The sequence below is a fragment of the Pandoraea sp. ISTKB genome (assembly GCF_001721285.1).
In the GTDB taxonomy this organism is placed as follows: Bacteria; Pseudomonadota; Gammaproteobacteria; order Burkholderiales; family Burkholderiaceae; genus Pandoraea; species Pandoraea capi.
Genome location: NZ_MAOS01000001.1, coordinates 56215 through 513851, shown reverse-complemented (window position 1 = coordinate 513851; position 457637 = coordinate 56215). Strand labels below are relative to the sequence as shown.

General features: G+C 63.5%; 407 protein-coding genes, 1 tRNA gene, 4 pseudogenes and 1 riboswitch (2 of these 413 only partly in view). Of the genes and pseudogenes, 210 read left to right on the top strand and 202 right to left on the bottom strand.

The window, feature by feature from the left end; genetic code table 11:
• Together A9762_RS02305 and A9762_RS02300 are read left to right on the top strand one after the other, a co-directional pair.
• A protein-coding gene (locus A9762_RS02305) for a sensor histidine kinase (RefSeq protein WP_083253546.1) crosses the window boundary here: on the top strand, positions 1-1581 show its 3' portion. It extends 402 nt beyond the left edge of the window; the window shows 1581 of its 1983 coding nt (coding positions 403-1983); its start codon lies off the left edge, out of view; it ends in the stop codon at positions 1579-1581.
• Positions 1581-2933 carry a sigma-54 dependent transcriptional regulator gene (locus A9762_RS02300; protein WP_069340384.1) on the top strand — a complete coding sequence of 451 codons (1353 nt, stop codon included), beginning with the start codon at positions 1581-1583 and terminating at the stop codon, positions 2931-2933. Before A9762_RS02305 ends, A9762_RS02300 begins: the two co-directional genes overlap by 1 nt.
• 163 nt (positions 2934-3096) lie before the next feature.
• Here the strand turns inward: A9762_RS02300 and A9762_RS02295 are convergent, their stop codons facing one another.
• Positions 3097-3621, bottom strand: a complete 525-nt coding sequence (locus tag A9762_RS02295; protein ID WP_069340383.1) for a TlpA disulfide reductase family protein — start codon at positions 3619-3621, stop codon at positions 3097-3099.
• 57 nt (positions 3622-3678) lie between these two features.
• Positions 3679-4287 (bottom strand): thioredoxin, encoded by a 609-nt coding sequence (locus A9762_RS02290; RefSeq protein ID WP_240493411.1) that lies wholly within the window; start codon positions 4285-4287, stop codon positions 3679-3681.
• Between the two features lie 182 nt (positions 4288-4469).
• Between A9762_RS02290 and A9762_RS02285 the strand changes: the two genes are divergently transcribed.
• Positions 4470-5027 carry a hypothetical protein gene (locus A9762_RS02285; RefSeq protein WP_069340382.1) on the top strand — a complete coding sequence of 186 codons (558 nt, stop codon included), beginning with the start codon at positions 4470-4472 and terminating at the stop codon, positions 5025-5027.
• Positions 5028-5055: 28 nt separating this feature from the next.
• On the opposite strand, the gene A9762_RS02280 is transcribed toward A9762_RS02285, so the two are convergent.
• Together A9762_RS02280 and A9762_RS02275 are read right to left on the bottom strand one after the other, a co-directional pair.
• The gene (locus A9762_RS02280) at positions 5056-6591 is read right to left on the bottom strand and encodes a YifB family Mg chelatase-like AAA ATPase (protein ID WP_069340381.1); all 1536 of its coding nucleotides are present in this window, start codon (positions 6589-6591) and stop codon (positions 5056-5058) included.
• 409 nt (positions 6592-7000) lie between these two features.
• On the bottom strand, positions 7001-7249 hold the full coding sequence (locus A9762_RS02275; RefSeq protein WP_069340380.1) for an accessory factor UbiK family protein: 249 nt from the start codon (positions 7247-7249) through the stop codon (positions 7001-7003).
• Between the two features lie 396 nt (positions 7250-7645).
• Here A9762_RS02275 and A9762_RS02270 point away from each other — a divergent pair, with 396 nt between their 5' ends.
• The 9 genes from A9762_RS02270 (at position 7646) to ptsP (ending at position 17548) form a co-directional block, all read left to right on the top strand.
• The gene (locus A9762_RS02270) at positions 7646-8491 is read left to right on the top strand and encodes a TorF family putative porin (protein WP_069340379.1); all 846 of its coding nucleotides are present in this window, start codon (positions 7646-7648) and stop codon (positions 8489-8491) included.
• Positions 8492-8504: 13 nt separating this feature from the next.
• A complete protein-coding gene (locus A9762_RS02265; protein WP_047906773.1) occupies positions 8505-8843 on the top strand; it encodes a P-II family nitrogen regulator in 339 nt (112 codons plus the stop codon).
• An 85-nt stretch (positions 8844-8928) separates the two neighbouring features.
• Positions 8929-10401, top strand: coding sequence for an ammonium transporter (amt, locus tag A9762_RS02260; protein WP_240493421.1), 1473 nt, complete (start codon positions 8929-8931; stop codon positions 10399-10401).
• A 361-nt stretch (positions 10402-10762) separates the two neighbouring features.
• Positions 10763-12052 carry a glutamate--cysteine ligase gene (gshA, locus tag A9762_RS02255; RefSeq protein WP_069340377.1) on the top strand — a complete coding sequence of 430 codons (1290 nt, stop codon included), beginning with the start codon at positions 10763-10765 and terminating at the stop codon, positions 12050-12052.
• 472 nt (positions 12053-12524) lie between these two features.
• Positions 12525-13796: a hypothetical protein gene (locus A9762_RS02250; RefSeq protein WP_069340376.1), complete on the top strand. Its 1272-nt coding sequence runs from the start codon at positions 12525-12527 to the stop codon at positions 13794-13796.
• Positions 13797-13907: 111 nt separating this feature from the next.
• Positions 13908-14846, top strand: coding sequence for a glutathione synthase (gene gshB / locus A9762_RS02245; RefSeq protein WP_069340375.1), 939 nt, complete (start codon positions 13908-13910; stop codon positions 14844-14846).
• A 179-nt stretch (positions 14847-15025) separates the two neighbouring features.
• Positions 15026-15439, top strand: a complete 414-nt coding sequence (locus tag A9762_RS02240) for a PTS sugar transporter subunit IIA (protein ID WP_069340374.1) — start codon at positions 15026-15028, stop codon at positions 15437-15439.
• Between the two features lie 3 nt (positions 15440-15442).
• Positions 15443-15712 (top strand): HPr family phosphocarrier protein, encoded by a 270-nt coding sequence (locus A9762_RS02235; protein ID WP_047906779.1) that lies wholly within the window; start codon positions 15443-15445, stop codon positions 15710-15712.
• A gap of 99 nt (positions 15713-15811) precedes the next feature.
• Positions 15812-17548, top strand: coding sequence for a phosphoenolpyruvate--protein phosphotransferase (gene ptsP / locus A9762_RS02230; protein ID WP_069340373.1), 1737 nt, complete (start codon positions 15812-15814; stop codon positions 17546-17548).
• Between the two features lie 131 nt (positions 17549-17679).
• Here the strand turns inward: ptsP and A9762_RS02225 are convergent, their stop codons facing one another.
• The 3 genes from A9762_RS02225 to gpmA form a co-directional block, all read right to left on the bottom strand.
• Positions 17680-18432, bottom strand: a complete 753-nt coding sequence (locus A9762_RS02225; protein WP_069340372.1) for a molybdopterin-synthase adenylyltransferase MoeB — start codon at positions 18430-18432, stop codon at positions 17680-17682.
• A 70-nt stretch (positions 18433-18502) separates the two neighbouring features.
• Positions 18503-20059: a S41 family peptidase gene (locus A9762_RS02220; RefSeq protein ID WP_069340371.1), complete on the bottom strand. Its 1557-nt coding sequence runs from the start codon at positions 20057-20059 to the stop codon at positions 18503-18505.
• 413 nt (positions 20060-20472) lie between these two features.
• Positions 20473-21219, bottom strand: coding sequence for a 2,3-diphosphoglycerate-dependent phosphoglycerate mutase (gene gpmA, locus A9762_RS02215; RefSeq protein WP_069340370.1), 747 nt, complete (start codon positions 21217-21219; stop codon positions 20473-20475).
• Positions 21220-21454: 235 nt separating this feature from the next.
• Here gpmA and A9762_RS02210 point away from each other — a divergent pair, with 235 nt between their 5' ends.
• From A9762_RS02210 to A9762_RS02190, 5 genes are all read left to right on the top strand, one after another.
• Positions 21455-21862 carry a rhodanese-like domain-containing protein gene (locus tag A9762_RS02210; RefSeq protein WP_069340369.1) on the top strand — a complete coding sequence of 136 codons (408 nt, stop codon included), beginning with the start codon at positions 21455-21457 and terminating at the stop codon, positions 21860-21862.
• Between the two features lie 17 nt (positions 21863-21879).
• On the top strand, positions 21880-22140 hold the full coding sequence (gene grxC, locus A9762_RS02205) for a glutaredoxin 3 (protein ID WP_023597820.1): 261 nt from the start codon (positions 21880-21882) through the stop codon (positions 22138-22140).
• Positions 22141-22205: 65 nt separating this feature from the next.
• Positions 22206-22712 (top strand): protein-export chaperone SecB, encoded by a 507-nt coding sequence (secB, locus tag A9762_RS02200; protein ID WP_039395381.1) that lies wholly within the window; start codon positions 22206-22208, stop codon positions 22710-22712.
• 63 nt (positions 22713-22775) lie between these two features.
• Positions 22776-23795, top strand: coding sequence for an NAD(P)H-dependent glycerol-3-phosphate dehydrogenase (locus A9762_RS02195; RefSeq protein ID WP_069340368.1), 1020 nt, complete (start codon positions 22776-22778; stop codon positions 23793-23795).
• A 56-nt stretch (positions 23796-23851) separates the two neighbouring features.
• Positions 23852-24382, top strand: a complete 531-nt coding sequence (locus tag A9762_RS02190) for an O-acetyl-ADP-ribose deacetylase (protein WP_069340367.1) — start codon at positions 23852-23854, stop codon at positions 24380-24382.
• Here the strand turns inward: A9762_RS02190 and trmL are convergent.
• Positions 24364-24834 carry a tRNA (uridine(34)/cytosine(34)/5-carboxymethylaminomethyluridine(34)-2'-O)-methyltransferase TrmL gene (trmL, locus tag A9762_RS02185; RefSeq protein WP_069340366.1) on the bottom strand — a complete coding sequence of 157 codons (471 nt, stop codon included), beginning with the start codon at positions 24832-24834 and terminating at the stop codon, positions 24364-24366. The genes A9762_RS02190 and trmL overlap by 19 nt on opposite strands.
• A gap of 14 nt (positions 24835-24848) precedes the next feature.
• Positions 24849-25301 (bottom strand): ComF family protein, encoded by a 453-nt coding sequence (locus A9762_RS28785; protein WP_083253545.1) that lies wholly within the window; start codon positions 25299-25301, stop codon positions 24849-24851.
• A 546-nt stretch (positions 25302-25847) separates the two neighbouring features.
• Between A9762_RS28785 and A9762_RS02175 the strand changes: the two genes are divergently transcribed.
• The 6 genes and pseudogenes from A9762_RS02175 (at position 25848) to A9762_RS29125 (ending at position 30028) form a co-directional block, all read left to right on the top strand.
• A complete protein-coding gene (locus A9762_RS02175; protein WP_069340365.1) occupies positions 25848-26768 on the top strand; it encodes a methyltransferase domain-containing protein in 921 nt (306 codons plus the stop codon).
• Between the two features lie 320 nt (positions 26769-27088).
• Positions 27089-28156: a 2,3-diaminopropionate biosynthesis protein SbnA gene (gene sbnA / locus A9762_RS02170; protein WP_240493410.1), complete on the top strand. Its 1068-nt coding sequence runs from the start codon at positions 27089-27091 to the stop codon at positions 28154-28156.
• Positions 28153-28458, top strand: a pseudogene (locus A9762_RS29350) (hypothetical protein); the annotation flags it as partial. The gene sbnA and the pseudogene A9762_RS29350, both read left to right, overlap by 4 nt.
• Positions 28459-28492: 34 nt before the next feature.
• Entirely contained in the window at positions 28493-28939 is a 447-nt protein-coding gene (locus tag A9762_RS29130; protein WP_069340364.1) for a hypothetical protein, read from the top strand.
• Positions 28936-29730 (top strand): adenylosuccinate synthetase, encoded by a 795-nt coding sequence (locus tag A9762_RS02160; protein WP_240493409.1) that lies wholly within the window; start codon positions 28936-28938, stop codon positions 29728-29730. Before A9762_RS29130 ends, A9762_RS02160 begins: the two co-directional genes overlap by 4 nt.
• Positions 29705-30028 (top strand): hypothetical protein, encoded by a 324-nt coding sequence (locus A9762_RS29125; RefSeq protein ID WP_069340363.1) that lies wholly within the window; start codon positions 29705-29707, stop codon positions 30026-30028. The genes A9762_RS02160 and A9762_RS29125 overlap by 26 nt, the downstream gene beginning before the upstream one ends.
• Before the next feature lie 12 nt (positions 30029-30040).
• On the opposite strand, the pseudogene A9762_RS29345 reads toward A9762_RS29125, so the two are convergent.
• Positions 30041-30697: pseudogene (locus tag A9762_RS29345) on the bottom strand (autoinducer binding domain-containing protein); the annotation flags it as partial.
• A 635-nt stretch (positions 30698-31332) separates the two neighbouring features.
• On the opposite strand from A9762_RS29345, the gene A9762_RS02150 reads away from it, so the two are divergent.
• From A9762_RS02150 to A9762_RS02125, 7 genes and pseudogenes are all read left to right on the top strand, one after another.
• The gene (locus A9762_RS02150; protein WP_069340362.1) at positions 31333-31806 is read left to right on the top strand and encodes a DUF2244 domain-containing protein; all 474 of its coding nucleotides are present in this window, start codon (positions 31333-31335) and stop codon (positions 31804-31806) included.
• Positions 31807-31847: 41 nt separating this feature from the next.
• A pseudogene (coxB, locus tag A9762_RS02145) lies at positions 31848-33071 on the top strand (cytochrome c oxidase subunit II); the annotation flags it as partial.
• Positions 33072-33117: 46 nt separating this feature from the next.
• Complete coding sequence (gene ctaD / locus A9762_RS02140; protein WP_069340360.1) at positions 33118-34710, top strand: cytochrome c oxidase subunit I; 1593 nt, start codon at positions 33118-33120, stop codon at positions 34708-34710.
• Between the two features lie 2 nt (positions 34711-34712).
• The gene (locus A9762_RS29120; RefSeq protein WP_217426338.1) at positions 34713-34832 is read left to right on the top strand and encodes a cytochrome oxidase small assembly protein; all 120 of its coding nucleotides are present in this window, start codon (positions 34713-34715) and stop codon (positions 34830-34832) included.
• Positions 34833-35459: a cytochrome c oxidase assembly protein gene (locus tag A9762_RS02135; protein WP_069340359.1), complete on the top strand. Its 627-nt coding sequence runs from the start codon at positions 34833-34835 to the stop codon at positions 35457-35459. It begins immediately after the preceding gene.
• Complete coding sequence (locus A9762_RS02130; protein WP_069340358.1) at positions 35452-35673, top strand: DUF2970 domain-containing protein; 222 nt, start codon at positions 35452-35454, stop codon at positions 35671-35673. The genes A9762_RS02135 and A9762_RS02130 overlap by 8 nt, the downstream gene beginning before the upstream one ends.
• A 39-nt stretch (positions 35674-35712) precedes the next feature.
• The gene (locus A9762_RS02125; protein WP_069340357.1) at positions 35713-36573 is read left to right on the top strand and encodes a cytochrome c oxidase subunit 3; all 861 of its coding nucleotides are present in this window, start codon (positions 35713-35715) and stop codon (positions 36571-36573) included.
• A gap of 369 nt (positions 36574-36942) precedes the next feature.
• Here the strand turns inward: A9762_RS02125 and A9762_RS02120 are convergent, their stop codons facing one another.
• Positions 36943-37146: a twin transmembrane helix small protein gene (locus A9762_RS02120; RefSeq protein WP_044453748.1), complete on the bottom strand. Its 204-nt coding sequence runs from the start codon at positions 37144-37146 to the stop codon at positions 36943-36945.
• A gap of 144 nt (positions 37147-37290) precedes the next feature.
• On the opposite strand from A9762_RS02120, the gene A9762_RS02115 reads away from it, so the two are divergent.
• From A9762_RS02115 to A9762_RS02095, 5 genes are all read left to right on the top strand, one after another.
• Complete coding sequence (locus A9762_RS02115) at positions 37291-38016, top strand: SURF1 family protein (RefSeq protein ID WP_069340356.1); 726 nt, start codon at positions 37291-37293, stop codon at positions 38014-38016.
• Positions 38017-38063: 47 nt separating this feature from the next.
• Complete coding sequence (locus A9762_RS02110) at positions 38064-38696, top strand: cytochrome C oxidase subunit I (RefSeq protein ID WP_069340355.1); 633 nt, start codon at positions 38064-38066, stop codon at positions 38694-38696.
• A 117-nt stretch (positions 38697-38813) separates the two neighbouring features.
• The gene (locus tag A9762_RS02105) at positions 38814-40010 is read left to right on the top strand and encodes a heme A synthase (protein WP_069340354.1); all 1197 of its coding nucleotides are present in this window, start codon (positions 38814-38816) and stop codon (positions 40008-40010) included.
• Positions 40011-40029: 19 nt separating this feature from the next.
• The gene (gene cyoE / locus A9762_RS02100; protein ID WP_069340353.1) at positions 40030-40935 is read left to right on the top strand and encodes a heme o synthase; all 906 of its coding nucleotides are present in this window, start codon (positions 40030-40032) and stop codon (positions 40933-40935) included.
• 147 nt (positions 40936-41082) lie between these two features.
• Positions 41083-41688 carry an SCO family protein gene (locus A9762_RS02095; RefSeq protein WP_069340352.1) on the top strand — a complete coding sequence of 202 codons (606 nt, stop codon included), beginning with the start codon at positions 41083-41085 and terminating at the stop codon, positions 41686-41688.
• 149 nt (positions 41689-41837) lie between these two features.
• Here the strand turns inward: A9762_RS02095 and cydX are convergent, their stop codons facing one another.
• From cydX to rpoH, 5 genes are all read right to left on the bottom strand, one after another.
• A complete protein-coding gene (cydX, locus tag A9762_RS02090) occupies positions 41838-41954 on the bottom strand; it encodes a cytochrome bd-I oxidase subunit CydX (protein ID WP_042114280.1) in 117 nt (38 codons plus the stop codon).
• A 15-nt stretch (positions 41955-41969) separates the two neighbouring features.
• A complete protein-coding gene (gene cydB, locus A9762_RS02085; RefSeq protein ID WP_069340475.1) occupies positions 41970-43106 on the bottom strand; it encodes a cytochrome d ubiquinol oxidase subunit II in 1137 nt (378 codons plus the stop codon).
• Positions 43107-43133: 27 nt separating this feature from the next.
• The gene (locus tag A9762_RS02080) at positions 43134-44738 is read right to left on the bottom strand and encodes a cytochrome ubiquinol oxidase subunit I (RefSeq protein ID WP_069340351.1); all 1605 of its coding nucleotides are present in this window, start codon (positions 44736-44738) and stop codon (positions 43134-43136) included.
• Positions 44728-45102, bottom strand: a complete 375-nt coding sequence (cydP, locus tag A9762_RS02075; RefSeq protein ID WP_069340350.1) for a cytochrome oxidase putative small subunit CydP — start codon at positions 45100-45102, stop codon at positions 44728-44730. Before cydP ends, A9762_RS02080 begins: the two co-directional genes overlap by 11 nt.
• Before the next feature lie 494 nt (positions 45103-45596).
• A complete protein-coding gene (rpoH, locus tag A9762_RS02070) occupies positions 45597-46445 on the bottom strand; it encodes an RNA polymerase sigma factor RpoH (RefSeq protein ID WP_240493420.1) in 849 nt (282 codons plus the stop codon).
• Between the two features lie 313 nt (positions 46446-46758).
• Here rpoH and A9762_RS02065 point away from each other — a divergent pair, with 313 nt between their 5' ends.
• A complete protein-coding gene (locus tag A9762_RS02065; protein ID WP_069340348.1) occupies positions 46759-47142 on the top strand; it encodes a nuclear transport factor 2 family protein in 384 nt (127 codons plus the stop codon).
• A gap of 303 nt (positions 47143-47445) precedes the next feature.
• Here A9762_RS02065 and ybiB read toward each other — a convergent pair whose 3' ends face one another.
• On the bottom strand, positions 47446-48402 hold the full coding sequence (gene ybiB, locus A9762_RS02060; protein WP_069340474.1) for a DNA-binding protein YbiB: 957 nt from the start codon (positions 48400-48402) through the stop codon (positions 47446-47448).
• A gap of 163 nt (positions 48403-48565) precedes the next feature.
• Here ybiB and maiA (A9762_RS02055) point away from each other — a divergent pair, with 163 nt between their 5' ends.
• Together maiA (A9762_RS02055) and A9762_RS02050 are read left to right on the top strand one after the other, a co-directional pair.
• Positions 48566-49213, top strand: coding sequence for a maleylacetoacetate isomerase (maiA, locus tag A9762_RS02055; RefSeq protein ID WP_069340347.1), 648 nt, complete (start codon positions 48566-48568; stop codon positions 49211-49213).
• A gap of 16 nt (positions 49214-49229) precedes the next feature.
• The gene (locus A9762_RS02050) at positions 49230-49856 is read left to right on the top strand and encodes a LysE/ArgO family amino acid transporter (protein WP_069340346.1); all 627 of its coding nucleotides are present in this window, start codon (positions 49230-49232) and stop codon (positions 49854-49856) included.
• Between the two features lie 105 nt (positions 49857-49961).
• On the opposite strand, the gene ftsY is transcribed toward A9762_RS02050, so the two are convergent.
• Positions 49962-51221, bottom strand: a complete 1260-nt coding sequence (gene ftsY / locus A9762_RS02045; protein WP_083253562.1) for a signal recognition particle-docking protein FtsY — start codon at positions 51219-51221, stop codon at positions 49962-49964.
• Between the two features lie 468 nt (positions 51222-51689).
• Here ftsY and A9762_RS02040 point away from each other — a divergent pair, with 468 nt between their 5' ends.
• Complete coding sequence (locus tag A9762_RS02040; RefSeq protein ID WP_371442384.1) at positions 51690-53117, top strand: M16 family metallopeptidase; 1428 nt, start codon at positions 51690-51692, stop codon at positions 53115-53117.
• A 12-nt stretch (positions 53118-53129) separates the two neighbouring features.
• A complete protein-coding gene (locus A9762_RS02035; RefSeq protein WP_069340344.1) occupies positions 53130-54578 on the top strand; it encodes a pitrilysin family protein in 1449 nt (482 codons plus the stop codon).
• Positions 54579-54697: 119 nt separating this feature from the next.
• Here the strand turns inward: A9762_RS02035 and A9762_RS02030 are convergent, their stop codons facing one another.
• Both A9762_RS02030 and nodI read right to left on the bottom strand, forming a co-directional pair.
• Positions 54698-55579 (bottom strand): ABC transporter permease, encoded by an 882-nt coding sequence (locus tag A9762_RS02030; protein WP_069340343.1) that lies wholly within the window; start codon positions 55577-55579, stop codon positions 54698-54700.
• Complete coding sequence (gene nodI, locus A9762_RS02025; RefSeq protein ID WP_069340473.1) at positions 55572-56489, bottom strand: nodulation factor ABC transporter ATP-binding protein NodI; 918 nt, start codon at positions 56487-56489, stop codon at positions 55572-55574. The genes A9762_RS02030 and nodI overlap by 8 nt, the downstream gene beginning before the upstream one ends.
• A gap of 167 nt (positions 56490-56656) precedes the next feature.
• Here nodI and rsmD point away from each other — a divergent pair, with 167 nt between their 5' ends.
• Both rsmD and coaD read left to right on the top strand, forming a co-directional pair.
• Positions 56657-57250, top strand: coding sequence for a 16S rRNA (guanine(966)-N(2))-methyltransferase RsmD (gene rsmD, locus A9762_RS02020; RefSeq protein WP_069340342.1), 594 nt, complete (start codon positions 56657-56659; stop codon positions 57248-57250).
• 55 nt (positions 57251-57305) lie between these two features.
• A complete protein-coding gene (gene coaD, locus A9762_RS02015) occupies positions 57306-57800 on the top strand; it encodes a pantetheine-phosphate adenylyltransferase (protein ID WP_069340341.1) in 495 nt (164 codons plus the stop codon).
• A 148-nt stretch (positions 57801-57948) separates the two neighbouring features.
• On the opposite strand, the gene A9762_RS02010 is transcribed toward coaD, so the two are convergent.
• Positions 57949-58752 carry a transporter substrate-binding domain-containing protein gene (locus A9762_RS02010; RefSeq protein WP_069340340.1) on the bottom strand — a complete coding sequence of 268 codons (804 nt, stop codon included), beginning with the start codon at positions 58750-58752 and terminating at the stop codon, positions 57949-57951.
• Between the two features lie 362 nt (positions 58753-59114).
• Positions 59115-61331 (bottom strand): TonB-dependent siderophore receptor, encoded by a 2217-nt coding sequence (locus A9762_RS02005; RefSeq protein WP_240493407.1) that lies wholly within the window; start codon positions 61329-61331, stop codon positions 59115-59117.
• 344 nt (positions 61332-61675) lie between these two features.
• Between A9762_RS02005 and A9762_RS02000 the strand changes: the two genes are divergently transcribed.
• A complete protein-coding gene (locus A9762_RS02000) occupies positions 61676-61933 on the top strand; it encodes a YfhL family 4Fe-4S dicluster ferredoxin (protein WP_069340339.1) in 258 nt (85 codons plus the stop codon).
• A gap of 107 nt (positions 61934-62040) precedes the next feature.
• Here the strand turns inward: A9762_RS02000 and pth are convergent, their stop codons facing one another.
• The 7 genes from pth to A9762_RS01965 form a co-directional block, all read right to left on the bottom strand.
• A complete protein-coding gene (gene pth, locus A9762_RS01995; protein ID WP_069340338.1) occupies positions 62041-62637 on the bottom strand; it encodes an aminoacyl-tRNA hydrolase in 597 nt (198 codons plus the stop codon).
• A gap of 123 nt (positions 62638-62760) precedes the next feature.
• On the bottom strand, positions 62761-63378 hold the full coding sequence (locus A9762_RS01990) for a 50S ribosomal protein L25/general stress protein Ctc (RefSeq protein ID WP_069340337.1): 618 nt from the start codon (positions 63376-63378) through the stop codon (positions 62761-62763).
• Positions 63379-63535: 157 nt separating this feature from the next.
• A complete protein-coding gene (locus tag A9762_RS01985; protein ID WP_039395490.1) occupies positions 63536-64483 on the bottom strand; it encodes a ribose-phosphate pyrophosphokinase in 948 nt (315 codons plus the stop codon).
• Between the two features lie 49 nt (positions 64484-64532).
• A tRNA-Gln gene (locus A9762_RS01980) sits at positions 64533-64609 on the bottom strand.
• Positions 64610-64663: 54 nt separating this feature from the next.
• On the bottom strand, positions 64664-65533 hold the full coding sequence (gene ispE, locus A9762_RS01975; RefSeq protein WP_069340336.1) for a 4-(cytidine 5'-diphospho)-2-C-methyl-D-erythritol kinase: 870 nt from the start codon (positions 65531-65533) through the stop codon (positions 64664-64666).
• Between the two features lie 66 nt (positions 65534-65599).
• Positions 65600-66241, bottom strand: a complete 642-nt coding sequence (locus tag A9762_RS01970) for an outer membrane lipoprotein LolB (protein ID WP_083253560.1) — start codon at positions 66239-66241, stop codon at positions 65600-65602.
• 23 nt (positions 66242-66264) lie between these two features.
• Positions 66265-68184, bottom strand: coding sequence for a tetratricopeptide repeat protein (locus A9762_RS01965; protein ID WP_069340335.1), 1920 nt, complete (start codon positions 68182-68184; stop codon positions 66265-66267).
• A gap of 79 nt (positions 68185-68263) precedes the next feature.
• Here A9762_RS01965 and mutM point away from each other — a divergent pair, with 79 nt between their 5' ends.
• Positions 68264-69094, top strand: a complete 831-nt coding sequence (mutM, locus tag A9762_RS01960; protein WP_069340334.1) for a bifunctional DNA-formamidopyrimidine glycosylase/DNA-(apurinic or apyrimidinic site) lyase — start codon at positions 68264-68266, stop codon at positions 69092-69094.
• Positions 69095-69187: 93 nt separating this feature from the next.
• Positions 69188-70348, top strand: coding sequence for an A/G-specific adenine glycosylase (mutY, locus tag A9762_RS01955; protein ID WP_069340333.1), 1161 nt, complete (start codon positions 69188-69190; stop codon positions 70346-70348).
• Between the two features lie 119 nt (positions 70349-70467).
• Here mutY and rapZ read toward each other — a convergent pair whose 3' ends face one another.
• The 11 genes from rapZ to A9762_RS01900 form a co-directional block, all read right to left on the bottom strand.
• A complete protein-coding gene (gene rapZ / locus A9762_RS01950) occupies positions 70468-71346 on the bottom strand; it encodes an RNase adapter RapZ (RefSeq protein WP_069340332.1) in 879 nt (292 codons plus the stop codon).
• A 171-nt stretch (positions 71347-71517) separates the two neighbouring features.
• Positions 71518-71850, bottom strand: a complete 333-nt coding sequence (locus tag A9762_RS01945; RefSeq protein ID WP_069340331.1) for a PsiF family protein — start codon at positions 71848-71850, stop codon at positions 71518-71520.
• Positions 71851-72056: 206 nt separating this feature from the next.
• A complete protein-coding gene (gene hprK, locus A9762_RS01940; RefSeq protein ID WP_039395509.1) occupies positions 72057-73022 on the bottom strand; it encodes an HPr(Ser) kinase/phosphatase in 966 nt (321 codons plus the stop codon).
• Between the two features lie 80 nt (positions 73023-73102).
• Positions 73103-73612 (bottom strand): PTS IIA-like nitrogen regulatory protein PtsN, encoded by a 510-nt coding sequence (gene ptsN / locus A9762_RS01935; protein ID WP_069340330.1) that lies wholly within the window; start codon positions 73610-73612, stop codon positions 73103-73105.
• A gap of 183 nt (positions 73613-73795) precedes the next feature.
• Complete coding sequence (gene hpf, locus A9762_RS01930) at positions 73796-74152, bottom strand: ribosome hibernation-promoting factor, HPF/YfiA family (RefSeq protein ID WP_069340329.1); 357 nt, start codon at positions 74150-74152, stop codon at positions 73796-73798.
• 141 nt (positions 74153-74293) lie between these two features.
• Positions 74294-75781: an RNA polymerase factor sigma-54 gene (locus A9762_RS01925; protein ID WP_069340328.1), complete on the bottom strand. Its 1488-nt coding sequence runs from the start codon at positions 75779-75781 to the stop codon at positions 74294-74296.
• Positions 75782-75875: 94 nt separating this feature from the next.
• Positions 75876-76646 carry an LPS export ABC transporter ATP-binding protein gene (lptB, locus tag A9762_RS01920; protein ID WP_069340470.1) on the bottom strand — a complete coding sequence of 257 codons (771 nt, stop codon included), beginning with the start codon at positions 76644-76646 and terminating at the stop codon, positions 75876-75878.
• Between the two features lie 37 nt (positions 76647-76683).
• On the bottom strand, positions 76684-77388 hold the full coding sequence (gene lptA / locus A9762_RS01915) for a lipopolysaccharide transport periplasmic protein LptA (RefSeq protein WP_069340327.1): 705 nt from the start codon (positions 77386-77388) through the stop codon (positions 76684-76686).
• A complete protein-coding gene (gene lptC / locus A9762_RS01910) occupies positions 77385-78056 on the bottom strand; it encodes an LPS export ABC transporter periplasmic protein LptC (protein WP_069340326.1) in 672 nt (223 codons plus the stop codon). Before lptC ends, lptA begins: the two co-directional genes overlap by 4 nt.
• Before the next feature lie 24 nt (positions 78057-78080).
• Complete coding sequence (locus tag A9762_RS01905) at positions 78081-78635, bottom strand: HAD family hydrolase (protein WP_069340325.1); 555 nt, start codon at positions 78633-78635, stop codon at positions 78081-78083.
• Positions 78636-78646: 11 nt separating this feature from the next.
• On the bottom strand, positions 78647-79627 hold the full coding sequence (locus A9762_RS01900; RefSeq protein WP_069340324.1) for a KpsF/GutQ family sugar-phosphate isomerase: 981 nt from the start codon (positions 79625-79627) through the stop codon (positions 78647-78649).
• A gap of 224 nt (positions 79628-79851) precedes the next feature.
• Here A9762_RS01900 and A9762_RS01895 point away from each other — a divergent pair, with 224 nt between their 5' ends.
• The 7 genes from A9762_RS01895 to phnE all read left to right on the top strand — a co-directional run bounded on the left by A9762_RS01895 (position 79852) and on the right by phnE (position 87577).
• On the top strand, positions 79852-81834 hold the full coding sequence (locus A9762_RS01895) for a monovalent cation:proton antiporter family protein (protein WP_069340323.1): 1983 nt from the start codon (positions 79852-79854) through the stop codon (positions 81832-81834).
• Positions 81835-81949: 115 nt separating this feature from the next.
• Positions 81950-82501 (top strand): adenine phosphoribosyltransferase, encoded by a 552-nt coding sequence (locus A9762_RS01890; protein WP_083253540.1) that lies wholly within the window; start codon positions 81950-81952, stop codon positions 82499-82501.
• 210 nt (positions 82502-82711) lie between these two features.
• Positions 82712-83326, top strand: coding sequence for a LysE family translocator (locus A9762_RS01885; RefSeq protein WP_069340322.1), 615 nt, complete (start codon positions 82712-82714; stop codon positions 83324-83326).
• A gap of 114 nt (positions 83327-83440) precedes the next feature.
• Positions 83441-84196, top strand: a complete 756-nt coding sequence (locus A9762_RS01880) for a DeoR/GlpR family DNA-binding transcription regulator (RefSeq protein ID WP_069340321.1) — start codon at positions 83441-83443, stop codon at positions 84194-84196.
• Positions 84197-84724: 528 nt separating this feature from the next.
• A complete protein-coding gene (gene phnC, locus A9762_RS01875) occupies positions 84725-85600 on the top strand; it encodes a phosphonate ABC transporter ATP-binding protein (RefSeq protein ID WP_069340320.1) in 876 nt (291 codons plus the stop codon).
• Between the two features lie 104 nt (positions 85601-85704).
• Positions 85705-86673, top strand: coding sequence for a phosphonate ABC transporter substrate-binding protein (gene phnD / locus A9762_RS01870; protein WP_069340319.1), 969 nt, complete (start codon positions 85705-85707; stop codon positions 86671-86673).
• A gap of 97 nt (positions 86674-86770) precedes the next feature.
• Positions 86771-87577 (top strand): phosphonate ABC transporter, permease protein PhnE, encoded by an 807-nt coding sequence (gene phnE / locus A9762_RS01865; protein ID WP_069340318.1) that lies wholly within the window; start codon positions 86771-86773, stop codon positions 87575-87577.
• Between the two features lie 69 nt (positions 87578-87646).
• Here phnE and A9762_RS01860 read toward each other — a convergent pair whose 3' ends face one another.
• From A9762_RS01860 to phnG, 8 genes are all read right to left on the bottom strand, one after another.
• Positions 87647-88510: a hypothetical protein gene (locus A9762_RS01860; protein WP_139133021.1), complete on the bottom strand. Its 864-nt coding sequence runs from the start codon at positions 88508-88510 to the stop codon at positions 87647-87649.
• Positions 88511-88812: 302 nt separating this feature from the next.
• Positions 88813-89958 carry an alpha-D-ribose 1-methylphosphonate 5-triphosphate diphosphatase gene (locus A9762_RS01855; protein WP_069340316.1) on the bottom strand — a complete coding sequence of 382 codons (1146 nt, stop codon included), beginning with the start codon at positions 89956-89958 and terminating at the stop codon, positions 88813-88815.
• A 17-nt stretch (positions 89959-89975) separates the two neighbouring features.
• Entirely contained in the window at positions 89976-90680 is a 705-nt protein-coding gene (gene phnL, locus A9762_RS01850) for a phosphonate C-P lyase system protein PhnL (RefSeq protein ID WP_069340315.1), read from the bottom strand.
• 116 nt (positions 90681-90796) lie between these two features.
• Entirely contained in the window at positions 90797-91567 is a 771-nt protein-coding gene (gene phnK / locus A9762_RS01845; protein WP_069340468.1) for a phosphonate C-P lyase system protein PhnK, read from the bottom strand.
• 50 nt (positions 91568-91617) lie between these two features.
• A complete protein-coding gene (locus A9762_RS01840) occupies positions 91618-92457 on the bottom strand; it encodes an alpha-D-ribose 1-methylphosphonate 5-phosphate C-P-lyase PhnJ (RefSeq protein WP_240493418.1) in 840 nt (279 codons plus the stop codon).
• Between the two features lie 104 nt (positions 92458-92561).
• Positions 92562-93845: a carbon-phosphorus lyase complex subunit PhnI gene (locus tag A9762_RS01835; RefSeq protein ID WP_083253538.1), complete on the bottom strand. Its 1284-nt coding sequence runs from the start codon at positions 93843-93845 to the stop codon at positions 92562-92564.
• Positions 93845-94489, bottom strand: coding sequence for a phosphonate C-P lyase system protein PhnH (phnH, locus tag A9762_RS01830; protein WP_069340312.1), 645 nt, complete (start codon positions 94487-94489; stop codon positions 93845-93847). Before phnH ends, A9762_RS01835 begins: the two co-directional genes overlap by 1 nt.
• A complete protein-coding gene (phnG, locus tag A9762_RS01825) occupies positions 94490-94981 on the bottom strand; it encodes a phosphonate C-P lyase system protein PhnG (RefSeq protein ID WP_083253537.1) in 492 nt (163 codons plus the stop codon).
• A 93-nt stretch (positions 94982-95074) separates the two neighbouring features.
• Here phnG and phnF point away from each other — a divergent pair, with 93 nt between their 5' ends.
• From phnF to purU, 6 genes are all read left to right on the top strand, one after another.
• Positions 95075-95836, top strand: coding sequence for a phosphonate metabolism transcriptional regulator PhnF (phnF, locus tag A9762_RS01820; protein WP_069340311.1), 762 nt, complete (start codon positions 95075-95077; stop codon positions 95834-95836).
• Positions 95833-96588 (top strand): DUF1045 domain-containing protein, encoded by a 756-nt coding sequence (locus A9762_RS01815; RefSeq protein ID WP_083253536.1) that lies wholly within the window; start codon positions 95833-95835, stop codon positions 96586-96588. The genes phnF and A9762_RS01815 overlap by 4 nt, the downstream gene beginning before the upstream one ends.
• The gene (gene phnN, locus A9762_RS01810) at positions 96585-97157 is read left to right on the top strand and encodes a phosphonate metabolism protein/1,5-bisphosphokinase (PRPP-forming) PhnN (protein ID WP_069340310.1); all 573 of its coding nucleotides are present in this window, start codon (positions 96585-96587) and stop codon (positions 97155-97157) included. Before A9762_RS01815 ends, phnN begins: the two co-directional genes overlap by 4 nt.
• Before the next feature lie 227 nt (positions 97158-97384).
• On the top strand, positions 97385-99892 hold the full coding sequence (locus A9762_RS01805; protein WP_069340309.1) for an FAD-dependent oxidoreductase: 2508 nt from the start codon (positions 97385-97387) through the stop codon (positions 99890-99892).
• Between the two features lie 97 nt (positions 99893-99989).
• On the top strand, positions 99990-100841 hold the full coding sequence (locus tag A9762_RS01800; protein ID WP_069340308.1) for an NUDIX hydrolase family protein: 852 nt from the start codon (positions 99990-99992) through the stop codon (positions 100839-100841).
• 113 nt (positions 100842-100954) lie between these two features.
• Entirely contained in the window at positions 100955-101827 is an 873-nt protein-coding gene (purU, locus tag A9762_RS01795; RefSeq protein ID WP_069340307.1) for a formyltetrahydrofolate deformylase, read from the top strand.
• Positions 101828-102081: 254 nt separating this feature from the next.
• Here purU and A9762_RS01790 read toward each other — a convergent pair whose 3' ends face one another.
• The 7 genes from A9762_RS01790 to A9762_RS01760 all read right to left on the bottom strand — a co-directional run bounded on the left by A9762_RS01790 (position 102082) and on the right by A9762_RS01760 (position 120172).
• Positions 102082-103452, bottom strand: coding sequence for a DHA2 family efflux MFS transporter permease subunit (locus tag A9762_RS01790; RefSeq protein WP_206093540.1), 1371 nt, complete (start codon positions 103450-103452; stop codon positions 102082-102084).
• Positions 103453-103832: 380 nt separating this feature from the next.
• The gene (locus tag A9762_RS01785) at positions 103833-104312 is read right to left on the bottom strand and encodes a DUF488 domain-containing protein (protein WP_083253535.1); all 480 of its coding nucleotides are present in this window, start codon (positions 104310-104312) and stop codon (positions 103833-103835) included.
• A gap of 188 nt (positions 104313-104500) precedes the next feature.
• Positions 104501-114469, bottom strand: a complete 9969-nt coding sequence (locus A9762_RS28375) for an autotransporter-associated beta strand repeat-containing protein (protein ID WP_069340305.1) — start codon at positions 114467-114469, stop codon at positions 104501-104503.
• Between the two features lie 455 nt (positions 114470-114924).
• On the bottom strand, positions 114925-116058 hold the full coding sequence (locus A9762_RS01775; RefSeq protein ID WP_069340304.1) for a 2-aminoethylphosphonate--pyruvate transaminase: 1134 nt from the start codon (positions 116056-116058) through the stop codon (positions 114925-114927).
• A gap of 88 nt (positions 116059-116146) precedes the next feature.
• Positions 116147-117943: a putative 2-aminoethylphosphonate ABC transporter permease subunit gene (locus A9762_RS01770; RefSeq protein ID WP_083253534.1), complete on the bottom strand. Its 1797-nt coding sequence runs from the start codon at positions 117941-117943 to the stop codon at positions 116147-116149.
• A gap of 5 nt (positions 117944-117948) precedes the next feature.
• Positions 117949-119043: a putative 2-aminoethylphosphonate ABC transporter ATP-binding protein gene (locus tag A9762_RS01765; protein WP_069340302.1), complete on the bottom strand. Its 1095-nt coding sequence runs from the start codon at positions 119041-119043 to the stop codon at positions 117949-117951.
• Positions 119044-119131: 88 nt separating this feature from the next.
• On the bottom strand, positions 119132-120172 hold the full coding sequence (locus A9762_RS01760) for a putative 2-aminoethylphosphonate ABC transporter substrate-binding protein (protein WP_069340301.1): 1041 nt from the start codon (positions 120170-120172) through the stop codon (positions 119132-119134).
• Positions 120173-120581: 409 nt separating this feature from the next.
• Between A9762_RS01760 and A9762_RS01755 the strand changes: the two genes are divergently transcribed.
• From A9762_RS01755 to A9762_RS01730, 6 genes are all read left to right on the top strand, one after another.
• The gene (locus A9762_RS01755; RefSeq protein ID WP_069340300.1) at positions 120582-121298 is read left to right on the top strand and encodes a phosphonate utilization associated transcriptional regulator; all 717 of its coding nucleotides are present in this window, start codon (positions 120582-120584) and stop codon (positions 121296-121298) included.
• A 165-nt stretch (positions 121299-121463) separates the two neighbouring features.
• Positions 121464-122717: a phosphonoacetate hydrolase gene (gene phnA, locus A9762_RS01750; protein ID WP_069340299.1), complete on the top strand. Its 1254-nt coding sequence runs from the start codon at positions 121464-121466 to the stop codon at positions 122715-122717.
• A gap of 106 nt (positions 122718-122823) precedes the next feature.
• The gene (phnY, locus tag A9762_RS01745) at positions 122824-124278 is read left to right on the top strand and encodes a phosphonoacetaldehyde dehydrogenase (protein ID WP_069340298.1); all 1455 of its coding nucleotides are present in this window, start codon (positions 122824-122826) and stop codon (positions 124276-124278) included.
• Positions 124279-124615: 337 nt separating this feature from the next.
• Positions 124616-126442: a Na/Pi cotransporter family protein gene (locus A9762_RS01740; RefSeq protein ID WP_083253533.1), complete on the top strand. Its 1827-nt coding sequence runs from the start codon at positions 124616-124618 to the stop codon at positions 126440-126442.
• On the top strand, positions 126402-126950 hold the full coding sequence (locus A9762_RS01735) for a phosphonate degradation HD-domain oxygenase (protein WP_069340297.1): 549 nt from the start codon (positions 126402-126404) through the stop codon (positions 126948-126950). The genes A9762_RS01740 and A9762_RS01735 overlap by 41 nt, the downstream gene beginning before the upstream one ends.
• Positions 126951-127101: 151 nt before the next feature.
• Positions 127102-128070 (top strand): hypothetical protein, encoded by a 969-nt coding sequence (locus tag A9762_RS01730; protein WP_206093539.1) that lies wholly within the window; start codon positions 127102-127104, stop codon positions 128068-128070.
• Between the two features lie 127 nt (positions 128071-128197).
• Here the strand turns inward: A9762_RS01730 and A9762_RS01725 are convergent, their stop codons facing one another.
• The 5 genes from A9762_RS01725 to uvrA form a co-directional block, all read right to left on the bottom strand.
• Positions 128198-128596, bottom strand: a complete 399-nt coding sequence (locus A9762_RS01725) for a RidA family protein (protein WP_069340295.1) — start codon at positions 128594-128596, stop codon at positions 128198-128200.
• Positions 128593-129573 carry a threo-3-hydroxy-L-aspartate ammonia-lyase gene (locus A9762_RS01720; protein ID WP_069340294.1) on the bottom strand — a complete coding sequence of 327 codons (981 nt, stop codon included), beginning with the start codon at positions 129571-129573 and terminating at the stop codon, positions 128593-128595. Before A9762_RS01720 ends, A9762_RS01725 begins: the two co-directional genes overlap by 4 nt.
• On the bottom strand, positions 129570-130244 hold the full coding sequence (locus A9762_RS01715; RefSeq protein ID WP_069340293.1) for a transcriptional regulator: 675 nt from the start codon (positions 130242-130244) through the stop codon (positions 129570-129572). Before A9762_RS01715 ends, A9762_RS01720 begins: the two co-directional genes overlap by 4 nt.
• Positions 130245-130351: 107 nt before the next feature.
• Positions 130352-131380, bottom strand: coding sequence for an AI-2E family transporter (locus A9762_RS01710; RefSeq protein ID WP_069340292.1), 1029 nt, complete (start codon positions 131378-131380; stop codon positions 130352-130354).
• A gap of 145 nt (positions 131381-131525) precedes the next feature.
• Complete coding sequence (gene uvrA / locus A9762_RS01705; protein WP_069340291.1) at positions 131526-134390, bottom strand: excinuclease ABC subunit UvrA; 2865 nt, start codon at positions 134388-134390, stop codon at positions 131526-131528.
• Between the two features lie 533 nt (positions 134391-134923).
• On the opposite strand from uvrA, the gene A9762_RS01700 reads away from it, so the two are divergent.
• On the top strand, positions 134924-136087 hold the full coding sequence (locus A9762_RS01700; RefSeq protein WP_069340290.1) for an MFS transporter: 1164 nt from the start codon (positions 134924-134926) through the stop codon (positions 136085-136087).
• A gap of 30 nt (positions 136088-136117) precedes the next feature.
• Positions 136118-136630, top strand: coding sequence for a single-stranded DNA-binding protein (locus tag A9762_RS01695; protein WP_069340289.1), 513 nt, complete (start codon positions 136118-136120; stop codon positions 136628-136630).
• 89 nt (positions 136631-136719) lie between these two features.
• On the opposite strand, the gene A9762_RS01690 is transcribed toward A9762_RS01695, so the two are convergent.
• Entirely contained in the window at positions 136720-137613 is an 894-nt protein-coding gene (locus tag A9762_RS01690; protein WP_069340288.1) for an AraC family transcriptional regulator, read from the bottom strand.
• Between the two features lie 184 nt (positions 137614-137797).
• Here A9762_RS01690 and A9762_RS01685 point away from each other — a divergent pair, with 184 nt between their 5' ends.
• The 10 genes from A9762_RS01685 to A9762_RS01640 all read left to right on the top strand — a co-directional run bounded on the left by A9762_RS01685 (position 137798) and on the right by A9762_RS01640 (position 147387).
• The gene (locus A9762_RS01685) at positions 137798-139333 is read left to right on the top strand and encodes a sugar ABC transporter ATP-binding protein (RefSeq protein WP_069340287.1); all 1536 of its coding nucleotides are present in this window, start codon (positions 137798-137800) and stop codon (positions 139331-139333) included.
• Positions 139334-139350: 17 nt separating this feature from the next.
• Entirely contained in the window at positions 139351-140472 is a 1122-nt protein-coding gene (locus tag A9762_RS01680; RefSeq protein ID WP_069340286.1) for an ABC transporter permease, read from the top strand.
• Positions 140473-140513: 41 nt separating this feature from the next.
• On the top strand, positions 140514-141620 hold the full coding sequence (locus tag A9762_RS01675) for a substrate-binding domain-containing protein (protein ID WP_069340285.1): 1107 nt from the start codon (positions 140514-140516) through the stop codon (positions 141618-141620).
• 83 nt (positions 141621-141703) lie between these two features.
• The gene (locus tag A9762_RS01670) at positions 141704-142951 is read left to right on the top strand and encodes an LVIVD repeat-containing protein (protein ID WP_206093538.1); all 1248 of its coding nucleotides are present in this window, start codon (positions 141704-141706) and stop codon (positions 142949-142951) included.
• A 91-nt stretch (positions 142952-143042) separates the two neighbouring features.
• Entirely contained in the window at positions 143043-143966 is a 924-nt protein-coding gene (locus A9762_RS01665; RefSeq protein ID WP_069340283.1) for a LysR family transcriptional regulator, read from the top strand.
• Positions 143967-144105: 139 nt separating this feature from the next.
• On the top strand, positions 144106-145215 hold the full coding sequence (locus A9762_RS01660; protein WP_069340282.1) for an alkene reductase: 1110 nt from the start codon (positions 144106-144108) through the stop codon (positions 145213-145215).
• A gap of 20 nt (positions 145216-145235) precedes the next feature.
• Positions 145236-145793 carry a flavodoxin family protein gene (locus A9762_RS01655; protein ID WP_069340281.1) on the top strand — a complete coding sequence of 186 codons (558 nt, stop codon included), beginning with the start codon at positions 145236-145238 and terminating at the stop codon, positions 145791-145793.
• Positions 145794-145837: 44 nt separating this feature from the next.
• On the top strand, positions 145838-146398 hold the full coding sequence (locus A9762_RS01650) for an ester cyclase (RefSeq protein ID WP_069340280.1): 561 nt from the start codon (positions 145838-145840) through the stop codon (positions 146396-146398).
• Between the two features lie 58 nt (positions 146399-146456).
• Positions 146457-146774, top strand: a complete 318-nt coding sequence (locus A9762_RS01645; protein WP_069340279.1) for a multidrug efflux SMR transporter — start codon at positions 146457-146459, stop codon at positions 146772-146774.
• A 124-nt stretch (positions 146775-146898) separates the two neighbouring features.
• The gene (locus A9762_RS01640; RefSeq protein ID WP_083253532.1) at positions 146899-147387 is read left to right on the top strand and encodes a DUF4440 domain-containing protein; all 489 of its coding nucleotides are present in this window, start codon (positions 146899-146901) and stop codon (positions 147385-147387) included.
• Positions 147388-147476: 89 nt separating this feature from the next.
• Here A9762_RS01640 and A9762_RS01635 read toward each other — a convergent pair whose 3' ends face one another.
• The 5 genes from A9762_RS01635 to A9762_RS01615 all read right to left on the bottom strand — a co-directional run bounded on the left by A9762_RS01635 (position 147477) and on the right by A9762_RS01615 (position 153239).
• Positions 147477-148208: a TonB family protein gene (locus A9762_RS01635; protein WP_069340277.1), complete on the bottom strand. Its 732-nt coding sequence runs from the start codon at positions 148206-148208 to the stop codon at positions 147477-147479.
• The gene (locus A9762_RS01630; protein WP_069340276.1) at positions 148205-148597 is read right to left on the bottom strand and encodes a biopolymer transporter ExbD; all 393 of its coding nucleotides are present in this window, start codon (positions 148595-148597) and stop codon (positions 148205-148207) included. The genes A9762_RS01635 and A9762_RS01630 overlap by 4 nt, the downstream gene beginning before the upstream one ends.
• Positions 148598-148606: 9 nt before the next feature.
• Positions 148607-149278, bottom strand: a complete 672-nt coding sequence (locus tag A9762_RS01625) for a MotA/TolQ/ExbB proton channel family protein (RefSeq protein ID WP_069340275.1) — start codon at positions 149276-149278, stop codon at positions 148607-148609.
• 67 nt (positions 149279-149345) lie between these two features.
• Positions 149346-151634, bottom strand: coding sequence for a TonB-dependent receptor (locus tag A9762_RS01620; RefSeq protein ID WP_069340274.1), 2289 nt, complete (start codon positions 151632-151634; stop codon positions 149346-149348).
• Positions 151635-151736: 102 nt separating this feature from the next.
• Positions 151737-153239, bottom strand: coding sequence for an alkaline phosphatase family protein (locus tag A9762_RS01615; protein WP_139133018.1), 1503 nt, complete (start codon positions 153237-153239; stop codon positions 151737-151739).
• Positions 153240-153570: 331 nt separating this feature from the next.
• Here A9762_RS01615 and A9762_RS01610 point away from each other — a divergent pair, with 331 nt between their 5' ends.
• Complete coding sequence (locus tag A9762_RS01610; protein ID WP_069340273.1) at positions 153571-154311, top strand: phosphatase PAP2 family protein; 741 nt, start codon at positions 153571-153573, stop codon at positions 154309-154311.
• Positions 154312-154316: 5 nt separating this feature from the next.
• Here the strand turns inward: A9762_RS01610 and A9762_RS01605 are convergent, their stop codons facing one another.
• The 3 genes from A9762_RS01605 to A9762_RS01595 all read right to left on the bottom strand — a co-directional run bounded on the left by A9762_RS01605 (position 154317) and on the right by A9762_RS01595 (position 157277).
• On the bottom strand, positions 154317-155768 hold the full coding sequence (locus tag A9762_RS01605; protein ID WP_069340272.1) for a HAMP domain-containing sensor histidine kinase: 1452 nt from the start codon (positions 155766-155768) through the stop codon (positions 154317-154319).
• Entirely contained in the window at positions 155746-156495 is a 750-nt protein-coding gene (locus A9762_RS01600) for a response regulator transcription factor (RefSeq protein ID WP_083253530.1), read from the bottom strand. Before A9762_RS01600 ends, A9762_RS01605 begins: the two co-directional genes overlap by 23 nt.
• Positions 156496-156692: 197 nt before the next feature.
• Positions 156693-157277 carry a DUF4865 family protein gene (locus A9762_RS01595; protein WP_069340271.1) on the bottom strand — a complete coding sequence of 195 codons (585 nt, stop codon included), beginning with the start codon at positions 157275-157277 and terminating at the stop codon, positions 156693-156695.
• A gap of 108 nt (positions 157278-157385) precedes the next feature.
• Here A9762_RS01595 and A9762_RS01590 point away from each other — a divergent pair, with 108 nt between their 5' ends.
• Positions 157386-158252: a LysR family transcriptional regulator gene (locus A9762_RS01590; RefSeq protein WP_069340270.1), complete on the top strand. Its 867-nt coding sequence runs from the start codon at positions 157386-157388 to the stop codon at positions 158250-158252.
• A 13-nt stretch (positions 158253-158265) separates the two neighbouring features.
• Here A9762_RS01590 and A9762_RS01585 read toward each other — a convergent pair whose 3' ends face one another.
• Complete coding sequence (locus A9762_RS01585) at positions 158266-158823, bottom strand: lipocalin family protein (protein ID WP_069340269.1); 558 nt, start codon at positions 158821-158823, stop codon at positions 158266-158268.
• 386 nt (positions 158824-159209) lie between these two features.
• Between A9762_RS01585 and A9762_RS01580 the strand changes: the two genes are divergently transcribed.
• The 5 genes from A9762_RS01580 (at position 159210) to A9762_RS01560 (ending at position 165541) form a co-directional block, all read left to right on the top strand.
• Complete coding sequence (locus A9762_RS01580; protein ID WP_069340268.1) at positions 159210-160106, top strand: alpha/beta hydrolase; 897 nt, start codon at positions 159210-159212, stop codon at positions 160104-160106.
• A gap of 46 nt (positions 160107-160152) precedes the next feature.
• On the top strand, positions 160153-160734 hold the full coding sequence (locus A9762_RS01575; RefSeq protein WP_083253529.1) for a fasciclin domain-containing protein: 582 nt from the start codon (positions 160153-160155) through the stop codon (positions 160732-160734).
• A gap of 223 nt (positions 160735-160957) precedes the next feature.
• Entirely contained in the window at positions 160958-162166 is a 1209-nt protein-coding gene (locus A9762_RS01570) for a glycosyltransferase (RefSeq protein ID WP_069340267.1), read from the top strand.
• Between the two features lie 10 nt (positions 162167-162176).
• The gene (locus tag A9762_RS01565) at positions 162177-162878 is read left to right on the top strand and encodes a polysaccharide deacetylase family protein (RefSeq protein ID WP_069340266.1); all 702 of its coding nucleotides are present in this window, start codon (positions 162177-162179) and stop codon (positions 162876-162878) included.
• 206 nt (positions 162879-163084) lie between these two features.
• Entirely contained in the window at positions 163085-165541 is a 2457-nt protein-coding gene (locus A9762_RS01560) for a patatin-like phospholipase family protein (RefSeq protein ID WP_083253528.1), read from the top strand.
• A 69-nt stretch (positions 165542-165610) separates the two neighbouring features.
• On the opposite strand, the gene A9762_RS01555 is transcribed toward A9762_RS01560, so the two are convergent.
• The 4 genes from A9762_RS01555 to A9762_RS01540 form a co-directional block, all read right to left on the bottom strand.
• Positions 165611-166771: an ATP-binding protein gene (locus A9762_RS01555; RefSeq protein WP_069340264.1), complete on the bottom strand. Its 1161-nt coding sequence runs from the start codon at positions 166769-166771 to the stop codon at positions 165611-165613.
• A gap of 79 nt (positions 166772-166850) precedes the next feature.
• On the bottom strand, positions 166851-167555 hold the full coding sequence (locus A9762_RS01550; RefSeq protein WP_069340263.1) for a response regulator: 705 nt from the start codon (positions 167553-167555) through the stop codon (positions 166851-166853).
• 242 nt (positions 167556-167797) lie between these two features.
• Positions 167798-168184: a DoxX family protein gene (locus A9762_RS01545; protein ID WP_240493405.1), complete on the bottom strand. Its 387-nt coding sequence runs from the start codon at positions 168182-168184 to the stop codon at positions 167798-167800.
• A gap of 255 nt (positions 168185-168439) precedes the next feature.
• A complete protein-coding gene (locus A9762_RS01540) occupies positions 168440-169489 on the bottom strand; it encodes a D-cysteine desulfhydrase family protein (RefSeq protein ID WP_069340261.1) in 1050 nt (349 codons plus the stop codon).
• 223 nt (positions 169490-169712) lie between these two features.
• Here A9762_RS01540 and A9762_RS01535 point away from each other — a divergent pair, with 223 nt between their 5' ends.
• The 6 genes from A9762_RS01535 to A9762_RS01510 all read left to right on the top strand — a co-directional run bounded on the left by A9762_RS01535 (position 169713) and on the right by A9762_RS01510 (position 175987).
• Positions 169713-170408, top strand: a complete 696-nt coding sequence (locus tag A9762_RS01535; protein WP_240493404.1) for a GntR family transcriptional regulator — start codon at positions 169713-169715, stop codon at positions 170406-170408.
• A 155-nt stretch (positions 170409-170563) separates the two neighbouring features.
• Positions 170564-171514, top strand: a complete 951-nt coding sequence (locus A9762_RS01530) for an Abi family protein (RefSeq protein WP_069340260.1) — start codon at positions 170564-170566, stop codon at positions 171512-171514.
• A gap of 506 nt (positions 171515-172020) precedes the next feature.
• Positions 172021-173109 carry a TauD/TfdA family dioxygenase gene (locus A9762_RS01525; protein WP_069340259.1) on the top strand — a complete coding sequence of 363 codons (1089 nt, stop codon included), beginning with the start codon at positions 172021-172023 and terminating at the stop codon, positions 173107-173109.
• A gap of 74 nt (positions 173110-173183) precedes the next feature.
• Positions 173184-174077 carry an ABC transporter substrate-binding protein gene (locus tag A9762_RS01520; RefSeq protein ID WP_240493403.1) on the top strand — a complete coding sequence of 298 codons (894 nt, stop codon included), beginning with the start codon at positions 173184-173186 and terminating at the stop codon, positions 174075-174077.
• Positions 174078-174090: 13 nt separating this feature from the next.
• Positions 174091-175230: an amino acid ABC transporter permease gene (locus A9762_RS01515; RefSeq protein ID WP_069340258.1), complete on the top strand. Its 1140-nt coding sequence runs from the start codon at positions 174091-174093 to the stop codon at positions 175228-175230.
• Positions 175231-175243: 13 nt separating this feature from the next.
• Complete coding sequence (locus A9762_RS01510) at positions 175244-175987, top strand: amino acid ABC transporter ATP-binding protein (protein WP_039402185.1); 744 nt, start codon at positions 175244-175246, stop codon at positions 175985-175987.
• 67 nt (positions 175988-176054) lie between these two features.
• Here A9762_RS01510 and A9762_RS01505 read toward each other — a convergent pair whose 3' ends face one another.
• Positions 176055-177074 carry a LacI family DNA-binding transcriptional regulator gene (locus A9762_RS01505; protein ID WP_069340257.1) on the bottom strand — a complete coding sequence of 340 codons (1020 nt, stop codon included), beginning with the start codon at positions 177072-177074 and terminating at the stop codon, positions 176055-176057.
• Positions 177075-177196: 122 nt separating this feature from the next.
• On the opposite strand from A9762_RS01505, the gene A9762_RS01500 reads away from it, so the two are divergent.
• The 3 genes from A9762_RS01500 (at position 177197) to A9762_RS01490 (ending at position 180679) form a co-directional block, all read left to right on the top strand.
• Positions 177197-178729 (top strand): alkaline phosphatase, encoded by a 1533-nt coding sequence (locus A9762_RS01500; protein ID WP_069340256.1) that lies wholly within the window; start codon positions 177197-177199, stop codon positions 178727-178729.
• A 5-nt stretch (positions 178730-178734) separates the two neighbouring features.
• Positions 178735-179427: an HD domain-containing protein gene (locus A9762_RS01495; protein WP_083253526.1), complete on the top strand. Its 693-nt coding sequence runs from the start codon at positions 178735-178737 to the stop codon at positions 179425-179427.
• A 112-nt stretch (positions 179428-179539) separates the two neighbouring features.
• A complete protein-coding gene (locus tag A9762_RS01490) occupies positions 179540-180679 on the top strand; it encodes a porin (RefSeq protein WP_170836157.1) in 1140 nt (379 codons plus the stop codon).
• Between the two features lie 45 nt (positions 180680-180724).
• Here A9762_RS01490 and A9762_RS01485 read toward each other — a convergent pair whose 3' ends face one another.
• On the bottom strand, positions 180725-181198 hold the full coding sequence (locus A9762_RS01485; RefSeq protein ID WP_069340255.1) for an Lrp/AsnC family transcriptional regulator: 474 nt from the start codon (positions 181196-181198) through the stop codon (positions 180725-180727).
• 186 nt (positions 181199-181384) lie between these two features.
• Here A9762_RS01485 and A9762_RS01480 point away from each other — a divergent pair, with 186 nt between their 5' ends.
• From A9762_RS01480 to A9762_RS01470, 3 genes are all read left to right on the top strand, one after another.
• Positions 181385-182653 (top strand): Zn-dependent hydrolase, encoded by a 1269-nt coding sequence (locus A9762_RS01480; protein ID WP_069340254.1) that lies wholly within the window; start codon positions 181385-181387, stop codon positions 182651-182653.
• Between the two features lie 63 nt (positions 182654-182716).
• Positions 182717-183949, top strand: a complete 1233-nt coding sequence (locus A9762_RS01475; RefSeq protein ID WP_069340253.1) for a diaminopropionate ammonia-lyase — start codon at positions 182717-182719, stop codon at positions 183947-183949.
• A 49-nt stretch (positions 183950-183998) separates the two neighbouring features.
• On the top strand, positions 183999-185177 hold the full coding sequence (locus tag A9762_RS01470) for a M20 aminoacylase family protein (RefSeq protein ID WP_069340252.1): 1179 nt from the start codon (positions 183999-184001) through the stop codon (positions 185175-185177).
• Between the two features lie 26 nt (positions 185178-185203).
• Here the strand turns inward: A9762_RS01470 and A9762_RS01465 are convergent, their stop codons facing one another.
• Positions 185204-185941, bottom strand: a complete 738-nt coding sequence (locus A9762_RS01465) for a GntR family transcriptional regulator (protein ID WP_069340251.1) — start codon at positions 185939-185941, stop codon at positions 185204-185206.
• Positions 185942-186179: 238 nt separating this feature from the next.
• Here A9762_RS01465 and A9762_RS01460 point away from each other — a divergent pair, with 238 nt between their 5' ends.
• Positions 186180-187634 carry a 2-hydroxymuconic semialdehyde dehydrogenase gene (locus A9762_RS01460; protein WP_069340250.1) on the top strand — a complete coding sequence of 485 codons (1455 nt, stop codon included), beginning with the start codon at positions 186180-186182 and terminating at the stop codon, positions 187632-187634.
• Positions 187635-187757: 123 nt separating this feature from the next.
• Here A9762_RS01460 and A9762_RS01455 read toward each other — a convergent pair whose 3' ends face one another.
• The 3 genes from A9762_RS01455 to A9762_RS01445 all read right to left on the bottom strand — a co-directional run bounded on the left by A9762_RS01455 (position 187758) and on the right by A9762_RS01445 (position 191688).
• Positions 187758-188954 carry a PLP-dependent aminotransferase family protein gene (locus tag A9762_RS01455; RefSeq protein WP_069340249.1) on the bottom strand — a complete coding sequence of 399 codons (1197 nt, stop codon included), beginning with the start codon at positions 188952-188954 and terminating at the stop codon, positions 187758-187760.
• A 179-nt stretch (positions 188955-189133) separates the two neighbouring features.
• The gene (locus A9762_RS01450; protein WP_069340248.1) at positions 189134-190633 is read right to left on the bottom strand and encodes an aldehyde dehydrogenase family protein; all 1500 of its coding nucleotides are present in this window, start codon (positions 190631-190633) and stop codon (positions 189134-189136) included.
• 29 nt (positions 190634-190662) lie between these two features.
• The gene (locus tag A9762_RS01445) at positions 190663-191688 is read right to left on the bottom strand and encodes a DUF1338 domain-containing protein (protein WP_069340247.1); all 1026 of its coding nucleotides are present in this window, start codon (positions 191686-191688) and stop codon (positions 190663-190665) included.
• Positions 191689-191856: 168 nt separating this feature from the next.
• Between A9762_RS01445 and A9762_RS01440 the strand changes: the two genes are divergently transcribed.
• A complete protein-coding gene (locus A9762_RS01440) occupies positions 191857-192780 on the top strand; it encodes a LysR family transcriptional regulator (RefSeq protein WP_069340246.1) in 924 nt (307 codons plus the stop codon).
• Here the strand turns inward: A9762_RS01440 and A9762_RS01435 are convergent.
• A complete protein-coding gene (locus tag A9762_RS01435; RefSeq protein ID WP_069340245.1) occupies positions 192765-193412 on the bottom strand; it encodes a YitT family protein in 648 nt (215 codons plus the stop codon). The two genes, A9762_RS01440 and A9762_RS01435, sit on opposite strands and share 16 nt — an antisense overlap.
• Before the next feature lie 148 nt (positions 193413-193560).
• Complete coding sequence (locus tag A9762_RS01430; RefSeq protein WP_069340244.1) at positions 193561-194658, bottom strand: branched-chain amino acid aminotransferase; 1098 nt, start codon at positions 194656-194658, stop codon at positions 193561-193563.
• A 449-nt stretch (positions 194659-195107) separates the two neighbouring features.
• Here A9762_RS01430 and A9762_RS01425 point away from each other — a divergent pair, with 449 nt between their 5' ends.
• Positions 195108-195479, top strand: a complete 372-nt coding sequence (locus A9762_RS01425) for a hypothetical protein (RefSeq protein WP_069340243.1) — start codon at positions 195108-195110, stop codon at positions 195477-195479.
• A 20-nt stretch (positions 195480-195499) separates the two neighbouring features.
• Here A9762_RS01425 and yfcF read toward each other — a convergent pair whose 3' ends face one another.
• Positions 195500-196168 (bottom strand): glutathione transferase, encoded by a 669-nt coding sequence (gene yfcF, locus A9762_RS01420; RefSeq protein WP_069340242.1) that lies wholly within the window; start codon positions 196166-196168, stop codon positions 195500-195502.
• 169 nt (positions 196169-196337) lie between these two features.
• On the opposite strand from yfcF, the gene A9762_RS01415 reads away from it, so the two are divergent.
• The 6 genes from A9762_RS01415 (at position 196338) to A9762_RS01390 (ending at position 202950) form a co-directional block, all read left to right on the top strand.
• The gene (locus tag A9762_RS01415) at positions 196338-197225 is read left to right on the top strand and encodes a LysR substrate-binding domain-containing protein (protein ID WP_083253525.1); all 888 of its coding nucleotides are present in this window, start codon (positions 196338-196340) and stop codon (positions 197223-197225) included.
• 106 nt (positions 197226-197331) lie between these two features.
• Positions 197332-198252 (top strand): LysR family transcriptional regulator, encoded by a 921-nt coding sequence (locus A9762_RS01410; protein WP_069340240.1) that lies wholly within the window; start codon positions 197332-197334, stop codon positions 198250-198252.
• Positions 198253-198498: 246 nt separating this feature from the next.
• Positions 198499-199362 (top strand): VOC family protein, encoded by an 864-nt coding sequence (locus A9762_RS01405; protein WP_069340239.1) that lies wholly within the window; start codon positions 198499-198501, stop codon positions 199360-199362.
• 33 nt (positions 199363-199395) lie between these two features.
• Entirely contained in the window at positions 199396-200142 is a 747-nt protein-coding gene (locus A9762_RS01400) for a class II aldolase/adducin family protein (protein WP_069340238.1), read from the top strand.
• A 147-nt stretch (positions 200143-200289) separates the two neighbouring features.
• Positions 200290-201630, top strand: coding sequence for an MFS transporter (locus tag A9762_RS01395; RefSeq protein ID WP_069340237.1), 1341 nt, complete (start codon positions 200290-200292; stop codon positions 201628-201630).
• A gap of 180 nt (positions 201631-201810) precedes the next feature.
• Positions 201811-202950 (top strand): porin, encoded by a 1140-nt coding sequence (locus A9762_RS01390; protein WP_069340456.1) that lies wholly within the window; start codon positions 201811-201813, stop codon positions 202948-202950.
• Positions 202951-203035: 85 nt separating this feature from the next.
• Here A9762_RS01390 and A9762_RS01385 read toward each other — a convergent pair whose 3' ends face one another.
• Complete coding sequence (locus tag A9762_RS01385; protein WP_069340236.1) at positions 203036-204085, bottom strand: aldo/keto reductase; 1050 nt, start codon at positions 204083-204085, stop codon at positions 203036-203038.
• A gap of 417 nt (positions 204086-204502) precedes the next feature.
• Here A9762_RS01385 and A9762_RS01380 point away from each other — a divergent pair, with 417 nt between their 5' ends.
• The 3 genes and pseudogenes from A9762_RS01380 to A9762_RS01370 all read left to right on the top strand — a co-directional run bounded on the left by A9762_RS01380 (position 204503) and on the right by A9762_RS01370 (position 206670).
• Positions 204503-205477: an AraC family transcriptional regulator gene (locus tag A9762_RS01380; RefSeq protein WP_069340235.1), complete on the top strand. Its 975-nt coding sequence runs from the start codon at positions 204503-204505 to the stop codon at positions 205475-205477.
• Positions 205478-205670: 193 nt separating this feature from the next.
• A pseudogene (locus tag A9762_RS01375) lies at positions 205671-206201 on the top strand (hypothetical protein); the annotation flags it as partial.
• 217 nt (positions 206202-206418) lie between these two features.
• Entirely contained in the window at positions 206419-206670 is a 252-nt protein-coding gene (locus A9762_RS01370) for an MJ0042-type zinc finger domain-containing protein (protein WP_069340233.1), read from the top strand.
• A 14-nt stretch (positions 206671-206684) separates the two neighbouring features.
• On the opposite strand, the gene A9762_RS01365 is transcribed toward A9762_RS01370, so the two are convergent.
• The 6 genes from A9762_RS01365 to gtdA form a co-directional block, all read right to left on the bottom strand.
• Positions 206685-207626, bottom strand: coding sequence for a 2-hydroxyacid dehydrogenase (locus A9762_RS01365; protein ID WP_240493401.1), 942 nt, complete (start codon positions 207624-207626; stop codon positions 206685-206687).
• 112 nt (positions 207627-207738) lie between these two features.
• Positions 207739-209082 carry an MFS transporter gene (locus tag A9762_RS01360; protein WP_069340232.1) on the bottom strand — a complete coding sequence of 448 codons (1344 nt, stop codon included), beginning with the start codon at positions 209080-209082 and terminating at the stop codon, positions 207739-207741.
• Positions 209083-209219: 137 nt separating this feature from the next.
• Positions 209220-210437, bottom strand: a complete 1218-nt coding sequence (locus A9762_RS01355; protein WP_069340231.1) for a 3-hydroxybenzoate 6-monooxygenase — start codon at positions 210435-210437, stop codon at positions 209220-209222.
• Positions 210438-210552: 115 nt separating this feature from the next.
• A complete protein-coding gene (gene maiA / locus A9762_RS01350; RefSeq protein WP_069340230.1) occupies positions 210553-211194 on the bottom strand; it encodes a maleylacetoacetate isomerase in 642 nt (213 codons plus the stop codon).
• Positions 211195-211203: 9 nt separating this feature from the next.
• Entirely contained in the window at positions 211204-211902 is a 699-nt protein-coding gene (locus A9762_RS01345) for a fumarylacetoacetate hydrolase family protein (RefSeq protein ID WP_069340229.1), read from the bottom strand.
• A gap of 114 nt (positions 211903-212016) precedes the next feature.
• On the bottom strand, positions 212017-213054 hold the full coding sequence (gene gtdA, locus A9762_RS01340) for a gentisate 1,2-dioxygenase (protein WP_069340228.1): 1038 nt from the start codon (positions 213052-213054) through the stop codon (positions 212017-212019).
• 200 nt (positions 213055-213254) lie between these two features.
• On the opposite strand from gtdA, the gene A9762_RS01335 reads away from it, so the two are divergent.
• On the top strand, positions 213255-214205 hold the full coding sequence (locus tag A9762_RS01335; protein ID WP_069340227.1) for a LysR family transcriptional regulator: 951 nt from the start codon (positions 213255-213257) through the stop codon (positions 214203-214205).
• A 76-nt stretch (positions 214206-214281) separates the two neighbouring features.
• Here A9762_RS01335 and A9762_RS01330 read toward each other — a convergent pair whose 3' ends face one another.
• Entirely contained in the window at positions 214282-214857 is a 576-nt protein-coding gene (locus tag A9762_RS01330) for a hypothetical protein (RefSeq protein WP_139133017.1), read from the bottom strand.
• Positions 214858-214882: 25 nt separating this feature from the next.
• Positions 214883-215914 (bottom strand): ParA family protein, encoded by a 1032-nt coding sequence (locus A9762_RS01325; protein ID WP_069340225.1) that lies wholly within the window; start codon positions 215912-215914, stop codon positions 214883-214885.
• Between the two features lie 352 nt (positions 215915-216266).
• On the opposite strand from A9762_RS01325, the gene ruvA reads away from it, so the two are divergent.
• Both ruvA and A9762_RS01315 read left to right on the top strand, forming a co-directional pair.
• Positions 216267-216848: a Holliday junction branch migration protein RuvA gene (gene ruvA / locus A9762_RS01320; RefSeq protein ID WP_069340224.1), complete on the top strand. Its 582-nt coding sequence runs from the start codon at positions 216267-216269 to the stop codon at positions 216846-216848.
• Between the two features lie 83 nt (positions 216849-216931).
• Entirely contained in the window at positions 216932-217840 is a 909-nt protein-coding gene (locus tag A9762_RS01315; RefSeq protein WP_069340223.1) for a LysR family transcriptional regulator, read from the top strand.
• Between the two features lie 150 nt (positions 217841-217990).
• Here A9762_RS01315 and A9762_RS01310 read toward each other — a convergent pair whose 3' ends face one another.
• Together A9762_RS01310 and A9762_RS01305 are read right to left on the bottom strand one after the other, a co-directional pair.
• Positions 217991-219025 (bottom strand): MerR family transcriptional regulator, encoded by a 1035-nt coding sequence (locus tag A9762_RS01310; protein WP_069340222.1) that lies wholly within the window; start codon positions 219023-219025, stop codon positions 217991-217993.
• A gap of 289 nt (positions 219026-219314) precedes the next feature.
• Positions 219315-220634 (bottom strand): MFS family transporter, encoded by a 1320-nt coding sequence (locus A9762_RS01305; protein WP_069340221.1) that lies wholly within the window; start codon positions 220632-220634, stop codon positions 219315-219317.
• 459 nt (positions 220635-221093) lie between these two features.
• Between A9762_RS01305 and A9762_RS01300 the strand changes: the two genes are divergently transcribed.
• Both A9762_RS01300 and A9762_RS01295 read left to right on the top strand, forming a co-directional pair.
• Complete coding sequence (locus tag A9762_RS01300) at positions 221094-222098, top strand: glyoxylate/hydroxypyruvate reductase A (RefSeq protein WP_240493400.1); 1005 nt, start codon at positions 221094-221096, stop codon at positions 222096-222098.
• A 3-nt stretch (positions 222099-222101) separates the two neighbouring features.
• Positions 222102-222860 (top strand): GntR family transcriptional regulator, encoded by a 759-nt coding sequence (locus tag A9762_RS01295; protein WP_069340219.1) that lies wholly within the window; start codon positions 222102-222104, stop codon positions 222858-222860.
• Here the strand turns inward: A9762_RS01295 and A9762_RS01290 are convergent, their stop codons facing one another.
• The 11 genes from A9762_RS01290 to A9762_RS01240 all read right to left on the bottom strand — a co-directional run bounded on the left by A9762_RS01290 (position 222861) and on the right by A9762_RS01240 (position 235498).
• Entirely contained in the window at positions 222861-224522 is a 1662-nt protein-coding gene (locus A9762_RS01290) for an ABC transporter ATP-binding protein (RefSeq protein ID WP_069340218.1), read from the bottom strand.
• Positions 224523-224597: 75 nt separating this feature from the next.
• Complete coding sequence (locus A9762_RS01285) at positions 224598-225386, bottom strand: SDR family oxidoreductase (RefSeq protein ID WP_069340217.1); 789 nt, start codon at positions 225384-225386, stop codon at positions 224598-224600.
• Complete coding sequence (locus A9762_RS01280; protein WP_069340216.1) at positions 225383-226945, bottom strand: class I adenylate-forming enzyme family protein; 1563 nt, start codon at positions 226943-226945, stop codon at positions 225383-225385. The genes A9762_RS01285 and A9762_RS01280 overlap by 4 nt, the downstream gene beginning before the upstream one ends.
• Positions 226946-226999: 54 nt before the next feature.
• Positions 227000-227914, bottom strand: a complete 915-nt coding sequence (locus A9762_RS01275; protein ID WP_083253523.1) for an ABC transporter permease — start codon at positions 227912-227914, stop codon at positions 227000-227002.
• 46 nt (positions 227915-227960) lie between these two features.
• Positions 227961-228953 carry an ABC transporter permease gene (locus tag A9762_RS01270; protein ID WP_069340215.1) on the bottom strand — a complete coding sequence of 331 codons (993 nt, stop codon included), beginning with the start codon at positions 228951-228953 and terminating at the stop codon, positions 227961-227963.
• A 13-nt stretch (positions 228954-228966) separates the two neighbouring features.
• Positions 228967-230616, bottom strand: coding sequence for an ABC transporter substrate-binding protein (locus A9762_RS01265; RefSeq protein WP_069340214.1), 1650 nt, complete (start codon positions 230614-230616; stop codon positions 228967-228969).
• A 103-nt stretch (positions 230617-230719) separates the two neighbouring features.
• Positions 230720-231151, bottom strand: coding sequence for a PaaI family thioesterase (locus tag A9762_RS01260; protein WP_069340213.1), 432 nt, complete (start codon positions 231149-231151; stop codon positions 230720-230722).
• Positions 231148-232164: a zinc-binding dehydrogenase gene (locus A9762_RS01255; protein WP_069340212.1), complete on the bottom strand. Its 1017-nt coding sequence runs from the start codon at positions 232162-232164 to the stop codon at positions 231148-231150. Before A9762_RS01255 ends, A9762_RS01260 begins: the two co-directional genes overlap by 4 nt.
• A gap of 126 nt (positions 232165-232290) precedes the next feature.
• Positions 232291-233397 (bottom strand): M14 family metallopeptidase, encoded by a 1107-nt coding sequence (locus tag A9762_RS01250; RefSeq protein WP_069340211.1) that lies wholly within the window; start codon positions 233395-233397, stop codon positions 232291-232293.
• Positions 233394-234254: a VOC family protein gene (locus tag A9762_RS01245; RefSeq protein WP_069340210.1), complete on the bottom strand. Its 861-nt coding sequence runs from the start codon at positions 234252-234254 to the stop codon at positions 233394-233396. Before A9762_RS01245 ends, A9762_RS01250 begins: the two co-directional genes overlap by 4 nt.
• Positions 234255-234520: 266 nt before the next feature.
• Positions 234521-235498 carry a LysR family transcriptional regulator gene (locus tag A9762_RS01240; RefSeq protein WP_069340209.1) on the bottom strand — a complete coding sequence of 326 codons (978 nt, stop codon included), beginning with the start codon at positions 235496-235498 and terminating at the stop codon, positions 234521-234523.
• 116 nt (positions 235499-235614) lie between these two features.
• On the opposite strand from A9762_RS01240, the gene A9762_RS01235 reads away from it, so the two are divergent.
• Positions 235615-236058 (top strand): cupin domain-containing protein, encoded by a 444-nt coding sequence (locus A9762_RS01235; protein ID WP_069340208.1) that lies wholly within the window; start codon positions 235615-235617, stop codon positions 236056-236058.
• 75 nt (positions 236059-236133) lie between these two features.
• On the opposite strand, the gene A9762_RS01230 is transcribed toward A9762_RS01235, so the two are convergent.
• Both A9762_RS01230 and A9762_RS01225 read right to left on the bottom strand, forming a co-directional pair.
• Positions 236134-236931 carry an aldolase gene (locus A9762_RS01230; protein ID WP_069340207.1) on the bottom strand — a complete coding sequence of 266 codons (798 nt, stop codon included), beginning with the start codon at positions 236929-236931 and terminating at the stop codon, positions 236134-236136.
• Between the two features lie 104 nt (positions 236932-237035).
• Positions 237036-237755 (bottom strand): haloacid dehalogenase type II, encoded by a 720-nt coding sequence (locus tag A9762_RS01225; protein WP_069340206.1) that lies wholly within the window; start codon positions 237753-237755, stop codon positions 237036-237038.
• 125 nt (positions 237756-237880) lie between these two features.
• Here A9762_RS01225 and A9762_RS01220 point away from each other — a divergent pair, with 125 nt between their 5' ends.
• Positions 237881-238756: a LysR family transcriptional regulator gene (locus A9762_RS01220; RefSeq protein WP_069340205.1), complete on the top strand. Its 876-nt coding sequence runs from the start codon at positions 237881-237883 to the stop codon at positions 238754-238756.
• Between the two features lie 22 nt (positions 238757-238778).
• On the opposite strand, the gene A9762_RS01215 is transcribed toward A9762_RS01220, so the two are convergent.
• Entirely contained in the window at positions 238779-240380 is a 1602-nt protein-coding gene (locus tag A9762_RS01215) for an MFS transporter (RefSeq protein WP_069340453.1), read from the bottom strand.
• Between the two features lie 180 nt (positions 240381-240560).
• Here A9762_RS01215 and A9762_RS01210 point away from each other — a divergent pair, with 180 nt between their 5' ends.
• Entirely contained in the window at positions 240561-241463 is a 903-nt protein-coding gene (locus tag A9762_RS01210; protein WP_069340452.1) for a LysR substrate-binding domain-containing protein, read from the top strand.
• Positions 241464-241488: 25 nt separating this feature from the next.
• On the opposite strand, the gene A9762_RS01205 is transcribed toward A9762_RS01210, so the two are convergent.
• On the bottom strand, positions 241489-242370 hold the full coding sequence (locus tag A9762_RS01205) for a LysR family transcriptional regulator (protein ID WP_240493399.1): 882 nt from the start codon (positions 242368-242370) through the stop codon (positions 241489-241491).
• A gap of 178 nt (positions 242371-242548) precedes the next feature.
• Between A9762_RS01205 and A9762_RS01200 the strand changes: the two genes are divergently transcribed.
• From A9762_RS01200 to A9762_RS01175, 6 genes are read left to right on the top strand one after another with little or no spacing between them, the layout of a single operon-like run.
• Positions 242549-243409, top strand: coding sequence for a transporter substrate-binding domain-containing protein (locus A9762_RS01200; RefSeq protein ID WP_069340203.1), 861 nt, complete (start codon positions 242549-242551; stop codon positions 243407-243409).
• Positions 243410-243420: 11 nt separating this feature from the next.
• Positions 243421-244110: an amino acid ABC transporter permease gene (locus A9762_RS01195; RefSeq protein ID WP_069340451.1), complete on the top strand. Its 690-nt coding sequence runs from the start codon at positions 243421-243423 to the stop codon at positions 244108-244110.
• Entirely contained in the window at positions 244100-244813 is a 714-nt protein-coding gene (locus A9762_RS01190) for an amino acid ABC transporter permease (protein ID WP_069340202.1), read from the top strand. Before A9762_RS01195 ends, A9762_RS01190 begins: the two co-directional genes overlap by 11 nt.
• The gene (locus A9762_RS01185) at positions 244810-245769 is read left to right on the top strand and encodes an agmatinase (protein ID WP_069340201.1); all 960 of its coding nucleotides are present in this window, start codon (positions 244810-244812) and stop codon (positions 245767-245769) included. Before A9762_RS01190 ends, A9762_RS01185 begins: the two co-directional genes overlap by 4 nt.
• A gap of 14 nt (positions 245770-245783) precedes the next feature.
• Complete coding sequence (locus tag A9762_RS01180) at positions 245784-246512, top strand: amino acid ABC transporter ATP-binding protein (RefSeq protein WP_139133031.1); 729 nt, start codon at positions 245784-245786, stop codon at positions 246510-246512.
• Positions 246513-246546: 34 nt separating this feature from the next.
• The gene (locus tag A9762_RS01175) at positions 246547-246960 is read left to right on the top strand and encodes a RidA family protein (protein ID WP_069340199.1); all 414 of its coding nucleotides are present in this window, start codon (positions 246547-246549) and stop codon (positions 246958-246960) included.
• A gap of 97 nt (positions 246961-247057) precedes the next feature.
• Here the strand turns inward: A9762_RS01175 and A9762_RS01170 are convergent, their stop codons facing one another.
• On the bottom strand, positions 247058-247648 hold the full coding sequence (locus tag A9762_RS01170; protein ID WP_139133016.1) for a hypothetical protein: 591 nt from the start codon (positions 247646-247648) through the stop codon (positions 247058-247060).
• A gap of 331 nt (positions 247649-247979) precedes the next feature.
• Positions 247980-248996, bottom strand: a complete 1017-nt coding sequence (locus A9762_RS01165; RefSeq protein ID WP_069340197.1) for a catalase family peroxidase — start codon at positions 248994-248996, stop codon at positions 247980-247982.
• Between the two features lie 143 nt (positions 248997-249139).
• Here A9762_RS01165 and A9762_RS01160 point away from each other — a divergent pair, with 143 nt between their 5' ends.
• Positions 249140-249784: a metalloregulator ArsR/SmtB family transcription factor gene (locus A9762_RS01160; protein ID WP_069340196.1), complete on the top strand. Its 645-nt coding sequence runs from the start codon at positions 249140-249142 to the stop codon at positions 249782-249784.
• A gap of 69 nt (positions 249785-249853) precedes the next feature.
• Here A9762_RS01160 and A9762_RS01155 read toward each other — a convergent pair whose 3' ends face one another.
• A complete protein-coding gene (locus tag A9762_RS01155) occupies positions 249854-250960 on the bottom strand; it encodes an NAD(P)/FAD-dependent oxidoreductase (protein WP_170836156.1) in 1107 nt (368 codons plus the stop codon).
• Positions 250961-251109: 149 nt separating this feature from the next.
• Here A9762_RS01155 and A9762_RS01150 point away from each other — a divergent pair, with 149 nt between their 5' ends.
• On the top strand, positions 251110-251901 hold the full coding sequence (locus A9762_RS01150) for a helix-turn-helix domain-containing protein (protein WP_069340194.1): 792 nt from the start codon (positions 251110-251112) through the stop codon (positions 251899-251901).
• On the opposite strand, the gene A9762_RS01145 is transcribed toward A9762_RS01150, so the two are convergent.
• From A9762_RS01145 to A9762_RS01105, 9 genes are all read right to left on the bottom strand, one after another.
• A complete protein-coding gene (locus A9762_RS01145; RefSeq protein ID WP_069340193.1) occupies positions 251898-252752 on the bottom strand; it encodes a hypothetical protein in 855 nt (284 codons plus the stop codon). The two genes, A9762_RS01150 and A9762_RS01145, sit on opposite strands and share 4 nt — an antisense overlap.
• Before the next feature lie 199 nt (positions 252753-252951).
• Positions 252952-253683: an ABC transporter substrate-binding protein gene (locus tag A9762_RS01140; RefSeq protein WP_069340192.1), complete on the bottom strand. Its 732-nt coding sequence runs from the start codon at positions 253681-253683 to the stop codon at positions 252952-252954.
• Positions 253684-253711: 28 nt separating this feature from the next.
• The gene (locus A9762_RS01135; RefSeq protein ID WP_069340450.1) at positions 253712-254608 is read right to left on the bottom strand and encodes a GntR family transcriptional regulator; all 897 of its coding nucleotides are present in this window, start codon (positions 254606-254608) and stop codon (positions 253712-253714) included.
• Positions 254609-254645: 37 nt separating this feature from the next.
• Positions 254646-257276, bottom strand: a complete 2631-nt coding sequence (gene acnA / locus A9762_RS01130; protein WP_069340191.1) for an aconitate hydratase AcnA — start codon at positions 257274-257276, stop codon at positions 254646-254648.
• Between the two features lie 65 nt (positions 257277-257341).
• The gene (locus A9762_RS01125) at positions 257342-258088 is read right to left on the bottom strand and encodes a hypothetical protein (protein WP_083253522.1); all 747 of its coding nucleotides are present in this window, start codon (positions 258086-258088) and stop codon (positions 257342-257344) included.
• Positions 258089-258166: 78 nt separating this feature from the next.
• Complete coding sequence (locus A9762_RS01120) at positions 258167-258505, bottom strand: hypothetical protein (RefSeq protein WP_069340190.1); 339 nt, start codon at positions 258503-258505, stop codon at positions 258167-258169.
• 25 nt (positions 258506-258530) lie between these two features.
• Positions 258531-259286 carry an SDR family oxidoreductase gene (locus tag A9762_RS01115; protein WP_069340189.1) on the bottom strand — a complete coding sequence of 252 codons (756 nt, stop codon included), beginning with the start codon at positions 259284-259286 and terminating at the stop codon, positions 258531-258533.
• 53 nt (positions 259287-259339) lie between these two features.
• Complete coding sequence (locus tag A9762_RS01110; RefSeq protein WP_069340449.1) at positions 259340-260128, bottom strand: SDR family oxidoreductase; 789 nt, start codon at positions 260126-260128, stop codon at positions 259340-259342.
• A 49-nt stretch (positions 260129-260177) separates the two neighbouring features.
• A complete protein-coding gene (locus tag A9762_RS01105) occupies positions 260178-261584 on the bottom strand; it encodes an MFS transporter (RefSeq protein ID WP_083253520.1) in 1407 nt (468 codons plus the stop codon).
• A gap of 208 nt (positions 261585-261792) precedes the next feature.
• Between A9762_RS01105 and A9762_RS01100 the strand changes: the two genes are divergently transcribed.
• Together A9762_RS01100 and A9762_RS01095 are read left to right on the top strand one after the other, a co-directional pair.
• Entirely contained in the window at positions 261793-262752 is a 960-nt protein-coding gene (locus A9762_RS01100) for a 2-hydroxyacid dehydrogenase (protein ID WP_069340188.1), read from the top strand.
• A gap of 64 nt (positions 262753-262816) precedes the next feature.
• Positions 262817-264631: an IlvD/Edd family dehydratase gene (locus tag A9762_RS01095; RefSeq protein WP_069340447.1), complete on the top strand. Its 1815-nt coding sequence runs from the start codon at positions 262817-262819 to the stop codon at positions 264629-264631.
• Positions 264632-264657: 26 nt separating this feature from the next.
• Here the strand turns inward: A9762_RS01095 and A9762_RS01090 are convergent, their stop codons facing one another.
• Both A9762_RS01090 and lldD read right to left on the bottom strand, forming a co-directional pair.
• Positions 264658-265710 carry a LacI family DNA-binding transcriptional regulator gene (locus A9762_RS01090; RefSeq protein WP_069340446.1) on the bottom strand — a complete coding sequence of 351 codons (1053 nt, stop codon included), beginning with the start codon at positions 265708-265710 and terminating at the stop codon, positions 264658-264660.
• A 209-nt stretch (positions 265711-265919) separates the two neighbouring features.
• A complete protein-coding gene (gene lldD, locus A9762_RS01085; protein WP_069340445.1) occupies positions 265920-267062 on the bottom strand; it encodes an FMN-dependent L-lactate dehydrogenase LldD in 1143 nt (380 codons plus the stop codon).
• A 140-nt stretch (positions 267063-267202) separates the two neighbouring features.
• Here lldD and A9762_RS01080 point away from each other — a divergent pair, with 140 nt between their 5' ends.
• The 3 genes from A9762_RS01080 to A9762_RS01070 all read left to right on the top strand — a co-directional run bounded on the left by A9762_RS01080 (position 267203) and on the right by A9762_RS01070 (position 270712).
• Positions 267203-268099, top strand: coding sequence for a LysR family transcriptional regulator (locus A9762_RS01080; RefSeq protein WP_069340187.1), 897 nt, complete (start codon positions 267203-267205; stop codon positions 268097-268099).
• A gap of 179 nt (positions 268100-268278) precedes the next feature.
• The gene (locus A9762_RS01075) at positions 268279-269607 is read left to right on the top strand and encodes an MFS transporter (RefSeq protein ID WP_069340186.1); all 1329 of its coding nucleotides are present in this window, start codon (positions 268279-268281) and stop codon (positions 269605-269607) included.
• Between the two features lie 124 nt (positions 269608-269731).
• Complete coding sequence (locus A9762_RS01070) at positions 269732-270712, top strand: M14 family metallopeptidase (protein WP_069340185.1); 981 nt, start codon at positions 269732-269734, stop codon at positions 270710-270712.
• Positions 270713-270865: 153 nt separating this feature from the next.
• Here the strand turns inward: A9762_RS01070 and A9762_RS01065 are convergent, their stop codons facing one another.
• The 3 genes from A9762_RS01065 to A9762_RS01055 all read right to left on the bottom strand — a co-directional run bounded on the left by A9762_RS01065 (position 270866) and on the right by A9762_RS01055 (position 274138).
• The gene (locus tag A9762_RS01065; RefSeq protein ID WP_069340184.1) at positions 270866-272314 is read right to left on the bottom strand and encodes a GntP family permease; all 1449 of its coding nucleotides are present in this window, start codon (positions 272312-272314) and stop codon (positions 270866-270868) included.
• Positions 272315-273451 carry a patatin-like phospholipase family protein gene (locus tag A9762_RS01060; RefSeq protein ID WP_083253519.1) on the bottom strand — a complete coding sequence of 379 codons (1137 nt, stop codon included), beginning with the start codon at positions 273449-273451 and terminating at the stop codon, positions 272315-272317. It abuts the gene before it with no gap.
• 273 nt (positions 273452-273724) lie between these two features.
• On the bottom strand, positions 273725-274138 hold the full coding sequence (locus tag A9762_RS01055; protein WP_069340183.1) for a helix-turn-helix domain-containing protein: 414 nt from the start codon (positions 274136-274138) through the stop codon (positions 273725-273727).
• Positions 274139-274289: 151 nt separating this feature from the next.
• On the opposite strand from A9762_RS01055, the gene A9762_RS01050 reads away from it, so the two are divergent.
• Positions 274290-275291, top strand: a complete 1002-nt coding sequence (locus tag A9762_RS01050) for an LLM class flavin-dependent oxidoreductase (RefSeq protein ID WP_069340182.1) — start codon at positions 274290-274292, stop codon at positions 275289-275291.
• Positions 275292-275311: 20 nt separating this feature from the next.
• Here the strand turns inward: A9762_RS01050 and A9762_RS01045 are convergent, their stop codons facing one another.
• Both A9762_RS01045 and A9762_RS01040 read right to left on the bottom strand, forming a co-directional pair.
• Entirely contained in the window at positions 275312-276580 is a 1269-nt protein-coding gene (locus A9762_RS01045) for an FAD-binding oxidoreductase (protein WP_069340181.1), read from the bottom strand.
• 84 nt (positions 276581-276664) lie between these two features.
• Entirely contained in the window at positions 276665-277498 is an 834-nt protein-coding gene (locus A9762_RS01040; RefSeq protein WP_069340180.1) for an aldo/keto reductase, read from the bottom strand.
• A gap of 588 nt (positions 277499-278086) precedes the next feature.
• On the opposite strand from A9762_RS01040, the gene A9762_RS01035 reads away from it, so the two are divergent.
• The gene (locus tag A9762_RS01035) at positions 278087-278659 is read left to right on the top strand and encodes a cytochrome b (protein ID WP_069340179.1); all 573 of its coding nucleotides are present in this window, start codon (positions 278087-278089) and stop codon (positions 278657-278659) included.
• A gap of 108 nt (positions 278660-278767) precedes the next feature.
• Here the strand turns inward: A9762_RS01035 and A9762_RS01030 are convergent, their stop codons facing one another.
• The 3 genes from A9762_RS01030 to A9762_RS01020 form a co-directional block, all read right to left on the bottom strand.
• Positions 278768-281041, bottom strand: a complete 2274-nt coding sequence (locus tag A9762_RS01030) for a TonB-dependent receptor domain-containing protein (protein WP_083253518.1) — start codon at positions 281039-281041, stop codon at positions 278768-278770.
• Between the two features lie 193 nt (positions 281042-281234).
• The gene (locus A9762_RS01025; protein WP_069340178.1) at positions 281235-281741 is read right to left on the bottom strand and encodes a DUF2946 domain-containing protein; all 507 of its coding nucleotides are present in this window, start codon (positions 281739-281741) and stop codon (positions 281235-281237) included.
• 234 nt (positions 281742-281975) lie between these two features.
• Positions 281976-282662 carry an OmpW family protein gene (locus A9762_RS01020; protein WP_069340442.1) on the bottom strand — a complete coding sequence of 229 codons (687 nt, stop codon included), beginning with the start codon at positions 282660-282662 and terminating at the stop codon, positions 281976-281978.
• Between the two features lie 299 nt (positions 282663-282961).
• Between A9762_RS01020 and A9762_RS01015 the strand changes: the two genes are divergently transcribed.
• From A9762_RS01015 to A9762_RS00995, 5 genes are all read left to right on the top strand, one after another.
• Positions 282962-285460, top strand: coding sequence for a penicillin-binding protein 1A (locus tag A9762_RS01015; RefSeq protein WP_069340177.1), 2499 nt, complete (start codon positions 282962-282964; stop codon positions 285458-285460).
• A gap of 133 nt (positions 285461-285593) precedes the next feature.
• Positions 285594-286505 carry a LysR family transcriptional regulator gene (locus A9762_RS01010; protein ID WP_069340176.1) on the top strand — a complete coding sequence of 304 codons (912 nt, stop codon included), beginning with the start codon at positions 285594-285596 and terminating at the stop codon, positions 286503-286505.
• A gap of 93 nt (positions 286506-286598) precedes the next feature.
• The gene (locus tag A9762_RS01005; RefSeq protein WP_069340175.1) at positions 286599-287105 is read left to right on the top strand and encodes a GNAT family N-acetyltransferase; all 507 of its coding nucleotides are present in this window, start codon (positions 286599-286601) and stop codon (positions 287103-287105) included.
• Between the two features lie 180 nt (positions 287106-287285).
• Positions 287286-288185 carry a class I SAM-dependent methyltransferase gene (locus tag A9762_RS01000; RefSeq protein WP_069340174.1) on the top strand — a complete coding sequence of 300 codons (900 nt, stop codon included), beginning with the start codon at positions 287286-287288 and terminating at the stop codon, positions 288183-288185.
• 139 nt (positions 288186-288324) lie between these two features.
• Positions 288325-289530 carry an NAD-dependent formate dehydrogenase gene (locus A9762_RS00995; protein ID WP_069340173.1) on the top strand — a complete coding sequence of 402 codons (1206 nt, stop codon included), beginning with the start codon at positions 288325-288327 and terminating at the stop codon, positions 289528-289530.
• A gap of 176 nt (positions 289531-289706) precedes the next feature.
• Here the strand turns inward: A9762_RS00995 and A9762_RS00990 are convergent, their stop codons facing one another.
• The gene (locus tag A9762_RS00990; protein ID WP_069340441.1) at positions 289707-290426 is read right to left on the bottom strand and encodes a glutathione S-transferase N-terminal domain-containing protein; all 720 of its coding nucleotides are present in this window, start codon (positions 290424-290426) and stop codon (positions 289707-289709) included.
• Positions 290427-290972: 546 nt separating this feature from the next.
• Here A9762_RS00990 and A9762_RS00985 point away from each other — a divergent pair.
• Positions 290973-291800 (top strand): alpha/beta fold hydrolase, encoded by an 828-nt coding sequence (locus tag A9762_RS00985; RefSeq protein ID WP_069340172.1) that lies wholly within the window; start codon positions 290973-290975, stop codon positions 291798-291800.
• Positions 291801-291937: 137 nt separating this feature from the next.
• On the opposite strand, the gene A9762_RS00980 is transcribed toward A9762_RS00985, so the two are convergent.
• The 3 genes from A9762_RS00980 to hppD form a co-directional block, all read right to left on the bottom strand.
• Positions 291938-293134, bottom strand: coding sequence for an amino acid aminotransferase (locus A9762_RS00980; RefSeq protein WP_069340171.1), 1197 nt, complete (start codon positions 293132-293134; stop codon positions 291938-291940).
• A gap of 231 nt (positions 293135-293365) precedes the next feature.
• A complete protein-coding gene (locus A9762_RS00975) occupies positions 293366-294751 on the bottom strand; it encodes an amino acid permease (protein WP_069340170.1) in 1386 nt (461 codons plus the stop codon).
• 180 nt (positions 294752-294931) lie between these two features.
• Positions 294932-296005, bottom strand: a complete 1074-nt coding sequence (gene hppD / locus A9762_RS00970) for a 4-hydroxyphenylpyruvate dioxygenase (RefSeq protein WP_069340440.1) — start codon at positions 296003-296005, stop codon at positions 294932-294934.
• Between the two features lie 323 nt (positions 296006-296328).
• On the opposite strand from hppD, the gene A9762_RS00965 reads away from it, so the two are divergent.
• Both A9762_RS00965 and leuA read left to right on the top strand, forming a co-directional pair.
• Positions 296329-296805 carry an Lrp/AsnC family transcriptional regulator gene (locus A9762_RS00965; RefSeq protein WP_069340169.1) on the top strand — a complete coding sequence of 159 codons (477 nt, stop codon included), beginning with the start codon at positions 296329-296331 and terminating at the stop codon, positions 296803-296805.
• A 291-nt stretch (positions 296806-297096) separates the two neighbouring features.
• Complete coding sequence (gene leuA, locus A9762_RS00960) at positions 297097-298809, top strand: 2-isopropylmalate synthase (RefSeq protein WP_069340168.1); 1713 nt, start codon at positions 297097-297099, stop codon at positions 298807-298809.
• A 178-nt stretch (positions 298810-298987) separates the two neighbouring features.
• Here leuA and pcaF read toward each other — a convergent pair whose 3' ends face one another.
• From pcaF to A9762_RS00945, 3 genes are read right to left on the bottom strand one after another with little or no spacing between them, the layout of a single operon-like run.
• The gene (gene pcaF, locus A9762_RS00955) at positions 298988-300190 is read right to left on the bottom strand and encodes a 3-oxoadipyl-CoA thiolase (protein ID WP_069340167.1); all 1203 of its coding nucleotides are present in this window, start codon (positions 300188-300190) and stop codon (positions 298988-298990) included.
• Positions 300187-300834, bottom strand: coding sequence for a 3-oxoacid CoA-transferase subunit B (locus tag A9762_RS00950; protein ID WP_069340166.1), 648 nt, complete (start codon positions 300832-300834; stop codon positions 300187-300189). The genes pcaF and A9762_RS00950 overlap by 4 nt, the downstream gene beginning before the upstream one ends.
• A 24-nt stretch (positions 300835-300858) precedes the next feature.
• Positions 300859-301536: a 3-oxoacid CoA-transferase subunit A gene (locus A9762_RS00945; protein ID WP_069340165.1), complete on the bottom strand. Its 678-nt coding sequence runs from the start codon at positions 301534-301536 to the stop codon at positions 300859-300861.
• Between the two features lie 303 nt (positions 301537-301839).
• Between A9762_RS00945 and A9762_RS00940 the strand changes: the two genes are divergently transcribed.
• A complete protein-coding gene (locus tag A9762_RS00940) occupies positions 301840-302658 on the top strand; it encodes an IclR family transcriptional regulator (RefSeq protein ID WP_069340164.1) in 819 nt (272 codons plus the stop codon).
• A 122-nt stretch (positions 302659-302780) separates the two neighbouring features.
• On the opposite strand, the gene A9762_RS00935 is transcribed toward A9762_RS00940, so the two are convergent.
• The 3 genes from A9762_RS00935 to A9762_RS00925 form a co-directional block, all read right to left on the bottom strand.
• Positions 302781-302999, bottom strand: a complete 219-nt coding sequence (locus A9762_RS00935) for a DUF2783 domain-containing protein (RefSeq protein ID WP_069340163.1) — start codon at positions 302997-302999, stop codon at positions 302781-302783.
• Positions 303000-303093: 94 nt separating this feature from the next.
• The gene (locus A9762_RS00930; protein ID WP_069340162.1) at positions 303094-304827 is read right to left on the bottom strand and encodes an FAD-dependent oxidoreductase; all 1734 of its coding nucleotides are present in this window, start codon (positions 304825-304827) and stop codon (positions 303094-303096) included.
• A 143-nt stretch (positions 304828-304970) separates the two neighbouring features.
• On the bottom strand, positions 304971-305930 hold the full coding sequence (locus tag A9762_RS00925; protein WP_069340161.1) for an MBL fold metallo-hydrolase: 960 nt from the start codon (positions 305928-305930) through the stop codon (positions 304971-304973).
• A gap of 265 nt (positions 305931-306195) precedes the next feature.
• Between A9762_RS00925 and A9762_RS00920 the strand changes: the two genes are divergently transcribed.
• From A9762_RS00920 to A9762_RS00905, 4 genes are all read left to right on the top strand, one after another.
• Positions 306196-307041, top strand: a complete 846-nt coding sequence (locus tag A9762_RS00920) for an IclR family transcriptional regulator (RefSeq protein WP_240493397.1) — start codon at positions 306196-306198, stop codon at positions 307039-307041.
• Positions 307038-307883, top strand: a complete 846-nt coding sequence (locus tag A9762_RS00915; protein ID WP_069340159.1) for an IclR family transcriptional regulator — start codon at positions 307038-307040, stop codon at positions 307881-307883. The genes A9762_RS00920 and A9762_RS00915 overlap by 4 nt, the downstream gene beginning before the upstream one ends.
• A 179-nt stretch (positions 307884-308062) precedes the next feature.
• Positions 308063-309535 carry a histidine-type phosphatase gene (locus tag A9762_RS00910; protein WP_139133015.1) on the top strand — a complete coding sequence of 491 codons (1473 nt, stop codon included), beginning with the start codon at positions 308063-308065 and terminating at the stop codon, positions 309533-309535.
• Positions 309536-309583: 48 nt separating this feature from the next.
• Entirely contained in the window at positions 309584-310312 is a 729-nt protein-coding gene (locus A9762_RS00905; RefSeq protein WP_069340158.1) for a hypothetical protein, read from the top strand.
• Between the two features lie 62 nt (positions 310313-310374).
• Here A9762_RS00905 and A9762_RS00900 read toward each other — a convergent pair whose 3' ends face one another.
• Entirely contained in the window at positions 310375-310755 is a 381-nt protein-coding gene (locus A9762_RS00900; protein WP_069340157.1) for a tautomerase family protein, read from the bottom strand.
• Positions 310756-310838: 83 nt separating this feature from the next.
• On the opposite strand from A9762_RS00900, the gene A9762_RS00895 reads away from it, so the two are divergent.
• Positions 310839-311696, top strand: a complete 858-nt coding sequence (locus A9762_RS00895) for a LysR family transcriptional regulator (protein WP_069340156.1) — start codon at positions 310839-310841, stop codon at positions 311694-311696.
• Between the two features lie 84 nt (positions 311697-311780).
• Here A9762_RS00895 and A9762_RS28370 read toward each other — a convergent pair whose 3' ends face one another.
• The 3 genes from A9762_RS28370 to A9762_RS00880 form a co-directional block, all read right to left on the bottom strand.
• On the bottom strand, positions 311781-312212 hold the full coding sequence (locus A9762_RS28370; RefSeq protein WP_139133014.1) for a hypothetical protein: 432 nt from the start codon (positions 312210-312212) through the stop codon (positions 311781-311783).
• Between the two features lie 256 nt (positions 312213-312468).
• On the bottom strand, positions 312469-313848 hold the full coding sequence (locus tag A9762_RS00885) for an MFS transporter (protein WP_069340154.1): 1380 nt from the start codon (positions 313846-313848) through the stop codon (positions 312469-312471).
• A gap of 347 nt (positions 313849-314195) precedes the next feature.
• Positions 314196-315770: a glucan biosynthesis protein G gene (locus A9762_RS00880; protein WP_069340153.1), complete on the bottom strand. Its 1575-nt coding sequence runs from the start codon at positions 315768-315770 to the stop codon at positions 314196-314198.
• 360 nt (positions 315771-316130) lie between these two features.
• Here A9762_RS00880 and bglX point away from each other — a divergent pair, with 360 nt between their 5' ends.
• Positions 316131-318482 carry a beta-glucosidase BglX gene (gene bglX / locus A9762_RS00875; RefSeq protein WP_069340152.1) on the top strand — a complete coding sequence of 784 codons (2352 nt, stop codon included), beginning with the start codon at positions 316131-316133 and terminating at the stop codon, positions 318480-318482.
• A 50-nt stretch (positions 318483-318532) separates the two neighbouring features.
• Here the strand turns inward: bglX and A9762_RS00870 are convergent, their stop codons facing one another.
• Positions 318533-319432, bottom strand: coding sequence for a LysR family transcriptional regulator (locus A9762_RS00870; protein ID WP_139133029.1), 900 nt, complete (start codon positions 319430-319432; stop codon positions 318533-318535).
• A gap of 107 nt (positions 319433-319539) precedes the next feature.
• On the opposite strand from A9762_RS00870, the gene A9762_RS00865 reads away from it, so the two are divergent.
• Positions 319540-320649 (top strand): tartrate dehydrogenase, encoded by a 1110-nt coding sequence (locus A9762_RS00865; protein ID WP_069340150.1) that lies wholly within the window; start codon positions 319540-319542, stop codon positions 320647-320649.
• On the opposite strand, the gene A9762_RS00860 is transcribed toward A9762_RS00865, so the two are convergent.
• Complete coding sequence (locus A9762_RS00860; protein WP_069340149.1) at positions 320616-322055, bottom strand: LLM class flavin-dependent oxidoreductase; 1440 nt, start codon at positions 322053-322055, stop codon at positions 320616-320618. The two genes, A9762_RS00865 and A9762_RS00860, sit on opposite strands and share 34 nt — an antisense overlap.
• Before the next feature lie 214 nt (positions 322056-322269).
• Here A9762_RS00860 and A9762_RS00855 point away from each other — a divergent pair, with 214 nt between their 5' ends.
• Positions 322270-323418 (top strand): ABC transporter substrate-binding protein, encoded by a 1149-nt coding sequence (locus A9762_RS00855; RefSeq protein WP_083253516.1) that lies wholly within the window; start codon positions 322270-322272, stop codon positions 323416-323418.
• Here the strand turns inward: A9762_RS00855 and A9762_RS00850 are convergent.
• A complete protein-coding gene (locus tag A9762_RS00850; protein WP_069340148.1) occupies positions 323399-324337 on the bottom strand; it encodes a LysR family transcriptional regulator in 939 nt (312 codons plus the stop codon). The two genes, A9762_RS00855 and A9762_RS00850, sit on opposite strands and share 20 nt — an antisense overlap.
• A 176-nt stretch (positions 324338-324513) precedes the next feature.
• On the opposite strand from A9762_RS00850, the gene A9762_RS00845 reads away from it, so the two are divergent.
• A complete protein-coding gene (locus A9762_RS00845; protein ID WP_069340147.1) occupies positions 324514-325620 on the top strand; it encodes an NADH:flavin oxidoreductase/NADH oxidase in 1107 nt (368 codons plus the stop codon).
• A 124-nt stretch (positions 325621-325744) separates the two neighbouring features.
• Here the strand turns inward: A9762_RS00845 and A9762_RS00840 are convergent, their stop codons facing one another.
• Positions 325745-327697, bottom strand: coding sequence for a gamma-glutamyl-gamma-aminobutyrate hydrolase family protein (locus A9762_RS00840; RefSeq protein ID WP_069340146.1), 1953 nt, complete (start codon positions 327695-327697; stop codon positions 325745-325747).
• A gap of 385 nt (positions 327698-328082) precedes the next feature.
• Between A9762_RS00840 and A9762_RS28365 the strand changes: the two genes are divergently transcribed.
• Positions 328083-328745 carry a hypothetical protein gene (locus tag A9762_RS28365; protein ID WP_139133013.1) on the top strand — a complete coding sequence of 221 codons (663 nt, stop codon included), beginning with the start codon at positions 328083-328085 and terminating at the stop codon, positions 328743-328745.
• Positions 328742-330205 carry a hypothetical protein gene (locus A9762_RS00835; RefSeq protein WP_139133012.1) on the top strand — a complete coding sequence of 488 codons (1464 nt, stop codon included), beginning with the start codon at positions 328742-328744 and terminating at the stop codon, positions 330203-330205. Before A9762_RS28365 ends, A9762_RS00835 begins: the two co-directional genes overlap by 4 nt.
• Before the next feature lie 100 nt (positions 330206-330305).
• Here the strand turns inward: A9762_RS00835 and A9762_RS00830 are convergent, their stop codons facing one another.
• The 4 genes from A9762_RS00830 to A9762_RS00815 form a co-directional block, all read right to left on the bottom strand.
• A complete protein-coding gene (locus A9762_RS00830; protein ID WP_069340144.1) occupies positions 330306-331556 on the bottom strand; it encodes an EAL domain-containing protein in 1251 nt (416 codons plus the stop codon).
• Between the two features lie 225 nt (positions 331557-331781).
• On the bottom strand, positions 331782-333077 hold the full coding sequence (locus A9762_RS00825) for an MFS transporter (protein WP_069340143.1): 1296 nt from the start codon (positions 333075-333077) through the stop codon (positions 331782-331784).
• A 254-nt stretch (positions 333078-333331) separates the two neighbouring features.
• Positions 333332-334660 (bottom strand): MFS transporter, encoded by a 1329-nt coding sequence (locus A9762_RS00820; protein WP_069340142.1) that lies wholly within the window; start codon positions 334658-334660, stop codon positions 333332-333334.
• 53 nt (positions 334661-334713) lie between these two features.
• Complete coding sequence (locus A9762_RS00815; RefSeq protein WP_069340141.1) at positions 334714-336375, bottom strand: GMC family oxidoreductase; 1662 nt, start codon at positions 336373-336375, stop codon at positions 334714-334716.
• A 358-nt stretch (positions 336376-336733) separates the two neighbouring features.
• Here A9762_RS00815 and A9762_RS00810 point away from each other — a divergent pair, with 358 nt between their 5' ends.
• A complete protein-coding gene (locus A9762_RS00810; RefSeq protein ID WP_256388771.1) occupies positions 336734-337693 on the top strand; it encodes an IclR family transcriptional regulator in 960 nt (319 codons plus the stop codon).
• Between the two features lie 30 nt (positions 337694-337723).
• Here the strand turns inward: A9762_RS00810 and A9762_RS00805 are convergent, their stop codons facing one another.
• Positions 337724-338512 (bottom strand): IclR family transcriptional regulator, encoded by a 789-nt coding sequence (locus A9762_RS00805; RefSeq protein WP_069340140.1) that lies wholly within the window; start codon positions 338510-338512, stop codon positions 337724-337726.
• Positions 338513-338738: 226 nt separating this feature from the next.
• Between A9762_RS00805 and A9762_RS00800 the strand changes: the two genes are divergently transcribed.
• Positions 338739-339725 carry an AAA family ATPase gene (locus tag A9762_RS00800; RefSeq protein ID WP_170836154.1) on the top strand — a complete coding sequence of 329 codons (987 nt, stop codon included), beginning with the start codon at positions 338739-338741 and terminating at the stop codon, positions 339723-339725.
• Positions 339722-341464, top strand: a complete 1743-nt coding sequence (locus A9762_RS00795) for a cobalt chelatase (protein WP_069340138.1) — start codon at positions 339722-339724, stop codon at positions 341462-341464. The genes A9762_RS00800 and A9762_RS00795 overlap by 4 nt, the downstream gene beginning before the upstream one ends.
• A gap of 28 nt (positions 341465-341492) precedes the next feature.
• Here the strand turns inward: A9762_RS00795 and A9762_RS00790 are convergent, their stop codons facing one another.
• The 5 genes from A9762_RS00790 to A9762_RS00770 form a co-directional block, all read right to left on the bottom strand.
• Positions 341493-342260, bottom strand: a complete 768-nt coding sequence (locus tag A9762_RS00790) for a sulfite exporter TauE/SafE family protein (RefSeq protein ID WP_069340137.1) — start codon at positions 342258-342260, stop codon at positions 341493-341495.
• Positions 342257-343297, bottom strand: a complete 1041-nt coding sequence (gene pta / locus A9762_RS00785) for a phosphate acetyltransferase (protein ID WP_069340436.1) — start codon at positions 343295-343297, stop codon at positions 342257-342259. Before pta ends, A9762_RS00790 begins: the two co-directional genes overlap by 4 nt.
• 76 nt (positions 343298-343373) lie before the next feature.
• Positions 343374-345206: a sulfoacetaldehyde acetyltransferase gene (xsc, locus tag A9762_RS00780; RefSeq protein ID WP_371442383.1), complete on the bottom strand. Its 1833-nt coding sequence runs from the start codon at positions 345204-345206 to the stop codon at positions 343374-343376.
• 234 nt (positions 345207-345440) lie between these two features.
• Complete coding sequence (locus tag A9762_RS00775; protein ID WP_069340136.1) at positions 345441-345830, bottom strand: nuclear transport factor 2 family protein; 390 nt, start codon at positions 345828-345830, stop codon at positions 345441-345443.
• A 34-nt stretch (positions 345831-345864) separates the two neighbouring features.
• On the bottom strand, positions 345865-347295 hold the full coding sequence (locus tag A9762_RS00770) for an FAD-binding oxidoreductase (RefSeq protein ID WP_069340135.1): 1431 nt from the start codon (positions 347293-347295) through the stop codon (positions 345865-345867).
• Between the two features lie 253 nt (positions 347296-347548).
• On the opposite strand from A9762_RS00770, the gene A9762_RS00765 reads away from it, so the two are divergent.
• The 8 genes from A9762_RS00765 to A9762_RS00730 all read left to right on the top strand — a co-directional run bounded on the left by A9762_RS00765 (position 347549) and on the right by A9762_RS00730 (position 357012).
• Positions 347549-348361 (top strand): hypothetical protein, encoded by an 813-nt coding sequence (locus A9762_RS00765; RefSeq protein WP_069340134.1) that lies wholly within the window; start codon positions 347549-347551, stop codon positions 348359-348361.
• A 189-nt stretch (positions 348362-348550) separates the two neighbouring features.
• Complete coding sequence (locus A9762_RS00760; RefSeq protein WP_069340133.1) at positions 348551-348751, top strand: DUF3311 domain-containing protein; 201 nt, start codon at positions 348551-348553, stop codon at positions 348749-348751.
• A 125-nt stretch (positions 348752-348876) separates the two neighbouring features.
• Entirely contained in the window at positions 348877-350301 is a 1425-nt protein-coding gene (locus A9762_RS00755; RefSeq protein ID WP_069340132.1) for a sodium:solute symporter, read from the top strand.
• The gene (locus tag A9762_RS00750; protein ID WP_069340131.1) at positions 350298-351965 is read left to right on the top strand and encodes an amidohydrolase; all 1668 of its coding nucleotides are present in this window, start codon (positions 350298-350300) and stop codon (positions 351963-351965) included. Before A9762_RS00755 ends, A9762_RS00750 begins: the two co-directional genes overlap by 4 nt.
• Complete coding sequence (locus A9762_RS00745; protein ID WP_240493395.1) at positions 351962-352960, top strand: GTP-binding protein; 999 nt, start codon at positions 351962-351964, stop codon at positions 352958-352960. Before A9762_RS00750 ends, A9762_RS00745 begins: the two co-directional genes overlap by 4 nt.
• Before the next feature lie 70 nt (positions 352961-353030).
• The gene (locus A9762_RS00740) at positions 353031-354254 is read left to right on the top strand and encodes a hypothetical protein (protein WP_069340130.1); all 1224 of its coding nucleotides are present in this window, start codon (positions 353031-353033) and stop codon (positions 354252-354254) included.
• A 445-nt stretch (positions 354255-354699) separates the two neighbouring features.
• Positions 354700-355611 (top strand): hypothetical protein, encoded by a 912-nt coding sequence (locus A9762_RS00735; protein WP_139133011.1) that lies wholly within the window; start codon positions 354700-354702, stop codon positions 355609-355611.
• Between the two features lie 117 nt (positions 355612-355728).
• On the top strand, positions 355729-357012 hold the full coding sequence (locus tag A9762_RS00730) for a hypothetical protein (RefSeq protein ID WP_139133010.1): 1284 nt from the start codon (positions 355729-355731) through the stop codon (positions 357010-357012).
• Between the two features lie 47 nt (positions 357013-357059).
• Here A9762_RS00730 and A9762_RS00725 read toward each other — a convergent pair whose 3' ends face one another.
• The 4 genes from A9762_RS00725 to tauA all read right to left on the bottom strand — a co-directional run bounded on the left by A9762_RS00725 (position 357060) and on the right by tauA (position 361591).
• Positions 357060-358463 carry an amino acid permease gene (locus A9762_RS00725; protein ID WP_069340127.1) on the bottom strand — a complete coding sequence of 468 codons (1404 nt, stop codon included), beginning with the start codon at positions 358461-358463 and terminating at the stop codon, positions 357060-357062.
• Between the two features lie 222 nt (positions 358464-358685).
• A complete protein-coding gene (locus A9762_RS00720) occupies positions 358686-359549 on the bottom strand; it encodes an ABC transporter permease subunit (RefSeq protein WP_069340433.1) in 864 nt (287 codons plus the stop codon).
• 85 nt (positions 359550-359634) lie between these two features.
• Positions 359635-360453 carry a taurine ABC transporter ATP-binding protein gene (locus tag A9762_RS00715; protein ID WP_069340126.1) on the bottom strand — a complete coding sequence of 273 codons (819 nt, stop codon included), beginning with the start codon at positions 360451-360453 and terminating at the stop codon, positions 359635-359637.
• Positions 360454-360532: 79 nt separating this feature from the next.
• On the bottom strand, positions 360533-361591 hold the full coding sequence (gene tauA / locus A9762_RS00710; RefSeq protein ID WP_139133009.1) for a taurine ABC transporter substrate-binding protein: 1059 nt from the start codon (positions 361589-361591) through the stop codon (positions 360533-360535).
• A 296-nt stretch (positions 361592-361887) separates the two neighbouring features.
• Between tauA and A9762_RS00705 the strand changes: the two genes are divergently transcribed.
• On the top strand, positions 361888-363462 hold the full coding sequence (locus A9762_RS00705) for a PLP-dependent aminotransferase family protein (protein ID WP_069340125.1): 1575 nt from the start codon (positions 361888-361890) through the stop codon (positions 363460-363462).
• 47 nt (positions 363463-363509) lie between these two features.
• On the opposite strand, the gene A9762_RS00700 is transcribed toward A9762_RS00705, so the two are convergent.
• Together A9762_RS00700 and A9762_RS00695 are read right to left on the bottom strand one after the other, a co-directional pair.
• Positions 363510-363974, bottom strand: coding sequence for a hypothetical protein (locus A9762_RS00700; RefSeq protein WP_069340124.1), 465 nt, complete (start codon positions 363972-363974; stop codon positions 363510-363512).
• Between the two features lie 131 nt (positions 363975-364105).
• On the bottom strand, positions 364106-364735 hold the full coding sequence (locus tag A9762_RS00695) for a glutathione S-transferase N-terminal domain-containing protein (RefSeq protein ID WP_069340123.1): 630 nt from the start codon (positions 364733-364735) through the stop codon (positions 364106-364108).
• 343 nt (positions 364736-365078) lie between these two features.
• Here A9762_RS00695 and A9762_RS28780 point away from each other — a divergent pair, with 343 nt between their 5' ends.
• On the top strand, positions 365079-365492 hold the full coding sequence (locus A9762_RS28780) for a lysozyme inhibitor LprI family protein (RefSeq protein ID WP_170836153.1): 414 nt from the start codon (positions 365079-365081) through the stop codon (positions 365490-365492).
• Positions 365493-365553: 61 nt separating this feature from the next.
• On the opposite strand, the gene A9762_RS00685 is transcribed toward A9762_RS28780, so the two are convergent.
• From A9762_RS00685 to A9762_RS00675, 3 genes are all read right to left on the bottom strand, one after another.
• The gene (locus tag A9762_RS00685; protein WP_069340121.1) at positions 365554-366552 is read right to left on the bottom strand and encodes a porin; all 999 of its coding nucleotides are present in this window, start codon (positions 366550-366552) and stop codon (positions 365554-365556) included.
• Positions 366553-366685: 133 nt separating this feature from the next.
• Positions 366686-367111 carry a PaaI family thioesterase gene (locus A9762_RS00680; RefSeq protein ID WP_083253514.1) on the bottom strand — a complete coding sequence of 142 codons (426 nt, stop codon included), beginning with the start codon at positions 367109-367111 and terminating at the stop codon, positions 366686-366688.
• The gene (locus A9762_RS00675; protein WP_069340120.1) at positions 367108-368067 is read right to left on the bottom strand and encodes a hydroxymethylglutaryl-CoA lyase; all 960 of its coding nucleotides are present in this window, start codon (positions 368065-368067) and stop codon (positions 367108-367110) included. The genes A9762_RS00680 and A9762_RS00675 overlap by 4 nt, the downstream gene beginning before the upstream one ends.
• A 236-nt stretch (positions 368068-368303) precedes the next feature.
• Between A9762_RS00675 and A9762_RS00670 the strand changes: the two genes are divergently transcribed.
• The 10 genes from A9762_RS00670 (at position 368304) to A9762_RS00625 (ending at position 379162) form a co-directional block, all read left to right on the top strand.
• The gene (locus tag A9762_RS00670; protein ID WP_069340119.1) at positions 368304-369077 is read left to right on the top strand and encodes an enoyl-CoA hydratase/isomerase family protein; all 774 of its coding nucleotides are present in this window, start codon (positions 368304-368306) and stop codon (positions 369075-369077) included.
• A gap of 8 nt (positions 369078-369085) precedes the next feature.
• Positions 369086-370267, top strand: a complete 1182-nt coding sequence (locus A9762_RS00665; protein ID WP_069340118.1) for a CaiB/BaiF CoA-transferase family protein — start codon at positions 369086-369088, stop codon at positions 370265-370267.
• A gap of 27 nt (positions 370268-370294) precedes the next feature.
• Entirely contained in the window at positions 370295-371143 is an 849-nt protein-coding gene (locus tag A9762_RS00660; RefSeq protein ID WP_069340117.1) for an enoyl-CoA hydratase/isomerase family protein, read from the top strand.
• Positions 371136-372794 carry an AMP-binding protein gene (locus A9762_RS00655; protein ID WP_240493394.1) on the top strand — a complete coding sequence of 553 codons (1659 nt, stop codon included), beginning with the start codon at positions 371136-371138 and terminating at the stop codon, positions 372792-372794. Before A9762_RS00660 ends, A9762_RS00655 begins: the two co-directional genes overlap by 8 nt.
• A gap of 59 nt (positions 372795-372853) precedes the next feature.
• The gene (locus A9762_RS00650; protein WP_069340116.1) at positions 372854-374230 is read left to right on the top strand and encodes an MFS transporter; all 1377 of its coding nucleotides are present in this window, start codon (positions 372854-372856) and stop codon (positions 374228-374230) included.
• Positions 374231-374387: 157 nt separating this feature from the next.
• Positions 374388-374903, top strand: a complete 516-nt coding sequence (locus tag A9762_RS00645; RefSeq protein ID WP_069340115.1) for a MarR family winged helix-turn-helix transcriptional regulator — start codon at positions 374388-374390, stop codon at positions 374901-374903.
• Positions 374904-375008: 105 nt separating this feature from the next.
• On the top strand, positions 375009-375953 hold the full coding sequence (locus A9762_RS00640) for a nitronate monooxygenase family protein (RefSeq protein WP_069340114.1): 945 nt from the start codon (positions 375009-375011) through the stop codon (positions 375951-375953).
• A 198-nt stretch (positions 375954-376151) separates the two neighbouring features.
• Positions 376152-376958 carry an alpha/beta fold hydrolase gene (locus A9762_RS00635; RefSeq protein WP_083253513.1) on the top strand — a complete coding sequence of 269 codons (807 nt, stop codon included), beginning with the start codon at positions 376152-376154 and terminating at the stop codon, positions 376956-376958.
• A gap of 108 nt (positions 376959-377066) precedes the next feature.
• The gene (locus A9762_RS00630) at positions 377067-377741 is read left to right on the top strand and encodes a heavy metal response regulator transcription factor (RefSeq protein WP_069340113.1); all 675 of its coding nucleotides are present in this window, start codon (positions 377067-377069) and stop codon (positions 377739-377741) included.
• The gene (locus A9762_RS00625) at positions 377738-379162 is read left to right on the top strand and encodes a heavy metal sensor histidine kinase (protein WP_240493393.1); all 1425 of its coding nucleotides are present in this window, start codon (positions 377738-377740) and stop codon (positions 379160-379162) included. The genes A9762_RS00630 and A9762_RS00625 overlap by 4 nt, the downstream gene beginning before the upstream one ends.
• Positions 379163-379206: 44 nt before the next feature.
• Here A9762_RS00625 and A9762_RS00620 read toward each other — a convergent pair whose 3' ends face one another.
• The 5 genes from A9762_RS00620 to A9762_RS00600 all read right to left on the bottom strand — a co-directional run bounded on the left by A9762_RS00620 (position 379207) and on the right by A9762_RS00600 (position 383802).
• Entirely contained in the window at positions 379207-380121 is a 915-nt protein-coding gene (locus A9762_RS00620) for an ABC transporter substrate-binding protein (RefSeq protein ID WP_069340112.1), read from the bottom strand.
• Between the two features lie 61 nt (positions 380122-380182).
• Positions 380183-380683 (bottom strand): flavin reductase family protein, encoded by a 501-nt coding sequence (locus A9762_RS00615; RefSeq protein WP_083253555.1) that lies wholly within the window; start codon positions 380681-380683, stop codon positions 380183-380185.
• Positions 380684-380733: 50 nt separating this feature from the next.
• A complete protein-coding gene (locus A9762_RS00610) occupies positions 380734-382050 on the bottom strand; it encodes an LLM class flavin-dependent oxidoreductase (RefSeq protein WP_069340427.1) in 1317 nt (438 codons plus the stop codon).
• A 55-nt stretch (positions 382051-382105) separates the two neighbouring features.
• The gene (locus A9762_RS00605; protein ID WP_069340110.1) at positions 382106-382906 is read right to left on the bottom strand and encodes an amino acid ABC transporter ATP-binding protein; all 801 of its coding nucleotides are present in this window, start codon (positions 382904-382906) and stop codon (positions 382106-382108) included.
• Positions 382906-383802 carry an amino acid ABC transporter permease gene (locus A9762_RS00600; protein ID WP_069340109.1) on the bottom strand — a complete coding sequence of 299 codons (897 nt, stop codon included), beginning with the start codon at positions 383800-383802 and terminating at the stop codon, positions 382906-382908. Before A9762_RS00600 ends, A9762_RS00605 begins: the two co-directional genes overlap by 1 nt.
• 181 nt (positions 383803-383983) lie before the next feature.
• On the opposite strand from A9762_RS00600, the gene A9762_RS00595 reads away from it, so the two are divergent.
• From A9762_RS00595 to A9762_RS00575, 5 genes are all read left to right on the top strand, one after another.
• Entirely contained in the window at positions 383984-384895 is a 912-nt protein-coding gene (locus tag A9762_RS00595) for a LysR substrate-binding domain-containing protein (protein WP_069340108.1), read from the top strand.
• Positions 384896-384973: 78 nt separating this feature from the next.
• Entirely contained in the window at positions 384974-385900 is a 927-nt protein-coding gene (gene yddG, locus A9762_RS00590; RefSeq protein WP_069340107.1) for an aromatic amino acid DMT transporter YddG, read from the top strand.
• Positions 385901-386029: 129 nt separating this feature from the next.
• Entirely contained in the window at positions 386030-386218 is a 189-nt protein-coding gene (locus tag A9762_RS28775) for a hypothetical protein (RefSeq protein ID WP_069340106.1), read from the top strand.
• A gap of 13 nt (positions 386219-386231) precedes the next feature.
• Complete coding sequence (locus tag A9762_RS00580; RefSeq protein WP_069340105.1) at positions 386232-387524, top strand: diguanylate cyclase; 1293 nt, start codon at positions 386232-386234, stop codon at positions 387522-387524.
• A complete protein-coding gene (locus A9762_RS00575) occupies positions 387509-388921 on the top strand; it encodes a DUF2252 domain-containing protein (RefSeq protein WP_069340104.1) in 1413 nt (470 codons plus the stop codon). The genes A9762_RS00580 and A9762_RS00575 overlap by 16 nt, the downstream gene beginning before the upstream one ends.
• 28 nt (positions 388922-388949) lie before the next feature.
• Here A9762_RS00575 and A9762_RS00570 read toward each other — a convergent pair whose 3' ends face one another.
• The 3 genes from A9762_RS00570 to A9762_RS00560 form a co-directional block, all read right to left on the bottom strand.
• Positions 388950-389339, bottom strand: a complete 390-nt coding sequence (locus A9762_RS00570) for a response regulator (RefSeq protein ID WP_069340103.1) — start codon at positions 389337-389339, stop codon at positions 388950-388952.
• A 77-nt stretch (positions 389340-389416) separates the two neighbouring features.
• Positions 389417-390301 carry a sensor histidine kinase gene (locus A9762_RS00565; RefSeq protein WP_069340102.1) on the bottom strand — a complete coding sequence of 295 codons (885 nt, stop codon included), beginning with the start codon at positions 390299-390301 and terminating at the stop codon, positions 389417-389419.
• A gap of 9 nt (positions 390302-390310) precedes the next feature.
• On the bottom strand, positions 390311-390940 hold the full coding sequence (locus A9762_RS00560; RefSeq protein ID WP_083253554.1) for a response regulator transcription factor: 630 nt from the start codon (positions 390938-390940) through the stop codon (positions 390311-390313).
• Positions 390941-391424: 484 nt separating this feature from the next.
• On the opposite strand from A9762_RS00560, the gene A9762_RS00555 reads away from it, so the two are divergent.
• Positions 391425-393410, top strand: a complete 1986-nt coding sequence (locus tag A9762_RS00555; RefSeq protein WP_069340426.1) for an alkyl/aryl-sulfatase — start codon at positions 391425-391427, stop codon at positions 393408-393410.
• Between the two features lie 109 nt (positions 393411-393519).
• On the opposite strand, the gene A9762_RS00550 is transcribed toward A9762_RS00555, so the two are convergent.
• The 4 genes from A9762_RS00550 to A9762_RS00535 all read right to left on the bottom strand — a co-directional run bounded on the left by A9762_RS00550 (position 393520) and on the right by A9762_RS00535 (position 397835).
• A complete protein-coding gene (locus A9762_RS00550; RefSeq protein ID WP_069340100.1) occupies positions 393520-394515 on the bottom strand; it encodes an aldo/keto reductase in 996 nt (331 codons plus the stop codon).
• Positions 394516-394542: 27 nt separating this feature from the next.
• Complete coding sequence (locus A9762_RS00545) at positions 394543-395658, bottom strand: alkene reductase (protein WP_069340099.1); 1116 nt, start codon at positions 395656-395658, stop codon at positions 394543-394545.
• Between the two features lie 117 nt (positions 395659-395775).
• A complete protein-coding gene (gene dkgB, locus A9762_RS00540) occupies positions 395776-396585 on the bottom strand; it encodes a 2,5-didehydrogluconate reductase DkgB (RefSeq protein ID WP_069340098.1) in 810 nt (269 codons plus the stop codon).
• A gap of 41 nt (positions 396586-396626) precedes the next feature.
• Complete coding sequence (locus tag A9762_RS00535) at positions 396627-397835, bottom strand: MFS transporter (RefSeq protein WP_069340097.1); 1209 nt, start codon at positions 397833-397835, stop codon at positions 396627-396629.
• Between the two features lie 102 nt (positions 397836-397937).
• Between A9762_RS00535 and A9762_RS00530 the strand changes: the two genes are divergently transcribed.
• Positions 397938-398864, top strand: coding sequence for a LysR family transcriptional regulator (locus A9762_RS00530; protein WP_069340096.1), 927 nt, complete (start codon positions 397938-397940; stop codon positions 398862-398864).
• A 92-nt stretch (positions 398865-398956) separates the two neighbouring features.
• Here A9762_RS00530 and A9762_RS00525 read toward each other — a convergent pair whose 3' ends face one another.
• Positions 398957-400171 carry an NAD(P)/FAD-dependent oxidoreductase gene (locus A9762_RS00525; protein ID WP_069340095.1) on the bottom strand — a complete coding sequence of 405 codons (1215 nt, stop codon included), beginning with the start codon at positions 400169-400171 and terminating at the stop codon, positions 398957-398959.
• Positions 400172-400517: 346 nt separating this feature from the next.
• On the opposite strand from A9762_RS00525, the gene A9762_RS00520 reads away from it, so the two are divergent.
• Both A9762_RS00520 and A9762_RS00515 read left to right on the top strand, forming a co-directional pair.
• The gene (locus A9762_RS00520) at positions 400518-400976 is read left to right on the top strand and encodes a GNAT family N-acetyltransferase (protein ID WP_069340094.1); all 459 of its coding nucleotides are present in this window, start codon (positions 400518-400520) and stop codon (positions 400974-400976) included.
• The gene (locus tag A9762_RS00515) at positions 400973-401569 is read left to right on the top strand and encodes an FMN-dependent NADH-azoreductase (RefSeq protein WP_069340093.1); all 597 of its coding nucleotides are present in this window, start codon (positions 400973-400975) and stop codon (positions 401567-401569) included. The genes A9762_RS00520 and A9762_RS00515 overlap by 4 nt, the downstream gene beginning before the upstream one ends.
• Before the next feature lie 36 nt (positions 401570-401605).
• Here A9762_RS00515 and A9762_RS00510 read toward each other — a convergent pair whose 3' ends face one another.
• On the bottom strand, positions 401606-402124 hold the full coding sequence (locus A9762_RS00510; RefSeq protein WP_069340425.1) for an Rrf2 family transcriptional regulator: 519 nt from the start codon (positions 402122-402124) through the stop codon (positions 401606-401608).
• Positions 402125-402441: 317 nt separating this feature from the next.
• On the opposite strand from A9762_RS00510, the gene A9762_RS00505 reads away from it, so the two are divergent.
• Entirely contained in the window at positions 402442-403248 is an 807-nt protein-coding gene (locus tag A9762_RS00505; RefSeq protein ID WP_069340092.1) for a phosphodiesterase, read from the top strand.
• Positions 403249-403335: 87 nt separating this feature from the next.
• On the opposite strand, the gene A9762_RS00500 is transcribed toward A9762_RS00505, so the two are convergent.
• Entirely contained in the window at positions 403336-404007 is a 672-nt protein-coding gene (locus A9762_RS00500; RefSeq protein ID WP_083253510.1) for a hypothetical protein, read from the bottom strand.
• Positions 404008-404021: 14 nt separating this feature from the next.
• A complete protein-coding gene (locus A9762_RS00495; RefSeq protein WP_240493392.1) occupies positions 404022-404849 on the bottom strand; it encodes a hypothetical protein in 828 nt (275 codons plus the stop codon).
• Positions 404850-405078: 229 nt separating this feature from the next.
• On the opposite strand from A9762_RS00495, the gene A9762_RS00490 reads away from it, so the two are divergent.
• Positions 405079-406206 carry an aminotransferase class V-fold PLP-dependent enzyme gene (locus tag A9762_RS00490; RefSeq protein WP_069340089.1) on the top strand — a complete coding sequence of 376 codons (1128 nt, stop codon included), beginning with the start codon at positions 405079-405081 and terminating at the stop codon, positions 406204-406206.
• 96 nt (positions 406207-406302) lie between these two features.
• Here the strand turns inward: A9762_RS00490 and A9762_RS00485 are convergent, their stop codons facing one another.
• Positions 406303-407148, bottom strand: coding sequence for a helix-turn-helix transcriptional regulator (locus tag A9762_RS00485; protein WP_069340088.1), 846 nt, complete (start codon positions 407146-407148; stop codon positions 406303-406305).
• Positions 407149-407265: 117 nt separating this feature from the next.
• On the opposite strand from A9762_RS00485, the gene A9762_RS00480 reads away from it, so the two are divergent.
• Positions 407266-408147, top strand: coding sequence for an SDR family oxidoreductase (locus tag A9762_RS00480; RefSeq protein ID WP_069340087.1), 882 nt, complete (start codon positions 407266-407268; stop codon positions 408145-408147).
• Here the strand turns inward: A9762_RS00480 and A9762_RS00475 are convergent.
• The 3 genes from A9762_RS00475 to A9762_RS00465 all read right to left on the bottom strand — a co-directional run bounded on the left by A9762_RS00475 (position 408128) and on the right by A9762_RS00465 (position 411419).
• Complete coding sequence (locus A9762_RS00475) at positions 408128-409687, bottom strand: amino acid permease (protein WP_069340086.1); 1560 nt, start codon at positions 409685-409687, stop codon at positions 408128-408130. The two genes, A9762_RS00480 and A9762_RS00475, sit on opposite strands and share 20 nt — an antisense overlap.
• Positions 409688-409968: 281 nt before the next feature.
• Positions 409969-410463, bottom strand: coding sequence for a GNAT family N-acetyltransferase (locus A9762_RS00470; RefSeq protein WP_069340085.1), 495 nt, complete (start codon positions 410461-410463; stop codon positions 409969-409971).
• Positions 410464-410495: 32 nt separating this feature from the next.
• Positions 410496-411419, bottom strand: coding sequence for an AraC family transcriptional regulator (locus A9762_RS00465; protein ID WP_069340084.1), 924 nt, complete (start codon positions 411417-411419; stop codon positions 410496-410498).
• Positions 411420-411570: 151 nt separating this feature from the next.
• Between A9762_RS00465 and A9762_RS00460 the strand changes: the two genes are divergently transcribed.
• From A9762_RS00460 to A9762_RS00440, 5 genes are all read left to right on the top strand, one after another.
• Positions 411571-412569 carry an SLAC1 anion channel family protein gene (locus tag A9762_RS00460; protein WP_069340083.1) on the top strand — a complete coding sequence of 333 codons (999 nt, stop codon included), beginning with the start codon at positions 411571-411573 and terminating at the stop codon, positions 412567-412569.
• Positions 412570-412608: 39 nt separating this feature from the next.
• Positions 412609-412756: riboswitch (adenosylcobalamin (AdoCbl) riboswitch) on the top strand.
• Between the two features lie 6 nt (positions 412757-412762).
• Positions 412763-414925 (top strand): TonB-dependent siderophore receptor, encoded by a 2163-nt coding sequence (locus A9762_RS00455; RefSeq protein WP_083253509.1) that lies wholly within the window; start codon positions 412763-412765, stop codon positions 414923-414925.
• 12 nt (positions 414926-414937) lie between these two features.
• Positions 414938-415741, top strand: coding sequence for an ABC transporter ATP-binding protein (locus tag A9762_RS00450; protein WP_069340082.1), 804 nt, complete (start codon positions 414938-414940; stop codon positions 415739-415741).
• Positions 415742-415764: 23 nt separating this feature from the next.
• Positions 415765-416718, top strand: coding sequence for an ABC transporter substrate-binding protein (locus A9762_RS00445; protein WP_069340081.1), 954 nt, complete (start codon positions 415765-415767; stop codon positions 416716-416718).
• Entirely contained in the window at positions 416715-417791 is a 1077-nt protein-coding gene (locus A9762_RS00440) for an iron ABC transporter permease (RefSeq protein WP_083253508.1), read from the top strand. The genes A9762_RS00445 and A9762_RS00440 overlap by 4 nt, the downstream gene beginning before the upstream one ends.
• A 17-nt stretch (positions 417792-417808) precedes the next feature.
• On the opposite strand, the gene A9762_RS00435 is transcribed toward A9762_RS00440, so the two are convergent.
• From A9762_RS00435 to A9762_RS00415, 5 genes are all read right to left on the bottom strand, one after another.
• Complete coding sequence (locus A9762_RS00435; RefSeq protein ID WP_069340080.1) at positions 417809-419065, bottom strand: hypothetical protein; 1257 nt, start codon at positions 419063-419065, stop codon at positions 417809-417811.
• A gap of 77 nt (positions 419066-419142) precedes the next feature.
• The gene (locus A9762_RS00430) at positions 419143-420105 is read right to left on the bottom strand and encodes a spore coat U domain-containing protein (RefSeq protein ID WP_069340079.1); all 963 of its coding nucleotides are present in this window, start codon (positions 420103-420105) and stop codon (positions 419143-419145) included.
• Positions 420102-422579 carry a fimbria/pilus outer membrane usher protein gene (locus A9762_RS00425; RefSeq protein WP_069340078.1) on the bottom strand — a complete coding sequence of 826 codons (2478 nt, stop codon included), beginning with the start codon at positions 422577-422579 and terminating at the stop codon, positions 420102-420104. The genes A9762_RS00430 and A9762_RS00425 overlap by 4 nt, the downstream gene beginning before the upstream one ends.
• On the bottom strand, positions 422566-423318 hold the full coding sequence (locus tag A9762_RS00420) for a molecular chaperone (protein WP_083253507.1): 753 nt from the start codon (positions 423316-423318) through the stop codon (positions 422566-422568). The genes A9762_RS00425 and A9762_RS00420 overlap by 14 nt, the downstream gene beginning before the upstream one ends.
• A 13-nt stretch (positions 423319-423331) precedes the next feature.
• Positions 423332-423859: a spore coat protein U domain-containing protein gene (locus tag A9762_RS00415; protein ID WP_069340077.1), complete on the bottom strand. Its 528-nt coding sequence runs from the start codon at positions 423857-423859 to the stop codon at positions 423332-423334.
• Positions 423860-424182: 323 nt separating this feature from the next.
• On the opposite strand from A9762_RS00415, the gene A9762_RS00410 reads away from it, so the two are divergent.
• The 5 genes from A9762_RS00410 (at position 424183) to A9762_RS00390 (ending at position 428570) form a co-directional block, all read left to right on the top strand.
• A complete protein-coding gene (locus A9762_RS00410) occupies positions 424183-425073 on the top strand; it encodes a LysR family transcriptional regulator (RefSeq protein ID WP_069340076.1) in 891 nt (296 codons plus the stop codon).
• A gap of 135 nt (positions 425074-425208) precedes the next feature.
• Positions 425209-426213: a DUF1852 domain-containing protein gene (locus A9762_RS00405; RefSeq protein ID WP_069340075.1), complete on the top strand. Its 1005-nt coding sequence runs from the start codon at positions 425209-425211 to the stop codon at positions 426211-426213.
• 27 nt (positions 426214-426240) lie between these two features.
• Positions 426241-427269, top strand: coding sequence for a methionine synthase (locus A9762_RS00400; protein WP_069340074.1), 1029 nt, complete (start codon positions 426241-426243; stop codon positions 427267-427269).
• Positions 427270-427374: 105 nt separating this feature from the next.
• Complete coding sequence (locus A9762_RS00395; protein WP_069340073.1) at positions 427375-427872, top strand: flavin reductase family protein; 498 nt, start codon at positions 427375-427377, stop codon at positions 427870-427872.
• An 89-nt stretch (positions 427873-427961) separates the two neighbouring features.
• Positions 427962-428570, top strand: a complete 609-nt coding sequence (locus tag A9762_RS00390; protein WP_069340072.1) for a nucleotidyltransferase domain-containing protein — start codon at positions 427962-427964, stop codon at positions 428568-428570.
• 37 nt (positions 428571-428607) lie between these two features.
• Here the strand turns inward: A9762_RS00390 and A9762_RS00385 are convergent, their stop codons facing one another.
• Complete coding sequence (locus tag A9762_RS00385; protein WP_069340071.1) at positions 428608-429225, bottom strand: LysE family translocator; 618 nt, start codon at positions 429223-429225, stop codon at positions 428608-428610.
• Between the two features lie 195 nt (positions 429226-429420).
• Here A9762_RS00385 and A9762_RS00380 point away from each other — a divergent pair, with 195 nt between their 5' ends.
• Entirely contained in the window at positions 429421-430545 is a 1125-nt protein-coding gene (locus tag A9762_RS00380; RefSeq protein WP_139133008.1) for an alpha/beta hydrolase, read from the top strand.
• A 211-nt stretch (positions 430546-430756) separates the two neighbouring features.
• Positions 430757-431506, top strand: coding sequence for an SDR family oxidoreductase (locus A9762_RS00375; RefSeq protein WP_069340421.1), 750 nt, complete (start codon positions 430757-430759; stop codon positions 431504-431506).
• A gap of 346 nt (positions 431507-431852) precedes the next feature.
• Here A9762_RS00375 and A9762_RS00370 read toward each other — a convergent pair whose 3' ends face one another.
• Positions 431853-433736: an ATP-dependent endonuclease gene (locus A9762_RS00370; RefSeq protein ID WP_069340069.1), complete on the bottom strand. Its 1884-nt coding sequence runs from the start codon at positions 433734-433736 to the stop codon at positions 431853-431855.
• Positions 433737-434165: 429 nt separating this feature from the next.
• Between A9762_RS00370 and A9762_RS00365 the strand changes: the two genes are divergently transcribed.
• Positions 434166-435773: an MDR family MFS transporter gene (locus tag A9762_RS00365; protein ID WP_069340068.1), complete on the top strand. Its 1608-nt coding sequence runs from the start codon at positions 434166-434168 to the stop codon at positions 435771-435773.
• A gap of 20 nt (positions 435774-435793) precedes the next feature.
• Positions 435794-436351: a MarR family winged helix-turn-helix transcriptional regulator gene (locus A9762_RS00360; RefSeq protein WP_069340067.1), complete on the top strand. Its 558-nt coding sequence runs from the start codon at positions 435794-435796 to the stop codon at positions 436349-436351.
• A 150-nt stretch (positions 436352-436501) separates the two neighbouring features.
• Here A9762_RS00360 and A9762_RS00355 read toward each other — a convergent pair whose 3' ends face one another.
• Positions 436502-437773 carry an amino acid deaminase gene (locus A9762_RS00355; protein ID WP_069340066.1) on the bottom strand — a complete coding sequence of 424 codons (1272 nt, stop codon included), beginning with the start codon at positions 437771-437773 and terminating at the stop codon, positions 436502-436504.
• Between the two features lie 173 nt (positions 437774-437946).
• Between A9762_RS00355 and A9762_RS00350 the strand changes: the two genes are divergently transcribed.
• The 5 genes from A9762_RS00350 (at position 437947) to A9762_RS00330 (ending at position 441945) form a co-directional block, all read left to right on the top strand.
• On the top strand, positions 437947-438828 hold the full coding sequence (locus A9762_RS00350; protein ID WP_069340065.1) for a MurR/RpiR family transcriptional regulator: 882 nt from the start codon (positions 437947-437949) through the stop codon (positions 438826-438828).
• A gap of 1 nt (position 438829) precedes the next feature.
• A complete protein-coding gene (locus tag A9762_RS00345; protein WP_069340064.1) occupies positions 438830-440329 on the top strand; it encodes an amidohydrolase family protein in 1500 nt (499 codons plus the stop codon).
• A 45-nt stretch (positions 440330-440374) separates the two neighbouring features.
• Positions 440375-440761, top strand: coding sequence for a RidA family protein (locus A9762_RS00340; protein ID WP_039402338.1), 387 nt, complete (start codon positions 440375-440377; stop codon positions 440759-440761).
• Positions 440762-440959: 198 nt separating this feature from the next.
• Positions 440960-441403, top strand: coding sequence for a hypothetical protein (locus tag A9762_RS00335; protein ID WP_069340063.1), 444 nt, complete (start codon positions 440960-440962; stop codon positions 441401-441403).
• Positions 441404-441414: 11 nt separating this feature from the next.
• On the top strand, positions 441415-441945 hold the full coding sequence (locus A9762_RS00330; RefSeq protein ID WP_139133007.1) for a hypothetical protein: 531 nt from the start codon (positions 441415-441417) through the stop codon (positions 441943-441945).
• A gap of 128 nt (positions 441946-442073) precedes the next feature.
• Here the strand turns inward: A9762_RS00330 and queF are convergent, their stop codons facing one another.
• The 4 genes from queF to A9762_RS00310 form a co-directional block, all read right to left on the bottom strand.
• A complete protein-coding gene (queF, locus tag A9762_RS00325; RefSeq protein WP_069340061.1) occupies positions 442074-442901 on the bottom strand; it encodes an NADPH-dependent 7-cyano-7-deazaguanine reductase QueF in 828 nt (275 codons plus the stop codon).
• Positions 442888-443838, bottom strand: a complete 951-nt coding sequence (locus A9762_RS00320; protein ID WP_069340060.1) for a 5'-nucleotidase — start codon at positions 443836-443838, stop codon at positions 442888-442890. Before A9762_RS00320 ends, queF begins: the two co-directional genes overlap by 14 nt.
• Before the next feature lie 61 nt (positions 443839-443899).
• A complete protein-coding gene (gene ilvA, locus A9762_RS00315) occupies positions 443900-445429 on the bottom strand; it encodes a threonine ammonia-lyase, biosynthetic (protein ID WP_069340059.1) in 1530 nt (509 codons plus the stop codon).
• A gap of 121 nt (positions 445430-445550) precedes the next feature.
• A complete protein-coding gene (locus tag A9762_RS00310) occupies positions 445551-446171 on the bottom strand; it encodes an NTP transferase domain-containing protein (RefSeq protein WP_069340058.1) in 621 nt (206 codons plus the stop codon).
• Positions 446172-446315: 144 nt separating this feature from the next.
• Between A9762_RS00310 and A9762_RS00305 the strand changes: the two genes are divergently transcribed.
• Positions 446316-446933 carry a YqaA family protein gene (locus tag A9762_RS00305; RefSeq protein ID WP_069340420.1) on the top strand — a complete coding sequence of 206 codons (618 nt, stop codon included), beginning with the start codon at positions 446316-446318 and terminating at the stop codon, positions 446931-446933.
• 197 nt (positions 446934-447130) lie between these two features.
• Here A9762_RS00305 and A9762_RS00300 read toward each other — a convergent pair whose 3' ends face one another.
• A complete protein-coding gene (locus A9762_RS00300; protein WP_069340057.1) occupies positions 447131-449353 on the bottom strand; it encodes a xanthine dehydrogenase family protein molybdopterin-binding subunit in 2223 nt (740 codons plus the stop codon).
• 17 nt (positions 449354-449370) lie between these two features.
• Positions 449371-449829, bottom strand: a complete 459-nt coding sequence (locus tag A9762_RS00295) for a (2Fe-2S)-binding protein (protein WP_069340056.1) — start codon at positions 449827-449829, stop codon at positions 449371-449373.
• A 608-nt stretch (positions 449830-450437) separates the two neighbouring features.
• Here A9762_RS00295 and A9762_RS00290 point away from each other — a divergent pair.
• From A9762_RS00290 to ubiE, 5 genes are all read left to right on the top strand, one after another.
• Positions 450438-454433, top strand: a complete 3996-nt coding sequence (locus A9762_RS00290; protein ID WP_069340419.1) for an FAD/FMN-binding oxidoreductase — start codon at positions 450438-450440, stop codon at positions 454431-454433.
• 94 nt (positions 454434-454527) lie between these two features.
• A complete protein-coding gene (locus A9762_RS00285; RefSeq protein WP_069340055.1) occupies positions 454528-456216 on the top strand; it encodes a Na+/H+ antiporter in 1689 nt (562 codons plus the stop codon).
• Between the two features lie 97 nt (positions 456217-456313).
• A complete protein-coding gene (locus A9762_RS00280) occupies positions 456314-456751 on the top strand; it encodes an HIT family protein (protein WP_069340054.1) in 438 nt (145 codons plus the stop codon).
• Positions 456752-456899: 148 nt separating this feature from the next.
• Positions 456900-457313 carry a gamma-butyrobetaine hydroxylase-like domain-containing protein gene (locus tag A9762_RS00275; RefSeq protein WP_069340053.1) on the top strand — a complete coding sequence of 138 codons (414 nt, stop codon included), beginning with the start codon at positions 456900-456902 and terminating at the stop codon, positions 457311-457313.
• A gap of 60 nt (positions 457314-457373) precedes the next feature.
• Positions 457374-457637, top strand: the 5' portion of a protein-coding gene (gene ubiE / locus A9762_RS00270) for a bifunctional demethylmenaquinone methyltransferase/2-methoxy-6-polyprenyl-1,4-benzoquinol methylase UbiE (protein ID WP_069340052.1). 471 nt of this gene lie beyond the right edge of the window; 264 of the gene's 735 nt are visible here — the first part of the coding sequence; it begins with the start codon at positions 457374-457376; its stop codon lies beyond the right edge, outside the window.

The window sequence follows — 457637 nt, the reverse complement described above, 5'->3', positions numbered from 1 at the left end:
AACCAGCGCGCCAAGGCCTCGGCGGCGTATGTCATCGATGCCAATGGCCTTGCGCTCGCGGCCAGCAACTGGCGCGAGAAGGCGACGTTCGTCGGGCAGGAGTATCGGTTCCGTCCGTATTTCATCGACGCCATCAAAGGCGCCTTCGGCCGCTTCTATGGCGTGGGCACGACCTCCGGCGAGCCGGGGTATTTCGTCTCCCAGCCGATTCTGGTCGACGGACAGATCCACGGCGTGGTCGTGGTGAAGCTCAATCTGGAGTGGTTTCAGCGCGCGGGGGCCGACGCCTCCGAACCTGTGGTCGTCGCCGACGATCATGGCGTGATCTTCCTGTCGTCCGAGCCGCGCTGGCAGTATCGTTCGCTCACGCCGCTCGCCCCGGATGTCAAGGCGGCGCTCGACAGCACGCGTCAGTACTACAACCAGAACGTCACGCCACTCGCGTGGAGCGAGGACGAGCGACTCGATGCCGACGGTGAAGTCGTGACCGTTCGCGATGGTCGCGGCTCGGGCAAGACCCGCCGCTTTCTCGCGGTGCAACGCAAGCTGGGGGAGCCGGACTGGACGCTCATGTACTTCGCGCCGCTCGATCAGGTGATCGCCAATGCACGCATCGCGGCGGTGGCGGCAGCGTGTCTTGCGGCGTTCACATGTCTGTTGGGGGTGGCGTGGAATCAGCGGCGTCAACGTGTGCGCGATATGCTCAAGAGCCGCGAGTTGCTGCAATCGGCGTACGCCGAGCTGGGCGAGCGCGTGGCTGAGCGCACTGCCGATCTGCAATCCGCGAACGAACGTCTGCAAACCGAAGTGCAGGAGCGTTCACGCACCGAACATGAATTGCGCGAGGCCCAGAGCGAACTCGTGCAGGCGTCGAAACTCGTGGCGCTGGGCCAGATGGCCGCGGGCATCACGCACGAACTGAATCAACCGCTCTCCGCGCTGCGCAGCTTCTCGGACAACACGCGCGTGCTGATCGAGCGTCGCGAGTACGACGCCGCGCAGGAAAACCTCGAAGCCATTGCGTCGCTCACCGATCGCATGGGCAAGATTACGGGGCAGTTGCGGCTTTTCGCCGGACGCGCGCGTCGCGGCGACATGGAAGCTTCGGTGGCACGCGCGTTGGACAACACGTTGATGCTGTTGCGCGGACGTCTCGCCGGCATCCAGGTAACGACAACGTTCGCCAACGGACTCGAAGACGTTCAGGTGGCGTGTGAAGGGTTGCGGCTCGAACAAGTGCTGATCAACCTGGTGGGAAATGCCATCGACGCCGTGGTGGGGGCCGCGAGCCCGCAAGCCTCGCCGTCGATCTGGATCGATGTAGACGCGGACGACCTGTGGGTGCGCATTTACGTGCGCGACAACGGGCCGGGGATTGCGGAGGCACATATGCCGCGTCTGTTCGAGCCGTTTTTCAGTACAAAGGAGGGCGGTCAGGGCATGGGGCTCGGACTCGCAATTTCGTCGTCCATCGCACAAGAGAACGGCGGCCAGTTGGTCGCGCGCAATGTTCCGGGCGGTGGCGCAGAATTTCTCGTGACGCTGCGCCGCGTGCAACGCACCGGCGCGACAATCGCATGATGTACAAGAACCTCCAGATCCTATTTGTCGAAGACGACGAACTCGTGCGGCGTGCCACGCTGCAGAGCCTGCAACTCGCCGGGCTTGATGCCTTCGGACTCGCCTCGGCCGAAGCTGCGCGCGAGCGTATTACGCCGGACTTCGCCGGCATTGTCGTATCCGACATTCGCCTGATCGGCATGAGTGGACTCGAACTGCTCGCGCATTTGCGTCAGCACGCGCCGGAAGTGCCGGTGATTCTCGTCACCGGTCACGGCGATATCTCGATGGCGGTACAGGCCATTCGCGACGGCGCTTACGACTTCATCGAGAAACCCTTTGCGCCGGATCGTCTGATCGAGTCGGCCAAGCGTGCGCTCGAGACCCGCAAGCTCATGCTGGAGAATCAGGCGCTGCGTCGCGAACTGGCGGAGCAGGGCGGCCGTGCCTCGCGCATCATAGGACGCAGCCCGTCGATGGAGACGCTGCGTACGCTCATCGCCAACGTGGCCATGACGGATGCGCCTGTCCTCATCAACGGCGACACCGGCACCGGAAAGGAACTGGTCGCGCGCAGCCTGCACGAACTGTCGCGCCGTAGCGATGCGCCGTTCGTCGCGCTGAATTGCGGTGCGTTGCCCGAAGCGATTTTCGAGAGCGAGATGTTCGGTCACGAAGTCGGGGCGTTCACCGGCGCGGCCAAGCGTCGCATCGGCAAGCTCGAACACGCGTCGGGCGGCACGCTGTTTCTCGACGAGATCGAGAGCATGCCAGCGGCGTTGCAGGTCAAGTTGCTGCGCGTGTTGCAGGACGGTGTGCTGGAGCGGCTCGGCTCGAATCAGTCGATTCGTGTCGACTGCCGTGTCGTGGCCGCCGCGAAGGGTGACATGGAAGCGCTCGTGCGCGAGGGCACGTTCCGTCGCGATCTGTATTACCGGTTGAATGTAGTGACGCTGGCGCTGCCGCCGCTGCGCGAGCGGCGCGAAGACATCCTGCCGCTGTTCGAACACTTCATGCTCGACGCCGCCGTGCGGTATGGACGGCCCGCGCCGGTGGTGTCGGATCGGATGCGTCAGGAGCTGCTGCAATCGGATTGGCCCGGCAACGTGCGCGAACTGCGTAACGCTGCGGACCGTTTGGTGCTGGGGGTGGCGAGCGCGCCGGAAAGCGACGGCACGCTCGCGCCGCTGCCGCTCAAGGAACAGGTGGAACGTTTCGAGCGCGCCGTGCTGCAAGAAGCGCTGGAGCACAGCAAGGGCAACGTGGCCGCGACCGCCGAGGCGCTGCATGTTCCCAAGGCCACGCTGTACGAAAAGCTCAAGCGCTATGGCTTGCATACGCGTGGACACGGCGAGGGCGGGGACGGGCGGTGATGATCGACGATGGTCGATGAAGGGGGCGGCTCACGGTTGGTGGTGGGTCGCTGGTGTCCCCGGCTTCATCGAGGCCAAACAAAAAGCGCCCCGCGGGGCGCTTTTTCGTTCGTAGCGTATCGACGTTAGAGACTAGCGACTGACTGCCTCGCGTCGATGTGCGTCAGGCCTGCTTCGCGAGTGCCGTTTCGATGAGCTTGTTCAGTTCGGCATATTCCGGCTCACCGACGTACTGCTTGAGCACCTTGCCGTTACGGTCCACGACGAATGTCGTCGGCGTGAGTTGCACGTTGCCGTATTGCTTGGCGACGCTGCCGTCCGAGTCCATCGCCACCTTGAAAGGCAACTGACGCGTCTGCGCGTAATTCATCACGTACATCGGCGGATCGTAGCTCATCGCCACGGCGACGAACTCCAGTCCCTGACCCTTGTACTTCTCGTACGTCTTCACCATCGTCGGCATTTCCTTCATGCACGTGACGCAGCTCGTCGCCCAGAAGTTGACCAGATAGACCTTGCCCTTGAGCTGGTCGGTCGCGAGCTTCTGGCCGGAGAGCAACGTGAACGTGGCTTCGGGCGCGCGCTTCTGTCCGGCGAAGGTGAAGTAGGCGGCGATAGCCACGGCGGCGATGATCGCGATGGCGATGATCTTGCCGAGAGGAGACTTGCGGGAGGTCGTAGCGCTCATGACACAGCCGTGTGGGTGATTTTGGGGGACGAGTCGACGTCGATTCTACTCTGAATCTCAGCGCGTCGTGGTGCCGCTGCCCGGGTGCAAACGGGCGCGGCCACGGGCGATGGCGTCGTCGAGATAAGCGCCGTAAAAGTCCGGCAAGCCGGCACCGATCAACGGGTCGGCAACGGGGCGGCCGCTCGTATCGAGGAGCAAAACCGTCGGCGATACCTTGACGCCATGGGCACGCGCCCAGACGACGCCCGTCGTCGTCGATCCATCGAAATCGCGCACCGGCGTTGTACTGTCCATGCCGATCTCACGCACTTCGTACTTGCCGCTGCGCACCAGCGGTGCGAGTTCGCGCTGACGGATCGGGCCGCAATAGACGCAGTCGCGCAACGACACCAGCACGATCAGCGGCATGTCGAGCGACGCCGCCCGGCGCGCGTGCGCCGAGAAGTCCGTCGCCAACGGGACGGCGGCCTGTTGCTGCGCCGCCACCTTGCGGTCGAGCGGTGCCGGCGCGGCAGTGCCCTCGCGCGGATACGTGACGCCGGTGGCCTGCGCCAGTTCGAGTCTGGGTTGCGCTTCACCGGACGACGGTGCAGCGGCCACCATGCCGGTGGCGAAAGCACCGGCGATCCAGACGAGGGCGTTGCGGACGAGGAGGGATGTCATGGCGTCGATCATACCGGGATCCGTCTCGACTCGTTCGTGGCGCGCCGGTGAGGCGAGGACAGGGGGTGATATCTCGGGGATATACCGTCGAATGCCGTTGACGCGATGTTCATGTGGCGTTCTTCCTGCCGCAACGCCTGATGGATAATGGCGACTCCGATCAACCTCCACACTCCATCGTTATGAATCGCGTTGTCCGTGTCTGCGTGATGTTTGCCGCGTTTGCTGCGACTGTCGTGCTTGCCGCCTGTTCCCCGCGCTACGATTGGCGCGAAGTCCACGACAAGGATGGCGCGTACGCCGTCGCCTATCCCGCCAAGCCGACGCAGGACGAGCGCGAGGTCAAGTTCGCCTCCGGGCCGTTGCCGATGCGCATGCAAGCCGCGCGCGTGGATGCCGCACTCTTCGCGGTGGGTGTCGTCACGTTGCCCAGCGACGATGCCACGCTGCGCCAGACGGTCGTTGACGAACTGCGGCACGGATTGCTCGCCAACGTGAACGAAAGCACGGCGGCACCTTCGCAGGTGATGGTGCGTCAGGCGGGCGACGCTCCCGCATTACCCGGCATGGCCGTCTCGGCGAAGGGCGTCGCCAGCGTTGGGAGCGACAAGGCCGAGCGCTTCGTCTCCGCCCGCTTCGTCGGACGCGGCAATCACGTCTATCAGGTTGTCGTGATGGCGACGAAAGCCCCGAGCCAGGAACAGGTCGATCAGTTTCTCGACTCGTTCACGTTGGAGTAAGACGTTCCCGGCGCGCACCTACGCTCCCTCATGTCGGCGCCTCGCGGTACTGCACGGCTTCGGCGATGTGGTGGGCGTCGATCGCATCGTGCTCCGCCAGATCGGCAATGGTGCGCGCCACGCGCAACACCCGGTGGTAGGTACGGGCGGACCAGTGATGCTGCGTCACCGCGCGGTGCAGCACGTCCTGCGCGGGCGACGCCAACGCGCATTGCGCTTCCAGCGCACGATTGGACAGGCTGCAATTCAATTGCCCCTGACGCGATAACTGACGCGCTTGCGCTTGCCGCACGCGCTCGGCCACTACTTCACTGCGCTCACCTGTGGCGGGTGCGGCAAACGTTTCGGCGCTCAGTGCCGGGACTTCGACATGCAGATCGATGCGATCCAGCAACGGTCCCGACAGGCGGTTGCGATAGCGCGCTACCGCCTCGCTGGTGCAACGGCAAGTTCGCGCAGGATGTCCCAGATCGCCGCAGGGACACGGATTCATCGCCGCCACCAGTTGGAACGTCGCAGGAAACGTCGCGTGACCGCCCGCCCGCGAAATCGTGACGTGTCCCAGCTCCAGCGGCTCGCGCAGTACCTCCAGCACGCGACGCTGAAACTCGGGCAATTCGTCGAGGAACAATACGCCGCGATGGGCGAGACTGATCTCCCCCGGGCGTGGCACGCTGCCGCCCCCGACCAGCGCCGCAGACGATGCCGTGTGATGCGGCGCGCGAAACGGACGACGCCCCCAATGCCGCATGTCGAACCCCCGCGCGCTCAGACTGGCGAGCGTCGCGGCTTCTACCGCCTGCGCCTTGGTCAACGGTGGCAGCAGTCCTGCGAGGCGTGTCGCCAGCATCGACTTGCCGGTACCCGGCGGCCCATAAAACAGAATGTGATGGCCGCCCGCTGCCGCCACTTCCAACGCACGCTTGGCGTGCTCCTGCCCCTTGATGTCGAGCATGTCGGCCAGGTCACCTGTTGGCGTGCCGCTCAGGCCCTCGTCATCGCTGGAGGCTCGTGGGACGACAGCGCGAGGTAGCGGCGTGGCGACATCCGGTTCCGCGAGATGGGCGCAGACGTCGAGCAAGGTCCGGGCGCCGTAGACCGTCGCTTCTTCGACGAGTGCTGCTTCCTGGGCGCTGCTCACCGGCAACACCAGCGCGCGCGCCGACGGTTGCGCTGCCATCGCACTTGCCATCGCCAGTGCGCCGCGCACGGGGCGTAGCTCACCCGTCAGCGAAAGCTCCCCCGCAAACTCATGTGTGCGCAGACCCGACTCGGGCAGTTGACCGCTCGCCGCCAGAATGCCCAGCGCGATCGGCAGATCGAAGCAGCCGGACGCCTTGGGCAAGTCGGCCGGCGCCAGGTTGATCGTGATACGCCGCGCCGGGAACTCGAAACGGCTGTTCTGCAACGCCGAGCGCACCCGTTCCCGGCTTTCCTTGACCTCCGTATCCGGCAGACCGACGAGCGACAGTCCTGGCAGTCCATTCGCCAGATGCACCTCGACTGTGACCGGACGTGCCGCCATTCCCGTAATCGCCCGGCTGCTGACAATCGCCAGTGACATGACCTTCCTCCTTTTTCATCCCCGGTAATCCCCATTTCTTCCCATCCGCCCTGTTCACACGATGCCGCCACAACAGGAAGCGTTCTGCCGCGTTGCTGTCGATAGTCGTGCAGGCCTTCGGCACAGCGCAACGTCTTATCGGCGCAAATACACGGTGGGGCGGGGGGTTTCGGACTCAGGGTGTGGCGTGTCCGGAACCGTCTGCGATGCGAATAGGAGGATTCCGACTACTTATTCGGAAGTCGGGAGTCAATCGGCGGTGGAGCGCCAGTGATGTGGCGAGAGGGCGACAGGGCGACAGGGCAGGGGGGCGAAGACGAGAGCGCCGAGATCGGAGCGCAGCGCATGGCATCGCGCAGGCGCGCGAGCCCAGATGTGACAAGGGGCGCTTTCGCGCCCCCGTGAGTCCTTAGTCTTGCGCTTCGCTGCGCAGGCCTTCGAGTTCGGCCACGCGCTTTTCCAGCGCTTCGAGCTTCTCGCGCGTGCGGGCGAGCACCTGCGCCTGCACGTCGAATTCCTCACGCGTGACCAGATCGAGCTTGGTGAAGCCCTGGTTGAGCAGGCTCTTGACGTTGCGCTCGATATCCTTGGCGGGCGATTGCTTGAGCATCTCGCTCACCTTGGCTTGCATGTCTTGCAGGATCTCGTTCGGTTTCATAAGCCTTCCTCTCGTCGTTTCTTTGCACCGATCTGGTGCTTGCACCGTCAGTGTGCTTCCCCGTGCCGGCCAGACCGGTGCAACGTGGTGCATCCGGCGTGGCTTTCAATGTTGGCGCAACTCTAACACCGTTTTTTGCGCCCAGCCAGCCAAGCGCCCCGGCCCATCGGCCCGGAGATGAGCATTTGACACTGTCTGCCGGGATTCGTTGTTCCCGGGGTGTCGTACCCCCGCATCACCGTCCCCGCAATTTTGCCAATTTTTTATCCCGAAATTCGTATTGTGCGCGTCGCAGCGCAAGTGGTCGAAGGAGCTGGCACGGGAGTTGCTCTACCCAAGTTCAGAACCTGCCACACGCTGTACCAAGACGTTGAAAATTCAACTTAGGGGAAAGTGATGAAAAAAGTGTCAACAGCGGTAACCACTGCAATGGCTGGCTTTGTGTTCTTCGGTGCTATGTCGATGTCGGCCGGCGCATTTGCGCAGGCTGCCACTGATGGCGCCGCACCGGCAGCAGCACCGGCCGACGCCGCAGCCGCGGCAGCCGAACCGCTGACCGTCACCGCCAACATCGGCCTGTTCTCGGACTATCGCTTCCGCGGTATTTCGCAAACGGCCAAGCGTCCGGCGATACAGGGTGGTTTCGATATTGCGCATGAATCCGGTTTGTACGCCGGCGTGTGGGCGTCGAACATCAGTTGGATCTCGGATGGGAACTCCGCCGTCAGCGCGCCCATCGAGATGGATTTTTACGGGGGCTGGAAGAAGGAAATCATCCCTGACTGGACCATCGACGTCGGTGGTCTGCAGTACTACTACCCGGGCTCTTATCCGACGGGTCAGTTCTTCGCACGCCCGCATACGTTCGAACTGTATGCCGCCGTGGGTTGGAAAACTATCACGCTGAAGTATTCGCACGCACTGACCCGTCTGTTCGGTCTGGTGAGCCCGGACGGTCAGGACACGACCAACAGCGGCTATCTGGATCTGACGGGGACCTACGACATCGGCTTCTGGGGCCTGTCGGCCGTGGGCCACGTGGGTCACCAGTGGGTGCATAACTTCGGTGCAGCAAGCTATACCGACTGGAAGATCGGCCTGTCGAAAGACTTGGGCAAGAACTTCACCGTGTCGGTCTCCTACGTCGATACGAATGCCGACGAGAAGTACTACACCGCCGCAAATTCCGGCAAAGTGCTCTCCAAAGCTACCGTGGTCGTAGGGTTGTCGAAGACATTCTAAGGAGCGACTCATCATGAAGCTGATTACCGCAATTGTGAAACCCTTCAAGCTCGACGAGGTGCGTGAAGCGCTCTCGAACATCGGCGTGGCGGGCATTACGGTGACCGAAGTCAAGGGCTTCGGCCGCCAGAAAGGCCATACCGAGCTGTATCGGGGTGCAGAATATGTCGTCGACTTTCTGCCGAAGGTAAAGATCGAGGCGGTAATCGGCGACGCCATGCTCGATCAGGCGATCGACGCCATCGAGCAGGCGGCCCGCACCGGCAAGATCGGGGACGGCAAGATTTTCGTGTCCAACGTCGAGCACGTGGTCCGTATCCGTACTGGAGAGACCGGCGAAGACGCGCTGTAAAGGTCCTAAACAAGAGACAACAATCATGAAAAAACTGCTTGCCAAACTCCTGCTCGCCGCCGCCTTCGCTGGCGTTGCGGGCACCATGGGCCTCGGCTCGACCGCGGCGTTCGCGCAGGACGCCTCGGCGCCTGCCGCCGCTTCGGAAGCGTCTGCGCCGGCGGCTGCCGCCGCTGCACCCGCTGCCGCACCGGCATCTGCCGCTCAGGCCGCTGCACCGGCCGCGCCGGCAGCCGCTACCCCTGTCCCCGCGAACAAGGGCGACACCGCGTGGCTGCTGACCTGTACCGCACTTGTGATTCTCATGACGCTGCCCGGCCTGGGCCTGTTCTACGGCGGTCTCGTTCGCTCGAAGAACATGCTCTCCGTGCTGATGCAGTGTTTCATCATCTTCTCGCTCGTGGTCGTGCTGTGGGCGATCTATGGCTATAGCATCGCGTTCACCGAGGGCGGGGCCTTCTTCGGTGGCTTCGATCGCCTGTTCCTGAAGGGCATGACACCGGATTCGGTGGCGGCCACTTTCAGCAAGGGCGTGAACGTGCCGGAGTACGCCTACATGGCCTTCCAGGCAGCGTTCGCCGCGATTACCTGCGCGCTGATCGTCGGTGCTTTCGCCGAACGCGCCAAGTTCTCGGCCGTGCTGCTCTTCACCGTGATCTGGTTTACGTTCTCGTACCTGCCGATGGCGCACATGGTCTGGTTCTGGGCGGGCCCGGATGCCTACACCGACGCGGCTGCCGCTGACGCTGCCACCGCACATGCCGGCTGGCTGTTCCAGAAGGGCGCGCTCGACTACGCAGGCGGCACGGTGGTTCACATCAACGCCGCTATCGCAGGTCTCGTGGGTTCGTACATGGTTGGCAAGCGCGTTGGCTTCGGCAAGGAAGCGTTCAAGCCGCACTCGCTCACCATGACGATGATCGGCGCCTCGCTGCTCTGGTTCGGCTGGTTCGGTTTCAACGCCGGCTCGGGTCTGGAAGCCAACGGCGGCGCAGCACTCGCCTTCGTCAACACGCTGCTCGCGACGGCCGCTGCCACGCTGTCGTGGACGGCGGGTGAGTGGATCGGCAAGGGCAAGCCGTCGATGCTCGGTGGCGCATCGGGCGCGGTGGCCGGTCTGGTGGCCGTGACCCCGGCAGCCGGTTTCGTCGGTCCGATGGGCTCGATCGTGCTCGGCCTGCTCGCCGGTGTGATCTGCCTGTGGGGTGTGAACGGTCTGAAGCGCCTGCTCAAGGCCGATGACGCACTCGACGTGTTCGGCGTGCACGGTGTGGGCGGTATGCTCGGCGCGATTCTGACGGGTGTGTTCGCAGCACCGTCGCTCGGCGGCACGGGGATCTACGACTACGTCGCCAACGCCGTGGCACCGGATTACTCGATTGCCGGTCAGGTCTGGATTCAGTTCCAGGGCGTGGTGACCACGCTCGTGTGGTCGGGTGTCGTGGCCTTCATCGCCTTCAAGATCGCCGACATCGTGCTGGGTCTGCGTGTGCCGGAAGACGAAGAACGCGAAGGTCTGGACATCACCTCGCACGGCGAATCGGCGTACCACAACTAATACGACGGATCACCGCTGATCGACGGCAATCGTCGGTCAGTCAGTCTTTGCCCCGGTTTCGGCCGGGGCGACAAGAAGGAGTCGCTGGTGGCCGGTCGGACAGCCGGCACCGGCATTGCGCGGGCGCCCGTTAGGGTGCCCGTTTTTTTGTCTGCGGTTTTGGCGCAAGCGATGGCGGTGTGGGTGCTTCCCCGCTTTCCACACCTTCCGCGCTTGTGATTCCCGATCCCGCCCCCATGTCCTCTCATCGCAGCATTGCGCCGTCCCTCCCCGATCGGTGCCCCTTCCAGGGGCATGGCAAACGGCGGGGGCGTCTGGCGGATGCTCTACAATCGATATTCCATCTGGATATGAGAGAAGCATGGTTCCGCATCTCGTCACGGCCCTGAAAGGCCCTTTGCTCGACCTGGAAAAGAAGATTCTCGATGCGACGCCCGCCATCGAGCGCTGGTTCCGGCTCGAGTGGCAGGAGCACACGCCGCCGTTCTACTGCTCGGTCGACCTGCGAAATGCCGGCTTCAAGCTCGCTCCCGTCGACACCAATCTCTTCCCCGGTGGCTTCAACAATCTCGCGCCCGAGGTGCTGCCGCTCGCCGTGCAGGCCGCGATGGCCGCGATCGAGAAGATCTGCCCCGACGCGAAGAATCTGCTGCTGATTCCCGAACGTCATACGCGTAACTCGTTCTATTTGCAGAACATCGCGCGTCTGTCGACGATCATGCGTCATGCCGGGCTGAATGTGCGTCTGGGCAGTCTGTCGGACGACATTACCGAGCCGACGACCATCGAGTTGCCGGACGGTCAGCACGTCGTCATCGAGCCGCTGGAGCGCACGCCGCGCCGTCTGGGGCTCAAGAACTTCGATCCGTGCTCGATTCTGCTCAATAACGACCTGTCGGCTGGCATCCCGCCGATTCTCGAGGGGCTGCACGAGCAATATCTGCTGCCGCCGCTGCACGCGGGCTGGGCGATGCGTCGCAAGAGCCAGCACTTCTCGGCGTACGACGACATCGTCAAGAAGTTCGCCAAGATGATCGACGTCGATCAATGGATGCTCAATCCCTATTTCGCGAAGTGCGAAGGGATCGACTTCGACGAGCGTGTCGGTGAGGAGAAGCTTGCCGATACGGTCGATGCGGTGCTCAAGAAGATCAACAAGAAGTATCGCGAGTACGGCATCACCGAGAAGCCGTTCGTCGTGATCAAGGCCGATGCCGGGACCTATGGCATGGGCGTGATGATGGTGCACGACGCCGCCGAGATCAAAAACCTGAACCGCCGCGAGCGCACCAAGATGAGCGTGGTGAAGGAGGGCCTCGAAATGCACGATTTCATCGTGCAGGAAGGGGTCTACACGTTCGAGCGCATCAACGAAGCCGTGGCCGAACCCGTCGTCTACATGATCGATCGCTATGTGGTCGGTGGCTTTTATCGTGTGCACACCGGACGCGGTACCGACGAGAATCTCAACGCTCCGGGCATGCACTTCGTGCCGCTCGCGTTCGAGCACACGGCGCTGCCCGACGTGCACGCCAAGCCGGGTGCCGCGCCGCCGAACCGCTTCTATATGTATGGCGTGGTGGCGCGTCTCGCGCTGCTCGCGGCGTCGGTCGAACTCGAACGTACCGATCCGGACCCGGAAACCTACTGATCGCACGATGGCGTCATGGCTCGTTCGCGTCATGACGCATTGAACCGGGCGCGGCGAGTGACAACCGGCCGCGTTCTTTCGGTTTCGGCGTCTCTTTGAGAAGTTTCTGAATTTGGTGCGAGGCTGTGTCCGTGTGGCGGCCTCGTGCGCATCTCGTCCCGAGAAGCGAAAAGAAAAAGACGCCCGGCTGGCCCCCCGACTAGCCGGGCGTCACATTTACCGGCCGCCTCATGCAACGGCCGGAAATCGGGGCTTTCCTGGGCGGTCCCCCCCGCAAACTGGCTCCCTGCGCATCCCCTTCACGCTTCGGATCGGTGTACTGTGCCGGTCCGTCGTCCGGTTCGCATCAGCAATGAAGCGATGATGCGACCGATCGACGCCCTCGACATCCCCCGAACGGGGGATGTCCGTCAGTGTTGAAGTGGAATAAGAAATTTCCTCGAAATTGCCTTTGGCCAGGAGCGACTTGCGAATGCAGGGCGACTTGCGCACACGCCTTCGTCAAATCCATCAATTGCCGGTGCCTGTCATCGGCTGTCTGCCGCTGTGGCTGGAAACGCTGCGTCTTTGGCTTGATGCGGACGGCGTGGCGGCGCTCTGGTGCCATGCGCAGGAGGGCGCCTCCGCTGTGAGTGAGGACGGATCGACGGATGCCACCTGCTGGTACGCTCCGCAGGCGCCGCTGGCCGCGTGCGAGCGGTTGGCAGCCAGCGGGTGGACGATGCCGTCTGTGGCCGAACTGCAACACGTGCTCCCGGAGGGGCGGGTGATGCCCACGCACCAGCGCCGGAGCCGGGCGGGCGCCGTGGGGGCCGGGGCGGCCTTGTTGCCGCGTCCGGCGGCGCTGGCCGCGTGCCTGCCAGACGGCGATTTGCTCGACGTCTGTCTGCTGCCTGCACAACGAATCTCGGACACGTCGCCGTGCCAGGACGCCGCTCCCATCGGCGCATTGCGGCTGCTCGTGTCGAGGCGGCGTGAGCATCCGCGATTCACGTCGCGCGAAATCGTCGCGTTCGAGACGGCCGCCGCCGGGTTCGCTACGGTTCCGGAGCGTGCGCCATTCCCAGCATTTCCAACATTCCCACCGCATGCCGTGATGACCTCCGCCATACAGGACCCAGGTCCGGAAGTGTCGGACGCCATCGGGGCCGACATCACGGGCACGCTGGTCTGGCATCGCCGTCAGCCGGAGTGGGCCGATCCTGCGGCACTGGCACTCATGCGCCGGGTCTGGCGTCTCGTGCCGGGGCGTGCATGGCCCTATGCCTGCATCGTGGTGCAGGCATGCCAGCGTCTGGCCGACGAGCTCATGCTCCACCCGTGCGACGCCCCGCCTGCCGGCGCGCAGGTGGGCGCCTCGGTGCCGGTGCCAGGCGGAACGCTGCATCTGCACGCCACCCATTTGTGCGGGATGGGGGGCGGTGCGACCGAACGCGTGCGCATCGCGCTACATCTCGCCGTACCGCCGGCCGTGCGGTTGTTACAGCGGCTATGGGAGACAGCGCTCACGCCTGTGCAGCGGGAGATTGCCATGCGCCTGCTCGCGGGCCAGTCGCGCACGCAAACGCGCGAGGCGTGCGCCATCGGCGTCCAGACGCTCAAGACACACCTGTCGCTTATGCGCGCGCGCCTGGATCCGGTGCGCGATGCGTCGCTGCTGCTCGGACTGGGCGGGCAGGGCGCAGTCGGTGGGTGGCAATGGTTGGATGGCGCGACGACGGCCGCAAACGCAGGCCGGACGTGATTTGCGCGTCGACGCACTGCGCAGCGGCAAAACGACGGCTCGGCTAGAATAGATGCCTGTCGCCGCAGCTTGCGGTGTGTGCATCCGAACCCCCAAGACTCCCGCCGATCGATGCAGATTCTCTTTATCGCCGACCCGCTCGACCAATTCAAGATCTACAAGGACACCACGTTCTCGATGATGCGCGAAGGTGCGCGTCGCGGGCACCGCATCTTTGCATGCGAGCCGCACGAGATGGCGTGGCAAGGCGCGACGGTCGATGCGCGTGTGAAGGAAATTCGTCTTACGGGCGATGCCGACGCCTGGTACGAAGTCGTGGAGACGCGCGTTGCAGCGCTGACCGAATTCGACGCCGTGCTCATGCGCAAGGACCCGCCGTTCGACATGGAGTACATCAACTCCACGTGGCTGCTGGAGATCGCCGAGCGTGCCGGTGCGCGTGTGTTCAACAAACCGAGCGCGATTCGTGACCATTCCGAAAAGCTGGCGATTGCCGAATTCCGGCAGTTCGTGGCGCCGACGCTGGTGACGCGCGATGCGGGGCGTCTGCGGGCCTTTCACGCCGAACATGGCGACGTGATCTACAAGCCGCTCGACGGCATGGGGGGTACGGGCGTGTTCCGCATCGGCCCGGACGGCCGCAACCTCGGCTCCGTCATCGAGATGCTGGGCGAGAACGGTGCCCGTTCGGTGATGGCGCAACGCTTCATTCCCGACATCAAGTTGGGTGACAAGCGTGTGCTCGTGATCGGCGGCAAAGTGGTACCGCATTCGCTCGCGCGTATTCCTCAGGGCAACGAAGTGCGCGGCAACCTCGCCGCGGGTGGCCTTGGCGAGGCGCGCGATCTGTCGGCGCGCGATCGTGAGATTGCCGAGTCGCTGGCGCCGGTTCTCTGGCAACGCGGTCTGCTGCTCGTGGGCCTCGACGTGATTGGCGATTACCTCACGGAAGTGAACGTCACGAGCCCGACGTGCTTCCAGGAAATCACGGATCAAACCGGTTTCGACGTGCCGAAGATGTTCATCGACGCGCTGGAACTGGCCGTCTGACGGACATTGGGGTCGCGCGGCGGCAATCCCGTCGGTAGCAGCCCCTAACCTGATGAAATTTCAGGATTAATTCGGGATTTTGGCGCGCCTGCTAAAATAAGAATCCCAAAATCGACAGGTTCGCGTTCGTCGTTGTGTTTGTATCCCGAACACTCGCGGCGCCCGGCGCGCCTAGCATCATGGCTGGAATTCTGATCATTGCCCACGCACCGCTGGCTTCGGCCCTTCGCGAGTGCGTTTCGCACATCTACGGCGGTTGTCCTTCGCGCATCAGCGCGATCGACGTTGTCCCTGACCAGGACACAGCGGCGCTCGTAGACGTCGCCAAAGAACGCCTCGCGCAACTGCGCGAAGAGAACGGCGTGCTGGTCCTCACCGATCTGTTCGGGGCGACGCCGTCGAACGTGGCGGCGCAGCTGGTAGGACCGAAAGTGCGTGTGCTCGCAGGGGTGAACCTGTCGATGCTCATCAAGGCGGTGTGCTATCGCTCGGTGCCGCTCGACACGCTGGCGGAGAAGGTGCTTTCGGGCGGATCTAAAGGTATTCTGGAAGTCGGCGCGGGTGCGCCGGCCACACACACTACGTCACACTGAAACATGCTTCGACAAGAAACGACGATCGTAAATAAATTGGGCTTGCACGCCCGGGCATCCGCAAAGCTGACGCAACTGGCGGCGAAATTTCAGAGTGAGGTCTGGCTGACCCGTAACGGTCGGCGTATCAATGCGAAGAGCATCATGGGCGTCATGATGCTGGCGGCGGGGATCGGCTCGAAGGTCGAAGTCGAAACCGAAGGCTCGGACGAAGCGCAGGCCATGCAGGAAATTCTCGACCTGATCGCGAACAAGTTCGGCGAAGGAGAGTAACGCCCGGCCGTGTTTTCGCCGCACCGCCGCGCACTGTCGCCGAAGACAGCACACACAGATTTCGGTCGAATCACCCGCCTCTGAACTGGGGAGACTTCCTTGTCTTTCACCCTGCACGGCATTCCCGTTTCCCGGGGCATCGCGATCGGACGCGCGTATCTGCTCGCGCCCGCCACGCTCGATGTCCCGCACTATCTGCTCGATCCCAGCCAGATCGACGATGAGGTCGCGCGCTTCGAAAGCGCTCAGGCGACCGTCCAGCAAGAACTCGACACGCTAAAAGCGGAGTTGCCGGACGACGCCCCGGGCGAGATGGGCGCGTTTCTCGACGTTCACTCCCTGATCCTCAACGACACGCTGCTCGTCGATGCCGTGGTCAAGCTCATTCGCGAGCGTCGCTACAACGCGGAATGGGCGCTCACGACGCAGCTCGACGTGCTCGTTGCGCGTTTCGAAGACATCGAAGACGAATACCTGCGCGAGCGTCGTGCGGACATCGAACAGGTGACCGAGCGTGTGCTCAAGGCGCTCGCCGGTGCGCCCGGTATCCGCCATGTAGTGGCCGAGACGCCGCGCGACGACATGATCGTCGTGGCCCGCGACATCGCGCCCGCCGACATGCTGCAATTCAAGTCGCAGACGTTCAAGGGCTTCGTCACGGACCTCGGCGGCAAGACGTCGCACACGGCCATCGTCGCCCGCAGCCTGGGTATTCCGGCGGCGGTCGGCGTTGCGCAGGCCAGCCTGCTCATCAAGCAGGACGACGTGATCATCATCGACGGCGATCACGGCATCGTCATCGTCGATCCCGCACCGATCGTGCTCGAAGAGTACAGCTACCGGCAAAGCGAGCGTGCGCTGGAAGAGCGGCGTTTGCAGCGCCTGAAGCATTCGCCTGCGCAGACCATTGACGGCACGCACATCGAGTTGCTCGCCAACATCGAACTGCCGGAAGACGCCAAGACTGCGGTGGCAGCCGGCGCTGTCGGCGTGGGGCTGTTCCGCACCGAATTCCTCTTCATGAACGAGGAGGAGGCGCCTGAGGAAGAGGCGCAGTTCGAGGCCTACAAGCGCGCGGTCGAATCGATGCAGGGCTTGCCGCTCACGATCCGGACCATCGACGTGGGGGCCGACAAGCCGCTCGACAGTCACGAGACGTACGAGACCGCGCCGAATCCGGCGTTGGGACTGCGCGCTATTCGCTGGAGCCTGTCCGAGCCGCGCATGTTCCTGACGCAACTGCGGGCGATTCTGCGGGCGTCGGCGTTCGGCAAGGTGCAGATTCTGTTCCCGATGATTGCGCATGCGCAGGAAATCGATCAGACGCTCGAACTCGTGCGCGAAGCAAAGGCGCAGCTCGACGCTGCGGGTCTGCTCTACGACCCGAACGTCAAGCTCGGGGCGATGATCGAAGTGCCCGCCGCCGCGCTCACGGTGCCGATGTTCCTCAAACGGCTCGACTTCCTGTCCATCGGCACGAACGACCTGATTCAGTACACGCTGGCGATCGATCGTGCGGATAACGCCGTGGCGCATCTCTACGACCCGCTGCATCCGGCGGTCCTTCGTCTGATCGCCATGACGATTCGCGAGGCGCACGCATTCGGTGTGCCGGTCGCGGTTTGTGGCGAGATGGCGGGGGACCCGACGGCAACCCGTCTGCTGCTCGGCATGGGGCTGCGCGAGTTTTCGATGCACCCGAGTCAGTTGCTTCAGGTCAAGCAGGAGATCCTGCGGGCGCACTTGCCGGATCTGGAGCGCCCGGTGCAGGAGCTGCTCGCGGCGACCGAACCGGAAGAAATGCAGGCGGCGCTGGCCCGTTTGGCGGTGGCCTGACCGAGAGGCGGGAAGAAGGCTTTCGCGTTACGCGAAACGAGAAGCGGACGGTCCTTTACAGGGCTGTCCGCTTTTTTTGTGTTCGAAATTTGGGGTGCCGCCGAGTGCATCGTCGGCCATTTCCCATGCCGTCAGTGGCGCTGTCCGCAGACTTTGCACTCCGGATTGCGGGCACAGTGCATGGTGTGCCAACTCATCTTGCGTCCGTCGAGCATCTGGAGACGCCCCACGAGCGGCGTGCCGACGCCGGTAATCAGCTTGATCGCCTCAGCGGCCTGCATGCTGCCGATGATGCCCACGAGCGGCGCCAGAACGCCCATCGTGGCACACGCCTGTTCGGGGAACGGCTCGTCGGCGGGGAAGATGCACTCATAGCAGGGCGACGCGTCGTTACGCACGTCGAACACGCTGATCTGTCCGTCGAAGCGCAGAGCGGCGCCGGAGACGAGCGGCACGCCCGCCGCCACGCAGGCGCGATTGACCGCGTGACGTGTGGCGAAGTTATCCGAGCCGTCGAGCACGACCGTAGCGTCGCGCGCGATCGCCGTGAGCCGGGCTTCGTCCACGCGCTCGTTGATGACGTCGACAACCACGCCCGGATTGATCTGTGCAATGCGCGCCCGCCCGGATTCCACCTTGGGCTGGCCCACACTTTGTGTGTCGTGAAGGATCTGGCGTTGCAGGTTGGTCAGATCGACGACATCGTCATCGATCAGCGTGAGGCGTCCGACGCCGGACGCCGCCAGATAAAGCGCTGCCGGTGAGCCGAGACCACCGGCGCCGACGATGACCGCGTGGGCGGCGAGCAGACGCTCCTGTCCCTCGATACCGAGTTCGTCGAGCAGGATATGACGGGAGTAACGCAGCAACTGATCGTCGTTCATCGCAACACGCAAAGGGATAAAAAAACCGTGCCGGCTTTCGCGGGCACGGTTTGTAGTGTAAAGCGGATGCTTACTTCTTGTCCGTCGGCTTGGCCGGTACGACGGTGTCCGTCTTCGGATCCGTCTTGGCGCCGGCGGCAGGCGTTGCGGCCTTGGCAGCGTCCTTCGGCAGCGGGCCGGCGTTTGCTTCCAGACGCGACTTCGTGCGCAGGACCGGCTCGCCCTTGATCTGGTGAATAGCCTGCTGGAGCATGAAGTCGTCGGCGCTGCCCAGATCCGGCAGGCGTTCTTCGCGTTCCTTCTTGCGCTCTTCCGGCGTCTTCTTCGCGTTCTCTTCTTCGAGGCGGCGCAGTTCTTCCAGGCGGCGGGCTTCGCGGGCGTCGATTTCCTTCTGCTCGTCAGGCGTTTGCGTGTTGTGCAGGTGGTTCTGGTAATCGATTTCGCGCGTCACCAGCACGTCGTCCGGATCGCCCTTCGGATTCTGGTCGACCGGCACGTCCGGCTTGATACCGATGGACTGGATCGAGCGGCCGCTCGGCGTGTAGTAGTAAGCCGTGGTCAGACGCAGCGCAGTATCCGGCGACAGTTGGCGCACAGTCTGCACCGAGCCCTTGCCGAACGTCGTCTTGCCCATGATCGTGGCGCGCTTCGAGTCTTGCAGTGCACCTGCCACGATTTCCGAAGCCGACGCCGAGTAAGCGTTCACCAGCACGACCATCGGCACCGTCTTCCAGAACGGCGCTTCACCCTTGAGCGGATCTTCTGGGCTGGCCGACAGACGGTAGTTGTCGAAGGTGGCCTTGTACGTCTGCTTGGCGTCTTCGATCTGACCGTTGGTCGACACGACCACGGCGCCTTCCTTCAGGAACGCGGCGGACACACCGACGGCCGACTGGAGAATGCCGCCGCCGTTGTTACGCAGGTCGAGGATCAGGCCCTTGAGCGGCTGGTCCTTGGCCAGTTCCTGGAGCTTCTTGGCCAGATCCGGCACGGTGCGTTCCTGGAAGCTCGTGATACGGACGTAGCCGATACCCGGTTCGAGGATCTTGCCCTTGATGCTCTGCACGCGAATCTCGGCACGCACGATGGAGACCGGGAACGTGCGCTCTTCCGACTTGCGGAAGATCGTCAGCGTGACCTTGCTGCCCGGGGCGCCACGCATGCGCTTGACCGCCTGGTCGAGCGTCATGCCGCGTACGGGCTTGTCGTCGATGCGGGTGATCAGGTCGCCCGGCTTCAGGCCGGCCTTGAACGCCGGGCTGTCTTCGATGGGGGAGATCACCTTCACGAGACCGTCTTCCTGCGAGATCTCGATACCGAGACCCGCAAAGCGGCCGCGCGTCTGCTCTTGCAGTTCCTTGTATTCGTCCTTGTCGAGGTACGACGAGTGCGGATCGAGGCTCGACACCATGCCCTTGATGGCTGCGGTCAGCAGCTTCTTGTCGTCGACCGGCTGCACGTATTCGCGCTTGATCTGACCGAACACTTCGGCGAGCAGACGAAGCTGTTCGAGCGGCAACGGCGTGGTAGCGCTTTGTGCGGAAGCCTGAGAGAACGCGAGGGTGGCTGCCGCACCGGTCGCAAGGCCCAGCACGATCAGGCCGATGTGTTTGAGGGTTTGGCGCATATAGGCGTGGAATTTCCCGGAATTTTGGGGCGCACCCCAATGGGCGCGCGCACTTTGGCGAAGTATAACCGTTTGCCCGCAGGCGGGACATTGCCCATTCGACAGGTAGTTTTCCTGAGTGGTTCTACGAAAAGTTCCATTCAATGCGACGTTGTGACGCGAACTTCGGCGAACGTCGCCTGATAGTGCGCGGCATTGGCCGTCGGGACGCGGCTTGGGAGGTTTCGGAAAGTCTCAGGCGAAAGCCGCTGGCGGGGTCGGGATCGTGTTACCGCGTATTACGCCGCGCGGGGCTGGCGTGGCAGCGTATAGGGAGTTTCCCGGGGCGCTCGATGCGGATGGCGGGAAGATGGCGTGGCTGTCAGGTGCGACGACCCGCTCGGGGCGCAGTCGTCGCGGACCTTGCACGATGCTTACTTCGACTTGCCTTGCGCGGCGACAGCGGCCAGCGCGCCGGCAATCTTTTCCTGATCGCCGAGGTAGTAGTGACGGATCGGCTTCAGGTCGGCGTCCAGTTCATACACGAGCGGCGTGCCGTTCGGGATGTTCAGGCCGGCGATATCGTCGTCCGAAATATTGTCGAGGTGCTTGATGAGCGCACGCAGCGAGTTGCCGTGGGCGGCCACGAGCACTTGCTTGCCGGCACGCACGGCCGGTGCAATCGACTCGTTCCACAGCGGCAGCACGCGCGCCACCGTGTCCTTCAGGCACTCGGTGAGTGGGATTTCTTCGCGCTTGAGCTTGGCGTAGCGCGGGTCGTTGAACGAGCTGCGTTCGTCGTTCTCGGCCAGCGGGGGCGGCGGCGTGTCGTAGCTGCGACGCCACACGTGGACCTGATCGTCGCCATACTTCGCGGCTGTCTCAGCCTTGTTCAGGCCGGCGAGCGCACCGTAGTGACGCTCGTTGAGACGCCAGCTATGCACCACCGGGATCCACATCTGGTCCATGGCGTCCTGCACGTGCCACAGCGTGCGGATGGCACGCTTGAGCACCGAGGTGTAGGCCAGATCGAATTTGAAACCGGCGTCGGAGAGCAGCTTGCCGGCCTGAGCGGCTTCGGCAACGCCCTTTTCGGTCAGGTCGACGTCGACCCAGCCGGTGAACCGGTTTTCTTTGTTCCACGTCGATTCGCCGTGGCGGATAAGAACGAGCTTGTACATGAGCAAACTTCAGTCAGAGTAGGAAAGCGGGGGCAGCCGACAGGGGGCGGGGGTAGGTCGTCGCACCGGCCGCCGCCAAGCCCGGCAAGGGTTTGGCATGGCGTTCCAGGGGACGTTCGGCGCTCGAAAAAAGCCGCGGCCGACGTCCGGCGCAACGATTGGCAACGACACCCGTCGGCGCAATCACGGAATATTTTATAATGATCGGATTCTTTTGATTATTTTCAGGTGGTTTGTGAAGTTCTTTGCCGATTACACCAACCTTGCGCTGATCGCCATCGCCCTCGTTTCGGGCGGCATGCTGGCCTGGCCGGTATTCAAGCGCGGCGGTCGCGGTCTGTCGACCATGGAAGCGACCCAGCTCATTAACCGCAAGGGCGCCGTGGTGCTCGATGTCCGTACGGCAGAGGAATTTGCCACCGGCCACCTGCCATCCGCGCGCAACGTGCCGCTCGACGACGTCGAACAAAAGGTCGCGGGCATCATCAAGAATAAGGCTGCCCCGGTACTGATCGTGTGCAAGAGCGGTCAGCGCTCGGCGCGCGCTCAGACGCTGCTTCGCAATCTTGGTTATGCTGAGTCGTTCAGCCTCCAGGGCGGCGTCGCCGCCTGGCAGGAAGCCGGCCTGCCGGTCGTCAAGTAATCCAGGAGTTGCAAGTCATGCCGAAGATCGTGATGTATAGCACGCAAGTGTGCCCGTACTGCCAGATGGCGGAACGTCTGCTGCGCCAGCGTGGGGTTCAGGAAATCGAGAAGATCCTGATCGACAAGGAACCCGCCCGCCGCGAAGAAATGATGACGCGCACGGGGCGTCGGACCGTACCGCAAATTTACATCGACGAGCGTCATATTGGCGGTTACGACGATCTTTCGGCGCTCGATCGTGCCGGTGGTCTCGTGCCGCTCTTGCAAGCCGCCTGATACCGCCTGCAAAATAGGCGCCCAGCCGCGTGACTGCGCGGCTGTCTTCATTCCAAGGAAACGAAATGTCCGACCAGAATCAGCCGTTTTTCAGCATCCAGCGCGCTTACCTGAAAGATCTGTCGCTCGAGCAGCCGAATTCGCCCGCGATCTTCCTCGAGCAGGAGATGCCGACCGTTGAAGTGCAGTTGGACGTGGCGGCAGAGCGCCTGGCCGAAGAAATCTTCGAAGTCGCCGTGATCGCCACCGTGACGGCCAAGATCAAGGACAAGGTCGCTTTCCTGGTCGAAGGCAAGCAGGCTGGCATCTTCGAAATCCGTAACGTGCCGGTCGAGCAGCTCGACCCGCTCATCGGCATTGCCTGCCCGACGATCGTCTACCCGTATCTGCGTGCGAACGTGGCCGACACGATCAGCCGTGCCGGCTTCCAGCCGATCCATCTGGCGGAAGTGAATTTCCAGGCGCTCTACGAGCAACGTCTGGCGCAACTGGCCGAGCAACAAGCCGCCAACGGCGAGACGCCGGCCCCGGGCATTGTGATGCCCGACGGCTCGTCCGCTCAGACTCACTAAGCGCTTGCGCTTCATCGACGCCGTGGCCGGCTCCGAGCCGGCGATGGCGTCGAGGTCCCCTTCATGAAGATTGCCGTATTCGGTGCAGGTGCCTGGGGCACCGCGATGGCGAGTCACATGGCCGCACGCCATGACGTTGTTCTGTGGGCGCGCGATGCTGCGCTCGTGGCGCAATTGACCGCCTCTCACGAGAATTCCGCTTATCTCCCCGGTTCCCCGTTGTCCCCCCGTCTGCGATTCGAATCCGACTTCGCGACGGCGATGGCGCACGGCTCGGGCGAGCACGCATTGTGTGTGGCTGCCGTACCCGTCGCGGGGCTGCGTGCCCTGGCGGGGCACATGGCGCAGGCGCCCAATGCACCGCAGAACCTGATCTGGCTTTGCAAGGGTTTCGAGGCCGATACCGGCCTGTTGCCGCATCAGATCGTTGCGGAGGTCTTCCCTGCGGTGGCCGGGGGCTCATTGTCCGGGCCGAGCTTCGCACGCGAAGTGGCGCAGGGGCTGCCTGCGGCATTGACGATTGCGAGCGCCGTACCGTCCCTGTGCGATCTGACGATTGCGGCCTGTCACTTCGGCGCGCTACGCATCTATTCGAGCGACGATCTCGTTGGCGTCGAAGTCGGTGGCGCCGTAAAGAACGTACTGGCGATTGCCACCGGTGTGAGCGACGGCCTGGGTCTCGGGTTGAATGCGCGTGCCGCGCTGGTGACGCGGGGTCTGGCCGAGATGACGCGTCTGGGCGTGGCCTTGGGCGGCAAGCCCGAGACGTTCATGGGTCTGGCCGGTCTTGGCGATCTGATTTTGACGGCGACCGGCGATCTGTCGCGTAACCGGACGGTCGGGTTGCAGTTGGCGTCGGGCAAGTCGCTCGACGAAGTGCTCGCATCGCTGGGCCACGTTGCCGAGGGCGTAAGATGTGCCCGTGCGGTACGCGATCTGGCGAGCGCCCACGGCGTCGAGATGCCGATTACCGATGCCGTCTGCGCGACGCTGTTCGACGGGCTGCCTGCCCGCGCGGCCGTCGAGGCGCTGCTGCGACGCGATGCCCGCGCCGAGCGAGAGGACGACTCGCCTCAGGGCTGATCTTTCTCAGACGACGGTGTCCTGCCGTCGACACTCGCAACAAGGGAGTCCTACCCATGTCGCAAGTTGTCCGTCTTCACGCCTCCCAGGGCGATATCACGCAATCCACGGTCGATGCCATCGTCAACGCCGCGAATGAATCGCTGCTCGGCGGTGGCGGCGTCGACGGTGCGATCCATCGGGCTGCCGGCCCCGAACTCCTCGAAGCCTGCCGAAAACTCCAGGGTTGCCGCACCGGGCAGGCGAAGATCACGCCCGGATTTCGCCTGAAAGCCAAATTCGTGATCCATACCGTCGGTCCTGTGTGGCATGGCGGCGCACACGACGAGCCGGCTTTGCTCGCGAGTTGCTATCGGGAGAGCTTGCGTCTGGCTGCGGCGAATGGATGCCGAAGCGTGGCGTTTCCAGCCATCAGCTGCGGTGTTTATGGCTATCCGGCAGAGCTCGCCGTACCGCTTGCCGTATTTACCGTGCGCGACGCGCTACCGCATTTCCCTGGCATCGAACACGTGGAGTTCGTATGTTTCGATGCGGCGATGTTCGCGGCATACCAACGCGAACTCGCGAGTCAGGACCCGCCGGCGTAGTCCTGCTGACGCCATGCCTCGAACACCACCACGGCGACCGTATTCGAGAGGTTGAGACTGCGGTTGCCGGGACGCATCGGCAGTCGCACGCGCTGCGTCGTTTCGAACGTGTCGAGCAATGCCGGGTCGAGACCTCGCGTCTCCGATCCGAAGACGAACCAGTCTCCGGGCGCGAACGACAACTGACCGAACGGACGCGAACCGCGCGTGGTCAACGCGAACATGCGTGTGGGATCGGGCGACTCCGACGCCAGAAACGCGGCCCAATCCCGATGCACCTTCATCTCTGCGTACTCGTGATAGTCGAGGCCGGCGCGGCGCATGCGTGCGTCGTCGAGCGGAAAGCCGAGCGGCTCGATCAGGTGCAGGCGTGCGCCCGTGTTGGCGCACAGGCGAATCACGTTGCCGGTATTGGGCGGAATTTCGGGGCTGACGAGAACGACGTTAAACATGAGCGTTGGGCAAGTTAAGGAGTGGGCGGCGTGCGCAGTACGACCGCGGCGAGGACGTGGGTCGCGCCTGCACGCTTGAGGGCGGCCGCCGCGGCATCGCAGGTCGCCCCCGTAGTCATGACGTCGTCGATCAGGACGATACGCCGGGCGTGAACACGACCATCTGCGACAAATACGTCGCGCAGATTGCGTCGCCGGTCGTCGCGGGAAAGACGTAGCTGCGCGACAGTCGTGCGGTCTCTGTGCAGCATTTGCGTACTCGCAGGCAGACGCGCCCGGCGTGAGGCCACACGCGCGAGCTCCCATGCCTGATTGAAGCCGCGCGACGCGAGCCGGGAAGGTGCCAGTGGCACGGGCACCAACAATGGCGCCTCGCCCCCGTGATCGCGGCTCGCCAGAACGTCGCCAAGGCGTTCGCCGAATTCGCGCGCCAACGGCAGAGCACCGTGGTATTTCAGACGAATCATCAAAGTATCGAGTGGTGGCACGTAGTCTGCGAGCGTCAGCGTCGCATCGAACGCTGGCGGGTGTCGCAGACAAGGGCCGCACAGGAGGGGGGGCGGGGTGCGACAAATTGTCGCACTTTCCGGGTCGAGCCCGACCGTTTCCTCCGGGCACAGCGTCGGCCGCGGCAATGCAATGGCGCACCGGTGGCAACGCGTCGAAGCACCGGGACGCGCAGCGTCGAAGGCAACCGCGCACGCCTCGCAGATTTGCCTCGACGCCCGTCGCCGACAAATGGCGCAGTGATCCGGCAGCGCGATGCGCAACAATCCGCTCGCGAGCCTGGCTGGCGTCATGAAGGGGAAAGAGGGCATGGGCACGGCGGTGAGCGTAAGGGCTTGGCTGAGAGGTGACCGGAGGACGGGCGGGCGGGGAATGATTCCCTCTGCCTCGTGAACCCCATCGGTCGCGTTCATATGGCGTCGAGGCACGTGGGGTGGCCGTTTGGCCGTGTCCGATGCATTCCGACAGCAGCGAGTATACTGCCGACTCGCCTTTTCGCCTGTCCCATGAAGCCTTCCGACGCTCCCCAAAACCCGTCCTCTGCGTTCTCCGCACGCTTTTTGCGCACTGCATTCGATCGTCGCGCCCCGAACTGGCAGGATGCCGATTTCCTGATGCGCGAGGTTGCGTCGCGACTGGCGAGCCGACTCGATTACATCAAGCTCAAGCCTCGGCGGGTGCTGGATGCCGGTTGTGGCACGGGCGGCGATCTGTTGAACTTCGGCGAGCGCTATCCCGACGCGTATCGCGTAGGGCTGGACGCCTCCTATGCCATGGCGAAGGCCGCAGCATCGGCGGGCGCGACCACCGGCTGGCGACGCCTGTTACGCAGCACGCCGCCCTACGGCGTGGTGCAGGCCGATTTCTCGGCGCTGCCGTTTGCCTCACGCTCGTTCGATCTCGTCTGGTCGAACCTCGCGCTGCACTGGTACCGCGAACCGCATCGCGTCATTCCCGAGTGGCACCGCGTATTGAGTACCGATGGTCTGCTGATGTTTTCGGCCTACGGTCCGGATACGCTGCGTGAGTTGCGTGCTGCCTGGGCGGAAGTCGATGACGTTCCGCATGCGCTGGAGCCCACGGATATGCATGATCTGGGCGACATGATGGTGGCGAGCGGATTCGATACCCCGGTGACCGATATGGAACGGCTCACGCTCACGTTCGAATCGCCTGACACCCTGCTGCGCGACGTGCGTCTGTTGGGCGTGAATCCCCAGCCGGAACGTCGTCGAGGCCTCACTGGGCGGGCGCGACTTGCGGCGCTGCGTGAGGCATTGGAGCGCCAGCGTGGCAGCGACGGCACCATCGCGCTGACGTTTGAACTGGTCTACGGCCACGCCTGGAAGATTCCTGAAAAGACCGATGCCGCCGGCAATGCCGTCGTGCGTCTTCAGGACATCGGTCGCGGCGGCCGGCCTCGCTAAGCCCCGCATCAGTCCCCCGGAACCCCCGTCCTCGCAAGGATGACGGTGATGAAATCGGCGGAATTTCCGCCGATTTCTTTTTCTACGCCCGCTTTCCTGTTGCCCGTTTTTCCCACGTGTCAGCCGCTGTACGGCGGGCTGGACATGGCTGTCCGACGCCTGTCGTCGCATAGCCGCAGCCTGCGTCCTACACGACCATGCAGGTATTCCGCGCGCCGCTGCTTCGCTTAAATATGGCTTCACGGCGTCCACGTCATCGTGTCGCCGCTGGGCGAATTCTCGGGAGGTGGGGAGTGGGTTATCAGCACGAAACGTCGGCCGTGCCACAGTCAATCGAAGTTGCGCGAAGCGATCGTCTGCGCGACTTACCGAACCTGCGTGTCGATGCAGAGTTCCTGCGCCCGACGGTCCCGGTATTCACCACTATCGAAGGTCTTTGCGCCGCATCTGTGTCTCTCAAGATGGAGGGGCTGAACGCGGCGGGGTCGATCAAGCTCAAGACGGCGCTTCAACTGATCGACGATCTCGAAGCGACGCATCGGATTCGTGCGGACACCTGCATTCTCGAATCGTCGTCGGGAAATCTCGGCGTGGCACTTGCATTGGTGTGTGCCAATCGCGGCTATCGCTTCACTTGTGTGACCGACCCGAATACATCGCGACAGGCGGTGCGAACCATGCAGGCCGCAGGGGCTCGCGTCGTACGCGTCGATCGCCGTGATGCACAGGGCGGATATCTTGCGACGCGCATCGCATGGATTCGGGAGCAGGTCGCGCGAGACCCGCGTTGTGTCTGGGTCAATCAATACGCGAATCCGGCCAATTGGCGAGCGCATTTTCGATGGACGGCGCCGGAGATCTTCTCGGCATACCCCGATGTCGATCATCTTTTCGTCGGTGCAGGCACGACGGGCACCTTGCTGGGATGTCTGCATTACGTACGCGCGCATCGCTTGCCGACCCGGGTCGTCGCCGTGGATGCGCAAGGCTCGGTCACCTTCGGCGGCTCGCCGGGGCCGCGTCGTATTCCCGGTCTCGGCACCAGTTGCCGTCCGCCGCTGTGTGAGCCGCCGGACGCCGAATCTCCCGATGCGATCGTCTATGTCCCCGAGGCCGATACCGTGCGGATGTGCCGCACGCTGGCACAACGCGGATTGCTTACCGGTGGGTCCACAGGCAGTGTGTTGCGCGCGGTACAGATGTCTTCGGCAGAGATTGCCGCGAGCGACACGGTCGTCGCCATCGCACCGGATATGGGAGACAAATACCTCGATACGATCTACGACCCGGACTGGGTGGCTTCCTGTGTCGAGGGGTTCGACAAGGCGTCGGCGTCGCCCGACGTGCCATCGTACGACGTCGAAACGGTTTCGCCCGCGCTGTCATGAACGCACTTCCGACACCGCAGTTTCGCGTATTTACAGGCGAGCAGGTCGACGCAGCCGTTCGCGACGGCAAGCGCGCCATCCTCGCTACCGTCGAAGCCGCGTATCGCGCGCACCACGCCGGGCGCACCGTCAATCCGGAGAGTCAGTTTCTGCGATTCCCGGAGGCGCAGCGCAATCGCATCATCGCGCTGCCTGCGCATATCCAAGGCGATAGGAGCGAAGACGGTGATAAAGGCGATGACGGTGAGGCGATCACGGGCATCAAGTGGATATCGAGTTTCCCCGGGAACATCGAACGGGGTGTGCCACGCGCTTCCGCTGTGCTGATTCTTAACGATGTCGTCACCGGGTACCGAAACGTCGTTGGAGCATGCCATCCGGCAATCGGACGTGATCGTGTTCGCCACCACGGCGGCGTCTCCCCATCTGCACGATCCCGAGTGGTTCTCGCACTGCCCGGTCGTGCTGCATCTGTCGCTGCGCGATCTCGCGCCGTCGATCGTGCAGGCGTCCTGCAACGTCGTCGACGACATCGACCACTGCCTGCGGGCGATGACATCGCTGCATCTCACGGAGGTCGCCACGGGGCACCGGCGCTTCGTCAGGACCTCGCTGCCGCATCTGCTGTGCGGAGGAGAACTGCCCGCCCGTGATCGGCCCATTGTCTTTTCACCCTTTGGACTCGGCATTCTCGACATCGCCGTCGGGCATTGGGTCTATGAACGCCTCGCCGACCGGCAGGCACCTGTTCCTCGCTTTTACTTTGATTTGCAACGCGCATGACCACAGCTTTCCTTCCCCCTTCCTGCCCCTCCGCGTCTTCCTGCGATTCGAATTCGCCTGTCACCGACGGCTTCGCCGACGTCCTCGTCGGGCTGCAATACGGCGACGAAGGCAAAGCGAAGATCATCGATGCCCTCGCCCCGGGCTATGACGTGATCGCTCGCTTTAACGGCGGCGCAAACGCCGGACACACCATCGACACCCCGCAAGGGCGCATTGCGCTCAAACAACTCCCTTCGGGTGTCTTTCATCCACATGCCATGCTGTACATCGGTTCGGGGTGCGCCATCAATCCGTGGAAGCTGGCCGATGAGATCGAGCAATTGCGGCAGATGGGCATCTCGCTCGAGGGGCGTCTGCGAATCAGTGCGCGTGCGGCGCTGGTGCAGCCACATCACATTGCGATGGACCGGCGTGGCAGCGAGACGATCGGTACGACGGGAAACGGTATCGGACCTTGCTATGCAGATCGCGCCTTGCGCGTGCGCAACGACACGCGCGTCAACTTGATGCTCGGCGACCTGCTGGGCAACGAGGCGGATACCGTGGTGGCGATGCGGGAGATATTCACTCGCATGATCAATGCGGATGGCGGTACGTCGCCGTGGGTCGCGGAGATGTCGGATCTGCTGCTGGGCTTGCCGGGCGTGGCACAACGACTGCGGGCTTACGTCGAACCGGACCGTGGTTGGCTCACGACGCGTGTCAAGGCGGGAGCAAAGGTGTTGTTCGAAGGTGCGCAGTCCGTGCTGCTCGATGTGGTCGATGGCAGGCAACGCGGCAGCGGCTGACGGCAACATCCTGTCCGGCATCGCTGCGGGATTTCTCGATCTCTACGCATTGGGAGTCACGTCCGCTGTGCCGCGATTGCTGGCCGCGCAGGCCAGCAGCTCGAACAGCATCTCGCAAGACTGGCGGGAGAACGATGAGACTTGCGCGCTGCCTGAAGCGCCGACGGCCGTGACGCCCGATACCGTGGCGGACAGTCTGTCGGTGAGCCGTCCCGGAGACCACTTCGCGGCGCTGCAAGCGTTGCGGGTCACACGTGGCGCATGCATCGCGCTGGAGGATGCGCCCGATCTCCCATGACGTCTTGCCTCTCGCCACCCACCTCAGGCACTCACGCTCGCGCGGCGTGAGGACGGGCGCACTGCGACGTGCGGCCTCGCGTTGCACGAGGCGCCACACCGCTTCGTGGACGTGTGTCGCCAGCGCGACACCGGCGTGCTGCATCCACGTCTGTGCGCAGTCGTGCGTCGTTGTCTGCGCATGAGGCTGACGTGAACGCGAAAGTGGCGCGGGCGCAGCAATAGACAACGACGGTGTGCGCCACGGCGAAGACAGGCTCAACGTTCCCAGGGCGCCGGATGGCGTGTAGACCGGATACGTCACGCCGAAGCGCAATCCCGCCTTGCGTTGTTCATTGAGCAGTTGCCGGGTTTCGGGGGACGCATACAGCGAGGGCTTCCACTCCACCGGCGTCAGTTGACGTGCAGCCAGGGCGAGTGCCGGATCGATGGCGGCGAAGTGTTGCGCGTCGTAGTGCGTCTGCCAGGCCGGCGGCAGATTCGCGAGACGTGGCGTCGAGGTGGTGCCATCCGGCAACGGAAATTGGCCGCGATAGCAGAAGTAGCGCTGCCGCAGCGCGCTGCACAGCGACGACAGCAACGTGCACAGCGTGTCGAAATCGGTGGCTGCCGATAACGCGTTCAGGCCATCGGCAAACGAGCGATGAGGGAGACGGCGCGTGGCTTGCATGGCATGACGATGTAGGGAACATGTTTCGCTTGTAGCATGCGTCTCATGAGCGCGCGCATCGTCGGTTGCTGAGTCGGTGTGCGAGGCGTCGCCGTGCTGTCGCTATCGCAAGTCATCGCATGCCATGGCATCACGTGCGCACAACGGCAATGCAGCGAACTCGCCGAAAACGCGGGGCGCGACATAACGTCGCACGCGAATTCTGCTGCACCGTCTACTGTTGATGGATATCGGACGAATCCCGCATCGCAGCGAAGTGCATCGTGCGATGGATGGGCGAGGCGATGCGAGGGCAGACGTCGGGAGCGAGTGCGGAGCATCGATTTCCGAAGTTGTCGATCAGGGTATTCAGGACACCGCAACGAGTGCCGTCGTGTTGCAATGTGTCAAACCGGCGACGCATAGGGAGTATCCCGTAGTTGCCCGGCCGCTGGGATTTTTCGCTAGGGGAATTACCGGATTTCCCTTTTGCATCAATGGGTTCAGGAGGATGCTATGGCGCGCCAAATACTCGGTATCAATGTTGTCGCTTGGAGAATGCGCGTTCTATAATGCGGCAGTTTGTCGCGGCCCGGACGCATCAAGTTCCCGGCCGTCGGACATGAAAGACCCAAAATGCCCCACGGGTGACGGCGATGCTCGCAGCCTCTTCTTCCGATGCCGGATCGGTGACGAAGGAATGGACGCACAAGCGTAACTGCGCGATATCGCCGCGCCAGTTTGTCCTGTTCTACCTGTCGTTGGCCGCCGTTTCATTGGGTGTTGCCTTGATTGCGGCGTGGCGCGGTGGGTGGTTGGTCTTGCCGTTTACAGGCCTGGACTTGCTCGTGGTGGGCGTTGCGTTCGTCATTCATGCCCGGCATGCCACAGATTACGAGGTCATTCGGTTGTCGCCCGTGAGCCTTGTGGTCGAGCAACGTTCAGCACAGAGGTTGACGCAATTCGAGTTCAATCCCCGCTGGGTGCGCATCGACATCGAGAAGCCGCCGCGTACGCGCATTGTCTTGCGCTCGGGTAGCCGCTCGGTCACCGTCGGTGCCTATCTTGCGCCGCATCGCCGCGAAACGTTTGCGCGCGAGCTGCGCCGTTGTCTTGCCCAACAGGCCTGAGAGATGGAGACGATCTCGGGCGACCGCCAGGGAGGATTTGGATGGTAATTTTGGGTAAGGAAGCTATGAAAAAAACGAAACACGCCTTGGCGGCTTTCCTTGCGGGCGCCTCACTGCTCGCCGGCGCTCCGGCACTGGCGGCGGTCACGGATATGCCGGGGGGGCCGGCCGTCAACGAACTCAACTTCCAGCCGCCGGTCACGAAACTCGCGGAAGAGCTTCACAGCCTTCACACCATGATGTTGATCATCTGTCTGGTGATCTTCCTCGCGGTGTTCGGCGTGATGTTCTACTCGATCATCAAGCACCGCAAATCCAAAGGCCATCAGCCCGCTAATTTCCATGAAAGCACCACGGTCGAGGTGATCTGGACGGTCGTGCCGTTCATCATTGTGATTCTCATGGCGCTGCCCGCCACGAAGACCGTTGTCGCCATGAAAGACACCACCAACGCCGACATCACGATCAAGGTGACCGGCTACCAGTGGAAATGGGGCTACGACTACCTGAAGGGCGACGGCGAGGGCATCAAGTTCCTCTCCACGCTTTCCACGCCGCGCAATCAGATCGACGGCACGGAGCCCAAGAGCAACACGTATCTTCAGGAAGTCGACAACCCGATGGTCGTGCCGGTCAACAAGAAGGTGCGTCTGATCACCACGGCCAACGACGTCATTCACTCGTTCTACGTGCCGGCGTTCGGTATCAAGCAGGACGCCATTCCGGGCTTCGTGCGCGATACGTGGTTCAAGGCGGAAAAGGTCGGTGAGTATCGCGGCTTCTGTACGGAACTGTGCGGCAAGGAACACGCGTTCATGCCGGTGGTCGTGAAGGTGGTTTCGGAAGACGACTACAACAAGTGGGTCGACACGCAGAAGAAGGCGATGGCGGCGTCGGCCGACGATCCGAACAAGACCTACACCGTGCAGGAATTGATGGAGCGAGGCCAGAAGGTCTACGCGTCGAATTGCGCGGTGTGCCACCAGCCGAACGGCAAGGGCGGCGGTGCGTTCCCGGCGCTCGATGGCGGCAAGATCGTGACGGGCCCGGTGGCTGACCACATCAGCATCGTGCTGCATGGCAAGAATGCGATGCCGAACTGGTCGCATCTGAATGACGTGGAGCTTGCGGCCGTCATCACGTACGAGCGCAATTCGTGGAGCAACAAGACCGGCGACGTCATTCAGCCGGCGCAGGTGCGCGAAGCGCGCGGCAACAAGTCGGCCAATGCGGCCGGTGCCGCCGATGCTGCCGTCAGTGCAGCGAAGAACAGCTAAGTCGTTCGACCAGTTCGAAGCAAGGAGATTGGGTATGAGTTCCATCGCTCACGATCACGTGGCGGGTCACGACGATCACGCGCACGACCATCCGCACGGATGGCGTCGCTGGCTGTTCGCGACGAATCACAAGGACATCGGCACGATGTACATGATCTTCTCGTTCGTCATGCTGCTCTCGGGCGGCGTGATGGCGCTGATGATCCGTGCGGAATTGTTCGAACCGGGCCTGCAGTTCATTCGTCCGGAGTTCTTCAACCAGCTCACCACGATGCACGGGCTGGTGATGATTTTCGGCGCGATCATGCCGGCGTTCGTGGGCTTCGCGAACTGGATGATCCCGTTGCAGATCGGCGCGTCGGACATGGCGTTTGCGCGCATGAACAACTTCAGCTTCTGGTTGCTGCCGGTTGGCGGTCTGCTGCTGATCTCGTCGTTCCTCGTGCCGGGCGGCGCCACGGCTGCCGGCTGGACGATGTACGCACCGCTGTCGGTGCAGATGGGACCGGGCCAGGATCTGGCGATCTTCGGTGCGCACATTCTCGGCGCGTCGTCGATCATGGGCGCGATCAACATCATCGTCACGATCCTGAACATGCGCGCACCGGGCATGACGCTCATGAAGATGCCGATGTTCGTGTGGACGTGGCTGATCACCGCCTATCTGCTCATCGCCGTGATGCCGGTGCTCGCCGGCGCGATCACCATGCTGCTGACCGACCGCCACTTCGGCACGTCGTTCTTCAACGCCGCGGGTGGCGGCGACCCGGTCATGTACCAACACATCTTCTGGTTCTTCGGACACCCGGAGGTGTACATCATGATTTTGCCGGCGTTCGGGATCGTGTCGCAGGTGATTCCGGCGTTCTCGCGCAAGCCGCTGTTCGGCTATAGCTCGATGGTGTACGCCACGGCATCGATCGCGATTCTGTCGTTCATGGTGTGGGCACACCACATGTTCGTGACGGGCATGCCGGTCACGGGCCAGTTGTTCTTCATGTACGCGACGATGCTGATCTCGGTGCCCACGGGCGTGAAGGTCTTCAACTGGGTCGCCACGATGTGGAAGGGCGCGCTCACGTTTGAGACGCCGATGCTCTTCTCCGTCGGCTTCCTCTTCGTGTTCACGATGGGCGGCTTCACGGGGCTGATCCTCTCGCTCGCGCCGCTCGACATTCAGATGCACGGCACTTACTACGTGGTGGCGCACTTCCACTACGTGTTAGTGGCCGGGTCACTCTTCGCGTTGTTCTCAGGGTTCTATTACTGGGTACCGAAGTGGACCGGCCACATGTACAACGAGTGGCGAGGCAAATTCCATTTCTGGGGCTCGCTCATCACGTTCAACGTGACGTTCTTCCCGATGCACTTCCTGGGTCTGGCGGGCATGCCGCGTCGCTACGCCGACTATCCGGCGCAGTTCACGGACTTCAACCAGTTGGCCACCATCGGCGCATTCGGCTTCGGCCTGATGCAGGTGTACTTCCTGTTCTGGGTGGCGTTGCCGACGTGGCGCGGCGGCAAGGCGGCAGAAGCCAAGCCGTGGGACGGTGCGGAAGGACTGGAATGGACCGTGCCGAGTCCGGCGCCGTTCCATACGTTCGAGACGCCGCCGAAGGTGCATTGATCATGGCGCTCAGTCCTGAACAGCGCGCGAGGAACCTGCGCACCGGGCTGATTCTCGGCTCGGTGGTGCTGGTGTTCTTCGTCGGTGTGATGATCAAGACCAAACTTCTGGGCGGTATCTGAATGGGCGGCCTGCGACGCATCAACGTGCGCACCTTCAGCAAGTTGTTGCTGCTGGTTGCGGTGATGTTCGGCTTTGGATACGCGATGGTGCCGTTCTATCGCGCGTTCTGCGATCTCGTGGGCATCAACCAGCTGGGCGATCGCACGACCGAAATCAGCGCGCGCAATTCGCAGGTCGACGAGAGCCGCACGATTACCGTCGAGTTCGACGCCAACGCGCAGGGACCGCTGCGCTTCAAGCCGGCGAAGAGCAGTCTGACGGTGCACCCGGGGCAGATCGCGACCATCGAGTACGAAGTGGCGAATCAGCAGCCGCACGAAGTTCGCGCGCAGGCGATTCCGAGTTACGCCCCGGCACAGGCGGCAAGCTACTTCAAGAAGATCGAGTGTTTCTGCTTCACGCAGCAGACACTCAGGGCCGGCGAGGCCAAGGAGTTTCCGGTGGTGTTCGTGGTGGACACGAAGCTGCCCAAGGATGTGAATACGATCACGCTGTCCTATACTTTTTTTGATCTCGGCAAGAACGATGCCAATCAGCGCGATCAGCGCGCGGACGCCCCGACGGGTTCGCAGGTTGGCGAGGTGAACGCAGGAGCGACAGGAGGAGGCAAGGGCGGCAATGGATGACCTGAAGGAGGCGACCCAACGCAAGCTGTCGTTCGTCCAGACCATCGGTGCGGTGTTCTGGTCGTTTTTCGGCGTGCGCAAGGGGCGCGATCACGATCGCGACATGGCACAGCTCAACCCTGTGCATCTGATCGTTGCGGGGCTGATCGGGGGCATCCTGTTTGTCGTGGCGCTGGTGTTGTTGGCGAAGCTCGCCATTCGGCTCGCGACGTGAATGGCATAGACAAAGAGAATCAAGCCTGGAGAGATAAGAATGAGTGGTCAACACCAAACAGCGCCTTACTACTTCGTGCCGGCGCCCTCGCGCCATCCGGTGAGTTGCAGCGTCGGCCTGCTGGTGGTGCTCGGTTCGGCCGCCGCGTGGGTCAACGGCCAATCGTGGGCACCGTGGACAGCGTTGCTCGGCCTGCTGTGGGTGCTGTGGGTACTGCGCGCCTGGTTCGGCGACTCGATCGCGGAGTCGGAGGGCGGTCTGTACGGGCGACGCATCGACGTGTCCTACCGCTGGGGCATGAGCTGGTTCATCTTCTCCGAGGTGATGTTCTTCGCGGCGTTCTTCGGTGCGCTGTTCTACGCACGCACGCTGGCGATGCCGTGGCTCGGCGACCTCGATAACAAGCTGCTGTGGCCTGACTTCACCGCCGTGTGGCCGAACGCCGGTCCGGCTGGCGTGGTCGATGCATTCGAGACGATGGGTCCGTGGCCGATCCCGACGCTCAACACGGCACTGCTGCTGACCTCTGGCGTCACGCTCACGATCTCGCACCACGCGCTGCGTGCGAACCATCGTGGCAGCGCGATCTTCTGGCTGTTCGCCACCGTCGTGCTCGGCTTCGTCTTCCTCGGCTTCCAGGCGTACGAATATCACCACGCCTACACCGAACTGAACTTGAAGCTGACCTCGGGCGTGTACGGCTCGACGTTCTTCCTGCTCACGGGTTTCCACGGGTTCCACGTGATGTTGGGCGCGATCATGCTCTCCGTGATGCTGATCCGTCTGATGAAGGGGCACTTCACACCGGATCATCACTTCGGCTTCGAAGGCGCCGCATGGTACTGGCACTTCGTGGACGTGGTGTGGCTCGGGTTGTACGTCGTGGTCTACTGGCTCTGACGTCGATACCGACCTCGCTCTGGGACGCCGCCGGTTTCCGGCGGCGTTTGCATTTTCGCGACGGTTGTCCGACGGAGCGCCGGGCGGCCGGTTGATGTGCCGAAACCAGGGATATTGCCGGATAGGCCAGTAGGGGCTTTCAGGGAGATATCGGCGCGACGTAGGCGTAATGCGGCCTTATGTCGCACGAGGCTGGATGCCCCGAACGTGGCGCCGTTGTGCCACGTTGTGCGATGCCTTGCGAGCGTCGAGTGGCGGAATCCGGCAGAAAGCAGGAAGAACCCGTGAAGGCAGCGAGAGAAAGGACGAAAGCGAGGGCGAAAGCGAGGATAGGGTGCGGCGATTTGCCGCAGGAGCGTGGCGCGGGACTCAGTATCGTATGCCCGTGCTGTGAATCCAGCCCATCCAGTTGGCGAACAGGATGAGCAGGAACAGCGTCACCGACAGGCCGACACGCACCGCAAGCGATTGCACGGTGCGATTCGATCGGCCCTTGTCCCGCATCATGAAAAACAATGCGGACGCCAGACTGCCGAGAATCAGGACGAAGGCGATGGCAACGATGATGCGCATGATCTGTCCGATGACGGGAATTCGTCATTATCGGGCAACGCATCCGCGCTGGCACGCTGCAATGCAGTGTGGCGCACCGGCGTTGCGCTTCATCGAACGACAGCCGGACAAGGAACGTACGTGTTGAAAACCCTTTTGCGCGGTATGCGGCCGGTGCCGGCGGTACTGATTCTGCTGGGCGTGATGCTCACTGCAGCGCTCGGCGTGTGGCAATACCAGCGCGCGCAGATGCGTCTGGCGCGTCAGGCGCAGATCGAGCAGGCCGAACACGCGCCGGTGGTGGCGCTCGGTGCGCAGACGTATGCGATGGACGACGTCACGCATCGTCGCGTACGTGTGACGGGGCGTTTTCTGCGCAACCGCGTGGTGTATCTGGATAACCGCCCGCGCAACGAGCTGCCCGGTTTCTACGTGGTGATGGCGTTGCAGGTGTCGCCGGATCACGTGGTGCTCGTCAATCGCGGCTGGTTGCCGCGCGATTTGCGCGACCGCACGTCGATCATGCCGTATGCCACGCCGGCCGGAGACGTCACCATCGAAGGCATTGCCGCGCCGGATCCGTCGCGCGCCTTCGAACTGGGGCATGGCGGCTCGGCGGCAGGAATGTCGATTCGTCAGAATCTCGATGTGGCGGATTACGCGCGCGAGACGTCGCTGCCGCTGCAACCGTTCGTCATCATGCAGACTAACGACACGGGCGACCATCTGCTGCGCGACTGGCCGGCGCCGGCGACCGGCGCGGATCGCAACTATGGTTATATGGCGCAGTGGTTCGGCATGTCGCTGATTCTGGCGCTGCTGGGGCTGCGTCTGGCGTATCGGCGTGGACGCCGGATGGCCACGGCCACCGACGATTTCAAGCGGGCATGACGGCATAGGGATACAGGGCAAAGATGAGTGCAGACGTGAGGACCGGCATGAGTGCCGACGCAAGCGCCGGACGCACCGGCACCCCCGCCATCGACCCGGTGCAGCGACGCCGTGCGCGTCGCATGCTGGTGTTGCTGTTCGCCGTGTGTGCGGCGCCCGCAGTGGCGGCGTATCTGATGTATTACGTGTTCAAGCCGCAGGGTGGTACGTCTGCCTACGGCAAGCTGATCGAGCCGCAGCGCCCGCTGCCTGCGCTGGTCGTGCACGACGACGAGACGGGCGAAGACCTCCCGTTATCATCGTTGCGCGGCAAGTGGCTGATGATCAGCGCGGACACGGCGACCTGTGACGAGAATTGCGTGAGCAAGCTCTTCTACATGCGGCAGATCCGCGTGTTGCAGGGCAACGAACGCACGCGCGTGGAAACGCTCTGGCTGGTGACGGACGGCGCGCCGGTACCGAAGCAGATCGACGGTGCCTATGAAGATACGCGTCGCCTGCGCGCCGATCCGATCGCGCTCGCCTCGTGGCTGCCGACGCAGGACGGCACCGGCCTGCGCGATCACATCTATCTGGTCGACCCGCTGGGCAACCTGATGATGGCGTTTCCCAAGAACGCGGACCCGGGCAAGATCAAAAGCGATCTGTCGCGACTGCTGAAGTGGTCGGGTACGGGTTGAGGGGCAGGGTGAGCGCTTGCCGACCTGGCGAGAACACACTGCCGTCTCACAAGACAGTCCGTGCGCGAGGGCGCGCCGGATACGACGAAGAATTGATGCGGAACTGACGTAATACCGATGCTTTACCTTCTGGAACTGGGCTTCATCGGCCTGTGTATCGCGGTGCTGCCGCTGGGCTGGGTGCTGCTGCGCCGCGACGCCAACAAGTACCGCAAACTGGCCTGGGTGACGACCTTTCTCACGCTCGACCTGATCATGTTCGGCGGTTTCACGCGCCTGACGGACTCGGGGCTGGGGTGTCCCGACTGGCCGGGGTGCTACGGCACGTCGTCGCCGTTCGCCGCGCACGCCGACATCCACGAGGCGCAGATGCTGCTGCCCACAGGCCCGGTGACCTTCGTGAAGGCATGGATCGAGATGATTCATCGCTATTTCGCCATGGCCGTCGGCGTGCTCATCATCACGCTGATGGTGATGGCGTGGGTCAAGCGCCGCGAACTGAAGCAATCGCCGTGGCTTGCCACGTGGCTGCTGGTGCTCGTGTGCGTGCAGGGCGCGTTCGGCGCGTGGACCGTCACGATGAAGCTGCAACCCGTGATCGTCTCCATTCACCTGATGTTGGCGCTCACATTGCTGGGGTCGCTGGCGTGGCTGGCATCGCGACAGATGCCGCTGGCGAGCGTGGCGGCCGATGCCGGGGCGTTGCGCTGGCGCTGGGCGGCGTTCATCGGTCTGGCGCTGCTCGTCTTCCAGATTGCCCTTGGCGGATGGGTAAGTACCAACTACGCTGTATTGGCATGTACCGACTTCCCAACGTGTCAGGGTCAGTGGATACCGTCGATGGACTTCCATAACGGCTTCAAGCTGTGGCGAGCACTGGGCAAAACCGCCGGGGGCGAAGTGATTCCGATGGACGCGCTCGTGGCGATTCATTGGGCGCACCGCACGTTTGCCGTCGTCGTGGTGCTGTATCTGGCGTGGCTGGCGAGCGTGCTGCGACGTCATGCCGCGCTCAGAAAGCTCTCAATTCTGGTATTGATACTGGTGCTCGTGCAATTTGCCACGGGACTGTCGAACATCGTTTTCCAGTGGCCGTTGCTTAACGCCATCGCGCATAACGGCGGGGCGGCGGTCCTGCTGCTTTTGCTCGTCATGTTAAACTACCGCATTCGCGCCGCCCGCCATATCGAAGCGGCGCGTGTTGCGTCCGGCCTGATGAATCAGGCAGACCTTCCGGCCCGCCAGCAGTCTCTCTCCGCGGAACCGGCCGCCGCACCGCTCGGCGCTCCTTCTGCGCCGTCTGGCCCGGCGTAGCGCATTGCCTTCAGAGTGTATGAAAAGCACGACCCTTCCCCATCCGCCGGCTAGCCGTATCGCGCAGTACTGGGCGCTGACCAAGCCCCGCGTGACGCAGCTCGCCGTCTTCTGTGCCGTGATCGGCATGTTCCTGTCCACGCGCGGCATGGTGCCGTGGCAGGTGCTGATCGGCGGCACCATCGGTATCTGGCTGCTCGCCGGATCAGCCTTTGCCGTGAACTGCCTGATCGAGCAACGTGTGGACGCGCTTATGCGCCGCACCGCGTGGCGTCCGTCCGCGCGCGGCGAGATCGCCCCGTGGCAGATCATCGTCTTCTCGACGATTCTGGGCGCCGCCGGCATGGTGGTGCTCTACACGTTCACCAATGCGCTGACGATGTGGCTCACACTGGGCACGTTCGTCGGTTACGCCCTGATCTACACCATCATCCTCAAGCCCTCCACGCCGCAGAACATCGTGATCGGCGGTGCTGCCGGTGCAATGCCCCCGGCACTCGGCTGGGCCGCCGCGACCGGCGCCGTGCCGGCCGATGCGTGGATTCTGGTGCTCATCATCTTCGTCTGGACGCCGCCGCACTTCTGGGCGCTCGCGCTGTATCGCCGTCAGGACTACGTGAACTCAGGGTTGCCGATGCTGCCGATCACGCATGGCGAGAAGTACACGCGCCTGCAAATCCTGCTGTACAGCGTAGTGCTGTTCGCCGTGTCGCTGCTGCCGTTTGCGCATCGCATGAGCGGTTATCTGTATCTCGCGTCTGCGGTCGTGCTCTCGGGCATCTTCCTCGGTTACGCGATCAAGCTGTGGCGCAAGTATTCCGACGAGCTCTCGCGTTCGATGTTCCGCTACTCGATCGTCTATCTCTCGCTGCTGTTCGCAGCATTGCTGGTCGATCACTACGTGCAGATCTATCTGCTCGGCTGATCAGGCCTTAGCAAGAACCGGGCGGCACCGGCTTTTCGATCCGCCAACGCTGCATCACGACGACAGGCGCGTTACGGTATTCTCTGCCGGCGCGCCTGTTGGTTTTTCGGAAGGCGTTTTTTCCATACGTTCTGGGGTCATTCGTTCATGAATCTTGCTGTCATCTGGTTGCGCCGCGCGATGTTGCTCATGGGGCTCACTGTGCTTCTCGCCGCTTGCGGCAAGGACGGCCCGACGTTCACGAGTCTCGATATCACCGGCAACAAGGAGTTCGCGCAGAACTTCTCGTTGCAGGACCCGCAGGGCAAGACGCGCACGCTGGCCGACTACAAGGGTAAGGCGGTCGTGATGTTCTTCGGTTACACGCATTGCCCTGACGTTTGCCCGACCACGATGGCCGAACTCAATCAGGTCATGCAGAAGCTCGGTGCCGACGATGCACAGCGCGTGCAGGTGCTCTTCGTGACGGTCGATCCGCAACGCGACACGCCGGAGTTGATGGGCCAGTACGTGCCGGCGTTCAACCCGGCCTTCGTCGGACTGCGTCCGGCGGACGATGCGGCGCTCAAGGAAGTCACCAAGTCGTTCCGTGTAGTCGTGAACAAGGTCGAAGGCTCGACGCCGAACAACTACACCATCGATCACACCGCGGGGATTTACGTCTTCGATCCGAACGGACAACTGCGCCTGTTCATGCGTCCGGACGAGCCGGTCGACGCGATGGCGAAGGATCTGAAGACGTTGCTGAGCTGAGTTGATCCGAGCGGTTTCGACCCGGACGCCAACGGTGTCGAGTCTCACCCGCCCATAAAAAATCGCGCCCTTTGAGGCGCGATTTTTCATTTCCGGCGTCATGTCTGTTACGCCCCGAGCGCCGCAGCGCCCGAGGCGTATCGTCAGTCTCAACTACCTTCCTGACTCCGACGCTCCAGATCGTCGTGCGCTTCGAACCACATCACATTGATGATGCCGAACGCGAGCGCGAGGCCAAGGCCGAGAATCCAAGAGAAGTACCACATGTCGCGACTCCTTGATCAGTACATCGTGTGCGGGTTGTCGTTGACCGTCTCGATCGTCACGCGGCCACGGATCACGCGATACACCCAGCCGGTGTAGAGCAGGATGATGGGCAGGAAGACGATCACGGCGATCAGCATGATTTGCAGCGTGAGCTGGCTCGACGTGGCGTCCCAGACCGTCAGGCTGCTGCCTGGCGCGGTGGCGGACGGCATGACGAACGGGAACATCGAGAAGCCGGCGGTGAGGATGATCCCGGCCATCATCAGCCCGGTCACGACGAACGTCCAGGCGTAGGCGCGGCTCGTGGCAAGCAATGCCGCGAGCACGGCGCACAGGCAGGCCACGACCGGCGCGGCGATCATCCACGGATAGGTGTGATAGTTCGCGAGCCACAGTCCCGGCCCCGTGGTGACCTGCTTGAGCAGCGGGTTGGCCGGCGAATCGGTCGGGCCCATCTGCGTGATGGCGAAGCCGTCGACGTGCGTCGCGACCAGCACCCCTGCCACGAGGAACAGCAGCAGTGTGCCGAGTGCGGTGAAGCGCATGATGCGTCCGGCGCGCGCCGCCACGATCGGATCGGCCTTCATGCGCAGGTGCGCCGCACCGTGCGTGAGCAGCATCAGCAGGCTCACGAGTCCGCATAGCAGCGCGAACGGGTTGAGCAGCGCCCAGAACGATCCGGTGTACGTGGAGCGCAGGGTGTTGTCGAACGAGAACGGCAGGCCGAGCAGCAGGTTGCCGAAGGCCACACCGAACACCAGCGACGGCACCGTGCTGCCGACGAACAGCGCCCAGTCCCACGACGTACGCCAGCGTGCGCTTGGCAGCTTGTTGCGATAGTCGAAGCCGACCGGCCGCAGGAACAGCGCGAACAGCACCAGCAGCAGCGCCCAGTACAGGCCGGAGAACGCCGCCGCGTAGACGAGCGGCCACGCGGCGAACATCGCGCCGCCGGCCGTCACGAACCAGACCTGATTGCCTTCCCACGTGGGGGCGACGGTGTTGATGATGACGCGTCGCTCCGCGTCGTTCTTGCCGAGGAAGGGCAGCAGCGTGCCGGTGCCCATGTCGAAGCCGTCGAAGAAGGCGAAGCCGATCAGCAGCACGCCGATGAGCACCCACCAGATCAGCTTGAGTACGGTGTAATCGATCATCATGATGTGGTTTCTCCCTGACGATCAGACCGAAGTGGCCGGACGGTCGCTTGCGATGGCAGACCCGCCGGACCCTTGCGTCTCGAAGTGATAGCGGCCGGTGTGCAGCGACGACGGGCCGAGCTTGACGTACTTCACCATCAGGAACATTTCAATGATGAGCAGCGCGGTGTAGAAGATGATGAATCCCGCGAGGCTCATGTACAGATCGGTGGCCGAGAGCGACGACGTGGAGAGATGCGTCGGCAGAATGCCGGCGATGGTCCACGGCTGACGCCCCACTTCGGCGACGATCCAGCCGAACTCGGCCGCAAGCCACGGCAGCGGAATGGCCCATACGCACCAGCGCAGGAACCATGCGGCGCGCGGCTTGAGCAGACGACGTCGCGCACACAGCCAGAAGGCCCACAGGAACGTGAACAGGAACAGGAAGCCGAGGCCGACCATGATGCGGAACGACCAGAACACGGGCGCGACCGGCGGAATCGTGTCGTTGGCCGCCATGTGAATCTGTTCGGGCGTGGCGTCGACGACGTTCGGCGTGTACTTCTTGAGCAGCAGGCCGTAACCGAGATCGTCCTTGTACTTGTCGAACTCGGCGCGCACGGCGGGCGACGTATCGCCGCTACGCAGCTTTTCGAGTGCCGCGAACGCCAGCATGCCGCGTTTGATGTTGTCCTTGTGCTCGTCACGCAGTTGCGTGAGACCGATCACCGGCGTGTCGACCGAGCGCGTGGCGATCAGACCCATCGCCCAGGGAATCTTCACCGCGTAGTCGGTGCGCTCTTCCTTCTGATTCGGGAAGCCGAACAGCGTGAACGATGCCGGCGGCTTGGCCGTCTCCCATTCCGCCTCGATGGCGGCGAGCTTGACCTTCTGCACTTCACCCGTGGTGTAGCCCGACTCGTCGCCCAGCACGATGACGGAGAGGGTCGAGGCCAGCCCGAAGCCCGCCGCGACCGCGAAGGAGCGCAACGCGAACGGCACGTCGCGACGCTTGAGCAGGTACCACGCGGAGATGCCGAGCACGAACATGGCGGCGGTCACGTAACCGGCCGACAGCGTATGCACGAACTTCACCTGCGCCACCGGGTTGAAGACCACTTCCCAGATGCTGTTGAGCTCCATGCGCATGGTCTCGTAATTGAAGTGTGCGCCGACCGGATTGTTCATCCAGCCGTTCGCCACGAGAATCCACAGCGCGGAGAGGTTCGAGCCGAGTGCCACCGCGAACGTCGTCGCCAGGTGACCGATGCGCGAGAGCTTGTTCCATCCGAAGAAGAACAGGCCGACGAACGTCGCTTCGAGGAAGAACGCCATCAACCCTTCGATGGCGAGTGGCACACCGAAGATGTCGCCGACGTAATGCGAGTAGTACGCCCAGTTGGTCCCGAACTGGAATTCGAGCGTGAGACCGGTGGTCACACCCATCGCGAAGTTGATCAGGAAGAGCTTGCCCCAGAACTGGGTCATGTCCTTGTAGATCTGCTTGCCGGTCATCACATACACCGACTCCATGATGACGAGCAGCCACGACAGGCCCAGTGTGAGCGGGACGAACAGGAAGTGATACAGCGCCGTTATGGCGAACTGCAAGCGCGAGAGGTCGACGACTTCGCTACTGATCATGGCGGACACCTTGATTTTTGGTGGGGGACTGCGCTTCGACGGCCTGCGGCCCGATGAGGGCGCGGGCCACGACGTCCGGCGGCAGCTGCATGTGTTTGGCCATCGGGGCGTCGAAGAACGCGTGCTTCAGAATGAAAAGGAGTACTACCTTGATCGCGAGTACGATCAGGATTTCGAGGGCAAAGCGGGAAGGGCGGGTGCGCCAGCGCCGGATTATCCAGGCCAGTGCGCCGGATGCCGGTGGGGCAGCGGATGCGGTGCCTGACGTCGATGTCTGTGCGCCGCCTGGTGCGTTGCCCGACGACACGACAGCGGCGGCGGTCGCGGCGAGAGGCTTCGGACTGCTAGGAGAGTGGGTGTCCATCCGTGACGGCTCCTGGCGTCGAAAGTCGTGTGTTGGGAACAGCGTCGACTTTCGGCGCATTTTGCCTTATCGCTTGAAAATGTCAAACCGCAGCGCACGGGGGCGGATGACACGCAGATGACGCTGGTTCGATGCGGATCTGCCGCCACGAGCGTGGCAGATGAAGCGGATTCGAGACAAGGGTCCGGCGCGGCGAACGGCCCCCGGGCCGTCCTTCGCACGTAGCATGGCCACGTACGAGCCGATTCTATCGACGGGCCTCGGGCACGACCTTGCGATGCATCAAGTCTCGCGCAGATGGCGGGTGAACTTTCGATGGGCAATAAAAAAGCCCCGTGAATGTCACGGGGCTTTGTGAGCCTTTATGGGGCTTGGTTGCCGGCGGTTTTCTGCCGGCCTGGAGCAGGGTGTCGTGTGGCAATTTGTCGCGTGTTGCCTGCGATGCCCCGCTCGGGTGTTACGTGTGCGCCATTACGTCGTCAGGCGAGCCGCCATCAGGCGTACGCTTGCAGTGCACCCTTCATCTTCTTCATCGCGGCCACTTCGATCTGGCGGATGCGCTCGGCGGACACGCCGAATTCGTCAGCCAGCTCGTGCAACGTGGCGCCACCGCTACCGTCGTCGGCGACCGACAACCAGCGCGCTTCGATGATGCGGCGGCTGCGCGGGTCGAGACGGCCGAGCGCCGTTTGCAGACCATCGCTTTGCAGATGGTCACGCTCGCGCGCTGCGATCACGGCGGTCGGCTCCTGATGGGAGTCGGCCAGATAGGCGATCGGGGCGAAGCTTGCGCTGTCGCCGTCGTCGCTGTGACCTTCGAGCGCGATATCGCCGCCCGACATGCGGGTTTCCATCTCGATGACGTCTTCACGCTTGACGTTCAGATCGCGGGCGACCTGATCGATCTCTTCCGGCGTGAAGGCTTGAAGGCCCTGCTTCTGGCTGCGCAGGTTGAAGAACAGCTTGCGCTGCGCCTTGGTCGTCGCGACCTTGACCGTGCGCCAGTTCTTCAACACGTATTCGTGAATCTCGGCCTTGATCCAGTGCATGGCGTACGACACGAGCCGGACACCCTGCGTCGGGTCGAAGCGCTTGACGGCCTTCATCAGGCCGATATTGCCTTCCTGAATCAGGTCCGCATGCGGCAGGCCGTAACCGAGGTAGTTACGCGCGATCGAGACCACCAGACGCAGGTGCGAGAGCACGAGCTGACGGGCGGCTTCGAGGTCGTCTTTTTCACGCAGACGCTTGGCGAGCGACTGCTCTTCCTCGGCGGAAAGCATGGGAATGCGATGGACAGCCTGAATATAGCTGTCGATATTGCCCAGACTGCCCGGCAGCATCAACGCCGACGGGGCAAGAGCGAGGGCACGCGAATTCGGCGCCGTGCCGGTGGCCGGCGTCGTCGGATGCTTGTTGGCGGCAGTACTCAAGTGGTGGACTCCTGGTTAGCCTCTGGGAAAGCATTTTAGCACTCTCTTTCGATGAGTGCTAAAGACGTTAGAACCCTTACCGGGCGGGAAGTTTCCGGTGTCTCGGGGTTTTCCAGCACCCCCCGTCAAACGGGAGAAGTCACTGGCGCAAACGTGACTCGGATGGTGTAAATTGCAACCCAAGCCGCGAGCGAATAGTGATGGCGAAGACGGGAGGATCAGCATGGCTGGCAAGCACATTGACGAGGTGCGGCGACGCGAATCGGCGCGCTTCGAGGCGATGATCGACGGCAATATCGACGTGCTCGAAACGCATCTTGCGGATGGTCTGTTCTACGTCCATTCGAACGGCAAACGCGAGTCGAAAGGCGAATTTCTCAACGCCCTCAGCTCGGGCCGCCGGAAATACGCCGCCATCGATGTCACTTCCCAGGAGCTACGCGAGTTCGGCGACACGGTCGTCGTGACTGGCAAGCTCGACGTCGAGCTGGAAACCGCGACCGGCTCACTCAACTCCCAGATGATCTACACCGCCGTGCATGTGCTCGAAGCCGGTGTCTGGCATCTGATCTCGTGGCAGGCGACCCGCATGGCGCCGTCGGACTGACATCTCCGGCGGCGCTTTTCCATGCTTCCCATGGATTGCTGCGTCACTTGCCTCTCGCCCGACACGGATCGGGCGTCCTCTCCAAAACAGAAGATTTGATGACTTTCGGGATGAATTGTTCCGAAAAAATCGGATTATTCTTGGACATTTCGCGTTTGCGCCGAAATTCGAGCGAATAGTCGACGTTGCGGGCGTAATACGGAGGGAGAGCGGCAGGAAACCTGTCTCACGTAGCGACGCCAAGCCGCTACGACGGTCGGTATCGTCGGTGTCGGGCGCCAGATCGCGTCGCGACCCCGCCGATCAACCCGTCATCCCGAGTGCCTGACGAATGACTTCGACCTGACGGGCGATCGGGGCGGGCACCGGAACGTCGCCCGCAAGCACGGCTTCGATCCACCGGGCGGTGGCCGGCGCGTCGGCGGCCGGGAGCGACGGCGGGGTGCCGGTGGCGCCTTCCTCGGCCGATTGCCACAAGCGGTAGGTGCCGTCCGAGAAGCCCTCGATGGCGGTCTGACGCCGGGCGTCCGCGACGGGTTCGCCTTCGGTGCCGCGAGCGAGCAGCACGCCGGGGGCTGCGCTGTTGGTAGCGTTGGCAAACATCTCGCCCAACGTCTCCCGATACTCCGGATGGGTGTAGTTCACCAGACGCAGCGCCGGCCCGGCGAACGGTTGCAACAGCTTGACGACCGTATGCCCAGAATTGCGTACGCCCAGCGGTGCGCGCATCTCCAGCAGGCGCTCCAGCGCGGGCGAGAGCGCGGCGATCGGCAGGTAGGCGACGCGCCGGGCGCGAAGTGCCGCTTCGGCTTCGGCGGCCGAGCCGCAAGCGTGATGCCCCAGTTCCGCGAAGATCGCTTGCGTGCCCACGCGATTCACTCCGCTGTGATGTTGCCCGTGGACCAGCACGGGGATGCCCTCGCGCGCGAGCAGCAATGCCAGCAGGGGCGTCAGATTCGGCTGTTTTCGCGCGCCGTTGTAGCTGGGCAGGAGCACGGGAGGCGGCGCATCGGCCGGTGCGACGAGCGGCGTGAAGGTGGCATGCGCCGCGTCGAGCATGGCGCGCAGTTCGACGGGGGTCTCGCCCTTGATGCGATACGCGATCAGCACGCCGCCCAGCTCGGCGGGCGACACGCGTCCTGCGAGGATGGCGTCGAACAGCGTGCGGGTTTCGTCGGCGCTCAGCGCACGGGCACCTTTGGCGCCACGGGCGATGATCTTGAGCAGCGGGGCGCAGGCAAATGGGGCAGCGGAGGTCATGACGTTTCTGTCGACGTTCGTGGACGGATGCGAGGATGCATCCATCATACGCAATCATGTGTCATCGGGGCGAGCGCTTGCAGTACCATCTCGGGTTCGGATGCGACGTCTGACGCCGGTCACGGCGCACGCATCTCCCCCATTTCCGCTTTCGAGGTCTGCCATGTCCACGCTGTACAGCTATTTCCGCAGTTCCGCCGCGTATCGGGTGCGTATCGCGCTGAACCTCAAGGGGCTCGACTACGACACCGTACCGGTGCATCTGGTGCGCGACGGCGGCGAGCAGCTCAAGCCGGCCTACCGCGCGCTCAACGTCAATGCGCTGGTGCCGACGTTCGTCGACGGCGACGTGAACATCCACCAGTCGCTCGCCATCATCGAGTATCTGGAAGACGTGCATCCCACGCCTGCCCTCTTGCCGGCGGACCCTGTCGCACGTGCACAGGTGCGTGCGCTGGCGCTGGATATCGCGGCCGACATCCATCCGATCGACAACCTGCGCGTGCTGCGTTTCCTCAAGCACGATATGGGCGTGACGGAGGAGCAGAAGAACGCCTGGTACGTGCACTGGATCGTGGAAGGCTTCACGGCACTCGAAGCGCGCCTTGCGGCGCAGAAGGCACCGGGCAAGTTCGTGTTCGGCGACACGCCGACGCTTGCGGACTGCTGCCTCATCCCGCAGATCTACAACGCCAAACGCTTCAAGGTGGACCTCACGCCGTACCCGCGCATTGCGGCCATCGACGCACACTGCGCCACGCTCGAAGCGTTCCAGCGCGCAGCGCCTGAAGCCCAACCCGACGCAGAGTAAGAGAGTACGCAACTCGATGATCGATCCGGCTTTCTGGCGGGGCATGGCGCTCGGCGCCAGCCTCATCATGGCAATCGGTGCACAGAATGCATTCGTATTGCGTCAGGGGATTCTGAAGCGTCACGTAGGCGTGGTGGTGACGGTCTGCGCGATCTGCGACATGGTGCTGATCGCGGCGGGCGTGGCTGGCATGGGCGGCATCATCGCCGCCTATCCGAGCTTCATCACGATCGTGACGTGGGGCGGCGCGGCGTTCCTGTTCCTCTACGGCCTGCGCGCGTGGCGTGCGGCGTTTCGTGGCGTGGGGGCGTTGCAGGCTGACGGCAGCAAGGCCGCCACGCAGAACATGACGTGGCAGCGCGCAGTCGTGCTCGTGCTGATGCTCTCGCTGCTCAACCCGCACGTGTACCTCGACACGGTGATTTTGCTCGGCGGCATCGGGGCGCGCGAGACGGCGCCCGCCAACGTGTGGTTTGCCGGCGGTGCGATGATCGCGTCCGTGCTCTGGTTCACGACGCTGGGCTACGGCGCGCGGTTGCTGGCGCCGCTGTTCTCGCGCGCTCGCGCGTGGCAGATCCTCGACGGCTTCGTCGGCCTGATGATGTGGGGGCTATGCGCAGGGCTCGTCGCGCAGCAGATGTAACGACCGTTGAGGGATGAAAAACGAACGGCCCGCCACGAAAGTGTGCGGGCCGTTGTTTTTGCGTGCGTTTGCGTGCTCCGGTGACGCCTATGACGCTGACGACACTTATCCGAGCAACGCGTCGGCGAATTCACGTGCCGAGAACGGTTGCAGGTCTTCGACCTTCTCGCCCACGCCGATGAAGTACACCGGCACCGGACGCTGACGTGCAATGGCCGCCAGAATGCCGCCCTTGGCGGTGCCGTCGAGTTTCGTCACGATAAGGCCGGTGAGCGTCAGCGCGTCGTCGAACGCCTTGACCTGCGCGAGTGCGTTCTGGCCGGTATTCGCGTCGATCACGAGCAGGACTTCGTGCGGCGCGCCGTCGGCGGCCTTGCCCAGCACGCGCTTGATCTTCTTGAGCTCTTCCATCAGATGCAACTGCGTGGGCAGACGGCCTGCCGTGTCTGCCATCACGATGTCGATCTTGCGGGCGCGCGCGGCGCTTACGGCGTCGAACACGACGGCGGCCGGATCGCCGCTTTCCTGTGCGACCACGGCCACGTTGTTACGCTCGCCCCAGATCGCCAGTTGCTCGCGGGCAGCGGCACGGAACGTGTCACCGGCGGCGAGCAGCACGGACTGGCCGTAGTGCTGGAAATGCTTGGCGAGCTTGCCGATGCTGGTCGTCTTGCCCGCGCCGTTCACGCCGGCAATCATCACGACCATGGGGGCTTCGCGGCCCAGCACGAGGCTTTGCTCCAGCGGACGCAGCAGCTCGACCAGCAGGTCGTGCAGGGCACGCTTGACCTGTTCGCCTTCCGTCAGACGCTCGGTCTTCACCTTTTTGCGCAGGGCGTCGAGCAGGAACGTGGTGGCTTCCACGCCCGCGTCGCTCATCAGCAGCGCGCCTTCGAGTTCTTCGAACAGATTCTCGTCGACCTTCACGCCGACGAAGATGCCGGTAAGGCCGGCGCTCGTCTTCGACAGACCGGCTTTCAGGCGGGTGAGCCACGAACGCTTGGCGGCCGGTGCCGGGGCAGGTGCCGCGACGATTTCGCCGATGGCTTCGCCCTGAGAGTCCTTGACGACCACAGGGGCCGGCACGGGGACGGGAGGATCGATGGCTTCGGTACGCTCGACGGCCTCGGCCGCTTCGATCGGGGCGGCGGCTTCGACTGCCTCAACCGCCTCAACCGCCTCAACCGCCTCAACCGCCTCAACCGCCTCAACCGCCTCAACCGCTTCAACCGGTGCCGGTGTAGGTACAGGTTCAGGCGCCGGTGTTTCCGCGATGTGCGGCGTCACGGCGGGTACGGCGTCAACCGGCGCGGCAGGCGTTGGGAAATTAGCCTGAGCCGGCTCGGACGGCGCCGCATTTTCCACGGACGCAGCTACGGGAGCCACGGGGGGAGCAGGCGTGGGCTCTGCAACGGGCGTCACGGGCTGAGCGACCGGAGCGGCCTCGACGACAGGCGCGGCAGGCTGGATCGGCGCCGTCTCTGCGGCCGGGCGCGTGTCTGCCTGCGGCGACTGTGCGGGCGGTACTGGCGGCGCAGAAGGGGCTGCGGGCGACGCGACGGGCGTTTCGGCGTCGGGTGAGGCTTGCGATTCGGTCGGTGCCGGGCTCGTCTCGGCGGCCTTGTTACCGCCCGACTTGAAGCGCTTGAAGAAACTGAACATGGGGTGAAGAACTCGACGTGGGGGCGCGCTATCGGCGTGCGGCTAAGAATTGTCGTGCCATTCGCGTCGCACAAAACGCCCTACAATGGGCAGGTCGTTGTTTCCGACGCGGGAAATGCGACGTATTTTATCAGACGCGAATCGACGTCCATGAAGGGCGAAAGGGGATCCATGACGGGAACCATGCGCTGGCGACACGCCTTTGCCGGACTGGCTCTGGCGGGTGTGATGAGCCTGGGCCATGCCGCCGACGCCGTTGGCAACAGCGGCAGCAAGACGACGGACAACACTTCGGAATTCACGCTCTCGAACGGCCTCCGGCTGATCGTACGCGAAGATCACCGGGCACCGACGGTCGCCCACGTGGTCTGGTATCGCGCCGGATCGCTCGACGAGTTCAACGGCACCACCGGCGTTGCGCATGCGCTCGAACACATGATGTTCAAGGGCACCAAGACCGTCGGTGCGGGCCAGTTCTCACGCCAGGTCGCCGCGCTCGGCGGCCGGGAGAACGCCTTCACCAGCAAGGACTACACCGGGTACTTCGAGCAGACGGAGAAGTCGCGTCTGCCGGAGATGATGCGTCTCGAAGCCGATCGCATGGCCAATCTGACGCTGTCTGCCGACGAGTTCGCCAAAGAGATCCAGGTCGTGATGGAGGAGCGCCGTCTTCGTACGGACGACCAGCCGCGCGCCCTGCTCTACGAGCAACTGATGGCCACCGCGCTCGTCGCGAATCCGTATCGTCGCCCTATCGTCGGCTGGATGGACGATCTTCAGCACATGACCGTGCAGGACACCCGCGACTGGTATGAACGCTGGTACGCCCCGAACAACGCTGTGGTCGTCGTGAGCGGGGATGTGGACCCCGCTCAGGTCAAGGCGCTCGCGGAAAAGTATTACGGCCCGATCAAATCGCACACGCTGCCTGAGCGTCGGCCGCAGAACGAGCCGGCACAGATCGGGGTGCGTCGTGTGTTCGTGAAGGCACCCGCAGAGAACCCGAACGTGATGCTCGCGTGGCGCGCGCCGCGTCTGAACGACGTCGAGAAGGATGACGATGTCTATGCGCTGCAAGTGCTCTCCGCCGTGCTCGACGGCTACGGCAATGCGCGTCTGACGAGTCGTCTCGTGCGCGAGCAGCGCATCGCGAACGATGTCGGGGCGAGCTATGACGGCGTGGGTCGCGGCCCGCAGTTCTTCATCATGGACGCGACGCCTGCGCAGGGCAAAACCCCCGAGCAAATCGAGAAGGCATTGCGCGCACAAGTGGCCGACATCGCAGCGCACGGCGTGACGGAAGCCGAACTCAAGCGCGTGAAGGCGCAGGTGATTGCGTCGCAGATCTACAAGCGCGATTCGGTCTTCGGGCAGGCGATGGAAATCGGTCTGAACGAGATGTCGGGGATTTCGTGGCGTCAGATCGACCGCATGCTGGAGAAGGTGAAGGCGGTAACGCCCGCGCAAGTGCAGGCGGTGGCCGGCAAGTACTTCGGCGACGAATCGTTGACGGTGGCGACGCTGGTGCCGCAGCCCATCGACGAGGCGACACGCAAGCGCCGCGCCCAAGGGGCGGAAGACCTGAAGAACATGCGCTGAGAGGGCCACACAATGATGAACATTTCCGCACTGTTGCGTGCGTTCTCCGTGCCCGCGCGAACGGGCCTGATGGGCTCCGTGGCGTCTGTGGCTGCGGGCGCGCTGGTGAGCCTCGTGCCGCTCACGGCGAGTGCCGCGTTGCCGATCCAGAGCTGGATCGCGCCGTCCGGCGCCAAGGTGATGCTCGTGGAGAGCCGCTCCATTCCGATGATCGATCTGAACATCGATTTCGATGCCGGTAGCCGTTACGACCCGCCGGGCAAGTCGGGGCTGGCGTTGCTCACGGCCGGGTTGCTCGACTCGGGCGCGGCGGCGACGGGCGGGCGTCCCGCGCTGAGCGAGGCGCAGATTGCCGACCGTTTTGCCGATGTGGGGGCGATGGAAGGGACGAGCGCCGGACGCGACGCCGCGACCGTCACCATGCGTACGCTGTCTTCGGCGGCCGAGCGCGATGCTGCCGTGAATACGCTGGCGCAGTTCCTGCAACATCCCACGTTCCCTGATGCGGTGCTCAAGCGCGAGACTGCGCGCCTGTCGTCGGCGATTGCCGAATCGGACACGAAGCCGGAAGCCATCGCCGAGAAGGCGTTCCGCAGCGCGATCTACGGCAGCCATCCGTATGGCGTGACGCCGACGGTCGCCAGCGTGAACGCAGTCAAGCGTGACGATCTGCTGCGCTTCTATCGCGACATGTACAGCCCGAAGCGTGCCGTCGTCTCCATCGTCGGGGATATCGATCGTGCGCAGGCGGAGAAACTCGTCGCGCAACTGACCGACGCAATGCCTGCCGGCATCGTGCCGCCGAAGATGCCGCCGGTCGCAGCGTTGCGCAGTGCTGTGCAGATCGACTTGCCGCATCCGGCCGAGCAGGCCCACATTGCGACGGGACAGGCGTCGATGGCGCGCAGCGACCCCGACTACTTCCCGTTGCTCGTGGGGAATTACGTGCTGGGCGGTGGCGGGTTCGTGTCGCGTCTGACGGCCGAGGTGCGAGAAAAGCGCGGTCTGACGTATGGCGTGTCGAGCGGGTTCGTTCCGCAGTTGCAGGAAGGGCCGTTCGAGATCAACTTGCAGACGCGTCGCGAGCAAGCGCCGGAAGCCCTCAAAGTCGTGCGTGAGACGCTGGCCGAGTTCGTGCAGAACGGACCGACCGACGAGGAGATGAAGGCCGCGAAGGACAACCTGACCAACGGGTTCCCGCTGCGACTGGACAGCAACCGCAAGCTGTTGGCGAACGTGGCGGCCATCGGCTTCTACAACCTGCCGCTGGACTATCTCGATACGTGGACGAGCAAGGTCGAGGCCGTGACGGCCGCGCAGGTGAAGGAAGCCTTCGCACGCCACGTGCAGCCGGATCGTCTGGCGACTGTCGTGGTGGGGCCGAGCAACGTCTTCGGCGCGGCAAGCGCCGGTGCTGCTGCACCGAGTGCTACGCCCGTCGCGAACAAGGCGGCTAAGTGACTAGGTCAGTGAGCCGCTAAGTGAGTCGCTAAGGGAGCAGCTAAATGAGCAGGTGAGGATGACGCGCGGTTGCCGGCGATCGCGCGCCATCGCTCACCCTTGCTCCCCCATTGCTCCCTTCATCGAAGAATCCGCCGCCGCAGCAATACCAGCGCCACCGCGAAGCCGACCACGGCGTAGATCGCCAGGGCACCGGCGTGCAGCCACGGCTGGTCGATGGCGCGTCCGAGCATGGCAGGGCGAATCAGCGCCACGGCGTGCGCGAGCGGCAGCCACTCGGTGATGTGACGCGCCGCGGCCGGCAGTTGCGACAAGGGGAAGAACACGCCCGAGAGCAGCAGCATCGGTGTCATCACGAGCGTTTGATAGAACATGAAGAAGTCGTAGCTCGGCGCGAGTGCCGTCATCACCATCGCCAGACTGGCGAACGCCAGACCGGCTAGCAGCACCGCGGGCAGTACGACCGCCAGACTCTCGACGCGCGCATAGCCGAGCACACTCGCCACGAACAGAATCGCCACGCCCGAGAGCACCGCCTTGCTCGCCGCCCAGACCACCTCGCCGAGCACAACGTCGCCGAGCGTGAGCGGCGTGTGCATCAGGGCTTCCCAGGTGCGCTGAACGTGCATGCGCGAGAAGCCCGAATACATCGACTCGAAGCTCGCGGAAAACATCACGCTGGAACCCACAGTGCCTGCGGCCAGAAACGCGATGTACGACGTGCCGTCGACGTCGCCGACCATCATGCCCAGCCCGAACCCAAGCCCGAACAGATAGATCATGGGGTCCGCCAGATTGCCGAACATCGAGGCAATGGCGAGCTTGCGCCAGACGAGGAAGTTACGCCGCCACACGCCCATCCAGGGCGTGACGCCCGGCAGATAGCGCGGGGCGTCCGGCGGTGTGCCGCGCGGTGTCGTCGTGCGCGGCGGCGCTTCTGCCGAGGTCATGGTCGACGTATCGGGGCCCGCCGTGGTCTCGCGTCGATCGTGCTCAGTCATCGCGCATCTCCCGTCCGGTGAGCTTGAGGAAGACGTCTTCCAGGTTGGCGCGCCGGTGCAGATAGCGAACGCCCGGCTGGTCGCGCAGGGCGTTCACGACAGGCGTGGCGTCGCGAACGTAGCAGAAGTGCGTCTCGCCGCTGGTTTCGATGCGCTCGGCGAGGGGGGCCAGGCTTGCGAGCAGCGGCTGGGGAACGTCGCCGAACACTTCCACGACATCGCAACCGATCTCGCGCGCGACCAGTTCCGGTGGCGTGCCTTCGGCGATCTTGCGTCCGGCATCGATGACACAGAGCCGATGGCACAGGCGCTCGGCTTCCTCCATGAAATGCGTCGTCAGCAGAATCGTCTTGCCCTCGTTCATCAGCGATTTGAGCCGCTCCCAGATCAGATGCCGGGCTTGCGGATCGAGCCCGGTGGTCGGTTCGTCGAGTACCAGCACGTCGGGGTTGTTGATGAGGGCGCGGGCCAATGTGAGGCGTCGCTTCATGCCGCCCGAGAGTTGTCCCACGCGGGCATCGGCCTTCGATTCGAGGCGCGCGAAGGCCAGCAGCGCGGGAACGCGTTCCTTGATGTCGGCAGAGGAGAGTCCGAAATAGCGTCCGAAGACGGCGAGATTCTCGCGCACCGTGAAGTCGGGGTCGAGATTGTCGAACTGGGGGACGACACCGACGCGCCGGCGTGCTTGCGGCGCCTGTCGCGGCACGGGCAGGCCGCTGAGACGGATCTCGCCGCTGTCGGGCGTGACCAGCCCGAGCAGCATGCGCAATGTGGTGGTCTTGCCTGCACCGTTCGGTCCCAGCAGGCCGAAGCATTCGCCGGGCGCGACGCGCAGCGACAGGTGATCGACCACGGGACGGCCGTCATAGGCCTTGCATAGCTCGGTTACCTCGATGGCGGCATCGGTCATGGTGGGGCGGGCTGTCTCCTGCGATGTGGTATGTTTCGCCTCAACAATGTAGCGTGAATTGCCATGATTTTGGATTTTCAGCGTGCGCAACGACGCGCGCGTCCCCATTTTTCCGCCGTCTGTGGCGTGTCCGATTCCGCCGATCCGGCGGTATTGCGGAGTCCGGCATGAAGTCCGGTCCGGGTAACGTCGCACGCGGCGCGCCGCAACAGGTCCGCATCATCGGCGGCCAGTGGAAGCGCACGCCGCTCCCGGTGCCGTCGGGCGACGGCCTGCGCCCCACGCCCGATCGCGTGCGTGAAACGCTGTTCAACTGGCTTGGGCAGGACCTGACGGGCATGCAATGTCTGGATGCCTTCGCGGGTAGCGGGGCGCTCGGCTTCGAAGCCGCATCGCGCGGCGCGCAGCGCGTGTTGATGGTCGAGGCCGCCGCGCCCGCCGTTCGTCAACTGCGTGCCAATCAGGCGAAGCTCGGGGCGAATCAGATCGAGATCGTGCAGGCCGACGCGAGGCGTCTGATAACCACACTCTCGCCCGGGGTTTTCGATGTGGTTTTTCTCGATCCGCCCTTCGCGAGTGGCTGGCTGAACGATCTGCTCGCACCGGCCGCGCGCCTGCTGACGCCAAGCGGTGTGATCTACGCCGAATCCGACATCCCGCTGGAAGACGATGCGCTCGCCGCGCTGGATCTCTCATGCGTGCGCCGCGCGAAAGCCGGAGCGGTGCATTATCATTTGCTTGAATCGATTCCGAAAACCTAGAGACCACAATGAACAAGTACGCAGTATCGGTCCCCAGCCGCGAGGAGACGTTGGCATGGTAGTGGCGATCTATCCGGGGACGTTCGACCCGTTGACCCGAGGACACGAGGATCTGGTCCGCCGTGCGGCGGGCATTTTCGACAAGCTCGTGGTCGGGGTGGCCGATAGCCGAAACAAGAAACCGTTCTTCACGCTGGAAGAGCGCATCGACATCGCGCGTGAAGTGCTGGGGCACTATCCCAACGTGAGCGTCGAAGGGTTTTCCGGCTTGCTGAAGGACTTCGTGCGCAAGCATCAGGCGCGCGTGATCGTGCGCGGTCTGCGCGCCGTTTCCGACTTCGAGTACGAGTTTCAGATGGCGGGCATGAATCGCTATCTGCTGCCCGACGTCGAGACGATGTTCATGACGCCGTCCGATCAATACCAGTTCATCTCGGGCACGATCGTGCGCGAGATCGCCCAATTGGGTGGCGACGTCAGCAAGTTCGTCTTCCCTTCGGTCGAGAAGTGGCTGGTCACGAAGGTCGGCGATATGGCAGCGAAGCCCTGATTCCACGTCGTTCGCCATGCGTCGTTCGTTGCGACGCAAGGACAAAACCCCGCAGCGTGTTGCCACACTGCGGGGTTTTTTGTTGCGCGCGCGTTTAAGCGCAATTACTTAAGTTCGATTACCTAACGCGTTGTGAGCGTCGCAAGCATCAGAAGCCCGTCGGCAACGGTGCCTGCATCCATTTCACCGACATGGCGTTCAGACGACCATCTGCCTTCGCCTTGTCGATGATCGCGTTCAGCTTCGCCACCATCGCCGTCTCTCCCTTGCCGACGCCGATGTAGCAGGGCGTTTCCTCGACCGGGAATTTCAGATCGAACGCGCGCTGCTTGCTCTTCTCGCGCACGGCGTTCGCGACGATGTTGCCCAGCGTGACCAGTTGCACCTGACCGGCCAGATACGACGCCGCCGTGGCGTTGTTGTCCTCATAGCGCTTGATGCTCGCGCTTTGCGGCGCAACGGCCGTGAGCGCCAGATCCTCGGTCGAGCCGCGCGTCACGGCGATGGTCTTGTTCGCGAGGTCGGCGGGCGTCTTGATGACGATGTCCTGCGGGCCGTACACGCTCTTGGGGAACGGCGCGTAAGCCTTCGTGAAATCAATGGCCTTTTCACGCTCGGCATTCTTCCCGAGCGACGAAATGACGACGTCGACCTTGCCGGTGGTCAGATAGGCGATCCGGTTCGTGCTGATGACCGGCACGAGTTCGACTTTCGCGCCGATCTCCTTGCCGATCAGCTCCGCCATGTCGATGTCGTAGCCGTGAACCTTGAGGTCCGTACCGATCGAGCCGAACGGCGGGAAATCCTGCGGGATGGCAATGCGGATGACGCCGGTCTTCGCGACGGTTTGCAGCACGTCGGCATGGGCGACGCCCACCAGACTTCCCAGCGACGCAACGACCACCGCTTGCAGCATCCGGCGACGGCCGGCTTGATGAAGGAACGCACGCATCGATCAAACTCCTTGGCTAAGGCAACAACGAAAAACGAAAGGGGGCTTGCGTTCCCAAGTGGAGCGCAGACAATTCCGGTCGTACTGGTACGACCAGTTGCGTCAAAGACAAAGCACTAAACGTGCCAGCCGGTTCGGGATGTGGGGGAAAGCCTTGCGATGGGAGGAAGGCGAGGTCAGTGGGGCATGTGGGGAAGCGCAGCGTGTGACTTCGCAGAAGGCGTCGTCACGATGTTTTGCACGGAACGCCCCCCTTCATGCACCAGATCGAACCGGAGGTGGACGAACCGGTGCATGAGGCATCGAATTCAGGCACCCAGGCGCAGACAGCCCTCCTGCCGAGTCAGTCGGTGCCTCGCCCGTCACATCCTGTAGCTCAGCGTCACCATGACGTTGCGCGGCTCGCCATAGAGCGCCTGATTGTAGAAGCCCGTCATCGTGTAATAGCGCTTGTCGAAGAGGTTGTTGACGTTGATGGCTACGCTCGCGTTCGACGTCACGTCGTAGCGCGCCATCAGCGAGGTGATGGCGTACGCACCCTGTCCGACCTGCACCGCTCCGTCAGGACCGAGCGCCGATTGAGAGAAGCTGCTCTGCCAGTTCACGCCACCGCCCACGGTCAGCCGGTGCCACGTGCCCGGCAGGCGGTAGGTCGTGAACAGGCGTACCGTCGCACGCGGAATCTGGCTGTTGAGCCGCGATCCGTCGCCACTCGATGCCGTGAATTGCGACGCCCCGGCATACACGTTCCATCCGGGAAGCCATTCGCCCTGGATGTCCAGTTCGATCCCTTTCGAGCGTGTGCCACTGGCCGCGTAGTAAGCGAGTGAGCCGTCGGGCAGAGAGTGGCCGGTGTCGGTCTGTGCAACGTTGTCGAGCCAGGCGTCGAAGAGCGCCACCGACGCGTTCAGACGACCGTCGAGAAACGCGCCCTTCAGGCCGATCTCGGCGTTCTTGCCGGAGGTCGGCGCGAGTACGTTGCCGTCCCGGTCGCGGTAGGTTTGCGGATTGAAGATCGTCGTATAGCTGGCGTATGCGGAGTAGGTGTCGTCAATGTCGTAGACCACGCCCGCGTACGGCAGGAACTTGGCCGTCTGCTTGAAATGGAATGTCCCCTGATCGACTTCGTAGTTGCTCAGACGTGCACCGAGGATCAACTTCAGCGGTGCAGCGAGATTCCAGCGCACGGCCCCGTAAGCGCCGCTCTGCTTCACATGCGTCTTGGTGAGTGCGTAGGGCGTCGAGGCCCAGTCGGGCTCGGGATAAGCGCCGGTCCACTGATAAAAGTTACCGATCGGCGTCGGCGTGAAGACGAAGCCCGTCTCGCGGTCATCGGCCTTCTGGTCGGACATCATCGCGCCGAAGGTCAGTTCATGACGTCGTCCCAGCAGGGTGAACGGGCCGGTGGCCATGACGTCGAAACTGTTCTGCCGACTCTCGACGATACCGCCTACCGCCAGCGGAATGAGCCCCTGACCCGTGGTGCGGTCCGGATAACTCAGCGCGGAGAACATTTTTGCGTCGGAGTCGGCACGCCGCTGGCTCAGCTCGGCGCGTAGCTTCCAGCCGTTGTCGAAGCGATGCTCGATGTCGGCGAAGGCCGTCTTGAGCGTTGACTCCCATGTGCTCCAGCTCGCCGCGAGATTGGTCGAGCGCGGCCAGCTTGTCTGCCCGCCGTCACTGAAGAACATCGGTTGTCCGCCCCACGGCATACCCTTGGGCGAGGCGTGCGAATACTGGTACCCCAGCGAGACGGTCGTGTCGCGAGTCAGGTCCGCATCGACCACGCCGTACAGCGATTGACGGCGCAGCTTGTCATGATCGAGGAACGAGCGCGAATCCTGCCCCACGGCGATGATCCGTGCCCGGACGTTGCCGCTCGGAGTCAGTGGCGTGGAGATGTCGAGCGCGCCCCGATAGTTGTCCCACGATCCGGCGCTCACCGACGCCGCCGCCGCGAAGTCCTTCAGCGCATGCTTGCGCACGAGATTGATCGATGCTGATGGATTACCGGTGCCGCTCATGAGCCCCGTGGCGCCGCGAACGACTTCCACGCGGTCATAGAAGGCCGTGTCCTGAATGCCATCGCCCGGCACGAAGGTGTTGGGAAGTGCCGACGTCGGCATGCCGTCGTACGTGAAGTTCGTGATCTCGAAGCCCCGGGAGTAAAAGGTGATCCGGCCGCCTTCCCCGTCCTGGTTGTAAGCCGAAACGCCCGTCGTGTTGCGTAGCACGTCGCTCACCGACGTCATTTGCTGATCGGTCATGCGCTGTTGCGTCACGACCGTCACGGATTGCGGGGTGTCGCGTAGCGAGAGCGGCAAGCCCGTTGCCGCCGATGTCTGGTCGACGGTGTAGGCGTGCGTCGTCTGGGTCGTGGTGTCGGCGCTGGCGGTGACGTGGGTGGCGGGTAGGGCGACGGTCGAATGCGCTTGATCAGGGCGCGTGGTATCGACGTCGTCCGTTGACTGCGAGTAGCCCGGAAGCGGGGCGACCAGCAGCGTCGCGAACGCGGTGCTCAGGGCTGTGATGAGCCGCCGGGGCGTAGGGTGACGTGGGCAGGCAGCATGGCGAAGCACGGGCGGCAGACGTAAGGAAGCCCGCGGCCTCCGATGCGAAAGGTCGGTCATGAAAACGGATTCTCGAAAGGGCGGAGCGCCGCGCGGGCCTGCGCAGCGCGCATTGCGGCGAATGGACACTCGTCGGGACGAGCACGAGTGGGTACCAGTGATGCGAACCGGCGCCTCACACCACGTCGACGGCGTGGTGCGTAACGAGAATCATTATTAACTTCGCGAGAAGCTTGGGAAATGCCGTCAGACGCACGCGTGCCGTGCGCGGCACGCACGGATTCGAGAAACCCCGCGTTCTGTTAGTATTTGCGTAGTTTGTGGTTGAAAAGTAAAGAGAAAGCGAGTCAACAGTGGCACTGATGATTACCGACGAATGCATCAATTGCGACGTGTGCGAGCCCGAGTGCCCGAACGACGCAATTTCGATGGGGATCGAGATCTACGAGATCGATCCGAACAAATGCACGGAGTGTGTCGGTCACTTCGACGAACCGCAGTGCGTGCAGGTGTGTCCGGTGGAATGCATTCCGATCCATCCGGAGCACGTCGAGACGCCCGAGCAATTGCTCGAGAAGTACACCCATCTGCAAGCGGCCAAGTCCGCCTGAGTTCGCTGAGCGAGCTCACGGTGACGGTTTCGGCCTGATTCCCCCAGAAAGCATTCGAGCGGCATTCGAGCCGCTCGATTAACTTCCGTCTCACGCGAGATACCGGCTTATTTTCCCGGTGCCGCGTGCAGACGCATCATCGCCTTTTCCATCTCGCCTTTCACGACCAGATCGACGATGTCGAGCGATCGCGACATGGCCTCGTCGATCTCCGCCTGTTCTTCCTTGCGCGGCGGCTTGAGCACGAAGTCGGCGACTTGTTGCTGGCTGCCGGCGGGTTGCAGCGTGCGCGGATGACCGATGCCCAGGCGTAGGCGCCAGAAGTCGGGTGTCGTCAGATGGGCCGCAATGTCCTTGAGCCCGTTGTGTCCGCCGGTGCCGCCACCGCGCTTGAGCCTGACGGTGCCGGGCAGCAGGTCGAGTTCGTCGTGCACGACGAGAATTTCGTCCGGCATGATCTTGTAGAAGCGCGCCAGCGCGACGACCGATTGCCCGGAGCGGTTCATGAAGGTCTGGGGTTCGAGCAACCACACTTCCTGTCCGGCAACGCGCGCACGCGCTGCGTAACCATGGAAGTTCTTTTGGTTGGTGAGCGAGGCGCCGCTTTGCTGCGCCAGTGCGTCGACGAACCAGAAGCCCGCGTTGTGACGCGTCGCTGTATATTCGGCGCCCGGATTGCCGAGCCCTACGATCAGCTTGATCATTTCGGTATCAGGATCTGGGTACGCGCCATCGTGGCATGCGCACCGCCATAAAAAAACCCGCCGGACATGACGTCGCGGCGGGTCTTGCGTCCAGCGTCGCCGCTGAAAGCTAACGCGTGAGGCTTAGGCAGCCGGCGTTTCGCCTTCAGCCGAAGCAGCCGCTTCGTCAGCAGCAGCGCCAGCCGGTTGAACGGCTTGTGCGACCACCGGGTTTTCTTGCTCGACGTGCAGCGTCAGCGTCACGCCGGCGGGCAGCTTGACGTCCTTGGCGTGCACCGTCTTGCCGGCTTCCAGCGTCGACAGGTCGACTTCCAGGAATTCCGGCAGCTTGCCCGGCAGGCAGCTAACGTCCAGTTCGTTCAGCGTGTGGCTGATCACGTTCGAAGCCAGCTTCACGGCCGGGGCGTTCTCAGCACCCAGGAAGTGCAGGGGCACCTTGACGTGGATCGGCTTGTTCGGATCGACACGTTGGAAATCCACGTGCAGAACCAGTTGCTTGAACGGGTGGTACTGCACATCGCGCAGCAGCACTTGTTCGTTCTTGCCGGCGACTTCCAGGTCGAGGATCGACGAGTGGAAGGCTTCCTTACGCAGGGCGTGCCACAGCGCGTTGTGATCGAGTTCGATCAGTTGCGGAGCGACGTTCCCACCGTACACGATGCCCGTGGTCTTACCGGCATTGCGCAGGCGGCGGCTCGCACCCGTACCTTGCAGATTACGCTCAAAAGCGACGACTTTCATAAACAACTCCTTGAACTGCCCGCGACCAGGCAGCGATTTCTTCCCGAAAATCCCGCGAAAAAACGCAGGTCTCAGGAACAACAAAGGCGGGGATAGGCTCCCCGCCGACAGAACAACGGCGCCACACAGGCGCCGTCGCAAAAACTTTACCGAACGTTTATTCCGCGAACAGCGACATCACCGAGTCGCCACGACGGATACGCGAGAACGTCTCGGCCAGCAGGTTCGCGCAGCTCAGTTGGCGAATCTTGCCGCCCTTCGAGTCGTCGCGCAGCGGAATCGTGTCGGTCACGACCACTTCATCCAGCTCCGAGGCATTGATGCGCGCTGCGGCACCGCCCGAGAGAACCGGGTGCGTGCAGTAGGCGTACACCTTCTTCGCGCCACGTTCCTTGAGCACTTGTGCGGCCTTGCACAGCGTACCGGCGGTGTCGACCATGTCGTCCATGATGACGCAGGTACGGCCTTCGACTTCACCGATGATGTTCATCACTTCCGCGACGTTGGCCTTCGGACGACGCTTGTCGATGATGGCCAGATCGCAATGCAGTTGCTTGGCGAGCGCACGGGCACGAACCACACCGCCGACGTCCGGCGAAACCACCAGCAGGTTCTCGTGATTCTGCGCGCGCACGTCCTGCAGCAGCAGCGGCGAAGCGTAGATGTTGTCGACCGGGATATCGAAGAAGCCCTGAATCTGGTCGGCGTGCAGGTCCATCGTGATGATGCGTTCGACGCCTGCGATTTGCAGCATGTTGGCCACGACCTTCGCCGAGATCGCCACGCGCGCCGAGCGGGGGCGACGATCCTGACGGGCATAGCCGAAATACGGAATGGCAGCGGTGATCCGGCCGGCAGAAGCGCGCTTGAGCGCGTCGACCATGATCATCAGTTCCATCAGATTGTCGTTGGTCGGAGCGCACGTCGACTGGAGGACGAAGACGTCCTTGCCGCGCACGTTTTCCTGAATTTCGACTTGGATCTCACCATCCGAGAACCGGCTGGCCATGGCTTTGCCGAGCGGGATACCGAGTGTATCGACGACCGCTTGGGCCAGGGCGGGATTGGCGTTCCCGGTGAATACCATCAGGTTATCACTACTCATCTGGCTACCTGCGGGACGTTTGGATGCTGAGACTTTACGACAGAGAAATTGGCAGGGGAGGAAGGACTCGAACCCTCGTATGCCGGAATCAAAATCCGGTGCCTTAACCAACTTGGCGACTCCCCTACACTAACCGATGCCTTCGCTGCGTCGTAGGAAACGCAACAAAGTAAAACCCTTTTACGCGAAGGCGAACATTGGATGTTCGGCCAGGCCGGTGGTCACTTGACCGATCCAGCGCTCCGGCAATCGCTTGTATGCCGCTTCCGCTTCTGCCTTCGTGTCGAATACTGCAAACACGCTGGCGCCGGATCCCGTCATACGTGCAGTGGTGAAGGTTCTGAACCAGTCAATCACAGCAGCGACTTCCGCGTATTCTCGAGTGACTACCGCCTGCATGTCGTTACGGAAGATTTCATCCGTTTCGAACACGTTTTCGTTGGCGTGCTCAAGAAAGAACGCCATTGTGACGATCTTCGTATCCCTTGTCAACAGGGGGTCCGTAAATATTTTGTTGGTGGCGACGTGTGTACGCGGGTTGACCACAAGGAAGTACCGCTGCGGCAACTCGACCGCCCGCAACTGCTCGCCCAGCCCTTCGGCGAAGGCATTGCGGCCGAAGACGAAAAACGGCACGTCTGCGCCGAGCTTGAGGGCCAGCGTCTGGAGTTCTTCGCGCGGCAGATCGAGTTGCCACATGCGATTGAGCGCCAGCAGGGTCGTGGCGGCGTCCGAACTGCCGCCCCCGATGCCCCCACCGGCCGGAAGACGCTTCTCGATGCCGATATCCACCCCGAAGCGTACGCCGCAGTGCGCTTGCAGCAAGCGTGCCGCGCGCACGGTCAGGTCGGTTTCCGGTGGAACGCCCGGCAGCGGATTCGTATGCACGATCTGTGCGTCGTCGCGCCGCTCGAAATGCAGCGTATCGGCCCAATCGATCAACTGGAAGACGGTTTGCAGTTCGTGATAACCGTTGGGCCGGCGTCCTACGATATGCAGGAACAGGTTCAGCTTGGCCGGGGCGGGGCAGTCACGCAGGATTTCGTACATGGCGTTGCAAAAACAAAAAACGACTTGAATGAATTGGGGGCGGGCGTTTGGGCGTTTGTCTGTCGCTTACTCGTCGATCACGAGACGCACGGCGAGCGGCGCACCACCCGCTTCGCGCGACAGGTCGACGCGTTTGACGCGCAGCGGCGTGCCGTCGAAATACGCCTGATAGTCGATTGTCCAGCCGTCCTGCTTCAGATGCGTGGGACGTTGCGTCTGCGGATCGCGTTCGATGCTCGCCTGCGAGCCCGGCGCTCCCTGCATGCGCAACCAATAACGCATGCCGCCGACGGGGAGGGCGAAACCGAGCGCATCGCGCATCACATCGTCGAGACGCGCACCGGTCAGAGGCGCCTTGCCGGGCAGTTCCAGCGAGGCGCTGCGAGGATTTTCGCGCACGATCGCCTGCGTCTGGCCGAGCGGGTCGAGCAACTGGAGCGTCGCATTGTCGCCGCTCTGCTGCCAGTCGAAATTACCGTAGGTATTGCGCGGCTCGCCGTTTTGTTCGTAGCGCACCGAGAAGCGGCCGCGATAGTGTTCGACGCTCGCACCCGCAGTCGGCTCGACCGGCGTGGGCGGCGCGAGGCTCGCACATCCCGTGGCGACCACGGCAGTCGAACATGCCAGCGCGAGCGTGGCGGCGCGCGACCACTGCGACCATTGGGACGATCGCGGCAGCCGGGCCGACAAGGAAGACTTCACCGTCATGAGCATCACGTGCATTCGATGCATTACGGTGCGACGTTGTAACGCTTCATGGTCGAGCGCAGCGTATCGTCGTCGCTATCGAGCTTGAGGGCTTCGCGCCAGGTCTTGCGCGCTTCGTCCTGCTGGCCCGATTCCCACAGCACTTCGCCCAGATGCGCGCCGATTTCGGCCTGCGCCTGAATGCCATAGGCGCGACGCAGCAGTTCCAGCGCCTGCTGCTTGTCGCCCAGACGGTACTTCACCCAGCCGAGGCTATCCATGATGTACGGGTCTTCCGGCGAAAGCGACGACGCCTTTTGCAGCAGCTTGAGCGCTTCCGGCAAACGCGTATTGCGCTCGGTCAGCGAGTAGCCCAGCGCGTTGTAGGCCTGTGCATTCTCGGGCTGCGTCGTCATCACGCGGCGCATGGCCTTTTCCATCACGTCGTAGTGCTTGTTCAGTTCGGCAACCATGCCGTACTGATAGAGCAGGTCCGCATCGTCCGGATGATCCTTGACTTCGACGGCGAGCAGCTTCTCCGCGTCGTCGTAGCGCTTTGCCTTGACGAGCAGGTCCGACTCGGCGCGCTTGAGTGCGAGCTGCTCGCGCGGGTCGCTCGACTTGATGCCATGCAGCAGCGCGCGGCCTTCGTCGACCTTGCCCTGATCGGCGAGCAACTGGGCGCGGCCGATCTGCGCGGGCAGATAGGCGTTGCTGTCTTCGCGAATCTTCGAGAGCCACTTGTCGGCCGCCGGATAATCCTTGCGGTCCTGCGCGATCTGCGCGAGGTAGACGTAAGCCTGCGCACCGTCGGTGTTCTGTTGCTCGGCTTCGGTCGCGTATTTCTGCAAATACTGCTCGGCCTGCGCCGGATGATTGGCGTGCAGGTTGAGCAGCGCCAATGCCATGAGCGTCGACAACTCGTGCGGGTAGCGCTTCTCGAGCGTCTCGAACTGTTTCTGTGCGGCGTCGAGCTGGTTGTCCGCCAACAGCAGCTTGGCGTAGGCGAAGCGGGCTTCCTTGGCGTCCGGATTGCGATCGAGGAACGTTTTCAGGCTGGCGATGGCGCCGCTGCGCTCCGCCGGCCCCATCTGCCCATAGAGCAGCGCGGCCGCTTCGTAATCGGGTTTGAGCTTGAGCGCGGTTTCGAGCGAGGTGCGCGCGCCGGCCGTGTCGCCGGCGTCGAGTTGCGAGCGGGCGATGGCCAGTTGCGCTTCGGGGCGCTGCATGTCGTTCGCCAGCATGCGCTTGAGCGAGTCGATGCCCGTGGCGCGCTCCGGACTGCGGGCGATCATCTGCTGCAATTCGAGGATGGCCTGACCGCGGCGCGCTTCCGGCACCTTGTTCAGTTCCTCGACGAGCAGCGGCTCGGCTTCGGCCAGATGACCGGTGCCGACTTCGAGGCTCGCAAGCAGTTGCGACGCCGGACGCCACGCCGGATCGAGCTGATGCCACAGCTTCGCGGCGACGAGTGCATCGCCGAGCTGGCGCGCACCGAGCGCGATCTCGACGGAGCGGCGCGCCATGCGCGGATCCTTCGTCCGGTTGGCCAGCGCGATATAGGTATTGAAGGCGGGCGCGAGATTGCCTTGTTGCAGGCTCAGTTCGGCGGCCAGCACTTCGAAGACGATCTCGCTGGTGAGCGCGACGTTCGGCAACTTCTCACGGGGGACGTTCGCGTTTGGTGCGACGTCTTCGCTATCGACGTCGGCGCTCGCGCCGCTCGCAGCCTTCGGTGCGCTTGCCTTGGCCGGGGCCGCAGGCGCAGCAGCCGGCGCCGGCTGTGCGGTCTGGGCGAAGGCGTTCGAAGATGGCAGAAATGCCATGATGGCGCTGGCGCAGGTCACGCCGAGCGCCGTGGCTCCGGCCCACGCCCCGCGGGCCAGGGCGCCACGCAGGCGCAAAACCACGGGTGCCGCAGTCTGGGCAGCGGCGGGAATGGACTGGAATCGGGTGTTCGGCATAGGGATCCACGGCAGGTTTCGAGCGATTGTAGCGCGCCCGATACAATAGAGTCTAAATCCTCAGCAAACGTTCGCAGGCATGCCTGAACTCCCAGAAGTCGAAGTCACCCGCCGCGGTATCGCGCCGCACGTGGCGGGCACTCGTATTGCGCGTATCGACGTTCGCAACGGCGCGTTGCGCTGGCCGGTGCCCGACGGGCTCGATACCCTTTTGCGTGGCGAAACACTCGTCGGCGTGACCCGTCGCGGCAAGTATCTGCTGCTCGAATACGCGCCCGGCTGGCTGCTCGTGCATCTGGGCATGACCGGTACGCTGCGCGTCATGCCCGAGCCGATGTCGTTGCCGGCCGCCGGTGTGCACGACCACATCGATCTCGTCTTCGAGCGATGTGCGCTTCGCTATCGCGACCCGCGTCGCTTCGGCGCGGTGCTCTTCCATCCCCGCTCGGCGGGCGACGTGCTCGCGCATCCGCTGCTCGCCGGTCTCGGCGTCGAGCCGTTGACGGACGCCTTCGACGGCGCGCTGCTCTACGCGGGCACGCGCGGGCGCACCGTTGCCATCAAGCAGGCGTTGCTCGCGGGCACGATCGTCGTTGGCGTTGGCAACATCTACGCCTCGGAGAGCCTGTTCCGCGCGGGTATCAACCCGCGCATGGCGGCGGGCAAGTTGTCCCGCCCGCGCGCCGAGAAGCTGGCGCAGGCCGTCAAGGTCGTGCTCGCGGCGGCGATCGAGAAGGGCGGCAGCACGTTGCGCGACTTCGTCGGGAGCGACGGCCAGAGCGGTTACTTCCAGCAGGAGTATTTCGTCTACGATCGTGCCGGTCAGCCGTGTCGTGTCTGTGGCACGACGATCCGGCAGATCGTGCAGGGGCAGCGATCCACGTTCTTCTGCCCGCACTGTCAGAAATAATGCCTGCGTTCGCGGCGAGTTGAGTCGGCGCCATCTGCCCTTATCTTGCCGTGACGCAACAAAATAGCGCCCCAAAAGCCCCCCAATAGCCCCATGAAAGACGCCTCCCACGACATCAAGACCGGCACGCTCGCGGATACTTTCGCCGAGCGCCTGATCGCCTGGCAGGCCGAGCACGGCCGTCATGATCTGCCCTGGCAGAACACGCGCGACGCCTATCGCATCTGGCTGTCCGAGATCATGCTTCAGCAGACGCAGGTCGCCACGGTGATTCCGTACTACGGACGATTTCTGGAGCGCTTCCCCGATGTCGCCGCGCTGGCCAGTGCGCCGCAGGACGACGTCATGGCGCTCTGGAGCGGCCTCGGCTACTACTCTCGCGCGCGCAACCTGCATCGTTGCGCCCAGGTCGTCGTTGCAGAACATGGCGGACGTTTCCCGTCCGATCCGCAGACGCTCGCGACACTGCCCGGCATCGGCCGTTCGACGGCCGCCGCCATTGCCGCTTTCGCCTACGACGCCCACGCCGCGATTCTCGACGGCAACGTCAAACGAGTGCTCGCGCGGGTATTCGGCATCGAAGGGTTCCCCGGCACGCCGAAGATCGAACGCGAGATGTGGGCACTGGCGGAATCGCTGTTGCCGACGAGTGGATTGCCGGCTTACACGCAGGGGATGATGGACCTCGGCGCTACGCTGTGCGGACGCGGCAAGCCGCGCTGTGGTGAATGTCCGTTCGATGGTGATTGCGTCGCGCATTCGACGGGACGCGAGCGCACGCTGCCGACGGCCAAGCCGAAGAAAGCGCAGCCGGAGCGATATGTGGATGTGCTGGTGATTCGCGCGGGCGAGCGGGTGCTGTTCGAGCGGCGTCCCGACAGCGGCATCTGGGGTGGCCTATGGAGTCTGCCGGAGCTCACCCCGCCGACCGACGCGCGCGACGCCGACGATGCGGTGCTGCGCCAACGTCTGACGGGCCACGCGGCGGCGCTCGGCGCGAAGCTTGGTCCGGTGCAGTCGGTCATGCCGCTGCATGGGCTCACGCACGTCTTCACGCACTTCAAGCTTCACTTGCGCCCGTGGTTGGTGACGCTGTCGGTATCGTCGACGCCAACGCTCGCCGACGATGCCAATCGTGCATGGCTGGATGGCGCAGGGGTGGCGGCGGCCGGCTTGCCGTCGCCGATCCGGAAGATCGCCGACGCGCTTTGCCTGAACACGTCGGGCGACGGTCAGTTGTCTTTGCCGGCCTGAAACGTGAGCCGCACATCGCCGGCCGCTGACAACGGGCCAACGGGCCGGCGAATTTGGATCGGGGATTGAAGGTCGGTCGAAGCGGTCGAAGTGGTGGAATCAGCGAATGCCGACGTCGCCTACGACTTCGCCTCGGAAGGCGGCGCGAGTTCGCGGTGACGTACGAGCACACTGGCCTCGTTGCGGAAGCGCTCGCCCAGCGTCTCGGAGATGAACACCGAGCGATGCTGACCGCCAGTGCAGCCGATCGCGACCGTCAGATAGCTACGGTTGTCGCGCATGTAACTCGGCAACCACTTCTGCAAATAGGCCGCGATGTCGTTGATCATCTCGTCGACTTCGGGAATAGCCGACAGGAAGTCGATCACTGGCTGATCGCGTCCGGTCAACGGGCGCAACTGCATGTCGTAGTACGGGTTGGGTAACGAGCGAACGTCGAACACGAGATCGGCGTCGAGCGGCACACCGTGCTTGAATCCGAACGATTCGAACATCAGCGTGAGGCCGGTTTGATCGTGCTGAACGAATTCGCGTATCCATCGGCGCAGCGCGCTCGCGCGCAGATTGCTGGTGTCGATCTGGTGACCGAGTTCGGTCACGCTACTCAACATCTCGCGTTCTTTCTCGATGGCTTCGACGAGCGAGCCGGTCGGCGAGAGGGTGTCGTCTCCCGTCACCGAGAGCGGATGCCGGCGACGCGTCTCCGAGAAACGCTGCACCAATGTCTGCGTGGTGGCATTGAGGAAAAGTACGCGCACATCGTGGCCAAAGCGGCGCAGTCCGCCGATGATCGGCGGCAATTCGGCGAGCGAACTACCGCTGCGCGCGTCGATGGCGACCGCGAGGCGTGAGTAATTCTGGGTGCCGAGGTAGATGGCGAGTTCGGGCAAGAAGCGCGACGGCAGATTGTCGACGCAGTAATAGCCTGCATCTTCAAGGACGTTGAGCGCGAGCGACTTGCCGGAACCGGAGACGCCGGTAATCAGTACGATCTTCATGACATTTCCCGAATACAACCATCATGGTAAGCGATTGTGTCGTTCGGGTGTCGAGCCGCCAAAAACGAGAACGTTCCATTGAATTTCCCTGCGTTTTCGAGAAATCAGGGCTTTTCAACGAAAACGGCGCCCGTGAAGGGCGCCGTCGGGCAATGCGGAAAGCGTGAAATCTCAGGCAGCCGGCGCATTCGACAGGCATTGCTTCATGAATGCCTTGCGATCGTCGCCCTTCTTGCCGGTAGCTTGCGTGTTGCAGGTCTTCATCTTTTCCTGCTGAGTCTGCTTGGCTGCCGGAGCGGCGCCGCCTGCCGACAGACACTGCTTCATGAACGCCTTGCGGTCGTCACCCTTCTTGCCGGTGGCTTGCGAGTTGCAAGCCTTCATCTTGTCCTGCTGCGAATTGGTTGCCTTGGGGGCGGTTGCCGGAGCGGCGGCCGTCTGGGCGAACACGGGCGATGCGAGCAGCGGGGATGCCAGGAGCAATGCAGCGAGTGCTTTCTTCATGATCGTCTCTCCATAAGGTCGTGACGCACGGGCACAGGGATGGACCGCGTAGCGATTACAACATGATAGAAAACGCGCCGCAATCGCGCGGCGTTGACAGAAAAACGCAAAAGTTGCGGTATACCCGGAGGGTTTGGGGCACTTCGACGGGAAACCGGGGGAGGCGCTCGACATCGGGCTGCCGACGCACGCCACCCCGTGGGGAATCAGAGCAGCTTGCCCTGCATGCCGTCCGGGTCCTGCATGGCCTGGCGTTGGCGTTCCATGAAGTCCTTGAGCGTATCGATGCCGCGCAACTGCAAGATCGTGTTGCGCACGGCGGCTTCGACCAGCACGGCGAGGTTTCGCCCGGCCGCCACTTGCAGGATCACCTTGTTGATCGGCAGGCCCAGCACGTCGACCGTCTGCGCTTCGAGCGGCAGGCGCTGAAACTCGCCATCGGGGCGGCGCACCAGTTGCACGATCAGTTTGAGCTTCATTTTGCGACGCACGGCCGTCTCACCGAAGATCGTCTTGATGTCGAGCAATCCCAGGCCGCGTACTTCCAGCAGGTTTTGCAGCAGCGGCGGGCAGCGGCCTTCCACGAAATCGGGGCCAAGTCGCACGAAATCGACGGCATCGTCGGCTACCAGGCCGTGTCCACGGCTGATCAGCTCAAGGCCGAGTTCGCTCTTGCCCAGACCCGAATCGCCGGTGAGCAGCACGCCCATCCCGAGAATATCGATGAAAACGCCGTGCATCGTGCATCGCGGGGCGAACACACGGGAGATGTACAGGCGCAGGCTGTCGATAACCGACGCCGTGGACAGCGGCGTGGTGAATAGCGGCGTCGAGGAGCGGGTACAGCGCAGCACCAGATCGGGCGGCGCTTCCAGACCGTCTGCCACCACGAGGAACGGCGGTTCCAGTGCGATGACTTCACCCATGTGGCGCTTGCGGTTCTCGTCCGTGAGACGCTGGTAATAGCGCAGCTCGGCCTCGCCGAGCACCTGAATCCGGTTCGGGTGGATGAGGTTCAGGTGACCCACGAGGTCGGCGCTGGAGGTGGCCGTAGCCACGCTCTCGGGCGTGAAACCGCGCTCCCACCCCTCATGGCCCGTGAGCCACGACAGACGCAGCGTCGCAGCGTTGTCGTCGAAAATGCTTTGCGCGTTGATGCCGGTCAGTTCCACCGCGTCGCCTCGTTCGGTTGGATGTGAGAGCTATTGAAGTCGTCTGTGTTCGCGGCGGTTCGTACCGGATGGCGCCCGGATCAGGGCTGCCAGTTCGCGAGTGCGGTATGGATCTCGTTCGCGCTCGGGGCGTTGATCAGTGTCTCGCGCATTGTGCGGTCGGAAAGCAACTGCGCAATTTCGGACAAGATCTCGAGATGCTGCTGCGTGGCCTGTTCGGGCACCAGCAGGAAAAACAGCAGGGACACCGGCTGGCCGTCAGGCGCTTCGAAAGGAATGGCTTCTTCGAGGCGGATGAATGCCGCCATCGGATGCTTCAGCCCTTTGATGCGGCCGTGCGGGATCGCGACCCCTTCGCCGAGTCCGGTGGAACCCAGACGTTCGCGGGCGAACAGGTTGTCGGTGACCGTAGCGCGCAGGAGCTGGGCATTCTTCTCGAAGAGAAGGCCGACTTGCTCGAAGACACGCTTCTTGCTGGTGACGGACAGTCCAAGCAGGATGTTGGACTCAGGTAAGAGTTTGAATAAACGGTTCATCTTGTAATGCGGGCGAACGCTTAGTCGCCCTCCAACCCCCGATTGACCTCGCATTATAGACCACCCGCCGCCGTGCTCGCGGAGTGACATGGAACTGGGCCGAACCATACAAAAGGGGCCGTACAACGGCCCCGCGGTGGGTGATGCCAGACTTACGAGAGACGGATATACGCTCGGGTGGTTCCTTGCGGGTTTTCGTCAGTGTCAGTCAATGCGATGACCACGCCTGAACCGAGCCTATTGCAGCGGTTCCGCCTCAGGAGGGAGTTGGTGGTGCTTGATAGCCTCGCGACCGTGATCCTGAACCTTGTCCTTGTACTGCACTACCTTGCGGTCGAGCATGTCGATCAGCTTGTCGATGGCGGCATACATATTCTCGTCACACTTCTCGACGAAAATTTCCTTGCCCTTGAGATTCACCGTGACGCTCGCGTTCTGGCGTCCCGCCTTCTCCTTGGACTTGTCGACAGAAAGGATCACCTCGACACTAATGACCTGATCGAAATGCCGCAACACGCGTTCAAGCTTGTTGACGACATATTCTTTCAGTGATGGCGTGACTTCGAGATGATGTCCACTGATCTGAAGATTCATAGCTGCTCTCCTTGCTGAAATGCCGAAGTGCACGCCGCGTCATCGTTGACGCTGGCTGGCATGAGCGCGAGCCATTGACGTGACGCAATGTCGCACTGCGGCGTTATGCCCCAGCCGCCAACATGGCGCACCAGGACTGTCCTACAAAGATTTGCGCAAGTTCACTGCGGGGATTCGCATGGCCTCGCGGTATTTCGCGACGGTGCGCCGCGCCACCACAAAACCTTGCTCTGCCAGCAGTTCCGCGATTCGGCTGTCGGAAAGGGGGCTCTGCGGGTCTTCTGCTCCTATGAGTTGCTTGATGAGTGCGCGGATGGCGGTCGATGACGCAGCGCCTCCGGCTTCCGTTGCCACGTGTGAACCGAAGAAGTACTTGAGCTCAAAGGTTCCAAATGGAGTGAGCATGTACTTACTCGTCGTCACCCGTGAAATCGTGGATTCATGTAAACCCAGCGTATCAGCAATCTCGCGTAAAACCAAGGGCCGCATGCCGATTTCGCCGTGCGTGAAGAAGTTCTTTTGACGCTCGACAATGGCCTGCGCGACCCGCAGGATCGTGTCGAAGCGTTGCTGGATGTTCTTGATCAGCCAGCGCGCTTCCTGCAATTGCTGTTGGAGGTTGCCGGTACCCGGATCGTTCCGGTTGTTTCGCAGAATCCGCGCGTACATTTCGTTGATACGCAGGCGCGGCATGACTTCCGGGTTGAGCTCGGCCGTCCAGCCGCTTCCCTGCTTGCGTACCAGCACGTCCGGCACGACGTAGTCGGCCTGCGGTGAGCCATACGCCGCGCCCGGGAACGGGTCCAGCGAGCGGATCAACTGATGGGCGGCGCGCAGGCCATCCTCGGTCACCCCGAGCAGGCGGCGCAGGCGGGTGTAATCGCGCGCGGCCAGCAATTCCAGGTGATCGGTGACGATGCGCAGCGAGAGCGTACGTACGCTGCTGGCGGGCAGGCGCTGAAGCTGCAGCCGCAGGCATTCCGCCGGGCTGCGGGCGCCCACACCCGCCGGATCGAAGCTTTGCAGGAGTGCGAGCGCTGCGTTGATCTCTTCGGTCTCGAGCGCCAGTTCTTCGGGCATTTCCGCCTGAATTTCGTCGAGCAGGGAGCCGAGATAACCGTCTTCGTCGAGCGACTCGATCAGAAACTCTACCAGCGCGCGGTCGCGCGGACTGGCCTTGGTCAGGCGCAACTGGGCCAGCAGATGTTCACGGAGGTTGGGATGGTCGACGTGCAGTTGCGGGCGCGCGTTGTCGTCGTCGTCCGATGCGCTGCCCGAGCGGGCGAAATCGTTCAGACTCCAGTCGCTGCCGTTGTCCTGGGCGTTGTCGTCGAAGCGGGCCTCACCGTCCAGCTCACGAGCTTCGTCGTGACCGTTGGCGGGTTCCGCGCTGTCGTTCGAACTACTGGACGACGAACTCCGCTCGTTGCGCAGCGACCCGTCGGTGCCCACACGCACCGAGCCGGCGAGCCAATCGTCCTCGCGTTCGAGCATCGGGTTCTGGGTGAGGGCGTGCTCGACTTCCTGCTGAAGTTCGAGCGTCGACAGTTGCAACAACCGGATCGATTGCTGCAACTGCGGCGTGAGGGTCAGGTGCTGCGAGGTGCGGAGTTGAAGAGTCGGTTTCATAGCGTGTCTCGCCTTCATTGTAGAGGCTTTGTCACGCCAACGGAACCGGCCTGACCTCCTATCGGAGGCAGGGTTTACATGCGAAAAATTTGCTTTACATCCGGAAATTTTCGCCCAGATACACGCGACGGACGCTTTCGTCCGCGACGATCTGGTCAGGCGTGCCGGCGGCGAGCACCGAGCCTTCGCTGATGATGTAGGCGTGATCGCAGATGCCGAGCGTCTCGCGCACGTTGTGGTCGGTAATCAGGACACCGATGCCACGGTCCTTCAGGAAGCGCACGATGCGCTGAATTTCCAGCACCGCGATCGGATCGACGCCCGCGAACGGTTCGTCGAGCAAAATAAAACGCGGTTGCGTGGCCAGCGCGCGGGCGATTTCCACGCGACGACGCTCGCCGCCCGAGAGCGACATGGCCGGATTCTCGCGCAGATGGCTCACCTGAAGCTCGTCGAGCAGCGACTCAATGCGGCGCTCGATCTCGTCGCGCTTGAGCGGCTTGCCGTTCGCATCGACCTGCAATTCGAGCACGGCGCGAATGTTGTCCTCGACCGTGAGCTTGCGGAATACCGACGCTTCCTGCGGCAGATACGACACGCCCATGCGAGCGCGCTCGTGAATCGGCAGTTCGCTGATGAGGTTGCCGTCGAGCTGGATTTCGCCGTCGTCGGCGGGCACCAGACCCACGATCATGTAGAACGACGTGGTCTTGCCGGCACCGTTCGGTCCGAGCAGTCCGACGACCTCGCCGCTTTTCACGTCGAGCGAAACATCCTTCACGACGGTACGCGCGCCGTACTGCTTCTTGAGCGAGCGTACGACGAGTGCGCTCGGTTTGCCTGCGAGGCCCGCGCCCTGATTGATGGTCGAGGCGTTGCTGCTGGCGGTGCTGTTGGCAGAATTACTCACGCGGATTCCCGATGGTCTTGGAGGGCGACAGCGGCGACATATCGCCCTTGGGCGCTGCGGCCGGCTTGCTCGCGCCAGGCGACGTTGCCTGCGCACCCGTGGCATTGCGCGGGGCGAGGGTGGCGCGCACACGGCCGTTCGGATTGTTGGCGTTGACCTGATCCGAGCCGCTGTTGGCGGTGTAGACCTCATTGTAGGTGTCGTACGTGATCACGCTGCCATGAATCTCGTCGAGCACTTTGGTACCGCCGGCCAGACGCTTGAGCGTGGCTTGCGTGGTGAGCGTGGCGACTTCGGTCTTGCCGTTGTAATAGATCGTCTGGCCCCAGCCGTCGATGTATTCGTCCATGCCGTCGCGCTTCTGACGCATGTAGGCGAGCGGGCCGCCTGGCTTGTAGTAAGCCGTGGCGTACTGATAGCCCTCCGGATCCTGAGTCACTTCGACGCGATCGGCCTTGAGGAGAATCGTCCCCTTGGTCATCGTCACGTTGCCCGTGAAGATGTTGACCTGCTTGAGGTCGTCATAGCTCATGTGATCCGACTCGATGTTGAGCGGCTTGTCGCGGTCGGCGCGTTCGGCGTGGGCGAGCGGCGAGGCCAGAGCGCCGAGAACGGCGAAGGCCGCAGCCAGCGCGCGCAGGGCACGAAGCGTACGCAGGGACGAGAAGGCGGGTCGCAGGTGAAGGCGATCGGTCATGGGGTCTTGGAGCCCTGTTTAGTCTGAGGTGGCGCGCTCGGCGCGGTGGGCGCAGCGGACTGACGGGGAGGCGGTTTTCCGCCCAGCTCCGCCGGCTGGATCGTGCCGTGGACATTGCCGAGCAATTGTACGGCGCGCGTGATGTTATTGAAAATCATGCCATCGCCGTACATCACGGACGTCCCGCGGAACAACTGCACGGGCTTTTCGGTACGCACGATGTCTTCATTCACGAGCACCTGGAAGTGCTCCGAGAGCGCGCGCATTTCCGGGTCGCGCGGTCCCGGCTGGCGCGTCACGACGGCGTCGTCGTAGAGATCGACGACCGACATGTCGGCGTTGAGCGTGCCGCGCTTGCTCGTGGCCGTCACCTCCGGCTGATCCGGGGTAAAGGCGCGCACGGCCGGCATCGTCATGGCCGTCGTCTGATCGTCTTCGAAGTGCGTCATATGAACGGCGTTGACACGGTACTGCGTCGTGCCGTTCGGCGACAACATGGAGATCACCATGTCGTCGGCATAGTAGTCGGGGATGTGTTGCTTCACGTACGGCGCGCGATCGGCGTCCGAGGGCAGCGTGCGCTGCACCAGCCAGTACGTGCCCGCTGCCAGCCCCGCCAGAACGACGATGGCAAGCAGCGAAGCCGGGGAGACGCGTTGAATGGCCATGAGTGGATCGGTTCCCTCGACGCGTCAGGCGAGCGCTTCAGCGAGCAGGGCGTCGTAACGCCCCTGCGCGCGCAGGATGAAGTCGCACAGCTCGCGCACGGCGCCTTCGCCGCCGCGCGTGTCGGCGATCCAGTGGCAGCGTGCCTTCACTTCGGCGTGCGCATTGGCCGGGCAAGCCGCGAAGCCCACGCGCGTGAGCACCGGCAGATCGGGCCAGTCGTCGCCGATGTGACCGCATACGTCGGCCGTCACGGACACCTTGGCGCACAGGTCCTCGAACGCGGCGCGCTTGTCGTGCACCCCTTGGTAGACGTGTGCGACGCGCAGATCCGACGCGCGTTTGGCGACGATGTCGGACTGACGTCCGGTGATGATGGCCGTGACGATACCGGCTTCGGCGAGCAGCTTCAGGCCGTGCCCGTCGAGCGAATCGAACGTCTTGATGACTTCGCCTGCCGGACCGTAGCGCAGGCCGCCATCGGTGAGGACACCGTCGACGTCGAACACCATGACGCGCAGACGCGCCGCTCGTGCGGTGGCGTCGTTAGCGTCGAATGGCGTGGTGCTGGAATGACTCATGGACGGGAAACTCACACGACCTTGGCGGCGAAGAGGTCGTGGACGTTCAGCGCACCGACGAGGCGGTCGTTCTCGGTCACGAGCAGTTGCATGATGCCGAAGCGCTCCATCAGCTCGGCGGCTTCTGCGGCGAGATGGTCCGGGCCGATGGTACGCGGGCCGGCCTTCATGACATCGGCCAGCTTCAGCGAAGTGAAATCGAGCGTACGCTTGAACAAACGACGCAAATCGCCGTCGGTGAAGATACCGACGACGTGGTCGTCGGCGTCCACGATCGCGGTCATGCCGAGGCCCTTGGCGGTCATCTCGATCAGCGCGTCGGAGAGATTGGCGTCCGAGCGCACGCGGGGGATGGCGTCGCCGGTGCGCATGACATCGCGCACGAACGTGAGCAGACGCCGGCCGAGCGCGCCGCCCGGATGCGAGCGGGCGAAGTCCTCGGCGCCGAAACCGCGTGCGTCGAGCAGCGTGACGGCGAGCGCATCGCCCAGTGCGAGGGCTGCCGTGGTGCTGGCCGTGGGCGCAAGACCGAGCGGGCACGCTTCCTTCTCGACGCGAGCGTCGAGATGCACGTCGGACAGGCGTCCGAGGCTGGAGGTGGCGTTGCCGGTCATGGCGATGAGCTTGGCGCCGATGCGCTTGATCATCGGCAGGATGCTGACCAGTTCACCCGTTTCGCCCGAGTTCGACAGGGCGACGACGACGTCGTCGGCCGTGATCATGCCCAGGTCGCCGTGGCTGGCTTCGGCCGGGTGAACGAAGAAGGCGGGCGTGCCGGTGCTGGCGAAGGTGGCGGCAAGTTTGCGGCCGATATGGCCCGACTTGCCCATCCCGGTGACGACCACGCGTCCCTTGCAGGCGAGCAGAAGCGAGACCGCTTCGAAGAAGCTGTCGTCGAGGTGCGCGGACACGCGTTCGATGGCGTCGGCTTCAGTGCGCAACACCTCCCGGGCGACCTCTAGTGCCCGGCCTGGATTGATTTTCGCTATCATGCGCGGAGTATATCAAAACGGACGTGGCGTCGAAGGACAGCCGCGCCACGCCTGGCCCAGCGCCTTTCGGGACATCGCCTGAAGCGGTCAGGTTTCCGCACCAGGCGTGACATCCAGACGTAATCTGGCATGTGTCTTGCATGAGATCTGCCAGACCCATGCACGACAAAACACCCCGCTACACCCCGCTGACAACGTATCACTCAGGAAACCGACCCTAGCTGATGGCATCGCCGCTCGAACTCACTCTCGTCCTGTTGTTTGCCGCCTGTGTCGGGGTGGTGCTGTTTCGCATGCTCCATCTGCCGCCGATGCTGGGCTATCTCAGCGTGGGCATCGTCATCGGCCCGCATGCGCTGGGTCTGGCCTCGGATTCGCAACGCGTGCAGTACCTGGCGGAGTTCGGCGTCGTTTTCCTGATGTTCTCCATCGGCATCGAGTTTTCCTTACCCAAGCTTAAAAGCATGCGGCGGGTGGTCCTCGGACTGGGCGTGTCTCAGGTCCTGGGGACATTGCTCGTGGCCGTCGGGCTGGGCGCGCTCGTCAACCTCTTCTGGTCGTTCTCCTGGCAGGCGTCGGTGGCGCTGGGCGGCGCATTGGCCATGTCTTCGACGGCCATCGTCACGAAGATGCTGGCCGAGCGGCTCGAACTGGAGACGGAGCACGGCCGCAACATCATGGGCGTGCTGCTGTTTCAGGATCTCGCCGTGGTGCCGCTGCTGATCGTGATCTCCGCGCTCGGCGGCAACTCGAAGGCGCTGGTGCTGGCGCTGTCGCTCGCGGCGCTCAAGATCACGGGCGCGCTCGCGCTGCTGCTGTGGCTGGGCCAGAAGCTGGTCGGCCGCTGGTTCCACATCGTGGCGGCGCGCCGCTCGCAAGAGCTGTTCATGCTGAATCTGCTGCTGCTCACGCTCGGACTGGCTTACATCACGGAGCATCTGGGGCTGTCGATGGCGCTGGGCGCATTCATCGCGGGCATGCTGATCGCGGAGACGCCGTTTCGCCATCAGGTGGAAGACGACATCAAGCCGTTCCGCGACGTGCTGCTCGGCCTGTTCTTCATCACGACCGGCATGCTGCTCAACCCGACCATCGTGCTCAAGCAACCGTTGCTCGTGTTGCTGTTCTTCGTCGGGCCGCTGATCGTCAAGTTCACCCTCATCGCCGGTCTTGCGCGTTTGTTCGGCAGCCCGCCGGGCACGGCGATCCGCACCGGTCTCGGGCTTGCGCAGGCGGGTGAATTCGGTTTCGTGCTGCTCAATCTGGTGATCGACCGCAATTTGCTCGACCCGTCGCTCTCGCAGGCGGTGCTCGCGGGCATGCTGCTCTCAATGCTGTGCGCGCCGTTCCTCATCATCAACGCCGATCGCATCGCGCTGCGCTTCGTTGCGAACGAATGGATGATGCAGTCGTTGCAGATGACCAAGATCGCCACGCAGAGCATCAAGACCTCGGGCCACGTCATCATTTGCGGCTACGGCCGGTGCGGTCAGAACCTGGCGCGCATGCTCGAACAGGAGGGCATCGGCTATGTGGCGCTCGACCTCGACCCCGACCGGGTGATGGAAGCCGCCAGTTCCGGCGAGACGGTCGTGTTCGGCGATGCGGCGCGGCGCGAGGCGCTTGTCGCGGCGGGGATTCACCGCGCGGCGGGGATCGTGGTGACATACGACAGCACGCCGGCGGCGCTCAAGGTGCTCGCCCAGGTGCAGGCGCTGGAGCCGACGCTGCCTGTGGTCGTGCGTACCGTCGACGACACGCATATCGACGACCTGATCGCGGCCGGGGCGACTGAAGTCGTGCCGGAGATCGTGGAGGGCAGTCTGATGCTCGCGTCGCACGCGCTGGTGCTCATGGGAGTGCCGATGCGTCGCGTGTTGCGCCGTGTTGCGCAGGCCCGTAACGAGCGCTACAGCCTGCTGCGCGGCTACTTCCACGGGCTGGACGACGAGGACGAAGACGGCGAACGCGAGCAGGTGCGTCTGCAATCGGTGCCGCTCACGCTCAATGCCGACGCGGTGGGCCGCACGCTCGGCGAGCTTCGTCTCGACAAGCTGGGCGTGACGGTCACGGCCATCCGCCGACATGGCATTCGCGGCGTGGAGCCGGTGGCGGAGACGCGTCTGATGGCGGAGGACATCGTCGTGCTGCGCGGTTTGCCCGACAAGCTCGACGAAGCGGAAATGCGGCTGCTCGGGCGGCAATAGTCAGGATTCGTCAGGAATCGTCGGTAATCGTCAGCAATACGGGAATCGATAGGGACACCGGGCCTTTTTGGCATAATGTGGCGTGTTCCCTATCAGTACCCAAAGAAGGATCCCCGTGCAGATCGACGAGTCCCCTGCCGCCTATATCAAAAGCCAGATCCGCACCGTGCCGGACTGGCCCGCGCCCGGCGTGCAGTTCCGCGACATCACCCCGTTGCTCAAGAACCCGCGCACCTTGCGCGTGCTCATCGATGTGTTCGTGCATCGCTACATGGCGCAGCGGCCTGACTACATCGCGGGTCTCGACGCACGCGGCTTCATTCTCGGCTCGATCCTCGCGTACGAGCTGAACATCGGATTCATCCCCATTCGCAAGAAAGGCAAGCTGCCGTATCAGACAGTTGCCGAAGAGTACGAGCTGGAATACGGCAGTGCGACGGTCGAGATTCATGCCGACGCTTGCGGTCCCGGCGACCGAGTGTTGCTCATTGACGATCTGGTCGCCACGGGCGGCACGATGCTCGCGGGCAAGAAGCTGCTGGAGCGGCTCGGTGCCACGGTCATCGAAGGCGCGGCCATCGTCGACTTGCCGGAACTGGGCGGATCGCGCCTGATTCGCGACGCCGGTCTGGAGCTCTTTTTGCTGTGCTCGTTCGAAGGGCATTGAGTCGTGCCTGCCCCGGCCATGGCCCGGGGCATGCCTTGATCATTGCCCGGGTTACCGCCTTGGTTATGGCCTTGGTTGTCGCCGCAGTTATCGCCGAAGTTATCGCCGCAGTTATCGCAATACCCAACCCAGACGCTGTCTCCTGAAACTGCCGCTGGCTGGCGATTTCGCTGCCGAACTCGCCTCCGGCCCCACGATCTGAACGCTCCGATGCCCAATCTCTGGTTGTTCCTGCTGACCTCGGTGGCGATCACGCTCGCGCCGGGCCCCGACAACATGCAGGTCATTGCGCGCGGCATCGCTCAGGGGCGTCGTGCGGGGCTGGCGGCGGCTGCCGGTTTCACGTTCGGCTGCCTCTTTCACACGACGATTGCCGCCGTCGGTCTGGCAGCGGTGCTGCGCTCATCGCCGTGGGCATTCGAGGCGATCAAGCTGACCGGTGCGGCGTACCTGATCTGGATCGGCATCAAGGCACTGCGTGCACGCGGGGCGCTGACGCTGGCAAACGACGCCACGCCGCAGCCGCTCATGGCCGTATTTCGCCAGAGCGTGTTCGCGAACATGCTCAATCCGAAGGTCACGCTGTTCTTCCTCGTATTCCTGCCGCAGTTCGTGAGCGCCGACGCGGCGCACCCGGGCTGGCAGATGCTGTTGCTCGGCCTCGTGTTCATGGGGCAGACCATCGTCGTGTTCAGCGCCTACGGCTGGTTCGCAGGCGTGCTGGGCACGTGGCTCAAGCGTCGTCCCGGCGCGGGGCGCTGGCTCGACCGCGTGGCCGGCGCGATCTTCATCGGTCTGGGATTGCGCGTCGCGTTGCAGGGGTAAGGCAGTGTGCGCTCGCACTCGCGACGCATCTGCCGCGTCTGCTGGATCTCCCGGGTGCTGAAGTCCGGTCCTCAAGAATTCGCAGTTCAATCGTTTCACTGACATTGTCCGATCATGCTCGCCGAACAACGCCAACAATACGTGCTCGAACAACTCGCCAAGACCGGAGCGCTCGCCATCAGCGATCTGGTGCGGGAGTTGGGTGTCTCGCGCGAGACCGTGCGACGCGACCTCAATACGCTCGCCGCCCGTGGATTGCTGCTCATGACGCACGGCGGCGCACTGGCCGCTGATCGCAGCGAGCCCGACTGGACGCTGCGCGAGAACGTCAACGCCGTGGGCAAGCGCGCCATCGGCGTGCGCGCAGCGGAACTGGTGCCCGACGGCGCGTCGGTGATCATCGACTACGGCACGACCACCCGTGCCGTGGCCCAAGCGCTGCTCTCGAAGCATCGCCTGCGCATCTACACGAACGACTGGCAGATCGCGCGTTTGCTCGGCCGTCATCACGACAACCGGGTCACGCTGCTCGGCGGCGAGTTGCAGGACAACGAAGACGCCGTGCAGGGCTGGGACGCCATCAACCAGATCGCCCAATACCATGCCGACTTCGCCTTCATCGGCGTCGGCGGCGTGACGGAAGACGGTGGCATCACCGACTTCAACCGGGCGGCGGCCGAACTGCGCGCGCGCATGTTGCTGTGCGCGAACGTCTCCGCCGTGGTCGCAGACCATACCAAGTTCGGACGTGTCACCCCGGTGCGCATCCGCCATTTCGAGGCCGCGCGCTACCTCATCAGCGACGCCGCCCCGCACAAGAGCATGCTGGCCCAACTGCGTGCGCGCGGTCCGGAATTGCTGATCGCCTGACGCTGGCCGACGCGCGCCAACGCGCCGCAACCCGCCAGAATCTCGCCACCGGCGAGCGCGCCATAGGTCGCCACACCACGCCACACGTCGCCAAGACGTGTGCGCTTCACCGCAAAAGTCTCGTCGTCTATACCTTTTGGGAAGCCTTGCGGCGCGGCCTTTTGCTGCCGTTTCTCCAGTCAATACACGTGCGACGGTTTTTCGGAAATATGTAGACAAAGTGCCTTCGTCGCTCGACGAACGGCGCCGCACAATCTCATCCCTCCTGACGGTCCCGTCGGCGTTACGAAGCCCATCGTGCGCCCGGAAATATTGGCAACTCGTTGAGTAGATAAGGGTTTTCGCCATCCCGGAAAAAGCTGGTCGATTGTCACTGTGTTGTCATCCGCGCTTTTTAGACTGCGTTCACTTTTGGCACAAATTGCCACAAAACAGCTAGTCGAGCGATGCGGCACCGACACCCCGGGTGGGGATGTCGCCAGCCACCGGGCATCGGGGCCGACCGGCAATCTGACTGACAGGTGAACCGTGGACGAAGCGATTCGAATCGAGCGACTGACCAAGACTTTCGGCAGCGGCCGACGTGCTCTGGACGAAGTGGCGCTCAAAGTCATGCCGGGCGAAATGGTCGCCCTGATCGGGGCGTCGGGCTCTGGCAAGTCGACGCTGATGCGTCACATTGCGGGCTTTGTCCCGGCCGACCAGCAGCCGGGCAGCATCGAGATTCTCGGTCGCCCGATTCAGCGCGACGGACGCATCGTGCGCGAAGTGCGCCAGATCCGCCGCGACATCGGCTTCGTCTTCCAGCAGTTCAACCTCGTCGGCCGTCTGCCGGTCATCACCAACGTGCTGACGGGTCTGCTCGCCCGCGTGCCGCTGTGGCGCAGCCTGATGTTCCGCTTCACGTCGGCCGAGCGTCAGGCCGCACTGACGGCGCTCGCGGAAGTCGGCATCGCCGATCTGGCGTTCCAGCGCGCGAGCACGCTTTCCGGCGGTCAGCAGCAGCGCGCGGCGCTCGCTCGCACGCTCGTGCAGGGCGCAAAGATCATTCTCGCGGACGAACCGATTGCGTCACTCGATCCGGAGTCGGCACGCAAGGTGATGGACATGCTCGCGCGCATGAATCGCGATCACAAACTTACGGTCGTGGTCTCGCTGCACCAGGTGGACGTTGCCATGCGTTACTGCGTGCGCACCGTCGCGCTGCATCAGGGCCGCGTGGTGTACGACGGTCCGTCGTCGGCGCTCACGCCGGACCTGCTGCGTCGCCTGTACGGCGTGCAGGCGAGCGAGTTGCTCAACGAGTCGACGGACGAAGCGGAAGGCACCGCAGGCGACGCCAGCGCGAAGCCGGCCGAGGCCGAAGCGCCGTTCCTGACGTCGATGTCGCTGAGCCTTTCCTGAGCCTCGCGTGCGTCTTACCTTTTTCGTCTCAATACGTCTCAACCGCCTCAAACCGTCGTACTTAAGCCTTAGCCAAGGCCTTATCTGACCAGGAGCTTGCTCTCATGAAATTGTGGAAATCCCTGCTGGCCGGCGCGGCCATGATCGCCTCGGTGGCGGTGGTACACGCGCAGGAAATCAACTTCGGCATCATCTCGACCGACTCCAGCGCCGCGCTGCGCCAACGCTGGCAGCCGCTGATCGACGATATGGAGAAGCAAACGGGTCTGAAGGTGACGCCGTTCTTCGCCACCGACTACGCCGGCGTGATCGAAGGCATGCGCTTCAACAAGGTGCAGCTCGCGTGGATGGGCAACAAGGGCGCAATGGAAGCCGTGGACCGCTCGCAAGGCGAAGTCTTCGCGAAGATCATGTACGCCGACGGCACCGAGGGCTACTACTCGCTGCTGATCTCGAACGCATCGAGCCCGTACAAGACGCTCGACGACGTGATCAAGAACGGCAAGAAGATCAACTTCGGTCTGGGCGATCCGACCTCGACGTCGGGCACGCTGGTGCCGGGTTACTACGTCTTCGCCAAGAACAACATCGATCCGCGCACGTACTTCAAGACGGCGCGCAGCTCGAACCACGGCGCGAACCTGATGGCGGTCATCAACAATCAGGTGGACGTGGCGACCAACAACACCGAAGAGCTCAACAAGCTCGAAGCCACGCAGCCGGAGAAGGCCAAGCAGGTTCACGTGATCTGGAAGTCGCCGCTGATCCCGTCGGACCCGCTGCTGTGGCGCAAGGACTTGCCGGACGGCACGAAGAAGAAGATTCGCGACTTCTTCCTCGCTTACGGCAAGGACGCGCACGAGAAGGAAGTGCTCAAGAACATCTACAACTACGGCGGCTTCCGCGCCTCGTCGGATGCACAACTGCTGCCGATCCGTCAGCTCGAACTCTTCAAGCAGAAGGTGCAGCTTGAGCAGGACGCCAACGTCGATGCAGCCAAGAAGAAGACGCAACTGGCCGATCTCGACGGCAAGCTGGCGGCGCTCGACAAAGAACTGAGCAAGACGAAGTAAGCAAGGCTTGTGATGACAGACGGTCGACCGGCAACGGTCGGCCGGCTTAATTTCCTCACCGGCGGTGTCCGAGCCGGTACGACACGTGGTACTCGACATGAACACCAGCGCATCTATTACTGCCAATGGCCGACTGCCGGGCGAGCCGCCCAAGCGTTCGTGGCTCTCCCTCATCAGCTGGGGCATCTTCTTTCTGGTCCTGGTGTGGTCGTGGAGCGGCGCCGACATGCGCCCGCTCGATCTGATTCGCGATTCGGGCAATATGAGCCAGTTCGCGCACGATTTCTTCCCGCCCGACTTCCACGACTGGCGGGTGTACGTCCACGAGATGATCGTGACGATTCACATCGCAGTCTGGGGCACGGCGCTCGCGGTGGTGTGTTCGATTCCGATGGGGTTGCTCAGCGCGTCGAACATGGTGCCGGCGTGGGTCTACCAGCCGGTGCGTCGCGTGATGGACGCTTGCCGCGCGATCAATGAGATGGTGTTCGCGATGCTCTTCATCGTGGCCGTCGGTCTCGGTCCGTTCGCCGGTGTGCTCGCGCTGTGGGTGCACACGACGGGCACGCTTTCGAAGTTGTTCGCCGAGGCGGTCGAAGCGATCGATCCGCGTCCGGTCGAAGGCGTGCGTGCCACGGGCGCTCGCGCTATCGACGAGATTCTGTACGGTGTGCTGCCGCAAGTCATGCCGCTGTGGATTTCGTACACGCTGTACCGCTTCGAGTCGAACGTGCGCTCCGCGTCCGTGGTGGGCATGGTCGGCGCGGGCGGCATCGGCGTGGTGCTCTACGAAGTGATCCGCAGCTTCCAGTACGCGCAGACGTGTGCGGTGATGGTCATCATGGTCATCGTCGTGACATGCATCGACGTCTTCTCGGCGCGCGTGCGCAAGATGGTGATCTGACGTGTCGCAAGTGGTGTCGTAGCGGTTGTCGTGTGGAAATGAGAAAGGGCGCCTCCGCGCCCTTTCTTGTTATTTGCGGGGAGGCAGTATGTCCGTGGTGCCAACGATGAACCGCATCTGTGCCGGGGGGCCTCCTTCCGGCACCATATACGCGAAGAGTTCCGCGACGATATGAATGTCGTTGAGTTCTCCGTCCTCATAATGTCCGGTGTAAGCCGCCGGATCGAGGGTTGCACTGAACGGGTTTTCGCCAAGGTCATGGGCGTCGAACTGCCGCACGGTGATCAGCTTGCGGGTCCCGTTTTCGGTGTACCCGTAAACGACAAAGCGGACGGTGGCTTCATGGAACGTCTCCATGTTTTTCACACGATCGAGCGTGGCAACAAGGCCATTCGGAAAAGCTTCCGGGTCTATCGGTTCACCAAACGCGAGACCTTCATAGAGGATCGGTGAAACCTCGAGAAATGGATGGATGCGGAAACTGGTGGGGGGGCTCGCGAAGGACTCGCCGTCAGGAAATACCGCATCGAAGTCCACAACCACGTTCTTGCCGATGGCTGGCTGGAACCATGCGTTAGGCATCTCGATATGAACGTTGGGTGGGATGACGTCGAAGTAGGTATAGCGTGTCTCGTGGGTGGCGCCGCCCTCGATGGCAGCGCGAACGATGAATTCCGTACCGCTGGGAACGAAAGTTGCGTCGACGATCGCGTAGAACGGTGCGCCATTTTCGAGACTTTCTGCGGGCATTAGCCTGCCCCAGGGCGGTACGTCGTCGAGAATGCGAGGCAACGCGGGAGGGTCAAATGCGTAGGCGATCAAAGGCGCCGTGATTTGCGACGGATCTCCTTTGCCCTGAGGGTCTCTTCTGTTTGGATGGAGCGAACGATTCCACTGAGACAAGAACGTGCCTCTGATTCTGCGCGATGCCATGCCAGGCCTCCTGTGCCGTTAGACTCCCCGCTCGTGGCGTCATGCGTGTCACATTCGCAGGCAGGAAAGCCGGATCGTGCCGGATGCACGTCGTGCGTCTCCTTTGGCCTTAGTGTAAAAACGACGTTTCGCGCGCTTCAAGCTGTCAACCCTGACATTGACAATGGCGGCTCGCTCGCCTATCGCGAAGGTCTATCTCGATGTGCGCACCAAAGTCAAAAGGGTGCCGAAGCACCCTTTTGACTTGCGAGTATCCGAGGCGTCGCACGCCATCGGCGGATTTGCCGCCGTGTATGTCGATGTCAAGCGATGCGCTGCCCGACCATATACGTCTCACGCGGAATCGGCGGCATGCCGGGGCGGGTCGCCACGCGCACCATGTCGGCGCGCAGACCCGGTGCGATGCCGCCGCGATCCGTCAGGCCGGCCGATTGCGCCGGGTTCCACGACACCGTGCGCATGGCCTTCGACAACGTCCAGCCGCAGTCGGCATGATCGTTGTGCAACTGGAACGCCGCTTGCAGCAGACTCGCCGGCACATAGTCCGACGACAGGATGTCGAGCACGTCGTTGCGCGCGAGTTCCTCGGCCGCCACGTTGCCCGAGTGCGAGCCGCCACGCACCACGTTCGGCGCCCCCATGATCACGCCGATCGACTTCTCGTGCGCTGCGCGGGCGGCCACCAGCGTCGTCGGGAATTCGGACAGCGCCACACCGTCGCGCTCGGCTTCTTCCACGTGTTCGAGCGACGTATCGTCGTGGCTCGCGAGCGGCAGGCCACGCGCACGGCTCATCTCGACGATGGTGCGACGATGCGGGATCGCATACTTCTCCTGCTGTGCCTTCAGATCGGCGAGCATTGCGTCCCATTGCGCGTCGGGCACCTTACCGTTGCGCTCGTGATATTGACGATGCAGCACCGGATCGTGCCACTGACGCTGTCCCGGCGTGTGATCCATCACCGACACCAGACGCAGCAACGGGTGATCGCACATGTCGGCAAACGTGTCCGCCGCGTCCTGCGTGGCGATCTCGCAGCGCAGATGCAGAAAGTGATCCGCACGGAAGAGCCCGGCGGCAATCGTGTCGAGCAGCGCCTGACCGCACTCGGCCTGCACCTTGCGGCTGCGCAGACCGGAGGCGTCGCGCTCGCCGATCACCAGCGAATCGAAGACGGTGGTGATGCCGGCGGCGGCGACCTGCGCGTCGTGAATGGCGAACGCGGCGTGCGTGTTCCAGTACACCCCGGGGCGCGGCGCCAGATGTTTTTCCAGGTTGTCGGTATGCAACTCGACCAGACCCGGCACCAGATAGTCGCCTTCCCAGTCGATGGCCTCAGCGGCCTGCGTAGTGCCTTCTTCCACCGAGTGGACGAGACCCTCGCGCACTTCTACGACCCCTGTGAAGGTGGTATCGGGCGTGACGATGCGAGCATTCTTGATAAGCATGGACAAACTCCGGGGGATCAATGAGCGGGACGAAGCACGGGACGCATGGCGAGCGTGCGCGTCGCCACTTCGTCGCGGGTCGCCTCGTCGTGGAAGATGCCCACGATGGCGCTACCCGCGGCACGGGCTTCGGTAATCAGTTGCGAGACCACGGCGCGGTTCTGGGCGTCGAGCGACGCGGTCGGCTCGTCGAGCAGCAGCACGGGGGCGGCGGCAATCAGCCCGCGCGCGATGTTGATGCGCTGTTGCTCGCCGCCCGAGAACGTCGCCGGTGCAAGGGTCCAGAGGCGCTCGGGAATGTTCAGGCGCGCGAGCAGGTCGCGCGCACGTCCCGTCGCATCGGCTTCGCCGTGGCCCAGACGACGCAGCGGTTCCGCCACAATGTCCAGCGTGCTCACGCGGGGAATCACGCGCAGAAACTGGCTGACGTAACCGAGCGTCGAGCGACGCACGGACAGGACTTCGCGCGCGGTGGCGGTCGTGATGTCGACCCAGCGCTCGCCTTGACCGGCATCGTGACGAATCTCGATGCGGCCTTCACCGGCGAGGTAGTTGCCGTACAGACAGCGCAGCAGCGTGCTCTTGCCCGAGCCCGAAGGGCCGACGAGCGCGACACATTCGCCGCGTCGCACCGTCAGATCGATACCTTCGAGCGCGGGAATCGCGGCGCCGCCCTGCGCGTGCAGGCGGAAGGTCTTGTGCAGGCCCTGCGCCCGCAGCATGACGTCGTCCTCGCGCGTGCCGAGCGTGAGCGCTGCACCGCCGAGCGAGGCGGTGGAAGGGGCGGAAGTCGCCGAAGTGGTCGAGGTGGCCGACGGCGTGAATTGAGTTCCGGAGTTCATACGGGCAGCACCGAGGAGACCAGCAATTGCGTATAGGGATGTTGGGGATCGTCGAGGACCTGATCGGTCAGCCCGGCTTCGACCACGCGACCCGCCTGCATCACGATGAGACGGTGCGCAATGAGTCGCGCCACACCGATATCGTGCGTGACGATGATGGCGGCAAGATGAAGGCGCTCCACGAGCGAGCGCAGCAGGTCGAGCAGACGTGCCTGCACCGAGACGTCGAGACCGGCGGTCGGCTCGTCCATGAACACCAGACGCGGTTCGGTAACCAGATTGCGCGCGATTTGCAGACGCTGTTGCATCCCGCCGGAGAACGCGCCGGGCATTTCGTCGACCCGTGACGGATCGAGCTCGACCTGCGCCATCCAGTGACGCGCCTTCTCGCGAATGTCGCCGAAGTGACGCGCGCCGACCGCCATCAGACGGTCGCCGATGTTGCCGCCGGCGGAGACGTTCATGCGCAGTCCGTCACGTGGGTTCTGCTCGACGAAACCCCACTCGGTGCGCAGCAGGCGGCGCTTGTGCGCTTCGTCCAGTACGCACAGATCGTGCAGCGTGCCGTCGGTGCCGCGATAGTGCAGCGAGCCCGCGTCGATCTCGTGGCGCAGCGCGAGGGCGTTGAGCAACGTCGACTTGCCCGAGCCGGATTCGCCGACGACGCAAACCACTTCACCCGGCCACAAGTCGAAGCTCACGTCGGCACAGCCGATGCGATCGCCGTAATGCTTGCCAAGCCCTGCGACCTGAAGCAGCGGCAGCAGCGGCTCGTCCAGCGGCGCTGCGGCGCGCAGTGCCGTATCAATGACCGCGTTCATGCGTTCTCCTTTGCGGCTTTCGACGCGTGGGCAGCATGCGCAGCATCGGCCATGCTCGCCGATGCACGATCACCGCAGTAATCGCTGTCCGAGCACACGTACATGCGCGTGCCTTCGTCGTCGGTGATGACTTCGTCGAGGAAGCTGTCGGTCGCACCGCACAGGGCGCAGTGCGCGTCCCACTTCTGGATCTCGAACGGGTGGTCGTCGAAGTCGAGACTCTCGACCGACGTGTACGGCGGAATCGCGTACAGACGTCGTTCGCGTCCCGCACCGAAGAGTTGCAGCGCCGGGTTCATATGCAGCTTGGGGTTATCGAATTTCGGAATCGGTGACGGCGACATCAGGTAACGACCGTTGACGATCACCGGATAGTCATAAGTCGTGGCGATCGCGCCGTGACGCACGATGTCTTCGTACAGACGCACGCGCATGAGGCCGTACTCGCCGAGTGCGTGCAGCTTGCGCGACTCGTTGATGCGCGGCTCCAGGCGATACATGGGTTCGGGCATCGGCACCTGAAACACGAGAATCTGACCGTCGTGCAGCGCAACTTCGGGAATGCGGTGACGCGTCTGGATGACGGTGGCTTCCGACGTCTTCGTCGTGGTGGCCACGCCCGCCGTGCGCGCAAAGAAGCGGCGGATGTTCACGGCGTTGGTCGTGTCGTCCGCGCCCTGATCGATGACCTTGAGCGTGTCGTCCGAGCCGATCACGGCGGCGCTGACCTGAATGCCGCCCGTGCCCCAGCCGTAAGGCAGCGGCATCTCGCGGCTGCCGAACGGCACCTGATAGCCGGGAATCGCCACGGCTTTGAGCAGGCTGCGGCGAATCATGCGTTTGGTGTGCTCGTCGAGGAACGCGAAGTTGTAGCCGTCGGTGGTGGCCGATGCGCTCCGGGTCGCGGTGTCGGGGGTGTCGTGCAATGTGGCGGCGTGGTTCATGCTGCCTCCTGAGTGTTCTGGACGGCAGGCGCGGTGATGCTGCCCTCGGTCCGGGTTCCTTCGGTGCCGGTGTCGTTGGCATTGCCTTCGTCGGCACGGCTGCCGTCAGTCGGTGTGCCGTACTTCGCCGCGTGCTCGGCGCGCAGGCGGCGCACCAGCTCCAGCTCGGCCTGGAAGTCGACGTAGTGCGGCAGCTTCAAGTGCTGCACGAAGCCCGACGCTTCGACGTTATCGCTGTGGTACAGCACGAATTCCTGCTGCTGCGCGGGCGAGTTGGCTTCGTCGCCGAGTTCCTTCGTGCGCAGCGCGCGGTCGACGAGCGACATCGCCATCGCCTTGCGCTCGTTGTGACCGAAGGCCAGTCCGTAGCCTTGCGTGAACTGCGGCGGCGTTTCCTGATTGCCGCCGAACTGCGTGACCATCTGGCATTCCGTCACGGCGATTTCGCCGATGTCGATGGCAAAGCCGAGTTCTTCCGGCTCGATTTCAAGCGAGACGTGACCCAGACGAATCTCGCCCGCGAACGGGTGGTCGTTGCCGTAGCCGCGCTGCGTCGAGTAACCGAGCGCGAGCAGGAAGCCTTCGTCGCCGCGCGCGAGGTTTTGCAGACGCGCCGTGCGCGATGCCGGCGTGAACAGCGGGGAATGCACGAGGTCGTGCGGTTCGGGATCGCTGCTGTCGGTGCTCAGCGCTTCGAGCAGGCCGTCGCGCTTCATGATGTCGGTGATGCGCGTCGTGGCTGCGATGGGCGGCACGTCGGGGATGTCCGACGCATTACCCGTGGCAGCCGGTGCTTCAGTCGCGACGCGCGAGTGTGCCGACGTCGACACGTTCGTCATGTCTCCCGGCAGTGGGGCGTCCGACGTTTCTCCCTCTGCCAGCAGCGCGAAGTCGAGCAGACGTTGCGTGTAGTCATACGTCGCGCCGAGCACCTGACCGCCGGGCACGTCCTTGAACGTGGCGGAGATGCGACGCGACAGGCGCATCGCGGCCGTGTCGATGGGCGTCGTGGTGCCCAGACGCGGCAGCGTCGTGCGATAGGCGCGCAACAGGAAGATCGCTTCAACGAGATCGCCTGCCGCCTGCTTGATTGCGAGTGCCGCGAGCGTTTCGTCGTACAACGCGCCTTCGCTCATCACGCGGGAGACGGCAAGACGCATCTGTTCACGGATTTGCGTCACGGTGAGCGCGGGGACGTCGGGATTGCCGCGTCGCGCCTTGGCGAGCAGGTCCCACGATTGTTCGATGGCGCGCTCGCCACCTTTGACTGCGACGTACATCAGCAAACCTCCACGTGCGTAGTGCGCGGCAACCCGAGCACCGAGTCGCCTGCGACGATCAGCAGATCGAGACCGGCGGGAAAGCGCGGTGCAAGGGCGGCGCGGGCCTGCCAGAAGGCCGCCGTCAGACCGCCGACGGTGACATCCGCGTGTGTCTGAATACCGGGACCGCGCAGGCGCAGACGCAGCGCGTCGTTATTCGTGTCGCCTTCATGACCCTCGTGAAGCGCGGGCACGTCGACGATCAGCGTGGCGCTGTGTTCCGGCGACTCGGCCGTGCCGAACGCGAAGCGCTCCAGCGCCGGGCAGTTGGCGGGATCGGTGAGCAAAGCGAACTGGGCCGTTGCCAGCCCCGCTTCGCCGCCGAGCAGCGGCGCGCCGGTGTGAAAGCGCAGCGCGCTCGACACTTCGCCGAGCGGTGCCTGCAACCACACCGGCGTCGTGGCGTCTGCCAGCGCAAGGAGAATGGCGCGTGCCGCGATGCTGGCTTCGTCGCTGTGGGCGAGCCGCCCGCCGACACTGCGCAACTGGCCGGGGCGCGCGAGCGCATCGAGCACCGCGCGGAAGACGCCCTGCGCGTCGTGGACAGGATCGTCGAAACCGGGTTGCAGATCCGACCAGTCGGGAATCGTTGCCGTCAGCATTCAGGCCTCCCGGACCATGGTGAAGAACTCGACGCGGCTGGCAGCGGCGTCGGCATCGTTCTGCGCTGCGGTGGCAGCGAGACGTTCGGAGATGGCGGTGAGCGCACCGGCCGCGAGCACACTGCGGTGCTGGGGCATCTGCATGAGCGCGTCCAGACGCGCCACGCGCACCGCACGCTCGGCATCGCGGCCGAGCACGTAACCCGTGCCGACCACGCCGTCCTGCTGACGCAGCGTGCAACGCGTGACGGTCGTCTCGCCGAGGTTGAAACGGTCGCCGCTGCCGCCTACGCGGCCCTGCACCAGCACGAGGCCGGTCTGCGGCGCACGCAGCCAGATGAAGGACGGGGCGTCGGGGCAACGGGCGATAGCGGCGTCGAGTTCGTCGCGCGTCGCGCGTGCAAACAACGCAAGCCACTTGGCGCGGTCGGTCCGCTGTTGCGGGGCGCCGCCGTCCTCGTCACGCGTTGTGTCGGAAGATGTGATTGGCATAATTGTCTAGTCGTATAGACGTGTGTATGATCGCAATAACTTCAGTGGGGTACTGCTCGCGGCCTCATTACAACTTTCCGGGGTGTCAATTTGATGACAGCACAACTCGAACGGGGCGGCGGCGTTGCGGTCTGGCGGCAGATCGCCCAGATCCTTGCTACGGAGATCGGCGAGCGCCGTTACGGCGAAGGCCTGCCGGACGATCGTCTACCGAGCGAGACGGATCTCGCGGTCCGTTTCGGTGTGAATCGCCATACCGTGCGACGCGCCATCCTCGGGCTCGCCGAGCAGGGGTTGGTCAACGTCGAACACGGTCGCGGCACGTTCGTGCAGGCGGCCGCGATCGGTTACGTGATCGGGCGGCGCACGCGCTTTACCGAGAACCTCTCGCAGAACAACCTCAAGACGGCGCAGCAGATCGTCTCGGCGCACAAGCTCAAGGCAGAGGGCAGCGTGGCGAAGGCGCTCGGGCTGCGTGTCGGCGCTCCTGTCTATCGACTGGAACTGACGCGGCGCAGCCTCGACCCGCAAGGCATCGAACTGCCGCTCGCGTACAGCGAGAACTGGTTTCCCGCGACGCGCTTTCCCGATTTTCCCGATGTCTTCGCGCAGCACGAGTCGATCAGCGCTGCGCTCGCCGTCTTCGGTGTGAAGGACTACACGCGTCGCGAGAGTCGCATCGGCGCACGCATGCCCGATGCGGACATCGCGCGGCACCTTGGGATCAACCGTCAGCAACCGGTGCTGAGCGTGGAAAGTACAGATGTGGACGAAGCGGGCAACCCGATCAAGTACGGGATTGCCTACTTCCCGGCAGACCGCATGCAACTCGTAGTGCAAGGAGGGACGCAATGAGCGAGGTGAGCACAATGACGAGCACGCTCGATTTGAACGTCGCGCGCTTTGCGGTGTACTACGCGCCGCCACCGGGCTCGTGCTGGTGGAACGAAGGCAGTCGCTGGCTCGGCCGCGATGCCATCACCGGGCGCGAGCTGCAAGCGCCGAACGTCACCGGCCTGTCGCGCGCGCTGCATGACCTGAGCGTCGACCCGCGTCGCTACGGCCTGCATGCCACGCTCAAGGCGCCGATGCGACTCGCACCGCAGGCGCAATTGAGCGATCTGGCGGGCATCGCCATGGCGGTGGCCGCACGTCACGCGCCGTTCGATCTGGTCGTGCATACGGACGTGATCGGCACGGAGAATGGCAAGCGCGCGGGTTTCGTGGCGTTGCGTCCGAAAACCGGGAGCGATGGCGAGAAGGCCGTCAACGCGGTGGCGGCCGACTGCGTCGAAGCGTTCGACGCCTTGCGCGCGCCGCTCACCGACGCTGAACTGGCCCGACGCAATCCCGAATTGCTGACGTCCCGGCAACGCGAATACCTCGCGCAATGGGGCTACCCGTACGTGTTCGACGAGTTCCGTTTTCATGTGACGTTATCGGATCGCGTCGATGCCGCCGATGCCAACGTCATCACCGACTGGTGGCAACCTCGCGTGGACGCCCTCGGACCGATGCGCGTCGACAGTCTCGCCATCTTCGTTCAGCCGGCGCCGGGCGAGCCGTTCCACGGCTTCGAGCGTTTCGCTTTCGGGAAAGTCGCATGAATCACGCACGTCTGTACTACGTGATGGGGCCGTCCGGCGCGGGCAAGGATTCGCTGCTCGCGTATGCGCGCGCACACCTCGACGGCGCGTCGACGAGCGACGTGCCGGTGCTCTTCGCGCATCGCTACATCACGCGTCCCCCGTCGGAAGGCGAGAATCACGTCGCCTTGTCGCACGGGGAGTTTGCGTTGCGGCATTCGCTGGGATGTTTCGCGCTCGACTGGGAGAGCCACGATTGCCGCTACGGCATCGGGATCGAGATCGATGCATGGTTGGCTGCGGGGGCGAACGTCGTCGTGAACGGCTCGCGTGCGTTTCTCGCGCAGGTGGTCGCCCGCTATGGCGAGCGGTTGCATTTGGTGGAGATTCGCGTCGATCCGGCGGTGCGCGCCATGCGTCTGGCCAGCCGGGGGCGCGAGACGGGCGATGCACTCGACAAGCGGGTTGCGCACAGCGTGTCGTGGACACCGCCCGACGGCATCCCGTTGTCCGTGGTCTCCAACGACGGGGCGCTGGCTGAGGCGGGGGATCGTCTTATCGCTTTGCTGACGAAGCAGCACATCGGCTGATGGCGAGACCGGGATAGGGCATAGGGGATAGGGCGCAATGCCCCGTCCGCCGGGCGTGTCGCTTCCATGACGGCGATGTGAATGTGGCATCGTGTGTCGTAATTTTGCAAATTATTGCAAAGTGCGCACACTTTGCGTAACCTTCACTTCACCGCATACGACATTGCCCGACCGGCGCGCTGCGACGTCACGTTCGCCGCTGGCACGGGCGCCTCCCGGAGCCTCCCATGTCATCAGTTCTGCCCACTCATGCCCGCGTCGTCATCGTTGGCGGCGGCATCGTCGGTTGTTCCGTCGCGTATCACCTTGCCAAGCTAGGTTGGTCGGATGTCGTGCTGCTGGAGCAGGGGCAGTTGTCGTGCGGCACGACGTGGCACGCCGCGGGGCTCGTCGGTCAACTGCGTTCGCAGGAAAGCATGACGAAGCTCATCCGCTATTCCACGAAGCTCTACAGCGAGCTGGAAGCCGAGACGGGGCTGGGAACGGGCTGGAAACAATGCGGTTCGCTGTCGGTGGCGCGCAGCCACGAGCGCATGACGCAGCTCAAGCGCACGGCGGCCGTGGCGCGCGCCTACGGCGTGCAGTGCGACGTGATCTCGCCGCGCGAAGCCGGTGAACTGTGGCCCGTGATGCGAACCGACGATCTCGTCGGCGCCGTATGGCTGCCCGGAGACGGCAAGGCAAATCCGACCGATCTCACACAGGCGCTCGCGCGCGGTGCGCGCAGCCGTGGTGTGCGCATCGCCGAGAACACCTGTATCACGCAGATTCATACCGCGTCGCCGAATGGCATTCCCACGGTGACCGGCGTGTCGTGGCGCAACAAGGCGGGCGAGAGCGGACGCATCGACGCCGAGATCGTCGTCAACTGCGCGGGACAGTGGGCGAAAGCCGTGGGGCGCATGTGCGGCGTGACCGTGCCGCTGCATTCGGCCGAGCACTACTACATCGTGACGGAGCGGATCCCGGGCGTGCACACCGATCTGCCGGTCATGCGCGATCCGGACGGCTACATCTACTTCAAGGAAGAAGTCGGCGGTCTCGTGATGGGCGGTTTCGAGCCGAACGCCAAACCGTGGGGCATGAACGGCATTCCCGAGAATTTCGAGTTTCAGTTGCTGCCTGACGACTGGGATCAGTTCGAAATTCTCATGGAGAACGCGCTGATCCGCGTACCGGCGCTGGAGACCGCGCAGATTCGCCAGTTCTACAACGGCCCGGAATCGTTCACGCCGGACAACAACTTCATTCTCGGTGAAGCGCCCGAACTGCGGAATTTCTACGTGGGCGCGGGCTTCAACTCGATGGGCATCGCCTCGGCCGGCGGGGCGGGCATGGCGCTCGCCGAGTGGATCGTCGCGGGCGAGCCGACGATGGATCTCTGGCCGGTCGACATCCGCCGCTTTGCAGGCTTCAACGGCAACGACACGTGGCTGCACGATCGTGTGAAGGAGACGCTCGGCCTGCATTACGCCATGCCGTGGCCGAATCGCGAGCTGGATACCGCACGCCCGTTCCGTCGCTCGCCGCTCTATGCGACGTTGCTCGCGAAGGGCGCGTGTTTCGGCAGCAAGATGGGATGGGAGCGGCCGAACTTCTTCGCGCCGTCGCCGGAGCAGGCGAGCATCGAGTACAGCTTCGGTCAGCAGAACTGGCACCCGTGGAGCGCGGCGGAGCACCGGGCCTGTCGGGAGGCTGTCGCGCTGTTCGACATGAGTTCGTTCTCGAAGCTGCTCATCAAAGGCCGCGACGCAGAGCGCGTGTTGCAAACACTGTGCAGCAACGATGTCGCCGTGCCGCCGGGACGCACCGTCTACACCGGCATGCTCAACGAGCGCGGCGGCTACGAATCGGATTTCACGCTGACGCGTCTCGCCCCCGACCGATACCTGCTGGTGACGGGGTCGGCGCAAACCACGCGCGACATGGATTATCTGGAGCGTCGCATCGAGGGGATGGCTGGCGTGGCGGGCATCGATGGTGATCCCCATTGCACCGTCGTCGATGTCACGGGCCAATACGCCGTGCTGGCGCTCATGGGGCCGCACTCGCGTGCGCTGTTGCAGCAAGTCTCGAAAGCCGACTTCTCCAACGAAGCCTTCCCGTTCGGCACCAGCCGCGAGATCGATCTCGGCTACGCCACGGTGCGCGCGACCCGTCTGACTTACGTCGGCGAACTCGGCTGGGAGTTGTATGTGCCGGTCGAATTCGCCGTCGGTGTCTACGAGACGCTGCATGCGGCGGGCCAGGCGTTCGGATTGAAAGACGCGGGCTACTACGCCATCGACTCGCTGCGCATCGAGAAGGGTTACCGCGCGTGGGGACGGGAACTGACGCCGGACACGAATCCCGTCGAGGCCGGGCTGACGTTCGCATGCAAGCTCGCGAGCGGCATTGCCTTTACCGGACGCACGGCCGTCGAACTTGCCAAATCCAAGGGCGCGCGACGTCGGCTTGTCAGCGTGGCACTGGACGAGGCGAGCGACAAGATACTGTGGGGCGGGGAGGCGGTGCTGCGCGACGGGCAGCCGGTCGGGTTCATCTCCTCGGCTGCGTTCGGTCACACGATCGACGCGCCCGTCGGCCTGGCGTTCCTCACGAACCCGGACGGACCGGTGACGGCCGATTACGTCGAGACCGGCCGTTACCAGATCGATCTTGCCGGGGAACTGCTCGACGCGCGGGTGCAGTTGCGTGCGCTGTACGATCCGAAGGGCGAGCGCGTGAAGGCGTAGACCCCTGCCACAGGCGAACTCGCCGCCGCTTCTGTAAAATGCCGCTTTTGCCTCGTTTTCGCGCGCCGGGGTCTGGCGCGCGTCCGGTCTCTGACGTATGTCTTTTGCTTGTATTGCGGCGGCGCGCCGCTTCGACGACCGAGCGCATCTGCCGCTCGTGATCGGCTCGCAGCGTTATGGGTGGATTCGCCGTAGCGACGTCGAGTCGCTGTGCCGTTGGCCCGACGTGTTCGAGATCAGCTCGCTTGCGGTGCGGATTCATCCGCGTCACGACTCGTGCGAGGCCCGCACGGCGGCGCTTGCGCCCGTGATCGAGACGCTCGCCGCCGAAGGCCGCATCACTGGCTGGCGCAACGAGCGTTACGCCATTCGGCAGCGTCTCTACGACACGCCGCTCGCCTGGATCGAGCGGGCTGCCTCGCGCTTTTTCGGCACGCGCACGTTCGCCGTGCATGTGAACGGTTACGTGCCGGCGCGGTTCGTCGGCGAAGCGCCGAAGATGTGGATTGCGCGACGCAGCGTGCTCAAGGCGACCGATCCCGGCTGTCTCGACAACGCGGCGGCGGGCGGTATCGGCAACGGCATTGGCGTGGGCGACACGCTCGTCAAGGAGTGCTGGGAAGAGGCGGGAATTCCGGCGTATCTGGCGAACGAAGCGCGGCCGGGCCGCACACTGCACATCCTCGCGGAGATTCCGGAGGGCGTGCAGTCCGAGCAGATTTTCGTCTACGATCTTGCGCTGCCGCGCGGTTTCGTCCCCGAGAATCAGGACGGCGAGGCGAGTGCGCACTGGTTGTGCTCGGCCGGGAACGTGCGCGATGTGATCGCCAGCGGCAAGATGACCGTCGATGCGAGCCTCGCGAGTCTCGACTTCCTGTTGCGTGAGGGCGCAATTCGCGCGAAGGATTGCGCCGGGATCGAGGCGCTGTTCAAGCCAGCGGACGAGTAGCCCCAGGCGCACGGCGCCGTAGACAGCTCGAACGCGCCGGCCGTCGACCGAATTCAAGCATTCACGAATTTCAACACTGCAACGACATTGCAAGCCTTTGCCCAGGAGCAATCATGGCACCGATCGAAAATAGCTACATTCTGAAGTTGTCCTGCCCGGACCGTCCCGGCATCGTCCACACGGTGGCCGGTTTCCTGGTCGAGCGCGGCGGCAACATTCTCGACTCGGCGCAGTTCAACGATCGCTTTACCGGCGGCTTCTTCATGCGCGTGCATTTCCAGCAACTGCCGGGACAAACCGATCTGGCGACGTTGCAGCGCGACTTCGCACCGCTCGCCGAGCAGTTCGAAATGCAGTGGGAACTGGTCGATGCGTCGATCAAGCCGCGTGTGCTGCTCATGGTCTCGAAGATCGGTCACTGCCTGAACGATCTGCTGTTCCGCTACAAGACCGGCCAGCTCAACATCGAAATCCCGGCGATCGTCTCGAACCACAAGGATTTCTATCAACTGGCGGCGAGCTACAACATTCCGTTCCATCATCTGCCGCTGATGAATTCGACGCCGGAATCGAAAGCCGCGCAGGAAGCCAAGGTGTTCGAGCTGGTCGAGGACAACAACATCGACCTCGTGGTGCTGGCGCGCTACATGCAGGTGCTCTCGAGCGATCTGTGCAAGAAGCTCGCAGGCCGCGCAATCAACATCCACCACTCGTTCCTGCCCAGCTTCAAGGGCGCGAAGCCGTACTATCAGGCATTCGACCGTGGCGTGAAGCTGATCGGGGCGACGGCGCATTACGTGACGTCCGATCTCGACGAAGGTCCGATCATCGAGCAGGAAGTCGAGCGCGTGGATCACACGATGGATCCGGAGCAACTGACGGCCATCGGTCGCGACGTGGAATGCGTGGCGCTCGCGCGTGCTGTGCGCTTCCACGCCGAGCACCGCATTCTGCTCAACGGCCACAAGACGGTGATCTTCCGTTGATGACGGCGAGGGCGCGCGGCGTGACGTAGAACGCCGCCTGACGTCGTAACGCATCAGAAAAAAACGCCCGGGGTGTCATGTCCCGGGCGTTTTTGTTTGATGGACGTGAGGCGTCCGATGATGGAGGTCAGGAGGCGATCAACCTCATCGCTGTGCCACGACGCCACTACGTTGCAAGTGAATTCAACGCTGCGGGACGTGTGATTGATGGCACCTCACTGTGTGATGTTCGCGGGTGACGATCTTGCTGCGGGTTACGTCCGCTGCGCGAGTTCGCTGCCTGCGTCGCGCGATAGACGCGCAATCGAGATCGTCGAACTGACGGCAACGAGCCCCACGACCAGAAAGGCCCACGGGAAGTCGACGTTGGTCACGTGATCGCGTCCGTGCAGCCACGACGACGTCTGCAACACCGCGGCGCCGATCGTAATGCCGAGCGTGAGCGAGACCTGCTGCGCGACGCTGGCGAGGCTCGTCGCCTGACTCATGCGATGAGCCGGTACGTCAGCGTAGGAGATCGCGTTCAGACTCGTGAATTGCAGCGAGCGGAAGCAGCCGCCGAAGAGCAGCGTACCGAGAATCACCAGATGTGAGGTCTCCGCGGTAAAGAGACCGTAACCGCCGATGGTTGCCGCCGCGATGAGCGCGTTCGTCATCAACACGCGACGGAACCCCCAACGCTTCAGAATGCGCAGCGAGAGTGTCTTCATGAACATCGCCCCGGCCGCAGAAATGAAGGTCAGCGCACCGGATTCCAGCGGCGTCATGCCGAAGCCGAGTTGCAGCATCAGCGGCAGCAGAAATGGCGTTGCGCCTACACCGATTCGAAACAGCGTGCCGCCCGCGACACCCGCACGGAACGTGGGAATTCGAAAAAGATCGAGCCGCAGCAGCGGGTGCGCAAGCCCCTTCGCGTGACGCAGATATGCCGCGAGCAACGCCGCACCGACCGCGACGAGTGCAAGCGCCAGTGGCGTCGGAATCAGGTGGCGGCCGATGGTCGATAGCCCGAGCATCAGGATCGACAGACCGAAGCCCGACAGCAGAAAGCCTTTGACGTCGAGCGGCGGTACTTCGTCTTCATAGAGATCGGGGATGAACTTCGTCGCCAGCACGAAGCCGAGTACGCCGATGGGGATGTTGATGAAGAATATCCAGCGCCAGTGCCAATACGTGGTGATGAAGCCGCCGAGCGGTGGCCCGAGCACCGGGCCGACGAGGGCCGGGATCGTCAGATAGTTAAGCGCGCGCACCATGTCGCGCTTCTCGACGGACTTGAGCAGCGCCAGCCGCCCGACCGGCACCATCATCGCGCCCCCGACACCTTGCACGAAGCGCGCAATCACCAGTTCCGGCAGATTGGTCGAGATGCCGCAGCAGATCGAGCCGAGTACGAAGACACCGATGGCGGTGCGAAAGACGTTTCTCGTGCCGAAGCGATCGGCGATCCAGCCGCTGACGGGAATGAAGACTGCGAGGCTGATGAGGTAGGTCGTCAGCGCGAGCTTGAGCGTAATCGGACTCTCGCCGAGATCCTGCGCAATCAATGGCAACGAGGTGGACAACACGGTGGAATCCATGTTCTCCATGAACAGCGCACAGGCGACGATGAGCGGAACGAGCATGAGGCGTGATGTCGCCATCGCGGCGACGAGAGTAAGCGGGTGACAAACGAAGCCCGCACGAGCGCGGGCATGGACAACGGCAGGCAGACCGCCGGTCGGACAATCCACCGGGCAATCGGTCGATCGGTCGATCAGACAGTCAGACAATCGGCCGGACAGTCAGTCGTACGGTCCGTGGAACCGTCAGTCGAACAAAACGAGCGGGAAGGCTTACGAGCGTTATAGCAAATTTCAATTCCGCTCGTCTCGTCCACGCGCAAAGCCAGAAAGCATGCGGTTTCCCGAGGCGTGCCTCTCGTCACACGTCGTTTTGAGAGGCGGAATGCCGTGTTGCGTTGCGATACCTTGTTGTGTCTGGCGAACCCGTGGCGGTGTAACGGTCAGTGCGATTCGAGAAAGTCGCGCAGGACATGCAGATGCGTAGGCGTGTCGTCGTCGACGAGACGGTGCGCAGCAGTGAGCAACGTTACGGGGCCCCGGGCCAGACGTTCGTGCAGTTCCGTGAGCATCACATTGTGCTGTGCGTCGAGTGACGCAAGCTCGTCGAGAAAGCGCTGACGGAATTCGTCGAACTGCTCGGGGTGCTGGTGAAACCACTGCCGCAGGGGCGTGCTCGGCGTGGCATCTTTTGCCCAGAAGTCGATCTGTGCCTTCGCCTTGGCGAGTCCGCGCGGCCACAACCTGTCGGCGAGTACGCGTTGCCCGTCAGCGGGATCCGGCGCGTCGTAGGCGCGCTTCAGACGGATGTCCAGGCGTTTGGCGCTGCGCTTGCGCGCGGGTTTGGCGGTCGCCGCAGCCGTCGCGGTCGTGGTCTTGGCTTTGGCCGATGATGCGGTATCAGTCGCTTTCGATGACGGCATGAGGGGGCAGCCTCCGGAGGGGGCGCGCGTTGTGATGTCAAACCCGGGTATGAAACCCGTGCGTAACACCGGTGTGCGATATCCGCGCGCGACACCCGCAAGCTTACCGGAGGCCGCCGACGCAAGCGAGCCCCGCCCCTTTTTCTGCGTCAATGATCCACATCAGCGATCCATATCAACGGCCTGCGTCAGAAGCGCCAGTTGACGTTGCCGAACACCGAGTTGTCGCTGACCTTGCCGCCGAACTGTCCGGCATAGCTCACGCCGAGGGTCACGGCGCGGCCAACGAACGCATCGATACCGGCGCTGACGACCGCAGCGTCTCGCGCTATCGGCACTCCCGCCACCGTAAAGCCCGCCGACGTGCCCGAGAACGCCAATCGCATGTCCGGCGCATTCGCCCCATAAGCGTGACGCCAACCCGCCGACAGACGCAGCCGACCCGAGGCGGCGACGCCCATCCCGATGCCGAACGGGATTTCCCCACGCAGGCCCGCCGTCGAGAACGTGATGCCCTGCGTCTGCTCGTCGGCATGCAGCGCGGCGATGCTGCCGGACTCGTCGAACGCGTCGGTGCGCACGCGGGCATAAGCGACAATCTCGAACGGTTCGACGCTCACGCGTCCGGCGTCCATACGCCACGCCGCTTCCCCGAAGACTTGCCACACGGCAGCGTCATATTTCGCGCGGGCCGTTTGCGCGACCGAACCGATAGCGATAGCACGCTGCGAACTGATTTGCTGCCAGCCATAGGCACCCCCGAGGGTGGCGCCGAGGCGCCCGAAGCGACGGCTCACATAAGCGCCGATCTGCGCGTCGTTGCTGCTGCCCGAGGCGCTGGCGCCGGTATTGAACGTGCTGTGCCCCAGACCGCCGAAGGCGCCCGCGCGCCATGCATCGGCGAACGGTGCATCGACCCCGGCCAGCACACCCATGCCGCGTCGATGCAGCGTCGCGGCGCCTGAGCCGCCGTCGGCGACGGATTTGTTGCGCATCTGCCCGTCGTTACCGTAGATGGATGCCCACGCTTGTGTCGCACGACGTTGCGACCGGCAGTCGCTGCTGCCGTCGCGGCCGACTCCCGACGATACCGCCGCGTCATTGGCGTCATTGGACATACGGTCGCCGCCCGTCGAAGACATCTCGCAGTCCAGCGAAAGCGAAAGACCGTCGCGTAACCGCTGTGAGACGGCATCGCGCGCGATTTGCGTTTGTCCCAGCAGCATTGACGAGACAGACGCATGCAGACTTCCATCGAGACTTTCGAACGCGGCAGGCGCGGTGGCGGCCGTGAGGCCGAGCGCGGCCTGATACAGCGTGCTGCCGGTCCCGAGTGCCGAGACGGCGGCGGCCACAGCGCGCTGATTGGGTGTCACGGCACCGGCGGGCAACGGAGTACCGTTGGGCGCAAGCGTCAGCAGGACGGAGGTCGGCGTGTAGCTGATCTGTGGCGTGAGATAGAGCAGATTGGTCGACGTTGCCGCGAACTGCCCGGAGACGCCCCCGGTCGCCGAGACGATGACGGCATTGACGGCATCTGCCGGTTGCGTTCCCGGCGCGGCGTTCACGACGAGATTGCTGCCGCCGACCGAGGCGCTCCCCGTGGCATTGACCTGACTCGGCGCGGTGCCGGGCGCGACGTTGACTTGCAGGGTGGCGCCCGGTTGAAGCGTCAGATTGCCGCCGACCCCCAGCGTCGCGCCGGGGGCGCTGACTACGATCTGGCTGCCACCAGCGCCTGTCAGCGGACCTGTCTGTGCGCCGCCCCCCGTACCGCCGGCATTGGTTGGGGGCGGTGTTGTCAAGGTGGCGCCGGTTTGCACTGTCACGGGAGAGTTGGGTAGACCACCGATGTTCAGCGTGCCGCCCGCGGCGGTCGTCGGCCCGGTCAGCGGATTTTGCGTCCCTAAGGTCAGTGAGCCGCTTCCGGTCTTGATGAGCCCGCCTGAGCCGGACACGCTGCCGGGGAAATTGCCTGAGCCCACTGACACCGAGCCGCCGTTGACGGTGAGACTGCCTTGCGTCGTGCCGTTCAGCGAGGGCAGCACGACGTTCACGCCCTGCGTTGCCACGTTCCCTTGCGAGAGGGTCAGGCCGCCACCGGAAGGGCTGCCGAGGCCTGTCGGCGAGGTCACGGTCACGTTGCCGCCGTTCACCGTCGTGCCGCCCGTATAGCTGTTGTTGCCACCGAGCGTGATGCCTCCGGGGGCACCAGCGCCGTTCAGCGAGATTGCGCCGCCGCCGGAAATGGGGCCTCCGAGCATGAGCGGCGTCGTCCCGGCGATCGTGAGCGTCGTGCCATTGCCTACAGCGATGCCATTTCCGAGCGTTACGGATGCGCCGACGGGCGACGTCGCAGACAGCGTGCTGTTCCCCCCAACGGTCAGCCCGCCAGTGCCGAGCGCGGTGCTGCTGCCCACGGTCAATGTGCCTGCGTTCAATGTCGTGCCACCGGTGAACGCGTTGGCACCGTTCAGCGCGGTCGAGCCGGTGCCGTTCTTGATCAGTCCGCCGGTGCCGGACACCGTGGCGCCGATCACGTGATTGCCGTTGTCGCCAGTGATCAAGCCGCCGCTACCCAGCACCAGTTGCGTGCCGGTGTCCGCGTCGAGCGATGCGAAGGAGAGTGGGGCAGTCGAAGCCGACGCATCGAACGTTGTCCCGGCGTTGCGCAGCGTCAATCCTGCGCTTTGACCGACTCGCCCCGAAGCGCCGAGTGCGAGCGTGCCGCCTGTCACCGTCGTCGTGCCGGTGAACGTGCTTTGTCCGCCCAGCGTCACGGTGCTTATGCCTTGCTTGGTGATGCCTCCTGTGCCGCCGATCACGCCGTCGAAGGCACTGTTCGTGTTGCCGCCAAGCGTGAGCGATTGCCCGCCGAGCGACACGTTCGTGCCTGTGCCACCGGTGAGTCCCGCGATCACGGTGGGCGAGATGGATTGCGAGATGTCGAGGGCAGTGCCGGTGGCGAGCGTCACGTCGTTCGCGCCGGAGAGCGTGCCACCTGCGCCGATGGCGACGGTGCCCTCAGCCACGGCGATGCCGCCGGTGAACGTGTTCTGTCCGCTCAGCGTTTGCGTTCCCGCCCCCGCCTTGACGATGCCTCCGGTCCCGACAATGCCCGCCGTCAGCGTCTGGTTTGTCCCGTTGCCGAACGTCAGCGTATGACTACCGAGATTGACGCTGCCACCGGTGCCGGCCAGTGTGGCGAGCGTCTGGTTACCGGCGGCGCTGATATCGAAGGTGGCATTCGCGCCGGTGATCGCGACACTCGCGCCGTTCGCCAGTTGGCCCGTCGCGTCGAGTGCGAGGGTACCGTCGGCAATGGTCGTCGTTCCCGTGAACTGCTGTTGCCCGAGCAGCGTTTGCGTGCCGCTGCCTTGCTTGACGATACCTCCCGTACCGCTGATCGTGCCGCTCACGACGTGACTCGACGCATCGCCGAATGTCAGCGTGTTGTTTCCCAGCGTGACGTTGGTCCCTGCCTGAGAGGTGAGTGCGCCGATGGTGCGATCGCCGTTTGCGCCGGAAATGTCGAGCGTCGCCCCCGCGTTCTGCAAGGTGACGGCGCCCGACGGCGCCAGCGTTCCTGCACCGCCCAGCGCCAGCGTGCCCGCCTGCACGACGGTGCCGCCGGTGAAGGTGTTCGTGCCGGTCATCGTTTCTATACCGGCCCCTACCTTCACGAGGCTGCCGGTGCCCATCACGCCGCCGCTGTAAGTTTCGTCGAGTCCGCTTGCGCCGACCTCCAGCGTATTGCTGCCCATATTGATCGCGCCGCCCCCGGTCAGCGCGCCAAAGGTCTGTGTGCCGTTACCCGCTGACAGATCGAAGACCGCGCCGGTATGGACATCGACGACACCCGCCGCGTTGAGGCTCGCGCCGGCGCCGAGCGCGAGCGTTCCGGCGTTGACGTTGGTCGCGCCCGCGTAGGTGTTTTGCCCGTTGAGCGTGAGCGTCGCGCCGCCGTTCTTCGAGATGCCGCCCGCACCGGTGATGGCGCCGTTGAGGGTGAGATCGTGTGATCCCACGACATCGAGATCGCCGCCTAGCGTGATCTGGTTGCCGAGGGTCGTCGCTTGCGTCGCATCCAGCGAAGTGCCCCCTGCAAAGCTCACCGTGCCGGTGCCCAGCGCCGTGTTGCTGCCGACAGCGACGCCACCCGCCTGCACGCTCACGCCTCCCGTAAAGTCGTTGTTGCCCGAGAGCGTCTGGACACCGCTGCCAAGCTTGACGAGGCCGCCGCCTGCGCCGTGAATGTCGGACGCTAACGCGCTGCCGGAGGCATCCGCCAGCGTCAGCGTCGTATTGCCGAGATTGATGACGCTGCCAGCCACACCGTTGATCGTCGCGGCGGTCTGATTGGGGCCGGTCGAAATATCGAGGACCGCTGTCGCACCGGTGAGCGCGGCATGCTTGCCACCCAGTTGTGTGCCGTTGCGCAATGCGAGCGTGCCCGCGTCAACGCTCACATCGCCGCCCAGCGCCGCACCGCCACTCAGCGTTTGTGTGCCACTCCCCTGTTTGACGAGACTACCTGTACCGTTGATCGCACCGCTGAACGTCGCATTGCCCGCGCTGCCGAACGTGAACGTTTGCGTGCCGATGTCGACGGTGCTGCCCGCTGCACCGGCGAGCGAGCCGATCACAGGTGTTGTGGCGGCGCTGACGTCGAACGTGGCGCCGGAGGCCAGCGTCACGTCATTGGCGCCCGAGAGCGTGCCGCCATTACCCAGCGCGAGCGTGCCGCTGTTTACACCGACGTTGCCGGCAAACGTGTTCTGCGCGCCCAGCGTCAGCTTGCCGCTGCCATCCATGATGAGCGAGCCCGTGCCCGAAATTGCGCTGGCGAGCGTGGCGTTATCGCTGTTGCCGACGGTGAGCGAACTACCGCCGCCGAGCACGACGCCGCCCCCGCTGCCTGACAGATGGCCCAACGACTGATTGCCCGCCGCACTCAGATCGAACACCGCCCCGACCCCGGTCAGCGAGACGTTGCTGCCCGGTGCGAGCGTCGCGTTCGCGCCGAGGGCCAGCGTGCCGTCGGCAATCGTCGTCGCACCGGTGTATAGCTGCGCGCCGAGTAACGTTGTCGTCCCACTGCCTTGTTTGACGAGACCGCCACTGCCACTCACGATGGCCGCGACGCTGTGACTGGTCGCGTCGCCGAACGTCAGCGTGTTGGTGCCGAGCCGAATCTGTGTGCCGACATCGGCCGTGAGCGCACCGATGGTTCGCGCACCATTGGCGCCCGAGACATCGAAAGCCGATCCCGCATTGGCGAGCGTGACGGCACCCGTCGGGGCAAGCGTTCCGGCACCGCCCAGCGCCAACGTTCCTGCTTGGATGACGGTGCCGCCAGTGTAGGTGTTGAGTCCGGTGAGCGTCTCGGTGCCGGTGCCGATCTTCACGACCGAGCCGGTCCCCGTGAGGCTGCCGCTGAAGGTGTCGTTGCCCGCACCGCCGATTTCGGTGACGAGTGCCCCGATGTTCACCGTGCCCGCGCCATTGATCGTACCGATCACTTGCGTTCCGTTCCCGGCGGACAGGTCCAGCGTTGCGCCGCTTGCGACATTGACCGACCCGGACGCATTCAACGACGCGCCCGCGCCCAGCGCCAACGTACCCGCGCTGATCGATGTCGGCCCGGCGTAGGTATTGCTACCGCCAAGGGTGAGTTTCGCCAAACCCGACTTGGTGAGGCCGCCCGCGCCGGAGAGTGCGCCGTTCAGGGTGAGGTCATGCGTGCCGAGTACCGACAGCGTGCCGAGCAAGTTAACGTTGTTGCCGAGCGTGACGCCCTGTGTGCTGTCCAGCGTGACGTTATTGCCGAATGTGGCAGTCCCCGCCCCCAACGCGAGATCGTTGCCGACGACCAGACCTCCCGAACCGACGCTGATGCCACCGGAAAAATCGCTTGCTCCCGCGAGCGTCTGCACGCCGGGGCCTGAGACGATGAGCGCGCCGGTGCCGTGAATCGCGCCGGCGAACACCGCGTTGGTGGCGTTGTTCAGCGTGAGCGTTTGTCCGCCCAGTGAAATCGCGCTCCCCGTCACACCGTTGAGCGTCCCGATGGTCGACGCGCCACCGCTACCGATATCGAACACGCTGTTCGCGCCGCTGAGCGTCAGCGCATTGCCGCCTTGCAACGCCGCGCCACTGCCCAATGCCAGCGTGCCATCGGCGATGTCGATATCCCCGGCGTAAGTTGACGTTTGCGTCAGGGTCTGCTTTCCAGCCCCTTGCTTGACGAGGTTGCCTGTCCCCGTGATCGTGGCGCTCAACGTCTGGTCGGTACCGTCGCCGAACGTCAACGTGCTGGTGCCGAGCGCGAGCGTGCCGCTCCCCGATAACGCACCGATCGTCTGCGCAGCGGACGCACCACTGATGTCCAGCGTCACCGCCGGACTATTCGCGCCGTTCAGTACGACGGCCCCTTGCGCCGCGAGTGAGCCACCGCTGCCGATGGCGAGCACGCCGTCGTTGATCGTCGTGCCGCCGGTCCAGTTGCCCGCGCCGTTCACGGTCAGCGTCGCCGGCCCTGATTTCTGCAATGCGCCGCTCCCCGTCACCGCGCCGGTCAACGTCAGATCGGCACTGCCGAGAATGGCGGATGTGCCGCCAAGCGTGATGTTGTTGCCGAGGGTCAGGGCTTGCGTGGTATCGAGCGTGGTCTGATCGCCGAGGGCGAGGGTGCCCGTGCCGATGGCGCTGGCATTGCCCAACTGCAAGCCACCGGCGGTGACTGTGACCCCGCCCGTGAAGTCGCTCGCACCGCCGAGCGTCTGCACGCCGCCGCCCTGCTTGATGAGTGCGCCGGTGCCATGAATGCTGCCGTTGAACGTTTCGCCCGTGCTGTCGCCGAACGTGAGTGTGTTGGCACCGAGCTGGACCTGCGCCGCCCCGCCGCTGAGGGATCCGATGGTCTGGGCACCGGCGGCGCTGATATCGAACGAGGTCGAGCTATCGCCGAGCGTCACCGCGTTCTGCGACGACAAACCGCCACCCGCACCGATCACGAGAGAGCCGCCGCCGACGACGATGCTGCCGGTGAATGTCTGCTGCGCGGTAATGGTCTGCGCGCCCGCGCCGAACTTGACGATGCCGCCACCGGTGCCGGTGATCGTTCCCGCGAAGGTTTGATCGGTGTCGTCGCCGAAGGAGAGCGTGTTGTCGCCCAGATTGATCGTGCTGCCCGACGCCCCGGAAAGCGCCCGGATGGTTTGATTCTCACCGCCGCCGATATCGAGCGTCGCACCGCCGGCAATGCTCACCGGATTGGCCGACAGCGTACCGGTGCCGCCCAATGCCAGCGTTCCCTGCGCAATCGCGATCTGCCCGGTGAACGCATTCTGGCCCGTTAGCGTCTGGATACCCGTGCCCTGTTTGACGATGCCGCCCGTGCCGCCGATGCTGCCGGCGAACGTCTGGTTGGTCGCATCGCCAAGGGTGAGAGTGTTGCTGCCGAGGGTGACCTGACTGTTCGCCGTGCCGCTCAGCGCACCGATGCTGACGGGGCCGGCGCCGCCGACGTCGAGTGTCGCACCATCGGCGAGCGTCACGGCATTGGTGCCCGCGAGGGTATTGTTGCCTTGCAGCGCGAGCCGCCCCGCCGCGATGTTGATGCCGCCCGTGAACGTTTGTGCGCCGGATAGCAGCAACGAGCCCGTGCCTTGTTTGACGATGCCCCCCGTGCCCGAGATCGTGCCGCCGTATGTCGAGTTACCGGCGTCGCCGATCGTCAGCGTCTGAGCGCCGATCAGGACCGTGGATCCGGAGACGCCCGACAGCGCGCCGAATGTCATGCCGCCCGCATTCGAAAGATCCAGCGTTGCGGTGTTGCCGGTGAGCGCGAGCGGCGAGGCGTTGGCGAACGCGCCGCCCTGGAGCGTGAGCGTGCCTGCGCGCACGGTGATGCCGCCGCCCGCCGAACTCGTGCCCGTCAGCGTCACGGTGCCGGTGCCTTGCTTGACGATGCTGCCGCTGTTTCCGCCGCCGCCGGTGAAGGCACCCGCGAATGTCTGATTGGTGGCGTCGCCGAAGGTCAGCGTGTTGGTGCCCAGCGCGACTGATGTATTGGCGACGCCCGAGAGCGCCCCGAGGGTCTGTGCCGACGCCTGACTGATGTCCAGCGTGGTGCCACTGCCCAGCAGCGACACGGCGCCGGTACTCGCCAACGATCCCCCGGCACCTAGCGCGATGCCGCCTGCGTTGATCGTTGTGCCGCCTGTGAACGTATTGGCCCCCGTGAGTGTTTGGGTGCCCGCGTTGGTCTTGACGATGCCACCCGTGCCGCCGATCGCGCCCGCAAATGCGCTTCCGGTGTTGTCACCAAGCGTGAGGTTGTTGCTGCCGAGTGCGATCTGCGTGTTGCCGACACCTGCAAGGTTCGTGATCGTTCTACCGCCGTTCGCGCCCGACATGTCGAAGACAGCGCCCGCCCCCGACAGCGTGAGCGGTGTGCCGCCGGTTTGCAGCGCGCCGGCACCTGCCAGCGCGAGCGTGCCCGCCACCACGTTGACGCCGCCGCTGAACGTATTCGCTCCGGTCAGCGTGACCGTCTGCGCGCCTTGCTTGGCGAGGCTGCCGCTACCGCTGATTGGCCCGGACAACGTGAGCGCGGCACTTCCCCCCAATGTCAGCGTACTGCCCGCGCCGATGGTCATGGCGTTGGTCAGCGTGACCGGCGCACTGGCATCGAGCACACCGGTCGTGCCGGACACCTGAACCGCGCCACTGCCCAGCGCGGCGTTGCTGCCAGCAACCAGCGTGCCGCCGGTGAGCGAAGTCCCGCCCGCGTAGTCGTTGGTGCCCGCAAGCGTCAGGCGTGCGGTACCCGAAAGCGATACGCCCCCGGTGCCGGTGACCGTGCTGCCCAACGTCAGGGGATTGGTGCCGGAGACCGACAACCCGTTCGTGCCGAGCGTGGTCGGCAGCGCAATCGTCAGCCCTGCGCTGGCGGCCTGCATGGCGCCGCCGTTGATCGTCAGCGTCCCTGTACCGAAGCTACCGGCGTTGTCGAAAATTGCGAGACCGCCGTTGAGGGTCGTCGACGTAACGGATAGCGGTCCTTGAAGCGTCCAGGTGCCGCCGTTCATCGTCGCGCGCGAGAAGTTCACGTAACTCGCGCCGCTCATCGTTCCGGTGCCGGTCGTCGTCGCGTCGTTGGCGGAATTGCGAAGCACCAGCGAGTTGTTGCCGCCTGCGCCACCGTCCACAACGCCCGTTGCCGCGAAACCCAGATTGAACCCGGTGACGGGAAGCGCACCGAGGCCGGGGCTCCCGCCGTCGTTGAGCGTCGAGCCGGTGACGGCTGTATAGGTGTTGGTGCTGTTCGTGCCGAGCGAGACGCTGCCGCTCACGGTGCCTGCATTGCTGAACGTATTCCCCGCGCCTGCCGTGCCGTTCGGCGCAAACGCGATCCGTCCGAGCACAGTGCCGGTGTTGGCGAAGTTGACGGCCGCGCCGCCATACGCGGCAGCGACCGGCGCGCTGCCATTTCCCGTGAGCGTCACACCGAGAATCGGCGTGGCGCCGAGCGTGCCGCTGTTACTGATGTTGGTGGTGCCGCCGGTCGCGTTCTGCACGGTCAGCGCGAGTCCCGTCAGCCCGGGAAGATTCACGCCAAGCACACCGACCGTGCCGCGCATGATCGCGTTGTTCGTCACCGTCTGCGTGCTGCCTCCTGCACCGCTATTGCCGACGACGGTACCCGTCGCGAGGAGTCCGATGCCACCGAGCAACGCGGGATCGATGGTGCCGCCATTGACCAGCGTGACGTTGCTTCCGGTGAGTGTCAGCGCCGTACCACCCACGCCGAGCAACACGCCTACGCCCGCACCACTGTTGACGTTCACCTGCAAATTGCTGGCCGAGTTGGCGTACGACGGTGCGAGTGGATTCGCGGCGCCGCTGCACGTCACCACGTTGCCCGCTACCGAGCACGCCGCCCATGACGGCGTGGAAGAAAGCGCCCCCAGTAACGCAATGCACGCGAGGCATACGCGAGTGAGCGAGACCGACATGGACGCGCCGCTACGGCTGCCGGCGCGGCGCACGCGCGAGGCCGGCGCACCAGCACTTTGCCGCGCCGTTTCCGGCACAGGGACGACGTCGATGCGGCAATGCCGCCAGACCAATCGATAGAGATGCTTGTTCATCGTGCTCCGGTTCCCAAAGGCGTGGAGTGCAGAAAGGGCGGGGCGCGCGATGGCGGCACACCCATGGCTGGCGGCATTCGGGGGGAGACGATGGCGGCGGTGGCACGTGCGATCGGGGCGTCAGGCAGACGCCGCCGATCACCGTTTTCCAACGCCCGACCAGACGCTAATGCACGGCAAATGTGCGGGCCATTCTAGGAAGCGCGATGGGAAAGTGCCCGTGCGCCGGACGTGACGAGCCGCGTCGAGTGACAAACATCGACGCCGGATTTGGCTGGGGAATCAAGGCCGTGCGCGACCTTGTCGTGAAGGAGACGACGCCCTTGCGGCGCCGGGAGATTCGCGAAGTTTCGGACGATTCCCTAAAGCACTTGAACCGTCCAAAGAGGCGATGGCGAGTGACAACGCAGGTCACTCGCCATGCATCGATGATCGATGGAATCGTGCTGCGTACGTTACGCAGCTCGCGTCAGCGGCGCCACCTGACGAATGCCGAGCGATGCCAGCGACTGCGCGATCGCCGTGACGACATTGCGCATCTCGTTATCGTCGATAGCGCCGATGCATCCCACGCGGAACGTTTCGATCTGCGTGAGCTTGCCCGGATAAAGGATGTACCCGCGCTCCCGCACCGCCGCATAGAACGCCTTGAAGTCGTACTTGCTGTCGGCTGGTGCGTGGAACGTCACGATCACCGGCGCCTGCACGTCCGCCGCGAGAAACGGCCGGAACCCGAGCGCAGCCATGCCTTCCACCAGCGTGCGGCAGTTCGCCCGGTAGCGCTCACCGCGTACCGGTTGACCGCCCTCGGCGAGGAATTGATCGACGGCGGCACGCAGCGCCGCGACCACGTGCGTGGGCGGCGTGAAGCGCCATTGCGTCGTCTTCTGCATATAGACGTACTGGTCGTGCAGATCCATCGCCAGCGAATGGCTGTTGCCGCCGCTCGCCTCCAGCACCGACTTCTTCACGATCACGAAGCCCATGCCGGGCACGCCTTCGAGGCACTTGCCGCTCGCGGCGATGAGCGCGTCGAACGGCATCGACCGGGCATCGATCTCCACCGCGCCAAACGAACTCATCGCGTCGACGATCAGCCCCTTGCCGTGCTTCTGGCACACGCGCGCGATCTCCGCGAGCGGGTTGAGCACCCCGGCGCCGGTTTCCAGATGCACCTGCGCCACGTGCGTGATCGACGGATCGCGCGAGAGCGCTTCGTCGATGGCTGCTGCACTTGCGGCCTGATCTTCGGGGATGGGAAGGGCGACGGCGTCGCGTCCGAGATAGCGACAGATCTTGAGGATGCGCTGACAGTACGCGCCGTTGTCCGGCACCAGAATGCGGGCACTGCGGGGTGTGAGCGTGCCGATGGCCGCCTCGACCGAGAACGTCCCCGAGCCCTGCAGTGGCACGCAGACATAGTCGTCGCCCCCATGCACCACGCCCACGAGGTCGCGGCACAACGAGGCGGTGATCTGGTTGAACTGGGCGTCCCACGATCCCCAGTCGCGCAGCATGGCCTGTCGGGTGGCCGGCGACGTGGTGAGCGGGCCGGGGGTGAGCAGAATCGGTTCCTGACCGAGAATCATGACCGTCTCCTATCGAACGAATGATGAAACCAATGAAACGAGTTGGCGAAACATCGGAGGTGCAAAAAATTCCATGACAACACCGGCATCAATGCCCTTTGCGTGAGGTCATGCCTGTGGGACGCCGCCACGCCTGCGTGTAGCGCTCCACGACAATCTGCACGCCGTGATAGAGCAGACACACCAGCATCGAAGTGAGTACGACGAGCGTGGCCATCGCCGCCGCAGGGCCGATGGAGCCTGTCTCGTCCATGTTCACGATGGCGACCGACGCGAGCGACGTATCGGCCGAGTAAAGGAACACGACCGCAGAGACCGTCGTCATGGCGTTGACGAACAGATACCGGCTGATGTCGATGATCGACGGCAGGCAGATCGGGGCGGACACGCGCCAGAACGTCCGGTAGAACGGCACCTTGAGCGACGCCGACACATACTCGAATTCCGGATCGATCTGCTTGAGGGCCGTTACCGCCGTGAGATGGCTCGACGAGTAGTAATGCACGACGTTGACGATCACCAGAATGGCCAGCGTGCCGTACAGGTTGTGCAGTGGATTCGCCTCGGAGACGAAAAAGAAGATGTAGCCGAGACCGAGCACCAGCCCGGGCACGCCCATTGGCAGCACGGCCATCATGCGGATGAAGCCGCGTAGCCATGCCATGCCGCGTGTCTTCTCCAGCAGATAGGCGATCACGAAGATGACGGCCGTGCCCCAGACTGCGCACCAGAACGCCATCTGCAAGCTGTTGACGTACGAATCCACGGCGCCGCTTTCGATCAGGCCGAAGCGATAGTGGCCCAGCGACAGGCTGAAGTTGTACGGCCAGAATTTCACGAACGATGCGTACACCGCCATGCCGAGAATCGCGAGCATGATGGCGGCCATACCCCAGCACATCGCGGCCATCAGCCAGTCGAAACCGCGCGACGGCTTCGGCACATAAGGCACGGCGCGCGCCGAGAGCAAGGCCTGTTGCTTGCGTTGCACGACAGCGTCTACCAGATACGTGATGCCCACGGGCACCAGCAACACGAGCCCGACCACGGCGCCCTTGGAGAAATCCTGCTGGCCGATCACCAGTTTGTAGATGTCGGTGGCAAGCACATTGAAGTCGCCGCCGATGACCTTGGGAATGCCGAAATCGGAAATCGCATACGTGAAGACGATCATCGCGGCGCTGATGACACCGTACTTCGCGCCCGGCAGCGTGATGGTGAAGAAGCGTCGCACCGCGCGCGTGCCGAGGGCGTCCGCCGCTTCGTAGAGCCGGGCGTCGGTGAGCGAGAGCGCAGTGATCAGAATCATCAGCGCGTGCGGGAACGTGGCGTTCACCAGCGACATGACGATGCCCAGTGGTCCGTAGATATCGATGTCACCCATGAACGGACGCAGCAGCCCCTGATTGCCGAACCAGAAAATGAACGAGATCGCAGGCAGCAGCGTGGGGCCGAGAATCGGAATCAGCGCGATGTTGCGCAGCAGCGTCTTGTGACGGATGCAACTGCGCGTGAGCGCATACGCGAAGATGAAGGCGAGCGGCACCGTGATGCATGTCGTCACCATCGAGATCCACACACTGTTCCAGATGGAGCCGAACAGGGCGGGGGAATGGAAGTACTCGCGAAAGTGCCGCAGGCCGACGAAGTGCCCGTCGTTGTCCTGCACGCTCTTGACCAGAATCGCCGCCATCGGCGCGAGCAGGAAGAGCACGCCGGCCGCCGCCGCGATCAATAGCAAAGCCTGTGCGAGACGATCGGTCCAGTGCGACGCGAGCCGCACCGGGCGCACCGCCGAGGGCGGCGGCCGGTCGGCCGTCGTGGGTGATGCGGATGAAGCAGGCGTTTGCGGCGCACCGGTCAATGTCGAGGATACGGAACTCATCGTGGCTACCCCTGACGGAAGACACGCACGGCGGCGCTCGGCACCGCGAAGCGCAGCGCGCCGCCGGTGGCCGGTTGCAGGGCCTGCATGTCCGCAGGCGAGAGGTCGGCATAGAGCGGGTGATCGCAGGCCTGCATGCGCAACGTCACGCGCGAGAATGCCCCGAGGAATTCGATCTTCTCGACGGCGCCGTCGAACAGATTCGCATCGTCGTCGAGGTCGTCCAGATCGCGCACGCGCACGTCCTCCGGTCGGAAGAAGACACGGATGTCCTCACCGGCACGGCATCCGTTGAGCGTGCCGCACGTCAGTTCGTATTGCCCGACGCGCACGCGTCCTGCGTCGCCAAGTCGCGCGGGCAGGATGTTGGTCTTGCCCACGAAGTCCGCGACGAACGGCGTTGCCGGATGCTGATAGATCTCGCCGGGGGTGCCGACCTGTTCGATCACGCCCTGATTCATGACGACGATTCGGTCAGCCATGGATAGAGCCTCTTCCTGGTCGTGCGTGACGAGAATCGTGGTGATGCCGAGCCGCTGCTGCAACGCGCGGATCTCGCTGCGCAGACGCACCCGCACGCGCGCATCGAGCGCCGAGAGCGGTTCGTCGAGCAACAGCAGGCCCGGCGACGTGGCGAGTGCGCGTGCGATGGCGATACGTTGCTGCTGGCCGCCGGAGAGCTGGCCGGGGAACTTGCCGCCGGCATCGGGCAGCCCGACCATCGTCAGCAACTCGGCCACACGCGCATCGCGCTCGGCGCGAGGCACCCGGCGATTCGTCAGTCCATAGGCGACGTTCTGCGCCACGCTCAGATTCGGAAACAGCGCGTACGACTGGAAGACGATGCCGTAATCGCGCTGCATCGGCGGCAGCCGCGAGATGTCCCGGCCGTTTTGCGACAGCGTGCCCTGCGTCTGCGCTTCGAGCCCGGCAATGATGCGTAGCAGTGTGGTCTTGCCGCAGCCCGACGGGCCGAGGAAGCAGAGCATCTCACCGCGTCTCACGGTGAGGTGAATGTCATGCAGCACCACGGTGTTGTCGAACCGTTTGTGGATGCCGGCGAGACTCAGATACGTACTTTGACGAGGATCGTCGCTCATTCGGGGGACCTCCTGCGTTGTCACGTGAGTGCGGGGGCGTTCGTTTGCGCTGCCGCGCAAGGCAGTGCGGGCAGCGCGACGCCAGACGTCACTTCTTTTCCGATTTCGCGCCGTAGCGCTTCTGCCACTCGGACAGCACCGACTCGCGACTCTTCGCGATTTCCGTGAAGTCGTTCTTCACCAGCAGATCGGGGTAGTTCGCAGGGATCGTCTCGAACTTCTTCGCGACGCCCGGGTACGCCACGATCGCCCAGTCTTTCGCGTACATCTGGTTCGCTTCCTTGCTGGCGAGCCAGTCCATGTAGCGCTTGGCGGCATCGAGCTTCTTGGTCGTCTTCACGATGCCCGCCGCTTCGATGTCGTAGCCGAGACCTTCCTTCGGGAACACGAGATCGATGGGGGCGCCGGCGGCTTTCGTGCGATGCGCGTTGAATTCGAACGAGATGCCGATGGGGTATTCGCCCGCGCCGGCGTCGCGGCAGGGCTTGGAACCCGAGTGGGTGTACTTGACGATGTTCTTGTCGAGGGCGTCCATGTACTTCCAGCCGCCTTCCTTGCCGAACATCTGCAACCACGCGGTCACATCCAGGAACCCGGTGCCTGACGTCGCCGGATTCGGCATCACGATCATCCCTTTGTAGATGGGCTTGGCGAGGTCTTCCCAGGACGTCGGCTTGGGCAAATTGCGCTTGGCCGCTTCGACCGTGTTGAAGCAGACCGTGGCGCCCCACACGTCGAGACCGACCCACGACGGTGGATTCGCCTTGTCGCTGTACGCGCGCGTGAGCTGATCGAAGCCCTTCGGCGCGTACGGCGTGAGCAAGCCCTCCTGCTTGATGAGTTCCAGACTCGACGCGGCGAGTCCGGCAATCACGTCCGCCTGCGGGTTGGCCTTCTCCGCGAGGACCTTCGCCGTGACCACGCCGGTGGAGTCACGCACGTACTTGATCTCGATGTCCGGATTCGCCTTCTGGAACGCCTCGGCGTACGGACGCATCACTTCGACTTCCCACGCCGTGTAGACGGTCAGCGTGGTCTTGGCGAGCGCATGACCGGCCTGTACGGCACAGACGAGGCCTGTTGCGAGAACAGCGGCGGCGCGCATGGCACGGCGCAAGGATGAGTTCATGGATGGCTCCTGTGGGTCGCGATCACGGTCGCGTTGTGAGTACGGGCAAAGCCTTTTTTGAGGCGATTTTTTGCATTTTATTGGCAAATTATGTCGTTTTCTTGAAACCCTTGGCTTTTGTCATCTGTTCGTCAAATACCTCCAATAGTATGGAAATCGTTGATTCAGATAGGGTTTTGTCGTTGCCGCAACCGACTCACCCCGACGGTGTTGCAAAATCTGTCTGCAAAGTCGGATGTGTTTTGTTGACAATCTACAAATCGCTGTGCTTGAATGTCAACAACAAAAATAATCACGTGATGCCACAAATTGCCACGCGGCGCTATCCGGCGAAGCGATGGCGATGGATGCCCCCGAAGTGCCGGGCGTCGCGTGATGGCGCAAGCGCTCAGAGATAAGGAAGACCGGTATGACCCCGAAGCCCACGTCGCCCACGGCGATCGAGTTGTTGCAGAGCCAGTCGCTCACCACGCTCGTCCAGCACGAGATCGAGCGCCAGATCATGGCGGGCACCCTCACGCCGGGTACCAAGCTCAACGAGATCGAGGTGGCCGGCAGTCTTGGCGTGTCGCGTGGTCCTGTGCGTGAGGCGTTTCGCGCGCTCGAAGAGGCCGGGCTGCTGCGCACCGAGAAGAATCGCGGCGTGTTCGTGCGTGTCATTTCGCTCGAAGAAGCCGAGGAGATTTACGCGCTGCGCGGCGTGCTCGACGAATACGTCGCGCGCACCCTGGCGGAGTCGATTACGTCGGAACAACTCACGCGGCTGCGCGAGTCGGTGGAAGCCATGCACCACGCGGTGGAAGCGGGCGACAGCGAGGCCTATTACCAGTTGAATCTGGCGTTTCACGACACGCTCGTCGAGATGGTCGGCAACCGCAAGTTGCTGGAGACCTACCGGCGTCTCGTGAAGGAGCTGAGCCTGTTCCGTCACGAAGCATTGACGGGCGATTCGTCCGCGCCGCCGAAGTCGGAGCGCGAGCACCGCGACATCGTGAGCGCGATTGCCTCGCGCGATCCGGAGCGGGCCACGCAGGTCACGCGCGATCACCTGGTGCGCGGCCGCACGCGGATTCGCGAGATGCTGGCTCGCGCGCCGGGAACGGGCACGCAGGCGAAGGCCGGTTGAGTGTGACTGAGGGTGACTGAAGGCGGTTGAGCGTTCGACGCCAACGCTTTCGAAGATTTTGCAGGTTTCGCAGATTGCATGACTGATATTCCGGCCGCACGCGGCGTGTCGCCAGACGCGCAACGCCCGCCACGGTCAATCGAGTTGTTCTTGAGGAGAACCGACGTGAACCAGCCCGCACAGATTCAAGTGAACGGCCGTCAATACCGCTTGCCGCAGCAGCCGACCGTCATCGTATGCGTCGACGGCTGCCAGTTCGAGTACATCGAAGCTGCCGCCGCTGCCGGCGTCGCCCCTTATCTGAAGCGCTTGCTCGCCGAGGGTGCCGTCTTCAAGGGCGATTGCGTCGTGCCGTCGTTCACCAATCCGAACAACCTGTCGATCGTGACCGGCGCGCCCCCCGCCGTGCACGGTATCTGCGGCAACTATTTCTTCGATCCGTCGGCCGACGGCGGACGTGGCGCGGAAGTCATGATGAACGACCCCGCCTATCTGCGCGCCGGTACGGTGTTCGCTGCGGCTGCCGACGCGGGTGCGAGCCTTGCGGTCGTCACGGCCAAGGACAAGCTGCGCAAGCTGCTCGGCTACCGCATGAAGGGCATCTGCTTCTCGTCGGAGAAGGCCGATCAGGTCACGCTCGAAGAGAACGGCATCGAAGACGTGCTCGGTCTCGTAGGCATGCCGGTGCCTGACGTCTACAGCGCTGAACTCTCGGAGTTCGTGTTCGCAGCGGGTGTGCGCTTGCTGGAGACGCATCACATCGACCTGATGTATCTCTCGACGACGGACTACGTCCAGCATAAGTGGGCGCCGGGCACCGAGGGCGCGAACGCGTTCTACGCGATGATGGACAAGTACCTCGCACGCATGGATGAACTCGGCGCGGTCATCGGCCTCACCGCCGATCACGGCATGAACGCCAAGCATGATCCGAAGACTGGCCAGCCCAACGTCATCTATTTGCAGGATCTGCTCGACGACTGGCTCGGCAAGGGCGTGGAAGCGGGCGGGGCGCGCGTGATCCTGCCGATCACCGACCCGTATGTCGTGCACCACGGCGCACTGGGTTCGTACGCCACCATCTATCTGCCGAAGGACACGGATCGCGACGTCATCCGCGCGCGCATCGCCGCGCTGCCGGGTATCGAAGTCGTGCTGACCAACGCCGAAGCCTGCGCGCGCTTCGAGCTGCCGCCCGATCGCGTGGGCGATCTCGTTGTGGTGAGCGATCAGTCGGTCGTGCTGGGCACGAGCGCGAGTCGTCACGACCTGTCGGGTCTCACGGTGCCGCTGCGCTCGCACGGCGGCATCTCGGAGCAGACCGTGCCGTTGCTCTTCAATCGCAAGACCGACGGCATTCCGGGTAAGGCACGACTGCGCAATTTCGACATCCTCGACGTTGCCCTCAATCACGTCTGATCGGATGTCGGCCCGAATGCAATGAAATAAGAGCCAGGGGCGCGCGAAACCCGCGAGGTGTGCGCCGCCCGGCCCCTGTCCCGTTGGAGACGCTGTGGAGAACCCCATGAACGCGCCGCACAAGCTGCATCCCGAGTTTCGCGCCGAAGCCCTTCGCATCGGTGGCGAGAAAGTGACCCGCGAACGGATCATCGAAGTGTTCAATCCGTATTCGGGCGATCTGGTCGGCACTGTGCCGAAGGCGTCGCTCGACGACGTGCGTCGCGCGTTCACGATCGCCAAGCAGTACCGCTCCACGCTCACGCGTTTCGAGCGCGCCAATGTGCTCGATAAGGCCGCGGCGTTGCTGCGCGCGCGCACCGCCGAAGCGGCCGCCATCATCACGATGGAGTCGGGGCTGTGCAAGAAAGACGCCGTCTACGAAATCGGCCGTGTGGCCGACGTGCTCGGCTTCGCAGCGGGCGAGGCGCTCAAGGACGACGGACAGGCGTTCTCCTGCGATCTCACGCCGCACGGCAAGAAGCGTCGTGTGGTGACGCAGCGCGAGCCGCTGCTCGGGGCGATCTCCGCGATCACACCGTTCAATCACCCCATGAATCAGGTGGCCCACAAGGTGGCCCCCTCGATTGCGACGAATAACCGGATGGTGCTCAAGCCGTCCGAGAAAGTGCCGCTCTCGGCTTTCTACCTGGCCGATACGCTGTACGAAGCCGGCCTGCCGCCGGAAATGCTGCAAGTCATCACGGGCGATCCGATGGAGATTGCCGACGAGATGATCACGAACGAGAACATCGACATGATCACGTTCACGGGCGGCGTGTCGATCGGCAAGTACATCGCGTCGAAGGCGGGCTATCGCCGCATCGTGCTGGAGCTGGGGGGCAACGATCCGCTGATCGTGATGGAGGATGCCGATCTGGACCGCGCCACCGACCTCGCCGTGCAGGGCTCCTACAAGAATTCCGGACAGCGGTGTACGGCCGTCAAGCGCATGCTCGTGCATCGCGACATTGCCGCACAGTTCACCGAACTCGTGGTGGAGAAGACCCGGGCGTGGAAGTATGGCGACCCGGCGGACGGCGACAACGACATGGGTACCGTGATCGACGAGGCGGCCGCCCGTCTGTTCGAGGCGCGCGTGAACGAAGCCGTGGCGCAGGGCGCGCGTCTGCTCGTGGGCAATCGGCGCGACGGTGCCCTGTATTCGCCGACGGTGATCGATCGCGTCGATCCGAAAATGACGGTCGTGCGCGAGGAAACCTTCGGCCCGGTCTCGCCGATCCTGACCTTCGGCAGCATCGACGAGGCCATCGCCATGTCCAACGGCACCGCGTTCGGTCTGTCGTCGGGGGTGTGCACGAACCGACTCGACTACGTGACGCGTTTTACCAACGAGTTGCAGGTCGGTACGGTCAACGTCTGGGAGGTGCCCGGATATCGCATCGAACTGACGCCGTTCGGGGGGATCAAGGATTCGGGTCTGGGCTACAAGGAAGGGGTTCAGGAGGCGATGAAAAGCTTCACGAACACAAAGACCTTTACGTTGCCATGGGGAATCTGAGGCGGGTTGCCCTCGGACCGGGAGCGGATGCGGCGGCGGTGGCTGAGGCCGAAAAGCGATGGCTGGCGAGCCGTCGGCCGCGTCTGTTTCCCTTATGCAACAAGGCTTAGCAGAAGGCGCGCAAAAATTGTGACAAATTCATGACACGATTGTTGCGCTGGTCAATTTGGTGTACGGTGTACCGATTGGGGATACGCATGACGCGTGAACTTCATACGCATCCCGACGCCAGTGTTGGACTGACGCGGGATGCCGGTTTGGCAAACCACTGCTCGCGTCATGTTGGCGGCGCGAAGCGCTGCCTGTCCCGTCGACAATAAGATCACGGAACACTGGCATGCTGACACTGCTCAACCTTCTCTCCGGCGTGGCGATGCTGATCTGGGGTACGCACATCGTGCGTACCGGGGTCCTGCGCGTCTACGGTGCCGATCTGCGACGCATTCTGTCGCACAGCATTTCGAACCGCTTCCTTGCGTTCGCTGCGGGTGTGCTCGTCACGGGCCTGGTGCAGAGCAGTAACGCGACGGCGCTCATCGTGTCGTCGTTCGGCGCACAGGGTCTCATCGCGTTGGCACCGGCGCTGTCCATCATGTTGGGCGCCGACGTCGGCACCGCCCTCATGGCGCGGATCCTGACGTTCGACCTGCACTGGCTGTCGCCGCTGCTGATCTTCTTCGGCGTTATCTTCTTCCTGTCACGCAAGCAGACGCGCGCTGGCCAGCTCGGCCGCGTGTCCATTGGCCTTGGCCTCATCATTCTGGCGCTGCAACTGATCGTGGGCGCGACCACGCCGATGACCGAAGCGGCTGGCGTGAAAGTGCTGTTCGGCTCGCTCACGGGCGACGTGATGCTCGATACGCTGATCGGCGCGCTGTTCGCGATGATCTCGTATTCCAGTCTGGCGGCCGTGCTGCTGACGGCCACGCTCGCGTCGTCTGGCGTGATCTCGCTCAAAGTGGCCCTGTGCCTCGTGATCGGTGCGAATCTCGGCAGCGGCATGCTGGCCATGCTGACGTCGGCGGGACAGAACGCGGCGGGTCGTCGTGTGGTGTTCGGCAGTCTCATCTTCAAGCTGATCGGCTGTTTGCTCGTGCTGCCGTTCGTCGACTATGCGCCGATGCTCGTGAGCTGGCTGTCGGACGCACCGGCACAAGCCGTCGTCAACTTCCACGTGCTGTACAACCTGGTGCGCTGCGTGGTGAGTCTGGCGTTCACTGCGCCGATGGCGCGCCTTTGCGTGCGTCTGCTGGCCGAGAAGCCGGAAGCTGACGGCGTCACACGTCCGCGCCATCTGGACGAAAGCGCGCTGGAGATGCCGTCGCTGGCGCTGGCCAACGCCACGCGCGAGACGCTGCGCATGGGCGACATCATCGAGCAGATGCTCAATGGCCTGCTCGACGTCATCAAGAGCAACGACGTGGCGCGCGCTCGCGAGACGCGAAGGCTGGATGACGACGTCGACCACCTCTATACGGCGGTGAAGATGTACCTGACGCGCGTATCGCGCGAGAACCTCAGCGAGCCGGACAGCCGCCGCTGGACGGACATCATCTCCCTCACCATCAATCTGGAACATGCGGGCGACATCATCGAGCGCATGGTCGTCGAAGTCGAAGAGAAGAAGATTTCGCACAAGCTGTCGTTCTCCGAGGCGGGGTTGCAGGAGATCTGCGACATGCACGCGCGACTGGTGACGAACCTGCAACTCGGGCTGTCCGTGTTCCTGAATACCGACCTCAAGAGCGCGCAGCGCCTGATGGCGGAGAAGGAGAGCTTCCGTGATCTGGAGCGCGCGTATTCGTACACGCACCTGAATCGTCTGGCAGGTCAGTCGGTGCAGAGTATCGAGACGAGTTCGCTGCATCTGGACATCATCAGCGACATGAAGCGCCTGAATTCGCTGTTCTGCTCGACGGCTTACCCGGTGCTCGACGACGCCGGCGCGCTGCGCAAGAGCCGCATGCGCGACAAGCCGAAGGACGGCAAGGACGCGAAGGAAAGCAAGGATCTGAAGACGCCGAAGGAAGCCAAGGCGTCGAAACTGGCGGCGCTTGCCGAAGTCGCGACGGCCGCCGCCGGTTCAGCAGCAAGTTCTCGCGACGACAACGAGAGTTCTCACGATGGCCCTGAGCCTGCCGGACATCCGCACCCTGTTCGATAAATTCGGTTCGATCGCTTACAGCGGCGAACCCGTCACCCAACTGGAGCACGCGCTGCAAAGCGGCGCGCTTGCCGAGAGCGAGGGCGCCGACGAGGCGCTCGTCGCTGCCAGTTTCCTCCACGATCTCGGCCATCTGCTCAATCTTCAGGGCGAAACGCCCACCGAGCGCGGCATCGACGATCTGCATCAATACTTCGCATTGCCCTTTCTGAGGCCGCTGTTCGACGACGCGGTGCTCGACCCCATTCGTCTGCACGTGGACGCCAAGCGGTGTCTGTGCGCGATCGATGCCGATTACTACGGCAAGCTGTCGGCGGATTCGGTACGCAGTCTGGCGTTGCAGGGTGGGGTCTTCACCGACGAAGAAGCGCAGACGTTCCTCGCGCGCGAGCATGCGCAGGCGGCGCTGCGACTGCGTCGCTGGGACGACCGTGCAAAGATCGCCGGCATGCAGACGCCATCGCTGGATCACTACATGAAGGTGCTGGAGCGGGTGACGTTGCAGTAGGGATTGATGGGCCGCAACCCAACCGTGCCAATGGGAAATTCCCGTTCCTGGTCGAGCGCACTTCGGATTCGAAACTTCTCCGGATGTTTCGCAAAGTGATGCACTTGATGAGTGACAAACTGAAGTCTCCTATCGTTGATGGAGGCTTACCATGAAGTGCGAATCCCAGACGCCGGCCGCCGCGGCAGTGCCACTCCTACCGGAACCGTCGGCACCGCCTGCGGCGACACCTTCGGACGGCTTTGCGACGATGTTTGGCACTAGCCGAAACGTGACGGGCGGTATCGATAGATCGCAAATGCCCGTTCAACTTGGTCAATCGCCCTGCATCGCGATGACGCTGGACGTCAACGGCCGCGCTCAAGTGGCCTTGCGGCTTTGCACGCCGGGGTTACCAGCGACGCCAGTGACGCAAGGCCTTCCCTCGACGATGCCGGCTGATCCCTATCGAGGTGCGCCGGTGCGAGCCTCAGCGCCGCAGCGTCATGTGCCGGACGATGCTTCGGCATCGGCGCCCGGCCTGCACAATATGGACTTCCTGAATGTGGTGTCGAAAACTGAGACTCGTCACGAGTCGCCAGAATCGGTACCCAATGGGATCAGTGCCCGGCAATGCTGGGACGACGATCCCGACGGGAATCAACTTGACATACGACGGCCAAGCGAAGGTCCGAAGGACTGGCCACCCGAGGCGGACGATTCATGGGCCCGTTGGAACGACGAACCCGACGAGGAACTACCGAGCGTTGGTCCGCAGGACTCGCCACCCAAGGTGGAAGATGCATGGCCCCGTTGGGACAACAATCCTCGTAGCGGTGACTGGGACCTCGTTCTGGCGAGCGAAAATCGTTCCAATGCGTGGTCCAGCCTTGTTGCGATCGTTGAGGATACGCTCAACATGGATCCTCATTACGCATTGGCACTGGATGTCCGGAGCATGGAACCCACGTCAAATCGACTGCTCGCATGGGAGCGGTTGCTGAGTGACGTATGCTGCGCAAGTGCCGCCGCCGCCAGAAAAGTCTGGACGGAATCACCGCCACCGGGGTTTTTCGACAGCGGGGACGTGGCGCAGGCGCTAGCACTGCTGGAGGCGGCCGAGGCGCGGCCTAACGGCTAAAGGCATTTCCTGCGAATGAGATGGGCATCTTCAGGCACCGTCGGCATCGTGTCATTGTGTCGACGTAGACCCATCAAACGACGAGGGCCACCCGGGCAATGTGCCGGGTGGCCCTCGTGCTATCCGATTACCCCGCCAGCGCCGTCGCCTCGATCTCCACCGCGACGCCATGACTGAGTGCCGGCACGGGTACCACGCAACGTGCCGGTTTGGCGTCGCCGGCCCATGCCGCATAGACCTCGTTGAAGGGGCCCCAGTCGTCAACGTTCGTGATGTACACGCGCACTTGCACCAGCCGGCTGATGCTCGATCCGCAGGCCGTCAGGATCGTGGCCACGTTGTCCAGCGCCTGCTTCGCCTGCACCGCGAACGGCGCACCCACGAGACGCTCGCCCTCCGGCGTGATCGGCAACTGGCCCGACACGAACACGAAGCCATTCGCGCAAACGCCATGCGAATAGTGGCCGCGCGGCGGTTGCAAGGTCGGCACGATCACCGATTCGATACCTCGTTCCTGCGTGCTCATACGGTCTCCCCGAGCGTGAGTTTGGCGAAGCGCGCCAGATCGATGTTGCCGCCGGACAGAATGACGCCCACACGCTTGCCGCGAACGTCAACCTTACCCTGCAATGCCGCCGCCGCCGCGAGGCATCCGGTCGGCTCCACCACGATCTTCATGCGGCTCGCGAGGAATGTCATCGTCTTCACGAGTTCGTCATCGGTCACCGTGAGGATGTCGTCTGCCAACGCACGGATCACCGGGAACGTGTACTGGCCGAGATGCTGTGTCTGTGCGCCGTCGGCAATCGTGCGGGGCGTGTCGATGTGCACGATCTCGCCCTTGCGCAAGCTCTGCTGGCCGTCGTTGCCCGCCTCCGGCTCTACGCCGTAAATCTCGATGTTCGGGTTCAGGGCGCGCGCCGCGACCGCACATCCCGACAGCAATCCGCCACCGCCGACGCACACGAGCAACATGTCCAGTTCGCCGGCATCTTCGATCAACTCCTTGGCGGCCGTTCCCTGACCGGCCATCACATGCGGATGGTCGTACGGCGGGATCAACGTCATGCCGCGTTCGTCTGCCAGACGTTTCGCCAGCACTTCACGATCTTCCGTGTACCGGTCGAACAGAATCACCTCCGCGCCATAGCCGCGCGTGGCGTCGATCTTCATTTGCGGGGCGTCCTTCGGCATGAGGATGACCGCCGGCACGCCAAGCTCGCGCGCCGACAGCGCAATCGCCTGCGCATGATTGCCCGACGAGAACGCCAGCACGCCACCACGTCGCTGCTCTGCCGTGAATTGCGAGATCGCGTTGTAAGCGCCGCGGAACTTGAAGGCGCCCATGCGCTGGAAGTTTTCCGCTTTGAAGAACAGGCTCGCGCCGGTCATGGCGTCGGCGGTACACGAGGTGAGCACCGGCGTGCGGTGCGCGGCCTCGCGAATCCGGTCGTGTGCTGCGACGACGTCACCGTAGGTGATCGCCAGCGTGGGGGTCGTCATGATGTGCCTTTCGGGTCGGAGAGGTAGGTGTAGACGGTCGAGCGTGCAATGCCCAGCGTACGCGCGACTTCGGCGTGCGCGTGGCGCAGATCGAGCAGCCCGCGTGCTTCGAGCAGACGGATCGCTTCGCGGCGCTGCGCGAGTGTCAAACCCTGCGGCGTGGTGTTGCGCTGCGCCGCAAAGTCGGTAATGAGCGGGGTGATGTCGTCCAGCCGCCGGGTGGAGAGCGTTTCGCTGACAGACGCCGGGGCCTGATTCGGCACGTTCACCAACTGCTGAATGCTCGAAGCCGCCGCCGCGAGCATCGAGATGTCCATGTTCAGGCAGATGGCCGCGACATACTCGCCGTTGCTGTTCTTCAGCCCGATGGACGTACTCTTGGCCGGACGCCCGTCCGGGAAGCGGTTCGCGTAGTTGGCGATGACTTCGGGGAAGGCCGGATCGGCGATACGGGCGAGGCCCATTTCCGTGACGGCATCGCCCGGCTCGCGGCCTGACAGATTGTTGGCGATGGCCACGATGGCGTGATCCGGATCGGTCAGGTCGTGCAGCACCACTTCGACGAGCGGTGCGAACGTCTGGCCAAGCGCTTCGACGATCTTGCGCCCTTCACGCAGCAGCAGCGTGTTCTCGTCGAGCGTGCCCGTGGCAGGGGATTTGGCAGATTTCATGATTTGACATTATGTCATTTTGTGACGAAATGTCAAATTGACGTCAAAAAAAACGCCCGACGCCCGTTTGCCTCCTGACGGGAGGCACCGGACAGCGGGCGATTCGTTCAGACGAGTTCCTTTTCCGCCAGTTCGCTCTTCAGATAGCCGTAATAGATCGGCGCGGCGACCAGCCCGGGTAGCCCGAACGCCGCTTCCAGCACGATCATCGCCAGCAGCAGTTCCCACGCGCGGGACTGGATCTGCGTGCCGACGATCCGGGCATTCAGGAAGTATTCGAGCTTGTGGATGACGATCAGGAAGACCAGCGCCGAAATCGCCACGTACAGCGACATCGACAAGCCAAGCACCACGATGAACGTATTCGAGATCAGATTGCCGACGACCGGCAGCAGACCGACGACGAACGTCACGACGATCATCGTCTTGCGCAGCGGCAGGTGAACGCCGAACAACGGCAAAATGCCGATCAGGAAGATAGCCGTGAACAAGGTGTTGATCGCGGAGATCTTCAACTGCGCGAAGACGATGCGACGGAACGCGTCGCCGAACAGCGTGACACGGCGCGTGAGTGCGGCGGCCAGTGGACGCATGTGCTGCACCGGACGGATCGTCGAGAGGGCCACGAGCGCGCCCAGCACCAGCCCGATGATGATGTGCACCAGCGAGTTGAGCGCTTCCTTGCCGACGAACGACACCTCCTGCGTGTGATCCTTCAGGAAGCCGGTCATGGCGTCGTGAATGTCCTGGCTGTCTGCCGGCAACCGGTCCGTCAGCCACATGGGCAACTGGGCGCGCGCCTGTTCGAGCGCTTCCATCATCTTGCCGTTGATGTGCTCCAGATGCCCTGCGTCGCTGCGGAAGAAGGTGATGACGCCGAAGACCAGCGCCGTCATCAGCGCGACGATGACGGCGGAGAGTAACGCGACAGCGACCAGCCGGGCGCGCTCGCTGGAGATGCGCAATTGCAGGCGCGGCCCCAGCACGTGAACGAGCTGATAGACCACCATGCCTGCGAGCACCGCAGAGAGCAGATGGATGCTGAGAATCAGCCAGAGAGCCACGGCGGCGAAAACATAGCTCGCCAGTTCGACCCAGAAGTTCCGGTCCGGAGTCCAGCCAGAGCGCGGTTCCATGAGATGACGTCCTTAAAAAAATCCCCGTCTCGCGATAACGCCCGTGGGGTGCGGGACGCTGCAACGTGAATCGTTACATCGCGTCCGTGTAGCCCCTGCGTTCGCCCTGCCAGCGTCGTTCGCTCGACGGGTTCCTGCGTCCTGATTACTTCCCGCGCTTGAGCAGCGGCGCGAGGTACTTGCCGGTAAAGCTGGCCTTGCTCGCCGCCACTTGCTCTGGCGTGCCTTGCGCAATGATCTGCCCGCCGCCCGCGCCGCCTTCCGGTCCGAGGTCGATCACCCAGTCCGCCGTTTTGATCACGTCGAGGTTGTGCTCGATGATCACGACCGTGTTGCCCTGATCGCGCAATCGGTGAATCACCGTGAGCAGCAGTTCGATGTCGTGGAAGTGCAGACCCGTGGTCGGTTCATCCAGGATATACAACGTGCGGCCGGTATCGCGCTTGGACAGTTCGAGCGAGAGCTTCACGCGCTGCGCTTCGCCGCCCGAGAGCGTAGTGGCCGACTGACCGAGCCGGATGTAGCCGAGACCGACGTCGAGCAGCGTCTTGAGCTTGCGCGCCACCACAGGCACCGGCTTGAAGAACTCGTGCGCCTGCTCGACCGTCATGTCGAGCACTTCGGAGATGTTGCGTCCCTTGTACTGGACTTCCAGCGTTTCACGGTTGTAGCGCTTGCCGTGGCAGACGTCGCACGGCACGTACACGTCCGGCAGGAAGTGCATTTCCACCTTGATGACGCCATCGCCCTGACACGCTTCGCAGCGTCCGCCCTTCACGTTGAACGAGAAACGCCCGGGGTCGTAACCGCGCTCCTTGGCCGCAGGCACGCCCGCGAACAGTTCGCGGATCGGCGTGAACAGACCGGTGTAAGTGGCCGGGTTCGAGCGCGGCGTGCGTCCGATGGGCGACTGGTCGACGTTGATGACCTTGTCGAAGTGTTCCAGTCCGTCGATCTGCTCATACGGCGCAGGTTCGGCCGACGAGCCATAGAGATGACGCGCGACGGCGTGATACAGCGTGTCGTTGATGAGCGTTGACTTGCCTGAGCCCGAGACGCCCGTCACGCAGGTGAGCAGCCCGACCGGCAGATCCAGATTGACGTGCTTGAGGTTGTTTCCGGTGGCGTCGAGAATGCGCAGATAGTCCTCGCCCGGCGCACGACGCTCCACAGGCACTTCGATACGACGCGCGCCCGAGAGGTACTGCCCGGTGAGCGACTCGGCCGATTGTTCGATCTGTTCGGGGCTGCCCTGAGCGATCACCGTACCGCCGTGAATGCCCGCGCCCAGCCCCATGTCGACGACGTAGTCGCTCGCGAGGATCATGTCTTCGTCGTGCTCGACGACGATCACCGAGTTGCCGAGGTCGCGCAGATGCTTGAGTGTGCCGATGAGACGGTCGTTATCGCGCTGATGCAAGCCGATGGACGGCTCGTCGAGCACGTACATCACGCCCGTGAGCCCCGAGCCGATTTGCGACGCGAGGCGAATACGCTGTGCCTCGCCGCCCGAGAGCGTGTCGGCGCTGCGTTCCAGCGAGAGGTAATCGAGGCCGACGTTGTTGAGGAACGTCAGGCGCGCCACGATTTCCTTCACGATCTTGTCGGCGATTTCACGCTTGGCGCCATGCAGCACCAGCTCGTGGAAGTAGCCGAGTGTCTCGCGCAGCGGCAGGTTGCCGATCTCGTAGATCGCGCGTGCCTGCTTGTCTTCACCGACTTTGACGAAGCGCGCCTCGCGACGCAGGCGGCTGCCTTCGCAATCCGGGCAGGCGCGGTTGTTCTGGTACTTGGCGAGTTCCTCGCGCACGGCGACTGAATCGGTTTCGCGATAGCGCCGCTCCAGATTCGGGATGATGCCCTCGAAGGCGTGTGAGCGAACGGAGGTGCGTCCCTTTTCGTTCACGTACGTGAAGGGGATTTCCTGCTCGCCGGAGCCGTACAGCACGATCTTCTGCGTGTCTTCCGGAAGCTCCTCGAACGCCGTGTCGACATCGAAGTCGTAGAACGCCGCGAGGCTTTGCAGCATCTGGAAGTAGAACTGGTTGCGTCGATCCCATCCCTTGATGGCGCCGGAGGCCAGCGAGAGTGCAGGAAAGGCCACGACGCGCTTCGGATCGAAGAACGTCATCTGGCCCAGCCCGTCGCAGGTCGGGCACGCACCCATCGGGTTGTTGAACGAGAACAGACGCGGCTCAAGCTCCTGCAACGAGTACGAGCACACCGGGCAGGCGAACTTCGAGCTGAAGACGTGTTCCTTGTCGGTATCCATCTCCAGCGCGATGGCGCGGCCGTCGGCCAGACGCAATGCCGTCTCGAAGGATTCCGCCAGACGTTGCTTCAGATCGGCGCGCACCTTCACGCGGTCGATGACCACGTCGACGGAGTGCTTCTCGGTCTTCTTGAGCTTGGGCAGCGCTTCGATGTCATACACCCGCGCCGTGCCTTCGTTGGCCGCGCCGCCACCCGAGCGAATGCGAAAACGCACGAAGCCTTGCGCCTGCATCGATTCGAACAGGTCCGCGTGCTCGCCTTTGCGATCGACGACGATCGGCGCGAGGATCATGAGCTTGGTGTCTTCGGGCAGGGCGAGCACGGCGTCGACCATCTGCGAGACGCTTTGCGATTCGAGCGGCAGGCCGTGATCCGGGCAATAAGGCGTGCCCACACGTGCATAGAGCAGACGCAGGTAATCGTGAATTTCCGTGACCGTGCCGACCGTCGAGCGCGGGTTGTGCGATGTGGCCTTTTGCTCGATGGAGATCGCCGGCGACAAGCCTTCGATCAGATCGACGTCGGGCTTTTCCATCAGTTGCAGGAACTGACGCGCGTACGCCGACAGGCTTTCGACGTAGCGACGCTGACCTTCCGCGTACAGCGTATCGAAGGCGAGCGACGACTTGCCGGAGCCCGACAGGCCGGTGATCACCACAAGCTGGTGACGCGGCAGGTCGAGATTGACGTTCTTGAGGTTGTGGGTGCGAGCCCCACGAATACGAATGGTTTCCATTGACGGTTCCGGGTCGTCGCCGAGGAATCCGCGCGGCGAATTGTCGCGGGGCGGTTTCCGGCCCCCAAGAGCCTGAGTTTCCCGGGACGCTGGAGTGCGTCGGCACGGCGTTGGCCGGGCATCGACGTGGCTGGCGCACAGCCTGCGGCGGGAGCGGTCGGGCGGACCGCTGGGGGGAAATCCGGGCGGCTAAACCTGCTAATATACCTAAGTTTGATTGCCGGGGCTGATCCCTGCTGACGGGCTGCCTCGGGCAGCCATGCGGCACGGGGTTCAGATGGGGACGAACCGCCCGATTTCCAGAGGTGCGCGTCCAGTGGTCATCCGCCCGTCCCCCGTGGGACAGACGACAGCCACGACGGCCGCCGGCGAACCCGATGCCTGTCTGCCGGGCCGCCGACGAACCGTACGTCCGGGCGCAATCATCGGACGATTCCGAGGCCCCACGCGCTTTTTTCATCTCTCAGGACGTAATGTCGACTGATTCCGTGACTTCCGCTTCTCCTGCCTCGACACGCGGCCGAGGGGGCCGCATGACCCCGCTAGAAGTGCGCGCCAGCGCGTCGCTCGCGGGGATTTTTGCATTGCGCATGCTCGGTCTGTTCCTGATCATGCCGGTGTTCTCGGTCTTCGCGCAGACGATTCCGGGCGGCAACGACACGTTTCTCGTCGGGCTGGCCATCGGCATCTATGGTCTGACGCAGTCACTGCTCTACATCCCGTACGGCTGGGCATCGGACCGGCTGGGCCGCAAGCCGGTGATCGTCTTCGGTCTGATCGTGTTCGCCATCGGCTCGCTGGTCGCGGCGATGGCGCATGACCTGACGTGGATCATCATCGGCCGGGCGATTCAGGGCGCGGGAGCGATCTCGTCGGCGGTCATGGCCTGCGTGGCGGACCTCACGAGCGATGCGAACCGCACCAAGGCGATGGCGATGATCGGCGGCAGCATCGGCGTGTCGTTCGCCGTCGCGATCGTGTGCGCGCCGTTCCTGTATCACTGGCTGGGCATGAGCGGCCTGTTCTCGGCCATCGGCATTCTGGCGGTGCTGGCGATTTTCGTGGTGCTGTGGGTGGTTCCTACGCCCCCCGTGCATGCCAAGGCGGGTCCCGCGCCGTTCTCGGAAGTGCTGCATAACCCGGAGTTGCTGCGTCTGAACTTCGGCGTGTTCGTGCTGCATGCCACGCAGACGGCGCTGTTCGTGGCGATGCCGCGCATGCTGGTGGCTGCCGGATTGCCGGTGGCGCAGCACTGGGAGGTGTATCTGCCGGTGATGGGGCTGTCGTTCATTGCGATGGTCCCGGCGATCATCGCGGCGGAAAAGCGTGGAAAGATGAAGGCGGTACTGCTCTCGGCGATTGCGCTGGTGGCGGTGGCGCAAGTGGCGCTGGGCGGATTGCCGCCGACGGTGGGTGTGATTGCCGTGGTGCTGTTCGTGTACTTCCTGGGGTTCAATGTGCTCGAAGCCTCGCAGCCGTCGCTGGTGTCCAAACTGGCGCCGGGACAGCGTAAAGGGGCGGCGGTCGGGGTGTACAACACGACCCAGGCACTGGGCCTCTTCTGCGGTGGCGCACTAGGGGGTTTTCTTATGACCCACTACGGTCAAAACGCAATCTTCCTCAGTTGCGCGGTCGGCGCGTTCGTGTGGCTTATAATCGCCGCACCGATGAGGACGCCAGCGCCTCGTCAATCCTGATCGGATTTCAGCAATACCGGAGAAAGATTTATGGCATCAGTCAACAAAGTGATCCTGGTCGGCAATTTGGGCGCCGATCCCGAAGTCCGCTACATGCCGAGCGGCGATGCGGTCGCGAACATTCGTCTGGCGACGACCGACCGTTACAAGGACAAGCAGTCCGGCGAGTTCAAGGAAATGACGGAATGGCACCGTGTGTCGTTCTTCGGTCGTCTCGCGGAAATCGTCAACGAGTACCTCAAGAAGGGCTCGTCGGTGTACATCGAAGGCCGTATCCGCACGCGCAAGTACCAGGCGCAGGACGGCACGGAACGTTACAGCACGGAAATCGTGGCAGACCAGATGCAAATGCTGGGTGGCCGCGGCGGTAGTGGCGGCGGTGAAGGCGGTGGTGGCGGTGGCTACTCGCGCGGCGGCGACGAAGGCGGTGGTGGCGGCTATTCGCGTGGCGGTGGCGGCGGTGGCGGCGGTGGCCGTCAACAAGCCCCGGCCAAGCAATCCGGCGGCGGTTTCGACGACATGGACGACGATATTCCGTTCTAAGACATACTTTTTTCTTAGACGTAAACAAAACCCCGGGGCATTGCGCCGCCGGGGTTTTTTCATTGTTTATATCGCTCAGTGCTCGAGTGCTAAGCAGCGTTCTGACCGCGCACCGAGGGAGCACGATTGCCCGTGGTTGCTAGAGTTACGTTGAGGCCTCGATTTCCGAGAAATTCACGCGCGTAGACACTGGGGGTCTTGCCGGTGAATGACGTGAACGCCAACGTAAAAGCGGCCACGCTATTGAACCCAACATCCATTGCCGTTTGCGTCACAGACAGGCGCTTGAGCGTCAGCAATTCGATCGCGCGGGTCATGCGCAGCTCCTGAAGAAAGCTGCGCCAGCTCATGCCGACCTCATCATGGAAATATCGCCGCAACGTTCGAACCGATGTGCCAGCAGCTTCCGCCGCAAGCTCTAAGGTGACCGAGTCAAGGCGAGTGCGAGTGTAAGCAATCGCACGCCGTAGCTCCTCCGACTCCCCGAACGGTATCCACATCATCCGGGAACACTGGAACCACTCCTTGCAAAGTAGCCCGATGGCGTTGAAATAGGCGTTGGCCACGAGGTCCTCCAGCGCACGCTCCCGATCCCACCGCAAGGCATATTCCAGCATCTCTTTGGCGAGACCGCTCACAGGTGCGGCCCAGCAGCCCTCGTGCTCCCAGACCGTGTGATGTGAATCGAGGTGTACGACGGTCACGACCGCATCCGCTGTCGCGTGCAACCAGTAGGGCCGACCATGGGGAATAAAGACCATGTGCGCGGGCAGTGACACCCACTGCCCATGCGGGCCTTCCAGCTTCACCTTGCCGCGCTCGACGTACAAGATTTTATTTTTGGCGTCGCCGGTCGAACCTATTACCGATCGCCCCGGCTTGATTCGCTCACCACACTCCCCGTATTCGTCGCCACAGCGAAATGGATTGACGGGCGAGTCTTCGGGCGTGATCCAGCCCGCCGCCGTTGCTTTTGCATTCATTACGCGCTCCCGCGTTGTCGAACGATTGCGCCCCCTGTCGGCATGGCCGAATTTCGATGTTTTATTGGCCGATTTTAGATTGGGGCACTGCCCGCACTCGTGCAGAATCGTAAAAAATAAAAATACACCTTGTCAAATACTAAATTCGGCCAATGATCGGGGCCCGAGTTTTATGGAGAGAGACATGACACCTGACGAATCGGAAGCCCCTGCGCGTAAGCCGGTGCTTTCCGTACAAGGCATCGGCAAGACATTCAACGGCGTGCCCGCGCTACGCGACGTCACCTTCGACGTGTTCTCCGGCGAGATCGTGGCATTACTCGGTGAGAACGGTGCCGGGAAATCCACCTTGATCAAGATCCTCGCTGGCGTGCACCAGCCCACCAGCGGCAAGTTACTGTTCGATGGCGAGCCCGTGGATGCGAAGACGCTGCATCGGAGAATCGCATTCGTCCACCAGGACTTGGGCTTGATCGATTGGATGACCGTAGCGGAGAACATTGCGCTTGCCACAAAGTATCGTCGGTGCGGCGGGTTGATTTCGTGGCGCAGCGTGAGGCACGGCGCTCGCGATGCGCTGGCGCTTGTTGGCGGGCACATCGACCCAGAGCAACGCGTATCAACGTTGTCGCGCGCAGAGAAATCGCTCGTCGCGATCGCGCGGGGCCTGTCCAGCCATGCCGACATCCTTGTGCTCGATGAACCCACCGCAAGTCTTCCCGAGAGCGAGGTTCTTCGCTTACACGAGGTGTTGCGAGGATTGCGCAAACGTGGTGTGGCGATGATCTACGTGTCACACCGTCTCGACGAAGTCTTCGCACTGTCGGACCGGATCGTCGTTTTACGTGACGGGTCCCGCGTCACGGACAAACCCACGAAGTCCACGCAGCCGGATGAACTCGTTCGCGACATCGTAGGGCGCGAGCCGTCCAGCGTCTTCGTTCGCCCGCCTGCCATCAACGCCGCGCCGACCGTCCTGTCAGTGCGCAACCTATTCACTCGAGAGGCCGGCCCGCTCGACTTCGACGTGCGTCGCGGCGAAATTCTTGGCCTCGTCGGCCTTCGTGGCGCGGGACACGATACTGTCGGAAAGGCGCTGTTCGGCGCCGAACCGATCCTCGCCGGCACCGTTAGCCTCAATGGGAAACAGGTCGATCTCACAACGCCAGGCAACGCGATGTCCAACGGGCTATGTCTGGTTGCGGGCGATCGCTACGGGGAATCCATCGGCCCCGGACTGAGCATCAGGGAAAACCTCTTTCTTAATCCGCAAGCCACGGGACGCGCCTTCTACTCGTTGCGCGGGACAGCAAGCGAGGCGACAGAAAGCTTGTCGCTCGGAGCGCGTGTGGCGCTCAAACCCAACGATCCGGAAGCCCTTATCGAGACGCTTTCCGGTGGCAACCAGCAGAAGGTCGTGATCGCCCGGTGGCTACGCGTCGGCGCGCACGTTCTGATCCTGGAAGACCCGACGGCCGGTGTAGACATTGGTGCCAAGGCTGAGATCTACACGTTGTTGGGTGAGGCGGTCCGTACTGGCATGGCGATCATCCTGATCTCGTCGGACTTCGAGGAGACCGCCCAGATCTGTCACCGCGCACTTGTCTTTCGCAATGGTGTGGTCACACGAGAAATCTCGCAGGCGCGCCTCGGTGTGTCGGAACTGCTGCAATGCGCATCACTCGACGACACGCCCGCCGAAGCCGAACTCGCTTCCTGAATACCGGATATCCCATCATGCAATCACTCAAATCCAACGCGCTGGAGCCGACTCGCGGCGAACTCGATTCACTTCCCCCGCTCGCCCGCGTCGCCAAACGGCTCCCCGTTTTCGGCCTGCCGATCCTCACGCTGCTGTTGATCGTCATCTTCTCGATCGTCTTGCCGGACACGTTCCCCACACTACTCAACCTGCGCTCGATCATCGGCGACAAATCAATCATCGCGTTGCTCGCACTCGCCGCCATGATCCCGATGGCCACCGGACGCATCGATCTGACGGTCGGCTACGGTATCGTGCTGTGGCACATTCTCGCCATCAGCCTCCAAACGATGTACGGGCTCGACTGGTGGGTCTCGGTGCTTATCGTGCTCGCGCTGGGCGCGCTGCTGGGGCTGCTCAACGGCCTGCTCGTTGAAGTCGCGCAGATCGATTCGTTCATCGCCACGCTCGGCACCGGCACAGTGCTCTACGCGCTTGCCATGTGGCACACCGGTGGACGGCAGATCGTCGGCGTATTGCCCGACGCGTTCACAGCCATCTTTTCCACGTCACTGTTCGGCTTACCCATCGTTGCCGCTTACGTGCTTTGCATCGCGGTCGTGATGTGGCTTGCGGCAGATTATCTGCCCGTCGGTCGCTATCTGTATGCGATCGGTGCCAATCCGCGTGCCGCCGCGCTGAACGGCATTCCCACACGACGCTACGTTGTGCTCGCGTTCGTCACCTCAGGTCTGCTGACGGCATTCGCTGGCGTGGTGCTCGCAGCGAAGCTGCGCATAGGTCAGGCCAGCGTCGGTCTCGACTATCTGCTGCCTGCGTTAGTCGGCGCGTTCCTCGGATCGACGACGATCAAACCCGGCCGCGTGAATGTCTGGGGCACCCTCTTCGGCATCTCTATCCTCGCGGTAGGCATCGCAGGGATTCAACAACTGGGCGGCGAATTCTACGTAGAGCCGCTGTTCAATGGCGCCACGCTGCTCGCCGCCATCGGCATCGCCGGCTACACGCAACGACGCCGCCGCAATCCGAATCGGCCCGCCGTTCCCCCCCGACATCAGTCACAGCAACCGAATAGCGCACCGAAGAGTGCGGCTTCGACAGACGATACCTCCCGTTCGTCTGCGATCACGTCCTGACGACGCTACGTCGTCGACAACACATCTTCACGGAGACAAGCATGAAACGCGTACTGCCCTATCTGACGTGGGCGGCGATGGCCTTCGCCACCACGTCGACAAGCCACGCCGCCGACACCTTTCTCGATCAGGCGAAAGCCTTCACCTTGCAGGTGACACAGTCCAACCAACCTTGGACAGGGCCGACGACAGGCCCTGCGGCGCAACGCGGCAAGCGTATCGTGTACGTGTCCGCCGACCAGCGCGACAGCGGCCCTCGCGGCATCGGAGAAGCGGTGCAGCAAGCGGCCGGTGCCATCGGATGGACCTTCCGCCTGATCGACGGTCAAGGGTCGATCTCGGGGCGCTCCACGGCCATGAATCAGGCCATTGCGCTGAACCCGGACGGCATCGTGCTGGGAAGCATCGACGCCAAGGAGCAGGCCGCTGTGATCGCGCAAGCCACCGCAAGGGGTATCAAAATCGTGGGTTGGCACTCCCTCGCAAAGCCAGGCCCGGCCACGCAATACGGCATTTTCACCAATCTGGCAACTGACCCCGTGGAAGTCGCGAAGGCAGCGGTCATGTATGTGATCGCAAAGTCCGACGGCAAGGCGGGTGTCGTCATATTCACGGATTCGACGTACGAGATCGCGACCGCGAAGTCGGACGCAATGGCCGCTCTCGTCAAGCAGTGCACCGGCTGCAAGCTCCTACAAGTGGTTGACACGCCGCTGTCGGACACCGCGACGCGCATCCCCCAACTCTCGGCATCGTTACTGCAACGGCACGGCGCGAAGTGGAACTGGGCGCTCACCATCAACGACCTGCCCTTCGACTTCATGTCGCCCACGCTTCAACAAGCTGGCTACAAAGGCGATGGTCCGCTACTCGGTGTGTCGGCAGGTAACGGCAGTGAGTCGGCGTTTCAGCGCATTCGCACCGGCAGCTATCAGGCCGGAACAGTCGCCGAACCCGTTGCGCAGCAAGGATGGCAAGCCGTCGACGAGTTGAATCGCGCCTTTGCCGGGGCACCTGCCACCAACTTTACTGCGCCCGTCCACCTCGTCACCGGCAGTAACGTCGCTAACGACGGCGGGAAGGAAAACAAGTACGACCCGAACAACCAGTATCGCGACGTCTACCGTCGGATCTGGAGCGGCAAGTAAGTGCCTCGCCGGTCAAGCGTCACGCTCGACCGGCATCCTTCTCCAAGCCTCAGCCTTCCACCACCATGACAAGTGCAACCGAAATGAAAGCCGACTTTGCCAGCCATATGCGCCTTGTCGGCCACAGCGATCAGGGCGGCCGCGCCGACGGCGTGCAACTAATGGTTCACAACGGGTACGCCTACATTGGCCACATGTTCTCGAAGGGATTCAGTGTCGTCGATGTGCGCGACCCATCCAAACCGAACACAGTGGCCTACGTGCCTGCACCGGCCAATACCTGGAACATTCATTTGCAGACGCACGACGACCTGTTGCTCGTCATCAATGCGAAAGACATGTTCGCGGCATCTGAATTTCAGGACGAGCGTGAGTATTACCAGGGCGCGCTAGGCAGCAAGGTCGGCACGGCCGAAGCGGCAGGCCGCGAGCGCAACTGGACATCGGGCCTCGCCGTGTACGACATATCGAAAGGCAACACACCGCGTCAAATCGGTTTCATGCCGATCGACGGCGGTGGCATTCATCGGGTCTGGTACGTCGGCGGGCGGTGGGCATATGCGTCAGCGCTCATCGACGGCTTCTCCGACTACATATTCATCACCATCGACATGTCGGACCCGACGCGGCCGCGCGAAGCCGGACGCTTCTGGCTGCCGGGTATGAACCTTGCACGCGCAGAGTCGCCGTCCTGGCCCGCATCGCGCCGCAACGGCTTGCATCATCCGATCGTCCATGGCGACCTCGCTTATTGCGCGTGGCGCGATGCCGGACTCGTCGTGCTCGACGTAGCCGACCGAACGGCACCGAAGCTCGTCACCCACCGAAACTGGTCGCCGCCGTTCGGTGGTGGCACGCACAACTGTCTGCCGCTCCCGGGGCGAGATCTGCTCGTGGTGCTCGACGAAGCGGTCCTCGACCATCAGGAAGACGGTGAGAAGTTCATCTGGATGTTCGACGTTCGCGACCCTGCAAATCCGGTCAGCATTTCTACGTTTCCTCAGCCTGATGAAATCGACTACGTGCGCAAGCCGGGCCACTTCGGCCCTCACAACCTTCACGAGAATCGACCGGGCAGTTTTGTCAGCGAGACGCTGATTTTCGCGACTTATCAAAACGCGGGCGTGCGAGTGTTTGACACGCGTGACCCTTACCGTCCTCAGGAAGTCGGCGCGTATGTACCGCCGCAACCCGACCGTCTCATGGATCACCGCCCAAACCGCGCCAACGTTATCCAGTCCTGCGACGTCTTCGTCGACGCCAACGGCTTGATCTACAGTACCGACTACAACGGCGGGCTCTACATTCTGGAATTCGACGGTTTACGATGAGCGTCAGACCGCACGCCGTCCCGACGGGGCGGCGTGCCGGTTATGCTAAGTTTTCGCCATCGGGACAACGCATCCAAAGCGGGGAGGGGCCATGGACAATCTGGGCGACATCCGGCTGTTCGTCGAAGCCGCGCAGCTTGGTAGTCTTTCGGCGGCAGGCCGAAAACTCGGTCTTTCCCCAGCGGCCGCGAGCGCTCGCCTGGTGAAGCTGGAAACGGCACTTCGAGCACAATTGCTCGAACGTTCAACTCGCAATCTGAAGTTGACCGACGAAGGGCAGTTGTACCTCGCCCAATGTCAGCAAGCCCTTCAGATTCTGGACGACGCGCGTACCGCCGTACAGCTGGGGCAAGGTTCCATCTCGGGAAAGTTGCGCGTATCGGCGACCGCTGACTTCGGACGAATCACGCTACGGCATTGGCTCGACGAGTTCAACGAAAGACATCCACAAATCTCGCTGTCCTTGATTCTTTGCGACTCGCTATCCAACCTCCTGCAGGACGATATCGACGTGGCAATTCGCTTCGGCATTCCTGTAGACAGCGGCCTGATCGCAAAACCTCTGGCGGAAAACCGGCGAATCCTGTGCGCGTCACCCGCCTATCTCAAGTCTCGAGGGAATCCCCGTCATCCCTCCGATCTGCGCGACGCCGATTGCATTGTGATGACGTCGACGTCGGGCGTCGGTAACCAATGGAATTTCTCTCGTGGCGACGCGACATACACGTTTGTGGTGCCGACCGAACGGGCGCGAATTACGAACGACGGAGGACTCGCCCGCGAGTGGGCCATCGAGGGGCACGGACTGGTACTCAAAAGTGTGTGGGACGCGGCCGACGATTTGCGCGCCAAGCGCCTGAAGATCGTGTTGCCCGAGTGGCGCTGCCCTGACGCACCGGTCCATGCCCTGTTTGCCCGCCGACAGTTCACGTCGCCACGCGTACGCGCACTGCTCGACTTTCTCGAGACTCGCTTCGCCGAAATCGCACCACACCTGGCCCCCTACTTCAGGTAAGCGCCCGGCTTACGGTGGACGTTGAAAGTCATTTCACGTCCAGCCCAATTCTCAGAACACCCGGAAGCCAACAGAATTCTCCTGTGTCTCGCATGTTCCGATGCAAGGCATCTGCTTACGAGAATAGGACGCTTCCGGTATGAACTCCGTCGATCTTTTTACTCCCGGCATCCTCGCCGGACACGTGACGCCTCATCGAATCGTGATGGCGCCGATGACGCGTGCGCGCAGCACCCAGCCGGGCGATGTCCCGAACGAACACAACGCCGTCTACTACGCGCAACGCGCCAGTGCAGCACTGATCGTAACGGAAGCGACGCAAATTTCGCCGCAGGGCAAGGGCTATTCGTTCACGCCAGGCATCCACAGCATTGACCAGATCAACGGCTGGCGCCTGGTCACCGACGCAGTTCACGCTCGGGGCGGACGCATCTTCCTCCAGCTCTGGCATGTGGGCCGAATGTCACACCCTGATTTTCACGACGGCCAGTTGCCTGTCGCGCCTTCGGCGGTTCCGTTCGACGCCAGGATATGGAAGGTCAATCCGGCCACCGGGTTGGGGGAAATGGTGGAATGTCCGACGCCTCGTGCGCTCTCGGTCCTCGATATCCGGCAGATCGTAGAGGACTTCCGTCAAGGCGCGCGCAACGCGATCGAAGCCGGTTTTGACGGCGTCGAAATTCACGGTGGCAATGGCTATCTCATCGACCAGTTTCTACGCACGACGTCGAATCTTCGCACGGATGCATATGGCGGCTCGCGCGAGAATCGTCTGAGCTTCCTTCGTGAAGTGGTGAGCGCAATCACCGACGAAATCGGGGCATCGCGCACGGCGATCCGACTGGCCCCGTTCATCACTGCGCGCGGCATGGATTGTCCGGACATCCTCCCGACGATTCTCGATGCTGCCTCGTATCTTGCCGCGTGCGGGATCGCCTATCTGCATCTTTCCGAAGCGGACTGGGATGATGCCCCGCAAGTCACGGACAGCTTTCGCGAAGCGCTGCGCGCTCGCTTTCCTCAGCCCATCGTTGTTGCAGGCAACTACGACATTGAGCGGGCAAATCGCGTGCTGGGTCAAGGCTATGCGGACTACGTCGCGTTCGGACGAAAGTTCATTGCCAACCCGGATCTGCCCGCGCGCCTTGCCGAGGGACATGCACTCGCCAGCTTCGACAGCGACGCGCTGTTCGGCGGCGGCACGCAAGGCTACAGCGACTACCCGGCATGGCAAGGCGGCACCCTCTAAACCCTGTGAGAGTCATCGAAATGTTGAAGACTGCTGTTGTGTATTTCTCCGGCTACGGCCATGCGCGACGTATTGCGGAGGTCGTGGCCGACTCGGCCAAGGCCGATCTCATTGCCATCGACAGCGAAGGCAACGTCCCTGAATCCGCGTGGGCAACGTTGCGCGATGCCGACGCCATCATCTTCGGCGCACCGACTTACATGGGCTCCGCACCGTGGCAGTTCAAGAAGTTCGCCGATGCGTCTTCCAAAGCGTGGTTCACACGTGACTGGCAAGACAAGGTTTTTGGCGGCTTCACCATCAGCGCAACGGTCAACGGCGATAAGCAAGTCACGCTGATCGGCATGCAAACGTTGGCGTCGCAACACGGCGGCATCTGGGTCAGTCTGGGCCTGGCCCCGTCGAACGACACCAAGGCAACGGCAAACGACATCAACTATCAGGGTGGCTCCGTCGGCTTGCTCGCTCGCGCCCCGTCGGACGCAGGGGCCGATGCCATCGCAGACGGCGACATCGAAACGGCACGCCGCTATGGCGAACGTGTGCGCGACATCGCCTCACGACTGTCGCAACGCTGAACCGAATTCCACATCGTCATACTTATTGAATCGAGAGCACGCTCATGAACACCATCCGTCAACGACCGCTGCGCAGCGGCCTCCGTATCCTCGCCGGGCTGATTTTTGCTGCCAGTGCTGTTCCCGTCTTTGCGGCAGACACCCAACTCGTCGAGCCCAAGCTGATTGTTGCCGACAAGTCGTTGCCCAAGGCCCAACTCGACGCGCAAATCCTCGCGGCACGCCGCTTCGACACGTTCTGGAATACGGGCGACGAATCGTACGCTCACGCGGCGCTCTCGCCGACATTCTTTGACAACACGTTGCCGCCGGGCCGCCCGCAAGGCGTTGAAGGTGTTCTGAAAGCCTCCAAGGCGTTTCGCGAAGCCGTTCCCGACCTGCGCGCCGAAGTCGTGCAGATGATCGTGGCTGGCGACCGCGTCTCCGCATTTCTCCGCTTTACCGGACACTTCACCGGCAAGCTCGGCGACAAGCAAGGACAGGGGCAGCCGATCGATTTCATTGCGATGGACATCTACCGCATTGAAGACGGACGTGTCGCAGAAGACTGGCACCTCGAAGACAACCTGACGTTCCTGCAAAAGGCAGGCATCGTCGCCAAGTGACGAATCGCGTGCTCCCGGCCCCAAACCCGGGACTCGCCCTGAGCAAAGGTGGCGCAGCATGGGGTGGTTGTATTTGTGCTTTGCCGGGCTGCTGGAAATCGGGTGGCCGGTCGGGCTAAAGATGGCGCAGGATCCTGCGAACCGATGGACGGGGATTGGCATCGCACTCGCTTTTCTTTGCGGTAGCGGCGTGCTGTTGTGGCTTGCCCAACGCGATATTCCGCTGGGCACCGCGTACGCCGTGTGGACGGGAATCGGCGGCGCAGGCACCTTCCTCGTCGGTCTGCTTTTCTACGGCGACGCGTTGACCGTGGCGCGTAGCCTCGGTGTCTTGTTGATCGTGTCGGGTGTCATCACGCTCAAGCTCGCGCACTGATGGACAGCGAACGCGATATGGCATCGCACATCTCGCCGTCTCGTGGGTCAGGGTGCTCACCGGCGCGCGGCCGCTACTCATCGTTTTCATTTGCTCGAAAGAGCGTAAAAGGAGTCGATTGTCTATGAACGTAACTCGTTCCCTGCGCGGATGGCCGATGGCTATCGTTGCCGCCAGCACCTTGCTGGCCGCTCCGGCTGTGTTTTCTCAGGAGACGACGGCGGCAGGCCTTGTCGTCCACAGTGGTCCGAGTGCTGCCGTGCAGGCGTGGAAGTCCGCTCTCGAAGCGGGTGACACCAAAGCCATCGCTCAGATGCACAGTCCGTCGACAGTGCTCTACAGCGCGGACAGCTCTGTGACACGCGGCGTCGACGAGATCATGCGCGGGTACAGAGCACTGTACGAAAAGTATCGTCCGACGGTCGAAATCCGCGACGCCGGATGGGTTCGTCAAGGAGAACTCCTGAACTCGTGGGGCCAATTCGTGATGACGCTCACACCACTTGCCGGAGGCGAACCGATTCGCGTCGACGGGCGCTTTTCCGACGTTGCAATCTGGACGAACGGTCACTGGCAATATGTGATGGACCATGCGTCGGTGCCGACGCGCTGACGTAGACAGACCAGCGTCTTTGACGGACTGGACGATGGCAGCAACCGGGTCAATGATGCGAGCCGGGGGGATGGGTGGTCAACTTGAGATCATGCGTCGCTGAAGATGACACGCACTTTGAACGCGTGGGGCGAACCCGCCAGCGTCGCGGGAGGAGACGGCATTGTGGCGCGTTGTACTGCGGCTACTGCAGCCTGATCGAGTGTCGCGATACGCCCCGGCCTGGAGACACGCACATTCGACACCACACCGTCGGCGTAGACAAACTCGACGTCGATACTCGCCGACAAGCCCATCCCTCGCAGTGACATGGGATAAACGACGGCGGCTTGCACCGCTGCGCGTAGCTTTGCGATGAAGCGCTCGTCCGGACCTGCGGCCGAGCTGTTCGAAGGGGGCGTGGGTGCTGGCGTTGGGGCAGGCACGGGGGCGGCGGGCAAATCGGAGCCGGCGACCGTTTTGATGGGCAGCGTTTCCGTTTTCGTCGGTTCCTGCGTCGGCTGTGCAGGTTTTGCGACGTGCGACGGCTCCGGTTTGCGCGTCGTTTCGCGTCTAAGTGGCGTGACGGGCGGCTTGGGTGGTTCGACAGGCTTCGGTGTCGGATCGACCGCAGGCTCAGGTGCCGGCATCGTCAGCATTATCGGTGCGGTGTCGGGAGTTGGCTCGCGCGTCGACGTGCTGGTTGCAAGCCATGCGGTCGTCAAGCCCAGCAAGATGGCTTCAAGCGCCAATGCGACCGTCATCGCCTTCCAAGGCCACGGCTCGGAGACGCGCATTCGCGTGCGTCCAGCGGTCACTTCACTCATCGAAAGCATGGTCATGGGGCCTCTTTCGCCGCGATGCCGATTTGCGTCACGCCCGCCGAACGGCATGCGTCCATCAACTGTGTGAGTTGCTGCACATTGGCAGTCCTGTCGCTGGCAATGGTGACTACCGTATGTGCCGGGTCATGCGCCCGCAGCGTGGCGCTCAGCGCTTCGAGCGACATCGGATGCTGATCGACTTCGATGCTGCCGTCGGGGTGCAACGCCACGAGCATCTTCGGATGGGGAAGATCCTGCGCCGTCGCGCTACCCGGCAGCTTGGCGGACATGCCCATCGACGGCATCATCTTCAGCGTGATCATGATGAAGAACACCAGCAGGAAGAACATGATGTCGATCATCGGCACGACTTCGATTCGGGCCTTTTTTGTTTCGAAATATCGCATTGCAGGCTCTCACGCCGACGCACGTTCGTGACGCAGCACCACGCCGGTGGGCTCTATCGCCTGTTGCGCGGTGCTGTGTCTGTTAAGCAGCAGGCGCTTCAACGTGTCCAACTGGTGAACCGTCTGACGAACCGTGTCCTGCATTCCGTTGAAAAACCACAGATGACTCATGGCGATGGCCAGACCGCACGCTGTGGCGATCAGCGCTTCGGCAACACCTGAAGTGACTTGTGTGGGATCGCCGCCCGCTGTGCCGAGCACGTCGAAAGAGTGAAACATGCCGATGATCGTGCCGAACAGTCCGAGCAGCGGTGCGACGGTGATGACCGTGTCGAGCACCCACAGACCACGATCGATACGCGGCACTTCCAGATAGATCGCTTCATCGATGGCGGACGCCATGTCCGTCGTGTGCACGCGCTTGAGGTTGTGCGCATAGGCGTCGAGCAACCGGCGATGGGGCAATCCCGCAGCACTGGCACGTAGTTCGTCGATATCGTGGGCGTCAATGACCGGCAACGCGCCGACGGTGGCGACGACGCGCTCGCCACCACGGAAGGTGCGGCGCAGTTGCAACCCTCGGTCCACGATCAGGGTAATGCCGACGAACGCGAGCAGGATCATGAGATAAAGCGTCCCGCCCGACGACATGGCGATTTGGTTGAGTTGTGTCAGATTCATGCAGGGGTTCCTTCCAGGGAGAGATCCTCAAGCCGCGAGGTCGCGCAGCCTGAGATTGGGCGACCGATCAGATCTCGGCGCGCAGGTTGACGTAGAAGCTGCGACCCGGCACGAAGTAGTAGAGGAACTGGTTCGCGTCCGTGCCCTTGCTGGTGTCGGTTGCGGCCGGACCGAGGTTGTCGGTGATGCGATGCGTGTCGAACAGGTTGTCGACGCCGAACGACACGCGCACCTTCTTGAGTACCGAACTGAGGTTGGTGAAGTCGCGCGCGATCATCATGCTCGTGACGCTGTAAGGGCCGACTTTGTAGATTGAGCCGTCCGCAGCCCCGTTGCTGCCCTGATACATCGAGCCGACGAACTTGGTGTTGATGCCGGCATGCCACGGTCCCTGATCGAAATTGAGGGCGATGGCGGCGGTGTACTGCGGTACGAACGAGATCCGCTGACCGGACTTCCACGTCTGCGAGCCGGTCCCGTCCTGCGTGTAAGTCGCGTTGTTGATCGAGCCGTTCGCGTAGAACGAGAAGCCGCTGCCGAGCAGGACGTTGCCTTCGGCTTCCACGCCGGTATAGCGAACACCACCCGCATTGAAATAGGTGGCATTGGCACCCGAGCCGTTCTTTGTGATGTAGTTGCTGAACTCGATCAGGTAGGCGTCGGCGTTGAACGTGAAGCGGTCAGCCTTGAACACCGTGCCGATCTGGTAAGCCATCGACGTCTGAGGATTGACGGTGTTGTTGCCGGCGGGATTTGCCGAGTACAACGTGTTCAGGTTCGGCCCGAGCGCACCACGCGACACTTGCGCATAGCCGGACCAAAGCGACGTGAACCGGTAGTTGACGTCCAGACTCGGCAGAACGCTGTTCCATGACTTGTTGGCCGACGTCCCCGGTAAGTTGTTCTGCAAGACGGCTGCCGACAGCGATCGCTCGAAGTGCTGATAGCGAATGCCCGGCGTGACCGTCAACGCATCGGTGGCCTTCCATGCATATTGCGAGAATGCCTGCGCGGTATTCACCTCATCGACCATGTCGTAGTAGGTGCTGCCGTAGGTGGCGTTCTCTTTGACCGACTGGCCGGTAGTGGCGTCGTAAGCGAAGCGGTTACGCGGATTACGCGTGTGCTCCAGCCAGAAGCCGCCGGTGAAGGTGCCGTTGGCGTCGGAATGGGTTGCGCTCAGCGTGTCGCCGTAAGTCCGGTACTCGTTGAGCTTGAGCGCGCCGGCGATGTCAGTGCCTGATTGACCCGCCGAGAAGGGCTTGGCGGCGCTCAGGGCCGACAGGGGCGACGACGTGTTGTCGCCGTTCAGTTCATGACTCAGGTTGTAGTAGTAATACGTGTAGAGCTTGTTATTCAGGCTCCATCCGCCGTCGAAGTCGTGTTTGACGTCGAGGTACGCGAACTCGGTGTTCTTGTCCTGATAGTTGTAACCCCAGTAATTGGGGCTTTTCGGGTCTGCGTTCAGACCGTAGTTGTAGCCGTTTTGCGCGACTTGATTCAGCGTCGCACCGCCCGGGTTGTTGAAGTGGATCTTGTCGTAGGCGTAGACCCAGGTCACGAGCGTGCTGCTGCCGATCGGCGTCACGCCTTTGAGGAAAATGTTCGTGTTGCCCAGTCCGCTATTGCTCAGTGCACCGTTTGAGTCCGTACGCTGGACGTTCAGGAAGATATTGGAGTCGAGCAGTCCGGGCATGATGCCCGTGGTGATGCCGAGGTTTTCCTGCCACGTGGCGTGCGAGCCGATGGTCTGCGAGTATTCGATCTTGCGAGTGGGACTGAGCGTCGGCGAGAACAGGTTCACTGAGCCGCCGAAGGTCGCATAGCCGAGCGTGGTGGCGTTGCCGGGGCTGCGGTCGATGGTCACGCCGCCGATGGTCGCCGCCGGAAAGTACGACGTGGTGTGGTGCGAGAAGTCGTTGGTGTCGCCGAACGGAATGCCGTCGTAGGTGACATTGAACTGACCGTCCGGAAATCCACGCAGTGTCTGGTTCTTCGCTTCCGACAGACCGAGGCCGTTCGGCGACGAACTGCTGTAGCTCGGTGCGATGCGCAAAATGGTGCCGTAGTCCGCCTGCGGGTTGACCTGATTGGCGATGTAGTCGCTGCTGATCTGGGTTTGCGGCGATGTGGCTTCGAGCGGTGCTTGTGTGAGCGCTTTCGCGGCGGCGGCCGTTGGCGCTTTACCGGATCGCCCGGCGGAGACGTTGACGGGCGCACCGACATCGGACGCGGAGACGTCTCCGATGTCGGTGGTTTGTGCCTGCGCCGTGCTCGCCAGTGCGGCCAGCGCGATGGCCGTGAGTGCCAAATGCGGCGTCGGGGTGCGCGGTGAGCGCATCGTCTGAAGTTTCATGGCTTGGGTGCGTTCTCTTTGGAAGTTGTGCCGGCCTGGTATGGCTGGCGGCCCTGATGAGTCGTGATCGTCGTGAATTCGGTTCGGTGGCGCGGTTGCCGGTCAGCGAGCGCTCTCGCGGAAGACGAGCCCCGGCAGTGCCGTCGTGCCTTCGCGGCGAACGGCGTCGAGCGCGGTCGGTTTGAGTGCCAATGCACGCAACAATGTCGGCGCGACCTGACGCGTAGAGACGGGGGCGTCGATTTCCTGTGCTGCAATGTCGGGACGCGAGATCAGCAGCGCGACATGGCGGTCGTCGTCATGGAATCCACCGTGTTCGGCGACCTTGGTCCCGTGGGTGTAAATGACGCCGTACTTTGTTTCGATGGCGATGTCGGGCACTCGGCTGTCACGGCCCACGCGACCCCAGCCCTGCGGCATGTCGTTGCCTGCATAGACGTGTTCGATGCCCAATGCCTCAGCGTTGGCACGCAGTGCCCGCACGACGGCACGGGTCGCACTCGGTTGCTTGAGCCACAGCAGCCCGATGTCGTCGAGCGTGGCTTTGGCGAGGGCATCCGGCGCGGCTTGCGCAACCACTTCGAGGACACGCTTGCCGTCGATGCGTTGCAGTCGATTCGGCGCAATGGGCGATTGACCGTGCTTGGCGGCGATCACGACAAGTGTCGATGCGTCGAGATGGCGCGCGGTCAATGCGTCGAGCAGGCGTTGCACCGACCGGTCGATCTGGTCGAGCGCCGCGCCGATGGCCTTACCCGGCGTGGCATTCGCGTCGCGATAGCCGTCGCCCGATTTCTGCGCCACGCTCAATTGCTGAAAGTTCATGCCGAACAGACTCGGCACCCCCGGCGCGGCATGACCGCTACTGTCGCGGCCGTCGATCTGCTTGAGCAAAGCGTCGACCTTCAGGTTGTCGTAATCCGGAAATGCCGCAAGTTTCTCGCCCACGGCAGCGATCTCCGGCGTGTAAAGGTCATCGACACCTTGCCCGCTCGGGCCGTGTACGAAGTCATAGGCGAGATGCTTGTCGGCCCATGCCGTGCGCCCGCCTGCGGCACGCACCACTTCGAAGACGGTGTTCACACGCATGTAGTTGTGCGGGTAGACCGGCTCGCAGTGGCGGGCGGGGTCGCGCGGGAGACGGGCGGGATCGATGGCACCGCCACCGTCGATGCGTTTCGGATCGCGATCGATGGAATCGTCGAAAACGACCTCTGCACCCGGCGTATGCCCTTGCGCGCACGTTGCCCCGGCGGGGAAGAGGCCTCGGTCGAAGCTGTCGTCGTAGTACACGCCCGAGGTTCTCGGGCTGGCGCCGCTGATCAGTGCGATCATGCCGGGGAACGAGTCCGACGGCACCGGGGTGAGCGCATTGCGATACATCACACCATGTCCGGCAAGCGAGGCGAGTGCGGAGCTCGGATGCGAGGCGACATAGCGGGAGAGATCCTGTTCGTGCATGCCGTCGATGCTGAGGAGCAGGACACGTTGCGCGGGCACGAGACGCGCCGGTTGGTCCGCGTAAGCGGCGGCCGGGGCGAGCGCGGCGCAAGCCAGTGCGAAAATCGGGACAGTGCGATAAGTCATCAGCTTCATGGCAGTCATGCATCCTCGGCGCGTAGCGCTCGGTTAAGTAGCCCGGCTCGCTCGCCGGTGGTCAGCGAGGCGAACTTTATGGGTCACCCGTGATGCACAGATGAAGCAAAACTTGCCAACATGAACAGAATGCCGTCCGTCTCCATTCAAGTTCGACGATGCGTGGGGCATGAGGCGGGTGCGGCGTGGGGCAGGGCGATTTGCACCGTGCGCGGTTGCCGGTCCGTTGAGGATTCAACCTGTCCGGACGGACAGGTTTGCGCCGTTGGCAGGTCACGGGCCGCTCGTAGTCTCGATGGCCTGAATCTCCCGATAACCCGATCCTCCAAGGAAGAACTCGATGTTTTCCGTTTCCCAGCGTTTCGCACGTCCCTTTGCGGCTGCCGCACTTCTTTTTAGCGTGCTGCACTTTGCACAGGCGGCGGACGTGGCGCGTGCGCCCTGTGCCGACTATCTTTGCGGCAATGCCCCCGATCTGACGTTACTGGTCGCGCCGCCGCCGACGCCTGGCAGCATCGCCGCCGTCGACGATCTGCGTCAGGTGCTTGCCCTGCAACGCTCGCGTACCCCGGAGCAACTGGCGCTTGCCGACGGCGATACGCACAAGAGCGTGTTCCGCTTTGCCGACGCCGTCGGCCCGGGATTCCGAGCGGAACGCCTGCCGTTCACCGAGGCGTTCTTTAAACGGCTGGCGAAGGAAGGGGCGGGGCCTCTCAAAGCGGCGAAAGACTATTGGAAGCGTCCGCGCCCGTACAACGTCAGTGCCGAGGTGCATCCCGGCATCGTGACTGAGGGCACTTCGCCGGGTTATCCCAGCGGGCACGCAACTTTCGCGTATCTGACGGGCGTGATTCTGGCGACGATCGTCCCGGAAAAGCGTGGGGAAATCTTTGCGCGCGCACAGGCCTATGCACAAGGACGGGCGCTGGGTGGGGTGCATTACGTCAGCGATGTCGAAGCGGGGAAAGTCAGTGGCACGGTGATCGCCGCGGCGATGCTCGCCAATCCGGCATTTCGGGACGATCTCGCTCGTGCAAGACGCGAGACGCGCCACGTACTGGGTCTGCCAGAGCAAGAGTAAGTCGGTCAGGCGTTTTTGACGTCCGGCAGCCGTGCGTCGCGGGGTATTTCGGTAGTGGCGTCCGGGGTATCCGGCACAGACGCTGCGGCTGCAAAGCGCAGCGCGACCCGGCAACCGGGGACCGCGTCGTCGATCCGCATCGTGGCGTTGTGAATCCGAGCCGTCGCGGCGACCACACTCAGCCCGAGTCCGTGACCCGGTGTGGGCATGCCGCTCACACCCGAGCCGCGATAGAACGGGCGCAGCACGGCTTCGCGCTCGGTGTCGGCAATCCCCGGGCCGGTGTCGCGCACTTCCACAATGGCGTGTTGTGGCGTCGACATGACGCGCAAGTGCACCATGCCCCCTGCCGGTGTGAATTTCAGCGCGTTGTCGAGAAGATTCTGGATTGCACCGAAGATCAGGTCGCCGTCGCCGAGAATGGGGGCGCTGCGTTGCATTTCGACCGACAACGCCACAACGCGCTCTTCGGCAAGCGGCTCATAAAGATCCACGACATCCTCGGCGATGCGGGCGAGATCGACCTGACGGAAGTTTTCGCGACGTGCGTGTGCATCGATCTCGGCAATCCGCAGCAGTGCGGAAAATCGGTCGAGCACGTGATCGGTCTGCTCCAGTGCGCGCTCGACGGCCATGTCATATTCCGTCGCGGATGGCGTGCCTCTGCGGGCGCGTTCCAGCCCCGCGCGCAAGCGGGTCATCGGTGTGCGCAAATCGTGGGCGATCCACGCGCAGACGCCACGCAGTTCCGCGACGAGGCGCTCGATATCGTCGAGCATCGTGTTGACGAAGCCCACCAGAAGATCGATGTCATCGTGCCGTCCGCGTGTCGGCAATCGTCGTGTGAAGTGGCTGGAGACGATGTCCTGACACGACTCCCGCAACTGCCGCACGCGCTGGTTCGACGCGCGGTGCAACGCATAGCCGCAGATTGAACCGAGCAGGATCGTGGCGAGCAATCCGCCGGTGGCAACGCGCAGTAGCATGTGGTCGAACCGGTCGATATCGTCGACGGCTTGTCCTACGACCACGCGATTGCCGTCGGGCATTGTCGCGATCATCGCGCGGTAAGGGCGATTCCAGACACCGCCCTCTTTGTCCGAGACGGTTTGGCTATAGCGATAGGCACGCCAGTCGGGCAGGCCCTTCGGCAACGCTTCGATGTTGCCCGCCAGTCGTTGTCCTTGCTGGGTGAACAAACCGTAAGGACGCATGTTGGCGGCTTCCCGTCGACTGCGCTCGGTGATGTTGGCACGGGCGTCGGCAGCGCTGCGCCGCATGAGTTGGGTGCTCTCGCGTTGCAGACGGGCATCGACGAGATCGGTGAGGTAGCTCATCGTGAGCCAATAGATCACGACGAACAATGAGACGACCGAAACGATAAAGATCGAGAAGATCGGGCCTGCGCTCAACAGACTGCGCAGAAAGCTGCGTTCAGTCGTCGGCGTGGATGACATAGCCGGTCCCGCGAACGGTGTCGATCATGGCGGAGCAAGCGCCGTCGAGCGATATCTTCTTACGCAAGCGCGCAATATGAACGTCGATGACATTGGTCTGTACGTCGTGCTGATATTTCCAAACCGATTCGAACAGCAGGGTGCGTGTGACGACCTGATTGGCGTTTCGCATCAGGTATTCGAGCAGGCGCATTTCTCGCGGCTTGAGTGCCACGGGTGTCCCGGCGCGCGTCACGGCCCCGCTGTCCCGTTCCAGCACGAGATCGCCGACTTGCAGTCGGGTGCCGAGGTCGGTATCGCTGTGCCGGCGAAGCAGCACATCGATACGCGCGGTCAGTTCGTCGAAGCTGAAGGGCTTGGTAAGGTAGTCGTCCGCGCCATTTCGCAGACCCCGCACGCGTTCGTCGGTCGCACCCAGCGCCGAAAGGATCAGGACAGGCGTCTTGATGCCGACGTTACGGGCGGTGGTCAGGATCGACATCCCATCCACTTCGGGAAGCAAGCGGTCGAGGACGACGCAGTCGTACTGCCCGTGCAGCATGCGTTGTAACCCGTCGCCGCCGGCACGGGCGAGCTCGACCGTGAGGCCGTGATCGCCGAGTGCCGCCACCAGTTCATGAGCGACTTTGGCGTCGTCTTCTACGACGAGTACACGGCGTGCCGGCAGCGAAGGCCTGAAGGCGCCCGCGTCGCTGGCGTCGACGGAACTGAGGGAGGTCTCGCCCATAAGCGATATTCGATTTGGAAAGGTGGTTGATGACTCTAGGCGGACAGTGTGACTGTCATGTGACGAGATGCGTTTGCCTGCTCGCCCCAACCCCGGTCATCGATGAACGAGCACTGCGAGTCCGAGCGCCAGCGCACACACGGTCGCCGAGACAAGCAACAAGGCAAGCAGGTGCGCTAAGGCGAAGCGTAGCGGGGTCATGTCGACTGTCCCTCGGGAAGGGTGTGCAGCAATGGCTGGGACAGATGCACGACCTCGTACGCGATGGCGACGTCGCTAGGCCTCGCCTGCGCATGTTCGGCCAGCAAATATCGCGAGACACGCCAGTTCAGCGTATCCAGTGACACCACGGCAGCCACGATGCCGGGGCGAGTCACCGCCGCCTTGTTTTGCGCCACTTCGGCGGCAAACACTTGCCCCAGATCCGCGTCGCGCGCGATATCGGTCGTCTCCTCGAAAACAAACTGCGCCTGCTGCGCGCGACCACGGTGCGCGTCGAGTACAAGACGCGTCTCGATCTGCGCCCGTCCGAAACTGTTGGTGACGTTGCGATAGCGATCGGCCAGCAGGAAATCGGCAAACGCCTGATCCGAGCGCCACAGGTAGAGCGAGGAATAACTGTTCTCGATCGCGCCGTGCTTGCCCGCTTCGCGGAGCAGGAACCCCTTGAAATACAACTCGGGCGCAGCATCCCACAAGGCGCCACGCGCTTTGCCGCGGGTGCGGATGGCGTTCAGATCGTAGTCGGCGGGCAAGCGATGCAGATAGTGAGCGGTAAGCATGTGGAAACCCCGGAAAAAGAGATCAAGTGCTTACCGTAACGAAAGATAATTCATTGAAAAATAGAATGATCTATATTTCAGTCATTGCAATTTGAAATGAATCGACGCATGAAGACACTGGACATCGAAGCCGTACAGGCCTTTGTGCTGACCGCCGACCTGCAAAGCTTTACGCGGGCTGCCGAAGTGCTCGATACCACGCAATCGGCCGTCAGCCTGAAGATCAAGCGACTGGAAGACGGCTTGGGGCGCAAGTTGCTGGAACGCACGCCAAGGCGTGTCCGGTTGTCTGCGGACGGGAGCGCTTTTCTGAGCGGCGCCCGAGCGCTCGTTGCGGCGCATCAGGGCGCTATGGCGGCGTTCGTCCCCCGGCAGAGGCAATTGTTGGTGGGCATCAGCCATCACATTGTGGGCGCCGACTTGCCGCAACTCCTGAGGCACATCGGCGACGCCGAGCCGGGCCTGACGCTCGACGTCCGTATCGCCGCCTCCCGCGAACTGCTGGAGGCCTTCGATGCCGGCACGATAGACGTTGTGATCGTGCTTCGTCATGACAGCCGGCGTCAGGACGGCAAAGTCATCTTGCGGGAGACCTTCGGGTGGATGGGGGCGCCGGATTTCGAGCGTCGCGCCAACGAGCCTTTGCGTATCGCGACACAGCCGGCGCCTTGCAGTGTGCGTGCGATGGCCGTCAATGCGCTGGACGCGGCAGGTGTCGCCTGGACGGAGGCGTTTGTGGGTGGAGGCGTCAATACCGTGGGGGCGGCCGCTTCGGCCGGGCTGGGCGTCGCGGCGTTGGGGCGTCGGGTGGCTCCGCGAGGAACGGTGGACCTTTCGTCCCGTCTGGGCCTTCCGGCGCTACCGTCGAGAGATGTCGTGCTGTACACGAGTCTGAGAGATCCACAGGTCAAAGGGGCGCTGCATGCGCTGACGGTGGCCCTGCGGTCGACGACACAACCCAAACGCCAGACATGAAAGCACAACGACCTCAATGCCCTGGCGACGCAAATCCCGCCTGCCCGATTTGCTCCGGCATCTGCGGCACGCGTCGGAAGCGGGAGCTGTCGTAGCCCATCGCGTCGAAACGGGCGAGCAGGGCGCGATAGGTGACGTCGTCCATCACCGGTTCACGGGAAAAGATCCAGCCGAGCGACTTGTCCGGGTAGCCGAGCAGCGTGTAGCGATAGTCGGGGTCGACGTAGAGCGTGAGTTGGGAGACGTAGATCGGCCAGAAGAGCCGGACTCGCCAGTGCCCGCCGCCACTGCCGGGCACGACGCTGTCGACGAACTGGTAATGACGCTCGGGCTGGTCGAAGCCGTTCTTGCGGCCATAGAAGTGATCGTCGATCTTGCCGTCGTCGCGCAACACCCACTCGGCACGGCTGCCGACGAAATCGCGTTCGGCGAAATAGGGGATGTTGGCGATCACGTACCAGCGCCCCATGTATTTCGGTAAGTCCACCGGCACCGGACGAAGCGGAACCTCTGCACGAGGGTTGGGATTCGGCGGGGATCCGGAGCATGCCGCCAGCATCACGCCCGCCATCGCCGCACCGACAAGGCGAACGACGCACGTTAGCGTGCGTCGCCAAAGGCGCCCGCCACGATCCGGGGCGTATCTCAGCCGAGCGGAGTCTCTGAAATCCCTGAAGTCGCTGAGGTTCATAAAGGCGGCACGCGGCATATGAATTCTCCATGAGGTCGTGGGTACCCCGTCTCACTGTGGTGGATACGGATGCCGCACCTGTGCGGATGCACGAAATCGGAGAAATGTGTGTTTTCCGGGAGCCGACGTGCATCCGTTTGCATCCGTTTGTCCGCCGCGCCCGTATTCAGTCGTGTGCAGGGAGCAAACGGCTTCTGTTTCGCCCTGCCTGTCGCATTTCCCACCGCATGTCACGTCTGGATCGCCAACCGTCACAAGGAGCGATGATGGTGAACGCTTTGTTCGGTCGTCTGCTGATGGTCTTGCTGGCGGGGCTATCGCTCAGCGCTTGCAGCCCTCTCGGTCTCGTCGACGCACTCACGCCGCGTGAGACGTACCGTGCTATCGGGGCGGTTGCCTACGGCGCGTCGGAACGACAGCGGCTCGATGTCTATCTGCCATTGCCGCAGGGCGCGGTGCCCACCAGTGCCATACCGGTGGTGGTGTTCTTTTACGGGGGAAGTTGGCAGAACGGTGACCGCGCGGATTATCGATTCGTCGGCGAAGCGTTGGCGTCGCGTGGATTCATGGTGATCGTGCCCGACTATCGTACTTATCCGGAGGTCACGTTTCCGACTTTCGTCGACGATGCCGCGCTGGCGGTCCGTTGGGCACGGGGTCACGCTCGCGAATATGGCGCCGATCCCGAGCGCCTGTTTCTCATGGGGCATTCGGCTGGCGCACAAATCGTGGCTTTGCTTGCGACCGATGCCACGTACTTGCGTGCCAATGGATTGCGTCAGTGCGATATCGCCGGGGTGATCGGGCTCGCGGGCCCGTACGATTTTCTACCGCTGCACAGCGCCGTGCTGGGGCGCATATTTCCAGTGTCGGTGCGACTGGCGAGCCAGCCCATTCATTTCGTGACGGGCGAAGAGCCCCCGATGTTTCTCGGTGTCGGCGACACCGATACCGTTGTCGACCCCGGCAATACCGAGCGCTTCGCGCAACGCTTACGGATGTACGGCAGTGAAGTGCAGGAGCACCACTACCCGGTCGGCCACGCGATGATGATCGGCGCGGTGAGCGCTCCGCTCAGAAGCGTCGCGCCTGTGCTGGACGACATCGTCGCTTATGTCAATTCTTCCGCAGGGCACGCATCCGCGGACCGGTGTCGCTCGTAATAGAGAAGGCTTCCGCTTTGCGAAGCGCCATCAAACAGGTGATGAAATGGAGACTCGTTATGCCACCGGATTTCTGCCGGTGCTTGTGGCAACGTGCTGTGCGCTCGGCGGGGCGATCCATGCGAATGCCGCGCCGATGGACAACGAGAAGACGGTCATGGTCGGTGGAGCGCCCATGTACCCCTCGAAGAACATCGTTGAGAACGCGGTGAATTCCAAAGACCACACGACACTGGTCGCCGCCGTGAAAGCCGGCGGATTAGTCGATACGCTGTCCGGCCCCGGGCCTTTCACCGTCTTTGCGCCGACGAATGAAGCGTTCGCAGCGTTACCGGCAGGGACCGTCGACACGTTGTTGAAACCCGAGAACAAGCCCGCGTTGGTCAAGGTACTTACATACCACGTCGTACCGGGAAGATTGTCGGCTCAGGACCTGATGAAAGCCGTCGATGACGGTCACGGCATGGCGTCGCTGAAGACAGTGGAAGGCGATTCGCTTACCGTGAAGAAGGACGGCGGGCACCTTAGCGTGACGGACGACAAAGGCGGCGTGGCCCACATTTCGATCAGCAACGTCATGCAGTCAAACGGGGTGATTCACGTCGTGGACAAGGTCTTGCTACCGTAAGACCTCAAGTCGCACCATGGTTGGCGTTCCGCGTTTCTTGCGTTCGCCTGTCCCGAAAGTACGGGGACGTTAATTGACGATGTCCCCGTATGCTCTGCGCCGACACATTCGCCGTCGTCCGGCGACAAAACAAAACAAATCTCATCGAGACTCGACACCCTGTCGGGGCGGGTCTCCCTACCATTCGTGCAGACACCTTCGGGCCCTACCCGGATCGACACGAATGAAGATTCTTTACACCAACTTTCACGTCGGCTGCGGCGGCGGGCAAGACACTTACGTACGGGAACTCGCGCTGGCGATGCGGCGCGATCATCGGATCACCGTCGCTACGCCCCCCGGTAGCTGGCTCGGTGAGCAGGTCGCACGACTCCCCGGCATCACCGCCGTCAGCATTGATTTCAAGCCGCGCTGGCACAGCTTCTGGCGTGAGACGTTGCGCCTGCGCCGCCTGATCCGCGACAACCAGTTCGACGTCGTGCATGTCAACGGCTCTCCCGATCATCGTCAGGTCATGCTCGCCGTCGCGGGGCTGGTCACCCGGCCCGAGATCGTCTTTACCAAGCACAACACGTTTCCCGCCAACTCGCTCGGCAACCGGCTTCGCGCCCGGTTTGGTACGTCCCGCACGATCGCGGTGAGCGAGTACGTTCAGTCGATGCTCGAACGCGATTCGTCCTATCCGAACATCGTCGTCGTCAAACACGGGGTGCGCGCGCCGCGCACGGAGCCGCTCAGCGAGGATGAACGCCTGCGCCGCCGTGCCGCACTGCTCGGTGCGAAGGACGACGACAGCATCGTGCTCGGCAGCGCAGCCGGCACCGGTGAAGCGAAAGGCTGGGCCGATCTCGTGACGGCACTGACCTTGCTGCCGGAAGCGACCCGTCGGCGCTTTCGTGTCTGGCTCGCCGGCACCGATCCGAGCATCGAACAACGCGCGATGGTCGAGCAATGCGGACTCGATGCGCAGATTCTCTTCACGGGGTCCATCAATCACGTGCATCACCTGCTCGCCGCGACCGATGTGGCGTTCGTTCTCTCGTATCACGAGAGCCTCTCCTACGCATGTCGCGAAGCCATGGCGGCCGGTTGCGCGAGTCTCGTGACCAACGTCGGTGGCCTGCCGGAAAACGTCACGCCGTGGGTGGACGGCTGGATCGTGCCGCCACGCGATCCACACGCGATTGCCAACGTCCTTATGCATATCGCGGACAAACCCGAACGCACGCGGCATATGGGACACATGGCGCGGCAAAAAGGGGCGGCGGAATTCGACTTCGACGATTTCGTCGCAGCCACGCACGCGGTGTATGTCGATGCGGTGTCGTCGCGCATGGCACCGACGGCACTGAAGGCATCTATGGAAGCGCATCGTCGCAGCATCGCAAGCCCGCAGCGACGCAAACAGCGCACCGAAAAGCAAGCCGCCTGAGACCGTTCGCATGGCGCTTCCGATCCTGATGTACCACCAGATTCGCGCGGTGCCGTCGCGCGCCGATCCGCTTCGCGGCCTGTGCGTCGATCCCGATACCTTTGCTTCACAGATGTCATGGCTCAGGCGCCTCGGCTATCACGGTCTGAGCATGCGGGAGTTTCAGGCTCACCGGCGTGCGCAGGGGCGCGCGCGCGTGTTCGCCATCACGTTCGACGACGGCTTCGTGAGCGTCTTCGATAACGCCATGCCGGTACTGGATTCGTTGGGCTTCACTGCAACCTGCTATTTCGTGGCGGCGCGCCTGGGCGGGTGGAACGACTGGGACGCGCACGCCGGTCCGGCACCCGAGCCGCTGATGTGCCGGGACCAACTGCTGACGTGGATGCGTCACGGGCACGAGGTCGGTGCACACACGCTCAACCACGTGTCGCTGCCGGATATCCCGCAGGCGGATGCCGTCGATGAAATCACCGGCGCCAAACACCGGCTCGAGACGACGTGCGGGACCAACATCGAGGCATTCTGCTATCCCTACGGGAATGTCACCCGTGATGTGCGCGACATCGTCGAGCGCGCGGGGTATCTGCACGCCACCACCACGCGACGTGGCCGTGTCGCGCCTCACGACGATCCCTTCCTGCTGCCGCGCGTGGCCATCGCGCCAGACGTGGGGGCCTTGCGCCTCTTGTTCAAATGCCTGATGCGCTAGGCGATCACCGTTTCACCATGCCCGCTCCGAATACCGTCGGCAGGTTCGCGACGGATCAGCGACACGCGAAACGTACGCTTCGCCGCAAGGATAATTCCCAAACGTAATTCGCGGATACGGCGCGGCGCCACGTGCCGCCCGTCTGGTCCGTTGGGTGAAACGGAAAACGGGTATTCTTGCGTCTTTTCCCAGCCCCCCCGTAAGCCATGAGCCGTTTCCCGAATCTCCAAAAGCGCCACCGGGACGGTTTTCGCTGGCTGGGTCTGTGCTTGCTGACCGGCGCTGTGCTTGGGGGGCTTTGCGCTCCGTTAGCAAACGCTGCGCCGGGCTTATCGGCCGGGCAAGGTGCCAACGTCGCCCCGGCGCTCGCCACCTCCACTGTCCCCGTCTCGGCATGGGCCGCGCCGATATCGCAGGCAGGGCCGGCGAGCCAGGTCTCTGCCTCCGCGCCCGCTGGCGGCACCGTTTGCCGCGTGCAAGGCGGCGCTCCCGGCCGTCCCTCCGTCGGTCTGGTGCTGTCCGGCGGCGGTGCGCGCGGCTACGCGCACCTCGGCGTGCTCAAGGTGCTCGAAGAGAATCACATCCCGGTGGATTGTGTCGCGGCGACCAGCATGGGGGCGGTCGTCGGCGGGCTTTACGCCAGCGGGCTCAGCGCCGAGGAGATGCGTGCCCGACTGGAGCACGTGAATCTCGCGGACATCGCATTCGACGTCACCGATCGCAGCGATCTGCCGCAATCGCAACGCGAAGACGAGCGCTACTACGTCGACAGCTTTTCCCTCGGTTTCGGACGTAACGGGTTCCAGCTTCCGTCGGGTCTTGTTCACGGCAACAAGCTTCAGGCGCTGTTGCAGGAGTGGACGCCGGCCATCGGTGGCTCGGTGTCGTTCGACAGGTTGCCGGTGCCGTTCCGCGCGATAGCGGCCGATTTGCAGACGGGACAGATGGTGGTGCTCGATCACGGTTCGTTGCCGCAAGCGATTCGCGCGAGCATGGCGTTACCCGGTCTTTTCTCGCCGGTCGATGTCGGTGGTCGCACGCTCGTCGACGGCGGCATCGTCAGCAACCTGCCGGTGGAAACGGCCCGCTCGATGGGGGCGGACATCGTGATCGCTGTGGATATCGGTTCGCCGCTGCGTCCGCTGGATGCGCTGTCGTCCCCGGCGGATGTCTTCCAGCAGATGGTCGGCATTCTGATTCGCCAGAACGTTGCCCGCCAGCGTGAACAACTGCACGCGAGCGATGTGCTGATTCAGCCGGATCTGGGGCGTCTGACCTTCACCGATTTCGAAAACGCATCGCAAGCGATCGCTGCGGGGGAGGCGGCCGCGCGGGCGGCGCTGCCGAAGCTGCGTCAACTTGAATTGAGCCCGGCGCAATATGCCGTCTGGCGCAGCGCGCATTCGACGATGCAGGGCCCGGCGGTGCGCATCGCGAAAGTCGAAGTCCATTCGCGCGGGGTGGTCCCGGCAGAGAAGATTCGCGCCGCACTGCATGTGAAAGAGGGCGACGTGTACGATCCTGCCGTCGTCAACAAGGACCTGCTCGCACTCGTCAACGAAGACGATTTCGAGAGCGTCACGCAGCAGTTCGTCGACGAGAACGGACAGAACAAACTCGTCATCACAGCGCAGGAAAAGCGCTGGGGCCCGAACTTCCTGCTGTTCGGGTTGGGGCTGTCGGCGACGTCGAAGGAGGAGGGCAGCTTCCGTCTGCATCTCGGCTATCGTCGTCCGTGGCTGACGAGCAGCGGCCTCGAAGCGCGCGTGGACACCACGCTCGGCAGCGACGTCGCGGAACTGCACGCGGAGTTGCGCCAGCCGTTCGCGAATCCGTGGGGCGCGTACATTGCGCCGTATGTCGACGTGCAGCGCCGTCACGCGAATCTGTACGACGACTCGGTCGAGGTCAAACTCACCCGCTACCGGCTGACGACCGAGCGGGCCGGGGTCGACATCGGTTTCCCGGTCTCGACGCTGGGCGACTTCCGTATCGGTGTGGCCTATGCGCACGGCACGGCCGTGCCGCAATACAACCTGCCTATCGGCGACGATGACGACGATCCGGGCGCGTACCGGCAACTGCTTTTCCCCGACATCTCCGGACGACAACTGAGCGCGCGTGCCCGGCTGGTCATCGATCAGCTCGACGATCCGCAATTCGCGCGTCGTGGTTACTTCACCGAGTTGCGTGCCGAGCGTTCGCTGTTCGCGGGCAGCAACAGCTACACGGAGGTGTACGGCAAGGGCATGGTGGCGATGAGCTACGGGCGGCACAGCGTGAGCGCCACGCTGGAGGCAGGCAACAACTTCGGCGGCGTGAACGTGACGAATCCGTTCGGCTTCACGCTTGGCGGCTTCCAGCATCTGTCGGCGTATGCGGCCGACCAGTTGGCGGGCAACTCGATGGCGTACGGCAACATCACGTACATGAATCGCATTGCGTCGTTCACCGCCTCGCCGATTCGCCGGTTGTTCGTCGGCGTGAGTCTGGAAGCCGGTAACGTCTGGTCGGCGGACGACTCCTTCGGCAGCGGTACGCTCAAGCGCAGCGTCACGCTCTTCACCGCACTGACGACCTCGTTCGGTCCGATCTACGTCGGTTTCGCGATGGCGCCCGGTGGACGCAACAACCTCTACTTCCAGTTGGGCCGTACGTATTGAGGGGCGACGCCGACATACGGCGCGGCGACCGACAGCCGGTCAGGCCGCGTCAGAGTGCGTCAGAGAGGGTTAGGGCGCGTCCGGATGCGAGGCCGGGAGCGAAGTCGCAGAGGCCGATGCCGTCACGGCAGGCCACCGGATTTCGAAGCGCGCGCCGCCGAGGCGCACCGGATCGGTCGCGGCAACGTTGCCGTGGTGCGCCCGCATGACCTGCTCGGTGATCGCCAGCCCGAGGCCGTACCCGCCGGTGCGGCGGTCGAGGCGCACGAAGGCGTCGAAGATCTTCGCGCGATCGGCCGGCGCGATGCCGGGGCCGTCGTCTTCGACGTAGATCTCGATGTTGCCGTGCCGCAAGGCCATGCCGACCTCGATGCGCGATCTCGCGTAACGACTGGCATTGCGCAGCAAATTGCGCATCGCATACGACATCAGCCGCTTGTCCATGACGACCTGACACGACGCATCGAGCTGACACGTCGGCGTAATCTCCCGTTCGGCGTAGAGCAGTGTCGCGTCGCGCACCTGATTGGTGAACCAGTGAGCCACGGACGTCGCTTCGAGATTCGATTGGAGCGAGCTGTATTCGAGCCGTGCGAAGGTGAGGCTCATGTCGATCAGCTCGTCGAGTTCGGTCACGTCCTGATCGATGCCGACTAACGCTTGCTGACACGCCTGCGGCTCGGACGTCGGGTCACGCAGAATTTCCAGGGCGAAGCGCAGCCGCGCGAGTGGCGTGCGCAATTCGTGGGAGATGCCGTTGGTCAGATCGCGTTGCGTGGCGATCAGCTTTTCCATGCGCTCGGCCAGCGCGTTGAGCGTACGCGCCAGAGGGCCGATGATCACGCTGTACGACTCCTTGGCGCGAGTGTGAAAGCGTCCGCCGCTGAAGTCGATGGCGCGCTCGCGCACCATCACGAGATCGAGCCAGACCGGGCGCATCCAGCGATACGCCACGAACGCGGGCAGCAGCAGCGTGCTCAGCACGCAAGGCACGATGAAGTGCGACGCGCTCAGCACACCCTCCCACGCGCTTTGGGGCAAGACGATCCACAGCAGCAGCGCGGGCACGGCGAGCACCATCAGGCAAAGCTGAAGCAGCTTCGAGTACGTGCGTACATACAGACGCGACCAGCTTGGCCGCCGGTCGGCGCGTGTGTCCGTCCACGATCGTCGGAATCGCAGCCACCGCAGCCGGCAGTAGCGATAGGGCTGGAGTTTGTGGGTCTGCATCGTCAGTGCCGGCGAGGCCGGTCGTGAATGAGGTCGAGATTGAGGTCGTGAAGTAGGTCGTCAGCGAAGTCGCGCCGGATCAATCCCAGCACGACTTGTTGAGTTGGTAGCCCTTGCCGCGCACCGTCAGAATGCATTGCGGCGCCGCCGGATCGTCGTTGAGCTTGCGACGCAACTTGTAGATGCCGCCGTCGACGGACCGGTCGATCCCGTCGAACTCGACACCACGCAGTTGCCGCACCAGCGCATCACGCGTCACGACTTCGCCTGCCGAACACGCCAGCGCCCAGAGCAGATCGAATTCGGCCGACGTCAATTCGGGCTGCTTGCCGTTCGGTAACGTGACCGAGCGAGTGCCGCGATCGATACGACACTTGCCGAGCAACAGGCTTTCGGGCTGATTGATGTTCGGAGCGAGATGCTCGTTGCGTCGCAATTGCGCCTTGATGCGGGCGAGCAGCACACGCGGTTCGACCGGCTTGTGGACGTAGTCGTCGGCACCGAGTTCGAGGCCTAGCACCTCGTCGAACTCCTCGTCACGTGCCGTCACCATGATGACGATGCCGCGATACTGCGCGCGGGCTTCGCGGCAGATCTCGAAGCCGTCCTTGCCCGGCAGGTTGACGTCGAGAATCACCAGATCGGGACGCCGCCGCAGAATCGTTTGCACGGCCCGCGCGCCATCGAGCACGCACTCGACCTGATAGCCGTGCTTCTGGAGATAACCGCTAATCAGTGCGGAAAGACGGGCGTCGTCTTCGACGAGGAGAATTCGGGCAGACATTTGGGAGTTTTCACGAGATGTCGGAAGTGTAACGGCTTCGTGCACGCCGGTATGGCAAGTCGACAAAACTCGACAATTCTCTATGGCAGCGTCGTCCCAACTTTGTTAAGCACTCCCTTAAAAGAAAAACCCCGAAGGCCGGGGCCTGTCGGGGTTGGGGTGCGGCGGTGGAGGCCGTCGCGCCGGGGCGTTAAATCGTTACGTCGTTACGTTGTTAAGTCGTCGCAGCGACGCAAAGCCACTTACGCTTTCGAATTGGACGAATCCGATTGGGCGAGGAGCAGCAGGAAGCCGCCGGCGATGGCGATGTTCTTGAAGAAGTTGTTCAACTGGCCGCTGAACTGCGCTGGGTCGGCGGCCCAGAAGCGGTGTCCGATGAAGGCCGTCGCCACGGTGTAGATCGCAAGGCCGATCGCGAGCGGCTTGAGGCGCCAGCCCAGAATCAGCGCGATGGCACCGCCGGCTTCGATCAGGATGACCAGTACGGCGACGACTTCACTGAACGGCAGGCCGATGGCCGCGAAATAACCGACGGTAGCCTTGAAGGCCATAATCTTGCGAATCCCGGCGATCAGGAACAGGGCCGACATCAGCACCCGCGCAACCCACTGAATATTGAAACGCTGCATGGCGATTGTTCTCATCCAAAAGCAAATGTCACCCGACGAAGATGTCGGCAATCCATATTGACTCGTGCCTGTCGGCGTTCGTGCTGCCACAGGTGGCGCTCATCATATCGACGCGCTGCGCCGCACAAAATACGCGCTCCGGAAATTCAAAGTTGCATGGACGGAACAATCGGCACACCGCTTTTATGGTGCGAAGCGTGGTAGTCGGCCGCCGAGGCAATCCGCCAAAGGAGGCCTTTGCCATGCGCTCGGCGCTCAATTCGCGGTGTCGGGGGCGAACGTGCTTCGGTAGGCGAACAGACCGGGCGTGCCGCCGGTCATAACGAACAACACGTCGGTATTCGTGCCGAAGCGGCCGCTCTCGATATCGTTGAGCAAGCCGGAGAAGGCTTTGCCCGAATACACCGGGTCGAGCAGCAGACCTTCGGTGCGTGCGAGTTGCTGCACGGCTTCGATCATCGCGGTGGTCGGCAGGCCGTAGCCGTCGCCGCGATAGTTGCCGTCCACGATGACGTCCGACGTGGCGTCGAAGGGAGTGTCGCTTGCGCCGAGTAACGCGAGTGCGTCTTCGACCAGTTGCACGGTTTTGGCGAGCGTCGTCGGCTGATCATGGAGCACGGAGTACGCGCGCACGATCTTGCCGCGTCGCCCGGCAATCTGAAGACCGGCCGTCAGACCGGCATGCGTGGCACTGCTGCCGTTCGGTACCACGATGTGACCGAACTCGATGCCGTTCGCGGCTTCGTAATCGAGAATTTCCTGTGCGCAGCCGACGTACCCCAGCGTGCCCAGCGGCGACGATCCGCCTGTTGGGATGACCATCGCTTTGCGGCCGCTCGCCGACAATGTTTGTGCGCGCGCGTTTGCGATGCCCATCGTGTCGCTGCCCGCAGGCAGAAACGTCAGCGTTGCGCCGAGAATCCGGTCGAGCAGAACGTTGCCGTTCTCGCGGTAGTCGGTCTCGTGTTTCGGTACCAGGTCGGCGAGCAGCAGTTCGCAGGAGAGACCCAGACGTGCGCAGGCCGCTGCCGTCAGACGCGCATGATTCGACTGCATCCCGCCCATGGCGATGATGGTGTCGACGTTGGTGGCGAGCGCTTCGCCCAGCAGGAACGAGAGCTTGCGCAGCTTGTTGCCGCCACCGCCGGTGTCGCCCAGATCGTCGCGCTTCACGAAGATGCGGATGCCGCGCGCCTGCGCGCTACACGCCTGTTCGAGCCGCGTGAGACGCGCAATGGGCGTTGGCTGGCTCATCAAGGAAACGGTGGGGAATTTATCGAGTGCCGATTGCAACGAAGAGATCATGCTGCCTCCTGACGCTGGCGGTCTTCAGCACGCCCAGCGTCGATGTGGGTGACTGCGGTTGGGGGGAGTCTGATGTTTTATGTCGCGTGCCGGAAAGTCAGGGGGAACCGGACTGAAAGCGCGTCCAACGCGTCGACCCGAAAAAGTATACGGAATATTGAAATTGTATAATCGTCGGGTCGTTCATTCTCGCCTTGATCCACCTTTCGCCTGACGAGCTTCCGTGACCCGAATCGCCCACACCGATACTGCCGATATCGTCGATAGCCCTGATACCGCATCGCTCTCGACTGCGGAGCGCGCCTATGAGGCGATTCGTCGGCAGATCCTCTCGGGCGAGTTGCCGGAGGGGGCGCCGATTCGTCAGGACGACATCGCGGCGCAGATTGGCGTGAGCAAGATCCCGGTGCGTGAAGCGTTGATGCGTCTGCAATCCGAGGGCTGGGTATCGCTCAAGCGCAATGCCGGCGCGATCGTCTCGCCGCTCACCGTCAACGACTGCGTCGAGATGCTCGACATGCGCATCGCGCTCGAATGCCGCGCGCTGGAGCTGGCGGTGCCGAACATGGCGCCGAGCGATCTGGCGCTGGCTGAACAGTTGCTCAAGCGTTATGCGAAGGCGGATACGCCGCAGTCGTGGAGCGATCTTAACCTGGCGTTCCATCAGGCGCTTTACGCCCCGGCGAATCGCCCGCGTCTGGTCGCTACGGCACAGGCAGCGCAAGAACGCATGGGACGCTTTCTGCGCGCGCATCTCTCCGCCGTCAACGATCACCAGCGCTCCACTGACGAACACATCGCGATTCACCGCGCCTGCGCCGCAGGCGACACGAAAACGGCCGTACGCCTGCTTCGCAAGCACCTCGAACAGACACAGCGAGAGGTGATGGCGTTCTTCCGATTGAGCGGGAAGGTGTAAGCCGTTTCCGAGTTTTCGCTCGCGGTGATCATTTCGGTTTCTTTGCGATGATAATCCTGCCTGGTCTTATCGTTTAGCAAACTAAATGGCGGGAAGCGATCGCGCGTTTCACTGTTCCGCTGGAGTCGCCGAAGTTACGTTGCCCGCAATATCGTATGACTGCTCGCCCGAAGATTCTCAAAAAGCCAGTCACTCCTCCTCAACCGGGTCGTATCTATGCCAAAGCGCCCATCGAGCCGGAGGCAGCATTGCAGCGACTGTGGGATCGAGGACTTCGTATCGATGACCGCCTTGCGAACCTGCGCGCACTAAGGTCTATCGGATACTACCGACTCTTGATTTTCATGCGGCGATTTCAATCCTCCGCAACGAAAAATTTTCTACCCAATACGAAGTTCTCTCACATTGTTGAGCTTTACGAGTTTGATCGACGGCTTCGTGCGATCACGATGAGTGCGATTGAACGGATCGAGGTCTCGCTTCGAACGGCGTTGTCAAATTCACTGGCTACCCACGATGGTAGTCATTGGTATTTGGAGCGGGGGCTGTTCGCCACGATTTCAAGATACTCAGAGGTTTTGGCCTTGATTGCAAAAGCGTGCAAAGACAAACGAGGTCCAAGTCTTACGCACTATCTCGAGACGTATGCGGAGCCAGAGCTACCACCTGCATGGTTGGTGTTCGAACGACTGACGCTCGGCGCGCTATCGCGCACATTAGATGCCTTGAATTCCGCTTCTCGAAAGCGAGTGACCCGCTATCACTGGGCAAAATTTAACGATACCGTGATCGTATCGTGGCTCCGTTCGCTTACTGATCTGCGTAACGCTTGCGCACACCACACGCGACTTTGGCACATGAAACTAACTGTTTCGCAACCCGCGCAGCCTGTGACGGTGAGCGTCATACACTACGGCGACGAGATGAAGCAATCGACAACATTTTATTCGCGTGCCGTAATGATCAAGGCGCTCCTCGACCCGTTAGAGCACGGGGCCGAATGGCGCGATGAGCTCGCCAAAGCGCTTTTGACGTGTCGACACGTGGAGCCCCTCATACACCTCGGATTCCCGCCTGACTGGCGAACGAGGCGCGCGTGGGAGTAACCAATTTGATCGGAAGGTTGTGGAACCGTATAATGCAAACCAACAACGCTGGGGACGCCTCTCGATGAAGCGCAACGTCCTACGCTAAAGGGAAGGGGGAGTGCGAAAGCACTCCCCCTTTTCGTTTCTCATATCCAGCGCTTTCTTCTATATTTGCTCGCCCAAAATCGTATACGAAAATAATAAATAATATACGGACTCATTTTTGATCGCGTATAGTCCATGTGACCGGGGTCATGCGTACCCGGTTGTTCGGGCAGTCCCGCGCGGGGCTTCGGGCCCGTCATCTGTCTCGCCTGTCGTCTGCCAGCGAGGCGCTGCGCGCGCCCGCACTGCGCTGTAGAGCACACCCAGGACACCTCGCCGCTGTGTTGTTTTCCAGGGCTAGGACTTTCCCTGATCCGACGCAACCCCTGATTGCCGGAATCGAAAAACTGGGTGTAATGTCTTTACATGTATATACAACGCAGGGCGAACTACTAATCAACATCCATCAGGAGGGTTTCATGTCCGAGTCCAAGAGTCTTCAGGGCGCTGCCGTCTGGCGCGGTGCCGAAATGGCGAACAACGACCGCTGGGTCAAGACGTTCCCGGCGCAGGTGCTGGCGCAGATCGATGCCGCGATCGCACTGACGCGCGACATCGACTGGCGCGACATCAATCGTCAGAACTTCCCGCTGCCCGATGCCGGCGCGTTTTTCGACGATGTGCGCGAAGAACTCGAAAACGGCTCGGGCATGGTCAAGATTCGCGGTCTCGACGTGAGCCGCTACAACGCGGAAGAACTCCGCCGCATGTGGTACGCGCTGGGCGCGCATCTGGGCACGCCGATGTTCCAGAACTACCGCGGCGAAGTCATGCGCGAGATCAAGGACGAAGGCATGGGTGTCGGCGCCAAGCTCTATGGCGCGACGGTCGACAGCTCGGGCAAGCAATTCCTCTCGTCGGGTGCCCGCACGCTGTCGCCCGGCCAATTGCGTTTCCATACGGATCGCTGTGATGTCGTCGGCCTGCTGTGCGTGCGTCAGGCATCCGAAGGCGGCGTGAGCAAACTGGCCAGCAGCGCCACCGTCTACAACGAGATGCTCAAGCGCCGTCCGGACCTGCACGCACTGCTGTGCCAGCCGATTCCGCGCAGCCGCTTCGGCGAAGAAGCCGGTGGTGAACACGTCGCCTACGACCTGCCCATTTTCGGCGTGCGAGACGGCAAGCTGACGAGCCACTTCTCGCTCACCTATATTGAGAACGCGCAGATGCTGCCGGGCGTGCGCAAGCTAAGCGACGCCGAGCACGAAGCCATTCAGATGCTCATGGCGCTGGCCGAAGAAGAATGCTTCCAGATGCGCTTCGCGCCGGGCGACATTCAGTTGCTCAACAATCACATCGTGTACCACGGCCGCACCGCCTTCGTCGACGACGTGAAGACGGGGCAGGACCGCATGCTCATGCGTCTGTGGCTGTCGATGCCGAACTCGCGCGCCCTGCCGGAGGATCACGCCGTGCTATGGGGCGATGTCGGTGCCGGCAAGCCGCACGGCGGCATCGCACAACCGGCGGCCGCACTGCCTGCCAATTTGTCCGCAGCCGCTACCTGAGCCCGACGCCTGCCCCTAACCCTGACGTTCGCGCCCCCGAACCCCACACTCAAGACGCAAGGAGAGACTTCCCCATGAACCCGATCGAACGGCAAGACAAGAAACGCGCAACCCGCAAGACGACCCCGCTGCGCATGCTGCTCATTCCGCTCATGCTGGGCGGCCTCTGCGCGATGTCGACGACGGCCGCCGCCGCGCCTGACTACGGCAACTGCCAGGTCACCGGCACGCGTGGCTCGATCAAGCTCGAAACGGTTACGCCGGGTGCGCTGTCGGTGCGTCCCGTGCTGCCGGCCCCGGGCTGGTGGAACGGCGACTCGCCCGACACCATCAAGGACGGCTTCGAGTACTGCATGGCCGCGAACATGGCCTACCGCGCAGGCCTGGATCGCGTGATCGTCGTCAACCGTTCGTTTGCGCAAGTGGTGACGGGGCAGGCAAAGGGCTTCGATATCGCGCTGAGCGAAATCACCATCACGGACGAGCGCAAGAAGGTCGTGAACTTCACCGACCCGTACTTCAACTCGGATCAGGGCATTCTCGTGAAGACGGGGACGAAGGTCGATCGCGAAAGCATCAAGAAGATGCGTCTGGGCGTGAAGCAAGGCACCACGATCCTGCCGTATCTGACGGACAAGGTGAAGGTCGCCGAGCACCCGAAGGTCTACACCGATGCCGCCGCCATGTACGCCGCGCTCGCCGCCGGTCAGGTCGACGCCGTGCTGTACGACACGCCCAACGTGCTGTCCATCGCCAAGAAGTCGGAAGGCCGCTTCGAAGTCGTCGGCCGCTACGACACGAGCGAGCAGTGGGGCGGTCTGGTCAACAAGGACTCGCCGAACCTCGCCGCGTTCAACAAGCTGATCGCCGAGATGAAGAAGGACGGCACGTTCGACCGTCTGGCCACGCAATATCTCGTGCCGAGCCTCGGCGCCGATCCCGCCAAGCTGCCGATCCTGACGCCGTGAGGTCGCCACGACCATGAGCCAATCCACTCAAAAGGCGCCGGGGGCGATCCTCGGCAGCATGGGCCGGGAGCGTCGCCTGAACATCGGCGGCATGCCGTCGGCGCCAACGGTGCTATGCCTGTGTGCGTTGCTGGGGGCGGCGATTGCCGTCGCCAGCAGTGTCTACACGATCGCCGCGCTGCGTGATGGGCTGCTCGCCAACCAGTTGAACGGCTGGTGGGTGCCCGTAGGCACTGTCGTGCTCGGTCTTGCGTCGCTGCTCGTGCTCGTGCCGCTCGCGCGTGGTTTTGCGCGCTATCGGGACTTCGGACGCGCCACCTCGCGTCGCGACATCGTCGCGGCACGGGTGGCCAGATCCGAGGCGGGGGTGCAAAGCTGGATCACGCTGGGTTACACGCTCGCGCAACTGATCGTCGTGCTCGCGTTGCAGTTCGTGCTGGCGAACAATCTGGCGGTGGCGAAGACGTTCTTCCTCGTGCCGCTGATCGTCAACACGTTCCCGCTCGTGCTCACGGCCTTCTGGGTGAACGTGAAGATCTTCCTGATCGCGGAAGTCTTCGTGCTGATCTGGGGCCTGATCGTGGCACTGGCGATGTTCGCGCCCGGCAATGCCGGCAAGCCGCTGCGCTTCATCGCCACGGCCTACGTCGACATCTTCCGCGCGATGCCCGCCGTGCTGGTGATCTATCTGGTCGGCTTCGGCTTGCCGCTCACCGGCGTGCCGATCCTGAAGGACCTGTCGCTCACCACGTATGTCGTGATTGCGCTGACGCTGACCGTCGGCGCCTACGTTGCCGAGATCTACCGCGCAGGGATTCAGGGCGTGCATTGGTCTCAGGTGGCGGCGGCGCGCTCGCTCGGCCTGTCGTACACGCAGACGCTGCGCTTCGTGGTGCTGCCGCAGGGCATCCGGCAGATCATTCCGCCGTTGCTCAACGCGTTCATCGCCTTGCAGAAGGACACGGCGCTGGTCAACGTGGTCGGGGTGATCGATGCTTTCAACCAGTCCATGGTGATCGCGTCGAACCACTACAACCTGTCGGCAGCGACCACCGTGGCCATTCTCTTCATCATCATCTCGGTTCCGCAAGTGCGTTTCGTGGAACGGATGGCAAAACGCGACCGCGCCCGCATGCGCGCCGGCGGCGCCTGAGGAGCGAACGACCATGTCATTCATCGAGATTCGCGATATCGCCAAGTCGTACGGGGACGTGTCCGTCATCAACGGTCTGGCGATGACCGTGGAGGAGCATCAGGTGGTGTGCCTGATCGGGCCGTCCGGTTCGGGCAAGTCGACGCTGTTGCGCTGTATCAACGGACTGGAATCGATCGACGCGGGCGAGATACTCGTGCACGGCGATCGCATCACCGGGCCGGGCGTGGACGTCAACTCGCTGCGCCGCGACATCGGCATCGTCTTCCAGGGCTACAACCTTTTCCCGCACATGACCGTGCTGGAAAACGTGACGCTGGCGCCAATCCGTGTGCTCAAGCAACCGAAGCGTGAAGCCGAAGAGCGAGCGATGGCGTTGCTCGAACGCTTCAGCCTCGCGCACAAGGCCAACGAGTACCCGGATCGCATGTCGGGTGGACAGCAACAGCGCGTGGCGATCGTGCGCGCGCTGGCGATGGACCCGATGGTGCTGCTGCTCGACGAAATCACGTCGGCACTCGACCCGGAGCTGGTGTCCGAGGTGCTCAACATCGTGCGCGATCTGGCGCACGAGGGTATGACGATGCTGCTGGCGACGCACGAGATGGGCTTCGCACGTGAAGTGGCGTCGAAAGTCTGCTTCCTGTGCGACGGCGCCGTGTGCGAGGAGGGGCCGCCGGAACAGATCTTCGGCGATCCGCAACAGGAGCGCACGCGCGCGTTCTTGCGCAGCATTCGTCAGGCGAAGCGTCTGTAAAAAAGACCCCCTCGAACGTTCATGTGCGAGGGGGTTTTTCTTTGCGCGGGGACTTCCGACCTGCGATTCAGGCCGGGCAGGGCCCGGTCGATTCCCGCAGGATCAGGCGCGTTTGCACGGTGCTGACCGTTGCCGGTTGTCCGGCGCGTTTGCGCAGGAAGATGTCGACGGCGGACTCGCCGAGCGACTGCGTCGGGATCGCCATAGTCGTCAGCGGCGGCTCCAGCAGCGACGCCAGCTCGATATCGCCGACCCCTACGACCGACACCGATTCGCCGACCTTCAGTCCACAGCGGGTGGCGGCGCGATACACCAGCGGCGCGAGCAGGTCGTCGTCGCAGACGAACGCCGTGGGCGGCGCTGCCTGAGACAGCACCGCTTCGATGGCGGCCGACGACGTCGTGCCGAAGGGCACCTCGATTTCCCATCGCGCGTCGTACGTCAGTCCGTGCGCCTGCAATCCTTCCCGGTACGCCCGCGAGCGCACGCGAAACGTGTTCGCTTCCAGGTCGAAGCCGACGCGGGCAATGCGTGTGTGCCCGAGCGACGCGAGATGATCGACCATCTCGCGCACGATGACGTCGGACGGAATGAAGACGTCGGCCGCGTCAGGGGAGTCGCCGTCGACCACGACCACGGACGTCGGCATGATCTCCAGCGCGCGCGCCGTCCACGACGCCTCCCAGAAAATCATGCCGTCGAACGCATGCGCGTCGAGACTCAGCAGCAGTCGCTCGGGATCGTTGCCGTATTCGCCCGTGTTGATCAACACCGTGGCATAGCCGTTGGCGGCCGCGCTGCCGATGATCGACTTGAGCACCGCGGCGAAATACGGGTTCGACACGTTCGGCACGCCGAGTGCCAGCAGCTTCTGCGTGCCGAGCTTCAGCCCGCGCGCCGAGGAGTTCGGTCGATAGCCCAGCGTCTGGGCCGCCTGAAGAATCTGGTCGCGCCGTTCGGGCGTGATACGTCCCTCGGCCTTGCCCGAGAACACCAGCGATACGGTGGACTGGGAGACCCCGGCCAGACGGGCGACGTCGCGGCTCGTCGGCCGCTGAGCCGGTGTGGCTTCCTTCTTGTCGCTCATTGCGCTCATTCGATGCGGAAAATTCAGAATTTCCGGTTTAGTGGTTAAAATCCGTCAGTCATACGTATGACATGATCCGAAATGCATACTTCGACGCATTCGCAGTGTAATGGGAAACAGCAATGAAGCGTCGTACCTTTCTCGCCGGCACCGGACTTCTCGTGGGCGCACCGGCGGTCGTGATTCGGCAGTCGAGCGCGCGTGCCCTGGCGCACGGCACCGCGTTTCCGTTCTCGGTCGCCAGCGGCGATCCGACCTCGGACGCCGTCGTGCTCTGGACGCGTCTGGCGCGCGACACCACGGACACGAGCCCCGTCGCCACGCAGCCGGTGAGCGTCGAGTGGATGGTGGCAACCGATCGCCGCATGACGAAGGTCGTGCGACGCGGCGTGGCGCTCGCGCAACCGAGGTACGGCCACTCCGTGCACGTGGACGTCGGCGGCCTCTCGCCCGATCGCGAATACTGGTACGCCTTTCGCTGCGGCGGTGAACTCAGCCCCGTGGGCCGCACGCGGACGTTGCCGTCCGAGCAGGCCGACATCGCGCGCTTCCGGTTCAATGTCGTGTCGTGTCAAAACTGGGAGCAAGGGTATTTCGATGCTTATGACGGTATGGCCGCCGACGATCCGTCGTTCGTGATGCACGTGGGCGACTACATCTACGACGTGAGCCGTGGCGGCGGTGTGCGTGCTCACGAACGTCAGGCATTGCCGATGACGCTCGACGACTATCGCCGCCGTCACGCGCTTTACAAGACTGACGCCGCATTGCGACGTGCGCATGAAAGCTTCCCATTCGTGCTGACGCTCGATAACCACGACGCGCTCGAAGACAACACCACCGATGTCGCCATGCTCAATCGACGTGCCGCCGCCTATCAGGCGTGGTACGAGTTCCAGCCGGTGCGATATGCGCCGTTGCCGGCGTCGCCCGCGATGCCGATCCAGCGCGGGTACGACATCGGCAATCTGATGCGGCTTACGATCCCCGATACGCGTCAGTTCCGCGACTCGGAGACCCCGTGTGCCACCGAGTCCGACGGCAAGTTCGCCTTCGGCGTCTACGAGCGCGCCTGTCGGCAGAGCGAAGCCGCCGAGCGCTCGATGCTGGGCCAGGGGCAGGAACTCTGGCTGGCAGACCGTCTGCAAAAGACGACAGCGCAATGGAACGTGATCGCCTCGACGGTGAAGATGACGCCCTTCGACATGCGTCACAATGGCGAGCTGTATCGTTACCTGCAATCGTGGGACGGCTATCCGGCCGAACGCAATCGCATCCTCGATCAGATCGTGGCAGCCAAAGTGCCTAACCCGGTGTCGCTATCGGGCGACATTCACTCATACATGGTGTCGTCCGTCGTACGCAACGTCGGTGACGACCCGCGCACCGCGCCGATGACCGAACTCGTGGGCACGTCGATCAGCGCCTTGTGGCCCGAGCCGCTGGCGCAACCGATGGCGCAAGGCATGCCGGACAATCCCCACGTCAACTATTTCGAGAGCGAGAAGCGCGGCTATATGCGATGCACCGTAACGCGCAACGAACTTCTGACCGATCTGCGAACGATCGACTTCACCGACAAGCCGGGTGGCGCCGTCCGGACGAGCAAACGCTTCGTCATCGAGAACGGCAGGACCGGCGCACTGGAAATCTGACTCTCATGACGTCTTCTGACAATCCGCTGCTGCAGGCTTTCCATCCGTATGGCGACACCATCGCTGCCGTACTCGACACGATGGGCGTGCAGGCCAGCCAGCAAGACAGCGACGACGGCTCGCACGACTGGTCGCATCTGATTCGCGTCTGGAAACTGGTGAAGGAGATCGCCGCCGAGGAACCCGGGCTCGATCTGGAGATGCTCGCCGTCGCCACGTTGCTGCATGACTGCGTGGCGGTAGAGAAGACCGATCCGCGCCGTTCGCAGGCGTCGCGCCTGTCCGCCGACAAGGCCAGCGAGGTGCTGCGTACGATGGGCTGGGAAGCGGCGCGCATCGATGCCACCGCCCACGTCATCGAAGCGCACAGCTTCTCGGCGGGCATTGCCCCGCGTTCGCACGAGGCTTGTGTGCTGCGCGACGCCGACCGTCTCGATGCCATCGGCGCCATCGGCATCGCTCGCACGTTCTATGTGGCAGGGCGCAACGGTTCGCGGCTGTACGACCCCGTCGATCCGTTCGCGGCCCACCGTGAGCTGGACGATCGACGCTTCGCACTCGATCACTTCGAAACGAAACTGCTGCATCTGGCCGACGGCCTCATGACTGCCACGGCGCAGCGCATCGGCGAGCGGCGTGTGGCCACGATGCGGGCATACGTCGATCTGCTGCGCGAGGAAATCTCTCCCGACCGCTAACGGTAAATGCGCTAAATCGTCGGGCGACGGGTCGTCCGACGCGAAAACTCCACCACGTCGACGAATGAGAATTCGTCAACCGTTGTTAATTTAATTAGTTATGCGAAATATCATGATGAAGATGCCGATTGCGGCAGGTCTGCTGCTGGGTGCTGTCTGCGCGATGCCGTCGGTCGCGTTGGCACAGAGTTCAGTGACGCTGTACGGCATCATCGACACCAGCCTGCAATACGTGAATCACGCGGGCGGCAAGCAGAGCCAGATATCGATGGTGACCGGCAACGGCCTCGGCACGCGCTGGGGCCTGACCGGCACCGAGGATCTCGGTGGCGGGCTGCAATCCGTCTTCAAGCTGGAGAACGGCTTCGATTCCACCAACGGACGCCTGCTGCAAGGCTCGCGCGAGTTCGGCCGTCAGGCCTATGTGGGACTGACGAGTCGTGAGTGGGGCGCGGTGCTGATCGGGCGTCAGTACGATCCGCTCATCGATCAGGTGCTGCCCACGCAGGGCAACTTCTTCGTGGCGGGCTACTGGACGGCCCCGGGCGACGTCGACAACTCGCAGAACACGGCGCGCGTCGGCAACTCGGTGAAATGGACGAGCCCCGTGTGGCGCGGCGTGCAGATCGAGGGGATGTACGCGCTCGGCGGTGTAGCAGGGGCGACCGGCTCAGGACAGACCTACAGCGCGGCGGGCTCTTACACCTTCGGACCGGCGCGCGTGGCGGCCGGATACCTGCACGTCGACAACGGTAATGCGGGTGCGGTGGCGCGTCCATCGAGCACCACGGACTTCTTCTTCGTCAGCGCCGTGAACCGGGCCTATGCCAGCGCGAAGTCCATCGATATCTATCGCGCCGGGGGACGTTACACGTTTGGCAACGTGACGCTCGGCGGCTACTACAGCCAGTCGTATTACAACGCGGATGCCGCATCGACATTCAAGACGACGCAGCGCTACGACAGCTATGCCGTCTATGCCGTGTGGCAGATTACGCCCGCGCTGGCGGCGCAGACCGGCTACGACTACCTGAATGCCTCGGGCGATTCGTCGGCGCATTACCATCAGGTCAGCGCTGCCGTCGATTACAGCCTGAGCAAGCGCACTGATCTCTTCTGTGTGGTGACGTATGCGCACGCCTCCGGCTACAACGGCATCGGCCCGGCGCAGGCGGCCATCGCCACTGTCTACGTGGATGCCGGGGTGAATTCGCAGATGTACGTCACGGCGGGTCTGCGGCACAAGTTCTGAGTCGGCACGCTGCATTCCACCAATCTGCCCGCGCCGTCGCAACGCTCAGTCTGCGACGGCGTCCAGCGGCACTTCCAGTCCGACCTTGACGTTGCTCATCGAGACCAGCGTCTTGAAGCGCTTCACGTTGTTGCTCTCGAAGAAGAGCGTGCGCGTGAGCGCCGTGTACTGCGCCATGTTCTGCACGACCATGATCACCACGAAGTCGCATTCCCCCGCGACGTAGTAACACTGCTGCACCTGCGGGCACGCCAGAAAGCTGCGTTTCATGGCGTCGAGCAGGTCGAGCCGCTCGTTCTCGACTTCGACCTCCGTGATGATCGTGAGCGGATAGCCCACGCGCTCCGGGTCGACCAGCGACACCGTCTTGCGTGTCACGCCTTCGTCGGCGAGCTTCTTCAGCCGCCGGTTCACTGCGGCGGATGACAGATTGACCTGCGCGCCCAGCGCGTGCTGGGGCGTCGTCGCGTCTTGCTGAATCGCCGCGAGCAGGGCGATGTCGTAGCTGTCGAGGCTCATGGGGCGCAATAAAAGTTCGCTTGAGACGGCAAAAACGCGTGAATCGTACGCGCTGCCCGGAATATTATTCAGGCTGTCCGATGATACTCCGCTAGCGGCAACGTGCCGTCTGCCGGCGTCATCCCTGCGATATCTGCGCTTTCCGTTTCACGCTTTCCCATACCTACAAGAACGACCGACCGCCTCATGTCCGACACGAAAACCCCCGCCCTCCGTCTGAACGGCCCCGTCCTGCTGCAACAACTGCGCGACCTCGGTGACATCGGCGCCGATCCCGTCGCGGGCGGACGCACGCGCGTCGCCCTTTCCGACGACGAGAAAGCTGGCCGCGATCAGGTCGTCGCCTGGATGCGTGAGCTGGATCTCGACGTGCAGATCGATCGCATCGGCAACATCTTCGGCACGCTGCCGTCCGCGAAGGACGCATCGGGTCAGATGCCGCGTCCGTTGATGATGGGCTCGCACATCGACACCGTCATCAACGCCGGTGCGCTGGACGGCTGCTACGGCGTGCTCGGCGGTCTGGCCGTCGCCCGCGCGTTTCGCGACGCGGGCATCGTGCCCTCGCGCCCGATCACCGTGGCGGCGTTCACCAACGAGGAGGGCGCACGCTTTCACCCCGACATGATGGGGTCGCTGGTCCATGCAGGCGGTCTGCCGGTGGAAGAGGCGCTCGACGCCATCGGCACGGACGGCGCGCGACTGGGCGACGAACTCGTGCGCATCGGCTACGCCGGTGACATGGCGCCGGGCACGCTCGTGCCGCACGAATACCTCGAACTGCACATCGAGCAAGGCCCGATCCTTGAAGCCGAGGGGCTGGAAATCGGCGTCGTCGAGAACTTGCAGGGCATTTCGTGGCAGCAGATCACCGTGCAGGGCAATGCCAACCATGCCGGCACGACACCGACGCGTCTGCGTCACGATGCGGGCTACGTGGCTGCCGCCACGGTGGCAGAACTGCGCCGCATCGCCGTCGAATCGGGCACGACGCTCGCGACCGTCGGCACCATCAAGTTCGAGCCGGGTGTCATCAACGTGATTCCGCGTCGTGCCGTGTTCACCGTCGACATGCGTGATCCGGACGAGCAACGCTTGAGCGAGAGCGAAGCGCGTCTGGCCGATTTCCTGATGAAGACGGCGGCGGAAGAGGGCGTGCGCGTCTCGACCGAGCGCTTCGCGCGGTTCCAGCCGGTGGTCTTCGACGCGGCACTGGCAGACGCCATCGAAGCCAGCGTCAAGCGCATGGGGCTGTCGTACAAGCGCATGACGTCCGGTGCCGGACACGACGCGCAGATGATTGCGCGCATCGCGCCGGCCGCCATGATCTTCGTGCCCAGCCGGGGCGGCATCAGCCACAACCCGCGCGAACACACCGACGATGATCAGCTCGTGCGCGGCGCGGAAGTGCTGCTCGATGTCGTCGCGCATCGTCTTGGCGCGGTGTCGGCGTGATGTCGTTTGCCGCCACGTCACCCGATCGTCTTTTCTGAATATCCCGCAATACCGGAGCCCCCCATGCTTTACGTCAATCCTCACGCCACGCGTGCGCCTTACCCGGCCGATCTTCAGGACATCATGAGCATCGCGCGTGCGCAGCAAAGCCGCGAGTGGCTGGCGCATTGGGACGGGCTCGCGCCCGGCAGTACGCCGCTGCGCACGTTACCCGGTCTGGCCGCGTCGCTCGGCGTGCGCAGCATCCTCGTGAAGGACGAGGCGAAGCGCTCGGCGCTCGGCAGCTTCAAGGCGCTCGGCGCGCCGATTGCACTGGTGCGTCTGCTGTTGCGCGAGTTCGGCGCGCAGGGATTCACGGCGCAGTCGCTGCTCAAGGGTGAGCACCGCGAAGCGCTGCACGGCTTTACCGTCATCAGCGCCACGGACGGCAACCACGGTCGTGCGCTGGCGGCCGCGGCGCAGCGCATCGGCTGTCGCTGTGTGATCGTGCTGCATGCCCATGTGAGCGACGAACGCGAGCAGGCGATTGCCGCATACGACGCCGAGATCGTGCGCATCGACGGGAACTACGACGCTTCCGTCGAAGAAGCGGCGGCGCTTGCCACACGTCATGGGTGGCACGTGGTTTCGGATACGTCCTACGATGGATACGAAGTCATTCCACGCGACGTGATGCAGGGGTACGGCACGGTAGCGGCGGAGGTCTCGGAAGCGCTCGACGACGATGCGTCGCGCGCGGGCGCTGCCAGCCCCGTGACGCACGTCTTCCTGCAAGGCGGAGTGGGCGGGCTGGCCGCCGGGATCGTGAGCTATCTCTGGGAGCGTTGGGGCGTGTGGCGTCCGACGTTCGTGGTCGTCGAGCCGGAACAGGCCGATTGCCTCTATCAGAGCGCCATCGCAGGGAAAGCGGCTTCGGCGTCGGGTTCGGTCGATTCGGTGATGGCCGGACTGGCGTGTGGTGAGACGTCGCCGCTTGCCTGGCGTTTCCTGCAACCGTCGGTGGACGCGTTCATGACCGTCACCGATGCGCAGGCGGTCGATGCCATGCAGCGTCTTGCGCGCGGCAGCGACACCGATGTGCCGTTCGTCGCGGGAGAGTCCGGTGTGGCCGGGCTGGCCGGACTGGCGCTGGCAGCGGCGACGCCCGCGATGGCGGCGGCGCTCGGGCTGACGGCCGACTCTCGCGTGTTGCTCGTCAACACCGAAGGCGCGACGGCACCGTCTGTGTACGCGGCGCTTGTGGGAGAGTCCGCAACCGAAGTCGAGGCGCGTCAGCAGGCGTGGCTCGCACGCTGACATCGACATCATCAAGATCATCGACATCACGGGAAAAGGGTAATCGGCCATGAGTCAGGACATCGCGCAGGACACCTATTTCGCCAAGGCGCTCACCGGCTGGCGGCATGCCTTCCATCGGTTACCGGAGACGGGATTCGAAGAGGTCTCCACGTCGCAGACGGTCGCGACGATTCTCGAGAGCCTCGGACTGGAGGTGCATCGCAACATTGGCGGCACGGGCATCGTGGCGAACCTCCGCGTGGGGACGGGGGGCGGAGCCATTGGCATTCGCGCCGACATGGACGCGTTGTCGATTGCCGAGCAGGCGCCGGGGCGTGATTACGCGTCGCAGGTGCCCGGCAAGATGCATGCGTGCGGGCATGACGGTCACATGTCGATGGTGCTCGGCGCTGCGAAGTTGCTCGCCGAGTCGCGGGATTTCAACGGCACGGTGCGCTTCATCTTCCAGCCGGCCGAGGAGCATGGCCGCGGCGCGAAGGCGATGATCGCCGACGGGCTGCTCACGCGCTTCCCCATCGATGCGATCTACGGCGTGCACAACATGCCGGGGATTCCGGCAGGACGGATCGCCACGCGCACCGGCGGCATCATGGCGAGCGAAGACAACTTCGTCATCCGGATTCGCGGCAAGGGCACGCATGCGGCGCGTCCGCACATGGGCATCGATCCGCTGGTGATCGGCGCGCAGATCGTGGTGGCACTTCAGACCGTGGTGTCGCGCAGCGTCGATCCGGGGCTGTCGGCGGTGGCGTCATGCACCGAGTTCATCACGGACGGCATTCGCAATGCGATTCCGACGAACGTCGTCATCAGGGGCGACACGCGAAGCTATACCCCCGACGTTCAGCAGTTGCTCGAAGCGCGCATGCGCGAGATTTGCATGGGCGCGTGCGCGATGCACGGTGCGCATTGCGAGTTCGAGTACACGCATGAATTTGCGCCGACGGTGAACTGGGCCGACAACACGGCGCTCGCCGTGCGTGCCGCGAAGGCGGTGGCGGGGAAGGCGGGTGTCGATGACGACGTCGCGCCGATGATGGCGTCGGAAGACTTCGGTGTCTTCTTGCAGCACGTGCCGGGCAACTTCGCATTCATCGGTAACGGCAGCGGCGACGTGCCGGGCGCGATCCCGCTGCACAACGCCGGCTACGACTTCAACGACGCGATTCTGCCGCTCGGCGCGCGTTACTTCGCGCAGATCGTGCGCGACAGCCTGCCGCGCTGATTGAATGTTCCGGGGAGGTGTCGTGCTCAGCGCACCGGCGTGAGCGGCACTGTCCCGGCATTGATGACGGCGTCGGGCAGCTCGCGCACGGCTTCGAGCGTCTTGCGGATGTGCGCGGCGAGCAGCGCGGCGGCTTTATCCGCGTCGCGTGCGAGACAGGCGTCGAAGATCGCCCGATGCTCCTCATGCACGTCGCGCGGCACCGGACGATGCGTGATCGACAACCGTCGATACCGCTCCGACTGGCGATAGAGAATCGCCAGAAAGTGATGCAGCCAGCGCGACGGACACGCGCGGATCAGCACTTCATGAAACGCCCGGTTGCGCACTTCCCACTGGGCGAACTGGCCGCCGTCGCCGGTCTTGCCATCCCCCAACCGTTCTTCGGCGAGCGTGAGCAGGTGAAACGCGCTCGTCAGATCGGCTTCCCACGTGTCATCCCCCAGCGCGACGGACTGGCGTAGCGCTTCCGTCTCCAACTGCACCCGCGTCTCGGTGATGTCGATGAAATCGGCCAGCGAGATCGGCGTCACCCGAAAGCCGCGATGGCCGTGCTGGACGACGAGCGCATCGGCGACCAGCAACGCGAGCGCCTCACGCAACGTGCCCGCGCCGACTTCGTAACGATCCTTCAGATGCTCGACGCGCAGCTTTTCGCCCGGCGCGAGGTGCCCCTCGACGATGTCGCTGCGCAGACGCATGTAAGCGCTCTGGGCCAGCGTGGCGTCAGCGGTCGGGGCGGCGGATGGGGTCGGGCTGTGCATGCGGCGGACGGTGAGGTGGCGGGGACGATCGGGTTTCGGGATCGAGTTTGGGATTATAGGCAGCTTCCGTCAAATTTTCGCAAAATCGACAAACAATCGAGATAAATAAAAATTCTCGAGAAAATGTTGACGGCCATCGGTCGCCGGATTTATCGTGTGCTCCATGCCGACGTCGCCCCTCCGTTGCGGGGGCGCGCGATGTCGTCCCGCAGCCATCCAGACAGAACGAGAGTGAGACATGAAGGATTTCCAGAACTTCATCAACGGTGAGTGGGTTTCCAGCGCCCGCACCTTCGAGAACCGCAATCCGGTCGACAACAGCCTGATCGGTCACGTGCACGAAGCCGGTCGCGCCGAAGTCGATGCCGCCGTGCGTGCCGCCCGCGCCGCGCTGCACGGCCCGTGGGGCAAGATGACGGTCGCTCAGCGAGTCGAGCTGCTGCACGCCGTGGCGGACGGCATTAACCGTCGCTTCGACGACTTCCTCGCTGCCGAAATCGCAGATACGGGCAAGCCGCATAGCCTGGCGAGCCATCTGGACATCCCGCGCGGCGCCGCGAACTTCAAGGTGTTCGCGGACATGATCAAGAACGTGCCGACGGAGTCGTTCGCGATGACGACGCCCGATGGCGGCAACGCGCTGAACTACGGCGTGCGCACGCCGCGCGGCGTGATCGCGGTCGTCTGTCCGTGGAATCTGCCGCTGTTGCTGATGACGTGGAAGGTCGGTCCCGCGCTGGCGTTCGGCAACACGGTTGTCGTGAAGCCGTCGGAAGAGACCCCGGCCACGGCAACGCTGCTGGGCGAAGTCATGAACGAAGTCGGTGTGCCGGCAGGGGTGTACAACGTGGTGCACGGCTTCGGTCCTGAGTCGGCGGGCGCGTTCCTCACCGAGCATCCGGGGGTGAACGGCATTACCTTCACCGGCGAGACGCGCACCGGCGAAGCCATCATGAAGGCGGCGGCCAACGGCGTTCGCCCGGTGTCGTTCGAGCTGGGCGGCAAGAATCCGGGGATCGTGTTCGCCGACGCCGATTTCGACAAGGCCGTGGCGGGCATCACGCGCTCGGCGTTCGACAACAGCGGTCAGGTCTGTCTCGGGACAGAGCGCGTGTACGTGCAGCGTCCGATCTTCGATCGCTTCGTCGAGGCGCTCAAGACACGCGCCGAAGCGCTGAAGCTGGGCAATCCGTACGCCGAAGGTACGAACTTCGGGCCGCTCGTCTCGCAAGTGCATCGCGAGAAGGTGCTGTCGTATTACGAAAAGGCGCGTGCCGAAGGCGCGACGGTCGTGACCGGTGGCGGTGTGCCCGACATGCCCGCCTCGATGAAGGACGGCGCCTGGGTGCAGCCCACGATCTGGACGGGACTGCCGGAGACCGCGTCTGTCATTCAGGAGGAAATCTTCGGGCCGTGCTGCCACATCGCGCCGTTCGATACCGAAGACGAGGTGATCGCGATGGCGAACGCTACGCCGTACGGTCTGGCGGCCACCGTGTGGACGTCGGACGTCAGCCGCGCGCATCGCATGGGGGCGGCGCTCGAAGTGGGCGTGTGCTGGATCAACGCGTGGTTCCTGCGTGATCTGCGCACCGCGTTCGGCGGCGCGAAGCAGTCGGGCATCGGCCGCGAAGGCGGCGTGCATTCGCTGGAGTTCTACACCGAGCTGCGCAACGTCTGCGTGAAGTTGTAAGCGCTGTCGGCGTCGCCGGACGCTGGTGAGCGCCAGTGCGTGCCGTCGACGCAAACCATAAGGGCCTCGCCATGCGTCGCGCAAAGCGACGGTGGCCGAGGCCCTGTTGTCATGGCGGCAGTCTTATTTACCCGTGGCTTCCATCGCCCGCGCCAGACGCGCGACGCCCTCCTCGATCGCGGTCACGGCAGGCGCCGCGAACGACAGGCGCAGCGACGCTTCGTCCGCATGTTCGGCGAAGAACGCCGTGCCCGGCACGAACAGCACCTTCTCGGCGATCGCATTCGGCAGCAGCTCGCTGGTCTTCACGGCGGCCAGACGCGCCCACACGAACATGCCGCCCTGCGGCGCGTGGAACTGAATCGCGTCGCCCAGCTTGTCGCTGAGTGCACCGCACATCGCTTCGCACTTGAGACGGTAAGCCTCGGTGATCTTCGGCAGATGGCGCGTGAGCGACCCCTCGGCGAGATACTCGGCGGCAACGGCCTGCGTCCACGGCACGCTGCACAGATCGACCGTCTGCTTGGCGACGACACAGCGACGCGCAATCTCCGGCGGCGCGACCGTCCAGCCCACGCGCAACCCCGGCGCCACGATCTTCGACAGGCTCGAGAAGTGCACCAGCCAGTCGCGCGAGCCCGGCACTTCGGCCGTCAGGCCGAGCATCGTCGGCACCGCTTCACCCGCGAAACGCAGATCGCCATACGGATCGTCTTCGACGATCACGAAGCGATATTCGACGGCAAGTTTGAGCAGCGCAATGCGGCGCTCGCGCGAGAGCGTTGCGCCCGTCGGATTGGCGAACGTCGGCACGGTGTAGAGCAGCTTGGGCACCGCGATCTTGCCGTCGCGCAGCAGCGCGCTCAGATGATCGACGTTCAGGCCGTGAGCATCGACGGGCACCGTGACGATCTTCGCCTGTTGCAGACGCAATGCCTGCAACGTCGCGGGATAGGCGGGCTGCTCGGTCACCACGACATCGCCCGGCGCGACCATCACGCGCAGCAACAGGTCGAGTCCTTGCTGCGAGCCCGTCGTCACCAGCAGTTCTTCCGAGGCGCACGGCGAGCCGCGTTGCGCCATCAGGGCGATGAGCTGCGCCTTGAGCTCAGCGAGGCCATCGGTCGGGCCGTATTGCAGGCAGCGCGTCGGCAATGCGAAGGCGCGCGCCTGCGCGGCGGCGAGCCCGTCGACATCGAACAGATCGCTCGCCGGGTAGCCGCCGGCGAACGAAATCATGCCGGGCTCGGCGAGATATTTGAACAGTTCGCGAATCGGCGAGCCGGCCGGATTGGCGAATGGAGAAGTGAATGCGTACATGAGAGCCTCGCTATTCAAAGCGTGACGTGAGAGTGCGGTCGGGGAAGCGGTGGTGCCGGACGCTTGAACACGTCCGGCACGGGCAGAATCGGTGGCAGATGCCGGGCGTCGTGCAAGGTCGGTTGCCGCGAGGATCGCAGAGACCGCCATGTCCGACGCCGGAGCGCTGCCAGCGCGACTTACTCGATCGAGAAGTCGATGCCTTGCGCGAGCGGCAGGGCGGAAGAGTAGTTCACGGTGTTGGTCGCGCGGCGCATGTAGCCCTTCCACGCGTCGGAGCCCGACTCGCGGCCACCGCCGGTTTCCTTCTCACCGCCGAACGCGCCGCCGATTTCCGCGCCGCTCGGGCCGATGTTGACGTTGGCGATACCGCAGTCGCTACCGGCCGACGAGGTGAAGCGCTCGGCTTCGCGCAGGTCGTTCGTGAACACGCACGACGACAGACCGTGCGACGACGCATTGTTGGCTTCGATCGCCTGTGCGAAATCGCTGTACTTGAGCACGTAGAGAATCGGCGCGAACGTTTCCGTCAGCACGACTTCCGTCTGCGACGGCATTTCGACGATGGCCGGCTTCACGTAGTAGCCGCCTTCGTTGCCCGCCACGGTGTGGCGCTCGCCGCCCGTGACCTTGCCGCCTTGCGCACGCGCTTGCTCAAGCGCGCTTTGCATGCGCTTGAAGGCGCCTTCGTCGATCAGCGGACCCATGAGCGTGCCGCGTTCCAGCGGGTTGCCGATGGCGACCTTGCCGTACAGCGTCTTCAGACGCTCGACGGTCTTGTCGTACACGCTCTCGTGCACGAACAGGCGGCGCAGCGTGGTGCAGCGCTGACCGGCGGTGCCCACGGCCGAGAACAGAATGCCGCGCAGGGCCAGTTCCGGGTTGGCGCTTTCGGTCACGATACCGGCGTTGTTGCCACCGAGTTCGAGGATCGAGCGGCCGAAGCGGCGCGCGACTTCCACGCCGACCTTGCGGCCCATTTCCGTGCTGCCCGTGGCGCTCACGATGGCCGAGCGCGGGTCGGCGACGAGCGCTTCACCCACGTCGCGACCGCCGATCACCAGCGCCGTCAGGCCTTCCGGGGCGTCGCCGAATTCGGCGATGACCTCTTCCATCAGCTTGTTCACGGCGAGTGCGGTCAGCGGCGTCTTTTCCGACGGCTTCCACACCACGGCGTTGCCGCACACGAGTGCCAGCGCTGCGTTCCACGACCACACGGCGACCGGGAAGTTGAAGGCGGAGATGACGGTGCAAACGCCCATCGGATGCCACGTCTCGGCCATGCGGTGGCCCGGACGCTCCGAGGCGATCGTCAGACCGTACAACTGACGCGACAGGCCAACGGCGAAGTCGCAGATGTCGATCATTTCCTGCACTTCACCCAGACCCTCTTGCAGGATCTTGCCGGCTTCGAGCGTGACCAGTGCGCCGAGTGCCTGCTTGCGCTCGCGCAGCTTTTCGCCGAGCAGGCGAACCAACTCGCCGCGACGCGGGGCCGGCACGTTGCGCCATGCGGTGAAGGCGGTCTGCGCGCGGGCGAGTGCCGCTTGAGCGTCGGCGACCGAAGCGCTGGCCACGCGGCCGATGAGTTCACCGTTGATCGGCGAATGCACGGCGATATCGCCCGTCTCGGCCAGTTTGGCAATGCCCAGTTCGTTGAGGATGGAAGTCGCGTTCACGTGGATACCCTTATGGAATTCGGTGTTGGTTACTTGGCGTTGGCCGTCATCTTGAAAATGCCCTGCGCGTTGCCTGCGTCGAAACGCAGATCGAGCTTCCAGCAGCGCTTGGCATTGTCGTACTCGCGATGACGCGTGATGAATTCGTAGAACGAACCCGGGACTTCGCGCGTGACGAGCTCACCGTTCGCGGCGCGGAATTCGCGACGCACGGTGTCGGCGCGATAGGCCGTCTGAAACACGCGACCCGAGCGCGAACGCTCGACTTCGGGCTTCATCGGGCGGCCCTTGGCCTTCTCGGCGTCCGAGAGGGCGAAGACGTCTTCCACGCGATCGGTCGCATGGTTGAAGGCGTTGCCTTCGGTGGAAATCCAGGCCATTTCGGCAGATTCCGCCAGCAGCAGTTCGTAATCGGCTTCGCTCGGCACGTCGTGCTGACGCGCGAACGCGCCCACGATCACCGGCAGCAAGGCCTGTGCGGTCTCCAGCGGCAGCGTACCGTCACGCTCCAGTTCCCACAGTTGACCGACGGCGGCCGGCGTGAGCGGATCCTTCGACGTGCCGACCACGCGCGACACGGCTTGCTGGAACGTCTCCGAGAAACGCTCCGGATGCAGCTCGCTCACGAAGAATTGCGAGATTTCGTCCGGGCAGTCTTCGTGGGCGTAGGCGCGACCCGTCATGCCGAGGCGATCGAGCGGATAGCGGCCATTGAGCTTGAAGCCCAGCGGACGCAGAATGCGCGTGAACGCGGATTCACCCGGGGGCAGGGCGCCGTTCTGATCCCAACGCACGGTGCGCAGCGCGCCGTGATCGAAGTACACGCCACCGCCGGCAGCGATGGCTTCTTCGGTGTAGGTCCGGCCGTTCGCCGAGCGCTCCAGCAGCCCTTCGAACAGGGCCATGTTCATCGCCTGCGCCAGTTCGGCGCGGGTGACGCTGCCGAACTCGAAGTCGGCCAGGATCGACGGGGAATTGAGCGTGGCGAACAGCGCGTCGGTGCGTGCCTTCCCGATCAGGGAAACCAGCAACGACTCCACATTGGCATTGCGCATCGGTGTGTCTCGCAGGGTGGACGCCATGGGGAGCGGCGTCTCAGGGTGTCAGGGCATGGCACGGAGCGCTATCGCTCCCCGCCATCTTGCAGTGACTGCATTATTGGAACGGATGCGTCGCGCGTAAAGCGAGATAAAATTGCCACTTGATGCGTTTTTGGAATCAACATGCGCAAGTTCAAGACCCCCGGCACGGCGGCGCTGCTCGCCTTCGAAGCCGCCGCCCGGCACGAAAGCTTCACGCACGCGGCCCGCGAGCTGTTCCTCACGGAAAGCGCGGTGTCGCGTCAGATCGCCACGTTGGAGACGCAACTGGGCGTGCGTCTGTTCGTACGCGCCAAGCAGCGCGTGGTGCTCACGCGTGCGGGGCGTCTGTATGGCACGCAGGTGCGTCGTACGCTGGAGCAACTGGATCGCGACACGCTCGCCATCATGGCACACGGCAGCGGGGGCGGATATCTGGAACTGGCGGTGCTGCCGACGTTCGCGTCGGAGTGGTTGATTCCGCGAATGAAGGACTTCGACGACCGGCATCCGGACGTGCGCGTGAATATGGGCGTGCATACCGACCTCTTCACGTTCGACGAGACACACTTCGAGGCGGCCATCCACTTCGGCCAGCCCACGTGGCCGGGCACGTCGTCGGACTATCTGTTCGGGGAGGAAGTGGTGCCGGTGTGCCGTCCGTCGATATTGAAGGGACCGGTGCGCACGGCGGCCGATTTGCTGACGTATCCGTTGCTGCACTCGACGACGCGGCCGAGCGCCTGGACGCAATGGTTCGCCGAGCAGCGCATCGAGGACCACCGGGCATTGCAGGGCGTGCGCTACGAGCTGCACACCATGCTGATCGCCGGGGCGGCGGCGGGTCTGGGGATTGCGCTGGTACCGAAGTTTTTCGTCGAAGGCCAACTGGCGACGCTCGGGCTCACGATCCCGTTCGATGTGAAAAGCGTGGCGGAATCGGCCTATTACCTCGTCTATCCGACGGAGCTGACCCACGGGCAGCCACTCAGCGTGTTCCGCGAGTGGCTGCTCGATCAGGCGAAGGCCTATCGGCCGACGTACCGGCCGGATTACCGTCCCGTGTAACGTCCCGGCTTGTGCCACGCCACGACCATCGCGCTCATGGCGACGGCCGATACGGCGGACCAGCCGACGCGTCCCGCCGGAATCGTGGTGAGCGACACGAGCAGAATCGTCGTGTCGATGCACACCTGCGTGATGCCGGCGTTGATGCCCCGCTGGCGTTGCAGCCACAGCGTGACGATGCCGGTGCCGCCCACGCCTGCGCCATGACGCGCCAGCGCCAGAATGCCCATGCCGCATAGCGTGCCGCCCACGAACGCCGCGAACAGCGGGTTGATGAAGGCGATGTCGACCGTCTGCGGCATGGCCGCGAGTGCGAAGGTGATGCCGAAGCTCGCGATCGCCGATTTCAGCGCGAAGCGCGCGCCCATCGTGAAATACGCGAACAGGAAGAACGGTATGTTCACCAGCGTGAAGATGGTGCCCACCGGTAGCGGAAAGATGTAAGAGGCGAGCAGCGCGATGCCTGCCACACCACCGGTCACCAACCCGGCAGCTTTGAGCAGCACCAGACCGACCACCACGAATGCCATGCCGATGACCATCGCATAGATGTCTTCGAGCACGGAGTGCGGCACACCGATTGTGTCGGCTGTCGCGATGGCACCGGATACGGTGCCCGAGTCGTGTTTCATGATCTGTAAGTCAGGAACAACAAGACGGCGCGAACGACTCTCCTGGTGTCGTCACGCGCCGCCGGCGATTTCCCGCGTCGCTGTCTCGGGCGACGCGCAGCTTCACAGCTTGTAATGAGTGTCCGTACTGAAACCTATCACGCCAAAATTAGGCGACGTGGTGGACCCACTGGAACGGATCGGCAACCTTGCCACGCTGAATGCCCGTGAGCTGATCGCGGATACGCTTGGTGACGGGGCCTTCGCCGCCGTCGGCGATGTTGAATTCGCCGTTGGCATGACGCACCTGACCGATGGCCGTGACGACTGCGGCGGTGCCGCACGCGAACGTTTCCTTCACACGGCCGCTGGCTGCATCGGCTTGCCACTGCGAGAACTCGTACGGCGTTTCATTGACCGTGAGGCCTTCGCGGCGGGCCAGTTCGATGATCGAGGCGCGCGTGATGCCCGGCAGGATGGTGCCCGAGAGCGGCGGCGTCTGGAGCGAGCCGTCGTCCATCACGAAGAAGACGTTCATGCCGCCGAGTTCTTCAATCCAGCGGTGCTGGGCAGCGTCGAGGAACACGACCTGATCGCAGCCCTTGGCGCTCGCTTCGGTCTGCGCGATCAGGCTGGCGGCGTAGTTGCCACCGCACTTGGCGGCGCCCGTGCCGCCGGGCGCGGCACGCGTGTACTGGTCCGAGACCCACACCGTGACGGCCGACTTGCCGGGCTTGAAGTACGGGCCGACCGGGCAGGCGATCACGCAGAAGATGTACTCATGCGCGGCGCGCACGCCGAGGAAGCTTTCCGAGGCGAACATGAACGGGCGGATATAGAGGCTGCTGCCTTCCGAGCCCGGGATCCATGCACGGTCGATGTCGACCAGCTTTTCCACGGCTTCGAGGAACACGGCTTCCGGCAGGTCGGCCATCGACATACGTTGGGCCGATTCGCGGAAACGCTTGGCGTTCGCTTGCGGACGGAACAGCGAGATCTTGCCGTCTTCGCCGCGATAGGCCTTCATGCCTTCGAAGATTTCCTGCGCGTAGTGCAGCACGGCGCAAGCCGGATCGATCTGGAACGGACGACGGGCTTCGACCTTCGCGTCATGCCAGCCTTTGCCTTCGGTCCAGCGGATCGTGACCATGTGATCCGTGAATACACGGCCGAATACCGGATTCGCCAGCGCGGCGGTGATCTGGTCGGCAGGGGTCGGGTTGGCGTGCGGCTCCACGACAAAACGCAATTGGTTGTCAGCGCTCATGTTTCTTCAGTGTCTCGGCAGAGGTGGCTTCAGTCGTAAGTGCCGTTAACGTAAACGGCAAGATCGCGATATTTTCCTCCTTTCGGGGCCTGCCTGTCGACTGAATTCACCGCTTCCCCCGTCACGACGGCATTTCGGCGGCAATTGCGCTGAAAATTGTCGGAATTTGGCTGATTTTTGCAATAAATATGCGTCGTTCGACGGGGTTTGCGGTGTCTGTCGTCTGCCTGAATCCCCGCGCGTCCTGGAAATTACCCAGACGTAAGAGAGTGTAAAAAAACATTTCGGGTCACAGAGTCGTGGCACTCGACATTTACCATCGAAAGCGGATGATGACGGGAACACGGCAAGCAGCGCTGAAATGGCCCCGGACGATGGTCCTGATGACCGGGATGGCGCCATGACTCGCAGGTGTTCCCGCCCGACGACAGCAAAGGGAGAGGAGACGGATGAAATCGACAACGATTCGGATGTTGCGTGCCTATCTGCTAGTGGCCTCGCTGGGCGCCGTGTGCATCGACGCTTGCGTCGTGATCGCCATGCTCGTGTTTGATGTGCCGGAGCGCATCTTTACGTCCGGCGACTTCCGGATCGCGATGGCCGGTTCACTGCTGCTGTTGATGCTGGCGGCACGCTCGGTGGCGTCGGCGGCATATGAGGCTGCGCTTGTCAGTCGTCATGCCGAAGTCGAGAGGGCGAACCGGCGGGGCAAGGCCGCCAGGGTCGCCACGGTCGTGGTGCGCGACGATTGCCCCCACCGGTTGCTCGTACTGCTTCACGTGCGCATCCACCGCCAGCAACTGGCGATGGTCGCTGCTTAAGACATAACGCAGGTTGTCGCTCAGGCGGCCTGACCGTCGACCAGATCGCACTCACGCGGCGGACGCGTCATCGCCGCCCACTCCTTCACCGCCGGGTGCAGGAACTGACGGCGGGCATATTCGGCGAGCGCCGGCGGCACGACATCGTCGTTGTACACGAGACGGTTGAGCATGACGGCCAGATCGATGTCGGCGATGCACCACTTGTCGAACAGCGACATGCGGCCGTCCGGCAACAGACTCTGCGCGATGGCAATCAGCTTGCTCGCCGCCGCATAACCGGCATCGCTCAACGGCTGATCGCTCGGGCCATAGAAGATTACCTGCGTCGAACGTTCTTCACGCAAGACGCCCAGATCGCTTCGCACCCATGCCTGCACCTGACGCGCCCGCGCACGGTCGCGCACGTCCGTGGGGTACACCGGTACGTCCGGCGCAATCGTTTCCAGGTACTCGTCGATGGCCGACGATTCGGACAGCATGAAGTCGCCGTGCACGAGCGTGGGCACGCGGCGCGTGATCGACATCCCGGCAAAGCCGCTCTCGTGATGTGCGCCCTGATCGAGATCGACGGTGCGCAGATCGAACGGAATCCCTTTCTCGCGCAGCGTGACGAAAACCGACAGTGCGTAAGGGCTGGTGAACTGTGCGTCGACGTAGAGCGTGAACGGTGCGGGGACGGCTGACACGGTGAACTCCTGTAGGGAAAATGCGGGTGCGAAATCACTCGCAGATGCCTATGTTGCCGTACGCGCGTGGTGCTAAGCTACTGCACAAATCGATGGTGAGCTGTGATCTGTGTTCACACCTCGCGCAGGTCCGGCGCCCCGTCATCCGCCCCTATTTTTCTCGTCCTCCATGACTTCCGAGCACCGCTCCCGCCCACCGCTGGCAAATCTCGAGACCGTGTGTCTCGTGGCGCATCACGGCTCGTTCACGGCGGCTGCCGAGGCCAGCGGACTCACGCACGGCGCGATCAGCCGACGCGTCGGCGCCGTCGAGAACTGGCTCGGTTGTGCGCTTTTCGACCGGCACGGGCGAGGTGTCAGCCTCACATGCGACGGTCAGCGCTTTCTCGGGCGCATCGAATATGCCTTCGACGTGATCGACGCGGCCGCCGATCAGTGGCATCAGGCACGCAAGGCGCCTGCGGTGCGACTGAGCGTGGTGCCGTCGTTCGCCAAACTCTGGCTGCTCGAACGTCTGCAATCGCTCCAGGCGGGGCAGCCGTTCATCGATATTCAAGTCACCACCGAACATCGCAACGCTGACGTCAGTGCCGGTGAGGTCGACATCGCCTTGCGATACGGCCGGGGCGGATGGGCCAGTGTCGATTCGGAGCCTTTGCTGAGCGAGACGCTGTATCCGGTGGCGTCGCTCGAAGTCGCACAACGGCTCAAGGGCGCGAGCGCGTCGGAGATGCTGGCGATGCCGCTGCTGCACGACTCCGACCTGACGGGCTGGCGCGCGTGGTGCGGTGCGCAGGGCGTGTCGCTGCGTCCACGCGCACGAGACCGGCGCTTTGAGGATTACACGGTCGTGCTCGCTGCCGCCGAGGCGGGGCTGGGCATTGCGCTGGCACGGACGCCGCTCGCGCATGACTGGATCGCACGTAGTCGTCTCGTGCGACTGTCGGACTTCGAAGTCGCGTGCCCGTTGCAGTACCACGTCGTGACGGCCAAGCGCGAGAAGCGGCCGGAGGTGCTTGAAGTGATCGCGCGTCTGCACGCGGCCGCGCGCACGTAAATACCATGAACGCGTCGCAGCGCATGGGCGGGGTTTCCCGCACTGCGCGCGCCGCAGGTCGTTGCCTAAAATGCGGGACGCTTTTGGCAGAACTGCACGGCTGGGGATGAACTTACGCTCGCTCGATCTGAATCTGTTGCTCGTGTTCGAGTCGCTGCTGCGCACGCGCAGCACGACGGTCACGGCCGAGGAACTGAACCTCACGCAGTCGGCGGTGAGCAATGCGCTCAAGCGTCTGCGTCTGGCCTTCGGCGATCCGCTGTTCGTCAAAACACCGCAGGGCATGCTGCCCACGGACCTCGCCGCTTCGCTGGCGCCGCCGGTCACCGAGGGGCTGGGGCTGATTCGCGGCGCCGTCGAAGCGCCGCAGGACTTTGTCCCCGCCAAAGCGCAGCGCACATTCCGTCTCTACCTCAGCGACATCGGCCAGTTGATCTTCATCCCGAAGCTCATGGCGACGCTTGCCGTCGAAGCGCCGGGCGTGCGTATCGTCACGGTCGACACCACACCGCGTGAAGCCCAGAACGCCATGGCGATGGGCGACATCGACCTCACGCTCGGGTTGTTCACGCGCTTCTCGTCGGGCTTTCATCAGCAACGGCTCTTTCGCGAGCATTACGTCGCGCTTGTGCGCGGCGGACATCCCGCGATCCGCGGCGAACTGACGGTCGAGAACTTCCTGAACGCGGCGCATGCGGTGTATCGACCGACGGCCGGGCATCACGATGTTTTCGAGACGGCCGTGGAGCAGTGGTTTGCGCGCTCGGGGCATCAACGTCATGTGGCGCTGCGCATGGCGCATTCGATGGGGCTCTCCGCGCTCATCGCGGCCAGCGATCTCGTCGTATGCGTGCCGACGCGGCTGGGGCGCGCGCTCAAAGGTCCCGCCGATCTGCAAACCTACGCGCTGCCGTTCGACAGTCCCGAGTTCGACATCTCGCAACTCTGGCACGAACGCTTTCATACCGACGCGGGCCATCGCTGGCTGCGCAGCACGATCTTCCGCCTGTTCCACGGCGAGGACTGACGGGCGTACCCGCTTCATCGCGTAGCGCCTCGCTCGCTGCGTACTTCCCCGAACGTCATCACTGCCTCGCTACTGCGGTGGCGCCCTTGCACGTCCCGATGCTGCACCCTCAATTCACGATGTAAATACCGCGCATTTACGCAATTTGTTGGCGTCATGAGACGCCGGTCCTTATCGTATCCCTCACGACATTGAAGTCATCGGACGCCTGTCCGTGACACGAACAATATCCGCAGGAGACAAGCGGTGATCAATCTGCACGACATTCGTTACGTGCGGCTGGGCACTCGCGACCTGGAGGGTGCGACCCGTTATGCGCGCACCATTCTCGGGTTGCAGGAAGTGCGTCGCGAGGCCGGTTACGTATTCCTTCGCAGCGATAGCCGCGATCATTCGGTGTGCTACTTCGAGGGCGACCCCGCCGACCACACGGTGGCGTTCGACGTAGCCAGCGACGCACATTTCGACGCCGCCGCCGCGCAGCTCGACGCCATGCGCATCGAGTTTCGCCGGGGCACGCGTGACGAAGCCGACATGCGCCGTGTGGCCGACTTTCTGACGTTCCGCGACCCGACCGGCAATCAGATCGAGCTGGTGCTGCGTGCATCGCAGACCGGCCGCCGCTATCACGGCGAGCGTGACGCGGGCATCGAGTCGTTCAGTCACGTGGGGCTGTGCACGACGGATGCGCGTCGCGATGAAGCCTTCTGGACGAGCGTGTGCAACGCCCGCGTGTCGGACCGTATCGGCGACGCACCGCTGCTGCGCATCGACGACGTCCATCACAAGATCGCGCTGTTCCCGGCCAGCCGTGCGGGTATTCAGCACGTGAATTTCCAGGTGAACGGCATCGACGACCTGATGCGCTCGTGGTACTTCCTGCGCGAGCAGGGCGTGCCGATTCGCTTCGGTCCGGGACGTCATCCCACGTCGCACGCGATGTTCCTGTACTTCGCCGGGCCGGACGGCATGGTCTACGAGTACTCCACGGGCGTGCGCAAGATCGCCCCCGAAGACGAAGCGACGTATGTCCCGCGTCAGTTCCCGTTCGATCCGACCGGGTTCTGCATGTGGGGCGCGAAGCCCGAGATTCCCGAGTTTTCCAGCTGACGCTGCGCTCGCCATTCCCCCGAGAGTGTCCCCATGAAACAAGCAACATTCGACGCCGCCCCCGTGCCCGGCATCGATGCGCTCCGTGCGCTCGACCGCGCAGTGCGCGTGGCCGCACGTACGCTGGCCCGTGCCGGACTCGCGCATGCCTACGGTCATTGCAGCGCGCGTCTCGACGCCGATCGCTTCGTCGTCTGCGCGGCGCGGCCGATGGGTCTGCTCGGCGTAGGTGAGACGGGGACGGTCGTACCTATCGACGGCCCGCTGCCCGAGGGCGTGCTCGGCGAGGTGCGTCTGCATCAACACATCTATCGCTCCCGTCCGGAGATCGGTGCCGTCGCCCGCACCATGCCGCCGAAGACGATGTCGCTCTCGACGCTGCGTCGCACACCGCGTGCGCTGCACGGGCCGGGCACGTACTTCGCACCGGGCGTGCCGTTGTGGGACGACCCTCAACTGATTCGCTCTGACGAGCAGGCCGCTGCGGTCATCGACACGATGGGCACGAACGCGGCCGTCGTCATGCGCGGTAACGGTGCGGTGGTTGCCGCCGACACGCTCGAAGCGATGGTGGCCCTCACGTGGTACCTCGAAGACGCCGCGCGCGTCGATCTCGACGTGCTCGCACTCGAAGCGACGCTGCCCGCCGCTGTGCTGAGTCGGGACGAATGCCAGGCACGCGCCACGCGCTCGGGACGCATCATCGAGCGCATGTGGGAGTACCTGTCGGCGGGCGATCCGGAGCTGCCCGCCGCCGTCGCATCACAACCAGGTTCTTGACGTAATCGCCCCCAACCGGCGGCGGGTGAGATTGCGACGCGCGATGGAAATGCATTGCGCGAAATCGCAGGACAAAGAGCGTCCCAGATAAAAGCAGACGCCACACCCGCCGCTTAGCCTGCGGCAGTCGCCGCACAGGAGACAGACATGGAAATATCCGCTTTGATGAACCGCAGGGGCATCACGCCGTTTCAATGGCGTGTGATCGCCCTGTGCTTTCTGATCGTCACGCTGGACGGCTTCGATACCGCTGCCATCGGTTATCTCGCACCGGCCATCCGCAGCGAATGGGCGATGGCCACGACAAGCCTCGGCACGGTGTTCGGCGCCGGGCTGGGTGGGCTGATGCTCGGTTGCTTCATCTTCGGCCCGCTCGCCGATCGGATCGGCCGCAAGCGCGTGCTGATTCTCTCGGTGGTCCTGTTCGCGCTCGGCAGCGTTGCATCGGCCTTCGTGCATAGCCCGACCGAGCTGGCCGTCATGCGCTTCCTCACCGGGATCGGACTGGGCGGCGCAATGCCCAACGCCATCACGCTTAGCTCCGAATACTGTGCCGAGCGCATGCGTTCGCTGCTGGTGACGGCGACGTTCTGCGGCTTCACGCTGGGCTTTGCCATCGGCGGCGAGATCGTTGCGCAGACGCTGCCGCATATCGGCTGGCGGGGTGTGCTGATCGCCGGCGGTGTCGTGCCGCTGCTCGTCGTGCCGGTGTTGATGCGCTGGTTGCCGGAGTCGATGCGTTATCTCGCGGCGCGCGGCGACCGGGCGGAACAGTTGCTGGCGATTGCGCGTCACATTGATCCGCAGGTCACGCGCATCGATCCCGAAGTGACACCCGCCGGCGCCGTCAATTCGGCGGTCGGAGGCTTGTTCGCGCGTCGTTACGTCGTGGGCACGCTGCTGCTGTGGGCGACGTACTTCTGCACCCTGTGCGCGTTCTACCTGCTCACGAGCTGGCTGCCGCTAGTCGTGAAGGACTCGGGATACACGCTGGCGGAGGCCGCACGTATCGGCGCGATGCTGCCGCTTGGCGGCACGGTCGGCGCGGTGATGATCGGTTTCGCGATGGATCGCACGAGTCCGTACCGCGTGCTGGCAGCGTCTTACGTGATGGCGGGCATCGCACTGTGCGTGCTTGGGTCGGTAACGCATCAGGCGGGCTGGCTGATGGTGGTCGTCTTCCTGGCAGGCTTCGGCGTGGCGGGTTCGCAGACCGGCGCCAATGCGCTGACGGCGGCGTACTACCCGACGCCCTCGCGGGCAACCGGTGTGGCGTGGGCGCTGGGCGTGGGACGTCTGGGTTCCATCCTCGGATCGAGCCTCGGCGGTGTGCTGATCGCCACGGCGGCGAGCACGGCGCAGGCCTTTCAGATCGTCGCCATCCCTGCGTTTCTCGCAGCGGGTCTGATGCTGGTGATGCGTCGTCGCGTGGGACGCGGCGCGTCGTCTGCCGCATCGACGGCGAACCCGGCGGCAGGGACCGTCTGACACGTCTGACAACGGTTCAGGACGAAGCTGTCGAAGCGCTGCATTCGGCAACCTGATCGGCAAGCCTTCGTCCAGGAGAAGTTCCCGCTGCATGGACCGTCCCCCGACGGCCGTGCGGCGGCGCTGCAAACTGACCGGTACAGGTCAGGCCACCACACGTATCCAGGAGACATCACCGTGATCCACAAGGGACTGCCTGCGCTCGCGCTGGCTGCCGGCCTCGCATTGGCCACCACTTCCGCTTCGGCCCAGAGCGTGACGCTCTACGGCATTCTCGACACCGGCATCGAATACATCTCGCACGCCGGCGCCAACAACAGCTCGCTCGTGCGCATGCCGGCCAATACCGGATCGTTGCCGTCGCGCTGGGGGTTGCGCGGCGACGAGGATCTCGGCGGCGGTCTGCATGCGCTGTTCATGCTCGAGAACGGCTTCAACGTGCGGGCAGGCGATCTGAATCAGGGCGGTCGTCTGTTCGGACGTCAGGCGTGGGTCGGGCTCTCGAATCAGTACGGCACGCTGTCGTTGGGGCGTCAGTATTCGATGACGTTCTGGGTAATGATGGACGCAGACATTTTCGGCCCGGATCTCTATGGCAGCGGCTCGCTCGACAACTACATCCCCAACGCGCGCAGCGATAACACCGTCGCGTACAAGGGCGTGTTCCACGGCCTGACCGTGGGCGCGACGTACTCGTTCGGACGCGACAGCGGCGGCACCGGCAACTCGCCGGGACAAGGCACCTGCGCGGGCCAGACCCCGGGACAGATGACGGCCTGCCGTCAAGTCTCCGCCATGCTGAAGTACGACACGGCGTGGTTCGGCGTGGCGGGGGCGTGGGACGAGCAACGCGGCGGCGCCGGCGCGGCCGCGAGCTTCTTCAACGGAGCGGCGGCCGTGCCGCTCACGAGTTCGTCCGACAAGGACACGCGCTGGCAGTTGAACGGCTACGTGAAGGGCGGTAACTGGAAGGCGGGCGCGGGCTGGCTGGGGCGTCGCGTGCAGACGGCGTCCGCGGCTGTCGCGGATGTGAATTCCGACATGTTCTACATCGGCGGCCTGTATCAGTTCACGCCGACGTTCGCGGTGGACGGCGAAGTTTTCCGCATGCTCAACGCGCGTCAGAACGCGCGGGCGACGATGGCGACGCTGCGCGGGACGTACTTCCTCTCGAAGCGCACGGCGGTGTACACGCAGGTCGCCTGGTTGGGCAACAGCGAGCATGCGGCGTACTCGGTCAGTTCCGGCGGTGCGGGCGGATCGCCCACGGCGGGCACGAGTCAGTTGGGCGTGAACGTGGGCATGCGTCATACGTTCTGACGTCCCTCGCTCGATCGCCTCGCGTCAATGCAAAAACGGCGCACCGTAGAAGGTGCGCCGTCTTGCGTTTGGAACGTCCCGTCGATTACAGCAGACCGGCTTCTGCGAGTTGTGCGCGACGCGGGTCGCCCTGACGCGAGAGCATCCAGCCGGGGTACTCGCTCGGCAGTGCGCTGGCGGCATTGATGGCCGAGAGTTCGCGCTCGGTCAGCGTGACGCGCGTGGCGGCAATGTTGTCGTCGAGCTGATCGGCACGCTTGGCGCCGATGATGACCGTCGAGACGACCGGCTGGGCGAGCAGCCAGGCGAGTGCGATCTGCGCGACGGACACGCCTTTCTCGGCGGCGATGCCGCGCATGACGTCGATTACGTCGTAGGCGCGCTCCACGTTCACCGGCGGGAAGTCGAAGCTTTGGCGGCGTGCACCGGCTTCGGCCTGACCTTCACGCGTGTACTTGCCCGAGAGCAGGCCGCCGGCGAGCGGGCTCCACACCATCAGGCCCACGTTCTCGCTGCGCAGCATCGGGACGATTTCGCGTTCGAGATCGCGTCCGGCAACGGTGTAGTACGCCTGAAGCGAGGCGAAGCTCGCGAGATTCAGCCGCGCCGAAATCCCCTGTGCCTTGGCAATCTGCCATGCGGCCCAGTTCGACACGCCGATGTAGCGCACGTGGCCCTGACGCACCAGGGTGTCGAGCGCGCTGAGCGTTTCTTCGATGGGCGTGACCGGGTCGAAGCCGTGCACCTGATACAGATCGATGTGATCGAGTTGCAGGCGTTTGAGGCTGGCCTTGATGCCGTCCATGATGTGATAACGCGACAGGCCGCGCGAGTTGCTGCCTTGTGCGCCGGTCACGCCGAACACCTTCGTGGCGACGACAACGCTGTCGCGCGGCACCTTGAGGTTGCGCAGTGCCTGACCGGTGAGGGTTTCCGACTGGCCTTCCGAGTAGACGTCGGCGGTGTCGATGAAATTGATGCCTGCGTCGAGCGCGCGGCCGACGAGGGCGTCGACATCGTTCTGCTGCAATTGGCCGATCTTGCTCCACATGTCGCCTTGTCCGCCGAAGGTCATCGTGCCGAGGCACAGTTCCGAGACGAAGAGGCCGGTGTTGCCGAGTTTGCGTTGTCGCATGGCATCGCTCCATTGAAATTGCCGCCCGTCGCAGGTGGCCGCCAAAGGAAGGTGACGGCATGCACGGGATGGGAGGCATTATGCGTCGCGGGGCATCAGGCAAGCAGTACCCGTTCCTGCACATTTCCTGCCTGATTCTGCAAGGGGGGTGTCGGGACGTCGGCGTCTTGCGGCCTCATACCCCGGCAAAGCGTTGTCGAACATGGCGGGAAGGTGACAAGCACCTGTCGACGTGAGACGACCTGATGACGGGGGCGGCGAGCGGAACTTGCCGAATCGTCCGAAATTTCTGCCTGATCGTGTCAATGTGGGGCCGGAGGATCAGGCAATTTTTTCCGGCAGGCGTATGCTGTCGCGAATAGAGGCCGGGATGTCGCAATGCGGCGTCGGTAACCGGTGCGGATTGAGGACACCGTCATGCATCTCGTCAAAACATCGCCTCGCGAGGCACAGCCGCCGCGCGAGTTTTCCGACGACCCGTCGCACGCGGCGCGCGCCGAGCTGGTGCAATTGCTCGAACGTGCGACGCACGGTCTGGAGGGCACGTCGCCGACGGCGGTCGAGGGCTTGCTCGTGCATCGCGTGTTGCACCCGGGGGGACCGCGTCCGGCGTTGCAGCAGCCCGCGTTCGCGGTGATCGCGCAGGGCGAGAAGCGCTTGCAGATCGGCGAGGCGCATTACGCCTACGATCCGATGCATTACATGGTGTCATCGGTGCATCTGCCTGTTGTGGCGCAGGTGTCCGGGGCGAGCGAACAGTCGCCGTATCTCGGCATGCGTCTCAATCTGGTCGCCGAAGACGTGACGTCGCTCATTGGCGATGAGCATCTGCCGCCCCCTGCGCCGGCGCCGTGCGGGCGCGGGTTGTACGTCAATCGACTGGATGCGGCGCTGCTCGACGCGGTGTTGCGGCTGTTGCGATTGCTGGAAACGCCGCGCGATATTCCGATTCTTGCGCCGATGATCAAGCGCGAGATCATCTATCGGTTGTTGATGAACGGGCAGGGTGTGTTGCTGCGTCAGATGGCATTGCAGGATAGCCAGATGAACCGCATCGCGAATGCCGTGCGCTGGTTGCGCGATCACTATGCGCAGCCGTTGCGGGTGGAGGCGTTGGCGCAGGAAGTGCACATGAGCGTGTCTTCGTTGCATCACCATTTCAAACTGGTGACGGCGATGAGCCCCTTGCAGTATCAGAAGCAGTTGCGGTTACAGGAAGCGCGTCGTCTGATTTTCGTCGCGGATATTGCAGTTGCTGCGGCGGCGCAGGCGGTGGGTTACGAGAGCGCCTCGCAATTCAGCCGCGAATACGCCCGCGTCTTCGGCGAAGCACCATTGCGCGACAAACGGCGCTGGCTACAGGACGGGGATGTGGGGGCGACGCGGGGGTAATAATCGCCGCGTGGCCTCGCGACGAGCTGCAAAAGGTGCTCGATAGCGTTGCGCGCGTTCCCGCGCATTGATTTTCTCAATGCATATGCAGCACGTATAAGGATTCCTTGATGAAACGAAGCCGGATCGCTGCCATCCCATAAGAATCGATGCATGCAAACACGAATTCACCAAACAACGGAGGGAGGTTGCGATGGCGATGATCGTGGCAGGACGTTTTACAACGTTCGATCAGGCGAATCTGGTGGCGAGCCGTCTCTATGACCGCTCGTTTCGGCCGTCCGACGTGTCGGTTTTCTTTCTGAACCCTACCGGGCAGCATGCGACGTTTCCCGTCGGCGGCGACGTGAATGCCGACGCCGCCGCACGGCCGGCCGGCAAGGGCGCTGCACAGGGTGTGATCGCCGGGGGCGCGTTCGGGCTGGCGTTGGGTGCGTTGCTCTTCATCACCGTCTGGCGATTCTGGCTGGTGCCGGTCGTCGCGATGATGGCCGGGGCCTATCTGGGCGCGTTTCTCGGTGCCCTTGGACGCATGCGTAGCCGCGAGCGCGTGTCGGCGCGAGAGGCCGGCATGCGAGATGCAGGCGTGATGCTTGCCACGCACGTGAGCGAGGCGACGGCCGATACGGCGATTGCCGTGCTGCGCGATGCCGGTGCGGCAGAGATCGAACAGGCGAATGGTGTGTGGGAGCGCGGTGAATGGCGTGACTTCGACCCGGTGCAGCGGACCCACGGTGTGCAAGGTGACGACGTCGACGCCGCACATGCGGAGCCGACGATTGGTGTGGCCGCGAACGACCATCGCACGGGGTCGCGTCGCGAGTCGGAGGATGCGACGCGACGAAAGCCTCGCCGTACCGACTGGCTGTAGAATCGCCGAACGCAGTCGCGCAATGGAGTCGCTCGCCGAAGTCGCTCAATGAACGCTCAGGAGGCTGACCATGCTGTCGATCCACACTGGTTTCGTCGTATGCCCCACCTGCAAGTCTCGTTTTGCCGTGGCGGCGAGCGAGCCGACCGTGCAGGCGCTCCACGACTACCTCCATTCGCAAGCCGAGGTGAAGTGTCCCACCTGCGAGACCGTCTTCACCACCGGCAGTGCGCGAAGCAGCATCGAGTTCGAGCCCGTCAACGACGGCGTGACCCTCTCGCCGTCGCCCGAACGAAGTATCGACGGGCTCGATAATCACTGACGGATGTCAGCCGCTCACAGCGGCGTCATCACCGCCTCACCCGCCTGATAACGGCGGGTATTTTCCAGGAACATCGCAATCGTCGCGGCTTCCGCCTCAGGGGAGCGGCCAGCCACGTGCGGGCTCAACACGACGTTCTGCAAGTCGATGAGCGCGGCGGGCGGCGACGGCTCGCCTTCGTACACATCGAGCCCCGCGCCGGCAATGACGCCGTTGCGCAATGCGTCGGCCAGTGCTGCCGTATCCACGACACTGCCACGTCCCAGATTCACGAGGAACCCGTTCTTGCCGAGCGCGCGCAGGACGTCGGCATTCACCATGTGATGCGACTCCGCGCCGCCCGGCGCCGTCACGACGAGAATGTCGGCCCACTCGGCCAGCGCCGGCACGCTGTCGAAAAACTGGTAATGCGCGGGCAGATCGTCGCGACGATTGCGGTTGCGGTAGCCGATCTGCATGTCGAAGCCTTCGCCGCGCCTGGCGAACTGGCGTCCCACAGCACCCAGACCAACAATGCCGAGCTTTTTGCCCGCGACGCCCGGTTGCATCGGCAAGGCATCGCGCCAGACACCCTTTCGGCACGCGGCGTCGTACTCGGGGATCCGGCGGATCGCCGCGAGCAGCAGTGCGAAGCCCTGATCCGCCACGGTCGGTGCATTGGCCCCGGCACCGTTGACGGCGACGATATTGCGCGCACGCATGGCTGGGACATCCAGATTTTCATAACCGGCACCCAGCGCACTGACCAGCTCCACGTTCGGCAGATGCGCCAGCTCGGCCGCGCTCATGCCGCGCGAACCGTTGGTGAGCACGAAGCGCGCACGTTCGCCTTCCGGTCCCCAGCCTTCGGGCGTGGGGTGGTGGCTCGGGCGGTAGATCACGTCGAAACGGGTCTGCAGTTCGGACAACTGCTCGGGATGCATCGGGATGATGACCAGCAAGGGGGGCAGCGACACCTTCAATCTCCGTCGGGGGAATTTGGATTGACGGCGCCGGGGCCGCGCAGGCCGCTCGCGTCGCCGTCAGACGACACTCTATCCCGATCCCGGCCGCTTTGCGCGCTGACGTTCAGGCAGCCGTTTCGACAGCCAGCACCGATTGCCGATGACGCAGACGCCCGAGCGTGAGCATCGTCAGACCGGCGAGCACGGCCGGTACGCCGATGGCCGCGAAGAGCGCGGGCATCGACCAGCCCATCGCGAGCATCGAGGCCCCGCCGACCGAACCGACCACCGAGCCCATACGTCCCACGCCGTTGGCCCAGCTCACGCCGGTCGCACGGCAATCCGTCGGATAGAACTCTGCCGACAACGCATTCGCGCCGACCTGACCGCCGGAGACACAGAACCCGGCCCAGAACACTGCCACCGACGCGAGCACCGGCGAGCTCGCCAGCGGTCCGACCGCCGCCACGCAGACACCGGCGAGCACGTAAGCCGCAGCAAGCACGTAGTGCGGATTGAAGCGGTCCATCAGCCAGCCGAGCACGATGGCGCCCAGCGTGCCGCCGACCTGGAACATCGCCGTGACGATGGCGGCATTGCGCAACGTGAGGCCGTTCGTGCGCAGCAGCGTCGGCAGCCAGCTCGACAGCAGATAGATCACCAGCAGGCTCATGAAAAACGTCACCCAGAAGAGCAGGGTGCCGCGCAGCAACTCAGGCTTGAAGAGATGGCGCACCGGCGACGTGGTCAACGGCTTCGTCGCCACGTTGAACGTTGCTCCACGCAGATCCTCCTGCGGGGCAATGCGTTGCAGCGATGCGGCCACGCGTTCCGGGGACTTCCCTGCCATCACGAGATAGCGCACCGATTCAGGCAACGCACGCATGAGCACGACACCGAGCACGATCGGCATGACGCCGCCCACGATCAGCACCGAGCGCCAGCCGAATGCCTCGATCAGTCCGGCAGACGCGAGACCGCCCAGCGCCGAGCCGAGCGTGAAGCCGCAGAACATCGTCGTGACGAGAAACGAACGGCGCGATTCCGGGCAGTACTCGGACGTGAGCGTGATGGCATTGGGCATCGCGCCGCCGAGACCCAGCCCCGTCAGAAAGCGCAGCGCGATGAGTTGCCAAAGCTCCATCGACCATGCCGATGCCAGACTGGCGACGCCGAAGAACAGCACCGAGAAGATGAGAATGGTCTTGCGCCCGAGCTTGTCGGCGAGCGGCCCGAACAGGAACGCACCGGCCATCAGGCCAGCGAGGCCTGCACCGAACAGCGGTGCGAGATGCGCAGGTGTGAGCGACCATTCGGTCCGGATCGCCGGCGCGATGAAGCCGATGGCGGCCGTGTCGAAGCCGTCGATGGCGACGATCAGGAAGCACAGGACGACGATCATCATCTGGAACGGCGAGATGCGATGCCGGTCGATGAACGCCGTCACGTTGATGGGACTGACTGGCATGGGTTGTCTCCTCTAAGGTGCCAGACGCAGTGCGACGCCGTAATGACGTCGCACCGCAGGACCCCGCGCGGTGGTTTTTTTGTCCGCTGCGGGGTTGATGCCGGGGATGCTCGGGGTGGGGCTATGCGCTCACGCCGTCACGCATTCGGCAGCCACGGCGTTTGCGACAGGCAGTTCTCGGCGCGCCAGCCGTGCAGCCATTGCAACGCGTCGTAGAACTGCGTCTGCGTGCGGCCTTTCCAGAGCGAGTTACGTACCCAGCGGTCTACGCCCTTGGCGTGATAGACGCGTCCCATGTCGCGTGCGCCGTAAAGCACGCGAGCGGTGCGGGGAATGCGGGCGTGTTCGTAACGACGGAAGGCGTCGGTAAAGTCACCGTTTGCAGCGGCGTAGGCGGCGCCGAGCGTGACGGCGTCCTCCAGCGCCTGACACGCGCCTTGTGCGATGTATTGCGTCATCGGATGCGCGGCGTCGCCGAGGATCGTGGCGCGCCCGAAGCTCCACTGCTCGACCGGGTCGCGATCGGCCGTGGCCCAGCGTCGCCACGAGGTCGGGCGGTCGAGCATCTGGTGCGGCAGCGCGTCGACGCCTTCGAAGTACGACAGCACTTCTTCCTTGCTGCCGTCGCGCACGCCCCAGACTTCCTGCTCGCGGCTGTGGAACGTCACCACGAGGTTGTATTGCTTGCCGCCGCGCAGCGGGTAGTGCACGAGGTGGCAGTGCGGGCCGGCCCACACGACCGGCGCGTTGACCTGCAAGTCCTTCGGCATGTTCTCGACGTCCACCACGGCGCGATACACGACGTGACCCGTCACGCGCGGTTCGTCGCCGATCAGTGCTTCGCGCACGGCAGACTTCACGCCGTCGCAGCCGATCACGGCGTCGGCCGTGTGGCGCTCGCCATGCTGATCCGTGACGGTGACACCGTTCGCATCCTGATCGAGCGAGACGACGCGCGTCGCCGTGCGGAACTGAATCAGCGGATTGCGCTGCACGGCTTCGAGAATCGACAGATGAATGTCGGCGCGATGGATCACGGCGTACGGGTTGCCGAAGCGCTCGCGGTAGGGTGCACCGACGTCGACCTCCGCGATGACGCTGCGGTCGATGGCATCGCGCAGCGTGATGTGATCGGTGAAGACCGAGCGTGCGCGCGCCGCCTCACCAACGCCGAGCGCATCGAGCGCGGCGAATGCGTTGGCGGCCAACTGAATGCCTGCGCCGATCTCGCCGATCGTCTCGGCTTGCTCCAGCAATTCGATATGCACGCCCTGATTGGCGAGTGCCAGGGCAGCGGCCAGACCGCCGATGCCCCCGCCTACGACGAGCGCTTTGGGTTGATGGGTTTGCGTCATGCTTGTCTCCTCGGGCACTTTCCGCCCTTCCTGCCTTTCATCTACGGCGCGCGACCACGTGTGGGTCGTCGACGCCGAGTTTGTGCCGCTTCATGTCAGGCCATGCAGGCCATCTTCAGGCCGTGTAGTCCGGCTGACGGTCGGGGGCTGCCGAGACGAACGCCGGGTGCGTCGTCGCCCTGGCATACACCGCCATCGCGCGCGGATAGGGCGACAGATCGCAGCCCATGCGTTGCGCGTTGGCGATCTGCGGAATCAGGCAGACGTCGGCCAATGTCGGCGCGTCGCCGAAACACCATTCACCGTGACCGTACCTGTCGAGCAGACGCTCGACACCGGCCATGCCCTCCGCCACCCAGTGCCGATACCAGGTGTCCTTTTGTTCGGCGGACAGGCCCAGCGGGCCTTGTAGATACTTCAGGATGCGCAGGTTGTTCACCGGATGGATGTCGCAACTGATGAGCATCGCGAGTTCGAGTACGCGGGCGCGCGCCTCGATGTCCTGCGGCACCAGACGCGTCTCGGGATACTTCGCGTCGAGATAGTCGGCGATGGCGAGCGACTGACCGAGCGTAAAGTCGCCGTCGACGATGGCGGGCACCGTAGCCGACGCATTGACCTCGTCGACGTAGGGCGCGGCGCGGTGCTCGCCGACGCGGATGTTCACCGGGATGGTGTCGAACGCAATGCCCTTGAGCGCAAGCGCGATGCGAATGCGATACGACGTCGAGCTATTGAAGAAGCTGTAGAGCTGCATGACGATGCCTCAGACCACACGCACCGTGATCTCGCCGAGTCCTTCGACGGCCGTCACCATCGTCTCGCCTGCCTTCACCGGACCGACGCCTTCAGGCGTGCCGGTGTAGATGAGATCGCCCGGCTCCAGACGGAAGAATTGCGACAGATACGACACGGTCTCGGCGACCGACCAGATGAGGTGCGTCACGTCGCTCTTCTGCTTTTGTACGCCGTCCACCGTCAGCGAGATCGCGGCCTTTTCGACATGACCGATGCTCGACACCGGATGGATCGGGCCGATGGGGGCCGAGGCGTCGAACGCCTTGCCGATTTCCCACGGACGACCCATCTCGCGCATTTTCATTTGCAGGTCGCGACGCGTCATGTCCAGACCCACGGCGTAACCCCACACGTGCTCCAGCGCCTGATCGAGCGGAATGTCCGAACCGGCCTTGCCGATCACGGCGACCAGTTCCGCTTCGTAGTGATAGTTGCTCGTCTGCGCCGGGTACTTGAGCTCCAGCGTATCGCCATAGGCGACCGGCAGCACGGCGTCGGCCGGCTTGCAGAAGAAGAACGGCGGTTCACGGTCCGGATCGAAGCCCATTTCACGGGCGTGAGCGGCGTAGTTGCGGCCGACGCAATACACGCGACGCACGGCGAACTGGTCGTTGCTGCCGACAACGGGAATGCCAACGACGGCGGGCGGAGTGAAGACGTAGGACATGGTGTTTGACTCGTCGGATCAGAGAGAAGACAGAGAGAAGGTTGACCGCGCACCGCTCGCATTCGTCGAATGCGTGGCGGGGCGCAGGGTCGTCGTTTCGTTGACGTATGCCGCTCAGGTACGCGATTCGCGCAGCAGATTCAGCGCGGCGAGCACGGGGCGGTCGGAGTAGCTGAACAGCACGGCGTCTTCCAGCGCGGCGAGTTGCACTGGCGCCCATGACGGCACCACGAAGTGATCGCGCGGTTCGAACTGGAAGACTTCGTCGCCGATGCGCACGGTGCCGCGGCCTTCGACGACCGAGAAGACGGTGGCGTCGGTGCTGCGGTACGTCTTGCCCTGGAAGCCGGCGGGCAGGTACTGCATGAACGTCGCCATCGTCGGCATCGGCCAGCCGCCGGTCGCCGGATTCACATAACGGAGCTTGATACCGTCCCACGGATCGAGTTCGCCGTTGCGGTACAGCGTGTCGAGCGCTTCGCGCGAGCGCGCGTACGGATAGCTGAAGATCGGCGACGTCGGGTCGCTGACCTTGTGATGCACCGGCAGCATGTTGAACCCGTAGCGGGCGAAGCTGTCGCCTTCCGGGCGCTGAACGGGTTGCTGCGATTCCGGGTAGTTCTCGGCGAAGCCGGCGTCGAAATACTGAACCAGCGGAATGTCGAGACCGTCGAGCCACACGACCGGCTCACCGTCCGCCGGATTGCCGTGGTCGTGCCATGTCCACGACGGGGTGATGATGAAGTCGCCCGGATGCATGGTGGTGCGCTCGCCGTTGACCGCCGTCCACGCGCCGCGACCTTCCACGATGAAGCGCAGTGCCGATTGCGTATGACGATGGCTCGGTGCGATCTCGCCCGGCAGGATCAGTTGCAGCCCGGCGTAAAGCGAGCCGGTGATGCTCGACGAGCCCGGGGTGCCGGGGTTTTGCAGAATCAGAACACGGCGCACGGCTTCTTCGGCGCTGATGACGCGTCCTGCTTCCATCACCAGCGGACGCACTTCGTTGTATTTCCAGATGGCAGGCACCACGCGCGGGCGCGGCTGGGGCGGCACGAGGCTGTGCAGCGATTCCCACAGCGGGGCCATGTGGTTGTGACCGATGTGTTCGTAATAGGCGGCGCGTTCTGCACTCGGGGCGCGGTCGGACATGCTCGTCTCCATATTGGAAGGGGCCCGGTCTGCTTGTCTGGCAAGCGCAGCCATGCGGCAGTGCCGTGGCTTTCGGGTCTATGGATAGCGTTATACTCGGCGAGACATATTCTTTGAAATGAAAAAATCATCGGATCCATACGAAAAATCGTATGACTCGGGTGGTTTTGGGGTGCCGCACCGGCATCTGGAGACGACGCATGGATTGGACCCATCGTTTGCGTCTGCGCAACTTGCAGATGCTGCTGACCCTGGCGGAGACCGGCAACATGAGCCAGTCTGCGGCGTTGCTCAACACGACGCAGCCCGGGTTGTCGAAGTGGCTGAAGGATCTCGAGGACGACATCGGCCTGCCGCTGTTCGAGCGACAGGCGCGAGGTTTGCGTCCGACGTCTTACGGGGAGGCGCTGATCCAGCACGCTCGCCGCATCGAAGCGCAACTCGACACCGCACGCGACGATCTCGACGCCATGCGCGAGGGCGGCAGCGGACTGGTCGCGATCGGCACCTCGGGGGCGTCGTCGGCGGACACCGTGCCGCTCGCGGTGCTGCTGCTGTTGCAGCGCATGCCGCGCGTGCAGGCGCGGGTCGTCGAAAACACGATGGACCGGCTGATGAACCAACTGGCGCATAGCGAGATCGACATCGTGGTCGGACGCTCGGCGCCGGAATTGCAAGACCGGAACGTGCGCACGGAAGCGTTGTATCTGGAGCCGTTGCACTTTGTGGCGCGTGCACGGCATCCGGTGTTTTCGCGCGCGTCGGTGGATTGGTCGGACATCCAGCACTACCGATGGGTCGTGTGGCCGCGTGGCACACCGATTCGCAACGCCTTGGAGGCGGCGCTGGCGGAGGCCGGGTATCCGCTGCCAAACGATACTGTTGAATCGAATTCGACGATTCTCAATCTCACGCTGCTCAATAACAGCGACATGATCGGTCTTGCGTCTCACCGCACAGCGAGTCGCTTGCAAGCGCTGGGCGCACTGCGCATCGTGCCGCTACGCCTCGCGGGGTTCGGCGGCGTATCGATGTACTGGCGCGACGACGGTGCAAACCGCGCAGCAGTCGTCGAAGCACTCGAATGCCTGCGCTCGGCCGCCGCCCGCTCGACAGGGGATCTCGTTGAAGGGATCGAAGGCGAGGGGTGATGGCGGCGGGGAGCGATAAACGAGCAAACGGCGGCGGCTCCCAGGCCGCCTCGAAAGTGCGGCGTAGCCGCCGAGATCAGCGCACGAGTTCGTGAATGGTTTCGCCTAGTCGACGCATGAATCGGGTGAAATCGGTGGCCATCTCGCGATCGATCGGGCGCTTCGCCTGAAGGAAGTGGTGGACGTCTGCTTCGTGGGCGATGGCATTTCTTCTTCTTACTACCTCGTAGAGAAATACACGCACGGTCGCTTCGTCTTCTCCCATCGCCGACGCGATTTTCTTCCACTTGCGCTTCTCGTGCCAGATGTAGCTGAGTCCATCGACGACCTTGTCCGGGTGCTGGAAGGACATTGCACGCAGTTTGTCGCGAATGGTTTGAGAGAAGATGTTGCTCCGGGGAGCGTCTTCAACACCTTTCAATTGGGCAACGACGCCGAGTGGAATCGGCTCGTCGAGATACTTTGGCGTGGAGGTTCGGTTGCCGGAGTAAATATCGATAATCCCGATGTGAATGATGTCGTGCAGGAGTTTGTCGAACGCGCTGACAGAACAGACGATCTTCGAACGAAGCAGATCGTCGAGACTCTTCTGTCCCCGCATGTTCTCCACGAGGAAGTCATAGAAAGACGCGAAGGCTTCAACGTCGTCCATATTGGATCGAAAGGCGGCGAGCGCATCATGCATGGTTCAGTAGCGAGGCAAGGTCGGCCGCGACGGATTCAAGTTGGATGCGAAGATGGTCGCGTTGCATCTTTACATGTGCCATCGATGCGCCAAACGCGTCGATGTCTGAATCGGAAAGCGCAAAAGCCGGGATGCCAACTTTCAGCGACTTCCTGTGGAGTTCGCTGTAATCCTCGATTTGACCAAGATGAAACCCCTCCGTCAGTAGACTGGGCGGATACTGCTCTGGTGGGAAAGTCATTCCCTTTGTGGACAGATGGGGAACAAAGTCGTTGGATATTGCGAATCTGATTTTCTCGACATCCTCTGACGCTGGCCTTTTTATCGACCCGGTGTAATCGACAAGTGGGCGGTTCAATATTCCGCCAAACTTCGGTGTCCCGTGGCCCAACGGGTATGCCGTTCTTGCGAAAGCTTCCATCGAATTCTTCTTCCAGTTGATCCATCGGGCGAGCACGTATTTCAACCTGTGCAGCGTTTTGACCGCGAAAGGATCAGGTGTGACAGGGACAACGAAAACATCGCTATGCATAAAGAGGTTCGCGCTGACGCCACCGAACCCGGCCGGGACATTGATCAAGGTGAAGTCGATGTCGTACTTCCGTTCGCACAATGAAATCAAATGGTGGAAAGCACCCGGTGTGTTCTCCATCGACTCGAATCTCGCATTGGCATCCTGCACAAGCGTGAGTTGGAAGTCGCATTCCGCCAGATTGGTGTGTCCCGGCAATAGGCGCAAATTGGGAGACTCAGGTGGTGCAGGGCAGTCGATTTCGCGAATGAGAAAGGCGTCCAGCTCGAATGCCGCACGCGTTGCATCTTTCAGATTGTGACGACACGTGGTTTCTGCGCGGTAGTGCTGGTCAAACCCCTCCCGCAGAACAAGGCTGGTCAAATCGCATTTCGGGTCCGCGTCGACGAGCAGAACGCGGTAATTCTCGGCCAGCAGCCAGCCCAGGTGATAAATGAAACTGGTATTGCTAATGCCGGCGGTGTAGTTAATCGGCACCAGACGCTTCGCCATTTTCGTCTCCTGAATGGATGCGCCAGGAAGTACGACGGGATGCCCGTCGAACGTTTCAGAATGGTGTTTGAACCGAGGTTGTCGTGATCGGCGGTAGGTCATGTCGAAGTGTGGTCTGCGAAACGGATGCACAGTCTCGCAAGAATCCCCAGAGGCCACCGACACTCGAAGAGACACAAGCACATCGGAATCGCATAGCTTTCAATGGCTTAGCTAAACCCGATCGAACCCATTTATCCGACGTTCCCCAAGTCTTGCGCGTCGCCCGCGCAAAGCCGCATCACAAACCCCAAAGCGCATCGAACGGTTTGCTACACTTGCCGCCTGTCGAAGTCACTCTCTCGGGGCGTCAATGATTGGCCGCATCTCCGGCACGCTGCTGGAAAAGAATCCGCCGCACATCCTGGTCGACTGCCAGGGCGTGGGCTACGAAATCTCGGTGCCGATGAGCACCTTTTTCAACCTGCCGAACGTCGGCGAGCGCGTCACGCTGCTCACGCAGTTCATCGTGCGCGAAGACGCCCAACTGCTGTTCGGTTTCGGCTCGCCGGACGAGCGCAATACCTTCCGCGAACTGCTCAAGATCTCGGGCGTTGGCGCACGCACGGCGCTGGCGATTCTGTCGGGCATGAGCGTGGCCGATATCGCGCAGGCCGTGACGCTCCAGGAGTCGGGGCGTCTGACCAAGATCCCCGGCATCGGCAAGAAGACAGCCGAGCGCCTGCTGCTCGAACTCAAGGGCAAGCTCGGTGCACAACTCGGCACCGTGGCCGGCGCGGCCGTGCCGCACGACCACAAGAGCGATGTCGTCAACGCACTGCTTGCGCTCGGCTATTCCGACAAGGAAGCGCTGGCCGCAGTCAAGTCCGTGCCCGACGGCACGACGGTGTCCGACGGCATCAAGCACGCGCTCAAGTCGCTCTCGAAGGCCTGAGACTGCCTGAGCTTCCTGAGCGTGGATACGCAGTCATGTTGCGCGAACGCGCGACAAACGTGGGACGGTAGCGAGGAGACGGTATGCAACTGCGATGGCTCGAAGACTTCGTCGAACTGGCCCGCACGCGCAGCTTCACGCGGGCGGCGGAGAACCGGTTCGTCACGCATCCGGCATTCGGTCGACGTATTCGCGCGTTGGAGGAGTGGGTCGGCACGCGACTCGTCGAGCGCAGCAAGCCGCTCGAACTGACGGCGGCGGGCACGGTGTTTCTCGACGCCGCCACCAATGCGCTCGATATTCTTCACAGCGCCCGCACGCAGTTGCAGGACGCCGCGCCCACGCTCGAAAACAACCTGCGGATCGCCACCGGACGTACGCTCGCCGCCACGTTCTTCCCCGATTGGTACGACGAAACCGTCTCGCGCATCGGCTTCTTTACCGCAACGCTTTCGACGGGCGGCGCAGAGGAAGCCATCCTGCGACTTGCGGCCGGTGAAGTCGATCTGCTCATCGTCTATTCCAGTGCGCACACGCGTCTTCTCATCGACCAGGAACGATTCGACTGGTTGAGCGTGGCGCGCGAAGTGCTGGTGCCGGTCAGTGCGCTCGATGCCAAGGGCCGCGCCAGATACCGGCTCGCAGCTGGTCCGGCGTCGATACCGTGGCTGGCGTTCACCCGGACATTGACGTTGCGGGCGGTGCTCGCGCGCCATCTGGCCGAGATGCCGAATCGTCCGACGCTCAAGCCCGTCTATCAGGCGGATTCCTACGAAGCGATTCTCGCGATGGCGCGACGCGGTGCCGGCATTGCCTGGTTGCCGCAGCGTCTCGTGGCCGATGACGTCGCGCGCGGTACGCTCGCCATCGTGGGTGGCAAGGACTGGCAGATCGGTTTCGACATCGCGCTCTATCGGCGACGGCACCAGCCGCACCCCGTGCTCGACGCCATCTGGGAAAGCGCGAAGCTGGCTGCCGGGGACGACATCTGACATCGTTACAGCCCTGCACGAGTCGCGACGCGCAGGGCGGACCGCTGGTACCGGTGTCACGCGGGCGATCCTCGTCACAAACTCGCGGCACCACCGGTGCATCGTCTGCGAGGACCGCCGACCGCGTGTCAACGGTCTCTAACTCACCTATCAACCACGCATCATCGCCGCAACACCCAACTTCACATACTCAAGTAGCGGCGCGTCGATGAGCGAACCCGCCATCAACTCGGGTTCGAGACGATGAGCTTCGCGAAGCTTCACATGGGTTGCAGGGTCGTCGCCGGCGTACGACCGGAAATAGGTCATCCACTGACTCACGAGTGCCTGAACTTGCGGCGCATCGGGCGGCGCACCGGCTTCGAGTTGCTCGCGCAACGCGCCGATGAGCACCGGCCACTCGTCCGTGTAAGTCAGGTAGTTCGCTTCGAGGTAGCGATATTCGGCATCGTTGAGATACCGTCGATAAATCGTCAGCTTCGTTTGTGCGAAGGCGACCTTGATGTATTGCATCAACCCGGCGGTGATGCCGGTTTGCGTGCGCATCGACGGCTCGTTCTCATGCATCGCGTTGAGCTTGGCAAGCAGACGCGCGTCGCCCCCCGTATCGCGCTCGACCATCGCCATCCAGCGCCGCGAGACCGCCTGCGCTGCCTCGCTCACGGGCGGTTCGCCCCGCGCCATGAGTTCGCTAACTTCAGCCACGATGGCGGGCCAATCCGACGCGTACGCCTGCTTGTTTTTATACAGCGGGAAGCGAGCGAGTTCTTCCGGTGACAAGTATTTCTCGTACATATTCATCAACTCCAGCGTTGACAGCCATTCGGCAAGATCCGGGGCGACGCCTGACGCCAGTTGCGTTTGCAGTTGCACGAGTCGACTACGCAAACGACTCGCGTCGTCGATCTGCCGTGTGAGCATATCGATCTGACGTGCAATCAGCGAATCGAGTGTGTCGGACGACGTGTCCCGGTTTGCCAACCATTGACCGATGTCGGCAAGCGACATGCCGAAGCGTCGCAACGCCTGAATCTCATGCAGACGGGTGATGTCGCCGAGATCGTAGAGCCGATAGCCGGCATCGGAGCGCGCCGAAGGCGAGAGCAGACCCAGCGTGTCGTAGTGATGAAGCGTGCGTACCGTCAGGCCGCTGCGTTTCGCCAATTCGCCGACTTTAAGCCGCATGGAACTCCCCCGTAATCTTCTGGCGTGTGACAAGGCTGAAGCCTCACGTAGTGTGAGGGTCAAGCGATTCTATGCGATGGACGCCAGTCGCTATCGACGGTGTCACCGCACGCCGCCACATCGAAGTGTGGGACGAAAGGGTAAGCGGAGGGGAAAGCCGGGAAGGAGATCAGGCCGTCACGTGGGCGCCGGAGCGCGCCACGTGAGGTAAAGCGTCGAGATACTGATGTGTCGGCGAAGGCGCGGCTCGACAGTGACTACCTTCGAGTCCGCACCTTTGCCGTCAGGATCAATGCTCGTGATGCAGGTACTTTGCCTGACGTGGCAGGCGCAGGCTCACCAGGAACGCCAGCACCATCATGCCGGTGACGTACCAGTAGAACGTCGGCTCCATGCCCGCTTTCTTCAGGCCGAGCGCCACGTATTCGGCCGAGCCGCCGAAGATGGCGTTGGCGACCGCATAGGCCAGACCCACGCCCAGCGCGCGGACTTCGATCGGGAACATCTCGGCCTTCACGATACCGCTGATCGACGTATAGAAGCTCACGATAGCCAGCGCCAGGCAGATCAGCAAGAACGCGCTCGTCGGGCTTTGCACGGTCTTGAGCGCCGTGAGGATCGGCACCGTGCAAATCGCACCGAGGCCGGCGAACAACAGCATGTTGTTGCGACGGCCGATCTTGTCCGAGAGCATGCCGAAGATCGGTTGCATGCACATGTAGACGAACAGGCAGCCCGTCATGATGTAGCTCGCCGTCTTGATCGGCATACCGGCCGTGTTCACCAGATACTTCTGCATGTACGTGGTGAACGTGTAGAAGATCAGCGACCCGCCGGCGGTGTAGCCGAGCACCGTGAAGAACGCGGCCTTGTGATGACGGAACAGACCGGCAATCGACCCGGCGTCGCGGTTGTTACGGCTCGCGCTCGTCGACGTTTCATGCAACGTGCGACGCAGCATCAGCGCCACCACTGCCGTGATCGCCCCGACCACGAACGGGATACGCCAGCCCCAGGCCTTGAGTTCAGCTTCGCTGAGCAACTGCTGAAGAATCACGACCACGAGCACGGCGAGCAACTGGCCGCCGATGAGCGTTACGTACTGGAACGACGAGAAGAAGCCGCGACGGCCCTTGAGCGCCACTTCACTCATGTACGTCGCCGTCGTGCCGTATTCCCCACCGACCGACAGGCCTTGGAGCAGACGCGCGAGCAGCAGCAGCGCCGGGGCCCAGTTACCGATGCTGGCGTACGTCGGCAGTGCCGCGATCAGCAGCGAGCCGAAGCACATCATCATCACCGAGATGACCATCGAGTTCTTGCGGCCGTTACGGTCGGCAATGCGGCCGAAGATCCAGCCGCCGATGGGGCGCATCAGGAAGCCGGCTGCGAAGACGCCGGCGGTGTTGAGCAACTGGGCCGTCGGGTCCGAACTCGGGAAGAACGCCGGCGCAAAGTAGATCGCGCAGAAGGCATAGATGTAAAAGTCGAACCACTCGACCAGATTCCCTGACGACGCGGCCACGATCGCGAAAACGCGCTTGCGGACTTCTTCAGGGGTGGGGGGCGGGTTGCTGATTCCTGCGTTGGATGTCGCTGTCTCTCTCATTTCTACTGGCGATGGGGGCATCGCATTGATAACTACGTTTGCAACATGACGCTGATGCGCTTGCTCGCCTCGTAGGTCCTTCACATGCGAAGGAATAAGCGAATCGCGTCGCGGGGGCGGGCCAACTATAGCGGTTGTCAGCGGGGGCAGACAATGCCCGCGTGACAGATCGATTATTGTGAATATCGCAACAATCGATCGAATTGTTGCGTCGCAGCATGGTGATGACGCCCGCCCGGCGGACGTTTGCGTCAGACGACGAGCGTTTCGGCTAACGGGACGAGGCACGCGAAATACACCGGAAATTCGAGAAATATTCTTTCGCGTGGGACGTTGCCCGGGCAGGTTTGCGCGCTTCCTGGAGGCTTATGCCCTGTCGCCACGTGCATTTCTTCCGGACATTCATAAGCTTTTCGATAACAAATGCTTAGCCGCGCGCGGGGTGGCCGGTAGCATGGGATGCCGCTCCATCCTGAAGCCCTCGCCCCCAGGCGCGAGGCGCCATCCCCCGAAGTCATGCAAGGCGATACGTTATTGATCAAGTCGGGCGGCGTGGCCGCGCTGACCGAATGGCAACACCATTTCGCGCGGCTGATGCCGGGCCTGCGCGTCTATGGCTGGGACGACCCGTTCGTCGACGCCCGCAACGTCAAATATGCGCTGGTCTACCAGCCCGATCACGGACGTCTCGCCCATTACCCCCGACTGCGCCTGATCCTGAGTGCGGCGGCGGGCGTCGATCACATCCTGGCCGACCCGGCACTGCCCGCCAACATTCCCATCATTCGTATGGTGACGGACGAGACGCGCGAGCGCATGAGCGACTTCGTGACGTTCGCGGCGCTGGCCATCGTCCGGGACATGCCCGCGCTCGTCGCGGCACAGCACGACGGGCGTTGGGCGAACGAGCTGACCGGACGCCTCGCGCGCGACACACGTGTCGGTGTGCTGGGGCTGGGCGAGCTGGGCAGTGCCGTCGCCACCCGTCTGTATGCCAACGGCTTTCGCGTGAACGGCTGGTCGCGCACGCCGAAGCGGCTCACCGGGGTGAACGTATTCGCCGGCGACGCGCAACTCGATGCGCTGGTCGCCGAGACCGACATCCTCGTCAATCTGCTGCCCGATACGCCCGCAACGCGCGGCATTCTCGGACGCAAGTTGTTCGCGCAGTTGCCGCCCGGCGCGAGCGTCATTCAGGTCGGTCGTGGCGCACATCTCGACCGACAGGCGTTGCTCGATGCGCTCGACAGCGGTCGACTGCGCTCGGCCTTCGTCGATGTGTTCGACGTCGAACCGCTGCCGCCGGGCGACACGCTGCGCCATCATCCGAAGGTATTCGTCACGCCACATATCGCGTCGACGGTGTCGTATGCGGCACGGGCGCGTCAGGTGGCGGAAGTGCTCGGTGCGCATCGGCGCGGCGCACCGCTGCCATTCGTCTACGACGCCGCAAGAGGGTACTAAGTCATGTCTCCCGCCTCACCCGCCTCTGTGTCTTCCATCAGGACGTCCGATAGCGAAGAAGCCGTCGCGCTGGCACGCGGCGACGATGCCTACGAGCGTATCCGTCACGACGTGCTGACGTGCGAGATCATGCCGGGTGCGGTGGTGAGCGAAGCGGAGTTGATGCGTCGGTACGGCATTGCGCGCACGAGTTGTCGTGTGGCGCTGGTACGGCTGGTGCATGAAGGCTTTGCGCGTGCGATTCCTCGTCAGGGATATCGCATTTCGCCGGTGACCCTCGCCGACGTCGAAGAGATTTTCACCCTGCGCGCCCAGCTCGAACCGATGGCGGCGCGGCTCGCGTGCGGCAACGTCGACACCGAACTGCTTGCGCGACTGGACGAAGCTTGCGAGGCGCCGTTCGCCCACAAGCCCATCGACCATCAGATCGAGTGGTTCCTGCACACGAACCGCAAGTTCCATCTGACGATTGCGGCCGCCAGCGGCAATGCTCGCCTGTATCGGACGCTTGCCGGATTGATGGACGACATGGCGCGTCTCGTGTCGCTGGGCTTCGGCGTACAGGGCGTGCGCCCGCGTATCGAACACGATCACGAGAGCATCATCGGTGCGCTGGTGACAGGCAATGCGCCGCGCGCAGAAGCGCTCGCGCGCCAGCACATCGAGACCTTCCTTCAGCAGACGAAAGAACATGTGTTTGCGAGTCTGTCGGCGTCTGGCACGTGGCTGCCATACCTGTCGATCGCCGATCTGCGCAAATGATCAGGCGGCGGTGAGCACCTGAGCTTCGGTGCGCGATTCTCGTGCGCGCCCCGGAATCGCGTCGAGCAGCGCGCGCGTATACGGATGCGACGGCGCGCGAAAGATCGCCGACGTCTCGCCGTACTCGACCACACTGCCCGACTTCATGACGGCGAGCGAGTCGCACAACTGTGCCGCGATGCGCAGGTCATGTGTGATGAAGATCATCGACAGGCCCAACTCCGCCTTGAGCCGCGCAAGCAAACGAAGCACCTGCGCCTGTACGGAGACGTCGAGCGCCGACACGGGCTCGTCGGCGACCAGCACCCTCGGACGCATCGCCAATGCCCGCGCCAACCCGATGCGTTGACGCTGTCCGCCCGAGAACTCATGCGGAAAGCGATCGAGCGCATCGGCGCTCAGGCCGACCAGCTCGAACAGTTCAAGCGCATGCGCATGCGCTTCACGCGGAGGCTCGCCGCGCGCAATCGGACCCTGCGTGACGATATCGCCCACGCGACGTCGCGGGTTCAGCGAACTGAACGGGTCCTGAAACACCATCTGAATGTCGAGTGCCGTGCGCCGCGCGTTGGCGTCGAGCGAGCCGGACGCCAGATCCGTGTCGCCGTAGAGAATGCGTCCCGCGTCGGGTGTCATCAGCCGCAGGATCGAGCGCGCAAGCGTAGACTTTCCCGAGCCGCTTTCGCCCACGATGCCGAGCGTCTTGCCGCGTCCGACGTCGAGACTGACGTCGCGCAATGCCGCAGTGTGTGCCTGCGCCTTCTTGCCCAGCCAGCCATGCTTCGCGTAGGTCTTGCGCACCTGTTCGATGCGCAGCACCGGCGGCGTGGCATCGTCGCGCTGGACCGGGGAGGCATTAGCTGCCGAGGCCGATGGCAATGCCGGGACGGCTGCGATGAGCGAACGTGTGTATTCATGCGACGGACGTGTCAGGATCGTCTGCGCCGTGCCTTGCTCGACGATCTCTCCATGCCGCATGACGGCCACGCGATCCGCGATCTCGGCCACGACACCGAAGTCGTGCGTGATGAAAAGCACGCCAGTCCCCTTGCGTTGCTGAAGCTCCCGAATGAGCGTGAGAATCTGCGCCTGCGTGGTGACGTCGAGCGCTGTCGTCGGTTCGTCTGCGATCAGCAGTTCGGGTTCGAGCGCGAGCGCCATCGCAATCATCGCGCGCTGGCGCTGTCCGCCGGAAAGCTCGTGCGGATAGCGCTTCGCTGCATCGTTGGGGGACGGAATGTGCACGGCTTCCAGCCATTCCAGCATGCGTGCCCGAATCGTGCTGCCCGGCAGTCGGGTGTGCGTGCGATAGACCTCTGCGATCTGATCGCCGATGGTGCGCAGCGGGTTGAGTGCGGTCATCGGCTCCTGAAAGATCATGCCGATGCGCGAGCCGCGCCAGCGGCGGCGCTCGGCTTCGGGCAGCGTCAGCAGATTGCCCGCGCCCTCCCAGGCGACGCGTCCGCCACTGACTTGCACGCCGGGCGGCAGCAGGCCGAGCAGGGCGCTCGCGGTCATCGACTTGCCCGAGCCGCTTTCGCCGACCATACACAGGATCTCGCCGCGCGCGAGCGAGAACGAGACGTCGTGAAGCGCATGCAGGCGATCGGCATTGGGCGGCAGATCGAGCGTGAGATGTTCGACGTCGAGCAGAGTCGTCATGGTGACTGTCCGTAAGGGGCGCGGAGGGGCGCGAAGGTTCGCGAAGGAAGTGGCGGGAGCGCGTTCTGACCGATATCAGAGGCGCTGTCCGCCGCTCGCGTCGATGGATTGACCGGTGATCCAGCGGCTTGCATCACTGGCGAGGAAGGCCACGATGTCCGCAATGTCGCGCGGCTCGCCCACCCGGCCGAGCGCCACAGTCTGTGCGATGACCTGACGCGCCACCGGGTCGCTCGCGCGCTTGTTCAGATCGGTGGCCGTCGCCCCCGGCAGCACGGCGTTCACGGTGATGCCACGGGCGCCGAGATCGGCGGCAAGCGACAGCGTCAGCGCTTCCAGACCGGCTTTCGCCGGTGCATAGACGCTCATCTCCGGATAGGCCGCACGCGTGCCCATGGAGGAGACGTTGACGATGCGCCCGCCGTCCTTCACATGCCGGAGCGCATGCTGGATGAGGAAGAACGGCGATTTGAGATTGACTTGCAGGACACGGTCGAAGTCCTCGGGCGTCACCGCATCGATGCGAGCGCGCAAACCGACGCCCGCATTGTTCACGAGGATGTCGAACTGCGGCGGCAGGTCATGTGCGGTCAGTGCGCCGATGAAACGTTCGACGAGTTGCTGCGCCCCATCGGCAGACGCGAGATCCGCCTGCACCGCGAAGGCGCGCGCGCCACCGGCGATGAGTTGTGCGACAAGCGTTTCGGCGTCGGCGGATGCCGCGTTGTAATGCACGCCGAGCGTTGCGCCGCGTGCCGCCAGCGCGATGGCGATGGCACGGCCAATGCCACGGCTGGCGCCGGTGACGAGCGCGACTTTCCCGTCGAGACGGATCGGATCGCTGGATTCGGTGAGAAGACTCATGACGCATGGGCTCCGGTGAGCGAAAGAGAGTTAGCACGGCCGTCGCTCCACCCCCGGGAGGCTTCGAGCGCGCGCGCCTGTTGCAGCAGGGCATGACGGTCGACCTTGTTGGTCCCCGCCCAGGGCAGTTCGGTGACGAAAGCCACGCGGCGCGGATGCTGATACGCCGGACCGTTGGCGAGGGCATGCTGCTTGAGATCCTCGGCGCTCAGCGTGCTGCCGGGCTGGCGCACGACGAAGGCGACGGGCACGGCGGCACGTTCCTCGTCGGGCAACGGCACCACGCTCGCCTGACGCACTTCCGGATGCGCCTCCAGCAATTTCTCCACTTCCACCGGATAGATGTTCTCGCCGGCGCAGACGAACATGTCGTCGGCGCGTCCCACGAAGTAGAAGAAGCCGTTGGCGTCGCGTCGCATGACGTCGCCGCTGTAGTACCAGCCGTCGTCGAGCACCTGTGCGGACTTCTCGGGCAGTCGGTGATAGCCGTGCATCACCGCGGGGTTGCGCATGCATAGCACGCCCTGATGCGCGTCGGGGCCGTCGACGAGCTTCACCGCGTCGGGCGAGAGCGGATAGCCGAGCGCGAGCGGTGGCAGCGGGATACCGTCAGGGTGCGGACCGAAGATGCTCGGCCCCGCTTCCGTCGTGCCGTAACCGTGATGGATGTGCGTCTCCGGGAACGCCGCCTGAATGTGTGCGAGCAACGCCGTGCTCATGGGCGCCGAGCCGAGCATCACGCGCTTGAGCGACGATACGTCGCGACCGGCGAGTGTCTGCGGGTCCTTGACGAGCCGCGCGAACATCGTCGGCACGGCCGTCAGTACGGTGATGCGATAGCGCTCCAGCGCGTCGACATAGGACGTCACATCGAACGACGGCAGGATCACCAGCGTTCCGTTCACGGAGAAGGCGCGCTTGGCCATGAACAGGCCGTTCATGTGGAACAGCGGTTGCGCAAGCAGATAGCGCTGCGCCGACGGATGCTCCGGCTGAGCGTGAGTCGCGGCCAACGCCCACAACTGACCGGTGTGCGTGAGCGGTACGCCTTTCGGTTTGCCGGTGGAGCCGGACGTGTAGAGCATCTGGGCAACGCGGTTATCGTCCGGACGCACGGCATCGAAGTCGGCCGGCGGAATCTGGGCGGCGAAGCCGTCCGGCCCTGCATCGTCGAAATCGATGACGGGCACGCGTGCGGCGAGCGCCTCGTGCCGAGCGGCATCGACGAACGCCAGCGAGATGCCCGCATCGTCGATCACGTAATCCAGGATCTCGCGCGACTGCTTGATGTTGATGGGCACCGCGACGTATCCCGCGCGCATGATGCCGAAGTAGGCGATGAGGTACTCGGCACGATTGAGCGAGGCGATGGCGACGTGTGCGCCGTCGGGCAGCCCGCGAGCGCGCAATGCGGTGGCGACGCCGTTGGCCAGACGGTCGACGTCGGCGTGCGTGTAAGTGCGCGGATGCGTGTCGTCTCGCAGGTCGACGATGGCCGTCGTCTCGAGACTGAGGGTTCGGTCGACGAGGTCGCCGAGGTTGTGCCAGCGGTGAGTCATAAGTTTGCGTCGGGCAATAGAGGCAATAGGGGGCAATGCGCGAGGGCGCGATGTTCAGCGTTTCTTCCGTAGCGCGGGATTCAGAGCGTCGTTCAGCCCGTCGCCCACGAGGTTGAGCGCAAGTACGGCGAGCATGATGGCGATGCCGGGTTCGGCGCACAGGTACCAGGACGAGCGGATCAGCGTGCGGCCCTCGCCGATCTGGCGCCCCCAACTCGCGATGTTCGGATCTCCGAGTCCGAGAAACGACACGACGGATTCGTAAAGAATGGCGCCCGCCACGACCAGCGTGCCCATCACGAGCACGGGCGGCAGCGCGTTAGGCAGCACCTCACGCAGCGCGATACGCCAGGGCGAGAGACCGACCGTGCGGCAGGCCTGCACGAATTCGCGCGACTTGAACGACAGACACTCCGCCCGCGTGAGACGAGCAATGGCGGGCCACGAGACGAGCGCCACGGCAATGATGGTGTTCTCGATGCGCGGGCCGAGGATGGCGACGACCGTGAGCACGAAGACCACGTTGGGCACGATCTGGAACAGTTCGGTGAAGCGCATCAGGACTTCGTCGATCCACCCGCCCCACCACGCGGCCATCGCACCGATCGAGACCCCGATGACCGTGGCGGCGACACTCGCCACGAGCCCTATGGCGAGCGTCGCACGCGCTCCGTGGGCGAGCATCGCGGCGATGTCGCGCCCGAGCGCATCGGTGCCGAGCGGGTACTGCCATTGCTCGAAGGGCCAGATCTCCGGCGTGGCCACGATACGCAGCGGATCGCCGGGATACCACCAGCCCGCACACAGCGCCACGATCACGATGACGGCGAGCAGCAGCGCACCGGCGACGGCACCGCCGTGGCGCGCGAACTGACGCCACGCATGGGCGCCGCGCCGTGTGGCGCGTGGCAGGTCGGAGGCGTTGCGCGTGGCGAGCGCATCGAGAGCGGGTTCGGCGGAAGACGTCATAAGGCAAGCCAGTTCATTACGGGAAAGCACGATACGGGCCGGGGTTTCACACGCCATGCGTGCGAATGCGCGGATCGAGTCGCGTGTAAATCAGATCGACGGCAATGTTCGCGACGATGACGAGCGCGGAACTGAGCACGAGCAAGCCCAGCACGACCGGGTAATTGCGGCTCATCACGCTGTCGAACAGCACACCCCCGATGCCGGGCCAACTGAAAACCGCCTCCACGACGATGCTGCCGCCCAGCACCGTGCCGAGTTGCAGGCCAAGCAGCGTGACGACCGGCAGCATCGCGTTGCGCACCATGTGTCGCGTGATCACGGCGCGTCGCGTGAGACCCTTGGCCTGTGCGGTGCGCACGTGATCCTGACGGGCCACTTCGAGCATCGATGCCCGCATGACCCGCGCGTAAGTTGCCGCGTAGAAGAGGCCGAGCGTGAGCGCAGGCAGCGCGAGGTGATGCAACACGTCGAGCGAGGCATGCCACGCCCCTACGAGGCCGGTGCCGTAGTCCATGCCGATGGTCGTCATGCCGCCCACGGGGAACCAGCCGAGCTTCACCGAGAACAGGATGATGAGCATGATCCCGAGCCAGAAGCTGGGCGCGGCGAAGCACACCACGGCGGCAATGGAGACGAGCGTGTCGCGCCACGTGTTCACGTTCACGGCGGCGATGACTCCGGCCGCTACGCCCACGACCACAGCAATCAGCAGGCTCGCCAGCATCAGCACCAGCGTGGCGGGCAGGTGCGCCATGATCACATCGAACACCGGCAGGTTGTGACGATACGAATAGCCGAGATCGAGATGCACCACCGAGTTGATGTAGTGCAGGAGTTGCTGCCACAGCGGCTTGTCCATGCCGTACGTCACGCGCAACCGCTCGATCAGTGCGGGATCGGTCACCTGTTGCTCGGCGGTCATCACGTCGAGCAAGGTGCCGGGTACCGACTGGATCAGGCAGAAGTTCATGACGATCACGCCGAGCAGCAGCGGCACGGCCTGAACGATGCGGCGCAATAGCAGACGCGTCACCATGGCAGCCGGCTCCTTACGAGGCGAGCCAGACGTCGGCCAGCGCGTCGCCCTGCACGTTGGCGCTGGTAGTCGCGTTGCGAACGTTGGTGCGCGAGAGCGTGAACGACTCCATCTCGACGAGCGGCACCAGCGGCACGTCGGTGGCGGCCAGTCGCGCAAAGTCGTGCGCGAGCTTCTGACGCTTCGCGTTGTCCGTCTCCACGGTGAGCTTGTCGACGAGTGCGTCCATCGCCGGGTTCGAGTAGCCGGTCGCGTTACGGAACGCGGCGCCCTTGACGATGCCGTCGGTCGTAAAGAACTGCGTCACGACCGGCACGAGTTCCAGCGGCGCGGTGAAGTTCGAGACGGCGATGTCGTAGTCGTAATCGCTGTAGATGCGTTTGAGCGCGGTGGCGCGGTCGAGCGAATCGAGCTTCACGGTGATGCCAATGTCCTGCAACGCCTGCTTGAGGTACTGGCCGAGCTTGGCGTTTTCCTCGAACCACGCGGCGGCGACCAGATTGATCGTGAAGCGCGAGCCGTTCTTGCGCGGCAGGCCGGCGGCATCGAGCAGCGCGTTGGCTTTGGCGGGATCGAACGGGTACTTCGGCACGTCGTCGGTGAAGAACAGCGGGTTGGTGCGGAAGATCGGCGAGACGGCGGGCTTGCCGCGTCCGAAATAGATCGTGTCGATGATGAACTTGCGGTCGATGGCGTGCAGGATCGCCTGACGCACTTCACGACGTTTCACGTGCTCGCGGCGCTGATTGAACTCGACGGTGACCGTCCACGCCGCGTTCTCGTAGCCGCGCGTGTCCACGGCGATCTTGCCCGTCTTCACAAGGCGATCGATGTCGCGTGCGGGCACCGGGTTGGAGAAGGCCACCTGCAACTCGCCTGTTTCCAACGCGGCAGAGCGCGACGCGGGATCGCCCCACCAGCGGATGATGAGCTTCTCCGGATATGGCTGCGCGGCGTTCCAGTACTGCGCGTTGCGCGCGTACGAGACGTAGCTGCCGCGAACCCACTGACCGTACTTCCACGGTCCGGTGCCGATCGGGGCGTTGTTCAGCGGATTCGTGATGATGTCCTTGCCTTCGTACAGATGCTTCGGCACGACCACCTGATACTGACCGGCCAGGATCGACTTGAAGAAGAACTCCGGCACAGGGGTGGAGAATTCCAGCTTGACGGTATGCGCGTCGGTCGCGCTCACGCGTTTGAGCGACTTCAGCGCGACGCCCGCCGCGATGGGCTTCCAGTGCTCCTGCACGTTGTACACGACGTCGTCGGCCGTGAACGGCTTGCCGTCATGCCACAGCACGTTCTTGCGCAGCGCGACGGTGTACGTCTTGAAGTCGGCCGATGCGCGAACGTCCGTCGCGAGAACTGGCTGGAACGCGAGCTTCTCGTCGATCTTGAGTAGACGTTCGAGAATCTTCGTCGACGTCATGAACGGGCTGGAGCCGCCGCCGCCCGGCACGAAGAGCGCTTGCGGTTCCAGTCCGCCCCAGCTTGCGACGAGCGTGCCGCCACGATGTGGCGCAGCGTCTGCCGCGAAGGCGCGTGTCGGCGACACCAGCCAGCCGGCCGTGCCCGCGAGCGTGGCGGAGGTGGCGGCCAGCGCGCCGGTCGCGCTGCGGTGGAGAAACTGACGACGGGACAGACCCCGGGACTTACGCATGATGAACTCCGGAAAAGCGGGGCGCCGGTGCGATCTCGCGGGGCGCCTTCAATCGGCTGGGCAGATGAGCGGATGAGTGAATGAGTGGTTCTGGCGAATCGAATCAGGCGGGCGGCAACGTGGCGTAGCTCGCCCGGCCGATGGCGACGAGCGCACCCTGCGCGTTGAACAGATCGACGTCCGCGACGCCGATGCTCTTGCCCAGTCGACGGACGCGCGCAACGGCGCGCAGGTCGGTGTCGATGGCCGGGCGCAGGTAGTCGACGCGGAAGTTGACCGTCGGCAACCCCCGGCCGACGAGCATGCCCACTGCGAAGTCGCCGACCGTGTCGATCACGGCAGCGAGCGGGCCGCCATGCCACTGACGTGTGCCCTTGCCGCGCTCGAACGACGCCTGAAAGGGGATCTCGACTTCGATGATCTGCGCGTCGTGATCGAGCGAGACGACGCGCATGCCGAGCCAGGCGATGAACGTCGAGTTGTCGAAGGCTTGCTGAACCTGTGCGACGGAGAGGGTTTGGGTCGTCGTGCTCATGCGCCCACCAATACCTTGCCGACGATCTGGCGGTTTTCCAGTGAGGCGAGTGCCTGGGCACCGTCTTCGAGCGGCCATTTCTTGTCGACCAGCACGCGCAGCTTGCCGCTCGCGACGAGGTCGAGCAGTTCATGCAGGTCTTCGCGCTCCCAGCCGTTCGAGCCGCGAATCTGCAACTCGAAGGTCCAGATGAAGCGCAGGTCTTCCTTGGGATCGAAACCGGCGGTAGCGCCGCACGTGAGCACACGACCGCCCTGACGCAGCGTGCGCAGCGAACGCGTCCACGTATCGCCGCCGGTGAAGTTCACGACGACATCGACGCCGCCGTTGTTGGCCGCACCGCGACGTCGCGCGGCCTTGCCGTAGCGCGTGCGGATCACATCGACGAAGTCTTCTTCGGTGTAATAGATGATGTCGTCAGCGCCCAATTCGCGCAGGCGCTCGCCTTTCTCACGCGAGCCGGCGCAGGCGATGACTTCCGCGCCTGCGAGCTTGGCGAGTTGAACCGCGCACACACCCACGCCGCCGCTCGCCCCGAGGATCAGCACGCGCTCGCCGGCCTTGATCTGACCGATGCGCTGCATCATGCGCAGCGCGGTTCCGTAAGCGACGGGAAGCGCTGCCGCGTCGTCGAACGAGACGGCGTCCGGCAGACGCACCAGTTGATGCTCGGGCACACGGCACAGTTCGGCCAGACCGCCATGCGTCGTCTCGCCGACGAGGCCACCGGTCACACGGTTGATCGGATCGACCAGCACGCGGTCGCCGACCGACCAGCCCTGTACGCCGGGGCCGATGCTGGCGATTTCACCGGCGACGTCGAGGCCGATGATGACGGGGAACGGCAGCTTGATGCCGGGCATGCCGCGGCGCGTGAAGACGTCGTGATAGTTCAGCGACGACGCTCGCACGCGCAGCACGACTTCACCTTCGCCCGCAACGGGGTCCGGGAAGTCGGTTTCGAGTTTCAGCGCGCTGTTGTCGCCGTGTTCACGCAATACGATGGCTTTCATGTCGGTTCTTGAGTCGAATTCAGAATGAGCGAGCCCCTCGGGCAGACGCCGATCCTTGTTGAAAAACGGAGAGAGTGAGGCGGTGTCAGGCGCTCATGCGCGCCCTTGACCCATTGGCCTGTCGACCTATTCGCGCGTGGCGAGGCCTTGCAGCGCTTGCGCCGTGATCTGCAACCCGTGCGTGAGCACGCTGTTGCGCCACACGGACGACACTGGCACGAAAGCGTCCAGCACGTCGGCGCGCAGTTGGCGATCACGTACCGGATCGGGATTCGCCCCGGCGCGCGAACGCAGCCATTGGTCGAGGCGGTTGGCCTGACTGGCGTTCGAGCCGCGTGTGCCGAACTCGACCACTGCGCCGATCACCGGACGTCCCTTCGCAAACTGCTCGACACCCCGGAACACCAGCCCCTGATAGTCCGGACGTTGCAGCCCATGCGGGCGCTGGTTCAGCACGCGCTCGGCGCCCCACCAGCGGGCGGCTTCGCGTTGCGCGTCGCTGTCGTCGGCGTTGAAGCACAGGAAGAACGGCTCGCCGTATTCCCCGATGCCCGTGTGCCAGTCGATCAGGCCGATACGCTGTGCCTGCGACAACTCGCGCTCGACAATCGTCTGCAACGTCACGTTCGACCACTCGCGCGCGCGTCCGCCGTAGATGAGGCCGTCGGCGTGTGTGTACTGACCGCTCGCGAGCGTGTTGAAGAGGGCGTCGGGACCGTGTTCGGCGCGGAATGCGTCGACGGCGCGTGCACTCTGCGCCAGCCCTTCGGTCGTCCACTCGGCAGGAATGAGATGGTCGTGCAGCGACGCGTAATGCGGATTGACCGGGTGCGGCCGGTCATGGTCGATGAAGTTGCGATTCAGGTCGACGTTGTTTTCCGTTGTGCGCGTGGTGTGCGCGAAACCGTACGGATTGATCGCATGGACGAAGGTCACGGCGACATCCGGTGCCAATGTTGCAGCCGCATGCGTGAGCCATGCGGTCTGCACCGCCGATCCTGCGCCGCCTTCCAGGCCATGCGTACCGCTGATGGCGAGCAACTGATGCGGCGCGTGCGCCGCACCCAGCCGTGCCACGTCGACCGTCAGATCACTGCCGTCCGGTGCTTTGGCGCTCGGATTCACATAAGTGCTCAGATCCGCGCCTGCGCGGTCAGCCGCGCTGCGAAAGCGTTGACGTGCGTCGGCATAGTCGACGCCGAACGCCTGCCACCATGTCGGTTGTGTACTCACGGCGTGTCCCCTTCGACGAACTGGAGCGCCACGTGGAAGCCGTCGGCGGCGGCTACCAGCACCGAGCCGTCGTCGAGCGTCGTCCACGGCACGCCGTTCTCGCGCAGCGTGGCTTGCGTCTGTGCGAGGGAGCGCGTGCGCAGGATGAGCGCGACGCTGCGCTCGCTTCCGTCGTCCGTCGTCTCGACCTTACCGAAGCGTTGCGCGGCTTCGATGGGCGTGACGAAGTGCACGCGGGCGCGCCCTGCGGTGAACGCATACCCCGTCTCGCCGGCGGCGGTGAGGATGCCGGGGCCGAAGACGCGATCGTAGAGCGCAGCGGTGACCGCCGGATTCGGCGATGCGATCACGAAGCCGACGATGTCCGTCACGCCGTTCGGATGGTCGCGCCATTCGTCGCGCCAGACATGCTCGGGCGTGAAGTGATGGCAGAAGAACGTGCGACCGTTGCGCACGAGTTCGGTGGCCAGTCGCACGGTGCGAAAGCGGGCGTCTTGCGTGGTGCCGTCCGGCAGACGCACCGGGCGGAAGAATTCGGCGGGCGTTTCCACGCCGATGCCGCGTTCCTGCAACGTCGCGTAAAGGCCGTGCGAGTCCTGCGTCTTGAAGACGAGACCCGTCAGACCGAGCGGCGCTTGCGTGACGTCGGGACGCGCGGTCGACTTGCCCGCCTCGAAGCCGAGCAGTTCAAGGTAGTTTTCCCCGAAGATCGCCAGATGGTTGCTGGTGCCGAGCGAATGATGACCGCGCTCGGTCAGGGCGAAGCCCAGACGGCGGTACGTATCGACGGACGCTTCAAGCTCGCCTTTGACGTTGATGACGACGTGATCGAGCACCGGTGCGGGAAGCTGACTCATACCTGACCTCCAGATTGTTGACGTGGGAACGAAACGATGGAGGCAGGGTACACAAAGGAGGACGCAAGCGGTGCAAGCGCGACGGCGGCGGCAAGGCACACGCCCGGAACAGAACGACTGGACACGACAGCTCCCGACAGAGAAAGGACGACGCGTCCATTCTAGAAGCGTGCCGCTGTGCGCCCAACTGATGCTTTTTGCTTTGCTTAGTGCGGGGCGTGCGGTCGTGAGGCCCTCACGTGCACCGGGAGCCGAATGTCAGGCGCTCAGCCTTGTTTTACGGGCTTTCTCACTCGGTGAGACGACGCTTTCGAGGCCGATTTCGCGTCTGAGGCGTCGCGCATCTCCAGATGATCGACGAGATGGTCGGAGAACGCCTTGACCTTCGCGGTGAGCTCACGCCGTGAAGGATAGACCAGATAGAGACCGGCTTGCGTATCTCTGGTATCGCCGCCGTTGAACGGCAGGTTGAGCAACCGTCCGTTCGCGATGTCGTCGTCGCAGGTATGCGCGGGCAGCACCGCCGCCCCGGCACCATGCAACGCCAACTGCCTGAGCAGGGCGAAGCTGTTCGTCGCGACGGCGTAATCGGGTTGCGGCGGGACCAGCGCTGTCGAGCGCTGCGATGCCGGCGACCCGGTGCGCGGGCGGAAGATGAGTTGCGGGATGTCGTGCGTGGCGCTCGGCGTGTCGTCCTTGCCGACGCGCTGGCCCTGCGACTTGCCGAACGCCGGGCTGGCGAAGCGCGCGAAGCCGAACGTCGCGATGCGTCGCGCAATGACGTGATCCCCGCCGGGGTTGCCGCCGCGAATCGCCATGTCGAGATTGTCGTCGACGAAATCGCTCACGCTGTCATCGACCAGCACATCGAAGCGCACGCGGGGATGCATGACCCGAAATGTCGTGATGGCGACGCTCAGTGCATCGAACGGGAAGTCGAACGGCACACCGATGCGCAGGGAACCCGTCAATGCCCGATTGGCCGATGGACTGGCGGCGCCGGCCTGCTCAGCGTCGCGCAACGACTGAATCGCGGGCGCCGTGCGTTCGAAATAATCGCGGCCATCGTCGGTGAGCGCGATGCGGCGTGTCGTGCGACGCAGCAGGACCACACCCAGATGCGTTTCGAGCGAGGCCACGCGGGCGCTCACTGTCGAGCGGGGAATATCGAGGGCGCGTGCCGCTGCGGAGAACGAACCGCGTTCGACCACGGTCACGAACGCCAGCGTTCCATTGAGATCCATCGAGAGTAATTGTCCATTTCATTGGCAAGTCCTGCCAATTTTAGACGCCTTTTCTCGCAGGTGAGAGATTGCCAGAATGAAGGCATTCCCCCTGACACGAAGGAGCCTTCCGTTTCATGCAATCCGAATTCAATCCGCACGTCGACACGGTGTCGTTCGCCAACATGGATGTCCGCCTCATCGCAGGGGTGCACGATCGCGGCGAACATCACGAGCGCGATCTCACGATCATGGACATGACCGTCAATTCGCAGGGCGGCGCGCCAATGCACCGTTCGCTCGACGAAGAGAAGACGTTCGTGCTCACGCATGGACGTCTGCGCTTTACCGTCGGCGACACGACGCGGGAAGTGGTGGCGGGTGAGGTGGTGAATGTCGCGAAGGGCGATGTCCACGGCTTCGTCAACGAACAACCGATGATCGCGCGCATGTTGCTCGTGTCGACGCCGGCCTGTCACGACGCGTTCTTCCGCGCCATGGCGGCGCTGCCTGTGCCACACGATCCGCAGGCCGTGCGCGAGGTATGTCAGACGTTCCGTCAGGAGATCGTGGGCCTGTGAGGTGACGTCAGTCAGCGAGTCGGTCCCGGGGACGAGGCGGGTCCGGCGTGCCAACCTTTTCACGATGTACTGCCATCAGCAGTCGAACGGTACCCCGGCGGCACGCAGGCGTCGCATGGCGCTGTCGAGGTGAGCACGGGCGCTGTGCGGATCGCCTGCGCGCATCTCGGCGGCGGTGCGTCGAGCGATGGCCTCCGGCACCGCACGAAGCTCGCGCCCCGTGCTCATCGCCCTGCACTGCACTTCGCAGGCGCGCTCCAGATAGTAGAGGTCGTCCCACGCCTCGGCGATGTTGGGGCCAGCCACCATCACTCCGTGATGCTTCATGAAGACGATGTCCGCGTCGCCCATGGCGGCGGCAATGCGGTCGCCTTCCTCGTTGCCCAGTGCGAGCCCGTTGTAGTCGGTATCGACGACGGTGCGTCCGTAGAACTTGAGCGCCGTCTGTCCCGCCCACACGAGAGGATCGCCTTCGCTCATCGCGAGCGCGGTCGCCCAGGGCATGTGCGTATGGAACGCTGCGCGCACGCGCGGGTTCGCCTTGTGCAATCGGGCATGGATGTAGAACGCCGTGGCTTCGGGAACCCCGTCGCCGGCGACGACATGCCCTTCGACGTCGCACACGAGCAAGCTCGATGCGGTGACTTCTTCGAACGCCAGCCCGAACGGATTGACGAGGAACCAGCGGTCGCTGCCCGGCAGCATCGCCGAGAAGTGATTGCAGATGCCTTCCTCGAAGCCGTGCATGGCGGCGAGCCGGAAGCATGCCGCGAGTTCTTCGCGGGCGGTGCGCACGGCGGGTGAGTCGAGATCGACGTCGTGGTCGAGGCGACGCGAGGTGTCGCCCGCGTTCAGTGAGAGCGTATGCGCCATGTCAGTCTCCACGTGAGCGACGGCACGCTTGCGCCTGCCGTCGCATCCGGTGATTGCGAGTCTTTTGTCCTGCTGTCCAACTAGCCTGCCGATGGGCTTCCCGATTACCAGCCGAACGCGTCGAACAACGGTACCACGGCATCGAGCGTGGCAATGGTCGCGTCCGGCGTGTAGTCGGGCAGCGGACGACGGCCGGTGCCGCGATCCACCCAGACGCAGCGAAAACCGATGTCGCGCGCGGCGGCGTGATCGAGGTGCGGGCTTGCGCAGATGTGGACGACGTCGTCCTTCGTCACGCCAAGCTGCTCGTGCGCGTAGTCGAAAAGACGCCGGTTCGGCTTGTACGCGCCGGCCTGCTGCGCGGTGATGACGCGATCAATATGCCCGCCCAACTGCGCGACGTTGCCCGCGATGATGTCGTCGTCGGTGTTGGAGACGATGCACAGGCGGTAGCCGCGCGCCTTGAGTGCCGCGAGTGTCGGCACGACTTCGGGAAACGGCGGCATCGCGGAGATGTTGCCCGTCAGCACTTCGATGTCCTGCGGCGAGGCTTGTAGCCCCAGATCCTGCAACGCGAGGCGCAGCCCTTCGCCCGCGACTTCACGGAACGCACGATGGGGCGGCGTTTGTTCGAGGGCGTGTTCGTGGTGATCGAACGTCGAGATGAGATCGGCCGTGCCGATGTTGTGCCCCGGCTTGCTTTGCAGAATGCGGGTGACGGCGTCGCGCAGACCCTCGTCCCACTGGATGAGGGTGCCGTAGCAGTCGAAGGTAAGCCATTGCGGGCGCGGGCTGTGTTTCAGCGATTCGGAGGGTTGCGACATGACGGGTCTCCTGTGTCTTCATGACGAGGAATTGGATGGGATGCCGTCAGCGTAGTCGGACTGCCGCATATTCTGAAATTAAATTAAAATGTGACACTTATCGGATATGTAAATATGGTGCTGCCATGCTGGATCTCGGCCTGCTCAAGACCCTCGTTGCCGTTGTGGACGAAGGCAGCTTCACGCGCGCAGCGGAACGGGTGCATCGCACGCAATCGACCGTGAGTCAGCAGATCCGGCGGCTGGAGGACGACGTCGGCCGCCAGTTGCTCATGCGCGACCGCTCCGGTGTGAACGTCACCCCGACGCTCCACGGCGAATTGCTCGCGCAGTACGCACGCAAGCTGTTGGCGCTTTCGATGGAAGCCGTCGATGCGATGGAAAACGATAGCCGGGTGTCGACGGTGCGTGTCGGGCTGCCGGAAGACATCGACGCCCGCCGCATGGCCGAGATGCTGTCGCGCTTCGTGCAGAGCCACGGCGACATTCGTCTGGAGATCGTGGCGGGGATGAGTACCGATTTGCGCGAGCGTCTGAGTGCGGGCGATCTGGAACTTGCGCTCGTGAAGCGCGAGCCGGGACAGGGTGACTGTCTGATGGCGTGGCCCGAGACGCTGGTCTGGGCAATGGGAAGCCATGCCGACGCCGACGACATGGCGCATGCGCCCGTGCCGCTCGCGCTGTTTCCCCAGGGCTGCATTTACCGTCAGCGGGCGATCCGGAGTCTGGATGCGGCGCAGCGTCTGTGGCGCATGGCCTTTGGCAGCCACAGCCTCACGGGCATTCAGGCGGCGGTGTCATCCGGTCTCGGGGTGTCGGTGTTGCCCGAGACCGTGTTGCTGCCCGATCACCAGGTGTGCGAGGCGCTGCCGCCACCGCCGCCGTCGGAAATCGCGTTGGTGGATGGCGGTGGGCCGGCGTCGGCGTCGCGTCGTGCGTTGGCGGACTTTCTCGTCGTGACGGTGGGCGAGACGTTAGGCGTCGTGTCGGCCAGCGCCTGATCGACACCGCATCGGGGAACGTTCAGGAGGAGCGCGATACCTGTGCGGCGCGCGTCTCGCGGGCTTCGGCGCGTCCCATGCTCAGATGCACGGCCAACGCGCACAGCACGGCGAAGACGCCCGCCCCGAGGAATGCGCCGCTGAAGCCGCTCGCGTAAGCGTTGCGCCCGGCGTCGAGCAGCGCCTGACTCAGCGTGCTCGGATACAGATGCAGTGCCTGCGCGAAGTCACCGGCGGAGATCGCGTCGGCGAAGTCCATGCGCGTGGCGACGTCACCCTGTGTGGCGCCCACCAGCGCCGGGACATGCGCGGCGACGCTGCGATGCACGCCCGCGCTCAGCACCGCGCCCAGTGCGGTGTAGCCGAGCAGAATGCCGGAGAAGCGGAATGTCGTACTGATGCCCGACGCCATCCCCGCCCGGTCCCGCGCAATCGTCCCCATGATGGCCTTCTGGGTCTCGCCGTTGAGCAGACCGCCACCGCTGCCGAGCACGAACATCGCGACCATCAGCGGCAATGCCGAATGTCCGAGTCCTTGCGCCGAGACGTACGCCATCGCGGCATTGCCCAAGCCCGTCAGTGTCAGCCCCAGCACGAGAATTCGATGGGACGGCAGATGCGACGAGAGTCGTTTGCCGACCTGCGGCAGCAACAGCATGGCAACGGCGAACGGCAGCATGGCGATGCCGGCGCCCAGCACCGTTTCGCCGCGTGCATTCTGAAGAAACTGCGGCAGCAGCGAGGCCATGACCTGTGCGCACGCGGCGTAAGAAAACATGGCAAGCGTGGCCCCTGCGAACGGCCACGAGCGGAACAGCGACAGATCGAGCATGGGGTGCGCGCGCGAGCGCTCCACGGCAGAGAAGATCGCAAAGAGGATGGCCCCCGCGGCGAAGCGCGTCAGAATGCCGGGACTGCTCCAACCGGCGGCAGGCGCGGCGATCAACGCCCACGTCACACAGAACATCGCACTGGCGAAGAGCGCGATGCCGGGCACGTCGATACGGCGTTGTCCCTCGGCTTTCGACTCGGGGACGATGCGCACGACCGCGAGACCGAGCAGGGCGCAGATCGGTGCGTTGATGTGGAATGCCCAGCGCCATCCGAGCGTGTCGCCGATCACGCCGCCGATGAGCGGAGAGAGCACCATCGTCAGTCCCATCACCATGCCCCAGAGTCCCCACGCGCGGGCACGCGCCTCTTTCTCATGGAAGCCGTGGCCGATGATGGCGAGCGCGGGTGCCAGCAGGAACGCGGCTCCGATGCCTTGTGCGGCGCGGGCGAGATAGAGCCACTGTGCCGTCGGTGCGAGACCGCAGGCGAGCGACGCGAGCGCGAAGCCGGTGATGCCGCAGAGGAACACGCGGCGTCGGCCGAAGCGGTCTGCGATGGACCCAGCGGGCAGGAGCAATGCGGCGAAGCACAGCACGTACGCGCCGATGACCCACTGCACTTCGGCGAAGCTCGCGTGCAGTTGCGCCGAGATGGTCGGGAGCACGACGCCGACGACGTTGGTGTCGAGCACCGTCATGGCGCAGCCGGTCGAGGCGGTGAGCAGGAGTGCGAGGCTGCCCGTCGACGACGACGGGGTGTCGGGTGAGCCGGTTTGAAGTTGCGTTGTCATGTCGAGAATCGCGAGGGCGAGTGTGTCGAAGCGTGTGTGCATTCGATCACGCGAGGGGGCGACGCGTCATTGCCGGGCGTCGGCAAACTTATTAGGTTGAACCTAATGAAATGAACGATGACGCCCGGAACGCCGCGCGGTAGCATGGCTGGCAACGCATAACAAACTATGGGGATTCCGGTGGAATTACGGCACTTTCGCTACTTCGTGACGTTGGCGCAGACGCTGCATTTCGGGCGCGCGGCGCAGGCGCTGGACATCGCCGCCCCCACGCTGACCGTGCAGATTCAGGACATCGAACGCATGCTGGGGGTGCAGTTGTTCGCGCGAAGCCGTCGCGACGTGCGTCTCACGCCCGCTGGCGAGATGTTCCTGCTCGAAGCGAAGCAGGTGCTCGCTCAGGCCGAGCATGCCGTTCAGGCGGGGCAACGCGCCGGACGCGGCGAGACGGGGCGCATCGAGATCGGTTACATCGGCTCGGCGGTGTTCTCGGGGGTCTTGCAGACGCAACTCGCTGCCTTCCGGCAGGCGTGGCCGGGGGTGATCGTGACCGCGAAGGAGGTGTCGCAACACGAGTCGCCGGCGATGCTCGTGGACAACCGTCTCGACGTCGCGCTGGTCCGCATGCCGATCAACCTGCATAACCGGCATCGTGCGCACGTCTTGTTCCGGGACAGTTTCTGCGTGGCGTTGCCTGCGGGACATTCGCTGATGACTCAGTCGGGCGCGGTGGACGCCGAAGCGCTGGACGGCGAGCGTTTCATCAATCCGGAGCAGACGCTGGGGACGTTCGAAGTGGCGCGTCGCGGCGGATTCACGCCGATCATCGGCTCCGCGCCGGGATCGTTGATCGCGGTTTTGACGGCGGTGGCGTTAGGCGAGGGCGTGGCCATCGTGCCGGACGTGCTCGTCGGCGCGACGGCGATCCCCGGCGTGGTCTTCAAGCCGTTGGCGGGGCCGCCGATTCACTCCGAGATCTCCGCCATCTTCCGCAGCTTCGAGCCGTCGCTGGCCGTGACGAAACTCATCTCGCAGATTACGCGCACGGCAGCGGTCACGTCGTACGCCTTGTTCGATCAGTGAGCGTCGTGCGCCGAGCGACGTGTCGTCACGTCTGCTGCGTCTGTGAATGACATTGCGCCAGCAGATCCAGAAACAAATCCAGCGCTCGCGTTCTCGGGCGTGACGCTTCCGTAATCGCGCTGATCGCGTTCTCGTATTCCGGCCCGGCGGGTACCCGCACCAACGCGTGGCGCTTCGCGAACGATCCCGCGTAGTACTGCGGCAGCAACCCCACATAGTGTCCCGACAGCACCAGCATCGCGACGGCCTCCAGTCCCGAGGCCGTCGGCCCGCGCGTCAATCCCAGCGTGTTGAGCGCTTCATGCACGAACGGCTGCGTCCGATAGACGAGCGGTAGTGTCGACGCGTCCTTGACCCGATGCTTCGCCACATACAACTGGTGACGCTCGATAAACAGCGGCTGATAGTGAAACCCCGCTTCACGCCGGTACATCCCCCGTATCGCGATCTGCACGCGGCGCTCGCGCAACGCGAGATCGAGTTCGTTGAACGTCATCACCGTCAGCTCGACTTTCACATCGGGCGCCTGCGTCTTGAGCGCGTCCAGCGCCTCGGGGATGTGGCAGCCGACATCCGAGAGGATGTGTTCGACCATCCCGATGGATAACGTGCCCGACAGCACGCCGCGCACGGCGTCGATTTCCGGACGAATCCGTTCCAGCGATTTCAGCGCATCGCGCGCCAGTTCCAGCGCGACCTTGCCCGCATGCGTGAGCACGAAGCCGGACGGCCCGCGCTCGCACAGACGCGTACCCAGCGTCTCCTCGACCTCGCGGATATGGCGACTGATCGACGCCTTCGACATGTTCAACTGCTTCTCGGCCGCCGCGAAGCCGCTGGCCTGCGCCACTGCGCAGAAGATGCGCAACGAGCGCAGATCGCGCTCGCTGAAGTCCCGGTTTGCCACGGCTTCGCTCCTCTTTGCTGGGTGCATCGAAAGGTTTCATTTTTTGAAACCATACCAATAAAAAAATCATTTTTCATGATCTTTTTGCCCGCATACATTGAATTACAGAGGCGCATCGAACCGGGGACTGCCGGAAGACGCCCGTCAGCTACCCAACCCACATGACGCGAGGCAAGCAATGAAGACCTGGTCCAGACGATCCTTTGTAAAGGCGGCGCTTGCATCGAGCGCCGCAGTGACCCTCCCGGCCCTGCCCACGCTGGCCTTCGCCGAAGGCGGCACGCTCGCCGACATCAAGAAGCGCGGCAAGCTGACGGTCGGTACCGAGGCCGCTTACGAGCCGTTTGAGTTCGTCGAAAACGGTCAGGTGGTCGGTTATGGGCACGACGTGCTCGAACTGATGGCCGCGAAGCTCGGCGTGAAGCTCGAACAAATGAATTTGCCGTTCCAGGGCCTGCTGCCCGGCCTGATGTCGCATAAGTTCGACTTCGTGGCGACGAGCGTGGGCATCACGCCGGAGCGCGCCAAGCGTTTCGCGTTCAGCCAGCCGGTCGGCGTGGTGCGCTCGGTGTTGATGGTGCGTGTCGACGAAACGGCGATCAAGGGCGATATGGACATTGCGGGCAAGACCATCGGCACGCAGATGGGCTCGTCGTCGCAGCCGGTGGCCGACGAGTTCGAAAAGGAACTCAAGGCGAAGACGGGCAAGGGCTATGCGGGCACGCGTCTGTTCCAGGCGTATCCGGATGTCTCGAACGCGCTCGCCAACAAGACCATCGACGTGGCGCTGATGCCGTCGAACATCGCGGCAGTGCAGATGCGCAAGCAACCCAACGCGTTTCGCATCGCCGGCACCATCGGCCAGCCGAAGTTGCTCGCGTGGGTGGCAAACCCGAACGATCTCGAAATCCGCAAGTTCATCAACGATTCGCTCGACGAGTTCCGTGCCAACGGCAAGCTCGCCGCATTGCAGCAGAAGTGGTTCGGCGGCCCGATGGACACGCCGCGCGAGAACTATCTGCCGCAAGGTGCGATTTGACGTCCGCCGCCATGTTCGCCTGGCTGGGTACGACTGACATGGGCGGCGTGATCCAACCGTTTCTCGAGGGCGTCGTGTCGGGAACGGCGATTACGCTGGCCGCCTCGGCAGGGGCCTTCGTGATCGGTCTGGGTCTCGGGATCGTGCTGCTGCTCGCGCGCATCTCGCCGATCGCGCCGCTGCGCGCATTCGTCGTGCTGTGGGTCAGTCTGATTCGCGGCACGCCGGCGCTGATCCACATGTTGATCGCGTACTACATGGTGCCCGCGCTGCTCGACATCTCGATCTCGCCGGTGACGGCCGGTGTGGCGGCGCTGGCGTGCAATACGAGCGCCTACATCGTCGAGATCCTGCGCGGTGCGCTCGGCACGATCTCTTACGGGCAACGCTCGGCGGCGTACGCCATGGGCATGCGCGCAACGCAGGTCTGGCGGCACGTACTGCTGCCGCAAGTCATCTATCGCGCCATTCCACCGCTCACCAGCGAGTTCACGATTCTGCTCAAGGCGTCGTCGCTGATGTCGATCATTGCGGTGCCCGAACTGGCGACCGTCGCGCGCAACGCCACGTTGCAGACGGATCTGCCGCTGCAGGTCTTCGCGATTACGGCGGCAGTGTACTTCGTGCTTCTGTTCTGCATTTCGGCCGCGTCGCGCGTTTGCGAGCGCCGGGTCTCCAGGATGCTGCCCCATGGCCATTGATTTCTCCATCGTCCGGGAAGCCGTTCCCGTTCTGCTCGAAGGCCTGCGCATCACGGCGCTGGTGAGCGTCATCGGCATCCCCATCGGGGTCGTGGTCGGGATCGTCGCCGCCTATGCGGCGCAGTCGCGCACGCTGCTGCGTCCCATCGCGCTCGGCTACGTCGAGCTGGTGCGCAACATCCCGTATCTGATCCTCGTCTATCTGTCGTTCTTCGGGTTGCCGAAGCTGGGGGTGAGTGCCTCGGCGATGACGGTTGCGGTGGGCTGTACGGCGTTCTACACCGGCGGGTATTTCTGCGAAATCCTGCGCGCGGCATTACGCAGCGTGGCGCGTGGACAGACGCATGCGGCGCTCTCGCTCGGCATGACGTACTGGCAGACGCAACGTCACATCATCGCGCCGCAGTTGTTCGGCTTTCTGATTCCGCCGACGACGAGCCTCGTGATCATGATGTTCAAGGACTCGGCCATCTTTTCGGTGATGAGCCTGCCGGAGATGACTTACCAGAGCAATCTGCTCACCGCAAACACATTCGCTTACGTCGAAGTGCTCGGCACGACGGCGTTGATCTACTGGCTCAGCAGTGTCTTGCTGGCCGGTGTCGGGCGACGTCTGGAAACCGTTGTCGGGCGACGTACCCGCACACCTGACGTCCCCGCTTTATCGACACTCCCCGCCAAAGGAAAAGGACAACTCTCATGACGACTTACACCGTTGCCCCGCGCACTGGTCATCCGACGCTGCTGTACTCGGAGCTCGATCTCGACATCGACAACCTGAAGGCTGACATCGCCGTGCTCGGCATGCCGTACGGCGCGCCGTACGCTGCCTCCGACTTCAGTAACGATCAGACGAATGCGCCGTCTGCGATTCGTCAGGCGACGGACCGCGTGGTGCGTCGTCCCGAGCACTACGACTTCGATATCGACGGCCCGCTGCTGCAAGGCCGCAAGGACATTCGCTTCGTCGACTGCGGCGACATCGTTCCCGATCTGTCGAAGCCGGGCGAGCACTATGCGCGCGCCGAAGCTGCCGTGCGCCGCATTGCCGCCGGTGGTGCGATGCCCATCGTGCTGGGCGGCGATCACGGCATCACCACGCCGGTGCTGCGCGGTCTCGACCAGAAGGGGCCGATCACGCTCGTGCACATCGACGCGCATCTGGACTGGCGCGACGAAGTCAACGGCGTGCGCGAAGGCCTGTCGAGCCCGATCCGTCGCGCTTCCGAAATGGCGCACGTCGATCGCATCATCCAGATCGGCCTGCGTGCGCAGGGCAGCGGCCGTCCGCAGGATCTCGCTGCGGCGCGTGAGTACGGTGCGGAGCTGGTCACGGCGTACGAGTTGCACGACATCGGCATGGACGCCGTGCTCGATCGCATTCCCGACGGCGGCAATTACTACCTCACCATCGACGCCGACGGCCTCGATCCGTCGACGATGCCGGCGGTCGCCGGTCCGGCACCGGGCGGTGTGACCTTCGTGCAGGCGCGCAAGCTGATCCACGGTCTGGTGCGCAAGGGCCGTGTCGTCGGCATGGACATCGTCGAGATTCAGCCGGAGAAGGACGACGCCAACCTGATTTCGTGCGTGACGGCCGGCCGTCTGATCCTCAACCTGATCGGCGCGTCGATTCGCGCGGGACACTTCGACAAATGAGCAACGCACAACCGATCATCGACATTCGCGGCGTCGACAAGTGGTACGGCGCGCACCACGTGCTCAAGCAGTGCTCGACGCATGTCGGCAAGGGCGAGATCGTGGTGGTGTGCGGACCGTCCGGTTCCGGCAAGTCGACGCTGATCAAGACCGTCAACGCGCTGGAGCCGTTTCAGAAGGGCGACGTCGTGGTGGCGGGTACCTCGCTCACCGCGAAATCGACGGACCTGCCGAAGCTGCGCAGCAAGGTCGGCATGGTCTTTCAGCACTTCGAGTTGTTCCCGCATCTGGACCTCACGCGCAATCTCACGCTTGCGCAGCAGATCGTGCTGGGGCGCGATGCCACGTCGGCGCGCACCAAGGCGCGGGCGTTGCTCGATCGTGTGGGTCTCTCGGCGCACGCGCACAAGTATCCCGGCCAGTTGTCCGGCGGTCAGCAGCAGCGTGTGGCCATTGCGCGGGCGCTATCGATGGATCCCATGGCGATGCTGTTCGACGAACCGACATCGGCCCTCGATCCGGAGATGGTCAACGAGGTGCTCGACGTGATGGTCGAACTCGCCCGCGAAGGCATGACGATGATGGTTGTCACCCATGAGATGGGCTTCGCGCGACGCGTGGCGCATCGCGTGGTGTTCATGGAGGACGGCGCGATCATCGAAGACAGTCCGACGGACGTGTTCTTCAACGACGCCGCCAGTCCCGCCGCCAAACGCTTTCTCTCGAAGATCCTCGCGCATTGAGCGCAGGACTCACCGCTTTCAGACACGAGACAACATGACGCACACCCGAATCCGTAAGTTCAACACGCGCGAGACCTACCCGGAACAGAAGCTCGACAACGATCTCTGCCAGGCGGTGATCGCGGGCAACACCATCTATCTGCGCGGGCAGATCGGTCAGGATCTCGACACACGTGAGTCCGTCGGTATCGGCGATGTCACGGCACAAACCGAAAAGGCGATGGCCAACGTGAAGATGCTGCTCGACGAATGCGGCAGCCAGCTCGCGGACATCTGCAAGGTTACGGTGTACATCGTCGATCCGCGCTATCGCGAAGCCGTCTACAACGTGATGGGACGCTGGCTCAAGGGCGTGTTCCCGGTGTCGACGGGTATCGTGGTGCAGGCGCTGGCGCGCCCCGAGTGGTTGGTGGAGATCGACGTGACGGCGGTGAAGCCGACCGCGTAAGCCTTGTTCTGACGGTACAACACCGAATGGCCGACGGACAACCGTCGGCCATTTGCATTGTGTAGCGAGATGTGAGGTAAAAGGCGAGGCCCAGGCTTCAGAAGCGGCGTTTGACGTAGACCGTCGCGCCGAGATCCTTCTGACGAAGAATCGGGATTTTTGCGCTCGCGGAAACCGTCCAGTCTTCCGTCTTCAGCGAGAGTCCCCGCTTGGGATCGGAGCCGAGTTTGTCGTCTGCGTTGTTCCATTGCACCAGCGACAACTGTGGCGACTGGTTCGGTCCGATGCTCAGATAACTTCGCGAGGCTTTGGCCGCAGCCGCCGCATCGGCGGCCGGCGTCGACTCGATCCAGTCGGCGGGCCGATGGTCGTTGGGGTGCACCGCGCCGTTGATCGCTTCGATACGCGTGTAGAGGAAGGCGTTGGTATCGGCTTGCGACATTCGGTCGACGCGCTGCGCTGTCTCCTGGCCTTCCCGGCCGAACGGATAGAGCGTGACGGGAACGGCCGGAACCGCTGCGACGGAAACAGGCGCGGGCGGTGGCGGGACATAAACGGGTAGCGGTGAGGGCCCGAGATTGGCCATCATCATCTGTTCGGATGAACCCGAGTCGGCGCCATCGGCCATCGCCACGCCGCTAAGCGTGAGGACACAGGCGCCTATCATCCATTTGTTCAGGCACGTCATGGACATGCCTCCCGTGAAGGAATGGAATCGCTATTCCACTGGCCCCATTTTTACCTTCGTACGGCGCACTTCCTGCATCTGCCGGGCTCCGATGAAACCCTGGAACTTCGCATTGCGAACCGTCTTGAGCGGTCTCCATGCGCCGTATGCATTTAGGAAGTGTAGTCAGTCATTTGCAGACCGCTACCCCAATTTCCACCGGGGGCAAGCCATATTGGCGGGGCGTGACCCGCTCAGGCCCGCCAGACATGCCCTCGACGCATGCCTGCCAGTCGCGCCCCCGGGTATATCCCGAGATCCCGCAGGCCGCTGCGGGACGCGTCGCGAGGCCTTACTGATGGCGGCGCTGGTACGAGATCGGATACGCGGCGGAGCGTGCGGCGACCATCGGATCCTGTACGTCGATACCGGGCGGGAGGGCGGCCGGGAGGAACAGCAGGGCGCGTTGGGCGGCGTCGCTATCTGCCACGGGCGTCGTCACGGAGATCGTGCCGAGCTTCACGATGCGACGGGACGTCGGCCACGCAATGGAAGGATCGTCGAGCTTGTCGCCGCGATCGGCGATTTGCAGGACCAGATCGAACTCGGCCGGTTGCGTTGCCACTCGCTTGACGATTTCGTCACGCAGGTAATTCGGTGCGGCGTGGGCGGTTTCGTCGTCGCTCAGATATTTGGCGCCTGCGCGCGGGAGGAATTGGTAACGACCGTATGTCACCTTGCCCGCCGCATTCGTGAACTTGAACGTGTTCACGCCGTAATAGGGCAACGTGGCGTAGCTCACGGGGGCGGGCTTCGGTGCCGTCAGAAAGGCCTTCGCGACAGGATGGTCGCCGAGATAGCGATCGAGCGGTGTCGGCTTCGGCGTGTCGGGGCCGCTGGTGCCGAGCGCGATCAGCAGATTGCGGAAGTCGTCTGCGGTGGGCGAGGGGAAGCCGTTGAACGAGTGCGCAACGATGTCAGTGGTCGAGCCATCCGGCAGTGCGAACTTGATGGCGAATCCTCGCGGGCTTGCCAGACCGTGGTTGTCCGCGATGTCGGGAATGCCGGCAAAGTCCGAGAACCGTACCGTGACGGGCACGGACGTCTTCTGCAAATGCGGTGCCTTCGAAACCGACGCCGCCGTGGTGGCCGGCGTGAACGTGCCGGTCAGCACCACGCCTTTGGCGTGCACTGCACGCGCGTCGGCATGCTGACCGAAGACGCCGCCCAGCGCATCGACCAGTTCGGCGGGCGATGCTTTCGACGCGGGCGTCGGCGGCGCGGAGAGGGTTTGTGCGGCAGCAGTGCCGGCGAGCACCGGGGCGAGCGAGCAGGCCGCCAGCCATTTGAAGAGCCCGGAAACGTTCATGATGTCCGTCCAATGTCGATGTGGGGACGCACAGTGTAGGGTTCTCGATCAATAATGACAATAACAATTGTCTTAATGGTTTTTATTGTGTTTATGGTCAGAAGCTATAATCCGTCACATCTTCTTCATCCGGCCACGGTGCAGTGACGACCCGAAACGACATCCTCGGACTGCTTCAGCGCGAATCGCTGACGGTGCTTCAGCTATGCGAGCGACTGGGCGTGACGCGCAATGCGATCAACGTTCAGCTCAAGGTGCTGGAAGCCGAGGGGACCGTGCGTCGTGCCAAGTCGGTACAAAGCGGCGGGCCGGGCAAGCCGGCGATCGTCTACGAAGCGGCGCCGGGTACCGAGGATCTGGGGTCGAGCGCCTACCCGGCGTTTCTCGCGGGACTGCTCTCGGTACTGGACGCAAATCTCGACCCGGAGACGCTCAACCGCATTCTCGAGACGACAGGCCGCCGGCTGGCGCAGGAAGCGGGTCTCACCAAGCCGGTCGTGTCGACGAATGGCGAGACAGCGTTCGAGCGTCGGCTCGCGGCTGCGATGGCCGCCGCCGATGCGCTCGGTGCGAGCACGCAAGCCGTGCCGGTCGACGGCGGCATCATGGTGCGCAACTACAGTTGCCCGCTGGGCGGCGTGACGCGCGACAAGCCCTGCGTGTGCCGGGCCCTGGCAGCGTTCTTCTCCGAAGCGACAGGCCGTCCCGCAAGCGAACATTGCATTCGCGAAGAGCGCCTGATCTGTCAGTACCTCATCGAATCGGAGACGGCGTCCGAAGGTTCGTGACGCCATACATTCGGACATCGTTCACCGCCGGCATTTCGCACGGTCGCTGGTTCGTCCGCTTTCCCCTTATCACGCCAGCCCGAACCACTCCCTGAAGGCACCCGTGCATTCCGCGCTCGTCTCGGCAGCACGATCGAGCATGGCTTGCTCCTGCGCATGGACGGCGGCTTGCCAGTCGGTCTGGCTCGCGATGGCTTGCGCGAGTTCGGCGGCGTCGAGCATGGCGAGATTGACGCCGACACCCATCGGCGGCATCACGTGCGCGGCGTCGCCGATCAGCGTGAGACCGGGCGTGGCAGGCCATCGCGTGCCCACCGGCAGGCCGACGATGGGGCGGATGGCTGCGATACGGTCGGCGTCTTCGATCAGCGTCAGCAGTGTGGGCGACCAGCCGGGAAAGCGCGCAAGAAGGTCCTGTTTCGTGAGGTTGGCGAGTGCCTTCTCGGGGCGATCGGTATCGTCGGCATCGGTTCGGAATGCGGCATAACTGCGGACTACGGCGTTGCCGTTGCGCTGCGCAAAGAGCGCCGTTCCCAGCGCTTGCCCGGTGCCCAGCGACATGAGCGTACCGTGTCCGACCCTCTTCGCAATCGCAGGATGACGGCGGTCCACGTCGGTCATCCACAACTCGACGAATGTCACCCCCGAATAGCTCGGACGGACGTCGGTGAGCGCGGCTCTGACGGCCGACCCCGCACCGTCCGCCCCGATGACGAGATCGCATTCGTGTGTCCGTCCATCGTGAAGACGCACGGCGCAGCGTCCGCCGGGCGTCCGGGTCACCTGCGCGATGCGCGTCCCCCATACAACCGTTCCGGCAGGCAGCGGCTTGAGCAGCAGTTCGCGCAACACGAGGCGGTCGATCTCGGGACGATCTCCCGTGCCCGGCGCGGGGATGTCTTCGAGCAGCACCGCGCCCGTGGCCCAGTCGATGTCGCGCAGTTCCTGATCGTCGTGGCGGGCGATGGCCATGAAAGCGTCGAACAAGCCTGCCTTTTTCAGCGCGAGTTGGCCGTCCGGCACGTGCAGGTCGAGCATGCCGCCCTGATCGCGCGATGTGACGGAAGCATCCGCTTCGAAGACGGTGACGTCGAAGCCGTCCCGATGCAGCATGTTGGCGGCGACCAGACCGGCGGGCCCTGCACCGGCGATGACGATGGCGGGTTTGTGCGACATTTCGATTCCCTTGATTCGTTTCATGCGCGCCACGTCGGTGGCGTTTCAGCACGCACTCTATCGGTCGCCGTGGTTGATCCGTTATCCGCATAAGGTCAAAATATGCTGAAAATCGGCCATCCTGCCGCGACGTCCTCTCCAACATCCGCATGCCCGCATCCACCGCGAAAACCACGACGCACCGCACCGTTCTGAAAGGCTTCGGTCTGGATGGCGAGCGGCCGCCCGGCGTCAGTCGTCTGAACCGGTGGCACCGGCATCCGCAGGGGCAACTGATCTACATCGCCGCTGGACATTTCCACATCCGCACCGACTTCGGCGCATGGCTGCTACCGCCGAAACGGGCCGTGTGGATTCCACCGGATCTGATGCATTGGGGCGAACTCAAGGGCGTGAGAACCGGCTCGAACATCCTGCTCGCGCCGGCGTATTGCGCGACGCTGCCCGATCGTCCGCAGGTGTTGTCCGTCGGGGCGTTATTCGAAGCGCTGATCGAGCGGGTGGCGGCGTGGCGCACGGAAACGGCGGCGTCGCAGGAGGACGAGCGTGTCGTGGCGGTGCTCATCGATGAAATCCGGGCGGCGCGGCATGAGCCGCTGCATCTGCCGATGCCCAGCGACAAGCGGCTGCTGAAGATGACCGAGCTCGTGTTGAGCGAGCCGGGGCGCGAGCACTCATTGGAAACGCTGTCGTCGATGGCGGGACTCTCGATGCGCACCGCGCGACGGCTGTTTGCCGCGTCGGTCGGCATGACGCTGTCCGAATGGCGTCAGCAGGCGCGGTTGATGCGCGCCGTCGAGATGCTCTCGGAAGGTGAATCGGTGTCGACTATCGCCGATGCGTTGGGCTATGCGAGTCCGAGCAATTTCATTGCCATGTTCCGCACGGCGTTTGGCGTGACGCCGGGCAAATACGTCGGCATTGGAAGGACCAGCGCTTAAACCGAATCGGCGGGCGTCGCGTTGCTGTCGTGCACGTGGAACGTGGCGGGCACACCGAGGTTCGTCAGGTGATCGACGAACTGCTGCAAGTGCTGGCTCGTCGGTTGGTAGTGGCCGCTGGTGCGCGATACGTCCGTGACCTTGCCGTTCTCGATGCGAATGTCGCCTGCTGCGGCGACGGGCTGTCCCGCGAGAAAGCTCGAATGGTGAAACAGCCCTTTCCTGAAGGTCTTCGACAAGTAGATGTCGCCGTGCCTGTCCATCACGAAGATGGCGCGCTCCGGGGTTTTGCCCGGGCGGCGCGATGCGTCTCGCGTGTCGATGGGACGGCCGTCTGAGCCGATCATCAGGCCGTCTTGCACGGAGACTTTGTACTGGGCCCGCTCGGCGGGTTTCAGGTACATCACTTTCGATTCGAACGAAACCCCGCGGTCTTCACCGGCATGTCGGCCATCCAGCGGCTGAAGGTGCTTGAAAAGCGTGGGACGATCGCTGACCTCCGTTTCGACACGCGCTGCGCCGAAGACCGTCAGGTTGTTGTGATCGAGACCGGGAGCGAGCCGGTTCGGACGTCGCGCGCCGGGCGACTCGGATTGGGGCAGCGGTTCCGGCTCGACTTCCTCGATGACGATCTCGATGCTGCAATCGCTATCTGAATGGTCGGCGGCATCCGGCGAGGGACTCGGCGAGCGTCGGGCCCTGACCGGCAGGCCGCTCAACAGCGGGTTGGCAGCCGTGGGCGTGGGAAGTCCCAGTGAGGCAGGGGCATGCGTTGCGCCGGGCCGGGCCTGCGTGGGCGGCGTGATCTGGAGGGACGGAAGCGGCAACCCACGGTTCGGAATCTTTTGCATATTCGCTCGAATGACTGACGTGCGGCATCGGTGCGGCATCAGTGCGATGTCAGTGCCACATCACGCCGCGCACCCCGAAGCATGCAACCCGCATTTGTCGATGGCGGTGACGGGGGCGCAGTCATGGCGACGCAGGCGAAACGTGGTGGCAACGCCTGCGGCCAGCAGCAAAACGAGCGGAAAAGCGAACGAAATCAGCTTATTCGGCAGGCGCGACGCTCACGCCCGCGATGCCGTGACGCTGCATGGCGTCTGCTACGAAACCTTCGCGCTTCATGTCTTCCACGAACGTCTTCAGATAGGCCAGTGCCGCTTCGCCGCGCGTGATCGGCACACCCATGGCCTGACGAATCACCATGAAGCGCTCGTTGAGCAGGCGGTAGCCGCTCAGGTTCGCGACATCCTGCTCCAGTTGCTGCTTCACACCGGCCGCCACTTCGCAGCCCGTATCGATGAACGTCTTGATGACGGTCGGCGATGTCGGCGCGCGCACGATTTCCGCGTGTTGCAGTTCGCGCGTGAGGAACAGGTCGTAAGCGCTGCCCTTACCGACGACGACACGCGTGCCGGTCTGATCGACATCGGCGTTTGTCTTGACGGGCGACGCGTCGCGCACGAGGTAATAGCCTTCGATGAGGACATAAGGCGACGTGAAGCCGATGGTCGCCGCGCGACGCGGATCGATGGCGAAGAACCCGACGTCGGCCTGCTCGTTCGTGACCGTCTCGACCGATTTGCCTGCGGCGTCGACCACCACGAGTTCGAGATCGACGCCCAGCCGTTTCGCCAGTGCGCCGGCCAGATCGACAGAGATGCCGACCGGTCGGGACTGGGCGTCGGTGCCCGCGAGAATCGGATTGCCGAGGTTGATGCAGGCGCGCAGCACGCCGGTCGGTGCAAACGCTTTGAGAAGGGTTGGGTCGGGCGTCATGATGGGCGTCGGAAGTCGGGGGAAGGGTTCAGGGTTCGAGCAGACCGGCGATCTTGCCGATGGCGTCGATCGTGTGTTGCAGGTGAGCGTGCAGCAATGCCGAGGCATCTTCGTTGCGCTCGCGCGCCAGCAATTCGAGAATTTCCAGATGCTGCTGCGCGTGGGGGCGGTAGCGCGCACGATCCTGCATCGAGCGGTACGAGAGCAGACGCCGCACGCGTGTGACGCGTCGCATTGTGTCGACGAAGAACGGATTGCCCGAGGCCTCGACCAGCGACTCGTGAAAGCGTACGCCACGCTCATGCAACTGATCCGGTGTGTCGGTCTCGATACCGCCATCGAGCAGATGGCGTTCCGCCGCGCGCAGACGTTCGAGCACCTTCGCATCGAGCCGGTAGCCCGGCTCCAGCAGTGCCGCCGGTTCGAGTGCGAGCCGCAGGCGATACGTCTGGATGAGGCTGTCGGGCGTTGTCAGCATCGACGAAAACTGCCAGCCGTAGCCGGGTTTGCGCTCGGCCCAGCCTTCGTCGCGAATGCGTCCGAGCACGGCGCCCAGTTGTGTCGTCGTCAATCCGTAGCGTGTGCGAATCAGTTGTTCGGAGAACTCACCGGGCAAGTGCCCGCGCAGCAGGTCGTCCGCGATCCGGAAGTAGGTGCTCGTAACGATATCGGTCTCGTCGAGTCCGAGCGATTGCGCCGCGTCGACGTCCGACGTCGGCACCGGTTGTGCCACGAAATATCCTCGGTTGCGCTCACGTACGAGAATGCCCTTGTCGTGCAGCAGCGCGAGCGCTTCGTTGATCGGCGAGCGGGAGATCCGCAGCTTGTCGGCGAGCATCTGCGCGGGCAGATGCTGACCGGCCTGCATGCCTTCGGCCTGAATCAGATCGACGATTTGTGTGGCAATGGAGCGCTCGGATTTCATCGCGAAGAAGTCGGGACCGGCATGCAGCACCTCGCCATCATGCAGCCCCGGCGTGTTGTGCCAGTGTCCGTTGCAGAATCGACGGAATCACCCCGCCTTGTCGCAGCAGCGCAATTTCGAGGCGCGTTTCGACGGCAGCCGTCGCGGTGAAGCGTTCGCTGCGGCCATCGGCGCGATCGATGCGCACTTCGACGGCACCGCGCGGCGAGATCGTCTCGGCGTTGGCGGCGATGTGGATCGTGTCGTTCGGACGGATGGCCAACGTTACCGGGTCGATGCCTGCGGGAAAGCGCAGCGGCAGAATGCCCATGCCAATCAGGTTGGAACGGTGAATACGCTCGAAGCTTACCGCAATTACCGCGCGAATCCCCAGAAGGCGCTGCCCCTTGGCCGCCCAGTCACGCGACGAGCCTGTGCCGTAACGCGCCCCTGCCAGCAACACGACCGGATCGCCCGCCGCTTGATAGCGCTGCGCCGCTTCGAAGATCGGCATGACGTCGCCACTCGGCCCGTGCACCGTGTGCGCGACCGGCAGGTCGTCGGCCAGCAGGTTCACCAGCGTCTTGCTGTAGAACGCGGCGCGCACCATCACTTCCCAGTTGCCGCGCCGTGAGGCGAAGACGTTCAGGTCGTTGCGGTCGTCACCCTTTTCCACGAGGAAGTCGGCGACGTAGCTTTGCTTTGGAATCGCGCTCGCAGGCGAGATGTGGTCGGTCGTGACATCGTCGCCCAGCGCGAGCAGGGGATACGCCGTGTAGTCGCCCAGTTGGGTGCCTGCATCGAGAGAAGCGAAAGGCGGACGCCGCAATGCCGTCGAGTCCGGGTCCCAGGGGAAGCGGGCGGACTGGGGCGCGTCGAGGTTCGACCACATCGGGTTGCACGACGCGATGGCGAATGCCGACTTGAAGTCCGTCGCGCGGGTGCCCGATGCAACGAGGGCGTCGACCTCCTCACGCGTGGGCCACAAGTCCTTGAGGTAGATGGCCGTGCCGTCGGCCCTCGTCTGTACCGGTGACGTGCTGAGGTCGATGGCAGCCGACCCGGCGAGCGCGTACGCAATGACCAGCGGCGGCGACATGATGAAGCCGAGGCTCAGATCGGGATGCACGCGTCCCGGGAAGTTGCGATTACCTGAGAGCATGGCGACGGGCGACGCCGTCTGTTCCGCGATGGCCTGTGCAATCGGCGCCGACAGCGGCCCCGAGTTGCCGATGCAGGTCGTACAGCCGAAGCCGACGATGTCGAACCCGACGGCGGCGAGATCGTCCGTGAGTCCGGCGCGTTGCAGATAGTCGACGGCAGCTGGCGAACCCGGGGCCAGCGACGTCTTCACCCAGTCGGCGACGCGCAATCCCAAGGCTCGCGCACGACGCGCCACGAGACCCGCCGCGATCAGTTGCGCAGGATCGGACGTGTTCGTGCAGCTCGTGATCGCCGCAATGGCCACCGGCCAGACGGGCAGTGAGGTCGAGGTGTGCGCGGGTTGTCCCGCGACTTCGCGAAGGGCGTCTCCGGTCTTCGCGTAAGGCAGCAAATCCTGCGGACGGCGAGGACCGGCGACGTGCAATTCGACGGTAGCGAGATCGATCTCGATCTCGCGCGTGTAGCGCGGGGAGTTGTTGGCGTCGAACCAGAGGCCGGCGCGGCGATAGAGGGTTTCGACGGACTCGATCAGGGCTTCGGCGCGTCCGGTGGCGCGCAGATAGTCGAGCGTGCTGTCGTCGACCGGAAAGTAGCCGGTGGTCGCGCCGTATTCGGGGGCCATGTTCGCAACGACGGCGCGCTCGCCTGCCGTCAACGTCGACACCCCCGGGCCGAAGTACTCCACGAACTCGCCCGACACGCCGATATCGCGCAGCGCTTTCGTCACGCGCAATGCGAGGTCGGTGGCGGAAGTGCCGGCAGGCAGACGTCCCGTGAGCTTCACGCCGATGACGTCGGGAATGCGCTGCATCACCGGCATGCCGAACATGACCGTCTGGGCTTCCAGCCCGCCGACACCCCAGCCGAGTACGCCGATGCCGTTGATCATCGGCGTGTGGCTGTCGGTGCCGATGAGCGTGTCGGGAATCAGCCACGTCACCCCATCGACCGTCTGCTGTGTCGCCACGGTGGCGAGTTGTTCGAGATTGATGGTGTGCATGATGCCGGTGCCCGGCGGGTTGATGTGCACCCCGTCGAGCGCCTTCGATGCCCAGCGCAGAAAGCGGTAACGCTCCGCATTGCGGCGCATCTCGATTTCGAGATTGAGCGTGGCGGCATCGGCCCGGCGCGTTTGCTCCACGGCCAGCGAGTGATCGACGGACACATCGACACGCAGGGTGGGATTCAGGACGGCCGGATCGACGCCGGCCTCGGCCAGCGCGTCGCGCATGGCGGCAATGTCCACGAGGGCCGGCGTGCTGGTCGTGTCGTGCATGAGCACGCGCGTGGGCTGAAATGCGATTTCCGCTTCGCTGGTGCCGTGCTCAAGCCAGCCCAACACACCCGAGACTGCGGCCTCGCGCTCCGCGTCGTCGAGATTGCGCACGGCGTTCTCGAGCAGCAGTCGCAGCACGACCGGCAGACGCGGCAGCACATCGCCGAACATCGTCGGCAAATCCACGAAGCGATAGGGCGTGCCGCCCAGTTCAAGCGGCGTGTGTGGGGGAATGAGGGCATTTTTCATGCCCCGAATATTGCATTTGTTTTTGTAAAAATGCAATGATGCAAAAAAGCACCCTCACCGGAAGGTCATCCACCCGCCAGGGCTTTGGGCACGACATAGCGTGCGCCGTCGTATTCGAGGGTGACGTTTGCGCCCTTCGACGTGCTCTCCTTGCTCGCGCAGTCGTTGCGCGTGGGCTTGTTCGTCGTGGTCGTCGTCTTCTGGCTCACGATCAGTCTGGCGTAGCCGTCTTTCCCGGCAGGGCCGACGGAGACGGCGCGCGACGTGTCGTCGAAGCTGCCCGCGCAATTGCCGTCCCATTCGCCGCCACTCGATTGCGTGGCGAGGTTATCGACGACCTTGCGCAGCTTCGTGCCATCGACGACGTAAAGGCTGAGCGCCGTTTGCGAGAACGGGTTGACGCGCGAGGACCCTTCGAAGGTGGTGCGTACGCCGAACGCCAGCACCTGAGGGGTCAGTCGCCACGGTGCGGTGTCGAGCGCGATGCCGCGCAACATGACGGCGTCCGAGGTGATCGCCGCCTTCTCGAATCGGTGTGCCACGATCTTGCCGCTCTGGCTGTCAGCGACGATCACTTCGACGTCGTAGACCTTGTCGTCGTCGGTACTGCCGGGTTGCGGCATCGGCAGGACAGCAAGCGTTTGTGCCGGGTTGGCCGGCCAGACCTTGCAGGTGGCGAAGTCCGTATCGACGGTGCGCCCCGGTTGTAACGCCTTGGTCCATTCGCCGAATCGGTCCTTGCAATCGACGCGAGAGTCGGCATGGGCGAACAGTGGCAGGCAGAGCAGGGCAACGGTGAGGATTTTTCGCATGAGGGAGCGACGACCGGTCGAGTTGGGCAAGTCTGCCCATTCTAGCGGTGCCGCTCGCCCGCACGTTTCGATGGAGGATCAGTCTGACGGACCCACGAACTCCTGTGCATCGAAGACGGTGTGAAAGACCGTACCGTCGAACATCTCCATGAGCTTGCGCGACTCGGCCTGGCTCTCCAGCCGGGCCGGTGACGCCAGCGCGGCGTCGATGTCTTCCTGCGTGTCGAAGCGGATCGCGATGCCGAGCGGCAGGTTCAGGTCGGTGGCGTCGGTGTGTCGCTGCCGCAGAATCCTGACTTCCTTCGCACCGGGAAAGCGTGTCCAGAGGGGAACCAGTTTGTCTTGCACATGGCGTGCGAAATCGGCTTCCCTGCCGGCCTTGATCTGCCCCCGGAAGAACGCGTAACGGATCAGCATTGAAATGTCTCCTGAGGTGGGGGGCTTAGCCGCGTCCCACGAACGGCATATGGCTGGCCATGACGGTCATGAACATGACGTTGGCCTCAAGCGGAAGGCTGTCCATGTAGAGCACGGCGCGCACGACGTTGTCCATTCCCATCCGGGGTTCGACCATCGTGGTGCCGTTGGCTTGCAGCGTGCCTTTCGCCATCAGCTCGCTCATGTCGCTGACGACGTTGCCGATGTCGATCTGACCGCACGCGATGTTGAACGGACGGCCATCGAGCGACGTTGCCTTCGTCAACCCGGTAATGGCGTGCTTGGTGGCGGTATAGGGCGCTGCCTGGGGGCGCGGTGCGTGCGCGGAGATCGACCCGTTGTTGATGATGCGTCCGCCCGGAGACGATTGCTTTTTCATCAACCGGAATGCGCCCTGCGTACAAAGAAACGCACCGGTCAGATTGACGTTTACCGCCTGAATCCAGTGGTCGTACGAAACGTCTTCGATGGAACGCTGCGGGGTGAACACGCCCGCGTTGTTAAAGAGCAGGTCGAGTCTCCCCCATTGCGATTCCACCGCGTCGAACAGTCGATGGACCGACGCCGGGTCCGCAACATCGCAACTGACGGTCAACACCCGTTGCTGCGCGTCTGCACCGGCTTCGGCCGCCACGGCTTGCAGTGCTTGCGCGTTGCGCGCGGCAAGCACCACGCGATAACCCGCCGCCAGCAACCCGAGCGCCACACTCTTGCCGATGCCTGCGCTCGCACCTGTCACCAGCGCGACTTTTTCATTCATGCCACTCATGTTCCTCTCCCGATGTCTGACGTGTCATAGGCTGCCTACGATACTCAATTCGACCATCCGCCGTCGATCACATGGATCGCCCCCGTGGTGAATGCCGATTCGTCGGAGGACAGATAGGTCACGAGTGCGGCGATCTCGTCGGCTCGGCCCACGCGTCCGATGGGCTGGCGCGCGATGAACGCTGCACGCACCTGAGCGATGTCCTGCCCGGTGGCGGAGGCCTGAGCGGTAATGCGGTCGTTCAGCGAGGGAGATTCGACCGTGCCCGGGCAAATCGCATTGCAGCGAATGCCCGCAGAGACGAAGTCGGCCGCAAGGGCTTTCGTCATGCCGATGACTGCCGCCTTGGAGGCGCCATAGACGAACCGGTTCGGGACCCCTTTCACGCTGGAGGCCGCAGACGCCATATTGATGATCGAGCCGCCCTTGCCGGATTCGAGCATCGCGGGCAGCAGCGCCCGAATCATGCGGTACATCGACTTCACGTTGAGATCGAAGCTGAAGTCCCAATCGTCTTCCGAACATTTGAGAATGCTGCCGTCGTGTACGAATCCTGCACAGTTGAACAGACCGTCGACACGGCCGACGCGCGCGGCGAAGGCAGCCACCGCTTCGCTGCTGCGCACATCGAGGTGCGCGGTTTGCAACCGGCTGCCAGAAGGTAGCGCCGAATGCAGACTGGCCAGACCGGCTTCGTCGACATCCGTGGCCCAGACTTGTGCGCCTTCTGCGGCGAGCGACAGTGCGCAGGCGCGGCCGATGCCTTTGGCGGCAGCCGTCACGACAATCGTTTTATTTGCGACGCGATGACCCGTGTTACCTGTGTTACCCATGTTCGACATTTCCATGACGGTGGCGATATTTCAGTGACGGTGACGTGGCTTACACGGCGTCGCGCAGATCCGTGAGGTCGCGACCTCGCGTTTCGGTCGACAGTGCAACACCGACGAGCGTGAGTGCGGACAGCACGGCGGTGTACACCCCCATGACCCAGAAGCCGCCGCCAGCCAGCCCGATGAGATAGATGCCGAGAATGGGGGCGAGGCCGCCGGAGAGCACGGCGCCGATTTCGCGGGAGAGGGCGACGCCGGAGTAGCGATAGCGATTGCCGAACAGTTCGGCAAAGTGCGAACACTGCGCGCCGAGCATGCTGTTCGAGCCGATCGCGAGACCGCCGAACATCGCGATGGCCACCAGAGCGGGGGTGCCGGTGCTGATCATCCACCAGGCCGGGATGGCCCACAGGAGCATGAAGATCGCGCCCCAGCGATAGACGGTCTTCCGGCCGAACGTGTCCGAGAGGGCGCCGAACAGCGGTGTCGTGATCACGCTCGAGAGCGTGGCGATCAGGGCGCATGTCGTGCCCACGCGGGCCAGATCGCCCGGCGCCATGCCGTGTCGCGCGGCCACCGTCCCGCTCAGATACGCGATAACGATCGTGGTGTAGATGGTGGAGCCGCCCTGTTCGGCCAGTCGCATCAGCACGGCGGCGAAGATGGGGCGGCGTGCTTCCTTGATGACGAGTCGCATCGGCGACTTCACCACTTCCTTCTTGCCTTCGAGTGCCGCGAATGCCGGGCTTTCACGAAGACGCAGGCGAATCCAGATGGCGATGCCGATCAGCACGACGCTGGCGAGAAAGGGAATGCGCCATCCCCACGCCAGCACGGTCGCCTGATCCATGAAGTACTGCATGACGCTGAACGTCGCGGTCGCGATGCCGAAGCCCGCGAAGATGCCGACGAAGGGCAATGCCGCGAAGAAGCCGCGTTTGCGCAGCGGTGCGACTTCCGCCATCAGCGTGGAGGCACCCGCTTGCTCCGCACCCGCGCCGAATCCTTGCGCCAGGCGCAACAGCACCAGCCCGATCGCGCCCAGCGGCGTTGCCGGCAAGAGTCCGACGAGCGTGGTCGAGATACCCATGATGGCGATGGTCACGAGTAATACGAACTTGCGTCCCTTCCGGTCTCCGAGCGAACCGAAGAACAGTCCCCCCAGCGGGCGAGCCAGAAAGCCCACGCCGTAGGTCGCAAAGCTGGCGAGCAACCCCGCGTTGGCATCGAGTGTTGCAAAGAAGACGTGACTGAAGATCAACGCCGTAGCGAGACCGAAGATCGCGAAGTCGTAATACTCCAGCGCACTGCCGACCGCACTGGTCAGAATGGCGCGACGTAGTTGCTGTGCGGATACCGGTGTCGTTGGCGATGCCTCGCTTTCGCTTCGTCCGGACGAACTCAGATACGCGCCTCCGTGTGCAACGGATGCGACGGTTTCACTGCGTGACGGCATGTCTTTGTCTCCTGATGGCTGCATGATCGGCGCCTGTCTCCTTGCCTGCTGTCTCAGGCAACAGTCGCATCTATGACGGCGCGCTCGCCAGCGAGTCAGCCAGCTTGTTATCGCGCTTTTTTTCCGAAACGCCTTACCAACGTACGCTTGTTGGGTTAGACTTGGTTACCGGTAACCAACGCGCAAAATCTAACACGAGGAGACGCAAATGCACAAGGAAGAGGTACTGGTGGTTTCCCCTTATCCGGAAGCCGACATGGCGTTGCTGGCGAAGCAGTTCACATTGCACGTGTTGCCGGGCGAGGCCGACCCGCAGGCCCTGATCGCCAGTGTCGCGCCCAGAATCCGTGCCGTCGCCACGAATGGAGAAGTCGGCGCCGACGCTGCGCTGATCGACGCCCTCCCGAAACTTGAAGTCATCGTGTCGTATGGGGTCGGGGTGGATGCCATCGATCTGCGGCATGCGGCGTCACGAGGGGTGCGGGTGACGAACACGCCCGACGTGCTGACGGAAGACGTCGCCGACATGGGCATGGGACTCATGCTCGCGGCGGCGCGCGAGATTCCGCAGAACGATGCGCTGGTGCGCTCGGGGCGATGGGGTAGCGCGACGATCGGGCTGGCCACGCGAATGTTCGGCAAGCGCCTGGGCATTTTCGGCTTGGGCCGGGTCGGACGCGCCGTCGCGCGTCGGGCGGAGGCGTTCGGCATGCAGATCGCTTACCACGACCGGGCCAGATTCCCGGACGTTGCATACGCCTATCACGCAAGTCCGGTGGACCTCGCACGGGACTCGGATTTTCTGATGGTCTGCGCAGCGGCCGATCAGATCCCGCGCGGTGCATTGAGCCGCGAGGTGCTCGACGCGCTTGGCCCGCAGGGATATCTCATCAACATTGCACGCGGCAGCATCATCGACGAGCCGGTGTTGGTCGATTACCTGATCGCGGACCGTATTCGTGGCGCCGCGTTGGACGTGTTCTGGAACGAACCGAATATCGACCGCCGTTTGCTGACGATGCCCAACGTCGTGCTGCAACCGCATCGTGCGAGCGCCACCGTCGAGACACGCGGGGCCATGGCGCAACTCGTCCGGCAGAACCTCAGTGCGTTCTTCGCCGGCATGCCCCTGATTACCGAGTTCACGTCTCACCTCGCCGCAGCGTGAGCCTACAGACTTCAACGACTTCCGACATTCACCTATGACTCAGTCCAAACATCCGGTCTCGCAGATGGCCAATGCGTCGGCAACCGGCGCGCAAGACGATGGCGAAGGCAAGGCACGTCTGCGCAGCCGTCGCTGGTTCGACGATCCCTCTGATCCCGGCATGACGGCGCTCTACATCGAGCGTTACATGAACTACGGCATCACGCGCGAAGAACTCCAGTCCGGCAAGCCCATCATCGGCATTGCGCAAACCGGGTCGGATATTGCGCCGTGCAACCGGCATCACATCGAACTCGCCAAACGGGTGCGCGACGGTATTCGCGACGCGGGCGGCATTCCGCTGGAGTTTCCCGTCCACCCGATTCAGGAGACCGGCAAGCGTCCGACGGCGGCGCTCGATCGCAATCTCGCGTATCTCGGTCTCGTCGAGATTCTCCACGGGTATCCGATCGATGGCGTCGTGCTGACAACGGGATGCGACAAGACCACGCCGGCGTGTCTGATGGCGGCGGCGACCGTGAACATTCCGTCGATCGTGCTCTCGGGCGGTCCGATGCTCGACGGCTGGTGGAAGGGCAAGCTGGCAGGATCGGGGACCGTGATCTGGGATGCCCGCAAGCGTCACGCAGTGGGGGAGATCGACTATGAGACGTTCATGGACGAAGTCTCGTCGTCGGCCCCTTCGGCGGGCCATTGCAACACCATGGGCACCGCACTGTCGATGAATTCGCTGGCCGAAGCCCTTGGCATGTCGTTGCCCGGTTGCGCGGCGATTCCGGCACCGCATCGCGAACGCGGCTGGATGGCGTATCACACGGGGCGGCGCATCGTGGAGATGGTCGCCGAGGACCTGCGTCCGTCGGACATCATGACGAAGGGCGCATTCGAGAACGCCGTCGTGGCGGCGGCGGCGCTGGGGGCATCGTCGAACTGTCCCATCCACATGGTGGCGATTGCGCGCCACATGGGGGTGGATCACACGCTGGAGGACTGGCAGCGTCTGGGGCCGAGTATTCCGTTGCTCGTCGATTGCCAGCCAGCGGGGCGTTTTCTCGGCGAAGCGTTCCATCGCGCTGGTGGCGTGCCGGCGGTGATGCGCGAGCTGAGCCGGGCGGGCAAGCTCAACACGGAGGTTCTCACCGTGACGGGCAAGACGCTGGCGCAGGATCTGGCCGCCGTCGACGCGCCGGATCGCGAGGTCATTCGGGCGTACGAAGCACCGCTCAAGGAGGCTGCCGGTTATGTCGTGCTTTCCGGCAATCTGTTTGACAGCGCCGTCATGAAGATCAGCGTCATCGACGACGCGTTCCGCAAGCGCTTCCTGTCGGACCCGGCACACCCGAACGTGTTCGAGGGCCGTGCGATCGTGTTCGAAGGACCGGAGGATTACCACGCGCGCATCGACGATCCGTCGCTCGATATCGACGAGCGTTCCGTGCTGGTCATCCGCAACTGCGGTCCGGTCGGGTTCCCCGGCGGCGCCGAGGTCGTGAACATGCAACCGCCGGCGGCGCTCATCAAGCAGGGGATCACGGCGTTGCCCACATTGGGCGACGGACGACAGAGCGGCACGTGTGCGACGCCGTCGATCCTGAACGTCTCACCGGAAGCGGCCGTCGGCGGAAATCTGGCGCTGCTGAAGACGGGCGACCGGCTGCGTATCGACCTCACGCGCTGTCGGGTCGACGTGTTGATCTCCGACGACGAGATGACAGGACGACGCGAGGCCTTCGTGCCGCTCGAACTGCACAACAAGACGCCCTGGGAAGAGATCTATCGATCCATGGTCGGCCAGCACGGCACCGGGGCTTGTCTGGAGCCGGCGGTGCCGTATGTCGACATCGTCAGAACGCGAGGCGAGTCTCGCCACAATCACTGAAGTCGTTCGGGCGAGGTCAGGCGAGATCAGGCGCTTTCGCGGGCGATGATCTCGTACGGGATTCGCACGAGGCCGGGTATGTCCTTTTGCTCCGGACGTACCCGGGCAATTTCGCGGCGGGACGTGTTGGGCATTTCCGACTGATCGAGCGCCGCGAGCAGCGACTCTCCCGTCGAATGGCCGATGCCATAGGCGTCGACGGACACGGTGGTGATGGTCGGATAGCAGTGACGCGAGAGTTCGAAGTCGCCGAAGCCGGCCACGGCGACATCGCCGGGCACCGACAGCCCGCGCCGATGACAGGCCATGATGACCCCGAACGCGTGAATGTCGCTCGTGCACATGATCGCGTCGGTATCGGGCCAACGGCTCAGAATTTCCTCCAGCGCAGCCCCGCCGTGGCCCATCGCGGCCCCGTGAGCCATGTCCGTGGTCCATTCCGTGTGCGTGATCTCGCGCGGTGCGTGAATCCCCGCATCTTCCACCGCTTTCAGATAGCCGTCGCGGCGCGCCACGCCACGCAAATCGAGATGGGAGGCACTGCTCACGAACGCAATTCGACGATAGCCTCGTTCGTACAGGTATCGCATCATTGCCGTTGCGGCGTCCGCGTTGGAAAAGCCCACGACGCGGTCGATCGGGCGAGCGGGAATTTCCCACATCTCGATGACGGGAATCCGGGCCTGCTTGAGCATCGCCCGCGTTTTTGTCGTGTGCTTGCCGCCCGTCACGACGATGCCCCGGGGCTGATGACTGAGCAACGCGCGCACGAGTTCTTCTTCCCGGTCCAGCAGGTATTCGGTGTTAGCGAGCAAAAGGCGCAGATTTCGTTGCTCGACGACATCGTTGATGCCGCGTGCGGTCTCGGCGAAGTTCGAGCTGGAGAGCGACGGCACGATCACGGCGATGACGTTGGTCCGGCCCGACGAGAAAGCGCCGGCTACGGCGTCGGCGACGTAACCTGTCTTGCGCACGGCATCCATCACGCGCGTGCGGATGTCGTCGCTGACATGTTGGCCTGTCAGCACGCGCGACACGGACATTTTGGAGACGCCGGCCAGTTGCGCGACATCGGCCATGCGCACCGGCTCGCCGGACGGCAGAGAATCGGGTTTCGAACTCATCTCACGAAGCAGACAGATAATCGAGTGAAATCAATTTCGTCATGATACTTGCTTCGTCGTCGATGCCCGTGGACCGCCGCGCTCGCGGCGGCCGTCAGGCACGCCGCGGCGGTTCGATGCGTCGGCGGAATCGCGCGCGCAGTGTCGTCGTTACGACGAGGGACTCACGGGTTGCCGAGGACCAGCGAGTTCCTGTCGATGGCGTCGATCGACGTCACGCCGGTCAGCGTCATCGCTACGCGCATTTCCTTGGCGAAGATGTCCAGCATGTTCTCCACGCCGCGTTGTCCGTCAGCGGCCAGCGCGTAGGCGGTGGCGCGCCCGAGCAGGCAGCCCTTCGCGCCGAGCGCGAGCATGCGAACGACATCCAGTCCCGAGCGGATGCCCGAATCGGCCAGCACGGTGAGGTTGTCGCCAACGGCATCGGCAATGAGCGGCAGTGCCTTCGCCGTGGACAGCACGCCATCGAGCTGACGGCCGCCGTGGTTGGAGACCACGATGCCGTCCGCCCCGAAGGTCACGGCGTCCTTGGCGTCCTCGGGGTCCAGAATGCCTTTGATGATCATGGGGCCTTGCCAGAAATCCCGAATCCATTCGAGATCCTTCCAGCTGATCGACGGATCGAAGTTGTTGCCGAGCCACCCGATGTAGTCTTCCAGCGATACCGGCTTGCCGAGGTACTTCGACACGTTGCCCAGATCATGCGGACGGCCGGTCAGGCCGACATCCCATGCCCAGTGGGGGCGTGTCATCGCCTGAAGCATTCGGCGCGACGCGGCAAACGGCCCGGACATCCCCGAGTGGGCGTCGCGATAGCGCGCGCCGGGCGTGGGCATGTCGACGGTGAAGACGAGGTTGCGGACACCGGCGTCACGGGCGCGCTCCAGCACGTTCTTCATGAAGCCGCGATCCTTGAGCACGTACAACTGGAACCAGATCGGTTGCGGGCTTTGCGCCGCGACTTCCTCGATGGAGCATACGCTCACGGTCGAGAGGCACAGGGGGATGCCCTTGCTCGCGGCCGCTTTCGCGACCTGGACTTCCCCGCGTCGCGCGAACATCCCTGTCAATCCGACGGGCGCCATGATGATCGGCATCGCCAGCGGCTGACCGAACAGGGTCGTATTGAGGCTCAGGTTTTCGACGTTGCGCAAGATGCGCTGGCGCAGCCCGATGCCGGCCAGATCGGCCGTGTTGGCGCGCAGGGTGTGCTCGGCGTAGGCACCGCCGTCGATATAGTCGAACAGAAAACGTGGAAGCCTCGATTTGGCCGCTGCCCGGTAGTCGGACGCAGAAGAAATGATCATGACGCGATTCCCCATCGAATTTTTTTGAGTTCGAGCCCGGACGGCTCGGGACACTGCGTTGGACGGGCATCAAGATACGGCAACCGATACCCCGATAAAATGACTTTTCGTTCTGATATTCAGTCGGATTTGGAATAGTTATGAATCTGAGAGCATTACGAACCTTCGTCGAAGTGGTACGCCAGGGCGGGTTCTCGCAGGCGGCCGAAGTGGTGTCCCTGACGCAGTCTAGCGTCAGTAAGGCTGTCAGGACGCTCGAAGACGAGTTGGGTGTGCCGTTGCTCAGTCGTATCGGGCACCGCAGCGAGCTGACGGATGCCGGGGAGATCGTCTATCGCCGGGCGTTGTCGTTGTTGGCGGAGCGCCGCGACATGATCGACGAGATCGACGATCTGCGGGGGCTCAAGCGGGGCACCTTGCGATTGGGGCTGCCGCCGGTGGGGTGCGGCGTGCTGTTCGCGCAGATGTTCGTGACCTATCGCGAACGCTATCCCAACATCGACATCGCGCTGACGGAGCATGGCAGCAAGCGTCTTCGCGAGTGCCTGGAGGACGGGGAGGTCGAATTGGCGGCGCTGCTGCTGCCGGTGGCCGATCACTTCCAATATCAGGCCGTGCGCAAGGAGCCGTTGGTCGTGGTGTTGCCTGCCGGGCATGCCCTCGCCAAACGAAAGTGGCTCGACTTCACGGCGCTGGCGGACGCGCCCTTTATCCTCTTCGAAGCGGGTTTTGCGCTGAACGGCATCATCATGGCGGCGTGTGAGCGAAAAGGCGTGGCGCCGCGCGTGACGGCCAGAAGCGGGCAAATCGATTTCATCGTGGATCTGGTCACGGCGGGACTGGGCGTGGCCTTCCTGCCACGGATGCTGGCGCTCAAACATCGGCATCCGGGCATTGTGCTGGTTCCGTTACGCGAGCCGCAGACGGACTGGCACATTTCGCTGGCATGGCGCAGTCACACGCACCTGTCTTCGGCCGCGCGTGCCTGGCTGGATCTGGCGCGGGAGGTGCATGGGGGGCCTGCGGTGACCCTCTGACCCCAGTCAGCACCCAATCAGCATCCAATCAGCACCTCTGCGTGCCGAAACGGCACGAAGCGGCATTTTCCGCCGCCTACACTCCGCTTCCTGAGACTGGCAGACGGCCCGGCGTGCGCACGCGCGCTTCCGGGCGTCGACATATCGATTTTCAACGCCAGCGATCCAGAGGAGCAGGCATGACCGGTAACACCAAACCCCATAACCCGTGGCGCGAAATCTGCGCGGCGAGTATCGGCAACGCACTTGAGTTCTACGACCTGCTGATCTATGGCTATTTCGCCATCGTGATCGGCCAGTTGTTCTTCCCCTCGCACGACGCGACCACCTCGCTGCTGCTCTCCGTGGGCACGTTCGGGATCTCGTTCGTCACGCGCCCGCTGGGCTCGATCATTCTCGGCAGCTACGCCGACCGCGCTGGCCGCAAGGCGTCGCTCACGGTGTCCATCGGCCTGATGATGGTCGGCACTGCCATGATCGCGTTCGCGCCGACCTACGAGCAGATCGGCATCCTCTCGCCGCTCATGATCATCGTCGCGCGCATGCTGCAAGGCTTCTCGACGGGCGGTGAGTTCGGCGCCGCCACGGCATTCATGGTCGAGCACGCCGATGCCAAGCGTCGCGGCTTCTTCGCGAGCTGGCAGATGTCCACGCAAGGTCTCGCGACGGTGCTCGCCGCCGGTGTCTCCGCACTGCTGAGCCTGCTGCTCACCGCCGATCAACTGAGTGCATGGGGCTGGCGCATCGCCTTCGCCGTGGGCCTGCTCATCGGACCGGTCGGCCTCTACATTCGCCGCAACATCGACGAGACCGCCGACTTCAAGAAGCTCGGCGAGAAGCAACGCGAGAAGTCGCCGCTGCGCGAAGTCTTCGGCCGCGACCGCGCCAACATGCTGCTCGGCGCCGGTGTGGTGGCTGCGGCCACCGCGTTCAACTACGTGCATAAGCTGTACATGCCGACGTACGCCGTCAAGCAACTGCATATCCCGGCGACGTCGTCGTTCATCGGCGCTGTCGTGACCGGCGTGATGCTGATGATTGCCGCGCCCGTCGTGGGCCACATGTCGGATCGCTTCGGCCGTATTCGCGTGATGCTCTGGGCGCTCATCGCCGTAGGTGTGACGACTTACCCGCTGTTCGTCCTGCTCAACCGCTACCCGACGTTCCAGACGCTGCTCCTCGTGCAGGCGCTGGTCGGTCTGCTCATCGCCGTGAGCCTGGCGCCGCTGCCTGCGCTGCTTGCCGACATCTTCCCGACGAGCACGCGCGGGACCGGACTGGCGCTGTCGTACAACTTCTCGGTGACGCTGTTCGGCGGTTTCGCCCCGCTGATCGTGACCTGGCTCATCGACGCTACGCACAACAAGCTCGCCCCGAGCTTCTATGTGATGACGACGGCCGTGCTCAGTATCGCCGCCGTTACCGCGCTCGGCCGTCGCGTGCGAGCCGGCAAGATTGCCGGTGTCGCGCACGGAAAGCACGGATCGCCGCGCGCCACGAAGGCCTAAAGCGCATTCGCCGCGCACTAGCACCCACATCCGATGCACTGATTTCAGCCGCAACGACGACGTCCGCCTCTCCCCTTGCGCGACGTCGTCACTTTTTTTGTGGCATCCCTGCGGAGCACTATCCATGACCACGCTCGAAGCGATTCGCGCCGCCTTGCCGGCGTACCCCATCGAAGTCTCGTTCCCCGACATCACCCGTTGGCGCGAGGGCAATACCGGCATCGACTATCTGCACACGTTCGATAGCGGCAAGCCCGGCAAGCACGTGATGATTCTCGCGCTCACCCACGGCAACGAAGTCAGCGGCGCGATTGCCGTCGACTCGCTGCTGGCGTCGGGCCTGCGTCCCGTTACGGGACGTTTGTCGCTCGGTTTCGGCAACGTGGGCGCCTACGAGCAATTCAGCGCCGAGAACGCCGACGCCACGCGTTTTCTCGACGAAGACATGAACCGGGTGTGGACGGGGTCGACGCTCGACGGCGAGCGCCAAAGCCGTGAACTGACGCGCGCACGCGCCATGCGTCCGTTCATCGATACGGTCGATCTGCTGCTCGACATTCATTCGATGCACGAAGCCTCGGCGCCGCTGATGATGACCGGCCCGCTGGAAAAGGCGATTGCGCTGGCCGCCGAGCTTGGCACGCCCGAGCACGTGATCATCGACAAGGGCCACGCCAACGGCACGCGTATGCGCGACTACGGTGGCTTCGGCGATCCGGCCAGCCCGAAGAACGCGCTGCTCATCGAGACGGGCCAGCACTTCGCCAAGAGCGCACGCGATGTGGCGCTCGACAGCGCCGCGCGCTTCCTGCTGCATGCAGGTGTGGTCGCGCAGGCGGACGTCGCTCAGTTCCTGACGCAAACGACCGGGCCGCAGAAGTTTGTCGAGATCACGCAGCCGGTCGTGGCACGCTCGATGGACTTCCGTTTCTCGCAACCGTTCACGGGGCTCGAAGTGATCGAGAAGGCCGGCACCGAGATCGCGCGCGACGGCGATGAAGTCATCGTCACGCCGTATGACAACTGCGTGATCGTGCAGCCGTCGATGCGTCATCTCGGCGTGAATGTGACGATGATGCGTCTGGGACGTTTGCTCGATCGCTAAGGCGTCTAGCCGGCGCCGGATAGCGCCGAAATGTCTGAGATGTCGCGTGGGCCGGTATTGCACCGGCCCATTTTTTCGTCTGCGTCTGCGAATGCGCTTGCGAATGCTGACGAGCGTGGACGTCGTGGTTTCCGGGGGGCTTACGTAGTGGCGTCAGAACGTCCCGACCAGTGAGCCGACGACGATGACGGCGACGAGCGCGATCAATGCGCTCACGATGCTCGTCATGACGATATCCAGATAGCTCTCACGGTGTGTGCTGCCGCACACCGCGAGCAGCGTCACCACGGCACCGTTATGCGGCAGGCTGTCGAGCGTGCCGGAGGCGATGACCGCCACACGGTGCATCAGCGCCGGATCGATGCCGTGCTGTGCCGCGAGACTGACGTACGCCGGGCCGAGCGCGTCGAGGGCGATCGTCAGGCCGCCCGACGCGGAACCCGTGATCGCTGCGAGCAGGTTCGCGGACAGGGCGAGCGAGACGAGCGGCCCGCCGTCGATGGACAACACCCAGTCGCGCACGAGCTCGAAGCCGGGGAGTGCGGCAATGACACCGCCGTAGCCGACGAGGCTCGCCGTGCACATGATCGGCAGCACGGAGGCATTGGCACCGGCGTCCATCGTCTTGCGCAGCGCGGGCAGACGTCGCCACTGCAATATCACCAGCACGACGATGGCGCTGGCCAGTGCCACGCATACGCCCCAGACACCCGCCACGCTCTGCAACGTAATGCCGCCCCATCTCGGCTCGGCGAGGAAGCTGGCGTCGAGCCGCGGGAAGACGAGCACGTTCATCACGAAGTTCGCGCCGATCACCACGAGCAGCGGCAATGCCGCAGTGAGGATGCCCGGCAAGGCGTCGCTGCGGTGCCCCTGATCGATTTCCGCCGGATCGAATTCGCGCGCCACGCTGGCACGCTCGCGCACCACGGTCGGGTCGGCGGCTTTGTCCCAGACCTCCGTCTGCGCGTAGCCGTGGCCGGCGCGACGCGCTTGCGCTTCACGCCACGTGAGCCACCAGAGGCCCACGCCGAGCATGATCCCGGACGCCATCAGTCCCAGTCCCGGCGCGGCGAACGGCGTGGTGCCGAAGAAAGGCATGGGGATCGCGTTCTGGATGGCGGGCGTGCCGGGCATCGCCGACATGGTGAAGGTCGATGTGCCCAGCGCGATTGCTGCCGGCATCAGCCGTACCGGAATGTTCGCCTCGCGAAAGAGCGCGTGTGCCATGGGCGCGAGAACGAAGAACGCCACGAACAGGCTCACGCCGCCGTAGGTGACCAGCGCGCCACCGAGCACCACCGCGAACATCGCGCGACGTGCACCGAGTTTGTCCGTGAGGAACGCGGCGATGGCCCGTACCGCGCCGCTGTCTTCCATCAGCTTGCCGAAGAGCGCGCCGAGCAGGAACAGCGGGAAGAATTGTGCGACGAAGCGCGCCGCGTTCTGCATGAACGTTTGCGTCCAGTGCGCGAGAATCGGTTCGCCGGAGAGTGCGGCCGCGAGCATGGCGGCCGCAGGGGCGAGCAGCAAGACGCTCCATCCGCGATAGGCGAGCCAGACGAGTAGCGCCAGGCCGATCAGAATGCCGGCAAGCTCCATTCAGAGGGCCTCCTGGAACGGATCGAGGTCCAGCGACGACCGGTGGCCGAGATCGGCACCGTGCTCGCGGAGGAAGGCGTCGGCGCAGCGGCGTCCCTCGTCGCGCAACATCACGAGGAAATCCCATTCGGCCGAGAGCTTCGACGAATAGCCGAGTGTCGTCATCATGCTGCTGGCAATCCGGTGCATACGCATCTGCGCCCAGCGCTTGCCTTCTTCGCTCCCCGCATCCACGACCTGACGCAACACGGCAATCATGCGCAGTTCCTTGAGCAGCGTGGCGTTGAACGAGACCTCGTTCACGCGGTTCAAAATCTCGCGCGCGGAGCGAGGCACTTCGTGACGCTCGACCGGATTGACCTGCACGAGAATCGTGTCGCACGACACCGTTTCGCGCACCAGCGGCGTGATCGACGGATTGCCCGCGTAGCCGCCGTCCCAGTAAGGTTCGCCGTCGATTTCGACGGCGCGATAGAGCATGGGGAGGCAGGCTGAGGCGAGCAGCACGTCCGGAGTGATCTCGGCGTTGCGGAAGACACGGCCGCGTCCGGTGCGCACGTTGGTGGCCGTGATGAAGAGTTGAATGGGGTTCGTCTGACCGGCTCGGGAGATGCCGTCGAAATCGATGTGATCGGCCAGCAGACGACGCAGCGGATTGAATTCGAGCGGCGACAGATCGTATGGCGAGACGACACGTGCGGCCAGATCGAAGAACATGAAGAACGGCGAATTGTCGAGCGACCAGCGGCCCAGCACGATGTCGAGCGGTGTGCGGCGCAACGGGCTGAACCGGCCTGCGTGGGCGACGTCGCGCCAGAACTGTTCGAGGGCGCCGCGTGCCGCGTCGGGACCGCCCCGCGCGTAGCCGGTGGCCAGCACGGCAGCATTCATGGCGCCTGCGGACGTGCCCGAGATGCCTTCGATGCGAAATGGCGCGTTGGCCGTGTCGTGCGAGATCGCTTCGAGCAGACGGTCGAGCACCCCCCAGGTGAACGCGCCGTGCGCGCCACCACCCTGAAGGGCGAGATCGATCGGGAGTGCGGTGCGGCCAGTGGCGCGCGCACCGGGCGGCGTGCGGGTCGCGTTAGCGGTGCGGGTGGCGTGCTGCGCCCGCTTGGGGGATTGGGAGCGTGGCATAGTCCCTCGGCGATGCGGCACTGCACAGATAGGCGCTGGCCGCGGGGTTCGTTACGAGAGTACGGTTGCAGGGGGTACGCAGTTTGCGCTGCAACATAACCACTGTCTCAGATAAATATGAATTGGGCAACCTCGTGGTGGGGTGGCCCGGTGTGGGGGATGACGTCGTGCGCGTGCCTTGCGCACGGTAGGGGCGGGATGACGCAACGCCCAGGCTGAACAGCGATGAGGGGGAGAGCGCTGTCGTATCCGGCAGTGGGAACGATGTGAGGGTTACGGGTTTGCGTAGGCGTCGACGGCGTCTTCGCTGGTCGTTTCCGCTTGCAACGGCCTGCCGCGGCGCAGACTCAGTTGCGCGAGTACGTCGGCGTGCTGGTTGCCCCAGCGGTACAGCATCTCGATCGGCTCGATGAACAGCTCGCCAAGCGGGGTGAGCGAATACTCGACCTTGGGCGGCACGACGGCGTACACCTCCCGGTGAATCAGCCCGTCGCGCTCCAGTTCGCGTAGCGTCTGGGTGAGCATCTTCTTCGAGATCCCCGGCAGCCGACGCTGCAACTCGCCGGTGCGCGTGGTGCCGCACTGCAATGCGTAGAGGACCATGCTCGTCCACTTCACGCTGAAGAGCTCCAGCACGCGACGCGGCACGCAGGTTTCCTCGAAGACGAAGGGTTCGCGATTGTTCATGGTAACCAAATGGTGACTATTCAACTAAAAGGTGCCTACTGGGGATTTCGACCCTTCGTCACTATACTTTGTGGCGATAGTGCGCGTCACCCCATGTGAGTGATCCCGGAGTCGACGGCGGGGCGATGCGCGCAAGCTAACGGAGAACCCCATGAGCAGTTTGTCGAAGACAGCCCTCTCGTTGCTCGATCTGGTGCCGGTGCGCGCCGGCGGCACGGTGGCCGAAGCCCTGAAACAATCCACGGAACTTGCCCAGCACGTTGAACGTCTGGGATTCACGCGGTTCTGGCTGGCCGAGCACCACAACATGGACGGCATAGCCAGTTCGGCGACCTCGCTGCTGATCGGTCACGTGGCGGACAAGACGTCGCGTATCCGGGTGGGCTCGGGGGGCGTGATGCTGCCGAACCATCCGCCGTTGGTCATCGCGGAACAATTCGGCACGTTGGCGGCGCTTTACCCGGGCCGCATCGATCTGGGGCTGGGGCGTGCGCCCGGCGCGGATCAGGCGACGATGCGCGCGCTGCGTCGTGATCGGCTCGGCAATGGCGACGATTTTCCCGAGCAAGTGGCCGAGCTGCGTGCGCTGCTCGCACCGGCCCAGCCGGGGCAGCGGCTCGTGGCGACGCCGGGTGCCGGGAGCGACATCCCCGTCTGGCTGTTGGGATCGTCACTCTATTCAGCACAACTCGCTGCGCATCTGGGGCTGCCCTACGCGTTCGCGTCGCACTTCGCGCCGCGTTTCCTTTTCGACGCGATCCGCGTCTATCGGGAACTGTTCCGCCCGTCGGCGGTGTTGGACAAGCCGTATGTCATGGTCGGTGCGCCGGTGATTGCCGCGCCGACCGATGAGGAAGCGGCATTCCTGGCGACGTCGTCGCAGCAGAAGATTCTGGCGCTCATGCGCGGGCAGAGCCTGAAGTTGCAGCCGCCCGTGCACGACATGGATGAGCGTTGGGATCCGGCCGAGCAGCACTCGGTGGAAGCCTTCCTCGGCGTGGCCGTCGTGGGTGGTCCGGCGCGTGTGAAAGCCGGATTGTCCGATCTCGTAGAACGCACGCAAGCCGATGAACTGATGCTCGTCACCGATATGTACGACCCGGCGCTGCGCTTACGCTCGTGCGATATCGTGGCGTCCGTCTGGAAGGATTGAAGCGCCACGGTTTCGCCCGGTTACCGGAAGCGCCCGATAGAAAATGGCGAGAGGTCGATCGTCGGCCGCTCGCCGCTCACCAGCCCTGCGATCGTGCGCCCCGTGGACGCGGCGGCCGTCAACCCGACGTGCCCGTGTCCGAAGGCGTAGAAAGCGTTGGGCACCTTCGATGCGGCACCGAGCACCGGCAAAGAGTCAGGCGTGCTCGGGCGGAAGCCCTGCCAGCGCGCGCCCTCGACCGATTGCGTCGACTTCACGCCTTGCACCGCGCGGGGGAACATCTTGTGAAGCTGGCCCAGCAGCAGATCGGCACGTCGCCAGTTCGGCGGCGCCTGAAGACCTGCGAGTTCGACCGTCCCCGCACCACGCAGGCGGCCGGCCATCGGTGTGGCGAACAACTTGCCCTCCGCCCACATCACCGGGCGCGACGGCACTTCGTCAGGGGCCGGAATTTCCACGTGATAACCGCGCTCGGTGTCGAAGACGATGCTGTCGCCCAACTGACGCACGAACGGTGCCGACCAGGCGCCGGCGGCAACCACGACTGCGCTCGCGGCCTCGCGGCCCTTGTCGGTGTGCACCGCAACGGCGTGTGCCCCGTTGGTCTCGATCGCTGTAGCACCGGCATCGACGACACGACCGCCACGCGCCACCACCTGCGCCGTCAGACGGGCAAGCAACGCGCCGGGATCGGACGTGTGCCCCGTCTCGCTGATATAGCGTGCGCCGATGAAATCGTTGGACAGCGTCGGCTCGAATTCGCGCAGTGCGCTCGCATCCAGCGTTTCGATTTGCACGCCGTTGTCACGGCGCAGCGCCATGCCGCCTTCGTCGCCCGTCATGCCGCTCTGGCTCGAGTAGGCGATCAGGTAACCGCGACGCGTGACCAGATCGTTTGCGTCGGCGTCGTCGAGCAGTGGCTGATAGGCGTCGAGCGCCGGGCCGAGCAGGGCGCGCAATGCGCGGGCCTGCGCGGCGACTCGGGCCGGCTGACTGGCCGCGACGAAGCGCGCGAGCCACGGCACCATACGCGGCAAATAGCGCCAGCGCAGCACCAGTGGTCCATCCGGTTGCATCAGCCACCCCGGCACTTGCCACAGCACGCCGGGCATGGCGATAGGAACGACCGACGAGCCGTTGATACAACCGGCGTTGCCGAGGGAGGCGGCCTGTCGCGCCGATTGCCGGTCGACGATGGTGACGCTATGTCCGGCACGTTGAAGATAGGCGGCGGTACATACGCCGACCAAACCGCCCCCGATAACGACGACGGGATGCGAATCGCTCATGAAGCCGTCCTGCGAAAAATTCGAAAGACGCCTAGTGTACTGCCTCGCGCACCTCCGACCGGGCGCTTCGTAGTTCGCTGCCCATCAGATCATTTCCAGCGGACGTTTGCGCGACGGTGCCTCGAAGTGATGATCGAGCAGCGAAAGTTCTTCGGCCGTCAGCGCGATGTCATGAGCCGCCCGGTTGGCGCGGACGTGCGCTTCCGATCCGGCTTTCGGGATGGCAATGACGCCCGGTCGGCTCAGCACCCAGGCGAGCGCGATCTGCAACGGTTCGACGTGACGTTTGCGGGCGATGTCACCGAGAACGCCGGTCGTCGGCAACCGGCCCTGTTCGATGGGGGAGTAGGCCATCATCGGCAGCTTTCTGGCGGCGAGCCACGGCGCCAGATCGTACTCGGGGCCGCGTCGCGAGAGATTGAACAGCACCTGATCCGTGGCGCATGCGTCGCCGCCCGGCGCGTCGAACAGTTCCTCCATGTCGTCCGTATCGAAGTTGCTCACGCCCCATTGGCGAATCTTGCCCGCGTCGATCAAGGCTTCGAAGCCGGCAATCGTTTCTTCGAGCGGTACGTCGCCACGCCAGTGCAGCAGATAGAGATCGATGCGATCGGTCTGCAAGCGGGCGAGACTTCGCTCGCAGGCGGCGATCACACCGCGTCGCGAGGCGTTGTGCGGATAGACCTTGCTAACGAGGAACACTTCGTCGCGCAGCCCGTCGAGCGCTTCGCCGACGAGACGCTCCGTTGCGCCTTCGCCGTACATTTCTGCGGTGTCCACCAGCGTCATGCCCAGCGAGACGCCAAGCCGTAACGCAGCGATTTCTTCGCGGCGCCGCTCGGGCTTCTCGCCCATCATCCATGTGCCCTGACCCAGCACCGGCACGGTGTCGCCCTGAGGGAAAGTGATGTTTCGCATGATCTGTCCTCCTGGATTTTTGTGACCATTATCAGCCTGCAAGTCGAGCGATGACCAGTGCCTTGAGGGCTTCGCGCAACACTTCGAGGTGCCGTCCTATCTTTTGACTCGGATTCGTCCTAGGCACGGTACGGACATCTCCGCTTTTGCATTCGTGCCCTCGATCTCTCGGATAGTTCACAAGCTTTTTTCAGGGGTGCCGCGATAAGCTGGCTTCACCGATGCACATTGCAAATGTTGCTCCGCAGCGAGACGGCTCGGTGATGGCTCCCGCGATGTGCATCGGCTCGCGATGTCGGTCCTGACGTGTTGGATTGTTGCGACGGAAAAAAGAAAGCCCCGCGAACGGGGCTTTAAAGGCCGGCCGGAGGCGCGCCGGCCAAGGAGGTCATCGATGAAGCGCGAAGCCCTTGCGGGCAAGCGCCGAGGGCATATTGTCGGCATGGTTCGTCCAGCCATGGGAAGGAGGAATCCGAATGTCGGTAGCGAATTCGAGTAACAAAATGTGACGATTTGCGACCTTTTCGTGACATGGGACGACCGCGATAATGGGAGATACCCCCCAAACAGCAGAGGAGTCCCCACGAGATGGCCAAAGCGATCAAGTTCAACTCACTCGGCCCGTCGCTCATGTCAGTCGAGCGTTACGCACCGCCGGCGATCTTTTTTCATTGGGCGATCGCGTTGCTGATCGTGGTGGCCTATGCCGCGGTGATCACGAAGGGATACCTGCCCAAAGGGAGTGCACCGCGTGCGCTGGCGATGACGATCCACGAATGGGCGGGGATTGCCGTGCTGGTATTGGCGGTGCCGAGGTTGCTGTGGCGACTTGTCAAAGGCGCACCCGCGGCGTTGCCCGGTCAGGGATGGTTGGTGCGTGCGGGGTCGTCTCTCGTGCATTTGTTGCTTTACGCGTTTCTCTTCGCGCAGCCGGTGTTGGGCTACCTGACGTTAAACGCAGGTGGGCATGTCCTTACGATTCCGGGGCTGGATATCGCGCTGCCGCAGTTCGTGGGGAAGGACGTTGAACTGCGCCGCTCCATCAAGGAGATTCACGAGACGCTGGGAAGCGCGTTCTATTGGGTAATTGGCCTGCACGCACTGGCGGCGCTATGGCACCACTACTTCCGTCGCGACGACACGCTGCGTCGCATGATGTAACGCCGGTCGTCCTGTCGACCAGGAGCGGGCGACGTGCAACGCCATGGAAGACGTTGCACATTGCGGATGCCGTCAGCCGGCGCTTGTCGAGCAAGCGCCGGTCATCGATCAAAACGCGAACCGGACACCCGCGAACACACTGCGCCCGTCACCCGGATAGAACACGGCAGTGTTGGCGGTCCGGGCATCGGTCACGGTGCTGAAGTCCGAGACGTAGCGCTTGTCGGTCAGATTGCGTGCGTCGACGTAGAACGTCACGCCGCGTTGCACCAGATACGACGCCTGCAAGCCGATCAGCGTGTACCCGGGCACGCGCATCGTGTTGGCATAGTCGACCCACGCGCCGGTCGGCACCCAGTCCAGCGATGCCGCAATCTGGAAGCGGTTCGTGAGCGCGTAACCCAGGGTCGTGCGCAGCACTTGCGTCGGCACGCCGGCGATGCGGTTGTTGCCGTATTGCGGATCGTCGCGGAAACGAAAATCGCTGTAGTTCCAGATTTGCGACAGCGTGATGCGATCGCCGGTGGCTACGACGTTCTTTAACAAATCGACAGATGCGCCGACTTCAAGGCCTTGCAATACCGTCTTGTTCGCGTTGAACGTGGACGCCGGAACGTCAGGGTTCGTCGTGTACTGAAGCAACTGATCGCGCACGAGCGAGCGGTAGGCGGTGACGTCCCACGCCACGCGATCGAGCTTGCCCCGGGTGCCGGCTTCGATCGTCCACGCGTGCTGCGAAGCCAGCGGCACGAAGCGCGATGTTGCCCCGAACGTTTGCGAGAGGTCGGTGAAGTCCGGCACGTCGGCGCTGCGCGTCACGTCGATGAAAGCCTGGATGTCCTTGCGCGGCTCCCAGATCAGGCCGATCTTCGGGTTGACGCCGGAGTAGGCGGCGCTTGTCGACCGGTAATTCGCATCCCCCGGCAGACCCCCGTAGTCGATGTACTGACGAACGTCGCGATAGGCCTTGGCGCCGACCATCAGGCCCAGCGTGGGCAGGAAGAACAGACGGTTCTCGAAATACGCTTCGTAGTTGTAGGCACTCTGACGCGAATCGAGCGTTTGCGCGCCACGATTACCGTTCACGTTCACATACTGATCCGCCTTCGTGTTGCCACCGAAGAAGCGCGCGCCCACGATCAGGTCGTTGCGCATGCCCGCAAGCGTCAGGTTGGCGGTGTAGCGCGGGGCGACGCCGTAGGTCCAGCCGTCCTGATCGATGACCTGGAAGATCGGGTGGTACAGGCTCTTGTGAATGACCCATGAGGCGATGTCGAGCTGGCCGACGTCGAACCGGATGGTCGTCAGGTTGCCGAGCCGCTCGGTGCGGGTGTTACGCGCCTGATCCCCGGAGACGGCCGAGGCGGCGGCCTTCGTGGGATTGTTGAGCGCGTCGAACAGGGACAACGTGCCGGGCAGCTTCTGATCGACGATGTACGCGCCGAAGAAGAATCGCGTTTCCACACGCGGCGAGAACTTATAGCCGATGTTTGCGTTGATCTGGGCGTAGTTGCCTTTGGCGTGGTCACGGTAACCGTCCGAGCGGTTGAGCGTGACGGTGGCCAGCGCGTCGAGCGGTCCGAAGATTCGCGACATCTGGCCGCTTGCCCGCACGGTGCCGAAGCTGCCGCCTTCGAGACGGAACTGGTTGGGCGCCTCTGCGGTGTAGGCCGTGGGGGTCACAAAGTTGAGTGCGCCGCCGAGCGTCGTGGCCCCGTAGGTGAGGCCGTTGCCGCCCTTGTAGATTTCGGTCGAGCGCAGCCCCATCGGGTCGATCTGGTAGTAATCGCCGCTGCCGTCGGCCGAGTTCGTCGGAATGCCGTCTTGCAGGATTTCGAGGCCACGGACATGGTAGCCGCGTGCAATGCCTGAGCCGCGAATCGACACGCGCAACTCCTGACCGTACCGGTTTTGCACGAACACGCCGGGACTGTCCTTCAACACGTCGCGCAGGTTGAAGGCGTAAGTGTTCTGGTAGCTGTCGGCGTCGACGAAACCGACCGAACCCACCGTCTGGAAAAGGTTGGCCTTCTGCTCCTCGACGCTCGGTGACGTGAGCGATTCCGCAGGCGCTACGACGTTTGTGGCGGGTAGCGTCGCCACCGGAGCGGCAGTGCTTCCGGCAGCGGCCGGGACGGTCGTCTGCGCCAGTAGTAGCGGGGACGCTTCCGTCGGCGCAGCCGCTGCTGCGCCGGGTACGAACGCGGTCGTGAAGCTGTCAGTGTGTTTGCCGGTATGCGTCGAGGCGTGCGTCGCATCGACGGCGACGCTCAGACCGGTGGTCGCCGGATCGTTAGTGAGTGCGTGTGCGGTGCCGCCCAGCGAGGCCAGGGCGAGCGCGATGGCCGTTTGCAACGGCTTCTGCGTCGTGGAACGTGACATGAATGTCTCTCTCGCGACCGTACGACGGTCGCCTGATGAACGTGGGGTGACGAGCGCAACTGACGTGTTCCTCGCAGGCACGGCATGCGGCGCATCCACGTGGGATGCGCGCACGACAACGCGAGCTATCGGAACTCAGTGCGCACGGCAGACGCCACCGGCATCGACAGGCAATGCGCGGAGGCAGTAACGATCAAACGGAGAGAGACGGCGGGGCACGCGCTAAGGCGTCGGAGAAACGGGCGCGCGGATCGTGCGACACCGGTGCCCGGGGGGCGGCAGCGATGCCAGCCTGCGCGGCGGGCGGGGGGGTATGGAAATCGGTTGTGACGAGCGGTTGATGCGCCCAGAGCGCGCAATAGCCGCACTTTTCCCAGTGGTCTTCGGACGCGAGGGAATGGTCTGCGCCGCCGTGGCTGCTATGCAGGCCCGCCGGTTGAGCCTGTGCGGGCGGCGCCTGAGCGTCGTCGTGGCCGCTATGTCCGTCGTGCGTCGGTTGACGTTGGGCGTCGGCACGCGGTGTGGTCTTCGTTCCGAGTGCCGATTGCGCCGTTTGCGTGCCCTGCACCGTGCAATAGACCGCAAACGGGTCCTGCTGCATAGCGGCACGCCATTGCGCAATCGCCGGCATGAGCGCGGCCAGCAGGATCGCCAGCAGGGCGATCCCGATTGCGACGCGATGCTGACGGAGCTTGCGCATGCCTTGGCCGGGTTCAGGGGAAATGGGCGAAACCGAAGGCGTCGCGCGATAACGTCATGACGCTATCGGATAAGCGCGGCGCTCAGGGAACCAGGCATTGTAGGTGCTGTCGTCTTGCGGCGTAAATGCTTTGCGTTCGCATGTAGGGAGGACGCGACAATTTGACGCATCGACGCCCGGAACCAAAAAAGAGGACGCCACGGCCCCCCAGCGCGTGGCGCCCTACACCGGATATCAGAACTTCATCCCCACACCGACGCCGACGATGAGCGGATCGATGTGAAGGGTGCCGAGATCGGTGCCTGCGAGCGAGGTATCCGTCTTCATCCAGATTTTCTTGATGTCGATGTTGAAGAACAGGTTTTTCGTCATCTGAATATCGACCCCGGCTTGCAGGGCCGGACCTACGCTGTGGTTTTTGATGTCGATGGGCGTGCCGCCCGCGTTCAGATTGCTGTTCCAGAAACGCGTGTAGTTGATCCCCGCGCCGACATACGGACGGACCTTGCCTGCGTGATTGAAGTGGTACTGCAACAGCAGCGTCGGCGGCAGGACGTTGACACCGCCCAGATGCCCGAGGTTCGACGTGAGCTGGTGACGCGACATGCCGAGAATGAGTTCGACGCCGACGTTGTCGAGAATCATGTACGTGAAGTCGAGCTCCGGCACGATGGCATTGTTCACCGTGACGCCGAGCGTCGGCAGCACGCTTCCGCTTGCGTGAGAGTCGGGCATGATGCCGATCGCGCGCACGCGGGCGAGGATGTCTCCGGCGTAAATGCCCTGCGAGCTGTCCTTGATGAAGCCGAAGGTCTTCGGGGTGTCGGGCGTGGTGCTTTGCGCGGCGGCCGGTGCGCTGAACAGGCCGGCCCCGGCAACCAGTGCGGCTGCGATGGCCGCGGCGCCGAGTGAGTGCTTCATGATGTTTTCCAAAGTCGTGAGTGAGCACGAGCGATGGTAGAAGCCAGCGGCGTTGCCGAATTTGATGCGCGTCAAGCAAGGGGAAACGCGAGCGCCGTGTGCGACAAACTGTCGCGAACGCGGTGAGGTGCGGCGTTGTGACATGCGATTCCGACCGACGACGACGTCATGGCGATGGTCGACGTGTGTCGGCGAGAGACATCCGTCCCGGGCGATACCGATACGGCCCTCATCGCTCGTCCGCCGGGCAGGCCTGCCGGTTTTGGTAGGATGCGGACTTTGCCACGCTGTCCCTCATCGTGAAGCGCCCGATTTCGTCGCTGTTTTCATCGTTGTCGCAGACCGTCGCCCAGGCGGGCCGGTATGGTCTGCGGCTGTTGCAGCCGCTGCATCCTTACGCCGCACGCGGCTGGTATCACCTGCGTCATCCCACGCGTCGCGGGGTGCTGATCGCCATTGCCGCGGTGCCGTGTCTGCTCATCGCCTACACGCTGATCCTGATTCCGTTCACGCCGAGCATTCGCGATATCCGGCGCGCGAAGATCGATCAGCCCGCGCAAGTGCTGTCTGCCGACGGCAAAGTGCTCGCCGAATTCCGGCCGTCGAATCGCGAATGGGTGTCGCTCAAGGATGTGTCGCCCAATGTCGTGAAGGCGCTGGTGTCGACCGAAGACCATCGCTTCTACGAGCACCACGGCATCGACCTCAAGCGCACGGCTGGGGCGGCGCTTCGTACGTTCTCCGGCGATCGTCAGGGTGGCTCGACGATCACGCAGCAGCTCGCGCGTAATCTGTACCCCGACGATATCGGTCGTGCCCCGACGCTGACACGCAAGATCAAGGAGGCCATCACGGCCCTCAAGATCGAAGCGCTGTACACCAAGCCAGAGATTCTCGAGACGTACCTGAACACGGTGCCGTTCCTGTACAACGCGTACGGCATCGAAATGGCAGCCCGCACCTATTTCGACAAGTCGGCCGATCAGTTGGATGTCGTCGAAGCCGCCACGCTCGTCGGCATGCTCAAGGGCAACAGCTACTACAACCCGGTGATCAATCCGGAGCGGGCGCTGCAACGCCGTAACACCGTGCTCGCGCAGATGGTCAAGTTCGGCGATCTCGACGCGTCGAAACTCGCCGCGCTGCAAAAGCGTCCGCTGCGCATCGACTTCGAGCGTCAGACGGAAGAACCCGGCCCCGCGCCGCACTTCGCGCAGCAACTGCGCAAATGGCTGATCGGCTGGGCGGATCGCAACGACTACAACATTTACTCCGACGGTCTGGTGGTGCGCACCACCATCGATTCGCGTTTGCAGACGATGGCGACGCAGGCGCTCACACGTCAGGCGAATCAGTTGCAGACGATTGCCGATGCGAACTGGTCGGCGCGCGGCGGCTGGCGTGACAGCACGGCACTCGTGCAGACGTTTGTGCGGGAGTCGGCGGAGTATCGCAACGCGGTTGCGGCGGGCGAAGCGCCTGAAGCCGTCATGAAGCGCCTGTTCGCCGACAAGACGTTCATGCAGAACCTGCGTGCGACGAAGACACGTTTGCAGGCGGGGTTCCTCGCTGTCGATCCGCGTACGGGGGAGATTCGTGCGTGGGTGGGTAGCCGCGACTTTACGACGGACCCGTTCGATCACGTTCAGCAGGCACGTCGGCAGCCGGGATCGACATTCAAGCCGTTCGTCTACGGCGCGGCGTTTATCAAGGGCCGCTCGCCGGATGACACGATCGTCGATCAGCCTGTCGAAATCCCGCTTGCCGGTGGCGAGATCTGGCGTCCCAGCGACGACACGGCCCCGACCAACAAGCCGATGAAGCTGAGCGACGCGCTGGCGCAGTCGCGCAACACTGTCACGGCACAGTTGATGCAGGATGTCGGACCGTCGCGTGTGGTCGGGCTGGCGCGTGCGATGGGCGTGCGCGAAAGCAAGCTCGACCCGGTGCCCTCGCTGGCGCTCGGCACGAGCCCTGTCTCGCTCAAGGAGATGGTGGCGGCTTACGGCACCATCGCGGACGGCGGCGAGTATCGCGAGCCGACGATGGTGACGGAAATCACGAACAGCGAGGGCGAGGTGCTGGCGACGTTCTCGCCGGCGCGTCCCGAACGCGCGCTGTCGAGGGACGACGATTACACGTTGCTCGATACGATGCGCGGCGTCATCAATCGCGGCACGGGCAACGCCATTCGCACGCGATTCGGCATTCGTGCCGACGTCGCGGGCAAGACCGGGACGACGCAGAACAACACCGATGGCTGGTTCATCCTCATGCAGCCGCAACTGGTTGCCGGCGCGTGGGTAGGGTTCAACGACAGTCGAATCACGCTGCGCAGCGACTATTGGGGGCAGGGGGCGCACAGCGCCTTGCCGATCGTGGGGGACGTATTCTCACGCGCCCTGCGTGCCAAGGTCATTGACGGCAGTGCGAAGTTCGACGCGCCGGATAACCATCATTGGTACAGCGATCTGTGGACGCGTGCCTCCGACTGGGTGACAAGCCTTTTCGCGAAAAAGCCGGAGCCGAAGACCAAGGCGCCGGTGAAGCGTCCGGCGGCGCCTGCACCGGCGCCCGCGCCAACGAGCCCGACGGTGTCGACGCCGGAGGCCGCCAGCGATAGCGGGCCGCTGCCGGTACCTGTCGCGTCGGCGGTACTGGCGCAGCCGGAGTATCAGGCCCCCGCCAGCACGCCGCACGGCACCACGATTCCCGGCGTGCCGGGGGAATGGAACGGCCCGGGCGGCGCGTCGGCATCACCGTCGCCCGCCTCGAACGCCGCATCCGAAATCCAATAACAGTTATGCAACATTCTCATGACTGGCCTGTTATGGCTTGCGCTATATTCATGAATATATAGCGGTGACCGAATGCGTCTGCCGCAGCCTTTGCGCCATGGACGGTGCAGAGTGACCTGGGGGAGACACGGGCATGTTCATCCGGCAGTTGAGTTATCTCGTAGCGCTCGCGCAGGCGCAGCATTTCCGGCGCGCTGCCGAACTGTGCAACGTGTCGCAGCCGACACTCTCCGGCGCCATCCGGAGCATCGAGGAGGAGTTCGGGCTGCCGATCGTGCGGCGCGGCCGCCGTTTCGAAGGCTTCACGCCGGAGGGGGAGCGGGTGCTGGCGTGGGCGCGTCAGGTGCTGGCCGACTGCGAGGGGTTGCGTCAGGAGGCGAGTGCCAGTCGTCGTGAGGTCACCGGATGCCTGCGCATCGGTGCGATTCCTACGGCGTTGCCGCTGGTGCCATTGCTTACCGATGCGTGTCTGCGCGACTTCCCCGGTATGCGCCATGAAGTCTTCACGCTGTCGGCCACGCAGGCGCTGCGACAACTCTCCGAACTCGATCTGGATGTGGGGCTCAGCTACCTCGACGATCCGCGTCTGCGTGAATTCGAGACCATCTCCCTGTTTCGCGAGCGTTACGTGCTGATTGCCCGCGACGAGTCGGCGCTGGCCGGACGCACGTCGTTGTCATGGCACGAGGCCGCGAAGCTGCCGCTATGCCTGCTCACGGGCAATATGCAGTGCCGTCAGGGGATCGATGCGGCGCTGGCGAGGGCGGGCACCTCGGCGTCGCCACGAGTCGAGACGGATTCGCTCATGGCCTTGTACGCGCACGTGCGATGCGCCGGTCTCTTCAGCATCGTGCCGCACAGCGTGCTGTGTCTGGCCGAGATGCGCGACGAGTTGCATGCGGTACCGCTGCAACCCGCGTTGCACCGCGAGATAGGCCTGATTCTGCGCGAACGACAACCGCGTCCCCCGTTGCTGGAAGCGGCCGTTGCGTCGTTCCGGGCGGTGGATTTGCAGACGCGACTCGATGCCTTGCTGACCGTCTGACATGACGAGCGGGTGACATGGACCTCATGCCGCTCGCTGGAACCGGCGGGTAGGGCAGTGCCCGGGCCGGGAGTGCGGGCATACAATGCCGCCATGACGCTCATCATTCGAAACGAAACCCCAGCCGATATCGATGCCATCCACGCGCTGACGATCGCCGCGTTTCGCGACGCACCGCACACGGCACATACCGAACAGTTCATCGTCGCAGCACTTCGCCGCGCGGGGCAGTTGACCGTGTCGCTCGTAGCGCTCGATCACGACACCGTCATCGGTCATGTCGCCGTATCGCCGGTGACGATTTCCGATGGCAGTGCCCGCTGGTACGGCCTCGGGCCGATTGCCGTCGCGCCTGACCGGCAAGGCGGCGGCGTAGGCAGCCGGCTCATGCATGAGGCGCTCGATGCGCTGCGTCGTCTTGGTGCCTCGGGCTGTGTGGTGCTCGGCGACCCTGCGTACTATGGACGATTCGGTTTCCGCACTGAGCCGCGTGTAACGCTCCCGGGCGTGCCCGCCGAGTATTTCCAAATCGTCGCGTTCGATGACAAGGTGCCGTCGGGAACCGTGCGTTATCACGACGCCTTCGATGCCACGGCGTGATGGCATCGAGCATCACGGTCTGCGCGCGGGCACGTCGTGAAAATAGCGCTTGACCTCAAGTCGGCTTGAATTGGCACACTCGATGACGTGCGCGATACCGGATGGACGCCGGAACATCATGGGGATCGACTGACGTCCGTTCGGCGCGCACCTCAAACACAAGCTTCATGAGGTTTGCCAATGACCGATCCACGCAACGAATCCATCGCCGCAGCCAACACTGCCCCCATCACGTCACCCAACCGCGATCAGTCCGAGCTTTGGAACGGACGGTCGGGCAACGCGTGGGTGAACAATCGCGCCATACTCGACCAGATGTTCGTGCCGCTCGCGAGATTCCTCATCGACCGTGCTCGCGACGTCGCGCAGCACACGCCGTCGGGGCGCATGCTCGACGTCGGTTGCGGCACCGGGGGGACGACGCTGGCGCTCGCCAACGCGTTGGGACATCCGTGGCAACTCACCGGGGCGGACATTTCCGCACCGATGATTGCCGAAGCGCGCACTCGCGCGGCGCATGCACGTTCGCCGGTCGCGTTCGTGTGTGCCGACGCGCAAACGCACGCATTCCCGCCCGCGCACTTCGATGCCATCGTCTCGCGACTCGGGGTGATGTTCTTCGACGATCCTGTGGCGGCGTTCAGCAACCTGCGTGCGTGTGCACGGCCCGGGGCATCGCTGCATGCCCTCGCGTGGCGCAGCGCCGAAGACAATGCGTTCATGACGGTCTCCGATCGCGCCGCCAGACCACTCCTGAGCGACTTGCCACCGCGACGGGCGGGAGCACCGGGGCAGTTCGGGTTTGCGGATCGGGAGCGCGTCTCCGGTATTCTGACGTCAGCCGGTTGGACCGATGTCACGCTCTCGCCGGTGGACTTCGAGTGCTCGTTCGCACAGGCGGATCTGCGGGACTACGCCTCGCAAGTCGGTCCGGTCGGCCTGGCGCTGACGCGGCTTGCCCCGCAGGATCGCGAGCGGGTCGTCGATACGATCGTCGAGGCCTTCGCCCCGTTCGTGCGCGACGGCGTAGTGCGATTCACGTCCGCCTGCTGGCACCTCTCGGCCCTCGCCAACGATTGATAGGTCTCGCCGATCAATCGATCAGCCGGAACGATTTTCCAGACGAAACACATACACCGATCATTGGCCTCAATGCAGCGACGCCGGCATGCGCCGCCAAGCAGACATCTTGCAAATAACCATTCAGGAGCGAGACACCATGGCCAAGATTGTTTGTGTTCTGTACGACGACCCCGTTACCGGATACCCGAAGACCTACGCCCGCGACGATCTGCCGAAGATCGAGTGCTACCCCGACGGTCAGACGCTGCCGACGCCGCGCGCCATCGACTTCCAACCGGGCGCACTGCTCGGCAGCGTGTCGGGCGAGCTGGGCCTGCGCAAGTACCTCGAATCGAACGGTCACCAACTCGTGGTGACGTCGAGCAAGGATGGCGACAACAGCGTGCTCGATCGCGAACTGGCCGATGCCGAAATCGTGATCTCGCAACCGTTCTGGCCCGCTTACATGACGGCCGAGCGCATCAAGCGCGCCAAGAAGCTGAAGATGATCGTGACCGCCGGTATCGGCTCGGATCACACCGATCTTCAGGCAGCGATGGAGCATGGCATCACCGTCGCGGAAGTCACGTATTGCAACAGCAACAGCGTTGCCGAACACGTGATGATGACGACGCTCGCCCTCGTGCGTAACTACCTGCCGTCGTACAACTGGGTGCTCAAGGGCGGCTGGAACATCGCCGATTGCGTCGAGCGTTCGTACGATCTGGAAGGCATGCACGTCGGCACGGTCGCGGCAGGGCGTATCGGCCTGCGGGTACTGCGTCTGATGAAGCCGTTCGGCACGCATCTGCACTACCTCGATCGCCACCGTCTGCCGGAGTCGGTCGAGAAGGAACTGAACCTCACGCACCACACGAGCCTGGAAAGCCTCGCGAAGGCTTGCGACGTGGTTACGCTGAACTGCCCGCTGCACCCGGAAACGGAGCACATGATCAACGCCGACAGCCTGAAGCACTTCAAGCGCGGCGCTTACCTGATCAACACGGCACGCGGCAAGCTGTGCGATCGCGACGCGGTCGCTGCCGCTCTCGAAAGCGGTCAGCTTGCAGGCTACGGCGGTGACGTGTGGTTCCCGCAACCGGCACCGGCCGATCACCCGTGGCGCACCATGCCGCATCACGGCATGACGCCGCACATCTCCGGCACGAGCCTCTCGGCGCAAACGCGTTACGCTGCCGGGACGCGCGAAATCCTGGAGTGCTATTTCGAGAATCGTCCGATCCGCAACGAGTATCTGATCGTGCAGGGCGGCAAGCTCGCCGGCGTGGGCGCGCACTCGTACAGTGCGGGTAACGCCACGGGCGGCTCGGAAGAAGCGGCGCGCTTCAAGAAGTCTGCCTAACCTTGTGCAGTTTTGTAGTTCTCTTCTTGCTGTTCCTGTTGTACCCGCCGGGTCGTCGGTCCGACGTCCGGCGGGGTTTTACCTCCTCGTGCAACATCGCGATCTCAAGCCGGCCATCTCATCGATGCGCCGGTTTTTTTTCGTGAGGCAGCTCGCGATATCGCAATGCGGGGCGCTCAGGCGGGGCGCTTCGGAATGTCCAGCCCGCGAATCACGGCCGGGCGGGCGACGAACGCCCCCAGCGCACGCTGCACATGCTTGAACTGATCGAAGCCGATCAGTTCGCCGGCTTCATAGAAGCCGACGAGATTGCGGATCCACGGGAACGTGGCGATGTCAGCAATCGTGTACTCGTCGCCCATGATCCACTGATGATCGGCCAGACGCGCATCGAGCACGGCGAGCAGACGCTTCGATTCGGCAACGTAGCGGTCGCGCGGACGCTTGTCTTCGTACTCCTTGCCGGCGAACTTGTGGAAGAAGCCCAGTTGCCCGAACATCGGGCCGACGCCGCCCATCTGGAACATCACCCATTGCAGCGTTTCGTAGCGCGCGGCCGGATCGACGGGCAGCAGCTTGCCGGTCTTCTCGGCGAGGTACCAGAGAATGGCGCCCGACTCGAACAGCGGCAGCGGCTTGCCGCCGGGGCCGTTCGGATCGAGGATCGCGGGAATCTTGTTGTTGGGGTTGAGCGACAGGAATTCCGACGAGAGTTGGTCGTCGGTCTGAAAGCTCACGAGATGGACTTCGTAAGGCAGCCCGATTTCTTCGAGCATGATCGACACCTTCACGCCGTTGGGCGTGGGCAGCGAATACAGTTGCAGACGTTCCGGATGCGCAGCAGGCCACTTGCGCGTGATCGGAAACTGGGACAATTCGGCGGACTGATCGGACATGGGGATCGACGCATTCGTGTAAGCGGCCAACCACGCCGCGGGACGCCCAATATAACGCCAAGCGCCCGGACGTGCTGACGAGTCGATCGGGCCGGTCATCGTATCCGCCTTCGTCCGATTTTTCGCAGCGGCGCCGGGGCCGAACGCGTGGTCGCCGCTCCCGTGTGGAACATCAGGGTGCCTTTCATGACAGACGTGAGCGAGGTTTCGTGAATGTCACTCATTTGCGCGTCAAAAATTCTCACCTTGCAACTGCGCTCACCGACGCCTTAAATTGAAAGCCTTCGCCGCCGTGCGAAGTCCTGTCACACTGGCCGGCCGTTGGTTTTGCTGCGATTTGGGCTGAGCGGCCGAGTTTCCCGCCGCTGTCTCTCGCCGTCATTTCATGCAGTAATTTCACGCAGTAATTTCAATTACGCCGCGCTGTCAGTCGTGTCGTGACGTGGCATCCCCCGCCTTCACCGGCGCCACGTCGCGACCCCTCGCTATCGTTCTTAGGTTCTTAGGTTTCGCAGGTTCTATCGCGCATCGCGCAAGGATGACACCATGAGCACGTTCAAGACGAAGGATGGCACCTCGATTTTCTACAAGGACTGGGGCAGTGGCCGCCCGGTCGTGTTCTCCCACGGCTGGCCGCTCAGCGCCGACGCCTGGGACGCCCAGATGCTGTTCCTGGTTCAGCACGGTTTTCGCGTGATCGCGCACGACCGTCGTGGTCACGGCCGTTCCGACCAGCCGGGCACCGGCAACGACATGGACACTTACGCCGACGACCTCGCGGCACTCGTCGAGCATCTCGATCTGAAGGACGCCACGTTCATCGGTCACTCCACGGGGGGCGGCGAAGTTGCGCACTACCTCGGACGTCATGGCACGAAGCGTGCCGCACAGGCCGTGCTCATCGGCGCCGTGCCGCCCGTCATGGTCAAGTCGGACAAGAACCCCGGCGGCCTGCCCATCGCGGTATTCGACGAAATTCGCACGAACGTCGCCGCCAATCGCTCGCAGTTCTACAAGGATCTGGCGGTGCCGTTCTACGGCTACAACCGTCCGAACGCCAAGCAGTCGCAAGGCGTGATCGATGCGTTCTGGTTGCAGGGGATGTGGGGTTCGCACCTCGGCCAGTATCTGTGCGTCAAGGAATTCTCCGAGGTGGATTACACCGAGGATCTGAAGAAGATCGACGTGCCGACGCTGGTGCTGCACGGCGACGACGACCAGATCGTGCCCATCGACGATTCGGGCAAGCTCACGGCGCAGATCGTCAAGAACGCCACGTTGAAGATCTATCCGGGCGGCGCGCATGGCATGTGCACGGTCGAAGCGGACAAGGTGAATGCCGATCTGCTGGCGTTCCTGCGCAAGGCGTCGTGAAGCGTCGGCGTGCATGACGGATGATGCATGACGCATAAAAAAGGGACGGCAGTTGCCGTCCCTTTTTCGTCAGCGTTCGATCGGCGTTCCGGCGAAGCCCCGGTCATTGACCGGGATTCAACCGCTCCCGGCGATCCTCAGCCGTTCAGCACCTTGGCGATGCTCTCTGCCACCACGGCAACGTTGCTCTCGTTCAGACCGGCCACGCACATACGGCCCGAGCGGATGAGGTAGACGCCATGGGTTTCGCGCAGCACATCGACCTGTGCAGCCGTCAGACCCGTGTACGTGAACATGCCGCGCTGTTCCAGATAACGCGTGAGCATGTTGTCCGGCACGTGACCGCGCAGACCTTCATGGATAGCGCCGCGCATGCGGGTGATGCGCTGGCACATCGCCGAGAGTTCGTCTTCCCACGACTTGCGCAGCTCCGGCGTGCTGAGCACCTTCGCGACGATCTTCGCGCCATGCGTCGGCGGGTTGCTGTAGTTCGAGCGCACGGCGCTCGTCAGTTGACCCAGCACACGGTCAGCCGCTTCCGACGATTCGCAGATGACCGACAGGCCGCCGCAACGCTCGCCGTACAGCGAGAAGTTCTTCGAGAACGAATTGGCGACGAAAGCCGGCAGACCCTGACGCGCCAGTTCGCGAATCACGAACGCATCGGCGTCGATGCCCGAACCGAAGCCCTGATACGCCATGTCGACGAAGGGCAGCAGTTCGCGCTGCTTGATCACTTCGATCAGTTGCACCCATTGGGCGTCGTTCAGGTCGACACCGGTCGGGTTGTGGCAGCACGCGTGCAGCAACACCACGCTGCGTGCCGGCAGCTTGTCGATGGCGTCGACCATCGCTTCGAATTGCAGGCCACCGGTGGCTTCGTCGTAATACGGGTACGTATTCACGGTGAAACCGGCGCGCTCGAAGATGAAGCGGTGGTTGTCCCACGTCGGATCGCTCACCCACACCTGCGAATCCGGGAAGTAGCGCTTGATGAAGTCGGCGCCGACCTTGAGTGCACCCGAGCCGCCGAGCGTCTGCACGGTGGCGATGCTGCCGTTCTTGCGCGCCGGCGAATCTTCACCGAACACCAGACCTTGCACGGCGTCGCGATAGTTGGCGAAACCGGCCATCGGCAGATACGGCTTCGGACCGACTTCGGCCAGCAGCAGAGCCTCGGCCTGACGGACCGCATTCATGACCGGCAGACGTCCGGCGTCGTCGTAATAGATGCCGATGCTCAGGTTGACCTTGTTGGTACGCGGATCCTTCGCGAAGTTTTCGTTCAGCGAGAGGATCGGGTCACCGGGATAGGCATCGATGTGTTCGAACATGGCAGTTCCTGAAAAAACGAAAGAAAGTCGGTGATGCGGGCGCATGAGCGCCGGGCCAGCCCTCGCCCGAGCGCGGTGCCGGTCATGGACTGCGGCGGACGTCGGGCGCAGTCTGGCGTCCGGCGTCGTCGGTTGCCTCAAACGACTGATGATACCGCTAGTGCGGCACTGCCGGGTGCGCTCCGGGCGGCAGACGCCCGGAGCGGCATGGGGTGACGCGTTGACCGATATTTAACGCGTTGCGCTGACCGGAACCGGGGCGGCGCTGTTTTTCTGACGCAGGCGGTACCCGATGCCCAGCGCGACCAGCCACACCGGAATCAGATAGACGGACAGGCGCAGATCGGGGATCAGGTACATCACGACCAGAATCCCGGCGAGGAACGCGAGGCAAAGGTAGTTCGTGAGCGGATAACCGAGACTCTTGAAGACCGTGGTCTGCCCGGCGCGCGCCTTGGCACGGCGAAACGCGAGGTGAATCACGCTGATCATCGCCCAGTTGATGATGAGGGCCGAGACGACCAGCCCCATCAGCAGTTCGAACGCCTTGCCCGGCATGAAGTAGTTGATCACCACGCACACGGCAGTCGCGGCGGCGGACACGCCGAGCGCGGCCAGCGGAATGCCTCGGGAATTGACCTTGAGCAGCGCGCGCGGCGCATTGCCCTGACCGGCCAGACCGTAAAGCATGCGGCTGTTGCAGTACACGCCGCTGTTGTAGACGGACAGGGCGGCGGTGAGCACCACGGCGTTGAGCACGTGCGCGACGAAGTTGCTGTTCAGCTCATGGAAGATCAGCACGAACGGGCTGCCGCCGGTCACGACTTTCTCCCACGGATACAGCGAGAGCAGCACACCGAGCGCGCCCACGTAGAAGATCAGAATGCGGTAGATGACCTGATTGGTGGCGCGCGGAATGGTGCGCGACGGATCGTCTGCTTCCGCAGCCGTAATGCCGACCAGTTCGAGCCCGCCGAAGGAGAACATGATGACGGCCATCGCCATCACGAGGCCGGACACGCCATTCGGGAAGAAGCCGCCGTGTTGCCACAGGTTGGCGACGCTCGCTTCGGGGCCGGCGTTGCCGGAGAAGAGCAGGTAGCCGCCGAACCCGATCATGCCGACGATGGCGGCGACCTTGATGATGGCGAACCAGAACTCCATCTCGCCGTACGACTTCACGCTCGAGAGATTGATGGCGTTGATGATGCCGAAGCACACGAGTGCCGAGACCCACGTGGGAATTGCGGGCCACCAGTACTGCACGTAAATGCCGACGGCGGAGAGTTCTGCCATCGAGACCAGCACGTAAAGCACCCAGTAGTTCCATCCGGACACGAAGCCCGCGAACTGACCGCAATACTTGTTGGCGAAGTAACTGAATGAACCGGCGACGGGTTCGTCGACGACCATTTCGCCGAGCTGTCGCATGATGAAGAAGGCGACGATGCCGGCGATGGCGTAGCCCAACAGAACGGAGGGGCCGGCGGTTTTGATGGTTTGGGCGATGCCGAGAAAGAGGCCGGTGCCGATCGCGCCACCTAGCGCGATCAATTGGATGTGACGATTCTTCAGGCCGCGGTGAAGCGAGCCGTCTTGTGCTGCATTGGCGGACATGTTGTTCCTTACCCTATCGTTACCCTGCGGCGCGGTGCTTTGCGCAGTGCTCTATTTCGTTCGGTCGGAACGAACCGGCACCGTTGAGCCGCCACGGCGCGGCGCTTATGACGCCGTCACCGTGTCCTTTGGGATCGTCCGCTCAATGGCGTGTGCGGACGATCACGTCTCCCCCGGAACTCAGACCTTGAGCGTGCCGCGTTCGATCTGGTCGCGTTCGAGCGATTCGAACAGCGCCTTGAAGTTGCCTTCGCCGAACCCGTCGTCGCCTTCGCGTTGAATGAATTCGAAGAACACCGGGCCGAGCAACGTCTTCGAGAAGATTTGCAGCAGCAGACGCGGCTTGCCGTTTTCGGTCGTGCCGTCGAGCAGAATGCCGCGCGCCTTGAGCTCGCCAACCGGCTGACCATGACCCGGGAGACGGGTCTCGAGCGCATCGTAGTAGAAGTCGTTCGGTGCGGTCATGAGGTCGACGCCTGCCATTTGCAGGTTGTCGATGACCTGGATCAGATTGTCGGTGAGGAAGGCGATGTGCTGAATGCCTTCGCCGTTGAAGGCCATCAGGAATTCTTCGATCTGGCCGCTGCCCTTGGCCGATTCCTCGTTCAGGGGAATGCGGATTTTACCATCGGGCGCCGTCATCGCCTTGGACGCCAGGCCCGTGTATTCGCCCGAAATGTCGAAGTAACGGATCTCACGGAAGTTGAACAGCTTCTCGTAGAAGTTGGCCCAGTAGCTCATGCGGCCACGATAGACGTTGTGCGTCAGGTGGTCGATGAGGCGCAGGCCGTGACCGACCGGGTGACGGTCGACACCTTCGAGGTATTCGAAATCGATGTCATAGATCGACTTGCCTTCTTCGAAGCGGTCGATCAGATACAGCGGCGCGCCGCCGATGCCCTTGATGGCGGGCAGACGCAGTTCCATCGGCCCTGTCTCGATCTCGACGGGCTGCGCGCCGAGTTCCAGCGCACGGGCGTAGGCCTTGTGCGAGTCTTTGACACGGAATGCCATGCCGCAGGCGCTCGGGCCATGTTCGGCCGCGAAGTAGGCCGCTTCGCTGTTCGGCTCGCGGTTCACGATGAAGTTGACTTCGCCCTGACGGTACAGCAGCACGTCCTTCGAGCGGTGCCGCGCGATGAGCGAGAAGCCCATCTGTTCGAAAATCGGTTCGAGGACATTCGGCGTGGGGGAGGCGAATTCCACGAATTCGAAGCCCATCAGTTGCATCGGGTTGTCAAACAGGTCGGCCATGATCGTCTCGGCTGGGTGAAGTGATTTGCAGGGATGACGGTTGATTGGACGCACGCCCCGGCCGAAGATCATTTTCCGGCCGCTGCCAACGACGTGCGAAGGAGAAACAAAATTGTGTATATCTGACCGATGGGTCGGGATATGGCAATTCGTTCGTTCCGGGTATCGGAACCCTTGCGGCCTATGGCTTCGTGCGTGACTTTGCGTCATTTCATGAGGGGCAGTGTAAGTGCGTCGGGACAAAATAGGATTTCGTAACTGCGCTAGGGAAACCCTAGGTTATGCACTAATATTTCTGCAATTGCCTTCGTTGGGAAATAAAAGTGCGTGACATTGAGATAGACCGGATTGACGTACGCTTGTTGGGGATATTGCAGTCCCACGGGCGGATTTCGAATCTCGAACTGGCCGAGGCGATCAAGCTGTCGCCGGCGCAGACGCTGCGCCGTCATCGCCGTCTCGAGGAACTGGGTGTGATCAAGGGGTATGACGCCCGGCTCGACGCACAGCGCCTCGGGCTCAGCGTGGTCGCCTTCGTTCACGTGACGATGGAGCGCGGCCATATCCGCGATCTGTCGAACTTCAAGGGGCTGGTCGCGGAGCTGGCGCAGATTCAGGAGTGCTTTTCCGTGACGGGCGACATCGACTACGTGCTCAAGGTCGTGGCCCGCGATCTGAAGGCGCTGTCGGACTTCCTGCTCGATACGCTCATGCGCATTCCCGGTGTAAGTGCTGTGAAGTCGAGCGTCTGTCTCGATGAAATCAAATGCACCTCGGCCGTGCCGCTGGAGGCGCGGTGAGGTGATGTCGAGGGAGGAGGCGACACATCATGGTTGACAGCGTCCGAAAATCTGTGATCTCATGTGCCACATGATCACCGCGCAATTCTCCCTCTCGCTACGACTACTAGCCCGCTCCACCGGGCTTGGTCCGTTGCTGCGCGCGTGCATCGTCTGAATTCCTCACTGAAGCACCGCTGATTTTCCCCAGTTACGCCGACCTGAGCCCCGGTTCATCCAACCGGAGGTCGTAGCTTATCTGCGTCTGTGCGTCGTCCGGTTGACACTTTTGCTGACAATCGAGACACCGCCATGTTGAAGAACCCTGCTACGAAGTACCGTCCGTTCACCCCGGTCAACATCCCCGACCGACAGTGGCCGAGCCGCACCATCACGCGTGCCCCGATCTGGATGAGCACCGATCTGCGCGACGGCAATCAGGCGCTCTTCGAGCCGATGGACGCACAGCGCAAGATGCGCATGTTCAAGACGCTCGTGGCGATCGGTTTCAAGGAAATCGAAGTGGCGTTCCCGTCGGCCTCCGACACCGATTTCAACTTCGTGCGTGAGCTGATCGAAGGCGGTCACATCCCCGACGACGTCACTATCGAAGTGCTCACGCAAGCCCGCGACGACCTCATCGAGCGTACGTTCGCCGCCCTCAAGGGCGCCCCGCGCGCCATCGTCCACCTCTACAACGCCACCGCCCCGGAATTCCGTCGCATCGTGTTCAACCTCGACCAGCCGGGCGTGAAGGCCCTGGCCGTGTCGGCGGCGACGACGATCAAGCGCTGTGCCGACGCCGCACCGGAAACGCAATGGACGTTGCAGTACAGCCCGGAGACATTCACGGGCACCGAACTCGAATTCGCCAAGGAAGTTTGCGACGCCGTCTTCGACGTATGGCAGCCGACGCCCGAGCGCAAGAGCATCGTCAACTTGCCCGCGACCGTCGAAATCGGCACGCCGAACTACTATGCCGACCAGATCGAGTGGATGCACCGCAACCTCGCGCGTCGCGATTCGCTGATTCTCTCCGTGCACCCGCACAACGACCGCGGCACGGCCGTGGCCGCCGCCGAGCTGGCCGTGATGGCCGGTGCTGATCGCATCGAAGGTTGCCTGTTCGGCAACGGCGAGCGCACCGGTAACGTCGACCTCGTCACGCTCGGCCTGAATCTGTACACGCAAGGTGTCGACCCGGGCCTCGACTTCTCGAACATCAACGAGATTGCCCGCACGTCGGAAGAATGCACGCAACTGCCGGTGCACCCGCGTCATCCGTATGTCGGCGACCTCGTGTTCACCGCGTTCTCGGGTTCGCATCAGGACGCCATCAAGAAGGGCTTCGCCGTGCAGAAGCCGGACGCCATCTGGGAAGTCCCGTATCTGCCCATCGACCCGAGCGACCTCGGCCGCACGTACGACTCGATCATTCGCGTGAACAGCCAGTCGGGCAAGGGCGGTATCGCCTACTTGCTGGAGCAGGCCTATGGCGTGCAGATGCCGCGTCGCCTGCAAGTCGACTTCAGCTCGGCAGTGCAGCGTCACACCGATGAGACGGGCGCGGAAGTGAGCGCCTCGCAGATCTGGGAACTGTTCCAGAGCGAGTACGTGTCGGCGAGCGAGCCGGTCGCGTACGTCGGTCACACGCTCTCGGAGCGCGACGGTCGTCAGCACATCGCCGTGACGATCGACATCCACGGTCAGCGCACGACGGTGTCGGGCGCCGGCAATGGTCCGCTCGACGCGCTGATGAACGCCATGCGCACTCCGGTTCGCGTGCAGCACTACGAGGAACGTGCGCTGACGCAAGGTGCCGATGCACGCGCCATCGCGATTGCGGAAATGTCGGGGGAAACCATCGTGGGCAGCGCTTTCGGCGTGGGCATCGATGTCAATCTGACGACGGCCTCGATTCGCGCCGTGATCAGCGGCATCAACCGTGCTTACGATCGTAGCGATGCCGAGGCAAAAGCCAAGTTCTTCGACGCAGTGATGCGCGACGTCGCGAAGGCCGTCTGAGCCGCGCGAACGTCAGAGAACGACAGGAAGGACTGGAGGAGACTCAGCTTGAAGGAGACATAGGGCAGAAACGTCCCCCCGGCACTGATCGTGCGGAGGGGACGTCGGGAGCGGCGTGGCGAGACTTACCGGATCTCGCGTGCGCTCCCGGCCCTGAAGCATCGGCGGTGAGGTTGTCTTACACCGCTTCGATGGCGATAGCGATGCCCTGGCCGACCCCAATGCACATCGTACACAGCGCGAAGCGTCCACCCGTGCGCTTCAACTGATACATCGCCGTCGTGACCAGACGTGCGCCGCTCATGCCGAGCGGATGGCCCAGCGCAATGGCGCCACCGTTCGGATTGACGCGCAGATCGTCGTCGGCCACACCGAGTTGTCGCAACACGGCCAGGCCCTGGCTCGCAAACGCTTCGTTGAGTTCGATGACGTCGAACTGATCGAGCGACATACCGAGCCGCGCGAGCAGTTTTTGCGTTGCGGGAGCCGGACCGATGCCCATGATGCGCGGTGCCACCCCTGCCGTCGCCATGCCCAGTACCCGGGCACGCGGCGTCAGGCCGAAGCGCGCCGCACTCGCCTCGTCTGCCAGCAGCAGTGCGCAGGCGCCGTCGTTGACGCCAGAAGCGTTACCGGCGGTCACGGTACCATCAGGGCGTACCACGCCCTTGAGTCTGGCGAGCGCTTCCATGCTCGTCGCACGCGGATGTTCATCGCGATCCACAATGATCGCTTCGCCCTTCTTCTGGGCGATGGACACCGGCGTGATTTCCTCGGCCAGCGTGCCGTTCGCCTGAGCGCGCGCTGCCTTCTCCTGCGAGCGCACCGCAAAGCGATCCTGATCTTCACGACTGATGCCGAAGTCGGTCGCCACGTTCTCGCCCGTCTCGGGCATCGAATCCACACCGTACTGCGCCTTCATCAGCGGATTGACGAAACGCCAGCCGATGGTCGTGTCGTAAATCTCCGCCTGACGCGAAAACGCGCTTGCCGCCTTGCCCATCACGAACGGGGCACGGCTCATGCTCTCCACGCCGCCGGCGATCATCAGGCCCGCTTCGCCCGCCTTGATCGCGCGTGCCGCCGTGCCGATGGCGTCCATCCCCGAGCCGCACAGGCGGTTGATCGTCGCGCCCGGCACGTCTTGCGGCAGACCCGCCAGCAGCGACGACATGCGCGCAACGTTACGGTTGTCTTCACCGGCCTGATTGGCGCAGCCGTAGATCACGTCGGCCACTTGTGTCCAGTCGACGTTGGCGTTGCGCGCCATGAGCGCCTTGAGGGGGATGGCGCCGAGATCGTCGGCACGCACCGACGACAGCGCGCCGCCGTAGCGACCGATGGGGGTGCGGATTGCGTCGCAGATAAAGACTTCGCTCATTTGTTTACCTCATTAAGTAGCGCCACACCGCTCAGGCGTTGCAGTTCGTCGAACGACAGTCCCTCGACCATGTCGATGACACGCAGTCCATCGGATGTCACGTCGATCACCGCGAGGTCGGTGTAGATGCGCGTCACGCATCCCACACCCGTGAGCGGATACGTGCACTGCTCGACGATCTTGCTTTCGCCTTGCTTGGTCTGATGTTCCATCATCACGAAGACCTGCTTGGCACCGCTCGCGAGGTCCATCGCGCCGCCGACGGCCGGAATCGCATCGGGTGCGCCGGTGTGCCAGTTGGCGAGGTCGCCGGTCTTCGAGACCTGGAACGCGCCGAGCACGCAGAAGTCGAGGTGGCCGCCGCGCATCATCGCGAACGAGTCGGCGTGGTGGAAGAACGCGCCGCCCGGTTTGAGCGTGACGGGTTGCTTGCCGGCGTTGATGAGGTCTTCGTCTTCTTCGCCCTTGGCGGGGGCCGGGCCCATGCCGATCACGCCGTTTTCGCTCTGGAGAATGATCTCCTTCTCGGCGGGCAGATGATTGGCGACGGCCGTGGGCAGGCCGATGCCGAGGTTCACATAAGCGCCGTCCGGAATGTCCTGGGCAACGCGGGCGGCCATCTGGTCGCGGGTCAGTCGGTTCATGTCTTGCTCCGGTTCAGATGGGGATCAGGCGCGCGCAGCGCCCGGCACCGCGACGACGCGCTGCACGAAGATGCCAGGCGTGACCACGGCTTCCGGATCGAGGTCGCCGAGTTCGACGACTTCGTCCACCTGAACGATGGCGCACTTGGCTGCCGTGGCCATGATCGGGCCGAAGTTGCGGGCGGTCTTGCGATACACGAGGTTGCCCCAGCGGTCGCCCTTGAGCGCCTTGATGAGTGCGAAGTCGGCGTGAATCGGCGATTCGAGTACGTACGACTTGCCGTCGATCACGCGCGTTTCCTTGCCTTCGGCCAGCAGCGTGCCGAAGCCGGTCGGGGTGAAGAAGCCGCCGATGCCGGCGCCGGCCGCGCGAATGCGCTCGGCGAGGTTGCCCTGCGGCACCAGTTCCAGCTCGATCTTGCCCGAGCGGTAAAGACCGTCGAACACCTGCGAGTCGGTCTGACGCGGGAACGAACAGATGATCTTGCGCACGCGTCCGGCCTTGAGGAGTGCGGCCAGACCGGTCTCACCGTTACCGGCGTTGTTATTGACGATGGTCAGCTCGCGCGCGCCCTGTTCGATCAGGGCGTCGATGAGGGCCGACGGCATCCCGGCGTTACCGAAGCCGCCAATCATGATCGTCGCGCCGTCGTGAACGCCCGCGACCGCGCTGGCGAGCGAGTCGTAAATCTTGTTGATCACACGTGCCTCCTGGGCAATTCCATCATTTCCATGGGCTCGCGGGCGGATACCCGCGCCCCTGCTGGCTGTCTCCCGGGCGATGGCGTCTTGTCCGGCGGCATCGTTCGGTTCACAATGTTCTTATAGCGAACAAATATTCGCTATAAGAACAGCGTAAGCGTTCCCTTGTCGGGCGTCAAGCGAGGGGCGTCCCGAAGTCCGGGGGATGTGCACGCTGTGAGATTGCCTGTCTCGTGCGGTAGAACAGGCGACGCAAATCCTTTACGCTTGCCGTTCACGCGACGATTGCCAACCCTCTGATACATGACCTCTGCCACGACCGGCCCTGCCGACCCCAACGAACCGACCGACCCGACTGACAAGAAGCCGGGGGACTCCTACGTGCAGTCGTTTGCGCGCGGGCTGGCCGTGGTCAAGGCGTTCAATGCGGCACGTCCGGCGCAGACGCTCTCGGAGGTGGCACAAGCCTCCGGTCTCACGCGCGCCGGTGCGCGTCGCATTCTGCTTACGCTTGAAGCACTGGGTTATGTGCGTAGCGAAGGGCGGCTGTTCCGCCTCACGCCGCGTATCCTCGACCTCGGTTTCTCGTACCTGACGTCGATGCCGCTGTGGAATCTGGCCGAACCGTTCATGGAAGCACTGGTGCAGCAGGTGCAGGAGAGCAGTTCGGCCTCGGTGCTCGATGGCGACGACATCGTCTATGTATTGCGTGTGCCGGTGCGCAAGGTCATGTCGATCAACCTGTCGATCGGCAGTCGTCTGCCGGCGTGGTGCACGTCGATGGGACGCGTGATGCTCTCGGCGCTGCCCGACGCCGAACTCGATGCCGTGCTGCGTCGCGCCGAACTACGTCAGCACACCGGGCGCACCGTCACGGACATCGACACGCTGCGCGCGCGCATCCTCGACGTGCGCGCGAAGGGATGGGCGCTGGTCGATCAGGAACTGGAGGAAGGGCTGATTTCGATCGCCGCGCCGATCCGCAATCGTGCCGGTCAGGTGATCGCGGCAATGAACGTGAGCGGTCAGGCCAACCGGACGTCGGCCGCCGAGATGGAAGCGAAGTTTCTTGCGCCGCTGCAACAAGCTGCGCAGAAAATTTCGCAGATGGTGGTGGTGTAACGGGCGTCAGAGAGACGACACAGACAATACCAACGACGCCAGCGACACCAACAAAAAGGGGCACTCCATGTGGAGCGCCCCTTTTGCTTTGCCGACGTATCGGACGGCGAGTCGCCGACGGCTTACTGCGCAGCGGTGTCCCGCTGACCGAGCGCCCCGGCGCGTGCGAGACGTAGCGCTGAGAGCAGTGTGTCGTGGTCGCCGACCTGATTGGCGAGCAACAGAATCAGTTGGGCGTTGGCGGCCTGACTCTGTGCATCGTCGAGATCGCGATGCATGTCGATCAGCGCTTCGTAAAAATCGTCGGGGCGCGTCAGACGCGGTTGGGTATCCAGTGCCATGAAGTGTCTCCTTCCTGCCAAATGCTTGCGATTTGTCGTGTGATCTGTCGCGTGATCGGTCACGTGGACCGATGCATCGCCGCACTATCTCTCATCATGCCGCGCATTGCAGCGGTGCGACCTGGGGTGCCGTGCGCCCCAGTGCGCGCTCGCGGGCCGCAGCAATCGCGCTTGCGTCAACCTTGCGCCAGCGTGCGCACACGTGCTGATCGGGACGAATCAGATACACGGTGCCGGGCGCGGCGTCGTAGCGCTGCGCGGCCAGCCCTTCCGAGTCGTGCCAGACGCTGTGTGTGTCATGCGCATCGAGTGCGGCCTCGGCATCCGGGGTGACGAACACCGGCACGACGGGCACGTTGTCGCCGGCAAGCGCCTCAAGAGACGCAAGCACCGATGCATCGAGCGACGACGGCGAGCCGAACACCAGCGCGACGAAGCGTCCGCCCAGACGCGGCAACAGCCAGCCTGCCTGCGCGTGACGCGAGAGCGGTGCATCGACGCACGCGGCCCCCGGCGTCATGCGTCCGGCGAACGTGTCGCACTCCGCGGTGTTCAACGTCGACTCGTGCAACACGGCGGGCACGGACAACCGTCCGCTGTTGACCAACTGACGCGCAAACGCATGGTCGCGGGCGAGGGTGAGCACCGCGTCGCGGAACACGCGCGACACCGGGCTCTTCGGCGTGATGAAGTCGGTCGAGCGTGTCGAGTTGCGGATGTTTTCATCGGCCGCGTATTCGCGTTCACGGGCGTAGGTGTCGAGCAGCGCGTCGGGCGCGTGGCCCGCCAGCACGAGCGCGAGTTTCCACGCGAGATTCTCTGCATCCTGCACGCCGCTGTTCGCGCCGCGTGCGCCGAAGGGCGACACGCCATGCGCGGAATCCCCGGCGAACAGCACGTGGCCGTGGCGGAAGTCGTCCATGCGCAGGCAGGCGAACGTGTAGACGCTGACCCACTCCAGCGTGAATTTGGCGTCAGGGCCGAGCAGTGCCTGCACGCGGGGAATCACGCGCTCGGGGGCTTTCTCTGCGACGGGATCGGCATCCCATCCCAACTGGAAGTCGATGCGCCACACGTCGTCCGGCTGGCGATGCAGCAGGACCGACTGATTCGGATGGAATGGCGGGTCGAACCAGAACCAGCGCTCGGCAGGGAAGTCCGCCGTCATCTTCACGTCGGCGATCAGGAAACGATCCTTGAACGTGCGTCCGTGGCTATCCACCCCGATGAGCTTGCGCACGGGACTGCGCGAACCGTCGGCGGCGACCACATAACGGGCGGTCGTCCGGTATTCGCCGTCCGGCGTCTCGACGGTCAGCGTGACGCTGGCGTCCGGCGTACCGGGCGTGCCCTGCTGCGAAAGCCCCATGACCTTGTTCTTCCAGCGGATCTCGATGTTCGGCAGTTCGCGTGCGCGCTCGAACAGATAGCCTTCGACGTAATACTGCTGGAGGTTGATGAAGGCCGGACGATGGTGCCCCGCTTCGGGCAGCAGATCGAAGTTGTAGACCTCCTGATCGCGCAGGAACACGCGACCGACATTCCACCGCACGCCTTTTTCCACCATGCGCTCGCCGCAGCCGAGGCGGTCGAAGATATCGAGCGTGCGCTTGGCGAAACAGATGGCGCGCGAGCCGGTCGAGAGCGTGCAGTCGTCGTCGAGAACGATCACGGACACGCCTTGCTGCGCGAGGTCGATGGCCGTGGCGAGGCCGATCGGGCCTGCACCGACGACGATAACGGGATGTACCGCGTTTGCGCCGTTGTCGGACTGTTCCGCGCACGGCCGATAGTCGAACGTGAGGCGCTGGTAATCGATGCTGCTCATGCAAAGTCTCCATCGTCGGCACCGCACCGGCGGTTGCGCGCCGGCGGGTGACGTTTTTCTACTTCTGCTTTGGCTTGGTGCTTATCGTGTGCGGCGCGGCGTTCGGGCTCGCGCCGGGGTTCGTGCCAACGAACTCAGTTCTGTCAGTCTTGCAGGGCGGCCCACATTTCCTTGTCGCGCTGTGCCGTCCAGATGCGCGGATGCGTGATGCCGGCTGCTTCATCGAATGCGCGCGTCACGTCGAACGGCAGGCAGTGTTCGTAGATGAACACGTGCCCGAACTTCGGATCCATCTTGCTGCGCGTGAGCGCCATCGCGCCCTTGAGGTCGAGCTTCTGTTCGACGGCCTGCTTGCCGGCTTCGAACAGCGTCGTCACGAAATCCTTGGTGTAGGCGAGGCCTTTGGCGACTTCTTCAGGCGTCACGAGCGCCGGACCGCGTCCCGGCACAAGCTTCTCGGCGCCGAGTGCACCGAGCGCGTCGAGCGTGGCGGGCCACTCGGCCAGTTGGGCGTCGCCGGTGTAGCAGGCTGCGTCGTACTCGACGAGGTCACCCGAGAACAGCACCTTTTGCGACGGCACCCACACTACGGTGTCGCCCTTCGTGTGACCCGAGCCGAGGTGCGCGATCTTCACTTCGAGCTTGCCGAGGAACAGCGTCATTTCCTTCTCGAAGACGAGCGTCGGCCACGTGAGGCCCGGCACCGTCTCCACACCTGCGAACAGACGCGGGAAGCGCTCGATTTCCGACTTCATGTCGGCTTCGCCGCGCTCGACGATCATCTCGTACGTGCCACGGCTGGCGATGATCTGCTGCGCGCCTTCTTCGAAGTAGGCCGATGCGCCGAGCACACGCACGGCGTGATAGTGCGAGAGCACCACGTACTTGATCGGCTTGTCGGTGATCGTGCGGATCTTGGCGATCAGGTCCTGCGCCATGGCGGGCGTGGCCGTCGTGTCGACGATCATCACGCCGTCGTCGCCGATGATGACGCCGGAGTTCGGATCGCCCTCGGCGGTGTACGCCCAGGTGTTTTCCGACAGTTGGGTGAACGTGACCTTCTTGGCTTCCAGGTCGGCTTGCGAGGCGAATGCTTTGGCCATGCTTGTCTCTCTTTATCTCGTCTGCGGGGAGGGTGCTGCTGGATGAGGGCATCTTACGAAACGCCCAGAATATTTGTCAATGACAAATCTGATTGTTATTTGCTAATGTTGCGACGTGAGCCATCGAGGGACGTTTTCATCGCGGGTCAAACACGGGTTAAGCACGGGTTTACCCTGCGACGTCGGGCGAATAGGCAAGAACCTGCGCGCCGACTTGTTTAAAATCTAGGCCATTTTTCCGAGGGAGCCTGTCTCCCAAGACTGCATGAACCGAATTCCGATGGACGGTGTGGCCGATGCCGCAAGCCAGTCCGAATCTGGCCAGCCGGGCCGCGGCTCGCGCGGTGTACAAAGCGTGGACGTGGCGGCGCGGGTGCTTCAGGCACTGGCGCAGGCGCGCCGCCCGCTGGGGCCGGGCGATCTGGCATCGCTTGCGGGTCTGCCGCCGGCGCAGGCGCATCCGTATCTGGTGAGCCTGACGCGGCTCGGCCTGCTCAAGCGCGATCCGATGTCCGGTGACTACGCGCCGGGCCCGATGACGTTGCGTCTCGCCCTGCTGCATCTCGAAAACGATTCGGCCTATCGCGCCGCAGTGCCGCGTGTGGTGACGTTCGCCCGCGAGACGGGTTTCTGCGTCGCGATCTGCACCAGCGCACCGCAAGGGCCGGTGGTCGTGCACGTCGAGCGCGCGGCGTTTCCGTTGCATGTGAACCTGCACGTCGGCTCGGTGATGTCGCTCACCACGACGTCGACCGGCCGCGCGTTCTGCGCCTTCACGCCGCAGGATCGATGGCCGCAGGCATGGCACGAACAGATGCCCGATTCGGTCGCGATGGCCGACGAGTGCAGGCGTTTCGACACGCTGCTCGATGAGACGCGTGAACATGGCATGTCGCGCAGCGTGAACGCACCGAGTCCGTCGGTCAGCAGTCTGTGCGCCCCGGTGTTCGATGCGAGCGGACGTCTTCGACTGGCGCTCACCGCCATCGGTCCGACGGCGGCGCTCGATGTCGCGTGGGACGGTGCGGCGGCTAGCGCCTTGCGGGCGACGGCGGCTGCGATCGCGTCGCAGATCAATGCCTTGGGCGACCACGTGGAGTCGGTGTCATGAGTACGACCGCGAAACCGCAGCGCGGCATTCAGGCGCTGGAGAGCACGGGCATCTTGCTCGAAGCGTTGGTGACGGCAGGGCGTCCGTTGCCGCTCAACGCACTGGCACGCGAAGCCGGCATGGCGCCGGCGAAGGCGCATCCGCATCTGGTGAGTTTGCAGCGCGCGGGGCTGCTGTCGCGAGATGCGAGCGGCAATTTCGAAGCGGGCGGTCTGAGTCTGGCGCTCGGGCTGATGGCGTTGCAACGTCTCTCGCCCACCGGGGAGGCCGAGCCGGAGATACTCGCGCTCGCGCAGGCGACCGGGTTATCGGCGGCCATGGCGGTGCTCGGGCCTGTCGGGCCGACCGTCGTTCGTCTGGAAGAGGCGATGCGTCCGCAGCACGTGAGCTTGCGCATCGGTACGGTGCTTTCGCTGGTGAACACGGCCATCGGACGCACCTTCGCCGCTTTCCTGCCCGAGCCTGTGCTCGACGGCCTGCTCGCGCAGGAGCCGGTGCGCATGGCGGGCTTGGGGGCTGAGTCCAGCGCTGAATCCAGCGACGATGCGCGCACGGTGAAACCGCCTGCGGACTACGTCGCCCGGTTGTCGACGATTCGCGATCAACGTTTCGATACGGCGCTGAGCAATCCGGTCCCCGGCATCGATACCATCGCGGTGCCGGTGTTCGATCACACGGGCGAAGTCACGCTGGTGCTTGCGCTGATGGGGTCGACGGGAAGCTTCGAGACAGCGTTCGACGCTGAGGCGTCGCAGGCCTTGCGCGCGGCAGCGCATCGGCTGTCGTGGCGATTCGGCGCGGTGGGGCGGATGGACCAGATGGACGACGCTCAGGGCAACTGATCGGCGGTCGCGGATTCCGGTGCGGATGCCGATTTGAGGGCGTCGGATCCCGAAATCGACGTATTTCCGCCACGCTCGCGGGTCGTGTGCGTCGCGTCACGGGACGCACGGTAAGATGCACAGCAACGCCGTCCCCGTCACCCCGACCTGCCGCCATGACTGCTGCCCCGAATCGTGTGATGACTCGTGATTCCGTTCGCTTTTCCGATGTGCCGGAGGGCCGTCGAGTGCATGACGGCCCGCTTACGCTTCCCGCCATCGTGCAGCGGCGCATGCCATGGCGCACAGGCGTTGCCGCGCTGGTCATCGCCGGTGTGCTGAGCGCCTGTACGACGTCAGCCCCGCCGCCGGCCAGTCCGGCAAAACCGCCTGAGTCGGCGGCGCTTATCGACGGCATGCCCGCAGACTGGACACTCGTCTCGACGGTGATCGTCAGTCGTCACGGCGTTCGTTCCCCGACGCATGCCCATCCCCCGTTAGACAAACTGAGCCCCGATGCCTGGCCCGGCTGGCCGGTGCCCGCTGGCTATCTGACGGCGCGCGGCGGCTCGCTCGCCGAGCGCATGGGACGGTATTACGGCGACTGGCTGCGCGCGCGTCGGGTGCTGCCCGATAACGCGTGCCCGGCGCCGGGCGCCGTGTACGGCTGGGCCGATATCGATCAGCGCACGCGCGAGTCGGGCAATGCGTTGTTGCAGGGCATTGCGCCGGGATGCGACATGCGCACCTCGCATCAGGCCGATCTCACGACCTACGATGCCGTGTTCCAACCGGTGGCGGCGGGCGATTGCCCGCTAGACCCGGGGGCGGCACGCGGTGCCATCGACGCGCGTCTGGCGCCCGACGGCGTGGCCGGTCTCAACAAGCGCTACGCCGCGACGATCGCGCGTGTAGGCGAAGTGCTGGACTACGCACACAGCCCAGCGTGCGGCGCACCGGGCGGCTGCAAGCTGGAGGATGTGCCCACGCGCCTGCGTGTGGAGGGCGACGGTAGCGGTGTGACGCTGCGCGGCGCACTCGGCAGTGCTGCGAAGGCGTCGGAAGTCTTCCTGTTGCAGTACGGCGAGGGGTTGCCGGACAACGCGGTCGCATGGGGACGCATTCGTGACGACAAGGATTGGGCGCTGCTGCTCGAAGCCCACAACGCGCAGCGCGATCTGCTGAACAAGACCCCGTATCTCGCGACGGCGAACGGCACGCCGCTATTGGCGACGGTGCTCAATGCGCTCACGCGCGCCGAGACGGCCGGTGCGCCGCCGCCTGCTCCGGTACGCGGACCGACATTGCCTGTGGGCAACCGTGTCTACGTTCTCACGGGTCACGACACGAACATCGCCAACCTCGCCGGCATGCTGAAGCTCGACTGGCGGTTGACCGATCAGCCGGACAACACGCCGCCCGATGGCGCGCTGGTCTTTTCGCTGTGGCGCAATCCGGCGGGCGAGCCTTTCGTTCGTGTGGAGATCGTGTATCAGTCGATGCATCAGTTGCGTCATCTCACGGCGCTTTCGCTGGATGAGCCCGCCAAACGCGAAACGCTGTCCATGGCCGATTGCAACGATGGGCCGGATGCAAAGGCGTGCAAGTGGTCGACGTTTGCACAGCGGGTTCGGACCTCGCTGTCGCCCGCCTGTCTCGAAGGAGTGAAGTAACGCGCGAAGTCAAACCCATGCAGGAGACCACGTAAGGGGGAGTCAGCGATGCACAAGATGATTCGAATCACGCCCGCCGCTGTCATGTCGTTCGTTGTCATGCTCGTTGCCGCTTTCGCGGGGACTGCCCGCGCCGAGACGACCGTAAGTACGACCGCCGATTTGACGAGCAACAAGACGGCCTTGCAATACGTGTTTTCCGAACGGGCCATGCTCGTGATGTATCAGCTCGGCGTCGAGAAGGACAAGACGTTCGGCTTGCAGCAGGACTGCAAGACGAAGTATCAGGTCCGTCCGGTCGGTGCTGTGTTGCTCAAGCCGGTGACGTTCCCCGATGGCGGACTCAACCCGAAAAGCGGTGCGTGGCTCACGCGCTATCAGTTGGAGCGCTGCGGCGATAACAAGATATACAACGCGGTGTTCGTTGCAGACCCCAATGGCGGGAATCCTGTGCCGACGCCGTTTTATCCGGGCAATCCGCTCGGTGGCCCGGTGCTGGTTCACGATGCCATGATGAGGGCAGTGACAACGGCGCTGGCGAAGTCAGGACAGTCCGGCTGCCGCAAAGTGGATGCCTTCGATATGAAGGTGAAGCAGCCGCCTCACGACGTGATCGATCACGGCACGACCGTCAAGGGCGTCTGGAAGGAGGTCTGGACGTTCCGGGTTTGTGGCCAGATGGTCGATGTCGATATGGACTTCATACCGGATGTCGGTGGCGGCGGAACGACGATCGTAACGGAGTCGGTGAAGGCCACCCGGGGTCCGGCGCAGTAAGACGCTGTCGCAAGCTGCGTCGAAGGGGCAAGGGACCGCCGCGCGGCCCCTTCCGAATCCGCTCAGGCGTAGTGCGCCACCCCATTGCCGAGCGACCAGTTCTCCTTCACGACCTCGACGAGGTTCACGAACACGTCTTCCTTCCGAATGCCGGGGGTCTCGGCGAGTAGCGCGACGATGCGTTGAAACAGCGCTTTCTTCTGTTCCACGGTGCGCGTGTTGTTGGCCGTGATCTGGATGAACACGAGATCGTCGCTTCGACTGACGTCGAGATACGACTTGCCGTAGCGGAAGTTGGCGGCGTCGTGCTCGGTCAGCACCATGAACTGGTCATCGTCCGGCACGTTGAACGTCTCGCGCAGGGCGTCGTAGACACCGTCGAAAATGGCCTGGCGATAAGCCTCCGGCTTGCCGGAGCGCAATGCAATGTTGACGAATGGCATCGTGGGTTCTCCCCTTGTGGATTCATTTCATCTTAACTATGCTTTTTGCTTATTGATGATTATTTCAAAGATAAGCGTCTGAAATGATTGAACGCCCTCTCGACCTCGATGCCGTCAAAGCCTTCGTCTGTGTTGCCGAGCTAGGCAGCTTCACGCGCGCGGCGGAGGCCATGCAGACGACGCAGGCCGCCGTCAGTCTGAAGTTGAAGCGACTCGAAGACCGGCTGGGTCTTCGGCTCGTCGAACGCACGCCCCGGTACGTGGAGCTTTCCGCAAAAGGGGTGACCTTTCTCGAACATGCCCGCGAGCTGCTCGATGCGCATGATCGCGCGCTCGGCGCGTTTGCGGGCGCCCGGCAGCGGCTGACGATCGGCGTGAGCGATCACGTGGCCGGGCCTGAACTTCCCGCGCTGATCGCGAGAATGAACGCACAGGATCCGGAGTTGATGATCGAAGTGCGGATTGCGTCGTCGGGCGATCTGTTGCAGAGCTTCGACCGGCGCGAGCTGGATACGGTGATCGTGCGCTTGCATGCCGGTCGGGTCGACGGCGAAGTGCTTGCCGAAGAAAGCCTCGGCTGGTTCGCTGCACCCCACTGGCAACACCGGGCGGACGAACCGTTACCGGTGGCCACGCTCGCCGAGCCGTGCGGTGTGCGGGCGATGGCGGCGCGATTGCTCGATGCCGCCTCGATACCGTGGCGCGAGGTCTTCGTCGGTGGCGGCATCCCGTCGGTGGCAGCCGCCGTCATGGCGGGCCTCGGCGTCGCGGCGATGGCGCCCCGGATGTTGCCCTTCGGCGCGCTCGACGTCGGCGCGAAACTCGGACTTCCCGAAATACCCCGGCTGCCCGTGCTGCTGCACACCCGCGTTAAAGCCGGGCGCGAGCACGATGCGCTGATCGCACTGTCGGCCGCGTTTCGTAGTGTCGTGAGAGGGTAGTCGACTTCCGTCGACGTTGGCACTCGGGACGACAGACGCTTCGCACGACGGCATCGTCGGCGCATCACGACATCTCAATGCCGCTCAATGAATCGCCAGCGCGTTCGCTTGTGCGTTGGCGACGCCTGCCGCCACATTCACACCGATGTTGCCCGCCGCGCCCATCAGGGCACGATCGCCGAGCGAAGCGTTCATCGCGCCGGTCACCGTCGCCGCATTGCGGATCGTCTGACGGGTATCGACGGAGATGTTCGAGGCGTTGGCCAGCACGATCTGATTCGACTGGACGTTGAGAGCGCCCGCAGCAACGTTCACGCCGAAGCTGCCGTGCGCGTCGCGCAGCGCATCGGCGCCGAGCGTGGCAACGGTGCCCGAGCGGCCGTTGAAGACTGCGTCGGTGGCGATGGTCTGGCGGGTGGAGAGTTGAACGACGTTGACGTCGTCGGGGGTAGTGGCGAAGGCGGGCGCGCAAACGGCGGCCAGCACCAGAGCACTCAGCAAAGCGAGACGCGGCATGTTGGTCTTCCCCAGATCGTCCGTTGGGACGGATATCTGGATAACGGCGCCTGAGGCGCTCGGGTTGAATGATTTTTTCGTGTGCCGCGTACGCGTCGGGCAATCATTGTTGTGCCCCTGCGCCGACGTGTGCTGCACCGAAAGCCGCAGTCGTTCCCGTGACCGCTGCGGCGCGCATTCTCGCATGACGGCACGTCGCTGTGCCGTCATGCTTGCACGCCCGAATGCCGCCATCGGGCGTGCTTGACGCGCGAGATTAAGCCGGTTCTCCCGCGCCGTTCGTCAATCCTGAGGAATGGTTTTTTGACTGCGCTGCGGCCTGCTGCTGCACCGACGCCGATTTCTTGTGGTCGATGAGCAACACGGCAATCACGGCGATAACGGCGGGAATGGCGATCGCCATAAAGTTTTGCTGCAACGGCAGCGACATGCTCACGAGGATACCGATCACGATCGGTGCGAGAATCGCGCCGCTGCGACCCACGCCCGAGGCCCAGCCGATGCCCGTGCCGCGTGCGGCCATCGGATAGAACTGACCGGCGTAGGCGTATGTCACGATCTGCGTGCCGATGGTCGACGCGCCCGCGAGTCCGACGAGCACGAACAGCACCGGCGTCGGCACCTTCACGCCGAGCAGCGTGATCGATACGGCGGCGAGCGCGTACATGCCCACGAGCACGTACTTGATGTTGAAGCGATCCGCGAGCCAGCCGCCGCCAATCGCGCCGAGCATCGCGCCGAAGTTCAGCACGAGCACGAAGGTGAGCGCGGAGCCCAGGCTGTAACCGGCACTCGCCATGAGCTTCGCGAGCCACGAGCTGAGCGCATACACCATGAACAGGCACATGAAGAACGCCACCCACAGCATGACCGTGCTGAAACCGCGACCGTCCTGAAACAGACGCGAGAGCGGGGCCGCCTGTTTGCGATCGGCGCTTGGCAGTGCGAACTGATCCCCCGATTGCGCGACGTAGTCCGGCGTGAGGCGGCCGAGCACTTGTCTCAGGGCGTCGAGGCGTCCGGTGCGGATCAGGAATGGCATCGATTCCGGCAGCGCGCGCATCGCAAACGGCACGAGCAACGCGGGCAGACCCGCAGCGAGAAACACCGATTGCCATCCATACGATTCGATCAGGCCCTTGCCGAGCAGTGCGGCCAGCATGCCGCCCACCGAGTAGCCCGAGAACATCAGCGTGACGAGCGTGCCACGCAGTCGACGCGGCGAGTATTCCGTCATCTGCGCAACGACGATGGGCATCACGCCGCCGATGCCGACACCGGCGAGAAAGCGCGTCACGGAGAAGCTGATGGGCTCGTGTGTGAGGCCGGCGGCTGCGGTGAAGAGCGAGAACATCAGCACGCAGATGGCGATGGCTTTGCGACGACCGATGCTGTCGGCCACCATGCCCATCACGATAGCGCCGAACATCATGCCGAAGAGCGCCGCGCTGACCATGAAGCCGGCGCTGGTCGCGTCGACGTTCATCGCTTTCATGATCGACGGCAACGCAATGCCCGCGACCGCGAGGTCGTAGCCGTCGAAGATGATGATGAGGGCGCACCAGAGCAGGATGCGTCCGTGATAGCCGTTGAAGCGCGCTTCGTCGGCCAGATGGTGTACGTCGATGTGTCGCATGCGGGTGTCTCCATAACGAATCCGCCCTCCGTCGAAACGCGGAGGGTTCTTTGGAATCTTCTTATGACCGACGCAAGCGGCACCGAGGCCGAGCCCCTTCGACGACCGGTGACCGGCGTCGATGAAGCAAACCACCTCTATGCACAACGGAGGGTGGTTATTTATGCAATATTGTGCATGCAGTAAACGCGAAATGCCCGTCGACTGCAAGGCAAATTTGCAGTGGCTAGGGTTTTACATGAGAAAACCCGATTCGTAAGTGCCTGTTTAATTGAGGCGGGTGACGGTCGTCGGGGGAGGGAAAGTGCGGCGACAGAGCGTCGCCGCACGGCAGGATTTAATGCAACTTATTGCTTGGCCACCGAGAACGGCGGGAGCTGATAGCTCCAGGTCTCGCTGATCGGCTTGCCGCCGGAGACGAGTGCCGCACGCAGTTCCACGACCTTGGCCGGGTCCTTGACCATGACGCGCAGGTTCAGGCGCATGCCATGCGTGACCGGGTTCGGTTGCAGCGTCTGCTCGATGATCGTGGCGTTGTCGCTCACGCTGACTTGCGGCGTGACCGAACCGGCGGGCAGCGTGGCGAGCGGGCCGCCGTCGAAGTCCACGATCAGGCCGGTGCTGCCGTCGAAGTGACGAATCAGGTTGGCCTGCGTGATTTCACCGGCGGTGCGAAGCGTCTGCTTCACCCAGGCGAGATTGCGGTCGATGATGTCGCGCTCGTTCATCGTCCAGCGGATCGTGTAATCGGCTTGTAACGGCTGGCCCTTGGGCGGCAGTTGGTCAGGCGTCCAGAACGCGCCGATGTTGTCGTTGGTCTCGTCCGGCGACGGAATCTCGACCAGTTCGACATGCCCCTTGCCCCAGTCGCCTTGCGGCTCGACCCATGCGCTCGGGCGCAGATCGTAGCGATCCTTCAGGTCTTCGTACTGCGAGAAATCGCGTCCGCGTTGAAGCAGACCGAAGCCGCGCGGATTCGTCACCTGGAACTGGCTGATCGCGAGGTTGCGCGGATTGTTCAGCGGACGCCAGATCCACTCGCCATTGCCCGCGTGAATCGCCAGACCGTTGGAGTCGTGCAGTGCGGGACGGAAGTTGTACGGATCGCGCTGCTGATTCGGCCCGAACAGGAACATGCTGGTGAGCGGTGCAATGCCGAGCTTTGTCACCTTGTCGCGCATGAACACGCGCGCCTGCACTTTCAGCAGCGAATCGTCTCCCGGTGTGAGATCGAAGCGATACGCACCGGTCGCGCGCTTCGAGTCGAGCAGGGCGTAGAACACGAGATGCTTGTCGCCCGCGTTCGGACGCTCGATCCAGAACTCGCGAAACGCCGGGAATTCTTCAGCGATGGGCAGGCCGGTATCGATGGCGAGTCCGCGTGCGGAGAGGCCGTAGATCTGGCCCTTGCCGATGACGCGGAAATAACTCGCGCCGAGCACGCTCATGATCTCGTCGAGCTTGCCCGGTTCGTTGATCGGATACAGCACGCGAAAGCCCGCGTAACCGAGGTTATGCGTGGCGCTGCGGTCGAGTTTGAGGTCGCCGAAGTCGAAGCGGTTGCTGTCGTACTTGATCTCGTCGATCTTCGCGTTGCTGCCGGTGCCGACGATTTCGTTGATCTTCACCGGCGTGCTGAACTGCATGCCCTGATGATAGAAGCCGAGCTTGAACGCGGTGGGCTGATCGTTCCATTCGAACGCTTCGCGGCGCGGCTGGATCTTGATGTAGTCGCCGAACTGCATCTTCGCGAAGGCGGGCGTGAGGTTGCTTACCGGGGCCGCGTAGGGCTTGTCGGCGAGCGCTTTCGCGCGAGCGGTCACATCGTCGAGGGAGAACGCGTGGGCATGCGCGGCACCCAGCAGGGCGGCACCGGCCAGGAGCGTGGGCACGAGCGCGCGTGCGCGTCGTTGCCAGGACATGGCGGGGGAAAACGAAACCACGAATCTCTCCAGTTGTTAGGGCTTGACGGCACAGCATACCGTGCGTGCCGTTCTGCCCGGCTTGGGCGGGCGAAAACCGCGGTGCGTTCGCGGTTGCGTTAGTACGTAACGGTTTTCGTCGAAAACGAAGCGAAATCTCTCAGAAAATACCAATTGTGGCAAAGTATCGCACTTCGCGTTATGCATCCCGGCAGGTATCGATTTCGTTTTTGATTTCGATGTGCTGCGTCGCATAACTCCAGTTGATACGGCGGGGACGAGGTTCGATGCAGCGGCAGATGACGCCCGGCATTGCGGATCACGACCCGTCGCGCCACATTGGATCGCCATCAGATGAGAATGTTCTCCGCACTGGCCCTCGCGGCCAGTCTCGCCGCAGGTACCGCCGTCGTCATGCAGGCACCGGCCTTTGCCAGCACCGCTCAAGCCTCCGACAACGGTAACCAGGGCGACGTTCCCGTCGCCATGCCGTCGGCCGCTGCCAAGCAGCGTTTCGTCGACGATCTCATCGCGCGCATGACGCTCGAAGAGAAGATCGGCCAGTTGCGCCTGATCAGCATCGGCTCGGAGATGCCGCAGCCGCAACTCATCAAGGAAATCGCCGCCGGTCGCGTGGGCGGGACGTTCAACTCGGTCACGCGCAACGAGAACCGTCCGTTGCAGGAGGCGGCCGTCAAGCAAAGCCGCCTGAAGATTCCGATGTTCTTCGCGTACGACATCGTGCACGGGCATCGCACGGTGTTCCCGATCAGCCTTGGTCTCGCGTCGAGCTGGAATATGGATGTCGTGAAGCGCGCGGCGCGCGTGTCCGCCGTGGAAGCGGGTGCCGACGGCGTGGACGCCACGTTCGCCCCGATGGTCGATATCTCGCGCGATCCGCGCTGGGGACGCACCTCCGAGGGCTTCGGTGAAGATCCCTATCTGGTGTCGCAAAGCGCTCGCGCGAGTGTCGAAGGGTTTCAAGGCACGTCGCCCGCCAATCCGGACAGCCTGATGGCGTTCGTGAAGCATTTCGCGTTGTACGGCGCCGTGGAGGGCGGGCGCGATTACAACGTGGTCGACATGAGCCCGATGCGCATGTATCAGGACTATCTGCCGCCGTATCGCGCGGGTATCGACGCGGGCGCGGGCGGCGTGATGATTGCGCTGAACTCGATCAACGGCACGCCCGCCACGTCGAACAAATGGCTGCTGCGCGACGTGTTGCGCGGCGAGTGGGGTTTCAAGGGCGTGACGGTGAGCGATCACGGCGCCATCGAAGAGCTGATGCGCCACGGTGTCGCCAAGGACGGCCGCGAAGCCGCCAAACTCGCGATCGAGGCCGGCGTGGACATGAGCATGGCCGATCAGCAGTACCTCAAGCAGTTGCCCGATCTCGTGAAGTCGGGCGACGTGCCGGTGAGCGTGATCGACGGCGCCGTGCGCGAGGTGCTCGGTGCGAAGTACGACATGGGGCTGTTCGCGGATCCCTATCGTCGCATCGGCAACGCCGCGCAGGATCCGAAGGACGTGAATGCGGAAGACCGTCTGCATCGCGATGCCGCGCGCGACATCGCGCGTCGCTCGCTCGTCCTGCTGGAGAACCAGCACGACACGCTGCCGCTACGCAAGACAGGCAAGGTGGCGGTGATTGGTCCGCTCGCCGATTCGAAACTGGACATGCTCGGTAGCTGGTCGGCGGCGGGTAAGCCCGCGCAGGCGGTCTCGCTGCTGCAAGGCGTGCGCGACGCACTGGGCACGAACGCTCAGGTGACATATGCACGCGGCGCTAACATCACCGACGACCCGCGTGTGGTCGAGTACCTCAACTTCCTCGACTGGGACAACCCGGAAGTCGTGCAGGACAAGCGCACGCCGCAGCAGATGATCGACGAAGCGGTGCAGGTCGCTCGCAACGCCGATACGCTGGTCGTGGCCGTGGGTGAGTCGCGCGGCATGTCGCATGAGGCATCGAGCCGAACGAGCCTGATGCTGCCGGGCAGTCAACTGGCGCTGTTGCAGGCGCTCAAGGCGACGGGCAAGCCGCTGGTCGTCGTGCTGATGAACGGTCGTCCGCTCGATTTGAACTGGGCGAAGGTGAACGCCGACGCCATGCTCGAAACCTGGTACGCCGGCACCGAAGGCGGCCATGCGATTGCGGATGTGCTGTTCGGCGATTACAACCCGTCGGGCAAGCTGCCGATCTCGTTCCCGCGCTCCATCGGGCAGATTCCGACGTACTACAACCAGTTGCGCATCGGCCGTCCGTTCACGCCGGGCAAGCCGGCGAACTACACGTCGCAATACTTTGAGGAAGACTCCGGCCCGTTGTATGCATTCGGCTACGGCCTGAGCTATACGACGTTCGATGTCTCGAAGGTCAAACTCTCGGCGAGGACGCTCACGAGCGGTGGCAAGCTCGATGCGAGCGTGACCGTGCGTAACACGGGCAAGCGTGAAGGCGAGACCGTCGTGCAGTTGTACTTGCAGGACGTCGCGGCGTCGATCGTGCGTCCGATCAAGGAGCTGAAGGGCTTTCAGAACGTGAACCTGAAGCCGGGCGAAGCGCGCACCGTGCATTTCGCCATCGACGAAAGCCTGCTGAAGTTCTACAACGCGAAGCTGCAATACGTGGCCGAGCCGGGCGACTTCAACGTGCAGATCGGGCTCGACTCGCAGCAGGTCGAGCAGGCGACGTTCACGCTTCAGTAAGGTTTCGATAAGGTGTCGGCAACGTCGCCCGTTGCCGACTTCACCGGACCTCACGCCTGCGTCTGGAATTCCCCCGCGAGGAATTCCACGCAGGCGCGCACTTTGGCCGACGAGGCCACGCGCGACGGATACACCGCCCACACGTTGGCCGGCTGCGTGACGTCCGGCAGCACCTGCACCAGATCCCCGCGCGCGATCAGCGCCCCCACATCCCACATCGAACGCAGCACGATGCCCTGACCGTCGAGCGCCCACTGCACGGCGACCTCCCCGTGGTTCGTCGAGAGCGGCCCCGTCACCTTGAGCGAGAGGGCTTCGCCGCGCTGCTGCAAGCGCCACATGCCGAACGGGTGATCGCGCTCCTTGATGACGATGCAGGCATGCCCGGCCAGATCGCTCAACTGGCGCGGCGTGCCGTGCGCCTCCAGATACGCGGCAGACGCACAGAGCACGCGGTGGTTGTCCGCCAGCTTGCGCGCGATCAGGTGCGGGGCGATCTCGTCGCCGATGCGCACGTCGAGATCGTAGCCTTCCGCGGCCACATCGACGATCCGGTCGAACAGATCCAGTCGCACATTGAGTTGCGGATGCAGCGCGCGCAATCGCGACATGGCGGGCGCCACCACGTGCCGCCCGAACCCGAAGCTGCTCGACACCCGCAGCGTGCCGCGCGGCACCTGACGCGTGCTCGATACGTCTTCCATCAGGTGATTCACGTCGTCGAGAATCTTCTCGGCCCATGCGTAGACACGCTCGCCTGCGTCGGTGATCGCCACGCGCCGGGTCGAGCGATGCAGCAGCCGCGTGCCGAGATCGGCCTCCAGCATGCCCACGCGCTTGCTGACATAAGCGGGCGAGACCCCCAGCGCCTCGGCGGCGGCGGAGAAGCTGGCGCGGCGCGCGACCTGACAGAACACGCGCAGGTCGTCGAGATTGGGATTGACGGGCAGGGGTTTATTCACGATTCGTGGATAGTGGATTAACCGATTGAGGGATTTTATCCGCCTTGGAATGGAATAATCTAGCGGCATCCATCAAACGTCCAGGAGACAAGAGCATGACCGAAACGTCCCAACGCGCCCAGCGTCCGTTCAAGATCGCCGTGATCCCGGGCGACGGCATCGGCAAGGAAGTGATGCCGGAAGGCCTGCGCGTGCTCGACGCAGCCAGCAAGCGCTTCGGTATTCCCGTCGAGTATCAGCACATCGAGTGGGCGAGCTGCGATTACTACGTCGAGCATGGTCAGATGATGCCGGACGACTGGAAGCAGCAACTCGACGGCGTGGACGCGATTCTCTTCGGCGCGGTGGGCTGGCCCGAGACGGTGCCCGATCACATCTCGCTGTGGGGCTCGTTGCTGAAGTTCCGTCGCGAGTTCGATCAGTACATCAATCTGCGTCCCGCACGGCTGTTTGACGGCGTGCCGTCACCGCTGGCGAATCGCAAGGCGGGCGACATCGATTTCATGATCGTGCGCGAGAACACCGAAGGCGAGTACTCGTCGGTCGGCGGGGTGATGTTCGAGGGCACGGAGCGCGAGTTCGTCGTGCAGGAGTCGGTGTTCACGCGTCACGGCACGGAGCGCGTGCTGAAGTTCGCATTCGATCTCGCACAGCAGCGCGAGCGCAAGCACGTGACCGTCGCGACCAAGAGCAACGGCATCTCGATCTCCATGCCGTGGTGGGACAAGCGTGCCGCCGAGACGGCCGCGAAGTATCCCGACATCACGTGGGACAAGCAGCACATCGACATTCTGTGCGCGCGCTTCGTGCTCAATCCGGATCGTTTCGATGTGGTCGTCGCGTCGAATCTGTTCGGCGACATCCTGTCGGACCTCGGCCCGGCGTGTACCGGCACTATCGGCATTGCGCCGTCGGGCAACCTGAACCCGGAAGGCAAGTTCCCGTCACTGTTCGAACCGGTGCACGGCTCGGCGCCGGACATTGCGGGCAAGAACATTGCCAACCCGATCGGCATGATCTGGACCGCCGCGATGATGCTCGACTTCATCGGTCGCGGCGATCAACGCACGCGCGACGCGCACGATGCGATCCTCGCGGCCATCACGCAGGTGATCAAGGACGGTCCGCGCACCGGCGACATGGGCGGGCGCGCGAACACGACCGAAGTCGGTCAGGCGATTGCGGCCGTCGTGTCGGCTGGCTGATTGGCTGACTGATCGACCCGCTGATCGAGTGAGGTCGCCGCCGTGCCTCCCGCTGCCGATGCAACGTCGCGCGGCGGGAAGTAACGGTTGGGCACCGCCGGAACACCGAGGTTTTCGCGGAACGTGCGGCCTTCGTACTGCGTGCGGAACAGGCCGCGCCGCTGCAACTCCGGCACCACCAGATCGACGAAGGACGTAATCCCCACGGGCGCGCTCGGGAACATGATGTTGAAGCCGTCGGCCGCGCCCGTCTCGAACCAGTGCTGGAAGTCGTCCGCAATCGATTGCGGCGTGCCAACCAGCACCCGGTGCCCACCTCCGGTAAAGCGCGTGTAAAGCTGACGCACCGTCGGCTGCTCGCGTCGTATCCAGTCCACCAGCAGCTTCTGACGGCTCTTGTGCGAGTTCGTCTCCGGCACCGTGTCGGGGAGCGGCACTTTCGCATCGAAGGGCAGACTGGCGAGATCGATGCCGAGGCTCGCGTAGTTCGTGAGCGCGTTCAGCACGACCGCCGGATCGCGATGCGAAAGCAGGCTGTCGTAGAGGTCTTCCGCTTCCGCTTGCGTGCGTCCCACGATGGGCGAGACGCCCGGCAGAATAAAGATGTGTTCCGGCCTGCGGCCGTACTTCAGCGCACGCGTCTTCACGTCCGCATAGAAGGCGCGCGCATCTTCGATGTCCTGCGCGGCCGTGTAAAGCAGTTCACCTGCGCGTGCGGCCAGTTCGCGTCCCGCTTCGCTCGATCCGGCCTGCGCGATCACCGGCCAGCCCTGCACCGGGCGCGGCGCGCTGAGCGGCCCGCGTACACGGAAGTGCTTGCCGCGATGATCCAGTGTGCGAATCCGTGACGGGTCGGCCCATTGGCCGGTCGCCTTGTCGCGCGGGAAGGCGTCGTCGGCATGGCTGTCCCACAGGCCCGTGACCACGTCGTAAAACTCGTTCGCGCGCTCGTAGCGCACGGCATGATCGACGTGATCGTCGCGATTGAAGTTCTCTCCACCGCCCGTGGACGTCACCAGATTCCACCCGGCTCGACCGCCCGACAGATGGTCGAGCGACGCGAAGGCGCGCGCTACGTTGTAAGGCTCGCTGTAGGTCGTACTCACGGAGGCGACAAGGCCGATGTGCTTCGTCGCACCGGCCAGTCCGGCGAGCAGTACGACAGGGTCCCAGCGCGGTGCGCCGGGGCTGTGGGCGAGCGCGATCGGGTCCGTTGATACGAAGAGGTTGTCGAAGAAGAACAGCGCGTCGAAGTAACCGCGTTCGAGTTCCTGGGCGTAATGACGATAGCGTGCGAATTGCGAATAGGCATCGGTGTCGGTATCGGGGTGACGCCAGCTATCGCCCTGCACGCCGGAACCCGACATGTAGGCGCCCAGCCGGAGTTTGCGGGCAGGTTGGCTCATGAGCTTGCTCTCGTTCGATTTCGGTAGACAGTCACGATAAGTGAGCCGGGCGCAAGACCACAAACAACGAAAGTCCATAAGCAAACCCGCATAAGCAAACCTGCGCGCGACGCGCTATGGATCGCATCAATTGATGGTTGGGGATGCGCGATCGCGTGCCTAGACTGGCGCATCCTCCACTGTTCCGGCCGCGTTTCCCGCGTGGCGATAACACATGACGACATCTGCCTTTCGTGCCGCCGAGCCGGTGAACCCGGTGCTGGACGCGTTTATCGCCGCGTCCGCCATTGCCTTTGGGCTCTATGTGTCGCCGCCGTCGCGGGCTGCGATGGTGCGCGCGACCCTGGCCCGCTCTGCGAAGCGCGACCTGCGTGCGCGGGCTCGTAATGCCTGGCCGCTTTGGCGCACGCGGTTGCGCCGCGCTACGGCAGCAGCGCTGAGCGTCGCCGCCATTCTGCCGTTTGCCGGCAAGGCGGCCGACAAGCCGGTGCTCGTCGTGGGCGATCAGGCGTACAACGCACAGAGCCTCTTCGAAGCGTCCGGCGCGTTGCAGGACGCGCCCTATACCGTCTCATGGAAGCAATTTCCCGCAGGCACGCCGGTGATCGAAGCGGTGAACGCCGGTGCGCTCGATATCGGCCTGCAAGGCGACGGCCCGGTACTGTTTCTCGCCGCGCAGGGCGCGCCGGTCAAGGTCATCGGGATCTATCGCGACAGTCCCGACAGTGTGGTGCTGCTCGCCGGTCCGCACACGCAAATCAAGACGGTGGCCGATCTGAAGGGCAAGACGGTCGCCATTACGCGCGGCGGCTGGTCGCAGCAACTGGTGCAGGCGGCGCTGACGTCCGCGGGCTTGCCGCTCGATGCCGTGAAGTACTCGTACCTCGCCTCGGTCGACTCGGCGGCGGCGTTGCAGGCGGGCAAGGTGGATGCGACGGCGACGTGGGAGCCGTACGTCACGCGCTTGCGTCAGGCGGGCGCGCGCACGGTGGTGACCGCACGCGGGCTGATCGCGGCGCAGAGCTATCTGTCGACGACACAGAAGGTCATCGACACCAAGCGCGAGTTACTGGGGGATTTCGTGCAGCGCTATCAACGCGCGCGTGAATGGTCGCTGGCGGACCCACGTCATATCGAGCGTTATGCCGACGTGTGGGCGGGTAAGTCGCGCGTCGATCCGAAACTCGCGCATCAATGGTTCAGCACGTCGCGCATTCGCTACGAACCGCTCACGGATGCGGCGATTGCCGAAGCGCAGAAGAGTGTCGACGACTTCGTGAAGACCGGCACGCTCACCAAGGGCTTCGACGTGCGCGGTCTGTTCGATACGTCGTTCAACAAGTTCACGCAGGCTGCGCGCTGACGCGCGGCACACGCTGCACGCGCTCGCTGCCGAAGGCCCGCGGGCGCGGTGCATCGACCCGTTCGCGCAGCAGCGCCACGGCGCGTTGCGCGCGTGCCGAGAGCGGCCACTCTGCACGATGAATCAGCCATAGCGTGTCGACGACCGGCGGGCCGCAATCCACGACACGAATGGCATCTTGCGAGGCGAAGGCCTGTCGCGCGTACTGCGGAATGACGGTGAAGCCGAGACCGCGTGCGACATATTCGAGAATCAGACTGATCTGGTTCGTACAACCCTTGCACGGCAAGCTTTGCACACCCGGATTGCCGGGGAAGCGACGGCTCAGCAGGCGTGTGGACATCGCCTCGCCGTCGGGGTGCTCGATGAAGCCGATACGCTTGAGGTCGTCCCACGTATGCACGTCTTCCCCCGCCGGCACCACGAGTTCGAGGGGTTCCTGCGTGAACGGCGTGGCCGTGAGCCGGGGATCGTCGGGGCGCAGCGTCACCAATCCCAGTTCGAAGTGATTCTGTAACACGCCCTCAAGCACTTCCCGGTCGGGCGCGAAACGGTGCCGCACCGCCATGGCCGGATTCGCCTGCTGCATGTCGAGCAGGATCGGGCACAGATACAACCCGATGCTGCCCGGCGTAATGAGCGTGATGTTGCCGCACTCTTCGTTGGCGTCCTCCAGACTGGAGCGCAGATGCCGCGCCGCGCACTCCACCTGCTCGCAGTAGACGAGCAACGCCTGTCCGGCGGGCGTGAGTTCGATCGCGCGCGGGCGACGCACCAGCAACGCCCCGAATTCCTCTTCCAGATGCTTGATGTGCTGACTCACGGCGGCCTGTGTGAGGCTCAGATGATCGGCCGTGCGCGTGAAGTTACCCAGCTCGGCGAGCGTGGCGAAGGATTTGAGCCACTGAGGATTCACCATAATGAAGTGTTATCGAATCGATAATTTGTAGATGGTTTCCATTATAGTGATGTGCGTCTACCATTGCTCACGTCGACCTTTTGACGGTCGAGGCGCCGGAAAAGCCGCCGTGGGCCGCAGGCTCCGCCTTCTCCGGCACCGCTGTCCCCTGACAACCCCCCGAATCGAGAATTCTCATGTCTGCCCTGTTTTCCCCGTTTGAACTGAAAAGCGTGAAGCTGCGCAACCGCGTGGCCATTCCGCCGATGTGCCAGTACAGCGCCGTCGATGGCGTGACCAACGATTGGCATCTTGCCCATTACGCCAGCCTCGCGCGCGGTGGCGCCGGTCTGGTGATCGTGGAGGCGACCGCCGTCTCGCCCGAAGGCCGTATCACGCCGGGATGCACCGGTCTGTGGAACGACGAACAGGCGCAAGGCATGGCGCGCATCGCTGCGGCCATCAAGTCGCACGGCGCGGTGCCCGGCATCCAGATCGCCCACGCCGGTCGCAAGGCCAGCGCGAACCGTCCGTGGGAAGGCGACGATCACATCGCTGAGGACGATTCGCGTGGCTGGCCGACGATTGCGCCGTCCGCCGTGGCGTTCGGCAAGCATCTCGGCAAGGTGCCCAAGGCCATGACGCTCGACGACATCGCACGCGTGAAGGCCGACTTCGTGGCGGCTGCGCGTCGTGCGCTCGCCGCCGGTTTCGAGTGGCTGGAACTGCACTTCGCGCACGGTTATCTGGCGCAGAGCTTCTTCTCGCTGCATTCGAATCAGCGCGACGACGCTTACGGTGGCGATCTCGCCGGTCGCGGCCGTTTCCTGCTTGAGACGCTGGCGGCCGTGCGCGAAGTGTGGCCGGACCATCTGCCGCTGACGGCCCGTTTCGGTGTGCTCGAATACGACGGTCGCGACGAAGAGACGCTCGCGGAATCGATCGAACTCACGCGTCAGATGCGTGAAGGCGGTCTCGACCTGCTCAACGTGAGCGTGGGTTTCTCGACGTATGAAGCGAAGATTCCCTGGGGTTCGGCATTCCTCGCGCCCATCGCCGAGCGCGTGAAGAAGGAAGCGGGCATCGCTGTCGCCTCGTCGTGGGGGATCGACGACCCGCACGCGGCGAATCGCGTGGTGGCCGATGGGCAGATGGATCTCGTGATGATCGGCCGCGCGCTGCTCGCCAACCCGCACTGGCCGTACTACGCTGCCCGCGAACTCGATCTGGACCGTCCGTCGTGGGTACTGCCCGCGCCGTATGCGCACTGGCTTGAGCGTTACGCCGTGCAACGCGCCGCGTAATCCACCGCGTAATGCACGCAGGCACAGACCCGTCGACTCGGCGGGCGAAAGCATGAAAGCATGATAGACAACGCCCCCGGACGTCGGAAGACGCCGGGGGCGTTGTCGTATCCCGTGCGACGGATCAGGTCGCGCTGGTAGTCACGGGCCGCAGCGTCTGCGGCTGCTTGAGGTCTTCGAGAACGGTTTTCTTCGTGCGGTGCGCGTCGGAGGCATCGGAGAGAATTTTCCAGAAGTCGTTGTTGGTCGACGACATCGTGATGTTCTGCCCCAGATCGGCGAGTTCGGTGAGCAGCGTGGCTGCCGTCGTGGCGCGATAGAACTCCGGATGGAATTGCAGCATGACGGCGGGTGCCGCGCCCGAATGCGCACCTTCCACCGCTTTGACAAGGTCCTTGTATACGACCGACGGTTTGAGGCTGCCCGCCGGCGCCTGCATCGACACGGGAATCGCCTGGTGATGCGCCACAGTGCTCAGAATCGATTTGCGCATGGCCTCGCCGTACAGCCCGTTGCGGCTCTCCTCCGTCAGCTTGAAGCGTTGCAGGCCCTTGTGACCTTCCACGTGCTGCTGCATTTGCGCGCCGAAGTACACATTGGCCATCTGGAAGCCGCGGCAGACGGCGAGCATCGGAATGCCCTTGTTGGTGGACTCGCGAATGAGCGCCAGTTCCAGCGCGGAGCGCCGGTAGTCGCCCCCCCAGTTCGTCTTCGGCTCCTGCGTGGCGCCGTACAAGGCGGGCGGCACGTCTTCACCGCCGGGCAGGACGATGGCGTTCACATGCTCGCCGAGCTTCTGCGCCTTGGCGACGATGGACGATAACTGCGGATGAGCGTCGGGATGGTCGTCGATCTCACGCAACAGCCGCTGACCGATGGGAAGGTCGTGAGGCGTGTATTCGCCGACGGTGCCGAGGGCGGTCTCCATCTCGCGGTTGATCGCCGTCAGCTCGGTCGATTGCGGCTGCATCGTGATGCGCAACGGCACGTTGTTCGCTGCCTGATCGAGCTTCATGAAGACCTTCGGCACCGTGACGCCGCGCACTTCGGGATTGATCAGGATTGCGGCGAGCGGTTTGGTCGTCACGGCGGTGTCGCGCGACGCGTCGTCCACCTCGAAGTTCGGCAGCGTGCCGAAGAACGCCGCATTCGTCAGATGGCTGTTGTGGATCGACGAGCGTGCGACGTTGGCGTCGAGGAAATGGGTGCCGGCGAGCGTCACCGTATCGAAGCGCGAATCGGCAATGTGCGTGTCTTCGAAACTGCCGCTGACGATGTCGCACCGCTGGAATGTCACGGCGTGCAGCGACGAGCCGGTCATCATCGTCTCGCGCATGATGCAGTCTTCGAAGATGCAGTTGTCGAGCGACGCTTTCATGAACGACGCATTGTTCAGACGGCATCCGGAGAAGCGCGTGCCGGACAGACTGGCCGTGCCGAAGTGGCTCCAGTCGAAGTGGCAATTGACGAACGACAGTCCATCGAGCTTCGCGTGTTTGAGCAGCGTGCTGTCGGAGAGCGTGAGGTTGGAGATCCGCGTCGAAAACCCGGCGGCGCGCAGTTGTGCGGCGACGTCGACAGGCGTGTCGCTACCTGTTGCTTCCGTTTTTGCCTTCGCGATCAGCTTCTCCAACTGCACCTTGTTGACGGAAGGTAACGCGGCACCGTGATCGCCGGGGGCCGGTTCGGCCAGCTTGTCGGAGACCCGCGACCGGACGATGTTCTTCGCGGACCTCGCCGAGAAATGGCCGATGGCGTCGGCCGCATGTCTGAGCGCGGAGCGCCGGTCGACGGGCCGCGTCAGATTGATGGGCGCGGCGCGTGCAGCGGAGATTTTGCCCTTGAGCGCTTGCGTCGCCTGTTCGTCCGGGTTCTGGGTGAACAGCGTTTGCCGTTCGCGAAACGACAACCCTTTCTTGAACGCCTTCATCTGCAAGGGCGTCAGGTTCAGGGTTTGTTCGGCGGCAGGCGGCGCGGGCTGCGCCGGGATCGACGACGCCTTCGGCGGTTGCGCAGGCGTTTCGGCATCTGCCGTGGCGCGCGTCGGCGTCGTATTGAGTGTGAGATGTGATGGCATGAGCGACGTCCCGGGCACGGCGCTGGCCGGGATCGCCAGATCGGAGTGTGCCCTTATCGCTTCAACTTACTCGTCGCGCACGACAGGTGCGGTGCGCGCAACGAAGTCAGCCTCGCTAAACCGAACTCCCGGATGCCAGATTTCTAGCTTGGCGGCTCGATCACCGGTACGAGAGATGCACGGGGCGGGTGGGTTGCATCAATAATTCAGATAATGTTGGCTGTTATCTTCAATAGTTTCAGGCGATAATTTCGGCCGTCGAAATCTGCATGAGCGAGTTCGGGGGGGCTCAGCAATGTTGAATAGGATTGTAGTCGGAGATTTGGCGAGTTCGGCTAGTGAGTTACGGAGCGTCTTGAGCGATCTCCGGTTACGCTTGCTCCGCATGGAAGTCGCATCGCGTGCGTTACAAAATAGTCCGAAGAATTCTCATAGTGTCCCAATGTATGGTCCCTACCTGGGGCGAGCGTATCTTGAAACGGCTTGTACCGCCTTGCTGGCACGGCTCGATCCCTTCAGGGTCTTAGCTGCGAAACGACATCAGGAGGCAACATACTACGAATTCGAGTCACGAAGTAAGTCTGGTATCCAGTGGTCAGGGGACATCGTTTCGCCTGACAAGCCCCCCAATCAGATGTGGGCTATCAATACACGAGAGAACGGGTGTCGTTCGCTTTTCGGCCCTTGGACAAACGAGGTGATTTGGATACCGGCATTCGAACGCTTAGGAGATGCCATTGCAAGTTCCGGTGTGGTTCATGCGTGGGTGTCCGATCTCTCAAGCAAGCAGCCAGAGAGATTTTGCGCGGAGCTTCGTAGTAATTTGGAGGGGCTTTTCTCCAAGTTCTCAAAGGGTGTTCATAGTGAATTGCTTTCGAATCCACAAGCCGTCTTCGATTCGATATCTATTGAAAATGATTTTCACTCAGTTGCGCAACGACTGACATGCTTCGCATTGTTGAGCCATTTTAGCGATCATTTTCTCTATAGATGGGACGCGGAAAAAGCGATCGATATAGCAAATAGAATAGGGAGTTTCTGGAAATGAACGATGATGGACTTGTCCTTGCGGCAGAAGACTGCGAAGAAACGGAGTTTATTCGTCTTCATCGTTTCACAGAATATGAAGATAGAATTATCAAGAGCCTAATGGCTCATGGTCCGGTATTGCTACGTGGCGGACGAGGTAGCGGCAAGAGCGCTCTATTGATTGAGGCGACGCGGCGCGCGTATGAGTCCCTGCCTACCGTCTTGCCTGTCTATCTGAGCCTTCGTCATCTGCCTCTACTTAATGCGTCGGGTAACGACTATCAGCAGTTTTTTACTCGATTACTTGTCGATGCGGTTAATGATGCACTTGCCAAGACAGGCGTGTCCGAGAGACTACCGCCAGGTATAGGGCCTGAGGATATCCGGTCCGCACTTGTTAGTCTTGCAGCTATGATACGGAAGAGACTGGTCTTGATGTTCGATGATGCTGCGCACATCGGACGAGAAACCGATCTCGGAGATTTTTTTGGTCTATTTCGAACGCTCTCTGGTAACGGCGTTTCATGTAAAGCGGCGATCTATCCCGGTGTAACGAAGTTTGGAACTCGTTTCGACGTATACAACGACGCAACTGTCATTGATTTGGCGCGCGATGAGAGAACTCCCGCATTTTCCGAGTTCTTTCGCGAGGTCATTCGCGCTCGATATGCAGGCTTGGAAGGTCGCTTCACAAAGTCGGTTCTTGCCGACGAGGAAAGGATTTATCGATTCCTCGGTCGAGCCGTACTTGGTAATGCGAGAGCATTCGTTTTTACGTGCAATATGCTCAGTGAGCACAAGACAATCGGCCTAAATGAACTCACATCATGTCTGCTTAGGCTTGGTGCCGATTACTATTGGCCGTTGCTTGACGAACTGAAGCCTAAACTTGGGATCTACGAACCCCTTCTGGATCCGTCTCAAGAGGTCGCGGATCGCCTATTCAAGCATTTGGCAGAGAAGCGTGCCACATCGTTCTTGCTTCACAAAGATCATCAGCATCGCCTCGCCAAAGTGCTTGAGATTCTCGAGTATGTCGGATTCATCTCGCGACGCGAAGCTTCACGAACGCTAAAGTCAGGTGGTCGGGGAGGACGATATGCGTCTAACCTTTGCACCCTGCTGGATCACGTGCAGCAACGTCGTGTGACGCAGGATCTATTCGTGGAATGGTCGGCGACTGCAGACGAACCGGCTGAAATTTATTCGGCCAACGATGTTCTCAATGTTGCCGTTCCGGCACCCGACCCAGCGCGGAATTTAGCTGTATTGAGATTGGGAATTGAAGTATTAGGAAATCGTAATGTTTACCCGTATGGATTGACCGAACAAAAGATTCTTACGTTGCGGGAGGCTGGCATTGTGACAATTGAAGACCTAGCCTTAATGCCGGATGATAGACTTCGAAAATTGCCAAGTATCGGAACTAAGTTTTTCAATCGCATTAAGAATACGGTAGCTCAAGCAATATGGATGTAGCTCTCCAACTAAGCGCGTCGAGCTGCCAACGCGACATTTCAATTCCAGAGGCACGAAGTACTTGCGTGGCATGGTGACGCACAGACATGATTTGTCGTCATCACCAGTTGATGTCCACGCAAAGCACATGCAGCCCTTGCTTGGCAGGAGACGCGATCGATGCCGTCACGCACAAGTGCGCTTCGTTGATCGAGAGATAGGGCGGCGTGAAGTGCACTTCGCCGGGCGCGCGCATGGCTTCGATGAAGTACGGACGCCGTGCCCAGTTCGCCCCTTCCGAATGCAGCAGCGGACGGAAGCGTTTGGCGCGCTGCGACGAGTGGCTGTGCGGCAGCACGTTGTCGCCGATCTGGCGGCCCGCAGCGTCGAGCAGGAAGCATCGGGCTGCGTCGGGCAGCGCCAGCAGATCGTGCGTCGCCTGACGAATGTCCTGCCCTTGTGCGAGGCGTGCGGCCGCCGACTCGATGCCGGCGATATACGGGGCCAGTCGCGCGTGCTCGGCACGCTCGCGCTCGACGAGTTGGGTGCGCAGCGCAGACGAGAGCGCGTCCATTCGCTCGGCGGCCACTTTCGGCGGGACGGGATCGAAATCCGGTGCGGCGAAGTACTGCCCCTGCACGAAGTCGACGTTGCACTCCAGCGCGATCAACGCTTCGCGATCCGTCGTGAGGCCGCCCATCATCACCAGTTGCCCCGACTCGTGCAGCAACGACACCAGCCCCGGCAACACGCGCGCCAGATGCGACTGCTCCGTCGCCTGCGCGAGAATGCCGCGATCGAGCACCACGATATCCGGGCGCAGATCCCACACGCGGTCGATGTTCGAGTGCTTGGCGCCGAAACCGCCCAGCGCAATCAGGAAGCCCGCCTTGCGCAGACTGCCGACGATGGCCCCGAAGCGCGGCGTGTCGCCACCGGCCTGCTCGGGCACTTCGAGCACCACGCGCTGCGGCGACAAGCCCGACGCTTTCAGTGTGGCGATGAGCGCGTCGCCATAGACCGTGTCCATGAGCGCGGCGGGGTGCAGATTCAGAAAGAGCCACGCATCGCGGCTGTCGAATTCGTGAAAGTTGCCCAGATGCAGCGACTCGGCGAGTCGCCCCAGTTCCAGCATGTCGCCGTGACGCGCCGCCATCGTAAAGACCTCGTGCGACGGCACGTGACGCCCCTGTGCGTCGTGCGCGCGCAGCGACGCGTGATAACCGATCGCGCGCCGGTGCGAGACCGAGAACACCGGCTGGAAGACGCTGGAGATCGTGAAATCGCCATAGATGACGATGCGCCGACCGTCTTCGGCTGCCGTCAGTCGGGGCGGCAAGAGTCCGGGGGCGTCGAGGTCGGTCATGGTCATGGTCGTGACAAGCGCGGGGGCGGCAAGGATATGTACAGAATAGGAGAGCAAGAAGCGTGCTCAAAGGCGCGCGCTATTGTCCCCGATTTTTCCGCCGATTTCCGCCTGTCTTGTGACGCGTCGCACCAGATAATGCCGTTTTCGCACCAAAGTGGGGCGAGAACGCGAGGGGCGACGACATGCGCACCTGCGGCAAACCGGCTGCGCTGTCTGCGTAGCTTGCCGTCAGGGCGCGAGCCGCTGTGCCCGTAGCGCCACGCGCGCGAGCGCCAGCGCGCACACCACGTTGAAGACGTGCAGGCCGCCCGGGCCCAGCACCGTCACGACCACGGAGGCGATCATCGGCCCGAGCAGGCCGCCGACCGAGAAAAGGATGAGCAGGGTCGCGCTCACGCCGATGCGCCGTTCCGGCTCGGTGCGGTCGTTCACGTGCGAGACGATCAGCCCGTACTGCGTGAAGTTCACGGCCGAGAACAGGAACATCAGCACGAAGACGAGCCAGTGCGCCTGAATGAAGATCAACGGCGCGCAGAACACTGCCGACGCGAGCGCCAGACGCCGCGACACCGTGCGACGGTCCATCCGGTCCGACAAACGGCCGACCGGCCATTGCATGAGCAGCGCACCGAACAGCGCCACGCCCATCAGCGTCGACAGACTGCCGATGGAAAAGCCGATACGCGTCAGGTAGACGGGCATCATCGCGTAGAACGCGCTGTACAGAAAGCCCGCGAGAATGCACCCCGGAATGGCGATGGGCGTGGCGCGCGCCATTTCCGTGATGCTGTCGAACAGACTCATCGCCGGTTGTTTGACGAGACGCTCGTCGGCCACGCGCGTGGGCCAGCCCTGCATGAGCGTGATCGGCAGAATGGCGGCGACGAACAACCCCGCGACGAGCAGCAACTGCCCTTCGCTGCCGGCCTCGCCGATGTTGAGCAGGAACTGCCCCGCGCTGACCGCCAGATAGTTGATGGTGAGATACGAGCCGAACACGCGTCCGCGCATGGTGTTCGGCACGGAGCCGTTGAGCCAGCTCTCCACGGTGGTGTACATGCCCATGAGCGCCAGACCGGTGCCCACGCGCAGCAGGCACAGCAGGAGCATGGATTCGCTCACGGCGAAGCCCATCACGAACAGCGCAGCGAGCGCGGTGAATGCTACGAACGCGCGATGCTGGCCGATACGCTCGATCAGCGACCGGTTGTAGAACGCGCCAAGCAGGAAGCCCGCGTAGTAGCACGACTGAATCACGCCGATGGTAAACGTCGACGCACCGTACTTGAGGGCATGAAAGGGTACCGCCGTGACGAACAGCCCGTTGCCCACGACGAGCACGCCGTAGCCCAGCAGAATGCCCATGAGCGCGGGGTAGACGCTGATGGGCAGGGGCACGGCATCTGCCGGCGCGGGGCCGGGCGGCGTCGAGGGCGCGCCGAGCAACCCGGCTTCGGACAACGGGCCGGGACGATCGGGCTCGTCTTCGGCAATAGCGGTATCTAGCGACGGATCTCGCTGCATTCGGAATAGAGTGGGCCAGAGAATTGGGGGCAAAGGCTTGCACGTGCCTTCATCATCGCACGAGATGACTTTCAGCCGTACTGACGATGGTCATGCCGACGCGAGATTTTGAGATCCCCTTATCCCCTCATCCCACAACCACAAATGCAAAGGGCGTGTCCGACTGCCGGACACGCCCCTGCGATTGCCGCTCTCGCCAGACACTGGCCTTCCCCCGAAGGCCGCGGTCAAATGGCGCTCGCGTCAGGTCACGCTCAATGCTCGGTCACCCCGGCGCCGTGCCAGACCTGCTCGCGCCGCTTGCGACTGCCGATCCACGCGGCCGACAGCGCACTGATGAGACCGGCGACCAGCACATAGATACAGATCATCCACGGCTCGCCGCCGTTCTTCTGCAACAGATACGTGGCGATGATCGGGCTCAGGCCGCTCGCGAAGATGCCGGAGAACTGATAGACGAACGAGATGCCGGTGTAGCGCACCTTGGCATCGAACAGTTCGGAGAAGAGCGCCGCTTCCGGCCCGTAGACCGACGCGTAGATCACGCCCAGCGGAATGACGATGGACAGCCACACGAGCATCACGCTGCCGCCGCTTGCCTTCATCAGCCAGAAGCCCGCGAACGACGACAGACCGGTGGCAAGCGAGCCCCAGAAGTAGATGCGGGTGCGGCCGATCTTGTCGGACAGCTTGCCGAAGAACGGAATCGTGAAGATCATCACGAACGCGGCGGCCATCACGCCAGTGAGCGCTTCGGTCTGCGAGAGCTTGAGCGTCTGCGTGAGGTAAGCGATCGAGAACACGCCGAAGATGTTGAAGAACACCCCGTCGATGAAGCGTGCGCCCATGCCTGCCAGCACATTGCCCGGGCTCTTGGTGAGCACTTCGGCAATCGGAATCTTGATCTCGGCGCCCGCCTTCTTGATCTTCGAGAACTCCGGCGTTTCCATCACGTTCAGGCGAATGTACATGCCGATGGCAACGAGTCCGACCGACAGGAAGAACGCCACACGCCAGCCCCACGCGAGGAACTGCGCGTTGGTCAGCGTGTACGACAGCACCGCGACCACGCCGGACGCCAGACACAGACCGAGCGCCAGCCCGACTTGCGGAATGCTGGCGTAGTAGCCGCGCTTCTCCTTCGGCGCGTATTCGAACGCCATGAGCACCGCGCCGCCCCATTCGCCACCGAGCCCGATACCTTGCAGTACACGCAGCAGGAGCAGCAGCACGGGCGCCCACAGCCCGATCTGCGCATACGTCGGCACCAGGCCGATGAGCATGGTGGCGATGCCCATGATGGTGAGTGTCATCACGAGCATGCTCTTGCGCCCGAGCTTGTCGCCGAAGTGCCCGAAGATCACACCGCCGAGGGGACGACTCAGGAAGCCGACCGCGAACGTGCCGTACGCGAGCATCGTCGAGACGAGCGGGTCACCGCCGGGGAAGTACAGCTTGTTGAACACGATGCCGGCGACGACGCCGTAGAGAAAGAAGTCGTACCACTCGATGGTGGCGCCGATGAGACTGGCGACGACGACCCGGCGCATCTGCCGGGCGTCGGTCTGGGTCGATGCATTCATGGTTGTCTCCGAATCTTGTAATGGTTGGGGGTGCATGTGTCGGGTGAGACTGACTAAACCGCCAGCGCGATCTCCGCAGGCGCCTCCTTGCTGCCGCGGATTTCCTGCATGCCCGACGCTTGCTTCCTGTCTTCGAGAATCATGTCGGCCGCTTTCTCGGCGATCATGATGGTCGGTGCATTCGTGTTGCCGGAGACCAACTCGGGCATGATCGAGGCGTCCACGACGCGTAGCGCCGCGAGACCGTGCACGCGCAGCCGGTCGTCGACCACCGCCATGCTGTCGTCACCCATCTTGCAGGTGCCTGCGGGGTGATAGATCGACTGGCTGAACTGGCGCGCGGCCTGAAGCAGTTCGTCGTCGCTCCGGTACTGCGCGCCGGGCACGAACTCGCTGATGATGTGGGGCGCGAGCGATGGGGCAGACGCAATGCGGCGCGCGACCTTGATGCCGTCGATCACCACGCGATGATCGCGTTCGTCCGACAGGTAGTTGGCATGAATCGAGGGGTATTGCAGTGGATCGTTGCCGCGAATTTCCACGCTGCCGCGACTGTACGGCCGCAACTGGCAGACGGACGACGTGAAGGCCGAGAAACGATGGGCGCCCTTGCCGGGTTTGTCGGCGGACAACGGCTGCATATGGAACTGGATGTCGGGGCGCGTGAGTTCGGGGCGTGAGCGCGTGAAGATCGTCACCTGACTGGCGGCGAGCGTGAGCGGGCCGGTGCGGAATAGTGCGTATTGCAGGCCGATGAGCGCCTTGCGCAGCGGGTTGTTCACCTCGTCGTTGAGGGTGCGCTCGCGAGTCTTGAAGACGAGCCGCACTTGCAGATGGTCTTGCAGGTTCTGGCCGACGCCGGGCAACGCATGACGCAACGCGACGCCCGCTTTTGCGAGCACCGTCGTCGGGCCGACGCCCGAGTTTTGCAGCAACTGCGGCGAGCCGATGGCGCCTGCCGCGAGAATGACTTCGACACGTGCGCGCGCCTTCTTGCGCTGGCCGTCTTGCAGATATTCGACGCCGACGGCGCGTTTGCCTTCGAACAGCACACGACATGTCTGGGCACGCGTCTCGACGATCAGATTGCGACGATGGCGCGCCGGCTTGAGAAAGCCCTTCGCCGTACTCCAGCGAAAGCCTCGAAATGCCGTCTGCTGGAAGTAGCCGACACCTTCCTGCGTCGCGCCGTTGTAGTCCTCGTTGAACGGGATGCCCGTATCCTTCGCGGCGGCGATGAAGTGCTCGGCGATGGGACGACGCAGTCGCAGATCCGACACCTTCAGCGGGCCGCCTGCACCGTGATACTCGCTCGCGCCGTGCTCCTGATCTTCGGACTTGCGGAAGTAGGGCAGCACGTCGGCATAGCGCCAGCCGCGATTGCCCAGTTCGGCCCAATGGTCGTAATCCTCGCGCTGACCGCGCACATACAGCAGACCGTTGAGCGAACTCGATCCACCGAGCACCTTGCCGCGCGGCCAGTCGATCTGACGGTCAGCCACGTTGGCATCGGCTTCCGTGCGATAGCACCAGTCCAGCTCGGGGTCGTGCATGGTCTTGAAATAGCCGACCGGGATGTGAATCCAGGGATTGCTATCGGGCCCGCCGGCTTCGAGCAACAGCACCCGGTTCGCGGGATCTGCGCTCAGACGATTGGCGAGCACGCAGCCTGCCGAGCCCGCACCGACGATCAGATAGTCGACCTCATGTTCCATACCGCCTGTCTCCTGCTTGACGTTTGCATCCCCATCGGATGAAACGATTCGTTTCGGTTTGTTTCGATCCAATGTCGGCGAGCGATGAACAAATGCCAAGCGAAAAAAAGCCGGAGACAGGAAACTGAAACGGATTTCGCGCTTGCTGTCTCAGAACGCGGCGATTGCTGCGGCGCATCTGCGGGGTTTTACTTAGTCGATGCCACGATGACGAACGATGCGCGCGCGACGTGGCCGAACGTGAATGCAGCGTCGCTCACGGGTAATCCCGGGGCTGATCGTTGGTAAAAAATTGGTATATTTTGTTTCTTTTATTTATCGAAATGCATTTCGAGCGGACGCGCTCAGGAGGCGTTTGATGCGGGAAACGCAGCAAGAAGCGAGACTGGAAGCGAAGCAGGAAGCCAAGCAGGACGCACAGCAAGCGACGCGCGACACCGGCACGCTGGACGATGCCGATCTGCGCGCGAGCGACGAGGCGCGCAATCTTCGCGCGCTGGCCGTCATCGAGCGTCTGGCGATGGCCGGGCAGCCCTACACGCTGTCGCAACTGGCGTCGCGTCTGTCGATTCCCAAGGCCACGCTCATGCGGCTGATCGAAGCGCTGGAAGTGTGCGGCTACGTCTCGCATGTTCCCGATTCGCGCGGCTCGGAGCGCGGTTTGTCGCTGGGCCCGCGTGCGGCGCGTCTCGCACTCGTCACGCTCGCGAACAACAACTTCACGCGCGCGGCGAGATCGTTACTGCGTGCGCTGGTGGATCGTGTGGGCGAGACCGTCAACCTCACCGCGCTCGACGGCGACGAAGTCCTCTACATCGAACGGGTGGAAACGAACGAACCGCTGCGCATGCAGATGCACCCGGGCATGCGCGTGCCGTTGCACTGCACGGCGAGCGGCAAGCTGTTTCTTTCGCAGATGCCAGTAGCAGAGCGTCGCGCCGTGCTCTCGCGACTGTCCCTCAAACGCATGACGCCGAGAACGATCACGGACGTCAGCCTGCTCGAAGCCGAACTGGACCGGCTCGCCGCGCGCGGAATCGGCATCGACAACGAGGAGTTCGTGCGCGGCATGGTCGCCGTTGGCGTGCCGGTGCGTGCGCCGGAAGACGGTCACGTGCGCGCGGTGCTCGCCGTGCATGGACCGACGGCGCGCGTGACGCTGGAGCAATTGATGGGATTGGTGCCGACGTTGCGCGAGACGGCGACGGCGCTCGCGCCGCTGCTCGACTGGCAGCGGGCAAGCAAGGCAGAGGCGTTGGCGAAAAAAGCGGAAGCGGAGAAAGTCGAAGACGGCGCTGATCGGGCGAAGGCGCTCTGACGTGCCAGCGCCGTCCGCGCGGTCCGTGTTTCAGAACGTCTTCGCCAGTTCCTTGGCCGCTTCCTGAAGACGCGGCACGAACTCCATCGCCCTGGAGAGCGACGTACGCGACACCGGCGCATGCACGGCCACTGCCGCGATGCAGGCCCCGTCTTCCTTGAGTACGGGCGCTGCCACGCATGCGATACCCAGCACGAACTCTTCGTTATCGACAGCAATGCCTTTGTGCGCAATGCGGTCGAGTTCGCTTTCCAGCAATTCGGGATCGGTCAGCGTGTTCGGCGTGAAGCGTTGCAACTTCATCGCACGCAACAGGGCGGCGCGCTGTTCGCGAGGCATCATCGCCAGCAGCAGCTTGCCGCTCGCGCTGCTGTGCGCCGGCACGTGCGAGCCCGGTTTCAGATCAAGACGCAGCGGCCACGGCGCTTCCATACGATCGAGGTAGAGCACCTCGGTTTCATGCAACATCGTGAGGTTGCAGGTCTCGCCGAGATCGGCCACGAGACGGCCGAGAATCGCATGACGCATGCGTCGCGCACCGGCCTGCATCATCACGCCGAGACTCAGTTGCGCCAGACGCGGGCCGATCACATAAGCATTCTTCTGACCCGGTTCGCGAATCACCAGTCCGCCGGCTTCGAGCGAGCCGAGCATGCGGTGCAGCGATGCCTTCGGCATCTGAATGTCGTGCGCCATGTCCGCGAGCGAGACGGGCGCGTCGGCAGCGACGAGATATTCGAGCAGCGCGAACGCCCGCAGGGTCGGCGTATCCGCCTTGTTGTCGGAGGGGGAGTCGTGCTGAATCGCTACGTCGTTCATATGCGCCGTTCCGGAAAATGGATCAGCGGTATTGTACCCAAACAGGTTCTCGACCGGCATTGGCAAGGTTCCGATGCGTTTCAGTTCTCCCGAATCTAGACGAGCCGTCGGGCATCGTCAATCTGTGTTTTAATTATTCGGAACAAATTGTTTCTAAAAATGGTTAACGCTATGATGCGACCATGATGCGCCGACAGCGCTTTGGAAATGGATGGGAGACACCGTGATGGACATCGCAACCCAGCAGCCGGATCGCAGCGTCGATGCGCGCACCGTATTCGGCATCGACACTGATCTTCAGGTGCCGGCATTCAGTGAGCGCGACGATCACGTGCCCGAGATCGACACGGCGTATCGCTTCAACCCCGATGTGACGCTCGCGATTCTGGCTGGCTTCATGAACAACCGCCGGGTGATGGTGCAGGGCATGCACGGCACGGGTAAATCGACGCACATCGAACAGGTTGCCGCGCGACTGAACTGGCCTTGCGTGCGCGTGAATCTCGACGGCCACATCAGCCGTCTCGATCTCGTCGGTAAAGACGCCATCGTCGTGCGCGACGGCCACCAGATCACCGAATTCCAGGAAGGCATCGTGCCGTGGGCGTTGCAACGTCCGGTGGCGCTGATCTTCGACGAATACGACGCGGGACGCCCCGACGTCATGTTCGTGATCCAGCGCATTCTCGAGCGTGACGGCAAGTTCACGCTGCTCGATCAGAATCGCGTGATTCATCCGCATCCGGCGTTTCGGATGTTCGCGACGACGAACACCGTCGGTCTGGGCAATCTCAACGGTCTGTATCACGGCACGCAAGTGCTCAACCACGCGCAGATCGACCGCTGGAACGTGGTGGCGACGCTCAATTACCTGTCGCGCGAAGACGAAGCGGGCATCGTGCTCGCGCGCGTGCCTGCGCTGGATAACGACGCCGGGCGCACGTTGATCGATTCGATGGTCAGCGTGGCCGAACTCACGCGCAAGGGCTTTGCGACCGGCGATCTGTCCACGCTCATGTCGCCGCGCACGGTCATCAACTGGGCGGAGAACGTCGGCATCTTCCGCGATGCCGGGCTGGCCTTCCGTCTCACGTTCCTGAACAAGTGCGACGAAGCGGAGCGCGCCGTGGTGGCCGAGTATTACCAGCGCGCGTTCGGCCATGAGTTGCCGACGAACGACGGCGGCCGCTCGCTGCTGGCCGATGCGTCATGACGATCTCGGAGCGCGAGGCAGCACGGCGCGCCGCGGCGGGCGAGGCGCTGTGCGCCGCCACCGTGCGTGCGCTGACCGGCGATGCCGCGCTGCACTACAGCGGCGCGCGCCTGTGCCGGAACATGCGGCCGCTACCGTTGCATGCGCCGCATTTGCAAACGCTGCCGCCGCCTGCCGATCCTTTGCATACCCTGCGTGGCGCCGCCGATGGCGCGGCCCTGCGGCTGCGTCACAGCGACGCCGCCTTGCATCGTCGTCGCCTGCCGGACGCGCCGCTGGAGCGTCTGCTCTTCGAGTTGCTGGAGCAACTGCGTTGCGAGACGTTCATCCCGCGGGGCATGCCGGGCGTCGCGGCAAACCTGCGAGAACGCTTCGAAGCGTGGTCGCGCGCGATGCACGCCACGGGCGTGGCCGACAGCCATGTGGGGCTGCTGCTGTACACCGTTGCGCAGATGAGCTGGTCGCGCCTGACCGGCTATCCCGTCGTGGAAGACACCGAGGGGCTGATCGAAGCCACCCGCATGGCGATCGCGCCACGCATTGGCAGCGCGCTCGCGGGCATGCGGCGCACGCGCACCGATCAGGCGGCGTTCGCCGCCTACGCGCTGGCATTGGCCGCCGACATCGCTGGCCTGATTCGCGCGGCCGGTGGTGAGTCCGAGGAAAGCGATCACAAGGACGACGAAGACGAGAAGGGCGTGCGCAACGCGTTCTCCCTGTTTCTGGACTTCGACGAACAGGAAGACGACGGCATCACGCTTGCGCATTCGGGCGACAGCCGCGTGCTCAAGGCGTCGGAGCAGGGCTATCGCGTGTTCACCCAGCGCTATGACCGTGAGCTTTACGCGGGCACGCTCGTGCGACGCGCCTTGCTGACCGAATTTCGCGAGCGTCTCGACGAACGCATCGTCGCGCAGGCGATCAACGTGCCGAGGCTCGCACGGGCGTTGCAGGCGGCGCTGGCCGTACCGCAGCGCGACGGCTGGTCGTTCGGCGAAGAGCAGGGACGTATCGACGGACGCCGTCTCGCACAACTCGTCAGCTCACCGGCCGAGCGACGGTTGTTCCGGCTGGAAAAGCACACGCTGATTGCCGAGTCGATGGTGAGCTTTCTTATCGATTGCTCCGGGTCGATGAAAGCGCAGATCGATGCCGTCGCCATGATCGTCGACGTGCTGTCGCGCGCGCTGGACGCCGCTGGCGTCACCAACGAGATCCTCGGATTCACGACCGGCGCCTGGAACGGCGGACGTGCGCGCACGGACTGGCTCGCACGCGGCAAGCCGCGTTTCCCCGGCCGCCTGAACGAGGTCTCGCATCTCATCTTCAAGGATGCCATCACCAGTTGGCGACGCGCCCGCACCGACATCGCCTCGCTGTTCAAGGCGGATCTGTTCCGCGAGGGTGTCGATGGCGAAGCCGTCGAGTGGGCGTGCGAGCGCCTGCGCACGCGCAGTGCCAACCGGCGTCTGCTGATTGTGATCTCCGACGGCAGCCCGATGGACGCCGCCACCCACCAGGTCAACGATGAACACTATCTAGACCATCACCTGCGCGACGTCGTGGCGCAGCAGCAATTGCGCGGCGACGTCGAAGTGATGGGGCTCGGTGTCGGCCTCGATCTGAGCCCGTACTACCGTCACTCGCTGGCGCTGGACCTCACGTCGCTGCCCGACATGACGATGCTGGCGAGGCTCGTCGACTGGATCGGCAGCGGTGGACGGCGCAGCGGCAGCTGACGCTGAGGCCAGCGCTAACGCCGTCGCATCACACCATCTCCAGCACGGCGTCGACCATTAGATGCGCCCCCAACAGGATCAGCGTAAGAAACGCGAGACGTCGTGTCGTCACGCCCGAGAGGGGCGGCGGATGGCGTCGTGCGAAGAGCGTCGCGAAGGTCACCACGGGCAGCGCGATGGCGGCCTGCCACCACATCGATGCGGGCAGTTGCCCGGCAAACGCGCTATAGGTCGTACGAATCGATGCCGTGACCGCGAAGAGGAGAATCAAGGCGCAGCGGATCTGCACCAGCGTGAGCGGCTGACGATAGAAGTAGAAGATCAGCGGCGGCCCGGAGATCCCGAACATCCCGCTGAGCAAGCCGCCGAAGATGCCGCTGAAGAAGAAGCCTGTATCGCCGGAGCGTTCGGTTTTCGGCGCAGGCCGCAGCGCGGAGCCGATGCCACCGTATAGCACCACGGCACCGAGCAGCAGATGCAGCACGTTCGACGCCGTGCCGTTCAGGTAATCGAACAGCAGCACGCCGACGATCACCGACGGAACGATGCCCAGCGTTGCCGCCCGGACTGCGCGCCAGTCGATGAGGTGAAGCGTGCCGGGCAGGGCGAGGGCGCTGTTGACGAGCGTAACCAGACTCACCAGGATCGCCACGCTGGCCACCGGCGCGAGCCCGAAGCCGCTCGCGCCGCCCAGCACGATCATGCCGAGCCCGAAGCCCGTCACGGTCTGGAAGTACGTCGCAAAGCCCAGCAGCAACATCAGCGGCAGCGACGCCTGAATCGTCTGCCACGTCATACCCGGAGGGCGAGCGGCGACGTCCCGGTCAGCTTGGCGCGCGCGGCCTGCGCTTGCACGCAGGTCACGCCGATGACGTAATAGATGTCGTCGGCACTGCATCCGCGCGACAAGTCGTTCGCGGGACGATTCAACCCTTGCAACAGCGGCCCGATGGCCTTCGCGCCGCCGATGCGTTCGGCCAGCTTGTAGCCGATGTTGCCGGCGTCGAGACTCGGGAAGATCAGCGTGTTGGCGTGGCCTTCGATCTGCGAATGCACGACCTTGCGCTGCGCGATCTCGGCCACGATGGCGGCGTCGAGCTGCACGTCGCCGTCGATGGCCAGCTGCGGGCGCGCTTCCTTCACGAGACGCGTCGCTTCCACGACCTTGTCGACCGCGGCATGTTTGGCGCTGCCGCTGGTCGAGAACGACAGCATGGCCACACGCGGCGGCTCCATGAGCAGCGCGGCGGCGCTGTCGGCGGCGGCCAGCGCGATTTGCGCGAGTTGCCCGGCGTCGGGGTCGACGACGAGCGCGCAGTCCGAGAAGATCAGCCCGCCCTTCATCGTATGGAACGGCTCGCAGAGCATCATCAGGAAGAAGCTCGACACGAGTTTGAACGACGGTTGCACGCCGATGATCTGGATCGCCATGCGCACCACGTCGGCCGTGGTGTTGACGGCGCCGGCGACGGAGCCGTCGGCATGACCGAGGCGCACCATCATGTTCGCGAAGCCCAGCGGCGTGCGCATTTCCTCGACGGCCTGTTCGCGGGTCATGCCCTTCTTCGAGCGAATGCCGTACCAGATGTGCGAGAACGCCTCGGTCATGTCGGACGTGGCGGGATCGATCAGCTCCATGCCGGCGAGATCGATGCGTGCGGCGTCGGCCGCGCGCTGTGTCTTGCCGATGTCGCCGACGAGCACGATGCGTGCGATACCCTCACGCGTGGCGCGTGCTGCGGCGCTCAGGACGCGTTCGTCGTCCGACTCGCACAACACGATGCGCATGGGGGCACGACGCGCGGTATCGATGATGCGGTTGATGGCTTTCATGATGTCTGAAAAATAAAAAAGCGCCCCCGGCACCCACAGAGCCGGGAGCGCAATCACACGAAAAAAGCCTATCGCGTCAGACGTAGTCCTTGTACTTGTCGAGCATGCGCACCGGCTTGGAGAGTGCGTCGCGGCGGAACGGATCGCCGAGTTCGCGGGTGCACATGATTTCGATGATGGTCGTCTTGCCGTGATTCATTTGCAGATCGATGGCCTTCTTGAGCGCCGGGCCGACGTCTTCCAGACGATCGACCACGATGCCTTCGGCGCCCATGGCACGGGCGATGTTGGCGAAGCTCGGACTATCCAGCTCACCGGCGACGAAACGACGGTTGTAGAAGTCCACCTGGTTCTTCTTCTCGGCGCCCCACTGACGGTTGTGGAAGACCACGGCCGTGACCGGAATGTTGTGACGCACGCACGTGAGCGTTTCCATCAGGCTCATGCCCCACGCGCCGTCGCCGGCATACGAGACGGCCGGACGGTGCGGTGCGGCAACCTTCGCGCCGATGATCGTCGGGAACGCGTAACCGCAGTTGCCCCAGCTCATGGCGGCGAAGAAGCTGCGCGGCTTGTTAAAGCGCAGGTAGCTGTTGGCGACGGAGTTGATGTTGCCGATGTCGGTCGAGACCATGACGTCTTCCGGCATCGCCTTTTCCAGCTCGCGTAGGACCTGACGCGGATGCAGGTACTCGCCGCCGTTGAACGTCTTCTCGCGCTTCTGCTCTTCGATCATGTCGAGGCTGTACGGATCGCGCTCGTGGGTCCACTCGTCGAGTTCCTTCTCCCACGCGGCCTTCTCGGTGGCGATCTGATCGGCGCGGGCAGCACGCGTGGCGTCGCACGCGAGCGTGCGCTCGGCCAGACGCTGCGACAGCGCCACGGCGGCGGCCTTCGCGTCGCCGCAGATGCCGACCGAGATCTTCTTCACGAGGCCGAGCATCTTGTGATCGGCGTCGATCTGGATGATCTTGGCGTTTTTCGGCCAGTAGTCGAGACCGTGTTGCGGCAGCGTGCCGAACGGTCCGAGGCGCGAGCCGAGTGCCACGACCACGTCGGCCTGTGCCAGCAGCTTCATCGCGGCCTTCGAGCCCTGATAGCCGAGCGGGCCGCACCACAGCGGATGGTTGGCCGGGAACGAGTCGTTGTGCAGGTAGCTGTTGACGACCGGTGCGCCAAGGCGCTCGGCAAGTGCCTTGCACTCCTCGACGGCATCGGCCATGACCACGCCGCCGCCCGAGATGATGACCGGGAACTTGGCCTGAGCGAGCAGTTCGGCGGCTTCGTTCAGACGCTCTTCACCGCCGGCGCCACGGTCCAGACGTTGCGGACGCGGAATCTCAGCCTTGATCTGGCCGTAGAAGTAATCACGCGGAATGTTGAGTTGCGTCGGGCCCATTTCGGCCATCGCGCGGTCGAAGCAACGGCCGGTGAATTCGGCCATACGGGCCGGGTGCGTCACGTGCCCCTGGTACTTCGTGAATTCCTGGAACATCGGGAGTTGCTTGGCTTCCTGGAAGCCGCCCAGACCGATGCCCATCGTGCCGGCTTCCGGCGTAACGATCACGACCGGGCTGTGGGCCCAGTAAGCGGCAGCGATTGCCGTCACGCAGTTGCTGATGCCCGGGCCGTTCTGACCGATCACGACGCCGTGACGGCCCGACACGCGAGCGTAACCGTCGGCCATGTGGCCCGCGCCCTGCTCGTGCACCACCGGGATCAGACGGATGCCGGCCGGCGCGAAGATGTCCATCGCGTCCATGAAGGCCGAGCCCATGATGCCGAACATCTCGCTCACGCCGTTGGCGACCATCGTTTCGACGAACGCTTCCGAGGGCGTCATCGTTTGCGGACCGGCATCGGACGCCGTCATTTGCTGGGTGGCCGTAGCCGGGTCTTTGGCATTCATGGGGTGTCTCCAGTGAAAAATAAACGGAACAAATAATTCCGATTTAGTTGCTTGTATTGAAATCTATGGGATTAAATCGCCGTGGTCAATTGGTATTTTTATTATTTGGTACGTTTTGTATTGAAAAATACAAACGATGACCGTCGGATGCGCCGTCACACGCCGTGCGGCGGATGCCCAGAAAAAATGCCCCGGCAGGCGGGGCGGGAAATCCGGACATTCCACGGGGCGTGATCAGAACGCCGGGCGGTCCTTGCGGAACGCGTTCTTCACTTCGATCTTGCCGTCGCGCAGGGTGAAGACATCGACCATGCGCGCTTCGACGCGTGTGCCGTCCGCCTTCGTGCCGCGAAACGTCGATTCCGAAACGCCCCGGTCGCCGGTCACGAAATGGCTGCCTTCCGTCCAGGACGCGTCGGGAAAGTTTTCCCATGCGGACTGGAACGCGGCGCGCACGGCTTCGCGTCCTTCGAAGGTGCGCCCGAGCATGTCGGGACCGGCGACGGCGTGGAACACGCAGGTATCCGTCATGCAGTCCATGAGGGCGTCGATGTCGTGGCGGTTCCAGGCGTCGTTGAAGGTCGTGAGCAACCGGATAGCGGCGGAGTCGTTCTGAGTCGTCATTGCAAATTCCAGAGAATCGGAGGAGGAGGCGAGATCAACGCGCTTCGTCTTGCGCGTGGTATCGCTGATAGAGAAAGCGTTGGCCGATGCGGCGGAATGGCGCGAAGCCCTGCCATTGCACCGTGCCGAACACGTTCGGGTATTGCAGCGCGGAGTCGTAGATCGGCAGATTCCACGACGGGTCGCGCTGGCCGGCGATGCGCTGTGCGAGGCGGCGTCCGGCGTGGGCCGAGAACGACACACCGTTGCCGCCATACCCCACGGCGTAAAAGAGGCTCTGACGCGGATCGGGTTGCGTGACGCGCGGCATCATGTCGTGACTCACATCGACCCAGCCCCACCACGAGTAGTCGATGCGAATGCCCTTGAGCGCCGGAAACTTCCGATGCAGGCCTTCGACCAGCACCGCCATATGTTTCGGATTCTGCGCATCGGCGCCGGTGATCGAGCTGCGGCTGCCGATCTGCAAACGGTTGTCGGGCAACAGACGGTAGTAGTAGCGCAGCGTGCGGGTGTCGGTAATGACTTCGTGCGTGCGGAAGTTCGTAGCGGCGATCTCTTCCGGCGTGAGCACACGCGTGACGAGCGAGTTCGAGAGGATCGGCATGATCTTCGAGCGCAGTGCCTTCGTCACGTCGTTACGTGTGTAGCCGCCGGTGGCGAACGCGACCGCTTTGGCGCGCACTACCCCGCGCGGCGTGCGCACGTGATGCACGCCGTTGATCGTCTCGACACCCAGTACCGGTGTCGACGGATGCACCCGGGCGCCGAGCGCCCGCGCCATGCGCAGATAGCCGAAGGCGAGTTTGAGCGGGTGCACACCGATACCGTCGGGTTCGTGCAGCGCGCCGCAATTCTCCTGATCGTTGACGTATTCCTCGCTGACCTCTTCGCGCGAGAGGATGCGCGTGTCGTAGCCGAACACGTCGTGCATGACCTTCGCCTCGTTGCGCAGGAAGTCCATCTTTCGGTCGCGGTGCGCGATGTAGAGATGGCCGCCAGGTTGCGGATCGCACTCCGGCACTTCGGCAATGAGCGACTTGAACGTGTTGAAGCCTTCGCGAATCTCGGCGTCCAGACGCAGTGCGGTCTCCTTGCCCCAGCGGTCGATCCATTGGGAGCGATAGAGACGCCCGCTTGCGTTCTGGCCCTGACCGCCGTTGCGGCTGGTACAGCCCCAGCAGGTCTGGTTGGCTTCGAGCACGGTGGCGCGAATGCCGTGTTCGCGGGCCAGGAAGAGGGCGGTGGACAGGCCGGTGAAGCCCGCGCCGACGATGACGACGTCGACATCGGCGTCGCCCGCCAGCGGGCCATCGTCTTCCGGCGGCTCACCGGCGGTCGCGACCCAGTAAGTCGGCGCGTAGTCCATGCCCAGCCCGGGACCGGACGAGACTAGCGGATCGTAAAGCGGATCGTACGGCGCTGCGGCGTGACGATCCAGCGCGAAGGATTCAATCGTACCCACGTCAGGCTCCTGAGGAAATGAGCCAATACTGCCAAGAACAATTTCGCGGGATTAGTACCACCGGCGACTTGTGATGGTGCCAGCGCAAAGCGGCACGGCTGCGGGGGCTGCGGCATCGACGACGGCGGGGCTGGCACTACATTTGCACAGGGCGTGGCGCCAGAGAAACGGGGCTGAGGTCGTCACATTCTGAAAGCCCTGACGAACGAGTGCGGCGCAGACTGCGCGAGTCGAAAACTTTCGGAGCGTCATCATGCAAGTACACGGATGCACAGCGCTTTGGTCGGCTTCACAGGCCAGCGGGCGCGCGGAGACCGCGGCAAACGGCAGCAATGCTGTCGACACCTTCGAGGCGTTCGCGCGGTATCTCGACAGTACCGCCCCTTGGGACCGGAAGGTCATCGATGCACATCGACAGCGCTGTCTGGCGTCTGGCGGAAGCGAGGTACTCGATGCGTGTTTTGTCGGCGGACGTGACGACAAGGCGCTGCTTCAGGCGCTCTTTCGCCTGCGCGTGGCCTCACACCCGAATGCGGTGGATTATCTGGCGGCAACGGGGGAGTGCGGGACGATCGGTGACGATGCCTTGTTGGCGTTGCGCGCGCTGAGAGCGGAGTCCCGCGCCGCCTTGCTCCACAAAATTGAACTGACACCGCATGGCTTGATGGTGTTGCCTGTGCCGGGCTCGGCAGCTCGAATCCTCCTGCATCCAGAATGCCTTTCCGAAAAGGACGGTGCGTTCACCGCAGAGGAAGCCTGTACGCTGCTGTTGAGCAAAGGGCATGCTGTGGGGCCAGAGCCCGAGACGTGTCTCAAGCGGATGCTCTGTGTACGTCTTGCGAAGCAGCCACGCCGTCCGGACCCGCTCGCACTTCGCACCTGGTGTTCGACGCTGCTTAAGGCGCACGAGCCGTTCTTCGAACGGGCCGAAGTGACGCGTCAGGATATGCAGGATTTCGAACTTGTCATGAGGTGGTTGGCAGACGTTGATCCACTTGAGGGCAGCGGGGCCTCCTGCCGACAAATTGCTGCACGGGCGCTGGCGCGCTCGACCGATCTCAACTGATTTATCCGAATTTGGCCTCGCGCGCAGTTGCCGCACGTGCGAGGCGTTCTCTGACATCGCCTTCTGGCACCACACTTTTCTGGCATGTGGCTCTAAACGGCGCGAATTTTGGCTGGGGATACTGACCCGGTCGAAAGGTTCGCGTCGCCATCCGGTGCGTGAGTCTGTCATGCGCAACGGAGATTGGACATGCTCAGATTGTTGATTGGCCTTGGGTTGCCGTATCTCGGCGTGGTGGGACTGCTGCCGTGGGCGGCGTCCGTCGAGCGCTATGTGCTGGGCGTGCCCTTCATCTACGGCTGGATCTTCCTGTGGTTCGTGCTGACGTCCGTCTGCCTGTGGCTGTGCTGGACGCTCTTCGATAAGCACACCGCCGAAGCGTCGGCGTGATCTCTCTTTTCCATTCCCGATGATTCTCACGGCGTGACGCGCGCTCGCGTTACGCCTTCGATGGCGCACGCCGGTCGCTGCCGCGACTGACGCCGCCACGTTCCGCATTTCCGGAGACTGTGTCGATGGCAACCCTCATCTTTGCCGGCTTCATCCTGTTGTCGGTCTATCTTGCGCTGCGAGCGCGTGGCGGACGCGGCCCGCAGAGCGTGCACGACTTCTTCGTGGCGTCGCGTCAGTTCGGCGCATGGCTGGTGTTCTTCCTGGCTGCCGGAGAGATCTACAGCATCGGCACGATGGTCGGCTTTCCCGGCGGTATCTACGCGAAAGGACCGACCTACGGTGTCTGGTTCCTCGGCTACATCCTGCTGGCCTACCCGGTCGGGTATTTCCTCGGCCCGAAAATCTGGGATGCCGGCAAGCGCTACAACGCCATCACATTGCCCGATCTGTTCAAGGGACACTTCGAGAGCCGCTTCCTCGAACTCGTCGTTGCGGTGACGGCCATCGTGTTCCTGCTGCCGTGGGGGCAGTTGCAGTTCACCGGACTCGTGGCGGCACTCAAGGGGCTGGGGTGGAATTTCCAGCCGCTCTGGCTGATCTGCTTTTCCGCGATGCTGGCGTTCGTCTACATTGCGATTGCCGGGGTGCGTGCGTCTGCCTACATCGCCGTGCTCAAAGACGTGCTGATGGTGGCGGCCATCGTCATTACCGGTGTCGCGGTGGCGTGGGAATCCGGTGTGACACCCGTATTTCAGGCGGCGAGCCAACACGTGAGCAACGCGATGACCACGCAGCAGCTCACGTTCGCGATGACGACCATCGTGTTCCAGTCGCTCGGCATGTACGTGATGCCGTTCGGCGTGCAGAACTTCTTCACGGCGAAGAGCGCGGCCACGATTCGTCGCACGCAGATCGCCATGCCGCTCTACATGCTGATGTATCCGTTCCTCGTGCTCGCGTCGTACTACGCGATCAGCCAGAATATTCAACTGGCCTCGCCGAACGAAGCGTTCTTCGCAGCGGTGACGCAGTTGCTGCCGTCGTGGCTTGTCGGCCTCGTGGCGGCCGGCGCCGCACTCTCCGGCCTGCTCGTGCTCGCCGGTATCTGCCTCGCACTCGGCCCCATCGTCACGCGCAACATCCTGTCGGGCATGCCGGAGCATCGGCAGAAGGCCAGCTCGAAGGTCGTGATCGTGCTGTACCTGCTGGGCTCCATCGTCTTGACGCTGCTCACCCCGAATCTCATGCTCACGCTGATCAACATGGCGTATTACGGTGTGACGCAGTTCCTGCCGGGGGTGATCGCCGTGGTGTTCCGTCTACGCGTGCGCGCGACGGCCATCGCCGCCGGCGTACTTGCCGGACAAGGGCTGGCGCTCGTGCTCTACTACAAGAATCCGGACCTCGGCGGCATCAACCTCGGGTTGATCTGCCTGGTGGTCAACGTCGTGGTGATCGCCGTGTTCAACCTGCTCCTTGGCAGCCGTCCATCCCGCACGATGGACACCGGCGTCGGCGCGCTTTCCTCCTACAAGAAGTCACAATGACAGACAGAGACAACACCGCCCTGCGTGGCGACGACATTCGCGTGTATGTCGCCCGCAAGATCCTGACCATGAATCCCGCGCAACCGGTCGCGACGCACGTTGCCGTGTGCGATGGCCGTATCCTCGCTGTCGGTGGTATCGAAGACGTGCGCCGCTGGACCGACGCGACGCCCATCGAGACGCTGCGCGACAAAGTGCTGATGCCCGGCCTTGTGGAAGGCCACTGCCATCTGATGGAAGGCGCGATGTGGGACGCTGTCTATGTCGGCTACTACGACCGGCGTGGCCCCGACGGGCATCTGTGGGAAGGGTTGAAGACGCCGTCGGACGTGCTCGCACGCCTGCGTGAGGCCGAGCAGCGGATGACCGACGCGCACAAGCCTTTGCTTGCATGGGGCTACGATCCGATCTTCTTCAAGGATGCCCCGCTCGTCGCGCGTGATATCGACGCCGTCTCGATGACACGCCCCATCGCGATCCTGCATGCGAGCGTGCATCTGATGAACGTCAATACGCCGATGCTGGAACTCGCCGGGATCCATGGCGACACGGACGTCGAAGGCATCGTGATGGGCGCCGACGGCGAGCCCACGGGTGAGTTGCAAGAGTTCGCGGCCATGTTTCCGGTGTATCGCGTGATCGGCGAGGGACTGTCGATTGCCGCGAGCGAGAGTCCGCGCGCAATCTGGAACTTCGGACGTGTCGCGCAGCTTGCCGGCGTGACGACGGCTACCGACCTCGTCAACGACCTGACACCGTCCGGCAACGCGAACCTGCATGAAGCGACGGCCGATCCGAGTTATCCGATTCGCATCGTCCCGGCGTTCGCGCCGCAGCGGTGTCCGGAAGGTGGCCCGCAGCGCGTGTTGAGCGCGCGCGAGGGCAATACCGATAAGTTGCACTACGGGCCCATCAAGTTCATCGTCGACGGCTCGATTCAAGGATTCACCGCACGATTGCGCTGGCCGGGGTATCACAACGGCAAGCCCAACGGGCTCTGGCTGATTGCGCCGTCGCAGCTGGTCGAGACGTTTCTGCCGTTCCATGCGGCGGGTCTGCAACTTCACATCCATACCAATGGCGACGAAGCCACCGATGTGGTGCTCGACGCGATCGAGGCGCTGCTGGAAAAGCACCCGCGCACGGATCACCGCCACACGCTGCAGCATTGCCAGATGGCCGACGTCGCACAGCTCACACGCGCGCAGCGGCTCGGCATGTGCGTGAATTTCTTCGCGAATCACGTCTACTACTGGGGCGACGCGCACTACGAGCAGACGATGGGCCCGGATCGCGCCAACCGGATGGATGCCGCCGAGATCGCGCGTCAGATCGGTTTGCCGTTCGCGCTGCATTCGGATGCGCCCATCACGCAGCTCAATCCGCTTTTCACTGCGTGGTGCGCGGTGAAGCGGGAGACGTCGTCGGGACGCGTGCTGGGCGAGTCGTTGTGCCTGCCGGTCGACGACGCCTTGCGCGCCATCACGCTCGGTGCGGCTTTCTCGCTGGGGATGGATCATCTGATCGGCAGCATCGAGGTGGGCAAGTATGCCGACTTCGCCGTGCTGGAGGACGATCCGTATGAGGTCCCCGTCGACGCACTTCGTCAGATGCTCGTGTGGGGCACGGTGCTGGGCGGCGAGATATTCCGCGCTCCGGCATGACGCCCACGCCCATGTCCAGCCCGATGTCCGCCGATAAGTCCGACCGAGCGCCTGTGCCGATGATCGTGCTGGGCGGCTATCTCGGGGCGGGCAAGACGACCATCGTCAATGCGCTGCTTCGTAACGCGGATGGCTTGCGAATCACGGTGCTGGTGAACGACTTCGGATCGATCAACGTCGACGCCTCGCTCATCCGCGAGCGAGGCGACGACGTGATCGGTCTCGAGAACGGTTGCGTGTGCTGCACCATCGGCGGCCGCCTCGTCGAGACGCTGATCGCCATCGGCGAGCGCGAGGTGCGTCCCGACCTGTTAGTGATCGAGGCCAGCGGTGTGTCGGATCCCATGCGTATCGCGCAGGTGGGGCTGCTCGACAAGGCGTTCCGCTTGCATGGCATCGTGGTGGCGGTCGATGCGCAAGGTATCGGGCAGACGCTGGCCGATCGTTATGTCGGCGACATCGCGCACAAGCAGCTCATGGCGGCAAGCACGCTGGTGATGACGAAGACGGATCTCGTCGCGCCCGACACGCTGCAATCGCTGCGCGAGCGGCTAGCCGAACTCGGTGCAACGCAGGTGGTTGTGACGGCGGACAACGGCGTTGTGCCGCCCGCCATTCTGTTTCCGGATGAGGCGCTGCCATTGCCGGGTTGGCTGGGCGGGCGTCCGATGCGCATTTCCGGACATGCGTTGCCCGTAGGCTTGCGAAGCTTTGTCTGGCGAGTCAATGGTGTGTCGGATCGTCATCGTCTGAAAGCGGCATTGACGATGTACCCGGGAAAACTCCTGCGGGCGAAGGGGTGCGTGAACCTTGCTTCGGGCGGTGCGAGCGAGGTTCACGTGGTCGGTACGCGGGTGGCGATCTCAAAGCGGCCCAACCTGACATTGCACGAATCGTCGATGGTCTTCATCGGCGTGCTGTCGGACGACGACGTTGCGCGCCTTGACGATGCATTGCGGGCCACGCTGACCGAGCTATCGCCCAGCGAGGCGTAGACGAATTCAGAAAGGATCGGGCGACAGGTCGTTCTAGTCTGGAACGATTCCATTCCAGGTGTCGACGATCATGCCTCCCATCTCTTCAGTCAGCGGCTGTAACTTCCCGATTGCCAACTATCCCGACGCGACGTTGAGTGAACGGCGCCTGAATGCACGGGAACGGTTCGACGCGGACATGAGATCCGGGGAACCGGTGCAGGAAGACGTCTATCGGCGTTTCATGCACGACTTCGTTTACATGGGGCCGATGGACATCGCCATCGACGTGTTCAAGAACGACGATGCAAAAATGGAGGCGCTGCGCGCGGCTGCGCTGGGGCACATCGCTTCCTATCCTGAGGGGCGTCAATTTCTGGCGCCTCGGGATTGCCGACTTCCCCTTTCAGCGCTGGATCCGTCGCAACACCTGTTGAGACGAATCGCACCGGAAACCCGGCGGAAAATGCTCACGACCGCCGAGGTCGACGCGCAAGGGAAAATCATCCTGACGATTCCCGGCAGTCGAATACGTTTCCCTTTGACCGAGGCTTGCTTCACGGGCAAACAGGCGCAACTCACGACAGCGGAATGTCTGGCGCTGCTGCTTGCGAAGGATGAGAAAAAGCAGACGCTGTTAGCGCGTGCCGCGAGCCTCGATCCGGTGTCCCATGATCCCGCCCCGTACTTCCAGGTGTGGTGGCATCTGCTCGACGCCGTGGTGGAGGAGCCAGCGTTCAGCCGTAAAGCGAAAAACGTGGATTATCAGCGCGTGGCAACCCTGTTCCAACGAGCAGGAAAGTGCGATATGAAAGCCCATCAGCGAATGCAGGTTCTGCGCGGTAGTGGCTATGCGCTGTGTCGAGCCGAATTGTGGAGTGAGTCGGCACGGGAGTTCGCAGGTTTGGCAGGCTTCTACGAGACGTACCGCCTTGAGAACATGACGAGGCTGCCTCCCGACGAAAGGCGGGTGCTTGAGTTTCAGACGTCCTCGGCCTATCTTCGGTCGGCCGAGCTTTTCATCCGGGGCAAGGACACCGATTCGGCATTGAGCAGTGTTGAAATGGCGTGGCGTGGCTTCGAGCGTCTGCTGCGAGCCCAAGAGCATCGATTCGTGATGGATCTCGGCGATCGATTCCACAAATGCTATCTGAACATCGACAAAGGGGCCGAGGCGCAAGTCTTTGCTGCCAAGGTGTTGGCGTCTGCGCGTGAGATCGGGTTGCCCGACACGATTGCCGAATGGGAGAGCAAGGCAGCCGTGCATGAAACGCACGTGGCCGACACTGCGCCGGATGGGAAGAAGGCGCAATAGGGCACGGCGATTCGTGATAGTTGAGCATCCGGGGAGGGGCGCAGACTGCTCACATCAGGTTCTCAACGAGGCAACGCTCATGCCAAACACAGTCACGCAGGCAAATGTCAACTTCCCGCTCCTGAACTATCCGAATTCCAATCTTAGCGACGCACGATGCCAGATATTGGGCGAGCTCAATGCCCACATTTCGGCGGGGCGATGTCCGTCCGATGCAGTGTTCAGCGAGTTCCTGGGGAACTTCGTTTACCTCGGTCCGTTAGACGCTACAAAGAACGCCTTGTGCGGCGGTATCAAGGCACGGTTACTGTCGTGTGCAGGCCTTTGTCATATCGGGTCGTCTGGCCCGGGTAGGGACTACTTGCAGAGAGACGGAAAACTTGAATTCGCGGGGCGGGACGCCTTGGTTCTGCTCAATGAGCTTCCGTTGGACATACGGCAAACCATGCTGGATAACGCCCGACTCGGGGACCGTTATCAAATCGTTCTCCAGTTTCCCGATATCGAGCTCAACATCCCGATGGGTAGCGAGTGTTTCGGCGATGGACAGGGGGCACTGACGATGGCGGAAGCGAGAGCGCTTCTGCTCGGCCGCGATATGCGTGAGGTGTCGCTGCTGGTTCAGTTTGCGCAAAAGATGACGCAGACCGATGTGGCGTGTTTCGACATTCACATCTTGCATGCGTGGCTGAGTGCCATTGATCGCTGCGTGGATGGTAAGGCAGCGGGCAGCTTCAGCAACGAGAGGGAAGACCTGCTTGCGCTGGGTGTCGCATTGCAGACCTTTGCGAACAAGTTGGCAGGGGGCACACCCAGAGACGACGTGCTACTCAAGCGCATTCTGTACCAGCGACGAGGGGCGTTCTCCAAAGCCGGCCATCCCGGCGAGTGCGGTTTGGCCCACAACGATATCGCGATGCTCTTGCTGCATTCTGGCGACAGAGATCTGGCCAAAAGGGAGTTCACGAGCGCGGGTCACGAGTTCGACAAGGCGATGAGCTACTTTCTGGCATCAAACATGATTTCAGACGCGAAGGATTTTCGCGACCACGCAGTGAGAGCATTTCAGAGCGCTGAGAACAACGATCTGGCTAATTCGGTCGACGTGAGATTTCACAAGTCCGTCGATGCGCAGACGCCCGACGAAACGATGCCGTTCGAATCTGCATCGAATATCGGCACGGAATGGGAGCGGATGATGCGGGGCATCGTTCCCTTGGAGCTGCGATTGGAAGGCGATAAGTTTTCGCCCTACGACGACCGCGTCAAATCGTCCACGCCGAGGCTTTCAATGGACGCGATTTCTGACGACTTCCTCGACGAGCTTTTCGAGAACGGCGACGCCCTGCCGACATGACGGTAGGGCGGTGAACGCATAGACGAATGGCCACAGGGTGCGCGGCGATAGCCAGACGTTTGCGCTCGCTGACCAGACGCACACTCACTTCAACGACGATTTGACGAGGCAACGCTCATGCCAACCACTCCAACCACTCAACCTTCTTCGAGCACGAACTTTCAGGTGCAGGGTTATCCGGATCAGATGCTCAGCGAACGTCGCTTGAGCGAGTTGAGTGACTTCAATCGCTTGATGAATTTGGGCGGCAAGATCCCGGATAGCACGATCTCCGGCTTTCTCGCGCGCTTCCCGTCCATGGGCGTACTGGATACCGTGTTCAACACGTTGTCCGGCGCCGAAAAGGCGCGCATTCTCGCAGGCGCTGCGCATTGCCATGTCGCATCGTTTGGCCCGGGCCGGGACTATCTCGAGCGCCACAGTCCGCATCGCCCGGTCAATGACGACGCCGCGAATCAACTGGCCGAGCTGACGTCCTCCGTCAGAGATAACGTGATGGCCACTGCCGGGATCGGGGAGGATGGTCTGATCGTCTTCACCTTCCCGGATGTTCCGTTGCACTTTCCGTTGACGATGTCGTCGCTCGGGACTGGCGACAAGGCCTTGGTCCGCCATGAGGCCAGACAATTGCTGCTGAAGCCGGATGGCAACGAATCTTCGCTCCTGGCCGCCCTGGTGACGCGGATGGCGAACCCACAACCCCGGGATTTCGATGCGGAGGTCTGCGAGGTCTGGATTGCGCTCATTGAGCGTGGTCTTTCGGATGATGAGCTAGACGCGTTCAGCGACGATCACATCGAGATCCACGCGCTGGGAAGTGCCTTGATGGCGTTGGCGCGCCGGCTTGAGGAGGTCCCGGATGCGGACACCTCACGCTTGCTATGGATGCTGACGACGGGCGCAGATGCATTTGCGAAGTCCCAAGACACCAGGTCGCAGGGTGTCGCTTTGATGAGAGTCGCGGATTTCCACAAAGACCGTGGTGAGGGGGACAAGGCTACGGCGGCAAACACATTCGCCGCGAGCGTGCTCGCGAAAACGGCGCTCCAACTACGAGAGGATGGGAGAGTCGAAGACGCCAATCATTGCGCCAGACTTTCGAAAGAGGCAAGAATTCTGGCGGGAACGCTGGATTTCGAAGCCGATCAACATTCGCCGATGTTAGATGTGAACTTCGGACACGACGACGTCTACTCACTCCCGCAACCGAGTGATTTCGTCAGTCAGCGTCGTTTTGATGAGGAGTGGGAATCGTTAAACGAGTCAACGCAGGCGCAATCGTCGAGTCGGTTAGACGAGTCTCAGCGCGTAAGCAGCGATGACGGCGGAAGCGAGGGAGGGGTCTCCGATGGCGATGGCGAATCTGAGGTTGAGGAGACAGATCTCGGTTTCACGAGTTGATTCTCACGGTGGACGACAGCATTGCGCGTCGCCCACCGCAACCTGGATCAGAGATCGAACTCCGGATCCGGAGAGCGCAGCTTGCGCCATATCGACCGCACGGTGAAGGCAATCAACAGGACCGTCAGACTCGCGATACCGAGCGCCAGGGGCGTGCGCTGATCGGGAATGAAGGCCATGGCGCCGACGATGGACAACATGCCGACGATGGCGACCCAGGTCAGGTAGGGGTACCCCCACATTCTTATCTTGAGCTTGCCCGGCGCCTCGCGTTCCAGACGCTTGCGCAGCTTGAGTTGCGAGAAGGCGATCAGCACGTAGACGAAGATCGCCACGGTCCCGTACGAGTTCACGAGAAAGGCAAACACCGTATCCGGTGAGACGTACGACATGACCACGGCCGCGTAGCCAAACAGCGTGCCGACGAGAATCGCACGAACCGGCACGCCCCGCGCGTTGAGCTTTGCCAGCGAGCGCGGTGCATCGCCCCGGCGCGTGAGCGCAAACAGCATTCGCGACGACGCATACAACCCGGAGTTCAGCGCGGAGAGTACGGCGGTGAGCACTACGGCGTTCATGATGTGCGCGGCCGCCGGGATGTGCATCGCTTCGAGCGCACTGACATACGGCGTCGCCATACCGGTGGAGTTCCAGGGCACGAGCATCACCACCAGCAAGATCGAACCGATGTAGAAGAACAGCACGCGTCCGATCACGGAGTTCGTGGCGCGCGCCACCGCCTGCTGCGGTTCGGCGGCTTCGGCGGCGGCGATCGTCACGATCTCCGCCCCGAAGTAGAACCCTGTCGCCGCGACGGCGCCAGCCATCACCGGCCCGATGCCGTTCGGCATGAAGCCGCCGTGCGAGAGCAGATGTCCGGTGCTCGCCACCGCGCCCGGCCACATGCCGAACACGAACAACGCGCCAAGGAACAGGAAGACGACGATGGCCGCGACTTTGATCGACGCGAACCAGAACTCGAATTCGCCGTACGACGCCACCGACACCAGATTGGTCAGCGTGAGCACCACGAGCAGCACGAGGCTGATGGTCCACGCGGGAATGTCCGGCAACCAGAACTGAATCAGATTGGCCCCGGCCACCGCTTCGACCGCGACCACGATCACCCAGAAATACCAGTACATCCAGCCCGTCAGAAAGCCGGCCAGTTCGCCGCCCACGGGCTTGTCGTTCCACGCGAGTCTCGCGTACTCGTAGAACGAGCCGACGGCGGGCAGCGCGCACGCCATCTCGCCGAGCATGCGCATGACCAGCACCACCAGCGCGCCGGTGATCAGGAACGACAGCACGGCAGCCGGACCGGCGGCATGCACCACCACGCCGCTGCCGACGAAGAGTCCTGCGCCGATCACGCCGCCCAGCGCGATCATGCTCATATGACGTTGTTTGAGGCTCGATTGCAGATGCGTTCCGGTGTCACGATTGGCCATGGCGACCTCCCGTGAGCGGCGCGACGATACGGGGAAAGACTGCTAGGACTGCAACGAGGGGGGAACTGCCGATGAATGTCTCAACTGCCACACAACCTCCTGAATGCCTTGTTCGACGGCAGGTGCGGCGAATCGGGGGCGCCGCCCTGCGTCTTTCTTGTGATGACCAACGTGACCGCTTACGTTTTGTTGCCGTCTGACGCCTGTCTGAGATGTGCCTTGTCAGACCTTGCCTTTCCAGGGCACCAGCACACGTTCGAGATAGCGCATGATCAGATCGAATCCGAACGCGAAGAAGCCGATCACGATGATCCCCATGATCACGATGTCCGACGCGAGGAATTCCGCCGCGTTGAGCACCATGAACCCGAGACCGCTCGATGCCGCCACCATTTCGGCAGCCACCAGCGTGGTCCAGCCCACACCAATACCAATACGCATGCCCGTGAAGATTTCAGGCAGCGCCGATTTGACGATCACGTGCATGACGATCTGACGCGGCGACGCGCCCATCGAGTACGCGGCGTGAATCTGTTCCAGCGAGACCGAGCGAACCCCTGCCCGTGCCGCGATGGCCAGCGGTGCGAAGATCGCCAGATAGATCAGGAAGACTTTTGAGAACTCGCCGATGCCGAACCAGATGATCACGAGCGGCAGATAGGCCAGCGGCGGCAGCGGACGGTAGAACTCGATGGGCGGATCGAAGACGCCGCGTCCGATGCGCGAGACGCCCATCAGAATGCCGACCGGAATCGCCGTGATACACGCGAGCGCGAAGGCGCCGAACACGCGGTAGAGGCTGGCGAGCGTGTGCTGCCACAACGTCGATCCGGCGAAGCCTTCCGTCGAGACCTGAATGAATTTCTCGACGATGGCGCGCGGTCCCGGGAGGAACAGCGGCTTGATCATGCCGGACGACGTGATCGCGACCCACAGCAACAGCAGCGCGAAGACGGTCACGACACTGATCGCGAAGCTGGGCCCCTGGCCGGGTGCGCCGAACGATTCGCCCGCCTTGACGGGGCGCGGCGCGAACATGCGCGCGAACAGGCCGCGCTTGCGCGGCGAACTGGCGGCACGCGCCATGCCGTTCGAGGCGGAGGGCGTGGCGGCGTGCGCGTGAGGATTGGTGACGGGTTTGGTCATCATGATGGCTCGTCTCCGGCGTCGCTCAGGCGGCGACCGCGCCGGCAGACGTCGTCTGCCCGGCACGCTCGTCGCCGTAGATGATGCTGAGCACGGTCTCGCGCATGGCGATGAAATCGGGGCTCGACTTGATGGCGCGCGCATCGCGGGATTCGAGGTAGCGCTTGTTGAAGTCGAGTTCGTAGGTGTGTGTGATGCGTCCCGGGCGGGGTGACATCACGATCAGGCGACTGGCGAGGAACAGCGCTTCCTCCACGCTATGCGTGATGAAGAAGATCATCTTCTGCGTTTCGCGCCAGACGTCGAGCAACAACTCCTGGATGGTTTCCCGCGTGAGCGCGTCGAGCGCGGCCATCGGTTCGTCCATGAGCAGCATCGACGGATTGCAGGTCAGGGCGCGAGCGATCCCCACGCGCTGCTGCATGCCGCCCGAGAGCTGATAGATCATGTGATGGTGAAAGTCCTGCAAGCCGACAAGCGCCAGATTGCGCGCGGCACGGGCGCGGCGCTCGGTCTTGGGCACGCCTTGCAGCTTGAGTCCGAACTCGGTGTTCTCCATCACGCTCAGCCACGGCAGCAGGGCATGCTTCTGGAACACCACGCCACGGTCGGCGCCGGGGCCTTCGATGGGCGAGTCGCCGAGCAGCAGTTCGCCGGACGTCGGTGCGATGAAGCCCGCCATCAGACTGAGGAGCGTGGTCTTGCCGCAACCCGAGGCGCCGAGCGCCACCACGAAGTCGCCGGGCGCGATGGTCAGATCGACATGGGCGAGTGCCTGCACCTGCTCGCCGGGGCGCCGGCCGGGATACACGACGCTGACGTCGTTGACGATGAGTTGTTCCATGAAGCCCTTCTCCAGCAGATCCAGCGATCGGGGAGGGGCCACCGCGCCGGACCTGCCGGCATGACGGCCCCGGTGCGGCTTACTTCAGCTTGAGTGCGGCGTCGACATAGCGCGACGTGACATACGACGTGTAGTCCGCCTTGACGGCGTTGATCTTCTGCTGACTCTTCAGAAACTCGGCGGTGTCCTTGAGCGCCTTGGCCGCACGGCTGTCCTTGCCGCCGCCCAGCCACTCGGCCGACGCCTGCTGCTGCGCCGACGGATAGGCGTAGAGCGAGAGCGCGCCGGGCACGTCTTCCGGTTTGCCGCCGATGGTCTTCACGATCGACTTCACCTGCGGGGATGCGGGCGTCCATGCCGCCTGATTCTGGCGATAGGCCGCATCGGCGTCGGCGATCACCTTGACGAACTTCGCCATGAAGTCGGCATTCGCTTCACCCCATTTACGGTCGACGGCAATCCCGTCGAAGGTCGGCTTGCCTTGCTTCGACAGCTCGCCGGACGTGATGAGCACGTGCCCGCTTTGCTTGATCTGAGCGAGCGCCGGATCCCATACGTAGGCCGCATCGATGTCACCCCGCTCCCACGCGGCGACGATCTGGTTCGGCTGCATGTTGAGCACCTGCACTTCGGTCGGTTTGATGCCCCACTGTTGCAGCGCGAACATCGTGTGGTAGTGCGTTGTCGAGACGAACGGCACGCCGATCTTCTTGCCCTTCAGATCGGCAGGCGTCTTGATGTTCGACGCATTGCGCACGACCATCGCTTCGGCCTGGTTGATGTCGTCGAGAATCCAGAACAGTTGCAGATCCAGCCCCTGCGAGACGGCGGCCGCCATCGGGCTGGAACCGAGCACGCCGATCTTGATGTCGCCGGAGGCGAGTGCGGTGGCGACCTTTGCGCCGGATTCGAACTGGCGCCAGTGGATCTTGTAACCCGTCGCCTTCTCGAAGTCGCCGCTCGCGATGGCGACCAGCCACGGATCGACGATCTGCTGATACGCGATCGTCACCTCCTTCTCCTGCGCTTGCGCGGTCGCAGGCAGCGTCAAGCCGAGCATCAGCGTCGCGGGAAGCGCGGCTGCCGCCAGCGCCGTGGCAGCGAACACCCGTCGCAGCCGGTTCGGAAGTCCAGTCATGGTTCACCTCTAATCGGAAAGTTTTCGGTGGAACACTCGGGTTGACGCATCCGCTATGACAAATCGGCGTCAAGTGACTGCATCATTGCCGCGCACTTTTTTGTTCGTTAGAGCCAGTTGGCCGCATTTGATGATGCCAACTGGTCCAGTTACGGCGAAATCGCCCGCCAAGGCGCACGGATGCTGGCATTCGGCCCTTTTTCTCGCGTCTTCGGATAAACCCCAATTCGGAATAAACGTCACCGTCTCATGAGTAATAATTGACGTTCTGGAAGTGACATAAGAAAGGGGACGCGATGTCGAGCCGGATTTCTGCGGCGATGTGGAACCAGTTGTTCTCGGTGTCGGCGCGAGCGGGCATGAGTTTGCAGAGCCAGATTCGCCAGATGCTGGTGTCGGCGATTCTGGACGAGCGTCTGATGCGCGGCGCTGCGGTGCCGTCCTCGCGCGAACTGGCCGAAGGGCTGGGCGTGGCGCGCAACACGGTGGTGCTGGCGTACCAGCAACTGGTAGACGAGGGGTATCTGATCGCGCGCGAGCGGCGCGGTTACTTCGTCAATGGCGATATCCTTGCGCCGCGCGTCGGGTCGCAAAGCGCGTCGGCGCGTGATGGCCGTGGCGCTGCGCTTGCGCCGACTGATGACGACGCGGCTGGCACCATCGCGCCGCTGGACCCGTCCACGCCGGATTGGGAGGGGCGATACGTCGTGCGTCCGTCGGCACAGCGCAACATCGTCAAGCCGATCGACTGGCAGCAATACCAGTACCCGTTCATTTACGGGCAGTTCGATCCGACGATGTTTCCGACGGCGGACTGGCGCGAGTGTTGCCACAAGGCGCTGACCGTCATGGAGATTCGCGACTGGGCGCCGGACATGATCGCGCGCGACGACGAGACGCTGATCCAGCAGATTCGCACGCGCGTGTTGCCGCGTCGCGGCGTGTGGGCCGACGCCGACGAAATCGTGCTCACCAACGGCGCACAGCAGGCGTTGTACTTGCTGGCCGATCTGCTGGTCGGTGCGCGCACGACCGTCGGCATCGAAGATCCGGGCTATCCGGATGCGCGCAACATCTTCGCGATGCGCACGCCGAAGCTGATCGGCCTGCCGGTCGACGAACACGGCCTGCCCGTGGACGACCGGTTGTCGCAATGCGATTACGTGTACGTCACGCCGTCACATCAATGTCCGACCACGACGACGATGCCGCTGGCTCATCGTGAGGCGTTGCTGCGTCGTGCCGAGGCCGACGATTTCGTGCTCATCGAAGACGATTACGAAAGCGAGAACAGCTATTCGGACATTCCGATTCCGGCGTTGAAGAGTCTGGACCGCAGCGATCGGGTGATCTATATCGGTAGCCTGTCGAAGTCCTTCGCGCCGGGATTACGGCTGGGGTATATCGTCGCGCCGGCGGCGCTGGTGAACGAGCTGCGCGCGCTGCGGCGGCTGATGATTCGTCACCCGTCGGCATTCATTCAGCGTTCGTTCTCGATGTTTCTCGCGCTGGGCCATCACGATGCGTTGCTGCGGCGTCTGGCCGACACCTACGCCAAGCGCGCCGAAGTGCTGAGCGCGGCGCTCGAGACCCACCTGCCGGAAGTGTCGTTCGTGCGCGTGAAGGGCGGTGCGTCGTGCTGGGTGCAGGGGCCTGCGCAGCTCAATGCGAACGTGCTGGCGGCGAGGGCGAAGTCTCGCGGCATCCTGATCGAGCCGGGCGACGTGTTCTTCATGGGGGATACGCCCCCTCGCAACATGTTCCGGCTGGGCTTCTCGTCCATTCGGCTGGAGCACATCGAAGCGGGAGTCGTCGCGCTCGCGGAAGTGCTGCGCGAGACGATGGCGGAGGCGGCGCCTGCGGCGGGGTAACCTGCCGGTCCCGGCGGGTGCCGGGGCCGCCGCGCATCAGGCGTGCGTCAGGCGCGTGTCGAGATGCCGACCGTCTGACCTTGCAGGCGCGTCATGATGTCGAGCGCCTGTTGCAGACGCTTCGCATTCTCGGGGTCGTTCAGGGCGAGCGCCCCGGCGATGCCCTGACGTGCCCGATCCGCGAAATCGATGCGTTCCGGATCACGATCTGCCGGAATTTCAGGGCTGCCGTCGACCGGCACCTTCATCGTCATCGCCATGAACGGCGAGCTATCGTCGAGCGACATCTGGCCGCTGCGAATCTGGCCGTTGACCCAATCGCGCATCTGCTGACGCGTCATGTCGTGGAAGTCGATCTGGCGCGTGCTTTGCTGTGCGCCGGTCGCGTCGCCGGTTTGCTGCGTTTTCTCCGCCAGCACGGCCTGAAATGATCCGATGTCGGTCCGTCCGTTGCCGGTGCCCGTCTGTTGGCGCCCCGTGAGCGTGTGCGTGATACCACTATCGATTTTCATAGGGATAGGTCAGTTATCCTAACGATAAGGGGGAAATGTTCGTTCCCGGGACAGTAGAGGTTCACGTGTCGCGCGTCAATGCCTTTCGCGCTAGGGCGGGGCGCGACGATGCGCTAAGGATCCCGTTGCCGTCAAGGAATCCCATTGCGACCGTAAAGGCGGAAGCCCTCACGTTCGGACAGGCGTTCGTAATAGGCCGAAACGGCATCTAGCGTCGGGCGCTCGATCGGCACGCTCAACCAGCGGTGCACCGACAGTCCTATCGGAATGTCGGCCAACGTGAAGGTGTCGCCACCCACGAAGGCTTGCGTGTGCTGCAACTGCCGGTCGAGCACGTGCATGAGTGTGTTCCACCGCGCAGCGCTGGCCGCGAGGGCGTTCGGATCGTCATAGCCGGGAGTGCGGCGGACCAGCGACGTAAATGCATATTTCCATGCCGGATTCAGATCCGCCGCCTGCCAGTCGATCCACTGATCGATGCGGGCCCGCTCGCGAGGCGCTGTCGGGTAGAGATCGGTGCGCTCACGCGACGTCGTGAGAAAGCGCAGGATGGTGTTCGACTCCCAGAGCACGAAGCCGTCGTCGTCGACGACCGGCACCATCAGGTTCGGATTGAGCGCGGCAAAAGCGGGGATGTTGAGATTGCGCGACGGGTCGCCGTCGCCCCACGGCTCGTTGACGAACGGTGTGCCGAGTTCATGCGCGAGCCACAACACCTTGCGCACGTTGATGGACGAAGGTCTGCCGAGAATGCGGAGCATGGAAGTCCTGATTCTGGATGGGGGACGCCACGATTCTAGGCCTGCACGCTACGCTTTGCCAGATACAGAATGGGGGGCTTGTCGGGACAACAGTTGCGTATTGAGGCTGATTCGACGCCGATTCGACCCCGATTCGACCCCGATTCGACCCCGATTCGACCCCGATGTCCCGGGGCGGAGATGGCGAAACCGGTGCTCATGGACGGAAACCTGCCGGTGCGGCAAATTCATCGCGGCACGTCATCGCACGGTGCCGGAACGCGCGGGATTCCTGCGCCGCAGGGCGCCCGGTTCGGATAGCATGAACGCCTCGCTTACGCGCATCCGACTACCCGGGAGACACATGAAAGCCATTTGTTGGGCGGCCGCCGCCGCTGTATTGATGATCGGCGCTGCGGCCCACGCCGCACCGTCCGCCGCATCCGCTTCCGCCTGCAACGACCCGCAGGATCAGGCGACGATGAACAAGTGCGCGATGGACGCTTACAAGGCCTCCGACAAGAAGCTCAACGATGCCTTTCAGGCGCTGAACAAGAAACTGAGTCCGGAGGGCAAGGCCGCACTGCAAAAGTCGCAGCGGGCGTGGATCGCGTGGCGCGACGCGCAGTGCACGTTCGAGACGATGGGCTCGGACGGCGGCAGCATTCATCCGCTCGTGATCACCACCTGCTTCGACGAACTGACGAAGGCACAGACCAAGCGTCTGGACAGGATGAACAACTGCGAAGAAGGCGACCTGTCCTGCACTCGCCCCTGATCTGACTCACACATCATGCGTGGCAGCGGGCATCGATCGATGCCCACTGCCGTGCGCTGCTTCAGAACGTATGACGCAACCCTAGCGAGACGCCCATCTTGCTGCCGTAGGTGCCCTGCGAGGCAATCAGCGTGTACTTGCCGCTGATGTTATTGTGGTCGACTTCCAGATAGACGTCCGTGCGCTTGCTCAGTTGGTAATCCGCCATGCCATAGACGGCGGTACGCTTGCCGCCCGGCTGCGCCTGCCAGTCGACGAATCCGCCCACGCCGAGTGTGAGCGCCGGTAGCGGGTTATAGCTCAGGCCGAGCAGCATGACGTTGTTGCGCGTCTCGACCTCCGTCAACTGGCTATGCAGATAGCCGGCCGTGGCTTTCCACGCGCCGAACGCTGCGCCCGTCGAAAAGCCGAACGTGTTGCGCGACTGCGTGCCGTCCGCCGACGTCAGGCGCTGATAGACCAGGGTGCCGTTCACACCGCCCGCCGTATATCCCGCCGTCACCCCCACGCCCGAGTTCGCATGCGTATCGCTCGCGGCATTGCCGAAGGTGTAGGCCGTACCCAGCGAAAAGCCGCCTGCATCGAGGGTGTACTTCACCGTATTGTCGAGACGGCTGCCGACGTAGTTGCTGGCCACGATCAGCGTGTCGAGGTTCGGATTGTTGAAGATCTGCGCCGCGCCCATCGCCGTATAGCCCACGCTGTACTGCCGCCCGATCGACAACGCGCCATAACTGCCGCGCACGCCCACGAACGCCTGACGGCCGAACAGTCGACCCGCACCATTCGACGACGCTTGCCCGAAACCGGCGCTCTTGGTGCCTTGCAACGACGTGCCGTCATCCAGACTGAAGCCGCTCTCCAGCACGAAGAACGTTTCCAGATCGGGGGCGAGTTGCTCGGTGCCCTTGATCCCCCAGCGCGAGCCGGTGAACGAACCCTGCGAGGCGCTGAACAGCTTGCCGTCGCTGGCGCTGGCGTTGGTCTCGTAGCGAATGGCCGTGTCGATGAGGCCGTACAGCGTGACTTCGGCATGTGCGCTCGTGGAGGCGAGCAGCATAGGCGTTGTGCAGGAAAGGCAGGCCGCCGCGTACGCGATGCGGCGTCGTGTTGCGAAAAGCATGACGGGTGTCTCCGATGTGTTTTTTTGAGATGTCGCGGGTGTTGCGGGTATTGCCAGGGGAAGCGGTGAATCAGGCCGGTGGCGATGCTCCGTGCGGGGCTACGGCGAAGACGGCGCTGGCGGTGGCCAGCAGGCGGTCGTCGGCGTCGAGCACCTCGGCTTCGCAGAACGCGAGCGAGCGGCCGCTACGGCGCACCCTTGCATGCGCCGTGATGCGTCCGCGTGCCGGGCGCAGGTAGTTGATCGTGAGGCTGGCGGTGCCGAGGTTGTCGACCGTGCCGCTCGCGCGCGTCGCCATGCCCATCGCCGTATCGAGCAGCGTGGCGATCAGGCCGCCATGCGCGTTGCCGTGCCGGTTCGTATGCCGGTCGAGCACATCGCATGCGAGGACGGCCGTGCCGTCGCCCGATTCCAGCAGCGTGAAGCCCTGGTCGAGGCAGAACTGCGATTCAATACGCAGCGCGCCGGCGGGCACGGGAGACGTGAGGTGCGTCATTGGGCTGCGGTGGCTGCGCTCGCCGACGTGCTCACGCTCAGCATCGGATTCAGCCCAGTGCGTGCGACCCGGCTGGCGAGCTGACGCCCGAGCGCGGTTTCACACGCTTGTGACGCGGCCATCATCGCGGCCAGATCGATGCCCGTATCGACGCCCATCGTCTCCAGCACGTTCACGAAGTCTTCCGTGCAGACATTGCCGGTCACGCCGCCGCCGTACTGCACCTTGGCAGGGTGGCCGCCGGTGCCCCCGAACGCGACATCGAAGTGGCTCACGCCCGCTTCCAGCGCAGCGAGGTAATTGACGATGCCGGTGCCACGGGTGTCGTGAAAATGTGCGATGGCGTGGACGTCGGGGAAGGACGCCAGCATCTGCGAGAACAACGCCTTCGTCGATGCCTGCGTCGCCACGCCGATGGTGTCGCCGAGCGTGATGTATTGCACGCCGAGCGAGGCGAATCGCTCCACGTCCTGAAGTACGCGCGCGGGATCGATGGCCCCTTCGAACGGACATCCGAAGGCCACCGAAATGGTGCCAACCAGACGGAAACGGCCTTGCGCAGCCTTTGCCATCGCCTCGATGCGCAACCACTGGTCGGCGCGCGACTGCTTCAGGTTGCGCGTCGAATGCGAGTCGCTGGCCGACACCAGCAGGCTGATTTCATTGACGCCGATGCCCGCCTCCAGATCGACCAGCGCGCGCTCGACGGCACGCGTGTTGGCGCACGTCGCCTTGTAGTAGACGCCATCGACGCGCGGCAGCACGGCGAGCAGGGCGCTGGCGTCGGCGAACTGCGGCACGACGGCCGGGTTGGAGTAAGACGTCGCCTCCACGCGGCGAAAACCGGCACGTGCGAACCCATCGATCAGATCGCGTTTGGTATCGGTGGCGAGGAAAGCGGTCTCGTGTTGCAGGCCGTCGCGGGCAAAACATTCGCACAGGGTCAATTCGGACATGACGAACGGCGCAGCGCGCCAAAAATGAGTTCGGATGGCACGCATCAAATCATCTAATGTGATGCAATGTCAAATAAATTGTGGGCCGTGAGACACAGGGTTTACCGTAATTATTTATGTTTATTGAGGTTTTTCGCCATGTGAGAAGCGCTGTCTCTATAATTTTGTTTGACGACGTCACATTTGTTGGATTAGGCTAGCCGCCATACCCGTCTTACCCAAGGTTGATGAACCCGATGTCCCGAACCCTGACGCTTCCCGACTCCCTGCGTGTTGAAGATCGCGGCGCTGTGCGCGTGATCACGATGAACCGCCCCGACAAGCGCAACGCGCTGAACAACGAGCTGACCCATGCCTTGCTGGCCGCGCTGCGCGAGGCCGATGCCGATCCCGACGTGAACGCCATCGTGCTGGCTGGTGCGGGGCAGAGCTTCTGTGCGGGGGCCGATGTCAAGGAATTCGGCGGTTTCGTTGCGGGTGGCTCGGATGCCGACGCCGCGCAGGCGGCGCTCAAGCGTGCGCATCTCACGACATCGCTGCACCGCGCGTTCGCCGAGATCGGCACGCCGGTGGTCGGCGCCGCGCAGGGCTATGCCATGGGCGGTGGCGCAGGGCTGGCGCTCGCGTGCGACCTGCTGGTCGTGGGCGAGAGCCTCAAGCTGGGCTATCCCGAACTGAAGCACGGCATCGTGGCCGCGATCGTCATGGCGAATCTGGTGCGTCAGGTAGGACGCAAGACGGCATTCGAGCTGGTCTCGACGGGCGATACCGTCGACGCGTCACGCGCATTGGCGCTGGGCCTCGCCAATCGTGTGAGCCCCGATGCCACGCTGGTTGACGATGCCGTCGCCCTGGCCGCCCGTCTGGCCGACTACGATCCCGTCTCGATGACCGCAACCAAGCGCCTGTTCCATCGCGTGGCCGATTTGCCGCTGACGCAGGCGTTCGACGTCTCGCTCGACACGAACATGATGATGCGCAGCTTCCCCAAGCGCGTGCGTCCGTCATGAATGCACCGATGAAGCCGCTCGCCGGCGTGACGATTCTCGAACTGGCGCGCGTGCTGGCGTGCCCGTTCGCGGACATGATCCTTGCGGAACTGGGTGCCACGGTCATCAAGATCGAGCAGCCGGGCAGCGGGGACGAAACCCGCACGTTCGAGCCGAAAGTCGGCGACGAGTCGGCGTACTACTTCGCCTGCAACCGCAGCAAGCAGTCCGTCACGGCGAATATGAAGACGGAGGCGGGCCGCGCGATCATTCGCGATCTCGCCGCGCGCGCCGACGTGCTGCTGGAGAACTTTCCCGTCGGCACGCTCAAGCGCTACGGCCTCGATCAGGCGGCGCTGCGCGAAGCCAATCCGAAGCTCATTTACGTCTCCTGCACCGGCTTCGGCCAGACAGGCCCGTATGCGAAACGCAAAGGCTACGACACCGTCTTTCAGGCGATGGGCGGTCTGATGAGTCTGACGGGCGAGCGCGGCGGCGGTCCGGTAAAGCCCGGGTTGCCGATTGCCGACCTGTCGTCGGGGTTGTGGATCGCAATTGCCATTCTCAGCGCCTTGCAAGGGCGCACGCAGACCGGCGCCGGGTGTCACGTCGATTTCTCGATGCTCGACGGTCAGGTCAGTCTGCTCACGCTCGCCGCCGGACGCTACTTCGCGCTGGGCGAAGTGCCGCCGCGTCTGGGCACGGAACATCCGGGTCGTGTCCCGTCGGCCACGTTCGCGTGCAGCGACGGGGCTTACGTCCATATCACGTGCAGCGATCAGCACTGGCTGCCGCTGTGTGAATTGCTAGGACTCGACGAGCTGGCCGCCGATGCCACGCTCGCGACCAACGCCGGCCGTGTCGAGCATCGTGATCGCCTGATGGCGGCGCTGACGGCGGCGATCTCTCGCAAGACCCGTCGCGAACTGTGCGACGCGTGCGACGCCGCTGGTGTGCCTGCCGGTCCGATTCAGCATGTCGACGAAGTGCTTGCGGATCCCCACGTGCTGGCTCGCGGCATGGTGAGCGAGTTCGAGCATCCGTCGGTCGGCAAATTCGGCGCGCTGCCGGTGCCGTTCAAGTTCGACGGCTTCGCCGATCCGGAAGTGGGGCGTCCGCCGCTGCTGGGCGAGCACACCGATCCCGTGCTGGCAGGACTCGGCTACACGCCGGAGCAGATCGCGGCGCTGCGTCGCGATGGCGCCATCTGAATACGATTGAACAGGAAGCGAACAAGCATGAAAGATTGGGAGACATTGGAGGTCTTGCGCGGCGCAGACGGTGCGGATGGTGCAGAGGGCGCTGTCGTCGAGATCGTGCTCAACCGGCCGCAACAGCGTAATGCGCTCAATGCCGTGATGTGCGACGAATTGCGCACGGTCGTTCAGGCGTTGCGTGGCGACGATTCGGTGCGCTGTGTGATCGTGCGCGCCAACGGGCCGGTGTTCTGCGCAGGGGCGGATCTCAAGGAGCGTCAGGGCATGAGCCTCGACGACGTGCGTGCGCGTCGCATCAAGGCGTTTGCCGCTTATGATGCCATCGAGCAGATCGGCAAGCCGTGCATCGCATTGGTCGAAGGCCCGGCCATCGGTTCGGGCGGCGAGATCGCCATGGCGTGCGACTTCATCGTCGCGACTGACAACGCGGCGTTCCGCACGCCTGAAGCGCTTTGGGGGACCGTGGGTGCGACGCAACGCATGCCGCGCGCGGTGGGCAAGCGCCTCGCGAAGGACATGGCGTTCACGGGCCGCACGCTCTCGGCGCAGGAAGCGCGCGAGGCAGGATTGGTGTCGCGCATCGTGCCCGTCGACGACGCGCTGGACGCCGTGCGGGCCATGGCGCAGACCATCGCCGCCGCACCGGCGCTCGCCATGCGGCTGACGAAAGACTGCATCGACCGGGGCGTGGAAACCGATCCGGCCGGCGCGCTCGCCATCGAGATGCTGGCCATCGACACGCTGCTGCAAAGCCCCGACTGGGGCAGCAAGATTGCGCGTTTCGGCAGTGGGACGAGCAACGACGTGAATCACGCGGCCAATGCCGTGAATGGCGTCGAAGGTGTTAAGCAGGGAGGCAGTCATGCGTGAAATGGGCCACGAAGTCTATGCCAGCCAGTTCGGGCTGGAGGGGCCGGTAACGCTGCCCGCCATTCTTGCCGCGCGTGTGCGTGAGACGCCTACGGCCGAAGCGCTGGTGATCGACGGTGAGCGTATCGACTACCGAACGCTGGCGGCACGCGTCGAGCAGGCGGCCGCACGCATGGTGCATCTCGGGGTGCAGCACGGCGAACACGTCGGCATTCTGATGGGCAACTCGGTGAGCTGGGTGGTGCTGTTCTATGCCGCCGCATCGATTGGCGCGGTGGCGGTCCCCGTCAATACGCGCTTCAAGTCGGACGAACTGAATTACTGCCTGAGTCAGGGCGACGTGCGCGTGCTGTTCTACACCGACACGTTCCTCAACATCGATTACACGGCGTTGCTGCGCAGCGTCGAACCGGCTTTCGATGCGGCATTGCCTGGCGATTTTCTCCCGTTGTTGCGGCGCGCCGTGATGGTCGGCGACCGGTCGCGCGGACTGCCGCAGGCCGTCGAGCATTTCGACGATTTGCCCGACACCGCCGAGCTTCGTGCGGAAGTGGCGCGCCGCTCGGCAACGGTGTCGCCAGACGACATTCTGCTGATTCAGTACACCTCGGGCACGACGTCGTTCCCGAAGGGCGTGTTGTTGCGTCATCGCAACATGCTCACGAATGCGGCTGCTTCGGCGCTGCGCATCGGCGTGCGCGCCGACGATCGCTACTTCAGCGTGCGTCCGTTCTTCCACGTCGCGGGCACGACGATGTCGCTGCTCGTCTCGCTGGTCACCGGCGCCTGTCTGTTGTCGGTGCCGTCGTTCGACGTGGCGAAGGTGCTGACCATTCTCGACGAAGAGCGCTGCACGCTCACGTCCGGCAACGACACGATTTTCCTGATGATGATGGGGCACCCCGAATTCCGTCGCGAGCGCATTCATCTGCGCGGCGGCTGGGCGGCGGCCGGTCCCGAGATCATGCAGAAGATTCACGACGTGATGGGCGTGCCGCACATGGTCGGCGCTTACGGGCAATCGGAAGCGTCGCCGAACGTGGTGCTCAACGACTGGCGCGACCCGCTGGCATTGCGTGTGGGCGGCTGGGCGAGTCCGCATCCGGGCATCGAGATCCGCACGGTGTCGCCGGAGACGGGCGACGTGCTGGGGGCGAACGAGCCGGGCGAGATTCAGGTGCGCGGCTGGAGCGTGATGAAGGGCTACTACAACAAGCCGAAGGAGACCGCGCAGGCGTTCAGCGACGACGGCTGGCTGCGCACGGGCGACCTCGGCGTGATCGATGGCGAAGGACGCATGCGCATGATCGGCCGGCTGAAGGACGTGTTCCGCGTCGGCGGCGAGAACGTGGCGCCGGCCGAGGTCGAAGAGACGCTGTTCACGCATCCCGCCGTGCAACTCGCACAGGTCGTCGGTGTGCCGGATGCGCGTCTTGGCGAAGTGCCGGCGGCGTTCGTGGTGCTGCGCCCCGGGGCAGACGTCACAAGCGAGGCGCTCATCGACTGGTGTCGTGCGCGCGCTGCGAATTTCAAGGTGCCGAGGTATCTGCGGTTCGTCGATTCGTTCGATGGCATCGGCATGACGGGAAGCTCGAAAGTGCAGAAGAACAAGCTGCGCGACTACGCGATACGGGAGTTCGGCCTGTCGTGATGCGGTGAAAGCATCGCACAACGGCCGGACCTCATCAAAAAATCAAGATTGGAGGAGACATGACTTCACAGACGACGACGGCGTCACAGCCGTTCGGCGGCACACCCGCGCCTGCGGCGAGTGCAACGGTGGTCGAGGAATCGACCTATCGCAAGATCGCGTGGCGCACGCTGCCATTGCTGTTCGTGTGCTACATCATCAACTACATCGACCGTGCGAACATCGGCATCGCACAGATTCAGTTCAAGGCGGATCTGCACTTCAGCGATCTCGTCTACGGCATTGGCGCGGGGCTGTTCTTCGTCGGCTTTCTGCTCTTCGAGGTGCCGAGCAATCTGATGCTCGCCCGCATGGGCGCACGCAAGACGCTGCTGCGCATCATGACGCTCTGGGGTGCGGTGTCCTGCGCCATGATGTTCGTGCGCACGCCCACGGAGTTCTATGTCGCCCGCATGCTGCTCGGCGCGGCCGAGGCGGGTTTCTTCCCCGGCCTGATCCTGTATCTCAGCTACTGGTTCCCGGCGGAGCGGCGGGCGCGTGTGACTGCGTTGTCATTCGTCGCCATTCCGATTGCCACGATGATCGGTGCGCCCACGTCGGGCTGGATCATGCGCAGCTTTCATGAGATTCACGGACTGGCCGGCTGGCAGTGGATGTTCCTGCTCGAAGGGCTGCCTGCCATCGTGTTGGGCGTCGTGGTCTTCTTCGCGCTGGAGGACAAACCCGAATCGGCGAAGTGGCTGAGCGCGGACGAGAAGGCCCGGCTCACGAGCGTGCTCGGCGAGGAACGTCGTCAGAAAGCGAGCAAGGGTGGTCATGCCCATGGCCACGGCGGCACGCTGGCGGCGCTGCGCGACTGGCGCGTCTACATCGCGGGACTCGTGTCATTCTGTGCGTACGTGCTGGCCAGCACCATCGCGTTCTATGCGCCGCTGGTGATCCAGTCCACCGGTGTGAAGGATCCGTTCCACGTGGGGCTGCTCTCGGCGGTGCCGCCGGTGGTCGGCATCGTGTCGATGCTGATCGTCAGTCGTCATTCGGACCGCCATCGCGAGCGTCGCTGGCATGCTGCCGTGCCGCTGATGTTTGCGGCCGTCAGCCTGATGGTGATGCCGTATCTGTCGCACAACCTCGGGCTCGCCGTGCTGTTGCTCGCGATTGCGACGGCTGGACACCTGTCGAGTCTGTCGGTGTTCTGGACGATCCCGTCGACGTACCTGGCGCCCGCCAGCGCTGCGGCCGGGATTGCCGTCGTGAGCAGTATCGGGGCGCTGGGCGGGCTGGTCGGGCCGAGTGTGATCGGTTACGTGAAAACGACGACGGGCAGCCTGCCGCTGGGGTTGCAGGTCGCTGGCTGTTTCGTGTTGTTCGGCAGCGTGCTGTTGCTCGTCGGCATTCCGGCGCGGCTGTTGCCCAAGGGTGCTTCTCGGTCCTGACTCGTCGGCCTGAATCGCGGGCCTGAAACGGCGTTGCGAACCGCATGCATCGGCTGGGTAGTTCGGGAAGGTTTTGGGGTGTTCGCGGGTTTGACCGGGCATTGGCGAGGCGATAGCATGACGCCATTCCATTCCACCGTTCCGGCCCGCCCGACACATGCCCAAGCCTAACCCCTCGCGCTCGCCAGAACCGGCGAGCGCCGCACCGTCCGACTTGCGGCAACTCACGTCGTTTCAACTGCGTCAACTGACGAACATCTACACGAAGGGGTCGTCGAGCGTCTATGAGCGCAACTTCGGTCTGACGCTCAACGAATGGCGTTCCATTGCGCTGCTCCACAGCAGCGCGGGCATGTCGCTCAATCGCCTTGCCGAGCAGGCGCAGTTCGATCGCGGGCTGATGAGCCGCACGGTCAGTGCGCTCGAAGCGCGGGGCATCCTCCAGCGCAGCACCGACAGTGCCGATGCGCGCGGTGTCGTGATCTCGCTCACGGCGACCGGCCGCGATCTCGTCAAACAAGTCTTTCCCGTTGCCGAAGAACTCAACGACCGGCTGTTGTCCGTACTGACGCGCGCGGAGCGCGATGCATTGCCCAAGATACTTGACAAGCTCACGTATCAGGCAAGGATTATGCTGGATCAGGAGCGGGAAGAGGCTGGCGAAGACCTCTGATGTTGTTGTGGTTTGTGCGGTAAATTATTTGACAATGCATCATATGTCCCTTAGATTGACGAGCATCGTCAATGCGCGTCTGCGCGGTATTTCGAGGGACTTTTCATGCTTCAGACCCGCCTCACTCGGCTGTTGAATATCAAATATCCCATCATCCAGGCCGGGATGAGCTGGGCGTCGTCCAACGCGGCGTTGCCGATTGCCGTGTCGAATGCCGGCGGTCTGGGCGTGATCGCGGCCGGACCGATGTATCTCGATGCCTTTCGCGACACCGTGCGCGAGGTGAAGGCGGCGACCCAAGGCGCGTTTGCCGTCAATATCCCGTTGTATCGGCCGCAGGCCGAGCAGTTTCTCGATGTCATCGAGGAAGAAGGCGTGCCCGTCGTGATCGCGTCGCAGGGCGGTCCGAAGGCGCACCTTGCGCGCTTCCAGTCGCGAGGCGTTCGCTGGATACACGTGGTCTCGACGATGCCGCATGCGCGCAAGGCGGCGGACGCTGGCGTCGATGCCCTCGTGGTGGTCGGTGCGGAGGCGGGTGGACATCCGCCGGTCAATGGCGTGAGCACGCTCGTGGCCGTGCGCCGGGCCGTCGTCGAGTTCGATCTGCCGATCATCGCCGGAGGCGGTGTGGCGGATGGCTATGGCGTTGCGGCGTTGCTCGCGCTGGGCGCGGACGCCGTGCAACTCGGTACACGCTTTCTGGCCACGCGTGAGGCAGGCGTCCACGAGAATTACAAGCGTGCCGTGCTCGATACCGACATCGACGGCACGACGCTCGTCGGCGTGCGTGGATTGCCGGTGCGCATGACACGCAACCGTTTCGCCGAACGCGTGCTGCTTGCCGACAAAAACGAACCGGACGACGCGGCGTACGACACACTCTTCAAATCCAGCTCGCTCAAGCAGGCGGCGCTCGACGGCGACACGGACTGGGGCAAGGTGGAACTCGGTCAGTCGGCCGGGCTGATCGGCGACCTGCCCGGTGCGGCGGACGTCATGGCCCGGCTCGTGGCGGAATGCGAGAGCGCGGCGCACCGGCTCGCAGGCTGACCCGCTCGGCTTCGGGCACCCACACTGGCATGGACGACGACCGCGCACGGATTGCCGCCGGTCGTCGATTTCGTCATTTTTTTGTAATTTCTGCGTCAGTTCTCTGACGTCCCCCGCTCCTTAGACTGGCTTCACGTTGTTCACCGCAACGTCCGTATCCGGATGAACGAAGTCACGAAGTCAACTCAAGGAGCTCACATGCCCACTCGCCAACTGCGCGCTATCGCTGCGCGTACTGCTACTGCCGGCGCGCTGTTTGCCGCCGCCGCTGCTGCCGTCTTCCCCGCCCTGTCCGCGCATGCCGCCCCGGCGGCTACCGGTCCGATCAAGAACATCGTGCTCGTGCACGGCGCGTTCGTCGGCGGTGCCGGCTGGCGTCCGGTCTACGACCTGCTGGTCAAGGACGGCTATCACGTCACGCTGGTGCAGGAGCCGCTGACGTCGTTCCAGGAAGACGTGACCGCCACCAAGCGCGTGCTCGACGGTCTGGACGGCCCGGCAGTGCTGGTGGGCCACAGCTACGGCGGTGCAATCATCACTGAAGCGGGCAACGACGAACACGTCAAGGCGCTGGTGTACATCGCTGCGCACGCGCTGGATGTGGGCGAAACCGAAGCCAGCAACGGCAAGAAGTTTCCGAATCTGACCAAAGCGGTCGTGAAGACGCCGGACAACTACCTGTACCTGAACCCGAAGGACTATCCGGCCGACTTCGCCGCCGACCTGCCGCGTGCGCAGGCCGAATTCGAAGCCAACGCGCAGATGCCGACGGCCGCCTCGGTCTTCACCGCCCTGATTCCCGATCCGGCATGGAAGACGAAGCCGTCGTGGTATATGGTGGCCAAGGCCGACCGCATCATCAACCCGGATCTGGAACGGATGTATGCTGCACGTGCCCATGCGCACGCTGTCGAGATCGAGGGCGCCAGCCACTCGGTGTACGAGTCGCATCCGCAGGCCGTAGCGCGTCTGATCGAAGAAGCGGCGAACGCAGCGGGCAAGTAAGTCTGCGAGTAAGCTGGCGGTGACCGACGGTCGACCGCCAACCGGATGGCGGCCCTGGAGGCCGCCATGCCGTTATCGCTATTGGTTTTTTGAGAGCCTGCCGACACCATGCGCATTCTGGTCATAGATGACGAAGCGAAGACTGGCGAATATTTGCAGAACGGCCTGACCGAAGCCGGGTATGTGGTCGACGTGGCGCCCAACGGCATCGACGGTCTGCATATGGCGCAGGAGCTGACGTACGACCTGATTCTGCTCGACGTCATGATGCCCGGCATGGACGGCTGGACCGTCATGCGCAAGCTGGGCGATCGCACGCGCACGCCGGTGTTGTTCCTGAGTGCGCGGGGCACGCTCGAAGACCGTCTCAAAGGGCTCGATCTCGGCGCGGACGACTACCTCGTCAAGCCGTTTTCCTTTGCGGAGTTGCTCGCGCGCATTCGCATCATTCTGCGACGCGGGCAGCCGCAGTCGACCGACGATGTCTTACGTGTCGGCGATCTTTGCGTCGATGTGACCAAGCGTCGCGTCGAACGCGGCGGCACACGCATTACGCTGACCAACAAGGAATTCAATCTGCTGCACTTCTTCGTGCAGCACCCGGGCGAGGTCCTGTCGCGTGCGCTGATTGCATCGCGCGTGTGGGACATGAATTTCGACAGCGATACGAATGTGGTCGACGTGGCGGTGCGACGTCTGCGGCAGAAGATCGACGAGCCGTTCGCCACGCGGTTGATCCACACCGTGCATGGCGTGGGCTATCGCTGTGAGGAGATCGAATGACGGCCTTCTCCGGCACTACGGAAACGGCGCACGACAAACGCATGTCGCTCAGCACGCGTCTGGCGCTTGGCTTCGCGCTGATGGCGTTCGTCGCGATGGCGGTGGTCGGCTTCGCGCTGTACTGGAAGCTTGAGGCGCAGCTGGTGGTGCGCGACGATGGCGCGCTGGTCACGCGTGTCGATCAACTGCGCACGTTGATGCAGGATGTCGACGCGCACGATCTCATTCGCGACAAGCCGCATCTGTTCGCCAACATGCTGGGGAACACCGAGTCGCTGCTGGTCGTGGGATATCCTGGCGAGCCGCCGCTCATCGAGGTGAATCCCGGGCGTGCGATCGTGCCGCCGGTCACGCCCGTCGCCCCCGACGCCCCGTTGACGCTCGACGCCGTGCATCACACGCAGGCCGCCGACGGCACGCCGTTCATCTACGTGGCTGCGACCGCGCATGGGGTTACCGGCCAGCGCGATCTGCAAATCATGTCGGGTCGCCTGATGACCGAGCGCACGCGCATGCTGAGCGATTACCGCACCCAGATCTTCCTGTTTGCGACGACAGCGGCCTGTCTCGCGGCGCTGTTCGCGTTCTGGCTGGCGCGGCGTGGCATGCGTCCGCTGCGGCGGCTGGCGGTGCAGACGGCGTCCATCGGCGTCGGCACGCTCTCCACGCGGCTGCCGCAACGCGATACCCCGGCCGAACTCGATGCGCTCGTCGTGTCGATCAACGCGATGCTCGGACGGCTGGAGCGGGGCTTCACGCAATTGCAGCAGGTCTCGGCCGACATGGCGCACGACTTGCGCACGCCCATCGGCAACTTGCTGGGGCAGACGGAAGTCGGTCTCAGCCATTCGCGCGAGCCCGTGTATTACCAGCGTCTGCTGGGATCGAACTTCGAGGAGTTGCAACGTCTCTCGAAGATGATCGACAACATGCTGTTCCTCGCGCGTGCCGAACACGCGGATCACGCTATCGATCGTCGTTCGCTGGACGTGAATGATGAATTCGAACGCATCGCCGATTACTTCGAGGGGCTGGCAGACGAGCGTGGCCTGCGCATCGAACGCGAAGGCGACGGCGAAGTGCTGGCCGACGCCCAACTGCTGCGCCGCGCGATGGCCAACCTGATGGCAAATGCGGTGCGGCACGCGAACGAGGGCAGTGCGATTCGCCTGATCGCGGAGCAACGCAGCGACGAGACGCTGCTGCATGTGGAGAACCTTGGCGCGACGATCGAGGCGGCGCATCGCGATCGTTTGTTCGACCGGTTTTATCGGGCGGACGCGTCGCGGCAACGGTCGTCCGAGTCCAGCGGTCTCGGGCTGTCCATCGTGCGAAGCATCATGCAATTGCACGGCGGCGCGTGGCGCGTGACGAGCGAGAACGGCGTGACGCGCTTTACGCTGGTATTCCCGAAGGCGTGACGCCCGTGGGCGTCACGACCGAATGCCCCCGCTTCCCGATTTCCCTATCGCGTCCCACCGTTGATCGGGAAGTCGGGCTTGGCATCCTTCGCCGTCAGTCCCCATTTCTTCAGCAAGAGATCATAGGTGCCGTCCTTCTGGAGTTTGAGTAACGCCTGCCGGATCAGGTTGGCCAGTTGCTTGCCTTTCTCATCGACGCCGAAGCCGATTCCGTAAGGGGCTTCCGCGTTGTAATAGACGACCTTGTACTTCGCGGGAAACTTGCTCTCGTTGTAGTACCCGATCGGCGAGTCTACCCACGCCACCTGACTCGCCCCGGTCGACAGCGACAGCAGCGTCATGTTCGAGTCGGGGTAGGTGGCTACCGTCACCGGTTGCTTGCCCGCCTTCTGACATTTATCGCTCAGTACGCTGGCCTTTTCCATGGTTGCCGTGCCGCGTGGCAGCGCGAGTTGCATGCCACAGAGATCGTCGAGCGATTGCAGCTTCGTCGCCTTGGACGGCAGCGCGATGACCGTCAGCCCCATGTCCAGATAATCGACGAAGGTCACGACCTTCTGGCGCGACGTGAAGTCCGAGAGCGACAGCAGGACATCGAAGCGGTTGGCGCTCAGCCCCGGAATCAGCGCATCGAAAGAGGATTGCGCGAGCCTGACCTTCAGATCGAGCACCGCCGCTGCGGCCGACAGCAATTCCGGCGTGAAGCCGACGATATTGCCGTCCGCATCGACGAACTTGATTGGCGCGACATCGGGATTGACGCCTGCCGTGAGCGTGCCCCGATCGCGGTAGAACTTCGGCACCTGCGCGGCCAGCGCCGGATCGACTTTCGGGGCGGGCAGGGGCGTTGTCTCCACCGCGTACGCCGCGTCGGAGACGCCAAGTGACAGCGTGGCAAGTGCGGTGGCACAAGCGATGGAAAATACGCGACGTGTCGCGCAGAGGAAGTGACGAGTCATGCGAAGGCCTCGGTGAAGGGGACGTGCCGGGCACGTCCGGATGGCGATGAATGCCGGCGGGTCATGCCGCCCGCTGTGGGCTGTGGGCGAAGTCCCGGTGATGCCAGAGCAGGCAGTCGGCCTCCCGCGCGTCGTTGACGGTGGCCTTGACGATCTGCCCGACGATGATGCTGTGGGTGAATCCGTCGTGCACCTTCGCCAACTGGCATTCGAAGACGACGACCGCGTCGAGCAATGTCGGCACGTCGAGATCGCCCGTGCGCCAATGCGCCGGGTCGAATCGTTCCGGGCCGCGCAGCGACGTGAAGCGTCGCGCCACCGGCAACTGCTCGGCCGACAGCAGATTGACCGCGAAGCGACGGGTGCGAAGCAGGACGTCGTGCGCGGACGCCGACTTGTTGACGCACACGAGAATCGTTGCCGGGTCGGCCGACAGGCTGCATACCGACGTGGCGATCAGTCCGGAGGGCGTGCCTTGCTCATAGGTGGTCACTGCCGTGATGCCGCTGGCGAAGCAGGTCATGGCGTGACGGAAGACGTCGGTGGAAATTTGTTCGTTCATGCTCATACCTCATGAATTCCGATGAGGCCGATGCCTCGTTCATTCGTCGTTCAGTCACCGTAATGCAGCGTACCGAGGCCGAGGTTGCCGCGCAGTGTGCTGGCGGCGTACTCGGTGCGGAACAGGCCGCGACGTCGCAGTTCGGGCAGCACGAGTTCGACGAAGTCGTCGAGGCCGCCGGGAAGGATGGCGGGGCACAGGTTGAAGCCGTCAGCAGCGCCTTCGCGGAACCATGCCTCCATGTCGTCGACGATGTCCTCGGCCGTGCCGATGAGCTGACGTCCGCCCGATGCCCGGATCTTGTAGAGCTGGCGAATCGAGAGATTGTCGCGACGCGCCATTTCGATCAGGCCGTTGCCGATGCTGCTCACCGGCCCGGAACTGGTATCCGGCACCGGGCCGTCGAGGTCGTAGCCGGAGAGGTCGCCCAGCGTGCTGTAGAGGATCGACAGACCGCTCAGCGGATCGATCAGCTCCTGCAACCGATCGAACTTGTCTTGCGCTTCTTGCCGGGTTCGGCCGACGTAAGGCGTCAGGCCGGGCATGATCAGGAGCTGATCCGGCGTGCGGCCGTATTTCGCGAGACGGCCTTTCAGATCGGCGTAATAGGCCTTGGCCGACGCAATGTCGAATGAGGCGCTGTACACCACGTCGGCATTCTTCGCCGCAATTTCCCGGCCAGCCTCGGCCGCACCCGCCTGCACGATGATCGGACGGCCTTGCGGGGTTCGGGCGGAGTTCAGCGGCCCCCGGACCTGAAAATGTTTCCCCTTGTGGTTGGGGACATGCAGCTTGTCCTCGTCGTAAAACACGCCCGAGGCCTTATCCCGGATGAAGGCGTCGTCTTCCCAGCTATCCCAGAGCTTCTTCACGACGTCGACGAATTCGTCGGCGCGTTCGTATCGCACTTCGTAGCCGAGATGCTCGTCGCGATTGAAGTTCCACGCTTCCTGCTGCGACCAGGAGGTGACGACGTTCCAGCCCGCGCGACCCGCACTGATGTGGTCGATGGAGGCGTACTTACGCGCGATGTGGAAGGGCTCGTTGTACGTGGTCGACGCGGTGCCGACGAGGCCGATGCGCGACGTGCACGCGCCGATGGCCGCGAGCAGCGTGAGCGGTTCGAGTTCGGCATTCTTCGCGTCGCGCGCTGCCGAACCGCGAGGCGTGTCGGAGGCTCTTACGCCGACGCCGTCCGCGAAGAAGATCATGTCGAACTTCGCGGCTTCCGCCTTGCGTGCGCTTTCGAGGAAATAGTGGAAATCGATGGCGCCGTCGGCCGGCACATCGGGATGCCGCCACGCGGCCATGTGATAGCCCAGATAACGCATCGAGACACCGAGTCTCATCATTCCGTCGTTTGACATGTCGAATCCTGTTTTATCGAGTTTGTTATCGAGTGGGATGGGCGAGCGCGCGTCGTCATCCGCGCACATTGGCGAGAAAGCGTTTGCTGCGCTCCGTGCCCGAGCCCTGGAAGATGTGTTCGGGCGGCCCCTGATCGACGATGCGCCCGCCGTCCATGAAGACGACGTGATTCGAGACCTTGCGCGCAAAGTCCATCTCGTGCGTGACGACCACCATCGTGGTGCCGGCGCTCGCCAGTTCCTTCATGACGTCGAGCACCTCCTGCACCAGTTCCGGGTCGAGCGCGCTGGTGGGCTCGTCGAAGAGCATGACCTCGGGCTCCATGGCGAGCGCGCGGGCGATGGCAACGCGCTGCTTCTGGCCGCCGGAGAGTTGGGACGGGTAGTGATTCATCTTGTCCGACAGGCCCACTCTCGCGAGCAGATACTTGCCGCGTTCGATCACGTCCTTGCGCGCGGCGCCGCCGACGATGCGCGGACCGGCGAGCACGTTATCGAGCACCGAGTAGTGCGGAAAGAGATGGAACCCCTGAAACACCATGCCGAAGTAACGTCGCTGACGATCCAGTTCGCGCTTGGGCAGGCGCACGCAGCGTGTGCCGCGCATCTCGCTGCCCAGCACTTCGCCGTTGAACGTCACCACGCCGGCGTCGATCAGGTCGAGCATGTTGATGCAGCGAAGCAGCGTGCTTTTCCCCGACCCGGAGGGGCCGATGATGGCGACCACGTCGCCGCGATAGAGGTTGAAGTCGATGCCGTGCAAGGCGGTGAACGTGCCGAACTGCTTCGTCACATTGCGCATTTGCAGCAGCGGGGGCTGCGCGCGCAGATGGATCGCATCGTGGGTCGTGTTCATCACGGATGAACTCCTTTTCCAAAGCGCTTTTCGAGCAGGAGCTGACCGCACATCGCCAGACTGGTGAGGAACAGATACCAGAGACAGGCGACGGTCAGCAGGGGAATGGTCTCGAAGGTCGTCGAGTAGATCAGTTGCACGGTCGTGAGCAACTCCACGTAGCCGATGACCGAGGCGAGCGACGTGTTCTTGAACATCGTGATCAGCTCGTTGGCCAGCGGCGGAATGATGACGCGCACGGCCTGCGGAATGACCACGTGCCACATCATCCGGAAGTCGCTCATGCCCATGGCCTTGCAGGCTTCGCGCTGACCCTTGTCGACCGCACCCAGGCCGCTGCGAAAGATCTCGGCGCTGTGGCCGCCGAGGTAGATTGCCAGCCCGATCATGGCGGCGCTCAGGCGTGAGATCACGTTGCTCGTATCGATGTCGAACAGATTCATGTTCAGGAACGGCACCGGCAGATAGAAGCGGGGCACCAGCGCCGAGATGAAGAACAGGAAGAGCAGCATGGCGAGCGTGGGCGTGGCCCGCACGATCCATATGTAGGCGAAGGCCGCGCCACGCAGCACCGGGTTTTCCGCCATGCGACAGGCCGCGACGATGCCGCCGAGCACCAGGCCGAGCGCACTGGCCAGTGCCGTGAGGATCAGCGTGTTGCGCAGGCCGGCCAGCACGCGGGCATTGAAGAGGTAGTGCCCGACAACGTCCCACTGCCAGCGCGGGTTGTCGATGAACCATTGGTAGAAAAGGATCAGCGCCACGCCGAACAGGCCGTACCAGAGCCAGTCCGATTTCTTCGGACGGGGATGGATGCGTTGGTCCGCAGGCGGTGCCGGTACGGCGTCGTCGCGCGCCGCCGGTGGCGGGAGCGTGTACGTGGTTTCGTTACTCATGGGGTGAGTCATCCTCTCGAATATTGGGGTAAACCCCTTTTTCAATACATCTCGTTATTGCCGGTTTTTTCGTCGCCTGACCCCATAGAATGGGGAGATGTAAGAAGGTTAGAAAGTCAAAATCCGCTTGTGAAATGCTTTCTTTTTGCAAATCGATAATGTTTTGTTATTGGGTGCGCAGATGAAACTCCGCCAACTTGAGGCCTTCCGTGCCGTGATGCTTCACCAGACGGTCACGCTCGCGAGCGAGATGCTGCATATCTCGCAGCCTGCGACGACGCGTCTGATCGCGGATCTGGAGCGGTCGCTGAAATTCCGGCTGTTCGAGCGCGTGAAGGGACGGCTGTATCCGACGGTGGAGGCGCGTGCGCTGTACGAGGAAGTGCAGCGCTCTCTGGCGGGCGTGGATCGCATCGCCCGGGCCGCGGACGAGATTCGGAACATGCAGCGCGGCACGTTGCACGTGGCCGCCGCGCCGGCGCTGGCGCTTTCGTTCCTGCCGCATGCCATTTCGGACTATCTGAAGACCCGGCCCGAAGCGCATGTCTCGATGGTCATGCACTCGACCCGTTCGATTGTCGATATGGTCGTGGGGCAGCGTTGCGACGTCGGCTTTGCCCGTCTGTCCCTGAGCCATTCGACGGCGCACGGCGAGCGACTGGTGGCAGCGAAGATGGTCTGTGCGCTGCCTGCCGGGCACCCGTTATGCGACCGGGCCGCCATCGGTCCCAAAGACCTGGCGGGCGAACGTTTCGTGGCACACCCGCGCAGCGTGGAGGCGCGACTGCAAATCGATGCGTTGCTCGCGTCGCATGGCGTCGAGGTCAAGCTGCAAATGGAGAGCCAGATTTCCTACGCAATCTGCTCGTTCGTCGAGGCGGGGGCCGGCGTCGCGCTGATCGACGCTTTCAGTGCGTGGAGTTACCGGGGGACGGGGGTGGTATTCAAGCCGTTCGAACCGGCGATCTTTACCGATACGTCCGTGTTGACGCCGTCGCAGCGGCCCACACCGTTGCTGCTGAATTCGTTCGTGGACCATGTGCGCGCGTTCGCGAAGGAGAAGCTGGGCGACGCCATCGTCACCGGCACATGATCCGGTGCGTACGGCGTTTCGTATAATTCCGCGCTGGCAATATCTCTTCCCTGAACGTAGTTACTCGCAGGCACCCGAATGAACAGTAGGAACAAGGCGACACTCATTGGTCTGAGCGCAGTAGTGCTCTGGGCGTCCATCGTGGCGCTGATTCGTGGGGTGAGTGAAAGTCTCGGGGCGACGGGCGGGGCCGCCGCGATCTACACGGTGGCGTCGTTGTTCCTCGTGATGACGGTGGGATTTCCGAAACTCGGCACGTTCCCTCGTCGTTATCTGCTGTGGGGCAGTGTGCTGTTCGTCGCGTACGAGCTGTGTCTGTCGCTGTCCATCGGCTACGCGAATACGGCGCGTCAGGCGATCGAGGTCGGCATGGTCAATTACCTGTGGCCGACGTTCACGCTCGTCAGCGCAATCGTGTTCAACAAGCAGCGGGCCAACTGGCTCGTCGTGCCCGGGTTCGTGCTGTCGATGCTTGGCATCTGCTGGGTGCTCGGTGGCGATCAGGGGCTCGATCTGCCGGGCATGGCGCTCAACGTGGCCGACAATCCGTTGAGCTACGGTCTGGCGTTCGTCGGCGCCATCATCTGGGCCGCGTACTGCACGGTGACGGCCAGAATCGCCGACGGCAAGAACGGTGTCACGCCGTTCTTCATGCTCGTTGCCGTGGCGTTGTGGCTCAAGTATTTCGCGGGTGGCGGCGGCGCCATGACGTTCGATCTGCACGCGGGTATTTACCTCGTGCTGGCTGCGGCGGCGATGGGCTTCGGATATGCCGCGTGGAACGTCGGCATTCTGCGGGGCAACGTGACGATTCTCGTCGGCGCCTCGTATTTCATCCCGGTGCTGTCCGCCGCGCTCGCGGCGCTTCTGCTGCACACGCCGCTGTCCGCGCCGTTCTGGTGGGGCGCTTGCATGGTCTGCGGCGGCTCGATTCTCTGCTGGCTCGCCACGCGTGCCGGGCGCGGTCGCCGTGAGGCGCAGGTGCGCACGGGCGACGGCGTCTGACAAGCCGCTGCGGCACTTCATGCACCAAAGGGCAATGCGTTGCCCGAAATCCCGATAGTCCTCTGGCCGGTCCTGCGCAAGACTGGTGAGCCTGCGTCGCACGCCCACCCGCCCGGCAAGGAGACTCTCATGGCCAAGGCAGACCCCACGTCGGCCGATGTCTCGGCCATCGATCTGTCGCTGGTACAGGGCGATCTCGGCTTCCATCTCCAGCGACGCCTGCGACTCATCCCCGACATCGGCATGGGGACGGTACGACGGGCGCTGCAATTGCCTCTGTCCGCCGTGCTGGGCAAAGTCGTCAAGGCGCTGGTCTGACGGGGACGCTGCCATGACGACGCCTTCGACGCCTCCTGCCTCGCCGTCTTCATCGAATTCGTCCGCGTCGTCCCCGCTTGCGGAGTCGCCACAAAGTACCGGTGGATGGTTCGGCGCGCTGGGTCTTACGCTGCTTGCCGTGGTGCTCGCAGTCGTCATCGTGATCGGCGTACGGGCGACGTTGCTATACGAAGGGCGTCGTGCCGTGCTCGATCATGCGCGCGAGGCGAACCACCGTGCAGCGCTGCTGACGGCGCACGTCGTCGAGCGCGACATCGCGGCGTGCATGCGCGCACCGGACGGTGTGGGCAAGGCCGATGCCATGTCGCGGTGTCTGGCGCAGTTCGAGCAGCGCCCCGACGGCAAGGGGGAGCGTTCCGACATCGATGCAGGGTACTTCCCACGCCTGTTCGCGGGCGTCGTTGCCGGCTCGCACGACACTGTTTCGTTGCTCGGCCCCGATGGCAGCGTGCTCGCCAGTACCGACCTGCAACAGCGGGGCACGCATCCAGCGCGGTCCGCTGCCGCTGCCGGCGCCACGTCGGCGGATGACGTCGACGGTGACTTTCTCTACGTCTGGCAGCCGCTCACGGACTTGCCGCTGCATATCGAGATCCGGTCCGCCAAGCGGGAGATTTTCGCGGACTGGCGAGATCGCGCCTTCTGGGTCGCGGGCCTGACGGCGGCGCTGGGTGCAGGTTGTGCCGTGCTTGCAACGCTGCTGGGCCGACAGCGACGTCGCCGAAAGCTGGCCGAAGCGGCGTTGCAACGCATGGCGAGTACCGACCCGCTCACGGGGCTGGCCAATCGCCGAACGCTGGACGAAGCGTACGACCGCGAATGGCGCCGTGCACAACGCGAACACGCGCCGCTGTCGCTGCTGTTCATCGACGTCGACCATTTCAAGACGTTCAACGATCGGTACGGGCATCCCGCCGGCGACGAAGCGCTCGTTGCCGTCAGTCATGCGATATCGCGCTCCATCCGCCGTCCCGGCGACGTTGCCGGCCGATATGGCGGCGAGGAATTCATGGTGATTCTGCCGAGAACCGATCCCTGCGGGGCGCGTGATGTCGCCGAACGCGTACGCGTTGCCGTGCGCGCCGCGGCTATCGAGCACGACGGAAGTCAGCACGGGCACGTGACGGTGAGCATCGGTGTGGCGGGAACGGGGCCGATCCCGTCGGGCACACCCGACCTGCTGCTGCAAGCGGCGGACGAAGCCCTTTATTCAGCGAAAAGCGGCGGTCGCGACCGCGTCACGATTCACCCAACCTATGGAGGTGTTCCATGTCCGGCGATCTGACTCTGGAGCAACGCAAGGCGGCTGGCAAGATGGCACGCGAACGGGCGGCGCGCGCCCAGCAGGCAGAAGTCGGGAACGTGGACCGCGATCCCGTCGCGTTGCTGCGCCAGAACAGCGCCGGGCGGGTGGATGCGCTTGTGCCACTGCGATACGGCCGCATGTCGGTCTCACCGTTCACGTTCTATCGCGGCAGCGCGGTATTGCAGGCGCACGATCTGGCGAAAACGCCGTCGACAGGCTTCCACTTCCCGATCTGCGGCGATGCCCACCTGATGAATTTCGGCGGGTTTGCGACGCCGGAACGTCAGCTCGTGTTCGATCTCAACGACTTCGACGAAGTGGCGCCAGGGCCGTGGGAGTGGGATCTCAAGCGGCTCGCTGCGAGCTTTGCCATCGCGGGCGAACACATGAGCGTGGATCGCGGGACGATTCGCGACATCGTGGCGATGGCAGTACGTGAGTACTGTGAACGCATGACGGAGTACGCGGGATACAGCGCCCTCGACCTCTGGCATGAAATCGTCACCTTCGAGCGCATGGCCGAGACGGCGGTGACGAGCGAAGGACGACGCCTGATCCGGAAGACGGCGCAGAAGGCCGCAGGTCGTTCACACGAAGCCATGCTCGACAAGATGGCCAAGCTTCAGGACGGCAAGTGGATCATTCAGGACGCGCCGCCGGCGCTGTTCCATCCGTCCGGACCGAATTCGCTGCTGGGCAACGCGCAGGCCTGGTCGGATACGAAGGCATGGAAGGGCAAACTCGCGCAGGCGTTCGACGAGTACCTCGGCACGCTGCCGGTCGACCGGCGCGCACTCATCGGGCAGTTCCAGCTTCAGGACATCGCTTTCAAGGTCGTGGGTGTGGGCAGTGTCGGCACGTTCTGTCTCGTGATGTTGTTCGTCGACGCGCATGGCAAGCCGTTGTTCCTGCAAGTCAAGGAAGCGCGCGAATCGGTCATCTCTCACTATTTCCCGACGGGCAAGGTCACCCATCAGGGACTGCGCGTGGTGGCGGGACAACGGCTGCTGCAAGCGGCGAGCGACGCTTTCCTTGGCTGGACGACCGGCCCGAATGGTCGCAACTTCTACTTCCGCCAGTTGCGCGACATGAAGGTCTCGGCAGACGTCGAGCGCATGAGCGACACGATTCTGTCGGGCTACGCGCGCATTTGCGGCTGGGCGCTCGCACGGGCGCATGCCAAGTCGGGCGGGATGGCCGTGGAGATATCGTCCTACGCGGGCGACGGTAAGCGTCTGGCCGATGCGATGACCGAGTACGCGCTGGCTTACGCAACACAGAATCAGAAGGACTATGACGCCTTCATCCGTGCCTGCCGCTCGGGCAAGCTGGTGGCGCGCAGCGACGAGGACATGGCGTCCGATTTCCGCGTGTGAGCAGGGGCGGACGCGGGCTCTCGCGACGTCATGCGACGTTGCGCGTAGCCCGCTCCACGGCGGCCAGCAGATCGCTGCCGAGAAAAGGCTTTTTCAGTAGCTCGTGCGACCCGATGCCACGCACGGCGTCGCGCAGGGACGACGTGTCGTGGGCGGTCACGAAGACGACTGGCGGGCGCGGCAAGGGCAGCAAGGCGTAGAACGCCGGTCCGGTCACGCCCGGCAACTGGATGTCCGCGACGAGGCACCGGGCCCGTGTCACGGACTCGACGATATCCGCGTCCGTTGGACTGGAAAACGCACGGGTGCGATAGCCGGCGATGCTCAGCAGTCGCTCGATGGCACGACGCAAGCCTTCGTCATCTTCGAGAATCGCGACGAAGGTTTCCGACGGTAGCGGGCGGCGAGCGTGTTCCATATGACGTCATTTTTCTTCGGAACCTGCGCGGCCTTCTATCGGGACTTGGGGCAAAACCGGTTCCCCCAAGGGGCAATTCAGTGCGGCGTGACTTGCTCGAGGGGATCGCCGCTCCGTGTCGATTCGCCCGCAAGTGCTGTGGGGGCAAGCGGCAACCAGAGAACGAACTCGGTGCCGCGAACTGCTTTTCGCCGTGCGGTGACCGTGCCCCTGTGCGCTTCGACGATGGAGCGCACGATGGACAACCCCAGACCGGTGCCGCGTGACTTTGTCGTGTAGAACGCTTCGAAGAGTTGCTCCACGTTCTGGTCGGGAATGCCGACGCCGTTGTCGCTGACAATCAGCTCGACACCGTCTCCCCATGTTTTCGTTGCGATGGACAGCACACGATCCGGATGCTCGGCATTCTCCATGGCATCCATGGCATTGATCGCGAGATTGAGCAGTACCTGCTGTAACTGCACCTGATCGGCAAGGACCTGCGTGCCATGCGTGTCGAGCGAGACATCGACCACGATGCCGCGACGTCGCGCTTCCGGGCGGACAAGCGAGGCGGCGCGCTCAAGGACAGCATCGAAATCGACGGGCGTGAAGGTAATGGATTGCTTCTGAAGCAGCGCCCGCAGACGCACGATGACATCGTTGGCGCGCAGAGCGTCACGCCTGACGTCATTCAGGATTTCGCCAATCTCACGCATGGCGTGAGCGTTGTCGGGGGCGGTGCGCATCAGGAGATCGGCGGCGTCGACGTTGCTGAGGATGGCCCCGAGCGGCTGGCCGACCTCATGGGCAATCGATGCACTCAGTTCACCCACTGTGGCGATGCGCGCGGCTCGTGTGAGGTCGGCACGCCGTGTGGCGGCCTCACGCTCGGCGAGCTTACGTTCGCGACGTTGCTTGAGCAGGGCGAGAATGGTGATGGACTGCGCGGCGATGACGATCAGGACAAGGAGCGCCTCCACTGGCGGCGCTCACGAGGCCTGCAAATTCGCTTCGGCGGCTCGCCGCTCGGCGTTGCGCAGCAATTCGGCGAGCGATGACGCCCCGAGCTTGCGCATGAGATCAGCGCGACAGCTTTTGATGGTTCGCTCGCACAGACCGAGTTCGGCGGCAATCTGCTTGTTGCGCAGTCCCTTCGAGATGCCTTGCAATACGACACGCTCACGACCGCTGAGGGTTGCGTCTGTATCGTCGCTCTGCATCTCGCCTGGCGGGGATTTCGCATGTGCCAGACCGATAGCGGTCTCGACGGCGCCAACCAGCGCATCGCGTCCAAACGGCTTGATCAGAAAATCCACGGCGCCGCCTTTCATCGCTTCGACCGAACGCGCCACGTCGCCGTAGCCACTCATGAACACGACCGGTAACGAGGAATCCTGACGGCGCAGTGCGCGTTGAAGGTCGAGCCCGCTTGGGCCGCCAAGCTCGAGATCGAGCAGCACGCAGCCGGGACGAGCGTCGGGCTCGCTGACGAGAAACTCTCCCGCCGAGGCGTACTCCTTCGTGTGATAGCCCGACGCCGAGAGCAGGCGAGAGAGCGCTGCGCGCATGGAAGCGTCGTCGTCGACGACATGCACTACCGAATCACGACACTCGTTCATGGCATCCCGCGTCATACGCGCCTCTGTTAGATCCCCTGGTTCGGTCATGCCTTCATCCGGTGTAGGAATTTTTCTGATGAAGGTTATTTAAATTATCCAGGCAGGTATTCGAATGATTCCTATGGAAATTGTTAAGAAGATTTTTAATGGATATCTCGAATATCGAGCGTTTTTGAATTGATAGCACCTCTGAATAAATTCGTAAAGACCGTTTTTTGATGCGAGGTGAGTGATCTTTCGTATACGGCCGTTTTAAAGACATATGAGGCGACTTCGCCTCTGATGATCGTCATGGCAGCTCGTATGAGAATGCGCTTCCATGCTGTGAGAATTCGAGTCTCGGATCATGTTCCCGTTGCCCCAAAGGGCGGGCGTGTTTTCCCCAAACACCTATGTCAATGTCGAAAACCTCCGCAGAGAATGACTTCCGTTGATTCACGATCACGATGTCGTCACGCTTCTCTATGTAACAGCGGAGGTCTTCATGAAATGCCAGTCGGTTGTTGCCACGATTGCGTTGGTCGCCGCGACCCTTTCGGGGCCAGTGGTCCATGCGCAGTCGTCTCCCGTCGCGCCCGCCGATGCGACGCGCGCCACGCTCGATGCGAATGCAAAGCTTCGCAATTTCCTTCCCTTTGCGAACAAGCAGGATTTTGAAGATATCCAGCGCGGTTTCATCGCCGATTTGTCGAATCCGGTGATCAAGGGCGCTGCGGGGAACACAGTCATCGACCTGACGCAGTACGACTTTCTGAAGCAGAACATGGGGGGAGAGGCACCGCCCACCGTGAATCCGAGTTTGTGGCGGCAGTCGCAACTTCTCTCGGCGCATGGCCTGTTCAAAGTGGTCGACGGCATCTATCAGGTGCGTAACGTCGATCTCGCGAACATCACTTTCGTGCGCGGCAAGACGGGGTGGATCGTGATCGATCCGCTGACGTCCGCCGAGACGGCGAAGGCGTCGCTCGATCTTGTGAACAGCAAAGTGGAGAAGCTGCCAGTGACCGGCGTGATCTTCACGCATAGCCACGTCGATCACTTTGCCGGCGTGCGTGGTGTCGTCGACGAGAAGGACGTGCGCTCTGGCAAGGTGCCGCTCGTGGCGCCTGAAGGCTTCATGGAAGAGGCCGTTAGCGAGAACGTGTTTGCCGGGACGGTGATGAGCCGCCGCGCGTCGTACATGTACGGCAATCTGCTGCCGAAGAATCCGAAGGGCAACGTCGGGGGCGGCCTTGGTCTGACGACGGCAGCCGGGACGATCACATTATTCGAGCCGAGCAAGCTCATCAAGAAGACGGGCGAGACGCTCAACATCGACGGCGTGGACATCGTCTTCCAGATGGCGCCCGGCACCGAAGCGCCGGCGGAAATGCTGTTCTACTTCCCGCAGTTCAAGGCGATCGATCTGGCCGAGGATGCCACGCATACGTTGCATAACATTCTGACGTTGCGCGGTGCCAAGGTTCGTAGCGCGCAGAAGTGGGCGCACTATCTCGACGAAACAATACGCCTCTGGGGCAAGGACGCCGTGGTGTCATTCAGCAGTCACCATTGGCCGCAATGGGGTAACGAACGTGTCGTGGAGCATCTGGAGAAGCAGCGTGACCTGTATCGCTACATTAATGACCAGACGCTTCGCATGGCCAATCAGGGCATGACGATGCATGAGATCGCGGACCAGTTCCAGTTGCCCGATTCGCTGGCCAAGGAGTTCCCCAATCGGGGCTATTACGGCAATTTGAAGCATAACGTGCGCGCGACATATCAGCTGTATCTCGGCTGGTGGGACGGCAATCCGGCGAACTTCGATCCCTATCCGCCTGCCGAGGAGGCGAAGCGCTACGTGGCGCTCATCGGCGCAGACAAGATGCTTCATGAGGCGAAGGCGGCTTTCGACAAAGGCGACTATCGCTGGGCGGCGGAACTCACCAACAAGGTCGTGTTCGCCCAACCGACCCATCAGGCAGCGCGCAAGCTCGAAGCGGCATCGCTGGAGCAGTTGGGCTATCAGGCGGAGTCGGGGCCCGTACGTAACTTTTACCTGACCGGTGCGCAAGAGTTGCGTGATGGTGTCCACAAAGTGGCGGCGCCCAACACGTCGTCACCGGACATCATCCGTAGCATGACCACCGAGATGTTCCTCGACTTCCTTGCCATTCACCTGAACGGGCCGAAGGCGGCGGGTAAGGCGTATGCGTTCAACGTCGACTTCCCCGACACCAAGGAGAAGTACGCGCTGACGGTGAAGAACGGCGTGATGAACTACAGCAAGGACACCGTCTTGCAGAAGGCAGATGCCAACATCAGCCTGAATCGAACGACGCTGGACGACATTGCGCTCGGCAAGTTGCAGCTCGGCAATCTCGCCGACAGCGGTCAGGTGAAGTTCGACGGCGACCGCGCGAAGTTCAAGGAAATGCTCGGCCTGTACGACAAGTTCGACTTCTGGTTCACGATCGCGGAACCGTGATCCGTGCGGACGTAACGCGGTAAAGAAATGGTCGTAAAGCAATGCCCGCACGTTCGACGACGTGCGGGCATTTCCGTTTTTCACGGATCGGTGAAAGCGCGTGGCGCGTTTAGATGGGCGTCGGCGCGTTCTCGGCGATCAAGCCCTGCGATTTGAGTGCGGTCCACAATTCGGCGGGAATCGCTGCGCTCGCGAGCGCTTGATTCTCTTCGATACGCTCAGGGCGGCTCGCACCGGGAATCGCACCGGCCACCGCCGGATGGGCCAGCGAGAACTGGAGCGCCACGGCGCGAATGTCCACGCCGAACTGTTGGCAGACGTCGCGAATGCGGGCGACACGCGCGAGTAACTCGGGCGTTGCGGGCTGGTATTCGAAATGCGTGCCACCGGCGAGGACGCCCGAGTTGTACGGACCGCCGACGATGATGCCGAGATCGCGTTCTGCGCTCATGGGCATCAGACGCGCGAGCGCATCCGCATGGTCGAGCAGCGTGTAGCGTCCGGCCAGCAGGAAGCCGTCCGGGTCGGCGCGCTCGATGGCCAGCTCGCACGGTTCGATGCGGTTGACGCCGAGTCCCCAGCCCTTGATGACCTTCTCGTCGCGCAGTCGCGTGAGCGCCTTGGCGGCGCCCTCCATGGCGACGTCGAACACTTCATGCCAGCGATCGCCGTGAAAATCCACCGCCGGGTCGTGAATCCATACGTAATCGAGCCGGTCGGTGCGCAAGCGCTTCAGACTGTCTTCGATGGAGCGCAACGTGCCGTCCGCCGTGTAGTCGTAGACGATCTTGTTCGGCAGTCCATGCTCGAACAGGCCGCCTTTCTCACCGAGGTCGCGTTGCGATGCGTCTTCGTGTTCGTCCAGAATCAATCGGCCGACTTTCGTGCCGATCGAGTATTCGTCGCGGGGACGTCCGGCGAGCGCTTCGCCCAGACGCAATTCCGCGAGACCGGCACCGTACAGCGGCGCCGCGTCGAAGTAACGGATGCCGCTTTCCCATGCGGCGTCGACGGTCGCGATCGCTTCGTCGTTCGGGATGTCACGATACATGTTGCCCAGCGGCGCGGTACCGAAGCCGAGGCGGGAGGGGAGCTTGACTCTCATGGTCGATTCCTTACTTTGCGACGGCGATCAGGCGGCTGCCCTGACCATCGTCGGGTAGTCTGTCAGGCCGCGGGCATCGCCGCCGAACAGGGTGTCCCGATGGTGGAGCGCGAGCGGTGCGTCCACACGTAGCCGTTCCGGCAGATCGGGGTTGGCGACGAACGGGCGGCCGAAACCGATCAGATCTGCCCATCCCTCCGAAAGTGCTGCACGCGCGCGCTCAGCGGTGTAACCACCGGCGTAAATCAGCACGCCGGGATACACCGCACGTAACTTCAGCTTGAATTCCATTGGCATGAGCGGTGCGTCGTCCCAGTCGGCTTCCGCGATGTGGAGGTAACCCACGCCCAGCTCGCCCAGCAGCTTCGCAGCAGCGAGATACGTGGTTTCCGGATCGGCGTCGACACAGCCGTTGAGCGTCGTGAGCGGTGCGAGACGGACGCCGACACGCGAGGCATCGCCCGTGCCCTCGATCAGGGCTTCGGTGACTTCGCGCAGGAAGCGCAGACGGTTTTCCAGCGAACCGCCATAGGCATCGGTGCGGGTATTGGCGTTCGAGTCGATGAACTGGTTCACCAGATAGCCGTTCGCGCCATGCAGCTCCACGCCGTCGAAACCGGCGTCGATGGCGTTGCGCGCGGCGGCGCGGTACTGATCGACGATCTCGCCGATTTCCTTCACGCTCAGCGCACGCGGCAGGGAAGCCTGCACGAAGCCGGGCGTGGTGCCGTCTTCACCGGCGATGAAGACGTTCACGCCATCGGCCTGAATGGGCGACGACGAGACCGGCTGACGTCCGCCGAGCAGGCTCGTGTGGCTCAGACGGCCCACATGCCAGAGCTGCGCGAAGATATGGCCGCCTGCCGCGTGTACGGCGTTGGTGACCGTGCGCCATCCCTCGACCTGCGCGGGCGAGTGAATGCCGGGCGTCCATGCGTAGCCCTTGCCCAACGGTGCGATGTAAGTGCCTTCGCTGACGATGAGGCCGGCACCGGCGCGTTGCGCGTAGTACTCGGCCATGAGGGCGTTCGGTACGTCGCCGGGCTGGCTCGCGCGTGAGCGCGTCATCGGCGGCATGACGATGCGGTTCGGCAGCGTGAGCGCGCCGAGTTGCATCGGTTGAAACAGAGGATCCTGCGTCATGATGATTTCCGTAGAAGCGTTCCGTGAGGACGTCTTTGCGTGTCTTGAGAGACGTCCATGCCGGAGCGCGGCGATGGCGGAACGAGCGGACAACCGTTCGTCCCGTCACACGCGTGATTAGTCGTCCCAGCGTGCAGCCAGACCGTCGGGGCTGACTTCGCGGCCGTTGCGATCGAGTGCAGCGATTTGGGCCATGTCGTCGTCCGTGAGGCGCAGCGTCTGCGCCAGCAGGTTGCTCGCGAGGTTCTCGCGCTTGGTCGACGACGGAATCACCGAGAAGCCGCGTTGAAGCGCCCAGGCCAGCGCCACCTGCGCCGGCGTGGCCTGATGACGTTCGGCAATCGCACGCAGCGTCGCGTCGCCCAGCACCTTGCCGTACGCGAGCGTCATGTACGACGTCACGTGAATGCCCTGTTCTTGCAGGAAGCCGACGAGCTTCGGGTTTTGCAGATACGGGCTCAGTTCGATCTGGTTGGTAGCGATGGCGTCGCGGCCAACGGCGGCAATCGCCTGCTTCGTCAGATCGATGTTGAAGTTCGAGATGCCGATCTGACGCGTCAGACCCTTGGCCTTCGCGTCGGCCAGTGCGGTCATGAACTCGTCGAGCGAGACGCCGTTGCCGGGTGCGGGCCAGTGAATCAGGGTGAGGTCCACGTAGTCCGTGCGCAGCTTCGAAAGACTGTCTTCGAGGCTGGCGGCCAGCTTGTCCTTGCTGTAGTTCTCGACCCAGATCTTCGTCGTGAGGAACAGGTCTTTGCGGGCGACGCCGGACTCGGCAATCGCCTGACCGACCTCAGCTTCGTTGCCATAGATCTGCGCCGTGTCGATGGCGCGGTAGCCGAGTTCGAGGCCGGTGCGTACCGAATCGATGACGACCTGACCTTGCAGGCGGAACGTGCCGAGACCGAATGCGGGAATATTGCTCATCGTGAGCTCCTGAATGTGAATTGGGTAGATGAAAAGGGGTATCAGTTGCTCGCCGGTTGCATCGGCGTGCGTTGTGTTGCGATCTGAATCAGCACCAGCAGCAGGCCCGATCCGGCGATCAGCGCACCCACGATGGGTACGGCCGTGTAGCTGTAACCCGCCGAGATCGCAGCGCCACCGGCGGCGGCCCCAACGGCATTGCCGAGGTTGAAGGCGCCGACGTTGACCGACGAGGCGAGGCCCGGGGCTTCGGCGGCAGCGCGCATCACGCGCATTTGCAGCGGCGGCACCAGCGCGAACGTGGCGATACCCCAGACGAGCACGGCCAGCGCAGTGCCCAGATGCGTACGGGCCAGCAGCGGGAAGGCCAGCATGATCGCGACGAGCAGGATCAGGAAGACGATCAGGCTCACGTTGATCGAGCGGTCGGCGAGCTTGCCGCCGGCAATGTTGCCGACCGAGAAGCCGACCCCCACGAGCACGAGCATGGCCGTCACGAAGCTCGGTGAAGCACCGGTAATGGCTTCGAGCGTCGGCGCGATGTACGTGTACAGGGTGAACATGGCGCCTGCGCCGAGCACGGTGGTGGCCATGGCCATCAGCACGACAGGACGCGTGAGCACCGAGAGTTCGCGACGGATGTCGGGCATGCGTCCAGCTTCGCCCTTGGGCAGCGCAAAGCGCAGCGTCAGCATGGTGATGACACCGAGGCCGGCGGTAGCCGCAAAGGACATGCGCCAGCCGATGGTCTGCCCGAGCCAGGTGGCGGCAGGCACACCGCCGATGTTGGCGATCGTCAGCCCCATGAACATGGTGGCGACGGCACTGGCCTGCTTGTCACGCGGCACGACGCTCGCGGCCACGATGGAGCCCAGACCGAAGAATGCGCCGTGGTTGAGACTCGTCACCAGCCGGGCGAGCAGCAGCGTGGTGTAGTTCGCCGACACCGCCGAGAGCAGGTTGCCGATGGTGAAGATGCTCATCAGCGCAATCAACGCCGTGCGGCGCGACCAGCGCGACATGATGAGGGTCATGATGGGCGCGCCGATCATCACGCCGAGGGCGTACGTCGTGATCAGCATGCCTGCGGTCGGAATCGAGACGTGAACGCCTTCGGCAATGACGGGAAGCAGTCCCATCGGCGAAAACTCGGTCGTGCCGATGCTGAACGCGCCGATGGCAAGGGCCAGCAGCGACAGCGTGGCGTGTGCCGACGACGTCTGGGCGGATGGGGAAGATGACTGGTTCATGACGGGAATACCCGAGGGGATCAAGATGAACGGCAGTGTGCGCCCTTTACTTTTGCGGAAAAAGTAGCCTATAAACGAAATTATTTTGATTTCAAATCAACAATGAAGATCACGCTCGACGAACTGCAAGCCTTTGCGGCCGTGGTGGACACCGGGTCGATCACGGCGGCGGCCCAGCAACTGGACCTGACGGTGTCGGCCACGAGCCGGACGCTGGGCCGGCTGGAGGAGAAGCTCAAGACCACGCTGCTGCGCCGCACGACCCGCCGGCTGGAACTGACGGAGGAGGGCAGTGCGTTCCTGCAGAACGCGCGGGCGATCATCGATTCGGTCGAGAGTGCGGAAGAACAGATGCTCACGCGTCGCGAAAAGCCGTCCGGCCGGCTGCGTGTCGACGCGGCAACGCCGTTCATGCTGCACGTGATCGTGCCGCTGGTGCCCGGTTATCGCGAGCGCTATCCGGAGGTGGAGCTGGAACTCAACAGCAACGAGGGATTCATCGATCTGCTGGAGCGCCGCACGGATGTCGCCATCCGCATCGGCCGGTTGAAGGACTCGACGCTGCATAGCCGTCTGATCGGCAACAGCCGCACGCGCATGTTCGCCAGTCCGGCGTATCTGGCCGCGAACGGACAGCCGCGCAAGGTCGGCGATCTCGCCAAACACACGTTGCTGGGCTTCTCGCAGCCGGAATCGCTGAACGTCTGGCCGATTCTGGGGGAAGACGGCGAACCGCACCGCATCGAGCCGGATGTGATGTCCTCCAGCGGCGAGACGCTGCGTCAACTCGCGCTCGAAGGCGCGGGGATCGTCTGCCTGTCGGAGTTCATGACGAAGCGCGACTGCGAGTCGGGCCGTCTCGTACAGGTGCTCGCGCGTCAGACGCAGGACGTACGTCAGCCGATCCATGCCGTATACTACCGCAACACGGCGATCTCGGCGCGCATTGCGTCGTTCGTCGACTATCTGGTCACGGCGTTACGCGAGCAGACGGAGAAGGGCGGGGCGGCGGCGTGGGTGGCGCAGTGAGATGGGGGGAGCTCACTGCGCCGGTTGCTACAAGGGGAGGACCCCGGAGCGTTCGCGCGCAGACCTGCCCGCGCGCCGCTCGCATCATGACGTCAAGCGACGACGGCCTGACGTGGGTCGGCGCTGGCCAGCGCCTGCGCACGCGTGGCGTCGCTTGGCGGATAGATCCACACGCTGTTGATTTCGCTTTTCAGCTTCTTCGCCTGCGCGCCGGTCAGCACCACCTGACGATCCCAGCCTTCCGTATAAACCGCGCCCCACGGGCCGAGGTCGAGACACGTCACGTACTTCGGCTGATGGTACGGAATCGGCGCTTCACCCAGCAGATCCGCCGCGACGTTGTGGCCGGCCGAGCGGCCGAGCGAAATGGCGTGTTGGCACGCCATCATGGTCGGATTGCCTGCGTCGTCGGTCGCCGCGCGTGCGCAGTCGCCGGTGGCGTAGACCTCGTCGAGACCGATCACTTTGAGGTTGGCGTCGACCAGCAGGCGGCCGAATGCATCGCGCTCGGCGGGGATCTGCGCCGTGAGCGTGTTGGCCCGCGCGCCGGCCGTCCAGATCACGGTGTCGGCGTCGATACGCTCACCGTTCTCCAGCGTGACGCCGCGTTCGTCCACACTGGCGACGCCTGAACCGAGTTTCCACGTCACACCCAGTTCCGTGAGCGCTTGCGTGATGATCGGACGCGGGCCGGGGCCGAGATCGGGGCCGACGGCGTCGTTACGTTCGACCATGACGACGCGCACGTCGGTGTTCTCGCCCAGGATCTCCCGCAAGCGCGACGGCATTTCCGCCGCCGTCTCGATGCCGGTGAAACCCGCGCCGGCCACGACGACCGTGTTGCGTCCCGGGCTGGCCGGACGGCTCGCCAGACCGGCGAGATGGGCTTCCAGCGCCATGGCGTCGGCGATCTGGTCGACGTTGAACGCGTGCGCCTGAAGGCCCGGAATCGGCGGGCTGAAGAGGCGACTGCCGGCGGCAAGCACCAGACGGTCGTAGCTGATGGCGCCATGCGGGGCGTCGGCGTCGATATCGGCAATCGTCACCATGCGATGCTCCACATCGATATGGGCGACGCGCCCCTGAATGAACTGGACGCCGACCGTGTCGAACAGCTTTTGCAGCGGGGCTTTCATGCCGCCGGGGTTCTTTTCGTACAGGCGGGGGCGGATGTGAAGATGCGGCTCCGGCGCGACGAGGACGATTTCCACGTCGGTGCGTCCGGCCATGTCGAGCAGGCGGGCGGATGCCAGCGCGCTCCACGTACCGGCAAAGCCGGCGCCAATGACAAGAATACGTTGGGTCATGCGGATTGCTCCTGAATGCTTCGGGGGGAGAGAGGGCCTTCGAGTCACCGGTGCGCGGCGATTCTTGGCTCGGCTCAGATCTGATAACGCCGATTCTATGAGTCGGAGTTTGGTGGCGCAAGCGATTTTTGGCCGAAATGGCGGTCTGCCGTATCTTGTCCCAATGCGTTTGACGCTTTTTGTCCCTGTTCCGGGAGGGCACGGTGTGCGGGGGAATCGCGGGAGGGGGGGCGGAGAAGGGGCCGCTACCGGCCCCGGCTTGTCCCGGACGTTTCGTCAGTTCTTGTCTCTGGTCCGGCGGATACCGCGGGACTACAGTCGGCGGTGGACTACTGTCAGAGAGATCATGAATACCTTGCTTACTTTCCAACATCTTGAGACGTCGGACGACGTCCGCGCGGCCTATGCCGTCATGAAGGAATTGCGTCCGCACCTCGTGAGCGCCGACGCTTTCGCCGAGCAGGTCGAGGCGCAGCGCGCTCAGGCCTACCATCTGCTGGGGGTCTTCGACGGCGAGCGCTTGTTGGGGCTGGCGGGCTACCGCTATATGACGAACCTGATCTACGGGCGTTTCATCTATGTCGACGATCTGGTCGTTGCCGCCGACAACAAGCGCGGTGGCGTCGGCTCGAAGCTGCTTGGCGAAGTGCGAAAGATTGCGCGCGACGCCGGGTGCGCCAATTTCGTGCTCGACACCGGGCTGCATATGCCGCTCGCCCAGCGGTTCTATTTCCGCAACGGAATGCTCGCCAAGGGCATGCATTTCACCGAGTCGCTGGCCACGTCGGACGAGGTGCGTCGATGAGAAGTCTGTTGCTCAATGCCAGCCCGCATGGCCCGTCGAGCCGTGCGTTCGAGATGGCACGTACGTTTCTCGAGAACAACGCGAATCGCTACGGCGACGCACCGGGCATCGTGCGTGATCTGGTCGCTTCGCCGCTGCCGCCGATTTCGAGCGACTATGCCGCCGCCATTACGTCGCGGGAACCGGATCGCACGCATTTCGAACTGTCGGACCGGCTGATCGACGAGCTGGAGACGACGTCGTTTCTCGCCATCGCGACGCCCATGCACAACTTCACGGTGCCGGCGGCGCTCAAGCTGTGGATCGACTATGTGGTGCGTATCGGCAAGACGTTCGCCAACACGCCTGAGGGCAAGGTGGGGTTGCTGAAGGATCGCCCGACGATCGTGATCGTCGGGTCCGGCGGCTTTCATACGGGCGATAACGCACGTCAGCCTGACTTCCTCACGCCGTATCTGCGCCACGCGTTGCGTTGCATGGGCATCGAGGACGTGACGTTTTTCCTGATGCAGGGTCTGGTCGCCGGCCCTGAAGCGGGGGAGCGCGCGTTGCTCGACTGCCGCAGCGATCTCGCGCGCTATCTGACGCGCTGACGGGGCACCGCGCGCCGTGCCGCGCGCGCGGATGCCTCAGTGGCCGCGTCGCGCTGCGGCGCGCTCGTCGAACCACGTGATGACGCGCTTGCCGTACGCGGCAGGCGCTTTTGCATTCACACCGGCGGCCAGATCGGCGAGCGTATGCTTTTGCAGCTCCGCTCGCATGACCGCCTCGGCCGACGCCATGACTGCGCTGATCGAGCACTTGCCCTTCGACGCCCAGGCCGGGGGATCTCCGTCGAACACCGCGCATTGACGTCGCACTTCGCGGCAGTCGAATAGCGCCTTCTCGCCGTCGATAGCGACGATGACGTCGTGTACCGTAATGTAGTGACTGTCTCTCGCGAGCGAATAGCCGCCGCGCACGCCTTCCGTCGACATGACCAGCCCCGCTTTCGACAGGCGGGTGAAGAGCTTGGCGGCGTACTCCACGGGAATGCCCTGCATCTCGGCCAGATCGCGCACGCTGGCGTCGCGCACCCCGGCAGACGAATCCGCAAGATAAAGCAGACAGTGAAGGCTGTATTCGACGCCGGTGCTGATGTATGACATGGTGATGGGCGGTCTATGGGGGCCGAGCAACGAGTGCTGCGTGTCCGGGCTTCGGCGTCGTTCGTCGATGTGCGACAAACGGCGACTCACGCGGTCGGTGTAATGTTGGTCCGATTATACGCCGCTGCGTCAATCTTCGTTTTCGGGGGCGTCCCTCCCTTGCGTCGCATTTCAACGATGCCGGGCATTCATCCCACTGTTGAGCGGCCGTGTCACACGTAATTCTTGCGTGGCGTGCAGGGTGGACGATCTGTACGATAGTCGGGCTCGCGCCGCGCGCGCTTCATGCTCGATATTTCCCGGGAACGTCCATTCGCATGACAAAAATCATCCACATTACCGACACCCATCTCGTCACGCCGGGCGAGCCGCTTTACGGACTCGATCCTTACGCCCGCCTTGTCGCGTGGGTCGACGATATTCTTGAGCATCACACGGACGCCGAGTGTTGCGTCATCACGGGCGATCTGACGCATCGTGGCGAAGCGCCGGGATATGCCGCGTTGCGCGAACAACTCGACCGCCTGCCTTTCCCCAGCTTTCCCTTGATGGGCAACCATGATCTGCGCTCGGTGTTCACCGGCGCGTTTCCCGAGCGGCTGCGCGACGAGAACGGTTTCGTGCAGGGGCGGTTCGACGTGGGCGATGCGTCGCTGCTGATGCTCGACACGCTCGACGAGGGGCAGCACGGCGGCCTGTACTGCGAGGCGCGGCGTGCATGGCTTGCGCGCGAGCTGGACCAACTGGGCGAGCGTCCGGCATATCTGTTCATGCACCATCCGCCGTTCGACATCGGTATCGCGAGTCTCGACAACATCGGCCTGGCCAATCCCGAGGCGTTCCTTGCGCTCGTGGGCGGCCGCAAGAACCTCCGTCACCTTTTCTTCGGCCATGTGCACCGTCCGGTGTGCGGTAGCTGGCACGGTATTCCGTATTCGACGATGCGTGGCCTGAACCACCAGGTGCCGTTCGACATGCACACGGTGTTTCCGGTGCGTCAGAGCCATGAACCGCCGGCATACGCCGTGGTGCTGCTGGCGCAGGATCAGGTCACGGTGCATTTCCACGACTATCTGGACAAGTCGTGGCTTGAGGACGATGAGGACGAGGCCGACCGCATGTGACCGGACGGTCGTTGCGGCGAACGAGGGGGATAGGGCGCAAAGGGGGACAGCCGGGGGGAGAACGGGTGTCCGCCCCCCGGGGACAACTTACTGCGGCAAGCCGTCCGGGCTGGCGTAGGTGTACTCCTCGACCTTTTCACCCTTGCACAGCGACTGCAAATCGCGGGCGATGAACGGCAGCATATTGTTCAGACCGTAGTTGAGCGTGGTCACATACTCGGCGTTTGCGCCCCACATGTTGGTCTTGTCGCCGTGGGCGCGGTAGTACTTGGTCTCCAGCACGCCGTCGCGATTGATGAACTCGGCCTTGACCGCGACCATGCCGAACAGCTTCATGCCGATCTGCCAGGTGAAGGCGCGGGTCACGCTTGCCCGAATGACGATGCCCTCGGTCGGGAAGGCCGCCGTGTCGGGGATATCGGAAACCGCATATCCGTAGTCCTGCAAATGGTGCAGGCCTTCGCTCATCCATGGGCTGACGTCGTCGGCCAGCAATGCGCCGCTGAGGGTCGCGCCGATGGTCTCCTTGTTTTGACGGGCATCGATGGCCGGCACGATGCTCACGCGACAGGTGCCCGACGGCACGGTGCGGATCGGGTTCTCTCTCGCGAGCGCGTCATACTTCATGTCGACCTTCTCGCCATTGCCGGGCGGGATGGCGGGGGCTGCGGCGTTTGCGTCGGGCGTAGTGGCAGCGAATGCGGTGGCGCTCAGGAGCGTGGCCGTTGCGCACAGGACAAGCTTCGTGATCTTGTTCATATTGGTCTCCGGTCTCACTTCTGCGCGACGGTGGCGGTGCTGGCCGGATTCGGCAAGGAGTAAAGCTTCTTGTCGGCACCCAGCAGGATGGTGCGGGCATCTCCCGCCTTCACGACGGTACCCTGCACCGTTTCCACGCTGGCGCCGGTGTTGTACGGGAAGGTCTTGACCTCGGCGGTCTTCGTGGCCGTCTCGGCGGGGATTTCGATGTCGAGCATCACCATCCGCACGGTTTCGGCGATGGATTCGCGCGCCACTTCGCGGAACTTGGCCCCATTGTTGGCGCCCCACAAAGCAAGCGACTCCTTGCCGCCGGGGCCGACGAGACCCGACTGGTAGTGCAGCACGCCACGCTGGCTGGGCGTGAGCGGGTTCGAGCCGTTGGACTTGACCCAGATGCTGACCGTCGATTCCGAGTCGAAGCTGCGGAAATCCATCGTCAATGTGTAACGGGGAATGATGACCAGGAGCGCCTGACCCGGCTCCAGTTCGTTGCGCAAACGGATGAGGGTCGTGCCAGTCAGTGCACGTGGCGTCGTGGTGATCTTGCCGACCTTGATCGAGTAGCCGGAGAGACCCTGGGCGATCGATTCGTTGAATTCCTTACGATAATCGACGTCCTCGATGGCGGCGTAGAACGGGCCGAGCAACTGTTGCGACGTGTTGACGCGGTTGTTGGTCACCTTGCTGTCGATAATGGCCCCGATCAGCCCGCCGCCCAGGGCGATACTCGCTGCATTGGACGGTTGCACTGCCGCAATAACTTCGTCCTGCACAACAACGACGTGCGCGGTCAGTTCGGTGATCATGCTGCGTTGCTCAGGCGAGAGGGCGACACGCATTGGTGTTCCGCAAGCGCTGAGAAGTAATGCAATAGATAGCGTGGCGACGAGTCGCAGTCCGTACATGAATTTCCCCTTCGTTGTTCGTTATATTTAGGATCTACAGCATTTGTTCAACGGCGGGGTTCGGCAAATCTTAAGGGGCAAATGAGGCTCGAATTCCGAATATGCCGTCACGCGTTAGAATCTGCATCGAAGCGCATGATTACAACGATTTTCGGAGGCAGACATGCCCGGATTACTCCCTGACGTCGACCACGACGGGCTCCTCGAATACTCGGTCGTGTACACCGACCGCTCCATCAATCACATGTCGCAGCGCTTTCAGGGCGTGATGCGCGATATCTCCGATGGCCTGAAGAAGGTCTACAACGCGAAGTCGGTCGTGGTGGTGCCCGGTAGCGGCACGTTCGGCATGGAAGCGGTGGCGCGTCAGTTTGCGACGAACAAGAAGTGCCTCGTGATTCGCAACGGCTGGTTCAGCTTCCGCTGGTCGCAGATCTTCGACATGGGCGGCATTCCGTCCGAATCGATCGTGCTCAAGGCGCGTCCCGTCGAGTCGGGTCGTCAGGCGGCCTATGCCCCCGTGCCCATCGACGAAGTCGTCGCGACGATCCGGGAGACTAAGCCGGCGCTGGTCTTCGCACCGCACGTCGAGACGGCATCGGGCATGATGCTGCCCAACACGTATCTGCGTGCCGTGGCCGACGCCGCTCACGAAGTCGGTGGCCTGTTCGTGCTGGACTGCATTGCGTCCGGTACGGTGTGGGTCGACATGCAGGCGTGCGGCGTCGACATCCTGATCAGCGCCCCGCAAAAAGGCTGGAGCGCTTCGCCGTGTTGCGCGCTGGTCATGCTCAGCGCGCTGGCGCGCGAGCGTATCGAATCGACGACCAGCACCAGCTTTGCCTGCGATCTGCGTCAGTGGCTCCAGATCATGGAAGCGTATGAGAAGGGCGGTTTCGCCTATCACGCCACGATGCCGACCGACAGCCTCGCGACGCTGCGTGACGTCATCAAGGAAACCGAAGCCTACGGCCTCGAGAAGGTGCGCGCCGAGCAACTCGAACTCGGACAGCGGATTCGCGCGCTGCTCAAGGAAAAGGGGTTCCGCAGCGTGGCGGCGCCGGGCTTCGAAGCGCCGGGCGTGGTCGTGAGCTATACCGACGACGAGGGCATTCGCTCCGGCAAGAAGTTCGCCGACGTCGGCGTGCAGACCGCCGCCGGTGTCCCGCTGCGCTGCGACGAGCCGGAGGATTTCAAGACGTTCCGCATCGGTCTGTTCGGGCTGGATAAGCTCAACGACGTCGACGGCGCGGTGGAACGATTCGCCAAGGCGCTCGATCAGGTGTTGTAAGGCATTGCCGGGCGCGAATCGCGTCCGCCAGCCATCAAAGCAAAGCGGCCCTGCGGGGCCGCTTTGTGTTTCTGCGAGGTTCGCGCTCGCTCACGCTCACGCTGACGCTGACGCTGACGCTTTCGCGGCGAGCACCCGGATTCGCTCGGCGACGGCGTCGTCGAGCGGGTTGTAGACGATCATGCTCAGGTCCGGGCGGCCGTCCACGGAAAACGCCGAGTATTCGAGCGCGATCGGCCCCAGTTCGGGATGCAGCAGCCGTTTCAGGCCATCGCCGTCGGTGTGCCCAAGCACCTCGTTGTCTCGCCATAGCGCGTCGAATTCGGGACTGATGCGGCAAAGCTCGTCGACGAGTTCGCTCACCTCCGACGACAGACCCGCTCGCGCCACGTCCGCCCGGAATCCACCGACGACAAACCGCGCGATGCTCTCCCAGTCATGCTGCCGCGCCCGCGCGCCGGGATCCCGAAACAGGAAGTACAGAATGTTCCGCTCGCCCGGCGGCAGCTTGCTGTAGTCCGTGAGCACCACCTGTGCGGCGCGATTCCAGGCGACGATATCCCACGTGGCCGTGCGGATGATGGCCGGGCTGGCATCGAGCAGATCGATCAGCCGCTGGAGCCGGGGATTGACGCTCTCGACCGCCCGATAACGCACCTCGGGCGGACGTCCCAGACCGAGCATGAAAAGATGCTCGCGCTCCGCATCGGTCAGCATCAACGCGCCGGCGACGCGCTCGAGAACATCGGCCGACGGGGCGCCGCCGCGCCCTTGCTCCAGCCACGTGTACCAGGTCGGGCTGATGTGCGCGCGCTGGGCGACTTCCTCCCGTCGCAACCCCGGGGTTCGTCGGCGTCCGGAAAAGCCGAAGCTCGCAGGGTCCAGACGCGTGCGCCGGCTTCTCAGAAAGTCGCCGAGCGATTTGGCCGTGTTGACTGACATGGGAATCCTGTTAGTCGCTTTACTATGATGAGATCACTACTTTAACGGGATAACGAATGGACCGATAGTGATCGTCATGACGCGGCATCGCGCCGCGAACACGACGGAGAATTCACCATGCGTATCTTTCTCACGGGGGCGACGGGCTTCATTGGCTCGGCGCTGGTACCCGAACTTATCAACGCCGGGCATGAAGTGATCGGCATGACCCGATCCGACGCCGGTGCTCAGGCGTTGCGCGATGCCGGCGCCGAGGTGCATCACGGCACGCTCGAAGACCCGGAGACCTTGCGCAGCGGCGCGGCCAAAGCGGACGGCGTCATCCACGCAGCGTTCGATCACGATTTCTCGAAGTTCGTCGAGAACTGCGCCAAGGACACTCGCGCCATTGCGGCCCTCGGCGAGGCGCTCGCCGGCTCCGACCGGCCGCTGATCATCACGTCGGGCACTGGTATGGGCTCGCAACACGGTGCACCCGCGAGCGAGGACGTCTTCAACACCTCGCATCCCAATCCGCGCATCGCATCGGAACTGGCAGGCAACGCGCTGCTGGAAGCCGGGGTGAACGTGTCGGTGATGCGATTGCCGCAGGTCCACAATCCGCTCCGCCAGGGGCTGATCACGCCGCTCATTGCGATTGCGCGGGAGAAGGGCGTCGTGGCGTATGTCGGAGACGGCGAGAACCGCTGGCCGGCGGGCCATCTGTCGGACGTGGCGCGCTGTTACCGGCTGGCGCTGGAAGCCGGCGTGCGGGGCGCGCGCTATCACGCGGTTGGAGAGGAGGGGATCAGCAGCCGCGAGATCGCCGAGGCGCTTGGGCGCGGTCTGAACTTGCCGGTCGTCTCGTTGACGCCGGAGCAAGCCCCGGCGCATTTCGGATGGATGGGGATTTTCGTCGGACTGGATATGTGGGCGTCGAGCGCGCTCACTCAGGCGCGTCTGGGTTGGCGTCCGAGCGGCCCGACGCTGATTGCCGATCTCAACGAAGCGCGCTACTAGTCTCGTGACCCGCCGCGGCGTCCGCCAGGGCGTTTGCCTGCGCGGGCGTCCGGCCTTGCGGGAAGCGCATGTCGCGGTACTTCACGAAGTGCGACCCGCGCACGAGTCGGTAGCCTGCCCAGATCAGCAGGAACAGCGGAATGCCGATATACGTCGCCACCACGCCGCCCCAGTCGATCCGGTCCTGAAGAAACGCCTGATAGTTCTGGCCGAGCGTGATGATCAGACACAGGACGAAGGCGAAGATCGGGCCGAACGGGAAGAACGGCGAGACGTACGGCAGATTGGCGAGGTCGCGACCCTGTTTGACGTAGCCGCGACGGAAGCGGTAATGGCTGATCGCAATGCCGAGCCACGCGATGAAGCCGGTCATACCGGACGTATTGAGCAACCAGATGTAGACGGCATTCGGGCTGAACACGAACGTAAAGAAGCACAGCGCCGCGACGGCGGCCGTGGCAAACAGCGCCCACATCGGCACGCCGTTGCGCGAGATGCGGCCAAAGACGCGAGGCGCCTTGCCGTCGCGCGCCAGACTGTAAAGCATGCGCGTGGCGGCGTACATTCCCGAGTTGCCTGCCGAGAGCACCGACGTCAGCACGACGGCGTTCATGACCGAAGCCGCGCCGAGCAGGCCCGCGCGCTCAAAGATCAACGCGAACGGGCTCACGCTGATGTCGGTGACGTCGTTACGCAGCAGATGGGGATCGGTGTACGGAATCAGCAGGCCGATGACGAGGATGGCGGCCACGTAGAACAGCAGAATTCGCCAGAAGACCTGACGCACGGCGCGCGGCAGATTGCGTGCCGGATCTTTGGATTCACCGGCGGCGATGCCGATGAGTTCTGTGCCCTGAAATGAAAAGCCCACGACCATCGCCACGCCGATCAGCGCCGCGAAGCCACCGGCGAAGGGGGCATTGCCGATCGTCCAGTTGGCCACGCCGCCAGTCTCACCGCCACGAATGATGCCGAGCAGCATCATCACGCCCATGACTACGAACGCCAGGACGGCGATCACCTTGATCAGCGCGAACCAGAATTCCGCTTCGCCGAAGCCGCGTGCGGAGAGCGCGTTGAGGCCGAAGGTGATGGCAAGGAAGAGCGCGCTCCAGTAGACGCCGGGTACGTCGGGGAACCAGTACGCCATGACCAGTTGCGCGGCCACGAGATCGACCGCCACGGTGACGGCCCAGTTGTACCAGTAGTTCCAGCCCAGCGCGAAACCGAACCCTTCATCCACATAACGGGCACCGTACGTCGAGAACGATCCGGACACCGGCATGGCGGCGGCCAACTCGCCCAGACTGGTCATCAGGAAGTAGACCATCAGGCCGATCAGCACATAACCCAGCAGCGCACCGCCCGGCCCCGCCTGCGCGATGGTGGCGCCGGACGCTACGAACAGGCCGGTGCCGATGGAGCCGCCCACGGCGATCATCGTCAGGTGGCGGGCGGAGAGGGAGCGGCGCAGTTCCGACGGTGCAGATGCCTCCGCCTCGACGCCCTCGCGGAGCGGGTCATGTTCCGATGTTGCCAATGTCTTGTTCCTTCAGAGCCTTGTGAGCGAAGCGAAGCCCCCGTGCGGCCGTCGCGGCGGCGGCTGTCGCGCATGACGACGCCGCGCCTGTCTTCCGGAAACGGCCCGTCGACTTCTGGTTGTGGGGCCCGCAGGAAGGTGCGCCCGGTTCGCTGACGCAGAACCGGCCGGGGGGTATTGCAGAGTGGGGTGGATTGTACTGCGGGACTGCTTTATCAGGCTACTTTCTGCTTGCGTGCGTCGATAGTTCGCATCAAAACGCTAATTTATGCGGATTTTCGTCAGAGTTTCATCACCATCTCGTGCCACGCCATGCCGCCGTGATCCGAGGGCGATGGCTTGACGTAGTGGTAACCGAGCCGTTCATAGAGCGGGATGTGACGTTCCTTGCACATCAGATGGATCGTCGCTTTCCCGGCGGCGCGCATGCGGGCGATGAAGGCTTCCATGAGCGTGCGGGCATAGCCGCGCCCCTGCTCTTCGGGGGCGAGCACGACGGACATGATGACGACGTTCGGCGCGGCGGCGTCGTGACCGATCAATTCCTTGAAAGCTTCGTCGGACATCACGACGTCGTAAGCGCACCCGGAATTGATGAACCCGATGACGTTGTCGTCGCGCGTCATGACGAGAAACCCTTCGGGGTACTGTGCGATCCGCGTGGCGATCTTCTCGCGCGTGGCGGCTTCGTCGCCTTCGTAGGCGCTGATTTCGATCTCGTAACAGCGGTCGATGTCGGTCGGGCGCGCGTTGCGCAGTTGCACTGAGGGTTGCATGGTCGTTTGGCGATGGTGGGGGGAGGCCGACATCATACGCGGCTCTGGCGACGGCGAAACTGTCCCGGCAATTCACCGACGTGCTGGCGAAACGCTTTGCCGAAGGCCGCCTCCGACTGGTATCCCACGGACATGGCGATATCGCCCGCATTACGCCGCGTGCGCAGCAGGAGATCACACGCCACGGCCATGCGCACCCGCGTGAGGAATTCGAACACCGTCATGCCCGAGCGTTCGTGGAAACGGCGTGCGAAGGTGGCGCGCGACATCGCGGCGCGTTGGCCGAGCGTATCGATCGTCCACGGCTCCCCGGGGTCGTTGAATACCGCCTGCGCCGATGCATGCAGCCTCGCATCCGAGAGCAATGCCAGAATGCCGGCTTCGCCTGCGGGTCGCTCGCAACAGCGTCGCAGCGCCATCGCGAACAGCGTCTGACTCAGCGACGTGACGATGGCGAGCGCCCCCGGACGCCGGTCGGCTGCCTCGACACGCATCAGCTCGACAATGCCTTGCAGCGCGTCCGACGGATCGCCCGTGAGCGAGACATGCACGGGGTCGGGGAGCGCGTCGAACAGCAGGTTGCCGGGACCGGCCGCGCGCACGAAGTGCCCGCACAGAATGTCTGCCCCCACGGGCGCGTTCGTCTCGTCGCCCGCGAGCCGCTCCGGCAGCAGGTCGCCATGCGCCAACCGGGTACGGACGGGCGAGCCGGCCGCACTTTCGTCGCGAATGACATGGGCACCGCCATGCGGGAACAGGATGAAGTCCCCGGCGCGTGCGATCAGGTGCCGACTGCCGACGTCGATGCGACACGCGCCCGCGAGCACGAGGTGAAACGGCGAGATGCCGTCGGCGGCGGCGTCATGCGGAATTTCGTAGGCGCCCGACAAGCGGCAGCGCAAATCCAGCCCGGCTTGCGGGTCGGCCATCTGAATCAGTCGCGTCAGCGTGTCCATGAGACGAATGCGCTAAAAATAGAGATTCAATGATTCTATTCGTATCGACGCCCGGCGCATACTCGCCTCACCCAAACCGTGATTGCCGAGGTCACCGGTGGCGTCGCTCACGAGCGTCGACGTGCCGGGGCCTCCGACAGGAGAAAACCTCATGACAACGCATGCGCAGGTGCAAATCGCCGCGACGCCCACCACACTCAGTCAGTTACCGGTCGCGTTCTTCGGCTCCGTGATGGGGCTGACCGGCTTGTCCGTCGCGTGGCGGCTGGCCCATGTGCAGTTCGGCGCCGCATCGTGGGTCGGCGAAGCGATCGGTGCGGTGGCGCTCGCGTTATTCGCCGCACTCGTCGTCGCCTATCTGGCCAAGGCCGTGCTGCACTTCGACCGGGTGCGCGCCGAGTTCTCGCATCCGATCGCCGGCAACATGTTCGGCACGCCGCTGATCAGCCTCTTGCTCACTCCGTTGTTGCTCGCAGACAGTCACCCGGGACTGGCGCGCGGTCTGTGGTACGCGGGTGCGATCGGGATGTTGGTGCTCGCGTGGTGGATGGTGATGCGCTGGATCAGCGTGCGTCAGCAGCCCGAGCATGCAACGCCCGCGTGGATCGTCCCGGTGGTCGGGTTGCTCGACGTGCCGCTGGCGGTGCCTGCCCTCGGCCTCTCGCACGAGATGCACGGCCTGATGGTGTTCGGCACGGCGGTCGGCCTGTTCTTTGCCGTGCCGCTGTTCACGATGATCGTATCCAGGCTCATGTTCGCCGAGCCGTTCCCGGCGTCGTTGCAGCCGTCGCTGCTGATTCTGGTCGCACCGTTCTCTGTGGGCTTCTCCGCATACACGGCCACCGTCGGCAGCATCGACGGCTTCGCGCAGGCGCTCTACATGATCATGTTGTTCGTGCTGGCGGTGTTGCTGGTGCGCCTGCGCGGTCTCGCCCACTGCTGCCCGTTCCGTGTGTCGTGGTGGTCGGTGAGCTTTCCGCTCGCGGCGTCGGCCGCCACGGCGGTGAAGTACGCCGGGTTTGCGCAGCATCCGGTAACGGACACGGTGGCGATCGCGCTGCTCGGTCTGGCGACGCTGGTGATTGCCGCGCTGTTCGTGCGCACCGCGTGGGGCGTGGCGAGGGGCGAACTGCGGACGCTGACTTCATGACGCCTTGCGTTCAAATCATTCCGAAAATCTTCAGCACCACGTAGAATGCGTCGCTACCGACGGCCGGAAGCTGGTGAGAATCCAGCGCGGTCGCGCCACTGTGACTCGTCATCGCGACGGGAAGTCAGACCTGGCCGTCGGGTTCATCGACCATGTTTTTGGGGCGCGAAACCCCAGGAGACGCTGAAGTACCATGCCTCAATCTCGTTCGACGGCCTACGTCAGGGCCCCGGCGGCGGGCGCGCTCGCGCTCAAGCAAACCGCATTCATCGCCTTCTCGCTGCTCGGCGGCGTTTGTGTTCCGGCGGTTGCCGCCGAGGATGCCAACCTGCCACTCGTCACGATCAACGCGCAGCATGCGCGCGACGACGCACCGCTCTCCACGCCGACATCCACCGGCTCGCGCCTGAATCTGTCGAGCCTCGACACGCCGGCGAGCGTCGAGACGATCACGGCCACACAGATCGAAGCGCGCGGTGACCAGACGGTCACCGATGCGGTCACGCGCGCCACCGGTTTCACCAGCAATGCGGCACCCGGCAACGGTGGCACGGCGCTCGCGGTGCGCGGCTTCTCCGGTCAGGAGTCGGTGATGACGCTCTACGACGGCACGCGTCTGTATCCCGGTGCCGGCACCATGACGTTCCCGTTCGACACGTGGCAGGTGGAGCGCATCGACGTGCTGCGCGGGCCGGCGTCGGTGCTCTACGGCGAAGGCGCGATCGGCGGCGTGGTGAACGTGGTGCCGAAGCGCCCGCAACGCGAGTTCGCGACCACGATTCAGGCGGGCTTCGGCACCGACGCTCAGAAGCGCTTCGCGCTCGACACGACCGGCGCACTCGGCCCGATGTTGTCGTATCGCTTCTACGTGAGCGACAACCGCAGCAACGGCTGGGTCGATCGGGGCGAATCGCACACGACGTCGTTCGGCGGCGCGGTGAAACTCGACGTCTCCCCGAAGCTGTCGTTCACGCTCGACTACGATTACGGCCGTCAGATGCCGGCGACGTACTTCGGCGTTCCGCTGAACAACGGCACCATCGACGCCACGCTGCGCTACAAGAACTTCAACGTCGGTAACGCGCTGATCGCCTATTTCGATCAGTCGACGCGACTCACCGGCGTGTATCGCGTGGCGGACGGCATCACGCTGCGCGATCAGTTGTACTACCTGAACACCAACCGGCACTGGCGCAACAGCGAAGCGTACGAGATGGATCCGTCGACGCGGCTGGTCACGCGCAGCGATTACATCGAAATCCTCCAGCACGAGCATCAGGTCGGTAACCGGCTGGACGCCACCATCGACCGCAGCATCGCGGGTCATGCGAACCGTTTCGTGGTGGGTGTCGAGGCGAATCAGATCTCGTTCCAGCGCGACAGCAATACGCCGTTCGGCGGCTCGTCGGTGGTCAGTGCCGACGGCTTCGATCCTGGCGTGTTCGCGAGTCCCGATCCGACCGTCGCCGAGTTCCGCACGCTCACCCGTCAGGTCGCCCTGTTCGCGGAAGATCGTTTCGACATCACGTCGCGTCTGTCGGCCGTAGGCGGCATGCGTTACGACTACCTCGACTACTCGCGTCGTCAACTGGCCACCGGCACCGAGTTCGGCAAGACGTTCTCGAATGTCGGCTGGCGTCTCGGACTCGTGTATCAGCTCAGTCCGTCGGCGTCGGTCTACGGTCAGTACACGCGCGGTGCCGACAGCATCGGCTCGCTCGTGACGCTGTCGCAATCGCAGACGAAGTTCGATCTGGCCACCGGGCAGCAGTGGGAGGCCGGCTTCAAGCAGGAACTGCCGGACGGGCGTGGCTTCTGGACGCTGGCCGTCTATCAGATCGTGAAGAAGAACCTGTTGACGACCGATCCGCTGAACCCGACGCTGACGCAGCAAGTCGGGCAGCAGTCGTCGCGCGGTATCGAATTGTCCGGGGCGCTGAAGCTTGGCTACGGTGTCTCGGTCGAGGCGAATGCGTCGCTGTTGCGTGCGCGTTTCGATCAGTTCGACGAGAGCGTCGGCGGGGTGGCGGTGTCGCGCAATGGCAACGTGCCGAACAACGTGCCGCAGCAAACGGCGAATCTCTGGCTGACGTATTCACCAGTGCACGACGTTGTGGTGGGCGCCGGCTTGCGATACGTCGGACGCCGCTACAGCGACAACGCCAACACCGCACCGATGCCGTCTTACACGGTACTTGATGCGACGGCGTCGTGGCAGGCGACCAAACGCGTGAACGTCGCGCTCTATCTGCGCAATCTGGCGAACCGCGCGTATGCGGTGACGTCCGAGTCGCCGGTCGAGTGGCTGCTCGGCCCGTCGCGCTCGGCGCAGCTCGTCGCGACGATGAAGTTCTGAGGGCGTTCGACGATGCCCGGCGAACTCCACATCGCACAACTGAGCTGGTCGCCGGCGGACCTGTTGCGCGCCGACGCGGCGCCGCTGCTTCAGTCAATCACGCTCGATGTCGCACGCGGCGAGTTCGTCGGGCTGATCGGGCCGAACGGCAGCGGCAAGTCGAGTCTGCTGCGCTGCGCATTCCGCTACGCGAAGCCGCAAACCGGCGCGGTGACGCTCGACGGCACGGACGTGTGGCGTGTGTCGCCACGCTGGTCTGCGCAGCACATCGCCGTGTTGTTGCAGGAGTTGCCGGACGATTTCGGGTTGAGTGTCGAGCAGGTCGTCTGGATGGGGCGAACGCCTCACAAACGTCTGCTCGATGCCGATACGCCCGACGATGCCGTGATCGTCGAGCGTGCGTTGCGCGACGTCGACATGGCGGACGCGCGTGAGCGGGCATTCGCCACATTGTCCGGCGGGGAGAAGCAGCGTGTGCTGCTCGCACGTGCTCTCGCGCAGGCGCCGGACGTCCTGATGCTCGACGAGCCGACGAGCTTTCTCGATCTGCATCATCAGGTCGAACTGATGCGACGCATTCGTTCGCTGAACGTCACGACGCTCGCCACGATTCACGACCTCAATCTCGCGGCCGCCTATTGCGACCGGCTCTACGTGCTGGCCGGTGGCGAGATCGTCGCACACGGCACGCCGGACGACGTACTCACCGTCGATCTGCTCGCGCGCGTGTTCCAGGTCGAAGCGCTGGTCGACCGGCATCCCGTCACACACCGTCCACGTATCACACTCGTTCATCCGCTATGTCCCCAACTGTGAAGCGCTTTGTCCTGACTGGCTCGATGGTGTTGGCTCTTGCGCTAGGTTCCGTGCTGTCCAACACCGTCGCGGCGGCGCCGCACTATCCCGTTACCGTGCAGAGTTGCAACCGTACCGTGACGTTCGAGCGTGCGCCGACACACGCGGTCAGCAACGACGTCAACCTGACCGAAATGATGATCGCGCTCGGCCTCAAGTCGCGCATGGTCGGCTTCACGGGGATTAGCGGATGGAAGACCGCGAATGCCGCGCTGCGTGCACAACTGACCGGACTGCCCGAACTCGCGCAGCGCTATCCGTCGATTGAAGTGTTGGTGCAGGCCGGTGCCGACTTCTACTTCGCCGGGTGGAACTACGGCATGCATGTGGGCGGGCCGGTCACGCCCGCGTTGCTCGCGCCGTTGGGCATCCGCACGTATGAGCTCAGCGAATCGTGCGGGCATGTGATGCCGCGTGGTGCAGCGTCGTTCGACGACGTCTACAACGATCTGCGCAATCTCGGGCGGATCTTCGACGTGGCGCCTGCGGCGAACACGGTCATCGCGCAGATGACGACGCAGTTGGCGGCGGTGAAGCGTCGCCTCGACGGCAAGTCGCCGCCTGTGCGGACGTTCGTCTACGACAGCGGCGAGGACAGCCCCTTCACGGCGGGACGTCTCGCCATGCCCACGGCGCTCATCGAGGCTGCCGGTGGTCGCAACGTGATGGACGACGTCACGCAAAGCTGGACACGGGTGAGCTGGGAGACCGTGGTCGCGCGCAACCCGCAGGCCATCGTGATCGTCGATTACGGTGCGGTCACGGCGGCGCAGAAGATTGCCTTTCTCCTGAATCAGCCGGCGTTGCGTCAGGTCGATGCGATTCGTGCGCGCCGCTTCATCGTGGTGCCTTACGACGAAGCGACGCCCGGCATTCATAACGTGCAGGCAGTCGAGACGATTGCGCGCGCTCTGCATCCGACAGCTTTCGCGAAATGAAGCGCGCGGACGCAGGTGTGGCAGGCGTGGCACGCGTCGTACGCGGGGCTCACATCGGACGTATTGCGATTGCCGTACTGACGCTCGCGCTGGTCGTCTCCATCGTGCTGGCGTCCGGCATCGGACCGACGGCCATCGCGCCTTCGCTGACGATGCGCATCGTATTGGCGCATCTGACGAGCGGGACGCAGGGCGTGGATGCCGCCGCGCACGGGTGGACGGCGTCGCAGGACGCCGTGGTGTGGTTGATCCGCTTGCCGCGCGTGTTGCTCGCGGGCATCGTCGGGGCGGCGCTGGCGATGGTCGGCGTTGCGTTGCAGGCCGTGACGGCCAACCGGCTGGCGGATCCCCATCTGCTCGGCGTGAGCGCCGGGGCGACCTTCGGCGCGGTATTTGCGACGCTCTTTCTCGGTGCGATCTTCGGGCCATTCACGCTGTCGCTGCTGGCGTTCGCGGGCGCGGCGTTTGCAACGCTCGCAGTGATCGCGCTGGCCCACCGTCAGGGGCGGTTGGAACGGGACCGGTTGTTGCTCTCGGGGATCGCCGTATCGTTCGTGATGCTTGCAGGGGCCAACCTGTTGCTCTATCTCGGCGACCAGCGTGCAGCGTCTTCCGTGTTGTTCTGGACGTTAGGCGGACTGGGGCTGGCACGCTGGGACATGCTGGCGATTCCGGCTGGGATCGTGCTGATGGGCGGTGTCGTGCTGATGGGGCGACGTCGCGAGCTGAATGCGCTGATGACCGGCGATCTCGCGGCGGTGACACTCGGCGTGAATGTGCCGCGTGTGCGTGCGGAAGTGTTTCTGATCGGAGCGCTCGTCACCGGGGTGATGGTAGCCGTGAGCGGCGCGATCGGGTTCGTCGGGCTGGTCACGCCGCACGCGTGCCGTCCCGTCGTCGGTGCGGAGCACGGACGTTTGTTGCCGGTCTCGGCATTGCTCGGCGCGGTGCTGTTGATCTGGGGCGATGTGCTGGCCCGTACGCTGATCGCCCCCGAGGATCTGCCGATCGGCGTGGTGACGGCGCTGGTCGGGGGCGGATGTTTCGTCGCGTTGCTGCGGGTCCGGGGGTAGGGCGTGTGACGCTCCGGTTAAGGCATATTCAGACTGGCAGACCAGTTGGCCAGGAGCGCGGTGTCGACGCAAATCGCACAGGACCGCTTCGGCGTCCAGGCATCGAATTCGGAACGCAGAACGGCCAGATAGCGGACAACCTCATCCGAGACATTGCCCGCTTGCGAAATCCCGGTCATCTGAAACATCAGCCCTAACTTTTCTTTGGGCGGTGCATCCTCGAGATGTCTGGCGAACGCGGAGTAAGCGCCGCTACGCCTTGCCGCATCCAGTATGAGACTGCCGGCTCGGGAATGGACAAGCGAAAGCGCTTCCACGCACTCTCTTCGCAACATCAGGGAAAGGTTTTCCTGCTTGTCCTTGAGTATCAATTTTCCGAATACGCTAAGGCCCACGATACAGCGAACCGCCGTCAAGGGATGCGTTGGCTGGTTATTCCATTGGTCGTCGAACGCTTTGGAACTCATCAGTGAAAGCGCGATGGCGGCGCCAGTGCTCGCGAGCAACAGCAGTCGTTCAGGTGATTCGAACACCGCACGCAAAAGCGCCGAATGGAAGGAAGTGCCAACGGCGTTCCGCATGTCGTGCCAAAAGTCAGCCGCCAACACAAAACCCTGAACGTCCGCGTCGATCTCATGGGCATTTCGAGTCGACGAAAACGCGGATGCATTGCCGCCCTGCGAGTCGGCTGTCGAGATGAACGCATCGATGACGAATTCGGAGTCGTCCGGACCGCCCGACATGGCTCTGGCAGTGCCGCTGATTGCATCGAAAACGGGCGCGTGACCCGCAATCAGATGGCCTATCTCGTGACCCATCAAGAACGCCATGGCGCCCTGAATCAGGAGTCCTTTCAGCTCTGCCTCACGGACTTCCGGGGAGAGTTCAATGTCTCCAAGATAGGCGAAGCCGCTGCCCGATCTCACGTGCCGCGTCAGGTAGGCGGCGACATCCCCGCACATCGCTTCGATGTCGTGCGCGAACCGCTCTGTCAAGCAAACGGCGCTGAAACTTGCCTTCCATAAGATGTAGGCGTTGGACGCCTTGCTGTCGAGAAGGACAAAGTGCACCGGCCATGAGCCTTTGATCCGGCGGCTGAAAGTCTTCGTCAATTGCTCGCCGACGCTCGCCATCGTCTCAAGATCGCCATATGTCTCGCCGGATTCGACGTTGATGATCCGGCCGTACTTCTTGGCATCCAATGTTTCTTGCAGACGCTTGATCTGGTTCTCATTGAGGCGGGTCCGACTTTGGAAGGGGGCGTTGTTCGGCATATGCGCAGGGAGGGTACAGGCCTGGGTAAGGATTCTATGTTCTTTTGCGATACGTTGGACTCGTCTTCAGGACGCGGCTAAAACTGAATCGTCGCCGTAATCGAATCCTGATAGGTGTCCGGTGCAGGTGTCGACGGTTGGGCCAGGATGCGTCCGTAGATGGGAATGGTCGTTGTCGCCCCTGTGCCGGTGCCGAGGTAAGGCGAGGTGCCGCCCGTGCCGTCGCCCCACGCCGTGGCGTAGTTCGAGTCCGTATAGAGTTGGTACGGTATGGTGGCGCCGAGCGTCTGACCCTTGAGCGTGCGCGCGCCGACTTGCCCGCTCACGCCGCCGTTGAACAGAATCCGGTAAGCGTCGTTGTTCGTGCACTGAACGGCGAGCGAGCCTTGTGCGGTCAAGGTGTTGCGCAGGGTGGACGATTGCGGGAAGGTGAGACCCGTCGCATTGATCGTGCAGTTGTTCGTGACGGTCACGTTGACCGTGAACGGGCTGGTCGTGCCGGTCGTGAATCCCCCTGCGCCGCAAGCCGGTGGGAACAGCGTATAGAACTGATAGGACAGTGTGACGCTGCTCGCGGGATAGGTCGTCGAGTAGACGGTGCTGCTGTTGTTGGTCGTCGGCACGGTCGTCTGATTGGCCGTGATTCTCGCGTAAATGCTGATGTTGGTGCTGCCGGTGTAGCCGAGGATCGAGTTGCTGAAGGTCGTCGTCAGCGCGCTGGCCGGTGTGGTGCTCCAGGGCGTTGCGTGCCCGCTGTCGACATACAGATCGTAGGCAATGGTGTTCGTACCGTTGGAGAGCACGCGTGGGGACGTTGCCGAGAAGCTCAGGCAGATTTTCACGTTCGGCACCAGATTGAGCGTCGGCCACGTGCAGGTGACCTGCACGGTTCCCGTCGTCGTGACGGCGGTGCCGGCGATCGGACTGAACGAAGGGAATGCGACGCTCGGTGCGCCCAGCGAGCAGGTCTGGGCCTGAGCTGAGGGCGCGACGAACCACGTCGTCAGGCACAGGAGCGAGAGCAGGAGCAGGCGCTTCATCGGGCACGCCCCGGCATTCGTACACGCTCAGGTGAAGCCGGTGCCGCCTGCGGCGTGCAGACCAGCGGCCCGATACGGGCCATCGCGCCCTGGGTGGCCGGATCGTAGGCGAACGTCGTGCGGCATGTGCCGTTGTCCTGCGTGACCACGAGCGAGTTCTCGGGCAGCAATCCGTCGATGAACGTCTGACCGTCGTAGCCGACGACCGATTGCGCACCGCTCTCGGTGTGCGTTACACGCGCCCCGAGTTGCAACGGCGTGCCGTCCGACGTCACCAACGTGATGAGCGCAGCGCGATAGCGGTGCACGGGGAACGAGACCAGCACCCCGGCCCCCGATTCGGGCACCACGGTGCGTGCCGCCGGCATGATGCGCATGTCTGCCGGCAGGTCCGTCGCGTCGACGGTGAGACGATTGGCCTGATAGCCGTTGAGGTCGGGAATGACGAGGGCACCGCCGTCGCTGGTGCGTCCGATCGGCAACTGTTCGCGCAGGACGGGGACGTTGGCGTCAGCGTCTGTCTTGACCAGCGCGAAGCTGTCGAAGATGCGACGCGCCGGGTAGACGCCACCATCCATCGCCACGAGCGCGCCCGTGAGGCCTACGCCCACCCGGGTCTGCCCATCCCACGTCTGCGCCTGCGCGGACGCTTGCCCGTAGCGCCCCAGATACTGGGCCTGCGCCTGACCGATACGTACGCCGTCGTTCACGCCGCCGAGCATGTTCCATCCCCATCCGCCGCCGTAGTCGGGGGTGCGTGTGACACCGGCGAGCGCCTGCGTCGAGCCTTGCTGGCGAGCGAGCGAGACCGACGCCACGGTGTTCGGCCCCAGCGTGAAGCTGAACATGGCGAACACACCGTAGCTGCGCGAATTCGCCATGTCCTTGAACGCTCCCACGTTGAGTGAGCCTGCTGATCGCACCGGCCACGAGACGTTCGCAGAAATCACGCGCGACGAAGGGAAGTCGGGACCGCGCATGCCGATGTAGCTCAGCGAGAGCGTGCGGTTCTCCCAGAACGGCGTGGATATCGTGACACGGTCCATGGCGGTCGGCACGCCGGAACCACTGAGTGTGGCGAGGTCGCGGAAGTCGCCGATGGTGCGCTGGAACAGCGAATCGAACGAAAAGTTGCGCGACAGATACTGATAGCCGATGCCGATCTGCGCGCCGCTGGCGCGTCCCGTCGAGCCGGACAGCGATCCGCTCAGCACGCCGTAGCCGGACAGCGACACGAGCGCACCGGCCCCGGCATTGAACACGCCGGACGACCCTTCCGCGTGGTATTCGGTCGTCAATCGATCGGAGATTCCATAGCGGTACACGCCCGACGCGGCAAAGCGCCGGTCGTAGCCCCATGAGCGGAAGCCGTAGTCGGTGCGCGGCATGCCCGCTTCGAACGAGTAACTCGACAAGCCCGCCGAGAGCATGCGGGTATCGATGTAGAGCGGCACGTTGATGACGCTCTCGCGCCCGAGCGCGTCGCGCGTGACGACGCTCGCCTGAAGGTTGCCGATGAGCCCCGGGGTTTCGCGTATCACGAAAGGACCGGCGGGCACGTTGCCGCCGAAGCGTCGAATGCCGTCGAGATAGACATCGACGGAAGACGGTACGGCGGCCGATCCGCCCAGCGCCGGGACCGGAAACGTGACCAGGTCGGGGCGCAAGGCGAAGTTCTTGCGCCATTGCACGCCTGCCATGCGAATCGAGCGCGACCACGCGAGCGAGCCCGAGATCGTGTCGCCCAGTTGCAGTGTCGTCATCTCGGCAGGATTGTCGTGCCGCCACGACGTGTCATAGCGCAAATAGGCCGGGCTCTGCGACCAGGTGTCGAAGACCCCCGTCTGACTGAATACGCCACCGGGATGGAAGTACCGCAGTTCTGTCCAGCTCGACGCGCGCGTCGAGCGGTCGTGTTCGACCAGCGCGTCGTAGTTCAGCAGGAAGCCGCGCGACGTCATGGCGTTTGCCGCGCGTGGCACGACGCGCCCGATCTGAAACGGCACGCGCAACGTGTCGGGCACCGCGATGTCGATGCTCTGACGCGCAGCGTCGTAGCGATACTGCACGCCGCCGATGGTGTCGAGCGGGACTTGCGTCTCGCCGGACATCTTGAGCTTTCCGACGTCGATGCCGAGGGCCTGCAAGTCGTCGGCGCTTGCACTGAAGCGTCCGTCGCGCATGAAGAAGTGAGCGATGGCGCCGGTCGCGGCACCGTTGACCGACACGTCGAGGTAGTAATCGCTGGGGGTGACTTCCGCCGCGTCGGGATGCGCCAGCGGCACCAGTGTGCCGACCAGCAGGCTCGCGGCCCACCGGATGAACCATGACTTGTGACGCGGCGTGTGACGCGAGCCGCTTGCAGATGCGTGTGAAAACGTGCGTGACGCAACATCCCGTGCCGATGTCGACACGGACGCGGGAGCGACGGTGAGAGCGTTCGCACCGGGACGCCCGCGCTCACGGCCCGCCATCGATATCGACGACGAAGCGCGTGGGAACCGTGTTGATCGCGGCGTCTATCGCGAGCGGCGACGCGGGCGGCTTGCCCGCCGGCCAGGTGACTTTGAACAGACGCCGCTGACCGGCCAGTGCGTAACCGAGCAGACCATTGGTCACAGGCACGGCTTTTCCCGCTGCATCGATGAAGCGGGTCGCACCGATCTGCGCGCGGCTGCCGCCCCGGTTCTCGGCTTCGAGCTGCCACTCGCCACCGATACGCCGGAACGTGAAGTGCAGGTCGGGCTTCTGGGTTGCCGTCGCGGGAACCACAAAGACGGGGATCGAATAGCGCATGCGGATCGAGATGCCGCTCTGGGCCGGTTGACCCGGTTCGGGCAGTTCGTCGACGAGCATGCGGTAGCTTTGTTCGACGGCAGGGGGCGCGTTCGTCATGCGCACCAGCCGAACGATCTGCGAGCCGCCCCCATCGATGCGCAGGATGGGCGGGCTGGCGGCGAGCGCGTCGGTGGGGGTGAGCTTGTCCTCGCCGTCCTCCTGCGTCCACGTGTAGATCCGGATCTGACCGTAGACCGGCATGTCGCCGGGGTTGCTCAGCGTCAACCCGGCAGCATTCTGCTTGGCCGCGAACTCTACGTTGACCGGGGAAATCTGCAGGGTGGCGGCGCTGGCCGAGACACAGACAACGGTGACGAGACACGCACCTGCGCCGCGCGCGACGCAGCGCTCCGCCCGCTGGCGGAAACCTCTCATAGGCCGCGCCCCGCTAGAAGTAGACGGTCGCGGTGATCACCGAGGAATACGTGTCCGGCTGCGGGATCGCGCCAGCCGAAGTCGGGACCTGTCCGTAGACGGTGAACGGCTGCGCCGTACCGTTACCGGTTCCCGATTGCGTATTGGTGCCCTGCGTCGTGCCCCAGACCGTGGAGTGATTCGAGTCCGTATAGAGCCCGTACCCGATCGTTGCCGTGTTGCCGCTGGCGGCGCCTGCCAGCACGCGCGCCGCAACGGTCGAGCCGGACGCCGAACCGGCGCTCAACCCAACGTTGTAAGGCGTGGTGTTGGTGCAGGTGACCGAGACGGTCGACGTGGCGGTCAGCGCGGTCGCCAGGGTCGATGCCGACCCGAAGTTCATCGGTGTGGCGGTGACCGTGCAACCTGCCGTGATGACCAGCGTGACGGTGAATGTCGTGGTGCCGGTGCCGTTACTGTAAACGGCCGCCTGCGCAGGCAGCGGCGGGACAAGCAACAAGCTTGCCATCAGGAGGGTAATGCGCGCAGCTGGTTTATTCATCGTCGGTTTCTCGCAAAACGTCGGAAGGACCTAGCGGGCACAAGGCGATGCAGCCGCCGTTGCCGCATACCACTTGTCACACAAAGTACGTCGCACTACTTAGTGGTAAGTGTATATCGCACTACTGAATTTATGTCACGCGTGCGTTTCTACCATGTTCATTCCAAATAGATGTTTGAAATTGGGTTGGGGAGCATGTTTATGGACAGGGCTGTGCGGGGATAGGCACCGATTCTGGTGTCTGTCGTGCGGGAAAGGCGAGGTTGAGATTTATGAACTAAAATCTCGATATCTTCCGGAAACATGAATTTTTCTCACTCATCATGCTTGACCGTATTCATTTGTCCATCGTGCAAGAGGTGGAAAAGCAGGGGTCGCTGACCGCTGCCGCAGGGGTGCTGCACGTCACGCAGTCGGCGTTAAGCCACAGCATGAAGAAGCTGGAGCAGCAGTTGGGCACCGATATCTGGCTGCGCGAGGGCCGCAGCCTTCGTTTGACGCAGGCGGGGCAGTATCTGTTGGCGGTAGCCAATCGGGTGCTGCCGCAACTGAGTCTGGCCGAGGAACGTTTGCGACAGTTCGCTCAGGGCGAGCGGGGCGCGCTGCGTATCGGCATGGAGTGTCACCCGTGCTACCAGTGGTTGTTGAAAGTGGTATCGCCGTATCTGGCCGCTTGGCCGGATGTGGATGTTGACGTCAAACAGAAATTCCAGTTCGGCGGTATCGGCGCGCTGTTCGGCTACGAGATCGACCTGCTCGTCACGCCGGATCCGCTGGACAAGCCCGGCCTCGTCTTCGAACCGGTATTCGACTATGAGCAGGTGCTGGTCGTGGCCGGTAGCCACAAGTTGGCCAAAGAGGAATACATCCTGCCGAAGCAACTGACCAATGAGGTGCTGGTGGCTTATCCGGTGCCGGTGGATCGGCTGGATATCTACAGCATGTTCCTCACGCCGGCGGGCATCACACCGAAACGCCATAAGGCGATCGAGACCACCGACATCATGCTTCAGATGGTCGCGAGCGGACGCGGTGTCGCCGCGTTACCGCGCTGGTTGGTGCTGGAATATGCGGACGCGATGGATCTGGTACCCATCCGGCTAGGCAAGAACGGCATCGCCAAGCAGATCTTTCTGGGAGCGCGCGAGGCGGATATGGAGATCGATTATCTGCGTGCCTTCATCGAGCAGGCGAAGCGGCCTGCCCAGAGTTGACGCCTTGCCCCGGCAGGCTCCATGAGTGCCATTCATAAGGACATGAGAACTTATCCATTTTCATGTCTACGGTCGGCCACGATAATTCGAAGCTCCTAGTCCGATGAACGCGGGCGTATTTCATGGAGCTTCCTCATGGCGACCGCAATCGAGCGCAACCCCCTGGATTTCACATTTTCTATCAAGAGCATTCGCTTCGACGAGGACTATCGTCCATCGGAGAACACGCGAATCACGACCAACTTCGCCAATCTGGCCAGAGGCGAGAGTCGTCAGGAGAATCTGCGCAACACCTTCCGGATGATCGACAACCGTTTCAATGCGCTGGCGCATTGGGACAATCCGAAGGGCGACCGTTATTCGGTCGAGCTTGAAATCATTTCCGTTGAGATGAGCATCGAGGGTGAGCGCAGTGAAAGCGCGCTGCCGCTGATCGAAATACTGAAAACGAAAATCCTCGACAAGAAGACCGGCGAACCTATCGAAGGCATTGCGGGGAACAACTTCTCGTCCTACGTGCGCGACTATGACTTCAGCGTGTTGCTGCTGGAGCACAACAAGCATCAGCCGGGGTTCAGCACGCCGGAAAACTTCGGCGATCTGCATGGGAAGCTCTTCCAATCCTTCGTCAATTCCAGCGCTTACAAGAGCAGCTTCAACAAGCCGCCCGTCATCTGTCTGAGTGTTTCAAGCAGCCGGACCTATCGTCGGACCGCAAACGTGCATCCAGCACTCGGGGTGGAATACGAGCAGGACGAGTATTCGCTGACCGACGAGTACTTCAAGAAGATGGGACTGAAGGTTCGTTACTTCATGCCGCCGAATAGCGTTGCGCCGCTGGCCTTCTATTTCTCCGGCGACCTGCTCGCGGATTACAGCAACCTTGAGCTCATCGGCACCATCAGCACGATGGATACCTTCCAGAAGATCTACCGCCCGGAGATTTACAACGCGAATTCCTCGGCGGGGGAGTTCTATCAGCCGAGTCTGAAGAACCAGGATTTCTCGTTGACTCGCATTGTTTACGACCGGGAAGAACGCAGCCGACTGGCGATTGAGCAAGGCAAGTTTGTCGAAGCGCAATTCATCAAGCCTTACCAAGTCACTCTCGATCAGTGGTCCGCGAACTACGCGCTTTGATTTATCGAAAACATAAGGTCATCCATCATGAAGAAATTGTTGCCCACTTCAACTGCCGGTAGTTTGCCCAAGCCCTCCTGGCTCGCCGAGCCGGAGAAGCTCTGGTCGCCCTGGAAGCTGGAGGGGGAGGAACTCACCGACGGCAAACGCGACGCTTTGCGCTTGTCGCTGCAAGAACAGCAACACGCGGGCATCGATATCGTCAGTGACGGCGAGCAGACGCGCCAACACTTCGTCACGACGTTTATCGAGCATCTCGAAGGCGTGGATTTCGAGCATCGTGAGACGGTTCGAATCCGTGATCGCTACGACGCCAGCGTGCCGACGGTCGTCGGTGCTGTCGCACGGAAGAAGCCGGTGTTTGTCGAGGACGCCAAGTTTCTGCGTCAACAAACCAACCAGCCGATCAAATGGGCGCTACCGGGCCCGATGACGATGATCGACACGCTTTACGACGCGCATTACAAGAGCCGCGAAAAGCTGGCCTGGGAGTTTGCCAAGATTCTCAATCAGGAAGCGAAAGAGCTGGAGGCGGCGGGCGTCGACATCATTCAATTCGACGAGCCGGCGTTCAACGTCTTCTTCGACGAGGTGAACGAATGGGGCGTTGCCACGCTGGAGCGCGCGATCGAAGGGCTCAAGTGCGAAACGGCCGTGCATATCTGCTATGGCTACGGCATCAAAGCCAACACCGATTGGAAGCAGACGCTCGGCTCGGAGTGGCGGCAGTATGAGGAAGCCTTCCCCAAGCTGCAAAAATCCAATATCGATATCGTCTCGCTGGAATGCCACAACTCGCGTGTGCCGATCGACCTGATCGAACTCATCCGAGGCAAGAAGGTGATGGTGGGATCGATCGACGTGGCGTCCAATACCGTGGAAACGCCGGAAGAAGTCGCCGCGACGCTGCGCAAGGCACTTCAGTTCGTCGATGCCGACAAGCTCTATCCGTGCACGAACTGCGGCATGGCGCCGTTGTCGCGTGATGTGGCACGTGGCAAGCTGAATGCGCTGAGTGCGGGCGCGGAAATCGTTCGTCGGGAACTCTCGAACTAATTCGGGCGGACGTCGGAAGTGCAGGCAGACCCGTCAAGTGTCGTTTGACGCTGTGGACGGGTTTGCTCGCTTCTGTCGCGTTGTACCTCGTATTTCGTCACTACTATGTCACTTTCCAGTCCGGCAATCGAGCCATTGCGCTTTCGCGAAGCGCTCGGGCACTACGCGTCTGGCATCACGGTCATTACCTCTCACATCGACGACGAGCCGCTGGGCTTCACGTGCCAGTCGTTTTACAGCGTATCGACGAACCCACCGCTGGTGTCGTTCAGCGTGATGGCCCACTCCGCCAGCTATCCCAAAATTCGTCAGGCAGGTCGCTTCGCAGTCAATATCCTGTCGGAGACGCAGGTCGAAATATCCGACCAGTTCGCCCGGCGTGGGACGGACAAATGGCGAGGGGTGGAATGGCAGGCTTCGCCGCTGGGTAATCCGGTCATTGCCGGTAGCCTTCACTGGCTCGATTGCGAAATTTACGCGGAGCATTCGGCAGGCGATCACCTGATCGTGATTGGGGAAGTGAAAGCCTTGAGCCTTCAGGACGCGACGTTCACGCAGCCGTTGCTGTATTTCAAAGGGCAGTATCGGAATATGGCGGCTTGATTGCGCCGGAGTCCGACCACCCGGCCGAGCGGGCCGATTGTCTTGTGAGAGAATCCGACGCTCCTAAGCACACGAGGTCGCTCGATTCGATGAATACTCAAGCGGACATTCCTGACGAGGAAGCATGGGACGCGTGGCAACCGGCCGAACTGGCTCGACGGTTGCGCGATGTTCGTTTGCCCTGGTGCATCGTGGGGGGATGGGCGCTCGATCTTTGGCACGGTGTTCAGACACGCGATCATAGCGACCTGGAATTCACGATACTGCGAGGCGATTTCGGCGCCTTCCGTCGAGCGTTCAGCGACTTGACGTTCTACACCTCGCACTCGGGCGTAGTCGCACACCTGCCGGCAGATCGGGACCCGCCGACTGAGGTGATGCAATTCTGGGGTCATGACCGCGCTGCGAAATGCTGGCGGATCGACATGATGATCGAGCCGGGAACGCACGAATCGTGGGCGTACAAGAGAGACCCATCGTTCAGGCGACCGCGCGCCGAAATGGTGATGAGAACCGCCGACGGCATCCCCTATCTGAACCCGTCCGCTGTGCTCCTGTTCAAGGCCCGGGATCCGCGCCCGAAAGATCAGCAGGATTTCGAGAGAGCGATGCCCAACTTGCCGGCCAGCGAACGCGCGTGGCTGAAAAGCTGCCTTGATGCGCTCCATCCCGGGAACGCGTGGGCGCGGGTGCTCTAGCGCGCGGTTGATGCATCTGGCTTCGCCGGGCGTCGGGCTAACGAAATGCCTGCCGGATTCCCAGCGCGATCATGAGTCCTCCGCACGTGAGATCGATCCATGCCTTCGCGCGGCGATACGCCGCTGCAATCGCCGCGTGGGATAGCACCAGTGCCACGGCGCCGTACCAGCACGTCGCGGCAGCACCGACAGTCGCCAGCATCGCGAAGAACGTCTGCGTGGAGACGTGGGCGGGCACTGCGGAGGAAAACACCGCGGCATAAAAGGCGATGGACTTCGGGTTTGCGATATTTGTCGCGACACCTTGCAGGAATGCGGCGCGAAACCGAGGCGCCTTCGGTGGGTGCTTCGCTTCCGCAGGGGTTGCCCGTGCCGACATCAAAAGCCGCAGTCCAAACCAGACCAGATAGGCCGCACCTGCAATCCTGACGCCGACAGCGAGCCACGGGAAAATGGCGAACACCGCGCCGATGCCAAGCATCGCGCACGTCGCCCAGAACAGATTCACCGTCACGATTCCGGCGACGAGCGCGAACGTATCGGAGCGTTTGCCGGTTACCGCCTTGTGCGTGATGGCGACGAAGTTCGGCCCCGGTATGACGGCGCTAGCCATATAAACAGAGAAGACTGTTACGACAGCGGACCAATCAACCATGGATAGCCTCAGTGGGTTGTGGTTGAAAAAACGAAGCGGTTTCCTCTGCTGGTATTCTGCGGCAATTCAAGCCAGTCGACATTAGTCATTCAACACGGTCAAAACCCGTGTTGAGAGACGTTGCGACGTCGGTGGGCAACCACGATTAGGCTGGCCGAAATGCTCAGCACGAGCTTTCGAGTGGTGTAATGGCGCATGCTTTCCTTAACCGACCCAATAAGGAGCGACGAGCAGATGAATATGCTACTCGCCTTTAAAGCGCAATCCCGGATCGTCTTGCTCGTGGCCTCTTTAGCCGTGGGCGCCATCGTGAATAGCGCCCACGCTGCCGGGCAGGCGCGACTCGATGCACCGGTCAAAGCCGTTGCGACGCAACGGCTGCTTGTGACTACCCCGCAAGGGAGCGCCGAGTTCCCGATCTATGCCGACCATCCCATCGACGCGCCCGCTCCCGACGTGACACGGGTATTCATCGTGGTCCATGGCACGTTACGAAATGCCGACACCTACTTCGCGACGGGCCAGCAAATCGTCCAGCGGGCGGGTGAGCTTGGCAAGGGGACGATGATCGTCGCCCCACAGTTTCTGACGCGTCCCGACACGCAGGCTTTCTCGATGCCGGCACAAACGCTCGCCTGGACGCAGGAGGGATGGAAGGGCGGTGAGCCGGCACGCCAGCCCGAAGCCATCAGTTCCTTCGCCGCGCTTGACGCGTTGCTGGCGCATTTCGCCGACCGGCGACTGTATCCCGCGTTGTCGACGGTGGTCGTGATGGGACATTCCGCTGGCGCCCAGTTCGTGCAACGGTATGCCGTGGTCGGGCGTGAGGGGCCGAAGCTGGATAGCGTCGGCATCTCAATCCGTTACGTAGTCGCGAATCCGTCGAGCTATCTGTATTTCGACGACGCGCGACCGAACCCGACAGGTGCTGCCTGCCCGGGTGCGACGGTGTGGAAATACGGGCTGAAGTCTGCGCCTCCCTATGTGGCCTCGCAGGATGCGCACGATCTCGAGTCGCGATACATCGCCCGCAACGTCGTTTATTTGCTCGGTGAAGCCGACACGAATCCCTACACCCATTTCATCGATCGGTCATGTGCGGGTATGGCGCAAGGCCCATACCGGCTTGCGCGCGGGCTGTCGTATTTCGATTACCTGAAACGCCGCCATCCGACCGACCTCAACCAAAAGGTGGTCGAAGTCCCGGGCGTCGGGCATGACAACCTCGGCATGTTCACGTCGGATTGCGGTCTGGCGTTGCTGTTCGATCAGGCCGTACCGCAAACGTGTCCTGTCATCGCCGGCACGGTGCAAAGATGACTTTCCATCTCTGCGGTCTTCAGCGCGTAGGCACGGTTGGCTGGATTGGGGAGTCCCGCCGTGGGATCGAGACCTCGTCGGACTGCTTAGGATTTTTCAGTAGAACGCTAGCTTACTGAACCGCACCCGAATTCGAGCGCAAGAAACGGAGTGCGAAGTGGAGTGGGGATAAGCAGAATGCAGCCTTCAACGACGGATGAAGGTTTTAATAATGTCTCTACTGGACGGAAAGGTAGCTATCGTTACCGGTGCATCTGCTGGTATCGGGCGGGCAATAGCGCTGATGTTCGCTGCGCAAGGCGCCGCAGTTGTTCTGACGGCGCGAGATCAGGCGCGACTGGATAAGGTCGCCGACGAGATTGGCAGCACAGGCGGGCGGGCTTGTGTGGTCGCTGGCGACGTTGGTCAGGCCGACACCCACGAACAGTGTGTGGCAGCGGCGATGCACGAGTTCGGCGGTCTCGACATTGCCATCAATAACGCGGGAACGGTCGGCGCGATTAAACCGCTGGCCGACATCTCGCCGGAAGACTGGCAGCAAACCCTGACGGTCAACCTCACGGCGGCCTACCTGGGGGCTCGCAGTCAGATCCCCGCAATGCTTGAACGTAGCGGCGGCTCGATCGTATTCACTTCCAGCTTCGTTGGCACCAGCGTGGGCTTGCCGGGGATGGCTGCCTATGGCGCCTCGAAGGCCGGGTTGATGGGATTGGTGAAAGGCATCACCGCCGATTACGGTGCCCAAGGCATCAGGGCCAACGCACTGCTGCCGGGGGGAGCAGATACGGGAATGGCGGGCGACCAGAGCCAGAAAGATTGGGCGGCTGGATTGCATGCCATGAAGCGCATTGCCCAACCCGAAGAAATCGCATCTGCCGCGCTCTTTTTAGCCAGTTCCATGTCCAGCTTCGTCACCGGATCGGCGCTCTTTGCGGATGGAGGGAATGCTGCGGTGAAGTGACGGGGCAGAGCGTCCGAGCGATGAGGTTACTTACGTCGCGCTTGAATCGTTTGACGGTGCGTTGAATTGTAGATGCGGTGGGGGCGCATTAGCCCACCGCTGCGAAATGATGCGGGATGCGAGGCGTTGTGCGTCGGCATAGTGACCGGCTTTGGAGCTGGTGAGCTATCAGGGCTCCGGGGCCAACTGCAAATACGACGTGAGGACGGCAAGCACTGACAGTGGTGGTAAAGCGGCTGTTTACGACCCGAAGCGGCCGGTTCCAGATAGCCTATGGGCGTCCGCTACTGCGACGACGGATCGTATTATCGACGTTTCCACTGACGGAACTTGGCGGCAGGGTCCGCTAACCTGCTTCGATTCGAAACTCACCTACGCCGGCATTTGTTTTGCGGTCAACGTGCACGCGTCTTGGCCCTTGCCCAAGCATATCGGAAATCCCCACAACGGCATGGAAGTCACCATTGTCTTCGCGCACGAATTGGTCCAAGGCAAATACGCCGGTTGTCGCGCGTTGTACGTTGGCCATATGCGACCGAAGCTGATCGATATCCCACTTGACGTGCCCAACAATGGCCGATTGCAGGTCATGTATGTACCGGCTCGGATAGGTTCTGAGAACGGGCTCGACATCGACGGCCGACTTAGAAGGCAACTTAGAGACCGCCTCATAAAGCTGGCCGTACCTCTCTCGAAGCTGTGTGTGTGTCGCCCCTCTCGCAAGGTGGGTCATTTCCTCAGTAACTGCGGCTCGTTTTGTTTCATCGTCCAACTTGTAGGGGTTGGCTGTGTAGCTCGGAAGGTATCGCTCTAAGGTTCCACCGGCGAGTAGATGAACGTTTTTCTGGTCAAGGGCGCTAACAATGCGCGACAGCCGCCCTTCCACATCACTAATGGAAGCTTGTGTCAGCAATGCGACCATCCCTTCTCGGTCGCGGCTAATGGCAGTGAGTAGTGCGACCCGGGCACGACCAAGATGCTTCGCGTTCCAAGCCGGACGCGCACCCAGACTGTCGAAATACTCAACAAGGACACTTAGCGGCGGTGCCGCAGGCCTAATCCTCAGAACCTCGTCGATGAGCGTCGTCAGCCGCCTATCCAATTCTCCGCAGTATTTTGAGAAATCGTTGCCTAGCCCCGCTTCTGAAAGGAAATTTGCAACAGTTCCATCTTCCCTAAGGCAGGCTCGTAAATTCCCGCTGAATAGACTGTCAAGGTCGTATAGGAAATGTGCCTCTTTACCGAACTTGATACATAGTTCAAGGTAACGATTCACTTCCTCACACCCTCCTGCATCAATGATGCAGCTTCCTGCTGCCGCCACCGATACGCCTCTGGCGTTCTGCAGCGTTCCGATGAACTGCGCGTCGAGGATCCCTTCAACGAATACAGGGTTGTCGGAAAAAAAGAACTGCTTGTGATGGACGTTCAGCCGCGGGACAAGTGAGGATAGCCGTTGAGTAGCGCCTTCGTCGAGATCGAGAATCTGTCTGGGTATGGAATGTTTTTCGTCAAACGAAATGACGGCCTTTACGTCCTCAATTGACCGAAAATCCAAAATAAACGGTGAATGTGTAATCAGGCATACCACCTTCTTTCCTGGCTCAGCATCAGGGTTTCCCGCGACTCTTCGCACTTCCTGCATGAAGAACGCCTGATACTGCGGGTGTAGGTTTAACTCCGGCTCATCAATGATGAGATACGAATACTTGTCGTTATACAGATGAGTGAGAAGGACGAGCAGTTCCTTGATCCCATGACATTCTTCGCGGTCGAGCCGATACGAGAGACCGGTCTGTCCATGCGTCGCGCGTGGTACCAGATGTCCAGAATCCCATTCCAGTGAGATAGCTCTGTTAAACAAGCTACTTAGGGTCGCCTCCACCTGAATGCGAAGGTCCATACGCTCCTCCAGCAGAACGATGGTATCTACGCCAGATCCGCTTGCACCCGCGCTTCTATAATGATCGAAGTAGTTCTTGGCTAGCCCTTGAGCAAAGTTGTCCCCGAAGACGTTTCGGAAGTAGTTCGTCTGTTCCATCCCGCTCAAGCGGTCGGTGCCAAGTAGGCGTGCCGCTGGCAGCGTTGCGTAAAGTGTTCGGGCAAACTGGGACTTGCCGCTCCCATTCGGACCAACAAGAAAGTTGACTGCTGCAAGTTTGTCGGCCTTGAACTGTTGCCCGGCCCAAGGAGTGGGAAGCGCGAACTCAATATTCTTTTCAATCATCATGGCCAATTGACTCGAAGACGAGCGGTGTATAGCGGACGTAAGTTTGCCAGAGAAAAGAGGCAGTGATGGCCAGTCCATTTCTGCTCACGTTTCACGAGCCCTAGGTTGCTCGATGATTTCAACGTGCAAGAATATCCGCCACAAAAGTGTGGAGACCTTCAGCTTGGCCGTTTTGATGTTCATGCCGGGTGCCGCCCGCCCCCCCCGCGGAAACGGACGTTCATGTTCGCGATCCAAATGTCCGCTTCTGGCCGAAAGCGGTCGTCGCACTTTGATCTCAACACGATCCACACCCCGCAGCGTGGCTTACAAGCCCCCCCGACTCCGCTACGCCGTTTCCGTCTTTATCCCCATCAACACCCACCCGACAACCCCACGCAAAGAACGTGCTAAAATTCTTGACTGATCAAACATTGATCCGTCCAAAAAATGGCTCCTAGTCCTAGTACCCCCCATTCGGCGGGGCAGGTGTTGCCGTTCCGGCAGTCGCTCGTGGCGATGCTCGGCCTTTGTTTCTGCACGATGATGGTGGCGCTCGACCAGACGGTCGTCGGCACCGCGCTACCGACGATCGTCGCGGAACTCAAAGGGTTCGAGTATTACGCCTGGGTCGCGACGTCGTATCTCCTCACCTCTGTCATCACCGTCCCGATCTTCGGGCGGCTCGGCGATTTTTACGGCCGCAAGCGCTTCGTCATGGCGGCCATCATCGTCTTCACCGCCGCTTCCGTGCTCTGCGGCGCAGCGAACAGCATGCCGTTCCTCGTCATCGCACGCGCCCTGCAAGGGATCGGCGGCGGTATGCTGGTCGGCACCGCGTTCGCCTGTGTGCCCGAACTGTTTCCCGATCCGCACGTGCGCCTGCGCTGGCAAGTCATGCTCAGCTCTGCCTTCGGGATCGCCAATGCCATCGGGCCGTCGCTCGGGGGTTTCCTGACGGAAGCCTACGGCTGGCGCTCGGTGTTTTACGTCAACTTGCCCGTCGGCCTGCTCGGCGTCTGGTTCGTCGGACGTCACCTGCCGCACATGCGCGCCGAGGAACACAGCAAAGCAAGCATCGACTGGCTTGGCGCCGGGCTGATCACCGCCGCGCTGGGCAGCTTGCAGATGCTCGTCGAATGGCTGCCCGCCGATGGACTCTCGCGCGGCGTCGTGACGCTCCTCGTCGTGCTCGTCATCTCGTCGGCCGCGCTCTACTGGTGGGAGCGTCGTGTGTCGCATCCGATCCTGCCGTTCGAGATGTTCCGCGACAAAAGCCTCGCGCCACTCTTCGTGTTGTCCGTCTTCGCAGGCTTCTCGATGTTCGGGCTGCTGTTCTACGCGCCGCTCCTGCTGCAAGGCGGTTTCGGGCTCTCGCCACGCGAAACCGGATTGCTGATCACACCGCTAGTCGTGTGTATTACCGTCGGCAGCATCGTGAACGGACGCCTGATTACGCGTCTGCCGAATCCGAACGTGATGCTTTACGGTGGCTTCCTGCTGCTCGCGCTGGCTTGCGCGGGCATCATCACCACGCATCGCGGCACGCCTCATCTGCTGATCGCCTCGTATATGTTCCTCGCCGGGTTGGGACTCGGTTTCGTCATGCCGAACCTCACTGTCTTCGCGCAGGAAGTCGCGGGCCGTGCTCACCTCGGCATTGCGACTGCACTCATGCAATCGCTGCGCATGATCGGCGGGATGCTCGGGACGGCCATCGTCGGGACGCTGGTCAATCACAGCTACACCGGACGTGTGACCGACGCCCTCACCGCGAACGACGGCACGCGCTGGACGTCGCAACTCTCCGATCCGCAGATCCTCGTCAATGCGCAGGCGCAGAACGATTTCCTCATGACGCTGGCCCACATGGGCCAGAACGGCGCGCTCTTCATCGAGTCGGCGCGCTCGTCGCTCGTGGCAGCGATTCACAATGGTCAGATGGTGTCGCTCGCGGCGGCGCTGGCCGGGCTGTGGTTCGTCAGACGCGTGCCGCTGATTCGTCTCACGCGTGGCGCGAAGACAGCGCCCAAGCCGCAGCCGCCAGTCGGCGAGTAATGGAGTCACGGAGTAAGGCGATGCCGACACCTCAAAAACGTAACGTCATTCAGCAACTGAGCCAGACGTATCGCTCGATGATGCTCGCGTTCGACGCGCAGGTCGGGCACCCGCTGCCGCGCTGGCGCATCATTCTCACGCTGGCCGAGCGAGGCACCAGCTCGCAGAAGTTTCTCGCCGAGCATTGCCGGCTCGATCCGGCGTCGCTCACGCGTCAGCTTCAATCGATGGAGGCGCTGGGCTGGCTCTCTCGCGCGACGGATCCCGACGACAACCGCCTGACGAACGTCACGCTGACGGACGCGGGCATGGCCGTGCATGACGAAGCGACGCCGCATCGTCAAGCCTTCTTCGATAACGCGCTTGAAGGCATGACGCCCGAGGAAATCGCGACGCTGGAAAGCGCGCTCACGCACCTCGAATCCCAGTTCAAGGCGATGGTGTCGCGGGCAAAGGCGGGGACTTCCGCCGACGTCGCTACGAAAGCGAGTGGCGATGGCAAGCGGCGAGCGTCGCCCGATGGGGAGACGTCCGACTCTCCCCCCGCGCGCAAACGCGCGTCGCGGGGGCAGACTTAAGACGCATCACGCAATACAAAAAGCCGCTTCAACCATCGAAGCGGCTTTTTTCATTCGAGTGACGCGCACGACAATCCGCATCGTGCGCTCACTCGCCGTGTGCTACCACCGTCGGCGCCAGCATCGTTGCCAGCGCCTCCCGGGCCGCGATCAGAAGAACGTCTGCACGACTTCCACCACGTTGTAATCGCCATCGACGACCGGCAGGTGACGCCACTTGTCGAACGTCAGGCACGGATGCGAGATGTCGAACGCGATCATGTCGCCAACGCGAATGTCGTCGCCCGGCGCAATGCGCAGGTACGCGTGCTGATCCATCATGCCCGTGATTTCCCAATGCTCGGGCGTCGCGCGCGGCGCTTTGCTTTCACCCGGACGGAACTGCTGCGCCGGTTCCGGCATGCCCGCGTCGAAAGCCGCATCGCGCTTGCCAAGCGCGATGATCGCGCGCTCCGGTTCCGGAATCGACTGGACGTAGGCCCAGAGTTGCAGCGCCGGTTGCAGTTGCGAACGCATCTGCTTTGCGATCGGATTGCGCGTGGCGATCTGTGCCTGTGCCGCCTTGTAGATGCCCACATCATGCGTGAGATAGCAGCCCGGACGCAGCACGACGTCCAGCGGCGCGCCCACATCCTTGTGCGCGAATTCGTCGGCCACCACGTCATACCAGGCCGAACCGGCACCCGAGAGCACCGCCGGCGAACGCTCGACGCGACCCGCTGCGATCAACTCGCGCGTGATGCTCACCGCGCGTTGCAGGAACGCACGGATGTCCGCTTCGGTGCTGAGCACGCCTTCATAGACTTCCACGCCCGCCAGCTTCACGGCGTCGTGATACCGCGTGAGTGCATCGAGCACCGCTTGCTGTTGGGCGGCATCGCGCACGCCGGTGCGTCCGCCCGTCACGCCCAACTCGATGAGCACCTGAATCGTCTGGCCGCGAGCGCGGAAGAAGTTACCCAGATGCTCGACCGCTGCGGCCGAATCCACCAGACAGAAGAATTCGAAATCGGCGTCCTTGAGCAAGTCGGCAATCATCGTCATGTTGCGCTTGCCCACGAGCTGGTTCGCCATGAGCACACGTCGCACGCCATGGTGATACGCCGCAAAAGTCTGCTGCGCCGTGGCGAGCGTGATGCCCCACGCGCCACCGTCGAGCTGGCGACGGAACAGCTTCGGCGCCATCGTCGTCTTGCCGTGCGGGGCGAGCTTCACGCCGTACTCGTGAACGAAACGCTGCATCCACGCCAGGTTGTGACGGATCTTATCTTCGTAGAGCACGGCCGTCGGCAGGCTGAGGTCTTCGTTCAGCAGGTTCCAGCCCAGATCGGTCGTCGCCGAGGGCGCGCGCGGGGCGTCCAGCGCACCCAGACCCTTGTTGAGGGTATCGATCATGCCATGCTGATAGTTTGTATCACTCATTGAGAATCCTCCACGGTTTGGTGCGCCGACGATCGCCGGATGGTCCCTATAATAACGTTTAATTACCAGCGTTTGACAGATTTGTTATAAAGTACCAAAAATCGTCTCAAAACTTTCAGAACTGGCTCTGGCGACGCCTCGCGACGCCCCGAGACGTCATACGGACCCGAGATATGGCCGAAACTTTCGATATCGTGACGCGCGTTGCCGAACGCAGCGACGTCCTCAGTCAGGCGGAACGCAAAGTCGCCCAGGTGGTGCTGGAGGACGTGGCGGGCGCGGCGGCAGCGTCGATCAACGTGCTGGCCGAGCGCGCCGGCGTGAGCGAAGCCAGCGTGACACGCTTCGCCAAGGCGATGGGCTGCCGCGATGTGCGCGATCTCAAGTTGCGACTCGCGCAGGCGGCAGTCGTTGGGCAGCGCTTTCTCGGGGCGAATGCCGCCAACGGGCAGGAAGGCGCAGGCGAGACCATCGACCGTATCGCTGACGATATCCAGACGACGCTGCAAGTCCATCGCGGCCTCATCAAGCCGGAGGCGGTGCGTCGCGCGGCGCAACGCCTGCTGTCCGCTCGCATGATCTACGCGTTCGGGATGGGCGGCGGGTCGTCGCTCATGGCAGACGAAGCGCGTTACCGGCTGGTGCGGCTCGGCCGTCCGGTCGCGAGCTATCAGGATGCGGTGCTGGCCCGTATGGTCGCCGGCACGCTGGCGCGCGAAGACGTCGTGCTGGCGTTCTCGGTGAGCGGTCACACGCCCGAGCTGGTGTCGGCGTGCGAGATCGCACGGGAATACGGCGCGCAAGTGGTGGCGATCACGGCGACGGGCTCGCCGCTGGCGGCGCTGGCCGACGAAGTGCTGCCGATCCGCGCGCTGGAAACGGATTTCATTTTCAAACCGTCGTCGTCGCGTTACGCGATGCTGCTCGCCATGGACGTGCTGGCTACGGAACTGGCGTTGCTCGCCAAGCCGCAGAGCCAGGCGCTGTTGCGACGGATCAAATATGTGCTCGACACGCATCGGGGCGGCGGCGATCGTCAGCCTCTGGGAGACTGACATGACTGACCGCCTCGCAAATCTCGCCGATCGCACGGTCGATACCCTCATCACCAACGTGCGTCTGGCCGACGGTTCGGGCGCACCCATGACGGACGCTCGCTTTGACGTCGCGCTGCGCGACGGCCGGATTCACACCATCGCTCAAGCCGGAGACTTGTCGGGTTGGCAAGCCGCACAACGTATTGACGGCGATGGCAACGTGCTCAGCCCAGGCTTCATCGACGTTCACACGCACGACGACACGAACGTCGTGCGGGCCCCGGAAATGACGCCGAAGCTCTCGCAAGGCGTGACGACGGTCGTCGTCGGCAATTGCGGCATCAGCGCGTCGCCGGTCACGCTAAAGGGCGATCCGCCGGATCCGATGAACCTGCTTGGCGAAGCCGGTGCATTCCAGTATCCGACGTTCAAGGCGTATGTCGATGCGCTCGAGAAGGCGCAACCGGCGATCAACGTCGCCGCGCTGATCGGCCACACCGCGCTGCGCAACAACCACATGGACCGCCTCGACCGTGCGGCGACCGAAGCCGAGATCGACGGCATGCGCGAGCAGCTTCGTGAGGCGCTTGCCAACGGCGCATTGGGGCTATCGACGGGGCTGGCCTACGCCAATGCGAACGCCGCGCCGACCGAGGAAGTCCTCGCGCTCGCCGAGCCGCTGGCCGAGGCTGGCGGTCTCTACGCAACGCACTTGCGCACCGAGTTCGCCGAGATTCTGGAGGCGCTCGATGAAGCGTTCCGCATCGGCCGTCATGCGCGCGTGCCGGTGGTCGTCTCGCATCTGAAGTGTGCGGGCGTCGAGAACTGGGGGCGCAGCACCGAAATTCTCGAAGCGCTCGACAAGGCCCAACGCTTCCAGCCGGTGGGCTGTGACTGCTATCCGTACACGGCAAGCTCGTCGACGCTCGATCTCAAACAGGTGACCGACGACTTCGACATTCTCGTGACGTGGTCGCAATCGCATCCCGATCAGGGCGGCAAGCTGCTCGCGACGATTGCCGCCGAGTGGGGCGTGGATTTGATGGAAGCGGCGAAACGTCTGCAACCGGCGGGTGCCGTGTATCACTGCATGGAGGAAGCCGACGTGCAGCGCATCTTGCGTCACCCGGCGACGGTTGTCGGCTCCGACGGGCTGCCGAACGATCCGCTGCCGCATCCGCGTCTGTGGGGCGCGTTCCCCCGCGTGCTGGGGCGCTACAGCCGTGAACAGGCGCTGTTCCCGCTGGCCGAGGCCGTCCACAAGATGACGGGGCTGTCGGCCGAGCGCTTCGGGCTCACCGAGCGCGGTTTCGTGCGCGAAGGTTATTGGGCCGATCTGGTCCTGTTCGATCCGGCCACCGTGGCAGATGCGGCGACATTCACCGATCCGATGCAGCCCGCGTATGGCATTTCGGCCGTGTGGGTGAACGGCGTGTTGTCGTGGCAGGACCGTGCGCCGACGCAGAATGCGCGCGCCGGACGCTTCGTGCGTCGCGGCACACCGCAGCCGGTGCTCTGAACTGGTGTTATTGAAAACGATTCGTTGAAAGGAGTGATGATGAGCATCAAACGATATGGCGTGGAAGGCGGGCAGGGCACGGGTGGCCAGCGTATGCCGTTCGCACGCGCAACCGAGGCCGACGGTTTCCTGTTCGTGTCGGGCCAGACCCCGATGAAAGACGGCGAAGTGATCGATGGGGGCATCGTTGCCCAGTCGCATCAGGCCATCCAGAACATGATCGCGATTCTGACGGAAGCCGGTTACGGCACCGAGCATGTCATGCGTATTGGCGTGTGGCTCGACGATCCGCGCGATTTCGCGTCGTTCAACAAGGTCTTCAAGGAATACTTCGGCGATCATCCGCCCGCACGCGCCTGCGTCGTGTCGAGCATGGTCATCGACTGCAAGGTCGAAGTGGACTGCGTCGCCTATAAGAAGCCGACTGCGTAAGCTGCGGTGTCTGTTGTGCTGCGGGAAGAAGCCGACGTCGAACGTCGGCTTTTTTTTTGTCGCGAGATTTTGCATTGACGGGCACTTAGGTTCCCGTTTCGCAAAGGTTACGGTCCGCCTTCGATGGCGGCGTAATTTTGTCACCCGCAGTCTTCAGCTTCCTAACCTGACAGGAGGCGGATGGTGAGAACAGCACCCATGGATGACGTCGGATCGAGCGCACGGATACACCGCGCTGCGATTGAATCGGCAGACGACGCCCGCATTACGATCGACTTCCCGCCCACGCCGGACGATGTTCGTTTGCGTTCGCAGACCATGAGCCGTTTGTCCCGGGCGGGGTATGCCTCGGGGCTCACCGGGTTGGCCGTCACGGTATTGGGGGTGGCGGGACTGGCGAGCAGTGCGTACCTCTCGGTTCAGGCGGCCGCCGAAGTCGAAGCGCCTGACGGTGCCGACGCGGATCGCTGGGTCGAGTTCGGGCTGTGCGGCGGGCTGGCGGTCCTGTCGTCGCTGGTCGTGACGTTCGGTCTCAGTCAGGTGTGTCTTTGCGTGAAGGAGCGCCGGCAGGCCGGGCAGGCGTGGGGGGCATTCAGCACGCGTGTGCAATTCGAATCGTCGCGCCCAGGGGCGCGCTCGTGAGGGCGTTCGGCGTGCGTGCGTTCGAAATACCGCCGCCCGAGGCACCGTCATCGACATCCGTCGCACGGGAGATCGATGTCGCGTTGGGTTTGCTGGGCGATGCCCGCTCGCTGCACGACGCGATGGATATGCCACGCCCCGGCGCGTGGGACGCGAGCCAATGCGACGCCGCGTATCGCTGCGGCTACGGGGCGTTCGAACGGGGCGATTTCGCGCATGCCATCGAGTGCTTCGCGCCGCTGCTGTCGGCGTGTCCGTTGACGGCGGATTACGCGGTGGCGCTCGCGCTGTCGGTGCAGCGTTACGGCGAGCCGAAGGTGGCGTTGCCGCTGTTCATGGCGGCGGCGCTCATGGACGAGGATGCGCCGGGAGCGATGTATCGCGTGGGGGAATGTCTCGTCGAGTTGCGGCAGTTCGACGCGGCGCGCCGGGCGATGAAGGAAGCGCTGCACCGTTGTGACGGGCTGCCGAAATATGCGGGCGTGAGAAATGCAGCGCTGCGGATGATGGCCCGTCTCGGCTATCTCGACTACCTGAGCTGACGCTGCGGCAGATCGACTCGCGCAGCGTGGCCGGGTGCGCACAAGGTCAGAACTTGCAGGAGGCCGCGCCTGGATAGCGCGGATTAGCGACGGGCTTGGGCAACCCGTCGCCATTTTTTGCTGGCGTCTTACTGACGTGCCGTGCGCGCGTTGTCCGGCATCGGCAGCGTGAAGTTGGTGCGGAACGGATTGATGTCGAGGCCGCCGCGTCGCGTGTAGCGCGCGTAGACCGCGAGCTGGCTCGGCTTGCACCGGTTCAGGATGTCCATGAAGATCCCTTCCACGCACTGCTCGTGAAAGCCGGTGTGACGTCGGTACGAAATCACATACTTGAGCAGCCCTGCCTGATCGATCGGCGGGCCGACGTAACGAATTTGCAGGCTGCCCCAGTCGGGCTGGCCGGTCACCGGGCAATTCGACTTGAGCAGATTGGAGACGAGCGTCTCTTCCACGTGCTGTTCGTCGAAGGCGGCGGTGAGCAGTGAGGCGTCGGGTACGTAGACGTCGGTGTCGATGTCGAGACGGTCCACGAGCAGGCCGTCGAGTTCGTCGAGCTGTAGCTTGCCGAAGCCGCTCGGGTCCGTGAGCCGGACCTGCACGGGCGCACCGGCCGCCTCAGACAGATCCTGTTGAATCAGCGCGCGCGCCGCGTCGAGATTGGCGAGCTTTGTCTGCGCAAACGACCCCAGATACAACTTGAACGACTTCGACTCGATGATGAACGGCGAGTCGGCCGGCACCACGGCCTTGAGCAGTGCGATCTGCGGCTTGCCCTTGTCGTTGAGCCAGGAGAGTTCGTAACCGTTCCAGATATCGGCGCCGAAGAACGGCAGCGTTTCCGGCACGCCGATCTGCGCGCGCGCCGGGGCGCGGGCGATCGGGAAGAGTTGCGACGGGTCGTAGTGCTCGGTGTACGCAACTTCTTTGCCGAGTGTGGATTGTTCAGGCGTGGTCATGATTGGCGATGCCACTGATGACATGACCGGTCGGGCTGACCCGGGCGGCCGATTCGCAGTGGCGTGTCTGATCGTCGAAGAAGAAATCGGGCTCGAACTCGCGCAGGAATGCGCCTTTGTCCAGCCCGCCCAAAAACATCGCCTCGTCGATGTCGATTTTCCAGTCCATCAACGTGCGGATGGCGCGCTCGTGTGCGGGTGCCGAGCGTGCCGTGACGAGTGCCGTACGGATTTTCACCGGCACTTCGTGGCCCGCCAGGGTTTGCAGACGGTGCAAGGCCAGCAGCAGCGGCTTGAACGGTCCGGGCGGCAGCGGTGTGGCGGCGCGCTCGGTTTCGTGTTGCTGGAAGGCGTCGAGGCCGTTGCGCTGGAAGACCCGCTCGGCTTCGTCGGAGAAGAGCACGGCGTCGCCATCGAAGGCGATGCGGATTTCGTCCGGATGCAGCTCGGCCTTTTTCGCGGAGTCGGGATACACACGTGCCGCCGGGAAACCCGCGGCGAGGGCGCTGCGCACGTCGCGCTCGTTGGCCGAGAGGAACAGGTGCGCCCCCAGCGCGTTGAGGTAGCCGAAGGGGTCGCGCCCGCGCGTGAAGACCCCGCGTTCGATCTTGAGATCGAACTGCCGCGCCGAGCGGAACACCCGCATGCCGCTCACGGGATCGTTGCGCGAGAGCACCACGACTTCCACGCGATGACCGTCGCTTGCGCCACCGCCGCTGGTGTCGCTGCCGCGATTGAAGGCGAGCAGCTTCTGCACGAGCGGGAAGGCGACGCCGGCTGGGGCCGGCTTGTCGATGCGGTCGAGCTGATACTGCATGTACGACTGGTCGTCGCCGCTCGCCACGCCGGCCTCGTACACGCGGTTCTCTTCTTCGAAGTCGAACAGCGCGCGCGAGGATATCGCGACAACGAGTTTGTTCTCGAGCGTGATCGGCATGGTGGCGGTGATGTCCTGTCGGGTAGTGAGTGACTAGGCAGTGAAGTCTGTAATCGGCGACTTACCCGAGGAACAGCTTGTACACGGGGTTGTCGCTTTCGTCCCAGTAAGGATAGCCGAGCGTTGCGAGGAAGTCGCGGAACTCGGCCTTGTCGTCGTCCGGCACCTGCATGCCCACGAGGATGTTGCTGTAGTCCGCACCCTGATTCCGGTAGTGGAACAGGCTGATGTTCCAGTTCGGGCTCATGGCCGAGAGGAATTTCATCAGCGCGCCCGGACGCTCCGGAAACTCGAAGCGGAACAGCACTTCGTTGCTGGCCAGTGCCGAGCGTCCCCCGACCATGTAGCGGATGTGCTGCTTGGACAGTTCGTCGTTGGACAGATCGAGCGTGGGGAAGCCGTGACGCTCGAAGCCCGAGCGGATGCGCTCGCCTTCGTCGCGGTTGTGCATCTGGATGCCCACGAAGATGTGGGCGCTCGATGCTTCGCTAATTCGGTAGTTGAACTCCGTCACATTGCGGCTGCCCACCACTTCGGTGAAGCGCTTGAAGCTGCCGCGCGCTTCCGGAATGGTGACGGCGAAGACCGCTTCGCGCGCTTCACCGACTTCGGCGCGCTCGGCAACGAAGCGCAGGCGGTCGAAGTTCATGTTCGCGCCGGACGTGATCGCGACGAGCGTCTCGCCCTTGAGCTTCTCGCGCTCGGCATAGAGCTTGGCGCCGGCCACGGACAGCGCGCCCGAGGGTTCCAGCACGCTGCGGGTGTCCTGGAACACATCCTTGATGGCGGCGCAAAGCTGGTCGGTGTCCACGCGCACGACTTCGTCGAGATACTCGCTGCACAGACGGAAGGTTTCTTCGCCGACGTATTTGACGGCGGTGCCGTCGGCAAAGAGGCCGACGTCGTTCAACAGAATGCGCTCACCGGCGTGGATGGACTGCGCCATCGCGTCGGAATCGACGGATTGCACGCCGATGACCTTGATCTCGGGGCGCACGGACTTGACGTACGCAGCCACGCCGGCGGCGAGTCCACCGCCGCCGATCGGCACGAAGATGGCGTGCAGCGGACCTTGATGCTGGCGCAGGATTTCCATGCCGATGGTGCCCTGACCCGCGATGACGTCGGGATCGTCGAACGGCGGCACGAAGGTCAGGCCGCGCTCGGCTTGCAGCGTCATGGCGTGGGCGAAGGCGTCGCTGTACGAGTCGCCCGCGAGCACGACTTCGACGGCGCGTCCGCCATGGGTGCGCACGGCGTCGATCTTGACCTGCGGGGTGGTCACCGGCATGACGATGACGGCCTTGCAGCCCAGACGCGCGGCCGAGTACGCGACACCCTGTGCGTGGTTGCCGGCGGAGGCCGTGAGCACGCCGCGCTCACGCTCGGCGTCGGTCAGGTTCGCCATCTTGTTGTACGCGCCCCGAATCTTGAAGGAGAACACCGTCTGGTTGTCTTCGCGCTTGAGATAAATTCGATTGTGCAGGCGCATCGAGAGCGTGCGGGCCTGCTCGAGTTCGCTCTCGTGGGCGACGTCGTAGACTTTGGCGGTCAGGATCTTCTTCAGGTAGTCGGGAGCTGCGTCGGACATGATTTAAGGCTTCTTCAGGTTAGGCACATCAAGGAACAAAAGGACAATGATAGACCAGCACGTCCGCCGGGGCGGTCGCGCTAAGTCTTTCGGGGAAAAACGGGAAAGGAGAGTGCGCGCCCTAGCTTAGGTCGTCGGGGGTGTCGATGTCGCGCACGATTCCGGCGTCGTCGACATCGACGATCGTAATGTGCTCGCTAATCAGCAGGTCGCGCGCGCCGACATCGCCATCGAGGGCGGCCAGACGTGTGGTATAGGCGGAACCGAAGGCGACCGGATGGCCGCGCTGTCCCTGATAACTCGGTGCGACGATGGCGTCGGGCGACGTGAGCCCGTTCGACACGGCACGCAAGGTATTCGGATGAATGAACGGCATGTCGGCCAGCGCGACGAGCCAGCCATCGAGATGTTCGAGCCCGGGGGGCGGCGCTTCGTCGGTCGCGGCCTGAATGCCGGCGGCCAGTGTCGCGCCCATGCCACGCTTGGTGGCGTGGCTCATGACAACTTCGCAACCCGCCTGCAAGAGCACGTTCTCCAGCTCGGCCGAATCCGGGCGCACCACCGCGATCACGCGCGGCAATGCCGCCAGCAGCGCATGGGCGCTGGCGAGGGCAACGGGTCGGTTCAGGGGATCTCCGGGCAGCGGCGCGAGCAGCTTGTTCCGGCGCCCCGCCGCATCGAAGCGGGTACCGAGTCCGCCTGCCAGTAGAATGGCCACGGGCGGCGTCGAAGGTCGGGTCATGGGCATGCATTATGCGCCAGACTTTTCGTTTCTGCCAAACGCGTGTGCACGCCTTCGCGGCGACATTGACCGACCGTCTGGCCGGTTGGGATGGGCGCGTTCGCGATGGCTTTCGATGGGTTTTCGTTTTTCTACCGGAGTTGCATGGAGTCGTTCATCACCTGGCTGCTGGGCGTTTTGACGCTGCCCGGCGTGGGGCTACCCGCGATTTTTCTCGTGTCGTTTCTCTCGGCCACGCTGCTGCCGATGGGCTCGGAGCCTGCGCTGTTCGGCTACGTGGCGCTCAATCCGCACATGTTCTGGCCGGCCATCGCGGTGGCGAGCGTCGGCAACACGCTCGGCGGCATGCTGGATTGGTGGATGGGGTTCGCAGCGCGACGCGCCTACGTGCGGCTCAAGGCGCGCCGACGCGCGCATGCGCGTGCTGCTGCCTCACTTGGTGCGGGTGGCACGATGACGGCGGAGATGACGATGCCCGGCGCGAAGGCCGACGCGGAAGGTCGCGCGCCGATGAACGAACGCTATCGCCGCTGGATGCGCCGCTTCGGCCCACCCCTGCTGCTGCTCTCGTGGCTGCCCGTGGTCGGGGATCCGCTCTGTACCCTCGCCGGATGGCTGCGCCTGTCATGGCGCTCATGCCTCGTCTACATCGCTATCGGCAAGACGCTGCGCTACATCACCATCACTTATCTGATGCTGCGCGTGCCCGAGTCGTTCTGGCAGGGCATCTTCGCGCCGTTCAAACACCTGCTCGTGGGATGAGCGCTTCGGCTGGGCTGCTCTTTCTTTTTCTTCGTTCCGCCTCTGCTTCGGTTCTGCTTGAGTCCGGAGGCCGGACCGAGGCCCCCTTCCGCCCCTCAGACATAAACCCAACTCGGTTCAGAAGGGGGCCCCGGTCCGGCTTACCACTTTGCTTTCTCAGGTCCCACCTTCTTTTTCACGATTAGGTGGCTTCTGCTTTACGCGCCCGTGACGTCGAACGGCAACGCGCGCAGACGCTTGCCCGTCAACACCGCCACCGCATTCGCATACGCCGGCGCCAGCGGCGGCAAGCCCGGTTCACCCATGCCCGTCGGGGCGTCGCCCGAACTCACCACGTGGACACTGATCTCCGGCATGTCGGTCAGACGCGCCACCGTGTACTGATGGAAGTTGCTCTGCTCGACTTCACCATCCTTCATGGTGATCGCCGCACCCGGCAACGTCGTGCCCAGCCCCATCAGCGCCGCACCCTCGACCTGCGCCGCCACCGTCAACGGATTGACCGCGAAGTTGCAATGCACCCCCGCCACGGCACTGACCAGTCGCGGCGCATTGTTGCGCATCTCCGCCACGACGACGTACGCCACCACGGAGTCGAACGACTCGTGCACCGCCACGCCCCACGCCTGTCCTTCCTGCAACTTGGTCTTGCCGTAGCCCGAACGCTCGACCGCCAGCGCCAACGCCGCGCGGTGACGCGGATGCTTGTCGCCAAGCAGCGAGTATCGGTACGCGACCGGGTCCTGACCGGCATTCTTTGCCAGTTCGTCGATGAGTGTTTCCATGACGAACGCCGTGTGCGTATTGCCCACGGAACGCCACCACAACACCGGTACGTTGACCTTCGGGCTGTGCAGCGTGAGACGCAACGGTACGGCGTACGGTGTGCCGGACACGCCTTCGACGCTGGTGGCATCGACGCCGTTCTTGACCATCATCGGCTCGAACGGGGTGCCTTGCAGGATCGACTGGCCGACGATGGTGTGATTCCACGCCAGCACGTTGCCCTTGGCGTCGAGACCGATCTCGGCACGGTGAACGTACATCGGACGGTAGTAGCCGCCATGGATGTCGTCTTCACGGCTCCAGATGACCTTGACCGGCTCGCGATGCCCCGCGCCACGCCACGCTTTCGCGACCTGCGCGGCTTCCACGCCGTAGTCGGACGTCGGCACGGCACGACGGCCGAAGCCGCCGCCCGCCATCAGCGTGTGCAGCTTGACCTGCTCGGGCTTCAGACCCAGCGTGCGGGCCATGGCCGCCTGATCGACGGTCTGGAACTGGGTGCCGGTCCACACTTCCGCACCCTTGTCGGAGAGCTGCACGGTGCAGTTCAGCGGCTCCATTGGCGCATGGGCGAGATACGGGAAGCTGTATTCGGCGACGAGGGTCTTGGGCGCACCCTTGAGCTTGGAGACGTCGGTGTCGATGGCGACGATGCCCGGCGTCTTGGCCATTTCCTTGAACTTGGCCAACTGCTGGGTCGTGTCGACATGTTCGACGCCGCTGGTGTCCCACTCGGCCTTGAGCGCGTCGCGGCCGGTCTTGGCTTGCCAGTAGCCGTCAGCGATGACGGCGACGGCGGTGCCGCCACGGTCATCCGGAATTTCGAGCACGTCGCGCACGCCCTTGATGGCTTTCGCAGCCTTGGCGTCGAAGCTTTTCACCTTGGCGCCGAACACCGGCGGACGCGCTACGACCGCCACCTTGAGGTTCGGCAGCTTGAAGTCCATGCCGTACATCGGCGTGCCGGTCGACTTGGCCTTGGCGTCGAGTCGGCGCGTCGGCTTGCCGAGCAGGCGGAACGTCGCCGGGTCCTTGAGTGCGACGTTGGCCGGCACGGGCAGTGCCTGTGCCTTGGCGGCCAGGCTGCCGTAGGTGGCGCGTTTGCCGTTCGGGCCGAGCACCACACCGTTTTCGGTGCGCAACTGATCGGCCGGCACCTTCCATTGCTGCGCGGCTGCCGCGATCAGCATGGCGCGTGCGGACGCCCCGATGCGCCGGTACTGCATCCACGAGTGCGCGATGGTGCCTGAGCCGCCCGTCATCTGGATACCGAAGATCGGATCCTTGTAAGCGTCACCCGCAGGGGCCAGCTCGCCGCGCACTTTGCCCCAGTCGCAGTCGAGTTCTTCAGCGACGAGCATCGGCAGCGCGGTCTGCACGCCCTGACCGAAGTCGAGACGGTTGACCTGAATGGTGACGGTGTCGTCCGGTGCAATGTGTACGAACGCCGACGGCACGACGGGCGCTGCGGGCGCGCCCTGCGCGTTGGCCGTGCGCATGAGGCCCGGCAACGACATTTCGAGCATCAGGCCGCCTGCCGCAATGGCCGACGTCTTCAGGAAGCCGCGACGGCTCACGCCCGCGAAGTCGCCCACGGCAACGCCGGGGTATTGGGAGAAACGAAGTTGACGCATGTCGGTGTCTCCTCGTCTCAGGCCAGCGACGACGCGGCGTCTTTGATGGCCGCGCGAATGCGGGCGTAGGTGCCGCAACGGCAGATGTTGCCGGCCATGGCGGCGTCGATCTGCTCGTCGTTGGGCGTCTTGTTCTCACGCAGCAACGCGGTGGCGGACATGATCTGGCCGCTCTGGCAGTAGCCGCACTGGGGCACGTCGTGTTTGACCCAGGCGTCCTGCACGGCACGGCCGACCGGGTCGGCGCCGACGTTTTCGATGGTGGTGATCTTCTTGCCTTCGACGGCGGAGACCGGCGTGATGCAGCTTCGGATGGGCGCGCCGTCCATGTGGACGGTGCAGGCCCCACACAACGCCATGCCGCAGCCGAACTTGGTGCCGGTCATGTTGAGCGCGTCGCGCAGGGTCCAGAGCAGGGGAGTGGCGGGGTCGACGTCGACCTTCACCGGTTTGCCGTTCAGTTGGAACGAAGCCATAGATGCACCTCTTGATGGGTGGATGGGGGCGGATGAATCGGGGGACGGCTAGAACATACTCCCATTTGTTGGAAATTTCAGTTCACAAGTGCTTGGTAAGTCGTTGTATATAAACGGATATAGCGGTCGACTTTTAATGTGAAAGTGACGGTCGTCGTCTTCGGGAAGGGCGGTCGTGAAGACGCTGTCAACGCTGCGATGAGGCTGTCGCGCTCGCATCGAAGCGGGAATTCGGAGGGGAATCGGAGGGGATTGCCGCACCCGGACGAGGATTTCGGCGCGGCGCCGACGTGTTGCGGTGCAATGAAGTACAATTCGACCTACATTCCCCTACCAACACTTTCCCAAGCCGGAAGAAAGATCTGGGCATGCGCACCAACTGCCTCACCCCCCTGTGCTTCTGCTCGATGACCGAACACGACTCGTCATCGACGTCTTCGCACGGCAGTCGTCGATCTCGTTGACCGTAGATCGACTGTTGCCGGCCCGCGCACACCCTTTGCGCGAGCGGCCGGCATTTTCAGCGCACACCCGATTTTGACTTTCGGCGCGTCTCGCGAGACGAACGCCGACGGCGGATGCACCGCCGCACTGACGAGCCCGACAAGATGAACGCACCCTTGCCTGCCTTCGAGCCGCACGACGCTAAACATGCCGTAGCCGCTCACCCGCCACGTCTGCGTGAAATTCCTTACAACTACACGTCGTTTTCGGATCGCGAAATCGTCATGCGCCTGCTCGGCGCGGACGCATGGGCCATCCTCGACGAACTCCGCGCCGAACGCCGTACCGGCCGCTCGGCGCGCATGCTGTACGAAGTGCTCGGCGATATCTGGGTGGTCCGCCGCAATCCGTATCTGCAAGACGACCTGCTGGACAATCCGAAGCGCCGCAAGCTGCTGATCGACGCGCTCGACCACCGTCTGAACGAGATCGACAAGCGTCGCCGTGCAGACGTGGCTCAACATGCCGACACGCATGGCCGTGATCGTGCGGCGCGCGTCGAGCAACTGGAAGTGGCCGCTCGTCGCGCCGTGGCCGAGTTCGCCGCCGAGTTCGAGAAGATGGCCGAACTGCGCCGTCGCGCGAAGAAGGTGCTCGGCCGCACGACCGCCAGCGACAACATCAAGTTCGACGGCCTGTCGCGTGTTTCACACGTGACGGACGCCACCGACTGGCGCGTGGAATATCCGTTCGTGGTGCTCACGCCGGACAGCGAAGCGGAAATGGCATCGCTGGTGAAGGGCTGCTTCGAACTCGGTCTGACCGTGATTCCGCGTGGGGGGGGCACCGGCTATACGGGCGGCGCGATTCCGCTCACGCCGTTCTCGGCCGTCATCAATACGGAAAAGCTCGAACAGCTCGACGAGGTCGAATACCTGCAACTGCCTGGCGTCGACAAGCTCGTCGGCACGATCTTCTCGGGCGCCGGCGTGGTGACCCGCCGTGTGGCGGAAGCCGCCGAGCGTGCCGGGCTGGTCTTCGCGGTAGACCCGACTTCGATCGACGCCTCGTGCATCGGCGGCAACGTGGCCATGAACGCCGGTGGCAAGAAGGCCGTGCTGTGGGGCACGGCGCTGGATAACCTCGCCTGGTGGCGCATGGTCGATCCGCAGGGCAACTGGCTGGAAGTCACGCGTCTCGATCACAACCTCGGCAAGATTCACGACATTCCGGTCGCTCGCTTCGAACTGAAGTGGTACGACGGCAATCAGGCGCCGGGCGCCGCACTGCTGAAGACCGAACTGCTGGAAATCGAAGGCCGACGCTTCCGCAAGGAAGGCCTCGGCAAGGACGTCACGGACAAGTTCCTCGCCGGCCTGCCGGGTATCCAGAAGGAAGGTTGCGACGGTCTGATCACGAGCGCGCGCTGGATTCTGCACAAGATGCCGGCGCACACGCGCACTGTGTGTCTGGAGTTCTTCGGTCAGGCGAAGGAAGCGATTCCGAGCATCGTCGAAATCAAGGACTACATGTTCGCGCAGACGGCCGCCGGCGGCGCGATTCTCGCGGGTCTGGAGCATCTGGACGAGCGTTATCTGCGCGCCGTGGGCTATGCCACGAAGTCGAAGCGCAATGCGTTCCCGAAGATGGTGCTGATCGGCGATATCGTCGGCGACGACGACAACGCGGTCGCCCAGGCGACGTCGGAAGTGATCCGCATGGCCAACGGCAAGAGCGGCGAAGGTTTCGTCGCCGTGTCGGCCGAGGCGCGCAAGAAGTTCTGGCTCGACCGCTCGCGCACGGCGGCGATCGCGCGTCACACGAACGCCTTCAAGATCAACGAAGACGTGGTGATTCCGCTGCACCGCATGGGCGAGTACACGGATCACATCGAACGCATCAACATCGAGTTGTCGCTCAAGAACAAGCTGCAACTGGTCGACGCCCTCGAAGCATTCTTCGAAGCCGGCAATCTGCCGCTCGGCAAGACGGACGACGCGAACGAGATTCCGTCGGCCGAACTGCTCGAAGACCGCGTGCAGACGGCGCTGACGATGCTGCGTCAGATTCGTGGGCGCTGGGAGTATCTGCGCGACAACTTCGAGATGCCGCTGGCCGAGGCGATTCCGCTGCTCAACCGTCACGGCATTCGCGACATCAACGTCGCGCTGAACGACCGCCTGAACAAGCATCCGGAAACGCGCCTCATCGATCTGCTTCAGGACCGCACGGTGCGCGTGTCGTGGAAGCAGGAGATCCGCGCGGAACTGCGTCAGATCTTCACGGGCGGCGAGTTCAAGCCGATCCTCGACGAGGCGCAGGCCATTCACAAGCGCGTGCTGCATGGTCGTGTGTTCGTCGCCCTGCACATGCACGCCGGCGACGGCAACGTGCACACCAACATCCCGGTGAACTCGGACAACTACGAGATGCTCCAGGATGCGCACAAGGCCGTGGCCCGCATCATGGACATCGCGCGCTCGCTCGATGGCGTGATCTCGGGCGAACACGGTATCGGCATTACCAAGCTGGAGTTCCTGACGGAAGCCGAAATCGGCGAATTCCGCGCGTACAAGCTGCGCGTGGACCCGGAAGGGCGCTTCAACAAGGGCAAGCTGCTCAACCTGCCCGAACTGCCCGCCGATCTGCGCAATGCCTATACGCCCAGCTTCGGGCTGATGGGCTACGAATCGCTGATCATGCAGCAGTCGGACATCGGCGCCATCGCCGACAGCGTGAAGGACTGCCTGCGCTGCGGCAAGTGCAAGCCGGTGTGCGCCACGCACGTGCCGCGCGCAAACCTGCTGTACAGCCCGCGTAACAAGATTCTTGCAACGTCGCTGCTCATCGAAGCGTTCCTGTATGAGGAGCAGACGCGTCGCGGCGTGTCGATCAAGCACTGGGACGAGTTCAACGACGTGGCCGATCACTGCACGGTCTGCCACAAGTGCGCCACGCCCTGCCCGGTGAAGATCGACTTCGGCGACGTGACGATGAACATGCGCAACCTGCTGCGCAAGATGGGCAAGAAGAAGTTCAACCCGGGCGCGGCCGCCGGCATGTTCTTCCTGAACGCGACCAACCCGGAGACGATCAACATCACCCGCAAGGTGATGATCGACTGGGGCTACAAGGCGCAGCGTTTCGGTGCGGACGTCTTCAAGAAGATCGCGAAGAAGCAGACGGCACATCCGCCGGCAACGGTCGGCAAGCCGCCGCTGCGCGAAGAGGTGATCCACTTCGTCAACAAGAAGATGCCGGGCAACCTGCCGAAGAAGACGGCGCGTGCGCTGCTCGACATCGAAGACAACAAGGTGGTGCCGATCATCCGCAACCCGAAGGCCACGACGGTCGACTCGGAAGCGGTGTTCTACTTCCCGGGCTGCGGCTCGGAGCGTCTGTTCTCGCAGGTCGGTCTCGCCACGCAGGCGATGCTCTGGCACGTGGGCGTGCAGACGGTGCTGCCGCCGGGCTATCTGTGCTGCGGCTATCCGCAACGCGGGTCGGGGCAGGGCGAGAAAGCCGAGAAGATCGTGACGGACAACCGCGTGTTGTTCCACCGCATGGCCAACACGCTGAACTACCTCGACATCAAGACCGTGGTGGTGTCGTGCGGCACTTGCTACGATCAGCTCGCCGGCTATGAATTCGAGAAGATTTTCCCGGGCTGCCGTATCGTGGACATCCACGAATACCTGCTCGAGAAGAACGTAAGGCTCGAAGGCGTGAACGGTACGCGCTACATGTATCACGACCCGTGCCACACGCCGATCAAGACGATGGACCCGGTCAAGCTCGTGAACCAGTTGATGGGTAGCGAGAACGACGGCTACAAGATCGAGAAGAACGATCGGTGCTGCGGCGAATCGGGTACGCTGGCGGTCACGCGTCCGGATATCTCGACGCAGATCCGCTTCCGCAAGGAAGAGGAAATGCGCAAGGGCGCGGCCAAGCTGCGTGCCGACGGCAAGGTGGAAGACGTCAAGATCCTGACGAGCTGCCCGTCGTGCCTGCAAGGCCTGTCGCGCTACAACGACGACGCGGACGTGACCGCCGACTACATCGTCGTCGAGATCGCCAAGCACGTGCTGGGCGACCAGTGGCTGGTGGACTACGTCAAGGATGCGAACAACGGCGGTATCGAACGCGTGCTCGTCTGATGCAATGTCTGCCCGGCAACAACCTCCGGGGAACGTGGCCGATGCCGCAGTCGATGCCGCAGTCGATGCATGAGCGACGGACCACGGAGGTGGCATGGAGGTAGTCTACACAGCACTGATCCTGCTGTTCGTGGTGGCGCTGACCGGCGTGCTGGTCAGCTTCGTCAGATTCCTGCCCGTACCGCTCGTGCAGATCGCCGTGGGCGCCGCGCTCGCTTACCCGGGCGCGGGGCTGCACATCGATCTCGACCCCGAGATTTTCTTCCTGCTGTTCATCCCCCCGCTGCTCTTCGCCGATGGCTGGCGCATGCCCAAACGCGAGTTCTGGCACCTGCGGGTGCCGATCGTCGCGATGGCGCTCGGCCTCGTGATCTTCACGGTGCTCGGCGTGGGGTACTTCATCCACTGGATGATTCCGTCGATTCCGCTCGCTGTGGCGTTCGCGCTCGGCGGCGTGCTCTCGCCGACCGATGCCGTGGCCGTCTCCGCCCTCACCGGACGCATGCGCATGCCCACGCGGCTCATGCACGTGCTCGAAGGCGAGGCGATGATGAACGACGCGTCGGGTCTCGTCGCGTTCAAGTTCGCGCTCGTGGCGGCGATGACCGGGGTCTTCTCCATCGGTAACGCCACGTTCTCCTTCTTCGTGATCGCACTGGGCGGCCTGCTCGCCGGATGGGCGGTGACGTGGCTCTTCACGCAGTTCCATCGCCGCGTGATGGACGCCTCGACGGAAGAGCCCGCGACCATCGTGCTGCTTCTGCTGCTCATGCCGTTCGCGGCCTATCTGCTGGCGGAACACTTCGGTTTCTCGGGGATTCTGGCGGCCGTGGCCGCCGGCATGACGGTGAGTTCGACCGACCTGCTCAATACCCGCACCGCCACGCGCATTCTCGGCAACGGCGTGTGGTCGATGCTCGAATTCGTGTTCAACGGCGCGGTGTTCGTGCTGCTCGGGCTGCAATTGCCGGATATCGTGCGCGCGGCGTTGCGTCCGAGCGAGCATCTGTGGGGCACGTTCGTGAATCTGGGCGAGCTGATGTTCTACGTCGGCGCGATCTCGGCAGTGCTCATCGTGCTGCGCTTTTGCTGGGTGTGGGCGGCGTGGCGCGTGATGTATTTCCTCGGCATGCGTCGTGGCGAAATCACGATGAAGCCGGGCATTCGCTTTACCGGTGTGACGGCGCTCTCGGGCGTGCGTGGCGCCGTGACGCTGGCGGGTGCGCTTTCGGTGCCGCTGGCATTGCCGAGCGGTGCGCCGTTCCCGGGACGCGATCTGCTGATTTTCCTCGCGGCCGGTGTGATTCTGCTGTCGCTCATCGGCGGCAGTCTTGGTTTGCCGGTCTTGCTGCGCGGCGTGCGCTGGCCGGTCGAAGACCCGCGAAATCGCGAGATGGGCGAGGCGCGGCTGGCGGCGTCGGAGGCGGCTATTCGGGCTGTCGAATCGTTGCAGAAGGTGATCGCCAAGTCTGGAGACGAACTGGACACGGCCGTGTGTGCGGAAGCCGCCGCTCGGGTAATGGGGCGCTACCGTCGCTCGCTCAATGCGTCGACGGCAACGGACGAGATGCGCGAGCGCGCCGTGCGCGAGGTCGAAGTCGAGCGTCGCCTGCGGGCGGCGGCGCTGCAAGCGGAGCGTGTGGAGTTGTCGCGGCTGCGCATCACGCACCGCATCAACGACGAGACGCTGCGCGAACTGCTCAGCGAGATCGATTTTGCAGAACTCGCTCTGGGGCCGGTCGATCCGGCCACGGGCAAGCGCAAGAAGAGCAAAAAGCACTGACAGGCACTGACAAGCGCTTGCACACACCGGCGGCGCTATTCGCGCCCGGCAGGATGCGAAAGCGCGAGGTGCCGGGGCAACGGGAGGAAGAACGATCATGGAATGTCCGTTTTGCGCCGGTGACGGCGGTGAAGTCTTGTGGCGCGATCCGGTGTTGCGCGTGGTGCTGGCCAACGAGGCTGGCTATCCCGGTTTCGCCCGGGTGATCTGGCACGACCACGTGGCGGAGATGAGCGACTTGCCGCAAGCGGCGCGAGAGCATGTGATGCGTGCGGTGTTTGCCGTCGAGACGGCACAGCGCACGGTGATGTCGCCGCACAAGGTCAACGTTGCCAGTCTGGGCAATATGGTGCCGCACGTGCACTGGCATGTGATTCCTCGCTATCGCGACGACATCCACTTCCCGGGCTCGGTCTGGAGCGCGCCGCAGCGCGAGGTGTCGCCGGCGGTGCTTGCTGAGCGCGCGGCGTGGTTGCCCGCGCTGCGTGAGGCCGTCGTGGCAGAATTGGAGCGAATTCCCGGGTGGCCGGCGTAGGTTTCGCGAAGCCCGTCGGCATGACCGCTGACGCCTGAGCGGCTATACTGCCCGCCGATGTGTCATATACGTCGCATGACGAACGGCACAAGGCGCTGCACGAGGTTCCGCCGGCAGGCGCCGCGACCGAATTTTCTGGAGCAAGACCATGGCTGGGCTGGAGAAAGACACGCCGATTCCCGTTTCCCTGACGCTGCATCGCGCATCCAAGGTGCTGGAACTCGGTTACGAAGACGGCAAGACCTATCGCCTGCCGTTCGAATTGCTGCGCGTGCTCTCGCCCTCGGCAGAAGTGCGCGGTCACGGGCCGGGGCAGGAGACGCTGCAAACCGGCAAGCGTGACGTCACGCTCAACGGCCTGGAGCCGATCGGCAACTACGCGGTGCGTCCCGTTTTTTCGGACGGTCACGACACCGGCATCTATTCGTGGGACTTCCTCTATGAGTTGTGCGTGCGTCAAGACGCACTGTGGCAGGAATATCTGGACAAGCTCGCGGCGGCGGGCGTCGATCGCGACACGCCGATGCCGTCGCCCGCTGCCGGCGGCTGCCACCATCATTGAGCCCCCGGGCAGGGCGCGCGCCTGAGTGTGCGCCCGCTTACCTGATTTTGGAGATGTGCAATGGGTGATCAGACCCACTTCGGTTACGAGACCGTCGACGAGAAGGAAAAGGCCGGTAAGGTTGCGGAAGTGTTTCACTCCGTCGCCAGCAAGTACGACGTCATGAACGACCTGATGTCGGGCGGCCTGCATCGCATCTGGAAGGCGTTCACGATCGGTCGCGCCGCCGTGCGCCCCGGCTTCAAGGTACTCGACATCGCCGGCGGCACGGGCGATCTCTCGAAGGCATTTGCCCGCGCGGCCGGCCCGACCGGCGAAGTGTGG

Bases quoted from the DNA above. Each gene is read 5' to 3' on its own strand.
- A9762_RS02300 (WP_069340384.1), top strand. From the start codon at position 1,581: ATGTACAAGAACCTCCAGATCCTATTTGTCGAAGACGACGAACTCGTG.
- A9762_RS02295 (WP_069340383.1), bottom strand. From the start codon at position 3,621: ATGAGCGCTACGACCTCCCGCAAGTCTCCTCTCGGCAAGATCATCGCC.
- A9762_RS02290 (WP_240493411.1), bottom strand. From the start codon at position 4,287: ATGACATCCCTCCTCGTCCGCAACGCCCTCGTCTGGATCGCCGGTGCT.
- A9762_RS02285 (WP_069340382.1), top strand. From the start codon at position 4,470: ATGAATCGCGTTGTCCGTGTCTGCGTGATGTTTGCCGCGTTTGCTGCG.
- A9762_RS02280 (WP_069340381.1), bottom strand. From the start codon at position 6,591: ATGTCACTGGCGATTGTCAGCAGCCGGGCGATTACGGGAATGGCGGCA.
- A9762_RS02275 (WP_069340380.1), bottom strand. From the start codon at position 7,249: ATGAAACCGAACGAGATCCTGCAAGACATGCAAGCCAAGGTGAGCGAG.
- A9762_RS02270 (WP_069340379.1), top strand. From the start codon at position 7,646: ATGAAAAAAGTGTCAACAGCGGTAACCACTGCAATGGCTGGCTTTGTG.
- A9762_RS02265 (WP_047906773.1), top strand. From the start codon at position 8,505: ATGAAGCTGATTACCGCAATTGTGAAACCCTTCAAGCTCGACGAGGTG.
- amt (WP_240493421.1), top strand. From the start codon at position 8,929: ATGGGCCTCGGCTCGACCGCGGCGTTCGCGCAGGACGCCTCGGCGCCT.
- gshA (WP_069340377.1), top strand. From the start codon at position 10,763: ATGGTTCCGCATCTCGTCACGGCCCTGAAAGGCCCTTTGCTCGACCTG.
- A9762_RS02250 (WP_069340376.1), top strand. From the start codon at position 12,525: ATGCAGGGCGACTTGCGCACACGCCTTCGTCAAATCCATCAATTGCCG.
- gshB (WP_069340375.1), top strand. From the start codon at position 13,908: ATGCAGATTCTCTTTATCGCCGACCCGCTCGACCAATTCAAGATCTAC.
- A9762_RS02240 (WP_069340374.1), top strand. From the start codon at position 15,026: ATGGCTGGAATTCTGATCATTGCCCACGCACCGCTGGCTTCGGCCCTT.
- A9762_RS02235 (WP_047906779.1), top strand. From the start codon at position 15,443: ATGCTTCGACAAGAAACGACGATCGTAAATAAATTGGGCTTGCACGCC.
- A9762_RS02225 (WP_069340372.1), bottom strand. From the start codon at position 18,432: ATGAACGACGATCAGTTGCTGCGTTACTCCCGTCATATCCTGCTCGAC.
- A9762_RS02220 (WP_069340371.1), bottom strand. From the start codon at position 20,059: ATGCGCCAAACCCTCAAACACATCGGCCTGATCGTGCTGGGCCTTGCG.
- gpmA (WP_069340370.1), bottom strand. From the start codon at position 21,219: ATGTACAAGCTCGTTCTTATCCGCCACGGCGAATCGACGTGGAACAAA.
- grxC (WP_023597820.1), top strand. From the start codon at position 21,880: ATGCCGAAGATCGTGATGTATAGCACGCAAGTGTGCCCGTACTGCCAG.
- secB (WP_039395381.1), top strand. From the start codon at position 22,206: ATGTCCGACCAGAATCAGCCGTTTTTCAGCATCCAGCGCGCTTACCTG.
- A9762_RS02195 (WP_069340368.1), top strand. From the start codon at position 22,776: ATGAAGATTGCCGTATTCGGTGCAGGTGCCTGGGGCACCGCGATGGCG.
- A9762_RS02190 (WP_069340367.1), top strand. From the start codon at position 23,852: ATGTCGCAAGTTGTCCGTCTTCACGCCTCCCAGGGCGATATCACGCAA.
- trmL (WP_069340366.1), bottom strand. From the start codon at position 24,834: ATGTTTAACGTCGTTCTCGTCAGCCCCGAAATTCCGCCCAATACCGGC.
- A9762_RS28785 (WP_083253545.1), bottom strand. From the start codon at position 25,301: ATGATTCGTCTGAAATACCACGGTGCTCTGCCGTTGGCGCGCGAATTC.
- A9762_RS02175 (WP_069340365.1), top strand. From the start codon at position 25,848: ATGAAGCCTTCCGACGCTCCCCAAAACCCGTCCTCTGCGTTCTCCGCA.
- A9762_RS29130 (WP_069340364.1), top strand. From the start codon at position 28,493: ATGTCGTCACCGGGTACCGAAACGTCGTTGGAGCATGCCATCCGGCAA.
- A9762_RS02160 (WP_240493409.1), top strand. From the start codon at position 28,936: ATGACCACAGCTTTCCTTCCCCCTTCCTGCCCCTCCGCGTCTTCCTGC.
- A9762_RS29125 (WP_069340363.1), top strand. From the start codon at position 29,705: ATGGCAGGCAACGCGGCAGCGGCTGACGGCAACATCCTGTCCGGCATC.
- A9762_RS02150 (WP_069340362.1), top strand. From the start codon at position 31,333: ATGCTCGCAGCCTCTTCTTCCGATGCCGGATCGGTGACGAAGGAATGG.
- ctaD (WP_069340360.1), top strand. From the start codon at position 33,118: ATGAGTTCCATCGCTCACGATCACGTGGCGGGTCACGACGATCACGCG.
- A9762_RS29120 (WP_217426338.1), top strand. From the start codon at position 34,713: ATGGCGCTCAGTCCTGAACAGCGCGCGAGGAACCTGCGCACCGGGCTG.
- A9762_RS02135 (WP_069340359.1), top strand. From the start codon at position 34,833: ATGGGCGGCCTGCGACGCATCAACGTGCGCACCTTCAGCAAGTTGTTG.
- A9762_RS02130 (WP_069340358.1), top strand. From the start codon at position 35,452: ATGGATGACCTGAAGGAGGCGACCCAACGCAAGCTGTCGTTCGTCCAG.
- A9762_RS02125 (WP_069340357.1), top strand. From the start codon at position 35,713: ATGAGTGGTCAACACCAAACAGCGCCTTACTACTTCGTGCCGGCGCCC.
- A9762_RS02120 (WP_044453748.1), bottom strand. From the start codon at position 37,146: ATGCGCATCATCGTTGCCATCGCCTTCGTCCTGATTCTCGGCAGTCTG.
- A9762_RS02115 (WP_069340356.1), top strand. From the start codon at position 37,291: ATGCGGCCGGTGCCGGCGGTACTGATTCTGCTGGGCGTGATGCTCACT.
- A9762_RS02110 (WP_069340355.1), top strand. From the start codon at position 38,064: ATGAGTGCCGACGCAAGCGCCGGACGCACCGGCACCCCCGCCATCGAC.
- A9762_RS02105 (WP_069340354.1), top strand. From the start codon at position 38,814: ATGCTTTACCTTCTGGAACTGGGCTTCATCGGCCTGTGTATCGCGGTG.
- cyoE (WP_069340353.1), top strand. From the start codon at position 40,030: ATGAAAAGCACGACCCTTCCCCATCCGCCGGCTAGCCGTATCGCGCAG.
- A9762_RS02095 (WP_069340352.1), top strand. From the start codon at position 41,083: ATGAATCTTGCTGTCATCTGGTTGCGCCGCGCGATGTTGCTCATGGGG.
- cydX (WP_042114280.1), bottom strand. From the start codon at position 41,954: ATGTGGTACTTCTCTTGGATTCTCGGCCTTGGCCTCGCGCTCGCGTTC.
- A9762_RS02080 (WP_069340351.1), bottom strand. From the start codon at position 44,738: ATGATCAGTAGCGAAGTCGTCGACCTCTCGCGCTTGCAGTTCGCCATA.
- cydP (WP_069340350.1), bottom strand. From the start codon at position 45,102: ATGGACACCCACTCTCCTAGCAGTCCGAAGCCTCTCGCCGCGACCGCC.
- rpoH (WP_240493420.1), bottom strand. From the start codon at position 46,445: ATGCTGCCGGGCAGTCTGGGCAATATCGACAGCTATATTCAGGCTGTC.
- A9762_RS02065 (WP_069340348.1), top strand. From the start codon at position 46,759: ATGGCTGGCAAGCACATTGACGAGGTGCGGCGACGCGAATCGGCGCGC.
- ybiB (WP_069340474.1), bottom strand. From the start codon at position 48,402: ATGACCTCCGCTGCCCCATTTGCCTGCGCCCCGCTGCTCAAGATCATC.
- maiA (WP_069340347.1), top strand. From the start codon at position 48,566: ATGTCCACGCTGTACAGCTATTTCCGCAGTTCCGCCGCGTATCGGGTG.
- A9762_RS02050 (WP_069340346.1), top strand. From the start codon at position 49,230: ATGATCGATCCGGCTTTCTGGCGGGGCATGGCGCTCGGCGCCAGCCTC.
- A9762_RS02040 (WP_371442384.1), top strand. From the start codon at position 51,690: ATGACGGGAACCATGCGCTGGCGACACGCCTTTGCCGGACTGGCTCTG.
- A9762_RS02035 (WP_069340344.1), top strand. From the start codon at position 53,130: ATGATGAACATTTCCGCACTGTTGCGTGCGTTCTCCGTGCCCGCGCGA.
- A9762_RS02030 (WP_069340343.1), bottom strand. From the start codon at position 55,579: ATGACTGAGCACGATCGACGCGAGACCACGGCGGGCCCCGATACGTCG.
- nodI (WP_069340473.1), bottom strand. From the start codon at position 56,489: ATGACCGATGCCGCCATCGAGGTAACCGAGCTATGCAAGGCCTATGAC.
- rsmD (WP_069340342.1), top strand. From the start codon at position 56,657: ATGAAGTCCGGTCCGGGTAACGTCGCACGCGGCGCGCCGCAACAGGTC.
- coaD (WP_069340341.1), top strand. From the start codon at position 57,306: ATGGTAGTGGCGATCTATCCGGGGACGTTCGACCCGTTGACCCGAGGA.
- A9762_RS02010 (WP_069340340.1), bottom strand. From the start codon at position 58,752: ATGCGTGCGTTCCTTCATCAAGCCGGCCGTCGCCGGATGCTGCAAGCG.
- pth (WP_069340338.1), bottom strand. From the start codon at position 62,637: ATGATCAAGCTGATCGTAGGGCTCGGCAATCCGGGCGCCGAATATACA.
- A9762_RS01990 (WP_069340337.1), bottom strand. From the start codon at position 63,378: ATGAAAGTCGTCGCTTTTGAGCGTAATCTGCAAGGTACGGGTGCGAGC.
- A9762_RS01985 (WP_039395490.1), bottom strand. From the start codon at position 64,483: ATGAGTAGTGATAACCTGATGGTATTCACCGGGAACGCCAATCCCGCC.
- ispE (WP_069340336.1), bottom strand. From the start codon at position 65,533: ATGTACGAAATCCTGCGTGACTGCCCCGCCCCGGCCAAGCTGAACCTG.
- A9762_RS01970 (WP_083253560.1), bottom strand. From the start codon at position 66,241: ATGACGGTGAAGTCTTCCTTGTCGGCCCGGCTGCCGCGATCGTCCCAA.
- A9762_RS01965 (WP_069340335.1), bottom strand. From the start codon at position 68,184: ATGCCGAACACCCGATTCCAGTCCATTCCCGCCGCTGCCCAGACTGCG.
- mutM (WP_069340334.1), top strand. From the start codon at position 68,264: ATGCCTGAACTCCCAGAAGTCGAAGTCACCCGCCGCGGTATCGCGCCG.
- mutY (WP_069340333.1), top strand. From the start codon at position 69,188: ATGAAAGACGCCTCCCACGACATCAAGACCGGCACGCTCGCGGATACT.
- rapZ (WP_069340332.1), bottom strand. From the start codon at position 71,346: ATGAAGATCGTACTGATTACCGGCGTCTCCGGTTCCGGCAAGTCGCTC.
- A9762_RS01945 (WP_069340331.1), bottom strand. From the start codon at position 71,850: ATGAAGAAAGCACTCGCTGCATTGCTCCTGGCATCCCCGCTGCTCGCA.
- ptsN (WP_069340330.1), bottom strand. From the start codon at position 73,612: ATGCGAGGTCAATCGGGGGTTGGAGGGCGACTAAGCGTTCGCCCGCAT.
- hpf (WP_069340329.1), bottom strand. From the start codon at position 74,152: ATGAATCTTCAGATCAGTGGACATCATCTCGAAGTCACGCCATCACTG.
- A9762_RS01925 (WP_069340328.1), bottom strand. From the start codon at position 75,781: ATGAAACCGACTCTTCAACTCCGCACCTCGCAGCACCTGACCCTCACG.
- lptA (WP_069340327.1), bottom strand. From the start codon at position 77,388: ATGACCGATCGCCTTCACCTGCGACCCGCCTTCTCGTCCCTGCGTACG.
- lptC (WP_069340326.1), bottom strand. From the start codon at position 78,056: ATGGCCATTCAACGCGTCTCCCCGGCTTCGCTGCTTGCCATCGTCGTT.
- A9762_RS01905 (WP_069340325.1), bottom strand. From the start codon at position 78,635: ATGAGTCATTCCAGCACCACGCCATTCGACGCTAACGACGCCACCGCA.
- A9762_RS01900 (WP_069340324.1), bottom strand. From the start codon at position 79,627: ATGATAGCGAAAATCAATCCAGGCCGGGCACTAGAGGTCGCCCGGGAG.
- A9762_RS01895 (WP_069340323.1), top strand. From the start codon at position 79,852: ATGGCATCGCCGCTCGAACTCACTCTCGTCCTGTTGTTTGCCGCCTGT.
- A9762_RS01885 (WP_069340322.1), top strand. From the start codon at position 82,712: ATGCCCAATCTCTGGTTGTTCCTGCTGACCTCGGTGGCGATCACGCTC.
- A9762_RS01880 (WP_069340321.1), top strand. From the start codon at position 83,441: ATGCTCGCCGAACAACGCCAACAATACGTGCTCGAACAACTCGCCAAG.
- phnD (WP_069340319.1), top strand. From the start codon at position 85,705: ATGAAATTGTGGAAATCCCTGCTGGCCGGCGCGGCCATGATCGCCTCG.
- phnE (WP_069340318.1), top strand. From the start codon at position 86,771: ATGAACACCAGCGCATCTATTACTGCCAATGGCCGACTGCCGGGCGAG.
- A9762_RS01860 (WP_139133021.1), bottom strand. From the start codon at position 88,510: ATGGCATCGCGCAGAATCAGAGGCACGTTCTTGTCTCAGTGGAATCGT.
- A9762_RS01855 (WP_069340316.1), bottom strand. From the start codon at position 89,958: ATGCTTATCAAGAATGCTCGCATCGTCACGCCCGATACCACCTTCACA.
- phnL (WP_069340315.1), bottom strand. From the start codon at position 90,680: ATGCTGCGGGCGCAGGGCCTGCACAAGACCTTCCGCCTGCACGCGCAG.
- A9762_RS01840 (WP_240493418.1), bottom strand. From the start codon at position 92,457: ATGATTCGCCGCAGCCTGCTCAAAGCCGTGGCGATTCCCGGCTATCAG.
- A9762_RS01835 (WP_083253538.1), bottom strand. From the start codon at position 93,845: ATGTACGTCGCAGTCAAAGGTGGCGAGCGCGCCATCGAACAATCGTGG.
- phnH (WP_069340312.1), bottom strand. From the start codon at position 94,489: ATGCTGACGGCAACGATTCCCGACTGGTCGGATCTGCAACCCGGTTTC.
- phnG (WP_083253537.1), bottom strand. From the start codon at position 94,981: ATGCCAATCACATCTTCCGACACAACGCGTGACGAGGACGGCGGCGCC.
- phnF (WP_069340311.1), top strand. From the start codon at position 95,075: ATGACAGCACAACTCGAACGGGGCGGCGGCGTTGCGGTCTGGCGGCAG.
- A9762_RS01815 (WP_083253536.1), top strand. From the start codon at position 95,833: ATGAGCGAGGTGAGCACAATGACGAGCACGCTCGATTTGAACGTCGCG.
- phnN (WP_069340310.1), top strand. From the start codon at position 96,585: ATGAATCACGCACGTCTGTACTACGTGATGGGGCCGTCCGGCGCGGGC.
- A9762_RS01805 (WP_069340309.1), top strand. From the start codon at position 97,385: ATGTCATCAGTTCTGCCCACTCATGCCCGCGTCGTCATCGTTGGCGGC.
- A9762_RS01800 (WP_069340308.1), top strand. From the start codon at position 99,990: ATGTCTTTTGCTTGTATTGCGGCGGCGCGCCGCTTCGACGACCGAGCG.
- purU (WP_069340307.1), top strand. From the start codon at position 100,955: ATGGCACCGATCGAAAATAGCTACATTCTGAAGTTGTCCTGCCCGGAC.
- A9762_RS01790 (WP_206093540.1), bottom strand. From the start codon at position 103,452: ATGCTCGTTCCGCTCATCGTCGCCTGTGCGCTGTTCATGGAGAACATG.
- A9762_RS01785 (WP_083253535.1), bottom strand. From the start codon at position 104,312: ATGCCGTCATCGAAAGCGACTGATACCGCATCATCGGCCAAAGCCAAG.
- A9762_RS28375 (WP_069340305.1), bottom strand. From the start codon at position 114,469: ATGAACAAGCATCTCTATCGATTGGTCTGGCGGCATTGCCGCATCGAC.
- A9762_RS01775 (WP_069340304.1), bottom strand. From the start codon at position 116,058: ATGATTCTCGGTCAGGAACCGATTCTGCTCACCCCCGGCCCGCTCACC.
- A9762_RS01770 (WP_083253534.1), bottom strand. From the start codon at position 117,943: ATGAGTTCCGTATCCTCGACATTGACCGGTGCGCCGCAAACGCCTGCT.
- A9762_RS01765 (WP_069340302.1), bottom strand. From the start codon at position 119,043: ATGAGCGACGATCCTCGTCAAAGTACGTATCTGAGTCTCGCCGGCATC.
- A9762_RS01760 (WP_069340301.1), bottom strand. From the start codon at position 120,172: ATGAACTCATCCTTGCGCCGTGCCATGCGCGCCGCCGCTGTTCTCGCA.
- A9762_RS01755 (WP_069340300.1), top strand. From the start codon at position 120,582: ATGACCCCGAAGCCCACGTCGCCCACGGCGATCGAGTTGTTGCAGAGC.
- phnY (WP_069340298.1), top strand. From the start codon at position 122,824: ATGAACGCGCCGCACAAGCTGCATCCCGAGTTTCGCGCCGAAGCCCTT.
- A9762_RS01740 (WP_083253533.1), top strand. From the start codon at position 124,616: ATGCTGACACTGCTCAACCTTCTCTCCGGCGTGGCGATGCTGATCTGG.
- A9762_RS01735 (WP_069340297.1), top strand. From the start codon at position 126,402: ATGGCCCTGAGCCTGCCGGACATCCGCACCCTGTTCGATAAATTCGGT.
- A9762_RS01730 (WP_206093539.1), top strand. From the start codon at position 127,102: ATGAAGTGCGAATCCCAGACGCCGGCCGCCGCGGCAGTGCCACTCCTA.
- A9762_RS01725 (WP_069340295.1), bottom strand. From the start codon at position 128,596: ATGAGCACGCAGGAACGAGGTATCGAATCGGTGATCGTGCCGACCTTG.
- A9762_RS01720 (WP_069340294.1), bottom strand. From the start codon at position 129,573: ATGACGACCCCCACGCTGGCGATCACCTACGGTGACGTCGTCGCAGCA.
- A9762_RS01715 (WP_069340293.1), bottom strand. From the start codon at position 130,244: ATGAAATCTGCCAAATCCCCTGCCACGGGCACGCTCGACGAGAACACG.
- A9762_RS01710 (WP_069340292.1), bottom strand. From the start codon at position 131,380: ATGGAACCGCGCTCTGGCTGGACTCCGGACCGGAACTTCTGGGTCGAA.
- uvrA (WP_069340291.1), bottom strand. From the start codon at position 134,390: ATGGAAACCATTCGTATTCGTGGGGCTCGCACCCACAACCTCAAGAAC.
- A9762_RS01700 (WP_069340290.1), top strand. From the start codon at position 134,924: ATGACCCCGCTAGAAGTGCGCGCCAGCGCGTCGCTCGCGGGGATTTTT.
- A9762_RS01695 (WP_069340289.1), top strand. From the start codon at position 136,118: ATGGCATCAGTCAACAAAGTGATCCTGGTCGGCAATTTGGGCGCCGAT.
- A9762_RS01690 (WP_069340288.1), bottom strand. From the start codon at position 137,613: ATGAATGCAAAAGCAACGGCGGCGGGCTGGATCACGCCCGAAGACTCG.
- A9762_RS01685 (WP_069340287.1), top strand. From the start codon at position 137,798: ATGACACCTGACGAATCGGAAGCCCCTGCGCGTAAGCCGGTGCTTTCC.
- A9762_RS01680 (WP_069340286.1), top strand. From the start codon at position 139,351: ATGCAATCACTCAAATCCAACGCGCTGGAGCCGACTCGCGGCGAACTC.
- A9762_RS01675 (WP_069340285.1), top strand. From the start codon at position 140,514: ATGAAACGCGTACTGCCCTATCTGACGTGGGCGGCGATGGCCTTCGCC.
- A9762_RS01670 (WP_206093538.1), top strand. From the start codon at position 141,704: ATGAAAGCCGACTTTGCCAGCCATATGCGCCTTGTCGGCCACAGCGAT.
- A9762_RS01665 (WP_069340283.1), top strand. From the start codon at position 143,043: ATGGACAATCTGGGCGACATCCGGCTGTTCGTCGAAGCCGCGCAGCTT.
- A9762_RS01660 (WP_069340282.1), top strand. From the start codon at position 144,106: ATGAACTCCGTCGATCTTTTTACTCCCGGCATCCTCGCCGGACACGTG.
- A9762_RS01655 (WP_069340281.1), top strand. From the start codon at position 145,236: ATGTTGAAGACTGCTGTTGTGTATTTCTCCGGCTACGGCCATGCGCGA.
- A9762_RS01650 (WP_069340280.1), top strand. From the start codon at position 145,838: ATGAACACCATCCGTCAACGACCGCTGCGCAGCGGCCTCCGTATCCTC.
- A9762_RS01645 (WP_069340279.1), top strand. From the start codon at position 146,457: ATGGGGTGGTTGTATTTGTGCTTTGCCGGGCTGCTGGAAATCGGGTGG.
- A9762_RS01640 (WP_083253532.1), top strand. From the start codon at position 146,899: ATGAACGTAACTCGTTCCCTGCGCGGATGGCCGATGGCTATCGTTGCC.
- A9762_RS01635 (WP_069340277.1), bottom strand. From the start codon at position 148,208: ATGACCATGCTTTCGATGAGTGAAGTGACCGCTGGACGCACGCGAATG.
- A9762_RS01630 (WP_069340276.1), bottom strand. From the start codon at position 148,597: ATGCGATATTTCGAAACAAAAAAGGCCCGAATCGAAGTCGTGCCGATG.
- A9762_RS01625 (WP_069340275.1), bottom strand. From the start codon at position 149,278: ATGAATCTGACACAACTCAACCAAATCGCCATGTCGTCGGGCGGGACG.
- A9762_RS01620 (WP_069340274.1), bottom strand. From the start codon at position 151,634: ATGAAACTTCAGACGATGCGCTCACCGCGCACCCCGACGCCGCATTTG.
- A9762_RS01615 (WP_139133018.1), bottom strand. From the start codon at position 153,239: ATGACTGCCATGAAGCTGATGACTTATCGCACTGTCCCGATTTTCGCA.
- A9762_RS01610 (WP_069340273.1), top strand. From the start codon at position 153,571: ATGTTTTCCGTTTCCCAGCGTTTCGCACGTCCCTTTGCGGCTGCCGCA.
- A9762_RS01605 (WP_069340272.1), bottom strand. From the start codon at position 155,768: ATGTCATCCACGCCGACGACTGAACGCAGCTTTCTGCGCAGTCTGTTG.
- A9762_RS01600 (WP_083253530.1), bottom strand. From the start codon at position 156,495: ATGGGCGAGACCTCCCTCAGTTCCGTCGACGCCAGCGACGCGGGCGCC.
- A9762_RS01595 (WP_069340271.1), bottom strand. From the start codon at position 157,277: ATGCTTACCGCTCACTATCTGCATCGCTTGCCCGCCGACTACGATCTG.
- A9762_RS01590 (WP_069340270.1), top strand. From the start codon at position 157,386: ATGAAGACACTGGACATCGAAGCCGTACAGGCCTTTGTGCTGACCGCC.
- A9762_RS01585 (WP_069340269.1), bottom strand. From the start codon at position 158,823: ATGGCGGGCGTGATGCTGGCGGCATGCTCCGGATCCCCGCCGAATCCC.
- A9762_RS01580 (WP_069340268.1), top strand. From the start codon at position 159,210: ATGGTGAACGCTTTGTTCGGTCGTCTGCTGATGGTCTTGCTGGCGGGG.
- A9762_RS01575 (WP_083253529.1), top strand. From the start codon at position 160,153: ATGGAGACTCGTTATGCCACCGGATTTCTGCCGGTGCTTGTGGCAACG.
- A9762_RS01570 (WP_069340267.1), top strand. From the start codon at position 160,958: ATGAAGATTCTTTACACCAACTTTCACGTCGGCTGCGGCGGCGGGCAA.
- A9762_RS01565 (WP_069340266.1), top strand. From the start codon at position 162,177: ATGGCGCTTCCGATCCTGATGTACCACCAGATTCGCGCGGTGCCGTCG.
- A9762_RS01560 (WP_083253528.1), top strand. From the start codon at position 163,085: ATGAGCCGTTTCCCGAATCTCCAAAAGCGCCACCGGGACGGTTTTCGC.
- A9762_RS01555 (WP_069340264.1), bottom strand. From the start codon at position 166,771: ATGCAGACCCACAAACTCCAGCCCTATCGCTACTGCCGGCTGCGGTGG.
- A9762_RS01550 (WP_069340263.1), bottom strand. From the start codon at position 167,555: ATGTCTGCCCGAATTCTCCTCGTCGAAGACGACGCCCGTCTTTCCGCA.
- A9762_RS01545 (WP_240493405.1), bottom strand. From the start codon at position 168,184: ATGCAGCGTTTCAATATTCAGTGGGTTGCGCGGGTGCTGATGTCGGCC.
- A9762_RS01540 (WP_069340261.1), bottom strand. From the start codon at position 169,489: ATGATCTCTTCGTTGCAATCGGCACTCGATAAATTCCCCACCGTTTCC.
- A9762_RS01530 (WP_069340260.1), top strand. From the start codon at position 170,564: ATGACTGCTCGCCCGAAGATTCTCAAAAAGCCAGTCACTCCTCCTCAA.
- A9762_RS01525 (WP_069340259.1), top strand. From the start codon at position 172,021: ATGTCCGAGTCCAAGAGTCTTCAGGGCGCTGCCGTCTGGCGCGGTGCC.
- A9762_RS01520 (WP_240493403.1), top strand. From the start codon at position 173,184: ATGAACCCGATCGAACGGCAAGACAAGAAACGCGCAACCCGCAAGACG.
- A9762_RS01515 (WP_069340258.1), top strand. From the start codon at position 174,091: ATGAGCCAATCCACTCAAAAGGCGCCGGGGGCGATCCTCGGCAGCATG.
- A9762_RS01510 (WP_039402185.1), top strand. From the start codon at position 175,244: ATGTCATTCATCGAGATTCGCGATATCGCCAAGTCGTACGGGGACGTG.
- A9762_RS01505 (WP_069340257.1), bottom strand. From the start codon at position 177,074: ATGAGCGACAAGAAGGAAGCCACACCGGCTCAGCGGCCGACGAGCCGC.
- A9762_RS01500 (WP_069340256.1), top strand. From the start codon at position 177,197: ATGAAGCGTCGTACCTTTCTCGCCGGCACCGGACTTCTCGTGGGCGCA.
- A9762_RS01495 (WP_083253526.1), top strand. From the start codon at position 178,735: ATGACGTCTTCTGACAATCCGCTGCTGCAGGCTTTCCATCCGTATGGC.
- A9762_RS01490 (WP_170836157.1), top strand. From the start codon at position 179,540: ATGATGAAGATGCCGATTGCGGCAGGTCTGCTGCTGGGTGCTGTCTGC.
- A9762_RS01485 (WP_069340255.1), bottom strand. From the start codon at position 181,198: ATGAGCCTCGACAGCTACGACATCGCCCTGCTCGCGGCGATTCAGCAA.
- A9762_RS01480 (WP_069340254.1), top strand. From the start codon at position 181,385: ATGTCCGACACGAAAACCCCCGCCCTCCGTCTGAACGGCCCCGTCCTG.
- A9762_RS01475 (WP_069340253.1), top strand. From the start codon at position 182,717: ATGCTTTACGTCAATCCTCACGCCACGCGTGCGCCTTACCCGGCCGAT.
- A9762_RS01470 (WP_069340252.1), top strand. From the start codon at position 183,999: ATGAGTCAGGACATCGCGCAGGACACCTATTTCGCCAAGGCGCTCACC.
- A9762_RS01465 (WP_069340251.1), bottom strand. From the start codon at position 185,941: ATGCACAGCCCGACCCCATCCGCCGCCCCGACCGCTGACGCCACGCTG.
- A9762_RS01460 (WP_069340250.1), top strand. From the start codon at position 186,180: ATGAAGGATTTCCAGAACTTCATCAACGGTGAGTGGGTTTCCAGCGCC.
- A9762_RS01455 (WP_069340249.1), bottom strand. From the start codon at position 188,954: ATGTACGCATTCACTTCTCCATTCGCCAATCCGGCCGGCTCGCCGATT.
- A9762_RS01445 (WP_069340247.1), bottom strand. From the start codon at position 191,688: ATGCGCAATGCCAATGTGGAGTCGTTGCTGGTTTCCCTGATCGGGAAG.
- A9762_RS01440 (WP_069340246.1), top strand. From the start codon at position 191,857: ATGCGCAAGTTCAAGACCCCCGGCACGGCGGCGCTGCTCGCCTTCGAA.
- A9762_RS01435 (WP_069340245.1), bottom strand. From the start codon at position 193,412: ATGAAACACGACTCGGGCACCGTATCCGGTGCCATCGCGACAGCCGAC.
- A9762_RS01430 (WP_069340244.1), bottom strand. From the start codon at position 194,658: ATGAGCGCTGACAACCAATTGCGTTTTGTCGTGGAGCCGCACGCCAAC.
- A9762_RS01425 (WP_069340243.1), top strand. From the start codon at position 195,108: ATGAAATCGACAACGATTCGGATGTTGCGTGCCTATCTGCTAGTGGCC.
- A9762_RS01415 (WP_083253525.1), top strand. From the start codon at position 196,338: ATGACTTCCGAGCACCGCTCCCGCCCACCGCTGGCAAATCTCGAGACC.
- A9762_RS01410 (WP_069340240.1), top strand. From the start codon at position 197,332: ATGAACTTACGCTCGCTCGATCTGAATCTGTTGCTCGTGTTCGAGTCG.
- A9762_RS01400 (WP_069340238.1), top strand. From the start codon at position 199,396: ATGAAACAAGCAACATTCGACGCCGCCCCCGTGCCCGGCATCGATGCG.
- A9762_RS01395 (WP_069340237.1), top strand. From the start codon at position 200,290: ATGGAAATATCCGCTTTGATGAACCGCAGGGGCATCACGCCGTTTCAA.
- A9762_RS01385 (WP_069340236.1), bottom strand. From the start codon at position 204,085: ATGCGACAACGCAAACTCGGCAACACCGGCCTCTTCGTCTCGGAACTG.
- A9762_RS01380 (WP_069340235.1), top strand. From the start codon at position 204,503: ATGCATCTCGTCAAAACATCGCCTCGCGAGGCACAGCCGCCGCGCGAG.
- A9762_RS01370 (WP_069340233.1), top strand. From the start codon at position 206,419: ATGCTGTCGATCCACACTGGTTTCGTCGTATGCCCCACCTGCAAGTCT.
- A9762_RS01360 (WP_069340232.1), bottom strand. From the start codon at position 209,082: ATGCCAGTCAGTCCCATCAACGTGACGGCGTTCATCGACCGGCATCGC.
- A9762_RS01355 (WP_069340231.1), bottom strand. From the start codon at position 210,437: ATGACGCAAACCCATCAACCCAAAGCGCTCGTCGTAGGCGGGGGCATC.
- maiA (WP_069340230.1), bottom strand. From the start codon at position 211,194: ATGCAGCTCTACAGCTTCTTCAATAGCTCGACGTCGTATCGCATTCGC.
- A9762_RS01345 (WP_069340229.1), bottom strand. From the start codon at position 211,902: ATGTCCTACGTCTTCACTCCGCCCGCCGTCGTTGGCATTCCCGTTGTC.
- gtdA (WP_069340228.1), bottom strand. From the start codon at position 213,054: ATGTCCGACCGCGCCCCGAGTGCAGAACGCGCCGCCTATTACGAACAC.
- A9762_RS01335 (WP_069340227.1), top strand. From the start codon at position 213,255: ATGGATTGGACCCATCGTTTGCGTCTGCGCAACTTGCAGATGCTGCTG.
- A9762_RS01330 (WP_139133017.1), bottom strand. From the start codon at position 214,857: ATGGACGACGTTGAAGCCTTCGCGTCTTTCTATGACTTCCTCGTGGAG.
- A9762_RS01325 (WP_069340225.1), bottom strand. From the start codon at position 215,914: ATGGCGAAGCGTCTGGTGCCGATTAACTACACCGCCGGCATTAGCAAT.
- ruvA (WP_069340224.1), top strand. From the start codon at position 216,267: ATGATTGGCCGCATCTCCGGCACGCTGCTGGAAAAGAATCCGCCGCAC.
- A9762_RS01315 (WP_069340223.1), top strand. From the start codon at position 216,932: ATGCAACTGCGATGGCTCGAAGACTTCGTCGAACTGGCCCGCACGCGC.
- A9762_RS01310 (WP_069340222.1), bottom strand. From the start codon at position 219,025: ATGCGGCTTAAAGTCGGCGAATTGGCGAAACGCAGCGGCCTGACGGTA.
- A9762_RS01305 (WP_069340221.1), bottom strand. From the start codon at position 220,634: ATGAGAGAGACAGCGACATCCAACGCAGGAATCAGCAACCCGCCCCCC.
- A9762_RS01300 (WP_240493400.1), top strand. From the start codon at position 221,094: ATGCCGCTCCATCCTGAAGCCCTCGCCCCCAGGCGCGAGGCGCCATCC.
- A9762_RS01295 (WP_069340219.1), top strand. From the start codon at position 222,102: ATGTCTCCCGCCTCACCCGCCTCTGTGTCTTCCATCAGGACGTCCGAT.
- A9762_RS01290 (WP_069340218.1), bottom strand. From the start codon at position 224,522: ATGACGACTCTGCTCGACGTCGAACATCTCACGCTCGATCTGCCGCCC.
- A9762_RS01285 (WP_069340217.1), bottom strand. From the start codon at position 225,386: ATGAGTCTTCTCACCGAATCCAGCGATCCGATCCGTCTCGACGGGAAA.
- A9762_RS01280 (WP_069340216.1), bottom strand. From the start codon at position 226,945: ATGACTCACCGCTGGCACAACCTCGGCGACCTCGTCGACCGAACCCTC.
- A9762_RS01275 (WP_083253523.1), bottom strand. From the start codon at position 227,914: ATGACGTCTTCCGCCGAACCCGCTCTCGATGCGCTCGCCACGCGCAAC.
- A9762_RS01270 (WP_069340215.1), bottom strand. From the start codon at position 228,953: ATGGTGACGCGTCTGCTATTGCGCCGCATCGTTCAGGCCGTGCCGCTG.
- A9762_RS01265 (WP_069340214.1), bottom strand. From the start codon at position 230,616: ATGCGTAAGTCCCGGGGTCTGTCCCGTCGTCAGTTTCTCCACCGCAGC.
- A9762_RS01260 (WP_069340213.1), bottom strand. From the start codon at position 231,151: ATGAGCACGACGACCCAAACCCTCTCCGTCGCACAGGTTCAGCAAGCC.
- A9762_RS01255 (WP_069340212.1), bottom strand. From the start codon at position 232,164: ATGAAAGCCATCGTATTGCGTGAACACGGCGACAACAGCGCGCTGAAA.
- A9762_RS01245 (WP_069340210.1), bottom strand. From the start codon at position 234,254: ATGAGTCAGCTTCCCGCACCGGTGCTCGATCACGTCGTCATCAACGTC.
- A9762_RS01240 (WP_069340209.1), bottom strand. From the start codon at position 235,498: ATGGATCTCAATGGAACGCTGGCGTTCGTGACCGTGGTCGAACGCGGT.
- A9762_RS01235 (WP_069340208.1), top strand. From the start codon at position 235,615: ATGCAATCCGAATTCAATCCGCACGTCGACACGGTGTCGTTCGCCAAC.
- A9762_RS01230 (WP_069340207.1), bottom strand. From the start codon at position 236,931: ATGGCGCATACGCTCTCACTGAACGCGGGCGACACCTCGCGTCGCCTC.
- A9762_RS01225 (WP_069340206.1), bottom strand. From the start codon at position 237,755: ATGTCGCAACCCTCCGAATCGCTGAAACACAGCCCGCGCCCGCAATGG.
- A9762_RS01220 (WP_069340205.1), top strand. From the start codon at position 237,881: ATGCTGGATCTCGGCCTGCTCAAGACCCTCGTTGCCGTTGTGGACGAA.
- A9762_RS01215 (WP_069340453.1), bottom strand. From the start codon at position 240,380: ATGACAACGCAACTTCAAACCGGCTCACCCGACACCCCGTCGTCGTCG.
- A9762_RS01200 (WP_069340203.1), top strand. From the start codon at position 242,549: ATGAAGACCTGGTCCAGACGATCCTTTGTAAAGGCGGCGCTTGCATCG.
- A9762_RS01195 (WP_069340451.1), top strand. From the start codon at position 243,421: ATGTTCGCCTGGCTGGGTACGACTGACATGGGCGGCGTGATCCAACCG.
- A9762_RS01190 (WP_069340202.1), top strand. From the start codon at position 244,100: ATGGCCATTGATTTCTCCATCGTCCGGGAAGCCGTTCCCGTTCTGCTC.
- A9762_RS01185 (WP_069340201.1), top strand. From the start codon at position 244,810: ATGACGACTTACACCGTTGCCCCGCGCACTGGTCATCCGACGCTGCTG.
- A9762_RS01175 (WP_069340199.1), top strand. From the start codon at position 246,547: ATGACGCACACCCGAATCCGTAAGTTCAACACGCGCGAGACCTACCCG.
- A9762_RS01170 (WP_139133016.1), bottom strand. From the start codon at position 247,648: ATGACGTGCCTGAACAAATGGATGATAGGCGCCTGTGTCCTCACGCTT.
- A9762_RS01165 (WP_069340197.1), bottom strand. From the start codon at position 248,996: ATGAACGTTTCCGGGCTCTTCAAATGGCTGGCGGCCTGCTCGCTCGCC.
- A9762_RS01155 (WP_170836156.1), bottom strand. From the start codon at position 250,960: ATGTCGCACAAACCCGCCATCGTCATCGCCGGTGCAGGGCCCGCCGGT.
- A9762_RS01150 (WP_069340194.1), top strand. From the start codon at position 251,110: ATGCCCGCATCCACCGCGAAAACCACGACGCACCGCACCGTTCTGAAA.
- A9762_RS01145 (WP_069340193.1), bottom strand. From the start codon at position 252,752: ATGCAAAAGATTCCGAACCGTGGGTTGCCGCTTCCGTCCCTCCAGATC.
- A9762_RS01140 (WP_069340192.1), bottom strand. From the start codon at position 253,683: ATGACGCCCGACCCAACCCTTCTCAAAGCGTTTGCACCGACCGGCGTG.
- A9762_RS01135 (WP_069340450.1), bottom strand. From the start codon at position 254,608: ATGAAATCCGAGCGCTCCATTGCCACACAAATCGTCGATCTGATTCAG.
- acnA (WP_069340191.1), bottom strand. From the start codon at position 257,276: ATGAAAAATGCCCTCATTCCCCCACACACGCCGCTTGAACTGGGCGGC.
- A9762_RS01125 (WP_083253522.1), bottom strand. From the start codon at position 258,088: ATGCGAAAAATCCTCACCGTTGCCCTGCTCTGCCTGCCACTGTTCGCC.
- A9762_RS01120 (WP_069340190.1), bottom strand. From the start codon at position 258,505: ATGCTGATCCGTTACGCGTTCTTCCGGGGGCAGATCAAGGCCGGCAGG.
- A9762_RS01115 (WP_069340189.1), bottom strand. From the start codon at position 259,286: ATGAATGAAAAAGTCGCGCTGGTGACAGGTGCGAGCGCAGGCATCGGC.
- A9762_RS01110 (WP_069340449.1), bottom strand. From the start codon at position 260,128: ATGGGTAACACAGGTAACACGGGTCATCGCGTCGCAAATAAAACGATT.
- A9762_RS01105 (WP_083253520.1), bottom strand. From the start codon at position 261,584: ATGCCGTCACGCAGTGAAACCGTCGCATCCGTTGCACACGGAGGCGCG.
- A9762_RS01100 (WP_069340188.1), top strand. From the start codon at position 261,793: ATGCACAAGGAAGAGGTACTGGTGGTTTCCCCTTATCCGGAAGCCGAC.
- A9762_RS01095 (WP_069340447.1), top strand. From the start codon at position 262,817: ATGGCCAATGCGTCGGCAACCGGCGCGCAAGACGATGGCGAAGGCAAG.
- A9762_RS01090 (WP_069340446.1), bottom strand. From the start codon at position 265,710: ATGGCCGATGTCGCGCAACTGGCCGGCGTCTCCAAAATGTCCGTGTCG.
- lldD (WP_069340445.1), bottom strand. From the start codon at position 267,062: ATGATCATTTCTTCTGCGTCCGACTACCGGGCAGCGGCCAAATCGAGG.
- A9762_RS01080 (WP_069340187.1), top strand. From the start codon at position 267,203: ATGAATCTGAGAGCATTACGAACCTTCGTCGAAGTGGTACGCCAGGGC.
- A9762_RS01075 (WP_069340186.1), top strand. From the start codon at position 268,279: ATGACCGGTAACACCAAACCCCATAACCCGTGGCGCGAAATCTGCGCG.
- A9762_RS01070 (WP_069340185.1), top strand. From the start codon at position 269,732: ATGACCACGCTCGAAGCGATTCGCGCCGCCTTGCCGGCGTACCCCATC.
- A9762_RS01065 (WP_069340184.1), bottom strand. From the start codon at position 272,314: ATGGAGCTTGCCGGCATTCTGATCGGCCTGGCGCTACTCGTCTGGCTC.
- A9762_RS01060 (WP_083253519.1), bottom strand. From the start codon at position 273,451: ATGCCACGCTCCCAATCCCCCAAGCGGGCGCAGCACGCCACCCGCACC.
- A9762_RS01055 (WP_069340183.1), bottom strand. From the start codon at position 274,138: ATGAACAATCGCGAACCCTTCGTCTTCGAGGAAACCTGCGTGCCGCGT.
- A9762_RS01050 (WP_069340182.1), top strand. From the start codon at position 274,290: ATGAGCAGTTTGTCGAAGACAGCCCTCTCGTTGCTCGATCTGGTGCCG.
- A9762_RS01045 (WP_069340181.1), bottom strand. From the start codon at position 276,580: ATGAGCGATTCGCATCCCGTCGTCGTTATCGGGGGCGGTTTGGTCGGC.
- A9762_RS01040 (WP_069340180.1), bottom strand. From the start codon at position 277,498: ATGCGAAACATCACTTTCCCTCAGGGCGACACCGTGCCGGTGCTGGGT.
- A9762_RS01035 (WP_069340179.1), top strand. From the start codon at position 278,087: ATGGCCAAAGCGATCAAGTTCAACTCACTCGGCCCGTCGCTCATGTCA.
- A9762_RS01030 (WP_083253518.1), bottom strand. From the start codon at position 281,041: ATGTCACGTTCCACGACGCAGAAGCCGTTGCAAACGGCCATCGCGCTC.
- A9762_RS01025 (WP_069340178.1), bottom strand. From the start codon at position 281,741: ATGCGCAAGCTCCGTCAGCATCGCGTCGCAATCGGGATCGCCCTGCTG.
- A9762_RS01020 (WP_069340442.1), bottom strand. From the start codon at position 282,662: ATGAAGCACTCACTCGGCGCCGCGGCCATCGCAGCCGCACTGGTTGCC.
- A9762_RS01010 (WP_069340176.1), top strand. From the start codon at position 285,594: ATGTTCATCCGGCAGTTGAGTTATCTCGTAGCGCTCGCGCAGGCGCAG.
- A9762_RS01005 (WP_069340175.1), top strand. From the start codon at position 286,599: ATGACGCTCATCATTCGAAACGAAACCCCAGCCGATATCGATGCCATC.
- A9762_RS01000 (WP_069340174.1), top strand. From the start codon at position 287,286: ATGACCGATCCACGCAACGAATCCATCGCCGCAGCCAACACTGCCCCC.
- A9762_RS00995 (WP_069340173.1), top strand. From the start codon at position 288,325: ATGGCCAAGATTGTTTGTGTTCTGTACGACGACCCCGTTACCGGATAC.
- A9762_RS00990 (WP_069340441.1), bottom strand. From the start codon at position 290,426: ATGTCCGATCAGTCCGCCGAATTGTCCCAGTTTCCGATCACGCGCAAG.
- A9762_RS00985 (WP_069340172.1), top strand. From the start codon at position 290,973: ATGAGCACGTTCAAGACGAAGGATGGCACCTCGATTTTCTACAAGGAC.
- A9762_RS00980 (WP_069340171.1), bottom strand. From the start codon at position 293,134: ATGTTCGAACACATCGATGCCTATCCCGGTGACCCGATCCTCTCGCTG.
- A9762_RS00975 (WP_069340170.1), bottom strand. From the start codon at position 294,751: ATGTCCGCCAATGCAGCACAAGACGGCTCGCTTCACCGCGGCCTGAAG.
- hppD (WP_069340440.1), bottom strand. From the start codon at position 296,005: ATGGCCGACCTGTTTGACAACCCGATGCAACTGATGGGCTTCGAATTC.
- leuA (WP_069340168.1), top strand. From the start codon at position 297,097: ATGTTGAAGAACCCTGCTACGAAGTACCGTCCGTTCACCCCGGTCAAC.
- pcaF (WP_069340167.1), bottom strand. From the start codon at position 300,190: ATGAGCGAAGTCTTTATCTGCGACGCAATCCGCACCCCCATCGGTCGC.
- A9762_RS00950 (WP_069340166.1), bottom strand. From the start codon at position 300,834: ATGAACCGACTGACCCGCGACCAGATGGCCGCCCGCGTTGCCCAGGAC.
- A9762_RS00940 (WP_069340164.1), top strand. From the start codon at position 301,840: ATGACCTCTGCCACGACCGGCCCTGCCGACCCCAACGAACCGACCGAC.
- A9762_RS00935 (WP_069340163.1), bottom strand. From the start codon at position 302,999: ATGGCACTGGATACCCAACCGCGTCTGACGCGCCCCGACGATTTTTAC.
- A9762_RS00930 (WP_069340162.1), bottom strand. From the start codon at position 304,827: ATGAGCAGCATCGATTACCAGCGCCTCACGTTCGACTATCGGCCGTGC.
- A9762_RS00925 (WP_069340161.1), bottom strand. From the start codon at position 305,930: ATGGCCAAAGCATTCGCCTCGCAAGCCGACCTGGAAGCCAAGAAGGTC.
- A9762_RS00920 (WP_240493397.1), top strand. From the start codon at position 306,196: ATGAACCGAATTCCGATGGACGGTGTGGCCGATGCCGCAAGCCAGTCC.
- A9762_RS00915 (WP_069340159.1), top strand. From the start codon at position 307,038: ATGAGTACGACCGCGAAACCGCAGCGCGGCATTCAGGCGCTGGAGAGC.
- A9762_RS00910 (WP_139133015.1), top strand. From the start codon at position 308,063: ATGACTCGTGATTCCGTTCGCTTTTCCGATGTGCCGGAGGGCCGTCGA.
- A9762_RS00905 (WP_069340158.1), top strand. From the start codon at position 309,584: ATGCACAAGATGATTCGAATCACGCCCGCCGCTGTCATGTCGTTCGTT.
- A9762_RS00900 (WP_069340157.1), bottom strand. From the start codon at position 310,755: ATGCCATTCGTCAACATTGCATTGCGCTCCGGCAAGCCGGAGGCTTAT.
- A9762_RS00895 (WP_069340156.1), top strand. From the start codon at position 310,839: ATGATTGAACGCCCTCTCGACCTCGATGCCGTCAAAGCCTTCGTCTGT.
- A9762_RS28370 (WP_139133014.1), bottom strand. From the start codon at position 312,212: ATGCCGCGTCTCGCTTTGCTGAGTGCTCTGGTGCTGGCCGCCGTTTGC.
- A9762_RS00885 (WP_069340154.1), bottom strand. From the start codon at position 313,848: ATGCGACACATCGACGTACACCATCTGGCCGACGAAGCGCGCTTCAAC.
- A9762_RS00880 (WP_069340153.1), bottom strand. From the start codon at position 315,770: ATGTCCTGGCAACGACGCGCACGCGCGCTCGTGCCCACGCTCCTGGCC.
- bglX (WP_069340152.1), top strand. From the start codon at position 316,131: ATGTTCTCCGCACTGGCCCTCGCGGCCAGTCTCGCCGCAGGTACCGCC.
- A9762_RS00865 (WP_069340150.1), top strand. From the start codon at position 319,540: ATGACCGAAACGTCCCAACGCGCCCAGCGTCCGTTCAAGATCGCCGTG.
- A9762_RS00860 (WP_069340149.1), bottom strand. From the start codon at position 322,055: ATGAGCCAACCTGCCCGCAAACTCCGGCTGGGCGCCTACATGTCGGGT.
- A9762_RS00855 (WP_083253516.1), top strand. From the start codon at position 322,270: ATGACGACATCTGCCTTTCGTGCCGCCGAGCCGGTGAACCCGGTGCTG.
- A9762_RS00850 (WP_069340148.1), bottom strand. From the start codon at position 324,337: ATGGTGAATCCTCAGTGGCTCAAATCCTTCGCCACGCTCGCCGAGCTG.
- A9762_RS00845 (WP_069340147.1), top strand. From the start codon at position 324,514: ATGTCTGCCCTGTTTTCCCCGTTTGAACTGAAAAGCGTGAAGCTGCGC.
- A9762_RS00840 (WP_069340146.1), bottom strand. From the start codon at position 327,697: ATGCCATCACATCTCACACTCAATACGACGCCGACGCGCGCCACGGCA.
- A9762_RS28365 (WP_139133013.1), top strand. From the start codon at position 328,083: ATGGAAGTCGCATCGCGTGCGTTACAAAATAGTCCGAAGAATTCTCAT.
- A9762_RS00835 (WP_139133012.1), top strand. From the start codon at position 328,742: ATGAACGATGATGGACTTGTCCTTGCGGCAGAAGACTGCGAAGAAACG.
- A9762_RS00830 (WP_069340144.1), bottom strand. From the start codon at position 331,556: ATGACCATGACCGACCTCGACGCCCCCGGACTCTTGCCGCCCCGACTG.
- A9762_RS00825 (WP_069340143.1), bottom strand. From the start codon at position 333,077: ATGCAGCGAGATCCGTCGCTAGATACCGCTATTGCCGAAGACGAGCCC.
- A9762_RS00820 (WP_069340142.1), bottom strand. From the start codon at position 334,660: ATGAATGCATCGACCCAGACCGACGCCCGGCAGATGCGCCGGGTCGTC.
- A9762_RS00815 (WP_069340141.1), bottom strand. From the start codon at position 336,375: ATGGAACATGAGGTCGACTATCTGATCGTCGGTGCGGGCTCGGCAGGC.
- A9762_RS00810 (WP_256388771.1), top strand. From the start codon at position 336,734: ATGCGGGAAACGCAGCAAGAAGCGAGACTGGAAGCGAAGCAGGAAGCC.
- A9762_RS00805 (WP_069340140.1), bottom strand. From the start codon at position 338,512: ATGAACGACGTAGCGATTCAGCACGACTCCCCCTCCGACAACAAGGCG.
- A9762_RS00800 (WP_170836154.1), top strand. From the start codon at position 338,739: ATGGACATCGCAACCCAGCAGCCGGATCGCAGCGTCGATGCGCGCACC.
- A9762_RS00795 (WP_069340138.1), top strand. From the start codon at position 339,722: ATGACGATCTCGGAGCGCGAGGCAGCACGGCGCGCCGCGGCGGGCGAG.
- A9762_RS00790 (WP_069340137.1), bottom strand. From the start codon at position 342,260: ATGACGTGGCAGACGATTCAGGCGTCGCTGCCGCTGATGTTGCTGCTG.
- pta (WP_069340436.1), bottom strand. From the start codon at position 343,297: ATGAAAGCCATCAACCGCATCATCGATACCGCGCGTCGTGCCCCCATG.
- xsc (WP_371442383.1), bottom strand. From the start codon at position 345,206: ATGAATGCCAAAGACCCGGCTACGGCCACCCAGCAAATGACGGCGTCC.
- A9762_RS00775 (WP_069340136.1), bottom strand. From the start codon at position 345,830: ATGACGACTCAGAACGACTCCGCCGCTATCCGGTTGCTCACGACCTTC.
- A9762_RS00765 (WP_069340134.1), top strand. From the start codon at position 347,549: ATGCAAGTACACGGATGCACAGCGCTTTGGTCGGCTTCACAGGCCAGC.
- A9762_RS00760 (WP_069340133.1), top strand. From the start codon at position 348,551: ATGCTCAGATTGTTGATTGGCCTTGGGTTGCCGTATCTCGGCGTGGTG.
- A9762_RS00755 (WP_069340132.1), top strand. From the start codon at position 348,877: ATGGCAACCCTCATCTTTGCCGGCTTCATCCTGTTGTCGGTCTATCTT.
- A9762_RS00750 (WP_069340131.1), top strand. From the start codon at position 350,298: ATGACAGACAGAGACAACACCGCCCTGCGTGGCGACGACATTCGCGTG.
- A9762_RS00745 (WP_240493395.1), top strand. From the start codon at position 351,962: ATGACGCCCACGCCCATGTCCAGCCCGATGTCCGCCGATAAGTCCGAC.
- A9762_RS00740 (WP_069340130.1), top strand. From the start codon at position 353,031: ATGCCTCCCATCTCTTCAGTCAGCGGCTGTAACTTCCCGATTGCCAAC.
- A9762_RS00735 (WP_139133011.1), top strand. From the start codon at position 354,700: ATGCTGGATAACGCCCGACTCGGGGACCGTTATCAAATCGTTCTCCAG.
- A9762_RS00730 (WP_139133010.1), top strand. From the start codon at position 355,729: ATGCCAACCACTCCAACCACTCAACCTTCTTCGAGCACGAACTTTCAG.
- A9762_RS00725 (WP_069340127.1), bottom strand. From the start codon at position 358,463: ATGGCCAATCGTGACACCGGAACGCATCTGCAATCGAGCCTCAAACAA.
- A9762_RS00720 (WP_069340433.1), bottom strand. From the start codon at position 359,549: ATGGCGCGTGCCGCCAGTTCGCCGCGCAAGCGCGGCCTGTTCGCGCGC.
- A9762_RS00715 (WP_069340126.1), bottom strand. From the start codon at position 360,453: ATGGAACAACTCATCGTCAACGACGTCAGCGTCGTGTATCCCGGCCGG.
- tauA (WP_139133009.1), bottom strand. From the start codon at position 361,591: ATGACTGGACTTCCGAACCGGCTGCGACGGGTGTTCGCTGCCACGGCG.
- A9762_RS00705 (WP_069340125.1), top strand. From the start codon at position 361,888: ATGTCGAGCCGGATTTCTGCGGCGATGTGGAACCAGTTGTTCTCGGTG.
- A9762_RS00700 (WP_069340124.1), bottom strand. From the start codon at position 363,974: ATGAAAATCGATAGTGGTATCACGCACACGCTCACGGGGCGCCAACAG.
- A9762_RS00695 (WP_069340123.1), bottom strand. From the start codon at position 364,735: ATGCTCCGCATTCTCGGCAGACCTTCGTCCATCAACGTGCGCAAGGTG.
- A9762_RS28780 (WP_170836153.1), top strand. From the start codon at position 365,079: ATGAAAGCCATTTGTTGGGCGGCCGCCGCCGCTGTATTGATGATCGGC.
- A9762_RS00685 (WP_069340121.1), bottom strand. From the start codon at position 366,552: ATGCTGCTCGCCTCCACGAGCGCACATGCCGAAGTCACGCTGTACGGC.
- A9762_RS00680 (WP_083253514.1), bottom strand. From the start codon at position 367,111: ATGACGCACCTCACGTCTCCCGTGCCCGCCGGCGCGCTGCGTATTGAA.
- A9762_RS00675 (WP_069340120.1), bottom strand. From the start codon at position 368,067: ATGTCCGAATTGACCCTGTGCGAATGTTTTGCCCGCGACGGCCTGCAA.
- A9762_RS00670 (WP_069340119.1), top strand. From the start codon at position 368,304: ATGTCCCGAACCCTGACGCTTCCCGACTCCCTGCGTGTTGAAGATCGC.
- A9762_RS00665 (WP_069340118.1), top strand. From the start codon at position 369,086: ATGAAGCCGCTCGCCGGCGTGACGATTCTCGAACTGGCGCGCGTGCTG.
- A9762_RS00660 (WP_069340117.1), top strand. From the start codon at position 370,295: ATGAAAGATTGGGAGACATTGGAGGTCTTGCGCGGCGCAGACGGTGCG.
- A9762_RS00655 (WP_240493394.1), top strand. From the start codon at position 371,136: ATGCGTGAAATGGGCCACGAAGTCTATGCCAGCCAGTTCGGGCTGGAG.
- A9762_RS00650 (WP_069340116.1), top strand. From the start codon at position 372,854: ATGACTTCACAGACGACGACGGCGTCACAGCCGTTCGGCGGCACACCC.
- A9762_RS00645 (WP_069340115.1), top strand. From the start codon at position 374,388: ATGCCCAAGCCTAACCCCTCGCGCTCGCCAGAACCGGCGAGCGCCGCA.
- A9762_RS00640 (WP_069340114.1), top strand. From the start codon at position 375,009: ATGCTTCAGACCCGCCTCACTCGGCTGTTGAATATCAAATATCCCATC.
- A9762_RS00635 (WP_083253513.1), top strand. From the start codon at position 376,152: ATGCCCACTCGCCAACTGCGCGCTATCGCTGCGCGTACTGCTACTGCC.
- A9762_RS00630 (WP_069340113.1), top strand. From the start codon at position 377,067: ATGCGCATTCTGGTCATAGATGACGAAGCGAAGACTGGCGAATATTTG.
- A9762_RS00625 (WP_240493393.1), top strand. From the start codon at position 377,738: ATGACGGCCTTCTCCGGCACTACGGAAACGGCGCACGACAAACGCATG.
- A9762_RS00620 (WP_069340112.1), bottom strand. From the start codon at position 380,121: ATGACTCGTCACTTCCTCTGCGCGACACGTCGCGTATTTTCCATCGCT.
- A9762_RS00615 (WP_083253555.1), bottom strand. From the start codon at position 380,683: ATGAACGAACAAATTTCCACCGACGTCTTCCGTCACGCCATGACCTGC.
- A9762_RS00610 (WP_069340427.1), bottom strand. From the start codon at position 382,050: ATGTCAAACGACGGAATGATGAGACTCGGTGTCTCGATGCGTTATCTG.
- A9762_RS00605 (WP_069340110.1), bottom strand. From the start codon at position 382,906: ATGAACACGACCCACGATGCGATCCATCTGCGCGCGCAGCCCCCGCTG.
- A9762_RS00600 (WP_069340109.1), bottom strand. From the start codon at position 383,802: ATGAGTAACGAAACCACGTACACGCTCCCGCCACCGGCGGCGCGCGAC.
- A9762_RS00595 (WP_069340108.1), top strand. From the start codon at position 383,984: ATGAAACTCCGCCAACTTGAGGCCTTCCGTGCCGTGATGCTTCACCAG.
- yddG (WP_069340107.1), top strand. From the start codon at position 384,974: ATGAACAGTAGGAACAAGGCGACACTCATTGGTCTGAGCGCAGTAGTG.
- A9762_RS28775 (WP_069340106.1), top strand. From the start codon at position 386,030: ATGGCCAAGGCAGACCCCACGTCGGCCGATGTCTCGGCCATCGATCTG.
- A9762_RS00580 (WP_069340105.1), top strand. From the start codon at position 386,232: ATGACGACGCCTTCGACGCCTCCTGCCTCGCCGTCTTCATCGAATTCG.
- A9762_RS00575 (WP_069340104.1), top strand. From the start codon at position 387,509: ATGTCCGGCGATCTGACTCTGGAGCAACGCAAGGCGGCTGGCAAGATG.
- A9762_RS00570 (WP_069340103.1), bottom strand. From the start codon at position 389,339: ATGGAACACGCTCGCCGCCCGCTACCGTCGGAAACCTTCGTCGCGATT.
- A9762_RS00560 (WP_083253554.1), bottom strand. From the start codon at position 390,940: ATGAACGAGTGTCGTGATTCGGTAGTGCATGTCGTCGACGACGACGCT.
- A9762_RS00555 (WP_069340426.1), top strand. From the start codon at position 391,425: ATGAAATGCCAGTCGGTTGTTGCCACGATTGCGTTGGTCGCCGCGACC.
- A9762_RS00550 (WP_069340100.1), bottom strand. From the start codon at position 394,515: ATGAGAGTCAAGCTCCCCTCCCGCCTCGGCTTCGGTACCGCGCCGCTG.
- A9762_RS00545 (WP_069340099.1), bottom strand. From the start codon at position 395,658: ATGACGCAGGATCCTCTGTTTCAACCGATGCAACTCGGCGCGCTCACG.
- dkgB (WP_069340098.1), bottom strand. From the start codon at position 396,585: ATGAGCAATATTCCCGCATTCGGTCTCGGCACGTTCCGCCTGCAAGGT.
- A9762_RS00535 (WP_069340097.1), bottom strand. From the start codon at position 397,835: ATGAACCAGTCATCTTCCCCATCCGCCCAGACGTCGTCGGCACACGCC.
- A9762_RS00530 (WP_069340096.1), top strand. From the start codon at position 397,938: ATGAAGATCACGCTCGACGAACTGCAAGCCTTTGCGGCCGTGGTGGAC.
- A9762_RS00525 (WP_069340095.1), bottom strand. From the start codon at position 400,171: ATGACCCAACGTATTCTTGTCATTGGCGCCGGCTTTGCCGGTACGTGG.
- A9762_RS00520 (WP_069340094.1), top strand. From the start codon at position 400,518: ATGAATACCTTGCTTACTTTCCAACATCTTGAGACGTCGGACGACGTC.
- A9762_RS00515 (WP_069340093.1), top strand. From the start codon at position 400,973: ATGAGAAGTCTGTTGCTCAATGCCAGCCCGCATGGCCCGTCGAGCCGT.
- A9762_RS00510 (WP_069340425.1), bottom strand. From the start codon at position 402,124: ATGTCATACATCAGCACCGGCGTCGAATACAGCCTTCACTGTCTGCTT.
- A9762_RS00505 (WP_069340092.1), top strand. From the start codon at position 402,442: ATGACAAAAATCATCCACATTACCGACACCCATCTCGTCACGCCGGGC.
- A9762_RS00500 (WP_083253510.1), bottom strand. From the start codon at position 404,007: ATGAACAAGATCACGAAGCTTGTCCTGTGCGCAACGGCCACGCTCCTG.
- A9762_RS00495 (WP_240493392.1), bottom strand. From the start codon at position 404,849: ATGCGTGTCGCCCTCTCGCCTGAGCAACGCAGCATGATCACCGAACTG.
- A9762_RS00490 (WP_069340089.1), top strand. From the start codon at position 405,079: ATGCCCGGATTACTCCCTGACGTCGACCACGACGGGCTCCTCGAATAC.
- A9762_RS00485 (WP_069340088.1), bottom strand. From the start codon at position 407,148: ATGTCAGTCAACACGGCCAAATCGCTCGGCGACTTTCTGAGAAGCCGG.
- A9762_RS00480 (WP_069340087.1), top strand. From the start codon at position 407,266: ATGCGTATCTTTCTCACGGGGGCGACGGGCTTCATTGGCTCGGCGCTG.
- A9762_RS00470 (WP_069340085.1), bottom strand. From the start codon at position 410,463: ATGCAACCCTCAGTGCAACTGCGCAACGCGCGCCCGACCGACATCGAC.
- A9762_RS00465 (WP_069340084.1), bottom strand. From the start codon at position 411,419: ATGGACACGCTGACGCGACTGATTCAGATGGCCGACCCGCAAGCCGGG.
- A9762_RS00460 (WP_069340083.1), top strand. From the start codon at position 411,571: ATGACAACGCATGCGCAGGTGCAAATCGCCGCGACGCCCACCACACTC.
- A9762_RS00455 (WP_083253509.1), top strand. From the start codon at position 412,763: ATGCCTCAATCTCGTTCGACGGCCTACGTCAGGGCCCCGGCGGCGGGC.
- A9762_RS00450 (WP_069340082.1), top strand. From the start codon at position 414,938: ATGCCCGGCGAACTCCACATCGCACAACTGAGCTGGTCGCCGGCGGAC.
- A9762_RS00445 (WP_069340081.1), top strand. From the start codon at position 415,765: ATGGTGTTGGCTCTTGCGCTAGGTTCCGTGCTGTCCAACACCGTCGCG.
- A9762_RS00440 (WP_083253508.1), top strand. From the start codon at position 416,715: ATGAAGCGCGCGGACGCAGGTGTGGCAGGCGTGGCACGCGTCGTACGC.
- A9762_RS00435 (WP_069340080.1), bottom strand. From the start codon at position 419,065: ATGCCGAACAACGCCCCCTTCCAAAGTCGGACCCGCCTCAATGAGAAC.
- A9762_RS00430 (WP_069340079.1), bottom strand. From the start codon at position 420,105: ATGAAGCGCCTGCTCCTGCTCTCGCTCCTGTGCCTGACGACGTGGTTC.
- A9762_RS00425 (WP_069340078.1), bottom strand. From the start codon at position 422,579: ATGGCGGGCCGTGAGCGCGGGCGTCCCGGTGCGAACGCTCTCACCGTC.
- A9762_RS00420 (WP_083253507.1), bottom strand. From the start codon at position 423,318: ATGAGAGGTTTCCGCCAGCGGGCGGAGCGCTGCGTCGCGCGCGGCGCA.
- A9762_RS00415 (WP_069340077.1), bottom strand. From the start codon at position 423,859: ATGAATAAACCAGCTGCGCGCATTACCCTCCTGATGGCAAGCTTGTTG.
- A9762_RS00410 (WP_069340076.1), top strand. From the start codon at position 424,183: ATGCTTGACCGTATTCATTTGTCCATCGTGCAAGAGGTGGAAAAGCAG.
- A9762_RS00405 (WP_069340075.1), top strand. From the start codon at position 425,209: ATGGCGACCGCAATCGAGCGCAACCCCCTGGATTTCACATTTTCTATC.
- A9762_RS00400 (WP_069340074.1), top strand. From the start codon at position 426,241: ATGAAGAAATTGTTGCCCACTTCAACTGCCGGTAGTTTGCCCAAGCCC.
- A9762_RS00395 (WP_069340073.1), top strand. From the start codon at position 427,375: ATGTCACTTTCCAGTCCGGCAATCGAGCCATTGCGCTTTCGCGAAGCG.
- A9762_RS00390 (WP_069340072.1), top strand. From the start codon at position 427,962: ATGAATACTCAAGCGGACATTCCTGACGAGGAAGCATGGGACGCGTGG.
- A9762_RS00385 (WP_069340071.1), bottom strand. From the start codon at position 429,225: ATGGTTGATTGGTCCGCTGTCGTAACAGTCTTCTCTGTTTATATGGCT.
- A9762_RS00380 (WP_139133008.1), top strand. From the start codon at position 429,421: ATGCTTTCCTTAACCGACCCAATAAGGAGCGACGAGCAGATGAATATG.
- A9762_RS00375 (WP_069340421.1), top strand. From the start codon at position 430,757: ATGTCTCTACTGGACGGAAAGGTAGCTATCGTTACCGGTGCATCTGCT.
- A9762_RS00370 (WP_069340069.1), bottom strand. From the start codon at position 433,736: ATGATGATTGAAAAGAATATTGAGTTCGCGCTTCCCACTCCTTGGGCC.
- A9762_RS00365 (WP_069340068.1), top strand. From the start codon at position 434,166: ATGGCTCCTAGTCCTAGTACCCCCCATTCGGCGGGGCAGGTGTTGCCG.
- A9762_RS00360 (WP_069340067.1), top strand. From the start codon at position 435,794: ATGCCGACACCTCAAAAACGTAACGTCATTCAGCAACTGAGCCAGACG.
- A9762_RS00355 (WP_069340066.1), bottom strand. From the start codon at position 437,773: ATGAGTGATACAAACTATCAGCATGGCATGATCGATACCCTCAACAAG.
- A9762_RS00350 (WP_069340065.1), top strand. From the start codon at position 437,947: ATGGCCGAAACTTTCGATATCGTGACGCGCGTTGCCGAACGCAGCGAC.
- A9762_RS00345 (WP_069340064.1), top strand. From the start codon at position 438,830: ATGACTGACCGCCTCGCAAATCTCGCCGATCGCACGGTCGATACCCTC.
- A9762_RS00335 (WP_069340063.1), top strand. From the start codon at position 440,960: ATGGATGACGTCGGATCGAGCGCACGGATACACCGCGCTGCGATTGAA.
- queF (WP_069340061.1), bottom strand. From the start codon at position 442,901: ATGACCACGCCTGAACAATCCACACTCGGCAAAGAAGTTGCGTACACC.
- A9762_RS00320 (WP_069340060.1), bottom strand. From the start codon at position 443,838: ATGCCGATCACGCTCGAGAACAAACTCGTTGTCGCGATATCCTCGCGC.
- ilvA (WP_069340059.1), bottom strand. From the start codon at position 445,429: ATGTCCGACGCAGCTCCCGACTACCTGAAGAAGATCCTGACCGCCAAA.
- A9762_RS00310 (WP_069340058.1), bottom strand. From the start codon at position 446,171: ATGACCCGACCTTCGACGCCGCCCGTGGCCATTCTACTGGCAGGCGGA.
- A9762_RS00305 (WP_069340420.1), top strand. From the start codon at position 446,316: ATGGAGTCGTTCATCACCTGGCTGCTGGGCGTTTTGACGCTGCCCGGC.
- A9762_RS00300 (WP_069340057.1), bottom strand. From the start codon at position 449,353: ATGCGTCAACTTCGTTTCTCCCAATACCCCGGCGTTGCCGTGGGCGAC.
- A9762_RS00295 (WP_069340056.1), bottom strand. From the start codon at position 449,829: ATGGCTTCGTTCCAACTGAACGGCAAACCGGTGAAGGTCGACGTCGAC.
- A9762_RS00290 (WP_069340419.1), top strand. From the start codon at position 450,438: ATGAACGCACCCTTGCCTGCCTTCGAGCCGCACGACGCTAAACATGCC.
- A9762_RS00285 (WP_069340055.1), top strand. From the start codon at position 454,528: ATGGAGGTAGTCTACACAGCACTGATCCTGCTGTTCGTGGTGGCGCTG.
- A9762_RS00280 (WP_069340054.1), top strand. From the start codon at position 456,314: ATGGAATGTCCGTTTTGCGCCGGTGACGGCGGTGAAGTCTTGTGGCGC.
- A9762_RS00275 (WP_069340053.1), top strand. From the start codon at position 456,900: ATGGCTGGGCTGGAGAAAGACACGCCGATTCCCGTTTCCCTGACGCTG.